The following is a 412,036-nucleotide window of genomic DNA, read 5'->3' on the forward strand; positions in this document are numbered from 1 at the left end:
AGCGTGATCCGCACCCGGGCCGCCGACGACCGGGACCAGCCGGTGCGTCTGGTGTTCGGCTCCTGCCGGGAGACCACCCAGCACTCGACCGCCCGCAAGCTGCCCCCGGACGCGCTCGACGCGTACGCCCGGCGGCTGATGGCCGAGCCGGACCAGGCCGCCGCCCAGCCCGACCTGCTGGTGCTGCTCGGCGACCAGGTCTACGCCGACGTGACCTCCCCCACGGTCCGGCGGCTGCTGAAGCGCCGCCGCCGGCGGCCCAAGGACGCGCCGGGCGACCAGGTGGTCAGCTTCGACGAGTACACGAAGCTCTACCTGGAGTCGTGGCGGGACCCGGAGATCCGCTGGCTGTTCTCCACGGTCCCGAGCGTGATGATCTTCGACGACCACGAGATCATCGACGACTGGAACACCTCGGCCGCGTGGCGGGCCGACATGCGCGACCAGCCCTGGTGGGCGGAGCGGATCAGCAGCGGCCTCGCCTCGTACTGGGTCTACCAGCACCTGGGCAACCTCTCCCCCGACGAGATCGCCGCCGACCCGGTCTTCGTCAAGGTCAGCGCGGCGGGGGACGCCACCGGCGTGCTGCGCGAGTTCGGGCAGCGGGTCGACACCGAGGCCGACCTCGCCCACGACACCGAGCGGTGGCGGGCCGTGCAGTACCAATGGAGCTACGCGCTGGACCTGGGCCGGACCCGGCTGGTCATGCTGGACAACCGGTGCAGCCGGGTGCTGGAGTCCGACCAGCGGGCGATGCTGCCCCCGGGCGAGTGGTCGTGGTTCCTCGACCGGGCCCACGGCGTCTACGACCACCTCGTTGTCGGCGCGTCCCTGCCCTGGCTGCTGCCGCCGGGCATCCACCACGTGGAGGCGTGGAACGAGAAGCTCGCCGACTCCCGACAGCACCGGGTCGCCCGGCTGTCGGAGAAGCTGCGCCGGGCACTGGACCTGGAGCACTGGGCCGCGTTCCGTCGCTCGTTCGACGCGCTCGGCGCCCTCTTCGCCCGCATCGGCAGCGGCACCCCCGGCGAGCCCGGCGAGCGGGTCGGGGCCGGGCCGGCGTACGCGCCACCGGCGTCCATCAGCGTGCTCTCCGGTGACGTGCACCACTCGTACGTGGCGCGGGCGCGGTTCGACGACCCGGCCGTGGTCACCCCGGTGCACCAGCTCACCTGCTCACCCATCCACAACCAGGTGCCCGCCGGGATGCGCCCGCTGATGAAGCTGGGCTGGTCGCCCGGACCGGCCGGGGCCACCCGGGCCCTCGCCCGCACCGCCGGGGTTCGCCGCCCGCCGTTGCGGTGGAAGCGGCTGGCCGGGCCGTACTTCGGCAACGCGGTCGCCACGCTGGTACACACCGGGCGGACGGCCGAGGTGACCGTCGAGGGCACCACCAGCGCGGGCCACCTGCGTGAGGTGATGCGGCAGCGCCTCACGTCCAGCGGCTGACCTCCGCCGTACCGCCCGGGGTTTCGGCAGTTGGCGCTGTGCGGCATCGAATCGCGCCTTTGCCTGTTCCATTCCGTGGCGTGGTCGACCTGCCCATACCCGCGGCGGGTGCGTGACTGATGCCAAAACGAGACATTCAACAGCGATGATCTTCCCGTGTTCCGTCAGAACACTCTCTGCCCTTGCTGGTGAGGGCATGGTCACCCCTCGGGTGGAAGGAAGAATTGCATGGGGATTCCCTGGCTCGCCGATGTCCTGCGGGCGGCCGGCGTCGCGGTTGTCGAGGAAGGAGACTGGCGCTCGCGGGGTGTCAGCGGCGCGTTCGCCCCGATCGGGGTGCTCTGGCACCACACCGCCGCCACATCCAGCCCGAGCAGACCGGCACCGGCACTGGGCGTCTGCATCAACGGCCGGTCCGACCTGCCCGGTCCGCTGTGTCATGCGCTGGTTGACTACAACGGCGTGTTCCACCTGATCTCCGCCAACCGCGCCAACCACGCCGGCAACAGCCGGGGCAGCGGACCCATCCCCGCGGGCAGCGGCAACACGATGCTGATCGGGTGGGAGATCGACTACAACGGCGTCAACCAGGCGATGACCCAGGCCCAGTACAACGCGTCCGTCGCCGCCACCGCCGCGGTGCTGCGCACGCTGGGCCGCGACGCCAGTTACGCCCGGGGCCACCGCGAGACCAGCACCACCGGAAAGATCGACCCCTCCTTCATCGACCTCGACGCTATGCGCCGCGACGTCGCAGCCGCCATGAGCGGCGGCCCGGGCCCCGACCCGAGCGTCGGCCCGATGTACCACCAGGCGCGGTACCCGGACAGGTCGTGGACGGGGTTCCAGCCGTTGGCCGGCTACCAGACGACAGCCCCCGGCGAGGCACGCGACATGGCGATCACCGGAATGGCGGACCGCTCCGCCCAGTTGCTCATCGTCGGGGCCGACAGCAGCATCTTCCACGAGATCCGCAACCCCAACGGCACCTGGACCGGGTTCGCACCACTCGCCGGCCAGGGCACCTCAGCCCCCGCAGCCGGCAGCCGCATCAGCATCGCCGGCATGCCCGACGGCTCCGCCCAGGTCCTCATCGTCGGCGCGAACAGCGGCATCTACCACCAGATCCGCAACCCCAACGGCACCTGGACCGGATTCCAACCCATCAGCGGCTACAACACGTCGTCCCCCGCAGCCGGCAAGGACGTCGCCATCACCGCGATGCCCGACGGCTCCGCCCAGATACTCATCGTCGGCGCCGACAACGGCATCTACCACAAGATCCGCCACCCCAACGGCACCTGGGACGCACTCCAACCGCTCACCGGCATGGGCACCCCCACCACGGCCGCCGGCAGCAGCGTCAGCATCGCCGGCATGCCCGACGGCTCCGCCCAGGTCCTCATCGTCGGCGCCAACAACATCGTCCACCACCAGATCCGCAACCCCAACGGCACCTGGACCGGATTCCAACCCATCAGCGGCTACAACACGACAGCCCCCGCAGCCGGCAAGGACGTCGCCATCACCGCGATGCCCGACGGCTCCGCCCAGATGCTCATGGTCGGCGCCGACAACGGCATCTACCACAAGATCCGCAACCCCAACGGCACCTGGGACGCACTCCAACCGCTCCCCGGCAGGGGCACCCCCACCACGGCCGCCGGAAATCGCGTCAGCATCGCCGGAATGCCCGAAGGCTCCGCCCAGGTGACCATCGTCGGCAGACGTTGACGAAGCACCCGCGGCCCGAGGGCTGACGTCAGCACCCGGAACGCTCCACGTGCGTCGGGGTACGGCCACTCCCAGCCGTACCCCGACGCACCCACTCACCGCCAGCCGCCCGGGCGGGCCGCCCTGATACCCGGTCGCGGTTGTCAGAGTGCTCGACGAGGATGGACGGCATGACCTGGCGAGCACCGGAGATCACCCGGACCCCCGAGCCCTACGTCGGCGACGAGCGCACCATGTTGGAGGGCTGGCTGGACTACCACCGGCAGACCCTGCTGCTCAAGTGCGCCGGGCTGACCGCGGAGCAGCTACGCACGCCGAGCGTCGAGCCCTCGGGGCTCACCCTGCTCGGCCTGGTCCGGCATCTGGCCGAGGTGGAGGCCTGGTGGTTGCGGGAGAGCTTCGCCGGTGAGCGGGTCGACTACCCCTACTACACGCCAGACAACCCGGACGCCGACCACGACGTGAGCGCCGCCGACGCAGAGGCCGATTTCGCCACCTACCATCGGGAGATCGCGCTGGCCCGCGCCGCCACCACCGGCCGGTCGCTCGACGAGACCTTCACCGAGGTCGGCCCGAAGCGCCGGACGTTCAACCTGCGCTGGGTCTACGTGCACCTGATCGAGGAGTACGCCCGGCACAACGGCCACGCCGACCTGATCCGCGAACGCATCGACGGCCGCACCGGCGAGTGACCGGCCCGGCCGCCGCCGCACGCCTTCAGGAGGCCAGCGCGGCCCGCAAGTAGCGCAGGTCGGCCGGGCCGCTCCAGCGCAGCGCCGACAGCCCGGCGACGCGGGCGCCCCGGATCGACCGGTCCTCGTCGTCGACGAAGAGCACCCGGGCCGGCGGGGTCCCCAGCGCCTCGCAGGCTGCCTGGAAGTACTCCTTCGCCGGCTTGTGCACCCCGATCTTCGAGGAGTTGACCACCACGTCCAGCTCACCGACCAGGCCGAGCGCGACGAGGTCGGCGTCGAGCAGGTCGGTGGCGTTCGTGCCGAGCCCGACCCGGATGCCGCCGGCCCGCGCCTCACGGACGAAGTCGAGCACCTCGGGGTCCACCTCGCCGCGGTAGCGCTGCCACTGCTCGACGGCGGCACGGGCCCGCTCGGGGTCGCCCACGGAGTCGGTCAGCGCGTCGGAGACGCTGGTCATCCAGTCGGCGTGGCTGACCTTGCCGGTCAGCACCGGCTGGAGCCGCCCCCAATGCATGGCGATCTCGGTGAGCACGCCCTCGGACAGGCCGTACTCCCGCTCTACCCCGGCAGCCACCGCCGGGTCCCACCGCCGCAGGACCCCGTCGAAATCCACCAGGAGCGCCGTCGCCCGTTCCCGACCCACTACTCGTTCTCCTCGCCGCGGCCACGCCGCTCGTCGTCCCCGCCGGCCCGGTTGAGCCGTTGGCTGATCACCTGGGTCACCCCGTTGCGCATGGTCACGCCGTACAGGGCGTCGGCGATCTCCATCGTCCGCTTCTGGTGCGTGATGACGATCAGCTGACTCTTCTCCCGCAACTGTGCCAGCAAAGTGATCAACCGGCCCAGGTTGACGTCGTCGAGGGCCGCCTCCACCTCGTCCATGATGTAGAACGGGCTCGGCCGGGCCCGGAAGATCGCTACCAGCATGGCCACCGCGGTCAGCGACCGCTCGCCGCCGGAGAGCAGGGAGAGCCGCTTGATCCTCTTACCCGGCGGACGGGCCTCCACCTCCACGCCGGTGATGAGCAGGTCGTCGGGTTCGGTGAGGATCAGCCGACCCTCGCCGCCGGGGAAGAGCACCGTGAAGACCTGCTCGAACTCCCGGGCGGTGTCGGCGAACGCACTGGCGAAGACCTCCAGGATCCGGTCGTCGACGTCCTTGACCACGGTGAGCAGGTCACGGCGGGTGGCCCTGAGGTCCTCCAGTTGCTCGGTGAGAAACTTGAAGCGTTCCTCCAGCGCGGCGAACTCCTCCAGCGCGAGCGGGTTCACCTTGCCCAGCAGGGCCAGTTCCCGCTCCGCCTTGGCGGCCCGCTTCTCCTGCACAGGGCGCTCGTAGGCGACCGGCTCGGGCACCGGCAGCCCGTCCCGCTCGGCCGCCGCCACGTCCGCCTGCGTCGGCGGCACGGCCTGGTGCGGGCCGTACTCGGCGACCAGGGTCTCCACGTCCAGGCCGAAGTCCTCGGCGGCCTTCGCCTCCAACTGCTCGATGCGCAGCCGCTGCTCGGCGCGGGCCACCTCGTCCCGGTGCACCTGGCTGGTCAGCCGCTCCAGCTCCGCGCCGAGGCGCTTGGCCGCGCCGCGTACCTCGGACAGTTCGGCCTCCCGGGTGGCGCGCTCGCGGGCCACGGCGTCCCGGTGCTCCTCGGCCCGCGCGATCGTGGTGGCCAACCGGGCCAGCGCCTCGCGGGCGCCGCCGGCCACGGCGCGGGCGATGTCCGCGCCCCGGGCCCGGGCGGCCCGACGGGCCGCCGCGCGCTCCCGCGCGGCCCGCTCGGCGGTGGCCTGCCGGCGCAGCGAGTCGGCCCGGCCGGCGATCGAGGAGACCCGCTCCTCGGCGGTACGCACCGCGAGCCGGACCTCCATCTCGTTCTGCCGGGCCTGCGGCACCATCGCGGCGAGCTGGTCGCGCTCCTCAGCGGACGGCTCGGCGTCGAGCGGGGTGGCCTCGGCCAACCGGAGCCGTTCCGCCAGCTCGGCCAGGGCGGTCAGGTCGCGTTCCCGGGCCGCCTCGGCACGGGACCGGGAGTCGCCGAGCCGGTCGGTCTCCGCCTTCGCCGACCGGGCGGCGGCGCCCAGTTCGGCGAGCCTGCGGGCGGCGGCGTTGCGGTGGCTCTCGGCCTCCCGCTTCGCGGCGGCGGCCTGCTGCGCCACCTCCTTCGCGGCGGCCACCTCGGCGCGCGCCTCGCCGAGCTGGTCGCGCAGCTCGGCGGCGGCCCGCTCGGCGGCCGTCCGGTTGGTCCGGGCCTCCTCCACGGCGGCCTGCACCTCGATGAAGCTGGGCGCCTTGGCCGACCCGCCGGCCGCCGCGTACGCCCCGACCACGTCGCCGTCCCCGGTGACCGCGCGCAGCTCCGGGTTCCCGGCCACCAGCTCGGACGCGGCGGCAAGGTCGTCGACCAGCACCACGTCGCGCAGCGCCCGGTGCACGGCCGGGCGTAGCTCGGCCGAGCACTCGACCAGGTCGGGGGCCCAGCGGGCGTGCTCGGGCAGCTTCGGGCGCAGCGCGTCGGCCGACCCGGTCATGCCCGGCCCGGCGGGGCTGCCGACCAGCAGGCCGGCCCGGCCGGCGTCGGCGATCTTCAGCAGCCGCATCGCCTCGACCGCCTCGTCGACGCCGCTGACGGCGACCGCGTCGGCGAGCCCGCCGAGCGCCGCGGCGAGCGCCGCGGAGTGGCCGGGGGCGACGGTGAGCAGCCCGGCCAGGCTGCCGAGCAGGCCGGGCACCTCGTCGGCGCGGGCGAGCAGCGCGCCTGCGCCGTCCTTGCGGCGTAGCCCGGTGGCGAGCGCCTCCTCGCGGGCCTTGTGTGTCGCGGCGTCCTTCTCGACGGCCCGCTCGGCGTCGGCGAGGGACCGGACCGCTGCCTGCGCCTTCTCCTGCACCGCGACCGCCTCGGCGTGCCGGGCGTCGAGGTCGGCGTTGTCCCGGTCGGCCTCGGTGGACTGTTCGGCCACCGTGTCGAGGTCGGCCTGCGCCTGCTCGGCGCGGGCCAGGGCGTCGGCGTGCGCGGCGGCGAGCCGGTCGATCTCCTCACCGGCGCTGGTGGTGCGGGCCCGCGCCGAGTTCACCTGGCCGGTGAGCCGGGCCAGCCCCTCGCGCCGGTCGGCGATGGCCTTGGCCGCCGCGACCAGTTCCCGCTCGGCGGCGGCGAGCTGCCGTTCCAGCTCCTGCCGGTGCTCGACGGCCTCGGCGAGCCGGATCTGGTCGTCTGTGAGCGCCGCCCGCAGCTCCTCCTCCTGCTCGTGGACCCGCTCGGCCTCGGCCTCCAGCTGGTCGGGGTCGCGGCCGGGGCGCTCGTCGTCGCCGGTGGCGCTGAGGTGACGCAGCCGCTCCCGGGCGAGCTGCTCGATGGAGCGGAACCGCTCGGACAGCGCGGACAGCTTGTACCAGGTGTCCTGGGCGGCAGCCAGCAGCGGGGCGTCCTCCGCCAGTGCCGCCTCCAGCTCACCGAGCCGGCCCTGCACCTCGACGTGCTCCACCTCGATCTGCTCGCGCCGCTCGCGCAGGGCGCTCTCGTCGGCGATCTCCTTGTCCAGGGTGGCGCGCAGGGTGGCCAGGTCGTCGGCGAGCAGCCGCAGCCGGGCGTCGCGCAGGTTGGCCTGGATCGCGGCGGCCCGACGGGCCATCTCGGCCTGCCGGCCCAGCGGCTTGAGCTGGCGGCGCAGCTCGGCGGTGAGGTCGGTGAGCCGGTTGAGGTTGGTCTGCATCGCGTCCAGCTTCCGCAGCGCCTTCTCCTTGCGCTTGCGGTGCTTGAGGACGCCGGCCGCCTCCTCGATGAACGCCCGCCGGTCCTCCGGCTTGGCGTGCAGCATCCCGTCGAGCCGGCCCTGCCCGACGATGATGTGCATCTCCCGGCCGATGCCGGAGTCCGACAGCAGCTCCTGGATGTCGAGCAGGCGGCAGGAGTCGCCGTTGATCTCGTACTCGCTCTCGCCGGAGCGGAACATCCGGCGGGTGATGGAGACCTCGGTGTACTCGATCGGCAGCGCGCCGTCGGTGTTGTCGATGGTGAGGGTGACCTCGGCCCGGCCCAGCGGCGACCGCCCGGCGGTGCCGGCGAAGATGACGTCCTCCATCTTGCCGCCGCGCAGCGCCTTGGCGCCCTGCTCGCCGAGCACCCAGGCGATGGCGTCGACGACGTTGGACTTGCCGGAGCCGTTCGGGCCCACCACGCAGGTGATCCCGGGCTCCAGCTTCAGCGTCGTCGCGGAGGCGAAGGACTTGAACCCCTTCACCGTCAGGCTCTTGAGATACACCTTCTCGATCCTCGTCCGGTGGTCGCCGACCGTCGTGGGCTGCGCGGACCTGGTGACCCGCAGACTAACCCGGCGTCACCGCGGGCCGGACACGCGACCCGCCCCGGGCGGCCGTTCTCCACCGACGCGTCACGACCGGCGCCGGCGTCCCGGCACGAATCGGACGGATCGCCGGACCGAGGCTTGATCAATTATTCAAGATCAGGAAATGGTGCCGGGGAATGGCCCGGACATGGCTGCGCGCCGGCACATAAGTGTCGGCGCGCGATTTTGCGTGGTGCGATTCAGTTGTCCGACAACCGAAGATCAGGTCAGCGCCGGCTCGGCCAGACGGAGCAGATCGTCCGCCTCCGCCGCAGCCGCCGCGAGCCGATCATTCTCGGCACGCAGGCGCGTGATCTCGAACTCCAGTGCCTGAACCCTGGACCGCAGTCGGGTGACCTCGTCGAGCAGACGCCGATCGGGCGCTGCACCTACGTGGCCGTAGAGGGCCTTCGCCATACTGACTCCTTGATATGCGCTGCCAGAAAGACCGGCCAACGCGCGCCCACTCGTTCGCGGCTGTCATTCCCAGCGATTCTGGGCATGACCGGGCGCGACTGGCGACACCTACATATTGAGCCGACAACCGCCATTCGTCAAGTTCCCGCAGGCCGTAGATCATCTCCACGTCTGCCGGTCCACTTGTCGGGGGCTGCCACCAGGCACGGACACGCTCTGTCCGGACGTGTTAACTGTACGCCTCGGATCGCTGTAGTGACCATCCGTGCGAGCCGGATTCGCTTAACTCTTCCTTAGCCACGTTGCCGCAGCTCGCGCCGCACCCGTAGGTTCGGCCCGGTCCGCAACCGACCCATGGAGGCGACAGACGTGTATGGCTCGAACGACCCGAACGACCCGGAGGGCGCCCGCCGGCGTGAGGAATCCCCGGCCGGCAGGCCCACCTGGCTGACCGACCGGCCCGAGCCGCGGTCGGCGTACCTGTTCGGGGACGAGCCGGACCAGCCGGGTGACCGGTGGGCCGCCGATCCGCACCGCACGGAGCCCACCGACCGGCCGTGGGCGCGGCAGCCCATCACTCGGCCGGAGCGGCCGGGCGACGAGCCCTGGCGGGAGGAGCCCACCGGCCGGTGGCAGCCCGCGAGCGAACCGCAGCGGCCAACCGGCGAGCCGTGGCAGCCCGGCGCCGAGCCGTGGCACAACCAGCCGACCGGGCAGTGGCACGACCGGCCCGCCGGCGGGCCGGGGGACACGGAGCGCACCCGGGTCGTGCCGGTCGTCGGGCCCGCCGCGTCGACGGCCGGCGGAGCGCAGGCGGGCCTCACGGCGTACCGGGGAGGCCGGGCCGGGGACCTTCCGGCCGACGGGGAGGGGCGGCACCGGCCGGCCCGCCGGTTCCCGCGCCCGCTGCTGATCGGCGGGGCCGCCGCGGCGGCCACCCTGGTCGTCAGCCTCGGCGTCGGCGCCCTGGCCCTGCCGGGCGCGGACGACCGACGGACCGACCCGGCCGCCGCCGACGGCCCGGTCGCCGCCGCGCCGGCCGACCCCGACGCGACGTCCGCTCCGGTCGCCCCCTCGCCGAGCGCCTCACCCACCACCGCCCGCCCGTCCGCTACGCCGAGTCGGACCGCCAAGCCGACGCCGGTGCCCAGCCGGTCCACCGCCGCGTCGCGGAGCAACCAGCGCAGCACCCCGGCGACGACGTCCCGCAGCGTCGCCGGGACGGGCGTCAGCAGCCAGGCCCGGCAGGTCGTCGACCTCGTCAACGCCGAACGGGCCAAGGCCGGCTGCGGCGCGTTGAAGATCAACAGCAAGCTGACCGGGGCCGCCCAGGCGCACAGCCAGGACCAGGCCGACCACCGGAAGATGTCACACGACGGCAGCGACGGCAGCAACGTCGGCAAGCGGCTCGACCGGGTCGGGTACGTATGGCGCGCGTACGGCGAGAACGTCGCCTGGAACCAGCAGACCCCAGCCGCGGTGATGGACGCCTGGATGAACAGCTCCGGGCACCGGGCCAACATCCTGAACTGCTCGTTCACCGAGATCGGTGTCGGCGTGGCCACCAGCAACGGGCCGTACTGGACGCAGGACTTCGGCACCCCGCGCTGAGGCGGCGGCCGTGACCCCTGTGGCCCGGGCGAGTCGTCGCAGGAGCCCCGCTCGTTGCACCGGGTGAGGCCCGCCGAGGCGGTACGTGGGGGCGGCGGGCCCGACCGGGCGGCCGGGGGCCGCCAGCTACCCGGGAGCTGCCGATGCGGATCCGGCTGCGCTCGCCCGGCGTGGGGCGTGGGCCACGCCGGCTACTGCGGTCCCTCGTCGCGGTGACGCTGCTCACGGCGGCGTACGGCTGCCGGGCGGACCTGCTCCCGCCGGGCGCGCCCACCCCGTGGCCGGCCGACTCGGCCCGGCACTGGCGGTGGCAGTGGCAGCTCACCGGGCCGCTCGACACCACCGTCGACGCGGACGTCTTCCTCCTCGACCCGGTGCGTACCACCGCCACCGAGACCGCGGCGCTGCGCGCCCGGGACCGCCGGCTGGTCTGTCAGGTCGCCGTCGGCTCGTACGCCGGGACGGACCCCGACGCCGACCGGTACCCGGCGGCGGCGCGCGGCGGGGCGGGCCTTCGGCCGGACACCCGCTGGGTGGACGTCCGGCGGTGGGACGTGCTGGAACCGATCCTCGCCGACCGGTTCCGGCTCTGCCGGGGCAAGGGCTTCGGCGCGGTGGCGCTGGCCGACGCCGACGGGTACGCCCACCGGCCCGGCCTTCCCCTGGACTTCGACGACCAGTTGCTGTTCAACCGGCGGGCCGCCGCGCTGGCCCGTACGCTGAGCCTCTCCCCCGGTCTGCTGGGCGACGTGCCACAGGTGGCCGCGCTGGCGCCGGACTTCGACTTCGCGGTCGACGAGGAGTGCGTCCGGCTGCGCCGGTGCGCCAAGCTGCTGCCGTTCGCCGACGCCGGGAAGCCGGTGTTCCACGTCGAGTACGCCGGCGACCCCGCCGAGTTCTGCGTGGCCACGGTCGGGTACGGCTTCGCCTCGATGCGCAAGGACCGCCGACTCGACGCGTGGCGGGCACCGTGCCCGGCCGCCCCCTGACCCCCGGCCCACCACTCCGTTCGCGGCACATCGCGGTGTCCCATCGCGGTGTCCCGCGGACGGTGAGCCCTACCGGTCGCGCCCGGGGCCGGTCGCGGCGTACCCCCGGGGTGGCCCCGACCCGGCGACGCCGCCCCCGGGCGGCGGGAGCGGCGTCGCGGCGTGTGGCGCGTCAGCCGGTGGCGGCCGGGGTCGCCGCGTCGTCCGCCCCGCGCTGCCGGGGCACGCCGGCCTCCTCGGCGCTCAACGGCGTCGCCAGCTCCTCCAGCGACTTCCCCTCGGCCCGGACGCCGAGGACCAGCTCGACGATGCCGCCGACGATCATCACGGAGGCGCCGATCACGAAGGCGAGCACGGTGTCGCCGACCTGACCGCTGCCGACCAGCTTCGAGAACAGCAGCGGGCCGGTGATGCCGCCGGCGGCGGTGCCGATCGCGTAGAAGAACGCGATCGCCATGGCCCGGGTCTCCATCGGGAAGATCTCGCTGACCGTCAGGTACGCCGCGCTGGCCCCCGCGGAGGCGAAGAAGAGCACCGCGCACCAGCAGGCGGTCATCGTGGTCGCACTGAGCACCCCGTCGTGGAACAGCCACGCGGTGCCGAGCAACAGCAGGCCGGAGATGATGTACGACCCGGCGATCATCGGCACCCGGCCGACCGTGTCGAAGAGCCGGCCCAGCAGCAGCGGGCCGAGCAGGTTGCCGACCGCGATCACCGCGAAGTAGTAGCCGCTGTTGCCCGGCGGCACCTCGAAGAAGGTCTCCAGGATCTGGGCGAAGCCGAAGGTGATGGCGTTGTAGAGGAACGCCTGCCCGACGAAGAGCGAGAAGCCGAGGACGGCGCGCTTCGGGTACCGGGCGAAGAGGGTCTTCGCGATGGTCAGGAAGCCGGTGCTGCGGCGCTGACGGATCTCGAGGTAGCTGTCGGCGGCGTCGAGTTTCCGGCCGGTCTCCCGCTCCACCTCCCGCTCGACGGAGTCGACCAGCCGCTCGGCCTCCTCGCCCCGGCCGTGGATGAACAACCACCGTGGGCTCTCGGGCACGTGCCGGCGAACCAGCAGGATCACCACCCCCAGCACTGCGCCGAGGCCGAACGCCACCCGCCAGCCGACGCCGGTGGGCAGGCCGTTGAGCAGCGGCACGGTCAGCAGCGCGCCCAGCGCGGCACCCAGCCAGAAGGTGCCGTTGATGATGATGTCGATCCGGCCCCGGTGCCGGGCCGGGATCAGCTCGTCGATCGCGGAGTTGATCGCCGCGTACTCGCCGCCGATGCCCATGCCGGTCAGGAACCGGAACAGGAAGAACCACCAGGTGTCGAAGGAGAGCGCGGTCATCGCGGTGGCGACCAGGTAGACGCCCAGCGTCAGCAGGAACAGCTTCTTCCGGCCGAACCGGTCGGTGAGCCAGCCGAAGAAGAGCGCGCCGGTGCAGGCGCCGGCCACGTAGAGCGCGGCGGCCAGGCCCGTGACCTGGCTCTGGGTGATGTCCAGGCCGCTGCCCGGCTCGGCCAGCTTGCCGGAGAGGTTGCCGACGATGGTGACCTCTAGGCCGTCGAGGATCCACACCGTGCCGAGGCCGATGACGATCATCCAGTGCCAGCGGGACCACGGGAGCCGATCGAGCCGGGCCGGCACGTTGGTCCGTACGGTGCCGGTCTGCACATCGGCGCTCATGGCCGGCTCCGCGGGGATTCGGGTTCGTCCGGGGCATCGGCGCGGTGGCCGGCCGCCGGCATGCGCTGTACGTCCATGGCGGCCCAGATGCCCCGCGGATCGGGCGGCTAATCCTGCCGTCACGTCGACGGGACGCGCCCCGGGCGGCGGGCCGGTCGGGCCGCTCCGGGGCGCCCAGGGTCAACCCCGGAGCGCCCCCCGGGGCCGGGGCTGGCAGCGGGGACAGCTGTACGAGGAGCGGTTCATGAACGCCTCGCGGCGCATCGGCGTCCCGCACCGCCGGCACGGCTCACCCTCCCGGCCGTACGCGTTGAGGACGCGGTCGAAGTAGCCGCTCTCGCCGTTGACGTTGACGTACAGGGCGTCGAAGCTGGTGCCGCCCTCGGTGATCGCCTCGCTGAGGACGTTGCGGACGTGGCCGAGCAGCCGCAGCGCGGTCGGCCCGGTCAGCGCGTCGGTCGGCCGGGCACCGTGCAGCCGGGTCCGCCACAGCGCCTCGTCGGCGTAGATGTTGCCGACCCCGGAGATCAGGGTCTGGTCGAGCAGCGCCCGCTTCACCTCGGTACGCCGTCGGCGCAGGGTGGTGACGAAGGCGTCGTCGGAGAACTCCGGGTCCATCGGGTCCCGGGCGATGTGCGCGATCTCCCCCGGCAGTTCCGCCCCGCCCTCGGAGACCGACAGCCCGCCGAACGTGCGCTGGTCGACGAAGCGCAGCTCGGGGCCGTCGTCGGCGAACCGGAACCGGACCCGCAGGTGCAGCTCGTCGGCCGCCGTGGCCGGCTGGATCAGCAGCTGGCCGGACATGCCGAGGTGGCCGACGACGGCGTCACCGCTGTCCAGGGGCAGCCACAGGTACTTGCCGCGCCGCCGCACGTCGCGCACCGTCCGCCCGGCCAGCACGTCGGCGAAGTGCGCCGGGCCGGCCAGGTGGCGGCGGACCGCCCGGGGGTGGCGTACCTCGACGGTGGCGATCCGCCGGCCGATGACCCACTGGGCCAGGCCCTGCCGGACGGTCTCGACCTCGGGCAGCTCAGGCATGGCCAGCCTCGTCGGCCGCCCGGGCGTCCAGCACGCTGCCGCCGGCCGGGTTCGCGGCGGACCCGTTCGCCCCGCCGGGCGCGCTCGCCCCCACCGCCGCCGCCGTCCCGGCCTCGCCGGCCGCCAGCTGTTCGGTCGCCGCCCGCTCGACGGCGTCCCGCTCGGCCTGAGCGGTCAGCTCGGCGGCGTCCCGCTCGGCCTGGTCCCGCTCGGCCTGGGCGGTCAGCTCCCGCCAGGCGGACTCGGCGGCACGCTGCTCGGCCTCCTTCTTGCTGCGCCCCTCCGCCCCGCCGTAGCGGTTGCCGGCGACCACCACCCAGGCGGTGAACGTCTTGAGGTGGTCGGGGCCGGTGCCCTCGATCCGGTACTCCGGGACGCCCAGCCCCAGCGCGGCGGTCAGCTCCTGCAGGCTGGTCTTCCAGTCGAGCGCGGCGCCCCGACCGGCCGATTCGGCCATCAGCGGGTCGAACAGCCGGTGGATCACGATGGCGGCGGTGTCGAGGCCGTACTGGAGGTAGATCGCGCCGAGCAGGGCCTCCAGGGTGTCGGCGAGGATGCTCGCCTTGTCCCGGCCGCCGGTGCTCTCCTCGCCCTTGCCCAACAGCAGGTACGCGCCCAGCCCGTCCGGGCCCAGCCCACGCGCCACGTCGGCGAGCGCGCGCATGTTCACCACGCTCGCCCGCAGCTTCGCGAGCTGCCCCTCGGGAAGATCGGGGTGGTTGTGGAAGAGCGCGGAGGTGATCACCACGCCGAGCACCGAGTCGCCGAGGAACTCCAGCCGCTCGTTGGTGGGCAGGCCGCCGTTCTCGTACGCGTACGAGCGGTGGGTCAGGGCCCGCTCCAGCAGTTCCGGGTTCAGCGAGACCCCGAAGGCGGACTCCAGGTGGCCGACGGGGGCCCGCCGCCGCTTGTCGTTGGTCATGATGCGGTTACCTCTTCGTTCGCGACCGGGCGGGCCGCGCGCGGCGGGCCCCCCGGGGCCGGCGCGGAGCACGCGGCCGGACGGGCCGGGACGGGACGGGCGGTCACAGTCTCACCTCGGTGTCGGTGGTGCGATCGGCGTGGTCACCGGGCTGGGCGGGGGTGTGCGGAGCACGATCGAGCAGCGCGGAGACCGTTTCGGTGGCCCGCCGACGCCACAGGTGGGCGGCGAGGGCGATGCCGGAGGCGACATCGTCCTCCCGGGCCGCGCCGTGGCAGACGACCACCGTCCCGCCCACCCCCAGCAGGGCAGCCGCCCGGGGGACACCGCCGCTGGCGGGCGGCCCGCCGGCCATCGCGTACGCGCCCTCGATCGCCTTGAGCAGCACGTTGCCGGTGAAGCCGTCGGTCACCACCACGTCGGCGCGCGCGCCGGAGGCGATGTCGTACCCCTCGACGAGGCCGACGTAGCGCGCTCCGTGGGGCAGCGGCACGGCGGCGAGCATCGGATCGGCGGTGCGCCGCAGCCGGTCCCCCTTGCCGGCCTCGGTCCCCACGGACAGCAACCCGACCCGGGGCTCGGCCACCCCGTGCGCGACGGCCGCATAGGCCGCACCGAGCACGGCGTGCCGGGCCAGCGTGGCGGGGCCGGGTTCCAGGGAGCCGCCGACGTCGAGCAGCACCACCGGGCCGGCGACCGCCGGCAGGGTGGCCACCAGCGCCGGCCGTCGTACGTGTGGCCAGCGGCCGAAACCCAGTGCGGCGGCGGTGACGGTGGCACCGGTGGCGCCGGCGGAGACCACCGCGTCGGCGGTCCCGTCGCGGACAGCGGTGACCGCCGCCCGAACGGTGCTGTCGCCGCGGGCGGCGACGGGGTGGTCGGCCATGCCGACGGCGGCCCGCACCGGCCGGACCGTGACCCGGGTGCGCTGCAGCGGGTCCAGGGCACCGATCAGCCCGTCGGCGACCTCGGCGGGGCCGACGAGCAGGAGGTGCAGGTCCGGGTCGGCGCGCATGGCATGCAGAGCGCCGTCAACCACGACGGCGGGAGCATCGTCCCCGCCGAGGAGGTCAACGGCGATCCGCACGGTGCCCGGCTCCACCGGGACGTCGGCCGGAACGGGCCGGCCGGCGACGGCGGGAGCCGGGGCACCGGGCGATCGCCAGGATGCACGCGCCACCCGACCTGGGGTCGGGGGCGTCACTCGGCGTCCAGGTCAGACCTCGATGACCTGGCGGCCGTTGTACGTGCCGCATACGGAGCAGGCGGTGTGCGGCAGCTTCGCCGACTTGCACTGCGGGCAGGCCACGGTCGCGACCACGGCCGCCTTCCAGTTCGCCCGGCGGGACCGGGTGTTGCTGCGCGACATCTTGCGCTTCGGGACGGCCACGGTTCTTACTCCTCTGTACGGGTCAGTTGCGACAGGCCCGCCCAACGCGGGTCGATCTGCTGGTGACTGTGGTCGGCCGGCAGATCGTCCCACTGCACCCCACACTCGGGGCACAAGCCTGGGCAGTCCTCGCGGCAGAGCGGGTTGGTCGGCAGCGCGAGCACCACCGCGTCCCGCAGCGCCGGCTCCAGGTCGATCAGATCGTCCTGCATCCGGCCCACCTCGTCCTCGTCGGTCGTTTCGTCCGTGGTGCTGTCCTCGTACGCGTACAGCTCCTGGACGTTCACGGCCACCGAGTCGTTGATCTCGCGCAGGCACCGGCCGCACTCGCCCCTGGCGAGACCGCTGACGGTCCCCGAGACGAACACGCCCTCGGACACCGACTGCAGCCTCAGGTCGAGGTCGAGGTCAGTGCCCTCCGGTACGCCGATCAACTCCCCGCCGAGGTCCGCCGGTGCCGGGACGACCCGCTTGACCGTACGCAACGCGCCAGGGCGACGCGGCAGGTCCCTCGTGTCGAGGACCAGCGGCGCCTTGGGGTTGAGTGATGAAGACGAGTGTTTGGGCATAGTCAGACTCCGGCCGGTGAGAGGCCGACAAAGCAGGTTACCTGGGCGACCGCCGGACCGTCGAACCGGGGGCGGCGCCCGACCCGCCTGTCGGCTGCTGAGGTGCCGCTCAGAAGGGTAGCGGGCGATCCGCCTCGTCCCCACCGAAGGTGCCGATCTCCCGCAGCGCGTGCATCTTGTCCCGACCGCGCTCTATCGAGGCGAGCGCCCGGGTGAGGAACTGCTCGAAGTTCGCCAGCGCGGTGTCGACGTAGTCGTCGACCTCCTCGCGCAGCCGTTGCGCCTCGGCCCGGGCCTCGGCGATGATCCGGGCCCCCTCGTGCTCGGCCGAGACGGTGATCTCGTTCACCGACACCAGGCGGGCGTGTTCCGCCTCACCCTCGCTGATGATCCGGTCGGCCTCGCGCTTGCCGGCGTCCATGATCTTGTCCCGCTCCTCCAGCAGGACGGCGGCCCGGCGCAGGTTGGCGGGGAAATCGGCGCGCATCTCGTCGAGGACGGCGATCATCTCGCCCCGGTCGACCATGCAGTTGTTCCGCGACATCGGGACGGAGCGGGCCTGCTCCACCATGGCGATCAGTTCGTCGATGCGATCGAGCGGGTCCACCGGTACCTCACTCCTGTCGTTCGTCGGCCGACCTACATGATGCGGGCTACGGCCGGGTTCCCGCTCGACCCATCATGTCGCGCCAGGGCCACCGCTTGCCGATCCACCCCGCCCGGCGCGCGTCGTGTCGCGCCCGACGGGGCCGATCGGGCACGGGTAGGCCCGACGAATCGCCCGCAACGGGGCGATCCGGTGGCCGACGGACGAGATCGGGCGCGCGGGTCAGGGGTGCGGGGTGAGGCGGGACCGGAGGGCGTCGCGGACCAGGTCCGGGACGTGGGAGGAGATGTCGCCGCCCCACTTGGCCACGTCCTTGACCAGGCTGGAGGAGAGGAAGGAGTAGAGCGGGTTGGTCGGCATGAACAACGTCTCCACCCCGGCCAGGCCGATGTTCATCTGGGCCATCTGGAGCTCGTAGTCGAAGTCGCTGACCGCCCGCAGGCCCTTGATCAGCACACTGGCCTGCTGCGCCCGGCAGAAGTCGACCAGCAGGCCACGGAAGGACGCGACCCGCACGTTGTCGTACGAGGACGTCACCTCCCGGAGCATGTCGATCCGCTCCTCGACGGTGAACAGGCCGCTCTTCGACTGGTTCACCAGCACGCCGACGATCACCTCGTCGAAGAGTCGGGCGGCCCGCCCGATGATGTCGAGGTGTCCATTGGTGACCGGGTCGAACGAGCCGGGACACACCGCACGTCTCATGAGCGGCGACCGTACCAAAGGGTGGTCTCGCCGTATCGACGGCTGCGCTCCCCGGTGACGCCCTGCACCCAGGCGACCGGTCCGGTCCGGCTGGACCGTTCCACCACCACCAGGGCGTCCGCAGCCAGCCAGTCGCCGTCGACCAGCGCGGCCAGCAGCTCGGTGACCTCGGCGTCGGGCACGGCGTACGGCGGGTCGGCGAACACCACGTCGTACGGCCCGCCGTCCGGCCCGGCCGCCAGCACCGTGGCGACCCGGCCGGTGACCAACCGGGCGGCCGGGGCGGCCCGCAGCGCGGCGATGTTCTCCCGGACCACGCGGGCGGCCCGGGGATCGGACTCGACCAGCAGCACGTGTGCCGCGCCCCGGGACAGCGCCTCCAGCCCGACCGCGCCGGACCCGGCGTACAGGTCGGCGAAGCGCGCCCCGGCCAGGTCCACGTCGGCCTGCACCGCGCTGAACAGGGCCTCCCGCACCCGGTCGGAGGTCGGTCGGGTGCCGGCGCCGGGCGGCGCGGCGATCCGCCGGCCGCCGAGCGTCCCGGCCACGATCCGGGTCACCGCCTGCTCCTGCTCATGCCCCGACGCTACGCGACCCGCGGTGCGGCACGGTGCGTGCCTACGGCGTCACGCCACGATCACCAGTCGTATATCAATGATCTCAAATTCATAACATCACTTCCGGAGGTTTCCGTGCGCTGTGCCGGCCGCCCCGTTCTCGCTAGGGTCTGCCGGGTGCCGGCCGCGTCCCGCCGGCCCACCGGCGCCGGGAGGCGTCGTCGCGGGCGCGCCGCACCCGGCCGCGACCGCTGACCCCCGCTACCCCGCGCCGCACCCCTGATGCTTCTTCACCCCCGGGAGTACGCGTGATCCGTCCCAAGCTGTCGCCGCGGCGGCCGATCGTCGTGGCCGCCGCCGCCCTGGCCGGCCTCGCCACGGCGTTCGCGGCGTCGCCGCCGGCGTTGGCCACCAGCCCGTCCCCGACCCCGTCGGCCTCCGCGGCCTCGCCCGCGCCGACGCCGTCCGCGAGCGAGTCGCCGGCCTCGTCCGCCCCGGAGGGGCCGAGCTGCGTCAGCGCCGCCGACGCGCGGTACACGCACAAATTCCGCGGCAAGCTCGGCGAGGCCAGCATCACGCTGGTCAACGGCCCGCTCTGCGAGGGCGAGGAGCAGGCCTTCGCGCTGGTCTCGTACGTTGCCCCGTCAACGAAGGTCGAGTTCCCGCAGTACGTGCTCAGCAAGTCGGTGGACAAGTTCACCTCGGTCGCCAAGGACGAGGTGGGCACCCGGTCCACGCTGAAGTTCAAGGTCGAGGTCCCCACCTGCTACACCCAGGTCGACTTCGTCTTCGGCGACAAGATCATTGACCCGCTGACGGAGAGCGACCGCTACCGCAACCGCAAGGTCGGCAGCCGCAAGGGCATCGGCTCCCAGTCCAAGGGCCCGGAGGCCTGGTACAACGGCGACGGCGGCAGCGGCACCTGTGAGGCCGCCCCCGAGGTGGTCGTCGAGTCCGACTGCACCGGCAAGGTCACGTTCAACCTGATCAACCGCGACGGCAACGCCGCGGCGAACTTCGTGATCACCACCGACAAGGGCTTCAGCAAGGCCGTCACGGTCGCCCTGCGCAGCATCGAGAAGGTCGAGCTGGACGCCGCCGCGGTGGACGGCCAGATCACCGTCACCGCGAACGAGAAGAGCCTCTGGACCGGCACCCAAAAGGCCCCGGCGGAGTGCCAGGAGCCCGAGGTCGGCGAGCCGGAGACCTCCTACGAGTCCACCTGCGACGAGCTGTTCCTGCTGGTCCAGAACCCGAAGAACGGCGTCAGCCTGACCTCGACCTTCACCCCGAGCACCGGCGAGCCGCAGACCGTCACCATCGAGCCGGGCACCAACAAGTCCGTGCGCTTCCCGGCCTCCAAGGGTCTGACCGTCGTCGTCACCGGCGACCTGGAGTCCGCCGAGCCGATCAAGTGGACCGCCCCGATCTCCGGCTGCGACGAGGGCGGCACCGGTGGTGGCGGCCAGGACGGCGGCCTGCCGGTGACGGGCGCGGCGGCCGGCGGCATCGCCGCAGGCGCTGTGGCCCTGTTGGCGGCCGGCGCGGTGCTCTTCGTCGTCGCCCGGCGTCGGCGGATCCGCTTCACCTCCTGACCCACCCTGACCCGCTGACCTGACGGGGTTCCCCCGAACCGCACGACCCGAGGGCGCGTCGACCACCCGGCCGACGCGCCCTCGCCCCATCCGGGCCGTCCCCCACCCCCGCAGAGTCGCGCTCTTCCACGGAAGCAGTGGCGTCGAGGCCACGAATTCCGTGAAAGAGCGTTCGTGGCGGGGCGCGGCGGGTGGGAGTGGTCAGTCGATGGTGAGGAGGTGGTCGATCAGGATTGGGGCGGCCGGGTCCTCGTCGTCGTTGGTCAGCACGACCAGCCGGCGGTCGGAGTCCGGCAGCCAGGCGACGAACCCCTTGAAGCCGAGGTTGTGCCCGGAGTGGTTGACCGACCGCTCCCCCGCCAACGGGCCGACGAAGCAGCCGTACCCGTACGCCTGTGGTCCGGAGCCGGTCTGCGCGTACGCGGTGATCATCCGCGCGACCGAGGCGGGGGTGATCAGTCGGGCGTCCCGCAGCCCGTCGAACCAGGCCACTAGGTCGTCGGCGGTGCACCAGACGTCACCTGCGCCCATGCTCACCGTGTCCAGATCCCAGGAGGGCACCGGACGGCCGCCGGAGTGGCCCGTCGCCACGTCGGCGCGTCCCGCGCCGGAGCCGGCGAAGCTGCCGGTCATGCCCAGCGGAGCGAAGACCTCCTCCGCCATGAAGTCCCGGTACGGCCGGTCGGCGGCCCGCTCGACGGCGCGGGCGAGCAGGACGTAACCCGGGCTGCTGTAGTGCCAGCCCGCACCGGGAGCGAACAGCGGCGGGAGCGCGCGGAACCTGGCCAGCAGCTCATCGGGGTCGATCGCGCCGGCCAGGTCGAGCAGCGGGTACTCCTCCCAGTGCCCGAGGCCCGAGGTGTGGGTGAGCAGGTGGTGCAGGGTGATGGGACGCCAGGCCGGCGGGCAGCTCGGCACCCACCTGTCGACGGGATCGTGCACGTCGAGTTTTCCCCGCTCGGCGAGGAGCAGGACAGCCGCGGCGGTCATGTTCTTGCTGATCGAGGCGATCTGGAACCGGGTCCGGCCGGAGCAGGGCTGACCGGTGGCATCGTCGGCAAGGCCGGTGGCCTGCTCGACGGCGCGCCGGTCGCCCCGGGCCAGCAGCACCATGCCACGAAGGAGGGATGGGGTCGACATCGGCCGATCCTAGGCGCGGACGCGCCTCCGGTGGGGCCGCCGACGACCCTGACGGCGGGCGGGGCCGCCCCTCCCGGTGTGCCGCGCCACACTCCGCCCGACGAGGCGGCCACCCGGCGCCCGATCCGGAGTCGATCACCCCGCCGGGGCGAGATCAGCCCTTCTCCAGGTACTCCGCTCGTTCCTCGTCGACCAGGGCGGCCACCGAGGCGGCGAGCGCCGGGTGGCGTTCCAGCTCCGGATCCTCCTCGACCAGGGCGATCGCCTCGGCCCGGGCGTCCCGGATCAGGTCGGCGTCGCGCAGCAGCGACAGCAGCCGCAGGTGCGAGCGCCGGCCGGACTGGGTGGCCCCGAGCACGTCGCCCTCGCGGCGCTGCTCCAGGTCCAGCTCGGCGAGCTTGAAACCGTCCGTGGTGGACGCCACCGCGTCGAGGCGCTCCCGGGCCGAGGAGCCCTCGGCAGCCTCGCTGACCAGCAGGCAGAGCCCGGCCGCCGAACCCCGGCCCACCCGGCCGCGCAGCTGGTGCAGCTGGGAGACGCCGAATCGGTCGGCGTCCAGCACGATCATCACGGTGGCGTTGGGCACGTCGACGCCGACCTCGACGACCGTGGTGGCGACCAGCACGTCCAGGTCGCCGGCGGCGAAGGAGCGCATCACGGCGTCCTTCTCGTCGGCGGGCAGCTTCCCGTGCAGGACGCCGATCCGCAGCCCGTGCAACGGCCCCTCGGCGAGCAGCGGGGCGACCTCGGTCACCGCGAGCGGGGGCCGTCGGCCGTTGTCGTCCTCCCGGGGCGGCTCCTCCTCCGACGCCGGCCCCTCTCCGATCCGGGGGCACACCACGTACGCCTGGTGGCCGGCGGCGGCCTCCTCGCGGAGCCGACGCCAGGCCCGGTCCAGGAAGGCCGGCTTCTCGGCGGCGGGCACCACGTGCGAGGCGATCGGCGAGCGCCCCTGCGGGAGCTGGGACAGTGTGGACGTCTCGAGGTCGCCGTAGACGGTCATCGCCACCGTGCGCGGGATCGGGGTGGCCGTCATCACCAGCACGTGCGGCGGTTGGTCGGCCTTCGAGCGCAACGCGTCGCGCTGCTCCACGCCGAACCGGTGCTGCTCGTCGACCACCACGAGGCCCAGGTCGGCGAAGTCCACCCCCTCGTACAGCAGGGCGTGGGTGCCCAGCACGATCCCGGCCCGCCCGCCGGCCACCTCGGCGAGGGCCTGCCGGCGGGCTGCCGCACCGAGCGAGCCGGTGACCAGTTCGACCCGGGTGGCGTCGTCGGCGGCGCCCAGCTCACCGGCCCGGGCGAGCGGGCCGAGCAGGTCGAGCATCCCCCGGTGGTGCTGGGCGGCGAGGACCTCGGTCGGGGCGAGCAGCGCGGCCTGCCCACCGGCGTCGACCACCTGGAGCATCGCCCGCAGCGCCACCACCGTCTTGCCGGAGCCGACCTCGCCCTGGAGCAGCCGGTGCATCGGGTGCGGGACGGTCAGGTCGGCGGCGATCTCCGCGCCGACCGTCCGCTGGCCGGGGGTCAGCTCGTACGGCAGCCGGGCGTCGAACGCGTCGAGCAGCCCACCGGCGCGCGGCGGCCGGGCCTTCGCCGGCCAGGCGGCGGCCCGGAGCTTGCGCTGCACGAGGGTGAGCTGCACGGCGAACGCCTCGTCCCACTTGAGCCGGCGGCGGGCCCGGTACAGGTTCTCCTTGCTGGACGGGCGGTGGATCTCGCGCAGCGCGGTGCCGATCCCGACCAGTTTGCGGTCGGCCCGGACGGTGGCGGGCTGCGGGTCCTCCGGCGGGGTGAGGGTGTCCAGCACCACCCGCACGCAGCGGGCGATCACCCAGGTCGGCACCGCCGCCGCGGCCGGGTACACCGGGATCAGCGCCCCGGCGAACTCCTCGACCTCCTCGCCGACCGCGGCCTCGCCGTCGTCACCGTCGCCGAGCATGACGTACTCCGGGCCGTTGAGCTGCCGTTTGTTCCGGAACTCGGTGACCTTACCGGCGAACAGGCCCCACCGGCCGGGGCGCAGCTCCCGTTCCCGCCACGCCTGGTTGCCGAAGAAGGTCAGGGTGAGCACGCCGCCGGAGTCGTCCCCGACGGTCACCTCCAGCAGGTTGCCCCGGCGCTGGCGCATCGGCCGCACGGCGGTTCTCTGCACCTGGGCCAGCACGGTGACCTGCTCGCCGACGTCCAGCGAGCGGATGTCGGTGTGCTCGCCGCGCTCGTCGTACCGGCGGGGGAAGTGGTAGACCAGGTCACCGGCGGTGTGCAGGTCGAGGTGCGCGGCCAGGGCCTTGGCCGTCTTGTCCCCGACCAGCTTCTTCAGCGGCGTGTCGACCGTGGCCGGCTCGGACGTCGTCATTCGACCCCCACCAGGAGCGGATAGTGCGGTTGGCCGCCCGGGTACGCCTGGACCTCCACGAACGGCCAGCGCCGGGCGACGTGCTCGCGGACGGCCTCGGCCAGCCCGTCGGGGGCGTCCGCGCCGGAGAGCAGGGTGACCAGCTCGCCGCCGCCGCCGAGCATCCGGTCGACCACGGCGGCGCAGGTGTCGGCCAGGTCGACGCCGATCAGGTGCACCTCCCCCTCGACCAGGGCGAGCACGTCGCCGGGGCGGCACGGGCCGGCGACGGTCAGCGCCTCCCGGCTGGCCCAGCAGACCTCGGCGTACCGGCACGCGCCCGCGGCCTCGGCCATCGCGATCACGTCGTCGGCGAAGCGGCGCTCCGGGTCGCGCACGGCGAGGGCTGCCAGCGCCTGCACCGGCGACCGGGTCGGCACCACGCTGACCTTCACCCCGAGCGCGTGCGCCTCCCGCGCGGCGGCGCTCGCCACGGCCTGGGTGTTCGGGTCGTTGGGCAGCACCACCACCCGGGCCGCCGCCGTGGCCCGGATGGCGTCGAGCAGCTCACCGATGGACGGGTTGCCCGGCAGCACCGTCGCCCCCTCGCCCTCGAACAGGTCCGCCATGCCGACGCCGGAGGCGACCACCACTGCCGCCCGGCCGTGGTGGGCCGGGGTCGGCGTGGCCACCTGGTCCGCGAAGCGGGTCACCGAGATCCGGTACGGCCGACCGGCCTCCACCCCCGCCTCCACGGCCGCGCCCACGTCGTTGACGTGCACGTGCACGTTCCAGGTGGTCGACGCCGCATCGGTGGCCCCGTCGCCGACCACCACCAGCGAGTCGCCGAGCCCGGCCAGGATCTCCCGCAGCCGGGTGACCGCCTCGGGCCCGGCGTCGAGCAGGAACTGCACCTCGTACGCGTACTCCGCCGAGCCGGTCTCCCGGGCGGCGGTGGCCGGCGGGCGGGCCTCGCGCGGGGCCGGCGCCGGCCGGGCCGGGCTCTCCCCCGTGATCACCTCGACCAGCGCGTCGAGCAGCAGGCACAGCCCCCGACCGCCGGCGTCGACCACGCCGGCGCGGGCCAGGGCCGGCAACTGCTCGGGGGTGCGCGTCAGGGCCCGGGCCGCCGCTCCGGCCGCCTCCTGGGCGACGATGCGCAGGTCGTCGCTGTCCGCCGACTCGGCCGCCCCGGCCGCCGCCGAGACCACGCTGAGCAGGGTGCCCTCGACCGGGCGGGCGACAGCGGCGTACGCCGCCGCGGTGGCGTCGCGCAGCGCGGCGGCCAGCTGGCGGCCCCGCACCGCCGGCACGGTGGCCAGGGCGTCGGCGAAGCCGCGCAGGATCTGCGACAGGATCACCCCGGAGTTGCCCCTGGCGCCGAGCAGCGCGCCGCGCGCCATCAGCCGCAGCGCGTGCCCGTGCGGGGTGGACCCGCCGTCGCCGACGGTGGCCAGGTCCATCGCCAGGGCCTGCTGGGCCGAGGTGAGGGTGAGCACGAGGTTGGTGCCGGTGTCGCCGTCGGGCACCGGGTAGACGTTGAGGTCGTCGATCTCCCCCTGGTGCCGGCGGAGCGCGGCCAACCCGCCCGCGCACCAGCGGCGCACCGCGGCGGCGTCGAGGGTGTCCAGCACGGCGAGAAGCCTACTGGCGCGCACCGACACGCGCCCGGGCCGACCGTCCCGTTCCGGCGTGTCCACTCGACAGGGGCCGGTTGGCCAGGCACGGGGGCATCGGGTAACCTGACCAGGTTGCCCGGGCAGCGCTTGGTGGCGACCTCATGAACGTTTCAAAACACCCAGGAGTATCCCGTGGCTAGCGTGTGCGACGTCTGTGGCAAGGGACCGGGCTTCGGCCACAACGTGTCCCACTCGCACCGGCGGACCAACCGCCGCTGGAACCCGAACATCCAGTCGGTGCGCACTCCGGCCGGTGGCGGTAACACCAAGAAGTTGCAGGTCTGCACCTCCTGCATCAAGGCCGGCAAGGTCACCCGCGCCTGACGCGGTAGCGCCGACCCACCTTTCGTCGAAAAGCCGGCGGGCCCCGAGGGCCCGCCGGCTTTTCGTGTCCGCCCTCGGGGCGGAGCGCGGCGAGGACGGGGGCGTCAGAGGGTACGGCCGAAGGAGAGGCAGCCGGGGGCGTCCTGGTAGTAGCCGAAGTTCGGGATGCTCTCGTACCCGGCCGAGGTGTACATGGCGATCGCCTCGGGCTGCTTGTCCCCGCACTCCAGGATGATCCGCTTGCGCCCGTGCTCGCGCGCCGACCGCTCGACGGCCACGAGCACCGCCCGCGCCACGCCCCGTCCGCGCGCCACGGGGCTGGTGTACATCCGCTTCAGCTCCGCGGTGTCCCCGGTGTCGCCGTGGCTGCGCCAGCCGCCGCACCCCACCGGCTCCCCGGCCAGGTACGCGACCAGGAACGCCCCGCCCGGCGGCTCGAACTCGACGGCGTCGACCGGGGTGTCGTCCCCGCTGCCTCCGTACCGCTGACCCAGGTCCGCCAGGGCGGCCCGGACGAGCCGCTGCGACTCCGGCGAGTCGAAGCGGGTCGCGCGGATCTCAATCTCACTCACCGGTGAAGGGTACGTCCCTGACCAGCCGTTACCGGAAGTGGTCCCAGCCGGTCGGTCCGGCGTACGGGACGCCGTCGACGGTCACGCCCCCGCCCTCGACCACCCGGCCGACCGGCCGCCACGGCGCGGGCAACGCCACCGCCGGGGGGAAGGTCGCGGCCAGCGCGTGGTCGTCGCCACCACCGAGGATCCACAGGTACGGGTCGACCCCGAGCGCCTGGGCGGCGTCGCTCATCTGCCGGGGCACCTCGAAGGCGTCCCGGCGCACGTCGATGCCGACCCCGCTCGCCCGGGCGACGTGTCCGAGGTCGGCCAGCAGCCCGTCCGACACGTCGATCATGGCGGTGGCGCCGAGCCGGGCGGCGTGCGGGCCGGCCGGGTACGGCACCTCGGGCCGCCGGTACGCCTCGACCAGCAGCTTCGGGGTGCGGAAGCCCCGGGACAGCACGGTGTGCCCGGCGGCGGCGTACCCGCTGCGGCCGGCCAGGGCCAGCACGTCCCCCGCCCGGGCGCCCGAGCGGACCACCGGGGCCAGCCCGCCCAGGTCGCCGAGGGCGGTGACCGCGATCGTCAGCGTCGGGCTGGCGGACATGTCGCCGCCGACCACGCTCGCCCCCACCGTGGCCGCCTCGGCGGCCAGCCCGTCGGCCAGCTCCTCGGCCCAGGCCGGGTCCAGGTCCGCCGGCATGCACAACGCCACCAGCAGCGCGGTCGGGGTGCCGCCCATCGCCGCGATGTCGGCCAGGTTGGCCGCCGCCGCCCGGTGCCCCACGTCCCGGGCGCTGGACCAGTCCCGCCGGAAGTGCCGCCCCTCGACCAGCACGTCGGTGGACGCGACGACGCGGGCGTCCGGCGCGACCAGCACCGCCGCGTCGTCGCCGGGCCCCAGCAGGCAGGCCGCTCCCTGTGGCAGCCGGGCGGTGACCCGGTCGATCAACCCGAACTCGCCGATCCCGGCCACGCTCATGCCCGTCCCCCGTCGCGCCCGTACCCGCCGTGGGCCCGGAACCGTCCCGCGCCCCATCCGCTGTCGCGCCCGTCGCGCTCGCTCACCGCTTCTCCTTGGCCACCGATAGGGATCAGACCTGGTCCGTAAGGTAGTTTCACCCTTCGGGCCGCCTACGGGCGGCGACGGACGGAGGTCGAGTCGTGGTACAGGCGTACATCCTCATCCAGACCGAGGTCGGCCGAGCGCGTGACGTGGCCGATCTGATCGCGGACCTTGCCGGCGTGGTACGCGTCGACGCCGTCACCGGCCCGTACGACGTGGTCGTGCTCACCGAGGCCAACACGGTCGACGAGCTCGGCAAACTCATCGTCAGCAACGTGCAGATGGTGCCCGGCATCACCCGCACCCTCACGTGTTCGGTGGTGCGCCTGTAAGTGGACGAGATCAGTTCCTCCTCCGACAAGACCGACAGCGCCGGCAAGACCGCCGGGCTCGACAGCGCCGACGGCGCCGACGGGCGGACCCAGGGCCCGCCGCGCCGGGACCGGGCCAACCGGAGCGCGGCGCTGATGGCCACGCTGATCGCCGTCCCGGTGACCGTGGCCGTCGCCGGATTCACCTTCGCCAAGCTCGCCCCGGACACCCCGGCCGCCGAGCCGGGCCCGTCGGCGACCAGCGTCCGGCCGCAGTCCACCGCGCCGGTCGAGATGGCCGCCCCGAAGCTGGCCGAGCGGCCCGAGATCGTGTGCCGCGCCCTGACGTCGCAGCTCCCGTCGACCGTGCGGGACGTGGCCCAGCGGCCGGTCACCGCCGGCCCCGAGCAAAACGCGGCGTACGGCGATCCGGCGCTCACCGTCGCCTGCGGCGGCGACGAGCCCACCCCCGGGTCCACCGACGACGTCTGGGTGGTCAACAAGGTCTGCTGGTACGCGGTCGAGGGGCCGGACGCGACCGTGCTCACCACCCTCGACCGGGAGACCGCCGTGCGGGTCACCGTCCCCCACTCGTACGGGGCGGCCCTGCAGTGGGTGAGCCCGATCTCCGACGTGGTGGTCGCCTCGGTGCCCTCCGGCGGCGCCGTCCCGGCCGGCTGCACGGGCTGAGCGCGGGCCGGCCCCGCTCGGCGCGGGGGGCCGGGTGCGGGTTCAGTGCAGGCCTACGCCGCGCCGCTGGGCGGTGCGGATCAGGCGGTTCACCAGCTTCGGGTACTCCAGCCCCGAGGCGGCCCACATCAGCGGGAACATCGACGTCGGGGTGAAACCCGGCATGGTGTTGATCTCGTTGAGGTAGACGTCCAGCTCGGGGGTGACGAAGAAGTCGACCCGGGCCAGCCCGGCGCAGTCCAGCGCGGCGAACGCGCGGACGGCGTACTCCTGGACCTGACGGGTGACGTGCTCGGGCAGGGGCGCCGGCAGGTCGTACTCGGGCTCGGAGAGGTACTTCGCCTCGAAGTCGTACCAGGCGTGCTCGCCGCCGGCGCGCACCTCGGCCAGCAGGGACGCCTCGGCCCCGCCGCCTGCCTCGCCCTCCAGCACGCCGCACTCGATCTCCCGGCCGACGATCGCGCCCTCGACCAGCACCTTCGGGTCGATCTCCCGGGCGACGGCGACGGCGGCCTCCAGGTCGGCCCAGTCGTCGACCTTGGTGATGCCGAACGACGAACCGGCCCTGGACGGCTTGACGAAGACCGGCAGGCCGAGCCGCTGCTTGTCCTGCTCGGAGAGGGTCACCCCGTTGCGCAGCACGGCGTACGGCCCGACCGGGATGCCCTCGGCGGCGCAGAGCTTCTTGGTGAACTCCTTGTCCATGGCGGCGGCGGAGGCGAAGACGTTCGCCCCGACGTACGGGATGCCGGCCATCTCCAGCATGCCCTGGATGGTGCCGTCCTCGCCGTAGGCGCCGTGCAGCACGGGGAAGACCACGTCGACGTCGGCGAGCACCTGGGGGCCCTCGGTCGGGTCGAGCACCATCAGCCCGTTGCCCGTCGGGTCGGCGCGCAGCACGATGTCGACGCCGGCCTCGGCGGTGATCTCCGGCAGCCGCCGGGCGCTGATCGCCAGGTCGCGATGGTCACCGCTGGTCAGCACCCACTTGCCGGCCCGGGTGATGCCCACGGGGACCACCTCGAACTCGTCCGGGTCGAGCGCGCCGAGCACGCTGCCGGCGCTGACGCAGGAGATGCCGTGTTCGGGGCTTCGGCCGCCGAAGACGAGGGCCACACGGGTCTTGCCTGGGGTGGTCACTCGGTCACCCTTTCGTCCGCGACTGCGAGGCTGATGGCGCTCACCCGGTTGACCTTACTGTGGGTGGCGAGACATGGATGCCGATACCCGGGGAGGGCGGCAATACACCGCAACCGGTCAACATCGCCTACACGCAGCGTAATCGCATCAACTCGGACGCTCGGGGCGGTCGGCGGACGACCGGAGGTCAGAGGCCGTACCGGCGGCCGACCGCGATCACCTTCACCCGCTGCCGGCCGGCCCGTACCATGCCCAGCGCCATGAACGCGCCGGCGATCCGGTCGGCCGCCTCCCGGCTGCTCGCGCCGACCACCTGACGGCGCCGCTCCGGTGCGCGCCGCTCGTCCCGGACGGGTCCGTCGACGGGCCGGACGTCGGTCAGCACCACGAGGAACCGGGTCATGGCCGTCCTCCAGTCCCGCCCCACTCCGACCGGGCGGACGCCTGCTCGGGCTCCGCCGTGGTCGCCGCCAGGCCGCCCGAACGGTCCCGGCACACGTAGGCCAGGCTCGCGTGGATCCACGCGTCGTCGTTGTCGCGGAGCACCGGATGCGCGCACCACCGGCACCGCGACACCCTGGGCCAGGAGGCGGTCACCGTCATGCGACTCCCTTCCGGTGCGTCCCGGGTGGCGGCACGCGGCGATCGGGTACGGGGGAGAAAACCCGATCGCCACGCGCCCCATCCCCTCCGGTCACTCACCACCACCGTCGCCACGACAACCGGCGGTGAGGAACTGGTCACACATTGACATGTGGATGGGCGTGAATGCAACTCTCATCGGCGTTCTCTCATGTACACCTTCCCGAAGATGTGTGTCACCATCAATGCATGGCACCGAAGACCGCCAGGGCCCGACGGCTCGGCATCGCGCTGCGTACCCACCGGGAGGCGGCCGGCCTCACCCTCGAAGCCGCCGCCGACGAGATCAACAGCACCCGGAGCACCCTGTCCCGGTACGAGAACGCCCAGACGCTGATCAGCCCGGCCACGGTGCGCGCCCTGCTCACCCTCTACGGCGTGGGCGCCGACGAACTCGCCGCGGCCGTCCAGCTCGCCAAGGACGCCCGCAAGCCGGGCTGGTGGGTGTCCTACTCGTACCTGCTGGACCGGCGGACCATCGACTTCATCGCGCTGGAGGCGGAGGCGACCGGCATCGCCAACTTCGAGCCCTCGGTGGTGCCCGGCCTGTTGCAGACGGCGGACTACATCCGGGCGGTGATGCGGGGCGGCCCGCACACCCTCAGCGACGACCAGGTGGAGCAGCGGGTCCACCTGCGACTCGACCGCCAGCAGCGGCTCACCGACGAGAATCCACCGATCCTCGACGCGATCATCGACGAGGGCGCGCTGCTGCGCCCGGTGGGCGGTGAGAGCGTGATGGAGGAGCAACTGCGCCACCTGCTCAAGACGTCCGAGTTGCCCAACATCACCGTCCAGGTGATCCCGCTGGCCGCGGGCTACCACCGGGGCACCCGGGGCTCGCTGCACATCCTGGAGTTCCCCGACCCGGAGGATCCGATCATCGCATCGGTGGAAACGGTGGCCGGGCAGATGGTCCTGGACCGGGCCGGTGACCTGCGCACCTGCACCAAGATCATGGAGCATCTACGGACGGTCGCACTCAGCCCCGCGGCCAGCCGGGAACAGCTTTTCCGCATCCTGAAAGGACGGTAGGACGATGACCCCGACGACGAGCGCGGCACTGGCTGCGGCGCGATGGCGCAAGAGCAGCCGCAGCGGCGACGAAGGCGCCTGCGTGGAGATGGCGGTCGTGCCCGACGCGATCGCGGTCCGCGACTCCAAGGACCCGGCCGGCCCGGCGCTGATCTTCGCGCCGACAGCCTGGACCGCCTTCGCCACAGCCCCACCCCGCCGCTGACCGCCGCCCGGCCGGCCGGGGGGTCCCGCCCCGGCCGGCCGGCGCGGCCCACCCCGGCCGGCACCCGCCGGCCCCTCGTCGTGGTCCACCCGCCGCCCGGTCCGCACCGCCGGCCGGCGGGTGGGCCACCACCAGACCCCGGCCCCCGCACCCCGGCGACCGCAGGCGGCGGCCTTCCGCTCAGGCGTCGAGAGCGGCGGTGACGTCGGCCAGCAGGTCCGCGGTGTCCTCCACCCCGCAGGAAAGCCGGACGAAGCCGGGGGCGGTGTCATCGCCCCACTGGGCCCGGCGGTCCGCCGTGGTGTGCAGGCCCCCGAACGAGGTGGCCGCGTCCACCAGCCGGGCCCCGTCGACGAACCGGCCGACCCGCTCGGCGTCGCCCAGATCGAACGCGAGCATCCCGGGCATCCGGCGCATCTGCGCCGCCGCCACCGGGTACGCGGGATCGTCGGGCAGGCCCGGCCAGCGCAGGCCCGTCACGTCGGGACGGCCGACGAGCAGCCGGGCCAGCGCCTCGGCGTTGGCGGACTGCCGGGCCAGCCGCAGGTCGAGAGTGGCCAGCGAGCGGTGCGCCAGCCACGCGTCGAACGCCCCGGGCACCGCGCCGGTGACGGTGCGCCAGGCGGTGACCGGGTCGAGCAGCTCCGGCGTACGGGTCGCCACGTAGCCGAGCAGCAGGTCGGAGTGCCCGGTCAGGGCCTTGGTGCCGGAGGCGACCACCAGGTCCGCGCCGAGATCCAGCGGGCGCTGGCCGAGCGGCGTGGCGGTGGTGTTGTCGACCGCGACGAGGGCGCCGGCGGCGTGCGCGTCCCGGGCCAGCGCGGCGATGTCGGCGACGTCCAGGCCCGGGTTGGCCGGGGTCTCCAGCAGCACCAGCCGGACCCCGTCGAACGACGGGTACGGCCCGGCGGTCGGCGCGAACAGCACCCGCACGCCGATCCCGGCGAGGGTGTCGGTGGCGAACGCCCGCATCGGGTAGTACCCGTCGGCGGGGAGCAGCACGGTGTCGCCGGGGCGCAGCAGCGCCAGCAGCAGGCCGGTGATGGCCGCCTGCCCGCTGGCGAAGACCCGGACGTCACCGCCCTCCAGCTCGCCGATGGCCGCCTCCAGCAGCCGCCGGGTCGGGTTGTCCGGCCGGCCGTACCCGTTCGGGGTCGCCGCCGGCCCCTGCCACGGGTCGAGGTGGTACGTCGCGGCGAAGACCGGCCCGGGCAGGAACGGCTGCCCCGGGGCCGGCTCGGGCAGACCGGCCCGGACGCAGCGGGTGCCGTCGCCGTCGCTGGCCGGTGCGCTCATGCGGGCCTCACTCGTACGACTCGGGCTTGGCGGTGCGGCTCATCAACAAGTCCACCGTGAGCCGGGGGTCCATCCCCTCGTGACAGATCCGCTCGATCTGCTCGGTGATCGGCATCTCCACCCCGTGCGAGCGGGCCAGGTCCCGGATGGCCAGGCAGCTCTTCACGCCCTCGGCGGTCTGCCGGGTGGCCGCCTGGGCCTGCTCCAGGGTCTCCCCCCGGCCCAGGTGCTCGCCGAAGGTCCGGTTGCGGGCCAGCGGCGACGAGCAGGACGCCACGAGGTCGCCCATCCCGGCCAGCCCGGCGAAGGTGATCGGGTCCGCGCCGAGTGCCACCCCGAGTCGGGCGGTCTCGGCCAGCCCCCGGGTCATCAGCATCGCCCGGGTGTTGTCGCCGAACCCCATCGCGGTGGCGATGCCGTACGCGAGGGCGATCACGTTCTTCACGGCCCCGCCCAGCTCACAGCCGATCACGTCGTCGTTGGTGTACGGCCGGAAGTACGGCGTCCGGATCGACGACTGGACTAGCTGGACGCGGCGGTCGTCGGTGCCGGCGACCACGGTGCCGGCGGGCTGCTCGGCGGCGATCTCGGGGGCGAGGTTCGGGCCGGAGACCACCACCACCCGGTCCGGGGTGACCCCGGCGGTCTCCACGATCACCTCGCTCATCCGCCTGGTGGTGCCCAGCTCGATGCCCTTCATCAGCGACACCAGCGTCGAGTCCGGATGCAGGTGGCCGGTCCACTCGGCGAGGTTGCCGCGCAGCGTCTGCGACGGCACGGCCAGCACCACGATCTCCGCGCCGGTGATCGCCTCGGCGGCGTCGGCGGTGCCGGTGACCCGCTCCGGCAGCCGCAGGTCCGGCAGGTACTCCGGGTTGTGCCGACGCGACCGGATCGCCTCGGCCACCGGCTGCCGCCGGGCCCAGATCGTCACGTCCCGGCCGGCGTCGGCGAGGATCTTGGCGAACGCCGTCCCCCACGACCCGGCCCCCAGCACGGCCACGTGGCCGGTCACGCCGCACCCCCCTCGGCCGGCAGGGAGCGGGTGACGGCGGGACGGGACGGCCGTTCCCACAGCGGTGGCGGCGTCCCGCCGCGGATCTCGGCGAGCTGGTCGCGCAGGCGCAGCATGATGGCCTCGGTCATCTCTTCCAGGGTGGCCTTGGTTGGCGTCGAGCCGACCCACCGGCTCAGGTCGACCGGCGGACCGGCGACCACGGTCACCGGGATGCGAGGCCGCAGGTTGAACCGGTTGGTCCGCGGGTCGAAGAGCTTCTCCGGGCCCCACATGGCGACGGGGACCACCGGGGCGCCGGTGGCCAGCGCCAGCCGGGCGGCGCCTGTCTTGCCCTTCATCGGCCACAGCTCCGGCTCGCGGGTGGTGGTCCCCTCCGGGTAGATCACCACCGCGCCCCCCTCGGAGAGCGCGGCGACCAGGGTGTCCAGCGACTTGACGGCGTCCGCCGTGCCCCGTTCCACCGGGATCTGCCGGCACCGGTGCAGGATCCAGCCCGCCACCGGCACCCGGAAGACGCTGGCCTTGCCGAGGAACCGGGGCCAGCGGCCCGCGTCGTAGACGAAGTGCGCGGAGACCAGCGGGTCGGCGTGCGAGAGGTGGTTCGGCACGATGATGATTCCGCCGTCGCGGCGCAACTGCTCCATGCCCCGCCAGGTGCGCCGGGTCCAGACCACCATCACGGGCTTCACCAGCAGCACGGCGAACCGTTGCCAGAACCCCAGCCTGCGCCGTGTCACCCTGCCTCCTCGTAGCCCCGACCCGCGCCGCACCCACCCGCGCTGCCCGCAGCGAAATCATGCCTGCTCGCCCCGGGTACGGCCAGTGCGGGTGCCGCCGCCCGACTGGCAGGATTGTCCCGTGCAGCAGCGAACCTGGACGGTGGTGGTACCGGTGAAGCGCCTCGGCGCGGCGAAGAGCCGGCTGCGCGGGGCGCTGCCCGGCGTACCCCACGAGGAGCTGGCGCTGGCCCTGGCGGCCGACACGGTCGCCGCGGTGCGGGCGTGCCCGGCGGTCGCCGCCGTGGTGGTGGTCACCGACGACCCGCTGGTGGCGGCGATGGCCGGCGCGGCGGGCGCGCGGGCCGTGCCGGACGTGCCGGACGCCGGCCTGAACGCCGCCTTCCGGCACGGCGCCGAGGTCGCGACCGCCGGTGGCGGGGCGTGGGTGGCCGGGCTCACCGCGGACCTGCCGGCGCTGCGCCCGGCCGAGCTGGCCACCGCGCTCGACGCGGTCACCGCCGGCCTTGCCGGGGTACGCCGGTTCGTGGCCGACGCCCCGGGGAGCGGCACCGTGCTGCTCGCCGCGCCGCCCGGCATGCCGCTGGATCCCCGGTTCGGGGTCGGCTCGGCGGCGGCTCACCTGGCGGGTGGCGCGTTGCCGCTGACCGGCGACTGGCCGACCCTGCGCCGGGACGTCGACACGGCCGCCGACCTGGCCGCCGCCGCCCGGCTGGGGCTCGGGCCACGCACCGCCGCCCTGGCCGGCGTCGACCGACCGGCCGCCCACCCGGGTTGACCCGACCGGCCCGGCGCGGGGTGTACGGTGCTGCCATGCAGGGCACGGTGGCCACCTACGACGCGGCGACGCGCAGCGGCGTGCTGCTCCTCGACGACGGCACCGAGCTGGCCTTCCCGGCCCGGGCGTTCGACGCCTCCGGGCTGCGGCTGCTCCGGCTGGGCCAGCGGGTCCGGATCGAGACCGACACCGTCGGGGAGATCGTCCGGGTGACGTTGCCGACGATGCCGTGAGCTACCCGCCCAAGTTCATTTTGCGTTAACCCGTTCCGGGACATTATGAGCGGGTGAGCACCCCTCGCGAGCAACCCACCGGCCCGTCCACCGACGACCAACCACCCGCCGACGACCGCCCCACCGGTGGGCGGGAAGCCGTGGACCCCACGCCCGTCCGCAACGGATCCCGCCAGCGCGGCGTCGACGGCCGCTTCCGCCCTCGGGAGACCGCCGAGGACGAGCTGGCGGCGTCCGGCCCGGCCGCCGGGGCGGCCTCCGCCGGGTTGGAGGAGGTGCTCGACGCGCCCAGCGAGCAGCCGACGGCGGCGGTCCGGCCCGCGCCCGGCCCTGACTCCGGCTCCGACGACGAGCCGACGCCGCCGGAGCCGCTGCCCGAGGACCGGTTCCTCAACCGGGAGCTGTCCTGGCTCGACTTCAACGCCCGGGTGCTGGCCCTGGCCGAGGACCCGCGCACCCCGCTGCTGGAGCGGGCGAAGTTCCTGGCCATCTTCGCCAGCAACCTCGACGAGTTCTACATGGTGCGGGTGGCCGGGCTGAAGCGCCGCCTGTCGGCGGGGCTGCCGGTGCGCGGCGGGGACCGGCTGCCGCTGCGCACCCAGCTTGAGCTGATCACCGAGCGGACCGCCGACCTGGTCGGCCGGCACGCCGCCTGTTCCGTCGACGACGTGCTGCCGAAGCTCGCCGCCGAGAACATCCGAATCCTGCGCTGGTCGGACCTGGACGCGCCCGAGCGGGAGCGCCTGCGCACCTACTTCCGCGAGCACATCTTCCCGGTGCTCACCCCGCTCGCGGTCGACCCCGCGCACCCGTTCCCGTACATCTCCGGGCGATCGCTGAACCTGGCCGTCGCCGTCCGCGACCCCGACGGCGGCTCGGAGCTGTTCGCCCGGGTCAAGGTGCCGAACAACGTGCCCCGGTTCGTCCGGGTCGGCCGGGACGCCCCCGGGGTACAGGTGCTCCCGGTCGAGGAACTGATCTCGGTGCACCTGGAGCAGCTCTTCTCCGGTATGCAGGTGGTCGAGTGTCACCTGTTCCGGGTCACTCGCAACACCGAGGTGGAGGTCGACGAGGACCGCGACGAGGACCTGCTCCAAGCCCTGGAGCGGGAGCTGGCCCGCCGCCGGTTCGGCCCGCCGGTACGGCTGGAGGTGGCCGCCTCCATCTCCGACCACATGCTGGAGCTGCTGGTCCGCGAGCTGGACATGGACGGCCACGACGTGCTGCGGGTCCGGGGCCTGCTCGACCTGTCCGCCCTGTGGCAGCTCTACGGCGACGCCGACCGCCCCGACCTGAAGGACCCGCCGTTCGTGCCGGCCACCCACCCCCGGCTCACCGAGGGCGAGGTGCCGCGCAGCGTCTTCGCCACCCTGCGGGACGGGGACGTGTTGGTGCACCACCCGTACCACTCGTTCGCGACGAGCGTGCAGCGCTTCGTCGAGCAGGCGGCGGCCGACCCGGACGTGCTGGCCATCAAGCAGACCCTCTACCGCACCAGCGGGGACTCCCCGATCGTCGACGCGCTGGTCGACGCGGCCGCCGCCGGCAAACAGGTGGTGGTGCTGGTGGAGCTGAAGGCCCGGTTCGACGAGGTGGCCAACATCGGCTGGGCGCGCACGCTGGAGCGCGCCGGCTGCCACGTGGTGTACGGCCTGGTCGGCCTCAAGACGCACTGCAAGACCGCCCTGGTGGTACGACAGGAGGGCACCCAGATCCGCCGCTACTGCCACATCGGCACCGGGAACTACCACCCGAAGACCGCCCGGCTGTACGAGGACTTCGGCATGCTGACCGCAGACCCGGAGATCGGCGCCGACCTCACCGACCTGTTCAACGTGCTCACCGGCTACAGCCGGCAGACCGCGTACCGGCGGCTGATGGTGGCCCCGCAGGGGATCCGGCGGGGGCTGATCGAGCGGATCGAGCGGGAGATCACCCACGTCCGGCTCGGCATGCCGGGGCTGGTGCAGTTCAAGGTGAACTCGCTGGTCGACGAGAAGGTCACCGACGCGCTCTACCGGGCGTCCCGGGCCGGGGTGCACGTGGACCTGCTGATCCGGGGCATGTGCACGCTGCGCCCGGGAGTGCGGGGGCTGTCGGAGAACATCCGGGTCCGGTCGATCCTCGGCCGGTTCCTGGAGCACTCCCGGATCTTCCGGTTCGGCAACAACGGGGCTGCCGAGTTCTGGATGGGCTCGGCCGACCTGATGCACCGCAACCTGGACCGCCGGGTGGAGGCACTGGTGCAGGTGAGCGACCCGGTGGCCAGGGCCGAGCTGGACCACGTGCTGGCCGCGGCGTTCAGCCCCGACGTGGAGGCGTTCGAGCTGGCCGGGGACGGCTCCTGGACCCGGCGGACGGGAGCGCCGGGCAGTCCGCTGACCCATCTGCAGGACCTGCTGCTGCGCCGCGTCGGCGGCACCCCCGGTTGAGCCTAGGCTGAGCGGATGTCGGAGGGGGAACGGATGATCCGGGCGGCGGGCGGGGTCGTCTGGCGCCCGGACCAGGACGACGTGCTGGTCTGCCTGGTGCACCGCCCCCGGTACGGCGACTGGTCGCTGCCCAAGGGCAAGCTGGAGGCGGGCGAGCATCCCCTGTCGGCCGCCGTCCGGGAGGTCGCCGAGGAGGCCGACGTGCGGGCGGTGCCCCAGGTCCGGCTGCCCACCATGCGGTACCGCAGCGAGGGCCGGCCGAAGGCGGTCGACTACTGGTCGATGCGGGCGGTCGCCGACGGGGGCTTCCAGCCCGACACCGAGGTCGACGGGATCCGCTGGCTCCCCGCCGGGGAGGCGACGCGCCTGGTCAGCTACCCGCACGACGCCGAGGTGCTGGCCGCGTTCGCCGCCCTGCCGCCGGTCACCGCGACGGTGGCGCTGGTCCGGCACGCCCACGCCGGCAGGCGCGGGACCTGGTCCGGCCCGGACGCCGGCCGACCGCTCGACGACACCGGCTGGGCGCAGGCGCACGCCCTGGCGCCCCTGGTGGCCCTGGTGCGCCCGGTCCGGCTGCTGTCGGCCTCGGCCCGCCGCTGCGTGCAGACGCTGGACCCGGCGGCGGCCCTGCTGGACCTGCCGATCGAGGTGGCCGGCGACCTCGACGAGCCGCAGCCCGGCCAGGACCCGGACGAGCGGGCGCTGGCCGCCGCGGCCTGCCTCACCGAGCTGGCCGCCGAGGGGGCCAGGGCCGGGGTGTGCACCCAGGGCAAGGTGATCCCCGGGGCGATGGAACGCCTCACCGGCCGCGCCGACGACTTCACCACCCCGAAGGGCGGCGGTTGGCTGCTCGCCTTCGCCGCCGACCGCCTTCTCGCCGCCGACCCCCTGTGACGGCGTCAGCCGGCCGCCCCTGACGGAAGTGCGCGGCTGACGGGGTTCGGCACGGCGTCAGCCGGCGGCGGTGGGTGGCAGGGTGAGGGTGACCGCGACCGGAAGGTGGTCGCTGGCGGTGCTGCGCGGCGCCACCGGCCCACCGGCCACCACGCCCGGCGAGACCAGGACGTGGTCGATCTGCTCGCGCGGGTCGTCGGCCGGGCTGGTGAACAGGGGCCGGGCCGCGGCTAGCGCGTCCACCAGCCCGGCGCGGGTGAACTCCGCGTACGCCGGGGCGCCCGGCTCGGTGTTCAGGTCCCCGGCGACCACGAGGGGCCGGCCGGCGGCGTACCCCAGGGCGAACCGCGCCACGGCGCGGGCCTGCGCCACCGGCTCCTGGCCGGGCGGCGGTTGCAGGTGGGTGGCGACCACCGCGAGGCGCGCGTCGCCGCCGAGGTCGACGGTGACGCCGAGCGCCTGGGCGCCGGTGGGCGCGCCGACCGCCGCCAGCGCCACGGTCCGGGCCGACTCCACAGGAAACCGGCTGAGCACCGCGTCGCCCCACACCGGGTCGGCGGCGGGCGCGAACACGTACGGCATGCGCAGCCGCGCCGCGAGCAGGGTGAGGGTGTCGTGGCCGCCGTTGAGCAGCCAGCCCCGGTCCACCTCGCCGAGCACCACCACGTCCGGCCGCTCGGCGGCGACCACCCGGGCCAGCCCGTCCGGGTCGAACCGTCCGTCCAGCCCGAACCCCATCCGGACGTTGTACGCAACCACCCGCACGTCGGCGGGCGGGCTGCCGGGCCGGAGCGGGGCGACCTCGGCGGCCGGCAGGTTCGTCACGAGGAGGGCGACCAGGCCGGCGACCACGGCGAAAGGTCTGGTCCACGCCCGGGACGCCGCCCCGGCCGGCACGGCCGTCCCGCCCCGGCGGGCCGGTGCGAGCGCCACGACGGCGACGAGGCCGGCCACGACGACCGGCACCGCCGCGTTCGGGTAGCCGAGGTCGTACGCGGCGTAGTAACCGACGGCGGCGACGGCGAAGAGCAGCATGCCCAGCACCGCCGCGAGCGGCGACCGGTCGGGCCGGCCCGGGGCCCCGGCGGAGACGGCGGCCCCGGCGGGGGCCGAGACAGCGGGGGCCGAGACAGCGGGGGCCGAGACAGCGGGGGCCGAGACAGCGGGGGCCGAGACAGCGGGGGCCCCGGCGGGGGCCGAGGGCTCGACGGATGTGGCGGCGTCCGGGGTACCGGCGGGATCGGGAACGGCGGTCGCGGTGGCCGGGGCGACGATCGGGGCGGCGGCTCCGGCAAGGCTCAGGCACGCGCCGACGCCGGCGGCGGTCAGCAGGACCGCCGGCCCCAGCCAGCCCGGTTCCCCGGCGGCGAACAGCACCGCCCCGAGCAGCAGCGCGAGCGGACCGAGCAGCCGCGCGTACCCGCGTGGCGGCCGGGCCAGCGCGGCGAACAGGAAGACGGCGACGGCGTAGCTGAACAGGGCGGACACGTCACCGGCCGCCGAGCGGGCGAGGCCGTCGCCGGGGTCACGCCGGTAGGAGGAGGCGGTCTCCGCCACCGCCGGGGAGAGCGCCACCATCCCGGTCAGCAGCAGCGCCGGGCCGGCGAGCAGCCACGCGCGGGCACCGCCACTCGGTTCCGCCGGCGGCGCGGGGCGGGTCGTCGCGGCCAGGAAAAGCCCCACGAGGACGACGCTGCCGGCCCACCCGGCCCAGCCGCCCCGCCAGACCAGGTCGTACGTGCCGAGCCCCGCGTGCACGACCGCGCCGAGGGCCAGCCCCAACGCCAGCCCGGGCACCGGCCGGTGGGTGCGGGCCGTGGTGCCGGCCAGCCAGAGCAGCCCGGCCACCAGGCCTGCGGTGGCCAGCCAGAGCTGCGCCCGGCCGCCCGGGGCGGCGGTGAGGGCGAGCCGGAGGCCGGCCAGCGCCACGGCGGCGACCAGAGTGACCGGGCGGGCGCCCAACCGGCGCAGCAGTGGGGGAAAGGCCAGGGCGAGCACGAACCAGCCGAGCGCGAACGCCCCCAGCAGTTCGGCGGGGGTGGCGGCGGCCTGCCCGAAGATGGTGATGACCGAGGGGAGGAAGACCCGCAGCACGTCGATCAGGACGACGATGCCCAGGGCGAGCGTGGCGGTGTGGAGGTGGCGGTAGCGCACGGGCTGCCTTTCGCCGACCGGTGGGGGTCCGGCGATTCTGCGCGCGCCGCACGCCGTCGGTCAACGGGCCGGAACCCGTACCCGGACAAGCGGAAGGGGCGCCCACCGGTCCGGTGGGCGCCCCTTCCGACGGTTCGGCCGGTCAGCGCTTGGTAGCCGCCTTCTTGGCCGAGGACTTCTTCGCCGGCGCCTTCTTGGCCGCCGTGCTCTTGCTCGCCGCGCTCTTGGTCGCCGCCGCGGTGGTCTTCTTCCCCGTGGTCGACTTGGTCGCCGCCGCGGTCTTCTTCGCGGTGGCGGCCTTCTTGGTGGCGGCCGCAGACGCCGTTGTCTTGGTCGCCTTGGCCGGGGCCGCCTTCTTCGTCGCGGCGGTGGCCTTGGCGCCGGTGGCCTTCGTACCCGCCGCCTTGGCCGTCGCGGCCTTCGCCCCGGCCGCCTTCGCCCCGGTGGCCTTGGCGCCCGCCGCCTTGGCCGTCGCGGCCTTCGCGGTCGTCGTCTTGGCCCCGGTCGCCTTGGCGGCCGTGGTCTTGGTGGCGGCTGTGGCGGTCTTCTTCGCCGCCGCCGTGGCCTTCGGCACCTTGCCGCTGGCCACCATCTCCTTGAACCCGGCACCTGGCCGGAAGGTCGGGACGGATGTCTTCTTGACCTTCACCGCCTCGCCGGTCCGCGGGTTGCGCGCTGTTCGGGCTCCCCGGACGCGCTTCTCGAACGCTCCGAATCCGGTGATCGCCACCTTCTCGCCCTTGGTGACCGCCGCCTGGACCTCAGCGAGGACCGCGTCGAGCGCGGCCGTCGCCGTCTTCCGGTCCCCCAGGCGAACGGCGAGCGCCTCGATGAGCTCGGCCTTGTTCACGACTTCCTCCCGATTGTGCAACTGACTCGACGCGAGCCATTCTGCGCGCACGGTATGCCCTGTGCTGCCTGGACACAAACATTCGGTCGAAAAAAGGCCTTGTGTCGCAACGGATTCGCCCCCACCGGGCGGGCCGGTGGGGGCGGAAAGCGATGCCGGATCGGGCGTACGGCTATGCCACGGCGGGCAGGAACGGCGGTCGACCGCGCTCGTACGAGGTGATTTCGGCCTCGTGGCGGAGCGTGAGTCCAATGTCATCCAACCCCTCCAGCAGCCGCCAGCGGCTGAAGTCGTCGAGGGGGAACGACCAGGCGGCATCCCCCGCCCGGACCTCGCGGGAGGTCAGGTCGACGGTGACGGCGGTGGTGGGGTCGGACTCGACGAGGTGCCACAACTCCTCGACGGCTTTCAATTCCAACTCGACCGGCAGCAGACCCTCCTTGAGGGCGTTGCCGCGGAAGATGTCGCCGAACCGGGGCGAGATCACCGCCCGGAACCCCCAGTCCCGCAGCGCCCAGACGGCGTGCTCCCGAGACGACCCCGTACCGAACTCCGGGCCGGCCACGAGAATCGACGCCCCCGAATACACGGAATCGTTCATCACGAATGACGGGTCCTCCCGCCACGCGCTGAACAGCCCGTCGGCGAATCCGGTCCGGGTCACCCGCTTGAGGTACACGGCGGGGATGATCTGATCGGTGTCCACGTTGGAACGGCGCAGCGGCACGGCGGTGCCGGTGTGCACGGTGAACTTGTCCATCTGTCGCGGCTGCCCTTCTACAGGTCGGCGGGGGCGGCCAGCCGGCCGACCACGGCGGTGGCGGCGGCGACCGGCGGCGACACCAGGTGGGTGCGGCCACCCCGGCCCTGACGCCCCTCGAAATTGCGGTTGGAGGTCGAGGCGGAACGCTCCCCCGGGGAGAGCGTGTCCGGGTTCATGCCCAGACACATCGAGCAGCCGGCGAACCGCCACTCGGCCCCGGCGTCGGTGAACACCTTGTCCAGTCCTTCGGCCTCGGCGGCCTCCCGGACGGCTGCGGAGCCGGGGACCACGAGCATCCGTACGCCCTCGGCGACCTTCTGCCCGCGCAGCACGTCGGCGGCGGCCCGCAGGTCCTCCAGCCGGCCGTTGGTGCAGGAGCCGACGAAGACCACGTCGACGGAGAGGTCGCGCAGCGGGGTGCCCGGCGCGAGGTCCATGTATTCCAGGGCCCGGCGGGCGGCGGCCCGTTCGGAGTCGGTGCCGAACTCCTCCGGGTCCGGCACGACCGCGCCCAGCGGGGCGCCCTGACCGGGGTTGGTGCCCCAGGTGACGAACGGGGTGATCCGGCTCGCGTCGAGGGTCACCTCGGCGTCGAAGGTCGCCCCGGCGTCGGTGGGCAGCGTCCGCCAGTGGTCGACCGCCGCGTCCCAGTCGGCCCCCTGCGGCGCGTTCGGCCGCCCCTTGAGGTAGGCGAAGGTGGTCTCGTCCGGCGCGATCATGCCGGCCTTGGCGCCCCACTCGATGGACATGTTGGCGACGGTCATCCGCCCCTCCATGGACAACGCGCGGATCGCCTCGCCCCGGTACTCCACGATGTGCCCGCGCCCGCCGCCGGTGCCGACCTGGGTGATCAGGGCGAGCACCAGGTCCTTGGCGGTGACGCCGGGGCCGAGCTGGCCGGTGACGTTCACGGCCATCGTCTTCGGGCGGGCCTGCGGCAGCGTCTGGGTGGCCAGCACGTGCTCGACCTCGCTGGTGCCGATGCCGAACGCGAGGGCGCCGAACGCCCCGTGGGTGGCGGTGTGTGAATCGCCACAGACGATCGTCATGCCGGGCTGGGTGACCCCGAGCTGCGGGCCGATGACGTGCACGATGCCCTGGTTGGCGTCGCCGAGCGGGTGCAGCCGGACGCCGAACTCGGCGCAGTTGCGGCGCAGCGTCTCGATCTGGGTGCGGGAGGTGGGGTCCGCGATCGTGAGCAGGTCGCCGCGCCGCTGCTGGAACGCCGGATCCGCGTACCCCGTCGGGGTGTTGTGGTCCTCGGTCGCGAGCGTGAGGTCGGTGCGGCGCACGCGGCGGCCGGCGATCCGCAGCCCGTCGAAGGCCTGCGGACTGGTGACCTCGTGCAGCAGGTGCAGGTCGATGTAGAGCAGGTCCGGTTCGCCCTCGGCGGACCGGACGACATGCGTGTCCCAGACCTTCTCGGCCAGGGTCCTCGGTTGAGTGACTCCCACCATCTGGACATCCTAAATTCTGGGAGGTAAGTTTCGGTTTGTGGGACACAGTATGAGCGGTGTCGGCGTTCTCGACAAGGCGGTGGTCATCCTGGCCGCCTGCGTCGACGGCGCCAGCCTGGCCGAACTCGTTGAACGCACCAAGCTGCCCCGGGCCACCGCGCACCGGCTGGCACAGGCGCTGGAGATCCACCGGATGCTGGTCCGGGACACCCAGGGCCGCTGGCGCCCTGGCCCCCGACTCGGTGAGCTCGCCAACGCCGCGCCGGACGTGCTGCTGACAGCGGCGGAGCCGCTGCTGGCCGCGCTGCGCGACGCCACCGGGGAGAGCGCCCAGCTCTACCTGCGCCGCGCCGACGAGCGGATCTGCGTGGCCGCCGCCGAGCGGGCCAGCGGCCTACGGGACACCGTGCCGGTGGGCTCGGTGCTGCCGATGACCGCGGGTTCGGCGGCGCAGATCCTGCTGGCCTGGGAGCCGCCGGAGGCGGTGATGCCGCTGCTGCCCCGGTCGAAGTTCACCGGCCGCACACTGGCCGAGGTACGCCGGCGGGGCTGGGCGCAGAGCGTCGCCGAGCGGGAGGCGGGGGTGGCGAGCGTCTCGGCCCCGATCCGCGACCGCACGGGCCGGGTGATCGCCTCGATCAGCATCTCCGGCCCGATCGAGCGCCTCGGCCGCCGCCCCGGCGAACGCCACGCCATGGCGGTGGTAAGAGCCGGCCAGCGCCTCTCCGGCCTCTAGCCCTCCCCCACCCCCGCCGGGTGGTGGGGTGGGTGTGAGAACGGCCCGTCTCACCGGGGTGAGACGGGCCGAGTGGAGCTGTAGCCCCGACCGGATTCGAACCGGCGCTACCGCCTTGAGAGGGCGGCGTCCTGGGCCACTAGACGACGGGGCCAAGACTTTTCCTGCATCGCCGGCCTGACGGGCGGCGCCGCTGTAGTCTAGCGGCGGGGCCCCTCGCGGGCGCGCAGGGGGTGGGTGCGGGGTCGGCCACAGCGCCGCCACCACCACAGCGCCGCCACCACGGCCCCGGCTGTAGGCCGGCTCCCGGGGCTCACTCGCACGGGCCCGGAATGCGAAATAGGGCCCGGAATGCGAAACAGCCCGCCTCACCGAGGTGAGACGGGCTGATCGGAACTGTAGCCCCGACCGGATTCGAACCGGCGCTACCGCCTTGAGAGGGCGGCGTCCTGGGCCACTAGACGACGGGGCCAGAACCTTCTCCTGCACCACCCTGCCGGGCGGTGCCGCCGAACTCTACCAGAGATTCTTCCAGCCCCCTTGCGGGCGGCCGGAGCGCTCTCCAGCGGGATCCAGCGACCGGCGCTCTCGCGACCACCGGTTGCTGGGGTACCAGGACTCGAACCTAGACTAACTGAACCAGAATCAGTTGGGCTGCCAATTACCCCATACCCCATTGGCACCTCACGGTGCCGTTCGGTGCCTTGCGGCACCGGAGAGAAACTTTACCCTCCCGGCCCCGGCTAGGCCAAATCGGGGGCCCGAAACCCGGGCTGTACTGCGGTTTCGGGCCCGACGAGTCAGCGGACCGGGACGACCGGGTTGGTCAGTTCCCCGATCCCCTCGATACGAACAGTGACGGTATCCCCCTCCACGAGCGGGCTAACCCCCGCGGGGGTGCCGGTGAGCACCACGTCGCCGGGGAGCAGCGTCATCACGTGCGAGACGTACGACACCAGGGCGGGGACGTCGAAGACCATGTCCCGCGTCCGGCCGAGCTGCCGCACCTCCATCTCCTCCGGGTTGCGGCCCACCTCGCACCGGACCTCCAGGTCGGTGACGTCCAGGTCCGTGGTGATCCAGGGTCCGATGGGGCAGAACGAGTCGAAGCCCTTGGCCCGGGTCCACTGCCCGTCGGAGCGCTGGAGGTCCCGGGCGGTCACATCGTTGGCACAGGTGTAGCCGAAGATGGCCCGCTCGGCGGCGGCCCGGTCGGCCCGGCGTGCCCCAGGGGCACCGATCACCACGGCCAGCTCGGCCTCGTGCTCGACCCGCTTGGAGAAGATCGGCAGCCGGATGGCGTCGCGCGGGCCGATCACCGAGGTGGACGGCTTGAGGAAGAGCAGCGGCTCCTTCGGCACCGCGCTGCCCTGCTCGGCGGCGTGCTCAGCGTAGTTGCGGCCGACGCAGACCACCTTGCTGGGCAGGATCGGGGAGAGCAGTCGGACGTCGGAGAGCGCCCACCGGGCGCCGCTGAACTGGATCTGCCCGAACGGGTGGCCCTCGATCTCGGCGATGGTCAGGCCCTGCGGACCCGCCTCCGGCTCGCCCTCGACGGCCCCGAACGACATTCCCTTGGCATGAGCGAAACGAGCGATACGCACCAGGCCAATCTAGCCCCGGGACGACGTCCGGCCGCGCCGACGGGCACGCCAGGGCGGCGAGGCCCGCCTGCTACACGCACGGGACGGCGGTCGGGTGTCGGGAGGGAGGGCCCGGGGCGGGCCACCCTACGTGGTCCGTCGCCGGCGCGGGCCGGGTTCGCCACTTCGTACCCGCACGACGTGGCGTCGCGCCTAGCGTCGGCTACCGGAGGTTCGTTCGTATGCCTGCATCGACACGAAACCACAGGGCCCTCGCAGTGTTCGTACACTGCCTCGGCATCCTCGCCGCCGTGCCGGCACTGCCCACGGTGGCCCCGGAAGCGGCGGCCACGCCGGCAGCGGCGGCCCGCCCGGCGGCAGCCGTCGCCACGCCGACGGAGACCCCGACACCAACCGACTCGGCGACCGCGCCGACGCCGGCGGCTCCCGCGCCGCCGCCGTTGGTCTCGCCGTCCGTGGTGGTGCCGACCCAGGGCGCACCGTCACCGGTGACGGTGGCGGTCACGCCGGCCGGCACACCCGCGCCGGGCTACCAGGTCCAGGTCCGCAACACCGGGAGCCGGCCACTGGCCACCACGGTGCGCCAGGAGCTGCCGGCCGGGACGTCCACGACCTGGATCACCCCCGGCGGGCGGGCCACCCGCTCGGCGGCGAGCACCGAGGTGACCTGGCAGCTCAACCTGCCCGCCCGCAGCACCACCACGCTGCACACCGCGCTCTCCGCCGCCGCGCCGGGCCGACCGCTCACCGCGCCGGCCTGCGCCTTCACGAGCGACGGCAACCGGCCGTACGACTGCGCGACCGCGACCTGGAGCGGCGCGACAGTACCGGCGGCCGAGGTCACCGCGGCCCCGCCGTGGCGCCGGCCCCCGGTGCTACTCGCCGCGCTGGCCGTGGTTCTCCTCGCCGGGCTCGGCGGATTGTGGTGGTGGCAGCGGCGCCGACGCGTGCGCTCCGGTGCCCGGCGGCCCGGTGCGACCGCGCCGGCCGGGACCGCCGGGACGACCGTGCCGGGGACGAGCGACCGGGGGACCGTGTACCCACGGCCCGCCACGCCGACGGCCGTGACCCGCCGCCGGCCCCCGGTCTGGCTGCTAGTGGGGGCGGCCCTGGCGGTCCTGGCCGGGGTGGTCCTCGCGGCCACGCTGACCGCCACCCGGCGGGTCGCCGCGATCGACACGACCAAGCAGCCGACCAGCGGCGCCTGGGTGGGGCGCAGCGCGACGGGGGTCGTGGGCGTGCCGCTGCGCGAGCAGGCGCTGGAGTTCACCGTCTACCGGGTCGCCTGCCCGAGCAGGCCGGTCGCCGGCGGGCAGTGCCAGGCCACCGTCGGGGTCCGCAACGTCAGCCCGCAGCAGCAGACCTGGCACGGTCAGATGCAGCGGGCGTACCTGCCGGGGGGCACCTGGGTCAGCACCGACGAGGCGGCGACCCGGCTGGCCAATCAGGGGCGGGACGTGTTCGCCCAGCCGCTCGCCGCGGGCAGCCGGCTGGTGCTGCCGCTGGTGTTCACGGTCGACGGCCCGGCCCGGCCGAAGCAGCTCGAGCTGCGCAGCGGAGTGTTCTCCGCCGGGGTCCGGGTGGACGTGCCCTGACCCGGCACCCACCCCGGGCCGGGCCGGGGCGGGCGCAGCGGGCGGGCGGGCGGGCGGGCGGCGGTCGTACGCTGGGACGGTGACCGCCGCCCTCGCCCCCGCCGCGCCGCTGCACCTGACCGACTGGCAGGCCCGGCGGCGCGCCCACGAGGAGCGGGTCGACGGGTGGCTGACCCCGCACCTGGCCCGCCGCCGCACCGGCGCGAAGCACCCGGTGGAGGACTTCCTCTTCACCTACTACTCGCACCGCCCCGCCCAGCTCCGCCGCTGGCATCCCGGGGCGGGCGTGGTGCTGCGCGGCGCGGACCCGGCCGAGTTCGGCCCGGACTACCGGGCCACCGCCGCCGGGCTCACCCTCGACACCGATGCGGTACGCGCCCGGCGGGCCGGCTCGGTGGACTGGATCCGCGCCCTGCTCGCGGCGACCGCCGGCCGGCCGGCGCACCTGGGCTGCTTCGGGATGCACGAGTGGGCGATGGTCTACCGGCAGACCCAGGAGGAGGTACGCCACAACGCGTGGCCGCTGCGGCTCAGCCCGGCGGAGACGGCAGCCGTGGTCGAGGAGCGGGGCGTGCGGTGCAGCCACTTCGACGCGTACCGGTTCTTCACCGCGCCGGCCCGGCCACTGAACCTGCTCGCCCCCACCCGGGAGAGCCAGCACGACCTGGAGCAGCCGGGCTGTCTGCACGCCAACATGGACCTCTACAAGTGGGCGTACAAGCTGTCCCCGCTGGTCTGCTCGGAGCTGGTGGCCGACGGCTTCGCCCTGGCCCGGGAGATCCGCGCGTTGGACATGCGGGCCAGCCCGTACGACCTGGCCGCGCTCGGGTACCCGCCGGTCCGGGTGGAGACGCCGGAGGGCCGCGCCGAGTACGCCGCCGCGCAGCGCGGTTTCGCCGAGCGGGCCGCCGTCCTGCGCGCCCGGCTGCTCGCCGCGCTCGGCTGAGCGGAGGGGCCCCTCCCGACGCCCGTGGCGCGGCAGGGGCCCCTCCTCAGCCTCCCGGCCTCAGCTCGCCGTGCAGCTCAGGGTGGGGACGGTGGGCGCGGCGGTGCTGCTGCCGAGGAAACCGAAGGTGGCCTCCGCGCCCGGGGCGAGCGCCCCGTTCCAGCTCACGTTGCGGGCGGTGACCGCGCCGCCGGTCTGGGTCAGCTCGGCGTTCCACCCCTGGCTGATCCGCTGGCCGTCGGGGAGGGTGAGGCCGACCGTCCAGCCGGCGGTCCGGGCGGTCCCGGTGTTGCGGACGGTCACCTCACCCTGGAAGCCGCCCTGCCACTGCCCGACGATCCGGTAGCCGGCCGTGCAGCCGGCCCCCGGGGTCGGCGTCGCCGTCGGCGTGGCGGTGGGCGTCGGCGTCGGCGTGTTCGTCGGGGTCGGGGTGGGGGTGGGGGTGGTGCCGGAGAGCGCGGCGACTAGCGCCGGGTACCAGCGGTCCGACATCTTCTGATCGCCGGCGGCGTTGGGGTGCACCCCGTCGTACGTGTCGGTGGCGGTGCTGAAGCCCGCCCACTGGTCGACGACCACGATCGGGGACTGTGCGGTGGTCTTCCCCGCCGCCCAGCCGTCGATCGCGCTGTTGAACGCGACCACCCGCTGCCCGCACTCGGCGCAGCTGGCCGGGGCCATCGGAATGATCTTCGCAACGATCACCCGCATCGCCGGGTTGCTGGCCCGCATCTGGTCCACCAGCTTCGAGTGGGCGGCCAGGATGGTCGCCGGCGCGATGTTGCTCCACACGTCGTTGGTGGCGAAGTGCATGAGCACGATGTCGGGGTGGGTGGCGGAGAGCCAGCCGGGGAGCAGGTTCTGGTTGGCGACGTTCGTCACCAGGTACCCGCCGTGGCCCTCGTTGTCACCGTCGTACGCCTGCCCGCAGCCCTGCGGGCCGAGCGTGCCGACGAAGTCGATGTTCGTGTGGCCGGTGGACTGGAGGCGGTTCCAGAGGATGGACCGCCAACAACCGGGCGAGCCGGTGATCGAGTCGCCGAGCGGCATGATCCGTACCGGCGCGGCGGCGGCCGGCGCGGCGGACGCGGGAAGGGTGGGCGTGGCGGCGAACAGCCCGGTCAGCAGGGTGAGGGAAACGGCCGCGAGGGCGGCGAGCAGGGCCGGAACGATTGGCCTTCGAAGCATGGTGAGGGGGCTCCTGTCACGTGACGTCGTGCGGTCGGTGACGGCCCGGTTACTCCCAGGGCTATTCCACCAGATCGCCGCCCGTCCCTCAACGGCCTCCCCGATTTTCCGCCGGCACGTCAGTCGTCGTCGGCCCGGCGGTCGCGTTTGCGCTGGGACTGGCGCTTCTTGTCGGCGAGGCGGCGCTCCTTGGCGCGCCGCGACGGGCGGGTCGGGCGGCGTGGCGGGGGTGGCGGGGCCACCGCCTCGCGCAGCAGCGCCACCATCCGCTCCCGGGCCGCCTCCCGGTTGGCGAGCTGGGCCCGGTGCTCGCTCGCGGCGATGGTGAGCACCCCGTCGACCAGCCGGCCGGCCAGGCGTTGCAGCGCCCGGGCGCGCAGCGGCTCCGGCAGGCTCGGCGAGCCGGCCACGTCGAAGCTCAGCTCCACCCGCGAGTCGGTGGTGTTGACGCCCTGCCCACCCGGGCCCGACGAGCGGGAGAACCGCTCGCGCAGCTCGGCGTCCGGCACGACCAGTCGGTCGGTCACCCGCAGTCCGTCGTCCACGCCCCGAGGCTAGCGCCCCACCCGCGCCGGTGGTCGGGCATCCCCCGAGGGGCCGGGGGCTCAGCCGCCCTTGCCGATGATGGTGTCGGCGGTCTGTTGCACCTGTTCGATCGGGATGGCGAAACCGATGCCGATCGAGCCGCTGCCGTCGATGGTGGCGATGGCGGTGTTCACCCCGACCACCTCGCCCCGGGCGTTGACCAACGGGCCGCCGGAGTTGCCCGGGTTGATCGACGCGTCGGTCTGCACCGCCCGGTGTCGGGTGGTGCCGAGCCGCACCTGGCGGTCGAGCGCGCTGACGATGCCCGCGGTGACGGTGCCGGCCAGCCCGAGCGGGGAACCGACCGCGAGCACCGGCTCGCCGACCCGGGTGGCGCCCGGCTTGGCCAGTGGCAGCGGGGCCAGGCCGGCGTCCGGGGGCACCCGGAGCACGGCCAGGTCGCTGCCCGGCTCCCGGCCGACCACCTCGGCGGGGAACCGCCGGCCGTCCGGCAGCTCCACCGTGACCGCCGTACCGCCGCCCTTGGCCAGGATGTGGTCGTTGGTGATCAGGTGCTGCTGGTCGTCGATGGCGAACCCGGAGCCGGTCGCCGCGGCACCGGACGCGCCCCCGACCAGCACCGAAACCACGCCCGGCACGGTCCGCTCGGCGGCGGTGACCAGCTCGGCGGGCACCGGTGCCGCCGACGCCGCCGACGGGCCCGGCGCACCGGCCTCGTCGGCGACCCACATGCCGGCCGCCGCGCCGGACAGGGTGGACAGGGCCACCACCCCGGCGGCGGCCAGCAGCCGGTCCCGCCAGCCGCGCCGCCAGCCGCCACCCTCCTGACCGGGCACGTCCCACCGGCCCCGTCCGTCCGGGTCGAGTTCGGGCGAGACGAACCACGGTCCGCGCGGCTCGCCCAGTCCGGTCTGCACTGCCATGCGTGCGCTCCTCACGTCCTCGTCACCGCAGATGTCCGTCTCGGGAAACCGGAATGGTCGGCGTGCCGACGCGCCGGGAACCCGCCTGACCAGCTCAGGGCAGCCGGGAGAACCACCGCATCGACCCCGCCGCGGCCCCCATCGCCAGGACCAGCCCGAGCCCGATGAACCGGGCGGAGACGTCCTGCCGCTCCCGGCGGTAGCCGACCGAGGTGCCGATGTCGTCGTAGACCGCCCGCAGCTCCGCGCTGCTGGTCGCCTCGTGGAAGCCGCCCCCGGTGGAGTCGGCGACCGCCCTGAGGGTCTGCCCGTCCACCGGCACCTGGATGGGCCGGCCGCCCCGGTCGACGAACCCGGACGGGGTGCCGAACGAAATGGTGTGCACCGGCACCTTCGCCGCGACCGCCTCGTCGGCGGCCTCCATCGGGTCCATGCCGGAGGTGTTCGCCCCGTCGGAGAGCAGGATGATCCGGGCCGGCGGTGGCTGCTTGGCCGCCTGGCTGTCCAGCCCCTTCAACGCGCCGAGCGAGGTGTTGATCGCCTCGCCGATGGCGGTGCCCTGCACGCCGGTGGCACCCTCGGCGAGGCGGTCGATGCCCTCGTGCAGGGCCTCCCGGTCGGTGCCGGGCGGCACCAGCACCGCGGCGCTGCCGGCGAACGCGACCAGCCCCACGTTGAACTCGTCGGGCAGGCCGTCGACGAACCGCCGGGCGGCCTGCTTGGCCGCGCTGAGCCGGTCCGGTTCGACGTCGGAGGCGAGCATCGAGGTCGACACGTCCACGGCCACCATGACGGTGGCCCGTTCCCGGGGCACCCGCACCTCGTCGTGCGGACGGGCGAAGCCCACCACCAGCAGCGCCAGCATGGCCAGGAAGAGGCCGGCCGGCAGGTGCCGGCGCCACGCGGGGCGGTGCGGGGCGACCCGGTCGAGCAGCCGCAGGTTGGTGAAGCGGACGGCGTACCGGCTGCGGCGGCGCTGGGCCAGCAGGTAGCCGGCGGCCAGGGCGGCGACCCCGAGCAGCAACCAGAGCCGGGCGGGTGACTGCCAGTTCACGCGGCACCTCCCCGCGCCGTGCCCGGCCCCCGCGTCGGGCCGCCCCCGCTCGCCGCCGGCGCCAGGGCGAGCCGGCGCTGGGCGTGCACGTGCCGGACGATGTCGGCGCACCAGTCCCGGTCGGTGCGCAGCGGCAAGTGGCCCGCCCCGCACCGGCGCAGCGCCTGGCTGACCTGGTCACGTTGGGCGGCGGCGGCCTCGGCGTACCGCTCGCGCAGCCGGAGGTCGCCGGTCCACACCTCCCGATGCCGGCCGGTCTCCGGGTCGACCAGGGTGATCAGGCCGACGTCCGGCAGCTCCAGTTCACGCGGGTCGGTCACCTGCACGGCGAGCACCTGGTGCCGCACGGCGAGCCGGCGCAGCGGCGCCTCCCAGGGCGGCGGGGCCGCCGGGTCGTCGGGCAGCCCGTCGAGGAAGTCGGAGACCACCACGACCAGGCCCCGTCGGGTGGCGACCCGCCCCACCGCGGCCAGCCCGTCGGTCAGGTCCGGGGGCGCCAGCGGCGCGGTGTCCAGTTCGTACCCGCCGACGCGCGGCGCGGACAGCAACGTGCGGAGCAGCCCGAGCAGGTGGGTCCGGCCGCTGCGGGCGGGGAACCGGCGCAGCCCGTCCGGGGCCAGCAGTTGGGCGCCGAGCCGGTTGCCGGAGCCGGCGGTGAGGAAGCCGACCGCCGCCACCGCGGCCACCGCCAGCTCGCGCTTGTCCAGTTCGGCGGTGCCGTACTCCATGCTCGGGCTGGCGTCCACCAGCAACCAGGTGGTCAGCTCCCGGTCGGCGTCGACCTCGCGGACGTGCGGGACGGTGGTCCGGGCGGTGACGGCCCAGTCCATCCGGCGCACCTCGTCCTCGCCCGGCCGGTACTCGCGGCTGCCGGCGACCTCGCTGCCCGGGCCGGGCAGCAGCCCGCGGTACTGGCCGTGCAGCAGCCCGTCCAGGCGGCGGGTGACGGTCAGCTCCAGCCGGCGCAGCCGCCCGCCGGGCGCTAGGTCCGCCAGGGTCGGGTCGGCCAGGGTCGGGGCGGCCTGCGGGGCCCCGCTCCACGTCGGTGGAGCCCCGTTCGACGCCCGCGTGGTCCCGCCCCGGGCGGGCGGGACGGCGGAGCCCCTCACGCCGCCGCCAGGTCGGTGGCGTACCCGGTGTGGTGGGTGGCGATCCGCGGCGGCGGCACCGCGTCGACCAGCCGGCGCACCACCGCCTCGGCGGAGACCCCGTCGGCGACCGCGTCGAAGGAGAGCACCAGCCGGTGGGCGAGGACGTCCACCGCCAGTTCCCGGACGTCCTCGGGCAGCACGTGGTCCCGGCCGCGCAGCAGCGCCTGGGCCCGGGCGGCGGCGACCAGGCCCAGGGTGGCCCGGGGGCTGGCCCCGTACGCCAGCAACGGCGCGATCTCGGGCAGCCCGAACCGGCCGGGGTCCCGGGTAGCCAGGATCAGCCGGACGACGTACTCGGCGAGGGCGTGGTGCACGAAGACGTCGCCGGCCCGGCGTTGCAGCGCGCGCAGCCGCCCGGGGTCGAGCACCGGGCGGGGACTCGGCCGGCCGGCGCTCATCCGGTAGAGGATGGCCAGTTCGTCGGCGTCCCCCGGGTAGTCCACGACGATCTTGAGGAGGAACCGGTCGCGCTGCGCCTCGGGGAGCTGGTACACGCCCTCGGACTCGATCGGGTTCTGGGTGGCGAGCACCAGGAACGGGTCGGGGACGGGCCAGCTCCGCCCACCGATGGAGACCTGCCGCTCGGCCATCGCCTCGAGCAGCGCGGACTGCACCTTGGCCGGGGCACGGTTGATCTCGTCGGCGAGCAGCAGGTTGGCCATGATCGGGCCGAGTTCGACGTCGAAGCTCTCCTTCGAGGCCCGGTAGATGCGGGTGCCGACGATGTCGGAGGGCACCAGGTCCGGGGTGAACTGGATCCGGGAGAAGGTTCCGCCGACCACAGTGGCGAGGGTGTGCGCGGCGAGCGTCTTGGCCACGCCGGGGACGCCCTCCAGCAGGCAGTGGCCGTTCGCGAGCAGCGCGGTGAGCAGGCGTTCGACGAGCCGATCCTGCCCGACGATCACGCGTTTGACCTCGAAGAGCGTCTGTTGCAGCTCGGCGCCGGTCGGATCGGGATCGACCGGGCTGGGCAGGCTGGCCAGGGTGTCCGAGATGTCCGTCACGGTGCTTGCTTCCCGGCCGGCGGTCCGGCAAACGTCGGAAATTACGCCACTCGGGGCCCGTTGTCCCCCTGACCGGGGCGACCGTCGCCGATCCGCCGCAAAGCACGCCCCGGGTCCGGGAGCGGACGCGACGACGCCGGCCCACCGGGGCCGGCGTCGTCGGTTGGCACGGATCAGGGGGTGAACACCGCCAGGTGGAAGGGCCGGTCCGACGGGGCACCGGTCGAGTCGACCGTCTGCACGAACACGCCGTTCGGCGTGCCGAGCCGCGGCGCGACCGAGACCTCGCCGGCCGGCGGGACGCAGCAGTTGGCGGCGTCGCCGACGTTGGCCACGTACGCGCCCCGGACCAGGCTGTGGTTGAAGATGACCTGGTACTGGCCGGGGCCGTACCTGGTCGCGGAGACCGAGTCGTGCCCGCGGAGCAGCACGCCGGCGCTGCTGACCACCGCGAAGGAGGTGGAGCCGGCCACGAAGGACGGGCTCACGCCTTCCCGCAGCGCCGCCTTGGCCTGGGCCGCCTCGGCCGGCGTCACCGTCGGCTGGCCCACCCGCGCGGGGGGGCGGGCCCCCGGCTGCCCGGTCTGGGCCACGGGCTTCGCCGTCGTCGTCTCGGCGACGGCGATACCGCCACCGGTCAGCGTCAGCGCCAGCACCCCGAACGTGACCGCAGCCGCCCTACCGGAAATGAATCTCGCCATGACAGGTTCCCCTTTTGTTAACCGTGTCGAAACGACCGGCTCGTCAGGCAACGAGTCGGATTGATTCCGAGCCCGATCGGCGCTTCTCAGGAACGTCGACACAGCCCTCGCCGACACATTGACAATGCCGGAGGAGCAGGCCGCCAGACGGCCCCTGAACAGGCATTACTACCGAGAACGCCGGGGCTGGAACCAGGTGGAAACTAGCACCGTGAAAAGCGCATGGTCAATAGGCGGCCACGGCGTTTCAGATTTATTCAGACGATCGAAAAATTGCGAAACATGAGCGCTGGGAAATTCACGAAAGGCGCCCGGGCCCGGGGTCACTGCGTTGTCGCGGGTGCGATCCCTGGCCGGCCCGGGGACCGTGGCCCGGGGACCGTGGCCCGGGGACCGTGGCCCGGGGCGGAGCTATGGGCGCGGCGGTCGATGCTGTGGGGCGGGCCTATGGAGCTGAGTCGTCCACGTCATCACCGCCGTCGGGCCACCGTCGCGCTACCCACCGCCCCCGTCGCTTGCGGTCGCCGAGCACGGCGAGCGTGGCTGATGTCGTATCCGACTCAGCTTCATAGGCGCCGGGAGGCGTACCTGCCGCGGAGCGGCACCACGCCAGGAACACGAGAGGCCGGCAGAACCGTCACGCTCCGCCCGCGTTGCACCGGGGGCAGCAGAGCAAAGGGGGCGTTGCGGTGTCCCCGCCGGTCGGCGACGACGTCAGCGTCGGCGTTCCCGCCCCCGGCCCCGCCCCGCCCCCGGGGTGGGGACTTCACGATCGTCTGCTGATTTTGGAGAACTCGCCCGGCGTGGCGTCTCACAAATCAGCAGACGATCACGCCCGACAGGCTGCCGTGCACCCCCAGACCTCCTGATGGCCGGTTCCGGTTGGCGGCGATCGCCTGCCCGCCGCCGGAGACGTGGCCGGGCGTCTCCCGCACCTCGACACGGGCGCTAGCGTGTCGCCGTGGACACGTCCGAGAAGGCGCCGCCCGGGTTCGACCGGGGTGCCCGGGCCCGCGCGTGGCTCTGCTGGCTGGCCGTGGCGCCCGGGCTGGCCTGGGCTGCGGTCCGGCTGACCGGCCTGGAACGGGGCCCGCTCGTGCAGGCGGTCGCCTTCACCCCGTACGTGGCGGCCTGGACGCCCGTGCCGCTGCTACTCGCGCTCGCCCTGCGGCGCCGCTGGCCGGCGGCGGTCGCGGCCCTGGTCGCGGTGGCGCTGATCGGGACGGTCGCGCCCCGGGCGCTGCCCGGCGGGCAGCCCGCCGCGCAGGGGCCGGAGCTGCGGCTGCTCACCGCCAACCTGCTGGCCGGCGCGGCCGACGTCCGCACCGTGGTGGACCTGGTCCGCGCGCACCGGGTCGACGTGCTGACCGTGCAGGAGTTCACCCCTGAGGCGGCAACCGAGCTGGACCGGCTGGGCCTGGCCGGCCTGCTGCCCCACCGGCAGCTCAACCCGCAGGTGGGCACCACCGGCTCGGGCCTCTACGCCCGGTTCCCGATCGTCGGGGGCGGGATCCGGCAGAACCGCGGCGGCTGGGGCTTCAGCCAGGCGTACGGCACGGTACTGCCGCCGGGCGGGCCGCCGGTGCGGATCGAGTCGGCCCATCCGGCGGCCCCGTACGCGGTCGACCAGGTCGGGGCCTGGCGTGCCGATCTGGAGGCGCAGCCGGCGGCCACCCCGACGGCGGGGCTGTCGATCCTGGCCGGGGACTTCAACGCCACCCTCGACCACGCGCCGCTGCGCTCCCTGCTGGCCACCGGGTACGCCGACGCGGCCGATGCGGCCGGCGCCGGGCTCACCGGCACCTGGGGGCCCTACGACGGTGACCTGATCCCGCCGGTGACGATCGACCACGTGCTGGTGGACCGGCGGATCGCCGTCCGGTCGGTGGCGGTGCACCCGCTGCCGGGCAGCGACCACCGCGCGGTCCTCGCGGGGCTGCGGGTGCCCGCCCCACCCCCGACGGGCGGGTGAGCGGGCGACCCCTGCGCGTCGGCACCGCGCCCCCGCTCAGACGTGGGCGCGGTCCAGGCCGTAGGTGAGCGCGTCGACGAGGGCACGCCAGGACGCCTCCACCACGTTCGGGTGCACGCCGACGGTCGTCCAGTCCCGGCCCGTCCCGTCGGCGGTCTCCACCAGCACCCGGGTGACCGCGCCGGTGCCGTGGCTGCCCTCCAGGATGCGTACCTTGTAGTCGGCCAGCTCGAAGTCACGCAGCTCCGGGTAGTGCCGGCACAGGCCGACCCGCAGCGCCTCGTCGAGGGCGTTGATCGGGCCGTTGCCCTCGGCCGTGGCGATCACCCGCTCGCCGCGTACCCGGATCTTGACGGTGGCCTCGGACACCACCGCGCCGTCCTCGCGGTGCTCGACCAGCACCCGGTACGACTCCAGGGCGAACGGCCGGGTCGGCGCGGCGCCGGGCAGCTCGGAGCGGACCAGCAGTTCGAAGGAGGCGTCGGCGGCCTCAAAGGACCAGCCACCGGCCTCCAGCTCCTTCACCCGGCTGGTCACCTTCGACAGGGTCTCCGGATGGCCGGCCAGGTCCAGGCCCAGCTCGCGGCTCTTCAGCTCGACGCTGGCCCGGCCGGCCATCTCGGTGATCAGGATCCGCATGTCGTTGCCCACCACGCGTGGGTCCACATGGTTGTAGAGCAGCGGATCCACCTTGATCGCGCTCGCGTGCAGCCCTGCCTTGTGAGCGAAGGCGGCGGCCCCGGCGTACGCCTGGTGGGTGTCGGGGGCGATGTTGGCGATCTCGGCGATGGCGTGGGAGACCCGCACCATCTGCTCCAGGCAGCCGTCCGGTAGGACCGGCAGCCCGAGCTTGAGTTGGAGGTTGGCGACGACGGCGAAGATGTCGGCGTTGCCGGGGCGCTCGCCGTACCCGTTGGCGGTGCCCTGGACGTGGCGGACGCCGGCCTCGACGGCCGCGATGGTGTTGGCCACCGCGCAGGCGGTGTCGTTCTGGGCGTGCATGCCGAGCCGCCCGGGATCGACGCCGGTCCGCGCGACCAGGTCGGCGATCACGGCGGTCACCTGGGAGGGCAGCATCCCGCCGTTGGTGTCGCAGAGCACCATCACCTCGGCGCCGGCGGCCAGCGCGGTCTGGACCACCGCCGCCCCGTACGCCGGGTCGTGCCGGTAGCCGTCGAAGAAGTGCTCGCCGTCGACGAAGACCCGCCGTCCCTCGGCGACGAGGTGTGTCACGGTGTCCCGGATCATCGCCAGGTTCTCGGCGGCGGTAGTGCGCAGCGCCCGCTCGACGTGCCGCAGGTCGGCCTTGGCGACCAGCGCGACGGCCGGGGTCCGCGCGTCCAGCAGCGCCCGGACCTGCGGGTCGTCGGCGACCGCGACGCCGGCCTTGCGGGTCGCCCCGAACGCGACGAGCTGGGCGTGCTTCAGGTCCAGCTCGGTGCGGGCCCGGCGGAAGAACTCGGTGTCCTTCGGCACGGCGCCCGGCCAGCCCCCCTCGATGAAGCCGACCCCGAACTCGTCGAGCAGCCGGGCGACGGCCAGCTTGTCGACCACCGAGTAGGTGAGCCCCTCTCGCTGGGCGCCGTCGCGCAGCGTCGTGTCGTAGACCTGGAACGTCATGAAGGGTCCTCTCGGGCGCGGCTGGGACGGGGCGGCGGGACGGGGCGGGGCGGGGCGGGACCAACAAAAAGACCTCCCGCGGATGCGGGAGGTCTGCGCGCTCGGCGGAGGGAGGCCGGGCGCGCTAGGTGCCGATAATGACGACGCTGCTGGTCACGATCACCACTCTGCCACCCACCCCACCGTTCTGGGAGGCACAATCCACATGGCGGGACGGTGACGCAGGGTTGCGATACCTCATCCGCCCCCACCTGCGGCGCAGAACCCGCCGCTGGTGATCGGCTTCACAAGTCACCTGGCCGCTACCAAGCCGAAACACCGCTGCGGCAGTATCTGGAACAGATCCAGTTACCGGCCTCGTGCCGCTGTCAAGGAGGACCCCGTGCTCACTGTCGGTGACCGCTTTCCCGAGTACGAACTCACCGCCTGCGTGTCTCTCGACGCCGACAACGCGTTCGAGTCGATCAACCACAAGTCTCACCAGGGCAAGTGGCGGGTTGTCTTCTTCTGGCCGAAGGACTTCACCTTCATCTGCCCGACGGAGATCGCCGAGTTCGGCCGGCTGAACGGCGAGTTCGCCGACCGGGACGCCCAGGTGCTCGGCGTGTCGGTGGACAACGAGTTCGTCCACTACGCCTGGCGCAAGGACCACCCGGACCTGCGCGAGCTGCCCTTCCCCATGCTCAGCGACATCAAGCGCGAGCTGACCGCCGACTGCGGCGTGCTCGGCGAGGACGGCGTGGCCCAGCGCGCCACCTTCATCGTCGACCCGGACAACGAGATCCAGTTCGCCATGGTGACCGCCGGCTCGGTCGGCCGGAACGTCTCCGAGGTGCTGCGGGTGCTCGACGCGCTGCAGACCGACGAGCTGTGCCCGTGCAACTGGAACAAGGGCGGCGACACCCTCGACGCCACCAAGCTGCTCGCCGGCGCCGGGGTCTGACGATGGGTCTCGACGCGGTCAAGGCAGCCCTGCCGGAGTACGCCAAGGACATCAAGCTCAACCTCGGCTCCACCGTCGGCGCCTCTACGCTGAAGCCGGAGCAGGCCTGGGGCACCGCGCTGGCCTGCGCCGTCGCGGCGCGCAACCCGGTGGTGCTTCGGGAGATCGCCGCCGAGGCCGCCGGCCACCTCACCGCCGAGGCGGTCGAGGCGGCCAAGGGCGCCGCCACGATCATGGCCATGAACAACGTCTACTACCGGGCCAAGCACCTCATCGGCGACGACCAGTACGCGTCGATGCCGGCCCGGCTGCGGATGCAGATCATCGCCCGACCGGGTGTGGAGAAGGGCGACTTCGAGCTGTGGTGCCTCGCCGTCTCGGCGATCACCGGCTGCGGCGTCTGCCTGGAGTCGCACGAGAAGACGCTGCGCGGGGCCGGCTTCACCCGCGAGCAGGTGCACGAGGGACTGCGGATCGCCGCCGTGGTGCACGCCGCCGCGGTGGCGCTCGACGCGCAGGCCGCGCTGGCCTGAGCCCGCCGCCCCGACTCCGCCGACGCCGCTACCGCGGTGCCGGCGGAGTCGGCGTTTCCGGCGGCACGTGTGTAGGGGCCGACCGGGCTGGGTAGGTGTATTTCGGACACGAGAACACCCCCTCTCCGAGACGACTACGACAGTCGAGGCAGGAGCACCCCATGGACAGGCTCGACCCGCACACCACACACGGCACGCCGGAGCCCATGACCCACGGCGGGCAGGGTTCGATCGCCGGCGGCGCCCCCGCCGGTGCGTTCGACCCGTGGAGCTACCGTGACCGGGCGTCGGCGGCCGACGCCGACCTGGTCGGCTACAAGGTCGAGGCCACCGACGGCGGCATCGGCAAGATCGACAGCGCGAGCCACGAGGTCGGCAGCAGCTACCTCGTGGTAGACACCGGCCCGTGGATCTTCGGCAAGAAGGTCATGCTGCCGGCCGGCACGGTCAACCACGTCGACCACGACGAGCGCAAGGTGCACGTCGACCGCGACAAGGACCAGATCAAGGCCGCGCCTGAGTACGACGAGAACAGCCACAGCGACCCGGCGTACCGGGACAAGCTCGGCGGCTACTACGACGAGAGCTACGGCAACCTGCCCCCGGGCACCGCCCGCTGACCGGTGCCGCCGGCCCGGCCGGCGGGGCTCGGTTCAACCGTCACGGCCGGTGGGGTCAACCCCCACCGGCCGTTACCGTGTCAGGGTGGACGCGATCGAGGTTAACCGCAGAATTCCCTTCTCCGCGATGTTCAACTTCCGTGATGTCGGCGGCTACCCGGCGGGCGACGGGCGCACCGTCGCCTGGGGACGGCTCTACCGCTCGGACTCACCACACCGGATCGACGGCGCCGACCGGGACGCCTTCGTCGCCCTCGGCATCCGCACCGTGATCGACCTGCGCCGCCCGTACGAGGTGGCCCGGGACGGCCGGGTGCCGGAGCTGGACGGGCTCACCTACCGGCACGTCCACCCGGAACACACCCCGTGGGCGGAGTCGCATTACGAGCCCGGCTCAAGTCTGGCCCGCCACCTCGCCGACCTGTACGCCGCCCTCGCCGGGACCGGCGCCGCCGGGCTGGCCGAGGCGGTCGGGCTGATCGCCGACAGCGGCGCCGCCCCGGTCGTCGTGCACTGCGTGGCCGGCAAGGACCGTACCGGCATCGTCTGCGCGCTGGTCCTCTCGGTGCTCGGCGTGAGCGACGCCGACATCGCCGCCGACTACGCGCTGAGCACGGAGGCGTCGGCGCGGTTCAGCGCCTGGGTGGCCGCCACCACCCCCGAGGCCGAGGAACTCCCCGCGCCGTTCCTGGCGTCCCCGGCCGAGGCGATGTCGCTGTTCCTGACCGAGCTGCGCGCGGGACACGGCTCCGTCGAGGGGTACCTGCGGCACGCCGGTGTCACCGACGCCCAGCTCACCGCCCTGCGCGACCACCTGCTGGACTGACCTCCGTCCCGGCCGCTCCCTCGACCCGGCGACGGGTGCCGGGCGCGGTGGGGGGACCGAGACCGGCGACGGGCGCCAGGCGCGGTGGGGCGGCGAGAAATGCCCGGGGCAGCGGGCGCCCCGGGCATTGGAGCCACTGCTCAGAGGACCCGGGTGACCCATCCGTGCGGGTCGGCGGCCCGGCCCCGCTGGACGTCCACCAGCCGTCGGTGCAGGTCGGTGGTCGCCCGGCCCGGCTCGCCGCCGCCGACGAGGAACTCGCCGTCGGAGAAGCGGACCTTGCCGATCGGCGTGACCACGGCCGCGGTGCCGCAGGCGAAGGCCTCGCGCAGCCGGCCGCTGGCCGCGTCGGCCTGCCAGTCGGCGAAGCTGACCGGCCGTTCCTCGACCCGGTGGCCGGCCTCGGCCGCCAGGGTGAGGATCGCGTCGCGGGTGATGCCCGGCAGGATGGTGCCGGTCAGCGGCGGGGTGACCAGGGTGTCGTCGTCGTAGACGAAGAAGACGTTCATCCCGCCCAGCTCGTCGACGAAGCGGCGCTCCACGGCGTCGAGGAAGACCACCTGGTCGCAGCCGGCCTCGATCGCCTCGGCCTGGGCGGCCAGCGAGGCGGCGTAGTTACCACCGCACTTGGCCGCGCCGGTGCCGCCCGGGGCCGCGCGGGTGTAGTCCGGCGACACCCACACCGTCACCGGCTTGACCCCGCCGGAGAAGTACGCCCCCGCCGGAGAGGCGATGACCACGTACAGGTACTCGTTGGCCGGGCGGACGCCGAGGAAGACCTCGCTGGCGAACATGAACGGTCGCAGGTAGAGGCTGCTCCCGTCGCCCTCGGGGATCCACTCCCGGTCGACCTCGACCAGCCGGCGCAGCGACTCGACGAACGTCTCCGGCGGGAGCTGCGGCATCGCCATCCGGCGGGCCGAGTCGGCGAACCGGGCGGCGTTGGCCTCCGGCCGGAACATGGTCACCGCGCCGTCGCCGGTGCGGTAGGCCTTCAGGCCCTCGAAGATCTCCTGCGCGTAGTGCAGCACCGCGGCGGCCGGGTCCAACGGGATCGGCGCGCGCGCCTCGATCCGGGCGTCGTACCAGCCCTTGCTCTCCGCGTACCGGATGGTGACCATGTGGTCGGTGAAGACCCGGCCGAAGCCCGGGTTCGCGAGCAGGGCGGCCCGGTCCACAGCGGATACCGGCGTGGAATTCGGACGGATCTCGAAGTCGAGCATGTCACCACCGCTCATCGCGCGGACCTCCCTGGGACGACGGCGGCGGGACCGCACGCCGGATTCACTGGTGCCAGCAACTTACCCCGAACGGTCGTTCAGCGGGTAACCGCATGCCGGCGGGACGGACGCCCCGAACGGGCGTTCCGGCTGTTCAGACGCCCGTTCCTCGGGGCGCCGGGGCGGGGCGGGGCCGCCGTCAGGCCGTCGCGTGCGCGGCGAGGCGGTCGCCCACCTCGGCGGTGCGCAACGGTACGCCCGGGGCGCGGCCGGCCAGCTCCGCGCCGACGGCGGCGGTCACCCGTGCCGCAGCGTCAGCGTGCCCGAGCTGGTCGAGCAGCAGGGCGGCGGAGAGCACGGCGGCCACCGGGTCGGCGATGCCCTGGCCGGCGATGTCCGGCGCGGAGCCGTGCACCGGCTCAAACATCGACGGGTACGCCCCGGTGGGGTTGATGCAGCCGCTGGCGGCCAGCCCGATGCCTCCGGTGACCGCGGCGGCGATGTCGGTGAGGATGTCGCCGAAGAGGTTGTCGGTGACCACCACGTCGTACCGCTGGGGCTGGGTGACCAGGAACATCGCGGCGGCGTCGACGTGCTGGTACTCCGTGGCCACGTCCGGGTGCTCGGCGGCCACGGCGGCGAAGGCGCGGGCCCACAGCGACCCGGCGTGGGTCAGCACGTTGGTCTTGTGCACCAGGGTGACCTTGCGCCGCTCGCGGCGGGACGCCCGGGCGAACGCGTCGCGGATGACCCGCTCCACCCCGTGCCGGGTGTTCAGGCTCTCCTCGGTGGCCACCTCGGCCGGGGTGTCCCGGTGCAGCGAGCCGCCCGCGCCGGCGTAGAGCCCCTCGGTGCCCTCCCGGACCACGACCAGATCGACCTCGCCGGGCTTGACGGTGGCCAGCGGGCCGGCCACGCCCGGCCACAGCCGCGACGGGCGCAGGTTGACGTACTGGTCGAAGGCGAACCGGAGCTTGAGCAGCAGGCCGCGCTCCAGCACGCCCGGCGGGACGGTCGGGTCGCCGACCGCGCCGAGCAGGATCGCGTCGTGCCCGGCCAGCTCGGTCAGGACGGAGTCCGGCAGCACCTCGCCGGTGCGGTGATAACGGGCCGCGCCGAGGTCGTACTCGGTGGTCTCCACCCCGGGGAGGACGGCGTCGACGACCTTGAGGGCCTGCGCGACCACCTCGGATCCGATCCCGTCCCCGGCCACCACCGCGATCCGTGCCACGTCGTGAGCTCCCTCGCCTCGTCGTCTTCCGCAACGGTACGACTCCGTCCCGCCTCCCGGTACGGTGCTTCCGCATTCTGGGACAGGAACGCACAGCAGGCTCCCAGGTGGGATTCATGGTGTGGTCAACTTCGCTGCTTAGGGTCGATGGCGAACGGGTCACGGGGCCCGGACGGGATTCGTCGCGGCGCTGCGGCGCCGTCAGCGAAGGAGCAACTGCCATGCGGATCGACGAGCAGCCCCGGCACCGATGGGTCGACGAGCAGCCCCGCACGCAGTGGGTGGACCAGTCGACATTCGCCAGCCGCCGCCCCGACCTGCGCCTGGGCAGCCGCACCCACCGCCTCGACCGGGCCGGTGGCACCGCCGCCGACCGGATCGCCGTGCAGCACACCGTAGGCACCAGCACGGCGGAGTACTCCCTGCTGCTCAACGCCCCGAGCTGGCTGGGCCGGCGCGGGGTGGGCGAGGCGCTCGCCGACGCCGTCGCCGAACTGCGCGCCATCGACCTCACCTACGGCCCGAACCGGCGCGACAGCCTCGTCTCCCGGCTGCGCCGGGGGGAGATCAGCCCCGAGTCGTACCCGCCGCTGGCCGACCTGGTGGACCGGTGCGCCGCCATGCGGGCGGCGACCGACGGCTGGTTCGACGCGTGGGCGGTGCCCGGCGGCTTCGACCCGGGCGGCCTGCTCGGCGGCTGGGCGGTGGAGCGGGCCGCGGCCCGGCTGCGCGCCGCCGGCATCCACGACTACGCCGTGCTCACCGGCGCCGACCTGGTGGTACGCGGGCACGCCGCGCACGGCGGCCCGTGGCGGGTGGCCGTGCACCACCCGACCGACTCTCGCCGGCCTCCGCTCGTGCTGGAGATGACGGCCGGCGCGGTGGGCACCTCCGGGGTGACCGGGCGGCGGGGGCACGTGGTCGACCCGCACACCGGGGAGCCCGCCGACCAGCTCGATGCCGCCACGGTGATCGGGCCGGACCTGGCGGTGGCCGACGCCTACGCCACCGCGCTCTACGCCGCGGGCCCGGCGGGGCTGGACTGGTTCCGCGACGGGTCGGGCTACCGGGCGCTGTTCGCGCACCGCCCCCGCTGAGATCCGACCGGGCCACCCTCGGCGGCCGGTCTTCGCATCCCGGCCGTGGGTGACCCGCGATCGACCCCCACGGTCTCGGCAACGGCCGTGGGGGCCGGTCAGCGACGAGTGCGCGTGGCTCGCGCAATCGAGGGGTGCGGACCCGGGCCGGGGCGGACGTCAACCGCGCCACCCGAAGACGGGCCGACGCCGAACTCAACCAGTGACCGCACGAGTACGCTAGCGAATCGCCGTAACTCGATGCAAGGGTCTCCACAGCGGACCGTCCCCGAAGGACGCTCGGAAGTTTCGCGACTGACCTGCGGCGGGGTCACGGTGACTTCCCCGGCCCGGGATGGCACGCTGTCCGCCGTGAGTTTCGATCTGAGCGTGTGGGCCCTCCCGGACGGGGTCACGCCCATGGACGTGCGGGCAGCGGTGCAAAGGTGCCGACAGGGACAGCACGACGACCGCTACCCGGACCCACGGGTCGTCGCCTTCTACCGGGCGATCACCGCCCGCTATCCGGACCGACCGGCGGGCCCGGGTTCCCCGTGGGAGGTCGCGCCCCTGCACACGGCCAACGACCACATCGAGATGAACCTCAACCCGGCCTGCGAGGACCAGGTGCTGCTCGACATCGAGCGGCTGGCCGGCGAGTGCCACCTGATGCTGTTCGACTACCAGGACGGCTCGGTCTACCCGCCACCCGCCCCGGCGCGCCGCTGACCGGTTTGACGGCGAGGGGCCCGGCCGTTCGGCCGGGCCCCCGATCCGTCCTGCCTGGACGCCGTGTCACTCGGCTCCTGGGTGGACCTACTCGTCGCGCAGGTCGGCCGCGCTGGCCGAGGTCGCGCCGATCGAGTCAGCCGCGGAGGTGAGCAGGTCCGCGCCGAGCGCCTGGTCGACCGTGAGGGTCATCAGCGTCTCACCGCCGGCCTCCCGGCGGGCCACCTGCATCGCCGCGATGTTGATACCGGCCTCGCCGAGCAGGGTGCCGACGGTGCCGACCACGCCCGGCCGGTCCACGTAGCGCAGGAAGAGCAGGATGCCCTCCGCGCCGATCTCCACGTCGAAGCCGTCCACCTCGGTGAGCTTGAGGACGTCGCGGGCGCCGGCGTGGGTGACCGTGCCGGAGACGCTGACCGTACGGCCGTCCGGCAGCGCGCCGCGGACGGTCACCAGGGTCGGGTGCTCGGCGGTGTCGGCCTGGCTGGCGAGGTTGACCTCGACGCCACGCTCGGCGGCCAGGTGCGGCGCGTTGACGTAGGTGACCTGCTCCTCGACCACGGAGCTGAACAGCCCCTTGGTGGCCGCGAGCTTGAGCACCGAGACGTCGTGGTTAACGACTCCCCCGCGCACCTCGACGGTGACGCTGGCGGCCACCCCGCCGGCCACGGCGGTGAACGCCCGGCCGAGCTTCTCGGCCAGCGGCAGCAGCGGGCGGACGTCCTCGGCGACCACGCCGCCGGCCTGCACGTTGACCGCGTCCGGCACGAACTCGCCCTGCAACGCCAGCTTCACGCTCTTGGCCACGGCCAGGCCGGCCTTGTCCTGCGCCTCGGCGGTGGAGGCGCCCAGGTGCGGGGTGGCCACCACGTTGTCGAAGGCGAACAGCGGCGAGGAGGTGCACGGCTCCTTGACGTACACGTCGACGCCGGCGCCACCGACCCGGCCCTCGGCGAGCGCGTCGGCGAGGGCCTGCTCGTCGACCAGCCCGCCCCGGGCGGCGTTGACGATCCGCACCCCCGGCTTGACGATCGCCAGCTCCTTCTCGCCGATCAGGCCCACGGTCTCCGGGGTCTTCGGCAGGTGGATCGAGATGAAGTCGCTCTCCCGCAGCAGCTCCTCCAGCCCGACCAGGCGCACCCCGAGCTGCGCCGCGCGGGCCGGCTGGATGTACGGGTCGTACGCGATCAGCCGGGTGCCGAAGGCGGCGATCCGGGACGCGAAGAGCACCCCGATCCGGCCGAGGCCGACCACGCCCACGGTCTTGCCCTGCACCTCGACGCCGGTGTACTTGGACCGCTTCCACTCGCCGGCCTTGAGCGCGGCGCTGGCGCTGGCGGTGTTGCGGGCCACGGCCAGCAGCAGCGCGACGGCCTGCTCGGCGGCGGAGACGATGTTGGAGGTGGGGGCGTTGACGACCATGACGCCCCGCGCGGTGGCAGCCGGCACCTCGACGTTGTCCAGACCCACGCCGGCCCGGGCCACCACCTTCAGCCGGGGGGCGGCGGCGATCGCCTCGGCGTCGATCTGCGTGGCGCTGCGCACGATCACCGCGTCGGCCTCGGAGAGCGCGGAGAGCAGGGCCTGACGGTCGGTGCCGTCGACGTGACGGACGTCGAAGTCGTGGGCGAGCACCTCGATGGCGGCGGGGGCGAGTTCTTCGGCGATCAGTACGACAGGAGTCATCGGTCCTCGTAGAGGTCGTGTGGCGGTCGGCCGGGACGTGGGGGCGCCGCACTGCGCCCTGCGCCGAGTCGTGCCATGGCCGTCAGGTGGCGGCTACGCACCTACCCGCGATGTTAGGGCGCGGGCCGGCCGGCGTGCCCCGGACTGCGGGGTGAGGGCCCTCACAAACCCGACATGTCAGTGGGGTTCCGGGCGGGAAAACACCAGCGGCGGGCCCCCCCGCCCCCCGGGGGGGGGGGGGGGGGGGGGCGGGGGGCGCGGCGGGGGGGGCGGGGGGGGGGGGGGGGCGGGGGGCGGCCCGGTCGGGGGGTGGTCCCCCCAACCACCACCCCCAATTCCGGGGGGGGCGGGGGGTCCACCCCCCCCGGGCCCCCCCCCGCGGGGGGGGGGGGGGGGGGGGGGGGCCCCCCGCTGGCCGCGCCCGGGTCAGGCGGTCTCGGTGATCGGCCGGTCGACCCAGCTCATCATGGACCGCAGCTTCTGACCGGTCTCCTCGATCGGGTGCGCCGCGCCCTCGGCCTGCCACTTGGCGAAGTTCGGGCGGCCGGCGTCGTCCTCGGCGATCCACTCGCGGGCGAACTCGCCGGACTGGACCTCGGAGAGGATCTTGCGCATCTCCTCCTTGACCCGGGCGTCGACGACGCGCGGGCCACGGGAGAGGTCGCCGTACTCGGCGGTGTCGGAGATGCTGTAGCGCATCTTCGCGATGCCGCCCTCGTACATGAGGTCGACGATCAGCTTCAGCTCGTGCAGGCACTCGAAGTAGGCCACCTCGGGGGCGTAGCCCGCCTCGGTGAGCACCTCGAACCCGGTCTGCACCAGGGCCGCCGCGCCGCCGCAGAGCACCGCCTGCTCGCCGAAGAGGTCGGTCTCCGTCTCCTCCTTGAAGGTGGTCCGGATCACGCCGGCCCGGGTGCCGCCGATCCCCTTCGCGTAGGCCAGGGCCAGCGCGAGGGCGGTGCCGGTGGCGTCCTGCTCGACGGCGACCAGGCAGGGCACGCCCTTGCCGTCGACGTACTGGCGGCGGACCAGGTGACCCGGGCCCTTCGGGGCGACCATCGCGACGTCCACGTCAGCCGGCGGCTTGATCAGGTCGTACCGGATGTTGAAGCCGTGGCCGAAGAGGATGGCCTTGCCGGGCGCCAGGTTCGGCGCGATCGCCTCCGTGTAGAGGGTCCGCTGGGCGGTGTCCGGGGCCAGGATCATGATCACGTCGGCCTCGGCCGCAGCCTCCGCCGGGGTGAGCACCCGCAGGCCCTGCTCCTCGGCCTTGGGCCGGCTCTTCGAGCCCGCCGGCAGGCCGATCACCACGTCGACGCCGGAGTCCCGCAGCGACAGCGCGTGGGCGTGGCCCTGGCTGCCGTACCCGATCACCGCCACCTTCTTGGCCTGGATCAGGCCCAGGTCGGCATCGTCGTCGTAGTACACCTCAACGCTCATTGACTTCCCTTTCGTACGGCGGCCCGGGCGGCCCGTCGTGGCTTGTGCGGGTGTTGTGGCGGGCAAGGGGTTCAGGCGGCCCTCAGCGCCGGGCCGGCGGTGATCGAACGCGAGCCGCGCCCGATCGCCACCGTGCCGGACTGGACCATCTCCTTGATCCCGAACGTTTCGAGGTCGCGCAGCAGCGCGTCCAGCTTGTCGGGGGTGCCGGTGGCCTCGATCGTCAGCGTGTCGGGCGCGACGTCGACCACCCGGGCGCGGAACAGGTTGACCGTCTCGAGCACCTGGCCACGGATGGCCCGGTCGGCGCGGACCTTGACCAGCAGCAGTTCCCGGGCGACCGAGACCTGCGGGTCCAGCTCGACGATCTTGAGCACGTTGACCAGCTTGTTGAGCTGCTTGGTGACCTGCTCCAGGGGGGACGACTCGGCGTTGACCACGATGGTGATCCGGGAGACGTCCGGGTTCTCGGTCTCGCCGACGGCAAGACTGTCGATGTTGAAGCCGCGCCGGGAGAACAGCCCGGAGACCCGGGCCAGGACGCCCGGCTTGTTCTCCACGAGCACGGACAGGGTGTGCAGGTTCATTAGATATCGTCCTCGTCGAAGTTCGGGCGGACGCCGCGAGCGAACATGATCTCGTCGTTGCTGGTGCCGGCGGCCACCATCGGCCAGACCATCGCGTCCTTGCCGACCACGAAGTCGATCACGACGGGGGCGTCGTTGATCGCCATCGCCGCCTCGATGGTGGAGTCCACGTCGGCCGCGCTCTCGCAGCGCAGGCCGACGCAGCCGAGCGCCTCGGCGAGCTTGACGAAATCGGGGATGCGGTGCTTGTGGGTGCCCAGCTCGGTGTTCGAGTACCGCTCGTTGTAGAACAGCGTCTGCCACTGCCGGACCATGCCGAGGTTGCCGTTGTTGATCACGGCGATCTTGACCGGGATGCCCTCCAGCGCGCAGGTGGCCAGCTCCTGGTTGGTCATCTGGAAGCAGCCGTCGCCGTCCACCGCCCAGACCACCGTGTCCGGCCTGCCCACCTTGGCCCCCATGGCGGCCGGGACCGCGTAGCCCATGGTGCCGAGGCCGCCGGAGTTGAGCCAGGTGCCCGGCCGCTCGTACGAGATGAACTGCGACGCCCACATCTGGTGCTGGCCGACGCCGGCGACGTAGACGGCCTCCGGCCCGGCGATCTTCCCGAGCCGCTCGATCACGTACTGCGGGGAGAGGGAGCCGTCGGCCGACTCCTCGTAGCCCAGCGGGTACCGCTTGCGCAGCTCGTCGAGCTGGGCCCACCAGTCGCCGAGGTCGGCCGGACGGCCGGCGGACCGCTCGGTGGTGACCGCGGCGATCAGCTCGTCGATCACGTGCCGGGCATCGCCGACGATCGGCACGTCCGCGTGCCGGTTCTTGCCGATCTCGGCCGGGTCGATGTCGGCGTGCACGACGGTCGCGTCCGGGGCGAACGAGTCCAGTTGGCCGGTGACGCGGTCGTCGAACCGGGCGCCGAGCGCCACGATCAGGTCCGACTTCTGCAGGCCGTAGACCGCCGACACGGTGCCGTGCATGCCCGGCATGCCCAGGTGCTGCGGGTGCGAGTCGGGGAACGCCCCGAGCGCCATCAGCGTGGTGACCACCGGGATGCCGGTCAGCTCGGCCAGCCGACGCAGCCCGTCCGTGGCGCCGGCCTTGAGCACCCCGCCGCCGACGTAGAGCACCGGCCGGCGGGCCGAGGTCATCAGCCGGGCGGCCTCCCGGATCTGCTTGCCGTGCGGGTGCAGGGTCGGCCGGTACCCGGGCAGGTCCAGCGTCGGCGGCCAGGAGAAGGTGGTCTGCGCCTGGAGGACGTCCTTCGGGATGTCCACCAGCACCGGGCCGGGGCGGCCGGTCGAGGCCAGGTGGAACGCCTCGGCGAGCACCTGCGGGATCTCCTCCGGCGTCTGCACCAGGAAGTTGTGCTTGGTGATCGGCAGGGTGATGCCCTGGATGTCGGCCTCCTGGAAGGCGTCCGTGCCGATCGACGGCCGGGCCACCTGACCGGTGATCGCCACCATGGCCACCGAGTCCATGTACGCGTCGGCGATCGGGGTGACCAGGTTCGTCGCGCCCGGGCCGGAGGTGGCCATGCAGACCCCGACCTTGCCGGTGGCCTGGGCGTACCCGGTGGCCGCGTGCCCGGCGCCCTGCTCGTGCCGGACCAGGATGTGCCGGACGGTGGAGTCGTAGAGCGGGTCGTACGCCGGGAGGATCGCCCCGCCCGGGATGCCGAAGACGACGTCGACGCCGAGCGCCTCCAGGGACCGTACGAGCGACCCGGCTCCGGAGATCTTCGCGGGCGCGGGCTGCCGTGCCGCCGGGGCGGACGGCGCGACCTGGTCGGCGGTCGCCGGCTCGGCGCCGGCACGGGTCCGGCGGGCGGAATGGGCGAGGGTCTCTGGCGTGGGTCTCGTCATGGCGGTTCAGGCCTTCGGCTGGAGTGGCTGATGCTCTTCAGGCGGTGCAACGCGGGCGGGGCACACCCGGATGGGTCCGACGGCAATAAAAACGGCCCTCGTGCAGATGCACGGGGCCAGCGCACTCTCGATGACGGAGAGTGCGCTCAGGTAAGTACTCGCGGAGAGGTCGACGGCATGCGGTCAAGCCTGCCGCATCTCACGCGATGAGTCAACTGATCCCACATTTTGGTTCACGGGCGTCGGTGACGTGCTCTCCGGCACACCGGCTCCGACCGCCCCTAGCTGCGCGGACGCGCCCCCTTCGGGGCGTTGGGCGGGCATCGTCGGCAGCCGCCGCGGACGCGCTGCCGCAGGCGGGGCCGGCACGGCGGCGGGGCGCCCGGCGGGCGGCGCCGACACCGGGGCGGGACGCGCGCCGGCGGACGTGGCGGCCTCCAGCATCGCCTCCAGGTGCTCGCCCGGCACCCCCCAGCCGAAGAGCGCGCCCTGGCCCCACCGGCAACCGGCGGCGACCACCGCGGCCAGCTCGGTGGGGGTGGTCACCCCCTCGGCGATCACCTCCATCCCGAGCTGGTGGCCCAGCCGCATGACGATGTCGACCATCGGGGCGAAGGCCGGGCCGTCGGTGTCCACCGGGCGGACCGGCTCGTGCTCGGCGACCAGGCTGTGGTCGATCTTGAGAATGTCGATCGGCAGCCTGCGTAGCTGCCCGAGCGACGAGTACCCGGCGCCGAAGTCGTCCAGGGCGATCCGGACGCCGGTGCGCCGCAGCGCGGTCAGCCGCCGGACGAGTTCGTCGAGGTCGGTCGCGACGGCGTGCTCGGTGACCTCCAGCACCAGCCGCTGCGGCGGCACGTGGTGGGCGCGCAGCGCCTCGGCGACCTGGACCACGTACTCGGGGGCGTGCAGCTCCCGGGGGGAGACGTTCACCGAGACCCACACGTCGTGCCCGTCGGCCAGCCAGCGGGAGAGCTGGTGACACGCCTGGTGCAGCACCCACGCCCCGAGCTTGGCGATCATCCCGCACTCCTCGGCCAGCGGGATGAACTCGTCCGGGCGGACGTTGCCCAGCTCCGGGTGGCGCCAGCGCAGCAGCGCCTCCGCGCCCACCGGACGCACCGACGGCAGCGACGCCACCGGCTGGAACACCAACCGCAGCTCGTCGCGCTCGATCGCGCCGCGCAGCTCGTGCTCCAGCGTCGTGCGGCGGCGCAGCAGCTCGTCGTAGGTGGCGTCGTAGTGCTCGATCCGGTTCTTGCCGCGCTGCTTGGCGTAGCGCAGGGCCAGGTCGGCGTGGCGCAGCAGCAGCTCGGTGTCCGGCTCGTCGGGCTGCCCGGCCACCCCTATGCTGACCGAGAGGAAGACCGGCCCGCCCGGCTGCTCGTACGGGCGGCCGAGCAGCCCGAGCAGCCGCTCGGCGACCCGGCCGGCGTCGGGCGGGCGGCCGGGCATGAGCACCGCGAACTCGTCACCGCCCAGCCGGGCGGCCAGGTCGCCGGGGCGCAGGTTGCCGCGCAACCGCCGGCCCACCTCGGCCAGCACCTCGTCGCCCACGTCGTGCCCGCGCATGTCGTTGACGTTCTTGAAGCCGTCCAGGTCGAGGCCGAGCAGCACGCACGGGACGCCGGAGCCGGTGCTGTCCTGCAGGGCGCGCAGCAGCCCCCGCCGGTTGGCCAGGCCGGTCAGCGGGTCGGTGTGGGCCAGCTCCCGGAAGTGCGCCTCGCGCTCGGCGAGCCGGCTCGCGTACCGGCGCACGTCGTGCAGGGCGAGGTACTGCCGGGCCACCAGCGCGAACCCCTCGACGCTGCCGGCGACGATGCCCAGCGCGTCGAACCGGCCGCCCTGGAGCAGGTGGTACATCGCGGAGGCGGCCATCGCGACCATCGGGACGAAGGCGTACTCGCCGTCCCGGCGGATCAGGTCGACGTCGAGCTGCCCCGGCGGGGCGGCCCGGTGCACGGCCCGGTGCACGGCCAGCGCGGCGGTCAGCAGCCCGGCCGCGAGCAGGAGCGTGCCGGCCAGCAGCATGCCGGGCACGGCCTGGCAGAGCCCGCCGGCGATGCCCAACCCGCCGCAGGTGACCGCCGTGATCCCGGCGCCGAGCCAGGCCAGCCGGCGGCGGGGCGCGGCGGCCCGCATGAGCACGATCAGGGTGAGCCCGGCGGTGAGCGCCACGCTGACGCTGGCCAGCAGGATCGGCGCGCAGGCCGCCGGGATGGCGGTGGCGAGCAGCCGGGTCGGCTCGGAGAGAAGCACCCAGCCGACGAACCAGAGCGCGGTCGCCATGATCAGGCCGTCGAGCACCAGCCGGGCCGTCGCCGCCCGGGTGGGCCCCGCGCAGGTCAGCCGGAGCAGGCCCGCCCCGAAGGCGAAGGCGCTCACCGCGGTGCCGACGGAGACCAGGGTGGCCCAGCCGACGCGCAGGCCCTGCTGATCGGCCAGGTATGCGCCGCCGACGAGCGGCACCGCCCACCCGATCAGCAGGCTGAACAGCGCGAACACCCCGGCGGCGGCGACCAACGCGGCGGCCTGCCCGCACCCTCGCCCCGCCCGGCGGGCGAGGACGACCAGCAGCGCGGTGGCGCCGGCGGCCACGAGGCCGCTCAGCACCGCCACAGCGATCATGCCCGGGGGGAAGCGCACGTCCTCAACTGTGCCGGATGCCCGCTCGGCGTGGGGGGCCGGGTGCGCAACTGTTGGGACACGGCGCGGCACCCCTGGGAGTACCCCGGCCGACGGTGCAAGACTGGTACGTATGCCTGAGCTGCGGTCGAAGACCTCCACGCATGGCCGGACGATGGCCGGCGCCCGGGCCCTGTGGCGGGCCACCGGGATGACCGACGACGACTTCGGCAAGCCGATCGTCGCCGTCGCCAACAGTTTCACCCAGTTCGTGCCCGGCCACGTGCATCTCAAGGACATGGGCGGCCTCGTCGCCGACGCGGTGGCCGAGGCCGGCGGGGTGGGCCGGGAGTTCAACACGATCGCGGTCGACGACGGCATCGCCATGGGTCACGGTGGGATGCTCTACTCCCTGCCCAGCCGGGAGTTGATCGCCGACGCGGTGGAGTACATGGTCAACGCGCACTGCGCGGACGCCCTGGTCTGCATCTCGAACTGCGACAAGATCACCCCCGGCATGCTGCTGGCCGCGCTGCGGCTGAACATCCCCACCGTCTTCGTCTCCGGCGGCCCGATGGAGGCCGGCAAGACGATGGCGATCGAGGGGATCGTGCACTCCAAGATCGATTTGATCGACGCCATGGTCGCCTCGTCCAACGACGCGGTCACCGACGACCAGCTCGGCGAGATCGAGCGGTCGGCCTGCCCGACCTGCGGATCCTGCTCCGGCATGTTCACCGCGAACTCGATGAACTGCCTCGCCGAGGCGATCGGCCTGGCCCTGCCCGGCAACGGCTCGACGCTGGCCACCCACGCCGCGCGCCGGTCGCTCTTCGTCGAGGCCGGCCGCACCGTCGTGGAGATCGCCAAGCGCTGGTACGACGGCGACGACGCCTCGGTGCTGCCCCGGCAGGTCGCCAACCGGGCCGCGTTCGAGAACGCGGTCGCCCTGGACGTGGCGATGGGGGGGTCGACCAACACGATCCTGCACCTGCTCGCCGCCGCCCGGGAGGCCGAGATGGACTTCTCGGTGGCCGACATCGACGCGATCTCCCGCCGGGTGCCCTGCCTGGCCAAGGTCGCCCCGAACTCGCCCCAGTACCACATGGAGGACGTGCACCGGGCCGGCGGCATCCCGGCCATCCTCGGCGAGCTGGACCGCGCCGGCCTGCTGCACCGGGACGTGCACGCCGTGCACTCCCCCAGCCTTGCGCGGTGGCTCGCCGACTGGGACGTGCGGGGCGGTTCGGCCACCTCCGAGGCGGTCGAGCTCTTCCACGCCGCCCCCGGCGGGGTGCGCACCACCGAGCCGTTCTCCACCACCAACCGGTGGTCCACGCTGGACACCGACGCGGCCGGTGGCTGCGTGCGCGACCTCGCCCACGCCTACAGCGCCGACGGGGGGCTGGCCATCCTGCACGGCAACCTCGCCCCGGACGGCTGCGTGGTGAAGACCGCCGGAGTGCCCGACGAGTGCCTGACCTTCCGGGGCCCGGCGAAGGTGTACGAGTCCCAGGACGACGCGGTGACAGCGATCCTGGCGAAGGAGATCGTCGCCGGGGACGTGGTGGTGATCCGGTACGAGGGCCCGAAGGGCGGCCCCGGCATGCAGGAGATGCTCTACCCCACCTCGTTCCTCAAGGGCCGAGGGCTGGGCAAGTCCTGCGCGCTGCTCACCGACGGCCGGTTCTCCGGCGGCACCTCGGGGCTGTCCATCGGGCACGTCTCCCCCGAGGCGGCCTCCGGCGGCCTGATCGCCCTGGTCGAGCCCGGCGACGAGATCGTCATCGACATCCCGGCCCGGTCGATCTCACTCAACGTCGCAGAGGACGCTCTGGAGGCCCGCCGGATCGCCCAGGAGAAGCGCGACAAGCCGTACACCCCGGTCGACCGTCAGCGCTCGGTCTCCGCCGCCCTGCGCGCGTACGCCTCGATGGCCACCTCGGCCAGCGACGGCGCCTACCGCCGAGTGCCGGAGTGACCGGAGTTCATTCACCTTCCGGAAATCCCGTTCCGCTCCTTGCGGATGACCCGAGATCTGGCAGGGCCTCGGTCTCGCCGGTCCTCAGCTACGTCCCCCTCTCCCGCGAATGCCCCGGGAGCTCGCCGCTACGCCGCCCCATGCCGGCCCGTACACCGGGCAGTCGGGTGGCGGCCTGACAAACGCCCCTCACCCGGTCGGGGACCTGCCCGTCGGTCCCTATGGAGCTGCCCCGCCCACGCTCCCACTCCACCGACAGCGCAAACGGGGCAGCTCCATAGGGGCCGACGGAGGGCAGGCCGATCCGGCAGGGGCTGACCCGGCAAAGGCCGGCCCAGCAGGGCCGATGGTGTCGGCAGCGCGCGCATCCCCTCGGGCCTGCCAAGCCGGAGACCCTCACGACTTTGCCGGGGCCCTGCCTTGACCCTGGTCAGAGCTCCGACAACTCTTCGCTGACAGTGATCGCGAGGTAGGCTTCGCCGTCGCGGGCCTAACCAGCGCCAGGTCAGTACCCGACCAGGGCGATGACGAGCGACGACACCGCCGCGGCCAGCAGCACGCCGCCCGCGCCGATCCCGACCGCCGCACTCGCCGGAACGGCGCGGGACCGGGCGACCGGAACCGCCACCAGCGCCGCCGCCGTCACCAGGGCGGCGACCAGGTGGATCAGCGGATAGTCGAGCAGCGCCGCGACCGGGAACAGGTGCACCCCCACCACGAGCGCCACCCAGACGGGGATCAGCTCCCGGCGGCCTCGCAGGGCGAGCAGCCCGGCACCGAGTGCCGCGACACCGAACTCGATGCCGACGACCAGGCCGAAGGTGCGACTGGTGTCGGCGTCGAAGGCCGTCGGGTCGGACCAGCGGCGCCAGGTGAGAACCCCGCCGGCGACGGCGGTGAGCAGCGAGAGTACCGATCCGACGACGAGCACCGGACGCCAGCTTCTGGGCGGCGCCTCCTGTGCCCAGCCGAACCAGCTCGATGCGAAGAAGCCGAACACGACTGCTGTGGCCGACGCGTCCCGCACGTGCTCCGCGATCATGGCTCCCCCTCGGTGGTGCGGCGTCGACGGTGCCGTCCGCGGATGGGTCTCCCGGCGCGGCGCCCCACCCGATCTTGGTAGATCCTTGCCGACGATCGAGGGCGGGCGGGCCTCGGGGGCGGGTACGAGCTGCTCAGGGCACATCCAGCCGACGCCCGGCAGTCGGGGGAAGCGATCAATTTGTCAGGGCGACGAACCTGACCGGTTCCTCCAAGACGGCCACCGCACCGGACACGTCCGTGAGGCGTGCCGCGAGGGTCGCGCGGGCGAGCCGCTCGGGCAGGGCGACGCTGAACTTCAGCCCGGCCAGGGCCCGCATGCTGACCTCGGGCAGGCAGATCCGCTGTGCCGCGTCGGCGACCAGGGTTCGCCACTCCGTCCGGTTCAGATCCGCGCGGAGCCGAATCGTGTAGTCGTCGAACCGGTGCATCGGATCGACGACTTCACCCAGGGTCGCGGTCAGGGTCGCGTTCGCCCGCAGTCCCGCCCACGTCCACCAGCTCAGGTCGCCGTTCTGCGCCCGGACGACGAGGCTTCCACCCGGGTGGACCACGGCGGTCCGGTCGACGCGTTCGGCCGCCAACCGGTCCGTCGCCCTGGTGGTCAGCCGGACCGGTGGGTCCGCTCCGAGGAGGACGTCCCGCATCGCGCGGGTGAGCACATGACTCGAGCCCAACCAGCCCGCCGAGGTCCACCTGGCCCGGCCACCGCCGTCTGCCGGTTCCACGAAACAGCGCCGTCTACGCCAATCGACATATGTGACCTGCCAGCTCCGCCCGCCGAGCAGCAGACGCCGCTCTCCCCGCGCCTCCTCGGTGAGGAGGCTGGGGTCGATCCGGCCCAGTTCCTGACGGCCGTGCAGGACGGTGAACTCGGGCGGTCCGGTGAAGACCGCCGTCATGTCCATGAAATGCTTCCGGCCGAATCGTCGCTCCGCTTCCGGCCCGATGAACAGCATCCCGCCGTCGCTGTCTAGGTAGCCGTGGTCGAGTAGGTGACGGACGATCGGCTCGGCACCAGGGCCGAAGGGTGGGAGGGCGTTCCACGCCTGCGGCCAGAGCCGGTCACCGACCCGGTGCTCCTGCAGGCAGAGCGCGAGCATCTGCTGGGCGACGATGTGCCGGGGCTCGGGCGGTGGGACGACCGGCTCGACCCAGCCACGCCCCCAGAGCGACATCAGGGCCGCCGCCCGGGTCAGTTCCTGCCCTGTACGGCACAGGAACAGGCAGTTCCGGGTGCTGCCCGAGCGGCGGCCGGTGCGGCCGAGCCGCTGCAGGAACGACGCCACGGTGGCGGGCGCGTCGATCTGGATGACTCGGTCCAGGTCGCCGACGTCGATGCCGAGCTCGAGTGTGCTGGTGGAGACGATGACGCAGTCCCTCGCCTCCGCGAACGCCTGCTCGGAGCGGCGTCGCTCGTCGGCGGAGAGCGAGGCGTGCGAGAGGAAGGTGGTCACTCCGCGCTCCCGCAGCAGTTGGCCGAGTTCCTCGACAGTCTGCCGGGACTCGCAGAAGACCAGGCGCTTCTCGCCGCCGTGCAGGGCGGCGATGACCTTCGCCGCGTTGACGAGCGACCCAACGTAGTCGAGTTCGACCTGGCCGGGCGGCGGATCACCGACGACTCGGGGCCTCGCGGGCGCGACCATGCCGGGGGCGACGACCTGCCCCGGGCGGCTGCTCGCCGCCGCTCCCTGCAGCCAGGCGAGCAGATCCTTCGGGTTCCCGACGGTCGCGGAAAGCCCGATTCGTTGCAGCGGCCGTCCGGTCACCCGGGTCAACCTCTCCAGCACCGCGAGCAGATGCCAGCCGCGGTCGTCCCCGGCGAAGGCGTGGACCTCGTCGACCACCACCGCCCGCAGCCCGGCGAAAAAGTCCCGGTGGTCGACGTTGACGCTCACCAGCATGGCTTCCAGGGACTCGGGCGTGGTGAGCAGAATGTCGGGACGCTGCCAGAGCACCGCGCGTCGGGCTGCGGTGTGGACGTCGCCGTGCCAGAGCGCGACGGTGCGGCCCAGCCAGCCGGCGTACCGCTCGAGTCGGGGGTGCAGGTTGTTGAGCAGTGCCTTGAGCGGACACAGGTAGAGCACCGAGGTGCCGGTCCAGCCCTCCCGCGCCATCCGCGACAGCAGGGGAAACGTGGCCGCCTCGGTCTTCCCGCCCGCCGTCGGGGCAAGCAACAGCGCGTCGCTCCCGTCGAGCAGCGGCCCGATCGCGGCCCGCTGCAGCGGGCGCAGTTCCGGCCAGCCGAGGCTGTTGACGACGTGGTGCAGCACCACCGGGTCGAGCAGGGCCTCTTCGTTCACAGGGTCAGGTCGACGTCGTCGGCCGAGGCGGCGTTCCGCTCGACCTCCGTCAGCTCGTCGGAGCGCAGCGTCAGCGCGTAGTGCTCCCGGGGACTCCAGTCGGCGAACTGGTCCACCCGGTCGAAGACGTCGGCGACGAGCTTCTTGAGGTAGACGCGCGGAGCGACCCCGACCTGCCCGCCCAGCCGTCCGGCGACGGCCCGAGCGAGTTCAGCGAGGTAGTCGTCGCCGACCACGCCGGTGACCCGGTCGCTGCCATAGATCTCGCGTACCCGTATTCCGAGTTGGACCAGGGCGGCCTCGGTGAACCCGGGGAGGCGGAGCTGGGTGGCGCGGGGGTTGTCCCAGCGCGGTTCCGGGCCGAAGTCGGTGGCGAGCCGCTGGGCCAGCGGCGCGAGCCGCTGCACGCCCTGTTGGCCGTCGAAGAACGCCGGGGTGCCGGTGATCAGCAGGAACAGGCCCGGGAAGCGCCCGGCGTAGATGTCGTCGACCAGTTGCCGCAACGCGTTGAGCGCCTTGTCGCGGGCGTCCGACCGCACCCGCTGCAGGGTTTCGACCTCGTCGAGGACCAGGAGCAGGCCGGGATGCCCGCTGTCGCGGAGCACCGTCAGCAGGCCCTGCAGGAAACTGAGCGCCCCGAAGTGGTCGAGGTCACCCTTGACCCCGGCAGCCCGGCGCACCGAGGCCGCGACGTGGGGCTGACCGCCCAGCCAGGCGGCCAGCCCTCCAGCGGTCACCTGGTCGCCGGAGGCGATGGCCGCCCGGTAGCCGCGCAGCGCGGCGGCGAAGCCGGGTGTGCTCCGGGAGATGTCCGCCAGCCGGCGCTCGAGCAGATCGCCGACTGCCCGGTCGAGCCCGTCCGCGTCGGCTTCGGCGGCCGTGCCGGCGGCCAGCACGTCCTCCTCAAGAGCGAAGATCCACCCATCGAGGACCGGACGCAGCGCGCTCGGGGCGAACTGCTCGGTCGTCAGCTGTTCGACGAGCCGGCGATAGACGGTCTCCATCCGGTGCAGCGGCGTCTCCAGCTCCGAGACCTGCACCTCGGCCACCGCGAATCCCCGGCGCTTCGCCCGCTCCCCCAGCCACCGGGTGAGAAAGGTCTTCCCGGCGCCATACTCGCCCCGCACGGCCTTGAACACGCTGCCGCCACCGGCGACCCGGTCCAGTTCCTCGTCGAGGGTGGAGGTGAACCGGTCCAGTCCCACGGCGAGGGCGTCCAGACTGTTGCCGGGCACCGCGCCCCGGCGGAGGGCATCGACGATGTCCCTGCGCCGCCGGGCGCTGACCTCTACCGCCACGGGGTCTCCAGCCCGAACTGCTCGATCATCAGGGCGATGTCGAGCTTGGCGGTCTGCCCATCCGGGTCCAGGCTGAGCACGGGGTACCCCTCGACCTGCAGCAGGCGGCGCAGCACGGTGAACGTGCCGGTGACCCGGTGCACGGGGATGCCGGCCCTGGTCGCCAGCGTCTCCAGGGTCGCCCGCCCGCTGCCGGCGATGAGGGTGACGACCATGGCGGCCACCCGCTCGTCGGGCAGGGGAGCCCGAGTGCCCCGGCGGTCGGCGTACATCGGGCTGGCCAGCAGGGCGTCGACGAGGACCGTCGCGGGATCGGCTGCGGCCGGCGGTTCGGGCGGGGCCGGCGCGGCAGCCGGGGCGGGCAGGTCGAACAGGCCCTCGTCCTGGACGGCGGGCCGGGCGGGGCGGCGAATGGAACGCCTGCTCTCCGGTTGGGCGGCCTCGCTGGTGGTTGCCTCCCCCGCCGCCGGCCGCAGCGGCTCGCGCCACCACTCGGGGCTGGACACCGGCGCTCCCGCCCACCCTGGGACGGCGTTCTCGTCGTGCACCGCGAAGAGCAGCAGTGGGATCACGGCCTCGGCTGGAGCGGCACCCCCGTGGTAGCCGGCCTTGCGCGGGCCGTACCGAAGCTCCTCCCGCCAGGGCAGGATCGCCTTCCCACCGGCGAGCGCCACCCGGCTGCCCCGGAAGAGCAGCTCGCCGTCACCGGGTTCGCCCGTCGCCGGGCGCCACCGGTTCTCGCTGGAGTCGGAGGGCAGGAGGACCGCCTCGGTGCCCCTGTCGACGACGTGGCCGTGGTCGGAGACCAGCACCACGACCCGGTCCTGCGCGACCGCGAGCAGGTCCCGCAGCCCGTTGACGGTGTCCGTGCTCCACTCCGTGGTTCCGGGGTCGCTGCGGTCCAGGGCGTCGTCGATGGTGTTGATGACGGCGGCGACCAACGGGACGGCGGGGTCAGCGATGGCGGCGGCCACCTCGGGGTCGACGGCCTGCCCGGCCGGGGTGCGCAGGTCGGACTTGTGTAGCAGCACGCTGCCCGGGAACTGCTCGCGGAAGGCACGCAACTCGGCGCTACGGTCGCCGACGGCGATCCGCCCGCTGAACAGGCTGCACCGGTTGACCTGCGTGACCGTCGGCAGCGCGGCGAGGACCCCGGTCCGAGGACCACCGCCGGGGGTCAGTTCGGTCCAGACGCCGCTGCGGCCGAGTGAGTCGGCGATCTCGATGCCCGCCGAGGTGCCCATGCCGTCGAGGACGAGCATCAGGACCCGACGCCCGCCGTCCAGGACGGGACGGACGACGCGGTCCAGCACATCCTCCACCCGCAGCAGGGCACCGGGTTCCCGCTCTGCACCGGTCATGTCCTGCAGAAGCTCGGCGAACTGGCGGTCGTGCCGGGCGCGACGGGCGTCGACGGCCGCATGCAGCAGCCGGTACGCCTGCGCGACCTGCTGGTCGATGTCGCCGGCGAAAACGTCCAGCCGGGCGCGGTCGACCCACCCGTCGTCGCGGACCTGGCGGTGCACGGCGTCGAGGATGGTGCCGGGGGCGGCTCCCTCGGGCACGGCCAGCCACCGCAGCAGCCGGACGCCCATCCTGGCGGTCTCCACCCGGGACCGGTCGGCCGACCGGTGGGCCTCAACCTCGGCGAGCCGGTCCTGCACCCGCTCGATCAGCTCAGCGGCGGGCCCCGCCCCGACCATCGGGACGGCGAGCCGCACCGCGGCCCCGAACGCGCGCATCCGCTGGGCGAAGCCAGCCGGCAGCAGGGCCGACGCGGCGAGGCGCCCGGCGATGTCGATCTCGGCCGCGATCTCCTCCGCCCGGCGCAGCATCCGATGCGCGTCGTGGCGTACGGCGTCGTCGCCGTCGAGGGCCCGGTAGATCCACGCCTCCGTGGCCTCCCCGAACGCGGTCGCCTGTGCCTCCGTCAGCCGGGCACCGCCGAAGCGCGGTTCGAGCCGGGTCCGGGCGACCACCAGCTCCACGTCGGGCCGTTGTTCGGCACCCCGGGGCCGGAGCACCCCGGCGAGCAGGCCGAGCGGGATGGCGTCGATGCCGTGCCCGGCCCGGACGGCGGCGAGGACCGGCACGGCGACCGGGCCGGCCACCTCGGCGAGGAACGCGGCGATCCCGTCGGTCCACTCGGTGGGCAGGTCGGCGAAGCGCAGTTGGGTACGTGCGTCGGTGCTCCACTGGAGGAGCCCGGCGCCGTCCAGTTCGTCGGGGTCGAGGCCGAGCACCGCCCCGGCGAGGTGCCGCAGGGCGTGATCCCTGGTGAGGATGAGGCCCGCGGGTGGGGCCCAGCCCGCGACCGGGGCGAGATCGGTGAGGGCGTCGGCGACCCAGCGGCCGGTGCGCACCAGGGTCGAGTCGAGCCGCACCTGGCCGCCGAACACCTGGGTGACCACGTCCCACGGGTCGACGCTGCGCCCCTTCTGCATGCTGACGTGGGTCAGCAGGCCGTCGCCCAGTTCCATGTCGGTCAGGTCGGTCAGCAGGACGAGCTTCTCGTTCGCGGCCCGGTCGGCGAGCGCGGCCCGTGCGGCGATCGGTGTCGGGCAGGGCACGATCCGCACCGGGGTGTCCCCCACGGTGAGCACCGGCTCGTCGGTCCACTCGGGGCGGGCGTGCAGCACGATGGCGTCGCTGTCGTCCCGCTCGGCGAGCCACGCCTCGACCTTGCGCCGTACGGCCGCCGGGCGGACGGCGGCCCGGGTGAGGCTCACGACCGCCGCTCCGACTCCTCGACCTGCCAGGTGACGGTGACCCGCCTGCCGGCGTCGACCTCGACCCGCAGCGCGCCGACGAGCCGGTCCAGTTCCTCCGCGCCGGTCACGACCGCCTGGTGGGCGGCGGGCGGCGGAGGAACCGGATCGCTGGGATCGCGCGGCTTCGGGATGTCGACCGGCGGGTTCGAGATGACGGGCGGCGGGTCGACGGCCGGCGGGTTCGAGATGACCGGCGGCGGATCGACGACCGGCAGCCTCGGGGGTACGACCGGCTGGTTGTTCTCGGCCAGCAGGGCGGCTGCGGCGTCGACCGCCTCCTGCAACGTCCTGGCCAGGTCGGAGCCGTGCTGCTCGTCCTGGGCTGCGGCCCGAAGTCGGTCAAGGATGGACTGGGCACGCGGGTCGGACGTGGCCCGCTGCTCCACGGCCCTGATCAGCGGCCACTGCGTGGCGGCCAGCGCCGTGCCGAGCTTCCCGGCCTGCTTGTAGACGCTGCTCGCGGCCAGGCCGTCCAGGCCGCCGAGGCGCTTCTCCCCTTCGGCGACCACGCCGACGAGCACCACGTCGTCCTGTTCGTCCTTGACCTGGGCGAGCAGTTCGGCGACCCGCCGGGCGGTGGCGAGCCGGCCGACCTGCGCGTCCGGCTCGAGGCCGAGCAGCGCGGCGTGCTCCTTCAGGCTGGCCACGAGCTTCCCGGAGGTCTCGGCGTACGCGGTGGCGACGTTCCGCATCTTCCCGGCCAGGTCCACGAGGTTGGCCGGGTTGCGGAACCGGGGCAGCACCTCGCCGAAGAAGGGCTGCCCGAACTGGACGGCCGCCTTCCACGCCTCCTCCGTCGGCATCGGCGGGTGCCGCAGCTCGAAGCGGTCCTCCACGCCGTTCACCACGCCGACGTTGACCTTCCGAACACTGTCGTACCAGCTCAGCTGCTGTTCGAGTGCGAAGACGGCGATGATCAGGTTCTGCAGGTCGCGGTCGAAGCCGCGCCGCTTCGGCACGTCCAGCCAGCCCCGGAGCCGGTGCACGGGGAAGTGGTCCCGGTAGTCCTCCTTGGCCGCCGCCTGCAGCAGGTGCCGGCTCCAGTAGCAGGTGCCCATGGTGAGCACGTAACGGTTGTCGATCAGCTCGCCGAGCTGCAGCGGATTGCAGATCCGGCGGAGCACCCGCTGGTCGGCGGGGGTTGCGACGGAGACGCCACCGGTGGGGTCGGCGGCGGCCAGCTTCGCATACTCGAAGACCTTGGCCAGATCGCCGCGGGTGAGCGGCTTCTCCTCCACCGGCAGGGCCGGCGTGCCCGGGTACGACCACTCCAGCAGCTCGGCGGTGAGGTTCTTGAACGCGTCGGCGAGGGTCCCGCCCCGGGGGTCGCCGATGCGCAGCCCTTCGGCCAGGGTGTGCAGCACCCCGACGGTGTCGTCGTGCACGTCGGAGGGCAGCGCGTTGGCCGCGCCGTACGCCTGCTTGAGCGCGGTGATCAGGCCCTCGCGGAGCTGGGTCTGCCGCTGCAGCAGGTAGACCCTGCCCTGCTGCCGGTCGGCCTTGGGCCAATCCGCGGCGAGGGTGTTGATCCGCTCCCCCGCGCCGCCGACGCCGAGCAGGTAGTTGATCTTCGCGAGTTGGGCGACCCGGCCCATCAGGTCGTCGGTGAGGTAGAGCGGCAGCCAGAACACCGTGTTGGAGCCCCGGGGCAGTTCCTCGATCCGGGCCCGGTCGGCGCTGCGCGGGTAGTCCTGCGGGTCGAACGGGTAGTCGACGACGATCCGCCAGGACTCGCCGGGGGCGAGGAGCGCGGCGATCGGCATCGTGTCGGGGTCCCGGACGTTGCCGAACTTGACCTGGACGACGTGCCGCCGGCCCCGCCAGTCGCGCGGCTGCTGCAGCTCGCCGTGGCTGCCCTCGCTGCCGGCGAGACCCATCTCGGCGCTGATCAGCTCCCGAAGCAACTGCTGCCGCACGCCGGCCGAGGTCTCGTTGTGCGGCACCAGGTCGAGCAACTTGTCGAAGTCGACGGTGTGCAGCTTGAGCGACACGACCTTGTCGTGGTCGTCGGTGAGGTGCAGCTCGCCGGCGTCCTGCTGGATCTTCGTCAGCCGCTGGAGCACCATCGTGTTCTCGTAGCCGGGGATCGGCGCGGCGATGGAGCCGAAGTTCAGCGCGTGCAGCTTGGCGGCGGTCAGGTTGTGCAGGGCCGGCACCTCGGGCACCAGCGCGCCGAGCAGGATGGTCTTGACCAGCTTGTCGTCGAGCTGGAACTGGGTGTGCGAGGCGGTCCTCTCCTCGTCGATGCCGCTGAGGGCGAGCAGGATCGGGCGCAGCTTGCGCAGGTAGAGCGTCCGGGCGGCCTCGAACTTCTGGCGCAGCTCCGGGCGGTCGGGCAGTTCGCCGTGCAGCACCAGCGGGTCGAACAGGGCCGCGACCCCGATCAGGTCGTTGACCCGCAGGGTGTCCCGCCGCTCGACCAGCAGCTCCGTCATCACCTTCAGCGCCGTCCGCTCGCGCTGCAACGCCTGAGAGAGTGCGACGAGGGTGGCCACGAGGGCCGGCGAGAAGGGGTAGAGCTGCCGGAAAGCGGTGGCGTCGGAGCCGATGCCGGCGTCGCCGTACTGCGCGCCGAGCAGCAGGATGTCCCACACCTCGCGGTTGTGCCGGACCGCAGCGAAGGCGTTGTCGATGACCACGCGGGCCGTCTCGTCGTTCGGCTTGAGCAGCCGCCCCTCGGTGATCTCGGGCAGGTTGGTGTCGGCGAGGACGATCTCCCCGAACCGCCCCTGGACGCTGCGCATCACCTGCGCCAGCGCCTCCCGCTCGGTGCCGCCGACCTGCGGGCCGAGGAACTCCTCCAGGTTGCGCTGGCGGGCCACGAAGGAGACCAGGGGCAGCGGGCGGGTGGCGTCGGCGGACTCGACCAGCTTGTTGAGCTTGGCGCCCTCGGTGTTCACGAAGGTGTGGTCGGCGATCCGGCCGGAGAGCCAGAGGATCAGCTCATCGAGGAAGAGCACGATCGCGTCGTACCCGAGGGACTTGGCGTGCCGGGTGATGACGGCGAGGCCGGTGTCGAGGTCGAGGTACTCGGCGCTGTGCACCGCGCCGCTGAAGAACGCCTGGGTGAGGGCGCTGACCAGCGCGTCGCGCTCCTTGGTGCCGGGCGGCTGCGCGGCGGCCTCGGCGTACCGCTGCGGGGTCCAGCCCTCGGCCTGGGCCCGCATCGCCGCCAAGCCGCCGCCCGTGACGGTGCCGCCGCCCAGGGCCTCGAAAAACTTGTCGTCACCGAGCGTCCGGCGCAGGCCGGCGGCGTTCTCCAGCAGCGCGTCCGACCGGTGTACGGCGGGAAGCGGCGCGTCCGGGTGGGCGACGGTGACGTGACGCAGGTACCCCTGGAGGATCGCCTGCTCCACGGAGCGCGCGTCGAGCATGTGCAGGGTCAGGGTGAGGAACTTCCGGTCCGGCAGCCAGTCGTCGGCGGCGACGACCGCACCGTCCAGCCCGGCAATCCTCCGGGCCCTGGGGTTGTGCGCGAGGATCTCCCGCAGCACCGACATGAAGTGCGACTTGCCGGAGCCGAACGAGCCGTGCAGGAACAGCGCCTGGGAGCGGCCGGTGGTGACGGCGTGGCCGATCCGCCCCAGCGCCTTGGCGAAGCTCTCCCGAAGCTGGTCGGTGACGACGTACCGGCTCAGGTCGGCACCCTCGGCCGCCTTCACCACGAAGTCGCCCTCGCCCACGGACGTCGGGATGTCGATCAGGTCGCGCAGCAGCGTCGCCAATGTTCCTCCAGCTCCCCAGGTGCCCGACACGCTACCCATCAACCTGATTGCTCGGGTACCGCACTGGTTGGCCATTTTGCGGTCCGGCCGACGGGACCATAGTGGACCATCGGCGGGCGCTTCCTCCGATCGTCGGAGGAAGCCCAGCTCAGCCGCGTGACGGGCGCTGGACGCGCGCGGGGTCGGTCAGGCGGCGGCTGCCGGGAAAACCACGAGCGATCCGTTGTGGCTTCGCTCGATCTCAATCGCCACGTCGCCCTGGTGGGCTCCCACGCTGAGGCCATCGCCTAGGGCGCGAAGTCGATAGGCAGCCCTGAGTAGTTCGTCAACCTCGCCCTGCGTGAACACCATGCTGCGGAAACCGCTGTAACGCTTCACCTCGAGGGTTGACAGTCGAAGCAGGACCGATTCGATGCCTGATTCCAACTCGTCGATGCGACGCTCGTCGTCGTGCAACGCTCCGATAAATCTGTTGAACGGGTTGCTCGCCTCCGCCAGTTGCGCGTGCTCAACCGCCTGAAGCACGAGCACCCGGCGTTTGAGAGCAATGGCGAGTCGCGCAAGCTCCAGGTGCGCGCGGAATTCGCCGCCCTCCTCGTTGATGCCGGTGAAGGATTTCGTCAGTTCACCGACCTCAACCGGCCCTTCGGGCAGCGCAGCCACCGCAGCTTGCCATTTGTTGAGGCGGCGCTTGGTGCGCTCGATCGCCGTGCTGATCGCATAGGATGAGGAATCCAGCCCCAACGACAGGCCAATCCTGCCCTGGTCGAGCAGAATCGACGTGGCCTTGTCGATCGCGTCACGGCAACCGTCCAGCTCGCCGCGTTCGTTTTCGAGGTTCTCCTGGTGCAACTGCTCCAGGAGATCGGTGATCCGCTCGATCGCCTGCTGGCGTTGCTGGTCGGCGTGGGCGCTGACGCCGACCGCGACGGCCATCAGCACAAGAGGCGCAGCCAGAGTCAACGCCCCGGCGCTGGCCACGGCCAGACCCGCCGTGGCGGCCGAGCCGGTCGCCGCACCTGCGACAGCGGTCCCGCAAGTAACGGGCACGAACGTGGCACCGCCCACGATCCTGCCCATGGAGTTGACCAGGGGGCCACGGACACCGCCAGCGACCACCCTCGCGACCATGGGCCGCACGAGCCCTTTACCGAGCTGCGCGGCAACCTTCGCCGGCACCACCATTCGATAGAGCACGTCACCCGTCGCGGCGACGTTCGCCGCCGAAGGAGCTGATTTCGCTGTCTGACCCACGAGCTGCGACAACTGCTTGGCGAGCGGACTGGCGGCATGCAGCGCAATCCCGCCGTTCCGATCGCGCTTGGTCAGGACCGGATGCGCTTCCAGCGTGGCGATGGGGGACTCCGCGAGCGTGGCCAGGACTGTTCTCAGCTCTGCGAGTCGGGCTGGTGTCATGCCCTCACCGCCGAGCACGTCCGGCACGTCGACGGCCTCCGTAGCCAGTGTCCATACCGGCACGGATGCCTTGTTGTCAGTGGTCACGTCTTGTCCCCTCCCCAAACTGGGGTTCACCATAGGCGGTGGTAGCGGCACCGACAACAACCTCAGGCCGCAGGCCATAGCCCTCGCCCAGATAATCACCGCCATTCCTTATCGGTTTTCTTCGGACATTTGGTGGGGGTGAAATTTGGGTCAGAGGCTGGCAAGCTCAGGGAAGCCCTCCAGCTCGGGGCAGGTCGGCACCCTCGACCAGCAACCGTGGGCCGTCGTCGTGGCGGTATACCGCGCAGCCGCCCCGACTGAACCGGACGCTGAACGGAAGGCCGGCGTGCCGCCCCGCCAGCCGCCGCAGCCCCGGAACCGGGTCGGGCGGCAGCGGGCGGGCAGCCGACCGGGGCACCGGCACCGCCACCCCGGGGTCCTCCGGCACGGTCTCGGGGAGGGCCACGTCGAGGCCGTCGAGGCAGTACGCCACGGCCGCCTCCAGGCTGGGGCGGCACGGCAGGTCATCGGGGTGCACCGGGGCGGCCAGCGGGCGCAGCTCGACCGACCAGAGCACGCCGTGTGCCCGCATCGGCGCCGCCGGATGCCGGCGCAGGTCGAGCACGTTCACCACCAGCGCCAGGTCCAGGCCGAGGGCGAGCCGGAGCAGCACGGCCAGCGGCGGCGGCTCGGGGCGTACCGCGGTCACCAGCAGGCGCGCGGCGGGCAGCGCGGGGCCGACGGCGCGCACCTGCTCCCCCACCGGGTCCGCGCCCACCCAGGGCAGGGCGACGTAGCCCTCGCGCACGTCCGGCGGGATGTCGTGGCCGCCGTCGGCCTCGGCGAGGCCCTCCGGGCGTACGCCGAACACGGCCGCCCAGGCACCCAGCCGGTAGCGGTCGGGGAGCCGGACGACGGCCCGGCCGCCCGGCCGGACGCTGACCGCCGACACCGCCTCCGGCGCGCCCACCCGCCAGGTCAGGTGCACCACCCGGTGCCGCAGGTCGGTCAGGGTGACCAGGGCCGCCTGGTGCAATCGGCGGGTGCCGCCGCAGGTGGCGCAGGCCAGCGCCGACGGCCGCGCCGGGCGGCAGTCCGGGCAGGGCCGCCACGGCACCGGCTCGCCGAGCCACGGCGGGTCCGGCGGCTCGGCCGCCCGGCGCAGCGGCACCCGGGCCCGGCGCGCCACCTGCCCCGTGGGCTGCTCGACCAGCGTCTCGACCGGCTCGCCGGCACGCAGGGCGGTGTGCCACCAGCGGCCGTCCCGCCAGACGGCCTGCGCCCCGACGGCGGTGCAGTCGGCGCGCACCCTGCGGGCGACCTCCGCCACGTCGGACGTCGCCGGGATGAGCGGCCGGAGTGGGTCGGGGCTGTGCATCCGGGCGGGGGCGTCCCGGCCGCGCTCGCCGAGCCCGGCGAGCGCGTCGACCACGTCCGTGCCGGTCAGCGCGGCGGTCAGGTCGGCGAAGCGCGACTCCGGCGGCCCGTCCGGCACCGGGGAGCCGGGCACCTCGTACCGGACGGCCCAGCGCAGCCCACCGCCGTGCCGGCGGGCCTCCACGACCAGGTCGAGCAGGAGCAGGTCGGCCACCGCGCACAGCCGGGCCAGCCGCCGCGCCGGGTCGACCGGGGGCGGGGCGGCCGATCGGCCCACCAGCACCCGCCACGCCGGCCGGGCGGCCTCCGCGACGGCCCGCGCCGCCAGCTCGTGCCGCTCGGCCGGCGGCAGGTCGGGCCGCCAGGCCGCAGGCAGCCGTACGGTCAGTGGGTCCATGCCTGCGGCGACGCCCGCCTCGGCGGCCAGTTGGCGTACCCGGGGCGTCAGCTCGACCGCCCAGCCGCCCTCCGGGGACGGGCGGGGGTCGAGGTCGTCGGGCACGATCTCGTGGGAGGCGACCGCGCCGGTGTCCAGGTTGGCCACGGCCAGCACGAGCTGCGCGCGCCGCCGGCCCCGCCGCCCGCAGCGCTGGCAGGCGACGGCGACCGTGCCGGCACCCCGGCAGAGGGTGCACGCTCGGTACGGCTCCCGGTGCCCGCCCGCGCCACCGGCCGGGCCGTCGCCGTTGCCGCCGTCGTCGTCGGCCAGGAGCCGGTTGCCGTAGCGGGTGCAGCGGCAGGGGTCGAGCCGGAAGGTGACGCCGTCGCAGTCCGGGCAGGCGACGGTGGTCGCGCCGGTCATCGGGGCGGCCTGGCGGAGCACGGCCCGTCGTGGTCGGTGCGGCGCACGCAGCGCCGGCCGCCGGGCAGCGGCAGGTCGCAGAAGACCCGCTGGCGTACGCCCTGCTCGTCCTCGGCCGACACGGTGGTCTCGCCAGCGTCCACCTCGGGCAGGAACGTCACCGACCGGGCCAGCGCCGCCGCGAACCGGCGGGCGGCGGGCTGGTCGGAGGCGGTGAAGGGCAGGTGCACCACCCAGCGCGGGCTCACCGGCGGGCCGCCCGGTCCGCGCGGGCGCGCTGCGCCTGCCAGGCCCGCAGGACTTCCCTGATCCGCTCGATCTCCCGGCGGCTGCTGTCGAGCGCCGCGTACGCCTCGGCCAGCTCGTCGGCGACCCGGTCGAGGAAGGCTGCGACCTCGGCCGCGTCCACCCCACGCCCGCCGCGCCGGGTGAACCGGCGCTCGCGCACCTGCCAGGGCCTCAGCGGCACGTGATCGGCAACCCGGTACGCCGACGACCTCGACGACCCGACCGGACGCGAATGACGGGAGAACGCGCGCACGCCAGCACCTCCTCGATGACCAATAGGGAGCGGCATTAAATAGACGGTGGGAATTCCACGGTCGTCGCCTTTGTCAGGGCCATCTTGTAAGGTCAGGGGCACTATCACAACCAATGTCAGCCCATACTGTTCCGCTATTCGTGCGCAACATTCCCGTATCTCCAGTGGGCGTCGGGATGTTGCAAAATTCAACGGAGGGAGGCCGGATGGCCGAGGACATGGGATCGACAGTGCCCCGACGCCGGCTCGGCAAGGCGCTGCGTGACCTGCGCACCGAGGCGGGGATAACCCTGGACGCCGCCGCAGAGGCGCTGGAGTGCAGCCGGCAGAAAGTGTGGCGGATCGAGAGCGGGCTCGGCTCGGTGCGCGGCCTCGACGTCCGCGCCATGTGCGAGCTGTACGAGGCGGCGACCCCGCTGACCCAGGCGCTCGCCGCGCTGGCCGGCGAGACCAAGGCGAAGGGCTGGTGGCACGCCTACGGCGACGCCATCCCCGACTGGTTCGAGCTGTACGTGGGCCTCGAATCCGCCGCCTCCCGGATCCGGCGATACGACGAGTCGTTGATCCCTGGCCTGCTGCAAACCCGCGGCTACGCGCACGCCGTCTACCAGCATCGCGCGGAGGTGACCGAGGAGGAACGCGAACGGCTGGTTCAGGTACGACTGCAGCGGCAGTCCCTGTTGACCCGTCGGCTGCCCGCAGCACCCGAGATGAAGGTCGTCATCTCGGAGGGTGCGCTTCTGCGGATAGTCGGAGACCGGCCCACGATGGCCGAGCAACTGCGTCATCTGCTCGAAGTTGGTGAGCGGAAGTCGGTGAGCATCCGCGTCCTGCCGCTGTCGGCCGGCCTGCATCGTGGCGTCGAAGCGGGCACCTTCGTCATGTTGGAGTTCCCGCTCGGCAACCGGGCGACGCCGGAGCCGCCGGTGATCTACAGCGAGTCGTGGACCGGAGCCCTCTACCTCGACCGGCCGGACGAGTTCGCCGCCTACGAGAAGGTCTGGGGAAGCCTGGATCAGCTCGCCCTTGATGAAGGACAATCAAGGCACTTTATCGACAAGATCATCGGAGAGGTCCACCATGGCTGATCTGACCGCCGCACGCTGGCGCAAGAGCACCCGCAGCGGCAGCAACGGCGGCGACTGCGTCGAGGTCGCCGACAACCTGCCCGACATCGTCGCCGTGCGCGACAGCAAAGACCCGCACGGCCCGGCCCTCGCCTTCACCCCCACCGCCTGGACAGCCTTCATCCGGTCCGCTCGCCGCTGACGCACCCGACATCGCACAGCGCTCCCGACGAACCCGGCGGGGGCGCTGCGGCAGCCAGCCGACCAGCTCATTCGCTCCGCGTCGGAGGAACCACCTCTACGAGCCGGCGGACGGCGTCGGCGTGGGGATCTCCGAGTGGATCGAGGATCTCAAGTGCCTCCTGCCAGCAGCGCTGCGCGTCGTCGTGTCGGTCGGTGGCGTGGAAGGTGTCGCCGAGCGCGGCGAGGGTGAGTCCTTCGCAGCGTCGGTCGTCGAACCTGCGGAAGAGATCCAGAGCCCGCTGATGCTGTTCGAGGGCCTCGTCCAGTCGGCCGCTCTCCTGGTAGGCCAGGCCCAGGGGGTAGGAGGCCCAGGCGACGCTCCATTGGTCGTTGATGCCGTCGAGGATGGCGACCGCTTCCTGGTAGTGGGCGACGGCGGTGTCGAAGTGTCCGCGTGCGCGGTGGCAGTTGCCGAGGCTGAGCATCGACATGCCCTCGCCTCGGGTGATGCCGTGACGACGGAAGACCTCCCGCGCCTGGCCGTACAGGTTGAGGGCCTCGTCTATCTGGCCGAGTTCCTCGTGGATGAGACCCAGGCCCCGCAGGCAAAAACCTTCTACCCAGTGGTCCTCGACGTCACGGCTCGCGTCGGCACCTTGGCGGTAGCAGTCGAGGGCGGTCTCGCGCTGCTCCATCCGCCAGTAGGCGTCGCCGAGGCAACGCAGGTTGGCGGCCTCGCCGAGACGTGACCCAGCGGACCGGGCGGCACGAAGGCCGGTGAGGTGGACGTCGCGCCAGTCGGCCCAGTACGACTTGAGTTCGAAGAATCCGTCGCTGACCACGGGTAGTTGCCAGGCGATGTCATGGTCACCCAGTTCCGCTGCTTGCCGAATGGCGTCAAGGATGTTCAGCCGCTCCCGCTCAAACCACGCCATCGCCTCGGCCACGGTCCTGACGGGAGTGATCGGCACGTCGGGTTCGGCTGGGACGAGAGCGACGGCATGGGAGTAGGGGAGAATGACCTTGCGGCCTTCCTCCGCCATCCACAGATACCAGGTGTGGACGCGGCGGCACGCTCGGCGTTGCTGCTCGGGCCTCTCCTCGGCCTGCGCACGTTCAAGGGCGTAGGCGCGCAAAAGGTCGTGGAACAGGTACCGGTCGCGGGCAGGGCTCTGCACCAGATGCGCCGCGGTGAGCTGATCGAGGAGGCTGCGGGCTCGGGGAAGACTCACGCCGGCGATGGCTGCCGCTGCGGAGACGGAGATGTCGGAGCCGGCGTGCAACCCGAGGAGCCGGAAGAACCGTGCTGCATCCTCGGGTAACGCCTGATAAGACCAGGAAAACACGGCCCGTACGTCGGACAGCTCGTCATCGTCGACCGTCAGGGCATCAAGCTGATGGTCGACGAGCGCGAGATCAGCCACGAACTCCGCGAGGGTGACGTAGGGAGTGTTGGCGATGCGTTCCCCGATGATCCGCAGGGCAAGGGGAAGGTAGGCGCAGCGGCGGGCGAGTTCGGCGGCGGCCTGCGGTTCGGCGCTGACCCGGTCTCCACCGACGCTGTCGTGCAGCAGTGCGATCGCTTCATCCGGGGACAGGACGTCCAGGGTCATCCGTGACGCTCCTTCCCGCGCCACAAGGCCGGAGAGCCGGCTGCGGCTGGTGATGATCGCCATGCAGGTCGGTGTGGCGGGCAGCAGTGGCCGAACCTGGCCGACCGTGGAGACATTGTCCACCACGATCAGTATCCGCTTGCCGGTCAGGGCGGACCGGTAGAGGGCGGCGCGTCCCTCGGTGTCTGTCGGGATCTGTTCGGCCGGCACGTGAAGGGCGCGGAGAAAGGTGTCCAGTGCCTGTCCGACGTCCAAGGCGGGGCCTGGCCCGTAGCCTCGCATGTCGACGTAGAGATCGCCGTCGGAAAACCACTGCCTGACCCGGTGAGCCCAATGCACAGCCAGCGCTGTCTTGCCCACACCGGGGGCGCCCGCGATGGCCGCGACGGTCATCGACGGGCCACCCGCAGCCGTGGCATCGTTGCCAGCAGGCAGTGCCGCGTCCAGTCGGGTGAGGGTCTGCTTGCGGTTGACGAAGCGGGTCGCGTCGAGGGGCAGTTGGCGGGGCGGTGGTGGAGGAGGCCCAGGGTGCCCGAACAGGTTGACCCCGCCGTACACCGTCCCAGCCTGGACGACAGCCCCAGCATCGCCTGACGACTCATTATGCGCCGGGCGCACGCTTCCTCCTCCCCGACGGCGAGTAGGGGATCTATGGGGAACCGGACTGGAGCCTGGCTGCGTACGTTCGGTAGGGGATCGACGCCGAGACGGCGGCATCACGCCACAGGTTCGCCTGCACGATCTTCTCCGGCTCGCTGATCAACGCGCCGGAGACGAACCGCCCCTCCTCGTCGTAGTACATGGCCACGAGTTGGTGGGAGTCGAACAGCCAGTAGTCGTAGTGCGGCAATGCAGCCGGCCAGTCGTTATCGGAGGCCACGATGAGGCGGACATCCTCACCCGCCTCGACCGTGTGTTCGTAGGCCCAGCCGCATTCGAAGCGGACGTAGTCCGACAGCGGCTCGGTCACGACGTGGACGCGGTGCATCCGTTTGCCGGCCGTCACCGCTGCCCGCACCGTGTCGCACCAGGCGGCGATCCCGGGGAACTCCCCGCGGGACTGGCCCGCCAGGAACCGGGCGAACTCATCCTGCTCGTACGACACGTCGTACCGCTGAAGCGTCTCCAGCCGGTAGGCCGTGTAACGGAAGTCGCGGAACAGTTGGTTGAACTCGTCGTCATCCAGAGACGTGAACGATCGGGTCAAACCTCGATCACCGCTGCCCGGACTCGCGGTAGCGCTCAATCGCGCCGAGCACCACCTCGGCGGAGATCCGAACCGCACCCTCACCAGGAAGCACGTTCTCCAGCTCGCCGAGGGTGTCTCCGTCGACCAGGTGCCCCTGGACGACCAGCTCTCCGCTCTCGGCGAGGTAGACCGTCGGGCATCCGTTGCCACCCGACCCCGGGTCCTTGTAGAGCTTGGTCAGCTTCATCGCGACCTCCTCCGAGTAGACGACCAGCCGGCGTCTTCTGCGACGAGAGTAGTGCGTAGCGTAGCGGCCGAACAAGTCGTTACCGGCGAACCGGGAACCCGGCAGTAGCATCGAGGACAATCAACAAATCCATGCCGTCTCTGATTGATCTTCGTGTCGGTCGAAGTCGGCTGCTTGGAGGTGGAACCGCCAGTGGACCCGCTCATGGTTACTGCGGCGACAACGCTCGTCGCGTGGACGACCAATGAACTCGCCCAGGGCGGCCGGCTGGCGGTAACGGCACTGATCGACTTCCTGCGGGACCGATTCAGGCGCGAGCCCGAGGCGCGCGAGGTCATCGAGGGGCTGCTCCACCAGCCGTCACCGGACGCTGCGCGCCCTCTTGCGGAATTACTGGATAGCGAGGCACAACGCGACCCGGCGTTCGGCGCAGAGTTCCAGGCCCGGTGGAAGCGGGCCGACGCAGCCGTCGCAGCGGGTCCGGGCGGCGTGGCCAACTCCATTTCCGGTGACGTCAGCGGGCCCGTGGTGCAAGCCCGCGACGTCCACGGGGGCATCTCGTTCGGCTAAGACGGCGGCGGGTTCAGCCAGTGGCTGCATTTGCCTCGACGAGTTCGGTGAATATCTCGGAGGGCTTCTCCCATTCGGCAGAGAGCGCCCTACGCAAGCCCGTCCCGTCGCGCCGTTTTCTGCCGCCAACCCCCGGCCACGAACGCTGCTGACGCCGATGCTGCTCGACGGTCCAGCCACACGGAGATCCTCTGTCGCGTACCGACCCTCCTGCCCGGCCTTTCACGCCGATAACCAGCAGACGATCAAGGGGCAGGCCCTCAAGAAAACGCCCGGAGCGAGGGCAGGGCATCCCCGTCCGGCCGCACCGCGCCACGCCGGCCCAGATCAGCGAGGATGGCAGTCTCCACCCACCATTTCCAGCTCGGAGACCCGCACGACTTTGCCGGAGCCCTGAATCTCCGACGCGGTGGCCTTGACCGCGTACGAGGCATCGGCGGTTATCAGCTTTGGGCCAGTAGGTAGAATCGTTCGGATAGGGCTGGGGAGAGGAAGGCGCGGATGGGTAATCTAGGGAACTACCAACTGATAACGACCATCGCCAAGAAGGTCGGTGGCCCGATGGTGCTTCTGTGCGCGACTCTCGGCAGTGGGTACATCATCGGTCGGACCATTGAAGCGGGTGGCAAGAAGGCATTCAAGGCGCCGGTAGCCGCCTTCAAGAAATGGAACACTCCATGCGCGACGAAGGGCCAGCTCTTCAGGGTCGTCACCGACGGTGAGGACAGCAGCGGCTTGAAGCTCACTGCAGGTGACGAGTACCGGGTTCTGGAGTGCGACGGCGATGCGATCCTCATTGAAGTCCTGAACGATCCGAACAGCCCGTACTTCGTGTCCAGCGAGTTCTTGACAACGATCTCAGACTTCCCGGCAGAGGACACAGGCAAGGTCCAAACAGGCGACTGATTCCCAGGCGCAACCTACCACGCACAGCCATTCATGATCTTGGAACGGCCCTGGTCGTCGCCGTCACTCGGGAAGGCCGCAGAAGCGACGGTGGTGCTTCAGGCGCTTCACGCTGATGGCGTGTTCCTTGTGCCGTTGCAGCCTGCCGATCTTCGTATCGTCACTCGCCCGCCGCACCACGAACTCGTCATCGATGTAGATCGCGAAGAAGTCGAACTGAACGTGGTGGTTGGGGCAGAGGCAGAGCAGGTTGCTGAATTCGTCCGGGCCGTCGTGCGGCTTCCCCAGTCCCTGGATGTGCGCCGCCTCGCTGTAGTACCCGTCGCGGGTCTCCAGCCGAAGCCCACAGACCTGGCACTGGTGGTCGTACAGCCGCTTGATGGCCTCCGCGAACTTGCCGCTGCGGACGATGCGGTCGATTTGTACGGACTTTCTCTTGACCGGCCCATTCGAGCCTGGCTCGCCGGCAGTCAGTGACGAGAGATCAAGCGCTCCGGTTGCGGAGTCGTAACCGGCAAGCCCGACCTCAGCCAGCAACGCCGGCCAGTCGACGTTGGGAATTAACGCCCTGGACAGCATCGCCACGGCGCGGCCCCGCACTTCGACGTTGTCCAGCAGCTCCGCGACGGCAGGAGAAAAGCCCAAAGAGGAGACGTTGCGGGTGCCGAGCACCGCCCGTCCATGGAAGCCGGAGGGCTCGACCTCCCAGCTTTCCGGGGTCCTGACCTCCCATAGTTCGCTGCCGGCAACCGGACCCAACGGGTATTCGGCAGGGTCGCCGAGCATGGTTGTTTCGCCATACCGCTCGACGAGAGGCCTGAGACTGATACTGGCGTCGGCCCAGTCCGAGAGCCGGTTCTCGCCGGCAGCGATCCTCCCGATGGCCCACAGCATCGTCAGCGGCAGGTTCCGGGCCGCCGCGTCGCACCGGCGACGGCGGGACAAGTCGACGATATTCTGCACGGCCGCGAAGAACCGCTTACGGTTCATCCGAGGCGGCGCAGGCGGCTCTGGCGGCGGCACCGGGCCAGACATGGCCGGCAGGCGCGACGAGATATCGGCGTATTGGGCGGCACTGAGCAGGGTGAGGCTCCGCAGCGGAACGGGCAGCCCGAGCTGGCGCAGGATGGGCTCAGCCGGCACTGGGCGGGCGAGCGGCTCGACCTCGCCCAGCGCCATGATGTGTTCCCAGGTCTGACCGTCTTCGGCGGTCTGCCAAACACGCTTTGCCACTGCCGGATTTCGGAACAGGTGCAGGATCCGGGCGCGGGCGTAGAAGGTCTTTTCGGCGTAGAAGAGGACGTGATCGCCGACCCGGCGGTCGCGGAGCGCGCGTACCTTTGCGTTGTTCGTCTGCTGGCTTGGTGTCGACCCCCACAGGCGGGCGACGCCACGCGGATAGAGCCGCTGCAGGACCGCCAGCTCAGGCCCGAGTTCCGCCGCGATCTCCGTCAGCCGAATACCCCGCTTGACGGAATGCTCGTAGTGCTGCGGGCCTCGCACGTTGGCCCCGCCCCGCAACTGCAGCAGCAACTGCGGCATCCGGCTGGCTCGCTGCCCGGCCTTACGGTTCACTTTCCGGTCCCCCACAGCTTCCCCTCGCCTCGTACGCTGCCGAACAGCGGGTTGGTGTCCAGCGCGACGATGCCTGAGCGGAGTACCCCGCTCAGGCCCGCGCGCTCCACGTTGCGGTAGCCCTCGAAGCCGTCGAACAGGCCACCCAGCTTCCCCTGATCGCCCACGCCTTCGTCTCTCCTACTCATGGCTGCTGGCCTGGTCGCTTAGCCCTCGCAGGGTGACCAGGGTCGGACGGTCGGCCCCGAACTGGGACAGCTCGGCGTCGACAAGGTCGGTGAAGAACTGTGCGGGTGAGCCGGGGAATCCTGGTCGCTCGTCGGCGTGCCACTGGTGCAGCCACGGCTCAAACTCGGCGATGCCCGCAAGCAACGGCAGTAGCCGCTCCGCAGGCCAGGCCGCCTGAAGCTTCCGGTCCAGGTAGACAGTCGCTAGTGCCTGTGCCTGGGCAAGGTGGTCCCACCCTGCCCAGCCGAGCAGTTGCGTGCCGTCGCCATCCCGGCCCGCCTTCGGGTACGAGATGAACCGTTCCTTCGGCACGTCGAGCTTCCCACGCGCCCGCCAGTACGACGGCTTCAAGAAATCGGCCGAGGTGTACTTCGGCGGGACAGCGATCTGCACGCTCTCGCCCGCGTCCTCAAGCCGCTGCTGCTCCCAGGTCCGCTCCCACTGCACCCGCTTACGCAGACCGGACGGCTTGTAGCGGTGGACGGGGAGATAGGGCACGTGCTCGTCGGCAATGAGCTTTGCAAGCGTTTTCGTGAGGTCGTAGTCGTCGCGGCCGATCCACAACTCCAGCACCGACCGGAAGTCCTCGTCGTGCCGCACTTTGTCGGCGAGTTGCGCGACCGACTGCGGCATCGGCCGGTCACCCCACAGCTCGGGTGCCTCCAGCCAGTCCAGCAGCCAACCCCGCAACGCCTTGGCCTGCATCGCGTCCCAACCCTCGGTGGCCCATCGCCGTTTGCACTCCGGCCGCTCGATCAGCGCGATGTTGCGATCCGACTCGATGACCTCGATCCGCCGCTGCACCAGCGCCCGGTACTCATCCGGCCAGTGCGCCGGCAAGTCAGTAACGGGGTGGAACTTGTGATTGTGATGCTTGAACCAGGTCGTCTCAGTTCCGCGAACCTCGGCATCTCTAGCCACGCGAACCGCGAACGCCCGCTCACTCGAACTTAGTTGCGGCGGACTAGCGCAAGTCAGGTCGTCGCTGCACAGCCCATAGAGCCGGTAGACCTCCCAGTCCAACTCCTCTTGCAACGCGATCATCTGAGCCCGGACCTCGTCGTAGTCAGCATGCGCCGCTCGCAGCCGCTCCCGGGTCGGGACGCCAGACCCAGCAACCGCTGCCGGGTTCAGGCCAGCGAGCCGCTGCGCGAGCGAGTCGAGGACTCGCGCCCGCTTCAACGGGTACGCCTTCGGGAGCGGAAACTCCTGCAACTTCGTGCCGGTGAACTCGAATCGATGCTCCCACGGCTCGTCCGCTCCAGCTTGTTCTGCGCCAGGCCGCCCCTTGTTGTGGCTCACCTGCTTGAGCCAGAAGCAGGCGATCGAACTGTTCAGCACCCCGAGCAGCCGTAGGTGATCGTCTTCCGTCGCCCCCTCCGGCAATTTGATCACCGGTGCCGACCTATTGAAGACCTTCCCACCCCGATCTAGTACGAAGTGGTTGTGCGTCGCCACGAACGCGAAGACGACGGACAGGGCCGTCCGATAGGCAGAAGCAGTGTGCTGGTGGTATTCCCACCAGCGAAGGCCGGCATCAGCCATGCTTCCCTGAAAGGTTCGCCTCGCCGCCAGCATCGCCTTCCAAGGCCACAACTCAACGGAGAGTCCTGCCTCGTCAAGTGCCGCGTCGTAGGGGTACCAAATCGCATCTTCGGGGGACGAGTTCCAGTCACGAACCGCCTCGCCGATCAGCAGTGGACGCAGGGCATCAGAGTTGGCCGAGGTCTGGAGCTTCCGGCCAAGCGGTCGCATGAAGGCTTCATCAGCGCCGGCTCTAATGGCACGCCCTACGGGCAGGTCGATGAGCTTCGACATCTTGGTCGCGTCAGCCTCTAGCGCGGCGACCAGGTCACCTGCCCCGCCCCCGCTAAGGCTCCATGGATGCGCGGCGAGCCGATCACGCGGAAGGCTGAGAACGGTCACCCAGTCGGACTGGGCCGCCGGATCATGCATGCCCCCTTTGATGGCTGACCACACCAGCCCTGCAGCAGGGTCATCCGGCTGGGCTGGCTCCCCTCGAACACCAAGAACGGTCAAGACGGTTCGAGAATGCCGGCGATCCTTGGGCCGTCCGATCAAAATCACGGTTGGCGTGCCGTGACCGGGTATGTAGGCACCGGAGGTATCGATGACCTCGGTCAACTCGACCTTGTGAGAGAGGTAGTTCTCCACCAACTTCTTGCCGAACTCGCGCTTCATGAACCCGTTACCGGTGATCTGACCGACGTGCCCTGCACTCTCGCCGTGCTCGTCACAGCGCTTGGCCAGGTCGAAGAAGCGTTGGGCGAACGGCACGGTCAGCGCGTACTGACGGTGACATACATCGGGGTACTCATTCCGATAGCGGTCGTTCAGCGCCTTGTCCTTGACGGTGATGTACGGCGGGTTGCCGACCACCACCGTGTACTGCCCCTCGCGCAGGTAGTCACCCAGCACGTCGGCGTCCTCGGTCGCATACGCGAAGCCGCTCCCGCCCTTTCCGTACTCGAACAGGTCCCCCTGGTGCCGAGAGGTGCGCCCCCAGTGCAGCAGCGAGTCGCCCGTCGCCACCCGGACCGGCCAGGACGGCGTCCGTTCCAGCGACGTCAGCCCGCATTCCTTCATCGCGGCGACCAGCATCCGGAAACGAGCGATCGCCACCGCGAACGGGTTGATGTCGACCCCGGTCACCTGCCCGAGCGCCCGTTCGACCAGCACCCGCACGTCGGTCGTCGGCTCACGCTTCCGCCACAGCCTCACCAGCCGGCCGAACGCCCCGAGCAGGAAGTGCCCCGACCCGCACGTCGGGTCGATGACCGACGTCTCCGACAGCCCGAACTCCTTCACCGCCGGCTCGAACGTCCGGTCGAGGATGAACTCCTCCACGAAGTCGGGCGTCTGCAGCAGCGCGTACGTCTTCTTCGCGTGTATCGACAGGTCCTGGTACAGGTCGCCGAGGAAGCGGGTGTCGAGGTCCTCGACCCGCAGCGACGCCAGGCCCGGCCCGCGCCGGAAGAACTCCGACAGCCGCTCGGAAGCCTCGCCGGAGATGTCGAACCGCCACACCGGGTTGTGCTCGTCGAAGATCTTGCCGGTGGCCTTCAGCGTGCCCAGGTACCCGAACGCCTCGCGCAGCCAGTGCCGGTCGTTGTGCCGGGGGTTGTCGATCAGGTACTGCTGGCGGTGCTGCACCGCCCGCTCGACCGGCGCGGCCGGCTCCGGGCCGCCGATCCAGAGCGGCTCGACCAGCTCGTTGTCCTCGCAGAAGCGCACGAAGACGCAGCCGAGCACCCAGGCCACCGCCGCCTGGTCGAGGATGTCCTCCAGCCAGGTCTCGAACGTCCCCGCCGTGCGCCGCGCGTCTGTCGCCTGGGCGTGCTCCTTGCGCAGCGACGACTCCAGCTCGGAGTCCCGGGCGACCACGCCACGCAGGTCTTCGGTGAGGACGGTGACCTGGGCCTGCAGGGCCTTCAGGGGGATCATCGGGGGGCGTTCCTTATCTGCGGGATGGCGGTGTTGCTCCACTCCTCGGGCAGCCACAGGGACTGGCTGGCCGGCGAGGTGAGCGGGAGTTGCCGGCCGTCGAGCAGCACCGGCTCGGTGCGGCGGACGGGCAGCAGCAGCAGTCGGGCGGCGGGGCGGGGCCGGGTGGGGTCGGCCAGCTCCTGGATCAGCCGGAGCTGGTCGTAGCGGGCCAGCGGAGCGGCCTCTGTGATCAGCACCGGCCGGTCGGTCTCGGCGAGCCTCCGCTCGACGGCGGGCATGACCTCGTGCTGGAACAGCTCCACCAGGGACCGGAAGTCGGCGTCGGTCGGCGAACCGGTGTCGGCGGCGACGATCACCTCCCAGGGGAAGCTGAGCGACCGCAGCCGCTCCAGCATGATCGCGGTGACGTCGACCTCGGTGAGGTCGTACCGGCTCAGCAGGGCCCGGCGGGCGTGGACGGTCCGCCGGATCGAGGTGAGCGCCACCAGGAAGCCGCTCCGGTCGATGACGCCGTCCAACCGCCTGCTGGCGCGGGCGGCGGCGTCCGGCTCCAGGAGCGGGCCGACGGTGGTGAGCGATCGGGTGCCGGTGACCGAGGAGGTGCGGTCCGGCGGGACGTACCGGGCCTCCTTCGAATCCCAGACCAGCGGGATCAGCTCCCGCAGCAGCCCGTCGAGCTGCGGCCGGGGCGGCAGCTCCTGGGCGCGGGCGAACCGGGTGCGTACTCTGGCGCGTACCGTCTCGGGGTCGAGGCTCTGGCCGACCAGCGCGCCCGCGGCGAGGCGCAGCGCGCGCTCGGCGGGCATTCCCGCCGGGTAGAGCTGGCCCTGCGCGTTGACGGCCACCTCGCCGCCGCTGCCGGCGGCGGCGAGCTGCAACAGCCGGGCGTCGCTCAGCGGCGGCGTGCCGGCCGGCGGCGGCTCCAGCGCCCGCAACTCCTCCACGGCCCGGACCCGGGTGGGCAGCGGGTCCGCGCCGGCCAGCGCGGCGGCACGGCGGCCGAGCCGGGTCACGTACCCGAGCAGGTCGTCGGCCGTCCGCTCGATGCCCGGGTCGTCGGGCTCCCGGCCGATGAGCACGGTGTCGCCGCCGCGCAGCCGGTGCATGGCCAGCCGGGCGTCGCCGCCCCGGGCCAGCTCGGTCTCCACGGCGGCCCGGACCAGGCCGATGGCCTGGGCGGTGCGCCTCGGCTCGGCCGTGTACGAGCCACGGGCGACGATCAGCGCCTCGGCGATCTCCTCGGCGGAGCCCACCCCGCCCCGCCCGTCGAGCAGGGCGACGATCTCGTCGCGGACCAGGCCGAGGGCTGAGTTCGGCTGCCAGTCCCGGGCGACGAACCGCTTGATCAGGGTGGAAATCTGCGGCTGCTGCTTGCCGGCCACCCGGGCCACGTCCGACTGGGACGGCCAGCGCAGGTACCTGCCCTCGGCGTCGGGGGCCTGGCCGAGCAGCACCTGCACGGCCGCGCGGTGCCAGGCCGTGCGGCCGATGTCCTCCGGCAGCAGGGTGGCGCAGAGCGCCTCGACACCCTGTGCGTGCGAATGGGCGGGCGCGGGCGGCTCCCGCCCGGCGTCGAGGAGGTCGCGCAGCTCCCGGCTGCGGGCCAGGATCTCCTTGCGGGTGGCGTCGGGGACGCCCCGGGCCCGGGTCAGCGCCGACGGTTCGGCATCCAGCAGCTCGCCGACCGTGGTGAAGCCCAGCCGCTCCAACGCCGAGCGGGCCCGCGCGGTCAGCTCAGTGGCCTCCAGGGGCGAGGTACGGCCCAGCGGGGCGAGCGCCCCCGTGTCGTCGGTGGCCTCCGCCGCCGGCTCGGGGATCTCCCGGAACACCGCCCGCCAGGCGTCGGTCATCTCGTCGAGGGTGTCGAACCGGTCGGCGGTGTCCCGGGCCAGGGCCTTGGCGAAGAAGGCGACGAGCCGGTCGGCGACCGAGGGGTCGAAGGCCGCAGGGTCGAGGGTCACCTCGTCGGCGACGGTGGCCGGGTTCGCGCCGTCGCCCCAGCGGGGCAGCGTGCCCGTGGCCATCTCGTACAGGGTGACGGCGGCGGCGAACCGCTCGGCGGCGGCGTCGAAGCGCAGCCGGCGCGGCGGCCCGAGGAACGGGTCGAGGTAGGCGGTGGTGCCGGCCGTGAGCTGGTCGGCCGGCACTCCCGCGAGGGAGAAGTCGAAGATGCACAGGTGCGGCTGCCGGTCCTTCGGCCGGGGGAGGGCCGCCAGGTTGGCGGGCTTGATGTCCCGGTGCCATACCCCCTGCCCGTCCAGGAACGACACGATCTCCAGCAGGTCCCGGCCGTAGCGCTCCAGCAGGTCCAGAGCCAGCCGGCCGCCGCGCAGGTCCTCGGCGAGGGTCCGCTCGCCGGCGTTCTCCAGCAGCAGGGCGGTGCGGTTGCCGACCTTGATCGGGCCCTGCACCAGCGCCGCCACCCGGGAGTCGCGGAGCTTGTCGATGGTGCGGGCCTCGGCGGCGAACCGGTCGGCGTACTGCTCGTCGCGGGCGACCTTGAGCACCAGCTCCCGCCGGCCCTCCGGGGTCTCCTGGGCGACGGAGAGCGCGATGGCGGTGGCGCCGCTGCCGAGGTTGCCCAGCACGCTCAGGCCGCCGTCGAGCACGTCGCCCCGGTGTGCCTGCAACGGATCCACCACCGGCACGGGCTCCGGGGCGGTCAGCTCCTCCCAGACCATGTCCATCCAGGTGAGGAACTCCCCCACCCGCTTCATCCGCTGCCCCGGGTCGCCCCGGGTCGCGTCGTAGACCGCCGAGACCAGCGCGTCCGGCATGCCGTCGGCGACCGCGTCGAGGTGCAGGCCGCCGTCGGCGACCGCCGCGAGCAGCCCCTCGGCGGAGGTCGCCGGCTCGACCCCGGCGAAGATCCGGTACGCCAGCGCGCCGAGGGAGAAGATGTCGAGCTGGTGGCCCGGCAGCTCCTCCAGGATGGCCGCCTCGGGGGCCTGGTACCGCCGGACCACGTCGTCGAAGAACAGCTCGATGCTGGCCGGATCGGTCAGCGAGCCGAGCGTGGTGACCCGGGTGCCGGGCAGCCGACCGCCGGTCTGCCAGTCGGTCACCACGAGGGTCGGGCGGGGGCCGTCCGGGTCGCACACGAAGACGGCCCGCGGGTTCAACGACCGGTGCGACAGCCGCCGGGAGTGGGCGTGGTCGACGATCTCGGCGAGGTCCTGCACGAGCTGGAGGCGTTGGGCCAGTTGCAGCCGGCCGTCCCGCTCGGCCAGCCACCGGTCGAGGCGTACCCACTCGGCGCGGTGGTCGAAGACGACCGCCGGCCCCCACGGGTGCTCGACCAGGTCCAGGGCGCGGGCGATGCCGGGATGGTGGATGCCCTGCAGCAGCCGGAACTCGCGCTCCGCCGCGAGCTTGATCCTCGGTACGTCCTCCTCGGCCGCCCGGCTGGTCAGGTAGAACCGCACCCGGCGCAGCAGCTCGGTGCCGACGGTGTGGTCGGCGAGGAAATCCTGCCAGCCGATGCCCTCGGCGAACGGCCGCTGGTGCAGCACGAGCTGGTTGACCCGGCGGTCGGCGACAGAGGGGCGGATCCGCGCGCCCTTCACCAGCTCGACGATCTGCCGGCCCCGGACCGCGTCGACGCGGTTGCGGGCGTCGACCGGCTGGGCGAGCAGCAGCTCCTTCAGGCTCGGCAGGCGGGAGGTGCTGCTGCCGTCCAGGCCGTAGACGTGCTGGCGGCCGATGTCGTCCAGGTCCCCGCGCATGTTCTTGGCGTGCAGAAAGACCGCCGCCTGGACGTACGGGACCTTCGCGCCGTGCGGCGCGTACTGCTGGATGACGCTGCGCAGCCGCTTCGCCTTGCGGTTGACCAGGATCAGCGGGCTGTCGACCACCTGGGTCGCGCCGTTGGGCTTGTGCCGCCGCCACTGCTGGCCGTCGCCGGAGATCCGGCCCTGCCAATGCTTGAGTTCCAGCACGTAGAGGCCGCTGCGGGTGAGCACCAGCGCGTCGACCTCGTTGATCGAGCCGTCGGTGCCGACGAACTCCACATTGGCCCAGACGTGGAAAGGCTCCGCGTCCGGCAGGTACGACGCCAGCTCGCGCAGGCCCTCCTGCTCGTGCTGGTACGCACTCGGGTTGATCTGGTCCCAACGCGGCGAGTCCTCACGCATGCCGCACCGAGCATTCTTGCGCGATCATCGATGCCACTCCCGGATAACCAGACCGTCTTACAGCCCGTGGACGGTACCGTCCACTCTCATTCCTGCCCATAGCCGTCAGGTCAAGACAGGCGGACCGGACGTCGGAAATCGGTATTGACCACCCCGATTCGGTGCCTCACCTGGGAATTCGGATTCCCCACGCCACCCTTGTCAGCTCTTCCGTCGGGAATCCGACAGTCCCTGCGTCGGGGTCACCGAACCCCAGTTCGCAGAGATGCCGGGCGAGCGGCTGACGGGCCCCCGCTACTCGACAGGCTCCTCGAAACGAACTTCCGGCGCGTGCTCGACCCGCACCAGGCCGCGCAGGTACTCGCGGGTCTCCGGGTCCGTCGCGTACAGCACCGTGCCGCGCATCCCCCGGGTCAGCAGCACCTTGTACGTGTTGCGGATGAGCCGGTCCGCCTCCTCGTCGCTGACCGACTTTCGGCTGCGGAACGCCGGATCCTTGCACTCCTCGCGCCGGGTCACCAGCCGTCCGTCCCGGGCCACCAGATCCGGCCCGATGATGACGCCCGACCAGTCGTACTCGAACCCCTGGGCGGTGTAGACGCAGCCGACCTGCCCGAACCCGTTCGGATCGGTCGCCCAGTAGGCGCTGCCCGGGGCGTCGCCGACGCTGCGGTCGCTGTTGGCGTTCCATGGCCTGGCCCAGTCGCCGATCGTCACGTCCGGCACGAGGGTGCCGTCCGGCCTCGGGCCGCTCCACGGCCAGCAGTAGCCCGCCGACATCCTGGCCGTGCCACTGTTCCCCTGCCGCCGGGCCAGGTGCTCCTCCAACTCCTGCGGCGAATCGGCCACCCGCACGTCGAAGCGGCCGTCGCCCACCCATGCCGTCGGCTCGCCGCCGTCGAGGCCGAGCAGGTCCAGGACCCACTGCTCGTACGCCTCGCTGCCGCCGCAGCGGAACTGGTCGTGCAGCGAGACGACATCGACCTCCAGGCCCAGCTTCTCGGCGAACGCCGAGATGACCTCGACGTTTCCCAGTTCGCCGGGCTTGACCACCTGGTGCTCGTCGAGGAGGAAGACCGGCACCCGGGCGACAGAGACGAGTTCCTCCAGTTGCTCACGGGCGACATCGCGCCGTGCCTTCGGCGTGTAGCGGTTCACCGAGGTCTCGCGCACCCGGTGCGCCTCGTCGCAAATCAGCACCTCGATGTCGTTGGTACCGGCGTCCATGAAGCTGTTGAAGTACTTGAACAGGCTCTGCAGGCGGGTCGACCCGCGGCCGGCGTAGCGACGCAGGGTCTGGGTGAAGGCCCGGGAGCCGGTGGCATGCAACACGGATCGGTTCTGCCGCGCCAGCTCACCGAGGACCGACAGTGCGATGACGCTCTTGCCGCTGCCCGGCCCGCCCGCCACCACCACGGCGCGCTTCTGGTTCGCCGTTCGAGCCCGCTCGACCGCGTGCATGACCAACTCGTACGCCACGTGCTGCTCGTCGAGCAGGGTGAAGTGCGAACTTTCCTTCAGCTCGGCCGCCGCGTACGCCAGCAGGTGCCGGCTCGGGCGCACGGTGCTGGTCAGGAACCGGTCCGCGGCTTCCGCCCCCGTGCTCGGGGCGAACCGGCTGCGCAGGTGGTCGAGCCACTGACCCCGCCGTTGCCCGGTGAAGATCCGGCTCTGCTCGGTGGCCGGCCTGTCGAACAGGTCGATGACGTCCCGGTCCACGGCGTTGTGCAGGTACGCGGCACCGCTCAACCGCTTCTGCTCCCGCCCGAGGACGCCCAGGAAGTCACCGAGGTAGCGGCAGTAGTCAGCCACCTGGATGCCTGGATGCAGCCGTGGTCCCCGGACCTGCTCGACGGCAACCAGGGTGTCGGAGTCCTCGTAGGCCGTGGCATAGCTCCACTGCTTCAACTCGACCACGAGATACGAGTCGTCCCCGGTACGCGGGTCGACCCCTGCCAGCACCGCGTCGATTCGCCGGCTCGTCAGCGGAAGCTGGTACTCGACCAGCACCTCGACCTGGGCCAGCCCGGCGTCGACGAGATCCTGGGCCAGCACCGGCAGACTGCGCGCCCAGGCCCGCTTCTCGGCGGGAGCCACTCCGTGGCCGCTGTGCCGGGCCCGCTCGGCCAGCACCTCGACCAGGCTGCCGTCGGTGGCGAGGCGCAACAGGCCAGCAGCAGACGTACGGTACGCCGACATCAGGGAAGCGCCTCCGGGCAGCACGAAGTGTTCGCGCGGGGGGCATATCCGTGATCCAGAAGCCCGTCGGACCGCTTTTCTACCCGAAGACCTTATCCAGAAGATCGATTCGCGGCTACGACCCCAGCGCCTTGGCGGCTGACCCCCGCACCTGATCCGCCGGGTACCGCCGGGCCACATCCACCAGCTTGTCCTCCGCCGCTCGAACCAGATCGATTCCGAGCACGTCGGCCAGCCGGGTCAGGTAGATCATGACGTCCCCGATCTCCGCGCGCACCCTGCCGCCCAGCTCCGGATCGTCCATCGCGTGCGCCGCCTCCTGCGGCGTCAGCCACTGCAGCTCCGCCAGCAGTTCCCCCACCTCCCCGGCCAGCGCCATCGCCAAGTTCTTCGGCGTGTGGAACTGCTGCCAGTCCCGGTCCTCCGTAAAGCTTCGGAGCTGTTCAGCAAGCTCTGCGACGGTCTTCGGACCACTCATGTTGTCCCTGTCCATGATGTCTCCCGGCATCTACTGTGGTGCTTTGGCTGCTGGGATATCATGACGCGGCTGTACGCAGCGCCCTCCACCTGCGCGACCCTGCTGGTCACGCCACCCGTGCGGTAAATCACCGGTCCCAGGTCGCCTCGGTTCGGCCCGGTTGGCCGAACACCCTCCCTTTGTGGGCACCGTGATCGCTACCCATTTCGTAGTCGACGCTCCAAGCGGAGCCCTGGTCAGTTGCGAAGGTCCGTGCGGTGTGCGCGGCGAAGAAGGGCGCCGATACTGGGTCGAAGGCTGGGCAGTCCCTGCCGTTCAATACCTCCACCTTCGCGGCGACACTCCGACCCGCTGCCCGCCCTGGGCGAATCCGGCCATCCGCATCGACGTACACATGCCCGTGCTCGAAGAGTGCGTCGCATCCGAGCAGGCAGGCCGCCATGACATTGGAGGGGTTCAGCCTCTCCTCGTAGCTCGAGTCCGCCCGCCGCTTGATGTGCGCCAGGACGACCAGGTGCCGAGGCGTTTCGCGTCCGCACAGGTCGCACGGAATGAGCGCCCGATCGCCGAACTTCATCCGGCGCAGTCGACGCTGCTCTTTCCGCCGCGCCACCAGGGCGTACACGTCGAGATCCTCGGCGTCGCTCGCGGTGCCGTCGGATGCCACCTCGGCTCCGGCGGCTGTCGCAGTGCCCTCGCCTTCGCCGGTGAGCGCATCGACCGGCACAGGGGCCCCCGATACCGGCACCCCCTTCGTGTTGGCGGAGTCCTTCAGAGCCACCATTGCCGGCCGGCCCAACAGTTGCCCCTGCACATCGTCGACGACGTCGAGAACACGAAGCCGGACGCGTTCGGGAAAGACCTCGTCCTCATCCGGCCACACCCGCTCGTGGTCCTCAAAGAGCGGCATCACGATCCGGGTGATCACCAGCCGGCGCACGCGGCCGGCAAGGTATGCCTCGATGTCCGTCGTCCTCGGATTCGGCCCCCACCAACCGAGGATCAGGTGATCCCCGGCCCGCATCGAACGCGCCACCCTACGGGCGTCACCACCTGAAAGATCCAACGCGGACGATCGCCAGCCCCATACGCTGCGCTCGATGCCGACCCCGAGATTGCCCGCATGCTCGCGGCCGACATACACGTAATAGGACCGGGTCATCGATCACTCCCTGTACGAGTCTTGCGGGTCAGCGCCCAAACCTGGGGCCTCACCGCTGCTCCGACTCTAGCCACCTCACTGCACGTTGATCTCGGGGACGTGACCGGGCTGCACGGTCACAGATCAGCCGGTCAGGCCGGGACGGCTCGGGCCTTTCTGCTCAGTTGACCGTGCGCAGGACCGGCCGGGTGGTGAGGGCCGCCGGGTCGAGCGGGCCCGGAGCCCGGACGACGAACGTCGCCGACTCGCCCGGCAGCAAGGTGACCAGGGCGTCGTCGACCTCGGCGGCCGGGTCGAGCCGGTCCGGGAACAGGGCCAGGTCGCGCAGGATCGTCCGCGCGGTGACCCGTACCCGTTGACCGCCGTGGACGTCCTCCACCGTCGCGTCGAACTCCGCCGCCGGCCAGTCCGCGTCGCGGTCCTCGGCGAAGAACCAGAACGCCCGCTCGGCGCTCTGGCCCGCCTCGGCCACCAGCAGCTCCCGCCGGGCCTCCTCCGGCCGGGCCAGGTCCGCCGGCAGCGCCAGCTCCACCGTCCCGTACGCGGGCACGTCGAGGTCGTACGTCGTCTTCGCCCTCGGCTCGCCGGCCAGGGTGAGCCGGGTGACCGTGGCGGCGGCTCGCCACGGCCGGCCGGTCTCGTTGACCGCCACCAGGGCCAGCCCGCCGTCGCGGGGCTGGACGGTCAGCAGCCGGTCGGCATACGCGCGGCGCAGCGCGTACCACAGGGGTTTGCGGCGGCCGTCGCCGTCGATTGCCGACCAGGAGGTCACCGGCCAGCAGTCGTTGAGCTGCCAGACGATGGTGCCCGCGCAGACCGGCCGGTGCGAGCGGAAGTGCTCCACCCCGAGCTGGATGGCCCGGGCCTGGTTGAGCTGCGTGAAGTAGTGCCACTCGTCGAAGTCGGCCGGCGGCGGCAGGTGGGCGTCCAGGCCGCGCTGGAGCTTCGCGTCGCCGTCGATGGCCTTCTGGTGGTGGGCCATGCCGGGCGAGTCGTGGGCGAGGGGGTCGTCGGAGATCGCCCGGCGCAGGGTCGCGTACGCCGGGGGCGCCTGATAGCCGAACTCGGCGACGAACCGGGGGACGTACTCGCGATATCTGGTGTAGTCGTCGGTGTTCCACACGTCCCAGATGTGCGTGGTGCCGTGCGCCGGGTCGTTCGGGTGCGTGTCCTCGCGGCCCGACCAGGGGCTGCCCGGCCAGTACGGGCGGGTCGGGTCCAGCTCGGCGACGATCCGGGGCAGCAGGTCCAGGTAGTAGCCCCGGCCCCAGGTGCGGCCCGCGAGGGGCTCCTGCCAGTCCCAGTCGTGCCAGCCCCAGATGTTCTCGTTGTTGCCGGTCCACAGCACCAGCGACGGGTGGGGGGCCAGCCGGGTCACCTGCTCGCGCGCCTCGGCCTCGACCTCGGAGCGGAACGGCTCCTCCTCCGGGTACGCCGCGCAGGCGAACAGGAAGTCCTGCTGGACCAGCAGCCCCCGCTCGTCGGCCAGCTCGTAGAAGTCCTCCGACTCGTACCGGCCGCCGCCCCAGACCCGCAGCAGGTTGATGTTCGCCCCGGCCGCCTGGTCGAACCGCTCGGCCAGCCGCTCGCGGGTGACCCGGTTGGGGAACGCGTCGTCGGGGATCCAGTTGACCCCGCGCACGAACACCGGCACGTCGTTGACGTGCAGGGCGAACGCGGTCCCGTGCTCGTCCGGGGCGGTGTCCAGGCGGACCGTTCGGAAGCCGATCCGCCGGGACCAGGCGTCCAGCTCCCGCCCGTCGGCGGCGTGCAGGGTGACGGCGAGGGGGTGCAGCGGCTGGTCGCCGTACCCCCGGGGCCACCACAGCGCGGGGTCGCGGACCTCGACGGTCAGCGCGGCCGTGCGCTTCCCGGCCGCCACGACGGCCTCGGCGGCGACGCCGGCCACCTCGGCGCGGACGGTGACGGGCTCCTCGGCGGCGCGCTCGACCTCGACGCGCAGCTCGACCCGGCCGACGCCGTCGGCGACGGTGACCAGCGGGCGGACGGTCGCCAGCCGGGCCGTGGACCAGGCGTGCAGGGCGATGTCCTGCCAGATGCCGGCGGTGACCACCGTCGGCCCCCAGTCCCAGCCGAAGTTGCAGGCCGTCTTCCGGATGAAGTTGAAGGGCTCCGGGTACGCGTTGGGCCGGTCGCCGAGCCGGTCCCGGTGCGCCTCCGCGTAGCGGTACGGCGAGTCGAACCGGACGGCCAGTGTGTTGGCCCCCGGCCGCAGCGCGGAGGTGACGTCGAACCGGTGGCCTCGGTGCATGTTCTCGGCGCGGCCGACCCCGGCGCCGTTGAGGGTGACCGTGGCGACCGTGTCGAGGCCGGCACAGGCCAGGTCGACCCGGTCGGCGGCGCCCGGTGGCGCGTCGAAGGTGGTCTCGTACACCCAGTCGGTGCGCCCGATCCAGGCCAGCGCCGTCTCGTTGTCGTCCAGGTACGGGTCGGGGATGAGGCCGGCGGCGAGCAGATCGGTGTGCACGCAGCCGGGCACGGTCGCCGGGACCGCCCGGTCGACGATCTCCGGCGGCACCTGCGGGCCGGGAACGACCCGCAGCACCCACCCCTCGGACAACGAATGCCGGGTCACGACTTCACCGCACCTTCCATGATTCCGCGGACGATCTGGCGGCCACCGACGAACAGCATGATCAGCAGCGGCACGGTGGCGACGAACGCCCCCGCGAGCACCCGCCGGTAGATCACGTAGTTGCCGCTGGCCAGGTCGGAGATGGCCACCATCGAGGTGGGGAAGTCGGTGCCGCTGAGCGTGATCAGCGGCCACTGGAAGTCGTTCCAGGTGCCGACGAAGGTGAGCAGGCCGAGCACGGCCAGCGCCGGGCGGATCGCCGGCAGCACGATGTTCCAGTAGACGCGCATCGTGGTCGCGCCGTCCATCCGGGCCGACTCGACCAGCTCGTCGGGCACGGTGTTGAGGATGAACTGCCGCATGTAGAACACCCCGAACGCGGTGACCAGGCCGGGGGCGATGACCGCGAGCAGGGTGCCGTTCCAGCCGAGCTTGCCCATCACGATGTAGAGCGCGACGATGCCGAGCTGGTTGGGCACGGTGAGGGTGAGCACGACGAAGAGCATCAGCCACCTGCTGCCCTTGAACCGCAGCTTCGCGAAGGCGAACCCGGCCAGCGAGCAGAAGAACAGCACCGAGGCGGTGACCGCGGTGGAGACGAGGGCGCTGTTGACCAGGCCGGCGGCGAAGTAGACGTCCTGGAGGGAGAAGACCTCGTCCAGGTTCGCCATGAACCGGTCGCCCGGGACCACCGCCGGCGGGATCTTCGCGAGCGCCTCGTCGTTGCTGGTGGCGATGACGAACATCCAGTACAGCGGAAACGCGGAGAGCAGGATCGTCGTCGCCAGCAGCAGGTACGTCCAGACGCCGGCCGCGGTGTCCTGCGGTGCCCGGCCCATCAGCCGCGCCCGGTTGCGCCCGCGCGGCCCGGCGTCGGCCGCCCGGGACACGGTGTCGACGGCCCTCACCCGAGCATCCTTTCGTTCGCGACTGCGGGGCTCCGCTGCGCTGCACTCCTCGCCCTCACCGACGGCCCCCTTTCGTTCGCGACTGCGGGGCTCCGCTGCGCTGCACTCCTCGCGCTCACCGACGGCCCCCTTTCGTTCGCGACTGCGGGGCTCCGCTGCGCTGCACTCCTCGCGCTCACCGACGGCCTCCGGACAGGCGGTTCGTCAGCAGCGTGTTGATGCCGGCGACGACGAGGATGATCAGGAACAGGGCCCAGGACATCGCGGCGGCGTACCCGAGGTCGAGGTCCTTCCAGCCGACCTTGTAGATGAGCTGGGCGATGGTCTGCCACTCGCCGTTCGGGCCGCCGGTGGCCGCCTGCGCGTTCAGGTCGAACAGCATCGGCTCGGTGAAGAGCTGGAGCCCGCCGATGGTGGAGAGCACCACGGTGAAGACGACGACCGGCTGGATCATCGGCACGGTGATCCGCCAGAGCTGCCGCCACGGGCCGGCGCCGTCGATGGCGGACGCCTCGTAGACGTCGCGCGGGATGGACTGCATCGCGGCCAGGTAGAGCAGCGCGTTGTAGCCGATCCACTTCCAGTTGACCATGGTGGCGATGGCGATCCAGGAGTGGAACTTGTCGGCCCGCCAGTCGGCCGGGGCGTCGCCGCCCAGGCCCACGAGGCCGAGCAGCCAGTTCGCCATGCCGAAGTCGCGGGAGAAGAAGACGCTGAACACCATGGTCGAGGCGACCAGCGGGGTGACGTACGGCAGCAGGATGCCGACCCGCCACCAGGTCTGCGCACGCAGCTTGCGGTTCAGCAGCGAGGCGACCACCAGGGCGAGCAGGAGCTGCGGTACCAAGGAGAGCAGGAAGATGCCGAAAGTGTTGTAGAGCGCGTTCCAGAAGTCCTCGTCGCCGAGCAGCTTCGCGAAGTTGTCGAAGCCCGCCCAGGGCGGCAGGGTCGGGTCGTCGAGCTGGTAGTTCCGCAGCGAGACGACCCCGTTGAAGATCAGCGGGAAGAGCCCGAAGACTCCGAAGATCAGGAAGAACGGGGCGATCAGCAGGTACGGCATGTAGCGCATGTCGAAGCGGTACAGCCGGTTGCGCCAGGTGAGTCGCCGCTCGTCGGCCCCGGGGCCGTCGGCGCCGCGCTTGCGCGGGGTACGACGGCCCGGCGGGGCGGGCGCGGCACGGGTGGAGGACATGGGACGCTCCTGGGCCGAGGTGGACTGTCTCCGGGGTGGGACGCCGGGGCGGTGGCGGGGCGGGGCGGCCCCGCCACCGGTCACCGGACCGTCAGGACCTGCCGGCCTTCTCGGCCTCCTTGACCGCCTCCGCCCAGGCGGCGTCCGGCTTGAGGGTCTTGTTCTCCACCCGCTTGATGACGTTCTCCACCGCAACGCGGGTCGGGCCGTTCTTCTTGCCCAGGTACTGCGGGGTGAGGCCCTGCGCCATCTTCGGGAAGATCTGCCCGACCGGCGCGTTGTTGAAGAACGGGTTCTTGAACTCGGCGATGGCCGGGTCGGAGTACAGGGCCGGCTGCGACGGCAGGTTGCCGACCTTCTTGAAGACCTCGATCTGCTGCTCCGGCTGGACCAGCCACTCCAGCAGCTTGTACGCCTCGTCGGCGTGCTTGCTCTGCTTGGGGACGGTCAGGAACGACCCGCCCCAGTTGCCCCCGCCGCCGGGCACCGCCGCGATGTCCCACTTGCCCTTGGTGCCGGGGGCGGTGTCCTTGATGTGGCCCAGCATCCACGCCGGGCAGGCGAGGACGGCGAAGGCGCCGCTGGTGAAGCCCTTGTCCCAGTCGGCCTGGAAGCTGGTCAGGTTGGCCGAGATGTCGGCCTGGAGGGCCTTGACCGTGTAGTCGAAGGCGACCTTCGGGCCGCCTTCCATCTGGAGCTGCTCCTGCGCGTTGTAGAAGCCGGCCTGCTGCTGGCCGAGGACCGGGTTGAACAGGTTGGTCCCGGCGTCGAGGAACTTCTTGTTCGTCCTGGCGGTGTACTGCTGGCCGACCTCGATGAACCGGTCCCAGGTGGGCCAGAGCGTGGAGACCTGGTCCCGCTCGGTGGGCAGGCCGGCAGCCTTGAACAGGTCGGTGCGGTAGCACATGGCGAGGCCGCCGACGTCGGTGCCGAGGCCGATCTGGGTCTTGCCGTCGGCGGACAGCGACTGCTTCCACTTCCACGGCAGGTACTTGCTCTCGTACTGCCCGGCGCCCTTGTCCAGCAGGTTGACGAACTTGTCGGACTGGCTGCGGAACTGGACCATGAAGCCCTCGTCGATGGCGGCGATGTCCGCCGCGCCAGAGCCGGCGACCAGCTTCTTCTGCAGGTCCTCGTGCTGCGCGTTGTACTCGCCCGAGTTGAGCTGGATCTTGACGTTCGGGTGTGCGGCCTCGTACTTGGTCTTCAGGTCCTGGAGCCCGAAGTCGCCCCAGAAGTTGATTTTCAGGGTGACGGCGCCGCTGCCCGCCTCGTCGCCGCCGCTGGTGCTCTTGCCGCTGCACGCGGCCACCACGGCCAGGCTGACCGCGCCCACGGCGACCGCGCGGGCCCAGTGGGTCCAGGACCGTCTCATGTCATCCTCCGAGCAAGATGGGAACGCTCCCGACATCGAGAGACGTTGACTGAACCGGATAAGTGAAGCCACCGTACGATCCCGTCTCGACAGTGTCAACGAACGGTTAAGCCCGGGGCCGCTCCATAACTTCCGGCCGTCTGGGAGCGCGACCACTCGTGGTTGCCCCCTCGGCGGCATCCCGAACGGCGACAGCGTCAGCCGCGCCCGGCCGACGACCGGTATCCTTAACCGGGCAAGTAATCCGCTCGGTCACGCGGCGAGGCGGCTCCGCCCCGGGCACCCGCGGGGCCGGTTGCAGTAGCGTGAGGGCCGCCGGTCACCCGGCGCCGTGACACCCGCCCGGGGCGGGCCCAGCGAGTGGAGGAGACACGCCGGTGAAGCGGCCGACCATCGCCGACGTCGCGCGGCGGGCCGGGGTGTCCAAGGGCGCGGTCTCGTACGCGATGAACGGACAGCCCGGTGTCTCCGAGGCGACCCGGCAGCGCATCCTGGCCATCGCCGCCGAGATCGGGTTCAGCCCGAGCAGCGCCGCGCGGGCGCTCTCCGGCGCCACCGCCAAGGCGGTCGGCCTGGCCCTGTGCCGCCCGGCCCGGATCCTCGGCATCGAACCGTTCTTCATGGAGCTGATCAGCGGCGTCGAGGGCGAACTGTCGGCCCGGTCGTACGCGCTGACCCTCCAGGTGGTCGCCGACCAGGACGCGGAGATCGCGGTCTACCGGCGCTGGTGGGCCGAGCGGCGGGTGGACGGGGTCCTCGTCTGCGACCTGCGCACCGACGACCGGCGGGTGCCGGCGCTGGAGGAGCTGCAACTGCCGGCCGTGGTGATCGGCGGCCCCGGGCACACCGGCTCGCTGGCCAGCGTCTGGTCCGACGAGGCCGCGGCGCTGGCCGAGACGGTGGAGTACCTGGTGGCCCTGGGCCACCGACGGATCGCCCGGGTCGGCGGCCTGCCCGCGCTGCTGCACACCGAGATCCGCAGCGACGCGTTCACCGAGGTGTGCGGGCGGCTCGGTCTCGACGAGTCGGTCACCGTCTGGTCGGACTACACCGGCGAGGAGGGGGCCCGGGCCACCCGGCGGCTACTCAGCTCGCCGAACCGCCCCACCGCCGTCATCTACGACAACGACGTGATGGCGATAGCGGGGCTGTCCGTGGCCCAGGAGATGGGCCTTCAGGTCCCCGGCGACCTGTCGATCGTCGCCTGGGACGACTCCCCGCTGTGCCAGCTCGTGCACCCGCCGCTGACCGCCCTCGGCCGGGACATCCCCGCGTACGGCGCGCACGCCGCCCGGCAACTGCTCCGGGTGATCGCCGGCGAGCCGACCGGCGAGCTCCAGGACGAGACCGCCCACCTCACGCCCCGGGGCAGCACCGCGCCGCCCCGAGTCAGGTGAACCGGTTCAGCACTCCGTCTCACCGGCCCGGACGCCCTCACCGGGACGCGGACGGGAACTCCTCGAAGTACGCCTCCACCCGCTCGGCCGTCGCCGGGCGGGCCAGCGCAAGCCCTGCCCGTAGCGGCAGCCCGCCCGACCGGCGGCGTCCGCCTGGGCCGGCGTCTCCAGCTGCGCGGCGACGATCTCCAGGCCAAGCCGGTCGCCGAGGCTGACCACCACGTCGACCAGCTGGTTGTGCCCGCCGTCGGCCCCGTGCGGGGCCAGCTTGAGCAGGTCGATGGGGAGCCGGCGGAGCTGGGCCAGCGAGGCGTGCGCGGCCCGGAAGTCGTCCAGCGCGGTGCGCACTCCGAGCGAACGCAGCCCGGCGAGCCGGGCCACCATCGTCGACAGCTCCGCGCCGACGCGCGGCTCGGCCACCTCGATCACCAGCCGCTCCGTCGGCAGCCCGTGGGTGGCCAGCACCGCCGCGGCGCGCTGGAGGAAGTCCGGCGCGGCCAGCTCCCGAGGGGTGACGTTCACCGACATCCAGAGCTGCCGACCTCCCGCCGACCAGTCGGCCAGTTGGCGGCAGGCCCGGTCCAGCACCCAGCGGCCCACCTCGCCGACGAGGTCCAGGTCCTCGGCGACCGGCAGCAGCTCGGCCGGGAGCACGGTGCCCAGCACCGGGCTGCGCCAGCGCAGCAGCGCCTCGGTGCCCACCGGCAGCCGGTCGGCCAGCCCGAGCACCGGCTGGTAGACCAGGTCCAGCTCGCCCCGGGCCACCGCGCCGGGTAGCTCCCGCTCCAGATCGAGCCGGCGGACAAGCTGCTCCTCCAGGTACGCGTCGTACCACTCGATCCGGTCCCGGCCGAGCTGGGCGGCCCGCCGGCGGGCCAGGTCCGCCTGGCGCAGCACGTCGTCGGCGGTTGCGCCGGAGATCTCGGCCAGGCCGATGCTGGCCTGCAACCGGACCTCGGCGCCCGCCACCCGGTACGGCTCGCCGAGCGCCTCCAGCAGCCGGGTGCCCAGTGCGTACGCCAGCACCGGGCCGGCGGCGGTGACCACGCCGAACTCGTCGCCGACCAGCCGGGCCACCAGGTCGTCCGGGCCGACCGCCGCGCGCAGCCGGCGGGCCACCTCCACCACGACCACGTCGCCGACCGCGTGGCCGCGCCCGTCGTTGACCGCGCCCAGGCCGTGCAGGTCCACCACCAGCAGCGCCCCCGCCCCGTCCCGCCGGGCGGCCAGCTCGCGCAGCAGCTCGCGCCGGTTGGCCAGCCCGGTGAGCTGGTCGGTCGCGGCGAGCTGGCGCACCGCGCGCTCCAGCCGGCGACGCTCGCCGACGTCACGCACGTGCAGCGCCAGCGCGTGCACCTCGGGCACCCCGCGCTGATCGCTGATCGTGGACTCGGTCTCCCGCCACACCCCGTGCCCGTCGCGCAGCCGGGCGGCCAGCAGCGTCGGCCGGACGCCGGCGCGCACCCCGTCGAGCAGCAGCGCGGCGCGCGGGACGTCGGCGGGGTGCAGCAGGTCGGCGAAGGGTCGGCCGAGCACGTCGGCGTCGGTCAGCCCGAACAGCCGGGTCGCGGCCGGGGACTGCCAGCGCACCCGCAGCGCGTCGTCCAGCAGCAGGATGAGGTCGTCGCCGCGCGAGACCAGGGCCCGGAAGTGCGCCTCCTGGGCGGCGAGGCGGGTGGCGTACCGGCGGTTGTCGGTGGCGGTCATCAGCTCCCGGACGACCAGCGGCGGGGTCACCGCCAGCCCGAGCAGGATCGCCCCCGGCGTGAAGTCGCCGTGCGCGTAGAGGTGCCCGACGGCGGCCAGGGCGGCGATCGCGGCCGGCGCGCTGACCCGGGGCCAGACGGGCGTCGGGCCACCCGGGCGGCACGGGTCTCCGGCGGCCACCCGGCGGACCCCGTCGGCGGTGAGCAGCGCCCCGACCACCAGCGGCCCGACGGTGGTCAGCAGGGCCCGGTCCGTGGCGTCGTACGCGAGCAGCACGATCAGCGCGAGCAGGCCGAATTGGGCCGCCCCGGCGCCGAGCAGGCAGATCGCCGCGCCCGGCCGGCGCCGCCAGTCGGCCAGCGCCGCGACGCCGATCGCCGCGAGGCCGAACCCGCCGGCCACCACCGCGACCCGGGCTGCCGGCGGGGTCTCCCCCGGCGGCAGCAGCACCCAGGCGGCGAAGATCAGGCTCAGGCCCAGGCTGACGATGTCGACCACGCGGCGGACCCGGGCCCGGTTCGGCAGCCGGCTGCGGCCGGGCAGCAGGAGCAGCCCGCCGGTGTGCAGCAGGGCGGCGATCCCGAGACCGGCCGCGCCGACGGCGCCCCGCAGGCCGGTGCCGACCAGGGGGAGCACCGCGACGGTCAGCCCGACCGTGGCCACCGCCGCGTCGAGCAGCCCGGCGGCCGAGCGGCAGCGGGTGGCGCGGCGGCCGGCCCGGTCGGGGCCGGTGCCGGTGCCGGGCGGCACGGCGTACCGGACGGGCACGGCCAGCAGAGACAGCCGGACGCCGGCCAGGACGCTACCGGCGGCGCCGGCGAGCGCCACCGCGGCCAGCGGCGGGATCACGCCGGCCAGGCCGGCGAGGGCGAGCAGCGCCGCCGTCGCCAGCACCAGCAGGTCGGCGGGACGCGGGAGGCTGCGGGAGGCGCCGGAGGGATACGCGACGGACACGGCGATCGCCTTCGTGAGGGGGCACGGGCGGTGCGGTACGACGGTGCGGGGGTTGTGGTCGGCGGCGTCGCCCGGCGTGGCGGTCCGGGGCGGCGTGGGCGCGGCTGGTTCGCTGGCCCAAGATGATGAAACGACCCACCGTCACCGCAGGAAACGGCTATCAGGCCATGAAAATGAGTGATTCAAGTCACTTCCATGGCGCCGGTCACCCGCGCCCCCGCCCGCCCGGGGGCCGGCCCCGCCCAGGTGGGATCATCTGGGGGTGAGTCGCGCCGAGACCGTCCGCTTCCGCCCCAACCAGGCGATCCTGGTCGCGGCGGTGATCGCCTTCATCGGTGCGCTGCCGCTGGCCGCCGCCGGGTGGTACTTCCTGCCGGTGCTCCTCGTCCCCCTCGCCGTCGCCGTCTGGGCCTGGCGTTCAGGCACCGAGGCGGACGCCCGGGAGCTGCGCCTGCGGGCGCTGACCGGGCAGCGCCGGATCGGCTGGGAACGGATCGTCGAGCTGACCGCCGACGCCCGGGGCCGGGCCGTCGCCCGGCTCGACGACGGCGAGTGGCTGGTCCTGCCCGCCGTACGCGGCGCCGAGCTGCCCCGGCTCGTCGCCGTCACCGGCCAGACCCTGCCCGGCCGCACAGCCTGACCCACCTGACGCCGCACAGCCTGAACCCACCTGACCGTGCCCGGCCAGGCCGTCCGACCCACCTGACCCGGCCTGTCCGGCCCACCCGACCCGGCGGGCCGGACAGGCCGACGGACGGGTCAGTAACCGTCCGAGACCGTGTTGATCAGCGGCTGGCCGGCGGCGAGCCGCCGCAGCTGCTCCCCCACCAGCCGGTACGCCCGGGGCAGCAGCCCGCGCACCGAGCCGGCGACGTGCGGGGTGAGCAGCACGTTGGGCAGCCCCCACAGCGGGTGGTCGGCGGGCAGCGGCTCGGGGTCGGTGACGTCCAGCGCGGCCCGTAGCCGGCCGGAAGCCAGCTCGGCGACCAGCGCGTCCGTGCGGGCCACCGGGCCGCGTGCGGCGTTGACCAGCAGCGCGCCGTCGGGCATCGCGGCGAGGAACTCCGCGTCGACCAGGCCCCGGGTCTCCTCGGTGAGCGGAACCAGCAGCACCACCACGTCGGCCTCGGGCAGCAGCGCCGGCAACTCGTCGACCCCGTGCACCCCCTCGGCGGGGCGGGCCGTCCGGGCGACCAGGGTGAAGGTCACCTCGAACGGCGCCAGCCGGGCGCGCACCGCCGCCCCGATCGAGCCCGCGCCGACGATCAGCACCCGCTTGCCGGCCAGCTCGTCGGTCGGGCAGACCCGGTCGTACGCCCACTCGCGGCGGGACTGGGCGACGGCGAAGGCGGGGAAGCCGCGCAGCTGGGAGAGGACCGCGGTGGCCACCCACTCGGCGGTGCCGGAGTCGTGCACCCCGCGCGCGTCGCAGAGCGTCACCCCGGCCGGGATCCGGCCGACCCAGGCGTCGGCCCCGGCGGAGAGGAGCTGCACCACCCGCAGGTCGGGCAGCTCGCCGAGCAGGGCGGCGGCGTCCCCGCCGGACAGGAACGGGGGCACCCAGAACCGCACGTCGGTCACGTCGGACGGGAGGCGGGACGGCGACTCGGCCACCTCGACGGTGACCCCGGGCGGCACGTCGCCGAGCAGGCCGCGACCGGCCGGGTGCGGAATCCATACCTTCACGCCCGACGACGATAGCCGCCCGGCGGCGCCGGGTCCCCGCCGGTGCGGGCCGAACCACCCGGTGGCGGGGCCCGGGCGGCGGTGACCGGCCCGCCCGGCCCGGCGACAGACCCGGGCGGGGCTACCGCGCGGCCCCCACCCAGGACCCGTCCGGGCGGCTAGGCTGGGCCGGGTGAGCCCCCGTCGCCTGTACCCCCGGAAGACCTCTGTGCGCGCGGTGGCGGCGGCGTCGTGCGCGGCGCTGCTGCTGGCCACCGCCGGATGCAGCTTCGGCGAGCCGGACCCCGACCCGGCCGGCGAGCCGCCGAACCTGCCGACCCCCTCCGCCTCCGCCCCCGGCAGCGGCCAGCAGATGGTCACCACCGTGCTGGCCAAGGGCCTGCGGGTGCCGTGGGGAATCGCGTTCCTGCCCGACGGCGGCGCGCTGGTGACCGAGCGGGACAGCGGCCGGATCCTGAAGGTCGGGCCCGGGTCCGGGCGGGACGGGCTGACCGTCACCGCCGTGCAGACCGTGCCCGACGTCGCGGCCGGCGGGGAGGGCGGCCTACTCGGCATCGCCGTGTCCCCCCGCTACGCGACGGACCGGACGGTCTTCGTCTACCACACCGCCGAGCAGGACAACCGGATCGTCAAGCTGGAACTGGGCGGCCGGCCGACGCCGGTCCTGACCGGCATCCCCCGGTCCGGAACCCACAACGGCGGTGGGCTCGCCTTCGGCCCGGACGGCTACCTGTACGCCAGCGCCGGCGACGCCGGCAACCGGGAGTCCGCGCAGGACCAGAAGAGCCTCGGCGGCAAGATCCTGCGGATCACCCCGGAGGGCAAGCCGGCCCCGGGCAACCCGTATCCGGGGTCCCCGGTCTGGTCGCTGGGGCACCGCAACGTGCAGGGCCTCGCCTGGGACGCCGGCAAGCGGATGTACGCGGTCGAGTTCGGCCAGAACACCTGGGACGAGATCAACCAGATCACCAAGGGCGGCAACTACGGCTGGCCCCTGGTCGAGGGGAAGGCCGGCGACAAGCGGTACACCGACCCGCTGGTGCAGTGGAAGACCTCCGACGCGTCCTGCTCGGGCCTGGCGGCGACCGACCGGCTGCTGGTCACCTCCTGCCTGCGCGGGGAGCGGATCTGGCTGGCCGAGCTGACCGACACCGGCACCATGCTCGGCCAGCCCAGGGAACTGCTCACCGGAAGATTCGGTCGGCTGCGGGCGACGGTCGCCGCGCCCGACGGGTCGATCTGGGTCACCACCTCCAACCACGACGGGCGGGGCAAGCCGGCCCCCGAGGACGACCGCATCCTGCGGCTGGTCTTCCCCGACGGCGGCGCGGGGCGTGGCTAGCCGCGACGCGCAGCGGCCGTAGCGCCCCGGCCCGTCCGGCGCGGCGCGGCGGAATCCCGGGTTTGCCAAGATCCTTCACTGGGCAGGTCAGAATCTCAGCATGGACGGCCAGGAGAACGAACAGCGGAACACCGGGGACGCCGGCACCCCGGCGACCGGTCGTGGCCGGCGCTGGGCCCTCCCGCGCCGACGCGGGGCCGTCTCGTCCGGCCGGGGCCGGGCCCTGGCCCGCCGGGTGGGCGTGGCGCTCGCCGTCGTGGCGATCGCCCTCGCCGGGGTGGTGATCGGCACCTTCGCCGGCGGACGGGTGCAGACCGACATCGGTCCGTTCCGGGCCGAGCTGACCCTCGCGCCCGCGCTCACGGGCGGCACCACCGTCGACATCCCGCCGCTGGGTGCCCTGCAACTGAACAGCCACGACGGGCCGACCCACCTGACCGTGGGACTGGGGGCGCTGGACCAGCGACGCACCGAGGCGCTGATCGACGACCCGGCGAGCATCAGCCGGGCCAGCCAGTCCGCCGTCACCGACGTCCGCACCGGGGTGATGCGCCTCGGCCTGCGTACCGCCGGCGCGACGCTGCTGGTCACCCTGCTGCTGGCCGCCCTGGTCTTCCGGGACACCCGGCGCACCGCCTGGGCCGGAGGGCTCGCCCTGGCGGTCACCGCCGGCAGCCTCGGCCTGGCCGCGTCCACCCTCCGCCCGCAGGCCATCGAGGAGCCCCGGTACGAGGGGTTGCTGGTCAACGCCCCGGCGATCGTCGGTGACGCCCGGAAGATCGCCAACGACTACACCAAGTACGCCGAGCAGCTCCAACGCCTCGTCGGCAACGTCAGCCAGCTCTACACCACCGTGTCCGCGCTGCCGGTGTACGAGCCGGCGCCCGGCACCACCCGGGTCCTGCACGTCTCCGACATGCATCTCAACCCGACCGGCTGGCAGCTCATCCGCACCGTGGTCGAGCAGTTCGGCATCGACGTGGTGATCGACACCGGCGACCTCACCGACTGGGGCAGCGAGCCGGAGGCGTCCTACGTCGGGTCGATCGGGCTGCTCAAGAAGCCGTACGTGTACATCCGGGGCAACCACGACTCGGGGAAGACTGCGGCCGCGGTGGCCCAGCAGCCGAACGCGATCGTGCTGAACAACTCGACCACCACCGTCGCCGGGCTGACCATCGCCGGCATCGGCGACCCCCGGTTCACCCCGGACAAGGAGACCTCGCCCGCCGGCAGCGGCCTGACCAAGCAGGTCGCCGACCAGGTGATCGGGGCCGGCGACCAGCTCGCCAGCACCGTCCGCAACTCGCCCAAGCCGGTGAACATCGCCCTGGTGCACGACCCGGCGTCCGCCGGGCCGCTGTCGGGCACCTGCCCGCTGGTCCTCGCCGGCCACACCCACGCCCGGCAGGTCTCCAAGCTGCCGCAGGTGCCGGGCCAGATGCCCACCCAGCTCATGGTGGAGGGGTCCACCGGCGGTGCCGGGCTGCGCGGCCTGGAGGGCGAGAAGCCCACCCCGCTGTCGATGACGGTGCTCTACCTCGACAAGGACAAGCTGCTCCAGGCGTACGACGACATCACCGTCGGCGGGACCGGCCAGTCGCAGGTCAGCCTGGAACGGCACGTGGTGCCAGACCCGAAGGCCGGCGCCGAGGTCCCCGTCACCCCCACCCCGACCCGCTGAGCGCGGCGGGCCGGGGACGGCGGGAACGGGTCAGCGCAGGGCCAGGGCGGCCAGGGCGGCGTTGACGATGCTGCCCGGCAGCAGGTCGTGCAGCTCGTACAGCTCGCGGACGCTGCCGGACTGGCCGAACTCGTCCACTCCCAGCGGCACGGCGTGCGCGCCGAGGGCCGAACCGAGCCAGGCCATCGCGTGCGAGGCGGCGTCGTGCACGGTCACCACCGGCACCCGGTCGACGAACGCCGACCGCAGCGCCCCGGGCACGCTCGGCACGGTGGCCGTCCGCACGCCCTGGCGCAGGGTGCGCTGCCAGGCCCGGTAGAGCCGGTCCAGGCTGGTCACGTCGACCACGTGCGCGGCCACGCCCTCCTCGGCCAGCTCGGCGGCGGCGGCCAGCACCTCGGGCAGCACCGCGCCGGACGCGGCGATCTGCACCACCGGGGCGTCGACCAGGTGCGGGTACGCCTCGTGCGCGTCCACCAGCCGGTACGCCCCGGCGACCGCCTGCCGGCGCAGCACCGCGTCGCCGATCCGGGCCCGGGCCGCCTCGAACGGGGCCTGGTCGATCGGGCGGGTGCTGAGCCGGAAGTAGTACGCCCCGTCCTCGGCCGGCGCGGCGGTGGTGGCCGGTACGCCACCGGCGGCGATCTGGCCGAGCGCGTCGCAGAGCAGCCAGTCGAGGGTGGCCGCGTACGCCGGCTCGACGAAGGTGACCCCGGGCAGCTCCAGCCCCACCGAGGCGGTGATCGTCGACTGGTGGGCGCCGCCCTCAGGGGCGAGGGTGATGCCGGACGGGGTGCCGGCGACCACGAACCGGGAGCCGGAGTACGTGCCGTACAGGAACGCGTCCAGCCCACGCAGCACGAACGGGTCGTAGACCGTGCCGACCGGCAGCAGCGGCTGCCCGGACAGGTCCCAGGACAGGCCGAGCTGGCCGAGCAGCAGGAACAGGTTCATCTCCGAGATGCCCAGCTCGATGTGCTGGCCCGACGGGCTCTCCGTCCAGCGCAGCATCCGGTCCTCCGTCCAGGACCGCTGCGCGGTCGGGGCGAACACCCCGGTCTTGTTGATGAACCCGGCCAGGTTGGTGGAGGTGGCCACGTCCGGGGCGGTGGTGACCAGGTACGGGGCGATGTGCTCGTCCCGGGCCAGCTCCACCAGTACCCGGCCGAAGGCCTCCTGGGTGGAGAGGGGCTTGTTGGCGCGTACCCGGGTGGTCTCCGGAACGGTGACCGGCAGGGCCCGCTCGCGGGGCGCGCGGGACAGCGCCTCGCGGCGCTCGCCGGCCCGGATGCCGGCCGGGGTCGCCGGGTCGAGGCGGTCCCACTCGGTCTCGACGGTCAGGCCCTGCGCGGCGCGCAGGACGTCGACCTGCTCGGTGGACAGCAGCGCCGAGTGGTTGCGCGGGTTGCCGGCGATCGGCAGCCCCCACCCCTTCACCGTGTACGCGAAGACCACGCTGGGCCGGTCGGTGACCGCGTCGCACTGGGCGTACGCGTCGAGCATCGCCGCGAGGTCGTGCCCGCCCAGGTCGGTGACCAGCGGGCCCAGCTCGTCGTCGGCGATGTCGGCGATGAGCTCGGCGATCCCGGCGGGTGCCCCGTCGAGGAACTGCGCGCGCAACGCCGGGCCGGCCAGCCCGAACAGCGACTGGTACTGCTCGTTGGGCATCGCGTCGATCCAGTCGCGCAGCGCCTCCCCGCCCGGCCGGGCGTACGCCTGGGCGAGCCGGCGGCCGTACTTGACCTCGACGACGTGCCAGCCGGCGGCCTCGAACTGGCCGCGCCACTGGTTGATCCGCACCCCGGGGACGACCCGGTCCAACGACTGGCGGTTGAAGTCGACCAGCCACATCACGTTGCCCAGCCCGGTGGTGGCGGGGTCGGCGACGGCCTCCCAGATGTTGCCCTCGTCCAGTTCGGCGTCGCCGATCAGCGCGACGAACCGGGAGTGCGGGCGCTCGCCGAAGTGGGCGTCGACGTACCGGCGGGTGACGGCGGCGAACAGCGGCGCGGCGGCGCCGAGGCCGACCGAGCCGGTGGAGAAGTCGACGCCGTCCGGGTCCTTGGTGCGCGACGGGTACGACTGGAGGCCGCCCCGGGCCCGCAGCCTCGGCAGGTACGACCGGTCCAGGTTGCCCAGCAGGTACTGGACGGCGTGGAAGACCGGGGAGGCGTGCGGCTTGACCGCCACCCGGTCCTCGGCGTCGAGATGGGCGAACCACAGCGCGGTCATCGCGGTGACCAGGGAGGCGCTGGACGCCTGGTGGCCGCCGACCTTCACCCCGTCGCCGGTGTCCCGGTCGTGGTTGGCGGCGTCGACGATCCGGGTGGCGAGCCAGAGCACCCGCCGCTGGATCTCGTCGAGGACATCGAGGTCGTGCTGGTTCACGGTGGCTCCATCCGGGCGTCGCCGTTGACGCCCTCGCGAGGGGTGCGGGGGCCGCGTATTCGAAAGAGGCGGGAAGGCCGCCGCCGGTCCCGGCGGCGGCCTTCCCGGGTTGGGCCTCAGCCCTGGGCGCCGAGGCGCTCCAGGATCAGCTCGCGGACGGTCTTGGCGTCGGCCTGGCCCCGGGTGGTCTTCATGACCGCGCCGACCAGCGCGCCGGCCGCCGCGACCTTGCCGCTGCGGACCTTCTCGGCGATGCCCGGGTTCGCGGCGATCGCCTCGTCCACGGCGGCGGTGAGCGCGCCGGTGTCGGAGACGACCTCCAGGCCCCGGTTGGCCATGATCTGGGTGGGCGAGCCCTCACCGGCCACCACGCCCTCCAGGACGGTGCGGGCCAGCTTGTCGTTGAGCTTGCCGGCGTCGACCAGGCCCTGGAGCTCGGCGACCTGGGTCGGGGTGGCCCCGATGTCGGCCAGCTCCACGCCGGCCTCGTTGGCCCGGCGGGACAGCTCGCCCAGCCACCACTTGCGGGCGGCGGCGGGGGTGGCCCCGGCGGCGATGGTGGCCTCGATCAGCTCGACCGCGCCGGCGTTGAGCACCGACTGCATGTCGGCGTCGGACAGGCCCCACTGCTCCTGGAGCCGGCGGCGGTGCAGCCGGGGCAGCTCCGGCAGGGCGGCCTTCAGCTCGGCCACCCACGCGGTGTCCGGGGCGAGCGGCACCAGGTCCGGCTCCGGGAAGTACCGGTAGTCGGTGGCGGTCTCCTTGGACCGGCCCGGCCGGGTGCCCCCGGTGTCCTCCTGGAAGTGCCGGGTCTCCTGGGTGATCCGGCCGCCCGCGTCGAGCACCGACGCCTGGCGCAGCATCTCCGAGCGGACCGCCCGCTCCACTGAACGCAGCGAGTTGACGTTCTTCGTCTCGGTGCGGGTGCCCCACTCCGCGCCCGGGAGGTTGAGGGAGGTGTTCACGTCGCAGCGCAGCGACCCCTCCTCCATCCGCACGTCGGAGACCCCCAGGGAGCGGATCACGTCGCGCAGCTCGGCGACGTACGCGCGGGCCACCTCGGGGGCGAGCGCCCCGATCCCCGGGACCGGCTTGGTGACGATCTCCACCAGCGGGATGCCGGCACGGTTGTAGTCGACCAGCGACTCCGTCGCGCCGTGGATGCGGCCGGTGGCGCCGCCGACGTGCAGCGACTTGCCGGTGTCCTCCTCCAGGTGCACCCGCTCGATGCCGATCCGGACCAGCTCGCCGTCGACCTCCACGTCCAGGTAGCCGTCGACGCAGAGCGGCTCGTCGTACTGGCTGATCTGGAAGTCCTTCGGCATGTCCGGGTAGAAGTAGTTCTTCCGGGCGAACCGGCACCACTGCGCGATCGAGCAGTTCAGCGCCAGGCCGATCCGGATCGTCGCCTCGATGGCCGCCTTGTTCGCCACCGGCAGCGAGCCGGGCAGCCCGAGGCAGACCGGGCAGACCCGGGTGTTCGGCTCGCCGCCGAAGTCGGTGGGGCAGCCGCAGAACATCTTGGTGTTCGTGCCCAGCTCGACGTGGGTCTCCAGGCCGATCACCGGTTCGTAGCGCGCAACGACGTCGTCGTACGCGGGCAAGGTGGTCGTCATCGGTGCTCCTGCCTCACAATGCCGGTGGGGTGAACGTGCCGACCGCGGACTCCAGCGCGGCGGCGACCCGGTACATCCGGTCGTCGGCCATCGTCGGTGCCATCACCTGAAGACCGACCGGCAGCCCCTCGGAGAGGCCGCACGGCACCGAGATGCCCGGCCCGCCGTACAGGTTCGTCGGAATGGTGAACAGGTCCGCCAGGTACATCTGGTACGGGTCGGCGGTGCGCGCGCCGATCGGGAACGCCACGAACGGCGTGGTCGGCGAGATCAGCGCGTCGACCTGCTCGAACGCGGCGGTGAAGTCCCGGGTGATCAGGGTGCGGACCTTCTGCGCCTGCCCGTAGTAGGCGTCGTAGTAGCCCGAGGAGAGGGCGTACGTGCCGAGCATGATCCGGCGCTTGACCTCGGGCCCGAAGCCGGCCTCCCGGGTCAGCGACATGACCTCCTCCAGCGACCGGTTGCCGTCGTCGCCGACCCGCAGGCCGAACCGGACGCCGTCGAACCGGGCCAGGTTGGAGGAGCACTCGCTGGGGGCGATCAGGTAGTACGCCGGCAGCGCGTACTTGAAGTGGGGGCAGGACACCTCCACGATCTCGGCGCCCAGCTTGGCCAGCGCGTCGACCGACTCGCGGAACGCCGCCATCACGCCCGGCTCGGCGCCCTCGCCGGTGAACTCGGTGACCACGCCCAGCTTCACGCCGGTCAGGTCGCCGGTCGCGCCGAGCCGCGCGGCGGCCACCACGTCGGGCACCGGCTGCGGGATGGAGGTGGAGTCGCGCGGGTCGTGGCCGCCGATCACCGAGTGCAGCAGCGCCGCGTCCAGCACCGTACGCGCGCACGGGCCCGGGGTGTCCAGCGAGGAGGAGAACGCCACCAGGCCGTACCGGGAGGTGCCGCCGTAGGTGGGCTTCGCCCCGACGGTGCCGGTGACCGCGCCCGGCTGGCGGATCGAGCCGCCGGTGTCCGAGCCGATCGCCAGCGGCGCCTCGTACGCCGCGATGGCGGCGGCGCTGCCGCCACCGGAGCCGCCCGGGATGCGGTCGAGGTCCCACGGGTTGTGGCTCGGCCCGTACGCCGAGTACTCCGTGGAGGAGCCCATGGCGAACTCGTCCATGTTCGTCTTGCCGAGCATCACCGTGCCGGCCGCCCGCAGCCGCTGCACGATCGTCGCGTCGTACGGCGGGCGCCAGCCCTCAAGGATCTTCGACCCGACGGTGGTCGGCACGCCCTTGGTGGTGAGCACGTCCTTCACGGCCACCGGGACGCCGGCCAGCGGGCCCAACTCCTCCCCGGCCGCCCGGCGCTCGTCGACCGCGCGGGCGGCGGCGAGCGCGCCCTCGGTGTCGACGTGCAGGAAGGCGTGCACCCGGCCCTCGACGGCGGCGATCCGGTCCAGGTGGGCCCGGGTCACCTCGACGGCCGAGGTCTCCCCGCCGGCGACGAGACCGGCGATCTCGACGGCGGTCAGCTTGGTCAAATCAGTCACGACGCCACATCCTCGTCCAGGATCCGCGGGACGCGGAACCGCTGTTCCTCCGCGTCGGGCGCGCCCGACAGGGCCTCCGCCGGGGTCAGGCCCGGCACCACCACGTCCTCGCGCAGCACGTTCGTCAGCGGTACGGAGTGGGAGGTCGGCGGGATGTCCGCCGCGGCGACCTCGCCGACCTGGGCGACCGCCTGGAGGATCGTGTCGAGCTGGCCGGCGAAGGTGTCCAGCTCCTCCTCCGTGACGGCGAGCCGCGACAGTCGCGCCAGGTGCGCGACCTCCTCGCGGGAGATGGCGGCCATCAGTGCCCCCTTCGTGGCTGTCCTGCTGGTTTCTGGCGGTGGCCCGCCGCGCGTCGGGATGACGATGACGTGCGGTGACCGGAGCGAGTCTATTGTCCAGCACCGGCCCGGCGTCCCCGACTCCCCCTCCGGCCCTGCGGCGCCCACGACGCCGCCAAGTCAGCGGGCGCGCGGGGGCCGGCTCTCCGCCTCCCGCGCGGCCGGCCGCAGCGGCCGGTACCGGGCGAGCCACGCGGCCAACTCCTCGGCCGGCATCGGCCGGGCGTAGAACCAGCCCTGCGCCACGTCGCAGCCGGCGGCGTGCAGCAGCCGCCAGGTCCGCTCGTCCTCCACCCCCTCCGCGACGACCCGCAGCCCGAGCGCCCCGGCCAGCTCGATCATCGACCGGACGATCGCGGCGTCGTCCGCGTCGTCGGCCATCCCGAGCACGAACGACCGGTCCACCTTCACCTCGGACAGCGGCAACCGGCGCAGGTGCTGCATCGACGAGTACCCGGTGCCGAAGTCGTCCAGCGCGATGGCCACGCCGATGGCGTGCAGCCGGGAGATGGTGGCCAGCACCCGGCGCGGGTCGGCCATCAGCGCGCCCTCGGTGATCTCCAGTTGCAGCCGCTCCGGCCGGACGCCGAAGCGGGCCAGCCGGTCGGCGATCTGGTCGGCGATCTCGCCGGTGTGCAGGTCCCGGACGCTGACGTTGAGCGCCGCCCGCAGGCTGATCCCGGCCGCCGACCACTTCGCCAGCTGTTCCACCACGTCGTCGACCACCCGGCGGGTGAGCAGCCGCATCACCGCAGTCTGCTCGGCGACCCGGATCAGCTCCTCCGGGTCGACCATTCCCCGGCGCGGATGCCGCCAGCGCAGCAGCGCCTCCACGCCCACCACCTCGCCGGTGGCGATGGCGACCTGCGGCTGGTAGTACATGGTGATCTCGCCGGGGTCGCCCGGCTCGTCGGGCCCCGGCCGCCGGCCGGTCGGCTCCGCGTACGCGGCCCCGGCCCCTGGGCCGTTCCCGGGATCCGCCTCCGTCGCCCCGCCGCCGCCCGGTTCGGCCGGCCGCTCCGGCCCGGTGTCGGCCGGCCGATCCGCCCCGGTGTCGGCCGGCTGATCCGGCCCGGTGTCGGTGGCGGCGGCCCGCCGGCGGATGGGGTCGGCGGCGGTGACGATCCGCTGGATCAACTCGTCGGGGTGGGCCGGCCCCGAGCGCTCCCGGTGCCGGCGGGCGCCCCAGCGGGCCGACCTGCCGGTCGAGCGCCCCGCGCCACCGCGGCCGGCGACCGCCGGGGCGAGGGCGGCGGGCAGGGCGGCGCCGTCCCCGCCGCGCACCCCGGCCGCCCCCCGACCGTCGTCCCGCCCCGCCGGCCCCGCTTCGAGTACGCGCCGCAGGTCGGCCAGCAGACCCAGCCGCTCGGCGGAGTTGTGGTCGGACTCGGCGGCGTACACGGCGACGGTGTCGCTGCGCTGCTTGGCGTCGTACATCGCCACGTCGGCGTGGCGCATCAGGGTGGCGAAGTCCTCCCCGTGCTCGGGGTAGAGCGCGATGCCGATGGAGCCGCCGACGTCCAGCGGCAGTCCGTCCAGCGCCACCGGCTCGGCGAGAGCGCCCACCAGCCGTTCGGCGGTCTCCCGGGCGGCGTCCACGCCGGTCAGGCCGGTGCTGACGATGGCGAACTCGTCCCCGCCGAGGCGGGCGAGCAGATCCCGCTCCCCCACCGCGCCGGCCAGCCGGGCACTCACCTCGACCAGCAGCCGGTCGCCCACGGCGTGACCGAGCGCGTCGTTGACATTCTTGAACCGGTCCAGGTCGATCAGCAGCAGCGCCAGGTGGGCGTCCGGCTCGCCCCGGGCGGCGCGCTCGGCGTGCAGGTGGACCTGCTCGGCCACCTCCGCGAGCAGCGCCTTGCGGTTGGGCAGGCCGGTGAGCGGGTCGAGCGCGCCCAACTGCTCCTGCTCGGCGGCGAGGTGGGCCATTCGGTACACCGCGAACAGCGGCACCAGCACCAGCGGAATCAGCGCGGCGCTGGCCCGGGCTGCGGTCACCAGCACCGGGGCGAGCAGCAGCAACGAACCAGTGGAGATCAGCTCGTACCCGAGGCCCGACCGGAACCCGGGCCACCAGCGGCCACCGAAACGCCACCGGATGGCGGTGCTGACCAGACCGTAGTTGACCACGAACCAGGCCGCCGCCGCCCCGCCGACGGCCAGCACGTCGCTCCAGCCCAGGTGCCCGCCCTCGAAGATCCCGCCCGGCCCCAGGCCCGTCACCGCCGCGGCGGCGGCCAGCGCGCAGGCGTACTGGGCCGCGTTGAAGCCGGACCGCCAGGCGGAGTGGCCCATCCGCCAACCGGAGACGACCACCGCGACCGTCTGCACCGCCACGGCGGGACCGAGCCCCCAGCCGAGCAGGATGGCGAAGGTGAAGCAGGTGGACGGGAATACCGCCGAGGACTGCCGGCGTCCCGGGGGCACGAACGGCCGCGCGTCGCAGACCACGGCGAGGGCCGCCATCGTCCAGAACGCCACCGGCAGCCCGGCGAGCCGGCCCGGCAGCTCGATCAGCGACCCGGCCGAGACCAGCAGCGCCAGCACCCCGACGGCGGCGACGAAGCCGTAGAAGGGCGTAACCCGTCCCGGCGGGACGAAGTTTCGCGGATCTGCGGCCTCCATCGCACCTCCCGGGCAGCGGCCACGGCGGGCCCTGCACCCGTCGTGCCACCATGAAACGCCCTGAGTGCCGCTTTTTCCGAGACCAGCCACGAATCGGTCGTAGTCGTAATTAAGTTGGTATACGCGACCAGGTGGGGTCAAGATTCACGACCCGCCCCCGCAGGCCCCCGGCCGGGTCACCCCGGGCCGGCGACGGCCCTGGCACTCGGCGGCGCCCGGGTCACTCGCCGACGCGGGCCACCTCACGGGCCGCGTCCGGGCCCTGGTCGAGCAGGACCCGGAAGCCCTCCTCGTCCAACACCGGCACCTTCAGGCTGACCGCCTTGTCGGCCTTGGAGCCGGGGTTGTCCCCGACCACGACGAAGCCGGTCTTCTTGGAGACCGAGCCGGTGACCTTGCCGCCACGGATCTGGATCGCCTCGGCGGCCTGGTCCCGGGAGAACCCGGCCAGAGTGCCGGTCACCACGACGGTGAGCCCCTCCAGCGGGCGTGGCCCCTCGTCGACGGCCTCCTCGGCCATCCGGACGCCCGCCTCGGCCCACTTGCGGACCACCTCGCGGTGCCAGTCGACGGCGAACCACTCCTTGATGCTGGCCGCGATCGTCGGGCCGACGCCGTCGACCGAGGACAGCTCCTCCTCGCCGGCCCCCTCGATGGCCGCCATCGAGCGGAAGTGCCGGGCGAGGGCCTGGGCCGCCGTCGGGCCCACGTGCCGGATCGAGAGCGCCACCAGCACCCGCCACAGGTCGCGCTCCCGGGCCACGGCAAGGTTGTCGAGCAGCTTCGCGGCGTTGCTGCCGAGGCTGCCGTCCTTGTTGACGAAGAACGGCGACCGGGCCAGCTTCTCGGCGTCGAGGGAGAACAGGTCACCCTCGTCGGCGATGACCTGCGCGTCCAGCAGCGCCGCCGCGCCCTTGTAGCCGAGCACCTCGATGTCGAACGCGCCCCGACCCGCCAGGTGGAAGACCCGCTCGCGCAACTGCGCGGGGCAGCCACGGCTGTTCGGGCAGCGGATGTCGACGTCCGCCTCCTTCTCCGGCCGCAGCGGGGTGCCGCAGGCGGGGCAGGTGGTCGGCATGACGAACGGCCGGGCGTCGGCCGGACGCAGGTCGACCACCGGGCCGAGCACCTCGGGGATCACGTCGCCCGCCTTGCGGATCACCACCGTGTCGCCGATCAGCACACCCTTGCGCTCCACCTCCTGCGCGTTGTGCAGGGTGGCCAGGGCCACCGTCGAGCCGGCCACCAGGACCGGTGCCAGGACGGCGAACGGGGTGACCCGGCCGGTGCGGCCGACGTTGACGTCGATGTCGAGCAGCTTGGTGTTGACCTCCTCCGGCGGGTATTTGAAGGCGATCGCCCAGCGTGGGGCCCGGCTGGTGGAGCCGAGCCGGCCCTGGATGGAGACCGGGTCCACCTTGACCACCACGCCGTCGATCTCGTGCTCGACGTCGTGCCGGTGCTCGGCGTAGTACGCGATGAACTCCGCGACGCCGGCCAGGTCGGGCACCACCCGCCAGCGGTCACTGGTCGGCAGCCCCCACGCCCGCAGCGCCGCGTACGACTCGGACTGGGCGGTCGGGGTGAAGCCACGCCGGGCGCCGACGCCGTGCACCACCAGCCGCAGCGGCCGGGACGCGGTGATCCGCGGGTCCTTCTGGCGCAGGCTGCCGGCGGCGGCGTTGCGCGGGTTGACGAACGGGGCCTTGCCCTGCTCCACCAGGCTGGCGTTGAGGTCGGCGAAGCCGGCGATCGGGAAGTAGATCTCGCCGCGCACCTCGATGAACTCGGGCACCTCGGGGAACTCGGCCGACGCGGTCAGCCGGGCCGGCACGTCCCGGATGCTGCGGACGTTGGCGGTGACGTCATCGCCGGTGCGCCCGTCGCCCCGGGTGGCCGCGCGCACCAGCCGGCCCTGCTCGTAGGTCAGGTTGATCGCCAGCCCGTCGACCTTGAGCTCGCACAGGTAGGGCACCGGGCCGCCGGCGTCCCGCTCGACCCGCTCGGCCCAGGCCGCCAGTTCCTCATCGGCGAAGGCATTGTCCAGGGAGAGCATCCGCTCGGCGTGGGCGACCGGGGTGAAGTCGGTGGAGAAGGTGCCGCCGACCCGCTGGGTCGGGGAGTCCGGGGTGCGCAGGGCCGGGAACTCGGCCTCCAGCGCCTCCAGCTCGCGTAGCTGCCGGTCGAACTCGGCGTCGGTGACGATCGGGGAGTCCAGGACGTAGTAGCGGTACTGGTGCTCGGTCAGCTCCTGGCTGAGGGTGGCATGCCGCTCCCGCGCCTCGGGGGTCGGCTCGGCCCCCGCCGCCGCCTCCTGCGCCGGGGTGACCTGCTGCGCAACCGCACCCTCAGCACCGTCCAGCCCGGCCGGACCCGCCGTCGACGCCGGATCGTCCCCCGGCGCCCCGGCGCTCTCGGACGCCCCGCCGCTTCCCGACGCCCCGCCGCTCTCGGACATCCCGCCGCTTCCCGACACCTTGCCGCTTCCCGACACCTTGCCGCCACCGGACACGTCGTGCGACCTCCCGTGATCAAGCTACCCCCGCACCGTATCGGTCGGGTGTGACAATCCGTCGGCCGCCCGCCGCGCCCGGCGGGCCGTCACCCCGCCGACGTGCGAGGATCGCCGCACGTCGGCGGGCCCGGCCGACGCCGGACAGAGGGAGGCACGGATGCCGGACTGGCTGCTCTGGGCACTGGCGATCGTGCTGGCCGTCGCGGCGGGCTGGGCGTGGAGCGAGTGGCGTCGGCGAAACGCCGGGACCGAGCGCGCCCGCGCCGGGCGGGACCGGACCCGACCGCGGCGGGACCGGCCGCGCCCCGGAACCACCGCCACCCGTCCCGGCCGGGGCGCCGGCACGCGGGCCCCGGGCCGACCGACCGCCCCGCCCCGGCCGCGCGCCGCCGAGCGCACCAACGCCCCCGCCGGTACGCCCCGGCCCGGCGAGGTCTGGTGGGCCGAGGTCCCGTACGCCGACGGCACCGGCTCGAAGGTCCGCCCCTGCGTGGTGCTGCGGGCCGGCGACCGGGAGGCCGACGTCCTCAAGGTCACCAGCCAGGACAAGTCCGACCGGGACGATCACGTCCGCATCCCCACCCGCGACTGGGACCCCGGCGCCGACCACGACAGCTACCTCGACATCAGCGAACCCATCCGGATCGCCACCTCGGCCTTCCGGGACAACGCGGGCAGGTGCGACCCCACCCTCTGGCGCCAGCTCCGCACCCTCCCCCACCTCCCCACCCCCTGACCACCCAACCCGCCCGAACCCCAGAGAGCTGATCAAGAGGTTTGCGTCAACGGCGGGGCTTTGCGTGACGCAAACCTCTTGGCCGGCGGGCCGGTCGGGTGGAGTGGCAGGGGGTCAGTCGTGAGGGGTGGTGAGGGTGGTTAGTTGGTCGGCGTACTCGATGCGGGTGGACCAGTCGCGCGGCCAGGCGGACATCCCGTGGGCAGCGCCGACGAAGGCGCCGGCCAGGGCCGCGATGGAGTCGGAGTCGCCGGAGGTGGTCGCACCCCGGGCCAGCGCGCCGACCGGGTCGTCGGCGTGCCACAGCGCGCAGAGCAACGCCGTCGCCAGCGCCTCCTCGGCCACCCATCCCTCACCGGTACGCCGGCACGGGTCGCCGCCGTCGTCGGGGCGGGTGAGCGTCGTGGTCAGCCGGCCCAGGGCGGCCAGGCACTCGTCCCAGCCGCGGGCGATGAACTCCTCCGGGGAGTCCACCCCCGGGCGCTGCCACAGGTCGCCGAGCCAGTCCGCCTGGTAGACCCGACGCTGCTCGCGGGCCCGCTCGGCGAGCAGCACCGGCAACTCGGCCAGGGCGACGCCGTCGCGCAGCAGCCGGACCGCGTAGGCGGTCAGCTCACTGGCGGCCAGCCCGGTGGGGTGGCCGTGGGTCAGCCCGGCCTGGAACTGGGCGAGGCCGGCCAGGGTGTCCAGGTCGACGGGGAGCAGCCCGACGGGGGTGACCCGCATGTTGGCGCCGCAGCCCTTCGAGCCGGCGACGGTCGCCTCCTGCCAGCGCACCCCCCGGGAAAGCTCGGCGCAGGCCCGCAGGCAGGTCATCCCCGGGGCGCGGTTGTTGTCCGGGCTGACCGCCCAGGCCATGAAGCGCTCCCGCAGCAGCGGCTCGACCGCCTCCGGGGTGAACGCTGGCGCGTCATGCAGCGCCCAGCCCACCGCGAGCGCCATCTGGGTGTCGTCGGTGACCAGCGCCGGGTCGCCCTCCAACTCGCGAGGGCCGGACGGGCCGTACCGGCGGTGGATCTCGGCGACGGTCAGGAACTCGGTCGGCCGGCCCAGCGCGTCACCGTAGGCGAGGCCGAAGAGCGAGCCGGAGGCCCGCCGGAGCGAGGTGTCAATCACCCCCATGATCATGCCCGGCGGCGGCAAGCCACGCCACGGGAGCGCGGGTCAGTCCCAACACAGGCAGAACGGGTGGCCGGCCGGGTCGGCGTAGACCCGGAAACCCACGCCCTCGCCGGGCAGCCGCCGCGCGCCCAGGGCCAGCGCCGCCTCCTCGGCGGCCTCGATGTCGGAGACGGTGACATCGAGGTGGAACTGCTGGGGGCGCTCCGGGTCCGGCCAGGCCGGCGGGCGCAGGTCGGGCGCCTGCTGGAAGGCGAGCCGGGGATGGCGGCCCACCGGGCCGCCGAGCACCACCCACTCGTCGCCCTCGGAGTCCTCCTCCGCCACCGACAGGCCCAGCAGCTCGGCGTAGAACGCCGCGAGGGCGCGGGGATCCGGGCAGTCGATCACCGTGGAACGCAGTTGTCCAACCATGGGGCCATTGTGCCCACCGGGCCCGACAGGAAACCTCAGTCCTCGGCGAGTCGCCGACCCGCGTCCCGGCACGCCGCGAGCACCGCCCGGACGTACTGCGGGCTGGCCCCGGCGAGGCCGCAGGCCGGGGTGATCACCACCTGCTCGGCGAGGCGACGGCGCGGAAAGCCGAGGCGGTCCCAGATCTGACGTACCCGGTCGGCGACCTGGGCGGAGGTCGGCGCGCCACCGGCCGGCGGCGGGGTGGCCGGGGCGGCGCCGGCCAGCAGCCCGAGCCCGGCGTCGATCGCCTCGCCGAGCGGGTCCAGGTCCCGTACCAGGCTCAGGTCCAGCGCGACCGCCGTGGCGCCGGCCGAACGGAACAGCTCCAGCGGGACGTCCGGCGCGCAGCAGTGCAGCACGACCGGAACCCCGACCGCCCCGACCACCGTGCGCAGCAGGTCCGCCGCGTCGGGCTGCGCCACCGGACGGTACGTGCCGAGGCCGCTCTCCGTGGGCACGTGCCCGGCCAGCACGGTCGGCAGGGACGGCTCGTCGAGCTGGAGCAGCACCGTGGCCCGGGGCAGCCGGCGGGCCACCGCCGCGACGTGCGCACGCAGCCCTTCGGCGAGGGACCCCGCAAGGTCCCGCACCGCGCCCGGGTCGCGCAGCATCCGCCCGCCGATCGGCAGGTCGAGCGAGGCGGCCAGGGTGTACGGCCCGGCCGCCTGCACCTTGACCGTCCCCGCGTACTCCTCGGCCTGCTCGGCGAGCTGGTCGAGGTCGCGTTCCATCAGGTCCCGGGCCCGGCGCAGGTCCCGGCCCGGCCGGGGGGCGACCCGCCATCGGCCCGCGTACAGCTCGACCGGCAGCTCGACCAGCAGGCCGCCGGTGCGGCCGATCAGGTCCGCGCCCGGGCCGCGCTCGGGCAGCTCGGGCAGGTGGGGCAGCGCGGGCAGCTCCCCGAGGACGACCCGCTGCGCCTCGGCGACGTCGGTGCCGGGCAGCGAGCCGATACCGGTCGCCGCGCCGGCCGGCCATGGCCACGCAAGATCTGTCACGGGCGAAGGGTATACGGATCAGGCGGTGATGGTGGCGGAGCCGAGCACCACGTCGCCTGCCTGGTCCGGCCGGTACGCCACCACGGCCTGGCCCGCGGCGACTCCGCGCACCGGACGGCGCAGCTCGGCGCGCAGCGTGTCCCCGATCAGCTCGACGGTGGCCGGCACCACGTCGCCGTGGGCGCGCAACTGCACCTCGCACCCGACCGGCCCGGTCGGCCGCCCCCCACCGGTCCACACCGGACGCTCGGCGCGCACCGAGAAGACCTCGAGCGCCTCGGCCGGCCCCACGGTGACGGTGTTGGTCTTCGGTGTGATCGAAAGCACGTAACGCGGTCGTCCGTCCGGGGCGGGCCGGTCCAGGTGCAGGCCGCGCCGCTGCCCCACCGTGTACGCGTACGCGCCGGTGTGGCTGCCGACCACCGCGCCGGTGAGCGCGTCGACCACGTCGCCCGGCGCCTCGCCGAGTCGTCCGGCCAGGAAGCCCCTGGTGTCGCCGTCGGCGATGAAGCAGATGTCGTGCGAGTCGGGCTTGTCGGCCACGGCCAGCCCGCGGCGGGCCGCCTCCTCGCGGACCTGCGCCTTCGTCGAGTCGCCGAGCGGGAAGACCGACCGGTCGAGCTGGGCGCGGGTCAACACCGCCAGCACGTACGACTGGTCCTTGGCGAGGTCGACGCTGCGGCGCAGCAGGCCGTCCGGGCCGAGCCGGGCGTGGTGGCCGGTGACGACGGCGTCGAAGCCCAGGGCCACGGCCCGGTCCAGCACCGCCGCGAACTTGATCTTCTCGTTGCAGCGCAGGCAGGGGTTCGGGGTACGACCGGCCGCGTACTCGGCGACGAAGTCGTCGACCACCTCTTCATGGAACCGTTCGGCCATGTCCCACACGTAGAACGGGATGCCGATCACGTCGGCGGCCCGCCGGGCATCCCGGGAGTCCTCCAGCGTGCAGCACCCCCGCGCCCCGGTGCGGTACGTCTGCGGATTGCGGGCGAGCGCCAGGTGCACGCCGATCACGTCGTGCCCGGCCTCCACGGCCCGCGCCGCCGCCACGGCGGAGTCCACCCCGCCCGACATGGCCGCAAGAACCCTCACCCCGTCACGCTCCCTTCCCCACCCGAGCGTACCGGCCCCGCCCTGTCGCCCCGTCGATCATGGAACGGTGCCGGGGGCGGAAGGCGCACGGCACCGAACCGGGCCCACGGGTCCAGCTGGTCGGCGGGGGTGCGGGCTAGCGTGGGGTGCGGAGGGCGGCGGCACGGCGGGCGCGGTCGACTGCGGCCGGGAGGGCCGTCACCAGGGCGTCGATCTCTGCCTGGGTGCTGGTGTGGCCGAGGGTGAAGCGGAGCGAGGAACGGGCGCGGTCGTCGTCGGCACCCATCGCGATCAGCACGTGCGAGGGCTGGGCCACGCCGGCCGAGCAGGCCGAGCCCGTGGAACAGGCGATGCCCTGGGCGTCGAGCAGCAGGAGCAGGGCGTCGCCCTCGCAGCCAGGGAAGGAGAAGTGCGCGTTGCCCGGGAGCCGGTCGGCCGGGTCGCCGTTGAAGACCACCTCGGGAACGGCGTGCCGGACCCGCTCCACCAGGTCGTCACGGAGGGCGGCCACCCGGGCCGCGTACTCCTGCTGGCCCTTCACGGCCGCCTCCACCGCGACCGCGAAGGCGACGATGCCGGCGGTGTCCAGCGTCCCGGAGCGGACGTCGCGCTCCTGCCCGCCGCCGTGCAGCAGCGGGGTGGCCGCGACATCCCGGGCGAGCACCAGCGCGCCGACGCCCGCAGGGCCGCCCAGCTTGTGCCCCGTGACGGTGAGCGCTGAGACGCCGCTGGCGGCGAAGTCGACCGGCACCTGGCCGACGGCCTGGATCGCGTCGGTGTGGAACGGCACGCCGTGCTCGGCGGCGACGGCGGCCAGCGCGTCGACCGGCTGGAGGGTGCCCACCTCGTTGTTGGCCCACATGGCGGTGACCAGGGCCACGTCGTCGCCGTGCGCGGCCAGCTCGGCGCGCAGCGTCTCCGGGGCGAGCCGACCGGCGGCGTCCACCGGCAGCCACCCCACCTCGGCCCCCTCGTGGTCGACCAGCCAGTCGACCGCGTCGAGTACGGCGTGGTGCTCGACGGCGCTGGAGACCAGCCGCCGCCGGCCCGGGGACGCGGACCGGCGGGCCCAGAAGATGCCCTTGACCGCGAGGTTGTCGCTCTCCGTGCCGCCGCCGGTGAAGATCACCTCGGACGGGCGGGCGCCCAGCGCGGCGGCCACCCGCTCGCGGGACTCCTCCACCCAGCGCCGGGCCCGCCGGCCGGCCGCGTGCAGTGACGACGCGTTGCCGACCTCGCGAGCGGCGGCCAGGTACGCCTCCAGTGCCTCGTCGAGCATCGGAGTCGTCGCGGCGTGATCCAGGTATGCCATCACCGTTCAGCCTACTGACCGGGGCACCGGCGACCCGAAGCCGGAGGGCACCCTCGCCCAGCCCCAGGGAGCCCACCGGGGCGCAGCGCGGAGCCACCGACCCGCACGTGGCGAATCTCCAGGGCATTCCGGGGTACTACAAGGACTAACCACCCCATCGACCCGACGACCCGCCCACCCCGACAGAACCCTGTCGGGAGGCGCATTGACGGGCTGATCGGCGGGCCGGCTCAGCTCCCCGACCCGCCGATCAGCCCCCGCCCCGCCCCGGCGGCGTACCCGGAAGGAGTGGCTGTCCCAGCTGGGACAGCCACTCCTTCCGGGTACCTGCCAGCCCGCAGGGGGCGTCGTTCACTTGCGCTTGCGGATCTCCTCGGCGGCTTGCGGGACGACCTTGAACAGGTCGCCGACGACGCCGAAGTCGGCCAGCTCGAAGATCGGGGCCTCGCCGTCCTTGTTCACGGCGACGATGGTCTTCGAGGTCTGCATGCCGGCCCGGTGCTGGATCGCCCCGGAGATGCCCAGCGCGACGTAGAGCTGCGGGGAGACGGTCTTGCCGGTCTGGCCCACCTGGAACTGGTGCGGGTAGAAGCCGGAGTCGACGGCCGCGCGGGACGCGCCGACGGCACCGCCGAGCAGGTCGGCCAGCTCCTCGACCAGCTTGAAGTTGTCGGCGTTGCCGACGCCACGACCGCCGGAGACGACCACGCCGGCCTCGGTCAGCTCGGGGCGCGAGCCCTTCTGCTCGGCGACCCGGTCGACGACCTTGGCCAGCTTGTCGGTGTCGGTGACCGACACGGTGAGCTGCTCGACGGTCGGGGTGGCGGCGGCCGGCACCGGGGTGACCGAGTTCGGCCGGACGGTGACCAGCGGGAGGCCCTTGGTGACCTTGGACTTCACGATGGCCGAGCCGGCGAACGCGACCTGGGTGGCGGTGCCGTCGGCCGCGAGGCCGACCACGTCGGTCAGGATGCCGTTGTCCAGCTTGACGGCCAGCCTGGCGGCGATCTCCTTGCCCTCCTGGGCGGAGGCGAGCAGCACGGCCGCGGGCTGGACCCGCTTGACCAACTCGGCCAGCACGGTGGCCTTGGGGGCCACCAGGTAGCCGTCGATCTCCTCGCCCTCTGCGGCGTAGATCTTCTCCGCGCCGTACTCGCCCAGCTTGGCGCTCAGCGCCTCGGCGGCGCCGGGGCCACCGAGCACGACCGCGCTCGGCGTGCCCAGCTCGCGGGCGAGGGTGAGCATCTCCAGGGTGACCTTCTTGACGCCGAACTCCCGGGTGGCTTCGACGACGACGAGAACCTCAGACATGTCCAGACCCCTCACACGAACTTCTCGGTGGCGAGGAACTCGACCAGCTGCACGCCGCCGGAGCCCTCGTCGGTGACCTTCGCGCCGCCGGAGCGCGGTGGGCGCTTGGTGTGCCCCAGCACGGCGCTGGTCGCGCCGTCGAAGCCCACCTCGGCCGGGGCGACACCGAGGTCACCCAGGGAGAGCGTCTGCACCGGCTTCTTCTTGGCGGCCATGATGCCCTTGAAGGACGGGTAGCGCGGCTCGTTGATGGTGTCCCAGACGGAGACGACGGCCGGGGTCGAGGCGGTGACCACCTCGTAGCCCTCCTCGGTCTGCCGCTCGACGGTCAGGGTGGCACCGTCGACGGTGAGCTTGCGCGCACCGGTCAGCGCGGCGACGCCGAGGCGCTCGGCGATCATGTGCGGCAGGACCTGGACCCGGCCGTCGGTCGACTCGGCGCCGCAGATCACCAGGTCGGCGCCCAGCTGACCGAGAGCGGCGGCGAGCACCTTCGAGGTGGCCACGGCGCAGGACCCGTGCAGGGCGTCGTCGACGACGTGCACGGCCTTGTCCGGCCCCATGGAGAGCGCCTTGCGGATCGACTCGGTCGCCCGGTCCGGACCCATGGTCAGGATGGTGACCTCGCCGCCGTGCGCCTCCTTGATCTTCAACGCCTCTTCGATGGCGTACTCGTCCATCTCGTTGATGACGTTGTTCGCCGAACCGCGGTCGACGGTGTTGTCGTCAGTACGCAGGCTGCGGTCCGCGCCCGAATCGGGCACCTGCTTGACGAGTACGACGATGTTCATCGCGCTTCGACGACCCTCCTGTTGGTGTTGCGATTGCTCGCCCGGCCTCGGGCGCAGCCTCGCGCGCTCGCCCGGTCTCGGGCGCAGCCTCGCGCGTCCGTTGACGCCCGGTCAACAGCGGGCTGCTGTGCAGTTGCCCACGACCCAATGTTACCCACAAGTAGCTTCGACCTCCGGGAACCCCGGCGTGACACAGCTCACCGCACGCGACCCGGGCGGGTCGCGTGCGGCGGAGGTCAGGCCGACTCGGCCAGCGCGGCCCTGATCTTGTCGATCGCCGCCGCCTCGGCCGGCACCACCCCCCGGTGCGCCCGGGCCACCCGGTCGGCGGCGGCGAGCACCAGCGACCGGTAGCCGGCCACGTCCTCCGGGGACTTCTCCCGCAGGATCTTCACCGCCCGGCCGAGCGCCGGCAGCACCACCGACTCGATCTCCAGAGCCGAGTCCCGGGGCAGCGTCGGCAGCGGCCCGGTGGTGAGGGCCTCCTTCACCGGGCCGCCCGCCTGCGCCAACACCCCGGACGCGGCGAAGCTCTCCCGCAGCAGCGCGAGCATGCCCGGATCGGCGTTCGAGACCAGGAAGACCGCGCCGAACGCGCCGGTCTTCAGGGTGAGCCGCTCGTCGTCCGTCAGTCGCTGCCCCATGGTCACGGAGTGTAGATGTACGGCGTGGTGGTGGTGACCGGGACAAGGCCGAGCCGCTCCAGGATCGGCCGGCTGTCGTCGGAGGCGTCCACCTGGAGCAGGGTGCGGTCGCGCTGCGCGGCCAACCGCGCCCGGTGGCCGACCAACGCCCGGTAGATGCCCCGGCGTCGCCACCCCTCCAGCGTCGAGCCGCCCCACAGCGTCGCGAAGCCGGTGCCGGGGACGTAGCGCACCCAGCCGGCGCTGACCACGGTCTCCCCCGCCTCGGCGACCACCACCGTGATCGACTGCGGGTCGGCGGCGATCTCCCGCTCCAGCCCGTCGGCGAGGTGACCCCTGCTCTCGCCCCAGACCTCCTCCTCCATGACCACGATCCGGTCCAGGTCGGCGCGGGCGGTCACCTCGCGCAGGCGTACCCCCTCGGGGACCACCGGGAGGGCTGCGGCCAGCGGCGCGACCGGGCCGATCACGACGGTCTCCCGCTCCTCCGGGACGAACCCGGCGGCCCGCAACCGGTCGGGCAGGTCGGCCGGCTCGTCGTGACCGTGCAGCTTCCACTCCACCTGCTCGCCCCGGGCCCGGAAGAACTCCACCTGCCGGGCGATCAGCTCGTCCAGCCCCGCCCCGGTCAGGCCGCCCAGGTCCCGGTAGCTGAGGAAACCCCCGCGGTCCAGGCCGAGAATGCGGGACAGCGGCCCGTCCCGCTCCACGGTCACCCCGGCCGGGAGCGGGTCCGGCACCCATGCCTTCAGCTGGTTGTCGTACGCCTCACGCAGCGTCATCGCGTCAAGATCGGTCACCGGTCCAGGCTATGCCCGGGGCAAAGCGGATAATCGGCTTCGTGTGGGAGACGGTGCGGCGGTGGTTCGACCCGCGGGAGATGCGGTCGGTGGGCAGCACGCCCGACTACCGGTTCTCCCTGGCCAACGAGCGGACGTTCCTGGCCTGGCTGCGCACCGGGCTGGCGCTGGTCGCCGGCGGGCTGGCCGCGGCCCAGTTCCTGCCGCCGCTGCCGCTGGCCCACCTGCGCGAGGCGATCGCCGTCGCCCTGCTGCTGCTCGGCGGGACGGTGGCGGTGCGGGCCGTGGACCACTGGGCCCGCACCGAGCGGGCCATCCGGCTCGGCGAGGAGCTACCGGCGTCCCGCTTCCCCGCCGTCCTCGCCCTCGCCGTGGGCCTGGGCGCGCTGCTGCTGGTGGTGGCCGTGCTCGTCCGGGCGGTCGGCGGCCGGTGACCACCGACCCGGGGCTGCAACCCGAACGGACCCGGCTGGCCTGGCGGCGCACCCTGCTCGCGCTCACCGTCGTCACCGTGCTGACCGTCCGGTTGGCCCTCACCGGGGACGCGATCGGGGCGGTGCTGGCCGGCGTGGCGATCTCCGGTTGGGCGGCGGCGCTGGCCCTCTGCTGGGGGCGGGCCGTCGGCTCGGGCCCGATGCGCGGCACATCGCGGACCATGCCCGTGGTCGCCCTGGCCGCCCTCGGGCAGGCCGCGGTGGGTGTGCTGCTGACGGCGCGCGGACTGTGGTGATCGGGCGAAGGTGCGCCATGATAGGGGGATGGCCAGGCTGTACGTCCTACTCTTCCTGATCCAGATCGTCCTCGCGGTCTGCGCGCTGATCAGCTGCCTCTCGGCCGAGGAGGGCCAGGTCCGTGGCCTGCCCCGGATCGCCTGGGTGCTGGTCATCCTGGTCTTCCCGCTGGTCGGCTCGATCGCCTGGTTCGTCGCGGGACGGGAGCCCTCCGCGGGCCGGCCCCGGGCGGCCGGGCCGCTCGGCCGCGCTCCGGCCGAGCGCCGCCGGCCCGTCGCCCCGGACGACGACCCGGAGTTCCTCAGCTCCCTCGCCGAGCACTCCCGCGAGCAGGACCAGGAGCTGTTCCGCCGCTGGGAGGACGACCTGCGCCGGCGCGAGGACGACCTGCGCCGTAAGGAGGGCGACCCGCCCCGGGAGGACGACCGGCCGGGAGCCTGACGCGGCGGCGAGCCCGGTCAGACTGCCCGGCCAGACTGCCCGGTCAGAAGGCCCGGCTGGAGCCGGTCCGCGAGCTGGTGCGGGTCACACTCGACGCCTAAGCGCCCGAACCGCCAGGGGCGCGAAGACGGCGGCGAGGGCGACGGCCCAGAGCATCGACTGGACGACCGGGGTGGTCACCGGGCCGCCGACCAGCAGGCCGCGCAGGGCGTCGGCCAGGATGGTCACCGGGTTGACCTCGACCCAGTGCTGGAGCCAGCCCGGCATCCGGTCGGTCGGGACGAAGACGTTGCTGGTGAAGGTGAGCGGGAAGATCACCATGAAGCCGAAGATCTGCACCTTCTCGGGCTCGCTGACCAGCACCCCGACCAGCACCGAGATCCACGCGGCGGCCAGCGAGAAGCCGAGCAGCAGGACGAACGCCCCGAGCAGCCCCAGCACCCCGTTGCCCAGCCGGAAGCCGAGGATCGCGCCGACGCCGATCAGCAGCGACACCGACCAGGCCTGCTTCACCGTGTCGGCGAGGATCCGCCCGGCCAACGGCGCCCAACGGGCGATCGGCAGGGCGCGCAGCCGGTCGAACACTCCCTTGGTGAGATCGTTGTTCAGCCCGAACCCGGTGGTCATGGTGGCGAAGAGGGCGTTCTGCACGATGATGCCGGGCAGCGCGAACGTCAGGTACTCCCCCGGCGAGCCGGAGATGGCCGTGCCGAAGACGTACGTGAACAGCAGCACGAACATCACCGGCTGGATGCTCAGGTCGAGCAGCTCCATCGGGTTGTGCTTGATCTGCACCAGGCTGCGCCAGGTCAGGGTGAGGGTGTGCCGCAGCCCGGCGGACACGCCGAGCCGTCGGGCCGGGGCCAGCCGGGTGCCGGCGGTGACGTTCGCGGCGGTCATGCCGGCGTCCTTTCCAGGTCGGCCCCGGCCGGGGCGTCGGACTCGGCGCGGTGGCCGGTGAGGGAGAGGAAGACCTCGTCGAGGCTGGAGCCGCGCAGGGCCAGCTCGGCCACCGGAACCTCGGCGGCGTCGAGGCGGCGGACCACGGCGGACAGCACCGCCGGGTCGTTCACCGGGACGGTGACGGTGGTGTGGGCGACCTCCGGGGGGACGGTGGCCACCTCGCCGGCGATGGACACCACGGTCGCCAGGTCGGCCGGGTCCGCCGGGCGGACCGTGAGCACCTGGCCGCCGGTCTTGGCCTTCAGCTCCTCCGGCGTGCCCTGGGCGATCACCCTGCCATGGTCGACGACGGCGATCTCGCCGGCGAGCTGGTCGGCCTCCTCCAGGTACTGCGTGGTCAGCAGCACGGTCACCCCGTCGGTGACCAGTTCGCGGACCGTGTCCCACAGCTCGTTGCGGCTGCGCGGGTCCAGCCCGGTGGTCGGCTCGTCGAGGAAGAGCACCTGCGGCCGGCCGACGAGGCTGGCGGCCAGGTCCAGCCGGCGGCGCATCCCGCCGGAGTAGGTCTTCGCCGCCCGTTCGGCGGCGTCGGTCAGCTGGAACCGGGCGAGCAGCTCACGCGCCCGGGCCCGGGCGTCGGCCCGGCTGAGCCCGAGCAGCCGCCCGATCAGCAGCAGGTTCTCGGTGCCGGTGAGGGCCTCGTCGACCGAGGCGTACTGGCCGGTGAGGCCGATGAGCTGACGGACCCGGTGGGCGTCGCGGCGGATGTCGTACCCGCCGACGGTGGCGTGGCCCTCGTCGGCGGCGAGCAGGGTGGCGAGCACCCGCACGATGGTGGTCTTGCCGGCCCCGTTGGGCCCGAGCAGTCCGAACACGGTCCCGGTGGGGACCGCGAGGTCGACTCCGGCGAGGGCAGTGGTAGCGCCGAAGCGCCGCACCAGACCCTCCGCCCGGATCGCGTATGTCATGGAAAAGCTCCCGTCGTCTCGCTTGTCACGCCACCATGGCCGACGGCACTGACAAACTGCCGAGGCGCGGCTGACGTTACGGCGACGGGCGCTGAGAATCCGCCGATTTAGCCCTCGGCGGATTACGCCGGGACCGGCGGCGGCCTCAGGCCAGATTCGAGGAGCGGGGGTACGCGTCGGCCGGATCGGTCAGGACGTTGACCAGGTACGGCACGCCGGAGGCGAAGGCGCGCTCCAGGGCCGGGGCGAGGTCGGCGGCCTTCTCCACCATCTCCCCCGCTCCGCCGAGGGCCTCGACGACGTGGTCGTAGCGCAGCCCAGGCTGGAGGTCGGCGGCCACGTCGTAGCCGTACATGGCCCGCATCGGGTGCTTCTCCAGGCCCCAGATGCCGTTGTTGCCGACCACGATCACCACGGGGAGCTGCTGACGGACCAGGGACTCCACGTCCATCAGCGAGAAGCCGGCGGCGCCGTCGCCCATCAGCACGCAGACCTGCCGGTCCGGGTGGCTGACCCGGGCCCCCATGGCGTAGCCCATGCCGGTGCCGAGGCAGCCGTACGGGCCGGGGTCGAGCCAGGTGCCGGGCTGGGCGGGCTCCAGGTACCTCCCGGCGTACGAGACGAAGTCGCCCCCGTCGCCGATGGTGATGGCGTCCGGGGCGAGGACCCGGCGCAGCTCGCCGTAGACCCGGGCCGGGCGGATCGGGTCGGTCCCGGCGGCCATCTCCTCGCCGTCGCGGGCCTTCGCGGCGTCCTCGGCGACGCGCAGCTCGGCGATCCAGTCGGCGTGGTCGGCCCGGTCGCCGGGGTGGTCGGCGAACGCGGTGAGGACCAGCCGCAGGTCGCCCGCGGGCGAGGCGGCCGGCTGGACGTGGGTGGCGCGCTGGCTGGGGGCGTCCACCACGTGCACGACCTGGGCGTCGCCGAAGTCGCCGAAGCCGAGCCGGAAGTCCAGCGGGGTGCCGACCACGACGACCACGTCGGCGCCGCGCAGGGCGACCCGGCGGGCCTTGGCGAAGGCGAGCGGGTGGGTCGGCGGCAGTGTGCCCCGGCCCATGCCGTTGGTGAAGACGGGCACCTGCAACGCCTCGGCGGCGGCCCGCAGCGCGTCGACGGCGTCCCCGGCGTACACGTCGGAGCCGGCGATGATCACCGGACGGCTGGCGGCGGCGATCAGTGCGGCGGCCCTCGCCACCTCCTCCGGGTCGGCCTCGACCGGCGCGGGCGGGGCCACCTCGGGCAGCTCGGCGTCGCCGACGGAGAAGACCGCCTCCAGGGGGACGTCCAGGAAGACCGGGCCCCGGTGCGGGGTGAGCGCGGTGGTCAGCGCGGCACTGACCGCGCGTGGGATGTCGTCGGCGCTGAACACCGTCTCGGCGTGCTTGGTGACCGGGGCGACCAGTGGCAGGTGGTCCATCTCCTGGAGGCTGCCGGAGCCCCAGCGGAACTGCGGGGCCCGACCCCCGAGCACCAGCACCGGCGACGCGTTGAAGAACGCGCTGGTCAGCCCGGAGATGCCGTTGGTGACGCCGGGGCCGGCGGTGAGCACGGCGAGGCCGGGGCGGCGGTTGAGCTTGGCCACCGCCTCGGCCGCGAAGACCGCCGACTGCTCGTGCCGGACGTCGTAGAGCGGGAATCCGGCCTTGTGGGCCGCGTCGTAGAGCGGGAAGACGTGCCCGCCGGAGAGGGTGAACATCTCCCGTACGCCGTGCGCGCGCAGCGCCGCGAGCGCCAGTTCCCCGCCGTGACCTTCGACCCGCTCCGTCATCGCCGTTCCCCTCGTCCGTGGCCGGAGTCACACGCTACTGGCCGGTAGGCCGAATGTGAACCGCCCTCGGGTCAGCGCCCGGTGAAGTCCGGCTTGCGCTTCTCGACGAAGGCGGCCATCCCCTCGCGCCGGTCGTCAGTGGCGAACAGCGCCGCGAAGAGCTGACTCTCCCAGGCCAGGCCGGAGGTGAGATCCATGTCCAGGCCGCCGTCGACGGCGAGCTTCGCCGCCCGCAGCGCCTGCACCGGACCCTTCAGGTACGGCTTCACCAGCTCGACGGCGGTGGAGTACACCTCGGCGGCGGGGACCACCCGGTCGGCCAGGCCGATCCGCAGCGCCTCCTGGGCGTCCACCATCCGGCCCGACATGATCAGGTCCTTGGCCCGGGCCGGGCCGACGAGACGGGCCAGCCGCTGGGTGCCGCCCGCGCCGGGAATGACACCGAGCTTGATCTCCGGCTGGCCGAGCTTGGCGTCCTCGGCCACCACCCGCCAGTCGCAGGCCAGGGCCAGCTCGCAACCGCCGCCGAGCGCGTACCCGGTGATCGCGGCGACCACCGGCTTGGGGATCCGGGCGAACTCGCCGAGCGCGCTGGACAGGGCGGCTGCCCGCCCCGCCATGTCCACGTAGGACATCTCGGCCATCTCCTTGATGTCCGCGCCGGCCGCGAAGACCTTCTCCCCGCCGTACACGATGACGGCGCGGACCTCGGGGTCGGCGGTGGCGGCCGCAGCGGCGGCCCGCAACTCCTCCTGGACCTGCTTGTTGAGCGCGTTCATCGGCGGCCGCTCCAGCCGGATGGTGCCGATGCCGTCCCTGGTCTCCAGCCGCACGAACTCGCTCACGCCGCCCTCACTTCCTCGTCGAAGTCGCGTGCCAACCTTACGGCCCGGGTCGTTGGGGTAAGTAGTCTGGTGTCCGCCCCGCACCCCGGAGTCCGCCATGGTCAGGTACTACGACGACAGGTCGGTGCAGGTCACCTCCGCCGCCATCCACGTGGACGGCCAGGCGTACCCGCTGGCCGAGATCAGCATGGTCTGGCACCTGCGCGGCAGCCGGTCCTGGCGGGTGCTCGCCGGCCGGGGCGCGATCGGCGCCGCGCTCGCCGGGCCGCTGGTCGCCGCCGCCCTGGGCGTGGCGCTGGCGCTGTGGCTGCACCGCTCGCTGACCGTCACGATCGCCATCGTGGGGGCCTCGGTGCTGGTCGGGCTCGCCGTCGGGCCGGTCGCCGACTTCCTCTTCGAGCACCTGGACCGCTCGTACGCCCGAGGCAGCCGGCAGCTGGAACTGTGGGTCCGGTGGCGCGGCCACCCGGTGCGGCTGCTGAGCACCCGCGACGCGCTGCGCTTCGGGCAGATCTACCGGGCCGTGCAGCGCGCGGTGGAAGCCGGGCAGACCCCGGCGCGCGCGGCGCAGAGGGCGACCGGCCCGGCTCAGGGGGCGACCAGCCCTCCGGGCGGCGCCACGAAGCGCCGGGCCGGCTGACGGCCGTCCGCCGCCAGAGACATCGACGCTGGGGGGCGAAGAAGCGCGCCGGCCGGTTAGGCTTAGTGATGACCCTCTATTACCGGGACGACGCGGTGCAGGTCACCTCCGAGTCGATCCGGGCGGGCGGCCACTCCATCCCGATCGCCGGAATCACGTACGTCTGGCACGCACGCGGGCGGACCACGCTCGCCGTGCGGGGGCGGGTCGTCGGCCGGGGCGTGCTGGTGCTGCTGCTGTCGCTGCCGCCGCTGCTTGCGCTGGTCTGTGTGGTCTCGCTCGCGTGGTCGGCGCAGGACCGGGGCAACTGGACGCTGGCTCTGATCATCTTGGCCGCCTGCGCCGTGGGCGCGCTGGCCCTGGTCCCGTTCCTGGAGGTGCCGCTCGGCTGGCTGGACCGCTCGTACGAGCGGGGGAACCGGGTCAACGAGCTGTGGGTGCAGCACCACGGCCAGGAGGTGATGCTGCTGCGCACCCCGGACGCGCTACGGTTCGGGCAGATCTACCGCGCCGTGCAGCGGGCCGTCGAGCAGCAGGTTGACCAGGGATGACCGATCGGCCGGCGGGGCGCTCGCCCTGACCCGGCAGTCGGGCGCCGGCGGGCGGCACTGGATGTCCCGGCGCACACTGGGAGGCATGGCGATTCCCCTTCCCCGGCCGACCGCTGTCCTCGGCCTCACCCGGTCCGCCTTCGATCAGGCCCTCGGCTCGGCCGCCTCGTTCGCCGCCGTCCCGGTCCGCGCGTTCGCGGTGCTCGACGGGGTGGAGGCGCTGCTGTCCCGGATCAACGGGGTGGTGGACCGGATCGAGGGGACGCTGGACCGCACGGACCGGGTGCTCGACGACGCCGAGTCCGCCGTCCGGGAGGTGGCCGTGATCAGTGCCTCCGCGACCACCGCGATCGACACCGCCACCGGGGTCGCCACCGCAGCGGCCGTGGTGGTCGCCGCGGCCGAGGGGGTCGCCGGCCGGGCCGCCGCCACGGTGGACGCCGCCGCCGGGGCGGCCGACACCGCTGGCGAGCTGCTCGCCGCGTACGAGCCGGCGCTGCGGCGGGCCGCGCCGATGGCGACTCGTTTCGTCGAGGAACTCAGCCACGAGGAGGTGACGGCGGCCATCCGGCTGGTCGACGAGCTGCCCAAGCTCAAGGAGCACCTCACCGCCGACATCCTGCCGATCCTGGCCACCCTGGACCGGGTCGGGCCGGACCTGCACGACCTGCTCGACGTCACCCGGGACCTGAAGCTCGCCGTCGCCGGCATCCCCGGCCTGGGCATGCTGCGTCGCCGGGGCGAGAAGCTGACCGACGACCCGAGCTGACCGACGCGGAGCCGGCTGACCGACGAGCCCGGCCCGTCAGGCCGACGGGGCGTGGAGCTGGTCGATCTCGGCCCGGCGGGGCAGGGCCACGGACGCGCCGAGCCTGCGTACGCAGGCCGCGCCGGCCGCCGCCGCCCACCGGACGGCGGCAACCAGGTCCCGCCCCTCGCCCCAGGCCACGGCGAGGGCCGCCGTGAAGGCGTCCCCGGCTGCCGTCGAGTCGACCACGTCGACCTGCACCGCCGGGACGTACGCGGGCTCGGCGTCCCGCTCGACGTACCAGGCCCCGTCCCCGCCCAAGGTCAGCACCGCCCGGGGCGCGAGCGCCAGCAGCGCTCCCGGGTCGTCCCGGCCGCGCCCGGTGAGCGCCAGCGCCTCGTTCTCGTTGACCACCAGCAGGTCGACGGCGGCGAGCAACTCGTCCGGCACCCGCTGGGCCGGCGCCGCGTTGAGGATCACCCGGGTGCCGGCGGCGCGGGCGGCAAGCGCCGCCTCGGTCACCGTCGCGACCGGGATCTCCAACTGGGCGACCAGCACGTCCGCCGCCCGCACGGCGGCCAGCTCGCCCTCGGTGAGAGCGGTGAACGCGGCGTTCGCCCCCGGGGTGACCATGATCGCGTTCTCGCCGTCGGCGCCGACCATGACCAGGGCGACGCCGGACGCCCCGTACACCACCCGGAGCTGGCCCGTGTCGACGCCGGCCGCGGTGATCCGGGCCTTGAGGGTGACCCCGAACGCGTCGGAGCCGATCGCGCCGAGGAACGCGCAGGACGCGCCGGCCCGCACGGCGGCGACGGCCTGGTTGGCGCCCTTGCCGCCGGGGACCATGACGAAGGCGCTGCCGAGCACCGTCTCACCGGGACGCGGCAGAGTCGGCGCGGTGGCCACCAGGTCCATGTTGGCGCTGCCCACCACGACCACCCGGGTCTGCTGCACGCTCGACACTCCTCGCGGCTCAGGCGGCGCGGGCCGTCCAGCGGTCGCCGACGCGGTCGACCGTCAGGGGCAGGCCGAAGGTTTTGGAGAGATTGTCGGCGGTCAGGGTGTCGGCGAGCAGCCCCTGGGCCGTCACGCCGCCCTCGCGCAGCAGCAGGGCGTGGGTGAAGCCCGGCGGGATCTCCTCGACGTGGTGGGTGACCAGGACCAGGGCCGGAGCGTCCGGGTCGTACGCCAGCTCGGCCAGCCGGGCCACCAGGTCCTCGCGCCCGCCCAGGTCGAGCCCGGCGGCGGGCTCGTCCAGCAGCAGCAGCTCGGGGTCGGTCATCAGCGCCCGGGCGATCTGCACCCGCTTGCGCTCCCCCTCGGACAGCGTGCCGTACGCCCGGTCGGCGAGGTGGCCGATGCCGAACTGGCCGAGCAGGGCGTGCGCCCGGGCCTCGTCGGTGCGGTCGTAGCTCTCCCGCCAACGCCCCACCACCGACCAGGCGGCGGTGACCACCACGTCGACCACCCGCTCCTCGGCGGGCACCCGCTCGGCGAGGGCGGCGGTGGACAGGCCGATCCGCATCCGCAGCTCGTTGACGTCGGTCCGGCCGATCCGCTCGCCGAGCACGTGCGCCGTGCCCGTGGTCGGGTGCAGCCGGCCGGCGGCCAGGCTCAGCAACGTCGTCTTGCCGGCACCGTTGGGGCCCAGCACGACCCAGCGCTCGTCCAGCTCGACCCGCCACTCCACATCGTGCAGCAGCGCGGTGTCGGACCGGCGTACGCCCACACCGTCCAGGCTGACCACCAGATCCGCGTCCACGGGGGCGGTGGCGGGGGCGGCGCCGACGACGCCGGGGATCAGGTCACCAGTCACCCGTCCATCCAACCACGCACCGCCGCACCGCCCCCCACGGGCGGTGGCCACGCCATAGGGTGGGGCGCCGTGGCGTTGGTCACCGCACGGGGGAGGAACCAGATGCCGTACCGCTTCAGGGAGCGTCTCGGGTGAGCGCCGTGATCGAGATCGAGGGGCTACGCAAGACCTTCCACGGCCCGTACCGCAGCCGCCAGGTCGCCGTCGACGGCTTCGACCTGCTGGTGGGGCGGGGCGAGATCCACGGCTTCCTGGGGCCGAACGGCTCGGGCAAGACCACCACGCTGCGCGCCCTGCTCGGGCTGGTCCGCGCCGACGCGGGCCGGATGCGGCTGTTCGGCGAGGACGTGCCGCGCCGGTCGGCCGCGGTGGCCGGGCGGGTCGGCGCGATCGTGGAGACGCCGCAGTTCTTCGGCAACTTCACCGGGCACCGCACGCTGCGGCTGCTCGCCCGGGCCGGCGGGGTGCCGACCCGGCGGGTGGACGAGGTGCTGGACCAGGTGGGGCTGCGCGGCCGGGGCGACGACGAGGTCAAGGGCTACTCGCTGGGCATGCGGCAACGGCTGGCCGTGGCCTCGGCCCTGCTCAAGGAGCCGGAGCTGCTGATCCTGGACGAGCCGGCGAACGGGCTGGACCCGGCGGGCATCAGGGAGATGCGGGACCTGATGCGGGAGCTGGCGGCGGCCGGGGTGACCGTGCTGCTGTCCAGCCACATCCTCGGCGAGATCCAGCTGATCTGCGACCACGTGACGATCATCTCCCGGGGGCGGCGGGTGGCCGCCGGGCCGGTGGAGGGCGTGCTGGCCGGCCACGACCAGCACGAGTGGCGGGTCGGGGTGCCCGAGCAGGGGCGGGCTGCGGAGCTGCTGCGCCAGGCGGGGCTGCCGGTGGACGAGCGCGCCGAGCACCTCGTCGTCGGCGGGGTGCCGGACGCCGGCGAGATCAGCCGGCTGCTGGGCGAGCAAGGGCTCTGGGTCCGCGAGCTGGTGCCGCTGCGGCCCGACCTGGAGAGCGTCTTCCTGGAGCTGACCGACGACGGGGCGGAGCATCCCGAGCTGCCCGGGCTGGCCTACGAGCCGGCACCCGTCGTCCCCGGCGAGGGCCGGCTCATCGACCTCGACGTGACCGTCGGCGATGACAGGGAGGCAAGGGCGTGAACCTGGTACGGGCCGAGTTGGAACGGCTGGCCGCGCGCCGCTTCGTCCAGCTCATGCTGGTGCTGCTGGTGCTGGCGTTCGCGGTGACCGCGGTGACCACCCTGGTCGGCTCGCACCGGCCGTCGTCGATCGAGGTCGCCGAGGCCCAGCAGGCGGCGGCCGAGGAACGGCAGGCCCTGGAGTCCACGTACCAGCGGTGCCTGGCCGCCGCGCGGGGAAACCTGCCGAAGGAGGAGGCGGAGAGCTTCCCGGACGACTGCTCGGCGTTCGACTCCGCCCAGCGGGAGCGGCTGCCGGTGGCCGCCGACCACCTCCAGGGGGTGTTCAACTTCGCCAACCAGGCCCGCCCGCTGCTGTACCTCCTGATCCTCTTCCTGGTGCTGTTCGGGTTCCTGGTCGGGGCCTCGTACATCGGGGCGGACCTGTCCACCGGCGGGGTGGTCAACCTGCTGATCTGGCGGCCCCGGCGGCTCGCCGTGCTCGGCGCGAAGCTGGGCACGCTGCTCGGCGCGCTGGCGGCGGTGTCGGTGCTGGCGTCGACGGTGTACGGGGGCGCGTTCTGGCTGATCGGGCAGACCGCCGGGATGCCCGGGGCGACCGGCGGGGACTTCTGGCCGTGGCTGTGGCTGACCTGGGCCCGCGGGGTGGTGCTGGTGCTGTTCGCCGCGACGGCCGGTTTCGCCATCGCCACCCTCGGCCGGCGGACGGCGGCGGCGCTCGGCGCGGTCATGGCGTACGCGGTGGTGTGGGAGCTGGGCCTGCGGGTGGTGGTGGAGGTGGTGGGCATACCGCGGGGCGAGGACTGGATGCTCTCCACCTACCTCGACGCCTGGCTGACCGGCGAGGCCCGGCTCTCCGACGCCACCACGTGCCGGGGCGTGTCCGGTTACTGCGACGGCACCTACCAGCTCGGCTGGGGGCTCGGGCTGACGGTGCTGCTGGCGCTGACCGGCGGGCTGACGGCGGCCGCGTTCGCCGCGTTCCGCCGCCGCGACCTGATCTGACCCGCGCACCCGGGGCGCGACAACTTGTTGCACCGCCCCGGGTGATGGTGAAGAATTCCTACGTGACGGACGCGTGGTCAGCCCACGGTGCTGCCGAACACCTCGTCCCGCACGGCGTCGAGAGCGGTGCGCAGCGCGCCGTGCAGGACCGGCTCCTCGGTCAGTCCGCTCGGCACCACCCGGGGGCGGACCAGGGTGATCGCCGCCACCTCGCGCTGCACCCGCCCAGCCAGCGCCGCGCCGCCGGCCCGCCCGACCTCGCCGGCGAGCACCACCAGCGGTGGGTCGAGCACCACGCAGGTGCTCGCCACGCCCAGGGCGAGCCGGCGGGCCAGTTCGTCGAGCACCGGTGCGGCGTCGGCCTCGACCGCCGCCCGTACCGCCTCGGCGGCGTGGTCGGCGACGATGCCGTGCTCCCGGGCCACCGCCAGCACCGCGTCGCTGCCGGCGAGCTGCTGGAAGGCCGGCTTGGCCCGGCGGGACACGTCGCGCGGGATCGGCGCCCCGGGCACCGGCAGGTAGCCGATTTCGCCGGCCGCGCCGCTGCTGCCGTGGTGCAGCCGTCCGCCGAGCATGATCGCCAGACCGACGCCCGCGCCCAACCAGACCAGCACGAAGTCGGCCAGCTCCCGGGCCGCGCCCGACTGCGCCTCGGCGACGGCGGCCAGGTTGACGTCGTTCTCGAAGACCACCGGGGTGTCCAGGTCCTCGCGCAACGCGGCGAGCAGGCCACGGTGCCAGCGCGGCAGGTTGAACGCGAAGGTGATGTCGCCGGAGCCCGGGTCGACCAGGCCGGGCGTGCCCAGCACCACCCGACGCACGCCGGACAGCTCGGCCCCGGCGCTGCTGGCGGCCTGGACGACGGCGTTGTGCACCACGCCGACCGGGTCGTCGGTGTCCCGGGTGGACAGCTCCACCCGGCCGGTCACCGCGCCCGTGATGTCGGCGCAGGCCGCGACCACCCGGTCCGCGCCGACCTCCACCCCGACCACGTACGCGCTGCCGGGCCGGACGGCGTAGAGCTGGGCGTTCGGGCCCCGCCCGCCGGCCTGCTCGCCGACCCGGGCGACCAGGCCGCGTTCCTCCAGCCGCTCGACCAGCTGGCTGGCGGTGACTTTGGAAAGGCCGGTCAGCTCGCCGATCCGGGCCCGGGTCAGCGGCCCGCGCTCGAGTAACAGCTCCAACGTCGCGCGGTCGTTGAGCGCTCGTAACAGGCGGGGGGTGCCGGGCAGCCGGGTCGCACTCATGCCATGTCCTCTAGCTATTCGTAAGCTCTACTCACCACTACCGACCTGCAGACGGGTGTCCGTAGCGTAACGGCCGCCCGAGACCGGGTGGTCGGACGACCCGGCAGCGACCGTGGTCCCGCCGGCGACCTGGTACGACGTTCGTGCCCTCGGGCACCGGAAGGGGACAGACTCGTGGGGACCGATCCAGGACTGCGCCGGCTCGCGCTGGGCACCCTACTCGCCGCGTACCCGGGGCCCGTCCCGCCGGACTGGGCCGTCCGCCTCGTGGGCGAGGGCCTGGCCGGGCACACCCTGTTCGGCACGAACGTGCACGACTTCGCCCAGCTCGCGGCGAGCACGGCGGCGCTGCGCGCGGCCCGGCCCGATGTGCTGGTCGCCATCGACGAGGAGGGCGGCGACGTCACCCGGCTCGCCCGCGCCACCGGCAGCCCGTACCCGGGCAACGCCGCGCTCGGCGCGGTCGACGATCCGGCGGTGACCGAGCGGGTGTACGCGGCGATCGGAACCGAACTGGCCGCCCTCGGGATCACCGTCAACCTCGCGCCGACCGTGGACGTGAACACCGCCGACGAGAACCCGGTCATCGGCACCCGCTCGTTCGGCGCCGACCCGGCCCGGGTGGCCGTCCACTCGGCCGCCGCCGTCACCGGCCTCCAGTCGACCGGCGTGGCCGCCTGCGCGAAGCACTTCCCCGGCCACGGCGCGGCGACCGCCGACTCCCATCACGAGCTGCCCACCGTGGACGTGCCGCCGGCCGTACTGGGCGAGCGGGACCTGCCGCCGTTCGCCGCCGCCATCGGGGCCGGGGTGCGGGCGATCATGACGGCGCACATCCGGGTCCCCGCGCTGACCGGCGACGACCCGGCCACCTTCAGCCGGGCGGTCCTGGTCGACCTGCTGCGCCGCGAGTACGGCTTCTCCGGGGCGGTGATCACCGACGCGCTGGAGATGAAGGGCGCGGCGCTCGCCGCCGGGGGCGTCGGCCCGGCCGCCGTCCGCGCGCTCGCCGCCGGGGCGGACCTGCTCTGCATCGGCGCCACGGTCGACGCCGCGCTGGTGGAGCGGGTGGCCGCCGAGATCGTCGACGCGCTCGGCGACGGCCGGTTGGACCGGGCCCGGGTGGAGGAGGCCGCCGGCCGCACCGCGGGGCTCGCCGCCTGGACCCGGCCCGGCGGCACGCCGCCCCCCGCCCCGACCGACCTCGGGTACGCCGTCGCGCGGCGCGCCGTCCGCGTCGAGGGCGACGTCACGGGGCTGGGCCGGCCGCTGGTGGTCCAGTTGCACACCGCGTCCACGATCGTCGAGGAGCGGGTGCCGTGGGGGCTCGGCCCGCACCTGGCCGGGCTGGAGGAGCTGCGGGTGGTGGCCGCCGAGACCGACGTGGCGTCCCTGCGCGGGCTCGCCGGGGCCCGGCCCATCGTGCTGGTGGGCCGGCACCTGCACCGGCTCCCCGGCTGCCCCGACCTGGTCGACGCGCTGGCCGCCACGCATCCGGTGACCGTGGTGGAGATGGGCTGGCCGGGCCGGTGGCGGCCGACGGGCGCTCGCGCCTACGTGACCACGTACGGGGCGAGCCACGCAAACGGGCGGGCGGCGGCGGAGGCGCTCGGCCTGGCCGGTTGACCCCGCGCTGCTCTGGTTCGCGTACCTGGGGTGGTCCACCCGTCGGGCTGTCCCGGCACGGGTGCTGCGGCCGGCCAGCCGCCAGACGCCGGCCCTGATCCGCACTCTGCGTCACTAGGCCCAGAAGCCGCCCGGCTCGCCGCACCGCAGGTCAAGTCCACTAAACGACACCGACGACCCGCCGGCCACCCCTTGCCCGACCCATTATTGATACGTAGCGTCATGGGCGGGACGGCGGCCGGCGGGAGGGCCTGGGGAAGGCTGCGGACCGTGGATCCGGCCCGGGATCCACGGTCCGCGCCCCGCCTGCGGCACCGGCCGGCGGGCGGGCAGCTACGGGCCGTCGGGGCCCGGGGTCACGGCGGGTACACCCCGTACGACCGCCAGCCCTGGTCCGCGAAGCCGGCCGCCTCGGCGACCCGCGCCGACGCGACGTTGGCAGGGTCGTGCCGGTACGTCGGCACCGCACCCCCGTCGAGCACCCGGCGGGCGGCCCGGGCGACGAGCCGGCGCGCCAACCCGCGCCCCCTGGCCTCCGGCACGGTGCCGACGGCCAACTCGTGCCCGTGGGCGTCGTGCCGCTTGATCGCCGCGCCGGCCAGGTACCGCCCGTCGGTGCCCCGCACCACCAGCACCTCGCGGTCGAACAGCCGCAGCCACCGCGGCAGCCCTGGCTCGGTCGGCGCGACCCACTCGCCCACGTCCGGCAGCGGAGCCGGGGCCAGGGTCCACCGGAAAACGTCCTCGTGGCACACCCACCCGGGGTGGTCCACGGCGGCCGGCAGGCCGGCAATCAGCCGCCGCTCCGACTGACCGGCCAACGCCCGGACCTCCGGGGCGTGCCGGGGCGCCACCGAGAGCACCGTGCCGCGGCCGTCGCCGACCGCGATCGCCGGGCGGAGCCGGCCGTCCCAGGCGGGCAGGGCACGCCGGCGCGAGCTGACCACGTTCAGTCCGGGTCCGGCCGGCCACTGCCCGAGCCAGGTCGCCAGGTGCAGGTACAGCCGCCGGTCGAGCACCGGTCACCCTCCTCCGCACCGCCAGAACGCGCCCCACCCCGAGGCCCCATGATCACGGTACGCCAGCCACCCACACCCCACCCCCCAACCGTTCCCACCCCCACCCTGTCGATCCAGGCCGGCGGGTACGCGTCACGCGACATCGCCCGCCGGATCACCCCATCCGGCAGCCCGACCCGCCTCCGGCCGAGAGCTCCGGCGGGCCGCTTCCGAAGATCGCGCGCGGGCTGATTGAGGCGACCGACGGGCGGGTAGACGTACAGAAGATCACCGATGAATTTCGGTTCGTGGTCCGGTTGCCGACGGCGGGAACCGGACTCATCGATCGAACGTCATAACCATTTCCATACATGTACAACTTTCTTTGGGACGGTATGGTCATGCCGAATCTGCCTTATGACCGGTACCAGCAGGACGCCGAGCGCCGCTGGCGGGAAGCCGGGAGGGGGCGGTTCCCCGCGCAGCCGCCGTACCGCGAGGTGCGCAACGCGCGCCGCACGGAGCCGGCGCTGTCCTGGGCGGAGCTGAACCGGCTGCCGGCCGGCGTCTCCACCCGGCGCGGCCTCACCGCCCGCTGAACCCGCGCGGACGGGGCCGTGGCTCAGAGCTCGGCGGCGATGGCCTTGGCGCTGTCCACATCGGGGCCGGGCAGCGGGACGAAGAGGGTACGCCGGTAGTACTCCAGCTCGCGGATGCTCTCCCGGATGTCGGCCAGCGCCCGGTGGGCCAGCCCCTTCTTCGGCTGCCCGAAGTACACCCGCGGGTACCAGCGCCGGCACAGCTCCTTGATGGAGGAGACGTCGATCATCCGGTAGTGCAGGTGTGCGTCCAGGCGCGGCATGTCCCGGGCGATGAAGCCCCGGTCGGTGGCGATGGAGTTGCCGCACAGCGGCGCGGTGCGCGGGTCCTTCACATGGCTGGCGACATAGTCGAGCACCAGGTCCTCGGCCTCGGCCAGGGTCACGGCCGAACGCCGGACCTCCTCGGTGAGGCCGGACTTGCCGTGCATGGTCCGGACGATCTCCGGCATCCCCTCCAGCGCCGCCTCGTCGGCGTGGATCACCACGTCGACACCGTCACCGAGCACGTTGAGGTCGGGGTCGGTGACGAGCGCGGCGACCTCGATCAGGGCGTCCCTGCCGAGGTCCAATCCGGTCATCTCACAGTCGATCCAGACGAGGAGGTCAGCCACGGCCACAGCCTACGCGCAGCCCACGCCCTCGCGCCTCGGCACTGTCGGCCGGATGGACCGCTAGGGTTTCCCCGTGCCAGCTGAACCGATCGCGCCACCCTCCGTCACCGCCGACGAGCCGGGCGGCCGCAGGGTCCGCCGGCTGGTCACGGTGCTGGCCCTGGCTGCCGTCCTCCCGGCGTTGTACCTGCCCGGGCTGGTGCACAACTTCTTCGACCTGAAGATCTACATGCGGGCGATGGACTGGTGGGCCGCCGGCCACCCGCTCTACGACTACGCGCAGCCGGACCGGGTCCAGGGCGAGCTGTACTTCACCTACCCCCCGCTGAGCGCGCTGCTGCTGCGCCCGTTCGCGCTGCTGCCGCTGGGCCTGACGATCGCGGTCTTCACGGTCCTGACCGCGCTCGCCGTGGTGGTGACCACCCGCTGGCTGCTCGCCCCGGTCGTCGCCCGGCACGGCCTGCCCCGGACCTTCACCCTCACCGTCGCGGTGCTGCTGGTCTTCGCGGTGGAGAGCACCCGGGAGACGATCACCTTCGGTCAGATCAACATGCTGCTGGTCGTGCTGATCCTGGCCGACCTGCTCTTCGGGGTGCCGCAGGGGCGGCGCTGGGCCGGGGTCGGCGTCGGGTTGGCCACCGCCCTGAAGCTCTACCCCGGCATCTTCATCGTCTACCTGCTGGCGACCCGCCGCTGGCGGGAGGCGGCCGTGGCGTCGGCGACCGCCGCCGGGGCGACCCTGCTCGTGGCGGCCGTGGCCCCGTCGGACTCGTGGCGGTTCTGGACCCACGAGCTGTGGGCGACCAACCGGGTCGGGCGCACCGACTACACCGGGAACCAGTCGCTGTTCGGGCTGCTCAGCCGGTTCACCGCGCCGGCCGAGCCGAACCGGGCGCTGTGGCTCGCGCTGGCCCTGCTCGTCGCCGGGTACGGGCTGTGGCGGGCCGCCCGCGCCGCCTCGGCCGGAGACGCGCTCACCGGCCTGACCCTGACCGGGCTGGTGGGCGCGCTGGTCAGCCCGATCACCTGGACCCACCACATCTACTGGTTCGTCCCGGCGGTGGTGGTGCTGGCCGACGCGGCGCTGGGCACGAACCCGGCCACGCCCGACGGGGCGCGGCGACGCCGGTGGCTGACCGGGCTGGCCGTGTTCACCGGCGCGGTGATCGTCTACGGGGTGGTCTCGTTCCACGACTGGGGGGTCGCCCCGGTGCGCACGGACTCGCCCGGGGAGTTCCTGGTCCGCAACACGTACGTGCTGCTGAGCCTGCTGCTGCTGGTGACTCTGCCGGTCGCCCGGCGGGCCGGGCCGACCATCGCCAGGGACAAAAAATCGCACCAACTGGACAGAACTCCCGAGTAGCGCCGATACGGGCTAATCTTGCCCATACCTCGGGCATCCCCCGTGGCACCGGTCCCCCGGTGAGGTGGCCCTCCGCGTCGGCAGCGCGGAGGGCCACCCGCCGTCGAGGGACATAATTCTCCGGTCGACGCCTCCGGCGACGGGCGCACCCGCCCGACCGGCGGGGGCGGCGTACCGGTCAGGAGGGTTGGCGGGTGCGGGCCGGGCCGGGCGCGGCCGGGCGGATGCGGCGGGGCTCGATGCGTACCGGCCGGGCTGTGGCCTCCGGGTTCAGCGGCGGCCAGGCCAGCGGTGCCGGCGGGGACGGCGGGGCGAGATCGGCCAGGGTGGCCGGGCGGCGGGCCGGGGCCGGCCCCAGCGCCGGGCGGGGCCGGCCGGCGGGCGGACCCACCGCCACCAGTTGCCGTTCGGCGGGGACCGCCGGGGCCGGCGCGGGGCCGGCGCCGAGCGCGTCGAGCGAGGTCATCCCGAGCCGGCCGGCGAGCACCGGCACCTGGTCGGGCTCGACCACGAAGACCACCTCGCGGGGGCGCACCGGTCGCAGCAGGAGCGCGGCGGACACCACCAGCAGGCCGCCCAGGACGATCAGCGCCCAGACGGCCACGGGGAGCCACCCGGCGGCGGTTTCCGCCCGCAGGTCCACCGCGCCGATCTGGGCGGTGACGCCGCCGTCGGGGTCGCCGCGCCGGGTGGCGACGCCGAGGGCGGCGCCGGCCAGCAGCGCCGGGATCCCGATGGTGAGCAGCAGCATGCCGACGAGCGCGCGCGCGAATCGCATCCGTGTCGTTTCCTTCCGTGGCCGGGTACCCGGACGACCATACCGATGCAAATCGCACAATCACCCGATATCACCAGCAACGGCGTACGGCGACGCGGAAAAGCCGCTGGCCCGCCGGTAGGGACCGGCGGGCCAGCGGGCGGTACGGGACGGCTCAGGACCCCGCGGCCGGCTCCCGCCGGGTACGGGCGAACGCGAGGCCGCCCAGGGCCAGGCCGGCCAGGCCGGCGACCAGCCCCGCCACCCCGAACGCGATGCCCGCCCCGCCGTCGGAGTCGTCATCGTCGTCGTCCGCGCCGGCGGCTGCCACGGCCGGCGCCGACGCCCCCGCCGACGGGGCCGCCGCGGTGAGGGTGAGCACCGGCGCGGGCTTGTCCGGCTCCTCGGCCCCGGCGGACGGCTCCTCGATCCAGCGCACCACGTTGCCGTCCGAGTACGTCTGAAGCGCCTTGAACACCATCGTGTCCACCTCCGGCAGCGGCCCCATCGAGACCGGGAACTCCTGGAACTGGCCCGGCTTGACCGCCGCGTCGCCGGTCGCCGTCCAGGTGACCTTCGACACGGCCTCGGTGACCTCGCTGCCGTGTACCTGCACCGGCGGGTCCACCTTGCGCTTCTCCACCGCCACCGTCCAGCCCGGCACCGGCATCGTGGACACCGAACCGACCGGGGCGTTCTCCGGCAGCACCACCTCGACCTTGGTCGTGGAGGCCTCGTCGCTCTCGTTCGGCACCCGGAACGCGAACCGCCCGTAGCCGCCCTGGGTCGCCTCCTTCGGGTTGACCGAGACGTGCGCCGAGGCGGGCGCGGCCACGCCGAGCACCACGGCGGCGACGCCGAGGGCCAGGACGGCGGCGGTTGCGGAACGCCGGTGACGGAGCATGGGGAACTGCCTCTCTCTAGCGGATGCTCACGGTGGCGCTCACCGTGGCCTGGTCGATGTCCGTGGTCCGGACGGTGAAACGGAACTGCCACTCCCCCACGGCGGGCAGGTTGAGCTCCCCGGTCGCGTGGTTGTCGGTCAGCGGCAGCAGCAGGATCTCGATCGGCTCGATCCCGGCCGCCGGCAGCGCGGCGGTGGCCTTCCACTCCTCCACCGGCTGCGGTCGATTGTCCTTCGTGTACGCGTACAGGTGCAGCGTGTTGTTGCCCCGTTCGGCCGGGTCCATCTCGACCTGGAGGGAGTAGAGCGGGCTGGACAGGGTGGTGGTGAAAAGGCCGGCCTGCGTGCCGTTCACGTCGGCGTCGGCGGTGCGGGCCGGCGGCGTCTGCACCAGGGTCGCCGACACCGCAAGCACCACCGCGGTGATCGCCAACTCCGCCCACACCGCCCGCCGCACCGGCGTCGGCCGCCCCGCGGCGGTGCGCCGGCGCACCAGCGCCCGGGAGTACGCGGCCACGCCGAGCACCAGGACGAACAGCACGATCTTGGCCAGCACCAGCCGCCCGTACGTGGTGTCGACCAGGGCGGTCGGGGTGGCCACCTCGATCAGCGCCTGCACCGTGCCGGCGAGCAGCAGCGCCGCGACGGCCAGCGCCGCCCAGCGTGACCAGATCGGCAGGATCGCGCCCAGCTCCCGCTCGTCGGCCCGACGCAGCAGGAACCCGCCGAGCATCACCAACCCGCCCAGCCAGACCGCCATGCTGCCCAGGTGCACCGCGTCGACCACCACCGACACGGCCGGGGCGGGCGAGGCCGCCGGGTGCCCGGCCAGCGGCCAGGTGAGCAGCGCCGCTCCGCCGAGAATCGCCAGGATCACCCCGTCGGTGCGGCCCACCGGCCCGGCGAAGAGCGGGCGGAGCAGGAACGCCGCCGCCGCGAGCAGGCCCAGCCGGACCAGGTGCGTCGCGCCATACGTGCTGCCCAGCACGTCGCCGAGGCCCGCCCCGGTCACGTCGAACAGCCCGCCCCCGGCGGTGTACGGCACCTGTAACCACAGCTCGGCGAGCGTGGCGAACACCAGCAGGCCCAGCCCCGCCCAGGCCAGCCGGGCCGGGCCCCGGCGGGAGAGCCGACGCGGCCACAGCGCGCCGAGCACCAGCGCCGGGCCGACCAGCAGCAGCAGCCCCGCGTACCCGAGGTACTTGGCGACCTTGACCCCGTTCTCCACCACCGGGTCGGCCCGGTTGTCGGACCCCGCGTCCGTCGGCGGCGTCGACGGGGCGCCCACGGAGTAGGTGAACGCGCCGGACACCGGGTGGCTGTCCGCCGAGATGACCCGGTAGCTGACCAGGTAGGTGCCCCGCCCGGCGGACGGGTCCACCGGCACGGTCACCACCGTGCTCTCGAAGGCCGGCTCCCCCCGGTCGGCCCGCGCGCCGTCCGGGGCGATCACCCGGATCTTCCCGGCCACCTTGCGCACCGGTTCGCTGAACGTCAGCACCACCTCGGCCGGCCCGCCGGGCACCACGGCGGACGCGGCCGGGCTGCTGCTCACCAGCACCGCGTGGGCGCTTGCGGGGGTGGCCGGGGCCAGCAACAGGGCGACGACGGTGACCAGCAGGCCGGCGAGCGCGCCCACCCGCGCGAGCCGGCGGCGGGGAGGCCGGAGATTGGCAGCAGTCATGCTGGCCATGCTCGCCGACGCGGGGGCCGATCGGCGACCCGGGCCGGCACCCGCGTCGGCCCGGACCCGACGCCCACCGCCGGCGCCTGCCGGTCCTCGCCGTCCAGCCGCGCCGACAACGCCGCGCACACGTCGTCGCATGTCATGAGCGGGTAGTCGGGCCGGGCACCGGGAAAGTTCCCCGAGTGGGCCACGCCATGGAAGGGCCGAAGGACCCTGCCCGGCCCCGATCTGCCGCGTACCCTGATGTGACGTGATCCCCGCCCCGCGTGACCCCGCCGCCATCGGCCCGCCCGATGCCGCGGGCCTCGGCGCCCGGGGTCCGGCGGTCGACGCCGCCCGGGACGCGGCGACCGACTGGGCGCTCGCCGCGCGCGGCGGCGACCCGGTCGCCCAGGCGGCGTTCGTCCGGGCCACCCAGGCCGAGGTGTGGCGGTTCGCCGCCGCGCTGGTCGACCGGGACAGCGCCGACGACCTCACCCAGGAGACCTACCTGCGGGCGTTCCGGGCGCTGCCCGGCTTCGAGGGGCGCTCCAGCGCCCGGACCTGGCTGCTCGGCATCGCCCGCCGGGCCTGCGCCGACCACCTGCGCACCGTGGTCCGCCGGCGGCGGCTCGCCGAGCGGCTGGTCGGCCACGCGCACGCCGACCGCCCGTACCCGGACCCCGCCGGGCAGCTCGGCGCCACCGATCTGGTACGCCGGCTGCCCGCCGAGCGGCGCGGCGCCTTCGTGCTCACCCAACTCCTCGGCCTGTCGTACGCGGAGGCCGCCGCCGTGGAGGGGGTGCCCGTCGGCACCATCCGCTCCCGGGTGGCCCGGGCCCGCGCCGACCTGGTCGAGGCGGTCGGCGACGCGCTCGCCGGATGACCGGGAACTTCCGTCGGGGCCGGGGCGACCAATGACCATGACCGCACGACGCACCGGGGTCGTCCGCTGGCCCGCCGTCCGCCCGTGGCTGGGCGTCGCCGCCCGGCTCGGGCTCGCCGCCGTCTGGCTCGTCGCCGGCGGGACCAAGGTCGGCGACCTGGCCGCCTCCGGGCGCGCCGTCAACGCGTACCAGGTGCTGCCGTACGACGTCGCGACGGTGATCGGCGCGGCGCTGCCCTTCGTCGAACTGGCCCTGGGGCTGCTGCTGCTGGTGGGGCTGGCCACCCGGCTGACCGCCGGGGTGTCGGCCGCGCTGCTGGTGGTCTTCGTCGCCGGCATCGCCTCGGCCTGGGCCCGTGGCCTGGCCATCGACTGCGGCTGCTTCGGCAGCGGCGGGCAGCTCGCCGCCGGACAGGCCCCGAGCTACCTCCCGGAGATCCTCCGGGACCTGGGATTCCTGGCGCTGGCCGGATTCCTGCTGAGCTGGCCCCGCACCCCCGTCTCCGTGGACGGCTGGCTCGCGGGCGCACCTGTGGAGGACGAGGATGAGTAGTCGCAAGGGACAGCGGGACACCGCCCGGGTGGTCCGGCAACAACTGGCCCGGGAACGCCGCCGGCGGCGGACCCTCTGGACCTCGGTTGCGGCGGTCGCCGTGCTGGTGATCGCCGGCGGGATCGGCTGGGCCGTCTGGTCCAGCCAGCGCTCCGACACCTTCACCGCCCCGCCCGGCGCGACCGAGAACGGCACCGGAGTCGCGTACGGGGACGGGCCGGCCACCATCGACCTGTACGAGGACTTCCTCTGCCCGGCCTGCAAGCAGTTCCAGCAGAGCAGCGGCGCAACGATCGAGCAGCTGGTCAACGAGGGCAAGGCCCGGGTCGTCTTCCACCCGGTGGCCTACCTCAACCGGTTCTCGACCACCGAGTACTCCACCCGGTCCTCGGCCGCCTCCGGGTGCGCGGCGAAGGGCGGCAAGTTCCGGGAGTTCACCGCCGCCCTGTTCGACCGGCAGCCGCCGGAGGGCGGCGCCGGGCTGAGCAACGACGAGCTGGTCGAGATCGGCGCCGGCGTCGGGCTCAACCGGGACGACTTCTCCTCCTGTGTCTCCGACGGCACGTACCGGGCGTGGACCGAGCGCGTCACCGAGGACGCGAGCAAGGCCGGGATCACCGGCACGCCGACGATCAAGGTCGACGGCAAGGAACTCTCCGACCGCAGCCCCGCAGGCATCACGGCGGCGGTGGCGGCGGCCGGCAAGTGACCCCCGCGCCGCTGCGCCGGGGCGGGCTGGTCCGCCGGGGCGGGCTGGTCGCCGCCGCCGCGCTGGTCGCCGTCCTCGGCACCGCCGCGCCGGCCGCCGCGCACGGCGGGGAGGCCCCGGACGGCACCGACTACCGGGCCGAGGCGATCGGGGTCGCCCCGGCCCGCCCGGGGCTGACCGTCCGGGTGGTGGAGGCGGGGGCCCGGCTGGAGCTGGTCAACCGCACCGGGCGGCCGGTCGAGGTGATCGGCTACTCCGGGGAGCCGTACCTGCGGATCGGGCCGGACGGGGTGTTCGAGAACAGCCGCTCCCCGGCGACGTACCTGAACCGGACCCTGTCGGGGGACGCCACCCTGCCCGCCCAGGCCGACCCGGCCGCCGCGCCGGACTGGCGGCAGATCGACGACGGGCCGACGGCCCGCTGGCACGACCGGCGCATCCGGTGGCAGGAGCCCGACCCGCCCGCGCGGGTACGCGCCGACCCGACCCGGGAGCAGCGGGTCCTGGACTGGGCGGTGCCGCTGCGCGACGGCACCGAGCCCGTGGAGGTCCGGGGCACCCTCGACTGGGTGCCGCCGCCGGACCCGTACCCCTGGTGGGTGGCGGCGACCCTCGGCTTCCTCGCGCTGGGCGCCGCCGGGCTGCTGGCCGCCGGCACCACGGCGGCGGCCAGGGCGCTGGCCGGGGTCGGCGCGGCGCTGGCCATCGGCGGGGTGGCCGCGATCGTGCTCACCGTCGGCCGGGAACTGGACGCCGGCGCGTCCGGGCTGGGCGGGGTGCTGGCCGGCCTGCTCGCCGGGCAGGTCTGGGCGGTGCTCACCGGCCTGGGCGCGCTCGCGGCGGGCGGGTACGCGCTGGCCCGCCGCCCCGCCGCCGACTTCGCGCTGGCGCTGGCCGGGGCCTGCCTGGCCCTGTTCGTCGGCGTCACCAACCTCGCCGTCCTCGGCCGCTCGGTTCCCCCGGCCCCCTGGCCCGGCGGCCTGGCCCGCCTCCTGGTCACCGTGATCCTGGCTGCGGGAGCCGGCGCCACGGCCGCCGGAGTCCTCCGCCTCCGCGCCGCCGCGGCCCGCCCCACCCCACCGCCCTCCAGCGTCGATCATGGGCTCGCGCTGGGGAACGAACCGTCCTAGCGCCCATCCACCGGGCACCCGGGCTCCCTGACCGCCCCCGGGTCAGGGCTGGGGGTGAAGCCGTAGGGGAGTTCCAGGCGGTGGGTCGACAGCAACTCCTGGTTCGCCAGGAGTGCGCGGGTGGGGGCGTCGGCGACGATCCGTCCCTCGTCGAGAATGACCGAGCGGTCGCACAGCTCCAGCGCGTACGGCAGGTCGTGGGTGACCATCAGCAGCGTCACCGGCAGGGCGCGCAGGATCCCGGCCAGCTCCCGGCGGGCCGCCGGGTCGAGGTTCGACGACGGCTCGTCGAGCACCAGGATCTCCGGCCGCATGGCCAGCACCGTGGCCACCGCCACCCGGCGGCGCTGCCCGAACGACAGGTGGTGCGGGGTGCGGTCCCGGTGCTCGCCCATCCCGACCGCCGCCAGGGCCTCGTCCACCCGGGCCGCCAGCTCCGCCCCGCGCAGCCCCAGGTTGGCCGGCCCGAACGCCACGTCCTCGGCGACGGTGGGCAGGAAGAGCTGGTCGTCCGGGTCCTGGAAGACGATGCCCACCCGGCGGCGGATCTCCGCGAGGGTGCCCCGGTCCCGGCTGACGGTCAGCCCGCCGACGCGCACCGAACCCTCGGTGGCGGTGAGGATGCCGTTGAGGTGCAGCACCAGGGTGGTCTTGCCGGCGCCGTTGGGGCCGAGCAGCGCCACCCGTTCGCCGCGCGGCACGGTCAGGTCCACCCCGTGCAGGGCGACATGCCCGTCCGGATAGGCGAACCGCACGCCGCGCACGTCGAGGGAGACAGGAGCCGGGGTCTGCACGTACCCGATCATTGCAGGACGACGGCGGCCCCGGCGATGGTGGCCGCGACCAGCGGCACCGCCGACCCGACCAGCCACTGCCCGGCGGTCGCCGCGCCCGCGCCCTGCCAGACCGCCGGCATCCGGCCGGAGTAGCCGCGCGACACCATCGCCAGGTAGACCCGCTCGCCGCGCTCGAACGCGCGCAGGAACAGCGCCCCGATCCCGGCGGCGAACCCACGCAGCTGCCACAGGAACCTCGGGTCGTCCCCCCGGGAGACCCGGGCCACCCGCATCCGGCGGGCCTCGCCGACCAGCACGTCCAGGTAGCGCAGCATGAAGGTGGCGATCTGGGTGAGGATCTGCGGGCAGCGCAGCCGGTCCAGGCCGACGATCAGGTCCCGGGTCGTCGTGGTCGCCGCGAGCAGCAGCGACGCCAGTACGCCGAGGGTGCCCTTGGCGATGATGTTCCACCCGCCGAGCAGCCCGTCGACGGAGAGACTCAGCCCCGCCACGTCGACCCGCTCGCCCGCCCCGAGGAACGGCAGCGCGAACGCGAACAGCACGAACGGCAGCTCGATCACCGCCCGGCTGAGCAGCCAGCCCGGCCCCACCCGGGCCAGCGCGGCCACCACCGCGACCAGCAGGGCGTACCCGCCGAAGGCCCAGAACGCCGCGCGCGGGGTGGCCACCACCGCGACGGTGAACAGCACCATCGCGGCGATCTTCACCTCCGGTGGGAGGCGGTGCACCGGCGAGGTCGACTCCCGGTAGAGCACGTGGGCGTGACCGGCCCCCATCGCCGTCCCGCCTACCGGCTGTTCGCCACGCGCGAGGCGTCGTCGCCGCGCCCGCCACCGACCGGGTCGCCCCCGGCCCGGTCCCCGCCGGTCGGTCCGGCGGCGGTGGCGTGGCCGGTGCCCTGCCTCGAGCCCCGGCGGCGCAGCAACCAGAACACGCCGCCACCGACGGCGAAGGTGAGCAGCACCCCGAGGACGCCGGAGAGGCCGGTGGAGAGGAAGTCGTTGTCCACGCCCCGGATGCCGTAGTCGGCCAGCGGGCTGTCGGCCAGCTCGTGGTCCCGCGTCTGCTGGGCCGGGCAGCTGCCGCCGGTGATCTCGTCCTCGGCGTCGACCGTGCAGCCCTTGAGCAGCGACGAGTCCAACCCGTCCGGGTGTGACGAGGCGTAGTTGCTGACCACGCCGGCCAGCAGCAGGGCGACCAGCAGGCCACCGACGACGAATCCCCAGGGACGCTTGCTCATCGGGCACCTCCGGCGACCGGGACGGCGGGAGCCGGCGCGGCCGGCTTCAGTGCGCGCAGCGCGTACACGAGATCGGGGCGGACCTTCGCGACGGTGACCACGGTGGTCGCGGTGATCAGGCCCTCGCCGATGCCGATCAGCAGGTGGGCGCCGGCCATGGTGCCGGCCAGGCCGGCCAGGTTGCCACCCAGGTCGGTGGTGCCGCCCAGCCAGTACTGGAGCACGAAGCCCTGGGACGCGACGACGACGCCGACCAGCGCCGAGACGAAGGCGGTCACGCCGAGCCCGGCCGGAGTGCGGGGCAGCACCCGCAGCAGCAGGGTGATCAGCAGGTACGCCGCGGCGGTGCCGAGGACGGCCATGTTGCTGATGTTCAGGCCGAGCATGGCCACCCCGCCGTCGCCGAAGACCAGCGCCTGCACGACCAGCACGACCGCCACGCAGAGCGCGCCCACCCACGGGCCGACCAGCATCGCGGCGAGCGCGCCGCCGAGCAGGTGACCGCTCACGCCGGCGGTGAAGATCGGGAAGTTGAGCATCTGGACGGCGAAGATGAACGCGGCGACCAGGCCGGCCATCGGGGCGAGCCGGTCGTCCAGGTCGCGCCGGCCACGCAGCACGCACAGGGCCAGCACCGCCAGCGCGAAGGCGGCGAAGAGGGCGGCGACGGGACCGTTGACGATCCCGTTGGAGATGTGCATCGCCAGGGTTTCCACTCGACCTCCCGGGGCGCGGTGGGCGGGCCCGCACCGACGAGGTAAGCCTATTTCCACAGAACCGCTGTTGCCAATAGCTTGCAACAAGCCATGAAGTTGATCACGGCTGCCCGGCGCGTCGCCCCCTCCGGCCCGCGCCGGGGCGGCGGTATGGTTTCCGCCATGACCGCGCCCGCCCGCCTCAACCCCGGTGACCCCGCGCCCGAGTTCACCCTGCCGACCGACACCGGCGAGACCCTCTCCCTGGCCGACCTGCGCGGCCGGAAGGTCATCCTGTACGCCTACCCCGCCGCGATGACCCCCGGCTGCACCAAGCAGGCGTGCGACTTCCGCGACTCGCTCGCCTCGCTCCAGGCGGCCGGCTACGAGGTGGTCGGCATCTCCCCCGACAAGCCGGAAAAGCTGGCGAAGTTCCGCGACCGGGACGCCATCACCTTCCCGCTGGTCGGCGACGCCGACAAGGAGGTGCTCACCGCGTACGGGGCCTACGGCGAGAAGCAGTCGTACGGGCGGACGGTGACCGGGGTGATCCGGTCCACCTTCGTCATCGACCCGGATGGGAAGATCGAGCGGGCGCTCTACAACGTCAAGGCCACCGGCCACGTCGCCAAGCTGCGCCGCGACCTCGGGCTGGACTGAGACCGTCACACCGGTCCACTACCGTTCGCACGTGGTTCGTTACAAATATCCGCCGGAGGCGCTGGCTACTGCGGCAGCACAGGCCCGCAGCATCACCGAGGTGATGCGGCTGCTGGGCGTGCGCCTCAGCGGCGGCTCGCACGCGCACATCAGCCGTCAGCTCAAGCGCTTCGGTATCGATACCTCGCACTTCACCGGAGGTGCTCACAACCGGGGAGAACGCAACATCCGGGTTCCGGCGTCGGCGCTCCTGGTCCGGCGGCCCGAGGGGTCGCGACGGGTCGCCGGGAGCCGGCTGAAGCGAGCGCTGGCATTCATCGGGCTGCCGGAGGAGTGCGAGGTGTGCGGCACCGGCCCGAACTGGCAGGGGGCACCGCTCACGCTGCACGTCGATCACATCAACGGCGATTTCCTGGACAACCGCCCGCACAACCTGCGGCTACTCTGCCCCAACTGCCACAGCCAGACCGCCACGTACGCCGGGGCCCGCCGGCCAGATGTGGTCGCACCCGATGTGGTCTACGATCCGATGGCCGTGACACCAACGGGTTTTCCGATCGGCCGGCGGCTTCGTCGGCCGCCTCAGTGGTCGTGGAAGATGGCGGTGTACGCGGTAAAGGGGCCGTAGCCCAACGGCAGGAGGCATGCGGTTTAGGTCCGTACCAGTGCGGGTTCGAATCCCGTCGGCCCTACTTCTTCACCTGACACCACCCGCCGAGGAAGGTGTCACGCACGTCACGACACGTAGTGCCCCTGCTGACGGCTGGGCCAGGATGGCGGCGTGAGTCTGCGTTTCGTACTCGACCCCGAGCTGACCCCGGAACTGCGTGAGCAGATCGTCCGCCTCTGGGTGGACGTCACCAACGCCGGCGGCGCGGTCGGCTTCGTCGCGCCGGTCACCGTTGCCGACGTCCGCCCCGCCGCCGAGGCGACCTTCGCCGATCTCGTCGACGGCCCGGACCGGTTGCTCGTCGGGTACGACGGCGCACGCCCCGTCGCCGTGCTGGTCTACGCCGACAACCGGTTCCACCTCAAGGCGCACTGGTGCGTGCTGAAGCGGGTGATGGTGCACCCCGACGCCCAGGGCCGGGGGCACGGGCTGGCGTTGCTGCGCGAGGCGGAGCGGCTCGGCCGCGCGCTGGGTCGGGAGGCGCTGCACATCACGGTGCGGGGCGGGTTGGGGCTGGAGCGGTTCTACGCGCGGCTCGGGTACCGGGAGGTGGGCCGGCTGCCGGGCGCGCTGCGGGTCGCCCCGGGCGACGACCGGGACGAGATCCTCATGTGGCTCGACCTGACCGCCGTCGGGGGCCCCGACGCCGCCCCGACCGCCTGACCGCCCTCGCCCGTCCGGGCTCGGTGCTCGCCCGCTCACCCGTTCGCCTCGACTCAGGGCGTCGGCGCCGCGGTGCCGGAACCGGCTGCGGTTCTGGTGAAGCGGCGGGCGAGGTGTGCGAAGGCGTTGGTCAGTTCGTCGGGGCCGATGACGACGATGTCGGCGTCGAATCGGGCGATGGCGGCGGCGAGGCTGGGCCATGACCATGATCCGAGGGTGAGCCGGCAGCGGCCGGGGCCGAATTCCTCGACGACGCCGTCGCGGGTGTAGAGGGCTACGGTGGCGGCGGGCAGGTCGAGGATCACGGTGCCTTGGCAGGGCCAGCCCTCGGAGGCGTCGTCGGAGCCGCGGAACCTGCCAATGACGTAGGTGGCGACGTCTCCTCCGGGCAGCGCGCGCGGGGTGAACCGGGGCCCGTTCGGGGTGCGCAGGGTGATCCGGTCGACGCGGAAGATGCGCCACTCGTCGCGGTCGAGGTCCCATGCGACGAGGTACCAGCGTCCGTCCCAGGTGATGACGTGGTGGGGCTCGACGCGGCGCGCGGGCTTGTCCGCGCTCCCGGAGCCGTAGTCGAAGCGCAGCACCTCGGTGGCGTGGACGGCTGCGCTGATCGCCAGGAGCACGTCGCCGTCGACCGGTGCGCCCGGCCGAGTGGTGGGCGGCTCTACGGCGGTGACTCGCAGGGCGTTGACGCGGTGCCGTAGCCGGGCGGGCATGACCTGCCGGATGGTGTTCAGTGCCCGGGCGGCGGACTCTGCCAGGCCGTCGCCGGGGGTGGTGGCGGCGATCTGCAGGGCGATGGTGAGGGCGACTGCCTGTTCGTCGTCGAACAGCAGCGGGGGCAGTTCCGTGCCGGCGCTGAGCCGGTAGCCGCCGTCGGGGCCTTTGACTGCGGCTACCGGGTAGCCGAGTTCGCGCAGCCGGTCGACGTCGCGGCGCACGGTGCGCAGGCTGATGTCCAGGCGTTCGGCCAGCAGCGTGCCGGGCCAGTCCCGGCGGGCCTGCAGCAGCGACAGCAGGGCCAGCAATCGGGCGGAGGTTTTCGGCATGAATTTGATTCTGCCCCGTAGTAGGTGCCACATCCTGACACCTACTGCTGCGAGTCTTCTCTCAGCCGGGCAGCCCCGGCGATCCGGCCATCTCCCCTTCGACATCGCTCGACAGGAGCCATCATGAGCATCACCACCACCACCCACCTGAACTTCCGCGGCGACGCCCGCCAGGCGCTGAGGTTCTACCAGTCCGTGTTCGGCGGCCAGCTCGCCCTGGTGACCTACTCCGACGCCCACAACGTCTCGGCCCCGGCCGAGGCCGACCAGATCATGTGGGGCCAGGTCCAGGCGGACAACGGCTTCCACGTCATGGCCTACGACGTGCCCGGCAACCAGTCCTACAGCCCGGGTGACAAGCCGGTCTTCGTCTCCGTCCGCAGCCAGGACGAGGACGAGATCACCACCTACTGGAAGGGCCTGTCCGAAGGCGCGGCCGTCGTCCAGGACCTCGGCCCCGCCGGCTGGGCCCCGCTCTACGGCATGCTCAGGGACCGCTTCGGCGTCACCTGGGTTCTCGACGTCGCGGTCGGGTACCACGCCGGCTGACACTCCGCCCGGTGCACGCGCCCGCGCCCCCTGGGCCGCCCGACCTGACCATGGCGGAGCAGCTGTGACCCACCCGCCAACGCCGGTCGCCGGCCAGGCCCCACGGCCCGGCCCGCGCCGTCGTGGTCCAGGCGGCGCCGGCCCTCGACCGGGTACGTGTGCACGGCCGCCTGCCTCACCAGGCCGCCCCGATCCCGTCGCCCGGGTACCAGTGCCGGGCCGGTGTCTCCCGGTACGCGAGGAAGCGGCGGCCGGTGCGTTCGGCGTGTTCGGCGAGAACGTTGGTGGTGGTGACGTTGTCGGTGAGCAGCAGCGCGCCGGGGGCGAGCTTCGGCTCGACGGCGTCGAACTCGCGCTTCTCGTGCGCCCGGCTGTGGTCGCTGTCGTGCAGGAAGAGGTCGACGGGACGGTCGAGGGCCTCGATCGAGGCGATGGAGTCGCCGACGACCAGGTCGACCACCTCCGACCAGGGCGCGGTGCGGGCCAGGTAACCGGCCTCGGGGTTGATGTCCAGCGAGGTGACTCGGCCGGGGTGCCCCTCGGCGGCGTTGCGCAGCAGGGCTGCGGCCAGCACGCAGCTGCCCAGTCCCTTGTCGACGCCGGTCTCCACGACGTGCGCGGGGCGGGTGGCGCGGACCATGGCGTACCAGCCGATCCGGCGGGCGTAGCGGACCTTCCGGTCGGCCAGGCCCCGGCGGGACGCCTCGGCGGTGGCCCGTTCGATGTGCCCGCGCAGTTCCTCGTCGCCCTCGATCTCGGCGAACCAGCCCCGGACCCGGGCCACCGGCACGTCGCACGCGACGCTGACGAACCAGGCCAGGTGCTGCCGGCTCAGCTTGGTCAGCTCGTATGTGTAGTTGTGGTGCTCCCGGGAGGTGACCAGCCACCGGGCGGAGGCCCGGAGCACCTTGGCATCGTGCCGGGCCACCCGGGCGAGCCGCTTGGGGAAGGCGGCGACCGGGGCGAGCCGGGTGCGGGCGATGGCCCGGCGGAGCTTCGTCACGTCCACTGGAGGGTTGTACCAGGTCCGGGCGATGCGCGGGGCCCTCGCCGCCGGAGGGGGTCACGGGCCCGGACCCCCGGCAGGGCGGGGAGTCAGTAGCATGCGCCCATGCCAGATCGTCAGCAGCTCGCGGGGTCCGCGCCGCCCGGCCCGGCGGCCGCCGCCTCCGACGTGGAGCCGCGGCCCCCGGCGCGCCGTCGCCGGGGCCGGCGGATCGCGCTCGTCACGCTGCTGGTGGTCGCCCTACTCGGGGCCGGTGGCGGCGGCGCGGCGGCACTCTACCTGCGCTCGGTGGAGAAGGACATCGAGCGGGTGGACGCCTTCACGGAGGTGCCGCAGGAGAACCGGCCGCCGGTGGTGGCCGGGGACGCCATGAACATCATGGTGCTGGGCAGCGACTCCCGGGACCCGGACGGCACCACGGGCTCGCGGACCGACACGATCATCCTGGCCCACCTGCCGAAGGACCGGAAGAGCGCGCAGCTGGTCTCGATTCCCCGGGACACGTGGGTGCACGTGCCACGGTCGAGGGCCGGGAACGGTGGCCGGGACGCCAAGATCAACGCCGCGTATGCATGGGGCGGCATCCCGCTGATGGTGCAGACGGTCGAGGAGTTCACCCAGGTCCGCGTCGACCACGTCGCGGTGATCGACTTCGCCGGCTTCACGGAGATCATCGACGCCCTCGGCGGCATCGACGTCTACGCGGAGAAGACCTTCACCTCGATCCACCCGCCGTTCCGCACGTTCCGGCAGGGGATGCAGACGATGGACGGGGAGACCGCCCTGGACTACGCGCGGCAGCGCAAGCAGTTCCCGGACGGCGACTTCGCCCGCATCCGGCACCAGCAGCAGGTCATCAAGGCGATCCTCGACAAGGCTGCCTCGGGTGGCATCCTCACCAGCCCGGGCCGCCTCAACGACTTCGTCAAGGCGTCCTCGGCCGCGGTCTCCGTCGACAAGGAGCTGTCCCTGATGGACACGGCGGCCGACCTGCGCGGGCTGCGCGGCCGCAACCTGGTGTTCTTCACCAGCCCGACGCGGGGCACGGGCCGGGTCGGCAGCGAGAGCGTCGTCTTCGCGGACACCGCCAAGGCGAAGACCTTCTACGACGCCGTACGCCGGGACGCGGTGCCGGAGATTCTGGGCGCCGCCGGGAAGTAGGACGCCGGACTGCACTGTCGGCCCTGTCGGGGCGCGCGCGGCACTCGTATCCTTCGTGCGCCACCACGGACCGACCCGTGCCGTCCGTGGCGGCCACGGGGGAAGGACCGACATGTCAGGCCAACCGGCGACGGGAGACCACGCCGCCGCGCCGCGCGACGACGCCGCGCCGTGGGGCGTACCGGCGACCGTGCAGGACCGGGACCGCGGTGCGTGGTTCCCCTCGCCCCGGGCCGACGGCGAGCGGGTGAGCGTGCCCGGCCTGGACACGACGGCGGTGCTGCCGTACGCCGGTTCGCGCGCCTCCCGGCGGACCCGGTGGCTGCGGGCCTGGATGATGACCGCCCCGGTGGACATCGCCGCGCTGCTGGTGCCGCTGGCGCTGCCCCACCAGCATTGGCGCGGCACGCTGGTGATGGCCGGGCTGACTGTCGCGTTCTTCGCGGCGGGCGGCCTGTATCGGGCCCGCCGGCACGTCAGCTTCCTCGACGAACTGCCCAGCCTCTCCGGTCGCCTGCTGGCCTGCGGCGCGATCGTCGCCATCATCGCCGCCCTGCGCCACGGGTCGGCCGAGTACGTGCTCGGCTTCACCCGGCAGGTGGCCCTCGCCGCCGGGCTGGTCGTCGTCGGCCGCGCGCTGACCCGCGAGTTCACCCTCGTCGCCCGCAGGCGCCGGTGGGTGGAGCACAACGCGATCGTCATCGGCAGCGGGCCGACGGCGGTGGAGCTGGCCCGCCTGCTGCGCCGCTACCCCCAGTACGGGCTGCGTTTCGTCGGCTGCGTCGACGCCGCGGCGCGGCCGGCGCCCAGCGCGCACCCGCTGATCGGCACGCTCGACCAGCTCGAGAAGCTCGTGGCGATGGTCGAGTGCGAGGTGCTGCTCATCGCCGACCCCGGCTGCCCGGAGCCGGTGCTGATGGAGGTCCTGCACCGGCCGGGCAACGCGGGCTGCGATCTATGGGCGGTGCCCCGGCTCTGGGGCTCCCGATCCTCCGGCGACCACATCGGGGCGATCCCGATCGTCAAGGTCGGCGACATCACCCTCTCCGGCCCACGGTGGGCGCTCAAGCGCGCGTCGGACATCGCCTTCGCCTCGCTGGCGCTGCTCCTACTCAGCCCGGTGCTGCTGCTCTGCGCGGTCGCGACGTTCCTCGACGGCGGGCGGGACATCTTCTTCCACCAGGAGCGCATCGGCCGGCACGGCCGGACGTTCCGCATCATCAAGTTCCGTTCGATGCGCCCGGTGGACGAGCACGAGTCGCGGACGAACTGGTCGATCGCGCACGACCGGCGGGTGGGACCCGTCGGGCGGTTCATGCGCCGCACGTCCCTGGACGAGCTGCCCCAGCTGTGGAACATCCTGCGCGGCGACATGAGCGTGGTCGGGCCGCGCCCGGAGCGCCCGTACTTCGTGGAGAAGTTCTCCGCCGAGTACCCCACCTACTCCATGCGGCACCGAGCCCCGGTCGGGCTCACGGGGCTGGCGCAGGTCAGCGGCCTGCGCGGGGACACCCCGATCTCCGACCGGGCACGCTTCGACAACTACTACATCGAGAACTGGTCGCTGTGGCTGGACGCCAAGGTGCTGCTGCGCACCGTGGCGGAGGTGTTCCGCGCGGGTGGGCGCTGACCGGTGCCCCGACGGCCCGCCGAGGACAGCGCGCCCCCTTCCCCGAGTTCTGTGGAGATTCAGTTGACGGACGTTACGGTCGTGATCCCGACGACGGGCCGGCCCAGCATCGCCGAGGCGGTCCTGTCTGCGCGCGCCCAGCGGGGGGTGTCCGTGCACGTCGTGGTCGTCTGCGACCTGCCCGAGGTGCCGGCGACGGTGGACGCGCTGCGCGGGGAGATCGACGAGGTGGTCCGTACGGGTGGCGGCCGGCGGGGCTCGTACGCACGCAACCTCGGCGTCGCCCACGCCGCGCCCGGCACCCACGTCGCGTTCCTGGACGACGACGACGCCTGGCTGCCCACCAAGCTGGCGGTCCAGCTTCCCGTCCTGGAGCAGCTGGCAGCCGAGGGCTGGCAGCCGGTGGTGTCGTCCCGGATCCTGCAACGCAAGGCCGGCGGCGAGCCGCTGCCGACGGCGACGCCCACCGAGCTGATCGGCGCGGACGTCCGGCCGGAGGACTACCTCTTCCGCCGCCGCCGCCTCGGCGTCGGCCGCCAGTCACTGGCCACCTCGACCCTGTTGACCACCCACCGGCTCGCCACGGCCTGCCCGTGGGACGAGACCCTCCCCCGCCACCAGGACTGGGACTGGCTGGTCCGGGCCGCCCGCCTCCCCGGCACGCGGATCGCGCAGGTGCCGGAGGCCACCACCGTCTACACCGTGGGCAGCCCCGGGTCGATCTCGGCGGGCGCCGACTGGCGCACCTCGTGGCAGTGGGCGCGCCGGTGGGAAGGGGTGTGGGAGCCGGAGACATTCGCCGACTTCGTCGCCGCCCAGACCCTGCGGTACGCCCTGCAGGCGCGGGACTGGGCGGGCGCGCGCGAGCTGGTGCGCGCCATCCGGCGCAACTCGCCGCCGTCGGCGCCCAACGCGGCCATCGCCGCGCTGGGCCTCGTGCCCCGGGCGACGCTGGAGCGGCTCGCCCTGCGCGGGTCCCGCGCCGCCGACGCGCGACCGGGCGACGGGGTCCGCTGATGCGCCTGCACTTCGTCCTGCCGCAGCTGGAGCCCCTGTACGGCATGGAGCGGGCGGCCGTGCTGCTGATGCGTGGGCTGCGGGCGCAGGGGGTCGAGGTCTCCGCGACCGTGCTGTCCCGGGCCGTCCCGGCCGGCCTCGACGACCTGGCCGTCGACCACCTGGGGCTGGGCACCCGGATCACCCGGCTGGTGGAGGCCGTGCCGCCGCTGCGCCGCCGGCTGCGCGCCCTGCCAGCCGACGTGCAGGTGGTGGCCAGCGGGCTGTGGGGGGCGGTGCCGGTGGGCGCGGCGCTCGCCGGCACCGGCCGCGACTTCGTCGCCTGGGAGCACTCGCTGCTGCCGGCCCGGCTGGACATCGACCGGCGGGTGCGCGCGCTGGCCCGGGCGAGCCGGGCCGCCGCGCTGCGTCCCCGGCTCGTCGTGGCCGTCTCCGACGGCGTGGCGCGGACCGTGCGAAGGCTCGCCCCCGGGCAGCCCGTCGTCACGATTACCAACCCCGTGCCGGTGGGCCCGAACGTCCCGCCCCGACCGGTGGCCGACCCCGACCGGATCCACCTGGTCACCACGGCCGCGTTCCGCCCGTACAAGAACCACGGCTGTGCGCTGGACGCGCTGGCGCTGCTGCCGGAGACGTACCGGCTCTCACTCGCAGGGGACGGCGAGGAACGGGTGCTGCTGCAGGCCCGGGCACGGGAGCTGGGCGTGGCGCACCGGGCCACGTTCCTGGGCCGGGTGCCGGGGGTGGGCGGGCTGCTCGCCGAGGCGGACCTGCTCGTGCACCCGTCGCGGGCCGAGACGTTCGGGTTCAGCGTGGTCGAGGCGGCCGAGGCGGGGCTGCCCGTGGCCGCCCTGCCGGTGCCCGCGCTGGACGAGCTGATCCCGGCCCTGGTGCCCGGCGCCCTGGCGGCGGAGCCGGGCCCGGCGGCGCTCGCCGAGGTGGTGCGGCGGTTGACCGGGGACGGCCGGCCCGGCCCGGACGACTTCGCCCGCGCGTGGCAAGCCCGGTCGGCGACTCTCGACCCGGCTGTGGTGAGCCGCCGGTGGGTCCAGGAGCTGACCCGATGACCGTCGCGGACACCGAGGCCGACCGGCCGGGCGGCCCCGCCGCGCCGGCGCACCGCCGCCGGAGCGACGGCTTCCTGCGCCGCTCGGGCACGTTCCTGGTCGGCACGCTGCTGCGCACCCTCGCGCAGGGCGTGCTCTTCGTGCTGCTGGCCCGGGAGATGCCGATCGAGGCGTACGGGCTGTTCGTCGGCGTCACCGCGCTCGTGGCGGTGGTGTCTCCGTTCGCGTCGGCCGGCGCGCCCAGCCTGATCTTCCAGAGCTACGCCGACGCGCCGGCCGAGTGGCGTCGCCACCTCGCCCGCGGCCTGGTGCTGACCGCCACCTTCGGCGCGGGCGCGGCCATCCTGGTGACCGCGGCGGGGGTGACGATCTGGGGCGGACAGGTGCGCCTGGTGGACGTCGCCGCGCTGGCCGTGGCGGACCTGCTGGCCTGGCGGCTCGTCGAGGTCGTGGCGGCCTCGGTCCAGGCCCGGGGCCGGGTCTTCGCGGCCTCGCTGATCCCCGCCCTGCTGCACGTGTGCCGGCTGGTCGCGGCGGTGGTCCTGGCGCTGGCCGCGACGGGTCCGCTGGCCCTGCACGCGTGGGCCGTGACGGCCGTCGTCGTCTCCGGCGCGGTCTGCCTGCCGGTGCTCTGGTACGGCGCGCGCGGCCCGGGCCGCCTGCCGGTGGACGTGCGCGGCTCGTTCGCGCAGGCCCGCACCGGCATGCTCTTCGCCGTCGGGCTGTCGGCCCAGAGTGTCTACAACGACCTCGACAAGGTGATGCTGTCGCGGCTGGGCAGCCCGGAGGGCGCGGCCGTGTACGCGGCGGCGTACCGGGTGGTCGACTTCGCGTACACGCCGGCGCGGTCGATGGCGGCGGTCGCGTACCCCCGCTTCTTCGAGGCGGGCCGCGCCGGCCCCCGGGCGGCGCTGCGGCTGACCCGCTCGCTGCTGCCGAAGTACCTGGCGTTCAGCGTTCCCGCCGCCCTGCTTCTGGTCGCGCTCGCTCCGACGATGCCGTTGGTCTTCGGCGCGGAGTACGCGGCGGCGACGCCCGCGTTGCAGGGCCTCAGCGCGCTGCTGGTGCTGAAGTCCCTGCACTACCTGGCCGCGGACACCCTGTCGGGCAGCCGCTTGCAGGGGCGGCGTACGGTCTGCCAGATCGCCGTCGGCGTCGTCAACGCGGGGCTGAACGTGTGGCTGATCCCGGCATACGGCTGGCAGGGCGCCGTCGTGTCCAGTCTGGTCTGCGACGCGCTCCTCGTGGCGCTGCTCTGGGGCCTCCTCGCCGCCGTCGTCCGCCGCGATCGTCCGGCCGCCGCCGTCGCGCCGCACCCGGCGTCGACCAGAGAAAGGGATTGAGTTGGTCACCCTCTTCGGAGTCCTGCTGACGGTCGGCGGCCTGGCGGTGGCCGGGTGGCTGCTGGCCACGCGCGGGAAGATCGTCGCCTCGTTCGGCGACGCGCGGACCGCCGTCGCGCTGGTCGCGTTCGCGGTCGGCGCGAACGCCGCGCCGGTGCTCGCCGGGGAGCACAGCTCCGCGCTCATCGGGGTGCTCGTGGCGGGCCTGCTGGCCTGGGTGCTCTGGTCTGGCCGGCACGACCTGCGCAGCCGGGGCGGCGTTAACCTGCGCAGCCGGGGCGGCCTCAGCCTGCGCGGGCCCGACGACCGGTGGCTGCGGGTCGCCTGGGTGGCGGCCGCCGCGCTGCTGGTCTGGTGCGTCGCCGTGGACGCCCTCACCGGGGCGGGGCTCTACGGGTCGCGGCTGGTGGCGTACGCGGCGGCGGGGCTGCTGCTGCTCGCCGGGGCGCTCCTCGCCGGCCGGGCGGCGCTGACCACGCGGGCGACAGCGCACCTCGGGCTGGCCGTGCTGGCGGTGCTGACGATCCCGACGGCCCTGACCGGTTCGGCGGCGTGGCGGTCCTGCACGGCCGGGAAGCTGGAGAAGTGCTCGGCCGCGGGGGCGCTGTTCAAGAGCTTCTTCGACTCTGAGAACTACATCGCGCTGATCGCGTCGTTCACGCTGGTCGCCGCCGTCTGCGCGCTGCGCCGCGCCGAGCTGGCGGCGACGACCGTCTTCTGCCTGCTGATCATCGTGGCGACGGGCTCGCGCACCAGCTACCTGGCGCTCGCCGCCGCCGGGGCGTGGCTGCTCGGCAGCTTCCTGCTGGAGCGCCGCCGCCGGTACGTCCGCATCCACCTGGCCGGTTGCGTGGCGCTGGTGCTGGCGTCCGTCGGCGTCGCCACGTACCTGATGTGGACGGCGTCGAGGACGACGCTGAGCAACCGGGGCAACATCTGGATCGTCGCCCGGGAGCACCTCGCCGACGCGACGGCCACCGGGATCGGCGTGTCGAAGTGGTACCGGCTGCAGGACGCCGGGGACGCGCCGACGCACTTCTTCCACTCCGGGTACGTGCTGGTCGTCTTCGCCGGCGGATTCGTCGCCCTGGCGGTCTGGGCGCTGTGGGCCACGGCGCTGCTGCACGGGCGGGTCGACGACGGGCGGGCGTTCACCGCGAAGGCCCCGGTCGTGCTCCTGCTCGTCTACTCGCTCACCGAGGTGGTGTGGAACCCGCTCTCGGTCGACGGCCTGTCCTGGATCCTCCTGGCGTTGATGCTGACCCGGTCGTGGGTGACGCCTGCGCACCGCCCGCCCGCTACGGGGCCGGTGGACGGCGCCGCCATCACGGGCCGGGGGCGATGGGCAGGTCGGCGAAGGTGAGCAGGCCGGTGCCGGTGGGGTTGACGATCCACGGCCCCGCCCCGGCCCGGCCCAGGTAGCTCACCGCCGTGGCGGCGCCGGCCGGGCCGGAGAGGGTCAGGACCAGCCGGCCGCTCGCCCGGTAGGCGACCCCGACGACCGTGGCGGCGGTGCCGGCGAGGCGGAAGTCGACGCCGACGCCGGGGTCGACCGTCAGCGGGGCGTCGTCGCGGAGCGTGACGACCAGCTCGGTGCGGGCGGCGTCGGTGAAGGCGGCGGAGCGTGGGTTCGGCGGGGCGACCCCCGCGCCGGGCCCCTTGTGGAGGTCCCGGGCCAGCACGGCGAACGCCTGGTCGCCCAGCTCGCGGTACCCCCGCTCCCAGTCGAAGTGGCAGCCGGCGTGGCCGGAGAGCCCGTTGGTGGACAGCACGGTCACCCCGAGGGTGTCGCCCATCCGGCGCTGCGCCTCGCGCAGCTCCGGAGTGCCGCTGTCGCCGCACGGGGAGGTGCGGACCTGGAACACGTAGTACCGGGTCCCCCGGTCCACGTTGGCGCCGAGGTCCGCGCGCCAGTCCCGCAGCAGCGCCGTGACCCCGGCGACGTGGGCGGCCGCCCGGTTGTTGTCAGCCTCGCCCTGGAACCACAGGACGGCGCGCACGTCGCCGATCACCCCGGCCGCCTTGAGCCGCCGTCGCAGCCGGCCGTAGTTGCTGCCCAGGTCGTCGGGGTCGGCGTCGTGGCGCTGGAAGTGGGAGACCTGCCGGCCGTTCTCGGCGCCGTTGAGGACGGCCACCGGAATCCGGTAGGTGTCCATGAGCCGGTGGGCCGCCCGGATGCCCCACTGCCCGACCGAGCCCGGCTGCCGGGCCGCGTCGCCGACGGCGTAGTGCCAGCTCCGGTCAGCGGCGGAGAGGGCACGGTCGGCCACGGGCGAGCCGTAGCTGCGCAGAAAGGGGGACTCCTCCCCCGCCGCCGAGCCCCGCTGCATGCCGGCGACCGCGTTGGACTGGCCCTGGATGACGTAGATGTCGCCGGCCACCACGCCCTCCCACAGGCCGACCCGGCGAGCCACCCCGTCGCCGAGCACCCGCAGCTCCACCCGGTACTCGCGCAGCCCTGCCGTGATCCGGTGCCGCAGGGCGAAGGCCCGCGCGGTTCCGGCCGGCACGGTCTCCTCCCAGCCGTCGGCGCCGCTGCTGACCTTGAGCTGGACGGCGGTGACCCGGGGGTCGGTGACCCTGCCGGACACGGCGACCGTCGCGCCGTTGCCGGCGTCGCGGGGATAGAGCTGGCGGTCGGCGGGATGTTGCGTCACGTCGAGCACCGACGGCCGGGCGTACACGGTCAGCCGGCGCTGGGTGAACTCGGTCGCGTTGGCCGCGAACGTCCAGTCGGGACGATCCCCGGGCGCGGTGCCGATGCCGAGCGACAGCGGCGCGGCGTTCGAGGTGAACCCGTTGACGGCCAGCACGGTCTGCGGCGCGACCGGGGACGGCCGGGTGCCGCCGACCAGGTGCACCTGGAACGAGCCGTACCCGACGGCGGGAAACACGTCGTCGTCGGCGTCGTACCGGACGCCGGACGCGCCGGAGACCTGCCCGGAGCTGCCCGGGCCGTACGAGTTGGGCCACATCTCCAGGTAGCCCGGCAGGCCGGTGCCGGTGCTCAGGCCCGCGACGTTGGTGGCGACCTCCACGTCGTTGACCCGCTGCCGGACGATCCGGCCGTCGCGGCCGGGCGGGCCGAGGCGGCGGGCGTCGGCGGTGAACGGCTCCAGCGCCGTCCAGACCCATTTCGGGCCGGCCGGGCCGGTCAGCTCCAGGCAGTAGCCGACCCGGTCGAAGCCCCGGGCCACCTCCGCCGTCCGGTCGAACGCGTACGCAGGCGGGCGGTCCCGCCAGTCGGCACGCGCGGGCAGGTCCAGCGCGGAGACGGGGACGAAGCCCGTCATGGTCGCCACGTTGGCCGCGCAGGCCGTGGCGTCCACAGGGGCGGCGGGCCGGGCCGTCGGCGCGCCCTCGCCCGCGGACCAGGCGGCCCGCGACTCCCCCGACCTCGACGCCGGCCAGACCACCACGGCGACCGAGGCGAGGAGCAGGCCGACGACCGCCACGGCGACCCAGGCCGGACGCGGCACCGACCGCAGGCGATGCACCTGGGCGCGGACACCGGACACCCTCGCACCTCCACCCGGTCGGGCTGCTCGTCGCGGGCAAGGCTATGCGATGCACGGCGTGCGAGGCCCCCGGGTCTGCCCTCGGGGGTGGACCGGACCGGCCGGACACGTCTGCGATGATGCGCGCCATGGCGGCAACCAGCACGACGGCACCGGTAAGCACCCGATCCGCCGGAGTCGATCTCCTACGGGTCGTGGGCATCGCCGCCGTGGTCGTCGGTCACGTGTGGAGCGACAGCGTCACCCGGGCCGCCGTCTACACCTGGCACGTGCCCCTGTTCTTCCTGCTCACCGGCTACTTCTGGACGCCCGGACGCCCGCTGCACGGCGAGCTGCGCAAGCGCTGGCGAACCCTCGGCCTGCCGTACGTGACGTGGTTCTTGCTGCTCTTCGCCGCGCTGGCCGTCGCCGACGCCGCCACCGGGGAGGCGGCCGAGGGCGCGTTCCGCTCCGCGCTGTGGGGCGGCACCGCTGCCGTCCGGCCCTTCTCGGCGTTCTGGTTCGTCTCGGTGCTCCTGCTGATCGCCGTCGCGTACCGCTGGCTGGAGCGTTTCCCGGCGGCGGTCACCTGGGCGGTGGCCCTGGGCGGGCTGGTCGCCGCTCATCTCGCGCCCGGCGCGGTCACCGCCGGCCCGCTCGGGGTCTTCCTCGTCCCGGCCTGCCTGGTCTTCGTGCTCGCCGGCCGGCTGCTGCGCCGATTCCGCGAGCGCGTGCCGGTGGGCCTGGCGGCGGCGATGCTGGCGCTCGGCGTAGTCCTGGTGGCCACCGGCCTGAGCACCCCGTTGGACGTGAAGGCCGGCGACTTCGGCCGGCCCGTGCTGGGCGTGCTGACCGCCGTGCTGATCAGCGGCGGCCTGGTCCGGCTCGCCGAGGGGCTGGACGGGCACGTCGGCGCTCGGGTGGCCCGGGCGAGCGGTTGGCTCGCGGCGTGCGGCATCGCCGTCGTGCTCAGCCACGCGGCGATCCTGTGGGTGCTGCGGACCCCGCCGGAGGGCGGCTGGTTCGATCTGGCCGCCGCGCTGGTGCTGCCCTGGGCGTTCGCCCTGGTGGTGCTGCGCACCCGGGTCGGCCCGTACCTCACCGGAACGACCGCACCCGGCCGCTGACCGCACCCTGCCGTTACGCCCGGCCGCGCCGCCGCAACAGCAGCACCACCAGGCCGACGAGCCCGGCCGCGAACGCGCCCCCGGCCACGGCGAGCAGCGGTACCGCCCAGCCCGGCCGGTCCGCCCCGCCGTCGGTGCCGCCGCTGTCCACCGCCGCCTGCCGGTAGACCTGCGCCAGCAGGTTCGCCGGCGAGTCCCGCACGACGCCGTCCAGCTCGCTGATCGCGGCGGAGTTCCGACCGGCGAAGTAGGCGTCCAGGCCGCTGCGGTACCGCTTGTCAACCTCGCCGAGGCTGTTCTCGACGCCGGCCGCGCCGAGCAGGCCGGCCACGGCGGACACCGGGACGACCACCCGGTTGGCCTTGTCGGGGCGCAGGATGTCGTTGTCCAGCATTCCGACCACCCGCCCGCCGGCGTCGATGGCGATGCCGCCCCGCGAGTAGAGCCCCAGGTCATCGTTGATCCGGTACGCGTTCACCGGCGACGGGGCGTCCACCCCGGTCACCGTCACCGGCTTCGACGACACCGTGTACGTGGCGGAGCGGTAGCTGGTGTCCGTGGTGCCGTACCCGAGGACGAGCAGGGAGGTCTCTGCGGCGACGGTGGCCGACGGGTTCAGCTCGGCGGTGGGGAGGTTCTCCTGGGCCAGCTTGACCAGCGCGACGTTGCCCTCCTCCAAGGTGAGGGCGCGCACGACGGTGCCGGGGATCGCCGGGGTGTCGGTGACGTCGCCCTTGGCCACGTTGAGCTGCCCGTACAGCCGGGCCTCGGGCTGGGTCCCGGCCTCGGGACCGGTGAAGACGGCGGTCCGCTGCCGGGCCTTGACGAAGGCCGCGACCTCGGAGCGCTCGAGGGTGCCCCCTGCGGCGAGCGCGTTGCCCAGGGCGCTGAGTGCGTTGGAGAGCAGGATCTCCGGGGTCGGCTGCACGCACTGGCTGTTGGTCAGGACGTGCCCGTCGGGGCGGGCCACGAAGCCGGTGCACCGCCGGTTGAGGATGACCGGGGCCTTGCGCAGCAGCGCGTTGTCCACCTTGTTCCGTACGTACCCGGTGACGACGACCTCCATGAACACCATGGACGGCCCGACGGTGGCCAGCGCCCGCTCCTCGGGGCTGCGCAGCGCGGCCTGCGCCCACGGCTTGAGGCCGGGGCTGACCGGGGTGGCGCTCGGGAAGGCGGTGGACGTGGCGGTCGGCGCCGGCGCCTCGGGGCCGTCGGCCGTGACGCCCCAGACGCCGACCCCGCCAGCCGCCAGGGCGACCAGCAGCAGCGCCGCGACGGCGGCCAGCGGCCCGACGCCACCCCGCCGGGGCGACGCGGAGGGCTGGATGCGACGGACCGGCGAGGCGAACGGGTCGTGCGGCGGGACGCTCACCGGCTGGTGCTGCGGCGGCACCGACACGGGCCGGTCGGTGGCGAACCCCGGAACCGCGGAGACCGAGCGGGGCGGCCCGGAAACCGACCGCGCTGCCCCGGAGACGGACTGCGGGACCCCGGAGACGGACTGCGGGACCCCCGAGACCGGGTGCGGCTGTCCGGAGTCCGGTCGAAGCTGGTACGGGTCGCCCTGCAACGCCCACGCGGCGACCGGCCCGCCGGAGGTCGACTGGGTGGGGATCGGCCCACCGGACGTCGGTCCACCCGACGTCGGCTGCGTGGTCGGCCCGGTGGCCGGGTGCGCCGTCGGCCCGGTGGCCGGGTGCGCCGTCGGCCCGGTGGCCGGGTGCGCCGTCGGCCCGGTGGCCGGGTGCGCCGTCGGCCCGGTGGCCGGGTGGACGGGCATATGGAGCATCGCGACCGTGCTGTCGTCGCGCGCCTGCTCGGCGCGGATCGGGTGGCCGAGCGCCTGGAAGAGGTGCTCCGCGCCGGGCCCGCCGTCGGCGGCGTACGCGGCCCAGGGCACGGCGGCGTCGAAGTCGGCGCCGATGTAGGGGCGGCCACCGCCGCCGGGCGCGGCCAACATGTCGGCCATGCCGGAGAAGGCCCGCCGCCACTCGAGGTGCTCGGCCACCAGCGGGTCGAGTACCGCGACCGTGACCAGCCGGTCCTGCCCGTCGACGGCCCACCAGGCTCTGCCGACCTGGCAAACGCCCATCACCTCGGTGAACCTGTACGGACCGTCCGGCTGCATGCCCCACACTCCTTTGCTCACCCGCCGTGCGGATAGTACAGAGACTTGTCAGCCCGGAGCATCGCTCCGCCGGTGTTCCCGGGCCGGGGGCCCTGCGCTCGTAGGAGGTCAGGCCACGGTCGACGACGCCGGTGATCGACTCGGGCGCCCCGGCGGCGGCGACGGTGACCGCGCCGCCCGAGATCGAGTGCCCCACCAGCACGGCCGGTCCGCCGAGCTGCCGCACCAGCGCGATCAGGTCTTCCGCCGGCCACGGCAAGGAACTCGGTCAACGTCGGGGGTTGCCCGTGAAAGTTCCCATGCATAGAGTCGCCGCATGAATGAGGAAGCCACCGTCGCGGCGTCCGCCGACCGGGTGCTCGACCTCTTCCGGGGCGTGCGGCTCACGCCCACGCAGCGCCGGATCGCGCACAGCCTGGTGCAACACGCCGCCACGGCGGCATACCTCTCCGCGGCCGAGGTGGCCGAGCTGGCCGGGGTCAGCCAACCGTCGGTGACCCGGTTCGCCGTGGCGCTCGGCCACGACGGCTACCCGGCACTGCGCCGCCGGCTGCGCGAACTGACCGGTGCGGCCACCGGCGGGTCCTCCGACGGCGGCAACGAGCTGCAACGCGCCGTCCGGGCCGAGGCGGCCAACCTGGAGCGGCTGGCCGGGCAGCTCGCCGACCCGGACCGGATCGCCGAGACGGGCGAACTGCTCGCCGCGAGCCGCCCGCTGCCGGTGCTCGGGCTGCGGGCCGCCGCGCCGCTGGCCGCGTACTTCGCGTACTTCGCCGCCAAGGTGCACCCGGACGTACGGGTGCTCGACGACGGCGGCAGCCTGCTCACCGACCGCCTCGAACAGGCCGCCGCCGCCGGGGCGACCGCCCTGCTGGCGTTCGTGCTGCCCCGCTACCCCCGGGAGACCCTGGACGCGCTGCGCGAGGCGCGGGCCGCCGGGCTCACCGTGGTGGCCATCACCGACTCGCCGGTCAGCCCGGCCACCGACCACGCCGAGGTGGTGCTCCCCGCCGCCGTCGGCACCGATCTGGTGTTCGACCTGCACACCGCCCCGATGACCCTGGCGATGGTGGTCCTCCAGGCCATCTGCGACGCCGCGCCCGCCGAGACCCAGCGCCGGCTGGAGGCCTTCGAGTCCTCCGCCGCCCGTCGCCAGTTGTTCCTCGGCTGAGAGGAGAACCGAGATGTCCCAGCCCGTCCACGCCGCCCGTGGCACCGCGCTGACCGCCCGGGGGTGGCCGCAGGAGGCCGCCCTGCGGATGCTGATGAACAACCTCGACCCGGAGGTGGCCGAGCGCCCCGACGACCTGGTCGTCTACGGCGGCACCGGGAAGGCCGCGCGGGACTGGCCGTCGTACCACGCGCTGGTGCGCACGCTGACCGACCTGCGCGAGGACGAGACGATGCTGGTGCAGTCCGGCCGCCCGGTCGGGGTGCTGCGCACCCACGAGTGGGCGCCCCGGGTGCTGCTGGCCAACTCCAACCTGGTCGGCGACTGGGCCACCTGGCCGGAGTTCCGCCGCCTGGAGCAGCTCGGCCTGACCATGTACGGGCAGATGACCGCCGGGTCATGGATCTACATCGGCACCCAGGGCATCCTCCAGGGCACGTACGAGACGTTCGCCGCCGTCGCCGCGAAACGATTCTCCGGGACGTTGGCCGGGACGCTGACCCTGACCGCCGGATGCGGCGGGATGGGCGGGGCCCAGCCCCTCGCGGTCACCATGAACGGCGGCGCGTGTCTCATCGTCGACGTGGACCGCACCCGGTTGGAACGCCGGGTCCACGACCGCTACCTCGACGAGGTCGCCGACTCCCTGGACGACGCGGTGGAGCGGGCGCTCGCCGCGAAGCGGGACCGCCGCGCGCTCAGCGTCGGCGTGGTGGGCAACGCCGCCACCGTCTTCCCCGAGCTGCTGCGCCGGGGCGTGGAGATCGACATCGTCACCGACCAGACCAGCGCGCACGACCCGCTGTCGTACCTGCCGGAGGGGGTGGAGCCGGCCGACGCCGGGGACTACGCGCGGGCGAAGCCGGCCGAGTTCACCGACCGCGCGCGGGCCTCGATGGCGAGGCACGTCGAGGCGATGGTCGGCTTCCTCGACGCGGGGGCCGAGGTCTTCGACTACGGCAACTCGATCCGGGGCGAGGCGCGCCTCGGCGGGTACGAGCGGGCGTTCGACTTCCCCGGTTTCGTGCCGGCGTACATCCGTCCGCTGTTCTGCGAGGGCAAGGGCCCGTTCCGGTGGGCGGCGCTGTCCGGCGACCCGGCCGACATCGCCGCCACCGACCGGGCGATCCTCGACCTGTTCCCGGAGAACGAGTCGCTGGCCCGGTGGATGCGGCTGGCCGGTGAGCGGGTCGCCTTCCAGGGACTGCCGGCCCGGATCTGCTGGCTCGGCTACGGCGAGCGGGACAAGGCCGGGGTGCGGTTCAACGAGATGGTCGCCTCCGGCGAGCTGAGCGCGCCGGTCGTCATCGGCCGGGACCACCTGGACTGCGGCAGCGTGGCCAGCCCCTACCGGGAGACCGAGGCGATGGCCGACGGCTCCGACGCGATCGCCGACTGGCCGCTGCTCAACGCGCTGGTCAACACCGCCAGCGGGGCGTCCTGGGTGTCCATCCACCACGGCGGCGGGGTCGGCATCGGCCGGTCCATCCACGCCGGCCAGGTCTGCGTCGCCGACGGCACCGCGCTGGCCGGGCAGAAGATCGAGCGGGTGCTCACCAACGACCCGGCGATGGGCGTCATCCGGCACGTCGACGCCGGCTACGACGCCGCCCGCGAGGTCGCCGACCACACCGGCGTGCGGGTGCCGATGGCCGAGGGCCAGGCATGACGGCGGACTCCGCGAACCACGCGGACCTCGCGGACCTGGCCGGCCGGTTCCGGCTGCTCTGGGACTCCATCGCCCCGGTCGGCCGGGACCCTGGCAGCGGCGGCTACCTGCGGTATTCGTTCACGGAGCCGGAGCTGGCGCTGCGCGACTGGTTCCGGGCGCAGGCCGCCAGCCGGGGCATGCCGGTCACCGCCGACGGCAACGGCAACCTCTTCGCCCGCTGGGGCGACCCGGCCGCCGGGGACGCGGTGCTGACCGGCAGCCACTTCGACTCGGTGCCGCACGGCGGCGCGTACGACGGGCCGCTCGGCATCGTCAGCGCGTTCCTCGCCGTGGACGAGCTGCGCGCCGCCGGGGCGACCCCGGTCCGTCCCCTCGTCGTGGCCGCGTTCGCCGAGGAGGAGGGTGCCCGGTTCGGCGTACCGTGCCTGGGGTCACGGCTACTCACCGGCGCGCTCGACCCGGGCCGTGCGGCCGGCCTGCGCGACGCCGACGGGGTCAGCCTGGCCGAGGCGCTGGGCGACCGGCCCGCAGGCGCACGGCCCGACCTGCTGGGCGGGTTCTCGTGCTTCGTGGAGCTGCACGTCGAGCAGGGCCGCGCGCTGGTCGAGTGTGACGCGCCGGTCGCGGTCGCCAGCGCCATCTGGCCGCACGGCCGCTGGCGCTTCGACTTCCACGGCGAGGGCAACCACGCGGGTACGACCCTGATGGCCGACCGCCGCGACCCCATGCTCACGTACGCGTTCACCGTGCTCGCGGCGAACAAGGAGGCCCGGCTGCGCGGCGCGCACGCCACGGTCGGTCGGGTCCGGGTCGAGCCGAACGCCACCAACGCGATCCCGTCGAAGGTGACCGGCTGGCTGGACGCCCGCGCGGCCGAGCCGGACACGCTGACCGGCCTGGTCGACGCGGTGCGCGCCAAGGCCACCGAACGGGCCGGCCGGGACGGCACGGAGGTCACCCTCACCGAGGAGTCGGCGACCCCGCTGGTCGCCTTCGACGGCGGCCTCGGCGGGCGGCTGGCGGCGCTGCTGGGCGCGCCGGTCCTGCCGACCGGGGCGGGTCACGACGCCGGGGTGCTGGCCGGGCACCTGCCCACCGCGATGCTGTTCGTGCGCAACCCGACCGGGGTGTCGCACTCCCCCGCCGAGGCGGCCACCGACGCCGACTGCGCCGCCGGGGTCGCCGCCCTGGCCCGGGTCCTGGAGGAGCTGACATGCGTCTGATCCAGCTTCCGGCGGCCGGGCCGGCCACGAACCCAGGGCCGGCCCGACACACGCCGGCCGGCGGGGACGCCGCGGGCAGGCCCCGCACGCCAGCCGGCGGGAACCCCACCCGAACCGGCCCCCGCACGCCAGCCGGCGGGAACCCCACCCGAGGCGGCCCACACACCCCGGGCCCTATGGAGCTGCCCGCACAGACGGGGCAGAGGCCGGGTACGGCACCTCGCCCCTCGCCCTCGCCCTCGCCCTCGCCGTCGCCCTCGCCCTCGCCCTCGCCCTCGCCGTCGCCCTCGCCCTCGCCCTCGCCGTCGCCGTCGCCGTCGCTGGCACCCTCGCGGTCGCGGTCGCTGGGCGCGGTAGCGCAGACGGGGCAGCTCCAAAGGGGGCGGAAGAGATGACCCCGACCCGCTGGCTCGCCGAGTACGCGTGGCTGCCCGACCGGGCCGAGCCGACCGCCGACGTGCTGATCGAGGCCGAGGACGGCCGGATCACCGCCGTCACCCCGCTCGGCGGCACGGGCACGCCCACAGCCGGGGTGGAGGTGCTCGGCGATGCCACCCGGCTGCCCGGGCTGACCCTGCCCGGGCTGGCCAACGCCCACTCGCACGCGTTCCACCGGGCGCTGCGCGGACGCACCCACGGCGGCCGGGGCGACTTCTGGACCTGGCGGGATGTCATGTACGAGGTGGCGGCCCGGCTCGACCCGGACAGCTACCTGGCCCTGGCCCGGGCCGCGTACGCCGAGATGGCGCTGGCCGGGGTCACCTGCGTCGGCGAGTTCCACTACCTGCACCACGGCCCCGACGGCACGCCGTACGCCGACCCGAACGCGATGGGGGCAGCCCTGGTCGAGGCCGCCACGCAGGCCGGGATCCGGCTCACCCTGCTGGACGCCTGCTACCTGACCGCCACGGTGGACGGGGAGCCGCTGACCGGGCCGCAGCGGCGGTTCGGCGACGGCGACGCCCTGCGCTGGGCCGACCGGGCCTCGGCTCTCGCCGACACCGTCGAACGAACCGGCGGCACCGGGCAGGCCGGCGGCACCGGGCGCGCGCTGGTCGGGGCGGCCGTGCACTCGGTCCGCGCCGTGCCGGCGGAGCAGCTCGCCACGGTGGCCGGCTGGGCCGACCGGCGCGGGGCGCCGCTGCACCTGCACCTGTCCGAGCAGCCCGCCGAGAACGACGCCTGCCGGGCCGCGCACGGCCGCACGCCGGCCCGACTGCTGGCCGACCACGGGGTGCTCGGCCCCGGCACCGTCGCCGTGCACGCCACCCATCCCACCAGCGCCGACGTGACTCTGCTCGGTGACACCGGCACCGGCGTCTGCCTCTGCCCCACCACCGAGCGGGACCTCGCCGACGGGATCGGGCCGGCCCGCCGGCTGGCCGAGGCGGGCGTCGCGCTGAGCCTGGGCAGCGACAGCCACGCCGTCGTCGACCTGTTCGAGGAGGCCCGCGCGGTGGAGCTGGACGAGCGGCTGCGTACCCGGCGGCGTGGCCACTTCGCCCCGGCCGAGCTGCTGGCCGCCGCGACCGTCGCCGGGCACGCCGCGCTCGGCTGGCGCGACGCCGGCCGGATCGCCGTCGGCGACCGCGCCGACCTGGTCACCGTACGGCTGGACAGCGCCCGCACGGCCGGGGTGCCGCCGGTGGGGGCGTTCTTCGCGGCGACCGCCGCCGACGTCGCCTCGGTCGTCGTGGACGGCCGGCAGGTGGTCGCCGACGGGCGGCACCTGAGGGTGGACGTGCCGCGCGAGCTGCGTACCGCGATCGGGGCGGTGACCCGGTGAGCAGCCTGCTGGTCGACAACATCGGTGAGCTGGTGACCAACGTCGCCGGCACCGGCGACGGCAGCCCGCTCGGGCTGCGCCGCGACTCGGCTGTGCTGGTCGAGGACGGGCACGTCGCCTGGGTCGGCCCGGCCCGGTACGCGCCCGCCGCCGACCGGCGGATCGACGCCGGGGGGGCGGCGGCGCTGCCCGGGTTCGTGGACAGCCACGCCCACCTGGTGTTCGCCGGGGACCGGGCCGCCGAGTTCGCCGCCCGGATGGCCGGCCAGCCGTACACCGGCGGGGGCATCCGGACCACGGTCGGCGCGACCCGGGCGGCCTCCGACGACACGCTGCGGGCCACCGTGCGCCGGCTGGTCGGCGAGGCGATGCGGCAGGGCACCACCACGATCGAGATCAAGAGCGGGTACGGGTTGACCGTCGCCGACGAGGCCCGGTCGCTGCGGATCGCCGCCGAGGCCAGCGAGGAGACGACGTTCCTCGGCGCGCACGTCGTCCCCGCCGAGTACGCCGACCGCCCCGACGACTACGTGGGGCTGGTGTGCGGGCCGATGCTCGCCGCCGCCGCCCCGTACGCCCGCTGGGTGGACGTGTTCTGCGAGCGGGGCGCGTTCGACGCCGACCACGCCCGGGCCATCCTCACCGTGGGGCAGGCGGCCGGGCTCGGGGTGCGGCTGCACGCCAACCAGCTCGGCCCCGGCCCGGGCGTGCGGCTCGGGGTGGAGCTGGGGGCGGCCAGCGTCGACCACTGCACCCACCTCGACGACGCGGATGTGTCCGCGCTCGCCGACTCGACCGCGCCCGACGGGTCGGGGACGGCCACCGTCGCCACACTGCTGCCCGGGGCGGAGTTCTCCACCCGCTCGCCGTACCCGGACGCGCGCCGGCTGCTCGACGCCGGCGTCACCGTGGCCCTGGCGACGGACTGCAACCCCGGCTCGTCGTACACCTCGTCGATGCCGTTCTGCGTCGCCCTCGCCGTACGCGAGATGCGGATGACCCCGGCGGAGGCGGTCTGGGCCGCGACCGCCGGGGGCGCGCGGGCGCTGCGCCGCACCGACATCGGGGTGCTGCGGCCCGGCGCCCGGGCCGACCTGACCATCCTCGACGCCCCATCGCACCTGCACCTGGCCTACCGGCCCGGTGTCCCCCTGATCCACCAGGTTCTGCACAACGGAGTGCCGCAATGTCGATCGTGACCGTCCAGCCCACCGGAATCTGCCCCGCCGACGTGCTCGCCGTGGCCCGAGGCAGCGCCCGGGTCGTCCTCGCCCCGTCCACCGTGGACGCGATGGCGGCCAGCCGGTCCATCGTGGACCGGATCGAGGCCGCCGGCCGGCCCGTGTACGGCGTCTCCACCGGCTTCGGGGCCCTCGCGAACACCTTCGTCGCGCCGGAGCGGCGAGCGGAGCTGCAACACGCGCTGATCCGCTCGCACGCCGCCGGGGTGGGCGCTCCGATGCCGCGCGAGGTGGTCCGGGCGATGATGCTGCTGCGCGTCCGCTCGCTGGCGCTGGGCCGCTCCGGGGTCCGCCCGCTGGTCGCCGAGGCCCTGGTCGACCTGCTCAACCACGACGTCACCCCCTGGGTGCCGGAGCACGGCTCGCTCGGCGCGTCCGGCGACCTGGCCCCGCTGGCGCACTGCGCGCTGGTGCTGCTCGGCGAGGGCTGGGTGCTCGGCCCGGCCGGCGAGCGGCTCGACGCCGCCGACGCGCTGCGCGAGGCCGGGCTGACCCCGCTGGAGCTGGCCGCCAAGGAGGGGCTGGCCCTGATCAACGGCACCGACGGCATGCTCGGCATGCTGCTGCTGGCCATCAACGACGCGGCGCACCTGTTCGCCATGGCCGACGTGACGGCCGCCCTGGCCATCGAGGCGATGCTCGGCTCCGAGCGGCCGTTCCTGCCGGAGCTGCACGCGATCCGCCCGCACCCCGGCCAGTCGGCGTCGGCGGCGAACATCCACCGGCTGCTCCAGAAGTCGGCGGTGATGGACTCGCACCGCGACGACCTGGCGCATGCCGTGCAGGACGCGTACTCGATGCGCTGCGCGCCGCAGGTCGCCGGCGCGGCCCGGGACACCCTGGACTTCGTCCGGACCGTGGCCGACCGGGAACTGGTGTCCGTGGTGGACAACCCGGTGGTGCTGCCGGACGGCCGGGTCGAGTCCACCGGGAACTTCCACGGCGCCCCGCTCGGCTTCGCCGCCGACTTCCTGGCCATCGCCGCCGCCGAGGTGGGGGCGATCTCCGAGCGGCGGGTGGACCGGCTGCTCGACGTGACCCGGTCCCGGGAGCTGCCGGCGTTCCTCTCCCCCGACGCCGGGGTCAACTCCGGGCTGATGATCGCCCAGTACACGGCCGCCGGGATCGTCGCGGAGAACCGCCGGCTGGCCGCACCCGCCTCGGTGGACTCGCTGCCCACCAGCGGGATGCAGGAGGACCACGTCTCGATGGGCTGGGCGGCGACGAAGAAGCTGCTCACCGTGCTGGACAACCTGACCAGCCTGCTCGCGGTGGAGCTGCTGGCCGCCGTACGCGGGCTCCAGCTACGCGCCCCGCTGACGCCGTCGCCGGCCGGTCGGGCCGCCCTGGCCGCGCTCGGCGAGGCGGCCGGGGAGCCGGGGCCCGACGTGTTCCTCGCCCCGCTGATGGAGGCGGCCCGGGCCGTGGTGGCCGGCCCGGAGCTGCGGGCCGCGATCGAGCGGGAGATCGGCCCGCTCGGCTGACCGCCGGGGGTGGCGCAAGCCGGGCACCCGGCACGACCCGCCCCCGGCGATCCGTCGCCCGCAGTCAGGCCGCCGGCGGGAGGACCTTGGCGATCAGCTTGGCCAGCTCGCGCAGCGCCTTGCCCCGGTGGCTGATCGCGTCCTTCTCCGGCGGGGTCAGCTCCGCGTTGGTGCGCTCCTGGCCGTCGCCGAGGAAGATCGGGTCGTACCCGAAGCCGCCCTCGCCGCGCGGCGCGCGCAGCAGCCGGCCGGCCTGCCGGCCGTCGACCAGGTGCTCCTTGCCGCCGGGCAGCACCAGCGCCACCGTGCAGACGAACGACGCGCCCCGGTTGTCGTCGGGCAGGTCGGCGATCTGGTCCAGCACGAGCTGGAAGTTGGCCCGGTCGTCGCCGTGCCGGCCGGCCCAGCGGGCGCTGAACACCCCCGGCATCCCGTTGAGGGCGTCGACGGCGAGGCCGGAGTCGTCGGCGATGGTGACCAGGCCGGTGCGCCGGCAGCCCTCCCGCGCCTTGATGAGCGCGTTCTCGCCGAAGGTCAGGCCGGTCTCCGGCAGCTCCGGGTAGTCCTCGACGTCGTCGAGGCCGAGCAGTGCGACGCGGTGCGCGCCGAGCGCGCCGTCGAGGATCCGCTGGAGCTCGATCAGCTTCTTCCGGTTACGGGTGGCGAGCAGCACCTTGTTCATGAGAGAGCCTTCCGCTGGGCCTCGGCCAGTTCCGCGCAGCCGGCGACGGCCAGGTCGAGCAGGGCGTCGAGCTGGTCCCGGGCGAAGACCCCGGACTCCCCCGTCCCCTGCACCTCGACGAACTCGCCGGTGCCGGTGCAGACCACGTTCATGTCGACCTCGGCCGCCACGTCCTCTTCATAGCAGAGGTCCAGCCGGGCCTCGCCCGCAATCACGCCGACGCTCACCGCGGCGACGGAGCGGTGCATCACCTTCTCCGGCTTTCCGGCCAGCGACTTGCGGGCGGCCAGCCAGCTCACCGCGTCGTGCAGCGCCACGTAAGCGCCGGTGACCGCTGCGGTGCGGGTGCCGCCGTCGGCCTGAAGGACGTCGCAGTCCAGCACGATCGAGTTCTCGCCGAGCGCCTTGAGGTCGATGCCGGCCCGCAGGCTGCGGCCGATCAGCCGGGAGATCTCGTGGGTCCGCCCGCCGACGCGCCCCTTGATGCTCTCCCGGTCCGAGCGGGTGTTCGTGGCCCGGGGCAGCATCGCGTACTCGGCGGTCACCCAGCCGAGCCCGGAGCCCTTGCGCCAACGGGGCACCCCCTCTGTGACGCTGGCCGTGCACAGCACCCGGGTCTCGCCGAACTCGACGAGCACGGAGCCCTCCGGGTGGGTGCTCCAGCCCCGGGTCAGGGTCACCGGTCGGAGTTGGTCGGGCCGCCGCCCGTCAGGTCGCGCCATGCCTGCACCCTATGCGGTGCGGTGATCGAACCGCCCCGGGGTGTCCCGCTGTCCGGGCCCGCCACAGGCCGAGGTCGGTCAGACGTCGTAGCAGGCGCCCGAGCGGACCACTTCCAGCGGCCCGTCGTACGCGGCGCCGGCCGCCTCGACGGTGAGCGCCTCGCTGCCCCACGCGGCGACCAGGTGGGTCAGCAACAGTCGACCCACCCCCGCCTTGGTGGCCGCCTCGCCGGCCTCCCGGCCGGTCAGGTGCAGGTCCGGCGGGTTGTCCACCCCGTCGAGGTAGCTCGCCTCGCAGAGGAAGACGTCGGCGTCCTGGGCCAGCCGCAGCAGCGCCTCGCACGGCGCGGTGTCGGACGAGTAGCAGAGCACCCGGCCGTCGTGCTCGAGCCGCACCCCGTACGTCTCGACGGGGTGGTTCATCCGGTCGACGGTGACGGTGAACGGGCCGATCGGGAACGTGCCCGGTTCGAGGCCGTAGAACTGGTAGACATCCTCGACGGTGCTGTCCTCCTGCCCGTAGGCCAGCGCCAGCCGGTCCGGCGCGCCGGAGGGGGCGTACACCGGCAGGGGCGGGCACGGGCCGTCCGGGGCGTACCGGCGCACCACCACGTACGACACCGCGTCGAGCATGTGGTCGCAGTGCAGGTGGGTGAGGAGGATGGCGTCCGGGGCGTGCAGCCCGGCGTAGCGCTGGAGGGTGGACAGCGCGCCGGGGCCGAAGTCGACCAGCAGCCGGAAACCGTCGGTCTCGACCAGGTAGGCCGAGCACGGGGAGTCGGGGCCGGGGAAGCTCCCGGCGCAGCCGAGAACGGTCAGTCGCATGTGGTTGTCCCGCTGTCACGAACCGTAGTCGTCACGTCGGCCGCCGTCCCGTCCATGATCTTCATCGACGTGTACGACACGCTGCGCAGCCTACGCTGGCGCACGCCGGGGCAAGAATCATCTAGTGGAAGTTGTCATCAACGTGACACCCGCAGCCGCTGCCGGACGGAGACGACGGACGGGCCGGACCGGTCACCCGGTCACGGCCCGTCGGCGCCGTCAGGCTCGTCCTCAGGCCCAGAGCTGCCCCTCCAGGGCCTCCTCGGCGTCGGCGAGGGTGCCGCCGTACGCGCCGGTGCTGAGGTACTTCCAGCCGCCGTCGCAGACCACGAACGCGACGTCGGCCCGGCGGCCGTCCCGGACCGCCTCGTGCGCCACCGCCAGGGCGGCGTGCAGGATGGCCCCGGTGGAGAAGCCGGCGAAGATCCCCTCCACCTCCACGAGCTGCCGGGTACGCAGCACGGCGTCCCTGGTGCCGACGGAGAAGCGCCGGGACAGCACGGTGGCGTCGTAGAGCTCCGGGACGTACCCCTCATCGATGTTGCGCAGCCCGTAGACCAGTTCCCCGTAGCGGGGCTCGGCGGCCACGACCTGGATGCCCTCGACCTTCTCGCGCAGGTAGCGCCCGGTGCCCATGAGGGTGCCGGTGGTGCCGAGCCCGGCCACGAAGTGGGTGATCGTGGGCAGGTCCTGGAGCAGCTCCGGCCCCGTGGTCTCGTAGTGCGCCCGGGCGTTCGCCTCGTTGCCGTACTGGTAGAGCATCACCCAGTCGGGGTGTTCGGCGGCGATCTGCTTGGCGGTGGCGACTGCCTGGTTGGAGCCGCCGGCGGCCGGCGAGAAGATGATTTCCGCGCCGTACATCCGGAGCAGTTGGACCCGCTCGGTCGAGACGTTCTCCGGCATCACGCAGACCACCCGGTAGCCCCGCAACTTTGCCACCATGGCCAGCGAGATGCCGGTGTTGCCGCTGGTCGGCTCCAGGATGGTGTCGCCCGGGCGGAGCCGGCCGTCGGACTCGGCCCGGCGGACCATGAACAGGGCCGCCCGGTCCTTGATGCTGCCGGTCGGATTCCGGTCCTCCAGCTTGGCCCAGAGCCGCACCGGCGGCGCCCCCTCGGGCACCGTCGGCGAGAGCCGGGGCAGCCCGACCAGTGGCGTGCCGCCGCAGGCGTCCAACAGGCTGTCGTACCGCGCCATCGCCGCCCCGCCTCAGCGGACGGCGGCGGCGCGCGTGGCTACCGTGTGCGAGGCGATCGCCGCCGCCGCGGCGAAGCCGAACGCGCCGCCGGCCACGGCCGGCAGGATGGTGACGCTGTCACCGTCGTTGAGCTTGGCGTCGAGCGCGCCGAGGAAGCGGACATCCTCGTCGTTGACGTAGACGTTCACGAAGCGGTGCAGCACGCCGGCTTCGGTCACCAGCCGGCCGCGCAGGCCGGCGTGCCGGGAGTCCAGGTCGGCGAGCAGGTCGGTGAGCGTGTCGCCGGTGCCCTCGACGACCTTCGCGCCGCCGGTGTAGCTGCGCAGGATGGTGGGGATACGAACCTCGATGGCCATGGTGTGTCGTGCTCCTTGTCCGGATGTGCGGTTGCTCGGTGACGGGAAGGAATGAATGCCGCGATGCCGCTGGAATCAGCGGTCGGAACACTCGTAGTCGACCGTCGCCGGGCTCTGCCCGAACATGTAGGACTGGACGGCGTTCGGGTCCACGGCGGCGTCCACAATCCGGACCGGCTCCTCCGTCACCACGCCGTCGACGATCCGGTAGGAGCGGATCTCCTCGGTGTCGGGCTCGCGGGTGGAGACGAGCAGGTAGTGCGCGCCGGGCTCGCCGGCGAAGGAGACGTCGGTACGCGACGGGTACGCCTCGGTCGCGGTGTGCGAGTGGTAGATGACGACCGGTTCCTCGTCGCGGTCGTCCATCTCCCGCCACAGCCGGAGTTGCTCCATCGAGTCGAACTCGTAGAACGTCATGGAGCGGGCCGCGTTCGCCATGGGGATGTGCCGGATCGGGGTGTCGCCGCCGGCGGGACCGGCGACCACGCCGCACGCCTCGTCCGGGTGGTCCCGGCGGGCGTGGGCGACGATCGCGTCGATGATCGACCGGTCAATGCTCAGCACGCCGTCCAGCCTAGCCCCTCCACCTGCCCATCCGAGGGTGGCGGCGGTCACGCTCAGTCGAGCATGGCGTTGAGCAGGGATTCCTGGAGATACCCGAGGTACGCGTAGACCGACAGTTGGAACACCCGGCTCGACGACGGGTCGGCGGCGACCGCCTCGTCCAGCTCCGCACCGAGGTCCGTGCCGTCCTTGACCTCCAGCCGGACGCCCATCGCCAGGCGGGCGTCGTTGAGCGCCCGCAGCCACGCCTCGGCCGCCTCGGCGTCGAGCTGGACCTCGCCGCCCGAGGAGTCCGGCAGGGCTGCGAGGATCGCCCCGGCCTGGTCGATCTTGCCGGTCTTCAGGTCACCCTCGGTGTACCGACGGAACTCCGCCGTCCCGGCCGAGTCGTCCGGGTAGACCTCGGGGAAGAGCCGGCCCAGCACCGGGTCGGAGTGGTCGAAGCCGTCGGTGAGCAGCCCCACCACCTCGGAGGCCACCTTGCGCAGGACCCGGACCTCGTCGACGGCGAGGGTGGCGACGTACCGGTCGCCCCGGCGCCGGAACATGCTCACGACCGCTCCACCGTGGCCCACAGCCCGTACGCGTGCAGCTGCGCCGCGTCGTGCTCCATCCGTTCCCGGGCACCGCTGGAGACCACCGCCCGGCCCTTGTGGTGCACGTCCAGCATGAGCTTCTCCGCCTTCTCCCGGCTGTACCCGAACAACTTCTGGAGGACCCAGGTCACGTACGACATCAGATTCACCGGGTCGTCCCACACAATCGTCACCCACGGCCGGTCGGAAGCCGGCACCTCTTCGGTGGCCGGCGTCTCGACCGGTGCAACCTGCGGAGCCGCCATGCCCCCCATCGTGCCACCGGTTGCCGGGAAGCGATGAACCGGAACGCCGGACGGGTCCGGATCATCAGCCGGAGCCGCCCCGACGACCGGCGCGCGGGCCGGCCCGGCAGGACCCCGTCGGGGCCCCACCGGCCGGTCCGGGCCGGCGTCAGGCGAGCAGGATGCCGTGGTCGACCGCCTCGGAGAGCACCGCGCCGAGCGAGCGGTGGACGGCTTGGAAGCGTTGGGAGATGTCCCGGGTCAGCTCCAGCTCGACCTCGCGCAGCGCCCGTTGCGCCCAGGACCGGGCGCCGCCCGGGTCGTCGTTGCCGGGGCTGCGCCAGTGCTGCCAGCAGCCGCCGGAGAGCGCCACGGCGACCGGCGGGAGCACCTCGACACGTTCCCCGCCCGGGTAGCCGGAGACCGCGTCCACCGCACCGGCGCCGGCCACCTCGGCCACCCCGGCGGTGCTGGTGACCAGCAGCACCCGGTCGAGGTCCCGGCCGGCCGGGTGGTCGCCGAGCCCCCAGCGGACGGCGTTGCCGATCCGCCGCCGGACCCCCTCGGGCACCGGGGCGCCCAGGACCCGCCCGGCGGCATCGTCGAGCAGGGCCCGCACCGCCTCGTCACACTGGGCGGTGGCGAGCAGGGAGAGCGCCTCCAGCTCGCGGTCGAGCAGCTGCGGCAGGCCGGCGCAGCCGACCCCGAAGACGATCTCCTGCACCACCCGCAGGTGGGTGTTGGCCAGCTCCAGGGCGACGTGCTGACGGATGCGCTGGGCCCGGGAGCGGGCCTGCCGGTCCAGCTGCTCGGCCCACCCGGTCGTCTCCGCGCCGGGCGACACCGGGATCCGGCCGTGCGTCCCGGGCAGCACCGGCGACCGGGCGCTGGCCCGGCGCAGCCCCTCGTCGGCGGCCCAGCCCACCAGTGCCCGCCGAAGCGCGCCGACGTCGTCCGGCCGGGCCGGGTACCAGTGGGCCACGGCCAGGGCCGGCACGGCGGCGAGCAGCACCGCACGGCGCGCGGCCAGCACCACCTCGACCGGGTCGGCCGCGTCGACCGGGTGCGGCTCGGTCGGCAGCAGGTCCGGCCACGGATCCACCGGCCCACCCGACTGCGCGGACCGCGTCGGCGGTCGGCCGGCCCGGCCGCCGGAACCCGTCGGGACGGCAGCCCCCGTGCCATCCGTCCACGCCGGGTCCCGGCGGCTGCTCGTCACCCGTCCGCACGCCCCGGGCCCGTCCGGTCGACCCGACCCGGCCCCCGGCCGCCCGCTCGGGGGCGGGGCCCAACCCGAGACGCCGGGCGTCACCACGAAGAAGACCTCGGCCGCGGCGTGGGCGGCTTCGGCCAGCAGGTGCAGCTCGGCGGCCGTGAACGCCTGGTCCGCCGCGATCACGAACAGCAACGCCCCGGCCCGGCCGACGGCGTCGAGCAGCACCCGCCCGCCGGCGAGGCCCAGCGTGTCGGTGTCGGGCGTGTCGACCACGGTGAAGTGCCGCAGCAGCGGCTCGGCGACGGTCAGCTCGACCCGGCGCGGCGGCCGGGCCAGCGCCGGGCCCGCCGCCGACTGGTCCGGCGCGTACGCGTGCGGCTGGCGGTAGCCGGGCACGTAGGCGGCCCGGGTCGGCACCCGGGCGTGGTCGACCAGCAGCCAGCTCCCGGGCGGGACGGCGAGCATCCCCGGGGCGATCCCCAGCAGGGAGGCGAGCACGTCACGCCGGGCGGCGCCGGCCGGCCCGGCGGCGACCACGGCGAGCGGGTCGTCCGGCCGGGCCTCGGTCACCCCGAGCCGGGTGGGTGTCGGGCCGCACCGCAGCGGGCCGGCCGGCCCGCTCGGCTCATCGGACACGTCGGCCGAGGGGAGTGGACCCGGCTGCATCAGGCTGCCTCCCGGTGAGGCGGCCGTGCTCGGGCCCGGCCGCGTGATCTGTCCGGTGGGGACACTCCGGATGCGGAAAAGAGTACGGCCGGCGCGAACATGAACCCCGCAGAGCGAATACTCAGCGCTGATCGACAGATTACTCAACTTCGGAGCGTCACGGCGCGCACGCGTACCGGTTGCGGTCGATATGCTGCCCCGATGAGTCGATGGGAGTTCGTCGGCCGCAGGGATGAACTCGACCGCCTGCTGGCAGCGGCGACCGGCGCCGACGGGCGCGGGCTCTTCTACAGCGGGTCGGCCGGCGTCGGCAAGAGCCGGCTGCTGCGCGAGGCGCTGGCCGGGGTCCCCACCGACGGGTACGCCGTCTGGACCGTCTCGGCCAGCGCCACCACGGCGGCGCTGCCGTTCGGCGGGCTGGTCCAGTTGCTCCCGGCCGAACAGCCGCAGGGGCTCTCACCGGCGGGCGTGCTGCGCTGGGCGGTGCACCAGTTGCAGCAGCAGGCCGCCGGGCGGCACATCGTGCTGGCGGTCGACGACGCGCACCTGCTCGACCCGCCGTCGGCCGCGCTCGTGCACCTGATCGGCCGCGCGGAGAACGCCACCGTGGTCGGGACGCTGCGTGACGGCGAACAGCTGCCGCTGCCGATCCGGGCACTGTGGACAGATGGCCTGGTCGACCACGTGGAGCTGGCCCCACTCGGGTTGACGGACACCACCGACCTGCTCGCCGCCATCCTCAAGGGCCCGGTCGACCAGTGCTCCGCCGACCGGCTGTGGCGGCTCTCCGGCGGCAACGCGCTGCTCCTGCGCGAGCTGGTCATGGCCGCCCCGCCCGGCGAGCTGACCTGCACGTACGGGATGTGGCGGTGGACCGGCCGGCTGACGCTGGCGCCCACCCTCACCGAGCTGATCGACACCCGGATCGGGCAGCTCACCCCCGGGGTCCGGGCGGTGCTGGAGCTGGTCGCCTTCGGCGAGCCGCTCGGGCTGCACCTGCTCGGACAGGCGGTGGAGCCGGCCGACGTGGAGACCGCCGAGGAGCGCGGCCTGATCGCGGTGGAACGCAACGACCGCCGCACCGACGTTCGGCTGGCGCACCCGCTCTACGGCGAGATGATGCGGCGGCGCTGCCCGGTCAGCCGCACCCGACGGTTGCAGGCCCGACTGGCCGAGTTGGTGGAGGCGGTGGGCACGCGACGCCGCGACGACCTGCTGCGGGTGGCGGTGTGGCGGCTGGACTCCGGCACCGCGCAGGAACCGGCGTTGCTGCTGGACGCCGCCGCCCAGGCGTTCGCCCGGTACGACGTGCCGCTGGCGACCCGGCTGGCCCGGGCGGCGCTGGACGCCGACGGGGGCTTCGACGCCGCAGAGCTGCTGGCCACCCTCCTGATGTTCGCCGACCGGCCGGAGGAGGCGATCGTGATGCTCGACGCGTCCGCCGACGACGCGGCGGAGGCAGGGCGGCACAGCCGGTGGCTCACCGTGCGGGGCATGGTCAGCTACTGGGGGCTGAGCCAGGAGTCCACCGTGGACGAGATCGCGGCGCGGGCCGGGGAGCTGACCGACGCCACCGACCAGGCCCGGGTGAACGCCTTCGAGGCGATCATGCGGCTGCATCGGCTGGACACCGGCCCGGCGGTGCGGCTGGCCCGGGCAGTGCTGGACCGCCCGGCCGCCGGGGTGGCCGCCCGCGAGCTCGCCCGGTGCACCCTGGCGCATCTCCAGGCCGCCCAGGGACAGCTCGCCCTCAGCGGCGCGGCGATCCACCAGGTGCAGGCCGAGATGGCCCGTTGGCGCGGCGACATGCCGTACCTGCAACTCGCCCTGGAGCTGGCCCGGGGGACCCGGCTCGCCCTCGCCGGCGACCTTGCCGGCATCGACGCGATCGTGGCCGACGAGTTCGCCGACCTCGCCGGCGCGGGCGACTTCCGGCTCGGCACCGGTTACCTGGCCATCCTCCAGGCGTACGCGGCGCGGCTGCGCGGCCAGAGCGGCACGGCGCTGAGGACGAGCCTCGGCGCGTGCGCGGTGCTGGCCACCAGCCGGGTGTACGCGGGCCTGGCGCACGCCGAGCGGGCACAGGCGGCGGCGCTTCGGGGCGACGCCGCGCACGCCGCCGAGGCGATGGCCGAGGCGGACCGCACCCACGCCCCGGGGATGGCGGTGCTCTATCCCTGGCTGGAGCAGGCCCGCGGAGCGGTGCTCGCCACCGCCGGCGACCCGGCCGGCGCCGCCAAGCACCTCGCTGCGCTGGCCGACCGGCTGCGCGACGACGGGTTCGCCGGGCACGAGGTGCTCGTCCTGCACGACCTGGTCCGATTGGGCCAGGCGACCGCCCGGGTCGGGCCGACCTGCGGCGACGGCAGCCGGCGGACGGTGGCTCAGCGGCTGGCCGAGCTGTCCGAGCGGGTCGACGGCCCACTGCCGTCGCTGCTGGCCCGGTGCGCCCGGGCCGCCGCCAGCAACTCGGCCGACGAGCTGCTCGCGGTGGCCGACGGCTTCGCCGGGCTGGACCTGCGGGTGTACGCCGCCGAGGCCACCGCGGCGGCGACTCGCCGGCTGCGGCGGCGCCGGTCCAGCTCGGCCTCCGCCGCCCACGCACGCCTCGGCGAACTCCTCGGCAGGTGCGACCAGGTCGACACCCCGGCGCTGCGGCTCGGGCAGCCCGCCCTCAGCGACCGGGAGTGGGAGGTCGCGCGGCTCGCCGCGCAGGGCGCGACCAGCCGCGCGATCGCCGAGCGGCTCTTCCTGTCCAGCCGGACCGTGGACAACCACCTGCAACACGTCTACAGCAAGCTCGGGGTGACCGGCCGCGCCGAGCTGCGTTCCGCACTGCGGTCGTACCCGGGCCAGGAGGGCGAGCCCGCGCAGTGAACTCTAGGCTGGTCAGGTGAGCACCCTTCGCCCCGCGCTGTTGACCGACCACTACGAGCTGACCATGGTCAGCGCCGCCCTACGGGACGGCACCGCCGACCGCCCGTGTGTCTTCGAGGTCTTCAGCCGCCGGCTGCCCACCGGGCGCCGGTACGGAGTGGTCGCCGGCACCACCCGGCTGATCGACATGATCCGCGACTTCCGCTTCTCGGCCGACGAGGTCGACTTCCTGCGCCGCGGTGGGGTGGTCGACGACGCCGGCGCCGAGTGGCTGACCGGTTACCGCTTCACCGGCGACATCGACGGGTACGCCGAGGGCGAGCTGTTCTTCCCCGGCTCCCCCATCCTCACCGTCTCCGGGGGCTTCGCCGAGTGCGTGGTGCTGGAGACGCTGGTGCTGTCGGTACTCAACCACGACTGCGCGGTGGCCGCGGCGGCTGCCCGGATGGTCACTGCGGCCCGGGGCCGGACGCTGATCGAGATGGGCTCCCGGCGGGCCCACGAGGAGGCGGCGGTCGCCGCGGCGCGGTCCGCGTACCTGGCCGGGTTCCGGTTCACCTCGAACCTGGCCGCCGGCGAACGGTACGGCATCCCCACCGCCGGCACCGCCGCGCACGCGTTCACCCTGCTGCACGGCGACGAGCGGGCGGCGTTCGCCTCCCAGGTCGCCACGCTGGGCAAGGACACCACGCTGCTGGTCGACACGTACGACATCAGCCAGGGCATCCGCAACGCGATCGAGGTCGCCGGGCCGGAGCTGCGCGCGATCCGGATCGACTCCGGCGACCTGACGGTGATCGCCCAGCAGTCCCGCGAGTTGCTCGACTCCCTCGGCGCCACCGAGACGAAGATCATCGTCTCCGGCGACCTCGACGAGTACGCCATCGCCACGCTCGCCGCCGAGCCGGTCGACATGTACGGCGCGGGCACGGCCGTGGTCACCGGCTCCGGGGCGCCCACCGCCGGCCTGGTCTACAAGCTGGTCGAGGTGGCGGGGCGGCCGGTGGTGAAGCGCTCGGAGCACAAGGCCACGATCGGCGGCCGGAAGGTGGCCGTCCGCCGGCACAAGCCGACCGGCACCGCGACCGAGGAGGTCGTCGTCCCGCAGGGCGTGCCGGACCGGCAGTCGCACGACCGGCTGCTCCAGCGGTCGTACGTGGCCGGCGGCGAGCCGGTCGACCTGCCGACGCTGGACGAGTCGCGGGAGCACCTGCGGCAGTGCCTCATCTCGATCCCGTGGGAGGGCCTGAAGCTCTCCGCCGGCGACCCGGCGATCCCGGTGACCGTCGTCCCCGCCGGCTGACCCGCGCCCACCGCCCCGCCCGCCGCCCCGCTCACCCGCACCGCGAAGGAGCACCCCTGACATGGCCAACGCGCTGATCATCGTCGACGTGCAGAACGACTTCTGCGAGGGCGGTTCCCTCGCGGTGGCGGGCGGGGCGGGCGTCGCCGCCGGGATCTCCCGGCTGCTCGCCGCCGATCCCGACCGCTGGGACCACGTGGTGGCGACGAAGGACTACCACGTGGACCCGGGCGCGCACTTCGGCGACCCGCCGGACTACATCGGCTCCTGGCCGGTGCACTGTGTCGTCGGCACGGCCGGCTCGGAGTTCCACCCGGAGCTGACCACCGGCCCGGTCGAGGCGATCTTCCACAAGGGCGAGCGCGCGGCTGCGTACTCCGGCTTCGAGGGGCACGCCGACGACGGCGAGTGCCTGGCCGACTGGCTGCGCGCCCGGGGGGTGGACCGCGTCGACCTGGTCGGCATCGCCACCGACCACTGCGTACGGGCCACCGCGCTGGACGCCGCGCGGGAGGGGTTCGCCACCACCGTGCTGCTCGACCTGACCGCCGCCGTCGCACCGGAGACGCTGGACGTCGCGCTGCGCGCGATGGAGGGTGCCGGGGTTGCCATGCACGGCGAGCCGGTGATCCGGGCCGCCTGAGGCGGTAAACCGCTGGCGGGTGTCGTACCCGGGGACGAGGATGTCGCCGGAGGTACGGACCGTCGTGAACATGAAGCCTTACCGGCAGGTGCTCGCCCTGCCCGGTCTCCGGTCGTTGCTGCTGGTGTCGGTGCTCGCCCGCGTCCCGCTCACCGCGACCGGGGTGACCATCACCTTCCACGTGGTGTTCGACCTCGGCCGGGGATACGGGGCGGCCGGCCTGGTCGGGGCGGCCACCACCGTGGGCGCGGCGCTGGGCGGCCCGCTGCTCGGCCGGCTGGTGGACCGGCACGGCCTGCGCCCGGTGCTCGCCCTGACCACCGTCGCCGAGGGGATCTTCTGGTCCACCGCGCCGGCGCTGCCCTATCCGGTGCTGCTGCCGGCCGCGTTCGTCGCCGGGCTGCTCGCCCTGCCCATCTTCTCGGTGATCCGGCAGTCGATCGCGGCGCTGGTGCCGCCGCAGCGGCGTCGCCCGGCGTACGCGCTCGACTCGATGTCGATGGAGCTGTCGTTCATGGTCGGCCCGGCCCTCGCCGTGGCGCTGTCCACCGCCGTGTCCGCCCGGTTCACCCTGTACGCGGTCGGCGCCGGCGTCGTCGCCGCCGGCATCGCCCTCTGGCTGCTGAACCCGCCCACCCGCGCCACCGACGAGCCGCCCCGCGAGCACCGCCGGGTGCCCCGCCGGGAGTGGCTGACGGCCCGGCTGGTCGCCCTGCTGGTGGCCAGCCTCGCCGGCACGCTGGTGCTGGGCGGCACCGATGTCGCGGTGGTCGCCGTGCTGCGGGCCGGCGGCGAGGTCGGCTGGACGGGCGCGGTGCTCGCCGCGTGGGCGGTCGCCTCGCTGGCCGGCGGCTTCGCGTACGGCGCGGTCAGCCGGCAGGTGTCCCCGCTGGCGCTGGTGGCCGCCCTCAGCCTGTGCACCCTCCCGGTCGGGCTGGGCGGTGGGCACTGGTGGCTGCTCAGCCTGGCGCTGGTCCCGGCCGGCATGCTCTGCGCGCCGACCCTCGCCGCCACCGCCGACGCGGTCAGCCGGCTGGTCCCGGCCGCCGTGCGTGGTGAGGCGATGGGCCTGCACGGCTCCGCGGTGACCGTGGGCATCGCGCTGGGCGCCCCGCTGTCCGGTGCGGTGATCGACGCCTCCGCGCCCTGGTGGGGGTTCGTGGTGACCGGCGCGATCGGCCTGCTGATCGCCGCCGCCGTGCTGCCCGCCGAGCTGCGCCACCGCCGCGCCCCCGCCCCGGCCGCCGCGGGCGGCGGCGGGCTGGCCCGGCCTGATCAACTTCATGTCCCGCACATCGCGTCCACCCCCGCCCCGGAAGCCGCGACATACGGCAAGTCGTGACGCCCCACCGGGCCGGTCGGCGGGCCGGACAGGCGGGCGGGCCGGAAGAGCGGGCGGGCCGCGACGGCGTCACCGGGCCGGACAGCACGGGATGACGACGCACCACCGGACGAAACGACGGGCGCCGTACCCCGGTGGGGTGCGGCGCCCGTCGTACGGTGCGGTGTGGGTCAGCGCTGGTCGAGGTTCCCGGCGGTGTCCTCCTGGTAGCTGGCGCCACCGTTGGACTCGCTGGTCAGCGGCTTCGCGCCGCCCTCGGGCGGGCCGGCCAGGCTCTGGCCGGCGGCCAGCTCCGGGAACTTCGCGTCGAACGCCGGGCGCTCGGAGCGGATCCGCGGCATCCGGTCGAAGTTGCGCAGCGGGGGCGGCGAACTGGTCGCCCACTCCAGCGAGTTGCCGTGACCCCACGGGTCGTCGACCTCGACCACCGGGCCGGTCTTGTACGACTTCCAGCAGTTCCAGAGGAACGGCAGGGTCGAGATGCCCGTGATGAAGGCGCCGATCGTGGAGATCATGTTCAGCGTGGTGAAGCCGTCCTGAGGCGCGTAGTCGGCGTACCGGCGCGGCATGCCCTCGGCACCGAGCCAGTGCTGCACCAGGAAGGTGGTGTGGAAGCCGATCATCGTCAGCCAGAAGTGGATCTTGCCCAGCCGCTCGTCGAGCATCCGGCCGAACATCTTCGGGAACCAGAAGTAGACCCCGGAGAAGACGGCGAACACGATCGTGCCGAAGAGCACGTAGTGGAAGTGCGCCACCACGAAGTACGAGTCGTGCACGTGGAAGTCGAGCGGCGGGCTGGCCAGCAGCACACCGGTCAGGCCGCCGAAGAGGAAGGTCACCAGGAAGCCGACGGCGAAGAGCATCGGCGTCTCGAAGGTGATCTGGCCCCGCCACATGGTGCCGATCCAGTTGAAGAACTTCATACCGGTCGGGACGGCGATCAGGTAGCTCAGGAAGCTGAAGAACGGCAGCAGAACCTGGCCGGTGGAGAACATGTGGTGCGCCCACACGCTCATCGACAGGGCGGCGATGGCGATGGTCGCGGCGACCAGACCCTTGTAGCCGAAGATCGGCTTACGGGAGTAGACCGGGATGACCTCGGAGATGATGCCGAAGAACGGCAACGCGATGATGTAGACCTCGGGGTGCCCGAAGAACCAGAAGAGGTGCTGCCACAGCATCGGCCCACCGGTGGCCGGGTCGTACACGTGCGCGCCGAGCAGCCGGTCCGCGGCGAGCGCGAAGAGCGCGGCGGCCAGCAGCGGGAAGATCAGGATCGCCAGCAGGCTGGTGACCAGCATGTTCCAGGTGAAGATCGGCATCCGGAACATGGTCATACCGGGCGCGCGCAGGGTCAGGATCGTGGTGATCAGGTTCACCGCGCCGAGGATCGTGCCCAGACCGGAGATGGCCAGGCCGACGACCCACATGTTGGCGCCGACACCCGGCGAGTGCTCGACCGTGCTCAGCGGGGTGTACGCCGTCCAGCCGAAGTCCGCCGCGCCGCCCGGGGTGAGGAAGCCGCCGGTCGCCATCAGGCCGCCGAACAGGTAGAGCCAGTAGGCGAAGGCGTTCAGCCGCGGGAACGACACGTCCGGGGCGCCGATCTGGAGCGGCACCACGTAGTTCGCGAAGGCGAACACGACCGGCGTCGCGAAGAACAGCAGCATGATCGTGCCGTGCATCGTGAACAGCTGGTTGTACTGCTCCGGCGACAGGAACTGCAGCCCGGGGCGAGCCAGCTCGGCCCGCATGATCAGCGCCATCAGGCCGCCGATCATGAAGAACACGAACGCGGTGATCATGTACATGATCCCGATCTGCTTCGCGTCCGTGGTGCGCAGCAGCCGCGAGAATGCCGACCCCTTGACCGGCTCTCGTACCGGCCAGGGCCGGGTCACGACCGGCTTGGGTGCGACGGTGGTCACGAGTGGCCTCCGGTTCTGGGTTGTGCCGCTCGGCACGCGTGATTATCTGCGGGCCGTCATCCGTAGGGAGGATAGTCCCCAGCAGGTGGGGGTGCCGCGTGGGGTGGGCGGCTACGATCACCGCCCCGCGGGCAAACCCTCACAGCGGGTCGACCAACAACCGGTAGTGCTCGCCGAAGATCCGACCGCCGCGCCCGCGCAGCAGCGGGTCGCGCAGCGCCGGCGACACGTCGCGGGTGCGGTTGCGGTCCCGGGTCCGGTCCCGCACCCACCGGGTACGCGGACGGCGGCGACTCTCGTACGCCGTCAGGGCCGCCTCGACGGTGTCGGCCCCCTTCAGCGAGTCGGCCAGCACCACGGCGTCCTCCAGCGCCATGGCCGCTCCCTGGGACAGGGTCGGGGCGGTGGCGTGGGCGGCGTCGCCGACGAGCAGCACCCGCCCCCGGGACCAGCGCCCCAGCTCGACCTCCTCGGTGGTGCCGACGTGCACCCGTTCCAGCGCCTCCAGCACCTCCGGCACCGGCCCGCCGTACCCACCGAACAGCTCGCGGAGCCGGGCCGGCGGGTCGGCCGGTGGCACCGTGCCCGCCTCGTCGGCGTAGCAGTAGAGCCGCCCGGCACCGAGCGGCACGACGAGGAAGCCGGCCCGCTGGCCGAGGAGCGCGGTCCACTCGTCGACCCGGGGGCCGCCCCGGACCACGGTTCGGTAGACCACCTGACCCGCCGGCCGGGACGGCCCGCCCAGCGCGGCCAGGGAACGCACCACCGAGCGTGGGCCGTCCGCGCCGACCACGAGGTCGTACTCGGCGGCGGTGTGGTCGGCGAAGGTGACGCCGACGGCGGCGGGCAGCAGCTCGATCCCGCGCACCTCGGCCCCGTGCCGGACGGCGCCGCCGGCCCCGGTGAGCAGCACCCGGTGCAGCTCGGACCAGGGCAGCGCCCGGCATTCGCCGACGTCGGCCCAGAGGGCGTCCAGGTCGACCTCGCACAGCGGGGCACCGGAGGCGTCGAGGAAGCGCTGCCGGTGCACGACCTGCCCGAGGGGGCGCACCGGGCCGTCGAGGTCCAGCCGGCGCAGCGCCCGCGCCGCGTTGCCGGGCAGGTAGAGGCCCGTGTCGACGAGTTCCGACGAGGGCAGCTTCTCGGTGACGTCGGGCCGGAAACCCGCCATCCGCAGCGCCCGGGCCGCGGCCAGACCGGCGATGCCCGCGCCGACGACGAGAATGCGCAGGGGGGAGCCACCCATCGTGGTGTACGCCTCCGGAGGGGAGTTCGGCACGCATTGGAGGCAAGACACTACTCGGTGCGATCGGTGCACGCCAGGGCCGTTCGTCCGGGCCGGGTCACCCCTCGACGGGGCGGCGTCGATCGCCGGAGGGGGGCCGAAAGCCAGCCGGCCAGGCGAGCGCGGGGGCGTGATTCACACCGATGAATGCGCTCCGGGGCGGAAACGAGCCGGTCCCGGTTGCGCGAAGGTTTCAGGCATGTGAATGTGTCCGCAGCGCATGGGAGCGCTCCCGCCGCGCCTCCGGTCCCGTCCGACGCCGAAGCCTAGGAGCATCATGAAGCGTCCACTCCGCGCCCTCGCGGCCGCCGGCCTGCTCGCCGCCGGCTCGCTCGTCGCCGTCGCCCTCGGCGGCACCGCCTCCGCCGACACCCAGATCTGCGAGCAGTACGGCTCGACGGTCATCGGCGGGAAGCACGTCGTGCAGAACAACCGCTGGGGCACCAGCGCGCAACAGTGCATCAACGTCACCGGCAGCGGGTTCGGCATCACCAGCCAGCAGGGCTCCGCCCCGACCAACGGCGCGCCGGTGTCGTACCCGTCGATTTTCGTGGGCTGCCACTACACCAACTGCTCCCCCGGGACGAACCTGCCGGTCCAGGTGAGCCAGATCAGCAGCGCGCCCAGCAGCATCAGTTACAACTACGTCGGCGGGGCGACCTACAACGCCTCGTACGACATCTGGCTGGACCCGTCGCCGAAGCGGGACGGGGTGAACCAGATGGAGATCATGATCTGGCTCAACCGGCAGGGCTCGATCCAGCCGATCGGCTCCCCGGTGGGCACCGCCACCGTCGCCGGACGCACCTGGGAGGTCTGGCGGGGCAACAACGGCGGCAACAACGTCATCTCGTACCTGGCCCCGTCGGCGATCCCGAGCTTGAACTTCGACGTCCTGGACTTCATCAACGACACGCGCAACCGGGGCGCGATCACCAGCTCGTGGTACCTCACCAGCATCCAGGCCGGCTTCGAGCCGTGGCAGGGCGGCGTCGGGCTGGCGGTCAACTCGTTCTCCCAGTCGGTGAACACCGGCGGCACCCCGCCGACCACGCCCCCGCCGACCACTCCCCCGGCCGGGGGCGGCTGCGCGGTCAAGTACACGCCGACCTCGTGGAACAACGGCTTCACCGCCGACGTGCAGATCACCAACACCGGCTCGTCGACGGTCAACGGCTGGACGCTGGCGTACGCCCTGCCGTCCGGGCAGCAGATCACCGGCTCGTGGAACGCCACCGTGACCCAGAGCGGGTCGGCGGTGACCGCGCGGAACATCGGCCACAACGGGACGCTCACCCCGGGCGGCACCGCCAGCTTCGGCTATCAGGGGACGCTGAACGGCGCGTACTCCTCGCCGAGCAGCTTCACCCTCAACGGGCAGACCTGCACCCGAAGCTGACCTGACAAGCGAGGGCGTGAAAGGGCGTCAGTAGTCCTCACAGGGGGTGTGTGTCGACCGACGACATCCGTGGTCGACAATCAACATGATCCGGTAGCGACCGATCGCCGCCAACCTTTCGTACAACGACTCCACCTGATCGAGGGCAGAATGCCCGAGGAAACCGATTTCCAGCGTGTACGAATGAGTTTTGAACGGCTCCAGATCCGCCGGGTCAAAGGTGATCCATACTCGCCACAGGCTGTCTCCACCGCTGTACATTTCCTCGCCCGAACCCTCCCGCTCCAGGTCGAAGCCGAGAACCTGGCCCAACTGGCGAGCCATCTCGTCGAGCCGAGGCGCAGGCCCGTCCAGAACGCCGAGCATCAATTCCACTTCCACCCTCGAACCCCCTCCGTCAGAAGGCGCACAAATCCGGCCCGCAACAATTGATGCTTTCCGATATCAGCTGTCTGGGGGTGCGCGCCCCGGTGGTCACCGTCGGAGTCCGCCCCGACGGCCCGAATAATAATTCGTGTCCGAGTCGGCCGCGCCAGGAGTCACAGGCATCAGATCAAGTCGTTCTGGGAGCAATTCAACGGGACGGTCGGCGCACGTTCAGCCCCAGGGCCCGGCAAAGTCGTGAGGGTCTCCGGCTTGGCGGGCCCCAGGGATGCGCGCGCTGCCGGCACCATCAGCCCCTGCCTGGTTGGCCCCTGTCGGCTTGGCCCCTGCCGGGTCGGTCTGCCCTGCGTTGGTCCCTATGGAGCTGCCCCGTCTGTGCTGTCGATGGAGTGGGAGCGTGGACGGGGCAACTCCATAGGGGCCGAAGGGCAGGTCCCCGACCGGGTGGGGGCGTATTCGTCTGAACGTCGGGCGGGATCGGACACTCCGCGACTTTGCCGGGGCCCTGCGTTAAGCCCCAGGTCAGACCCAAGGGTCGTCGCGTTGTCGCGGGTGCGGTTCCTGGTTGGCCCAGGGACCGTGGCCCGGGGCGGAGCTGTGGGCGAGGCGGTCGATGCGATGGGGCGACTCAGCTCCATAGGCGCCGAGAGGCACACCTGCTGTGGAGCGGCGCCCACGCCAGGAACCCCAGACCTCCTGATCGGAGCGCTCCCGCCCGACTTCGCAATAGCCCTGGGTCAGACCCCGTTCCTGGGCCTCGTGGAAAGTGCGTCGGCCACTTCACCCAGCCGGCCGCGGCCGGCGGCAGAATACGACGGTCCCGGATCACCGGAGACGGTCCCGGAAAACCGGACAACGGGACCGGCGAACGGCGAACGGGCAGGGCCGTCAGTGGCCGAGGGCGTCGATGTCGCGCATCTCCTCGGCGGTCAGCGAGAAGCCCCAGATGTCGGCGTTGGCCCTGATCCGTTCCGGGGTGACCGACTTCGGGATCACCACGATCTCGTGGTCGATGTGCCAGCGCAGCACCACCTGGGCCGGCGACACTCCGTACGCGGCGGCGATCCGGGTCAGCACCGGGTCCGCCAGGTCGCTGGACTTGAACGGGCTGTACCCCTCCAGCACCACGCCCCGGTCCCGGTGCTCCAGGTGCCGCTGCCGGTCGTACAGCGACGGGCTCCACCGGATCTGGTTGACCGCCGGGTTCTCCTCGGTGGCCTGGATCAGCTCGTCGATCTGCGCGGTGCTGTAGTTGCTCACCCCGACCGCCCGGGTCAGGTTCTCGTCCCGGGCGGCGAGCAGCTCCCGCCAGACCGGGATGCTGTCGGCCGGCGAGGACGGCGGCCAGTGGATCAGCCACAGGTCGACGTGGTCGGTGCCGAGCGCGCGGAGGCTGGCCTCGATCGTCTCCCGCTCCCGGCCCACCCGATCCGGCGGCAGCTTGGTGGTGATGAAGATGTCCTCCCGGCGCAGCCCGCTCTCCCGGACCGCCCGGCCCACCTCCTCCTCGTTGCCGTACATGGTGGCGGTGTCGAGGTGCCGGTAACCGGCGTCGAGGGCGGCAAGCACGGCGTCGTACCCGGCCTGGCCCGTGGCCTGCCAGGTGCCGAAGCCGAGCAGCGGCATCCGCACGTCGCCGGGGAGCAGGACGCTGGGCTGGTCGAGGCTGTCCATGACGGCTGTTCTACCCACGATCCCGCCGACCATGCCCACCCGTGGCACGCGCGGCCGGCTCAGGCCGCCGCCGGGTCGGTGAGCCGCCAGGCGGCGTTGATCAGCCCGATGTGGGACAGCGCCTGCGGGAAGTTGCCCAGCTGGGCCCCCGTGCGCGGGTCGATCTGTTCGGCGAACAGCCCCACGTCGTTGGCGTGCCCGAGGATCCGCTCGAACAGCCGCCGGGCCCGCTCCGGCTCACCGGCCATCACCAGGCACTCCACCAGCCAGAACGAGCAGAGCAGGAAGCCGGCCGGGTCCGTGTTCCAGCGCCGCACCAGCCCGTCGTCGGTGCCCAACTCGCGTTCGACCACCGCGATGGTGGCGCGCATCCGCGGGTCGGACGCCTCCAGGAAGTGCACCACCGGCAGGAAGAGGGCCGAGGCGTCCAACTCCGTCGAGCCGAAGGCCCCGGTGTACGCGCCGACCCGGTCGTTCCAGCCCTCGCGGAGCACGGTCGCGCGGATCTCGTCCCTGATCGCCGCCCAGCGGCGGGGGTCGGCGCGATCGCCGAGCCGCGGGGCCAGCACGACCGCCCGGTCCAGCGCCGTCCAGCAGAGCACCTTGGACGACAGGTAGTGCCGGTCGGTGTCCCGGGTCTCCCACATCCCCCGGTCGGGCAGCCGCCAGGTCGCGGCGACCTGCTCGGCGAGGCCCACCACCATCTCCCGCAGCTCTTCCGCGAACGGCTCGCCGAGTTGCTCGTGCAGCCGCCAGACCGCCGAGATGACCTCGCCCGGCACGTCGAGCTGGCGCTGCCGCCACGCGTCGTTGCCGATCCGGACCGGCCGGCTGTCGGCGTACCCCCGCAGGTGGGTGCAGTCGTGCTCGGTGAGGTCCCGCTCCCCCTCCAGCCCGAACAGCACGGGCACCGGCGTCCCGCCGACCCGGCCGATCGAGCGGGCCGCCCAGGCGAAGAGCCGGGAGGCCTCGGTCGGGCAGGCGGCCACCCAGAGGGCGCGCATGGTCATCGAGAAGTCGCGCAGCCAGGAGAAGCGGTAGTCGTAGTTTCGGTCGCCGCCGATCCGCTCCGGCAACGACGTGGTCAGGGCGGCGGCGACCGCGCCGCTGCGGGCGTACGTCAGGCCGGTGAGCACGGTCGCGCCGTGTCGCACCTGCGGGGCGTACGCGCCGTCGTAGCGGTGCGTCTCCCGGAACCCCTCCCAGGCCCGCACCGTCTCGGCGAGCGCGGCGACCGGGTCCAGCCGGGCCGGCCGATCGCGGTACGCCGGCGCGTACGCCAGGTCGAAGCCGACGCGCTGCCCGGCGGCGACCTCGAACTCCTGCCGGACCCGGTCCTCGTCGGCGCGCAGGGCCGGTCCGGTGCCGCGCAGCACCAGCGTGACCGGCCCGGCGGCGGCCAGCACCCCGCCGTCGTCCTGCTCGTGCAGGTACGGGGTGAGCAGGCCGTACTCGGGGCGCGGAACGAACTCCAGGCCCATCCGGACCCGGCCGGTGAGTCCCTCGACCACCCGCAGCAGCACGGCCGGGGAGTCCATCCCCACCTCGTGGCCACGGGCGCCGATCTGGGCGGAGAGGGCGTCGGTGACCGCGACGCTGCCGGATGACGTGTGGTGGACCGTGCGCAGCACCAGCGTGTCCGGCCGGTACGCCCGCTCCACCCGGGCCGGCTCAAGCGGCGCGAGCCGCCAGTGCCCGCCCCGTGGGTCCAGCAACCGGCCGAAGACCGAGGCGCCGTCGAACCGGTCCGGGCACCACCAGTCGACCGAGCCGTCCCGGCCGACCAGCGCGCCGGAGCGGCAGTCGGACAGAAACCCGTAGTCGGAGATCGGCGGCTGGTCCACCCGCGCCGGGTACCCGCGCCCGCCCGGATCAGGCCGGCGAGGGCGCGGGGGCCCTCGCCGGCCGGGCCGGACCGGTCAGGAGGTCGGCGGCTCGTCCTTGCCGGCCGCCTCCGCCGCGTCGGCCTCCTCCTTGGTCCGGTGCACGGCCTGGTCGGCGTGCTCGGGCGGGCCGTAGACGGTGTAGAGGACCAGCGGGTTGGGACCGGTGTTGACGAAGTTGTGCTTCGTCCCGGCCGGTACGACCACCAGGTCGCCCTGGGCGACCTCCTTCTTCTCCCCGGCCACCCGGGCCTCGCCGGTGCCGCTGACGAAGGTGAGAATCTGGTCGGTGTCCTCGTGGACCTCCTCGCCGATCTCGCCGCCCGGCGGGATGGTCATGATCACCAGCTGGGTGTGCTCACCGGTCCACAGCACCCGCCGGAAATCTGGGCTCTTCTCGGCGACGGTCGCGATCGTGAAATGCTCCATGCCGGCCACATACCCGGTGACGGCCCCCGTCACGCCGGGAACGACAGATGATGGAAATCCTCACCGATCCGGGGTTTGGGCCCGCCCTGGCCGGGCATCGAGAGCATCAGCCGGCGCAACCGGGCCGGTCGAGCCAGGTCCCCGCCGGCGTACCGCCGTACGGCTGCGGTGGTGGGAGACGGCCGGAGCGCGGCGACGTTACGACCCCCGGGTCGCGGCGGCGCCGTGCGCCCGTGTCCGGGCCCGGTACCCGACCGGTCCCCGCCACCGGACGTGACGGGGACCGGATTTCGAGGGGTCAGGACGCGATGGTCAGGTGGAACGACCGGTCCGCAGCCGCCCCCGCCGAGGTGAAGGTCTGGACGAAGACCCCGTTGGGCACGCCGGCGCGGCCGACCACCGCGATCTCGCCGCTGGGCGAGCTGCCGATGCTGCCGGTCAGCCCGATCGTCCCGACGAACGCCGACTGGGACACGTCGTGGGCGAAGACGACCTGGTAGATGCCGACGCCGAGCCGGGTGGCGGAGGCGGCCCCGAAGCCGCGGACCAGCACCCCGGTGGACTCGACCACCGCCCAGAAGAGCTGCGCGGTGGGTGGCATCCCTGCGACGGTCGCGGGAACGAGTTGCGCGCTGGCCTCGGTGCGGTCGCTGGCGGTCGCGACGGGCTGATCGGCGGGCTGCTTGGCGGCTGTGGACATGGTGGCTCCTTGACTGCCGCCTGCGAGGGGCGGCGAGCTAGAGGGGTGAAAGGGAGATAAATACCGATCAGATGCCACTTGCCGGTTCAATCTGATCAATACCCTTTATGAGGCAAACGCTAATCGCCGCCACCCCTCCAGGGCCAGCGCAGGAGCTGTCCAATCATGGACTCTCGGCTATGTGATCACGCCATCGAGCTGCACATACATCGCCGCAGCGGGTGCAGCCAGGCGGGCCGGAGGGTCAGCCGTCGCGGTGCAGCCAGGCGAGCAGGTCCGGCGGGGCGAGGGCGGCGGTCCGGGCCCGGTACCGGGCCAGCGTCGCCTCGTCGAGCAGTTCCCGGCCCTGCCCGGAGCGACCGCGCCGGAAGAAGGCCGACCGGTCCTTCAGCACGCCCGCCGGGTCGGGAACGAGCCGGTCGGCCCGCTGGCGCATCCGGTCGAAGGTGGCGGCCTCGACCAGCTCAGGCCAGCGCGGCGCGGGCACCTCGATGCCGAACCGGCCGGCCAGCGCGCGCATCTGCCCGTCCAGGTCGGCCACCAGGTCGTCGTAGTGCACCAGAGTCACGTTGGGTCGGTCCCGGCGGGCCCAGGCATCACCGAGATGCCACATCACCCCCTGGAGGGAGTCCATCTCCTCGCGCGGGTCGGCCTCCCGGTCCACCCAGCGCCCCAGCGCCTGCACCAACGGGGTACGCGGGGCGGGCGGCCCCTGCGGCGCCGGCTGGCCGGTCAGCTCCGCCATCCGCTCCCGGTCGAGGTTGCCGCTCTGGTGCCAGAGGGAGACCGCCATGTCCAGCGGATGCCGGGCCACCACGACGTAGTGTGCCCGGTCGTCCAGCGGGATCCCGTCGAGCGGGGTGTGGGTCTTGACGAACCGGCGGTGCGGCTGGGCGGCGAGCCGCGCGTACACCTCGTCGCGGGGCTCCACCAGCCAGTCCAGCCAGGGCGACAGCTCGGGCAGCGGCGCCGGCAGGTCGGGTGTGCCGAACACCAGCAGGGCGCAGATCATCTGCATCCAGGTGGTGCCGTTCTTGGACCGGGTACTGATGACGATGTCGCCGTCGCGGAAGGGAAAACCGTGCCACCGGGCACTGTCCTCGTCCGACGAGCGGTAGCGAATGGGGGCGCCTGGCACCCGGGGATGGTAGCGACCCACGCTCCCGCGCGCCCGCATTTTACCGGAATCTCTGTGACGAGCGCCGATGTGTCGCTACATTGAACTATGGTGCCCGCGCACTGGGGTCGGGCGGCGGAGCCGGTCTACCGCCCCGTCCTCACCGGTCGACGGAGCACGCTGGAGGCGCTCCGGCACCTCGACGGCGTCACGGCCGCCCTGGTCGCCCCGGTGCTCGACGTGTCCACCATGGACCCCTCCCTTCCGGACAGCCTCACCCGGCTGCCGGCGGGGCTGCTGCCGGCGGTCGACGTGACCGCGCTGCCCGACGGGGTGGGCGGCGAACTGGTCCGCTGGGGCGTACCGCTGGTTCCGGTGGCGGGGCTCGCGGAGAGCGACGCACGGCTGACGGCGCACGGCCTGGCGGCCCGGGCGTACACCGGCCGGCTGGTGGTGCGGCTGCGGGCCGGCCTCGACCGGTCGGGCCCGGACGCGACGACGGCCGCCGTGGAGCGGATCTGGCGGCTCACCCAACTGGCCCCGGAACAGTGCGAACTCCTCGTGGACGCCGGGGATGTCTGCTGCCTGGCCGACGTCCGGTCGGCGGAGCCCCGGGTTCGCCGGCTGGTGGACTGGGCGCGGCGGCACGCCTGGCAGGCGGTGACCGTGGCGGCCGGCGGGGTGCCGCCGACGCTGTCCCGGCTCCCCACCGACGAGCCGGTACGCCTGGACCGCTGGGACTGGCTGCTCTGGCGGCGGCTGGCCGACCTCGGCATCGGGTACGGCGACTACGGGGTCGACTGCGCGGTGCCCGGGGCGGACGCCGCCGGGGACCGGCTGCCCACCGTCCGCTACACGACCGACGGGGCGTGGTGGGTCTACCGCTGGTCGCGGCGCGGCGGCCGGGGCGACGAGCGGGTGGCGGACCTGTGCCGGACGCTGGTGTCGGCGCCGCACTGGCCGGCGGGCGGGGCGGGCTTCTCCTGGGGCGACCACGAGATCCTGCGCCGGTCCCGGGGCATGGCCGGGGCCGGGTCGACGACGAACTGGGCGGCCTGGAGCACCTCGCACCACCTGGCACGGGTGCTGTTCGACCTCAGCCGACCGGAGGGGGCACGGCCGGCGGACGACCGGCGACCCCGGACGCGGCCCGGCGGGGAGGACCGCGCGTGGTCGGGTGGCGAGCGCCGGACCGGCGGGTGGCGCGGCGGCCCGGAGCGTGGCCGCCCCGGCCGACCGCACCGGGGCGGCGAGGCCGGACGGGCCGACTGAGTCGCGGCGGCCCCTCCTCGCGGGCGGCGGCCCCTCCTCGCGGGTGAAGCCGGAGCGACTACTCCTTGTCCGTGAAGCCGAACTGGACGATCCCCTCGTCGTCGACGCTGGCGTCGACCGAGGTGTCGCTGAGCAGCTCGGCGGCGTCGGAGTCGAGGAAGATCCGGGCCCCCTCGGTGTCCACCACCTGGTCACCCTGCGCCGGCTCGGGCACCAACTCGATGGTGAGCGAGCCGGCGTCGGCGTCTGCGGCGATGCGCAGGCCGCCGTCCGGGGAGACGTCCTCCTGGGCGGCGAGGTCGCGGATCACGAGCACGGCGTTGTCGGTCATGGTCAGCATGGTGGGCTCCTCGTGGATTGTTCCGGATCGCGGTCGGCGCAGGCCGGGCTCGACCCGCGGGCGAGCACGCGGGGGAGCTGGGCGACGAAAGGCCCGTCGCCATACGAAACGGGGCAGGTCGCACGCCCCTCCCTGCCTACGTTGCCTCCTGTCGGGGCATCCGTCAAATAGAACAGATTCGACTGACCCTCGCGTCCAAACCGCCTCCGAGCTGCCCCGATGCTCCCTACGCTGAGTCCATGGACGATGCGAGGCGGTGCGCGGCGGCAGCTCTGGGTGTGCATCGCGTTCCCGCTGCTCGGGGACACGCTCGGGGACACGCTCGGGGACGTCCGGCCGGCGAACCCCTGACCATCCCGGTTTGGCAATAACCTTCGCTCGATGGGGTTTCCCGGCAGAAACCTGCATGGCAGCATCAGCGCATGCATCGTCGTCTCTTCCCCCGGGCGCTCACGCTGGCGGCGCTGGTCGCCGTCGTGGCCACGGCCGGCGCCCCCACCGCCACCGCCGAGGCGCCCAGCCCCGCGCGGACGCGGCTCACCGCGACCATCGACGCGATCCTGGCCGACTCCCGGCTCGCCGGCGCGCAGGCCGGGGTGGTCGTGGTGGACACCGCGACGGGCGAGACCCTCTACGACCGCAACGGTGACCGCCGGCTGGTCCCGGCCTCCAACACCAAGCTGTTGACCTCGACGGCGGCGCTGGCGCTGCTCGGCCCCGGCCACCGGTTCAGCACGACGGTGAGCACGGACGGGCGGCGGCGGGCCGGGCTGGTCTCCGGGAACCTCTACCTGCGCGGCGGCGGCGACCCCACCATGCTCGCCGCCGACTACGACGAGTTGGCCACCCAGGTCGCCGCGACCGGCGCGCGGGTGGTGACCGGGGACCTGGTCGCCGACGACACCCGCTACGACGACGCCCGGCTGGGCTCGGACTGGACCTCGGACGACGAGCCCTACTACTACGCCGCGCAGGTCTCGGCGCTGACCGTCGCGCCGGACACGGACTACGACGCGGGCACCGCGATCGTGCACGCCGCCCCGGCCACCACGGCCGGGGGTAAACCGGCGGTCACCATGACCCCGCCGAACGAGTACCTGCGGATCGACAACCGCGCAGAGACCGTGTCCACCGGGGAGACCACCCTCTCCTTCGAGCGCGCCCACGGGAGCAACACCGTCGTCGTCACCGGCCAGATCGCCGTGGGCACGGCCCCGGCCAGCGAGTGGGTGACCGTCTGGGAGCCGACCGGGTACGCCGCCGACGTGTTCCGCGCCGCCCTGCGCCGGCACGGCGTCCGGGTGCTCGGCCGGACGGTGCCCGGGCGGGCCACCCCGGCCGATGCCACCCCGATCGCCAGGCACGACTCGATGGCCCTGGCCGAACTGATGGTGCCGTTCCTCAAGCTGTCCAACAACGGCCACGCCGAGGTGCTGACCAAGGAGATCGGTCGCGTCCTCTCCGGCTCCGGGACCTGGCCGGCCGGGCTCACCGCGATCAGCGAGTACGTCGCCGACACCGGGATGGACACCGGGACGCTGCGCCAGCGCGACGGCTCCGGGCTGTCCCGGCGGAACATGATCCCGCCGGCCCAGTTCGCCGCCCTGCTCGCCACGGTCCGCGCCGAGCCGTGGTTCGACGCCTGGTACGCCGCGCTGCCGGTCGCCGGCAACGCCGACCGTTCCGTGGGCGGCACCCTGCGCAGCCGGATGCGCGGCACGGCCGCGGCGGACAACGTGCACGCCAAGACCGGCAGCCTGACCGGCGCGTCCGGCCTCTCCGGCTACGTCACCGACGCCGACGGGCACCTGCTGGCCTTCTCCATCGTGCTGAACAACTACCTCGCCTCGTCGGTCAAGGGGCTGGAGGACCAGATCGCGATCGTGCTGGCGTCGTACACCGACAGGGCCCCGGGGGCGGCGCGGCCGGCACCGCCCGCCGCGCCCGACACGCCGCGCGCCCCCGAGGGGCGGGAGTGCTCCTGGGTGAAGCCGATCGCCTGTTGACCGACCCGGGCCCCTTCCGGGTGCGGAGGAAGGGGCCCGGGTCGCAGGCCACGGGACGTGGCGGCGGGACGGGAGGCGGGCCCGCCGCGTCCTCAGGCGCCGGGGCGGGCGGGCGGGCGGACCGTCACGGTGGGGTCGCCCCGCTCGATCAGCGCGTCGATCTCGGCGGACCGCAGGCCGCGCAGCGTGAGCACCCGCCGGCCCCAGCGGTGCAGCCGGCACGGGTGCGGGCTCGCGTCGTTGCGGCAGACCGTCCCGCCCGACCAGCGCCGGGGCGCGTGCACCACCACCGCCCGCACCGCGAACTGGGCGTCCTCCCCCGTGATGTACGGCGGCAGCGGGATCTCCCGGAGCGTCTCCCCCGACTCCTCGACGCCGAGGGGAGCCGCGGGACGGACGGTACGGGTGGCGGTGCTGCTCATCGGTGAAGCCTCCACAGGGGACGGACGGACCGGGACAGCAGAAAACGTACGGCCGCTCCGAGGCCGCGCGACGGACAAACTGTCCCCTCCGGGGCATCTCCCCCCGACCGGCCCGACGGCGGCCCGGCTGCCGGGACGCCGGGGCGGCTCAGCACCGGCCGGGGTCAGCCGAGCCGGAAGCCGAGCGCCTGGGCCAGCACCAGCGCCTGATCGGCGTCGATCAGCGCGTCGGCCCGCTCCACCACCGTCGGGTCGAGCGCGGACAGGTCGCTGCCGCGCAGGTCGGCACGGGAGAGGCGGGAGCCGTGCAGCTGGGCCCCGGACAGGTCGACGCCGGTGACCGTGGCGCCGGTCAGGTCGGCCCCGGTCAGGTCCACCTCGCGCATCCGCACGTCGGTCAGGCGCGCCCCGCGCAAATCGGCCCCCGGCAGGGCCACGAACGACCAGTCCCCGCCGTCGATTCGCAGCGGACGCAGGTCGCACTCCTCGAAGCTGCTGCCGACCAGCTTGCAGCCGGTGAACTCGGCGTCGAAGAGGTTGCACCTTTTGAAGACGCAGCGGGTGAAGGCCGAGTCGGTGTGCCGGGAGGCGTTGAAAGCCACGTTGCCGAAGGTGCAGCCGGTGAAGACGGCACCCCGGCTGACCGCCTCGGTCAGGTCCACGTGGAAGAACTCGCAGCGCACGAAGTGCCGGTCGACCAGCTCCTCGCCGTACCAGTCGTCGTGGCGGAAGGTGACGTCCTCGGTTGGCTCCAACACCTGGTCAGCCTACTGGGCAAGCAGACATCTACCGCGCAGCCCGTACCGGACAGTAGGTTCGGCGGGTGAGTGTGGCGCGCAGCACCGACCCCGACCAACTCGGCTTCGATCCCGCCCGGCTGGGGCGGATCGACGAACACTTCGGCAGGTACGTCGACGGGGGGCGGCTCGCCGGCTGGCAGATCGTCGTCACCCGCCGGGGCGAGATCGCCCACTCCTCGACCTACGGCCTGCGGGACCGGGAGGCGGGCGCCCCGGTCGAGCCGGACACCCTCTGGCGCATCTACTCGATGACCAAGCCGATCACCTCAGTCGCGGCGATGATGCTGTGGGAGGAGGGCCGGTTCGAGCTGACCGACCCGATCAGCCGCTGGCTGCCGGAGTTCGCCGACGCCCGGGTCTACGACAGGGGCCCGGTGACCAGCCCGCACACGGTGCCGACGGTCGAGCCGATCCGGGTCTGGCACCTGCTCACCCACACCGCCGGGCTGACGTACGGCTTCGCCCAGGTCTCGGTGGTCGACGGCCTGTACCGGGCGGCCGGTTTCGACCTCAGCGTGCCCGCCGGGGCCGACCTGACCGCCGCCACGCGGACGCTGGCCCGGCTGCCGCTGCTCTTCCAGCCGGGCAGCAGCTGGAACTACGGGGTCTCCAGCGACGTGCTCGGCCGGCTCGTCGAGGTCGTCTCCGGCCGGCGGCTGGACCAGTTCCTCGCCGACCGGATCCTGCGCCCGCTGGGCATGACCGACACCCGCTGGTGGGTCGACGAGCCGGACGCCAAGCGGCTGGCCGCCCTGTACGCCCCGAACCCGGCGACCGGCCAGGCATTCCGGGCCGACTCGATCGGCCGGGCCGCCCTGACCGAGCCGACGTGGCTGTCCGGCGGCGGCGGGCTGGTCTCGACGGCCGCCGACTACCACCGCTTCACCCAGATGCTGCTGCGCGGTGGCGAGCTGGACGGCGTGCGCCTGCTCGGGCCCCGGACGGTGCGCTTCATGACCCGCAACCACCTGCCCGGCGGTCGGGACCTGGCCTCGTTCTCCCCGTCCGGGTTCGCCGAGACGGTGCTGGAGGGCGTCGGGTTCGGCCTCGGCTTCGCCGTGGTGCAGGACCCGGTCCCGGCCCGGGTACCGAGCAGCGTCGGCGAGTACTACTGGGGCGGGATGGCCAGCACCGCGTTCTGGGTGGACCCGGTGGAGGAGATCACCGCGCTGCTGTTCACCCAGCTCCTGCCGTCGAGCACCTACCCGCTGCGAACACAGCTGCGTCAGCTCGTCTACTCCGCCCTCGTCGACTGAGCCCGGTTGGGCCCGCCGGTCGCGGCCTCCCGCCCGGGATCGCCGGAACGGCACCGCCGGGGCGCTCGGCTCCCTAGCCTGGGGACGGACGACGACGGCCGCGCGGACGGGTGCGGCGCGGGAGGCGGTCAGGCGATGAGCGACATCGTGGTGTTCGGGGCCGGCGGCACGGCGGGTTCGCGGATCACCGCCGAGGCGGTGAACCGGGGCCACCGGGTGACCGCGGCGGTGCGCCGGCCGGAGGCGGTCAGCTACCTGCCGGCCGGCGTCGACCTGGTCACCGGCGACGCCACCTCGGCGCGCAGCGTGCGGGAGCTGGCCCCGGGCGCGGACGCGATCGTGGTGGCGGTCGGCGGCGGGGAGCGGGCGCTGTGGCGGGACGCGGCGGAGAACCTGATCACGGTGCTGCGGGACCTGCCGAACCCGCCCCGGGTGATCCACGTCGGCGGCGGGGCGACCCTGCTCAACCCGAGCGGCGTCCCGTTCCTTGAGGAGCCGGACTTCCCCGAGGAGTACCGGGACTCCGCGCTGGGCCAGGCCGACGCCCTGGCCTGGTACCGGTCCTCGGCCGAGGGGGTGACCTGGACGTACGTCTCCCCACCGCCGCTGGAGTTCCACCCCGGCGAGCGCACGGGCCGCTACCGGACCGGCACGGACGAGCCGGTCACCGACGAGCGGGGCCGCGCGGTGCTGAGCTACGAGGACCTGGCCGTCGCCGTCGTGGACGAGATCGAGCACCCGCGCTTCGAGAACATGCGCTTCACCGCCGGATACTGAGCCGCAGGGTACTGAGCCGGCAGGCACTGAGCCGGCGGGCACTGCTCGCGATGTCGCGCGCCGTCAGTCGTTTCTACCAGTGCCCGACGAGCGGGACCGGGCCGCGGTCCGCCCCGTGGGCTGGGCCGGCACCCGGGGTCGCACGGTCGGCCGCCACGCCCGGCCGTTGGCGTAGATCACCCGGAAGCCCAGGTACGCCGCCAGGGGGGCCCAGTGCGCGGAGCCCATCCGTAGCTCGGCGGCGTTGTGCCGGTGCCCGTTGGCGAGCACGTCGAGCAGCACGGTCTCGAACGCGGCCGACTCCACCCAGTCGACCTCGCGGGTGAAGCCGCAGATCAACGCGGCGCCGGTGGCGTCGAGGAAGTCGCGCAGCACGGTGTCGGACGCCCGCAGCACCGAGCAACTGCCGAAGTAGAGCCGCCGGCCGTCGCACCGACCGGCCATCCGCTCGGCCACGTCGGCGAGGTCGACGGAGTCCCAGTCGGTGAGGCAGAGCCGGCTCGGCTCGCCGTGCATGGCGAAGAAGCCCACCCGGTAGTCGGCGTACTGCTTGAGCAGCCAGCGGTCGAGGAAGTAGAAGAGCTCGTCCCGGGTGGCCGCGTCCTTGTGGATGAACCTGATCTTGCCAAGCCGTTCGAGCAGTTCCAGGGTCGGCAGGACCGATCCGCGCTCGTTGAGGTCGCGGTGCCACTGCCCCTCGACACAGAAGACGCCACCACGTGCCACAGCCACCTCCCCCAGCCCTCGGTGACGTTACCGCCGGCCGCTCGCGCCCCGGCAGTCACCCTTCGTCGGATCCGAGTCACGTTTCCGTCACGCCGCGCCCCGCGTACCGTTTCGGCCCTCACATCACAAGAATCAGCTCGGGCAGGCGGCTGCGGCCGGATCAGACGAGGTCCGCGTCGTGGACCAGGATGGCGACCTGGACGCGGTTGTTCAGGTCGAGCTTGGTCAGCAGGCGGGAAACGTACGCCTTGACCGTCGCCACGCTCATGAACAGCTCGACGGAGATCTCGGCGTTGGTCCGGCCCTGACCGAGAGCGACCGCGACCTCCCGTTCCCGCTCGCTGAGCCCACCCAGCAACCGCAACGCCCGTTCGCGGCGGGCGTCGGAGCCGGCCGGCCCGGACGCGGTGACGTGCCGGATCAGTTGCCGGGTGACCGTCGGTGAGAGGGTGGCCTCCCCGCCGGCGACCCGGCGCACCGCCCGGACGATCTCGGCGGGCGGGGTGTCCTTGAGCAGGAACCCGGCCGCCCCGGCACGCAGCGCCCGCAGCACCTGGTCGTCGGCGTCGAAGGTGGTCAGGACGATGACCTCGGGCGGGCGGGGCCGGGCGCGCAGCGCCTCGGTGGCGGCGAGCCCGTCCACCCGGGGCATCCGGATGTCCATCAGCACCACGTCGGGCGCGCAGGCGGTGACGGCGGCCGGCACCTGGTCGCCGTCGGCGGCCTCGCCGACCACCCGCAGGTCGGGCACGCCGCCGAGGATCATCGACAGGCCGGCGCGGACCAGGGCGTCGTCGTCGACGATCAGCACCCGCACGGGCTCCCCCGGGTCGCCCTGTCCGGGGCCGCCGTCGTCGTGTTCCCGCCCGGTCATGCCGGCCAGGGTAGCCAGGCGGTCAGCCGGAAGTCGCCGGACCCGTCCCGCCCGTGCTCCAGGCGCCCACCGGCCAGACTGACCCGCTCGGCGACGCCGACCAGGCCGGTCCCGGTGCCGGGGATGGCGGGCTGCGACCCGGCCCCCACCGGCCGGCGGTTGCGAACGTCGACGGTCAGCCCATCGCCGGGTGCCCCGGCGAGCCGGACGGTGACGGCCGCGCCCGGCGCGTGCTTGCGGGCGTTGGTCAGCCCCTCCTGGACGATCCGGTACGCGCCGCGCCCGATCGCGACGGGTGCGGTCCCGGCCGCCTCGACGGTGTCGACCACCTCCACCCGCATGCCGGCGGCCCGGGACTCCGCGACCAGCGTGGGAACGTCGGCCAGGGTGGGCTGTGGCCGCTCCACCGCGGCCGGCTGCGGCGTCGACGCCGACCGGGCCGCCGGGGCGGGGGCGGGTCCGGGGCGGGCCGACCCGGTCTGCACCTGGCCCGCCGGTGCCGGGCCGGGTGAGGGCGGGTCGTCGGCGCGGAGGACGCCGATGACCTCGCGCAGGTCCTGGAGGGCGGCGTGGGCGCTCTCCCGGATCACGCCGGCCGCCCGGGCGACCTCCTGCGGCGGCGCGTCCGGCCGGAACTCCAGCGCCCCGGCGTGCAGGCTGAGCAGGGAGATCCGGTGCGCCAGCACGTCGTGCATCTCCCGGGCGATCCGGGTGCGTTCCAGCTGCCGGGCCTGCGCCACCCGGAGCTGCTGCTCCGCCTCGGCCCGGTCGGCCCGGTCGCGCAGGGAGAGGATGAGCTGCCGCCGGGCCCGGACGAACATCCCCCAGGCCAGCACCGAGCCGGTGAAGACGGCCGCCCAGACCAGCTCGCCCCGGAATCCGAACGCCGGATCGGGGCGGAACGCCGCGTAGCTGACGCTGGTCAGCGCGCTGCCGCCGAACACCAGCGCGGCCCGCGACAGCGGCCGGTGCACCGCGACCGTGAACATGATGACCACGAGGGCCACCGCGGCGGTCACCGAGAACAGCCCGAGCGGCAGGGTGGCCACCGCCAGGCCGAGGGGCCAGCGGCGGCGCAGCCACAGCGCCGCGCAGGCCAGCAGCCCGAGCACGGTGTCGAGGCCCTGCAACCACTCGTACGGCAGCCGCCCGGCCAGCTCCGGAACGGGCTGGCCGGCGTCCCAGGCGGCCACCACGGCCCAGCCGAGGGCGAACAGGAAGAGGTGGGCGTCCACCAGCCAGTCGCGGGTGGTCCGTCGGGGTCGCGTCCCGGACGACGCCACGTCGGCGAGGGCACCCGGCAGCAGCCAGGGGTGGTCCGGTACGACGGCGCTGGTCACCATCCCATGCTAGGAAGGCCGGGGCCCCGCCGACAGCTACCAAAGTCGACGCCGGCCGTGGCCGTAGGTCGATGTGGTTCTCGACCGGTGACCGCAGCGCCCGGCCGGGTGGCGCGGGCAGGCTCGATCCATGATCGAAGTTGAGCACCTGACCAAGCGGTACGGCGGTCGCGCCGCCGTCGACGACGTCAGCTTCACCTGCGCGCCGGGCAGCGTCACCGGCTTCCTCGGCCCGAACGGGGCCGGCAAGTCCACCACGATGCGGATGATCTGCGGGCTGGCCCCGCCCACCGGTGGCGCCGCCAGGGTGTGCGGGGTGCCGTATCGGCGGCTGGCGAACCCGGGCCGGGTGGTCGGGGTGCTGCTGGACGCCTCGGCGCAGCACTCCGGGCGGACCGGGCAGGAGGTGCTGACGCTGGCCGCCGCCACGATGGGCGTGTCCCGGCGGGAGGTCGACGTGAAGCTCGACCTGGTCGGACTGGGTGCGACCGCCGCGCGGCGGCGCGTCGGGGCGTACTCGTTGGGGATGCGGCAGCGGCTCGGCCTGGCGCACGCGCTGCTGGGCGACCCCCGGGTGCTGATCCTGGACGAGCCGGCGAACGGCCTGGACCCGGAGGGCATCTTCTGGATGCGCGGCCTGCTGCGCGACTTCGCCGACCGGGGCGGTGCCGTGCTGCTCTCCTCCCACCTGCTCAGGGAGGTGGAGGCGGTGGCCGACCAGTTGGTGGTGATCGGGGGTGGTCGGGTGGTCGCCTCCGGCGGCACGGACGAACTGCTGGCCGACGCCGGCACGCTGGTTCGGGCCCGCGACGGAGCGGCCCTACGGCGGGCGCTGGCTGCGGCGGGCCTCGCCGCGACGGTCGCCGCCGGCCCGGCCGCGTCGCCCGGCGGCGGCCTGCTGGTCCAGGCCGAGCCCGGCGTGGTCGGGCAGGCAGCGGCGGACGCGGGGGTCGTCCTCACCGAGCTGCGCCCGGCCGGTGGCGGTGGCCTGGAACAGCTCTTCCTCACCCTCACCGGCGGCACGTCGACGAAGGAGACCACCGCATGAGCGCGAGCACCGCCCCCACCGCCCCCACCGTCGCCCCGCCGGCTCACCCGGGGGTACGCGGACCGTCGCTGGCCCGGCTGACCGCCGTGGAGCTGCGCAAGCTCGTCGACACCCGGGCCGGCCGGTGGCTGCTGGTCGGCATCGGGCTGGTCTCCGTCGCGATCGTCGTGGTGCAGCTGTGGGTGCTGGCCGACGACGAACAGACGTTCACCGCGTTCTTCGTCCCGCAGCTGCTCCCCGCCGGCCTGCTCCTGCCGGTGCTGGGCATCCTGTCGATCACCGGGGAGTGGTCCCAGCGCACCGCGCTGACCACGTACGCGCTGGTGCCCCGCCGGGAGCGGGTGCTCGTCGCGAAGCTCGCCGCGGTGGTGCTGGCCGCGCTGGCGTCGGTGCTGGTCACCCTGGCCGTCGCCGCGGTCGGCACGCTGGCCGCGAAGGCGACGGGCGGGTCGGGCGCCTGGTCGTTCGAGGCCGCCCGGCTGTTCCACGCGGTGGTCCTGCAGGTGCTGGGGGTGCTGATGGGCGCGGCGTTCGGCCTGCTGCTGCTGAACACCCCGCTGGCGGTGGTCACCTACCTGCTGCTGCCGACGGTCTGGGCGGTGCTGGCCGGCATGATCGCGGCGCTGCGGGAGCCGGCCCGCTGGCTGGACACCAGCGTCACCATGGAGCCGCTCTTCGGCCCGGAGGTGACGGCCGGCCAGTGGGGGCGGATGGCCGTGTCGGTGCTGGTCTGGGCGGTGCTGCCGCTGGCGGCCGGGCTGGTCCGCACGCTGCGCCGGGAGGTGTCCTGACCGTGGGAGCCGGGGACGCCCCGACGCGGGTCGACGGCGGGGCGGGCGAGCTGGCGGTCATGTGGGGCGGCTTCCCGCTGGTCGGGGCCGGCATCGGCTGGCTGTTCACCGTCGTCGCCGGCCCGGTCGCCGGGCTGCCGTGGGTGCCCGCGCAGGGCTGGTTCGAGCTGCTGGCCGGGCTGCCCCAGCCCTGGGCCCCGGCCGGGGCGCTGGCGCTCGGCGCGCTGGCCGGGCTCGTCGTCGCCGGAATCGGCACCTGGGAGCGGCTGCGGGTCGAGGTGGACGCGGACCGGGTCCGGCTGCGCCGCGACGGGCGGGACCGGGAGATTTCCCGCCGGACCGTGCGGGTGGTGTTCGTCGACCGGCGGGACCTGGTGCTGCTGGGCGACGGGGAGGAGGAGCTGGCCCGGGAGCGCGGCGACGTGAGCGCCGGGCGGCTGGCCGCCGCGTTCCGGGGGCACGGCTGGCCCTGGGCGGACGCGGACCCGCACCGGGACGCGTACCGGCGGTGGGTGGACGGGCTGCCGGGGCTGCCGGCGGGGGCGGACGCCCTGCTGCGGGCGCGGCAGCGGGCGGTGGACCAGGGCCGGCGCGGGGACGCCGACGACCTGCGGCGGGAGTTGGCCCGGCTCGGGGTGGTGGTGCGGGACGAGGAGAAGCGGCAGTACTGGCGGCTGACCCGCCGGGCGGCCCCGGGGTGAGGCTACCGGCGCTCGGCGTTGGCCGACCGGCGCTGGGGGCGGCCCACCGAGGCAAGCAGCTCGTCCAGCGCGTCGACCTCGGCCCAGCCGTTGACCGAGACCCGGCCGGTGGCGTCGACGGTCACCTCGACCCGGTCCGGTGTGCGGGGCAGCTCGTCGAGCAGCCCCGGGAAGCGGTCGTTGAGCAGCGCGAACTCCTGGTTGGTGGAGCCCACCCAGGGCCGGTCGGTGTCGACCAGGTCGGCCCGGAACGGACCGGCGACCAGTAGGTCGGTCTCGGCCAGCAGGTCTGCCACGTCCTCGCGTCCACTGTCGACGGCGCGGCGCAGGCCGTCGCGGGTGTAGCCGGTGAAGGTCATCACCGACCGGCCGGCCCGGCGCACCCCGGCGGCCACCTCGGCCAGCGCCCCGGCCTGGTCGAACGGTTCGCCGCCGAGCAGGGTCACCCCCTGCGTGCCGGCGGCGAGGACCCGCTCGACCAGTTCGGCCGGCGCGACGAGTTCCCCGCCCCGGAAGGTCCAGAGCTGGGGGTTGAAGCAGCCCGGGCAGCGGATCGCGCAGCCCTGCACCCACAGGGCGGTCCGCTCGCCGGGCCCCTCGGCCCGGGTCGACGCGAGGAACCGGGCCAGCGCCACCCGGCCGGGCCCGGTGGCCGAGCGCCGCACCGGGCCGGTCTCAGAAATCGAGTACGCGTCCACCGGACGTCCCCGGGTGAGCGGTCGGGCCGGCGGGCGGCACGCAGACCAGCAGGTCGCGCAGGCGGGCGTACTCGTGCGGGGCCAGCTCGGCGGCGGCGGCGAACTCGGCGACGCTGCCGAACCCCCGGTGGGCCTCCCGGGCGGCGAGCACCCGGCCGGCGCGGGCGGCGTCGAAGCCGGGCAGCGCGGCGAGCTGCTCCGCCCTGGCGGTGTTGACGTCCACCGGGGACGGCACGGCGGCCGGCTCCCCGACCCCGGTCGACGGCGGGCCGGTGGGCGGGCCGAAGACCGGCGTGCCGAAGTCCAGCGGCGTGCCGAAGCCCAGCGGCGCGGCGGTCGGGTCGACCATGGGCAGCGGCGGTCCGGCGGTCGGGTCGCCCGGGATCTTGGTCGCGGCCGGGCCGGTGGCCCAGTACCCGCCCGGCTGTCCGACGACGGGCGGTCCGGAGACGGGGCTGCCGAACCCGCCGCCCACCGGCGGGCCGGGCGGCGGGGCGAGGGCCCCGGGCGGGTACGCGGACCCGGGCCAGCCCGGCGCGCGCTGGGCGTACCCGGGCCGGCGGCCGGCCCGCCACCGCAACCAGAACACGTTGACCCCGAGGGCGTGCAGCACGCTGACCACCCAGGCCGCGAACCACAGGCCGAAGCAATAGGCGCTGGCAGCGCTGCCCTTCTCGACGACGCCGCCCCCGATGAAGCCGCCCCAGCCGGCGAGCAGGTAGAGGATGCCGGGAATCCACCAATCCGAGCGTCGGGCCCGGATGCCGACGTGGAGGAAGCCGATCCCGCCGAAGCAGCTGAATCCGAAGATCGGCAACAGCAACCACCAGCTGTGCAGCAGCCGCCACCAGACGCCGCCCCTGGGCGAGCGCACCGGCGGCGCGGCGGCCCAGGTGCGCGGACCGGGCGGGGGCGGGTACCCGGGCGGGCTGGTCGGCGGGTATACCGCCGGGCCCGTCGCGGGCGGCCAACCGTCAGGCGCGGTCGACATCGTGCTGCTCGTCGGCGAGGACGGTGGCCACCCGGTCGCGGTCGGCCGTGTACGCGCTGCGCACCGTCCGCGCGTCGAGCAGGTCCTCCAGCACGGCCACGTAGTCGAGGCAGCTCTCGCCGAGCAGGCCCTGGGTCTCGGCGCTGACCGAGCCGTCCGGGTTGACGGTGACGACGACGCGGGGCTGGCCGGTCACCGGTCCCGCTCCTGCACGGCGAAGACCAGCCGGACCGAGGCGTCCTCGGTGACCTGCTCCGACTCCAGGCGCAGCCCGGCGGCCGGGGCCTGGGCCCGCAGCCTTTCCAGCACCGCGCCCTGCACCTGCCGCCCGTACGCGGCGTCGACCGACCGGACGATCTCCACCGCCCGACCCTCGTCGACCTCGCCGCTGAGGTGCGCGGTCCAGATGCCGTCCGGGCCGCGGAGGAAGCCGGCCCGTACCCCGGCCCAGTCGGCGGTGATCTCGTCGGTGGCGGCGGTCACCGCCGCGCCGGTGTCCCGCAGCGCGGCGGCGAGCAGCGTCTCGTCGCGCATCCGGGTCTGCACCTGGCAGACCACCCGGCCGTCGCCGTCGCGGTCGGCGGTGGCGGCGTGCGCGGCGGCCACGGTGGCCACCGCCAGGGGTACGAGTATCAGCGAGATGCTCACCGGCGCTCTCCTGTCGTCGTGGTGGTGATGGGGGCGGGGACCGGCATCAGAACTCCACTGCCCGGCCCCCGTGCCCGCCGCCCGGCAGCCCCGGGCCACCCGACGGACGGGGGTCGAGGTCCCAGTCCTCGGCGGCGGTCGCGGCGACCGCCCGGTGTTCCGCCCAGCTCCGCACGGCGGTGATCCGCTCGGCCTGGGTGACACTCAACGGAACCATGTTGACGAGTGCACGCAACAGGTCGTCGCGGCGCAGCGGCCGACGCTCCGCGTACGCGTCGACGAGCCCGGCGACGACGGCCTGCTCGATCTCCGCGCCGGAGTATCCGTCGCTGAGCCCGGACAGCTCGGCCAGCAGTCCCGAGTCGACGGTCAGCTCCCCGGCCACGGCCGGGTGTCGCAGCCGGCGGGCGATGTGCAGGCTCCAAATCGAGGCGCGTTCGGCCCGGGTCGGCAGGTCGACGAAGAAGATCTCGTCGAAGCGTCCCTTGCGCAGCAGCTCCGGCGGGAGGGCGGCGAAGTCGTTGGCGGTGGCGATGACGAAGACCGGCCGGGTCTTCTCCTGCATCCAGGTCAGGAACGAGCCGAAGACCCGGGCGGAGGTGCCCGAGTCGCCGCCCACGCCGCCGGCGAAGCCCTTCTCGATCTCGTCCAGCCAGAGCACGCAGGGCGCGGTCGCCTCGGCGACCCGGATCGCCTCACGCATGTTCTGCTCGCTGGAGCCGACCAGCCCGGCGAAGACCTTGCCGATGTCCAGCCGCAGCAGCGGCAGCCCCCAGGCGGCGGCGACCGCCTTCGCGGTCAGCGACTTTCCGCAGCCGGGGACGCCGGTGATCAGGACGCCGCGTGGGGCGGGCAGCCCGTACGCGGCGGCCTCGGCGAGCCAGGAGCCGTCCCGCTTGGCCAGCCAGCGCTTGAGGTTCTCCAACCCGCCGACGTCGGCGAGCGGCACCGGGTCGTCGAGGAACTCCAGCAGCCCGCTGCGCCGGACGGCCTGCCGCTTCTCCTCGTGTACGAGCCGCAGGTCGCGGGCGTCGAGCACGCCGTCGTCCACCATGGCCCGGGCGAACGCGTTCTCCGCCTCGTGCAGGGTCAGGCCGAGGGCCGCCTTGGCCAGCCGTTCCCGGCCCCGCTCGTCCAGGTCGATGCGGATGCGCCCGGTCGCCGCGTTGGCGGCGATGATCCCCTCCAGCACCGCGCGGATCTCCGGCTCGGTGGGCAGCGGGAAGTCGACCACCGTGACGTCTTTGGTCAGCTCGATCGGGAGGTCCGGCACCGGGGACAACAGCACCAGGGTGCGCGGCACGGGGCCACTGCGGTAGGCGACGGCCAGCTCGCGCAGCCGGCGCACCACCCCGGGGTCGACGGGCCGGCCACCGGCACCGAACGCGGGGTGCAGGTCGGCGAGGACGACCAGGGCCGGCTCGTCGATCCGCCGCGCCGCGTCGAGGGCGGCCACCGGATCGGTGGTGCCCTGCCGCCGGTTGCCGTCGGGCGGCACCAGGCCCCGGGTCGCCGACCAGGTCCAGACCCCGCGCGGGGTCCGGACCAGGGCGACGTCGTGCGCGACGGCGGCGATCTCGCCGAGCACCCGCTGCTCCTCGTACGAGCAGACCTGGAGCATCGGGACACGGGCCTTGAGCAACTGGGACAGGGTGTCGCGGAAGGCTCCCACCATCGCAGTTCCTCCCCCCAAGGACGCGCCGAGCCGGCCAGACTCTAGCACCGACGGTCCCGGCCGGGGCGGCTGTCAGAAGCGGTACGCCGTGCCGTACTCCGGCACCAGCACCCGGGTCCGCGGGGACGCCGCGCGCACCGCCGCGACCAGCGCGTCGAGCCGTTCGCGGTCGGCCGGCGCGACCGTCGGCGGGTTGACCAACGGCGTCTCGAAGTTGTCCCAGTGCACCGGCACCACGATCTTCGGGTGGTCGAGCGCGGCCATCAGCCTGGCCACGTAGTCGGCGGTGGCGGTGCTGGACTGGAGGGCGACCATCGCCACGTCCGGGGCTAGCCCGGCGAGGTCGCGCTCGACGAAGTCGCTGGCGCCCATGAGGAACACCGCCGGGCCGCCGGCGATCCGCACCTGGTAGGCGAGGGTGTCCCCCTCCGGCAGGTCGGCGATCGTCTCGGGCCGGGCCGGCGGGGCCACCCGCACCCCGGGAAAGGCCATCGAATACGACGCGTTGCGGCTGTGCAGCGAGCCGACCACCTCGACGGTGTGGTCGCCGAAGTGGAGCACCTCCCCGCCCTTGACCGGGCTGAGCTGCCCGACCGGCAGCCCGTACGCCAGCCCGAGGTGGTACGCGGTGAGCGTGCCGAACACCCGGGCGCCGGTGCGCTGGGCGATCCGGGGCACGTCGTTGAAGTGGTCCCAGTGGGTGTGGGTGACCAGGATCGTGCTGGCCCGGTCGACGTACCGGTCGAGGACGTCCTCGGCGACGGTGAGCGGCGTCTCCTGGTTGAACCTCCCGGTGAACAGCCCGGTGTCGTACCGGCTCAGGTACGGGTCGACCAGCACCGTCCGGTCGCCGATGTCGATCCGCCAGCCCGAGGTGCCCCACCAGCGGAAGCTGACGGCTCCGGGGCGGCGGGGGGCGGGGGCCGGGGCGGGCGCGGCGGCCCGGGCCGGGGCTGCCGGTCCGGTGGCGGCGAGGCCGCCGACGGTGACCAGGGCGGCTCCGGCGGCGGCGTCGCGCAGCAGGCGGCGGCGGTCGAGGTGGTTCTCGGGCATGGTGGGTTCTCCCCGTCAGGTCGTGCGGGTGGGACCACTCGACCTCACCACCGCAGCCCCGGCCGCGTCCAAGATCGACGGCACGCACGGCCGATACGCGATCGGGTATCGGCCCAGCCCAGCGCCCCTGCCCGGCGGCGACGGGCCGGGAAATCAGCCGTCCCGCAGGGCCTCGACGGCGATCCGCGCCGCCTCGCCCATGGCCAGGTCCACGTCGATGCGGCGGGTCGCCAGCCGTTCGGTGCGGGCGAACACCGCCATCGCGTACCGGCGACCGTCGGGGTACTCGGCGACCCCGGCCTCCAGGTGCAGGCCGGGCAGGGTGCCGGTCTTGGCGCGGACCCGCACGCCGGGCGGGAAGCCGGAGGCGAGCCGGGTCCAGAAGAGCTGCCGGTCCATCAACTCCCGGACCGTCGCGCAGGCCGGCGCCGGGCCGGCCTCGTCTCGCCAGATCAGGCCGAGCAGCCGGGTCATCTCCCGGGCGGTGCTCGACGTGGTGTGCGCGGGGTCGAGCACCCGCATGGCCCGGACCCGCTCGTCGGAGAGGGTGGGAAAAATCCGGGCGAACTCCGCCTCGGTGCGGGCCCCCACGTCGGCGAGCATCGTCTCCACCAGCTCTCGGGGCCCGCCGACGATCCGGGTGCGCGGCAGCCCCAGCTCGGCGGCGAGCATCGGCAGCACATCCCGGCCGACCCGGCGCAGCAGCAGGTCGGCGGCCGTGTTGTCGCTGACCGACATGGCGAAGTACGCCAGGTCGCGCAGCGACACCTCGGCGTCGTCGGCGCAGCCGGCCACCCCCCAGCCGCCGAGCCGGTCCGCCGCCCGGACCAGCACCCGCTCGGTCGGGTCGAGCTGCCCGACGCTGGCCTGCCGGGCGAACTCCAGCACCAGCAGGATCTTGAAGACCGACGCGATGACCACCTGCTCGTCGGCGCGCACCGCCACCTCGCGGACCGGTCCGCCCGCCCGTTCCGGGTCGTCGTCGCCGCCCGCCCGTTCCGGGTCGTCGTCGACGTCGACCACGTGCAGGCTGGCGGCCACCCCGGCTCGGCCGAAGACGTCCGCGATCCGCTCCCCCACCGTCACCCCGGCACCGTACCGGCGGGCGAGGCCCGGACGTCGGCCCACCGCCTGCGGCGCGCGGACGGGGCCGCCCCGGCCGTCGCCGCCCCGGTTCCCCGCCCCGCCGGTCGGGTCGCTGGCGTAGGGTCGGCGGCCGTGGACCTGCTCCGGCACCTGCGGCACTTCGTGGTGGTCGCCCGTGAGCTGCACTTCGGCCGGGCGGCCGAGACGCTGGGCATGGCGCAGCCGCCACTGAGCCAGTCGATCCAGCGGTTGGAGCGGGAGCTGACGGTCGAGCTGTTCGACCGGTCCCGCCGGCAGGTGCGGTTGACCACCGCCGGTCAACTCCTGCTCGGCGAGGCCGACGAGCTGCTCGCCGCCGAGCAGCGGGCGCGCAACCTGATGCGCCAGGTCCGGGCCGGGACGCTCGGGGTACTGCGGGCCGGGGTGCCGCCGGAGACCCCAGCGGTGACGCTGCGTGAACTGCTGGACCGGCTCGCCGCGCGGGCCCCCGGCCTGGACGTCGACCTGCACGAGCTGACCAGCGCCGAGCAGGTCCGGATGCTCGCGCAGCGGCGGCTGGACGTGGGGCTGGTGCACCACCCGGTCAGCGCCGACGGGCTGCGGTTCGGGCCGGCGGTGGCCGTACCGCTGGGGGTGGTGCTGCCCCGCGCGTCGCCGCTGGCGCGGCCCCGGGAGGTCGAGCTGGCGACGCTGGCCGGCCTGGACCTGATCGCCGCGCCCCGGACGACCGCACCCCAGTGGCACGACCACGTCCTGGACGTGTGCCGGCGGCACGGCTTCACGCCCCGGCGGGTGCGGCCGGCCCGGAACCCGGAGTTCCTGTTCGGGTTGGTGCTGGCCGGCGGGGCGGTGGCCGTCGAGCCGGCGACGACGGTCCGCCGGGAGCCGCGCATCGCCTGGCGGCCGGTCGCGGGGTCGCCGCTGGTGAAGCGCACCTCGGCGGCCTGGCCGCAGCGCGCCGGCCACCCCGCCGCGCCGGTGTTCGGGGAGTTGGCCGCCGAGGTGCTGGCCGACGCGGAGCCGACGCGGTCGACCGACCCGCTCACCCCTGCCCTGCGCCCCTGGCCGGTGCTGTTCGAACCCCGATCGGCAGATTCACCCCCGTAAAGTTCCCCGGCGCTCTCCCGGAGTTCACGCCTCCGCCGTTAACATCGCTGACCATGAATACAAAGAGCGTCACCCGCTCGCTTCCCGGGCGGCTGATCACGGCGTTCGCACTGACCGTGGCACTGGTGACACCCGTCGTGGCGAGCACCTCCGCGTCGGCGGCTGCCTCGCTGACCGTCGCTCAGGCGCTGGCCGCCCAGGACGGCCGCGTGGCCACCGTCACCGGGTACGTCATCGGCCAGCCGACCGCGACGTCCACGGTGATCACGTCCGGCTACACGGCGGACACGGCGATCGCCATCGCCGACACCACCGCCGAGACCAGCACGAGCAGGATGCTCTACGTCCAGGTGACCGCCGCGTACCGAAGCGGCTTCGGGCTGCTGACCAACCCGGGGCTGCGGGGCAGGCAGATCACCACCACCGGGGCGCTGACCGCGTACTTCAGCCACGGCGGGCTGAAGAACCCGACCGCGATGAGCCTCGGCGGCGCCACCCCCGGCCCGACGCCCACCCCGACGCCGACCGCCACCCCCACCGCCACGCCCACCCCGACGCCCAGCCCGACCGGCGGCCCGTACGACTCGACGTACTACGCCAACGCCGTCGGCAAGACGGGCACCGCGCTGCGCAACTCGCTGCACACCATCATCAGCCCGCAGACGAAGCTCAGCTACGAACAGGTGTGGGACGCGTTGAAGGACACCGACCAGGACCCGGCGAACGCCAACAACGTGCTGCTGCTCTACACCGGCCGGTCGCAGAGCAAGACCACCAACGGCGGCGGGGTCAACGACTGGAACCGGGAGCACGTCTGGGCCAAGTCGCACGGGAACTTCGGCACCGCCACCGGGCCGGGCACCGACGTGCACCACCTGCGCCCCGAGGACGTCTCGGTCAACTCGACGCGCGGCAACAAGGACTTCGACAACGGCGGCAGCGCCGTCTCGGAGGCCGCCGGCTGCTACACCGACTCCGACTCGTTCGAGCCGCGCAACGCCGTCAAGGGCGACGTGGCTCGCATGATCATGTACATGGCGATCCGGTACGAGGGCGGCGACGGCTGGGCGAACCTGGAGATGAACAACTCCGTGTCCAACGGCAGCGCGCCGTACCTGGGCAAGCTGTCGGTGCTGCTCTCCTGGAACCAGCTCGACCCGCCGGACGCCTTCGAGAAGCGCCGCAACCAGGTCATCTACGACCGCTGGCAGGGCAACCGCAACCCGTTCATCGACCACCCGGAGTGGGCCGCCGCGATCTGGGGCTGACCCTCGCCGGCACCACCCGCGTCGGGCCGCCGGAGCCACCCGGTTGTCGCACATCACCCGCCCCGGACCGTGAGGAAGCGGCCGGAAGGGGTACGAGAATCGGGTGGCACGGCCGGACCGGTCGGCGGGCGGAAAAGCGCTCCCGCGCCGGCCGGCCCCGGACGATTGGAAGAGGCGGCCGAATGGCGAACACGATTCCCGACATCACGCTCAACGACGGCAATACCATCCCGCAGCTCGGCTTCGGGGTGTTCCAGATCGAGCCGAAGGACACCGCCGAGGCCGTCGGCCGGGCCCTGGAAATCGGCTACCGGCACATCGACACCGCCGAGATGTACGGCAACGAGGCCGAGGTGGGCCAGGCGGTCCGCGCCTCCGGCCTGGACCGGGGCGAGGTCTTCGTCACCAGCAAGCTGAACAACGCCTTCCACCGCCCGGACGACGCCCGCCGGGCGTTCGACTCCACGCTGGCGGCGCTGAAGATGGACCACATCGACCTGTTCCTGATCCACTGGCCGCTGCCCACCCGCTACGACGGCGACTTCATCTCCACCTGGAAGGTCCTGGAGGAGTTCCGGCGCGACGGCCGGGCCCGTTCCATCGGGGTGTCGAACTTCCAGGTGCCGCACCTGGAGCGGCTCGCCGCCGAGGCGGACGTGACGCCGGCCGTCAACCAGATCGAGGTGCACCCGTACCTGGGCAACGAGGAGGTGCGCGCGTACGGCAGCGCGCACGACATCCGTACCGAGGCGTGGTCGCCGATCGCGCAGGGCAAGGTGCTCGACGACCCGACCCTGCTCGACATCGCCGGGCAGGTCGGCCGGACCGTGGCCCAGGTCGTGCTGCGCTGGCACGTGCAGCGCGGCGACATCGTCTTCCCCAAGTCGGCCACCCAGAGCCGGATCGAGGAGAACTTCCGGATCTTCGACTTCGAGCTGGACGACGCGACGATGGCCCGGATCAGCAGCCTGGACAAGGGCGAGGCGGGCCGGCAGGGGCCGAACCCGGACACCTTCGACCGCATCCCCGACTGAGCGGACGCGTCGGGGCCCTCGTCACCGCCTCCACGGCCGGCGGGGGCCCGCTTCTCCCGGGCGACCGCACGCTGCTCCAACTCCCGGAGGGTGCACCCGGGCAGCTCCTTGAGCTGTCGCATCATCCCGACGAACTCGCTCACGTCGCGCGCCGTTTCCGGCCGGACACTCCCCGTCTCCATCAGATTCATGCGGCTTCCGTCGGCGAGCCCGGAGCGGCGACGTAGAGCGGCGTCCTCCGGGGCCACCTCGCCAACGGCGAAGGCGGGTACGGCGTCCTGCCCTGGTAGCGGCACCGGACTGCGGCGTGGGGCGGCTCCGGCCGACGGGGCGGTCAGCCGGTGAGCGCGATGCGCCAGTCGTTGCAGCGCATCCACCGGCCCGGCGGGTACTCGAAGTCGGTCTCGCCGAGCAGCACGAAGCCGGCCTTGCGGCAGACGGCGTTCGACGGCGGGTTGCCCACCGAGGGGTACGCGTGGGCGTGCCGGTGGGTCCGCTCGGCGCGGGCCAGGGCCAGCGCCTCGCGCACCGCCGCGGTGGCCAGCCCGCGCCCCTGGTACGCGGGCAGGATCGCCCAGCCCATCTCGTACACCGGCTCGCCGTTCCAGACCCGTTCCCAGTAGCCGACGCTGCCGACCTTGACCCGCTCGGGCAGCACGACGGTGAACATGTTCCCGCTGCCCGGGCCGGGGCCGGCCACGTAGCGGGCGTGCCGGGCGACGACCTGTTCCTCGGTCTCCGGGCCCCCGGTGTGCGCCCGGACCTCGTGGATGTTGAGCCGACGCAACAGGTCGAAGTCGTCCTCGGCCCACCGCTCGATCCGCACCCCCGCCGACGTCCCGCCCATGCGGCCTCCTCAGTGCTCGGTGCGCACAGTCAAGCGCACAGCACCGACAACCCGCCGCGTCGGCGGGTGTGGGTACGGTCTCGGCATCGAGGATCCGGCCGAACGCACATTGATGCTTACCAATGGAGCCTCTAGCATCGATATCATGCATGCCCGTCGTGTCATCGCCACAGCCGCCGTCGCCGCGCTGCTGAGCCTGCTCGCCGTCACCGCCGCCCAGGCGGACGACACCCCGGCGCTGACCACCCCGGGCGTGCCCGTCGTGGTCGTCGACGAGCCCCACCGGCTCACCCTGTCGTGGACACCCTCGTCCTGGGTGGACGAGCCGGAGGGCGCGGGTCCGATCAGATACCAGGTGATGATGCCGCTGGGTCCCCACACGTACCGGGGCCTGGGTGACGTGGACACCTCCAGCATCACGCTGACCGACCTGGCACCGGGCACCGATTACCGGATCGCGATCCAGGCGTACGCGATCGGCGGCTACTCCATCCCCTCGGCCGCCGCCAGCCTGCGCACCGTGTACGGGAAGGCGAAGGTCAGCTACCTCAACCGCGACTGGTCGCCGACGGACAACCAGGCCCAGTTCGACCTGCTGATCACCAACACCGGTACGCAGCCGCTGAGCCTCACCTCCGTGCGGGTGCGGTACCACATGCTCTTCGAGGGCGGCAACACCTCGCTGGTGGCCGAGTGCGACTGGGCGGAGCTGGGCTGCGACCGGATCCGGCGTCAACTCTTCTTCTTCATCCCGCCCGCGCCCCCGCCTCCGCCCCCGGGCAGTTCGCCCAGCCCGACGCCGGTGCCAACGCCGACCCGCTACCCGCTGCCGGGCACGCCGGCACCCGGCTGGGTGGAGCTGACCTTCACCGAAGGGGTGCTCGCCCCCGGCGCGTCGACCGGGCTGATCCAGCTCCGCCTCCACCGGCCCAACTGGAGCGACATCGACGAGCGCGACGACCCGAGCTGGCGGGCCGCGACCGGGGCGCGGATCGACAACAGCCGGATCACCCTCGACGTCGGCGGCGTCCGCGAGTTCGGCGACCAGTACGCCAGCTGAGCCACCACCCGCCGCCCGGCGAAAAGGCCGATACCGGTCAGTCGGCTCGGCGGGCCGGGGGCCGCACCTCCAGCGTCTCGACCAGGTTCGCCATCGTCGCCCGAAAGTCGAGCCGGTCGGCGCTTCCGGCGTACGCCATCGCCCTCATCCCGCAGGCCGGCGCGGGTACTGGCCGACAGGCAACGGCAGGTCCTCGACGTGGCCCCATTCCAGCTCGTTGTCGCGGATCAGTGCCGCCTCACCCCAGGACACGCGGAGCAGGCCCGCGTCGGAGTTGCAGGCGAACCCGACGAGTACCACCTCGGGCCGGGCGGCGAACTGCGCCACGATCTCCCGCAGGGGCTCACGGTCGCGGGCCTCCTCGGGGCTGCGGGGCATCATCGGCAGGGGCACCTCCTCGTGGCTGGGTTCCGGCCCGAAGAGCACCAACAGGTCCCGGATCAGCCGGCTGAGGTCACGGCCGGGGCGGGCGTCCCGAATGTCCACGTCGGCGCGCTTGGCGTACCGCCACGGCAACAGGAGGTGGTCGCGGCAGATGGTCACCCGCACCTGCGCGCCGGGAGGATGAACGTCCGTCACGTCAGGCAGCTCGCGCAGGTGCTCGTGCAGCACCTCGTACTGCTGCTTCCAGCGCACCGGCCCGAAGGCGTGGTCGGTGTCCAGTTCGGACGCCTCCCGAGCGCCTCGGGCCAGCTCGACCGCACGATGCAGGGCAGCCGGGATCTCCCGGCGCAAAGACGCCGCGAGGGTTGGCCCGAACTTCCGCACCGACCACTCGGACGGCCCACCAGCGATCCCCATGCCGATCACCCCCTGTGCCGAGATGGCCACGCATCGACACCGACGATCTCACACCGATCGAGGCATGCGAAAGCAGCGCGACCATGCCCACCGGAACCGCGGCGGCGGATGGCAACGGCACGGCGGGCGCACGGCGGAGCGCGCCGGAGGTCAGAGCTTGCGTGCGACCGCGCCGTAGATCGACGCCTCGGCCAGCGGCGGGCGCTCGGACTCGGGCACCTCGGCACGCCACTGCGTCACCGGGACGACGCCCGGCTCGACCAGGTCAAGGCCGTCGAAGAACCGGGCGAACTCCGCCCGGGACCGGGGGACGGCATCCCGTTCGACCGTGCGCGCCGCCAGCTCGACGCGCATCCGCTCGACGACCTCGGCGGGCATGAGGTCGATGGTGACGTGGCTCAGCACCAGGTAGCTGCCCGACGGCAGCGCCTCGACCAGCCGGCCGACCACCTCGTACGGCCGGTCGGCGTCGGTCAGGAAGTGCGCGACCGCGACCAGGAGCAGCGCCACCGGCCGGGACAGGTCCAACGTGCGGTGCAGCTCGTCGGCGGCCAGGATGCGCTCCGGGTCGCGCAGGTCGGCGTCCAGGTACGCCGTCGTGCCGGCGGGGGAACTGGTCAGCAGCGCCCGCGCGTGGGCCAGCACCATCGGATCGTTGTCGGCGTACAGAACGCGCGACTCGGGGGCCACGGCCTGGGCCACCTCGTGGGTGTTGTCGGCCGTCGGGATGCCGGTGCCGATGTCGAGGAACTGCCGGACGCCGGCCTCGGCGGCCAGGTACCGCACCGCCCGCTGGAGGAAGGCCCGGTTCTCCCGGGCGAGGGTGCGGATCGCCGGGTACGCGGCCGCGATCCGGTCGCCGGACTCCCGGTCCACGGCGAAGTTGTCCTTGCCGCCGAGCCAGTAGTTGTAGCGCCGGGCGGGGTGGGGCACGCTGGTGTCGAAACGGTCGGAGAGCCGAGCGGTGTGGTCGTCCTGAGGGGTTGCGGAACCCACGGGAATCCTCATCGTTCGTGCGGCCAGGAGAGGCTCCGGCCCACCGGAGGTTCCCGGGCGGCCGGCGCCCCCACACAGCGTAGGCGTCACATCGCCGGACCGCTGACCCGTCGATCATCGCGTGTGGACCCTTCGTGGCTTCCCCCTGGGCGGAGCGGGGTTCGGGTCAGCGGTCGCAGTCGTCGGGCAGGTGGATGCGGGCGGCGGGCACCCCGGCGGCGAGCAGCCGCAGCCGCGCGCCGGCCACCATCGCGGGCGGACCGCAGGCGTACACCTCCTGGCCCGGCCGATGGTGCCGCAGCGCGACGGTCAGGGCGTCGCCCCGCTCGTCGGGCTCGGCGTGCTCGTCGTGGGAGAACGCGGGCACGACAGTCAGCCAGTCGTGGGCGACCTGGAGCTTGTCGAGGCTGATCGGGTCGTACAGGTCGGCGAAGGCGCGGACGCCGACGACCAGGGTCACCCGCCGGCCGCCCCTGGTCGCCTGCTCGGCGGCGACCTGCTCAACCAGGGCGCGCAGCGGGGCGAGGCCGGTGCCCCCGGCGGCGAGAAGCAGGTCGGCGGTCGAGTCGGGGGCGAGCGTGAGGCCGGCGCCCCGGGGCGGGCCCAGCCAGAGCGGCCCGCCGGGGCGTACCCGGTCGACGAGGACGCGGGAGACGGCGCCGGCGGCGCGGACGTGCAACTCGATCGTGCCGTCCGGGCGGGGCGCGTTGGCGGGCGAGTACCAGCGCCACCGGCCGGGCAGGCCGGGCACGCTGACCGGGAGGGCCTGGCCGGGGCGGAACGGCAGCCGCCGCCAGGGACGTACGGTGAGAATGGCGACGCCCCCGGAGGGCCGGTCGTGGTCGAGCACCTCGACCGGCCACCAGGCCGGGCCGTCGCCGACGCGGTCGGCGGCGTGCCGGACGGCGGTCAGCGTGCGGCGGGCGGCCTGCTCCCAGGCGGCGGCCAGCGCGGTCGTCCACTGTGGGTGCGCGTGGCGGGCCACCGTGGCGACCAGGGCCTCGCCGACCAGCGCCTGGTGGTGCGGGCCGAGCTGACAGTCGCGCCAGGCCCGGCCGAGGACGGTCAGCAGCGCGGCCCGTCCGGCGCGGTCGTCGTCGCCGGTGGCGAACTGGCCGAGGGCTGCCAGGAACAGGGGCGCGTCGCGTTCGGGCAGCAGGGCGGGCATCCGGTCGGCGAGCGTGCACCAGAAGTGGTCGGCGGCCCGGTCGATGCCGGCGACGGTGACCGCCCAGGAGGCGGCGAGGTCGACGCCGCTCACCGGCCGGCCCCGGTTGGATGTGCCTTCCCGACGGTCCCGGCTGTGCGTCCCTCCCCGGCGGTCCCCGTTGGGCGTACCTCCCCGGCGGTCCCGGTTGGACGTGCCTCTCCGGCGAAGACGGCGCGGGCGGCAGCGATGGCGGCCTGCGGCACGTCGAGGGCCCAGAGCGCCCCGGCGAGGTAGTCGACCAGCCGCCGGTGCTGCTCCTCCCCCAACCCGAGCCCCGGCCAGGCATCCGCCACCGCGCGCCCGTCGAGCGCCGCGCCGAGGGCGGCCGCCAGGTGGTCGGCGAGCCGGCCCAGATCGACCCCGACCAGGTACGACTCCAGCTCCGCGTCCGCCGCGACCAGCCGCAGCCATTGCCACACGGCCTCCCGCACGACCTCGTCCGAGTACGCCACACTCACGCTCCCTGCTGGAAGGAGGGCCCTCGTCCTCGGATTCGGTGGAGGGAGGGCCCCGATTGATCGGTGGTATGGCACCGGGGCGGGCGGGAGCGGGGACGCGTCGGGGGAGGACTCGTCCCCGGAGCCAGCACCCGCCCCGGGCCATGTGAAGCAGCCTGCCGGGCGAGGCCCCGCGCGCCATGACGACGATCAATTCATGAGCATGAACGGTGCGTATGCCGCCGAGTGCTCAGGGATCATGGCGGGGGAAGCGCGGTGCGACGTCTCGGCCTTCATCCGTGGCCCCAGGACTCCACTCGAAGCATCGCCCCGCACAAGGGACATATCTCCGGATCGGAACGGCTACGCCTGTGTGGCATGCCGGCGGCAGTCTCACCGGTATGCGCGGTACGTATACCGGTCCTCCACGGAGCGGATTTAAATGGATAGGCTCGACGAGGCGCTACGGACAAAGCCACCCGCGAATGGCGAGGTTTCCCGTGACACACGCGAACTGCCCCCGCTGCGGTGGCCGGCTGGCCCGCGACAACGACAGCGGGCGGTGCACACCGTGCCAGGCCGCCGAGCGGGACCGATTGAGCCGACCGCCGGTGGTGCCGGCCAACTTCTGGGAACACCAGCCGGTACGGCGAGCGTTGGCCGCGCGGCATCTCGGGCGGGTGATCCGGGCCTACCGCTGCCACCCGTACCACGGGCGGAACCCACTGCCCCAGAGCGCGGTCGCCGGGTGGCTCGGAATAACGCAGGCGCAGCTCAGCCGAGTCGAAAACGGCTCACCGATAGTCCACCTGGACCGGCTGACCCACTGGGCACAGGTTTTGCGAATACCGGCCAAGCGTCTGTGGTTCGCCCTACCCAACCAGCCCTGTCACTTCGGGCCGGAAGCAGACGAGGAGCAGCCGGGCCACCAGCAGGCCGGCTCCCAGGAAACAGCCGGACTGGCGACCCCACCAGCCCTGGCGGATGCCGTGACCACGGCATCGGATGAAGGAGGTGACATCACGGACCGCCGACAGTTCCACGCCCTGGCCGCCCTGGCGGGCATCGCCGCGACCGGCTCCCTCGACCTGCTCGCCACACCGACCGACGCACCCAGAAGCATCGGCATGGAGCAGGTGCGCTTCGCCAGCTCTCTGGTCGAAGAGTTCCGCCGCGCCGACGCGGCCGCCGGGGCCGATCAGCTCTGCGACATCGCCGTCCGAGTCCACGCCCACCTGTCGACCTGGGCCACCAAGGCCACCTACAGCCGAGAAGTCGGCGACGCCCTGCAAACCGCGCTGGCGGACCTCGCCATCGAAACCGCCTGGCTCACGATCGACGCTGATCGGCGGTCGACCTCAAGGGCGTACCTCAACGAGGCGATCACCCGGGCCCGCATCGCCGACGACCCGCGCATGGAAGTCCGCGCCCTTGCCTGCCTCTCCCTGCTGATTCGGGACGATCACCCCGGCGAATCGCTACAGAGCGCCGATGCCGCTCTGCGGTCCTCCGTCGGCTGGGGAACCCCTCGACTGGCGACCCTGCTGCACCTGCGGGCCGCCCACACCTACGCCACGATGAAGGACATGAGCAGCTTCAGCCGAGCGATGGCCAAGGCCCACCGCGAGTTTGACCGCGGAACGACTGAGGACGACATGCCGTTCCTTCACTTCGTAACCCCGCAGGAGCTCAGGGGCATCGAAGGGCTGTCGTACCTCGCCCTGGGCCGACCCGAACGCGCGGCCCGAGCCTTCCGCACGATCGCGGGGAACCCTTCCCCCGCACTTCGGCGCAACCGGATCTACTACACGGTGCAACTTGCCGATGCGGAATGCCGACAGGGCAGCCTCGATGAGGCGGCGCAGATCGCCATGAGCGTGCTGCCCGCCACGGGCCAGGTGAGTTCCGGGCGGGTGAGCCGTCACCTCGCGCAGGTCCGGTCGAGCCTGGGACAGCCGCAACGGTCGACGACCGCCACCCGCGAGTTCGTCGACGCCTACGACGAGGCGGTGTCCCGATGATGGAGAACATGAAGCTCCGCCACCACACCGCCGCGCAGGCGGCGGGGCTAGTTGATCAGCTCGTCGGCCTCTACCTGAAGGTGTACGCGGACGGAAACGAGTTCCACAGCGAGGACCGCTACCGTCGCCAGCTCGCCGGGCACATGCAGAGAGACGGATGGGACCTGGTGACCGCCACGACCGACGAAGAGTTGGTCGGATACATCTACGGATTCCCGCTGCCCGCCGAGACCGGCTGGTGGACAGGCATGCAGGAACCTGCCCCCACCGGGTTCACCGATGAGGACGGCAAGCGCACGTTCGCCATCAGCGAACTCATGGTGTCCCCCGGGTGGCGACGCCGGGGCATCGCCAGGGCCCTGCACGACGAGCTCCTCGGAGGCCGGGCCGAGAAACGGGCCACCCTCCTTGCCGACCCGGACAACGCACCCGCCCAAACCGCCTACCGGTCCTGGGGCTGGCAGCCGGTCAACAAACTGCGGCCCAACTGGGAACATGCCCCAACTTTCGACGTCCTACTGCGCGCCTTGGCGCCGCAGCCGGTGGGCGGCTGTACTCAGGCGCCCACCGGCCTGCGCCCCAGCACCTCGTGTGCGAACTGATAGTTGTGGCGGCGGGGATGGTTGGTGGTGCCGATCAGCAGCGAATCGGTGAAGTCTCTCGCGGCGCGCAGCGAAGTGCTCGGCCTGTGTCGCAGCGATGAGATGTCCCCAGACCCGAATCTGTTCGTCTCCGGCACTTCGGTAGGCGCATTCCGGGTCGAAGGTTCTCGTGAAAGAGGCGCGCTGAAGACTCAGCAGGAGCCCTGGTGCCAACGCAGCTTCGTCACGGTCTGCGGAATATAGAAGATGTTGCCGCCCGGGGGAATGCAGTTCGTGCTGACCCTGACCTCACCGTCGGGGAACGTGTAGGAATGCGTCATGTCGACGTTCCGGGACGTGTAATTGTAGTAGGTCAGCCCCGGGACACTGCCGGTCCACTCGCTGGCAGTCGCAAGAGACGGAGTCTCCACGGGTGCGGGCGCCGGGTACGCCCAGTTGGGCCAGACGCAGAACTTGCCCTGCGGGCAGTTCCCGGGTGGCCATGCCTCATCTGATGGCACGGAAGCCGACGCCGATGCAGCGGGGGCGGCCATCATCAGACCTGCGACTGATAGAGAAAGGGCAATGGATTTCAGTAGCACGATTTTCCTCTCCAAGAGAAGTTTATCGATTGAAGTTACCACTGGGAAAGTTGAACGGTCAAGCACTTGCTCCGACGCCGATCAGTACGCGCTCGCCTGCGGCACCGGCGCAAACACGGTCTGGCTCGTCACGGCGACGTTGATGGGCCGGAGTAGCCCCCTCGGTCTCTCAGCGTCGCGCCGCGTCCCAGCAGCGACCCGCACAGGTTGAAGTCCTGACCGGGCCGGTGGCGGCCCAGCGCCACGGTCAGCGCATCGCCCGACAGGCGAACGCGCTGTCGCCCCGCTCGGCCGGCTCGGCGCCAGGGGCGCGGGAGAGCGCCGGCACGGGCCGCCGTCATGGGCACGGGGCCAGAGTCTCCGAAGTAGAGATCAGGCCGCGTCCGCCCGAGGAGCGAACGTGACGTCCAGTCCCATGTTCAAAGCCCTGGCCAGCCGTTCGAGCACCATCGGGGTCGGCACCGTTCCGCCAGCCTCGAAGCGGGCCACCGCCGACTGGGTCATGCCTCGGTCCAGCCAGCGCGATCGCTCATCGCTCCGCCCCTCGTTCACGCTGGTCGCTCCGTCACGCATCCTTCCAGCGTTCGAAGCCCGACTGGCGTGTCGCGGCGTCGGGCTGGGCTGAGCGGAGCGACGAAATCCCCGGTCAGCCCTTGACCATCGGGTCAGACAGCCTGGCCAGCAGATGCTGGTGGGCCTCCCAGCCGTCGGGGAACTTCACCGGGACGTTGAGGTGCACCCGCTCGGTCGACGGGTGGGCGTCCAGCAGCTCCGCGATCCCCGCCCGCGCCACCACCACGCACGCGTGCCGGTGCCGGGACGTCAGCACGCACAGCCGCCCCGACTCCAGGTGGAACGCCGTCGCGTCCCGCCGCCCGGAAAGCGGGTGCAACACGATCGTCACGTCGTACTCGCGGCCCTGGAGCCGGTTGGCGGTGTCCACCGTGATGCCCGCCCCGGCCTCGCCGAGGTGCGCGCGGATGGCCGCGACCTGGTCGCGGTGCGCGGCCCCGACGGCGATCCGGTCGGCGGCGACCGGCGCGCCGGCCGGCGCGTGCTCGGAGACGGCGACCGCTCCCCGCTGCAACACCCGCAGCGCCAGCGCGGCGCACGCGGCGGCAGCCTCCCCATCGGTACGCAGGGTGTGCCGCTCCGGCAGCTCGTACAGCGCCCAGCCCGACGACGCCGCCAGCTCCACCGCCGCGTCGACGGCGTCCCCCGGACCGGCCTCGGTGAACGCCAGCGCCCGGTCGTCGCGACCCGTGCCGGCACGGAACCCGGTGAACGGGTAGAACGCCGCCGCGACCACCGGCGCCGCCGACGCGGGCAGCCGCCAGGACACCGGCAGCCGGTACACCGGCAGCTCAGGGTTGTGTCGCAGCAGCACCGCCACCGCAGACTGCATCGGATCCCAGGTCAGCCCCGTCCACCGCGCGGTCTCGACCGTCGAGAACGGGTCGAGCTGCCCCGGATCCCCCACGAACAACGCCCGCTCGAACCTGCCTGCCACGCGCAACAGGGCGTCCGACCGCATCTGGTACGCCTCGTCGACGATCGCCCACGGCCAGGAACCGTCGGTGACCATGGCCCACTTGGCCGCCGTACCGATGATGACAGCCGGCCCGCCGAGATCGGCGACCTTCGCGGCGACCTTGACCGTGGCATGCCCCTTCACCCGGTCGGTCGGCCTGTACTCGGTGGCCGAGAGACGGCCGATACGCAGCTCGGGGGCCTTGTGGGCGAGCCGGTCGATGAGGTCGTCGACCTGCTCGTTGGTCTGCGCGATGATGATCAGCGGCTCGTCGGCAGCGGCCAGCTCGACGGCGGCGCGGACCACGAGGGTCGACTTGCCGGCCCCGGGCGGCGAGTCGACGACCACGCCCCGGTGATCGCCGGAGCGCAGGTCGGCCAGCACGGCCGTGATGACCCGCTCCGCCTCGACGGCGGGCGGCACCTCCAGCCCGAGCATCGATCTCCCCTCCCACCAGGTGCTGCGCACCCTACCCGCAGGCACCGACACGGCCGTACCCACGGCTTGCCGCCGCACGGCTGCGGTAGGGAGCACGCGGCGTCCACGGGGCAGGAGAGCCGACTCGGTGCAGACGGATCAAGCGGTAGGACGATTGCCAAAGGCAATCAATGCCAATACAAACATGGATGTCATCCCGGTGGATTGTGACGGCGACCCCGTCAACCGGATTCACATCATCCCAAAGGGGGGCCCATGGCGCGCAACCGCATCGCCGGTGCAGCAGCCATCACACTCGTCTTACCACTTATGGGCGTCCTTCCCGCGTCAGCCGCGACGGCCGCGCCCGCGCAGGCCGCGGCGAAGCAGGCTCAGCCCAGCGACACCCGGGAGCTCACCCGCAAGGACTTCACGCTGGACGGCCGCAAGGTCGAGACGCCGGCCCGGTACCAGCCACGCGCGCAGGAGCGTTCGAAGACCACGTCCGCCGCGACGACGCCGCCGGTCGGCACGGTCCGGCAGTGGCTCGGGATGGACGACATCCAGGGCCAGCTCTACCGCAAGGACTACACGCTGCGGGGCTCGGGCAACAACGTCGAGGTGTGGGTCGCCAACGACATCGCCTTCCCGGCCGGCGACTGCCGGACCCAGATCCCCTCGTCGACGCAGATCACCGACGAGCAGGTGGCGAGCTTCGTCCACGAGTTCGACACCAACATGTACCCGAAGGAGACGGCCGCGTTCAGCACGCCGCCGGACCGTGACGGCACCAACGCCCTGCTCGGACCGGACGCCAACGGCAACGGCGGCGACTACACCGGCGGCGGCAACAAGACGGTCACCCTGATCGACAACGTCCGGGACGACAACTACTACGAGTTCCCGGCCAACCCGACGTACATCGCCGGCTTCTTCTCGGCCCAGTTCAACGAGTTGTTCGACCGCAACGTCATGACCGTCGACGCGTTCGACTGGGCCCACCGCACCGGGGCGAACCCGCCGAACGAGCCCACCGACGACCTGTGCACCAGCCGCCCGGCCCGCCCCTTCAACTACGAGGGCACCTTCGCCCACGAGTGGCAGCACCTGGCGCACTACTACACCGACCCCTTCGAGGGGAACTGGATCAACGAGGGTCTGGCCGACTTCGCCCAGACGCTGACCGGCTACGTCGACACCACGACGACCGTCTTCGACCGGGGAGCCGACAGCCACCTCTACTGCTACCAGGGCTTCGGCACGGTGCAGACGCCGTACAACGTCAACCCGCGGGACTGCGGCGGCCCGGAGAACTCGCTCACCCTGTGGGGCGAGAGCCCGAACCCGAACGCGGTGCTCGCCGACTACGGCAACGCGTACTCGTTCATGCAGTTCCTGTACGACCGGTACGGCACGGACATCATCTCCCGGCTGCACAAGGACGGCGAACGGCAGGGGCTGGCCAGCCTGGACGCGGCGCTGAAGGCCAAGGGCATCAACAAGATGTACCAGGTCATCCACGACTACCAGACGATGACGCTGGTCGACAAGATCGTCGGGGACTCGCGGCGCGGGATCATGCTCGGCGTACCGAAGAGCCGGGTGACCACGCCGAGCCTGCGCTCCACGGTCAACCTGGCCAACCCGGCCGCCAACGCCACCCCCGGGGCGGCGCCGAACGGGGCCGACTTCGTGCCGCTGCAGAAGGCCGACGGGCAACTCCTGCGCGGCCGTGACCTACGGTCGCTGTCGTTCGCGGGCACCAAGACGCTGCCGCCGCTGCCGCTGTCGTGGACTGTCGTGCCGAACGACCCGGACCGCTCCGGCAACCCGGTCCTGTGGTCCGGGAACGGCAACAACATCGACTCCGCGGCGGTCACGTCGGTCGCCGTGCCGACCGCCGACCCGACGCTGCGCTTCGCCGCCAAGTACGGCGCGGAGTTCGGCTTCGACTACGGCTACGTCACCGTCTCCACCGACGGCGGCGCGACCTACACCGCCATCCCGGGCGACAAGACGATCGACGGGCCGTTCGGTCCGGCGCTCAACGGGACGACCGACGGGTTCGAGGCGCACTCGTACGACCTGTCCGCGTACGCCGGCAAGACGATCCTGCTCGGCTTCCGCTACGTCAGCGACGGCGGCGTCAACGAGGGCGGTCTGCTGGTCGACGACATCACCGTCGGCGGCACGGCGGTCAGCGACGGCACCAGCCTCGCCCCGTTCGACTCGCCGACGGAGATCAAGCCGATCACCGTCAACAACTGGAACCTGCGGCTCATCGGCATCGACGAAAAGCACTCGGTCGCCGCGCAGTTCGAGTTCGACGGTAAGTCGAGCCTGACGCTGAACCGGGCGCAGCTGGCCCTGCTCAGCCTGTTCCCGAAGGTCGTCGCCGTGGTCGCCTACGACGAGCCGACCGAGCAGGTCAACCAGTACGCGCCGTACACGCTGAAGGTCAACGGAGTGGTCCAGCCGGGCGGCACCGCCTGACCTGACCCGACACCACCCCGGGCACCTGTCACCACTCCGGTGGCGGGTGCCCGGGCCCCCGCCGACGACCATCACCTCCCAGCCTGACCCACCGTCCCTACCGCACCAGAGCCGACGCCCTGACCGCGGCTGCGCCCGGCCGGTGTCGTACCGGCCTGGTACCACCTTCTCGGGCCGAAGGAGGTGCAAGGTGATCGAGGTAGGTCGTGGTGATCTACTCACCGCCGATGTTGAGGCGCTGGTCAACGCGGTCAACACGGTCGGTGTGATGGGCAAGGGCATCGCCCTTCAGTTCAAGCACTCCTACCCCGACAACTACGCCGTATACCGAGCGGCATGCAAGGCAGGAAACGTCGAGCTGGGCCGGACGCTGGTCTTCGACTCGGGCCGGCAGGGCCATCGCCGGTATGTGGTCAACTTTCCGACGAAGGGGCACTGGCGATCCAGCTCGACGCTCGCCGACGTGCGGACAGGCTTGGCGGACCTGGTTCGGGTCGTCCGGGACCGGCGGATCGAATCAATCGCGGTGCCGGCCCTCGGCTGCGGCAACGGCGGGCTGAGTTGGGACGAGGTCCGACCGCTGATCGTGGCCACCTTCGACGAGCTGCCCGAGGTCCGAGTGCTGCTCTTCCCGCCGCCAGCAGCGGACATTGGAACCTGAACCGGGTCGTCACACCCCGGCTGCTCGCGCCCACGCCGCATCGCCTCGTCGTAGACACCCATGTCGATTGCGTCCCCGGTGAGTTCGTCCAGTGCCTCGCGCCGGGCCCTCGATCGTTGCTACTCGTAGGCCAGCACGTCGTGCAGGGGCAACCCTGCCCGGCGGCGAGAAGGACCAAGCAATGTGAAGATGGCCGCTGCCCCACGGCAACAGGCCGTGGGGCAGCGGCCGTGACTAAACTCCGACGCTGGCGAGCGGCTCCATACCTGGCAAGGCATTATCGAGAGCATCGGTGACCGGCAATCCGATTGCGGCAATTACCTTCTTGGCCGCCAAACGCCCTGGTGCGCGAGTGGTGCTGATCTTGTCGCCCGAGATGATCGTACCCTGCCAGATCTCAGCGTCACGTCGCCAGTCGACTTTGGTAGCAAGGTCGACGTAGCGAGCGGCACGCCAGGCGGGATCTGGATTCTTCTCGATCTCGTATGCCACGTGACCGATGATGACCAGACCGGTGGCCGTCATGTTGATGTGATGCTTGCGGTAATCGACCACCTGGTTAGCGGGTCCACCGGAGGTGGGCAAATCCGCAATCGCCGCCCAGGGCGTCATGTGCTTGGTCAAAATTTCCATCATCGACAGGGTCCGGTCAACGAAGGCGTCCTGCCGCTCCGTGAAGCCGATCACCTGGTTGCTTCGAGCAGGGATGCTGGACTCGCTGAGCGCGTAATCACGGAACAACAGCTCCTTGACCATGCCGCGAACCTGGTTGAGCAAGAAGATCGCCGGAGAGTTCTTCGACAGGCTCTTCGAAGTCTCGTCAATACGCCCATGGAAAAGCTTGGAGCCATCCACAATCTTGGTGAGCACCCGGTTCAATGGCTCTCGGGTATTGAATGCCGCCAAGAGGCTGGCCGGAATCTGCTTCGTTTGCGCCGCGTCGGCGAAATCCTGATGAATCCGGGCAAGATCGGGCTCGACGACGATAACCACCGAGATGCTATCGCTCATGAAGGTCGAGTCGGCTCCGGTCAGCGATTCACTCGCCTTCGCTATCGCGGCAAGCCGATGTTGCCCATCGGTCACAGAGAACTTGGTCTCGTCGCCAATGACGACGAAACCAACGGCAGTGGCGAAGTTGCCGCGTGGCACGTGAATCGCAGGAACCGAGCGAACATTCAAGGTAAGGGATGGCAGGATGTAGTTCTGCTCGTTCTCGACAAGGTATTTTCCAATAGCCCGGACATGGGCCGAGTCCACCGGACGGTTCGTCGCCATGCGCGGGTTGCCGCCCTTGGTAGCCGGCTCGGCAACGACATGATTGATGAGAAACGCGTTCGAAAAGGCCGTGGTAAGCATTAGGCGCCCACCCTGGTGGAAGACCACACAGGTGAATGAGCGTCCGCCGGAAGCGGAGGCAGCCTCGCTCGCGGCTTGTTGGGCAGCGGTAAGGGAATCGTGCTGGGTCAGGCCCAGCTCAGCGAAGAACATCGGCCGCTTACTCCGTCCTCTGTAGATGTTGAGCCTGGCTGTAGGCGGGCATGAACGACGAGGGTCAAATGGTGGACCCCGGACTGCAATACCGCCGGGGCCGCAGTGCACTTGAGCACGGACCATCAAGCGCAAGGACGAATGAGTCAGGAGCTCAACTGCGGGCGGCACCCCCAGCCTGCAAAGCATCGCCCTCTCGCTCCAGCGAGACGCTCCGGGCACCTTACAGGCAAGAGCCCTGTCACCGAGGCTCACGATCCAGACCCGGTTGACGAACGCGGTAATGCCCGGATCCAGCAATGGGAATGCCAGGGCGATACTCCTGGATCTCCAGATCTGGGGAGATCTGCCGTTTCCGCTGGTCAGCCGGGATTGCGGCAACGACCAGGCGCTGCTATACCCACATAGGCGCATTCACCTACCGGCGAGTAGGGAAATCGAACTGTCAAGGACCCGACAGCCAGCTTGCGCACGTCGTACCGGCAGCTACTGTGCCCGGGTGGCGGATCTTGAGCGCGGCATTTACGAGCACCTGGTTACTCACCAGCTCGCCGGCCAGCTCCACCACCTCGACTCCGCCCGGGTCCAGCGCCGCCCCCTCGACCCCGCCGACTCCCACAAGCACCTGACCCGTCACCTCGCGACCCTCATCAGCCGCGCCCTACAGGCCGTCCCTGGCGGCGACGACAAGCTCCACCGCCAGGTCGACCTGGCCAACCGCCTCGCCACCGCCATCGCGGACCTCAACCCCGACGCCGCCGGCCCCAACGACCAGGTAGCCGACGCCAGGAACCTCCTGCACGCCATCGCCGCCCCACCCACCCCACCCGCGCAGCCGGCCTTCCCGCAGCGCCCCACCACCCCGCTCTCCACCGGCGCGCTCCTGGTCAACGGCCGCCACCAGCCCCGGATCGGCCACGAGATCACCCACGAGATGGCCTCGGCCACCCACGTCGACCTGCTCTGCGCGTTCATCAAGTGGTACGGCCTGCGCATCGTCGAGCCGGCCATCCGCGAGCTGATCGGCCGAGGCGGCAAGCTGCGGGTCATCACCACCACGTACCTGGGCGCCACCGATCAGCGGGCCCTGGATCGGCTCGCCGAGCTGGGCGCCGAGGTCAAGGTCTCCTACGAGACCAGGACCACCCGGCTGCACGCCAAGGCGTGGTTGTTCCGCCGCGACAACGGCACCACCACGGCGTACGTCGGCTCGTCGAACCTCTCCAAGGCAGCGCTGGTCGACGGGGTGGAGTGGAACGTCCGGATCTCGAACATCGAGCAGCCGCACGTCATCGACACCTTCACCGCCACGTTCGAGGACTACTGGAACGACCCCGCCTTCGAGGCGTACGAGCCGGGGAGGGACGCCGAGCGGCTGCGGCACGCGCTGCGCGGCGAACGGTCCGACAACACCGTCACCGAGATCGCGAACCTGGACGTGCGGCCGTACCCGTACCAGGCGGAGATCCTGGCCGACCTGGACGCCGAGCGGCAGGTGCACGGCCGGCACCGGAACCTGGTGGTGATGGCGACCGGCACCGGCAAGACGGTCGTGGCGGCGCTGGACTACCGCCGGCTGCACCGCAGCAGGACCGTCGACTCGCTGCTCTTCGTCGCCCACCAGGAGCAGATCCTCAAGCAGAGCCTCGCGACGTTCCGCCAGGTGATGGGCGACGGTAGCTTCGGCGAGCTGCTGGTCGGCGGCAGGGAGCCGACCGACTGGCGGCACGTGTTCGCGTCGATCCAGTCGCTGCACCGGCGGGAGATCGACCCCGAGAAGTACGACATGGTGATCGTCGACGAGTTCCACCACGCGGAGGCGCCGACGTACGCCCAGCTGCTGGATCGGTTGGAGCCGCGCGTACTGCTGGGGCTGACGGCGACCCCCGACCGGGCCGACGGCGGCGACGTGCGGCGGTGGTTCGACGGCCACGCCGCCGTGGAGCTGCACCTGTGGGAGGCCCTGGAGCGGCAGTTGCTCGCCCCGTTCCAGTACTTCGGGATGCACGACGACGTGGACCTGTCGCACCTGCGGTGGAAGCGCGGCCAGGGATACGACCTGGGCGAGCTCGGCGGCGTCTACACCGGCAACGAGGCGCGGGCGCGGCTCATCCTCAAGGCCGTGCGGGACAAGGTCGACGTGGACCGGATGCGGGCACTCGGGTTCTGCGTCGGAATCGGGCACGCCGAGTTCATGGCGGACTGGTTCACCCGCCGGGGCGTACCGTCGGCGGCGGTGACCTCCCGGGCGGACCGCGCCGGGCGGTCGCGGGACGAGCTGCTTCGGGAGTTCAAGGCCGGGAAGCTGCGCGTGCTGTTCACGGTGGACCTGTTCAACGAGGGGGTCGACCTGCCGATGGTCGACACGATCCTGATGCTTCGGCCCACGGAGAGCGCCACGATCTTCCTTCAGCAGCTCGGCCGGGGCCTGCGGCTGGACGACGACAAGCCCTGCCTCACGGTGCTGGACTTCATCGGCGGGCAGCACGCCAACTTCCGCTTCGACCTGCGCTGGCGGGCGCTGACCGGGGTGACCCGGCGGGCGATCACCGAGGCGGTGCGGCAAGACTTCCCCTCTTTGCCGAGCGGCTGCCACGTCGAGCTGGACCGGGTGGCGAAGGAGGTGGTGCTGAGCAACCTCAAGAGCGCCATGCCCACCTCGAAGAAGGGCCTGGTCGCGGAGCTGCGGCAGCTCGGGGACGTCAGCCTGGCCGGATTCCTGCGGGAGACCGGGCTGGAGATCGAGGACGTGTACCGGTCGGCGTCGGTCGGTGGGTGGACCGGGCTGCGGCGGCTCGCCGGCCTTGAGGCGTCGACGCCCGGCCCGGACGACCGTGAGCTGGGGCGGGCGGTCGGGCGGATGCTGCACCTCGACGACGTGGACCGGCTGGACCTGCTGGCCCGGGTCGCGGCCGGCGAACGGCCCACAGCCGGCCGACTCTGGGACATGCTGCACTTCGACCTGTGGGGGCCGAACGCCTCCCTGTCCTCGCGGGACGAGCGGGTGGCGCGGCTGTGGGCGGAGCCGGCACGCTGCGTCGAGCTGCGCCAGGTCGCCGAGGTGCTGCGGGAGCGGATCCACCGGGTGACGACGCGGGCGGGGGCGCTGCGGGTGCACGCCCGGTACAGCCGCAACGAGGCGTGCGCGGCGTTCGGGATGCCGAACCCGGGGTCGCTGCGGGAGGGCGTGAAGTGGCTTGAGTCCGAGCGGGCGGACCTGTTCTTCGTCACGCTGGTCAAGTCGGAGCAGCACTACTCCCCCACCACCATGTACGCGGACCGGGCGATCACCGACCGGCTGTTCCAGTGGGAGTCGCAGAGCACCACGTCTGCGGTGTCGACGACCGGGCAGCGGTACGTCAACCACGAGCAGCAGGGGTCGACGGTGCACCTGTTCGTCCGGGAGACCCGGGTGCCGGACCGGGACCTCGGCGCGCCGGCCTACCTGTACGCGGGGCCGATGGCGTACCGGGAGCACAGCGGGGACCGGCCGATGCGGATCGTCTGGGAGCTGTCCCAACCGCTACCCGCCGACATGTACTCCGCCGCCCGGACGATCGCCGCCTGACCCTGCTTCCCGCCCGACGCTCTCGGGACGGGGTTGCACCATCCGATGAGAAGGACATTCACCCTTCTCCATCTCCCGCCCACATGCTAACCCTGAGCAATGATGACCGCACCGAGAGTGGCATGGCGTTCGGGCACGGGCCGCTCCGGCGCGCCGTCACCGCCTTTCTCGCCCACGACGGGTGACCGGTGAGCACCTGGGCACGTACATCGCCCCCGCCCTCCGCTGCCGGCCGGCCGGGGCCGTCCGAGCAGCAGCCCATCCTCGGCGTCGAGCCGGGCACGCCGCTCGACCTGCTGCTGGTCAACGCGCCGCTGCGCGACTACACGCTCCGCCCCCGGGTCAACAGCTCCCCGCTGCCGGTGCTCGGCATGGGCTACCTCGCCACCTACGCCACCGTGCAGGGCTTCAGCGTGGGCGTCCTCGACGGGGAGTCCCTCGGCCTCAGCGTCGAGAAGATCCAGAGCATCGTCAACGAGGCCGCGCCCCGCTGGGTGGGGTTCAACCTGCTGGCGCCGACGTACGAGCTGAGCGCCCGCATCGCCGCCGGCCTCGACCCCGAGATCCAGATCATGGTCGGCGGTCACCAGGCGAAGGCGAAGCCGGAGGCGGTCATCGCGGACCCCCGGTTCGCCCGCCTGGAGGCGCTGGTCGTCGGCGAGGCCGAGACCCGGCTCGTCGAGCTGCTGAACGACCACCACCAGCGGGTACGGCTTCCGGGCGTGATGTGGCGGGACCCGGTCCTGGGTACGCCGGTCACGGGGGGTGTGCCGGGTACGGCCTGGCACCTGGCCCCGGACGTCAACGCCCTGCCGTTCGTCGACCGACGGTTCTTCGCCGCCGACCCGTACCGGCCGGGCGACGGGCCGTGGGAGGCGGCGATGGTGGGCGCCCGCGGCTGCCCGTACGAGTGTTCGTTCTGCGGCGCGGCCGTCAGCGCCAACCTGGACGTCGCCATCCGCACCCGGGAGCCGGCCAACATCATCGCGGAGATGGACGAGCTCAACGTCCGGTACGGCGTGCGGGCGTTCCGGTTCGTCGACGACCTCTTCCTCGGCTACGAACGGTTCGCCCGGCGCTGCATGCCCGCGTTCACCGAAGCCGACGTCGGCGGCCGGTACGTCTGGGACGCCCCTGGCCGAATCAACGTCCTCGCCCACGCCGACGACGCCTTCCTGGAGACGCTCGCGGCGAACGGCTGCCGGGAGGTCGGGCTCGGCATCGAGTCCGGTAGCGAGCGCGTTCTCGGCCACCTCGGCCAGCGGATCAGGCCCGAGCTGACCCGGGACGTGGTCCGCCGGCTCACCCGCCGGGGCATCAACGTCAGGGGTCACTTCGTCCTCGGCCGGCCCACCGAGACGCGTGCCGAGTTGGAGGCGACCGTCCGGCACGTACGCGAGCTGTGGGACCTGACCGAGAACGCGCCCGGCACCTTCCGGGCGAGCATCTTCGAGTTCCGCCCCCACCCCGGCACCCCGCAGTGGCGCCGGCTGCTGGCCACGGGCCGGTACGACCCGGCGCGGCTGCTCGACCACAGCGCCGGCGACCTGACCGCCGACGGGCTGGACGAGACGATGCGGACCGGCGACGAGTTCGACTTCCCGGCCAACCTCCAGTTCGGTGGGGGCGAGTTGCCGCACGTGCGGCGCCGGCTGGTGGAGCTGGCCCGGGCCCAGCACGAACGGCTGTTCGGCCGCTGACCGACAAGTGCCCCGGAATGAGTGCCGACGGGTGAGCCGGCCCCGGCCGGCGGTTACCGTACGTGGATGGAACAGCGGATCAGCCTCGTCACCCTCGGCGTCGCCGACCTGCCCCGCGCCCGCGCCTTCTACGAGCGACTCGGCTGGCGCGGCCAGGAGGTCGAGCAGACCGTCTTCTTCCAGGCCGGCGGCCTGGCCGTCGTGCTGTGGGCGCGTGACAAGCTGGCCGCCGACGCCGACATCGGCGACGCGGGCGCGGGCGGCTTCGGCGGGCTGAGCCTGGCGCAGAACGTCCGGTCCCGCGAGGAGGTCGACGAGGTGATCGGGGCGGCGGTCGAGGCCGGGGCGACGGTCACCAGGCCCGCCCGGGAGACCTTCTACGGCGGGTACGCCGGCTACTTCGCCGACCCGGACGGGCACCTGTGGGAGATCGCCTGGAATCCGGGCTTCCCGCTCGCCGCCGACGGCACCCTCACCGTCCCCGACTTCGGCACCGCCTGACGCCGCCCCGGCCGCCGAAACGGCCAGGGCGGGTGGGGCGGGCGGTGCCCCGGCCGCCGAGACGGCCAGGGCGGGTGGGGCGGGCGGTGCCCCGGCCGCCGAGACGGCCAGGGCGGGCGGCGCAGGGCGGTCAGCGGACCGGATCGTGGGTGCCCCGGGGCACGTGGGGCTTGCAGCGGCGCAGCCGATCGGCGGCCATCCGCCCGCCCACGGCCAGCCCGTGCCGCTCGACGGCGGCCAGCCCGTACGCGCTGCACGTCGGGGTGTAACGGCACTGGCCCGGCCAGCGGTGCGACAGCCAGCGCCGGTAGCCGAGGATCGCGGCCCGGCCGACCCGGTCGACGACGGGTGCCCGGGTCGCTCCGGCGGCCACCGAGCCGAGGGTCAGCATGAACGAGAACAGCCCGAAGTCGCAGCAGTCCGGGCCGTCGCAGTCGCAGTCGGTGCAGGAATCGCCACGCCGCTTCTTCTTGCGGTGGTGGTTCCGCTTCAGATTGATCACGACGCCGATGGTGCGACACCCGCGCCACCCCGCCGGCCGGGGAGGCGGGCTCAGGTCCAGACGGTACGGCGGAGGCCGTCGTGGGTGGCGCACGCTTCGGCACGCCCCCCGGTGAGGCTGAGCGCGCCGTCGCGGCACTGCACCAGGTACCCCCGGCCGGCCCAGAAGTCCTGCCCGCAGTCGAAGTAGTCGCACACCCGGATATCCGGCTTGCGGATGCGGGAGCCGCCGCAGTAGTCGTACCCGAACGGGTTGGCCGGGGCCCCGCAGAGCCCGTCGCGCTCCGGGGTGGGTGACGCGGTGCCGCGCCGGGGCTGCTTGGGGGCGGCCCGGCCGACGGCGGCGGCGCGGGAGGTCGGGCGCGCCGTCTGCGGCGGGTCGGAGGCGGCGGTCGGGGCGGGGGCGACGGTCGGGGTAGGGGCGACGGTCGGGGTAGGGGCGACGGTCGCGGCGGCGGCGACGTCCGAGCCGGGCCGCACCGGGGGGTCCGACTCGAAGAGCACCGCGGGCAGCAGCAGCGCCGCGGCGGCGGCCACCGCGACGGTACGCCGGCCGCCCGGCACGGCGGCGGTGATCCGGGCCTGACCGGGGGTGGCGATGGCCGGGCGGAACGGCCGGGTCTGGTCGTGCGCGGCGATCAGCTCGTCGAGCTTGGCGAGGACGGTGCCTCGCTGCTCGATGGCCTCGGCGAAGGCCACGGTGAGGGTGAACCGGAACTCGGCGGCGGCCTCGGCGGGCAGCAGCAGCCCGGAGGTGCGCCGCCGGTCGAGGACCTGGATCAGCGTGACCGGCGCCGCCGGGTCGTGGGCCAGCCCGGTCATCTTCCCGTACGCCCAGTCACACCGGCCGCGCCCGCCGAGCAGGACCAGCCGGCGGTCGGTGAGCACGGCGATCCCGGCGTCGGTGACCTTGACCCCGTCGGGGCGGCGGTGGCGCAGCGCCGGCCGGCCGGGGTCGACGCTGAGGTCGGGGGCGGGGAGCACCGCGGTGTGCCGCAGCTCGACCAGCTGCGCGGCGGGCAGCGCCCAGTGGACCCGCTCGCCGGGGGCGAGTTCCAGGGGCAGGCCGGCGTCCGCCGTCGCGCGCCGGCCGAAATCGGCCGCCGCCGCGCGCAGCCGCCGCAGTTCCTCGTCGCGCCGCCGCCACGCCTGCGCGGCGTCGCGGTAGGTCCGCTGTCGTCGTTCGTTCTGCCGGTACGCCCACCGGTACCGCCACGTGGAACCCGTCGAATCAGTCTTCGCCACGCCGACTCCTTAGCCGCGCGAGCCGCCAACCGGGGTGTCATCCGGATCAACGGAGCCGACCGGTCGAACGGACCCGGCGAAGCGGACGAATCACCTGATCGGCGGACAAGAGCGGACGAGAGGCGGATGACGTCGCGTCGATTCACGTTCTGTCGGCGGTCCTCGGCGACGCCGTGTGGAGCGGCGGCCCGCTGGGTAACGTCAGCCGCAGCCGGGCCGCGATGCCGCGCCGGCAGCACCGACGCGAGGGGGGACCCGTGACCGGCCCGGACCAGCGCCCGCGTGTCGTGATCGGGGTCGACATCGGCACCACCAGCACCAAGAGCGTCGCGTTCGACACGGACGGCCGGCAGCTCGCCGCCTGTTCCGTCGGCTACCCGTTGGACGAGCCGCACCCCGGCTACGCCGAGCAGGACCCCCTGCTGATCTTCGACGCGGTGGTGGAGACGGTCCGCGCGGTGGTGGCGGAGCTGTCCGAGCCGATCGCCGGGCTGTCGTTCAGCACCGCGATGCACAGCCTGATCGGGCTCGACCCGGCCGGTAAGCCGCTGACCGCATCGGTGACCTGGGCGGACTCCCGGGCAAGCCGGCAGGCCGAGCGGCTGCGGGCGGTCCCGTCGGGGCTGGCGCTGCACCGGCGAACCGGCACCCCGGTGCACCCGATGGCGCCGCTGCCGAAGCTGGTCTGGTTCGCCGAGCAGGAGCCGAAACTGTTCGAGCGGGTCGCACACTGGGTCGGCATCAAGGACTACGTGCTGCTAAGGCTGTGCGAGACGCTGGTCACCGACCACTCGGTCGCCTCGGCCAGCGGCCTGATGGACATCCGGAGGCTCGCCTGGGACGCCGAGGCGCTGCGGATCGCCGGGATCACCGAGGAGCAGCTCCCGCAGCTCGTCCCGACCACCACCGTGCTGCCGGGGCTCACCGCGGAGGCCGCCGCCGCGACCGGCCTGCCTGCGGACACCCCGATCGTGGTCGGCGCCGGCGACGGCCCGCTGGCCAACCTGGGCCTCGGCGCGGTGCACCCCGGCGTGGTGGCCTGCTCGATCGGCACCAGCGGGGCGATGCGGGTGATGGTCGAACGACCCGCCGTCGACCCGCTCGGCGGGGTGTTCTGCTACGCGCTGACCGAGGACCGCTGGGTGGTCGGCGGCGCGATCAACAACGGCGGGATCGTGTTGCAGTGGGCCGGCGACGCGCTCGCCCCCGAGCTGGGCGAGGAGTCCGAGGAGAAGCTGCTCGACCTGGCCGCCCACGCGCCGGTCGGCTCCGGCGGGCTGATCATGCTGCCGTACCTGCTCAGCGAGCGCGCCCCGCACTGGAGCGCGCTGCCGCGCGGGGCGTACGTCGGGTTGACCCACGGCCACCGCCGCGAGCACCTGGTGCGGGCGGCGCTGGAGGGGGTGTGCCAGCAGCTCGCCCTGGTCCTGTCGTCGGTGCGGGCGGCCGGCAACGAGGTGCGGGAGGTGCGGGCCAGCGGCGGCTTCGCCCGCAGCCCGCTGTGGCGGCAGATGCTCGCCGACGCGCTCGGCATGCCGGTGCGGTTCCCGGCCGGCCACGAGGGGTCCAGCTTCGGCGCGGCGCTGCTGGGCATGCAGGCCCTCGGTCTGATCGCGTCCGTCGACGTCGCCGCCGACCTGGTGAAGATCGACGAGACGGTACGCCCCGACCCGACCGCCGCCGCCGTCTACGCCGCCCTGCTACCGCTCTTCTCCGAGCTGTACGGCGCGCTCGTCCCGACGTTCACGTCACTGCGACGGCTGGCCCCGAGCCTGCCGCCGGAGCCACCGCCCACCTCTCCACCCATGTGATCGCCCGTACCCTGCTGGCACGGACGCCGTCCGAAGGTCGTGATAGCCGTGGTCACTCTGCTCGCCGCACCGGCGGAACTCACCGACGCCGGTAACGCCCAACTGATCGTCGCGGCCCTGCTGGGCATCGCCGCGGTGGTGGTCCTGATCGCCTGGGGCAAGGTCCACCCGTTCCTGTCACTGATCCTCGGCGCGGCAGTGCTCGGCGTCGTCGCAGGGGTGGCGCCCGACGCCATCGTCACGTCGTTCAGCGGCGGCGTCGGCTCCACCGTCGGCGGGGTCGGTCTGCTGATCGCCCTCGGGGCGATGATCGGCGGCCTGCTCGCCGAGTCCGGTGGCGCGGACGGCATCGTCACCCGGATCGTCAACAAGGTCTCCGGGTCGGCCCTGCCCTGGGCGATGGCCGGGGTGGCCGCACTGATCGGCCTGCCGCTGTTCTTCGAGGTCGGCGTGGTGCTGCTGGTGCCGATCGTGCTGCTGGTCGCGAAGCGCACCGACGTGCCGCTGATGAAGGTCGGCATCCCGGCGCTGGCCGGCCTGTCGGTGCTGCATGGCCTGGTCCCGCCGCACCCCGGCCCGCTGGTGGCGATCTCCTCGCTCAACGCGGACCTGGGCCTGACGCTGGGGCTGGGCCTGCTGATCGCCATCCCGACCGTGATCATCGCCGGGCCGGTCTTCGGCAATATCATCTCCCGGTACGTCCCCGCGACGATCCCCGAGGGACTGCTGCCGACCCGTACGCCGGCCGGCGGCGGGGGCGGCGGGACCGACCGCGGCGCCGCAGGCCGCCAGCAGGACGGCGTGGACGGCGAGCTGCTCACCGAGGACGACCTGCTCAACCCCGGCACCGGCCGTCCCGGCGCGCCGGTCGACGACTCCGGCACCGAGACCGCCCGCCGGGCCCCGAAGTTCTGGCCGGCAGTGATCACCGTGCTGCTGCCGGTGGCGCTGATGCTGCTGCGGGCCGTCGGCGAGCTGGCCCTGGCCGAGGGCAGCGCCGGCCGCAAGGCCCTGGACATCGTCGGCGCCCCGATCGTGGCACTGCTGGCCGGGGTGATCGTGGCCATGTTCACCCTCGGCTTCCAGGCCGGGTTCAGCCGCAAGCAGGTCTCGTCGGTGCTCGGCGGCTCACTGCCGCCGATCGCGGGCATCCTGCTGATCGTCGCGGCGGGCGGCGGGTTCAAGCAGGTGCTGGTGGACGCCGGGGTGGGCAACCTGGTCGCCGACGCGGCGGAGAACGCCAGCCTGTCCCCGCTGCTGCTGGGCTGGCTGGTCGCGGTCGGCATCCGGGTCGCGACCGGCTCGGCGACGGTCGCCACGATCACCGCGGCCGGCATCGTCGCCCCGCTGGCGGCGACCCTGGACCGGCCCGGGGTGGCGCTGCTGGCCCTGGCCGTCGGCTGCGGCTCGCTGTTCTTCTCGCACGTCAACGACGCCGGCTTCTGGCTGGTGAAGGAGTACTTCGGGCTGACCGTCGGGCAGACCATCAAGAGCTGGTCGGTGATGGAGACGATCATCTCGGTGGTCGGCTTCGCCGGCGTCCTGCTGCTCGACCTGCTGTTGTGACGCCCTGACCGGCCGCCGGGGAACAGCTCGTGTCGCCGGCGCAGGTGCGCCTTCGGCGTAGTGGTGCAGCGTGGGTGACGAGCCTGCCGCCTCCCGTCGCGTGAGGGTCAACCCCGGGGTCGCACCGTCGGGACCAGTGCGGCGCGCAGGTCGGCGAGGTTGGTGGGGCGACCGTAACGCCAGCCCTGGCCGTGGACGCAGCCGATCGCGGTGACCGCCTCGTGCTGCTCGTCGGTCTCCACCCCCTCGGCGATCACGGTCAGGTCGAACGCCCCGGCCAACCGGGTCACCATCTCCACCGTCGCGTACGCCCGGGTGTCCTCGCCGAGCCGGGCCACGAACGACCGGTCGATCTTCAGCTCGGTGGCCGGGATGTGGTGCAGGTAGCTCAGCGACGAGTAGCCGGTGCCGAAGTCGTCGATGGCGATCCGGATGCCCAGCTCGCGGAGCTGACGCAGCCGCTCCAGCACCGTGTCGCTGCCGTCGATCAGCGCCGACTCGGTCAGCTCCAGGGTCAGCGCGCGGGGCGCCAGGCCGGCGCCGGCGGTGGCCGCGGTGACGGTGGCGATCAGGTCCGGCCGGCGCAGGTGCGCGGCGGCGATGTTCACCGCGACCGTCGCCTCCGGGGCGCGGTCCCGCCAGGTGGCGGCGGCCCGGCATGCCTCGTGGATCACCCACCGGTCGATCGGCAGGATCAGCCCGGTCTCCTCGGCCAGCGGCAGGAAACGCGCCGGGGTGAGCAGCCCCATCCGGGGATGCCGCCAGCGCACCAGCGCCTCGGCGCTGCGCACCTCGCCGGTAACCAGGTCGACGATCGGCTGGTACTCCAGGTGCAGTTGCTCCTCGTCGACGGCGCGGCGCAAATCGGCGATCAGCTCGGCCCGGCTCACCGTCGCCTCCCGCAGGGCCGGGGTGCAGGTGCGGTACACGGACTTGCCGCCCGCCTTGGCGGCGTACATGGCGATGTCTGCGTCGCGGAGCAGGTCGGTGTGGGAGGCGTGCTGGGGGCCGTACTCGGCGATGCCGATGCTGGCCGAGGGGTGCACGCCCGCCTCCTCCTCCCCGGGGGAGGGCCGCAGGGCGGCGAGCAGCCGCTCGGCCACCCGCTCCGGCCGGACCTGCCGGTCGCCGTCGACGAGGACGGCGAACTCGTCACCGCCGAGCCGGGCGATGCTGCCGTCGTCGGCCACGGCCCGCGCCATCCGGCCGGCGATGCTGGTCAGCAGGATGTCACCGGCACCGTGCCCGAACCGGTCGTTGACCTGCTTGAAGCCGTCCAGGTCCAGCAGCAGCACGGCGACCGGGGCCTCGTCGCGCAGCGCCTCGCGCAGCCGGCGGTTGAACATCAGCCGATTCGGCAGGCCGGTGAGCTGGTCGGTGTAGGCGAGTTGGCGCAGCCGGGCGACCAGCCGGAGGTTCTCGTTGGCGGCCAGCCCCTGCCGCAGCGCCAGGACACCGAGCAGCGCCATCATGCCGACGAAGACCATGTGCGGGGTCTGCCCGGTGGGCCGCCGGGCCAGTACCACCGCCACGATCGCCCCGCCCACCGGCAAATACGGCAGTGCAACCCGCCACCAGGGCGGCAGCGGCGACTCGGTGGGCTCGTCGACGTCGTCCGAGGCCGGGGGCAGCGGGTACCGGCTGGCGGCGGCGATCAGCAGGTAGCTCAGCGGCCAGCAGACATCGATCGGGTGGCCGGGGACGTAGCTGCCGTTCGCGAAGAGCGAGACGTATGTGGCGTCGGCGACCGCCCGGGTGACCAGGCTGGCCCCGATCAGGGTCAGCGGACGCCACATCGGCCGGGCCGGCCCGGCCACCGCGACCAGGATGGTCAACTGCACCAGATCGAGCATCGGGTAGAGCAGCCCGAAGGTGCGCAGCGGGTCGATCAGGTCGGCGGCGGCGATGCCGCGGAACACCACGACCCAGCCGATCGGGATGAGGGCGAGCCCGACGATGACGCCGTCCAGCACCGTCCGGGCCCGCCCGACGGCGCTGCGCGGGGCGGCGAGGGAGCAGAGCAGCGCGGCGGTGCCGGTGACGATGCCGAGGGTGAACAGCAACCCGATGAGCGGGGTGTTCGGCAGGCCGCCGTCGCCGATCCGCTGCACCGTCCACAGTGCCCGGCCGAGCACGGCGAAGCCCATGGTGGCCGCGAGCAGCGTCCAGAATCGGCGTAGCGGCGCGGGGTGCCGGCGGGCCGCGCCGACGCACGCGTAGCCGGCCCAGCCCGCCACCGCGACCGCGCCGAGATCGCTGACCAGGGCCGCGCCGGGCAGTCGGGCGACCAGCCAGACCGCCTCGGCGAGCAGGACGATCGCGGCCACGACGAGTCCGGCCCGACCGGGCCGGTTCGCCCCGGCGGGGGTCGTGCGGAGGTGAGGCGCGTCGTGGGGCAGCACAGCGGTCGCTCCGGCTTCCTCTCCTTGCGCACCTCGACGGTGAGGACCGGTCGTTGACGGCGAACGACGAAAGCGTAGTCAGCCTACGGGCGGGCCGCCAGGGTCTTCCGGCCGCCGCCGGCGAGTGCTGCCATGGTTCGTGGGGGTCGGCGCGGCCCGGACACGCCCCGGGTCGGGGTGGGCTGGTGCGGCGGTCCCAGGGCCGGTTCACACCTCCAGTGAGTTGGTGGGTGGCCAGGCCTGTCCGAGGCGGGGTAGCGGTGTCGTCGGCGCCTTTGGAGCTGCCCGCACAGACGGGGCGGTTAGGCGGGGCCAGAGGTGACCAGGAACGGTGAGAGACGGCCGGCACGGTGAGAGACGGGTAATCACCCGGTGCCCCGTTCATGCGGGCAGTTCCAAAGGCGCCAGGGAGGGCACCCACCGGGCTACGCCGAGGAGCGGTCAGGCCCATTCCTCGGCCGGGTCGCCGTCAGGCAAGCCGACCACCGGAACCGCAACGCCAGCAGCGCCAGCAGCGGGGGTGGTCGCGGCCGGGGGGCCGCCGTGGGTCCACGGGGTATCCGCCGGGTCGGGGAACGCCCCCGCCGGCAGGAACCCGTCCGACAGGGTGGTGAGGCTGAGCCGCTCCCCCACCTCCGGCACGGTGCCCGGCGGGGCGGTCAGCCCCCGGCCCATCCCGCCGGAGAGCTCCAGCACCACCTCGGTCTTGCCGTCGGCGGCCGGGGTCAGGAAGACCACCTTCGCCTTCTGCCCCGGCCTGGCCGTCGAGTACAGCGTCGCGCCCACCGGCACCGCCACCGGCTCGGTGGTGACCACCTGGATGCGGGGCCGCAGCACCGGCCGTTTGCCGGTGTCGTCCACCCGTCTCGGGTCGGCCAGCGTCACGTCCCCGACGAACGCCTCCCCGGTCAGCCGGTGCTCGGCCATCACCAGCGGGTCGTCGTAGGCGCGCTGGACCGCGTACGAGGCGCCGGCCCGCTCCAGCCGGTGCAGGCGCGCGGCCGCGGCCACCGCCCCGTCCCGGCGCGGCTGCGGCCCGCCGCCGGCGTCGACGTGCTCGGCGTGCGCGGTGAAGGCGTCCCGGTCGCCGGCCCAGCGTCCCTCGACGCGTGCGCCGGGCGGCAACGCGGCGAGCAGCCCCACGCCGCGCCACATCAGCTCCCAGGTGGGCGCGAGCTGCCCGCGCAGCTCCCGCTCCAGCTCCGCGTACGCGGACCGGCGGGCGGTGTCGTCGTCGGCCGCGTCGGTGTACGCGGCGATGGCCGGGGCGAGCACCTTGTTGTCGAACTCGGGGTCGGTGGCCGGGCCGGCGGGCGGGCAGACCGCCGGGTCCTCGGCCCGGGCCGCCGCCCGCACGCCGTCCAGCCCCGGCGGCGGGTCGAGCCAGCCGAGCACCGCCGGCAGGTGCAGGTCCTCCACCGCGCTCTGCCCGGTGGCCCAGTGCAGGGTCAGCGCCTCGGTCATCGCCAGCAGCGCCGACGAGCCGGGGTGCTCGGCCCGTTCGGCGAAGAAGGTCAGCCAGCGCCCGAGCAGCGGCACCGACGGGTGCACGGGGTACTCGCCGTCGGGCCGGCGGAACCGGGTGGAACGGCCGAACAGCCGCAGGAACGCGACCCCGGCCGGGTTCGGCAGCAGCAGCTGCGGCGCGTCGACGTACCGGTGCCGGACGTCGCGGCCCCGGTCCACCGCGACGGCCTCGGACACTCCCCGGAAGGAGTCCAGGTAGGGCAGCACGATCCCGGCCAGTTCGGCAGCGAACGCGAAGCGCTGGTCCCGGTTGCGGGGCTGCGGCACGATCAGCAGCCGGGCGTCGCCCGGGGCGGTGCCGGCCAGCGCCGCGAGGGGGGCGTTGGCCTCGCCGGCCATGGCGAGCGGCACCAGCACCAGCGGCCGGGGCGACAGGTGCAGGTGCCGGACGGTGGCCACCGGCTGGGCCACCCCGGCGGCGAGCGCCTGGGCCTTCGCGAGCGCGCGCAGCGTACTCATGCGGGTCGCCCGGCCAGGGCGTCGGCGCGCAGCCGGGCCGCGGCCCGCAGCAGCGCGGCGGCCTCCGCCTGCTCCGGCTGGCCGGCGTGTTCCCCGCCGGCCAGCGCGAGCGCCTCCGCCACGGTCGCCACCCCGCCGAGCGCCTCGCGGACCGGCCGGCCCAGGGTGGCCGTCTCGGCGCGGGTGGCGTGCCGGCAGAAGTACGCCAGCTCGCAGGCCGCCAGGCAGTCGGGCGCGTAGCGGGCCGGCACCGACAGCAGGGACCGGCGCAGGTCGGCGGGGTCGGCCGCGGGGTCGGCGGTGAAGCCGGCCGGCACGTCGGCCAGCAGGTCGTCGATCCGGGCCGCCCGGTCGAGCTGCCGGCGCAGCACCAGCAGTTGCTTGCGCACGTCGACGAGGCTGGCCACCGGCTGGTTGGCGAAGTCGCGCGGGCAGACCAGCAGCACGTCCGAGGAGACCAGTTCGGGATCGTGCCCCTCGGCGGCGAGCAGCTCGCGCAGGGCCAGCACGTAGACGGCGGACTGGATCGCGGCGGCGGCCACCTTGCCCGGGTCGGCCTGCCCGTCGATCACCGGGAACGACTTGACCTCGACCACGTGGAACCGGCCGGCGAGCCGGGCGGCGACCAGGTCCGGTTCCAGGTGCACCCGCTGGCCGGCGACGTCCAGGCCGAGCAGCGGATGGTCGAACAGGGCGGCCGGGCCCCCCGCGCCGGTCGGCGCGGCGGCGGCCAGCGCGGCCCGGGACCGCGCGGACCGGTCGGACCGGTCGGACTGGCCGGGCCGGTCGTCGGCGCCGAGGTCGGTCCACGTCGCCGGGCCGCCCGGGTCGACGCCGAGCCGCTCGGCGACCAGCCGGAGCAGCTCGGCCCCGCCGTCTGCCTTGACCTGCGCCTCGAACGCGTTGCCCCGGGTGATGGCGAACCGGGACTGGCCGAACCGGGCCGGGAAGCCGACCCGCTCGGCCAGCTTCGGCTTGTCCACCCCGGCGCTGTCCAGCACGGCCCGGCGGGCGCAGCCGGGGTTACCGGTCAGGGCGGCGATCGTCCGGGCGTTGTGCCGCCGAGGTGGTGCGTCGCCCCGGATCTCGGCCAGTCGCTGCGCGGTGCTCGTCACGACACGCCACGATAGGCCCTCTCCGCCGGTTCGGCGCGGGCCGCGCCGCGCCGAACCAGCACGGCGACCGTGGCGGCGGCGACCAGCGCCGTCCCGGCCATCACCCAGAGCACGGTACGCAGCCCGGAGGTGAAGCCCGGGTCGGCGAGCCGGCCGGCGGTGGTGCTGGCCAGCACCGCGCCGACCACCGCGATGGCGATCGTCTCGCTGGACAGCCGGGCGGTGTTGATCATCCCGGCGCCGGTGGCCGCCCGGCCCGGCGCGACGCTGCCGATCGCGATCGCGTCGAGCAGCCCGATCGACAGGCCGATCCCCACCCCGATGGTCAGCAGCGGTCCCGCGAGGTTCGCGGCACCGCTGTCCGGGGCGAGCACGGTGGCCCAGGCCGCCCCGACGGCGACCACCGCCACGGAAGCGACGATCACCGCCGGGGCCGGCACCAGCCGGGTCAGCGCGCCGCCGAGCAGCGGTAGCACCAGGGTGGGCGCGGTGAGCAGGATGAGCGTCCCGCCGGCCGCGCCGGGACTCATGCCGACCACCGTGGTCAGGTACGACGGCAGGTAGACCAGCAGCGGCACCAGCACCGCGACGATGGTGGCCGCCGCCAGGCAGACGCCGAGGAACCGGGGGCTCGCCAGCAGGGCCAGGTCGAACATCGGCTCGGCGCGACGGCGCTCCACCCGGACGAAGAGCGCCAGCAGGGCCGCCGCCGCGACGAAGGCGGCCACGATCACCGGGGCGGACCAGCCGAACTCGGGGCCCTGCACGAAGCCGAAGATGAGCAGCAGCAGTGCGCTGGTGAACGTGACGGTGCCCGCCCAGTCCACCCCTCCGGCGTGCGCCGGGCGGGACTCCGGCAGCAACGGGACCAGGGCGAGGACCGCACAGGTGGCCAGCGCCGGCACGGCGAAGACGGCCCGCCAGCCGAACGCCTCGATCAGCAGCCCGGCGCTCGACGGGCCGAACGCGAGGCCGACGCCGATGGACGTGCCGAAGAGGCTGAACGCGCGGGCCCGGGCCGGCCCCTGGAACGCGTCGGCCAGCAGGGCGGCGGCGCTGGTGGCGGCGGCGGCAGCGCCGATGCCGGCGAGCGTGCGGGCGACGTCGAGCAGCACGATGTTCCCGGCGACCGCGCCGGCCAGCCCGGCCACCGCGAAGATCGTCAGCCCGGCGGCGTAGACCCGGCGGCGACCGAGCAGGTCGGCGAGCGCGCCGGTGGCGAGCATGAAGCTGGCGAAGGTGGCGTTGTAGCCGTTCACCACCCACTGCACCCCGGCCAGCCCGGCGTCGAGGTCGCGGCCGATGTCCGGCAACGCGACCGAGGCGCCGGTCAGTGAGATGGGCAGCGACACAGTCGACAACAGGACGGCGACGAGCACGACGGCCGGACGGTTACGCACGATCCTCCCCGTTCTTCGCGGCCGTCTCAGGGTAGGTGCCGATGGTCGGGCCGGCGGTTCCAGGGGGCTCAGCGGCCGGCGGAGCGGTTCCAGGGCGAGCGGGGCAGGGCGGTGCCGGCCAGCGGGCGGCGGGTACGGCGACGCGGGCGGCGGCCGGGGGTGCAGGGCGGGCGGGAGACGGTGTGCACCGGCGCGACCGGGATGCCGGCCGGCTGGCGGCCGATCAGCCAGCAGAGGAAGCGGGCCACGAGGGATCAGCCGACCGGGAGGCGCTCGGCCTCGGCCTTGGCGATGTCGTACTGGGCGCCGCAGAAGGTGCACTGCTTCGCGTACCGGGTGCGGATCGGGATCAGCGGGACAAAGAACAGGGTGAACCTCGTGGACCGGCGGGTGATCACCTGGGCGGCGTGGTTGCCGCAGTTGCGGCACACCTGTTGCACCACGCCCGACCGGTCGACCTTGGTGCGGAGTCCGAATATGAAGAACATCGCCCCGCATTACCCACTCGCGCAGCCTTCTGCACCCCGAAGGCCGCCCACAACTCCAGAGGTTCGGGGCGAGACGGCCCCCGTCCGCCACGACTGGTCGGCGTGGCGGACGGGCACCTCTGCTCAGCGGGCCGCGTCGGCGGTCGCCGGCTCCTCCGGGAGCCAGATGGGCTGCCAGTCCGGCAGCTGGTGGTAGCGGACCAGCTCGCCGAGGCCGGAGACCGTCCCGCTCCACGCCGCGTACGGCGGGTTCTGCTCGTCGAAGCCGCTCTGCACGAAGGTGAGCTTCGTCTTCCCGTCGGACTCGGCCAGCTCCCAGGTGGTGACGCCGGTCGGCCCCCAGTCGACGGACATCCGCCGGCCCGGGTCCAGGTCGACCACCTTGGCCGCGTAGCCGGTTTCGAAGCCGCCCATGGCGTACCGGCCGCCGAGCCAGGGCTCGATGCCGATCGGGTACCCGAACCAGGCGCTGGCCTGCTCCGAGTCGGTCAGCGACTCGTACACCTTCGGCAGCGGGGCGGCGATGAGCAGCTCGCCGCGCAGGTCGGCGGAGGTGAAGTCGGTGCGCGGCAGGAGCTGGCGGCCCTCCAGGTGGGCGGCCAGGTTGGCGATCGCCAGGGCCCAGTACGTCTGGAACACGCCCCGGATCGTGCTGCCGCTCATCGCCTCGGCGAAGTCGAAGTGGCTCTGCCGCAGGGTGAGGATCGTCGACTCCCCCTCCGGCTCCAGGGCGATCTCGGTGGTGGTCTCGACCCCGTCGAGCAGCCAGGCGAAGCGCAGTATCCGCTCGTCGGCGTGCAGGAGCCGCTGGTGCGGGGCATCGCCCTCCGGGGTGTAGCGCCCCCAGAACGCGTACCGGTGGGGCAGTTCCACCTCGGCGTGCTCGGCCAGCCAGGCGCGCAGCTCGGCCGGGTCGGTGAGGGCCCGGTGGACGGCCTCGACGGGCGCGGCGAGCCGGGCGCGCAGGGTCATCGGTTCAGTCACGGTCTTCTCCCTTGGGATAGCAGGCCACGGCGAGCTTGAAGGCGTCCCCCTCGGCGCCCCCGTAGCGGGTGAACAGCTCTTGCAGGGTGGTGCGCAGGTCGGCGAGGAACTCCTGCCGGCGCTCGGCCGGCACCCGGATCTCCCCGGAGACCCCGATCGAGGGCAGCTCGGGGGCCGCCCGGTCCAGGGCGGCGACGTCCGCCTGGACCTCCTCCATGAGGTCGACCAGGTGGCCGAGGCTCAGCTCGTCGCGGGCCCGACGCAGCCCGCCGATCCGGCCGACGAGCCGGGGCGAGAGCCAGTAGGACCGGGCGACCGCCTGGTAGATGCCCTCGCTGATGCCGCGCACCTTGCGCTCGGCCACCTGCTCGGCCAGGCCGGCCGCGACGAGTTGCTTGACGTGGTAGTAGACCCGCTGCGGGGTCTGCCCCAGCCGGTTGGCGACCTCGGTGCAGGTGCCCGGGTCGGCGAGCTGCCGCAGCACCTCGATCCGCTGCGGCTTGAGCAGGGTCTCGGCCTGCGACATCTCTTCGAGGTACAGGACGTCTCTCATAACAAAAACAAGTTTGTACGTAAAAAACTTGCTTGTCAATCGGTTCGACGAAAGGGGCGGCCGAGGATGGCCGCCCCTTTGTCCTACGGTGGGTCAGGCGGTCCAGTCCGGGCGCAGCGGGTAGCCGTTCACCCCGGTCGGGCCGTTGCGGGTGGCCAGCACCTGGTGCAGCTGTATCTCGTTGCGCTCGAACGCCAGCCGGGAGCCGGCCATGTACAGGCCCCACACCCGGGCGGTGCCCTCGCCGACCTCGGCCACGCACTCGTCCCAGTTCGCCACCAGGTTGCGGCACCACCCCGCCAGGGTCAGCGCGTAGTGCTGGCGCAGGTTCTCCTCGTGGTGCACCTCCAGCCCGGCATCGTGGATCTCGCTGATCAGCCGGCCCGGGCCGGGCAGCTCGCCGTCGGGGAAGACGTACCGGTCGATGAACGCGCCGGAGCGGTGCGGGGCCCGGTTGTCGGCCCGGGTGATGCAGTGGTTGAGCAGCCGGCCACCGGGCCGCAGCCGGTTCCGCAGTGCGCCGAAGTAGACCGGGTAGTTGCGCACCCCGATGTGCTCGGTCAGACCGATCGAGGAGATCACGTCGAACTGCTCGCGCGGCGCGTCCCGGTAGTCCAGGTGCCGCACCTCGGCGAGCTCGGTCAGCCCCTCCCGCTCGATCGCCGCCTGCGCCCACTGCGCCTGCGCCCTCGACAGGGTCACCCCGAGCGCTTTGACCCCGTACTCGCGGGCCGCGTGCCGCACCATGCCGCCCCAGCCGCAGCCCACGTCGAGCAGCCGCATCCCCGGCTTGAGCGCGAGCTTCCCGGCGACCAGGTCGTACTTGGCGGCCTGGGCCTGCTCCAGCGTGTCGTCGGGACCGCGGAACACCGCGCAGGTGTACGTCATCGAGGGGCCGAGCACCCTCTCGTAGAAGGCGTTCGAGACGTCGTAGTGGTGCGAGATGGCGGTGCTGTCCCGGGACCGGGAGTGGCGCAGCCCGTTCATCACCCGCTTCCAGCGCGGCGCGGCCTCCTGCGGCGGGGGCGGCGGCGGCATCAGCCGCTCCCAGCCCAGCCCGCGCACCAGGGCCAGCCCGTCGGCCAGTGCCGGCGGGCGGAGCCTCAGCTCGTCCTTGAGCACCCGCAGCGCCTCGTACGGGTCGCCCGCGTGGACCCCGCCCAGGGCCAGGTCGCCGCTGACGTACGCCCGGGCCATGCCCAGGTCGCCGGGCGCGGTGAGCAGGTACGACAGGCCCCGCTCGGAGCGGACGGCCAGGGTGATCCCGGCGTCGGACGGGCCGACGGCGCTGCCGTCGTACCCGGTGATCCGCACCGGCAGGGGTCCGGCCGTGACGGCGCGGACCACGTCGGCCACGGTCGGGGCCGGGCGCCGGCCGCCGGCCGGCGGGGTGGACGGGACGCTCGCCGCCCCCTGTTCTCGATCGGTCAGGCTCATCTTCGTGCTACCGCCTTCTCGTAAAGTCCGGTGAGCCGGTGGTCCGGGTCGTAACGGTCCTTCACCGCATGCCAGGTTTCGCCGCCGTAGAGACGGTCGAAGGCCTGACGGTCGTAGTACGCGTCCGAGTAGAGCGACTTGTGGCCGCCCGCGTCGGACACCGCGCGCTCGATCAGCCGGTTGACGTCGCCGTCGGCGGCGCCCTCGGCGATCGGCACGGTCCCCCAGAAGCCGATGTTGACGTAGTTCTGCCCGGGGCGTAGGGGGTACAGCGGCCAGGGCCGGGCCGATCCGGGGCCGGCCGGCTCACGCAACCGCAGCGGGCAGAGCCAGACCGGGGACATCCGCACCTCGCGGGTGAACCAGCGCAGGAAGTCGGCCATGCCCTCCAGCGGGATCTCCACGTCCTGCACCACCCGCTCCCGGGCGGGCTGGCCGCGCAGCCGGTCGATGCGCGCGGCGACCTGGTGCCGGTGCTCCAGCCGGACGAGGCGGTGGTAGACGTCGCTGCGCCGCCAGCGGGCCGGCCAGACCCGCCGGACGACCGGGTGCTGCACCCCGAACGCCGCCGAGCACCAGAACCAGTCGGTGTCCCAGCGCCAGAGGTAGTCGTAGGTGCTCAGCCAGTCGCGGGTGAGCCGGCGCAGCGAGCGGTAGTAGATGTCCTGGCCGGTGTAGTCGCTGACCCTCGGCGCGGCGTCGGTGAAGGCCGCCAGCACCAGGTACGCCTCGCCGGGGCTGAACACCACCCCGTCCATCGCGTCCACCGGCTCCCCGGCCCAGGACCGGGTGGCGGTGACCTCGCCGATGGCGTCGGTCAGCGCGGTCAGGTCGGTGAAACGGACGTTGCGCAGGGCCACGTACCGCCGCACGGGCGCGAGCTCGATGCGCAGCCGGGTGGCGTAGCCGAGGCTGCCCAGCGAGTTGGGGAAGGCGGCGAAGAGGTCGGCGTGCTCCCCGTCGGGGCGGGCGGCGACGATCTCGCCCGCGCCGGTGAGCACGTCCATCTCCAGGACGGATTCGTGCGGCAGGCCGTTCCGGAACGAGGTGGACTCGATGCCGAGGCCGGTCACCGCGCCACCCAGCGTGATGGTGCGCAGCTGCGGCACCACCAGCGGCATCAACCCGTGCGCCAGGGTGGCGTCGACCAGCCGCTCGTAGGTGCACATGCCCTGCACGTCGGCGGTGCGCGCCTCGGGGTCGACCCCGATCACCCCGCCGAGGCCACTGACGTCCAGCCCGGGGACGCTCGGCGCCGATCTCGGGCGGAACAGGTTCGAGGTGCGTTTGGCCAGGCGCACGGTCTCACCGGCGGGGACCGCGGCGTACGACCGGCGCAGCAGATCCACCGCTCCGTCGTGGTCAATGCCATGATCCACACGGACAGCACACATGCGATCACTGTACGCGCGACAGGGCCGAACCCGTGGGACGTCCACGGTGGCCGTTCCCACGCGCGCGGCATACCGTGGACGGCATACCGTGGACGGCATGCCGCGCGCCGTCTGGAACGACCTCGTGATCGCCGAGAGCACCGACACGGTGGTGGTCGAGGGCAACCACTACTTCCCGCGCACCGCCCTGCGCGACGACCTGGTCCGGGAGTCCTCGACGCACACCTTCTGCCCCTGGAAGGGCACCGCGTCGTACTACACGCTGGAGCACGACGGGCGGACCAGCACCGACGCGGTCTGGTACTACCCGGAGCCGAAGCCGGAAGCCGAGATGGTGCGCGACCGGGTGGCCTTCTGGAAGGACGTCACGGTCGTCGACTAGGACGTGCCTGCCAAATCGGGCGGCCCGCTCAGTGGGCCACCCAGTCCGGGACCCACACCTCATCGGTGGTCTGCGGTCTTGAGGCTCGCAGGTGGTCCCGCAACGCGGTCAGCACGGGGTGCTGGTCCCCGGTGCGCGTGAGCAGCACGTGCGGGTAGCGCGGGGTCGGTTTGCGCAGCGGGATGCGGCGCAGGTAGTAGCTCTGGGGCCACAGGTAGCGGTCCTCGCTGCCGACCAGGGTTGCCAGCGAGGCCGAGTCCGCCAGGGCGTCCATCAGGGCCTCGTCGCCGAAGTCGGGGCCGAGCGCGTCGATGCTCAGGCCGAAGGCCTGCGACAGCGACCGGTAGAATTGCGCCCACTCGGTGCCCGGCCTGATCCCGGGGATCCAGATGCGGTGTCCGGCCAGGTCGGTGGGCCTGACCCAGGCCGCGCTGGCCAGCGGGTGACTCGGCCCGACCAGGAGCTCCAGGGGCGAGTCCAGGAGTCGTTCGGCGCTGATCCCGGCCGGGACCTGGTCCGCCGGCAGGGCGCGGAACGAGGCGTCGATGGTTCCTTCGAGCACGGCCCGGGCGGCCTGGACGGCGTTCTCCTCGGCCAGCGTGACCGCGTCCAGGCCGGCCTCCGGACGGGACCGGTAGAAGCGGTAGACGGCCTGGGCCGGAGCGATGCGCCGATTGAGGACGTCCACGCGCAGCGGGCGTACCCCGGGGCGCACGGCCTGCTCGGCCTGCCCGGCGACGGTCAGGACCTTCTTGGCGTGCGGCAGGAAGACCTGCCCGTCCAGGCTCAGCCGGGAGCCGCGGGAGGTGCGTACCAGCAGCGCGACCCCCAGGTACTTCTCCAGGGCCGCGACCCGCTTGGAGACCGCCTGCTGGCTGATCCCGAGCTCGTCTGCCGCGGCCTGAAACTGGCCGGCCCCGGCCACGGCCACGAACGTGCGCAGCGCTTCGACATCCACACCCCACTCTACGGCCACAACCAGTGGTTGTGTCTGGGCGCATTCGGGGTTGTTTGATCGCACCTCGCCGAGGTGCTGGGATCAGCGCATGCCCACCACCACAGACCAGGCCATGTATGTCCAGACGCCCGAGTTCGCGCGCTATGCGGAGCGGATCGCACAGGTGACCGACGCAACCTCGCGGCTGAACGTGCTGCCGTTCAGCGATACCGAGGCGCGTGCGGAACTACTGGCGGTTGTGTTCGGTGGTCCGCTGCCGGAGTTGGTGACGATCTACCCGCCGTTCTTCACCGAGCACGGCATGAACACGCGGTTCGGGAAGAACGTCTTCGTCAACCAGGGCTGCACGTTCATGGACCACGGCGGCATCCGCATCGGCGACAACGTCATGATCGCCCCGAAGGTCAGCCTCATCACCGGAGGGCACCCGCTGCCCCTGGCCGAGCGGCGCGAGTACATCACCAGCGCCCCGATCGTGATCGAGGACGACGTCTGGATCGGCGCGGCCGCCGTGGTCACCCAGGGCGTGACCATCGGTGCGGGCTCGGTGGTCGCTGCCGGCGCTGTCGTCACCCGTGATGTGCCTGCCCGCACGCTGGTCGCGGGAGTGCCCGCGCGGGTGGTCAAGGCGATCGACTGACCCGTCCGGGCGAGCGCCGGCAGGCAGTTCCTGCCGGCGCGCTCGCCCGGACGGGCGTCCTGTTCCCGATGTCCCGTCACGGCCGCCTCACCGACGAGCAGTGGGACCGCATCCCTGCTCCGCTGCCCAGCAACATCGGCGTAGGGGCAGGCCCTGGGCCGACCACGTCGGGTCGTGGAAGCGATCGGTACCGGTACCGCACCGGGATCCCCTGGCGAGACCCGGTCGTCAGCCGCGGTGCGCGTGCAGCTCCGGGCGCAGGGCACGGAGCTGGTCGAGGTGCTTGGGCAGGTGCACCCGGGTGTGCAAATCGAGGGTGCGACCCCAGGGCAGCGCCTCGTCGACCCGTAGGTCGACGTCCTCGTGCAGGCGGGTCTCGACGAGCGTCTGCGCCACCGCCGGACCCAGCCGGTCCACCAGTACGCAGAGCTTCTGGCTGGTCGCGCGCAGCATGGCGGCCAGCCCGACCAGCCCGCCGTGCTCGGCGACCAGCGCGTCGAGCTGCGGCCGGTGCACGGTCTCCAGGTCGTAGTACGCGAACGGCGACCCGGCCAGCACCGCCTCGGTGGCCTCGCTCATCAGCTCGTCGTTGGCCGCCAGGTGCGCCACGATCTGCTCGGCGCTCAGCTCCCCGCCCACCGGCGGCTCGAACCCGCCCGCCTCCACCTCGGCGAGCACCTCGTCGTACGCCCGCCGCAACCCCGTGCTGTCCACGACCCCCAGTCAACCCCGGGGCCGGGCGGGCATCGGCGGGCTACCGTCCCCGGTTCACCCGGACGGGACCGGCCGTCGGAGGTGCTCTCGCGGGTCCTTTGGAGCTGAGTCGTTCACGACATCGGCCCCGCGCCCCGCCCACCCCGGTCCGGCCCGCGTGCCGGACGGGGTGGCTAACGCGCACACGGACCAGGGCGCCGGGCACACGCGAGGTCACCTGCGGCATCCGCTGGTGCTGGGCGCAGGCGGGGCCTGGCCCCTCGGCACCCGGGCAGGGGACCGCCGGGCGCGGGGCGGTCCGCCCGCCCGGAAGCCGGCGTCAGCGGCGGCCCCGGCGGGCGCGGAGGTAGTCGCTGACCACGTACTCGCCGAGGTCGTCGAGGTCCGGGGTGAACATCCTGCCCCGGGAACGGCGGGCCACCGCGTCGACGAAGCGGCGCAGGCCCGGGTCGTCGCCGAGCATGAACAGGTTGAGCGTGGCGCCGGCCCGGGTCAGCCGGTCCACCTCCCGGATCGTGGCCTCGATCGTCTCCGGCAGCGGCGGCCACTTGAAGTACGCCTCGCCGTCGTCGGGGTCGAGGTGGGCGGTCGGCTCGCCGTCGGTGACCACGAGGACCACCGGCTCCGCGTCCGGATGGCGGCGCAGGTGCCGGCCGGCCAGCCGCAGCGCGTGCTGGAGGTTGGTGCCCTGCTGCTGGTCCGGTTCCACCGCCGCCAGCTCCGCCTGGGTCAACGGCGCCGCCTCCCGGCCGAAGCCGACGATCTGCAACGCGTCCTGCGGGAACCGGGTCGCCACCAGGTGGGACAGCGCCAGCGCCGTCTGCTTCATCGGCCCCCACCGCCCCTGCGAGATCATCGAGTACGACAGGTCCACGCAGAGCGCCACCGCCGCCGACGCCCGGCGCTCCGTCTCCACCACCTCGAAGTCGGAGACCGCGAGTTGGACGGGCACCGTCGGGCCTGCCCGGGTGACCGCCCGGGTCAGGGTGCGCACCACGTCGAGCGGCTGCTCGTCGCCGTACTCCCATGGCCGGGACGCCCCGCTCGCCTCGCCGGCGGCCCCGGCCGAGCGCAGGTCGTGCTGGCCACGCGGCCCAGCGGTCAGGTCGGCGAAGACCCGGCGTAGGGCGGTGCCGGCGAGCCGGCGCAGCGCCTTCGGGCTCAACGTCAGCCCGTCGGAGTCCCGGGTCACCCAGCCCTGCCTGCGCAGCTCCCGTTCCAGTTCCCGCAGCCGGCGCACGTCGTCGGCGGCGTCGCGGCCCAGCGTCCGGGACACCGCCTCGACGTCCACGTCGTCCAGGGTGGCCCCGGGCTGGTCCTGGTCGAGGGCGTCCAGCAGCTCGTCCAGCTCGGCGATCTCACCGAGCGCGTCGGCCGCCTCGCCGTACCCGAGCGACTGCTCGCCGCGGACCCGCTCGCCCCGATTCCAGTTCAGGTCGGGTCGCAGCGCCCGCAGGTTCGCGTCCAGCGCCGACAGCTCGCCGGCCAGCCGGTCACCGAGGGACTGGCGCATCAGGCCGGCCAGCTCCTCGCGCTGCCGGTCCGACAGGGACCGCATCAGCCGCTCCCCCGCCGCCGCGCGCCGGGCCAGCACGTCGACGAGCTCGTCGACGTCCTTCGGCCGCTCCGGGAAGAACTCGCCGTGCCGACCCATGAACTCCGCGAACGCGTCGGTGGTGTCCTCCGACCGGGCATGCCGGGCAAGCAGGTCGTTGAGGTCGCGCATCATCTCGGCGAGCTGCCGTTGGGCGGCCGGGTCGGCTGCGGCCCGCGCCGCGGCCCGCAGCCCGGCGAAGCGCTGTTCCAGCACGTCGCCGCGCAGCCCGTCGAGGATCCGCTGGTACGCCTGCCGGGCCTCGGCGCTGACCCAGGAGTACCCGGAGAGCTCCTGCACGGCGCGGGCCGTGGACCGGGGCAGGTTGTCCAGCACCGCCTCGGCGAACCGGGCCGCCTCGTCGGTGCGCCCGCGCAGCTCGTCCCGCTCGGCGACGAGGGCCTGGTCCAGCAGCGCCCGGGCCCGGGTCACCGCCCCGTCCAGGTCGCCCCGGCGCAGCGCCTCCCGGCGCAGCCGCCGGGCCCGGGCGGCCAGGTCGTCCAGGCCGCCCCGGCCCTGAGGGCCGCGCCGCAGCAGGTCGCGCAGCGCCTTCCGCAGGCTGCCGCCGGCCAGCATCTCCGCGCCGACCGCGTCCACCGCCGCCCGCACGTCGTACGGCGGCGCGAGCGGATCCGGCCCGCCGTGCCACTGCCCGTACCGGAACCGGTTGCCGGCCACGGCTCAGCCCCGGCTGCCGTAGACGGTGCGCCCGCTGTCGGTGACGTCCTTGCCGAGCCGGCGCGTCAGGTGCAGCCCTTCCAGGACGAACTCCACACCGGCCGCCGCCTGCTCCGGCGTCGGCGCGTCGCCCATCCCCAGCCGGTCGAGCGCCTTGGCCAGCCCCGGCACGGTGCCGACCTGGCGCAGCAACTCGGCCGAGGAGACCAGCTCGCCGGTCTCCACCACCCGGCCGTCGTCCACCAGCGCGGTGAAGCCGGACAGGTCCAGCCCGGCCAGCCGTGCCCGGAACGTGTCGTCCGTGGCGGTACGCAGCAGGTGATCCAGGACCTCGGTCTCCCGGCCCTCCTCGCCGCTCTCGAACTCGACCTTGCCGCGCAGCGTCGAGGTCACCGACACGGCGTCGCCGATCCGGGCCACCGGCACCTCGGGCGCCGGGTCGGAGCCGGCGGCGAGCAGGCCGGTGCGACGCAGCGCGGCGGCGGCTACCGTCTCGGCGGCGGCGATGGCGAACCGGGCGGAGACACCGGAGCGCTGGTCGACCGACGGCGACTCGCGGACCGCGCGGGCGAACCGGGCGAGCACCTCCAGCACGTGCTCCGGCACCTCGCCGACCGGGTCTGCCTCCTGCCGGATCAGCGCCAGCTCCAGTTCCAGTTCCAGCGGGTAGTGGGTGTGGACCTCGGCACCGAACCGGTCCCTGAGCGGGGTGATGATCCGACCCCGGTTGGTGTAGTCCTCCGGGTTGGCGCTGGCCACCAGGAACAGGTCCAGTGGCAGCCGTAGCTGGTAGCCCCGGATCTGGATGTCCCGCTCCTCCAACACGTTGAGCAGCGCCACCTGGATCCGTTCGGCCAGGTCGGGCAGCTCGTTGATGGCGAAGATGCCCCGGTTGGTGCGGGGCACCAGCCCGAAGTGGATCGTCTCCGGGTCGCCGAGGGTGCGTCCCTGTGCGATCCGGATCGGGTCCACGTCGCCGATCAGGTCGCCGACGCTGGTGTCCGGGGTGGCGAGCTTCTCGCCGTAGCGCAGCGAGCGGTGCAGCCAGGCGACCGGCAGGTCGTCGCCGGCGGACTCGGCCAGGGCGCGGGAGGCGGGGGTGAGCGGGCGCATCGGGTGCTCGTTGAGCACCGAGCCGGCGATGACGGGGGTCCACTCGTCGAGCAGCGCGGCCAGCGAACGGATCAGCCGGGTCTTGCCCTGGCCGCGCTCGCCGAGCAGCACCATGTCGTGGCCGGCGAGCAGGGCCCGCTCGACCTGGGGCAGCACCGTGTCGTCGTACCCGACGATGCCGGGGAAGCGGTCCTCGCCGGTGCGCATCCGGGCGAGGAGGTTGTCGCGGAGTTCCTGCTTGACCGTGCGGTGTCGGTGCCCGACGGCCCGTAGCTCGCCCAGGGTAGCGGGCAGGTCGGCGGGCGGGACCGGGAGAACCTGGTTGGGCTCAGTCACCCGACCAACGCTAGCGCGGCCCGGCCCGCCGCCCCGCCCCGTCGCCCGCACGGGCCCGGACCCTCATCTCCCCGCCCGGGCGCGAATCAGCATCGGCACCGCCGCGAGGCCGGTGACCGGGCGGAAGGCGCGGGCGGCGGCGGCCAGCGCCGCGTACTCGTCGTCGGCCAGGTCGATCTCGGCGGCGGCGGCGTTGCGCTCCACCTGTTCCACGCTCGACGCACCGGGGATGGCCACCACGTTGGGGTGGCGCAGCAGGTGGGCCAGGGCGATCTGGCTGGGTGTGGCGTCGTGCGCGTCGGCCACCTCGCGCAGCGCGCCGATCAGCACGGCGCCGCGCTCCAGGTTCACGGGCAGGAAGTACGGGTTGGCCCGGCGCACCGCCCCGCTCGGCGGGTTCTTTACGTCGTACCGGCCGGACAGGAAGCCCTGGGCGAGCGGGCTGTACGCGATGACGATCCGGCCGGCCTGCTCCGCGTACGGCAGGAGGTCGTCCTCGGGCCCGCGGTCGACCATGCTGTAGCGGACCTGGTTGCTGAGCACCCGCCGGCCCAACGCGGCCTCGGCGAACCGCCAGCGGCGCAGGCTGTAGTTGCTCACCCCGACCTCGACGACCAGGCCGACGTCCTGCAACGCCCGCATGCCCCGCATGGTGGTGGTGTCGGCGACCACCGGGTTGGCCTGGTGCACCTGGTACAGGTCGATGGTGCGCACACCGAGCCGGGCCGCCGAGGCGACCGCCCGCTGCTGTACCACCGGGGCGACCGGCAGCAGCGGGAAGATCTTGCTGGCCACCACGACCCTGTCCCGGTCGTCGCCGAGGGCCGCGCCGAGGATCCGCTCGCTGCGGCCGAAGCCGTACACCTCGGCGGTGTCGAACAGGGTGACCCCGAGGTCGAGCGCCCGCCGGACGATGTCCTCCGCCCGGCGCTCGTAGTCGGGCCCGTAGCCCCACTCCTTCGAGCCGAACTGCCAGGTGCCGAGGCCGATCTTGGAGATGGGCTTGGGGGTGTCGAGCTGGACGAAGCGCATCCCCCGAAACTACGCGAAAGGTAGGGCACCTTATCAGCACATTCCGTGCAGGAAGGCGATTTTTCCTCTCCGTCGAGTTGACAAACGGATAGCCGTGGATCGATTGTGGGAGCGCTTCCATCCACCGTCACCGCTCCGGGAGCCCGTCATGACCCGTCCCCGTCCCCGTCTCCGGTCCCGTCCCGCCCGGCTGGCGCTGGCCGCCGCCCTGCTGCTGCTCGCGCCCCTGATCCCGGGCCTCGCCCCGGCCGCCTCGGCGGCCAGCCCCACCGTGTACGAGGCGGAGAGCGGCGCCCTCACCGGGGTGACCGTCGAGACCGCCGCCGCCGGCTACTCCGGAACCGGTTACGTCGCCGGCTTCGACGCCGCCGACGACCAGGTCGCCGTTCCCGTGCCCAACTCCCCCGGCGGCCTGTTCGAGCTGACCGTGGCCTACCGCGCGCCGTACGGCCAGAAGACCGCCTCGCTGCTGCTCAACGGTGCCGGCAACGGCGATGTCGTGCTGCCGGCCAGCACCGAATGGACCACCGTCGCGGCCGGCAAGGTGCTGCTGCGCGCCGGCGACAACACCATCACGGTACGCAACAACTGGGGCTGGTACGAGATCGACGCGATCCGGCTCGCCCCGGTCAGCGACCCGCCCCCGCACCAGTTCACCGGCGCGCTGGTCAACCCCGACGCCGACGCCCCGGCACGGGCGCTGATGCGCTACCTGACCGCGCACTACGGCACTGACGTGCTCTCCGGCCAACAGGACATGGGCGGGGTGCGTTGGCTGGAGGAGAACGTCGGCAAGGCGCCGGCCATCGCCGGCCTCGACCTGATGGACTACTCGCCCAGCCGGGTCGAACGCGGCACCACCTCCACGGAGGTGGAGAACGCGCTCGCCTGGGACGCCCGGGGTGGCATCGTCACCTTTGCCTGGCACTGGAACGCGCCGAGCGGTCTGATCGACACCCCCGGCAAGGAGTGGTGGCGCGGCTTCTACACCGACGCCACCACCTTCGACGTGGCGGCGGCGCTGGCCGACCCGAACTCCGCCGACTACAGACTGCTGATCCGCGACATCGACGCGATCGCCGTGCAGCTCACCCGGCTGCGTGACGCGGGCGTGCCGGTGCTCTGGCGACCGCTGCACGAGGCCGAGGGCGGCTGGTTCTGGTGGGGCGCCAAGGGCCCCGGCCCGGCCAAGCAGCTCTACCGGCTGATGTACGACCGGCTCACCAACCACCACCAGCTCACCAACCTGGTCTGGGTGTGGAACTCGGTCGGCACCGACTGGTACCCGGGCGACGACGTGGTCGACGTGGTCAGCGTCGACTCGTACCCGCCGGCCGGCGACCACGGGCCGGTAAGCGCGTCGTACGACAAGCTGGTGGCCCTGGGCGGCGACCGCAAGCTGGTCGCGTTGGGCGAGGTGGGCTCCATCCCGGACCCGGCGCTGACCCGCGTCTACCGGGCCGACTGGAGCTGGTTCGTCACCTGGTCCGGCGACTTCCTCACCGACGGGCAGTCGAACCCGCTGGACTTCCTGCGCCGGGTCTACCGGGACGACCCGCACGTACTCACCCTCGACGAGCTGGGTGACTGGAAGCACGCGGGCCCGAGCCCGACACCGACCGTCAGCCCCACCGGCTCACCGACCCCGACGCCGACCAGCCCGCCCCCGACCCCGACGCCGACCGCGCCTGCGGGCTGCACGGCGAGCTGGAAGCTGGTCAACCAGTGGCCCGGCGGCTTCCAGGCGGAGGTGACGGTGCGCAACTCGGGCACCGCGCCGATCATCGGCTGGACGGTCCGCTGGACGTTCGGCGCCGGTCAGAGCGTGGCCAACTCCTGGAACGCCACCGTGTCGACCAGCGGGAACACCGTCACCGCCCGCAACGTCGGCTGGAATGGCCGGCTGGCCCCCGGTGGCACCGCCACCCTCGGGCTGATCGGCAGCGGGTCCGCCCCGACTCCCACGCCCACCTGCACCCCGGCCTGACCGGTCCCGACAGCCCGGGAGGTTCGCGCCGACACCGCCACCGCGCGGGCGCGAACCTCCCGGCCACCGGGGCGTCGATAGGGTCGGTGGCGTGACCTACCTTGCTGCCGACGAGCGCTACACGACCATGACCTACCGACGGAGTGGGCGCAGCGGGCTGCGGCTGCCCGCCGTCTCGCTCGGGCTGTGGCACAACTTCGGCCCGGACCGCCCCTTCGAGCGGCAGCGCGACATCGTCCGCCGCGCCTTCGACCTCGGGATCACCCACTTCGACCTGGCCAACAACTACGGCCCGCCGCCCGGTGCCGCTGAGGAGAACTTCGGGCGGCTCCTCGCCACCGACCTCAAGCCGTACCGGGACGAGCTGGTGATCTCCAGCAAGGCCGGGTACCTGATGTGGCCCGGCCCGTACGGCGAATGGGGCTCCCGCAAGAACCTGGTCTCCTCGCTGGACCAGTCGCTGCGCCGGATGGGTCTGGACTACGTCGACGTCTTCTACTCGCACCGGTTCGACCCGGACACCCCGCTGGAGGAGACGATGGGCGCGCTCGACGCGCTCGTCCGCTCCGGCAAGGCCCTCTACGTGGGCGTCTCCAACTACGACTCGGCGCAGACCGAGCGGGCCGCCGCGATCCTGCGCGACCTGGGCACGCCGCTGCTGATCAACCAGCCGTCGTACTCGATGCTCAACCGCTGGACGGAGGGCGACGGGCTGCTGGACACGCTGGAGCGGGTCGGGGCCGGCTGCATCGCGTACAGCCCGCTCGCCCAGGGGCTGCTCACCGACCGCTACCTGGGCGGCGTCCCCGCCGACTCCCGGGTGCGCACCAGCGTCTTCCTAAACGAGAGCAACCTGGACGAGAAGACGATGACCACGGTACGGGCGCTCGGCGGGGTCGCCGGGCGGCGCGGGCAGTCCCTGGCCCAGCTCGCGCTCGCCTGGGCGCTGCGCGACCCCCGGATGACCAGCCTGATCATCGGGGCGAGCAGCGTGCCGCAGTTGGAGACGAACGTCGCGGCCCTGGACAACCTGGATTTCACCGCAGAGGAGCTGGCCGAGATCGACCGTCACCTGGCCTGACAATGCCCGACGCCTTGGCGCGAAAATGATTGGCACGACCACTTCATCGGCGTCGGCGAAGCGCCCCACCAACATCCTCTGGGTAGAGCCACGGGCTGACCGACATCACCATTCCCGGGCGTCCGTTCCTGCCAACCGGCGCAGGTCGTCGGTCAACTCGGCCGCTACCTGCTCCGGCTCCGCCAGACAACGCCAGGCCGGTACCCGACGGACGGGGGTGAGGCCGGCGGTGATGTCGAGCTGGGCGAGCACCTTACGCAGTCCCCGGCCGTCGGAATCGCCCGCCGGATCGTCAACGACGACGGCCAGTTCGGCGTCCGCGTGGCGCACCAGGAGGTCGACGGTCCGCCCGGCCAGGGAGGCGTCACGCCGCACGGCGAGGCCGGTTCCCCCAAGGGCACGATGCAACCGGTCGGTAGCCGCCATTGCGGCATCCGGCGCCCTGTCGGCGGCCTCGCGGCCGAGGGCCAACGCGGTGAGCAGTCCACGTTGCCCCGACCACCACGAACGGTCGCCGACCACGACGAGCTGGGACCGGGCCCGGGTGATGGCGACATTCCACAGGTTGGTCTGGTACACGAGCCAGCCTCGGGTACGGTCCGGAATGCCGTACGCCCCGACCGGCGAGACGACCATGATGTCCCGTTCGCTGCCCTGGAACTTGTGGATGGTCGCGCAGAGCAGATTGTCGGTGAGGCCGGCGTCGCGCAGGGCCGCCGCCAGGCGACGCTGGTGCGCGGCGAGCGGCGTGACCACCCCGATCGAGGCATCGGGGTACGCCGCCCGCAGGTGCGCCACCTCGGTGACCACCTGATCGATCTCCACCTGGTTACGCCCGGAACCGGTCGCCCCGGGGCTGAACCTCCCGGGGACGTCGCGCCAGCGCACCGCCGGCTCGGCCGCAGCGGCCAGTCGGGCCGGGTCGGTCAGCACGGTGAGCCGCCCCTGGTAGACCTCCCGGTTCGGCACGTCGACGATGTCCGGGTGGCACCGGTAGTGCTCGTCGAGGAGGTGCGTCGAGCCCGCCGCGGCGGCGAACGCGTCGTACGCGGAGTGGCCCGTGTAGGTGAGCCGACGGGTGGTCAGCCAGCCGGTGCTCACCTCGGCCCGGGCGCGCTCGGTGACGTCGTCAGCCTCGGGCAGGTCCACGACGGGCGCGAGCTGACGCGGATCGCCGATGATCAGCGCCCGCTTGGCGCGGTAGAGCATGGGCAGGATCGCGGGAATGGTGCACTGCGCCGCCTCGTCGATCACCACGAGGTCGTACAACGCGGGGCTTCTGCGCAAGCGCCGGGCGGACAGCGCGGTCACCGCCCAGCCCGGCAGCACCCGCAGCAGCTCGGGGAAGTAGGCCCAGCTGTCCGACTGCGGCTTGGCCATCTCGTCGGCCCGGTCCTGCAACAGGCGCGCCCCCGCAGCCACCCGGCGGGCGATCTGCGCCCGCAGCAGTTTGATGCTGAGCGCGGGCCTGTCGGTGCCGACCAGCTCGACCAGTTCCCGCCAGGAAGCGTCGCCGTCGGGCAGCTCAGCGAGACGCTGCCGGCGTTCGCGCCAACGCAGCTCGATCACCGCCCGCTCGGCGAGCGCCTCGACGGCGGCCCGGTCGACGACCCGGTACGTCCGCAGCCGCCACCGGTACCACCACCCGAGCCACCTGCTGGCGAGCGCTCGATCGGTCAGGTGGACGAGCTGCGCCAGAGCCCTGTCGTCGTCCGGCAGCGTGGCCGCCCCGGAGCCCGGGTCGGAGTCACGCTCGACGGCCAGCTCGGCGAGGTCGCGTTCGAGCAGACGGAGCTTGTCCAGCGTCCCCCGGAATCCGGCAGCCTTCTCCGCCAGCAGTCGCAGCTCGTGCAGCGGGGTACGGTCGTCCGGCTCGGTGCGGTGCTCCGCCGGCGGATAGGCCCCGAGGATGTCGGCGAGATGTTTCGGTTCCTGCAGCCGGTGTTCCTTGTTGCCGGTACGCAGCAGCAGGCCCGGACCGATCAGGTCGGTGACCCGGCCGAGCACCGAGTCGACGGCCTGATTGCTGGTGGAACCGATGAGCACGCTCTGGCCGGCGGCGGTGGCGGTGGCCAACAGGGCGGTGACCAGTTGACTCTTGCCGGTGCCCGGAGGCCCCTGGGCGACGGTCAACGGCTGCGACATCGCCGCCTGGATGATCTCCTCCTGCGCCTCGTTCGTGGCGCTCATCGCCACCGTCACGGCCGGCGTCGGAGGCACCTCGTCGGGACGGAGCGCCAGCGCGCCCAGGGCGGTCCGCTCGATGAGCTTCGGATTCTTGACCATGCCTCGCAGGTCGTCGACGAGCTGCCGCTGCGGTGACTCGGTGGCGTCGACGGTGTAGAGGATGGCCGCGTTCTGCACCCCGCGCACCGGTCCCGGCCGGATGGTGCCGACGAGCATCGCCGGGTCGATCTCGACCACCGGGTCCAGCCCGAACGTCTTCATGAGCACGTCGACGGTGGCGACCAGGGCAGCGGGGTCACCCGGCACGAAGACCTGCTCGACGCGTTGCCGCAGCTCGTCGGCTTCCACCTCGGAGAGCTGGAACAGGTCGACGAGGGCTGAGCTTGGACGGGGCGGAAAGGAGGCGTGCAGGATGTCGTCCGCGCCGACGGTGACATCACAGACCAGGAGCGGGGCGAGCCGGGGAGGTCTGCCCCGGCCGGGCCGGACGGCGACGACCGGATAGCCGTACTGCACCTCCCTGCCGTCGGCGCGAGCCCGCGCGGCGAGTTTGGCGGCTGTACCGCCCAGCCGGACGGGCGTGTCCGAGGTGAGGACGGCCTCGGACCCGGGCGGAGCCGCGACGTACGTACCGGTTGCCTGGGGATCGATGAGGGACTGCAGCACGGTCGACCGCTGCATGCAGTTGACGTAGTAGGTCACCAGGCGACGCCACTGGTCGGCGTCGAACGGCGCCTCGTCCGCCGGGCTCGCCGTGGCGGCTACGACCTGCCTCGCGGCGGCTGCGGATCCGGGCACGGTCGCCAGCCGGATCGGCTCGGTGACTCCCTCACTCGACTCGACCGGGTTGTGCTGACGACGCCGGGCCATCTCGGTCAGGGCGTACCGGGAGAGGTCGTTGGTGGTGATCCAACCGTCGTCCGCCGTCCCCTCGGCCGCGCCCCGCAGGCCGGTGAGGAGCACCTCGGTGAAGATCGACGGCTGGTCCGGTCCCTGCGCCTTCGACGCCTTGAGGTGGGTGCTGGAGGTCAGCATGAAGGTGCCACGTTCACGCTTGGCGCGGCGCGGCTCTTCGCGCACTCCGCCCCGGAAACGGTGCCGGGTCGTGAACGCGCCGGAGAAGCAGCAGTCGAGGAGGACCACCTTCTGGCTGGCCTTGGTGTGGTTGAGCAGATGGCGCAGGGTGCCGTCGGTGTCGAAGGCGGTCGCGTGCAACTGCCCGCAGACCGTGTCGGTCGCGGCCAGGAACAGTGACTGCCCGTCGCCGTGCAGCACGCCGTGGCCGGAGTAGTACAGCAGCGCCAGGTCGCCGTTGCGCCGCGCGCCGTAGAACTCCTCGACGACCTGACGCAGGTGCGCGGCGGGCAGGTCCAGTTCGGCGCGTACGGTGTCGAACTCGCCGGCGCCGTCCAGCAGGGCCTTGAGCTGCGCCACGTCCTGTCGTACCGAGGGAAGGGGCGCAAGCTCGCGGTCGACGTGGCAGGCGGCCGTGCCGAGCAGCAGGGCGTGCCGACCCATCAGTGGCGGGACCGTTCGATCGCGGCCCGCACCGTCCTGATCAGTTCGTCGGTCTGGCCGTGGGTGGGCCGGTCGATGGTCAGCTCGATGTCACCGACCCGCAGGTGCACCCGGCGGCCGGTGTGGCGTTGCAGGAAGGCCAGGACCACGTCGACCAGCGCCTGCACGTAGCCAGGGTCGACGCCCGCCAGCACGGTCACCACGCCGAGCGCCACCTCGCCGACGCCCTTGGCAGCCGGATCGGTGGTGGGCCGCTCGACGCGCTCCACCTCGCCGGCCTCGCGGAGGTCGTCCGCCAGCTCGTCGGTCAGCTGGCCGAGGACGAACTCGTCGTCGTCGTCGAGCGGCGTGAAGTCGATCCGGATGCGGACGTGAGACACCCAACCTCCTCGGCGTGCGGTGCTGACGAGGCTACGGAGGCGGCGATGCGTGCAGTTATGTCTGTCGGCTTTCCGATCGACCGTCCATCAGCGACTGCATGGTCGGCTCCAGTTCGTAGGCCTCGACGATCTGAGCCAACCGGGAGGCCGGAAGCTTCACTTTGCCGGCCTCCACTCCGGAGACGTACGCCTGGATGATGCCGATGGCGCGGCCAGCCGCCGCCGCGGTGAAACCGACCTCCTCGCGGCGCTGCTCCTGGTCCCCGCCAAACAGCCGGCCGGACCTGACCGCTCCCGCGCCAGGCAACGTTCTGGCACTGGCCGACCGGCTGCACGACGAGCCGCCAACGGGGAGCCCCGCGCCCGCGTTACACACGAAGTTCACCGCCGTGTGCGAACGAGTCTCACCGCCCCGGCCAGGCCGGGCCCGCTCACTTGAAGGCGGCGTGGCCGGTCAGCACCTGTCCGATGATCAGCTGATGGACCTCGGAGGTGCCCTCGTAGGTGAGCACGGATTCGAGGTTGGCCGAGTGGCGGATGACCGGGTAGTCGAGGGTGATCCCGGCCGCGCCGAGGATGGACCGGCACTCGCGGGCGATGGCGATGGCCTCCCGCACGCTGTTGAGCTTGCCCAGGCTGACCTGCCGGTGGTCGAGGGTGCCGGCGTCCTTCATCGCGCCGATCTGCAACGCCAGCAGCATCCCCTTGCCCAGTTCCAGCCCCATGTCGGCGAACTTGAGCTGGGTGGCCTGGTACGCGGCGAGCGGCTTGTCGAAGATCAGCCGGCTGCGGGCGTACGCGATCGTCGTGTCCAGGCAGTCGTGGGCCGCGCCCAGCGCCCCGAAGACGATGCCGAAGCGGGCCTCGTTGAGACACGACAGCGGACCGGACAGGCCGGCGGCCTCCGGCAGCATCGCGTCGGCGGGCAGCCGCACGTCGTCGAGGACGAGTTCCGAGGTCACCGAGGCGCGTAGGGAGAGCTTGCGGGTGATCTCCGGGGCGGTGAAGCCGGGGGTGCCGGCGGGGACGAGGAAGCCGCGGACGCCCTCGTCGGTGCGGGCCCACACCACGGCGACATCCGCGACGGAGCCGTTGGTGATCCACATCTTGGTGCCGTTGAGCACCCAGTCGTCCCCGTCGCGGCGGGCCCTGGTCCGCATGCCGGCCGGGTCGGAGCCGAAGTCCGGTTCCGTCAGGCCGAAGCAGCCGATGGCCTCACCGGCGGCCATCCTGGGCAGCCACTGCTGCTTCTGCTCCTCGGAGCCGAACCGCCAGATGGCGTACATGGCGAGCGATCCCTGCACCGAGACCAGGGAGCGCACCCCCGAGTCGCCCGCCTCCAGCTCGAAGCAGGCCAGCCCGTACGCGACGGCGGAGGTGCCGGCGCAGCCGTAGCCCTCAAGGTGCATGCCGAGCACGCCGAGCTGCCCGAGTTCGAGGGCCAGGTCCCGGACGGGCAGGCTGCCGTCCTCGTACCAGGTGGCGATCTCCGGGCGGATCCGCCGGTCGACGAAGCCACGTACGGCGGTCTGGAGGGCCCGGGTGTCGTCGTCGATCAGCGCGTCGACGCCGAAGTACGCGAGTGCGGGCGCGGGGGTGGACAGGGTCACGATTCGTTTCCTCCCGGGGTTTCTTCCAGCTGCACGATCACGCTACGCGCGACGGCGACGGCCAGCGCGTCCAGCGCGGGCAATTCGGTCACTCGATGCGACCGGCCCGACCCAGCAGGTACCGGCATCCATGTTCGCCCGCCCCCGTCGTCACCCAGCTAGATCACCCAAGGGCGGAATTGAGTCCTTCAAGTGCGAAGACGACCGTAGTGTGCTGCTGCTCGCCGTCCTCCGGCGTCTCGGTGCGGGTGCCGACGTACTGGAAGTGACACTTCTCGGCCACCCTGATCGATGCCGTGTTCCCGTCGCTCGCCTCAAGGATCAGCCGCTTCACCCGAAGGTCGGACAACGCCCAGGCCGCCAGCAACTGCACGGCCATCGGGGCGATACCCCGGCCACGGTTCTCGGGGAACACGTTGTAGGCGACAGTGGCGACGTCATCGCTTCGGAACTGAAGGTTGATGATCCCAACGGGCTCGTCGGTCACAGCGTCTGCGATTACTAACGGGGCACCCCTCCCGTTCCGCCATGCCTCGTCGGCCCGGGCCAAGCTCGTACGGCGCGCCTCCTCATCCATCGGCTCGTCGTCCAGCCACCGACGGGTTTCGGGGTCATGACTGGCTGCGGCAATCGCGCCGAGGTCAGAAGCCCGCCGAAGCCGCAAGGCGACAGTGCCGTCTGTAAGCCGGCGGGCCGGCGGTTCTATCGACGTGGAACGGGCCATGGAAGCTCATGTTACGGCCAGCCGCCGAGCTGGGCCGTCCCGCGACGGGGCCGCGCTGGAGGAGGTGACGGGAATCGAACCCGCACTGTCAGCTTGGGAATCGGGCTGGCCCGCACTGTGGGTAGCCGCGCTGCCTGGCCGCATTCGCGCAACTACGGTTCGGCGAACTAGTAGCGCTGCGCCGCCGAGACATCGACCTGCGCACGATGGAACTACGGGTACGCCGCGCCACGGCGAAAATGGAGGATGGCAGGCAGATTGACGACGACCCGAAATCCGAGGCGGGAAAACGACCGATCAGTCTGCCGTCCGGGCTGAGGCACGCCACCCATGACCGCGATCACGCCATCGCCGCCGCCCTGGACGCGCTGATCGAAGAGGCGCGAGACAAGGTCAGCGCCTGATCTGGCACGGAGCGCCCCGAGAATGGCGAAAACGAGGAACGCCCTGGTGCGAGATTCTGTCTCTCACCAGGGCGTTTCGTAAGGGTGGAGCCGAGGGGACTCGAACCCCTGACCCCCACACTGCCAGTGTGGTGCGCTACCAGCTGCGCCACGGCCCCTCACCTTGCCCCCGGTTGCCCGGGCACGGAGAGAACTATACACACGCCGGCCGCCATGGTCATCTCGCGGGCCCCCGCCCCGCGGGTCAGTTCAGCGCGACGTCCGGCGGGAAGTGGGCGACCGCCGCCATCATGCCGCCCTGCCGGCGCAGGACCATCGGCCACAGGTCGTCCGGGCGGTCGACGAAGGCATCCCCGGGCAGCGCGTCGAAGACGAACCAGGAACCGTCCTCGATCTCCTGTTCGAGCTGGCCCGCACCCCAACCGGAGTAGCCGGCGAAGACCCGGATGCCGCCGACACTCTCCCGCATCCGCTCCGGGTCGGCGGAGAGGTCGATCGTGCCGACGGCGCCGGCGACCTGGTGGAAGCCGCGCAACCGCTTGACCGGGCCGCGCAACCGGGCCAGACAGATCGCCGAGTCCGGCTGCACCGGCCCGCCCTCGAACAGCACCGCCGGGTTCCGGGCCAGGTAGCTCCAGTCACCGAGGACATCGACGACCGGGACCTCGGTGGCCCGGTTGAGCACCACGCCCAGCGCCCCGCCCGGCTCGTGCGCGACGAGCAGCACCACCGTCCGGTCGAAGTTCGGGTCCTTGAGCGTCGGGGTCGCGACCAGCAGCCGTCCGGTCATCGACTCCATCGCACGCCCGCCGATCGCCTGGTCTTCTCCCTGCATGTCAGACATCCGTCAGCCACGCGCCGAGGGACGGGGGCCGTCGCCCCGGACGTCGGCACCGCGGCCGGACCGGACGGCATCGACGCCGGGGCCGAGCGGGGATGTGGAGGGCCACACCCGGTCGGCACGGGACTCCGCGCTCATCCCTGCTGTCAACGCCATGCCTGGCACCATAGCTTGCGGTCGGGGCACTGGTTAAGGTCTGACCGGTGGATGATCGAGTGGGACCGGAGGGGGTGACGATGGGGCCGACGGCGGACATCGCGGTGATCGGCGGCTCGGGGCTCTACGCCCTCCTGGAGGGTGCCACCGAGCACCAGGTGGAGACACCGTATGGGGAGCCCTCGGACCCGGTGACGATCGCCGAGGTGGGCGGCCGGCGGGTGGCGTTCCTGCCCCGCCACGGGCGCGACCACCGGCACCCACCGCACCTGATCCCGTACCGGGCGAACCTGTGGGCGCTGCGGTCGCTCGGGGTACGCCAGGTGCTCGCCCCGTGCGCGGTCGGCGGGCTGCGTCCCGAGTTGGGGCCGGGCACCTTCGTGGTGCCGGACCAGCTCGTCGACCGCACCAGCGGTCGGGTCCAGACGTACTACGACCGGGGCGCGGTGCATGTGACTTTCGCCGACCCGTACTGCCCGGTGGGCCGCCGGACGCTGCTCGACGCGGCGGCCGGGCGGGGCGTGTCGGCGGTCGACGGCGGGACGATGGTGGTCGTGGAGGGGCCGCGCTTCTCCACCCGGGCGGAGTCCCGCTGGTTCACCGCGATCGGCGGGGCGGTGGTCAACATGACCGGCCACCCGGAGGCGGTGCTGGCCCGGGAGTTGGCCCTCTGCTACACCCCGATCGCCCTGGTCACCGACCTGGACGCGGGGGTGGAGAGCGGCGAGCCGGTGACCCAGGAGGAGGTCTTCCGGGTCTTCGGCGAGAACACCGACCGGCTGCGCGGGGTGCTGCTGGACGCGGTCGCCGCCCTGCCGGCCGGGCGGGACTGCCCGTGCGGGCGGGCGCTGGACGGGATCAAGCTGCCCTTCCCCCTCCCCTGACCCAGGGCCGGCGTGGCGGCGATCACTGCGGACTAGGGCGAATTACCCGGTAGGTGAGCATTTTCCGGATAGATTCGGCAGGTCGGGGCCCGATCGCCGCGTCGTCTCCGGCGAGGAGGCAGCCCGCGCCGCGACACGGAGGCCCACCGATGGCAACGGTCCGCGAGACGACGTACGACCTGCTCCGGGCGCTGGGCCTGACCACCGTCTTCGGCAACCCCGGCTCCACCGAGGAGCCGTTCCTACAGGAGTTCCCCGCCGACTTCCACTACGTGCACGCCCTGCACGAGGCGTCCGCGGTGGGGATGGCCGACGGGTACGCCCAGGCGACCGGCCGCCCCGCGCACGTCAACCTGCACACCGCCCCGGGCACCGGCAACGGCATGGGCAACCTGGTCACCGCCTGGCACAACAAGACCCCGCTGATCGTCACCGCCGGCCAGCAGACCCGGGAGATGCTGCTGATCGAGCCCCGGCTGACCAGTCGCCGGGCGGTCGAGCTGACCCAGCCGTACGTCAAGTGGAGCTACGAGCCGCCCCGCGCGCAGGACATCCCGGCGGCGTTCATGCGGGCGTACGCCACGGCGGTGCAGCCGCCGGCCGGGCCGGTCTTCCTCTCCCTGCCGCTGGACGACTGGCAGCAGCCGGCGGGCGGGGCGCCCGAGGTGCGCACGGTGGCCACCCGGTACGCCCCGGACCCGACCCGGCTGCGCGAGTTCGCCGCCACGGTGGCCGCCAGCCGCTCCCCGGCGCTCGTCCTCGGCGGGGCGGTCGACAGAGCCGGAGCGTGGCCGGCGGCGGTCGCGTTGGCCGAGCGGTTGGCCGCCCCGGTCTGGTCCGCGCCGGCCCCGGAGCGGGCCGCGTTCCCCGAGGACCACCCGCACTACCGGGGTGTGCTGCCGTACGCGATCGGGCCGCTGGCCGACGCTCTGCGCGGGCACGACACGGTGCTGGTGGTCGGCGCGCCGGTGTTCCGGTACTACCCACACGTGCCCGGGGACTACCTGCCCGCCGGCTCCCGGCTGCTGCACGTGACCGACGACCCGGAGGAGACGGCCCGCGCGCCGGTCGGGGACAGCCTGCTCGGCGACCCGGGTCTGGCGCTCGCCGCCCTGGTCGACCTGCTCCCGGCGGCCGAGCGCCCGCCCCCGCAGCCCCGGCCCGCCCCCGAGCCGCCCGACCTGGGCCCGCCGCTGAGCCCGGACGGCCTCTTCGCCATCCTGGCCCGGCACTGGCCGCCCGACGGGGTTCTGGTGCAGGAGTCACCGTCCAACCTGGCCGCGCTGCGCCGCCGGCTGCCGGCCACCCGGCCCGCGTCCTACTTCACGATGGCCAGCGGCGGGCTCGGCTTCGGGCTACCGGCGGCGGTCGGGATCGCGCTGGCCGAGCGGGACACCGGGCGGGGCCGCCCGGTGGTGGCGGTGATCGGGGACGGCTCGTTCCACTACTCGGTACAGGCCCTGTGGACGGCCGCGCGGCTGCGCCTGCCGCTCGCCGTCGTCGTCCCGGTCAACCAGCAGTACGCGATCCTCAAGTCGTTCGCCGAACTGAAGCACACCCCCGGGGTTCCGGGCCTGGACCTGCCCGGCCTGGACATCACCGCGGTGGCCCGAGGGTACGGCTGCGCCGCCACGGTCGTCGAGGAACCCGACGGGTTGGGTGACGCGCTGCGCGCTGCGCTGGCCGCAGACCGGCCCACCGTGCTGCCGGTGCCGATCAGCACCGACATCCCGCAGCTGCTCTGAGCCCCGGACGGGCGGCTCAGCGGCGCAGGACCAGCGGCGCACCGGTGGCCACGTCGAGCACCGTCCGGTCGCCGAGCGCCGCCTTCAGGGTGACGGTGACCGGCTTGAGCAGAAGCTGATCGGTGCAGATGCCGGTGGCCGGGGTGACGCCGCCGCCGACCACCACCACGTCGTCTCGCTCCCGCACCAGCGGGGTGGGCGCGGTGTCGCAGGCGCCCACGCCGATCCGCCAGGTCAGCCGGGCCCCGTCGACGGCCTGGAGGTCTTGGGCACTGACCACGCCGTCGGGCACCGGCCCGGTGGGCGCGACGCCCTGGGGCACGGCGGTGACCGAGCCGGGCGCGACCGCGAGCCGGGCCACCGGGGCCTTCAGCTCCTCGACGGTGAACACCCAGGCCGGGACCTGCGCCTCGCCCCGGCTGGTACGCACCGGCGCGGTACCGAGCCGCACGGCGGTGACGGTCAGCGGCACGCAGGCGGCCGACGGCACGCTGCTCGCCGGCCCGTCCGGCCCCGGTTCGATGGTCGGCCTGCCCGTGGCGCCGGGCTCGATGATCGGCCCGTCCGGACCGGGCGAGATGATCGGACCGTCCGGGCCCGGCTCGATGACGGGCCCGTCCGTGGCACCGGGCTTCGGCCGGAAGCCCGGCCGTTTCTCGGGCGTCGGCCGCTGCGGCCGTCCCGCACACGGCGGCGGGTCTCCCTGGGCGAGCTGCCGGTACGCCGTGCCGGCACTGACCAGCGGCACGGTCAGCGTCCCGTCGGGGAAGCGGATCGCGGCGTCGGCCGGCTCGGCGGTGGGCACCGCGACCTGCTCCCGGTACCAGCCGTTGCGGAACGCCTGCTCGGTCTCCGGGGTGAAATCGGGGTCCCCGAGCAGCACGGTCGGCTCCTGGAGCGGCACGTAGCCGGCGGTCCAGGCGTTCCCGGGCCGCCACGCCTCGGCCACCTCGGCGGCCCGCTGGTGGAACGGCTCCGACCGGTCGTCGGCGCCGCCGGGGGTGCCGCCGGCGCCCGGCTCCGACCCGGCCGGGGCGCAACCGGCTGCGATGAGGAGCAGGGGCAGGCCCACCAGGGCGAGAACTGGACGCATATCCCTTCGACGCGCCCGTGCCGTTTCCGGTTCCCCGGCCTCGGGTCACCGGCAGGGTCGTTGCGTTGTCGAAGTCGGGGGGCAATTGCCCTGGACCACCGGCCCGAACGACTGTGCGGCCCGGACACGGCTGTGCGCCCCGGTCCGAGTGGGCCGGGGCGCACAGTCAGGTGGTGGAGGTGCCGGGAATCGAACCCGGGTCCTTCGCCGGTTTGTCAGGGCTTCTCCGAGCGCAGCTCGCTATGCCTCTACTCGGCCCCACCGCTCACGCGAGCAAGTTGGTGTGACGGGCCCAGTCGCTGATTAATCTCGCCGCACGGACCCCGCGACCGGGTCCGATTGGCCAGCCCTCTAACTGATGCCGGCTGACTGGGACGAAGGCGTTCCCAGGCCGACAGACTCAGCTACTCGCCTCAGGCGGCGAGAGCGAAGTCAGCGCGATTGTTCTTGGCGCTTATAAGTTTCCGACGACCGATTCTCGAGACGACGTCGGCTTCCTCGGCTCGCTTCCCCTGTCGCTGCGTACGAAGTCGAAACCAGTCACCCCCTCGACGGGCCGCCCCTGTCGGCGGCTCCACACAAGCCTAACGCCTTCCGCAACCGGTTTCATCCCGAGGGCCGCTCCGGCGCGCCGAAACGGATGAACGGGATGAATCAGTCGTCCATGCCCTTGCCCCGCCGGCCGGCGGCCCGGGCGATCTCCCGGTCCGCGTCCCGCTTGGCGAGGTCCTGCCGCTTGTCGTACGACTTCTTGCCCTTGGCCAGGGCGATCTCCACCTTGGCCCAGCCGTCGGAGAAGTAGACCTGCAACGGGACCATGGTGAGGCCGCCCTCGCGGGTCTTGCCGATCAGCCGGTCGATCTCCAGCCGCTTGAGCAGCAGCTTGCGGGTACGCCGGGGCTCATGGTTGGTCCAGGTGCCCTGGGTGTACTCCGGGATGTGCATGGAGTGCAGGTAGAGCTCGCCGTCGCGCTCCTGGGCGAAGGCGTCAACCAGCGACGCCCGCCCCGCCCGCAGCGACTTGACCTCGGTGCCGGTCAGCTGCATGCCCGCCTCGTACGTGTCGAGGATGGCGTAGTCGTGGCGCGCCTTCTTGTTGGAGGCGACGACCTTGCGCCCCTTCTCCCGTGGCATCGGCGCCACCTCCCCTCGTTGCGGCTCCCGGCCGGGGCCGGAAGCGGAGATCATGCTACCCGAACGACAAGGGCCCTCCGGCGCGGATTATTCCGCGCCGGAGGGCCCTGCCGCGTCGGACGGACCCGAGGGTGACTAGACCCGCAGGTAGAACCGGAGGGTCACCCACGCGGTGGCGGCGCTGACCAGACCGCCCACGCCGGCCATGATCGGGAAAACGACGAGGATGTCGCCCCAGCCGACCGGGGAGAGCAGCCCCTGAAGGTCGCTGAGCGCCCCGTCGAACAGCAGGTATTTGGCCGCTATCAGGGCGACAAGGGCGAGCAGCGAGCCGATCAGGCCCGCGACCACGGCCTCCAGCACGAACGGCGCCTGGATGAACCAGTTGGACGCGCCGACCAGCTTCATGACCGCGACTTCACGCCGCTTGCTGTACGCGGCGACCTGGATCGTGTTCGCGACCAGCAGCAACGCGGCGATTGCCATCACCGCCGCAGCCGCCAGCGCGATGTTCTGGATCGAGGTGAGGATCTTGAAGATCTTGTCCAGGAGTTGGCTCTGGTCGACGATCTCGTCGACGCCCTCAGTGTCCTTGTACTGGTTGTAGATCTCCCGATACTGCTCGGGGTTCACCAGCTTGAGCCGGAACGACTCGGGCAGGCTGTCCGCCTTGACCGCGCTCAGCAGGTCGGGCGCGTCCTGGAACATCTCCTGGAAGCGCTTGTACGCCTCGGCCTTGTCAACGAAGTCGACCTCCTTGATCAGGGGATCGCTCTTCAGCTTGGTGTCGATGTCGGCGCGCTGCTGCTCGTTGGCCTCCTTCTTCAGGAAGATCGAGACCTCGATGTTCTTGTAGTAGAGGTCCTTCATGTCGTTCACCTGGCGGTACATCAGACCGCTGGCACCGAGCATGGTCAACGACACGGCCATCGTGATGATCATCGCGATGGTCATGGTCACGTTGCGCCACAGTCCGACCAGTACCTCGGACAGGACGTATTTCACGCGCATCGGGAATTCCTCCGGGTCTCCGGCGTGAGGTGATCGTCGTCAGGCTGCACAGGGGTGGAGCGCCGGCTCACCCGTAGACGCCACGGGCCTGGTCGCGCACGATGCGACCGCTCTCGATCTCGATGACCCGACGCCGCATCTGGTTCACGATGTTGGAGTCGTGGGTGACCATCACGACGGTCGTGCCGGTGCGGTTGATCCGGTCCAGGAGGCGCATGATCTCGATCGACGTGTCCGGGTCCAGGTTTCCGGTCGGCTCGTCCGCGAGCAGGATCAGCGGACGGTTCACGAACGCCCGGGCGACGGCGACCCGCTGCTGCTCACCACCGGAGAGCTCGTGCGGGTAGCGGTGTTCCTTGCCACCGAGCCCCACCAACTCCAGCACCTCGGGTACGACCCGGCGGGCGACCGCCTTGGTCTTGCCGATCACCTCGAGGGCGAACGCCACGTTCTCGTACGCGGTGCGGTTCGGCAGCAGCCGGAAGTCCTGGAAGACACAGCCGATCGAACGCCGGAAGTGCGGTCGCTTCCAGGAGCGCATCGAGGTGACGTCCTTGCTGTTGACGACGACCCGCCCCTTGTTCGGGGTCACCTCGTGCAGCAGCAGCTTGATGATGGTGGACTTGCCGGAGCCTGATGGACCGATGAAGAAGACGAACTCGCCCTTCTCGATCGAGACGGACACGTTGTCGAGCGAAGGCCGGGACGCCTTCGGGTACGTCTTCGTCACTTGCTCAAGCTGAATCACGGGTGGTGAGTCTACGCGGTGTAACCGATGAGCCAAGCCCCCACGCCCGCCGATGCGAGGCGCGTCATCGAAACACCCGGTCAAGGGGAGATCAACGACGCGCTCCGCCCGCGATCGATCACGCTGAGTCGCCGGCCAGCTGGCGCTGCTTGCGCCAACGGATACCAGCTTCGATGAAACTGTCCAGGTCGCCGTCGAAGACCGAGGTCGGATTGCCGGTCTCCTGCTCGGTTCGGAGATCCTTCACCATCTGGTACGGGTGCAGGACGTACGAACGCATCTGGTCGCCCCACGAGCCGGCGGCGTTCTCCTTGAGCCCCTCCAGCTTGGCCTGCTCCTCCTGGCGCTTGCGCTCCAGCAGCCGGGCCTGGAGCACCCGCATCGCAGACGCCTTGTTCTGGAGCTGGGACTTCTCGTTCTGGCAGGTCACCACGATGCCGGTGGGGATGTGGGTGAGCCGCACCGCCGAGTCGGTGGTGTTGACGCTCTGCCCGCCCGGGCCGGAGGACCGGTAGACGTCGACCCGCATCTCGTTCTCGGGAATGTCGATGTGGTCGGTCTGCTCGGTCACCGGCAGCACCTCGACGCCGGCGAAGCTGGTCTGCCGGCGGCCCTGGTTGTCGAACGGGCTGATTCGCACGAGGCGGTGGGTGCCGGACTCCACGCTCAGCGTGCCGTAGGCGTACGGGACCTTGACCGCGAAGGTGGCGGACTTGAGGCCTGCCTCCTCCGCGTACGAGGTCTCGTAGACCTCGGTGGGGTAGCCGTGCCGCTCGGCCCAGCGCAGGTACATCCGCAGCAGCATCTCGGCGAAGTCGGCCGCGTCCACGCCGCCGGCCCCGGCCCGGATCGCCACCAGCGCCTCCCGCGAGTCGTACTCGCCGGACAGCAGGGTGCGAACCTCCATCTCCTGGATGGCCTTGGTGAGCCCGCCGATCTCGGTCTCCACCTCGGTGAGCACCCCGGGGTCGTCCTCGGCTTCGGCGAGCTCCAGCAGCACGCGGGCGTCATCGAGCCGGGAGCGCAGGCTGCCCAGCTTGCTGATCTCGCCGTTGACGTACGACAGCTGGGAGGTCACCTGCTGCGCCTTGGCCTGGTCGTCCCACAGGTCCGGCGCGGAGGCCTGCTCCTCGAGCCGGGCCTTGTCCTCGTGCAGTCGATCGAGGTTGAGCACAGCCTCGATGTTGCGCAGGATGGCGTCGAGTTCCTTGAGCTGTTCGGCGTAATCGGCAGCGGTCACGACAGACAAGACTACTGCGAATACGGCAGGTCAGCTTGCGAGCCCCACGGTGGCGGCCGAAAAGTGTCCGCGCGGCCGACCGGCACGGGCCTGGCGGCCGCGCTGGTCACGGGCGAACGCAGCCCCGGCGACGGCCCGGTGGCGGGGTGACGGGCCGTCGATCGGGTCAGCCGACGGGGGCGGACTTCAGCCAGGACAGGGCGGCCTTGTGGTAGGCGACGGCGAACTCCAGCGCGCTGGCGTCGTACGAGTCGCCCTCCTTCTTGGCGTTCTTCACCTGCTCCCGCACCCGGGCCAGGGCCTCGCTGTGGTATTCGTTGGCGGAGGCCTGGAGGTTGCGCAGCTGGGCTTGCGAGTGCAGGCCGCCGAAGGCCACCCGCAGGGCGATCGGGTTGCGGATGGTGTCCCGCCCCGGGTCCTCGGCCAGCCAGCGGGAGAAGGTCCGCTTGCCGGCTGCGGTGATCGCATACGGCTGGCTGGATCGGGGGCCGGGCTTACCCAACCGCACCAGACCGCGCTCGGCCAGCACCGGCAGCTCGCGGTAGACCTGGCTGCGGGTCATCGACCAGTACGGGGCGAGCTTGCGCTCGGCGGCGGCCATCAGCTGACCGCCTGTCATCGGACCCTCGTGGAGCAGCCCGAGGAGGGCCGCTGCCGTAGGGTTCACTCCGGAATCCGCCATGCCCATTACGCTGCCACTTTGCCGACCCGGCGTCCAGGATTTGCCAGTTTCGCCACCCTGGAGGGTTTCCTTTGTGCACTGTCGGCGGGCGACAGTCCGTTGAGGGCCGGTCACGCTGCGCACGGCGAGGGCCCCCGCGACACGGCGGGAGCCCTCGCCGGACGCGTCAGCCCATGTGCGGGTAGGTGTGGTCGGTCGGTGGGACGAAGGTCTCCTTGATCGTCCGGGGCGACATCCAGCGAACCAGGTTGTGCCAGGAGCCGGCCTTGTCGTTGGTGCCGCTGGCCCGGGCGCCGCCGAATGGCTGCTGCCCCACCACCGCGCCGGTCGGCTTGTCGTTGATGTAGAAGTTCCCGGCCGCATACCGCATGCGCTCGGCCACCGCGTCGACCACCCGGCGGTCAGTGGCGAAGATCGCCCCGGTCAGCGCGTACGGGGCGATCGACTCGGCCTGGGCGACCACCTCGTCGAAGCGGGCGTCGTCGAAGACGTGCACGCCGAGGATCGGGCCGAAGTACTCGGTGGTGAACGTCTCGTGTGCGGCGTCGGTGCACTCGAACAGGGTCGGCCGGACGAACCAGCCGACCGAGTCGTCGGCGGTGCCGCCGGCCAGCACGGTGCAGGAGCCGTCGCCGGAGATCAGCTCCAGGGCTGCGGTGTGCCGGTCGAACGCCTTGGCGTCGATCACCGCGCCGCCGAAGTTGGTGAAGTCGGTGACGTCGCCGTAGGTCAACGAGTCGGCGGTGGCGGCCAGCCGGTCGCGCAGCCCGCCCTCCCACAGCGACCGTGGGACGTACGCCCGGGACGCGGCCGAGCACTTCTGGCCCTGGTACTCGTACGCGCCGCGGATCAGCGCGGTGTGCAGCGCGTCCACGTCGGCGCTGGTGTGCGCGACCACGAAGTCCTTGCCGCCGGTCTCGCCGACCAGCCGGGGGTAGCCCCGGTAGCGGTGGATGTTGTCACCGACGGTCCTCCACAGCTGCTGGAAGACCTTGGTCGAGCCGGTGAAGTGGATGCCGGCCAGGTCCGGGTCGGCGAGCACCACGTCGGAGACCTCCTCGCCCCGCCCGGTGACCATGTTGATCACACCGGGCGGCAGGCCGGCCGCCTCGAACAGCCGCATGGTGAAGTGCGCGGCGAACTGCTGGGTCGGGCTCGGCTTCCAGACCACGGTGTTGCCGAGCAGCGCCGGGGCGGAGGGCAGGTTGCCGGCGATCGCGGTGAAGTTGAACGGGGTGACCGCGTAGACGAAGCCCTCCAGGGGGCGGTGGTCGAGGCGGTTCCACACCCCCGGGGAGGAGAGTGGCTGCTCCTGGAGCAGGCCCCGGGCGAAGTGCACGTTGAACCGGAGGAAGTCGATCAGCTCACAGGCCGCGTCGATCTCGGCCTGGACGGCGGTCTTCGACTGGCCGAGCATGGTGGCGGCGTTGACGGTGTCCCGCCACGGGCCGGCAAGCAGCTCGGCGGCGCGCAGGAAGATCGCCGCACGCTCCTCGAACGGCAGGGCCCGCCACATCGGGGCGGCGTCCTTGGCGGCCCGCACCGCGGCGCGGGCGTCGTCGTGGGTGGCGTGGCCGGTGACGCCCAGCACGTGCGCGTGCCGGTGTGGCTGCACCACGTCGATCGGCTCACCGCCGGCCATCCGCTGCTCGCCGGCGATGGTCATCGGCAGGTCCAGGCGCTCGCCGGCGAGCTCGGTCAGGCGTCGCTGGAGCCGCTCCCGGTCGGCGCTGCCCGGCTCGTAGGCATGGACCGGCTCGTTACGCGGCTCGGGTACGGAGAACACGGCGTCCATCGGGGCTCCTGGCGATCTCGGCAGCGGTGGCGAAATCGGACCCGCGGGCACCGGCCGGGCGGCCGGACGCCGTACGCCGCGGGCTGCACCGGCCGCGGCGGCGGGACCTGCGCCGATTCTCCCACGCGGCACCCCCGGTTTCGCCCCGCCCCGGCCCCACCCACCCGACCTGGCCCGCGCCGCCCCGTCGGACCTGCCCTGCGAATCACCGCCCGACCCGCCTTCACCTCCGGCGATTCCCTCGCCCAGCACCCGCCGCCCTTACGATTCCTCGCCCGCTGCCGCCCGCTCCCCGCTCCGCCCGGGGCACGGGACGGGCGGGTGGGGTGGCGTCGGACGGGCGGCGGGCCGGCGGTGGGGTGGCGCGTACGCTGGATGGCCGGTGACCAGCCCCGCCCGTGCGCCGGCAGACCCGGCCGGGTCCGGGCGTCCGTCGAAGGGAAGACGATGAGCAACCAGCCCGGCAGCGCCACCGCCGCGGAGCCGGACCAGCCGGTGCAGGGCGCCCCGGCCGGGACCGACGAGCCAGGCGACGCCGCCGGACCGGCGTCGGCCGTGGAGCCGGCACCGACCGCCGAGGGTACGACGCCGGCGCGCGCCCCGGGGGCGGTCGTGCTGGCGCTGTTGGCCGTGGCCTGGCTGGCGGCGATGCTCTGGTCCACGCGGGCGGTGATCACCTCCGCCGAGGCGGGGATCACCGCGATCAGCCTCTCCGCGTTCGCGCTGCCCGGGGTCATCTCGGCCGCGCTGGTGGCCGGCGCGGCGGTCGCCCTGGCGGCGACCAACCTGCTGGCCCGGCGGGGCGCCGAGCGGGTCACCCTGCGCTTCGCCGTCGCGGTCGGCACCGGCGTGCTGGTCGGGCTCGCGGCGGCGGTGGCGATCAACCTGACCTACTTCGACAACACGACCACCAACGTCATCGCCGGCACCACCGCCGCAGCGGCGATCATCGGCGGCGCCGTGGCCGGCGTGGGCAACGCCCGGGTGGCCGGCGCGATCATCGCCGCCGCGCTCGGCGCGCTGGTCTTCGTGGTGGCGTTCAGCCGGGCCCGGGACCCGCTGTTCGACCTTTTCGGCGCGGGCGACACCCAGGAGTCGATGGTCGGCGCCGCGAAGTGGGTGTCCCGGTCGGAGTCCCTGCTCGCCGGGCTGCTGGCCGGGCTGCTCGCCTTCGGCTACCTCACCTGGGCCAGGCGGCGCGACCAGGCCTCGCCCGCCCCCCGCTGGCCCGGCTACCTGCTGGCCGGGGCCGGCCCCGGCCTGCTCCTGCTGCTCGCCGAGATCATCATCCGGGTCGGCGGGCGCTCGCTGCTCGACCTGGCCGGCGCGCTGAGCGAGGCGGACGCGGTCGCCCAGACCTCGCTGGGCACCTCGCGGATCGACAACGGGATCTGGGTGCTCTTCGTCGGCGCGCTCACCGCGCTCATCGCCTTCGGCCGCACGCTGGGCCCCACTCCGGGCGACGACGCCACCGGGACAGCGGCCGACGACGGGGCGACGGCGGGGGCGGCGGCCGACCGCTGACGGGGCCGAGCCGTCCCCCGGCCCGCCGGTACGGCGGACACGGGTACGCGGGCGGCGTCAGGACGCGGCGCGCAGCAGCTGCTCCAGCTCGCTGACGTCGTACCACTCCAGCTCGTGGTCCTCGGCCCCGTCGACGGTGAACTGGGCGTCCGGGTCGTCGGCCAGCGCCTCGGCGACCACGGCAGCGGCGGCGGCCACGTCGTCACGCGCGTCGTCGCCGTCGACGTGCAGCGCGGCCACCGCCGTCACCGGCACCGGTCGGACCAGCCGGACCGCGCTGGAGCCGAGCACGTCGTCGGTGCGCCGCAGCGCCGAGGCGGGGACGTCGACGGCGACCACCGCGCGCCGACGGGGTGCGGCCGGATCGTCCCGGAGCAGGAGCAGCGCGTCCTGGGCGGCCCGGGTGAACGCGACGTACTCCAGTTCCTCCTCGTCGCCCTCGACGTACCACTCGCGCAGGGCAGGGGTCACCGTGTGGGCGTCGGTCTCGGGCAGCCCCTGCTCGGGGAGGCGGGCCAGCATCGGCACGATCGCCGGCACGTACACCCGGACAAGCTCCTCGGTCACCGGTCGTCTCCCCCGTTCCGCCTGCCGGCCGGCGTGCGCCGGCCCTGGGCGCCGATAATGCCGTACGCCCTGACCGTCATACACCCCGCACCCGCCGCACGGAAGGTTGCCGCGCGGGTGGCGGGTCGGCGACGCTGTCGGCAGTGGATGGCAAACTGAGGCAAACGACGTCAACCCCGGGAGTTTTCATGGAGCCGAGGTTCCTGCTGCTCTCCGACGTGGCCGCCGAGCTCAACGTGTCGGACTCGCAGGTCTACCACATGGTGCGCAGCGGTGAGCTGCCCGGGATCAAGGTCGGCGGTCGGGGGCATTGGCGGGTCGAGCGCGCCCGCCTGGAAGAGTACATCCAGCACAAATACGCCGAGACCGCCGAGTGGGTCCGGGACAACCCGCTGAACGACCGCGACGCCGAGTAGCGGCCACCGCACCGAGCGGCATTGACCGCGGGCGTTGTCCTGGCCGAGAATCGAGCCTGTCGGAGGCAAACGAAGGCAAACGCAAGCATCGGGGGTTTCGATGATTGAGTCCCGTCGTCCCGGGCCCGTCCGTCCTCCGGTCCGGGTGCGACCGGCGCCCCCGCTCGACCCGCCGTTCACCGAGGAGCCGGCCGAGGGCTGGCCCCGCCCGGTCGCCGCCCAACTGGCCCTCGACCTGTTCGAGGCGCACCGCCGCATCCCGGCCCGCCCCGGCGGGCGCCCGCCCGACCCCCGTCCCGCCCCTGGCGGTCCCGGGCGGGCCACTCCACCGGCTCCGCCGCCCGCCGCGCTGGTCACGGCCACGCCGGAGGCCACCCGGGCCGCCCAGCGCTTCGTCACCACCTGCCTGGAGATCCTCAACGGATACCGGCCGCTCGGGCAGATCCGCCCGATGAGCGAGCCGGCCTGCTCGGCCGACGTGATGACCGAACTGACCAGGGCGGCGGCGCGCACCGGCCCGGTCCGTCGCCGCTCCACCCGTCCGACCGTGCGGCTGCGCCGGCTGCGGGTCTGCGAACCCCGCCCCGCGGCCGTGGAGGCCGCCGCCGTCCTGGGCAGCGCCGCCGGGCACACCTGGGCGATGGCGCTCCGCCTGGAACATCGGCGCGGTCGCTGGCTCTGCACCGTACTCCAGCTCGTCTGACCGCCCCCGACGGCTGCGCCCGCGCCCCGAAGGCCGGGGCCGGAAGTCAATTCCCGCAGCGGGCCGGCAGCCAGGCCGGGCACGGAGCCGAAGCCGGGGCGACCTGGCGGACAGCAAGGGGCCCCGGCGGTCGCCGGGGCCCCTTGCTGTCGCTCGCTGGTGGAACGGACGCCGTCGTCGGCGGCGCCGGACGGGTCAGTTGCCGCCGTTGGCGGCGCCGTGGCACCGCTTGTACTTGCGGCCGGAGCCGCACGGGCAGGGCGCGTTACGCGACGGGCCGCCGGCCTCTCCCCGGGCCGGGGCCGTCTGCCGGGCGGAGCTGGCCGCCACGGCCTGCCCGCTCCCGCCGAAAGCGGCCGGACGGCGCTGAGCCTCGGGGGCCGGCGGGGCCGCCGGCCGGGCCGGCCGCTCGGAGCGGGCCGCGCGCACCGGCGGGGCCTTCTCCTCGGGCCGCTCCACGGCGACCGCCCCGGCTCCGGCCTCACCGTCGATGGTCGGCGCGGAGTACTGCAGGCCCTGCTGCTGGGGGGCGCGACCCAGGCCCTTGGCCCGGATCTCCACCGGCTTGTCCAGCAGCTGCACGTCCTCGGCCTCGGGCTCAGGCTCGGCCTCCTGGACCTGGACCTCCAGGTTGTAGAGGAAGCCGACCGTCTCCTCCTTGATGCCGTCCATCATGGTGGCGAACATGTCGAAGCCCTCGCGCTGGTACTCCACCACCGGGTCGCGCTGGGCGTACGCCCGCAGACTGATGCCCTCCTGGAGGTAGTCCATCTCATAGAGGTGCTCACGCCACTTGCGGTCGATGACCTGAAGCAGCACCATCCGCTCCAGCTCGCGGGTGCCCTCCTCGCCGAGCTGCTCCTCGCGCCGGTCGTAGGCGGCGTTCGCGTCCTCCTTGAGGCGGGCGAGCAGGAGGTCCTGGTCGAAAGCGGCCCGGGAGCCGATCTCCTCCTCCAGCTCGTCCAGTGCGATGCCCACCGGGTAGAGCTGCTTGAGGCTGGCCCAGAGCTGTTCGAGGTCCCAGTCCTCGGCGTAGCCGTCGCTGGTGGCGCCGATCACGTACGCGCCGATCACGTCGTCGATCATGTTGCGGACCTGGTCGGAGAGGTCCTCGCCGTTGAGCACCCGCAGGCGCTCGGCGTAGATGACCTGGCGCTGCTTGTTGAGCACCTCGTCGTACTTCAGGACGTTCTTGCGGATCTCGGCGTTCTGGCCCTCGATCTGGGCCTGGGCGCTCTTGATCTGACGGGTCACCATCTTCGACTCGATGGGCACGTCCTCGGGGATGTTGAAGCGGTCCATCACCGCCTCGACCGCGCCGGCCCGGAACCGCTTCATCAGCTCGTCCTGCAGGGACAGGTAGAAGCGGGACTCGCCCGGGTCACCCTGCCGGCCGGCCCGACCCCGCAGCTGGTTGTCGATCCGCCGGGACTCGTGCCGCTCGGTCCCCAGCACGTAGAGCCCGCCGACGCCCGCGACCTCCTCCGCCTCGGCCTCGCAGGCCTGCTTCCACTTGGGCAGGACCTCCTCCATGGCCTTGGCGTACTCCTCCTCGTTCTCCGCCGGGTCGAGGCCGCGTTGGCGCAGCTCGTTGGCGGCGAGGAACTCGGGGTTGCCGCCGAGCAGGATGTCGGTGCCCCGGCCGGCCATGTTGGTCGCCACGGTGACCCCGCCCTTGCGCCCGGCCTGGGCGACGATCTCCGCCTCCTTGGCGTGGAACTTGGCGTTCAGCACGGAGTGCGGGATGCCCCGACGGCGCAGCAGCTGGGAGATGATCTCGGAGTTCTCCACCGAGACGGTGCCGACGAGCACCGGCTGACCGGCCTGGTGCCGCTCGGCGATGTCCTCGACGACCGCGTTGAACTTGGCCTTCTCGGTCTTGTAGATGACGTCGGCCCGGTCCTGCCGGACCATCGGCCGGTGGGTCGGGATGGTCACCACGCCGACGTTGTAGACCTTGTTGAACTCGCCCGCCTCGGTCTGGGCCGTACCGGTCATGCCGGAGAGCTTCTCGTAGAGGCGGAAGTAGTTCTGGAGGGTGATCGTGGCCAGGGTCTGGTTCTCCTGCTTGATCTCCACCCCCTCCTTGGCCTCGATCGCCTGGTGCATGCCCTCGTTGTAGCGGCGCCCGTGCAGGATGCGGCCGGTGAACTCGTCGACGATCAGGACCTCGCCGTCGCTGACGATGTAGTCCTTGTCGCGCTTGTACAGCTCCTTGGCCTTGATGGCGTTGTTCAGGTAACCGACGAGGGGGGTGTTCACCGACTCGTAGAGGTTGTCGATGCCGAGCCGGTCCTCCACCTTCGCCACGCCGCGCTCGGTCACCGCGATGGTGCGCTTGGCGTAGTCGACCTCGTAGTCGCCCTCGCCGTCCTTGCCGGGCTGGAGCCGGGCCACCACGCCGGAGAACTCGCCGTACCAGCGGGCCGAGTGCTCGGCCGGGCCGGAGATGATCAGCGGCGTCCGGGCCTCGTCGATCAGGATCGAGTCGACCTCGTCGACCACCGCGAAGTTGTGGCCGCGCTGGACCAGCTCGTCCTTCGACCAGGCCATGTTGTCGCGCAGGTAGTCGAAGCCGAACTCGTTGTTGGTGCCGTAGGTGATGTCGCACTCGTACGCGGCGCGGTGCTCGCTGGCCGGCCGGTTGGGCAGCACCACGCCGACGGTGAGGCCGAGGAACCTGTGCACCTGACCCATCCAGGCGGCGTCACGCGGGGCCAGGTAGTCGTTGACCGTGATCACGTGCACGCCCTTGCCGGACAGCGCGTTGAGATACACCGCCATGACCGAGGTCAGGGTCTTGCCCTCACCGGTCTTCATCTCGGCGATGTTGCCGAAGTGCAGCGCCGCCCCACCCATCACCTGGACGTCGTACGGCCGCTGGCCGAGCACCCGGGCGGACGCCTCGCGCACCGTGGCGAAGGCCTCCGGCAGCAGGTCGTCGAGGGTCTCACCGTCGGCCAGCCGCTCCCGGTACTGGTCAGTGAGGCCACGCAACTCGTCGTCGGTGAGGTTGACGTAGTCGTCCTCGATCGAGTTGACGGCGGCGGCGATGGCCTTCAGCCGGCGCACCATACGGCCCTCGCCAGCGCGGAGGACCTTTTCCAGAATCGACACGGATCAACGCTCCCCTAGACAGTCTCGACCCATCGTAGGCGCTCCGTCGGCCCGATGGTCACTGGTGGCGGCGGTCCGGTCGACCTAAACCGACATAACGCTCGGACCGCGGGCCGGCGGCGGGATATCCGGTTACGCCCAGCGCGAACGATCCGGCACGATGGCTCGGATGGAACCCGTGGAACTCACCGAGGACGGTCTGCTGCTGCGGCCCTGGCAGGCAACCGACGCTGACGCCGTGCACCGGGCCTGCCAGGACCCGGACATCCAGCGCTGGACCACCGTACCTCGCCCGTACCTGCCCGAACATGCCCACGGGTTCGTCACCGACCTCAGCACGGCGGCCTGGCGCGACGGCACCGGCGCCCCGTTCGCCGTCTGCGACGGCGCCACCGGGGAACTGCTGGCCTCCTGCGGCCTGGTGGCGCTGGACAAGGGGGCCGACACCGGTGAGATCGGCTACTGGGTGGCCCCCTGGGCCCGGGGTCGGGGCGTCGCCGCCCGGGCCACCCGGGCCGTCGCCCGGTGGGCGTTCGACGCGCTCGGGCTGCGCCGGCTGCTCTGGCAGGCCGAGATCGGCAACCACGCCTCCCGGCTGGCCGCGCTGCGCGCCGGCTTCCGGGTCGAGGGCGAGCTGCGGCTGGCCCACCCGGCGCCCGACGGCCGGCGGGAGGGTTGGCTCGGCTCCCTGTTCCCCGGCGAGCTGCCCGCGCCGGGCGCCCCCGGGCCGGCCGGACCGGAAACCCTGGACGCCCGCCGGGCCGCCGTCTTCGGCCGGGCGCAGCCCACCCTGTTCGCCACCGTCGGCGCCGGGGAGCTGCGGCTGCGGCCGCTCGAGGAGCGCGACCTGGACGCGATCGCCGAGACCTGCCGCGACCCGCACACGATCGAGTGGACCACGGTGCCGGCCCCGTACGAACGGACGCACGCCGAGGAGTTCAAGCGGGACATCGCCGAGGCGACGTGGGCGCGCGGCACGGGGGCGTACTTCACCGTCGCCGACGGCGACGACCGGTACCTAGCCTCGATCGACCTGCGGATCTGCGCCGCCGACCCGGTGCAGGGCATGGTCGGCTTCATGACCGCGCCGCACGCCCGGGGCCGGGGGTACGTGCCGGCCGCGACCGCCGCCCTGGCCACCTGGGGCTTCACCACCCTCGGCCTGGCGAGGGTCGAGTGGCGGGCGCTGGTCGGCAACTCCGCCTCCCGCCGGGCGGCGGAGAAAGCCGGCTTCGTCATGGAGGGCGTGGCCCGGGCGGCGCTGACCCTCCGCGGCGGCGCCCGGGGCGACGCCTGGACCGGCTCGCTGCTCCCCAGGGACCTGGCATGAGCGCGCCCCCCGCCACCGTAGAGGCCGAGGGGGTCCGGCTGCGGCCGTTCCACGTCGACGACGTCGCGGACACCGCGTCGGCCTGCTCCGACCCGATCACCCAGCGGTTCCTGCCCGGCCTGCCCAGCCCGTACACCGAGGCGGACGCCCGGTGGTGGTTCGCCGAGGGCGCCCCGGCGGTCTGGGCCACCGGCGGGGCCGCGTACACGGTCGCGGACCCGGCGACCGACCGGCTGCTCGGCAGCATCGGCCTGAGCAACCCGGTTCCGGCTCGGGGGCAGGCGGAGATCGGCTACTGGGTCGCGCCGTGGGCGCGTGGGCGCGGGGTGGCCACCGCCGCGACCCGGGCGCTGGCCGCAGCGGCGTTCGCGCACGGCACGGCCCGGCTGGAGCTGCTCACCCACCCGGAGAACACGGCCAGCCAGCGCGTCGCGCTCGCTGCCGGCTTCCGGCACGAGGGGGTACGCCGCGGGGCGGCCCCGGCCCGCGACGGCAGCCGGCACGACCGGGTCTGCTGGGTACGGCTGGCCGACGACCCGCCCGGGCCCGTGACCCGGACCCTGCCCGACCTTCCCGGCGGCCGGCTCACCGACGGCGTGGTGACCCTGCGCCCGGTCGGCGCGGACGACGTGGAGGGGATGTACCGGCTGCACCGCCGGCCCGAGGTGGTCGCCAACCGGGTCCCGCCGGAGCTGCCGTCGCTCGCCGACATCGAGCGGCGCTGCCGCCTCGCGGGGAGCCGCTGGCTGGCCGGGCTCGCCGCCGACCTGGCCATCCTGGACGCGGCGACCGGTGAGCTGGTCGGCGGGTGCGCCCTGTACCACGACGAGCCGGCGACGGGGCAGGCGATGATCGGCTACAGCATGCTGCCCGCCGGGCGGGGCCGGGGCCTGGCCACCCGGGCGGCCCGCCTCGTCGTCGGTTGGGCGTTCCACGAGGTCGGGATCGCGCGGATGTGGGCGGGCACCCGCCCCGAGAACGTGGCCTCACAGCGGGTGCTGGAGAAGGTCGGCTTCTCCCGTGAGGGCCTGCTGCGCGGCCGGCTGCCCGGCCCGGACGGCACCCGGTACGACTCCCTCATCTACGGCCTGCTCGCCACCGACGTTCCCCGCTGACCCGTGCGGGCCAGCGGGGAACGGCCGGTCGGGGTCAGGCGTCGAGGGAGATGATGCCGTAGTCGTAGGCGTGCCTGCGGTAGACGACGCTGGGGCGGCCGGACTCCTTGTCGTGGAACAGGTAGAAGTCGTGCCCGACCAGTTCCATCTGGAACAGCGCGTCGTCGACGGTCATCGGCTCGGCGGGGTGCACCTTCGCCCGGGCGATGTGCCAGGGCTGGTCGTCGTACTCCTCCTCGACCCGTTCCGCGACGGCGGTGGCCGTTCGCGAGCCGTTCAGGGCCGCGACGGGGGACCCGAGATCCGCCACGGGCAGGTCGGCGGTGGCCGCCGCGACGGAGATCGGTGCGTGCCGGCCCCGGTGGACCCGGCGGCGGTCCGCCGCCCGGCGCAGCCGGTTGTCCAGCTTCGCGATCGCGGCGTCGAGCGCGCTGTAGAAATCGTCGGTGCAGGCCTCGGCCCGAATCACCGGACCACGGGAAACGCACGTTATCTCGACCCGTTGGCAATGGTCGGACTGGCGTGGATTGCGCTCGTGGAACAACTCGACGTCAACACGAATTAGTTTGTGATCGTAACGTTCGATCTTCGCGAGCTTCTCGGCTACGTGCACCCGGTAATGATCTGGAACCTCGACGTTGCGGCCCTTGACCACGATGTCCACGTGACCTCCCTTGTTCGGACGGCCTTCGATTCGGAAATCCCGGCCGGCTCGCCCTCTGGGCAGCCCGTGCGGCGTCGACCGGGTCAGTGCGGCTCCGCCTCCTCTCACCGCCGGGGGCGGGTGGGAATGCCTTCCTACCCCCGACACGAAAACGCTAACCCTTATTCGTCCGCGAGTCACCCCCCGCCGCGGAAAGGCTCAGAACTTTCACAGGATGGACACGGTCGGGTGAAACACAAAACACGAAACGTCATCAATGACACCGTTTCTCGGTCGCGGCGAGCACCGCGGCGACCTGCGGTGACAGGCCGGTCGCGCTGAGCGCCCGACCGGCGGCGGCCAGGGTGACCCCGGTGGTGACGATGTCGTCGAGCAGCACGACCACGGGCGTCGGCACGCCGGCCCGGGGCCGGGGCGGGGCCGCCCCGGGGCGGGGCCGGAACGCCGACTCCACCGCCCGGGCGCGGCCGGCGCGGTCCAGGGTGGTCGAGTCCGGCCGGGGCAGCGCCCGCAGCGGCCGTACCACCCGCACCGGCCACCCGGCCCGGCGCAGCCGGACCGCCGCGTGCCGGGCCAGCCGGTCCAGGTGGTCGCCGTACCGGGCGCGGGCCGCCGCCGCCGTGTCCGGCACCGGGGCCAGCAGCACCGGCCTCGTCCCGCCCACCGCATCGGCCACCACCTCCGCGAGCAGCCCACCCAGCGGCCGGGCCAGCCCGTGCCGGCCCCGCTCCTTGTACGCCAGCAGCGCCTCCCGCAGCGGCCCGGCGTACGGGCCGAGAGCGACGCACGGCGGCAGGCCGGCCGGGGCGGGGGTCGGACGTACGGGGCGGGGACCCAGCGCCTCCAGCGCCGCCACGCAGCGGGGGCAGAACCCGCGCCGGACGGTCGCCGTGCGGTCCCGGCAGCCGGCGCACTCCACCGGCAGCACCAGGTCGGTGAGGTCCGCCCAGAGCCCGCCGACGCCGCGCACCGCGCCCGCTCAGTAGAGGAAGAACGGGGCGGTCGGGTTGCCGGCCCGTACCCCGGCCGGCGGCGGGGTCACCTCCAGCACCTGGTCCCGCTTGATGGTGTCGAACGGGTTGTTCCGGTACGCCACCCCGTTCGCCTCGTACATCAGGTTCCCGCTGGAGAACGGCACCACCGGGTTGAGCGGGTACGTCGACAGGTGGGTCACCCGGGCGCCGACGTCGTTGCGCAGCGCCGTCTCCAGGGCACCGTCCACGCTGATCTGGTAGACCGCCGGGCGCCCCACCGACCCGGCCAGGTCCAGGCTGTTCTCCGTCGCCCAGTCGACCGCGGAGAGGTCGGTCAGCGAGGTGACCAGCCGGCGGGCCGGGCCCACGGAGACCACCCCGCCGTTCAGGTTGACCGCCGCGACGTACAGATCGCCTCCGACGATCGCCGCGATCCGGTGCCCGTCCAGCGAGGCGGCCACCGCCGTCACCTCGCCCTCGACGGTCAGCGGCAGCACCCGGAGCTGGGCGTTCCCGTCGAACCGGTAGAGCTGGCCGTCGGCCACCAACAGCCCCTGCGGGCGTTCCGGGTCGGGCGAGCGCAGCCAGACCGGCCGACCCATCGAGGCGTACGACTGGGGGCTGCGCTGGAAGATGCTGACCGGCTCCGCGCCGGCGCCGACCGTGAGCCGCTGACGCTGGTCCGGCCCGGCCGTCACCAGGGCGGCCAGCACCGTGTCGTCGGAGCGGCTGAACCCGGCCGACACGACACCCTTGTTGTACGCCGCCACGACCGGCACCCGGCCGCTCGCCTCGCCGGCGAAGGCGAGCGGGTGGACCGCCCCGTCGTAGACGCAGAACCGCTGCGGGTCGCCGGTGACCGGGTACGCCGGATTCGCCCGGCGGTGCGCGGCGAGGTCGGGCACCTTCTTCCGGGACTGGTTGTGGATCTTCAGCTCCAGTTGGCCGTCCAGCTCCGACAGCGACCAGGCGAGCTGGTCGACGAACTGCTCGACCCGCTTGTCGTCCGCGTCGACGGGCATGTCGAGGTTGACCTCCCACTGCCCGTCCGACTCGGTCGCGTTGTTGATCAGGCGGGTGCCGTCCGGCAGCCGGCGCGTCCCCGACCCCAGCCACTCCGACGGCCCGGCCGTCAGCCACTTCACCACCTCGGTGACCCGCCGCTCGTCGGGCACGGCCAGGGGCAGGTAGCGCTGGTCGGGCACCAGCCGGGTGCGGTCGGTGTTCCAGAAGTAGACGGTGTGGGTCTGGTAGTACTGCCGCAGCGCGTCGTCGCTGAGCAGCAGCACGTTCGGCGGCGGGTCCTTGACGTACCAGCCGGCGTCCGGCTTGTCCTCCTGGGCGGCGCTCAGCTTGAACCGGTACTCGGTGTCGGTGGCCACCGGCGGCACCAGCGTGCCGTCGGCGCGCAACAGGCCGATCTGCTGCACCCGGAGGGTGACCTTGATGCCGTCCGTGGTCTCGGTGATCACCGGCGTCTCGCGCAGTCGCACCACGGTGAGAGCCACCTCGCTGGGCTGCTTCTCCTGGATCCGGCTGCGCCCGTCCGGGGCGACGAACTGCTTGACCCGGTAGTAGGCCCGGTCCGCCTCACCGGCGGCGGCGGAGAGGAAGTTCGTGACGAAGGCCTTGCGGTCGGTGCCGCTGGCGGCGGGGCCCGGTGGCTCGTCCCGGCGGTAGCTCGACGAGCCGGACCTGGCGGCGGTCACCTGCCCGTCGACCCTGACCTCGGACTCCTTGGGGATGCCGCAGCCGGCGATCCCGGTGAGCAGGAGCAGCCCGGCGAGGGGCACGGCGAGCCGGCGGCGAGGCGTCACGACCCCACCTCCGCGCGGTCGCCGGTCGCCGGGGCGGGCCCGATGGCCAACGCGCCCCCGGTTCCGGAGCCGATGGCGAGCAGCCCGCCGTCCCGGGGGCCGCCGAACGGCAGGGCCGCGTCGCCGGGTACCAGCCTCAGCGGGGACGTGGTCAGCCGGTCTCCGGCCCGGGCCGGCAGGGTGAGTCGGAACTGTGCGCCCTGGCCCGGCGCGCCCCACGCCTCCAGCCAGCCGCCGTGCAGCCGGGCGTCCTCCAGGCTGATGGACAGGCCGAGACCGGTGCCCCCGGTCTGCCGGGCCCGGGACGGGTCGGCCCGCCAGAACCGGTTGAAGACCAGCTTCTCCTCGCCCGGCTTGAGCCCCACCCCGTGGTCCCGGACGGTGATCGCGACCGCCGTCTGGTCGTGCCCGAGGGTGATCAGGACGGGCTTGGCCTCGCCGTGCTCGACGGCGTTGCCGACCAGGTTGCGCAGCACCCGCTCGACCCGGCGCGGGTCCACCTCGGCGATCACCGGGGCGTCGGGCACGTCCAGCTCGATGGTCACCCCGACCCGCTCGGCCAGCCCGGCCAGCCGGTCGGCGACCCGGTGCACCACCGGCACCAGGTCGGTCGGCTCGGCGTCCAGCATGGCGAACCCGGCGTCGAAGCGGCTGATCTCCAGCAGGTCGGTGAGGAGCTCCTCGAACCGGTCCAGCTCGGCCTGGAGCAGCTCGGCGCTGCGAGCCACCGCCGGGTCGAACTCGTCCCGCTCGGCGAAGATCAGGTCGGCGGCCATCCGGACCGTGGTCAGCGGGGTACGCAGCTCGTGGGAGACGTCGGAGGTGAAGCGGCGCTGCAACCGGGACATCTCCTCCAGCCGGAGGATCTGCCGTTGCAGGTTGGTGGCCATCTGGTTGAACGACGCGGCCAGCAGTGCCAGGTCGTCCTCCCCGTTGACCACCATCCGCTGGTCGAGCAGGCCGGCGGAGAGCCGCTGGGCCGTCCGGGCGGCCACCCGCACCGGCGTCACGACCAGCCGGGTGACCAGGGCGGCGAGCAGGCCGAGCAGGAGCACCAGCGCCGCCCCGGTGGCCACCACGGTGGCCCGGGCGTCCGCCGCCGTGGCGTCCTGGCGGGTCAGTGGCACCAGGTAGTACAGCTCCACCTGGCCGAAGCGGGTCGGCACCGGCGAGCCGTACACCAGGTATTTCGTGGGGTCGGCGGCCAGCCGGCCGGTGCGGATCTGGCTGGCGATCTTGCCCCCGGCGACGGTGGCCCGCAGCTCGCGGCTGATCAGCGGGCGGACCTCCACGTCCGGGGAGAAGCGCGGCTCGATGATGCCGGTGTAGTCGTCGGCGATGATCCCGACCACCACCCCGCTGGTCTGCTGCGGGTCCCCGCCGGCCAGGTAGTTGACCGTGCCGTCGATGGTGTCCTGGAGCTGGGCCTCCTGAGCCTGGCTGTAGAGGCTGAACTGCTTGGCCGCGTAGTCGCTGCCGCTGCTGAGCCGGAGCCGGACATCGGTCTCGGCGTTCTCCACCAGGATGTTGGTGATCTTGTCGGCGATCAGGTACGCGAACCCGCCGACGAGCAGGCTGGAGGTGACCAGCGTGATGGTCACCACCCGGACCTGCAACGAGCGGCGCCAGGTCTGGCGCACGCCGGCCACCAACCGGGCCACCTTCCCGGCCAGCACGCGCCACAGCTCCCGCGCGGCGGGTGGCCGGCGGGTGACCGCGGGTGAGGGACCGGACGTCGGGGAGGTGGTCACAGTGCGCCCCAGGCTATCCGGTGCCGGCCTTGTAGCCCACGCCCCGGACGGTGAGGATGATTTCCGGTCGCTCCGGATCCGGCTCGATCTTGGCCCGCAACCGCTGCACGTGCACGTTGACCAGCCGGGTGTCGGCGGCGTGCCGGTATCCCCAGACCTGTTCCAGCAGCACCTCCCGGGTGAACACCTGACGCGGCTTGCGGGCGAGCGCGACCAGCAGGTCGAACTCCAGCGGCGTCAGCTTCACCTCCTCGCCGTTGCGGCTGACGGTGTGCGCCGGCACGTCGATGCTGATCTGGTTGCCGGGCGGCCCGATGGTCAGCATCTCCGGCGCCACGTCCTCGCCCCGGCGCAGCCGGGCCCGCATCCGGGCCACCAACTCCTTGGGCTTGAACGGCTTGACCACGTAGTCGTCGGCGCCGGACTCCAGCCCGAGCACCACGTCGACGGTGTCGCTCTTCGCCGTGAGCATCACGATGGGCACGCCGGACTCGCCGCGGATCGCCCGGGCCACGTCGATACCGCTCATTCCGGGCAGCATCAGGTCGAGCAGGACGATATCGGGCCGACTCTCCCGGAACGCGGCCAGCGCCCGTTCCCCGTCGGCGACGAACGAGGGGAGGAAGCCCTCGCTGCGCAGGACGATGCCGAGCATCTCGGCGAGCGCGGGGTCGTCGTCGACCACCAGTACCCGGGCTCTCATGGGATTTATACTTCCATCCCCGTTCGTCTCGGTGGGACCGGCGTCACCCTGACGGCGTCGGCGGTTCGCCGGGATCGGCGTCACCCGGCACGGTACTGCCGGTTGGCCGTCCACCGCACGTCCAGCGCGCGGGGTCGTGTCACCATGACCGGTGCGGGTGCCGCCGAGCCCCGGCCATCGCCAGCCGTCCCCGGGGGGAGTACGCGTGCCAGACGCCGGCCCGACCGCCGTGCTCCCGCGCCGGCCGCTGACCGTCGGGGAACTGCTCGACTCCGCCGTCCTGCTGCTGCGCGGGCACGCCCGGGTGCTGATCCCGGCCGCGCTCGTCCTCGCCACCGCCGAGCAGTTCCTGCTGCACCCGCTGCGGGTCGCCGCCGGGGCCGGGCCGCCCGGCTTCACGTTCCAGCTGGGCCAGCTCGCCCCGTACTGGGGGCTGCTCGCGGTGGGGGCGGCAACCGAGGCGGTGATCGTCCTGCTGCTCGGCAACCCGGCCGCCCGGGCCGCCGGGGCGGCGGTGCTGGGCCGTACCGCCGGCCCCGGCGAGCTGGTCCGGCCCGCCGGGGCCCGGCCGGGGGCGACCGCGCTGCTGGCCGCCGGGGTCGGCGCGGTCATGCTCGTGGCGGCCCTGCTCGGGCCGGGCTGGGTGGTCGCCTGGGCGCTGCTGGGCTCCGTCGCGTCGGCGCTGGTCGTGGACCGGGTCGCCGCCGCCCGGGCGCCGCTGCGCGCCGCCGCCCTCGCCCTGCGCACCGGCTGCCGGGCCGCCGCCATCCGCCTCCTCGGCTACCTGGCCTGGTGGATCGTCCGGGTCGGGTTGGGCGTGGGCGTCTTCTACGGGCTGCGCGAGCTGGGCCTCGCGGCCCTCACCGACCCCGCCTGGGCCGTGCCGGTCTCCGGCGCGATCTGGGCCGGCGTGAACGGCGTCGCCTACCCGGCGCTGGCCTGCCTCGACGCGGTCCTGCACCTGGAGGGCCGGATGCGCACCGAGGGGCTGGACATCCGGCTCTCCCGGGCCCCGGCGGGACTCGGCGAGCCGGCGCTGCTGGCGGGCGACCGGTGAGCTTCAGCCGGTGGTGGACCGAGACCACGGCCGCGCTGGGCGACCACCTGCCGCTGCCGCTGGCCGCGCTGCTCCTGCTGCTGGCCGCAGGGCTGGTCGCGCTCGGCTGGTACCACTACCCGGCCTGGGTGCCCCGCCACCTGCCCCGACTCCGGCTGCCCCGGCTCCGGCGACACCGGGGCACCGGCCCGGTCACCGCCGGGCCGGCGGCGCCCGCGCCGGACGCCGCCCCGCCGGACGGGGCCGGCGCCCTGGCCGACCGGCTGGCGGCACAGGGCCGCTACGCCGAGGCGGTCCGGGAGCGGCTACGCGGCATGTTCGGCGAACTGGCGGCCCGGCGGGTGGTGGAGCAGCGCCCGGGAATGACGGTCGCGGAGCTGACCTCGGCCGCCACGGCCCGCCGTCCCCCGGTCGGCCCGCCGCTCGCCGCCGCCGCCGGGATCTTCTCCGACCTCTGGTACGCCCAGCACCCGGCCGCCGCCGAACACGACCACCGGATGCGGGAACTGGCCGCGGAACTGCACCTGGTCCTCACGGCCCCGGCCCCGCAGGGCGGTGAGCGGGCGTGACCGCCGTGCCGCACCACATCGGGCCCGCCGCGTCGGCGCCCGCCGCCGCACCGCGCCGCCGGCGGTGGCACCGGCTGGCGATCCCGCTGGGACTGGCCGGGCTGCTGATCACGATCACCGTGGTCACCCACGCCGTGGACCAGCCCGACCCCACCGAGCCGGGATTCCTCTCCCCGGTCGCCACCGACGCGGACGGCGGCAGCCGGCTCGCCGACGCGCTGCGCGACCGGGGCGTCGTCGTGCAGCGGGAGACCGACCCGCTGCTGGCGGTGCTGGCCACCGCCGGCCGGGCGACGCTCTTCGTGCCCGCGCCGGGACTGCTGCACCCGGACACCCTCGGCGCGCTGCGCGACCTGCCCGGCCGGACCCGACTCGTGCTGGTCGACCCGCCCCGGCAGGTGTTGGAGGCCGCCGGCGTGCCCCTGGTCCCCGCCGGCCGGCGGTGGGCCACCCGGGCGGTCGGCCCGGACGCCGGCGGGCGGCCCTGCACGCTGCCCGAGGCAGCCCGCGCCGGGGTCGCCGCCGCCGAGCGGCAGCGCTACGCCGTCCCGCCCGGCCGGTCCGGGGCGGCCGTGGACCGCTGCTACGCCGGCGGGCTGGCCCGGGTGCCCTCATCGGTCGAGACCGTGGTGATCGGGGCCAGCGACCCGTTCCGCAACGACCGGATCGACGAGCGGGGCAACCGGGAGTTGGCCACCGGCCTGCTCGGCACGACCGGCCGGGTGGTCTGGCTCGACCTGGACGGCCCCGCCCCGCCCCCACCGGGCCCCGGCGGCACCGGCGGGCCGAGCTGGCCGGCCGATCGCGAGGGTTCCGGCCGCGGGACCGGCACCGACGGGCCGCCCGGCGGCGGCGACGGCGGACCGGGCACGTCCGGCGGGAACCGGGGCGACGAGGGCTCCGCCGCCGACGGCCAGCCCCCGCCCAGCCCGCTCTGGGCGGCCTTCCCCGCCTGGTTCTGGGCCCTGCTGACGCAGCTCGCCCTGGCCGCGCTGCTGCTGGTGCTCTGGCGGGCCCGCCGGCTCGGCCCGCCGGTGGCCGAACCGCTGCCGGTGGCCGTCCGCTCGGCCGAGACGGTGCTCGGCCGGGCCCGGCTCTACCAACGGGCCCGCGCCCGGGGCCCGGCCGCCGACACGCTGCGCTCCGCCGCCCTGGCCCGGCTGCTGCCCCGGCTCAACCTGCCCGCCGACCCGCCCCCCGACGCGGTGGCCGCCGCCGTCGCCGCGCGGGCCGGCGGCACCGCCGCGCAGGCCCACGACCTGCTGTACGGCGCCGAGCCGACCACCGACCGCGAGCTGCTGGACCTGGCCCGCTCGCTGGACCTGCTGAGCCGTACCGTCGTCGCGGGGACGCCCGGGGCGGCCCGGGCGGACGCCGGCCCGCGTCCACCGGCCCCGACCCGATTCGATCCACCTGCCGCCGCCGACCCACCAGCCGACCCGCCCGGCCCCGACCGGCCGGCGGCCGTCCCCCGCCCCCGTTCCGCCCCGCCGAAGGAGGACCCCCGGTGACCCGACCCGCCGGAACCGCCGAGCCGCCGACCGCCGGCCCGGACGACGCCCGCGCCGCCCTGCACCGGCTGCGCGCCGAGGTGGCCAAGGCGGTCGTCGGGCAGGACGGGGTGGTCACCGGCCTGGTGCTCGCCCTGCTCTGCCGGGGGCACGTGCTGCTGGAGGGGGTGCCCGGGGTGGCCAAGACGCTGCTGGTCCGGACCGTCGCCGCCGCCCTCGACCTGACCAGCAAGCGGGTGCAGTTCACCCCGGACCTGATGCCCGGCGACGTCACCGGGTCGCTGATCTTCGACCCGCGCACCGCCGCGTTCACCTTCCGCGAGGGGCCGGTCTTCACCAACCTGCTGCTCGCCGACGAGATCAACCGGACCCCGCCGAAGACCCAGTCCGCGCTGCTGGAGGTGATGGAGGAGCGGCAGGTCTCGGTGGAGGGCGAGCGCCGCCCGCTGCCGGAGCCGTTCATCGTGGCCGCCACCCAGAACCCCATCGAGTACGAGGGCACCTACCCGCTGCCGGAGGCGCAGCTCGACCGATTCCTGCTGAAGCTCACCGTGCCGCTGCCCAACCGGGACGAGGAGCTGGGGGTGCTCCGGGCGCACCACGGCGGCTTCGACCCGCGCGACCTGGCCGCGGCCGGCGTACGGCCGGTGGCCACCGCCGACGACCTGGCCGCCGCCCGGGCGGCGGTCGGCCGGGTGTACGTGGCCGAACCGGTGCTCGGCTACGTCGTGGACCTGTGCCGGGGCACCCGGGCCGTGCCGGCGCTGGAACTGGGCGCCTCCCCCCGGGGCGCGACCGGCCTGCTCGCCACCGCGAAGGCGTGGGCCTGGCTGGCCGGGCGGGACCACGTCACCCCCGATGACGTTAAGGCCGTCGCCCGCCCCACTCTGCGGCACCGGCTGCGGCTGCGCCCGGAGGTGGAGTTGGAGGGGGTCGGGGTGGACTCGGTGCTGGACACGGTGCTGGCCACCGTGCCGACGCCGCGATGACCTGGCGGGCGGCGGCGCTGCTGGGGGCGGGTGCCGCCACCCTGCCGCTGTGGCCGGCACCGTTCGTCGGGGTGGCCCTGATGACCGTGGCCGTGCTGGCGCTGACCGCCGTCGACTGGGCGCTGGCCGCGCCGCCGGCCGGGATCGCGGCCGACCGGGACGGGGACCGGCGGGTCCGGCTCGGCGGCACCGCGACCGTCACCCTGCGGCTGACCAACGTCTCGGCCCGTACGCTGCGCGCCCGGGTCCGGGACGAGTGGGTGCCGTCGGCCGGAGCCCGGCCGGACGTGCCGCCGGAGCAGGTCGTCCGGGTGGACCCGGGTGCGGGCGTCGACCTGCCGACCCGGCTCACCCCGGCGCGGCGCGGCGACCGGCCGGCGGTCGCGCTGACCGTCCGCTCGTACGGGCCGCTGCGGCTGGCGTTCCGGCAGCGCGCCGGCCGCCCCGCCACCCCGGCGTGGACGCTGCGGGTGCTGCCCCGCTTCGACTCCCGCCGGCACCTGCCGGAGAAGCTGGCCCGGCTGCGGGTGATCGGCGGCACCCAGGTGACCCGGGGCCGGGGCGAGGGCACCGAGTTCGACACGCTGCGCGAGTACGTCGTCGGCGACGACGTCCGCTCGATCGACTGGCGGGCCAGCGCCCGCCGCTCCGACGTACTGGTGCGTACCTGGCGCCCCGAGCGGGACCGGCGGCTGGTCTGCGTCCTCGACACCGGGCGGACCTCGGCGGCGCGGATCGGCGACGAGCCCCGGCTGGACACCTTCCTCGACGCCGCGCTGCTGCTCACCGCGCTGGCCGCCCGCGCCGGCGACCGGGTCGACCTGATCGCCGCCGACGCCGTGGTCCGGACCGTGGTGACCGGCGCGGGCCGGACGGCGCTGCTGGCCCGGCTGGTGGACGCGGTCGCCCCGCTCCAGCCGGCGCTGGTGGAGACCGACTTCGCGCTGATCGCCGGCGAGGTGCTGCGTCGGGAGCGGCAACGCAGCCTGGTGGTGCTGTTCACCGCGCTGGAGGCCGGGGCGCTCGGTGAGGGGCTGCTGCCGGTGCTGCCCCGGCTGGCCGCCCGGCACCGGGTGATCGTCGCCGCGACCCACGACCCCGTGCTCACCGCGCTGACCACCGCCGCACCGGGCCGGCCCGCCGACGCGTACGCCGCCGCGGCGGCCTGGCGCGCCCTGGCCGAGCGGGACCGCCTCCGCGCCGCCCTGACCCGGTACGGCGTCACGGTGCTGGACGCCCCGGCGGACCGGCTGGCCCCGGAGGTGGCCGACGCCTACCTCCGCCTCAAGTCCCTCGGCCAGCTCTGAGCCCCGGGGCGTCGACCGTGGACCCGGCGGTGGTACCCGGTCGGACGCCGCTCCCACCGACCGCCCGGCGGCCGAGCACGACGACGTACGCGAGGAAGGCGAGCCAGACGGCCGCGCCGGCGCCGATGCGGAGCGCGGCCGGCAGCGGGGCCGGGGTGACGAACGCCTCCAGGCCGGCGGAGACCGCGAACACGCCGACCAGGCCCACCGCGGCCAGCACGGCGGATCGGCCGGCCTCGGCCACCGCCCGACCCCGGGTGAGCCGGGGCGGCGGCGCGATCCACGCCCACGCGGTGCGCAGCCCGACCCCGGCGGCCACGAACACACCGGTGAGCTCCAGCAGGCCGTGCGGGGTGATCATGCCGAAGAACACGTCGGCCCGGCCGTAGGAGACCATCACCCCACCGACCACCCCGATGTTGAGCGCGTTCTGCCAGAGCAGCCAGAGCACCGGCACGACCAGCACCCCGGAGGCGAGGCACTGGGCGGCCAGCCAGGCGTTGTGCGTCCACAGGTGGAAGGCGAAGGTCGGCGCGGAGAACTCGGTGTAGTAGCTAGCGAATCCGGACCGGACCAGTTCGGCGGCGGCCTCCTCGCCGACGAACGCGGCGGCGGTGTCCGGGTGCCCGGCGACGTACCAGATGAGGAAGCCACTGAGCAGGCTGAAACCGGTCGCCACCGCGCACCACCACGGCCAGGCCCGGTAGACCGCCCCGGGGAAGCCGACCAGCAGGAACCGCCCCACGGCGGCCCACGACGGGCGGGGCCGGCCGGTGATCCGGCCCCGGGCCCGCAGCACGAGCTGGGAGAGCTCGGCGACGAGCCCGGGCTCGGGCGATCGGCTGCGCAGCACGGACAGGTGGGTGGCGGCCCGCTGGTAGAGCGCGACCAGCTCGTCGGCCTCGGCGGCGGAGAGTCGACGCCGGCCCGACAGCTCCTCCAGCCGGCGCCACCCGCCCCGGTGCTCGGCGACGTACGCGTCGAGATCCACTGGTCCTCCCCCGTCCGGCGACCATAGTGTTCACTGTGCTGGTGAACGCGCAACCACCGGCACCGGTCGCCGGCGCGTCCGGCGGGGACGCCGGCCTGGTCAGCGGCGAGGCCGTGGCGCTGGACGTCCGGGCCGCCCGAATCGGCTCCCGGGTGCTGGCGCTGCTGCTCGACCTGGTGGCGCAGGCGGGGATCGCGATGGTCCTGGTGGTCTGCCTGTCGGCGGCGGTGGCCGCGTTTCCCGCCGGGCTCGCGGACTCGGCGCTCAGCAGCGCGTTGCGGACCGTCGGGGTGATCCTGGTCCTGGTCGGCTACCCGACGCTGTGGGAGCGGTTCGCCGGGGGCCGCACGCCCGGCAAGCTGGCGGTCGGGCTGCGGGTGGTCCGGGTCGACGGCGGGCCGGTGGGGCTGCGGCAGTCGCTGACCCGGGCCCTGGTCGGAGTGGCCGTGGAGTGGCCCGGCCTGGTGCTGCCCCTGCTGAGCTGGGTGGCGAGCGTGGCGGTGATGCTCACCGACCGGCGGGGCCGGCGGCTCGGCGACCTGGTGGCCGGCACGATGGTGGTGCACACCCGCGTCGCCACCGCCTGGCGGCCCGCCCCGCTGCTGGCCCCGGCGCTGGCCGGTTGGGCGTACGCGCTGGACCTCACCCGTCTCGACGACGACCTCGCGCTGGCCGTCCGGCAGTACGTCACCCGGGCGCACCGGTTCGCCGAGCCGGCCCGGTCCCGGCTGGCCGGGGCGCTCTGGGCGGAGGTGGCGGCCGTGACGACACCGCCGCCGCCGGCCGGCGTACCGGAGGGGATGTGCCTGGCCACCGTGCTGGCCGAGCGGCACCGCCGGGCGACCCACCGGCTGCACCGGGCCCGGGCCCGCACCGCGACGCTGTGGCCGGAGCTGGCCCCGGCAGCGGCCGGGGGCGGGTCGCGGGCTGCCGGGACCGGCGGCTGACCCGCCGGTACGCGGGCCGGGCGACACCCCACGCCGACGCCGGCAGGGCCCGGCCGGGCGGCTCAGCCGAAGAGCGTCCGGCCCCAGTGGTCGCCGCCGTCGCGCACCCCGGGCGGGCAGGCGAAGATGCCGCTGGAGACGTGCCGCAGGTACTCGTTCATCGCGTCGTTGCGGGCCAGCCGGGTCTGGATCGGCACGAACTGCTTGCGCGGGTCCCGCTGGTAGGCGATGAAGAACAGCCCGGCGTCGAGCCGGCCCAGCCCGTCCGAGCCGTCCACGAAGTTGTAGCCCCGGCGTAGCAGGCGCGCGCCGTCGTGCTGGCTCGGGTGGGCGAGCCGGACGTGCGCGGTCTCGGCGATCAGCGGCTGCCCGTCGTCGCCCTTCGCGGCGAGGTCGGGCTCGTCGAACTCGTCGCCCCGGCCCAGCGGAGCGCCGCTGCCCTTGGTCCGTCCGACGATCTGCTCCTGCTCGACCAGGGAGCTGCGGTCCCAGGTCTCGACCAGCATCCGGATCTTGCGGGTGACCAGGTAGGACCCGCCGGTCATCCAGTCCGGCCCGTCGCCCGGCTGGGCCCAGAGCTGCTCGCGCAGCAGTCCGGCGTCCTCGGCCTTGAGGTTGGCGGTGCCGTCCTTGAAGCCGAACAGGTTGCGCGGGGTGGCCTGTCCCCGGGAGGTCGACGAGGTGCGCCCGAAGCCGAGCTGCGACCATCGGACGCTCACCACGCCCATGCCGATCCGGGCCAGGTTCCGGATGGCGTGCACCGCCACCTGGGGGTCGTTGGCGCAGGCCTGGACGCAGAGGTCCCCGCCCGACAGCTCCGGGCGCAACGCGTCCCCGGCGAAGTGCGGCAGGTCGGCCAGCGCGGCGGGTCGGCGGCCGGCGAGGCCGAACCGGTCCTTCCCCTGGGCGTCGCGGAACAGCGTCGGGCCGAAGCCGATGGTGAGGGTGAGCTGCGACGGGGGCAGCCCGAGGGCCTCCCCGGTGTCGTCCGGCGGGGCCTCGGGGACGCCGCCGACCGCGCCGATCACCCCGGCGTCCCGCCCGGCGGTCATCCGGGCGGCTGCGGCCGTCCACTCCTGGAGCAGCTCGACGAGCCGGGTCCGGTCCTTGGTGACGACGTCGAACGCGACGAAGTGCAGCCGGTCCTGGGCCGGGGTGGTGATGCCCGCCTGGTGCTCACCGTGGAACGGCACCGCGCCGGCCGCCGCGCCCTGATCGGCGGCGGCGCGGTCGCCCCCGCCCCGGGCCAACGCGCCGGCCCCGGCGGCGACGCCGGCCACCCCGGCGACCCCCGCGCCGGCGAGCGTGATCGCCCTCCGCCGGGACACCTGGTTCCCGCTCATGCCGTCACCCTCCCTGCCTCGTCGCTGCGCCCACCGGGGCGGTCGGTCACCGGGCGACGACCGCCGCGACCTTGCTGACCGGCTCGGCCAGCGCGTTGATGCTGTCCGATAGTTCCTTCAGCTCGGCCTTGCTCAGCGCGGTGTGCAGCTTCCAGCCGTCCCCGTCGCGGTGCTTGCCGAGCGCGGTCTCCACGTTGGCGAACTCCTTGTCGAGCTGGGCGACCAGCTCCGGGGAGCGCTGCTCCAGAGCCGGGCGGAGCGAGGCGATCGCCGCCTTCGAGCCCTCCAGGTTGGCGTTGAAGTCCCAGAGGTCGGTGTGCGAGTAGCGCTCCTCCTCGCCGGTGATCTTGCCGCTGGCGACCTCGTCGAGCAGCGCCTTCGCGCCGTTGGCGAGTTGGAGCGGGGTGAGCTTCTCGGCGTTGGCCTTGGCCACGATCGCCTTGACGTCGGCCAGGAGCTGGTCGGCGATCGGGCCGTCCTTGCTGATGTCGCCGGTCGTCCAGAGGTCCTTCTCGATCCGGTGGAAGCCGGTGAACTCCATGCCCTCCTCGATGACCTCCTCGCGGCCGTCGATCTTCGGGTCGAGGTCGCCGAAGCTCTCCGCCACCGGCTCGATCCGCTCCCAGTAGGTCCGGGCCACCGGGTACAGCGCCTTGGCCTTCGCCACGTCGCCGGCCTTGACCGCGGCCACGAACTCCTCGGTCTTGGTCAGCAGGGCGGCGGTCTGGCTGTTGACGTAACGCTGGTAACTCGCGGTGGCCTCGGCCAGCGCGGCGTCGGGAGCGACGGTCGCGGCGGTGCCGCTGACCTTCAGCGCCCCCCGGATGCCCTTGCCGATCATCCCAGGCTTGCAGGCCGTCTCGTACGTCCCGGCGGGCAGCTCGACGCGCAGCTCGCGGCTGAGCCCGGGGGCGATGTTCTCCACCTCGCCCATCACCCGGTCCCCGGCCGCGTAGACGTAGAACTCGGTGACCTTGGCACCGGAGTTGGTGACCTTGAACGAGGTCTGGCCGGCGGGCAGGTCGGTCCGGCCGACCTCGCACCCGGTGTCGGTCGCCTTGACGGTGATCGGGCCCCCGTCGCCGGCTGCGCCGTCCTTCTCCGCTCCGCCGCAGGCGGCGACGCCGGTGGTGGCCAGCACGCCGGTGGCGGCCAGAGCCAGGAAGCGGGTGGTACGCATCAGGAGTTTCTCCTCGTGAGGTCAGGCGCGCGGCGACGCGGTCGCCGGCCCGGTTCCGCTGGTGGTGGAAGAGTCGGTGCCGGAGGCCGCCGGGCCGGACGATTCAGCGGCGGTGTTCGTGGCGGGCCGGGGCGGGGCGGCTGGCCGGCGCAGGAAGATCAGCAGCACCGGCAGGGCGTACGCGACCCAGGCGACCATCTCCAGCACGCTCGGCGCGGGGGTGACGTTGAACATCCCGGCGAGCAGGGCGGCGTACCAGGTGCTCGGGTCGAGCACTCCGGTGATGTCGAAGGCCAGGTCGTTCAGGCCGGGCAGCACGCCGGCCTCCTGGAAGTCGTGCACGCCGTACTTGAGGATGCCGGCGGCGACCAGGATCAGCAGGGCGCCGGTCCAGGTGAAGAACGTGGACAGGTTGATCTTCAGGGCGCTGAAGTAGAGGCCCACGCCGATGGCCACGGCGCTGGCGATACCGCCGATCAGGGCCAGCAGCGGCCCGCTGTCCCCGGCCGCGCCCTGGGCGGCGGAGTAGAAGATGAGGGCGGTCTCCAGGCCCTCCCGGATCACCGCGAGGAAGGCCATCCCGGCCACCGCGACGGAGCCGACCGCGAGCGCCTCGCTCAGCCGGCCGCGCAGCTCACCGGCCATGGTCCGGGCGGCCCGGCGCATCCAGAAGATCATCCAGGTGACGAAGACGACGGCCGCGACCGAGGTGACCGCCTCGAACAGTTCCCGGTCCTCGGAGCGGGCCAGCAGCGAGGTCGAGGTGTACTCGATCAGCCAGCCGAACAGCACCGAAAGTGTCACCGCGAGGCCGACGCCCGCCCACACCTGGGGAAGCCGGTCCCGGCGCTGCGACTTCACGAGGAAGGCGACCAGGATGCTGACCACCAGGGTCGCTTCCAGGCCCTCCCGCAGGCCGATCAGGTAGGTGGCGAACATCGACACTCCATGATCCGTCAGGCAGCCTCAACTAACTTAGGGCAGCCATACCTTCCTCCCGTTCCGGTGCCTCGTCAAGTTGTTCCGGACGACGTCACCCGGCCACACGGCGGCCCGGTACACGACAGGGACCGGGCCCGCCGCGTCGCGGCGGGCCCGGTCCCTGTCGTGCGGATCAGTAGCGGTAGTGCTCCGGCTTGAACGGGCCCTCCTGCGAGACGCCCAGGTAGGCGGCCTGCTCCTTGGTCAGCGTGCTCAGCTTCGCGCCGAGCGCACCCAGGTGCAGCCGGGCCACCTTCTCGTCCAGGTGCTTCGGCAGCACGTAGACGCCGATCGGGTAGTCCTCGGGCTTGGTGAACAACTCGATCTGCGCGATCGTCTGGTTCGCGAACGAGTTCGACATCACGAAGCTCGGGTGCCCGGTCGCGTTGCCCAGGTTCAGCAGCCGACCCTCGGACAGCACGATGATCGAGTGCCCGTCGGCGAACTTCCACAGATCGACCTGCGGCTTGATGTTCACCCGCTCGACGTCGGAACGCTTGGCCAGGCCAGCCATGTCGATCTCGTTGTCGAAGTGACCGATGTTACCCACGATGGCCTGGTGCTTCATCCGCGCCATGTGCTCGTTCGTGATCACGTCGAAGCAGCCGGTGGCGGTGACGAAGATGTCCGCCTGCCCGACCACATCGTCCAGAGTCGCCACCTGGTAGCCGTCCATCGCCGCCTGAAGGGCACAGATCGGGTCGACCTCGGTCACCACGACCCGGGCACCCTGGCCACGCAACGACTCGGCGCAGCCCTTACCCACATCGCCATAGCCGAGCACGACGGCCATCTTGCCGCCGATCAGCACGTCGGTGGCCCGGTTGATGCCGTCGATCAGCGAGTGGCGGCAGCCGTACTTGTTGTCGAACTTGCTCTTCGTCACCGAGTCGTTCACGTTGATCGCCGGGAAGAGCAGGGTGCCGTTGCGGTGCATCTCGTAGAGCCGGTGCACGCCGGTGGTGGTCTCCTCGGTCACGCCCTTGATGCCGGCGGCGATCCGCGTCCAGCGCTGGCCGTCCTCGGCGAGGGAACGGTGCAGCACCTCAAGGATGACCGCGTACTCCTCGGAGTCGGCGGACTCGACGGACGGAACAGTCCCGGCCTTCTCGAACTCGACACCCTTGTGCACGAGCAGGGTGGCGTCGCCGCCGTCGTCGAGGATCATGTTCGGACCCTGACCGTCCGGCCAGGCCAGCACCTGCTCGGTGCACCACCAGTACTCCTGAAGACTCTCACCCTTCCAGGCGTACACCGGCACACCAGCCGGGGCCTCGGGCGTGCCGTCCGCGCCGACGACGATCGCGGCGGCGGCATGATCCTGGGTGGAGAAGATGTTGCACGACGCCCAACGAACCTCAGCACCGAGCGCCACCAGGGTCTCGATCAACACAGCCGTCTGAATGGTCATGTGCAGCGAACCGGTGATCCGCGCCCCCGCGAGGGGCTGCGCCTGCGCGAACTCACGCCGGATCGCCATCAGGCCCGGCATCTCGTGCTCGGCGAGCTGGATCTCCTTGCGCCCGAACTCGGCGAGCGACAGATCCGCCACCTTGAAGTCGCCCTCGGCGAGGGTGCTCGGCCGGGCCTCGGACGGCGTGCCACTGGGGACGGCCGGGAGGGTGCTGGTCATAGAAGCTCCTGTCGAAGAACGAAGTGCTGCGCGACCCTTCACTTTACGCGCGAAGGCGGACAGCGCGCGGGGCGGTCGGTCGTGAACGGACCTTCCCGCCCACTGTCCGGCCGCCCCGCGCATCCCCCCGGTTTGGTTCCCCGCGCGCCCCCGGACCTTCGTCTCGTTAACGCTGCGTACTCATAGCGTCACACCAGGCCAGCGCCGCGTCAAGCCATTCCGGGAATTTCGGATATGTGTCGGCCGGGTGGGTCGGCCTTCCCTCTACGGGGAGTGACGGTCAGTCGAGCCCTGGGGTGGCCACGTACGCCTCGCCCTCGCCGTCGAGAACGAGCGGACCGGCGTCGGCCGGGCCGATCGCGGACTGCCCCGGCACAAGGGCGACAGCGCCCCGACCGTCGTCGACCGAGAGCCTCCCGGCCCGGCAGAGCACCACGCGGGGCCCCGGCGCCGTGAGCCGGACCGGCGGCGCGCCGGCGTCCAGCCGCACCCGGTGCAGCGCGAAGTCGTCGACGGGCACCGGCCAGCGGACCACCCCGGCGGACACCGGCTCCGGGGCGACCACCGGGTCGTCGAGCACCTCGAAGCGGAGCACCCGCAGCAGCTCGTCGACGTCCACCCGCTTCGGGGTCAGCCCACCGCGCAGCACGTTGTCGCTGGCCGCCATGATCTCCACGCCCGTGCCCCGCAGGTAGGCGTGCAGGTTGCCGGCCGGCATCCAGATCGCCTCCCCGGGGGCGAGCCGGAGGTGGTTGAGCAGCAACGCCACCAGCACCCCGGGGTCGCCCGGGTAGTGGCCGGCCAGCGCTCGGGCGAGCTCCGCGTCCGGCCCCGCGGCCTGCGCCGCCAGCACGTCCGCGACCAGCCCGGCCCGCTCCGCCGCCGGCCAGCTCAGCAGCAGCCGTACGGCCTCCCGCAGCCCCGCCGGGCCGCCGCGCAGCGCCGACACCACCGGCTCCAGCGCCGGTACACCGAACGCGGCCAGCGCCCCGGCCGACTCCGCCGGGTCGCGGAACCCGCAGAGCGCCTCGAACGGCGAGAGCGCGACCAGCAACTCCGGCTTGTGGTGCGGGTCGGCGTAGTTGCGCTCCCCCGCCGGGCGCGCCGCGTCGGCGGCGTACCCGGCACGGGCCTGCTCCGGGTCCGGGTGGGCCTGGAGGCTCAGCGGGGCGTCCGCGGCGAGCACCTTGAGCAGGAACGGCAGCCGGGGGCCGAACCGCTCGACCACCCGGTCGCCGAGCCAGCGCCCCGGCTCGGCGGCCAGCAGGTCGACCAGGCTCGCCGCCGCGCCACCGCGCCGCACCGTGGCCGGCGCACCCGGGTGGGCACCCAGCCACAGCTCGGCCTCCGGCCCCCCGCTGGGCACCGGGCGCCCCTGCAACTCGGCGATCGCCGAACGGGAACCCCAGGCGTAGTCCCGGATCGGCCCGTACAGCCGTTCCACCTCAGCTCCCGGTGCGGGTCTCGTCGGTAGCGGTCTCCGTCGCGTGGTGCACCGCGGCGTCCGGGGCGGCCGTGGAAGCCGCGGTGCCGGTGCCGGCCCGCTCTGCCGCGACGGACCAGATGTCCGGCTCCAGATAGATCACCCGGGCGACCGGGACAGCCGCGCGGATCCGCATCTCGACGGCGTTGATCCCCCGCGCCAACTCCTCGGCGCTCTCGCACGCCGGGACCGCGACCTTCGCGGCCACCAGCAGCTCCTCCGGGCCCAGGTAGAGCGTCTTCATGTGGATGATCCGCTCGACCTCGGGGCCGGCGGTGACGGCCCGCTCGATCGCGGCCACGTCCTTCGGCTCGGCGCCCTCACCGAGCAGCAGGCTCTTCGTCTCGATCGCCAGGACGATCGCGATGAGCACCAGCAGGACGCCGATCATGGCGGTGCCGGCCGCGTCCCACATGCCGTTGCCGGTGATCAGGGTCATCCCCACGCCGAACAGCGCGAAGACCAGACCGACCAGCGCGCCGAAGTCCTCCAGCAGCACCACCGGCAACTCCGGGGCCTTGGACCGGCGGATGAAGTGCACCCAGGACTGGTTGCCCCGGACGTGGTTGGACTCCTTGATCGCCGTGCGGAAGGAGAAGCTCTCCATCACGATGGCCGAGACCAGCACGACGACCGGCACCCAGTGCCAGCTCGTGATCCCGTGCGGTTCGGCCGCCTTGTGCCACGCCTCGTACAGCGCGAACAGGCCGCCGACGCTGAACAGCACGATCGACACGATGAACGCGTAGATGTAGCGCTCACGGCCGTACCCGAAGGGGTGCTCGGGGGTCGCGGCGCGCTTGGCCCGCCGGCCGCCGAGCAGCAGCAGGCCCTGGTTGCCGGAGTCGGCCACCGAGTGGATCGACTCGGCCAGCATCGACGAGGAGCCGGTCAACAGGAACGCGATGAACTTCGTGATCGCGATGCCCACGTTCGCGAACAGCGCCGCGACGATCGCCTTGGTACCGCCGTCGGCGCTCATGCCGCTCCCCGTTCGATGCCGCACGTGCTCACTGGTTTGCCAGCTCCTTCATTTCTGTGATGGCCGGAACCGCCATCGGGTCCAGTCCGTGTGCCAGGGCCAGGTAGACGGAGGCGAAGTCCGGCACCGCCACCAGCGAGGCGAGCCGTTCCAGCGCGGAGCCGCCCTCGGCGGTCACCACGTCGCAGCGCACCCCGCGCCGCTCGGCGAGGGTCTGCACGGCGTCGGCCCGACGCTCCTCGACCGCCAGCGGCTCGTCGGCGTCGTCCTCGGGGTTGAGGCCGCCGTCGCGCAGCAGCACCAGCCGCAGCCGGGTGCCCTCCACCTCGGTCTCCTCCTGGTCGGCGAAGATGTCCCGCATTCCCTCGGCGAGGCCGCCGAACACGCCGTCGAGCAGGCCGACCCGCCCCCGGCCGGCCTCGCCGAGCGCCCCGCTGACCACGGGGTAGCGGGCGTTGGCCGACAGGGTGTCACCGAACCGGCGGGCCGCCACGGTGGCCAGCGGCGACGAGCCCCAGACGATGGGGATCGACCCCGCCAGCCCGAGGGCCAGCGACTTCGCGGGGTTGACGAACGACTCGGCCGTGGCACGGCACCGGTCGGCGTCCGCGTCGAGCCGCGCCGCCGTCTCGGCCAGATCCGCCTCGTTGACCTTCACGAGCCCGAGCGTACGGGCGGCGAGCAGAACCGGCACGGTGAGCGCCCACAGGCTGGCCCGGGCCGGGGCGCGGCGGGGCACCGGGATGAACGGCGCGCGGGCCCGCTCGGCCGCCGCCTGCAACTGCGAGTCGGGGGCGCCGACGGCGACCAGCCGGGCGCCCCGGCGGTGCGCGGCCTCGGCCGCGCCGAGCGCCTCGGGACTGCGGCCGGAGGCGCTGACCGCGATCACCACGTCGGCGGCGCCCACCCAACCGGGCACGCCGGCGCTGCGGTGCGGGATGACCGGGACCGGGCAGCGCGGCCCGGCGACCGTGGCCAGCACGTCCCCGGTGCGCCCGGCCGTGCCGATGCCCGCGATGACGACCGCCCGGGGGCGGCCGTCGTCGGCGAGCGCGGTCAGGTTCGTCTCGGCGGTCAGGGCGGCGGACTCCCGGACCTGCGCCCCGGCGGAGGCGGTGAACCGGAGCATGCCGCCCGGGTCGCGCTCCGCGAGGGCGTCCGGGTCGTCCAGCAGGGACTCGTCGGCGTCGCGTCGGCCGCTGACTCCGGCCGTTCCCTCCATCACGGCTGCTGCGCGGGTCCGCCGCGCGCCTCGTCGATCAGCAGCACCGGCACGTCGTCGCGCACCTCGAAGATCCGGCCGCACTCGGTACAGGTCAACGTCTGCGCCCCGGCGTCGTAGTCCAGCGGGGCGTGGTGTGTGTCGGGGCAGGCGAGGATCTCGAGCAACTGCGGGTCCAGGGCCATGGTGCGGCTCCTTCCACGGTGCGGGGACGGCGGTCGACGGTGCCGACCGGCGCAGGCGATCTTATCGGCGAACCCGGTCGAGCACCTCGTCGCGGAGTGAGATCATCCGCTCCTCGGTCGGCGCCTCGACGTTCAGCCGCAACAGCGGCTCGGTGTTACTGGCACGCAGGTTGAACCAGGCGCCGTCGGGGAAGCTCAGGGTGAGCCCGTCCAGCTCGCCGGTGGTCGCCTCCGGGTACGCGGCGCGCACCTCGGCCACCCTCGCCGACTGGTCGGCCACCGTAGAGTTGATCTCGCCGGACGCGACGTACCGCTCGTACTCCCGGGCCAGCTCGGACAGCGGTAGGTCCTGCTCGCCGAGCGCGGCGAGGGCGTGCATCGCGGCCAGCATGCCGGTGTCGGCGAACCAGAAGTCCCGGAAGTAGTAGTGGGCGGAGTGCTCGCCACCGAAGACGGCGTTGGTGCGGGCCATCTCGGCCTTGATGAAGGAGTGCCCGACCCGGGCCACCACCGGCTTGCCGCCGTGCTCGGCGATGATCTCCGGCACCGCGCGGGAGGTGATCGGGTTGTGGATCACCGTGGACCCGGGATGCCGGGCCAACTCGCGGACCGCCACGAGGGCGGTGATCGCCGACGGGGAGACCGGCTCGCCGCGCTCGTCGACGACGAAGCAGCGGTCGGCGTCGCCGTCGAAGGCCAGCCCCAGGTCGGCGCCGTGCTCGCGGACGGCCCGCTGGAGGTCGACCAGGTTCGCCGGGTCCAGCGGGTTGGCCTCGTGGTTGGGGAACGTGCCGTCCAGCTCGAAGTAGAGCGGCACGATCTCCAGCGGCAGCGCCGGCAGCACGGCGTCGCCGAGCACGCTGGGCACCGTCCAACCGCCCATCCCGTTGCCGGCGTCGACCACGACCTTCAACGGCCGGATGCCGGAGAGATCGACCAGCCCGCGCAGGTAGGCGGCGTACTCCGGGCGCAGGTCGCGCCGCTCGGTGGGCCGGGTCGGCACCCCGGCCGGGGGCGCGGCGCCGGAGTCGAGCAGCGCCTGCGCCCGGTCCCGGATCTCGGCCAGGCCGCTGTCCTGCCCGATCGGGCGGGCAGCCGAGCGGCACAACTTGATGCCGTTGTACTTGGCCGGGTTGTGGCTGGCCGTGAACATGGCACCGGGCAGGCCGAGGATGCCGGAGGCGTAGTAGAGCATGTCGGTGGAGGCCAGCCCCAGCTCGATCACCGACCGCCCCTGCGCCCGGACGCCGGCGGCGAACGCCTCGGCCAGGGCCGGACCGCTGGCCCGCATGTCGTGCGCGATCACCACTGCGTCGCCGGGCTCGTCGGCGGCGGCGAGCACCTGACCGAAGGCGACGCCGAGCGCCTCGGCCGCCCGCTCGTCCCACTCGTCCGGCACCGTGCCCCGGACGTCGTACGCCTTTACGATCCGGGACAGATCAGACACAGGTTCCGCTCCTTGGCCGCAGGTCCTCAACGCACCTGAGCGTATCGGAGCGCCCCGGCCTCCCCCGCCTCAGCCGGGGAGGCGGGGCATGATCGTCGTCGCGTCGCCGCCACCGGCGGGCGCGGGGGGCCCACCCGGACCGGGCGGCGTCCCACCCGGACCCGGCAGCCCACCGGGACCGGGCGTCCCACTCGGACCGGGCGTCCCACTCGGACCGGGCGTCCCACTCGGACCGGGCGTCCCACTCGGACCGGGCGTCCCACCCGGACCCGGCACCTCGGGCGGGCCAGGCTGCCGGGGCGGGGTGTCGCCGGCCGGGTACGCCGCACCACCGCCGTAGACCCCGCCGCCACCGACCGGCGGGGCGGCCGGCGGGCCGGGGCGGGCGCCGTACGCCCCGCCGGACGGGGGTGCGGCCGGCCGGCCGTACACCCCGCCGCTGGGCGGCGCGGACGGCGCGGGCGGGGTGGCCGCCCCGCCTCCGGAGCGGTACGTGGTGCCGCCCGGGTTGCGCGGCAGCGGCACCGGCGGGTACTCGCCCCGGTCGGCGGCCGGCTCCTTGTCGGCCCGGGACCGGCGCACCAGCAGCACGATCAGGCCGATGCCCACCACGACCAGGCCGACGCCGAAGAGCATGAACACCGACAGACCGCCGGAGTCCTCCTCGGCGGCGACCGGGGTTGCCGAGCCGGCCCGGGCGGCGGCCGCGGCCAGGGGCGGGCCGCCGACGTCCACCGCCTCGGTGGGCGCCACGGTCGGGCTCGGCGACGGCGTACGCGACGAGGTGGGCGACGGGCTCGGCTTCTTCCTCTCCCCGATCACCCGGGCCGTGGTGGCGTCCCGGCCGAGGGCACGGCCGAACGCGTTGGTCGCCTCGCCGGCCAGCTCCAGCCTGCCGCCCGGGGTACCCGCCCGGAACGTCACCCGGTAGCGCACCGTGAGGCTCTTGCCCTTGCACAGCGTGGGATTGGTCGGCGTGACCTGACTCGCGGTCACCCCGCCCCCGCCGCCGGAGACCGACACCGGCCACCACCGACCGGCCATGGCCACCTGGACGGAGGCGTGGTCCGCGGCGAGGCCGTCGAGCCGCAGCCCCAACCCGGTACGGACCAGCACGCAGCCCCCGGTGCGCTTGCGCACCTCGACGTTGACCGCCCCCGGCGAGCCGCCCGGCCGGAAGCTGCCGGCCGAGCGCACCCGCACCGAGTCGCCGTCGGCCAGGGCCGGCGTCGCCCCGACGGCCACGAGGCCGCCCAGCATCACGCAGACCGCCGCGATCCGCGTCGCCCGCCGACGTACCGACATGCTCACCTCGCCGTTCCTCCCCGGGTGGGGTCCGCTGGTCAGGTTACTACCGGGTGCGTGGCCCGGTAGTTCGTCGAGCGCCCCGGATGTGCTTTGCGTTACGGAAACCGCCCCCCGCCCGCCACGCGGGCGGCCGGCAGGTCCGTCAGCAGGCGGCGGCCAGCGCCTCGCGGCAGAGTCGGTCGGCGGTGCGGGTGGTCTCCGGCAGCCGGTACCTCGGCGTCAGCGCGAGCACCCGGGCGCAGGCGTTGTCCAGGCCCATCCGGTGCCCGACGCTGACGAAGACCGGCTTCACCCCGTCCCGGGTACGCAGCACCCGGCCGACCACCTCCCCGCCGTCGCGCAGCGGCGACCAGGCCCCGCGCCGGGCCCCCGGCGGCTCCCACTCGCCGACCAGCGGCGTCTTGCCCACCCCGATCGCGGGCAGCCCGGTGACCACGCCCAGGTGGCAGGCGAGCCCGAACCGGCGCGGGTGGGCCAGCCCGTGCCCGTCGCAGACCAGCAGTTCCGGGCGGACGGTCAGCTTCTCCAACGCGTCCAGCAGCGCGGGCAGCTCCCGGAAGGCGAACAGCCCGGGGACGTAGGGGAACGCGGGCCGCCCCACGCCGACCGCCCGGTCCACCACGGCCAGCGTCCGGGCGTCCAGCACGGTGACGGCCGCCGCGAGCCGGTCGCCGCTCTCGGCGTACGCGACGTCCAGGCCGGCCACCGTCGCGGGCGCGGTGGGCCCCGGCCCGACCAGGTCGGCGAGGGGTCGCATCCGGTCCTGTACGGCGAGCGCTTCGGCCTCGGTGCGCGGCGGCCGATGCGCTCGCGCCTCGGGTCCGCGTGGCCGGTGGGTCGCCGATGGGTCAGCCATCGGGTGAGCATGGTCCGCCGTCCCTGCGGGCGCAACGGGTCACCGTCGGCGACGACACACCCGGCCGGGTCCAGCCGGGGTTTTCGCACACCTGTCGGGTAACTTCTTCTGGTCCGAAATTCCGGTCATCGACAGGAGAAGCTCCGCGCATGGGCAAGAAGACGATCCACGTCTCCGACTTCAGCGGCACCGTTCTGCGGCCGGACGACGAGGTGGTCCGCGTCGTGGTGCTGGAGCACCCCGACCTGGTCGCCGGTCCCGTGCAGCTGGACGCCACCGCGGCCGAGGTGGAGAGCATCGACGACGCCACGCTGGACGTCGCGGTGGTGGAGATCCACGACCACCACGGCGGCGGCGAGCCCCGCCGGGTGGTGCTGACCGCGAGCGAGTTCGACGCGATGGCCACCGACGTGCCGATGGCCCAACTGCTGAAGACCGCCGAACGGGTCCGCCCGCCGAAGGCGCGCAAGGGCGCCGAGAAGCCGGACTACGGCACCATCGAGCACGCCGGCAAGCCGCACCGGGGCCGGGTCACCGAGGAGGAGGCCCGGCTGGTCCGCGAGCAGCTCGACGAGGTCAACAAGCGGCTCGCCGACGCCGGCCTCCGCCAGGTCGACCCGGCCGATCCCGAGCACGCGCTCCGGTACGGCCTCCCCGCCGCCGCACCCGACTCTTCGGTGCCGCCCACGGCCTCCTGACGCCCCGCCGCCGCCCGCCGCCGCCCGCCGCCGCCCGCCGCCCGGCGGGCGGCGGCGCGAAGGCCCTTCCCGCCGGAGGCGCGGGAGGCCCTCCTACTCCTGTGCGGCGGCGAGAGCCTCGGCGACGCTGGCCTCCGTGCCGGCCTTCTCCACCCCGAGCCCGGTGAGCACGCCGGCACCGTTCTCCACCTCCAGCAGGCCGAGCAGGATGTGCTCGGTGCCGACGTGCTGGTGACCGAGCCGCAGCGCCTCCCGCACGGTGAGTTCGAGCGCCTTCTTGGCTCCGGGGTCGAACGGGATCAGGGCGGGCAGCGTGTCGGTCGGCGCCGGCAGGGCCGCGGTCGCGGCCTCCCGCAACCGCTCCAGCGGTACGCCCTGGGCGACGACCGCCCGCGCGGCGAGGCCGTCGGGCTCGCCGAGCAGCCCGAGCACCAGGTGCTCGGGGCGGATCTCGGCGTTCCCGGCGGCGCGGGCCACCTCCTGGGCGGCGATCACGACATTGCGGGCCCGGGGGGTGAAGTTGTCGAACACGCGGGCAGGGTTCAGGGCCGACGGCTCGGTGGACGCCCTGGGCACGAACCTCTTCTGCGCCGCCTGCTTGCTCACCCCCATGCTGCGGCCGATCTCCGTCCAGGACGCGCCGGAGCGGCGGGCCTGGTCGACGAAGTGGCCGATCAGGTGGTCGGCGAGGTCGCCGAGGTGGTCGGCCACCACGACCGCCCCGGAGAGCTGGTCGAGGGCGTCGGTGTGGGCCTTCTTGATCCCCGCGATGAGGTCGTCGAGGCGGATCGTACTGGGCATCTGGGCAGGATTCGTCATGCGTCAACCATAGGTTGACGCGTGCCACCCGTCAACCCGGAGTTGACGATTTGCCGAGCCGGTGCTCAGGCCGTACTCCCGGCTCGGCCGTCCTCGACCGCAGAGGGGACGGTGCTGACATCGAGGACGGCGAGGGCGTCCTCGCCGGCCCGTCGGGCCTCGGCGACGGTCCGGTCGAGCGTGACCACCCTGGCGGCCACGCTCGGCAGAGAGACCAGTTCCCCCACCTGGTCTCCCACGGTGACGAGAACGTCCAGGGCCAGGACACCATCCCGATCCCGGGCCGCCTCGACGCCGGTGATCGCCGTCACCAGCCCCGGCCGGACGTGCTTGGTCAGCAGCATCGAGGCAGAGCGCGGCTGGGCCGGCAGGGCCACGTCCAGCGGCTCGCCGGACATCACCGCCAGGTACGCCGCGACGATGTCGTAGGAGTACGCGTATCCGATCATCATCATGATCGGGCCGCCGGCGAGGCGTCCCGCGCACTCCACCAGCCGGACCACGCCGTCCTCCAGGATCCACTCGCTGTGGATGAACCCCGTGTCGAAGTCGACTGCGGCGACCAGCCGCTCCGCCTCGGCGACCAGCTGGGCGTACTGCGCCGGCGGCAGGTCCGGGTCGATGGTCTCGGTCACCGGCACCGGATGCGCGCCCGGGGCGACCTCGGTGGCGGTGACGTTACGGAAGAGCACCTCACCCCGGCGGACCAGCAGGTTCACGTTGTACTGCCGCCCGACCATGCGCCGCTCGGCCAGGTAGGACTCCACCGCCGGGAAGCGCGTGCTGCTGTGCGCGGGCGGGGCGACCATCCGCTCCCAGCCCGCCGGAACGTCGGCGGCGTCCGGGACGATCTGCACCCCGGACGAGCCCGCCCGCGCGGTCGGCTTGAGCACCAGCCCGCCGGGAACCCGTTCGGCGAAGGCCACCGCGTCGGCGGGCGAGCGGATGAGCCGCCACTGCGGGCCAGCGACGCCACCGGCCTCCGCCACCTGGCGTAGCAGGAACTTGTCGCCGAGGATCTCCGCCGACGCCGGTCCGGCGCCGGGCAGGCCGAGGCGCTGGGCCAACCGCGCCGCGAACACCACCCCCGCGTCATCGACCGGGACGACCGCCTGGATCCGCAGGTCCGGATGCCAGACGTGGAACAGGTCGGCTGCCATCGGGCGTCGGAAGTCCAGTTCGTACAGGTCACACTCGGGCCAGTGGGCGGCGAGGTGGGCGCGGGCCCCCCGGGCGTACGCCACGGCCGGCTCCTCGATGATGATCACCCGCAGGTCGCCGACGGTGCGGCGCAGCAACGGCAACCAACCCTGCACGTACCCGACGAGGACCAGGGCCCGCCGATCGTCCGGACTACTCACCCGGGACACTCCCTTTCGATGGTTGGGTCGCGACCCGGTCGACGGCCGCCGCCAGCGATCGGACGGTCGGGTTCTGGAAGAGGGTGGCCAGCCCGACGGGAGCGCCCAGGGCGCGGCTGAGCCGGGCCTCCACCTCGATCAGCCTGAGCGACGAACCACCGGCATCGAAGAAGTTGACATCCGGGCCGAGGGTGTCGCGGCCCAGGGCGGCGGCGCAGACCCGCTCGACCAGCGGCATCATGGGCCCGTCGGCGCGTGCGGTGGCCGTGACGGCGATCGCGCGCAGCGCGGCGATGTCCGGCTTGCCGTTCGGGGTGAGCGGCATGGCCGCCAGGATCCGCAGGTCACCGGGGTGCATGGTGGCCGGCAGCAGGTCGGCGAGGTGCCGGCGCAAGCCGTCCCCGGTCAGCTCCGGCGGCCCGGCCACGTACGCGGTGACCCCGTCGGGCCCGTCGGCGAGCAGGAGGCAGTCGGTCACGTCGGGGTGCTCCCGCAGCACCGCCTCGATCTCGTCCAGCTCGACCCGGGTGCCGTTGAGGCTGACCTGCCGGTCGGCCCGGCCCCGGAACTCGATGGTGCCGTCCGGCCGGGCCATCCCGAGGTCCCCGGTCCGGTACAGCCGCACGCCCCTCTCGCCGTGCGGGTCCGGCCCGAACCGGTGGGCCGTGCCGGTCGGGTCCCCCGGGTACCCGAGGGCCAGGTACGGGCTGCGGACCCGGATCTCGCCCACCACGTTGACCGGCACCGGGCGCCCGTCGTCGTCGGTGAGCAGGATCTCGGCGGTGGGCGAGGCCGGGCCGACCAGCGGTCGGTTGTCGGCGCTCTCCCGGGATCGGGGGTAGCCGTGGTCGATCGTGGCGGCCACCTGGGGGGTCTCGGTGGCACCGTAGTGCGACACCACCCGCGCCCCGGGACAGAGCCGGGCGATACCGGCGACGTCCCGAGCGTCCACCGCGCCGCCACCGAAGGCGACCAGCCGGACGTCGACCAGCCGGACGCCGGACGCCTGACCGGCCGCGACGAGCAGCCGCCCCAGGGCGGGACTCAGGTGCAGAACGGTGATCCGCCGGACGGCGAGCCAGCGGACCAGCGCGGTCGGCGACGCGGCCTCCGAGGCTGCCGGCAGGTGCACCGGCGCACCCACCGCCACCGCGACCAGGACCTCACGGAGCAGGGGGTCGTGGCCGACCCCGGCGAGCGCGGAGAAGCGATCCTCCCCGGTGAGCCGGTACGCGGCCGGGTACCACTGGAGCAGGGCCGCCAGCGGGGTCGCCGAGGCTGCCACCGGCCGGGGGTGACCGGTGCTGCCGGACGTGAACGCGAGGTAGGCCGTCCCGGTGGGCAGCGATTCCGAACCGGACACCGGTGCTGCTCCGGCCCGAGCCGCCGGGATGCCGGTGGCGTGGTCCGGGCGCACGACCGGACGGTCACCGGTGGCATCGACCACGACCGGGTCGCCGGCGACGGCCAGCATCCGCTCTCGGCGGGTCGGCGGCAGGTTGGCGTCGACCAGCAGAAACGTCCTGGCTCCGGCCAGCACGGCGACCAGGGCCGCGACCAGCGCCGGACTCCGGCCACCCAGCACCGCCACCGCACGTCGCCGCCCGGGGTCGACGCGGTCCAGCGCCGTCCCGAGATCGACGACGGTCGAGGCGAGCCGATCGCCGGTCACTGTCTCGTCACCGGCCAGGACCGCGTGGCTGCTCCCGGTGCGCCGCAGGGCGGCCAGGAGGGTGCGCCCGAGTTCCGCCGCGGACGAGGTGACCGGCGGGTACGCCCGCCAGGGGGACCGTACCGTGCTCGTGTCGGCCCGTCCGACGTCGCCGAGCAGCCGGGCAGCGTCGCGAGGAAGGTCGGCGAGCACCCGGACGCAGTCGTCGGCCACCGCCTCGATCTGGTCGTGGTCGAACAGGTCCAGGTCGTAGACCAGCTCCAGCCCGACACCGTCCCGGTCGTCGACGAAGTACGCCGAGATGTCGAACAACGCCCCCGGCAACGGCGGGGTGAGCACCTCGACCCGGGTCGCCGGACCGAGGTCCAGCGGCGTCGCCGGATACGACAGCAGGTTGCACCAGATCTGGAAGATCGGGTTGGCCGCGGCGATCCGGGGCGGGGCGAGTTCCCGAACCAGCTCGTCGAAGGGCACGCGGCGGTGGGCCAGGGCCGTGGCGACCTCGTCGGCCACCATGCGCAGGTTGTCCCGCACCGACCGGGTCCGGTCCACGGCCAGGCGCAGGACCAGCGAGTTGTTGAAGAAGCCCACCGAATCGGCCAGGTCCGCGTCGTCCCGGTCCGCGACCGGGGTGCCGATGACCAGGTCGTCCTGCCCGGTGTAGCGGTTGAGCACCGTCGCCAGGCCCAGGGCGAGCAGGGGGAACAGCGGCACCCGGTGACGTACCGCGAGGTCGCGCAGCTCTCCGGCCACCTGTTCGGGGAGCCGGTGGGCCACCCGCCCGGCCCGGAACCGGGGGGTGACCGGGCGGCGGCGGGCGAACGGCAGCCGGACCGGACCGGGCAGGTCGGCCAGCCGCTTGCGCCACCAGGCGAGTTCCGCCTCGACCACGGCCCGGTGCTCCGGGGAACGGGCGGCGGCGGCGACCGCGGGGAACTGCACCGGCTCGGGGAGGTTCTCACCCCGGTACGCCCGACCGATGTCGCGCTGGACCACCTCGATGGACCAGCCGTCGACCACGATGTGGTGCCCGACCAGGGCGAGCAGGCAGGTGTCCGCTCCGGTGACCAGCGCCTCCGCCCGGAACAGGGGGCCGGTGTCCAGCCGGAACGGGCGGCGCACCACCTCGGCCGCCCAGTCCTCGACGGTGGTGGTGGGGTCGGCCACCACCAGGCCGCCGCACTCCGGCGGGTCCGCGACCAGTTGAACCGGCCGGGCGGCGACCATTCCGACCCGGGTACGCAGGGCCGCGTGCCGCCCCAGCACGGTGGCGACCGCGCGGTCGAGACGATCCAGGTCAACCGGGCCACGCAGGCGCAGCAGCGCCGGGACGTGGTAGGCGGAGCAGTGCGGGTACATCTGGTGGAGCAGGAACAGCCCCTCCTGTTGGGGAGCCAGCGGAGCGCTGCGCCGGGCCCCGGTGGCGGGGCGGGCGGGTCGCGGCGGCGCGGCGGCGGCGGGCCGGACGTCCAGGACGGCGGCGAACCCGGCGACGGTGGATTCGGCCAGCACGTCCGCGACGGTGACGGCCCGTCCGGTCTCCCGGGCCGCCCGTTCGGCGACGACCATCGCGGACAGGGAGTGCCCGCCGTGCGCGGCGAACTCGCTGTCCGCGCTGAGGTCACGGGCCCCGAAGACCTCCGTCCAGAGCCGGGCGACGTAGCGTTCCCGGTCGGTCATCGGCGGCGTGGCGGATCCGGCGGGGGCGGGGTCGACCGGGGTCGCACGGCCGGCGCGGAGCAGGGCGGAAACGGCCGCCCGGTCGGCTTTGCCGCTGGCGTTGCGGGGCAGCGCCGCCAGCACCACCAAGTCGGCGGGTACGGCGGCGGCCGGCAGGACGTCGGCCAGGTCGGCACGCCAGGCAGCGGGGTCGGGTCGCCCGGTGACCACCGCCATGACAGCGTCGTCGCGGACCAGCGCCACCGCATCGGTGACCCCGGGCAGTCGGCGCAACGCGTGCTCGATCTCGCCCAGTTCGATCCGTACTCCCCGGATCTTCACCTGATGGTCCCGGCGGCCGTGGTACGCCAGGTTCCCGTCGGGAAGCCGCCGCACCAGGTCGCCGGTGCGGTATGCCCGCCCGCCCGGTCCGGCGCCGGCATCCGGCACGAACGCCAGGGCGGTCGCCGCCGGCCGCCCCAGATACCCCCAGGCCACCTGGGGGCCGGCGAGGAGCAGCTCCCCCAGTTCCTGGGGCCCCACCTCGCGCAGCGTCGGGTCGACCACCCGGGCGCGGACGCCGGGCAGGGGCCGGCCGATCACCGGCACGTCCACCTCGCCGACCCGGGCCACCACCGTGTCCACGGTGCACTCGGTCGGCCCGTAGACGTTGTACGCCGTCGTCCCGGCCCGCGCGGTCAGTTCCGCCCACAGTCCGTCCCCGATGGCCTCGCCGCCGACCAGGATGCGCAGGTCCCCGCACTGGTCCAGGTACGGCAGCAGCGCCCGCAGGTGGGTGGGGGTGATGTCGAGGTCGGTGACCCGCCGGGTGCGTAGCACCTCGGCGAACGCGGCCGGGTCGAGCCGGTCGGCCTCGCGGAGCAGGACCACGGTGTCCCCACGCAGCAGCCGCGACCACTGCTGGACCGAGGCGTCGAAGGAGAGTCCGGCGTTCCACGCCACCACGTCGTGTCCCGGCCCGGCCGCCCCGCAGGCGAGGAGTCCGCCCGCCAGCGCCAGGACCGCCCCGTGCGGCACCATCGCCCCCTTCGGACGACCGGTGGAACCGGAGGTGAACACCACGTACGCCAGGTCCGCGTCGGTGACCTCGGGCAGCCGGGCGAGCGCGGCGGCGTCGACGGTGACCTCCCCGCGCAACGCGTCGGCCAGATCCGGCACCACGACGTCCGGGCCGGTCGGGGTGCCCGGTTCGGTGATCAGCCGGGTGACGCCCGCCTCCGCCAGGACCGCCGCCTGGCGCCGGGCCGGATGCGACGGGTCCACCGGGACGTACGCCGCGCCCGCCCGCAGCACCCCGAACAGGGCCACCACCATGTCGACGGACCGGTCGAGGCGGAGGCCCACCACGTCGCCCCGGCCCACCCCGTACCCGGCCAGGGCGACGGCCACCGCGTCGACCCGGCGGCCGAGCTCGGCGTACGTGACAGCGTCGTCGGCGACGACCAGCGCCGTGCGGTCGGGGTGGGCGGCGACGACGCGGCCCAGGGCGGCGGGGATCCCGGCGGGGACGGCTTCCATCCGGCTCAGCCCACGAAGTCCAGGCTGACCTTGCCGGTCGTGACCCGCGCCCGCATGTCGGTCACGGCCTGCGCCACGTCCCTGAACGGGTACGACCGGCCCGTCTCGACGTCGAGCTGCCCCTTCTTGATCATGCCGAACAGTCCCACCATGGTCTCCGGGAACACCTCGTGCCGGTCGGAGACCAGGTTGTACGCCGAGAAGCCGGCGATGGTACGGGTGCCGGCCATCAGCGACTCGGGCCGGATCGGGGTGCCGGGCTCCCCTGAGGCCGCGCCGAAGATCACCATCCGCCCGCACGGCGCCAGCGCGGCGAGGGCCGAGTCGAGCTGTGGCCCGCCGTGCATCTCCAGAATCACGTCGACCATGCGACCCCCGTTCGCCTCGACCAGGGCCGCGCCGATGTCGCTGACGGTGGAGTCCACCGTCTCGTCGGCGCCCAGGGCGGCGGCGTGCGCGCGCTTCTCCGGGGTGGACGCCGCGCCGATCACCCGGCGGGCCCCCCACGCCTTGGCGAGCTGCACGGCGACCGACCCGACGCCGCCGGCGGCGGCCATCACCGCGACGGTGTCCCCACGGGTGATCCGGGCCATGGTCCGCAGGATGTGCCAGGCGGTGAACCCCTGGGTGGCCATCGCGAGGGCGGCCCGGTCGGAGACGAAATCGGGCACGTCGAGGAACTGTTCGGCGACGAAGACCTCCGCCCAGGCCCCCTGCCTGGCCCGGCCCAGCATCCGGCGGCCGTCGGCGGCGGTGCCCACTGCCTCGATCCCCGGGCGGTACGGCAGCGGCGGCTTGAGGGAGTAGGTCCCCTCGACGAGGTGGACGTCGGAGAAGTTGACGCCCGCGCTACGGACGCGGAGCAGGGTCTGGTTGCCGGCGGCGACCGGATCCGGCACGTCGTGGATCTCCAGGCCTCCGGGGCCGTGACCGGTCAACGAGATCGCGTGCAAGGTACTTCTCCTAATCGTTGTGGCGCGGGTCAGGTGTAGGCGCGGCGGGGCACGGCGGCCAGCACGTCGCGGACGGTGTGGAGCACTTCCTCCCGGGCGGTGTGGACGAAGAAGTGCCCGCCGGGGAAGAACCGTTCGACGGGCGGCGCGACGGTGTGGGTGCGCCACCCGTCGGCCTGGTAGTCGGTGACCGAGGTGTCGCTGACCCCGCGCAGCACCGTCACCGGGAGGTCCAGCGGCGGCAGCGGGTCCACGGTCCAGGTCTCCAGGACCTGGTAGTCGGCGCGCAGGATCGGGGTGAACATGGCCAGCAGATCGCGGCTGGCCAGCAGTTCCGGGGGCATCCCGCCGTAGTCGACGGTGCGTTGCAGCAGGGCGTCGTCGCTGAGCAGGTGCATCACGTCGGTGGGGTCCCGGCGGCAGGGGCTGCCGGCTCCGGAGACGATCAGAGCGGCCGGCGGAACGCCCTCCCGGCACAGCTCGCGGGCCAGTCCGAAGGCGACCGCCGCGCCCAGGCTGTGCCCGAACAGCACCACCGGTCGGGGTCGCAGCGCGGTGACCTGAGGGGTCAGCCCGCGCAGGATGCCGGTCATCGAGGTCAGCGCCGGTTTGCCGAACAGTTGCTCCCGGCCCGGGAGCAGGACGGCGGTGACCGTGGCCAGGCTCGCCAGGTCAGCGCCCCAGTCCCGGAACGGCGCAACGCCGCTGCCGGCGTACGGGACGACGACCAGCACCGGGCGATCGTCGGCGGGGCCCGGCGGGGGGACGAGACGGGCGGCACTCATCGTTGCGCTCCCGGGGACGAGGGGTGTCCGTTGCCGGCGCTCCGCTGGTCGACGCAGGCGATCCGGAACTCGGCGGTGTACCGGCGACCCGCCCCGTCGGTCAGCCAGAGCTGATCGGGGGCGGGCAGCATCTCCACGAAGGTGACCCGCCCCGTCGGATCGGCACGCCGCTGTCGCCGGATGTGCGTGAGCAGCACCTCCACCGACAGCGGGTTGTCGAAGTCCAGGTGGAACGGCTTGCGCTCGCCGCCGACGGTCACGAACACGTGCCGGGGCATGTCCCGGGCCGCGCCGGTGGCCCGCAGCTCGTCGTACGCCCGGTCGGTGCTCTGCCTCGCATTGGGCAGCTCGGGGTAGGGCAGGGTCCAGCTCTCCCGCTGCACCACCAGGTCGTCGATGCACAGCCGGGGGCGGTGGTCGGCGGCCGGCAGGACCCCGAACCGGGTGGCCGCCGCGTTGGCCAGCAGTTCACCGAAGACGGTGGGCACGTCGCCGGCGTACGACGGGTCGACCGACGAGGTGATGACGACCCGGTCGCCGACGCGGGTCGCGCGCAGCGCCGACACCGGGAGCAGCCGGGCGTCCCGGGGGTGGTACGGCGCGCCGGAGCCCAGCCCCAGGTAGGTGGCGGACGGCGACAGGTAGGCCGACGGCGGGACGGTCCGGGAGTTGATCTGCTCGTGGTCCAGCGGGTACAGCGGCGTCACCCGTTCGGCGGGGGCGCTGCGGTCCAGCATCGCGTGCCACCGGTCGCGGTCCGGGTGCCAGGCGTCGGCGGCCAACACGTCCATGGTGTTGTGGGCCGGGTGCAGTTCGCCGAGGACGGCCAGGAACCGCCCGTCGCGCAGGTCCGCCGCCGACCGGGCGGCGATCATCAGGTCGGGGCTGTACAGCCGGGTGCCGCGCCAGCCCACCACGTCGTGGGCGAAGGCCGACTCGACCAGGGGCCGCAGGACAGCCGCGTCGTGCCTGATCCGCCGCCGGCCCGGTTCTGCTCCGGCGACCAGGAGGGCGTGCCAGGTCCGGCGCAGCCGCTGCGCGACGGCGTCGGCCGGGGACGCGGCCCCCCACTCGGTCGTGGCTGCCACCGCCGTCAGGACCTCCGACAGCGGCACCCCCGCGCCGGGTGCCGGCTCGCGCTCGGCGATCAGGTCCGCGACGAACCGCTCGTACTCCTGGGCCACCACCCGGGTGAACCAGGCCGCGCTGAACAGCAACAGTTCCAGGGCGGGGCGGATCCGGTCCAGCACGTCGGCGCCGAGGCGGACCGGAAGGTCGCCGAGGCAGTCCTCGTAGGCCAGTCCCCGTCCGGCGTAGAAGCGGCCGGCGCCGCGCTGGGGGGCATGCCCGGTGATCCCGACGAACGACTGGTCGAGGCCGTCGAGGGCATCGGCGAGCCGGTCGGCGTCCCCGGCGGCGTCGGCGACCCGGTTCCGGGCCGCCACCAACTCGGCCAGGTCCGCCTGCGCCGCCACCCGGCGATCCGAATCGGCGACCCGGGCGAGTTGGCCGCGCAGGTGTGCCTCCGGGTCGACCCGCCGGGGCACCACCAGCCCGGCGGTGAGGACTCCCATCGCCCGCAGCCGGGTCAGGGCGGCGTCGACCTCCGGCGCGGGGTGGTCCGCGAGTTCGTCCAGCACGTCGGCGACGGTCCGGGTGCCGTCGCACACCTCGACGACCCGGCGCGGCAGCGCGGCCAGCCGCATCGGGGCGTTGTCGGCCAGCAGCACCCCGTCGGCGACGACGGCCACCCCGGCCGCCAGCCTCGGGATGGTCCACGGGTCGAGGCCGTGCCGGGTCTCGATCGCGGCGGCCACCGCCCGCAGCGCCCAGTGCTCGAAGAACACTCCACGTCGGTGCAGCCGGCCCGTCACCGGTCCGACGTCGGTGGCGCCGGTGGTGACCGATCCCCAGACGATCGGCCCGAAGAACCCGATGGTGTCGTTCTTCGCGCAGTACCGGGCCGCGTACGACCAGAGCCGACGCTGCGCCTCGCGGCGTCGCTGCGGTCGCGTGGAGTCGAGGTTGCGCCGCGCCTGCAGGAACATGTTCCGGTTCTGCCAGGTCAGTGCCTCGGCGAACAGCGGCTGCCGGACGATCTCGGCCAGGGCCCGTTCCCCGACGGCCCGCGCGGAGGCGTGGTCGGCACCCGGCTCGACGAGGAGCCAGTCCATCGGCATGCCGGCCACCCGGGCGAAGACCGACGGCAGCAGCGCCCAGTCCGGCCCGTACGGCAGCGGGCCGGCCGGTTCGTGCGGGGCGTGGTCGGCCACGGCGGTCACTGTGGCTCCAGTGCTCGGCGGAGGCTGAGCGGGCGCATGTCCACCCACACCTTCTCGATGTGGTCGAGGCACTCCCGGACTCGTCCGGTCACCCCGACCTCGCGCCACCCGGCCGGTACGTCCCGGTCCACCGGCCAGACGGAGTACTGCTCCTCGTGGTTGACCACGACGGCGTAGATGATGGTGTCGTCGTCCTCGTCAAAGAGCGCCATGAGTTTTCTCCTCCTCGATGTGGTCAGGCAGGTTCTCCATCTCCTCGCTGAACAGGGCGGCGAGTTTCTCGATGCCGGCCTGGTCGAAGTGCGCGGAGCTGTAGTTGACGGCGAACTGGAACCGGCCGTCCGCGACGCCGGTCTCCACGTCGATCAGCTGGTCGCGGCGGGTGGTCGGGTCGGCGATCAGCGCCGGCACCGGCACCACGCTCAACCCGTGCCGGTGGGAGCCGTCGCTGTCGGCCGACATGGTCCCGGTGTGGTTCAGCGCGATCTGCGGCAGCGGGACATCGGCCAGCGCCGACCGCGGTCCGGCGTCGCGGAGCAGCCCGAACGACGACACCGGGCGGGGCACCGACTCCACCAGCCGGCGCACCCGCCACCAGGTGTCGGAGAAGGACTCGGTGGGCCGGTAGGGCACGGTCGCCGGGTACAGCGCGGTGAACCACCCGACGGCGGCGCTGGTGTCCACCCCGCCCAGGGTGGTGTCCCGGCCGTGGGTCTCCACGAACAGGTACAGATCCTCCCCGGACCACCGGCTGTAGGCGCGGGAGAAGACGGCCAGAAGGGTGACCAGGACGGGGCTGGCGGTGCCGCCGGCCCGCAGCCGGTGCAGCGTGTCGGTGGCTGTCGGGGACACCTCCCCCTCGACGCTCCGGACCCCGGCCAGGGTGTTCTCTCCGCCCGACCCGGTGGTCGGGACCGGCCGGGGAGTGCCGATCGTCGACAGCCAGGCCGACTCCAACTCCCGCAGGGACCTGGTCTGCCCGGCCGCCGCGACGGCGTACTCGGGGTAGCCGGCCAGCGGCGTGTCCCGGGGCGGTTCGCCGGCGGCCAGGGCGGTGTAGTTGCCGAGGAAGTCCTGGATCACCAACCGCCACGAGTAGATGTCCATGACCAGGTGATGCACGGCGAAGTAGAGGGTGGTCTCCTCGTCGTCGAGCACCACCAGGCAGGACCAGAGCGGGCTGGTGGCCAGGTCGTGGCCGGAACGGTGGCCGGCAAGCAGCGACCGGTGGGTGGCCGCCCGGTCGTCGGGACGCCCCCGCAGGTCCACCACCTGGAGGGTCACCAGCGGGTCGGGGGCCGACTCGACCCACTGCCGCCATCCGTCGGTGGTGCGCCGGAACCGGGTCCGCAGGGCGCCGTGCCGGCGGGCGACGGCCTCCAGCGCCGCCCGTACGGTGTCCGGGTCGAGGGCCTGGGCCAACCGGATGCCCTGGGCCATGTCGAAGTGGGCCGGGTCGACGCCGGCGTGGTCCAGGAACAGCCGCTGGATCGGCAGCAACGGGACTTCACCCTCGTGGACCGGGGTCGCCACGGCCGTGTCGGGCTCCCGGGCGTCCACGTAAGCGGCCAGGTCAGCCACCGTCTGGTATGCGAACACGTCGCGCGGTTGCAGGTCGATGCCCTGCCCGGCGGCCCGGCCCTTGACCCGCAACCCGGCGATCGAGTCACCGCCGAGGTCGAAGAAGTTGTCCCGGACACCGACCACGTCGACCCCGAGGACCTCCCGCCACACCTCGGCCAGGATCCGCTCCGTCGGGGTGGACGGCTCGACGTGGCCGGTGACGGTGGGACGGCCGTCCACGGTGGCCGGCAGCGCCGCGCGGTCCAGCTTGCCGTTCGCGGTGACCGGCAGGGCGTCGATCTGGACCAGCATCGGCACGGCGTACGACGGCAGCAGTGCGCGCAGGTGGGCCCGTACCTGTTCGGTGTCCAGGGTCGCGGTCTGGGCGGTCACGAACCCCACCAGGTGTCCGTCGCGGACCGTGACCGCGGCGCCGGCCACGTCGGGGTGGACGAGGAGTGCCGCCTCCACTTCCTGCGGCTCGATCCGGTGCCCGTTGACCGACAGTTGCGCGTCGACCCGGCCGAGCAGGTGCAGCCGTCCCCGTCCGTCGATCGTGCCCAGGTCACCGGTGCGGTACGCCCGCGCGCCGGCACGGCCGGGGCGGGCGTCGGGGACGAACCGCAGGGCGGTGCGGGCCGGATCCCGGTCGTACCCGCGGGCGAGCGTAGGGCCGCTGAGCCACACCTCGCCCCGGGCCCCCACCGGGGCCGGCCGGCCGGTCCCGTCCACGAGGAGCGCGTCCACCCCCGGGTACGTGGCGTCCAGCCAGAGCGTCTCGGCCTGGCCGGCGACGGTGCCCAGGACCGCGTACGCGCTGTCGATGCTGGTCTCGGTGATGCCGTACGCGTTGACCACCCGGGTCCGCGCGCCGGCGACCTCGGCAAGGCGGACGTAGTCGCGGGCGAACCAGGACTCCCCGCCGATCAGGACGGTGCTGAGCTGGTCGAGGCGCTGCCCGGACAGCTCCACCTCGTCCATCAGGGGACGCAGCAGGCTGGGCGGAATGTCCACGACGTCTACCTGCTCGTCGAGGATCAGGTCGAGCAGCGCCGCCGGGTCCTCCCCGGCCGCCCGGGGGGCCACGACCACCGTCCGGCCGGCGCACAGCGCCCGGAGCACCTCGCCGATCGCCACGTCGAAGGCCGGGTTGGCCAGATGCAGGTGGTTGCGGGTACGGGCGGCGAACGAGTGCGCCGTCTCCCACCCCGCCACCGCTGCGGCGAGGGCACCGTGCTCGACGACGACCGGCTTGGATCGCCCGGTGGTCCCCGAGGTGAAGATCGTGTACGCCGCGTCGGTGCGGCCCGCCTCCACCGGCTCCTGGGCGTCGACGCCGTCGGCGGCGGCGAGGAGATCGGTCAGGGACAGCACCGGGGCGTCGGTGGCCACGACGGCCGGATCGTCGGTGAGGACCACGGTGAGGTCGACCTGGGCCAGCAGCGCGGTGGTCCGGGCCGCCGGCCAGGCCGGATCCAGCGGCACGAACTGGCCCCCGGCGAACCACACCGCCAGGGTCGCCGCGACCCGGTCGACGCCACGATCGGCGAGCAGGGCGACCGTCCCGCCGGGGACGACACCGTGCCGGCGCAGCCGACCGGCCCCCCGCTCGGCGGAGTGGAGCAGCGCCGCGTAGCTCACCCGGCGGGGACCGTCGACCACGGCCACCGCGTCGGGGGACGCCGCCGCCATGGCCCGGAACACCGCCGGCACCAGCTGCGGCTCCGCGACAGCCGGCGACCCGCCGGTCAGCGGCGCCGCCGCCGGCACCGCCGCCAGCAGGTCGGCCACCCCGGACGCGCTGCCGTCGGCCAGCGCCCGGAGGACCGCGACGAACCCGTCGAGCATCGCCTGGGCCGCCGGTGCCGAGACCTTGGCGTCGTCATGGAACAGCTCGACCACCGTCTCCGTCCCGCCCGCCACGCTGAGCACGAGCGGGTGGGCGAGTTCCTCCCGGGAGGTGGCCGCGACGATGTCCACCGGAGGGCGCCGGTCACCGAACCTGTCGTCGGTGATCAGCGGGTAGTTCTCGACCACCACGATGGTCTCGAAGAGGCTCCGGTGTCGGGGCACCTCGGCCACCGAGCGGATGTCGCGCAGCGACGCCTCCTCGTACGCCCGGCTGGCCAGGAAACGCCGCTGAAGGTCCTGCAACCAGCTCGCCACCGGCACCCGTCGGGGCAGCCGGGCCCGTACCGGGAGGGTGTTGATGAACAGGCCGACCATCGTCTCCGCCCCGGGCACGGCCGCCGGCCGCCCGGAGACGGTGGCGCCGAACAACACGTCGTCGCGGCCGCTGAACCGGGCCAGGACGACCGTCCAGGCGGCCTGGATCAGGGTGTTGAGGGTGACTCGTTCCTGCTTGGCCCGCTGGACGAGCCGGGTCGACTCCACGGCCGGCAGGGTCGCGGCGAGGACCTGGCGGCCCCGGTCGACCGCCCCGGGCGCCGGCGCCGGCAGGGGTGTCGGCTCGGTGAACCCCCGCAGCGCCCGCCGCCAGTGTTCCAGCACCTGCCCCCGGTCCCGCCCGGCGGTCCACCGCAGGTAGTCGCGGTAGTCGGCGGTCGGGAGGAGATCGATCGGGGCTCCGGCGCACCGTTGGCCGTACGCCACGAAGACGTCACTGACCACGATCGGGATGGACCAGCCGTCGATCATGATGTGGTGCGAGGTCCACACCATCTCCCACGTGCCGTCGGCGCGTTCGAGGAGTCGCACCCGGTGCAGGGGCGCACGTTCCAGGTCGAACCCGGCGTCCAGGTCCCGCCGGAGGTGCTCGTCGAGGGCGTCGTCGTCGTGCACCCCGTCGACGACCTCGAGCAGGTCGAACGGCTGGCGGTACACGGCCTGCACCGCAGCGGTCAGCCCGGTGTACGCCACGCAGGCCCGCAGCGCCTGATGCTTGGCGGCGACCGCGGTCCACGCCGACCGCAGCGCATCGGAGTCCACCGCCCCGCGCAGGGTGTAGCGGACCTGGCTCAGGTACGCACGGGCGTCTCCGGCGTCGAGAGACTCCAGCAGCATCCCCTCCTGTAGCGGGGTCAGCGGGTAGATCGCCTCAACCAGGCTCGGGCCGCTCATCGGGAACGCTCCTCTCCGTTGCTACTCAGCCGCGCGATCAGGGCACGGGCGGTCTCCTCGTCGAGGCCAGCCAGGCTGACGTCGACGCCGTCGAGCGACGCGACGGGGTGGGCCGCCCGCTCCGGCTCGCCGGCCGGGTCGACGATCCCGCCGGCGTTCGGGTGCACCCCGCCGCCGGTCCGGGCGGACCGGTCCGCCGGGTCGGAACCGGCCGGGACGTCCGCCCCAGCCGATCCGGCCCGTCCACCGTCGGCCGGGCCCGGCCCGTCAGGCCCGGCCGCCGGCTCCCCGGGCGCGGCGATGGTGGTCGCCCCCGCAGCCACCTCCGCCAGGGTCTGCGGGCCGAGCATGTCGGCGATCGCGACCTGGAGTCCCCGCGCCTTGACCCGGGCGACCGTCCGCAACGCGGTGATCGAGTCCCCACCGAGGTCGAGGAAGTTGTCGTGGACGCCGATCCGGTCAGCGCCGAGGACCTCCCGCCACACGTCGGCCAGGGTCCGTTCGGCGGCGCTGGACGCCGCGACGAACTCCGCCGTCGACACGTCCTGGGTGAACACCACGTCCGGCAACCGCCCCCGGTCGACCTTGCCGTTGGCGTTCAACGGCAGGTCGTCGGCACGGACCAGGCGGGGTACCAGGTGACCCGGGAGCAGATCCCGCAGCCGTCCCCGCAGGTCGGCGAGGTCGATCTCGTCCTGCTTCGGGACGACGAACGCCACGAGCTGGCCGTGTCGTACCGCGACCGCCACCCGGGCGACCTCGGCGAGCCCGGCCAGCACCGCCTCGATCTCCCCCGGTTCGATCCGGTACCCGTTGAGCTTGACCTGGTCGTCGACGCGACCGGCGAAGTGGAGCACCCCGTCGGCCCGCCGGTGGGCCCGGTCCCCGGTGCGGTACATCCGCGATCCCGGTGCCCCGAACGGGTCGGGGACGAACCGCAGGGCGGTCCGCGCCGGGTCGCCGAGGTAGCCACGGGCCAGTCCGGCGCCGCCGATGAAGACCTCACCGACCATCTCGTCGGGCACCTGCCGCAGCCCCGCCCCGATGACGTGGGCGGCCTCACCGGGCAGCGCCCGACCGACCGGCACCACCGTCGGGTCGAGGTCGTCCGGGGTCACCGGGTGGACGGTGGACCAGATGGTGGTCTCGGTCGGCCCGTACCAGTTGTGCACCGCCCCGGCCCGGTCCAGCAGCGACCGCCCCAGCCGGGCGGTCAACGCCTCGCCGCCGGTCCACGCCTCGATCCCGCGCAGGTCGGCGTCCCCGGCGAGCAGTTCGGTCCAGAGCGAGGGCGTGGCCTGGACCATGGTCACCCCGGCACGACGCACCACCGTGGCGAACTCGTCCGGGTCGAAACGCCCGCCCCGGTCGAAGACCACCACCCCGGCCCCGTGGGCCAGCGGGATCAGCAGTTCCGCGACGGAGATGTCGAACGACGCGTTGGTGGCGGCCAGCATGACCGCCCCCGGGGCGTACCGGTCGCCGATCGCGACGTCGAACGCGGTCAACGCGCCGTGCGGGATCATGACGCCCTTCGGCTCCCCGGTCGAACCGGAGGTGAACATCAGGTACGCCAGCTCCCCCGGGTGTGTGGCGACCGGAGGCCCCGCCGGCGTGGAATGTGCCGCCAGGTCGTCGACGTCGAGGACCGGGATCTCCGGGGCCAGGCGGGACCGGGTGGGGGTGGCCGCGACCACGTACCGCAGGGCCGCCCGGTCGCGGATCACCCGCTGGCGGGCCGCCGGCAGGTCGGGGTCGACCGGGACGTACACCGCGCCGACGCAGAGGACGGCGAGGATGGTCACCACCAACCGGTGGTCGCGCGGCAGGCAGACCCCGACGGTGTCGCCCCGCTCCACGCCGGCCGTCCGCAGCCCACCGGCGGCCCGCCCGACCACGTCGGCCAGTTGCCGGTAGGTGAGCACCGCGCCACCGGCGTCGCGCACCGCGACCCGGTCCGGCCAACGGGCCGCCCGGTCGATGACGGTCTCGTGCAGCCCGGGGAGGGTGCCCGGATCCGGCGCCGGGGTGGCGGTCGAGGTGTCCCCCGTCGACCACGCCACGTCGGTCGCCGGCAGGCTCGGGTCGGCGGCCATCGCGGTGAGCACGGCGCGGTAGCAGGAGAGCAGGGACTCCACGGCGGCGTCGGTGAAGTGCTGCGGGGAGGCCATCAGGATGAGGACCAGGTGGTCGCTGTCGTCGGCGGCACCGTGGTCGAACGACACGTACAGGGGGTAGTTGGTGGGGGCCTCCTCCTCCAGGTGCCCCACCCGGCGGACGTCGCCGCCGCTGCTCACCCGCTTCATCGCGTGGAACCGGGTGTAGTTGAACGCGGTCGTCATCAGCTGCTGCCGGCCGAACGCCAGTTCCGTCGCCACCCCCGGGTAGGTACGGAAGCGCAGCAGCCGGCTCTCCTCGACCAGGCAGGCCCGGGCCAGGTCCGCGAGGGTGCGCCCGCCGACGCCGACGGTCAGCGGCAGGGTGTTCAGGTACAGGCCCCGGGTCTGGGTGCTGCCGGCCGTCTCCGGCCGACCGTTGGTCACCATCCCCAGGGTGACCACGTCCGCGTTGGACAGGACGGACATCACCACCGCGTGCGCCGCCAGCAGCAGGCTCTTCATCGGCAGGCGCAGCCGGACCGTCGCCGCCTCCAGCCCACGTTGCACCTCGGGGTCGAGCGGCAGCAGGGCCCGCTGCCGGTGTCCGGGCGCGCCGCCCTCGGCCCGGGTCGGGATCCGCACCGGCCGGGCCCGGGCGATGACGTCCCGGAACAGCTCGACCGCCGCCGGGTCGGCCAGGGTGCGCCGCTCCCGCCAGACGTGGTCGCCGAACGAGTCCGGCGGCGGGACGAGCCGGGCGAGTGGCCGGTTGTCCCGGGCGGCGGCGCACACCCGGTCGTACTCCTCCAGGACCTCGGTGAGGGTGGAGGTGAAGCTCCAGCCGTCCAGGATGGCGTGGCACTCCACCGCGCTGAACCAGAACTCCGTGTCGGAGACGCGGTGGGCGGTGAACCGGACCAGGGGCGGGCGGGTCAGGTCGAACGGCTGGCGGCGCTGCTCGGCCATCCATTCCCGCAGGTCCCCTTGGACCTCGGCGTCGTCCCGGTCCCGCCAGTCGACCACGGGCAGGTCGACGCCGACGTGCCGCCAGACCAGTTGCAGCGGCTCGGAACAGGTGGCGAGGTCGAAACCGCTGCGCAGCACCGGATGCCGCTGGACGACCCGGTCGAACGCCTGCCGCAGCAGCTCACCGTCGAAGACGGCGCACCGCACCCGGGTGGTGGTGACGTTCAGGTAGCTGTTCTGGTCCAGCTGGTGAAAGAGCATCCCCTGCTGCAACAGGGTCAGCGGGTACGCGTCCTCCACCCCGGCGGGCAGCCGGTCGGCGTCTGCGGGAGCGAGCAGGTGCCGGTGGTCCGCCCGGCCGACCGGGGCGTCCGGCGCGGTCCCGGCCTCCGTCGGCTCCGCCGCCGTCGTGCCGGGGACGGCCGCGATCACGTCCCGGATCGACTGGTGGTCGAAGATGTCGGCGACGGTGACCGGCAGCCCCCGGGCGGACATCGCCGTGGCCGCCTGGACCGCCAGGATGGAGTCCCCGCCGAGGGCGAAGAAGTTGTCGGTCACCCGGACGTCGGCGACGCCGAGGAGGTCCTGCCAGACCGCGACCGCCGCCCGTTCCCGGTCGTCGACGGGGTGCCCGCCGTCGGCCGGACCGGACCGCTGAGGTGCCAGGTCCGCGGCCAGGGCCAGCAGGGCCCGCCGGTCGAGCTTGCCGTTGACGGTGCGGGGCAGCCGGTCGAGCCGGTGCACCCGGGGAACCATGTGGTCGGGGAGCCGGACGGCGACGAAGGCGCGGATCTGATCCGGGTCGGCCGCCGGGCCGGCCTGCACGAAGCCGATCAACCCGACGCCGGCACGGCCGACCTGGGCGGCTGTCACGGCGGCGTCCGTCACGTCCGGGTGGGCGAGCAGGGCGTATTCGACCTCGGCGGGTTCGATCCGGAATCCGCGTACCTTGAGCTGCTCGTCGACGCGCCCGAGGTAGTCGAGGTCGCCGTCGGCACGCTCACGGACCCGGTCGCCGGTGCGGTACATCCGGCCACCGCCACCGGTGAGGTCGGGGACGAACCGCAGGGCGGTACGGGCCGGGGAGCCGGCGTACCCGAGGCTCACCCCTGCTCCCGCGACCATGAGTTCCCCGGCGAACCCGACGGGCTGGCGGTTGAGGTCGGTGTCGACCACCACCGTGGTGAGGGTGGGCAGCGGTCGGCCGATCGGGCTCGCGACGCCGATGTCGGCGCGGGTGATGTCCCGCCACGTCACGTGCACGGTCGTCTCGGTGATGCCGTACATGTTGACCATGCGGGGGGTCCGGTCACCGGACCGTTCGAACCAGCCCGCCAGGGTGGCCGGCCGCAACGCCTCGCCGCCGAACACCACCAGCCTCAGCGAGTCCGGCGTCCCGGGACCGTTCTCGGTGACGGCCTGGGTCAGCGACCCGAACGCGGTCGGCGTCTGGTTGACGACGGTGACCCGTTCGTCGTGGAGCAGTTGGAGGAAGCGCTGCGGCGTCCGGGCGGTGTCCCGGTCGACCAGGACGACGGTGGCGCCGTCGACCAGCGGCGCCCAGATCTCCCACACCGAGAAGTCGAACGCGACCGAGTGGAACACGCTCCACCGGTCGTCGGGGCGCAGGTCGAGCAGGTCCCGGGCCCCGTCGATCAGGGAGCCGAGGTTGGCGTGGGTGACAGCGACACCCTTCGGGGCGCCGGTCGAACCGGAGGTGTAGATCCGGTACAGCGGGGCGGACCACGGGATCGGCGCCCGATCCGGTCCGGTGTCCGGTCGCGCTGCCCGCCGGCAGTCGTCGACGTCCACGACCGGCCGGCCGGACGGCACCTCGGAGGTGCGCGCATCGGCGATCACGGTGTCGACGCCCGCCTGGTCGAGGATCTGGCGGATCCGGTCCCGGGGGTGCTCGGCGTCCAGCGGGACGTAGGTGCGGCCCGCCTTCGCCGCCGCGAGGATGGCGGCGAGCATCCCCGGGGTGCGGCCGGTGAGGATGGCGACCGGTGGGGCGTCCGGGCCGGTCGGGCCCAGCCGGGCCGCGATCCGGTCCGCCCAGGCGTCCAGTTCGCCGTAGGTGGTCCCGTCGGCGACCGCGATCCGGCCGGGGTGGCGGGCGGCGGTCTCCTCGAACCAGCCGACCACGCCCCGGTTGCCTCGTCCGGTCCACCCGGGGGCGACGGCCGGGCGGCGGTCGTCGAGGAGGACCGCCGACAGGGCGGCCTGCGGTCGGGCCACCACCGCGGTCAGCGCCCGCCGGTAGCTGTCCAGCAGGGAGCGGGCGATGTCGTCGGGGTACGCCGCGACGTCGTGCTCCAGCCACAGCCGGGAGCCGGCCCCGACGTCCTCCACCTGCAGGGTCAGGTCGAACTTCGCGGTGCCCAGGTCGACGTCGAGCCGTTCCACCACCAGCCCGGCCACCTGGGTCGCCTCCCGCTCCTGGGTGCGGTGGTGGCTGAACACCGCCCGGACCAGCGTCCGGTCGCCGCCCCGGACCCCTCCGGCGAGGTGATCGGCCACCTCGTCGAACGGGGTGTCCCGGTGGGCGATCGCCTGGATCAGCGCCCGCTGCTCGGCACGCAGCAGGTCGGCGACGGTGATCGTCGCCCGGGTCGGGTTGCGCAGGCAGACCAGGTTGACGAAGTTCCCCAGTTCCCCGGCGTCCTGCTTGGCGCGGAGGCTGACCGGGAGGCCGACGAGGATGTCGTCGTGGCTGTACAGGGCCCGCAGGACGAGCCGGTACGCGGCGGCGAAAACCGCCGGCCTGGTCACCCCGTACCGCCGGACGAGGGCGTCGATCCCCTCGTTCAGGTCGGCGTCGAGGCGGTGGCCGACGCGCCGGCCACGGCGGGGACCGGCCGGGCGGGCGCCGACCGTGGGCGGGTCCACCGGCTCGACCCCGTCCAGGCTGGCCCGCCACCAGGCCGCGCTCTCGGGCGACCGGGGCATCGGCGGGTGCTGGCGGGGCACGACCGGCGCGGGGCGCTGCGGGGCGCCCGCGTACCCGGCGAACAACTCGGTGAGCAGGGTGTCCAGCGCGGCGCCGTCGACCACGATGTGGTGGGCGGTCAGCAGCGCGACGGTACGGGTGCCGTCACCGGCCAACCGCAGCCGGGCCAGCGGGGCGGTACGCAGATCGAACGGTTCCGCCGCCGCTGCGGACAACCAGGTGTCCAGGTCCGGTGGGGTCTCGACGACCGGAGCCGGGGGGTGCGCCTGCGGCGTCGTCTCGGCGTACGCCGTGCCGTCGTTGTCGGCGAACCGGGTGCGCAGCGTGGGGTGTCGGGCGACGAGCCCGGCGAACACGGCGGCGAGCCGACCCGGGTCCAGGTCGCCCCGGATGGCGACGGCGGCGGCGACGATGTACTCGGGGCTGCCCGGGTGCAGCCGGTCGAGGAACCACAGCCCGGCCTCGCTGGGCTCCAGTGCCCGCCGGTCAGCGCCCGCCCCGGTGCCGGGGGCCCGCTCCGCCACCGCCGGCGCGGGCGTGAGCCCGGCGGCGGCCAACCGGCGCTGGAACTCGGCCATCCGCTCCGGATCGTTGAGTTGCAACGTCATTGCGGGCTGCCTCCGAATACCTCCAGCGCGATGCCCGCTGTCGGCGCGGCGCTGTCGCCGGCGATGGCCCGGATCTCGTCCGCCATCGCCGTGACCGTCCGTACCTCGAACGCCCGCGCGATCGGGAAGTCGATGCTGAAGATGCGCTCGATGGTCTCCACCACGTGCAGGAGCGCGATCGAGTGTCCACCGGCCTCGAAGAAGTCGGTGGTGGCCGACGGGACCGGGGCGTGCAGGTGCGCCTGCCACACCGCGGCGACCAGCCGGACGACCGGGTCGTCGCCCAGCGCGGCGGTCCGGTCGGGCTCGGCGGCGTCGCCCCCGAGCCGGCCCAGCAACGCCTGCCGGTCGATCTTGCCGTTCTCCGACACCGGCAGGGCCGGGACCGGCACGACGACCGGCACGGCCTGCGGGATGAGCCGGGACTCGGCCCAGGACCGCACCTGGACGGCCAGGTCACCGGGTTCGGCGGCCGGATCGCGGGCGACCACGGCGGCGGCCAGCCGCGCCGTCCCGCCCGCGCCGACGAGGACGACCGCCGCCGCCTCGACCCCGGGGTGGGCGGTCAGGCACGCCTGCACCTCCCCCAGTTCGATCCGTACCCCGCGCACCTTCACCTGGTCGTCGCGGCGCCCGAGGAAGATCAGAACGCCGTCGGCACGACGACGAACCCGGTCACCGGTGCGGTACATCCGGGCCCCGGCGCCCTCCGGGTCGGGCAGGAACCGCAGGGCGGTGTCCCGGGGGGCGTCGATGTAGCCCCGGGCGACCAGGGGCCCGGCCACGTACGCCTCGCCCTCGGTGACCGGACGGGCGTCGTCGTCCAGGACGTGCAGCCGGCTCGGTGCGAGGGCCACCCCGACCAGCGCCGATCCGGGTTCGGCATCGGCCTGGACACCGGCGCAGATGATCGTCGTCTCGGCCGGGCCGTAGAACACGCTGGGCCGGGCGCCGGCCGCGCCGAGCGCGGACAGGAGTTCGGCCGACACCGGCTCGCCACCGGTGCCGACGACGACATCGCGTACGGCGTCGGCGTCCAGGCGGAGCACCTCCTGCCAGAGGCTGGGGGTGGCGAAGGCCGCCGTGGGCCAGCCATGACCGTGAGCGGTCGCGAACGCCCGTACCACCGAGGCCGGGTCGAAGGTGACCGACTCGGGCGGGTAGACGACCGGGCCGCCGCGCAGGGCCGGCCAGCACAGTTCCAGCACGCTCGCGTCGAAGGTGGGCGCGGCGAGCCCGACCATGCACCGTGCTCCCGCCCATGGGCCGAAGGCGTCGAAGGCGTCGAGGAACGCGACGAGTTGGCCGTGCTCCACCACGACGCCCTTCGGCTCCCCGGTCGACCCGGACGTGTGGATGATGTAGGCCGCCTCGGATGGCAGCGGACGGTAACCGGAAGCATCGGTGGACCCGGCCCCGACGTGGTCCGACGGGCCGGCGGGGGCACCGAGCGGCCAGGCGATCCGGGTCAACCCCGCCCCGCCGGTAGCGCCGTCCGTAGCGGGGACGTCGCCGGGGTTCCGGTCGGCGACCAACCATCCGGCGGCGCTGACCGAGGCGATCCGGCGCACCCGGTCCACCGGTGGGGTCGGGCCGAGCGGCACGTACACCGCGCCGAGCCGCCACAGCGCGTACGCCACCACCAGCGTGTCCAGCCGGGTCGCCAGCGACACCAGCACCCGGTCGCCGCGTTCGACACCCGATGCCCACAGCCCGGCCGCCACCCCGCTCACCTGCCGGTCCAGCTCCGCGAAGTCGTACACCCGCTCGCCCTGCACGACGGCCGGCCCGCCCGGCTGCCGCGCCACCCGGTCGGCCAACCGGTCGACCACCCCGGCCGTGGCGCCGGCCCGCCCGACGTGAGTCTCGTCGCCCGGATCTTCGCCCGGGTCGTCGCCCAGCTCCGCCACCAGCAGGTCCACCAGGTCGGCGGCCCGACGCCGGCCGACCTGGCCGGAGTCGAACCGGACGGCCAGGGTGTGCGCCCGGCCGTTGGCGGTGACGGTGAGCACCAGCGGCGCCGGCAGGCCGAGCGAGGTCGGCTCGAACCAGTCCACCCGCAGTCCGCCCACGCTCGCGGCCTCGTGGCCCTGCTCCCAGCCCACCATCGTCCGGAACACCGGGACGGCCCGGTCCGGCCGCCGGTCGGCGAGCGCCGTCACCCGGTCGAAGGGCACGAACCGGTACGCGTACGCCACGGTCAGGCTCTCCTGCACCCGGGCGAGGTGCTCCGCGCGGGTGCCGCCGGCCGGCACGGCACGGACGGCTGCCGTGTTGAGGAACGGTCCCGGGATGCCGGCGCCCGTCGCGTCGCGCAGCGACACCGGCAGCCCGACGGCGAAGCCGGTGGAGCCGCTCCACCGGGCCAGCGCCCGCTGCCAGGCGGCCATCACCACCGAGTACGGGGTGACGCCGTGGCGCCGGGCCACCGCGTCCGCGAGATGCGCGTCGACCGGCACCGTGAGCCGCCGGGCCGCCGTGTCCCCCGGGTCCGGGTCGGCGGCCGACAGGTCGAGGTCGACCGTGCCGGCCAGCGCCCGTACGGCGTCGGGCAGCCGGTCGGCCGCCCGGCGGGTTCCCTCCTGCGCCCAGGCGGCGTCCGGGTACTGGATCGCCGGATCCCGCTGGGCCGGCTCGCCCCGCCGGGCGCGCCGGTAGTTGTCGAGGAGTTCCCGGACCAGGATGCCGACCGAGTCGCCGTCCACCGCGATGTGGTGCACCGCCAGGTGCAGAACGTGCTCACCGTCGTCGAGCACGGTCAGGTACGGCCGGAACCACGACTCCCGCAGGTCGAACGAACGCCGGATCTCCGCGGCCACGGCCCGGTCGGCGCCGGCCGTGTCCCCGGCGGTCCGGAGGGCGAGGTGACCGGCGAGGACGTCCTCGTCGACACCGTGTACCTCGGCGCGGACCCCGTCGCCCCACCCGACGATCCGGCTACGGAGCACTCCGTGCCGTTCGAGCAGCGCGGTCAGGGCGGCGCGCAGCGCGTCCACGTCGAGCGGGCCGGCCAGACGCAACGGGATCGGCACGACCTGGGCGGCCGGGCCCTGGAACCGGGCGGCGAACCAGAACCGCTGCTGGGTGGGGGTCAGCGCCGTCCGGTCGCCCGGCTGTGGCCGGCGGGGCACCGGCGGGCCGTCGCCGGTGTCGTCCGGCCCGGCCTCCGGTAGCGCGCTGATCGCCGCGGCCAGCCGGGCCGGCGTCGGATTGGCGAAGACCGTGGCCAGGTCGACATCACGGTGGAATGCCTCGGCGCACCGGGCGGCGAGCTGCGCCGCGCTCAGCGAGTCCCCGCCGCAGGCGAAGAAGTCGCTGTCCACCTCGACGGTGGTGGCCAACAGCTCCCCGGCCAGGGCGGCCACCATCGCGGCGCCGCCACCGGCGGGCGCGGGGGCGGAGACGGCGGAGGCGGGCGCGGCCGGATCGGTGGTGCGCTCCCGCAGGGCCTGACGGTCGGGTTTCTCCCCGGCGCTCCTGGGCAGGTGGTCCAGGACGTGCACCCGGCGGGGCGCGCCGACCTGCGGCAGCCGGCCGGACGCCGTGGCACGCAGCTCGGCCTCACCGACGGCGCGGCCCGGGCGGAGCACCACCCAACCCACGAAGTGCCGGTCCGGGCCGTCGGTGACCGTGGCCACCGCCTCGGCGACGTCGGGGTGGGCGCGCAACGCGGCCTCGACGTCACCGAGCTCGATCCGGACCCCCCGGACCTTCACCTGGTCGTCGGCGCGACGCAGGAACTCCAGTCCGCCGTCGGCCGGCGAGTGGCGGACCAGGTCGCCGGTCCGGTACAGCCGTTCCCCCGGTCGCGTCGGGTGCGGTACGAAGGCCAACGCGGTCGCCCGGGGATCGGCGAGGTAGCCGGTGGCGAGCGGCCCTCCGGCGAGCAGCTCGCCGACCTCCCCGGGGGCGACCGGGTCGAGCCGGGCGTCGACGACGAGGACGTCGTGGCCGGGTACGGCCGCGCCGATCGACGGGTACGCCGGCACCGCACCGCCCGCGGTGACAGACACCGTGCCGACCGTCGCGGTGATCACCGATTCCGTCGGACCGTACGCGTTGAGCAGGGCGATGCGCCGCGGGGCCGACGTCGCCCACCGGGCGACCGCCTCGGGGGTGAGGGCGTCCCCGCCGGCCAGGACGATACGCAGGGCACTGCCGGCGAGGTCCGCCCAGGTGGCCTGCGGTGCGCCCGTGAACTGGACGAACCACGGCGTGGGCAGGTTCGCCACGGTCACCTCGGTCTGCCGGGAGATCCGACCGAAGTGGGCGGGATCCCACGGCTGCTCGCCCCGCAGGACCAGGGTGGCACCGGCCAGGAGGGGCACGATGACCTGCTCGATGGCCGCGTCGAAGCCGTGCTCGGCGAACTGGAGGTACCGGTCGGCGGGGCGGACGGCGAGCCGCTCGACCATGCCCCGGGCGTGCCGGAGAAGGGTGTCGGTCGCGACGTGGACGCCGCGCGGCACCCCGGTGCTCCCCGAGGTGAAGATCAGGTATCCGGGGGCGGTCCGCAGCTCCGGACCGGGTCGGCCCGGCAGCGGGCGAACCGTCAACCCGGCGCCGCCCACGTCGGTGACCTCCCAGGTGGCCGCCGCCTGCTCGACGACGGCGGCGCGGCGCGGACCGGGCAGCCGCCGCGACAGCGGCACGTACACCGTGTCGGCGGCCAGGCACGCCAGCAGCCCGATCAGGGCCGGCACGCCCCGCGTGGTGTCCACCACCACCCGGTCGCCGGGGCGCGCCCCGGCCGCCCGCAGCCGACCGGTGAGGTCGTCGACCGCGTCCCGCAGGTCCTGCCGGGTCAGCGTCCCGGTCTCCCCGTCGACGGCCGTGCGGGTCGGGTCGGCCGCCACGTGCCCGCGCAGGACGTCGAGCAGTTCCGCCCCCCCGGCGGGGTCGGCCGCCGGCCGTTCGGAGCTGGTCGGCGCCACGTCGGACGTCCCGGGCCCGGGCAGCTCCGCAACGGATCGGCCCAGGTCGGACGGGACGGGGTGTGCGGGGGGCGGGGTCGAACCGACCAACTCGGCCAGCTGGGCATGGAAGGCCCGGGCCAGCCGGGCGATCGTGGCGGGACGGTACAGGGTCGGGTCGAAGACGAGTTTGGTGTGATAGCGCCGGCTGTCGTCGGCGATCTCCAGGACGACCGGCATCTCGGCCGCACCCGGAGAGGGGGGTCGCGGGACGAGATCCATCAGACGCGGGTCGACGGAGAACTTGTTGAAGCACACGCCCAGACCGGCGGACGGGCCGGCCGACGGGCCGTAGACGCCTCGCCGGACCGCCTCCAGGGGTGCCTGGGTGGTCCCGAGTGCCCTCGCCACCGCCGCCGCGCAGGCCGCCACCGTGTCCCCGGCAGGAGCGAGCAGGTCGACGGTGACCCGGACCAGAGCGGTGTTGACGAACAGCCCCACTATCCGGGCCACGTCCTCGTGGTCGCGCACCGAGACCGGCATGCCCAGGACAAGGTCGGTGCGGCCCGTCCAGGCCGCCACCACCCGGGCCCACGCGGCGAAGAGAAGCACCGTGTCGGTGGTCCGGCGGGCCTGCGCGGCTGCCCGCACCGCGTCGTGCAGCTCCGCCGGGAGCGCGACGTCGTGCTCGAAGGCGTCCGCCGGCACACCGACCTGCGGCGCCGCGGGCCCATCGGCCGGCGCGGGGTCGGCCGGAACCTCGACGAGGTCGGCCGGGATCCGTACGGGGTGGGGGGCGTCGCCGAGCGCCGCCACGGCCCGGTCGACCTCGGCGCGCAGCGCGGCACGTTGCTCCGCCGAGTCGCGCCAGACCGCGTAGTCGGGGTAGTCCATCCGCGTCGACGTGGGCCGGCCCGTGCTCAGCGTCTCCGCCAGGAGGGAAAGGGAGTGCCCGTCGCAGGTGAGGTGGTGCACGGAGATCAGCAGACGGCCCTTTCCGTCCGGCAGTCGCAGGTGGGTGAAGCGGATCAGCGGCTCGTGTTCCAGGTCGAACCGGTACCGGGCGGCCTCGGCACGGTGCCGGGCCAGCTCGGCCTGCGCCGCCACCGCCGAGAGGCCGCCCAGATCGACGTGGGACACCGGAATGTCGGCGGCGGGACGCAGCCGGATCGAGGGTGCCCCCGCCTCGACCACGACGGCGCTGCGCAGGGCCGCGTGCTGGTCGACCAGGGTGTGGCAGGCCGCCGCGATCACGTCCCGGTCCGGCCAGACCTCGATCTCCGTACTGAGCGTGAAGACCGGCTGCGGGCCGGCCAGCCGGTCGGCGAACCAGAGCCGCCGCTGCGCCTCCGTCATCGGCAGCAGGTCCGGATACTCGGAGAGCGGCGCCGGCCGCGACGGGGCCGGCGCCATGAACGACCGGCGTCCGGCGAGGATCTGGGCCCGCAGCTCCGCCCGGGTGGGCCGGTCCCCGCTCACGCCCAACCGTCCCCGGAGCTGGCGGTCTGGTCGACGAGCCTGTCCAACAGCGCGTCGAGCCGGCCGTCCACGAGGACCGCGAGCCGACGCACCGTCGAGTGTTCGAACAGTTCGGCGACGGACAGCTGGATGCCGAACCGCTCCCGGGTCCGCGAGGACAGCTGGACCGCCGTCAATGACGAGCCGCCGAGGACGAGGAACTCGTCGTCGAGGCCGATCGGGGCGATGCCGAGCGCCTGCGCCCACAGTTCGGCGATGGCGCTCTCCACGTCGGTCTCCGGCGGGACATACCCGCCGAGGTTCTCCGCGCGGGCGGTGCCCGCGCCGGCCATGGTGTCCTGGTGGGTCGTGACCGCGTCGGCGGAGAAGGCCTGCATCTCGTCGATCCGCTTCTGGAGCGGACCCACCGAGGTGATCAGCTGTGGCTGGTCCGGCACCGCCATCATCCGGCGGAACAGCTCGATCCCCTGCTCGCTGCTGATCAGCATCAGGGAGTCACCCGACGACGACCCGGTCGGCCCACCGGCCGCCGCCGGGCGCGTCGGTGGCGCGTCGGCGGAGGCGGAGGCGGAGGCTGCCCCGGCCGCGGTCCGGGCTCGCAGGATGTAGCTGTCCACCATCACGCAGACCCGCCCGTCGCGGTCGACGATGATCTCGTCGACCTCGATGAACTCGGGTCGGTCCGGGTCTTGCCGGTGCGTCTGCAACACCCATGCCTCGGCCGGGATCGGCGCGTACACCCGGACACCCGCGTACGAGAACGGCAGGTAGCTCGCCGCCGCGCCGGACAGGCCGTGGGCGGCCTGGTCCAGCAGGGCCGGGTGCAACCAGAGCCGGGGGTCGGCGTCATCGGCCACGAGCCGGGCGAGCCCGGCGTCCCCGTCGCGGAAGTACTCCCGGACCACGTCGAAGTACGGGCCGAAGGCCACCATCCCGGAGGACTGCCGTCGGGCGTCGACGGCCGGCAGCGCGGCCCGGACCCGATCCAGGTCGACCGTCTCACCGGCCAGTTTGTCGATCGTCCGCAGCACGCCCTGGCAGTGCACCGTCCGTGGGCCCGCCCCGTCCGCACCGACCGTGATCTCGAACGGGGCGCCCTCGGCGGCCCGCTCCGGCGCGAACGACAGGCTCAGGGTGAGCGGGCCGGTGACCACGATCGGGTCGCTGAAGAGGAGGTCCTCAATCCGTACCGGCACCTCGCCCAGGGCGTGGTGGGCCGCCGCACGGACGGACTCCAGGAGCATCGTCGCCGGAACCACCGCCGCACCGGCGATCCGGTGCTCCATGAGGGCCCGGTGTCCGTCCGGGGTGAGCATCCCCTGGTACCGATGGGTGCCGTCCGCCTTTACGGTGACCGACTGCAGGAACGGATGGTCGAGGGGTTCCGTCCGTCCGCCCTGGCTGATCGCCCGTAGTGCCTGCACCCCCTGGGATGCGCCCTGGTCCGCCACCATGCCGACCTCGCGCCAGCCGACCCAGTTGATGGAGACGACCCGGGGACGGCCCGGCCGGTCGGCCACCGAGTTCGCGAACGCGTCCATGAACAGGTTCGCCGCGGCGTAGTCGCACAGGCCGTACCCGGAGGTGACCGCGATGATGGACGAGCACAGCGCGACGAAGTCCAGTTCCGGATACTTCTCGGTGGTGAGTTCGTCGTACAGCGCCAGGACCGCGTCCACCTTCGGACGCAGGACCCTCGCCGCGTTCTGCTCGTCGTGCAGGGCGAGCAACTGCCCACCGGGCAGCCCGGCGGCGTGCACGATGCCGTGCACGGCACCGAACTCCGCCACGGTCTCCCCCAGCACGGCGGCCAGGGCGTCGGGATCGGTGATGTCAGCGGCGACCACCCGCACCTGGGCACCGAGGCGTTCCATCCGCTGCACCGCCTCGATCCGCCGGCGCACCGCCTCGTCGGTCCCCGCAGCCTCGGACAGCTCCGCCCACCGGGCCCGCTCCGGCAGGCCGGTCCGACCGACCAGGACCAGCCGGGCCTGTTCCGTCTCGGCCAACGACTCGGCGATGGTGACACCGAGGCCGCCGAGACCACCGGTGATGACGTAGACCCCGCCGGGGCGCAGGGCGGACCGGTGGACCGGCCCGTGTCGCAGGGTGGCGTACGACCTGACCGCCCGCCGGTGCCCGCGCACCGCGACCACCTCGTCGGCGGGATGCCTGATCTCGTCGACCAGTCGGGTCGCGAGCACCCGCGCCGGGCCGATCCTGTCCAGGTCGATGTGCCGTACCGTCACCAGCGAGGCCTCCCGCGGCAGCGCCCGGAACGGACCCAGTGCGGTCGCGCTGAACGGCACCGCCTCCTCACCGGCCACGGAGAACAGCCGGCTGGTGACCACGACCAGCTCCACCGGGTCGCGGACCACGTCGAGCAGGGCGCAGGCCAGGACGGCAGCCCGCCGGTACGACCGGTGCGCCGGGGTCGGGTCGGTGCCGGTCGGGTGCCCCTCCGGGCCCGGCACGTCGTAGCCGACGACCACCCGGTCGGGTGCCTGGCCGCTGTCCCACAGCTGCTCGATGACCGCCCGGATCTGAGTCGCGTCCTCCGGGTCGGCCTCGAAGACGCCGAAGTCCTCGATCAGCGCCGGCCCCGCGTCGAGTCGGGTCACACTGGCGCCGTGAGCGAGGGCCGCGGCGGCGACCTCGGCGGTGAACGTCGGGTCGGTCCCGAGGACCAGCCAGTGCTCGCCGAAGACGTCCGCGGCCCCGGCGGTGCGCGGCGCCTGGGTCCAGACCGGCACGTAGAACGGGGTCTGCAACGGTTCGTTCGGGATCTGCTCGGTCTCGGCCACCACGGTCCGGGCGGTCGGGTCGGGGTCGACCCAGTGCCGCCGTCGCTCGTACGGGTACCCGGGCAGCTCGACCCGGCGGGGTGCCGGCCCGGTGCGGACGGCGGCCAGGTCGACCGGCACCCCGGCGGCCCACAACGCCCCGGTGGTCGCCAGGACGTGGTCCCGCTCGTCGGTGCCCTCCCGCACGGTCGGCAGGCTGCCGGCCCACTGCGGGGTCATGCCCTGCGCGATCGCGGTCTGTCGGGCGAACGCACCGAGCGCGCGTCCCGGGCCGACCTCCAACAGGAACGGGTTTCCCCGGCGGATCAGCTGGGTGGCCGCGGCCCGGAACCGGACCGGCTGGCGCAGGTGCGTGACCCAGTAGCCAGGGTGGGTGACCTGCTCCGGGTCGGCCCAGTCGCCGGTGACGTTGGACAGGAACGGCACGGTGGGTGCGGCGAGCCGGGCCTCGGCGACCACGGCGGCGTACTCGTCGAGGATCGGCTCCATCATCCGCGAGTGGAAGGCGTGCGAGGTGCGCAGCGGGGTGCCGGTGATCCCGATGTCCTCCAGTTCGGCGGCGAACCGGGCCACCGCCTCCCCGGTGCCGCTGACCACGCAGGCCGACGGGGAATTGTCGGCGGCGATCTCCAGGTCCGGCGGGAGCAGGTCGGCCGCGGCTTCGACGCCGACCGGCAGGGCGAGCATCGCGCCCGGGGCGACGGACTGCATGAGCCGACCCCGGGCTGCCACCACGCGCAGCGCGTCCTCCAGGGAGAAGACCCCGGAGATGGCGGCGGCGGCGAGCTCACCGACGCTGTGCCCGATCAGCGCGGCCGGTACGACTCCCCGGGCCTTCCACAGGGCCGCCAACGCCCATTCCAGGGTGAAGATGGCCGGCTGGGTGACGGCGGTCCGGGCCAGGGCTGCCTGCGCCGCGTCGTCGGTCGGGTCGGCGTGCAGGAGGGTGCGCAGGTCCAGGCCGAGCAGGGGTGCGAGCAGGTCGCTACAGGCGTCGACCGCTTCCCGGTACGCGGGCTCGGCCGCGTACAGCCCACGCCCCGTCCCGGGGTGTTGGGCGCCCTGTCCGGGCAGGAGGAAGGCGACCTCGCGGCGACCGGTGACCGGGACGGCCGGGTGGGAACCGGCGGTCCGCAGCCGGTCCACCGCCTCCGTCGTCGACCTGGCCGCCACCGCCCGTCGTACCGGGTGCGTCGTGCGCCCCTCGTGCAGGGTGAACTCGAGGTCGTCGAGGCGGACGTCGGTGGCCTCCAGGTGTGCCGCGAGCCGGTCCGCGACGGTGGCGAGCGCCTCCGGCGTGCGGGCGGAGAGGGTGAGCAGGTGCGGCCCGACCGGATCGGGCCGCGGCTCGGGCTCCGGTGCCGGAGCCACGAGGACGTGTGCGTTGGTCCCGCCGATGCCGAACGAGCTGACCGCGGCGACCCGCCGGGCCTCACCGGTCCACGGCTGAGGCTCGGTGGCCAGCCGGAACGGGCTGTCGTCCAGCGTGATGGCCGGGTTCACCGGGGCCCAGTTGATCGTCGGCGGGATGATTCCCTCCCGGACCGCCAGGGTCGCCTTGATCAGGCCGGCCACCCCGGCGGCCGCTCCGAGATGTCCGACGTTGCCCTTCACCGACCCCAGCGCGCAGTAGCTGGCCTCGTCGGTGTCCGCCCGGTACGCCTGGGTCAGCGCGTCCACCTCGATCGGGTCGCCGACCACCGTGCCGGTGCCGTGGGCCTCCATCAGCCCGATCGCCCGGGCGGTCAGCCCCGCGCGTTCCAGGGCGGCGCGGACCACCTTGACCTGCCCGTCCACTCCGGGCGCGGCGAACCCGGCCCGGAGGTTGCCGTCGTTGGTGATCGCCGAGCCGAGCAGGACGCCGTGGATGAGGTCCCCGGCGGCCTGCGCGTCAGCCAGCCGCTTGAGCACCACCACCGCTCCGCCGTTGGAGAAGATGGTGCCGGAGGCGTCGGCGGAGAACGGCCGGACATGGCCGTCGGCGGAACGGATTCCCCCGGCCTCGTACACGTAGCCCACGTCCAGGGGGAGGTCCACCTGGACGCCCCCGGCCACGGCGACGTCGATCTCACCGAGGAGCAGGGCCTGCACCCCGAGGTGCACGGCGACCAGGGAGGTGGAGCAGGCGGTGTACACGGACAGGCTCGGCCCCTGGAAACCGAGCTTGTACGACACCAGGGGGGCGATGTAGTCGGGGCTGTTGCCGATGCGGATGCTCATCCCGCCGGCCGCGTCGGCCACCGTTGGGTTGGCCTCGATGTAGTCCTCGCGATAGTCGCTGGCCGCGCTGCCCCCGTACACGCCGACCCGGCCGAGGTCGCCCGCCGGGTCGTGCCCGCCCGCGGTCAGGCTGGAGTGGGCCAGCTCAAGGAAGAGCCGGAACTGCGGGTCGGCCAGGGCGGCTTCCCGCGGACTGAGGCCGAAGAAGTCGGCGTCGAACAGGTCGAGGTCGGCGGCGCCGGCGTAGACCCGCCGGTACTCGGGCCGGGACAGCGTCGACTCCTTGACACCCCGCAGGCGCGCGACTTCGTCGTCGGTGACGGCCATCGCCTCGTGGCCGTCGAGGATGTTGCTCCAGAAGGTCTCGACGTTGTCCGCGCCGGGAACCCGGGCAGCCATCCCGACGATCGCAATCTCGCCCTGCTGTGTCATGTCTGTCTGGCCAATCCTTCGTTGCGCAGTGGATCAGGAGGCGGTGGCCGTGCGTCGAACCGCGCCGGACTGCGCGTCGAGCAGCTGCGTCATCGCAAGGGTTCGGTAGAGGTCGTCGGAGTCGATCAGCTCGGCGTGGGTGCCACGGGCTCGGATCCGGCCACCGTCGAGGAGCAGGATCTGCCGGGCCATGGTCACCGTGGAGAGTCGGTGCGCGATGATCAGCACGGTGCTGACCCGCGCCACCTCGGCGATCGCGTCGCGCAGGCTCAGCTCGTTGAGCCCGTCCAGGGCGGAGGTCGCCTCGTCCAGCAGCAGCACCCGGGGACGGCGCAACAGGGCCCTGGCGATCGCGATGCGCTGCCGTTCCCCGCCGGAGAGGTTCATCCCCCGATGCCCGACCAGGGTGTCCAGGCCGTCGGGGAGGCGACGGACGAGATCGTTCAGCCGGGTCTGTTCCATGGCCTGGGCGAGTTGGGCGGCGGAGGCGTCCGGCGCGGCGAAGAGAAGGTTCTCCCGAAGGGTTCCGGACAGCACGGGCGCGTCCTGCTCCACGTACCCCAGGTCCGCGCGCAGCTGCGGGATGGGCAGGTCACACACGTCGCGGCCGGCGAACTCCACCACCCCGGAGTCCGCCTCGTAAAAGCGTTCCAGCAGCGCGAACACCGTCGACTTGCCGGCGCCGGAGGGGCCGACGAGCGCGGTCATCCCGCCCACCGGCACCTCGAAGTCCACCCCGGACAGGATGTCCGGCCCGTCGGGGGCGTACCGGAAGTGGACGGCGCGGAAGGCGACGGCGACCTCGGCGGACGGGCCGCCGCCGGGGTACCGGCCGACTGCGCCGTTCGGAGCGACGGGGGTGGCCGGGGCGCCCCGTCCGGCGTCGACGGGGGTCACCCGGTCGTCCGGCTCGGTGGAGAGCGCTTCGACCTCCTCGATGCGCCGCACGGCGGCCATCCCGGCCTGTAGCCCGCTGACGCCCTGCACCAGCTGGTTGATCGGTGAGTACAGGTAGAACAGGTACATCAGGAAGGCGATCAACGACGACACCGGCAGGCTGCCGTCGGCCACCCGGGCACCACCGACCCCGAAGACGGCGAGGAAGGACAGCTGAACGACCAGTCCGGACGCGGAACTGGCGACGGCGCTCCACCGGACGGCGGTGATCCCCTCGTCGCGGGCCGTGTCGACCGCCCGGTGCATCACCCCGGCCTCGCGCCGCTCCGCACCGTTGGCCTTGATGGTGCGCAACGCGCCGAGTGCGCGTTCCAACTGGCCGCCGATGTCGCCGAGGGCATCCTGCGCCCGCCGGTTCGCCGCGCCGAGGCGCGGCATGACCAGGGCGGTGGCCCCGCCGACCACCAGCATCACGGCGGCCACCACGCCGAACAGGACCGGGTCCAGGTAGGCCATGAACCCGGCCATCCCGAGCAGGACGACCGTCCCGAGCACCAGGTCCACCAGGTCGTTGGTGGTCGCGTGACGCAGCAGCGTGGTATCTGCGGTGACCCGGGAGATCAGGTCACCGGGAGGCGTGGTGTTGAGCGCACCGACCCGCAGCCGCAGCAGCCGGGTGACCAGGGCGGACCGGACGTCGCGGACGATCTCCTCGGCGGTCCGGTCGATCAGGTACCGGCCCGCGGCGGCAACGACGGCGCCGGCGAGCACGATCCCGCAGAGCAGGACGCTCAGCCCCAGGATCGGTCGCCCGGAGCCCAACCGATCGACGAATTCCCTGGCCAGCAGCGGTGTCGCCAGGGCTGCGGCACCGCCGGCGGAGCTGACCACGGTGCCGACCGCCAGGACCCGACGGTGAGGACGCACGTACCTGAGCAGTTGCCGGAAAGCCGAGGCGGCAGGCGGGTTTGAGGCCATGAGGATGCGTGAGCCCCCTTCCTGAAAATCGACGGAGAGTGGCTACACTTTCTCCCGACCACGCGGGGAGATCCAGATAACTAACCGTCAATAAGTCATCAAGTTGGGGGCACGGCCTTGGCGGAGGATCCGAGTCACGACGCGTCCGCGCCAGCCGCCTCACTCGCCGGCCTCGTGCGCGCCCTACGCAGACGGGCCCTACTTACGCAGGAAGAACTGGCCAGCCTCTCGCGGTTGAGCGTGGGCACGATCCGCGGCCTCGAAACCGGCCGGATCCAGCAACCACACACAGGCACACTTCGTAAACTAGCCGACGCGCTTACTCTCAGCGACGAAGAAGCGGCGGCGTTGATCACAAAATCTCGGGCACTTCCAACACGGACAGTGACGGAGTTGATGCCGGGCCCGGTGCCGGCGCAGCTTCCGGCCAGCATCCCCTCGTTCGTCGGGCGGGCGGAGCCGATGCGGCTGCTCGATGCCCGCCTGACCGCCACAGACGGCGCGACGGTCACCCTGGCGATCGTGGGCAGCGCCGGAATCGGCAAGACCGCCCTGGCCGTTCACTGGGCCCACCGGGTGCGCCACCGGTTCCCCGACGGCCAGATCTACCTCAACCTGCGCGGGTTCGACCCACACCAGAGCCCGTTGACGACCGGCGCGGCCCTGCACAGTCTCCTCGCGGCGTTGCACTTCCCGGCACACCAGATGCCGGCGGACGCGGACGCTCAGGTCGGCCTGTACCGGACCCTGATGGCTGACCGTCGGATGCTGATCCTGTTGGACAACGCCCGCGACGCCCAGCAGGTCCGTCCCCTGCTGCCAGGGTCGGCAGGCTCGCTGGTCCTGGTGACCAGCCGGGACCGACTTTCCGGCCTGGGCACCGCCGACGGCGCCGACCTGCTGACGCTGTCTCGCCTGCCACTGGTCGAGGCCCGGGAACTGCTCGTCCGCCGGCTCGGTGCCCTACGGGCGGCCGCCGACCACCCGGCGCTCGACGAGATCATCGAGCACTGCGAGGGGCTGCCCTTGGCGCTGGCCGGCGCGGCCACCTTCGCGAACCGGCATCCCAGCACCTCACTCGGCTACCTCGCCATACAGTTGCGCAACGCGCGCCGGCGGCTGGACGTCCTCGCCGACAGCGATCCGGCGACGAACATCCGTTCGGTGTTCTCCTGGTCGTACGCGGCGCTCACCCCGGACGCCGCCCGGTTGTTCCGACTGCTGGCCCGCCACCCGGAGAGCCACTTCACGACGAGGAGCGCCGCCGTCCTAGCCCTGGTCTCCGCGACCAAGGTGTACCCACTCGTGTGCGAGCTGACGCGGTTGCATCTGGTCGAGGACCACCCCGACTACTACGTACTGCCCGAGTTGCTGCGCGCCTACGGCGAAGAGCTGACCTACCCCGCGCTGCGGGCGTCGTAGTGCCGCCGGTCATGTTCGGTCGACGCCCGCCGGCAACGGCGGGCCGGAAGGGGGCGGGGTGATGCGTCTCCACGTGGGCTGCGCGATGTGGACCCACAAGGCATGGCAGGGGCGTCTGCTGGCGCACCCGCTCCCGTCCCACGAGCGCCTGCGGCACTACGCCGGTTGGTGCGACGCCGTCGAGGGGAACACGACCTTCTACGCGACCCCGACCAGGGACACCGTGGCCTCGTGGGCGGAGCAGACCGACCCCGGCTTCCGCTTCGTGCTCAAGCTGCCGAAGCTCATCACGCACGAGCGACGCCTCGCCGACGCCGACGAGGCGCTTCGCGTCTTCCTGGACGCGATCGAGCCGCTCGGCCCCCGGGCCCACGCCCTGTGGATCCAGCTGCCGGGGTCGTTCGGCCCGGCTGACGTCGCCGTGCTCGCCCGCTTTCTGCGTCGGCTCCCCAGTTCCCACCGGTATGCCGTGGAGGTCCGGCACCCCGCGTTCTTCGACGACCCCCGCTCGACGTCGCTCCTGGAGGAGGCGCTCGCCGCCGCGGCTGCCGAGTGGATCCCGTTCGACACCACCGCGTTCTTCCAGAGCCCTCCGACCAGCGACGCGGAACGGGACGCGTGGACCAGGAAGCCGCGCATGCCGCTCCGATCGCACGCGCTGACCGACCGGCCGATCGTCCGGTATCTCGGCCGCGACGACTCCGCCCGGACCGTGGAGGGCTGGCAGCAGTGGATCGACGTCACCGTCGGATGGCTGCGCGAGGGCCGCACGCCCACCATGTTCGTCCACACCCCGGACAACGCCGAGGCGCCCGTGCTCGCCCGCCGCTTCCACGACGCCGTACGGGCACGCGTACCCGAACTGGATGCGCTGCCCCGACCGATACCGGTCGGGCCGTTGACCCTCTTCTGACAGCGAGGACGCGGGTGAGCCTCCCCGCACTGTGGACACCCGCGCTAGGCGGGGGGAAGTATCACGACGTGCAGCTGTCGGGGCCCGTGGACGCCCTCGACCCGGTTGAGCTCGATGTCACTGGTGGCGGAGGGCCCGCTGATCCAGGTCAGCGGCCGGTGCGGAGCAACCCGGGCGAGGGCGTCCGGCACGCTGGCAACGACCTGGTCGGCCCGCAACACGCAGACGTGCACGTCGGGCAGCAGGCTGATGATCCGGCGGCCCTGGTCCGGGTCGGCGTCGAGGACCACGGTGCCGGTTTCGGCGACGGCCACGGCGGCCGCCGTGACGACCCCGTCGACGGCGGCGATCTGTTCCGCGGTGAGGTTCTCGTCGATCACCGTGGTAACGCTGTCGGGCAGCCAGTGGCGGGGCAGGCCGGGCGGGATCACGATGCGCCGTCCGCCGAGGATCCTGCCGATCACCTGCGCGACCTCGCCGCCGGCACACCGGTGGACGATGGCCCGGTAGTCGGTCAGGCGGTGGACCAGCAGGTCGAGGTCGGCGGCGGAGCCGGCGGGCCGGTACTCGCGTGGCACATCGGCCGGTGTCGCCGGGGTGTCGCCGAGGGCAGCGCGGATCCGGCCGAGCACAAGCTGGCGTGAGTTCACCGCTCGGCCCACCACTGGCGGAAGGTCTGCGATGGCGGCTGCGGCAGGTCGCGGCTGCTGGTCCAGCCGTTCAGCGGTGGGGGCAGGACGCGGCCGGCGACCCGGGTCAGGCCTGCGGCCCGCTGCGCGGCCGCGTACAGCGCCGGGTGGTCCATCGTGTACGCGGCTGCGGCCATCACCGCCGCTTCGGCGCGCGGGTGGGGGACTTGGCTGCGCAGGTGCACCAGCAGTTCCGGAATGTTGATCATGACGGGGCAGGCGTCGTAGCAGGCGCCGCAGAGCGATGAGGCATACGGCAGGGAGGCGTTGTCGGCGACCCCGGTCAGCTGGGGGGACAGCACCGCCCCGATCGGCCCCGGGTAGACCGACCCGTACGCGTGCCCGCCGGTGCGCTCGTAGACCGGGCAGACGTTGAGGCAGGCGGAGCAGCGGATGCAGTGCAGCGCCTGCCGGCCGACCTCGTCGGCGAGCACCGCGCTGCGGCCGTTGTCCAGCAGCACCAGGTGCACCTGCTGCGGCCCGTCGCCGGGAGTGACCCCGGTCCACATCGAGGTGTACGGGTTCATCCGTTCCCCGGTCGACGCCCTCGGCAGCAGTTGCAGGAACACCCCGAGGTCCGCCCACCTGGGGATGACCTTCTCGATGCCCATCACGGTGATCAGGGTCTCCGGGAGGGTGAGACACATCCGTCCGTTGCCCTCGGACTCGACCACCGCGAGGGTGCCGGTCTCGGCGACGGCGAAGTTCGCCCCGGACACGGCTACCCGGGTGCTCAGGAAGATCCGGCGCAGGTAGCGGCGGGCGGCGGCGGCCAGGGCCGCCGGCTCGCTGGTCAGCCCGGGGTCGACGTCGGGCATCTCCCGCCGGAAGATCTCCCGGATCTCCGCCCGGTTGCGGTGGATCGCCGGCACCAGGATGTGGCTGGGCCGGTCCCGGCCGAGCTGCACGATCAGCTCGGCCAGGTCGGTCTCCACCGGTTCGATCCCGGCCGCCTCCAGCGCCTCGTTGAGGCCGATCTCCTGGGTGGCCATCGATTTGACCTTGATGACCCGGTCGCTGCCGGTCGCGGCCACCAACTCGGTCACGATCCGGTTCGCCTCGACCGCGTCGGCCGCCCAGTGCACGGTGCCACCGGCCGCGGTGACCGCCGCCTCCAACTGTTCGAGCAGTTCCGGCAGACGGGCCATGCTGTCGGCCTTGATCGCCGATCCGGCGGCGCGCAGCTCCGCCCAGTCCGGCACCTCGTCGATCACCGCCCCCGACTTGGCCCGGATGGTGGTGGTGGCGTGGCGCAGGTTGCGGCGCAGCTGCGCGTCACCCAACGCCCGCCGGGCCGCCGCGGGGAACGGCTCGTCGCCACGCAGATGCCCCACCCCGCGCGGCGCCGTCGCCGGCATGCCCAGGAACGTGCGGCTCATGATCGCATCTCCAACCGGTCCCGCTCCCCCGCCGTCTCCGAGCCCTCCGTGCTTGCCAGGATCTCCGCCAGATGCACCGTGCGCACCCCCGCCCTCAGCCGGGACAGGCCACCACCGATGTGCATCAGGCACGACGCGTCCCCCGCCGTACACACATCGGCCCGCGTCGCCAACACATGACGCATCTTGTCCGCCAGCATCGCCGTGGAGGTGTCCGCGTTCTTCACCGCGAACGTCCCACCGAACCCGCAACACTCGTCCGCCTGCGGCAACTCCACCAGATCCAGACCCTGCACCGCACGCAACAGTCGCAGCGGCCGATCCCCCACCCGCAGCATCCGCAACGAATGACACGTCGGGTGATACGTCACCCGGTGCGGGTAGTACGCCCCCACATCCGTCACCCCCAGCATGTCGACCAGCAACTCCGACAGCTCGTACGTGCGCCGGCCCACCTCCTCCGCCCGACCGGCCAACCGCTCGTCGCCGGCCCGGCGGGCCAGCATCGCGTGCTGGTGCCGCACCGAACCGACGCAGGAGCCGGACGGGGCGACCACCACGTCGTACGGGGCGAACACCCGCACATGCCGGCGCACCAGCCGCAACGCCTCGTCCGGGTAACCGGTGTTCACGTGCATCTGCCCGCAGCACGTCTGATCGGCCGGGAACACCACCTCATGCCCCAGACGCTCCAACAACCGCACCGTCGCCTTCGCCGCCTCGGGAAAGAGGGTGTCGGCGAGGCAGGTCACGAACAGGGCGATGCGCATGTTCACCCACCCATTCTGGTCTCGGCGGCCCGCCAGGCGGCCTCGTCGCCGCGCGGCTCGTACCGCACGACGTGTTGGGTCTCGCGCAGCACGGCCCGCAGGGCGGCCAGGTCGCCGCCGACGATACCGGCGGTGCGGGCCTGTACCAGGACGTTGCCGAGCGCGGTGGCCTCGACCGGCCCGGCGAGCACCGGCAGCCCGCAGGCGTCGGCGGTGAGCTGGCACAGCAGTTCGTTGCGGGCGCCGCCGCCGACGATGTGCACGGCATCGACGTGCCGGCCGGAGAGCTGCTGCGCCTGGCGGACGGCCCGCCGGTGCGCCAGCGCGAGGCTGTCGAGGATGCAGCGGACGGTGGCGGTCGGGGTGGTGGGTACCGGCTCGCCGGCGCGCCGGCAGGCGTCGGCGATGCGCGTTGGCATGTCGCCGGGCGGCAGGAACACCAGGTCGTCCGGGTCCACGACGGAGCGGAAGGCCGGTTCGAGGGCCGCCCGCCGCAGCAGACCGGGCAGGTCGGGGCCGCCCCAGGTACGCAGCGATTCCTGCAACAGCCACAGACCCATCACGTTGCGCAGGTAGCGGATCGTGCCGTCGACGCCGGATTCGTTGGTGAAGTTGGCCTGCCGGCTCGCCTCGGTGAGTACCGGGGCGTCGAGTTCGACTCCCACCAGAGACCAGGTGCCGCAGGAGATGTAGGCGAAGCGGTTCCCCGCCGCCGGCACGCCCACCACCGCCGAGGCGGTGTCGTGCGAACCCACGGCCACCACCTGCGGCGAGCCGGGCAGCCCCAGGTCGGGCAGGACCGGGCCGATCCGGGTGCCCGGCTCGCGCAGCGGCGGGAACAGCTCGCTGCGGATGCCGGCGTCGGCCATCAGGCCGGTGGCCCAGGCCCGCCGGCGCAGGTCGTACAGCTGGGTCGTCGAGGCGTTGGTGATCTCGGCGCCGAACTGACCGGTGAGCCAGTACGCGACAAGGTCCGGGATCAGCAGCAGCCGGCGGGCGATGCCCAGCTGCGGCGTGCCGGCCGCGGCGGCGAGCTGGTAGAGCGTGTTGAACGGCAGTTGTTGCAGGCCCGTGGTCGTGTAGAGCTGCCTCTCGCCCAGCTGCTCGGCGATCCGCTCGGCCACCCCGTCGGTGCGGTTGTCCCGGTAGTGCACCGGGTTGCCGAGCAGCGCGCCGGAGGCGTCGAGCAGCCCGTAGTCGACGGCCCAGGAGTCGACGCCGATGCTGGTCACCGGCCCGGCGGCGCGCAGGCCGTCGAGGATGCCCCGATAGAGGGCGAGGATGTCCCAGTGCAGGGTGTTCCCGACCCGCACGGGTTCGTTGGGAACCCGGTGCACCTCGGCCAGCTCCAGGTGGCCCGGTCCGACGCGGGCGATCATGACCCGGCCGCTGGACGCGCCCAGGTCCACGGCGGCGAGGCGGACGCTGCTCACCGCATTCCCCGCCGAACTGCCCACACGACCGCGTGAATCGGGGCGGTCACGCCGAGCCGGTCGCAGATGGCCGCCCGCATCCGCCGGCGCACGGTCCGTCCGGACATCCCCGACCGGCGCGCCACCGTCTCCAGCGGCGCCCCCGTCGCCAGCAACCGCAGCAGCCGAAGGTCCTCCTCGTCGAGCACCGGATCCTCCACGAGCACAGTCGTCCTCATCCCGCACCACGCCGGGTCAGCGGAGGAAGGCCGCAGCGACGCCGGCGTCCACCGGGATGTGCAGACCCGTCGTGTGGGACAACTCGCCGCCGGTGAGCGTGAAGACGGCGTTGGCCACATGTTCGGGCAGCACCTCGCGCTTGAGCAGGGTGCGCTGGGCGTAGAACTCCCCCAGCTTCTCCTCCGGCACTCCGTAGACGGCGGCGCGCCGGGCGCCCCAGCCGCCGGCGAAGATGCCGGAGCCGCGGACCACGCCGTCGGGGTTGATGCCGTTGACCCGGATGCCGTAGCCGCCGAGTTCGGCGGCGAGCAGGCGGACCTGGTGCGCCTGGTCGGCCTTGGCCGCGCCGTAGGCGACGTTGTTCGGGCCGGCGAACAGGGAGTTCTTGCTGGAGATGTAGACGATGTCGCCGCCCATTCCCTGATCGATGAGGACCCGAGCGGCCTCCCGCGAGACCAGGAACGAGCCCTTGGCCATCACGTCGTGCTGCACGTCCCAGTCCGCCTCGGTTGTCTCCAGCAACGACTTCGACAGCGACAGCCCGGCGTTGTTCACCACCAGATCCAGGCCGCCGAAGGCGAGCACCGCCGCGCGGACCGCGGCGGCCACCGCCTCGGCGTCGGTGACGTCCACCGGTACGGCCACCGCGACGTCCGGCCCGCCCAGCTCACCGGCGACGGTGTCGGCGGCGGCGGTGTCCCGGTCGGTGACGACCACACAGGCGCCCTCGGCGGCGAGGCGGTGGGCGATGGCCCGGCCGATACCCGAGCCGGCGCCGGTGACCAGGGCGATCCGGGTGGCGAGGGGCTTGGGCTTGGGCATCCGGGCGAGCTTGGCCTCTTCGAGGGCCCAGTACTCGATGCGGAACTTCTCGGCCTCGTCGATCGGCGCGTACCGCGACACCGACTCGGCGCCGCGCATGACGTTGATGGCGTTGACGTAGAACTCGCCGGCGACCCGGGCGGTCTGCTTGTTGGCCCCGAAGCTGAACATGCCCACCCCGGGCACGAGGACGACGGCCGGGTCGGCACCGCGCATCGGCGGGCTGTCGCCGGTGGCGTGCCGCTCGTAGTAGGCGCGGTAGTCGTCGCGGTAGGCGGTGTGCAACTCCGTGAGCCGGACGATCGCGTCTTCGAGCGGGGCGGTGGGCGCAAGGTCGAGCACCATCGGGCGGACCTTGGTGCGCAGGAAGTGGTCCGGGCAGGAGGTGCCGAGCGCCGCGAGCGCGGGGTGCCGTTCGCGGGCGACGAAGTCGAGCACCACGTCGCTGTCGGTGAAGTGGCCGACCTGCGGACGGTCGGTCGACGCCAGGCCCCGGAGGACCGGCGCCAGCGCCGCCGCGCGGGCCCGCCGCTCGTCCGTCGGCAGCGGCTCGTATCCGTGGATCACCGGGCCGAACGGCTCGGCCCGGCCCCGGTCGTCGAGGTACGCCTGGGCGGTACGGATGATCTCCAGCGAGTTTCGCTCGCACTCCTCGCTACTCGCCCCCCAGGCCGTGATGCCGTGCCCGCCGAGGATCACGCCGATCGCCTGCGGGTTGGCCCTCGCCACGGCGGCGATGTCGAGGCCGAGCTGGAAGCCGGGGCGCCGCCACGGCACCCACAGCACCCGGTCGCCGAAGATCTCCTTGGTCAGCTCCGGCCCGTCGGCGGCGGCGGCGATCGCGATGCCCGCGTCGGGGTGCAGGTGGTCGACGTGCGCGGCGTCGACCAGACCGTGCATCGCCGTGTCGATCGACGGCGCAGCCCCACCCCGCCCGTGCAGGCAGTAGTCGAACGCGGCGACCATCTCGTCCTCCCGCTCGACGCCCGGGTAGACCTCGACGAGGGCCCGGAGGCGGTCGAGCCGGAGCACGGCCAGGCCGGCCTCGGTCAGCGTGCCCAGGTCGCCGCCCGAGCCCTTGACCCGGAGCAGCTCGACGGGGGCACCGGTCACCGGATCGATGGCCTCGCCCTTGGCGGAGGTGTTGCCGCCGGCGTAATTGGTGGTGGTCGTGTCGGCGCCGAGCCGGTTGCTGCGCGCGATGAGTGCCTGTACCTCGGGATGCATCGTTCTCACGTCTCCTGTATGCGTTCTCGGGTGGTGTCAGGCGCCCCAGCCGGCCTGCTGCCCGTCGGCGCGTTCGGCGCGGATGCGCTCGAAGTAGCCGGATCGGGCGTAGGCGGCGATCGGGTCGGGGTCCAGGCCCATCTCGGCGCGCAGCTCGGCGAGGAGCGGCCGCACGTCGGTGTTGTAGGCGTCCATCAGGACCGCGTTGGCGCCGAGCACGTCACCGGCCTGCTGCGCGGCGGCGAGCGCGGCGGCGTCGACGAGCAGGGCCTTGGCGGTGGCCTCCTGGACGTTGAGCACCGAGCGGATGATCGCGGGGATCTTCGGCTCGATGTTGTGGCACTGGTCGAGCATGAAGGCGATGCCGGCCTCCGGGCGCAGGGCGTCGCCACGCACGATCTCGTGCATGATGCGGAACAGCTGGAACGGGTCCGCGGAGCCGACCATGAGGTCGTCGTCCGCGTAGAACCGGGAGTTGAAGTCGAAGGCGCCGAGCTTTCCGGCGCGCAGCAGGAACGCGACGATGAACTCGATGTTCGTGCCCGGCGCGTGGTGCCCGGTGTCGATGACGACCTGCGCCTTCGGCCCGAGCTCCAGGCAATGCGCGTAGGCGGTGCCCCAGTCCGGCACGTCTGTGGTGTAGAAGGCGGGCTCGAACAGCTTGTACTCCAGCAGCATCCGCTGATTCGGGCCGAGTCGGCCGTGCACCTCCCGCAGTGCGGCGGCGAGGCGGTCCTGCCGGGCGCGGATGTCGTCCTGGCCGGGGTAGTTGGTGCCGTCGGAGAACCACAGTTTCAGGTCGCGCGAGCCGGTGGCGTCCATGATGTCGACGCACGTGAGGAGGTGGTCGGTCGCCTTGCGTCGCACCCGCGGGTCCGGATTGGTGACGCTGCCGAGCATGTAGTCCGGGTCCTGGAAGACGTTCGAGTTGATCGTGCCGAGCGCCACCCCCAGGTCGGTCGCGTGCTTCGCCAGCGCGGCGTAGTCGTCGACCTGGTCCCACGGAATGTGCAGGGCCACCGTGGGTGCCACCCCGGTCAGCCGGTGCACCGTCGCGGCGTCGGCGATCTTCTCGTACGGGTTGCGGGGCACACCTTCCTGCGGGAAGACCCTGAAGCGGGTGCCGGAGTTCGCGTACGCCCAGGACGGGGTCTCGATGCGCTGCGCGCGCAGGGCCTGCTTGACTCCCTCCTCGGTCGGCGCGTCGGTCTGGGTCATGGTGTTTCTCCCGTCTGGGCGGCGAGCTGCGCCTCTAAGTTGAAGACCTCGTCCAGTGGCCGCATGGCACGGTCGGCCGTGCCCTGGTCGAGGTCGAGGAAGAAGGACGCCATCTCCGCCTGCCAGCGGGCGTTGACGTCGCGGGCCTGCATGGCGGCCTGTGCCGCCGCGAAGTCGTCGGTCACCAGGAACCCCACGAGCAGGCCGTCTTCACGGAGGAAGAGGGAGTAATCGCGCCATCCGCACTCGGCCAGGGCGGCGAGCATCTCCGGCCACACGCGCGCGTGCCGGGCCCGGTACTCGTGCAGGCGGGCGGGATCGACCTGCAAGGTGAAGCAGACGCGGGGCATGGCTCTCCCATCGGCACCGCCCGGGGGTGGGCGGTCAGAACTGGAACTGGTCGATGTCGTTCTTGTCGGAGACGGTGGGCGGGCCGAGGACGACCACGCCGTCCAGCACCAGCAGCGGAGCGCCGTCCGCGCCCGGTGTGCCGGGCTTCATCCGACCCCCTGAATCGTTTCATTCCCGTGCTTGGACCGTAGGGGCAGGCATTCACCCCGTCAAGGGTTTCCCGGGCGATTTCTCGCCGGTTGCCCGAGCGGACCTACCAGGCGGGTCCGGAGCTGCGCCTACGGCCAGCCCCGGGGCGCGCCGGCACCGCCCGCTGGCTACATGAAACGTTTTAAGCGCTATAGACTCCCGGCCGTCAACCGGCCGGACCCGTTTCGACCCGCCCGTACGGCAACAAAGACACCGCGACCGAGGTACCCGCACCCCGGCCGCGGGCCGCAACCAACCACCGCACCGATCGTCGAGGGAGCCATGGCAGCGGCGAACATCAAAGAGGTGGCCCAGCACGCCGGCGTTTCCGTCGGCACGGTGAGCAACGTGCTCAACCGGCCCGACACGGTCGCCACCACCACCCGCCAGCGGGTGCTCGCGGCCATCGCCGAGCTCGGCTACGTCCGCAACGACTCCGCTCGCCAACTGCGCGCCGGACAGAGTCGCACCATCGCCATCGTCGTACTGGACGTGGCCAACCCGTTCTTCACCGACGTGGTGCGCGGCGCCGAACAGGTGGTCGAGGAGGCCGGCGCCATGCTCGTCGTCTGCAACAGCGGCGAGGACAGCGCCCGGGAACGTCGGCACCTGGAACTGCTGGAGGAGCAGCGGGTCCGTGGCGTGCTCATCACCCCGGTCCAGCACGGCTCCCGACCCCACCTGGAGAAGCTGATCGACCGCGGTATTCCGGTGGTGCTCGTCGACCGGGGCTCGGGCCGGGCCAGCCGCTGTTCGGTGGCCGTCGACGACGTGCTCGGCGGCCGGCTGGCCATGGACCACCTGCTGGACCAGGGCCACCGCCGCATCGCGTACCTCGGTGGCCCGTTCTCCATCGCCCAGGTCGCCGATCGGCACGCCGGGGCCGCCGCCGCGCTGGACGAACGCGGTGACGGCGCCGAACTGCGGGTCGCGACGACCACCAGCCTGACCGTCGCCGCCGGACGACGCGCCGCCGAGGACCTGCTGGCCCTGCCCGCCCGGCGACGTCCCACCGCCGTCTTCTGCGCCAACGACCTGATCGCGCTCGGCGTGCTGCAGGAGGTGACCACGCGCGGCATGCGGGTGCCCGCCGACGTGGCCATCGTCGGCTACGACGACATCGAGTTCGCCGGCGCGGCGGCGGTGCCGCTGTCGTCGGTGCGTCAACCCCGCGAGCAGCTCGGCCGCACCGCAGCGCAACTGCTGCTGGAGGAGGGCGAGTCCGGCGAGACGCACCGGCACCGGCACGTGGTGTTCCAGCCGGAGCTGGTCGTGCGCCGCTCCAGCGACCAGCAGCGACGAACCCAACGTGGGCGGACAGGCGCGCCGTCGCCGGCCGCGCTCGACGGCGTCAGGCGATCGCCGCGGAGCTGACGACCAGAAGGCCGGGGCGCGGTCGTCACGACCGCGCCCCGGCCTTCACCGACCTGTCAGTAGCTTCCGAGGTCGAGCCAGGGCCCGTTCCGGTCACCGGGCTCCTGGTTGCGGGTCCACCACTGCGCCTTCCACAGGTGGCCGTCGTGGGCCACGATGTCGCCGCTGGTGTAGATCCACGAGTTCGTCCACGAGGCGTGCTTGCCCTTGGGGGTCTCCACCGGGACGCCCACCTCGGCCCACGCGCCCCACGGAGAGACGCCGGGCACCTCGGCGCGCGTTGACCACTGGGCCTCGTACGCCCGGTCGTTGTGGATCACGCGGGCGCCCTTGCGGTACTCGACGGTGCGTTCCCAGTCGGGATGACGGACCAGAGCCTTCAGGGCGGTGGCCAGCGCCCGCTCGGCCTTGTCCACCTCGTACTGGTAGGGGTGGGCGGCCGCAGCGACCGTCCGGGCCTTCGCGAGTGCCTCGGTGAGGCCCGCCCAGCTGTCGGCCGTGTACTGCGGTTCGGACTTGCCCTCGGCCTCCGCGATCCGCTTCCGCAGTGCCTGCCGGTCGCTGGCCGGTGTGCCGAAGGCTTCGATCTCCGCCACCTGCATGAGGTAGCCGTCGGCCGCATGGCCGCCCGTGCGCAGCTTGCTGCTGATGACCCGGACAAAGGCGGCGCGCACAGGCTTGTCCAGGGTGAACACCCGTGGCTTCGCGGTGCTGCCGTCGTCACCCGTCACCTCGGCGATGGTGGTCCACTCGCCACCGTCCGTTGAGAGCTGCACCTTGTAGTCGACCGCGAAGGCGCCGAGCGCGTGGACCTTCACCTCGCTCACGTCGTAGTCGGCGCGGAGCCCGACGGCGGCCCACTCCTGCGCGTTGGGTGTCGTGTGGCGCCGGATGTTACTGGTCCAACCGTTGTCCGTCCGCCCGTCGACCAGGAACTTGGAGGCATAGCCCCACTGCTCGTAGGTGCTGTCGGGGGTGGTGGAGGACACGATCACCGTCTTGTTCTTGGCGATGTTCTGGCCCTCGACGTACGGCGGTGGCGTGGGCGTGGCCGGCGGGGACTCGGGCGCCGCGGTGCCGCCGTCGTCGTGGTACACCTCCAGCTCGGCCAACGCCGCGGCGTAGCCGCCGCCCCACCGGTTCATCCCCTGCACGGCGATCCGCACGTAGCGGCCCTTGATGGCGTCGAAGCTGTAGCTGAGCGGACCGGCGGCGCGGCCCTGACCGGTGACGGTCTTGACCGTTCGCCAGGACTCGCCGTTCGTCGACACCTGGATGGTGAAGTCCCGCGGGACGGTGCCGCCGTAGTCGATGGCGGTGCCCGCCGGGTAGAGGTCGATCCGGTTCAGGGTCTCTTCCCTGCCGAGGTCGACGGTGAGGTTCGCCTTCCGGGAGGCTTCGGTGGCCGGCGTGCTCCACCCGTTCACGGCACCCTGCGCGAAGCGCTGCCCGTCGGTGACGGCGGTCGGCGACCAGTCGCCCCCGCTCTGGGTGCTGTCGGCGGTGACCGGCTTGTGATCGGCGATGTTGACGTTCACCGGAGTCGGACGAGCCTCGTAGTCGTAGCCGGCGGGGAGCGCGTAGAGGACGGCCTCGCCCTTGTCGAACTTGCGGTTCAGGGCGCCGTTGTCCAGCGCGACGCCGACCGGCTTGCCGGTCTGCCGGCTGATCTCCTCGAGCGACCCGATCCCGGTGCCGAAGCGCAGCGAGACGTCCTTCGCCTGGGTGAAGCTGTTGTTGACGACCATCACGTAGTTGCGGCCGTTCTCGCGGTCGCGCATGTACGAGAAGGTGAGGTCCTCGTTCGACTGCGAGCGCACCAGGAAGTTCGCCGGCACCGCCTCCTGGCCCCAGGTCTGACCGTTGAGGTAGACCTCTTTGGCGTCCAGCCTCATCAGGGTGGGCCCGAGGGCGTGGATCTCGCTGTTGAGCTGCTTCACCGGCTCGAACAGCTCGGTCTTCTGCCCGTCAGCGGTCATGATCGCGTCGGTGAAGACCTCGCCGCGGTCGGTCGGCGTCCACCAGGTGAAGTACGAGAGATTCTTGTACCCGTACGCGAGAGCCATGTTGGCCTCGTAGCGGATCTCGGTCGGGTTCATCCGCCGGAAGTTGCCGGGAACCCCGACGGCCTGCAGGTACTGCGCCGTCTTGACGTTGTTGGCCAGCCCGACCTTCCGCACCGTGTTCATGTTGTTCAGGAACCCGGTGTAATCGAGGCTGTTCTCGGTCCAGCCGAACGGGTACCTGTCGTACATCAGGTAACCGCGGTCACCGACCCGGTCGAGCCACCCCTGCGTCACCCGCGTGTACTCGGCCTCGGACCCGTACGCGAAGCTCGGCAGGAAGTTCAGGTGGGCGTCGTACTCGGGCGCGACCTCCTTGATGGTGTTGAACACCCGGGCGAACGGGGTCGGGTCGTACGGCTCGTCCACGATGAAGAACCCGCCGACGCCCGGGACGTTGGTGTATCCCAGCACCTCCTGCCGGATCTGCTCGTCGGTCATGTTGACCATGCCGGGCCCGATGCGCCCGTCCTGGACCATGATCTGGAAGCCGTTCTTGTGCGCCAGCCGCGCCATCTCCATGTTGATGGCCTTGGAGGTGTGCAGCTGGGTCGCGAGCACCAGGTCGATCCCGGCGTCGCCCAGGTAGCTGTACTGGGTCTCGTTCACGTGTTCCGTGGTGGGCGGCCAGAAGGCCGAGATCACAAATTTGTCCTCGACCCGTTCCACCTCGTTCCGGACCTCGACCGGGATCGACGCGGACTTCTCCAGCTGCGGCGCGGCCATCGTGATCACCGTCTTGCCCGGTGCCACGGCGGTCACCACGCCCGAGCCGTCAACGGTGGCCACAGCCGCGTTGGACGAGGTCCAGACAAGCTCCGGGGTCCCGCTGGGCGCGACCGCCCGGTGGGGTAGCCGTTCGACGGTCCCGGTCTCCAGCAGCAGCGCGGGCTTCTCGATGGACAGGATCGTCTCGTTGAGCCCGCCGAAGACGGCCAGCTCGGAGAGCTGCACCAGGTATCCGTCACCGGTCGCGACGCCGTTGCGGCGGGTGACGTACATCCGCAGGAAGCGGCCCTCCACGTCGGCCAGGTCGACGACCTCGGGCGCGGTGCGGCCGGCCGCGTTGCCGGTGCTGGTGAAGACGCTGCGGTACGCGTTGCCGTCGGACGACACCTCGATGCGGTAGTCGGCGGGGAAGCTCTTGTCCCTCGGGAACACGACGACTCGGTCGATGTCGTGTGACGCCCCGAGGTCGTAGCCCACCCAGGCCGCCGTGGTGGGGACCTGCACCTTGTCGTAGGGGTTGGTGCTCCAGCCGTCGGCCTTGCCCGCCACCTCGTTGTTGAGCAGCGACATGGCCCAGGACTCGTTGGCCATCTCGTAGCTGGACGAGGACGTCACCCTGGCCCTCGCGGCCACGTTGGTCGTGCCGTCCGGGGCGTAGCCGGCCACGTTGTACGGGTCGGCCGGGATGTTCGACGCCGACGGGGCCGCCGATGCGTGGGTGGGGGCGTTGACCAGCCCCCAGGTTGTCGTCGCCGCGACGATGAGCCCAGCGGCCATCATGCGGCGGAGAGTCGCGCGCAAGACTGTCCTCATTTCCTGGTGGACGTGAAACGCCTAGCGATAGGCGTGAGGGGTTGGCTAGGTGCGGAGGGTGGGCGCGGGCTAGCGGAAGGTGCCTTGTGAGACCGAGCCCTCAAGCCGGCGCTGGAAGATCACATAGATGGCGAGTACGGGAAGGACGGTCATCACGACCGCCGCGAACAAAGCGCCGAAGTCGACCGCGTAGCCGGCCCTCGACGCGAACACCGCCATGCCCTGCGTCAGCACGTAGTTGTCACGATCGGTGTTGAGGACGATGGGCAGTAGGAACTGGTTCCACAGCCCGAGGAAGTTGAAGATGGCCACCGAGGCCAGACCGGGTTTCGCCATGGGCAGCATCACCCGGAAGAACGTGCTCCACTCCCCCGCGCCGTCGATCTGCGCCGCCTCGTGGATCTCGTCCGGCAGCGCCTTGAAGAACGAGTGCAGGAAGAAGACGGTGAACGGAAGGGCGAACGCGACGTAGGTCAGGATCAGGCCCGGCAGGGTGTTCAGCAGCCCGAAGTTCCGCAGGATGAAGAAGAGCGGCACGATCGCGAGGAACAGCGGGAACGTCATCGAGGTGAGCAACGCGTTGTAGATGAGCCGGTTGCCCGGGAAGCGGAACCGCGCCAACACGTACGAGCACATCGCGCCGAGCAACATGACGATGAACAGCGCGGTGCCCACCACGATGACCGTGTTCAGGAAGTAGCCGCCGATCCCGGCTCCCGTCCAGGCGGCCGCGTAGTTGTGGAAACTCCACTCACGGGGCAGCGAGAACGGCGACGCCAGGATCTCACCGGTCGACTTGAACGACGACATGACCGTCCACAGGAACGGGACGATGACGATGACGGCCCAGGCGACGAGGAGGGTGTGTGAGGTCGCCGCTACGGCGATGTCGCCACGGCTGGTCTTCCGGCGGCGTCCAGGCGGCGCGGGGGTGGCCGAGGTGGCCGGGCGCGCCTTCTCGGCGGCGGGCGCGGTCATGTCCGCTCCTTCCCGTCGGCTCGTCCGCCGCTCAGGCGGTCGGCCAGGAACACGATCGCGGCGAACAACAGCGTCACCACCGCGAGTACCACGCCCATGGCGGTCGCGTACCCGAACTGCCCCTTACGGAAGGCCACGGTGTACAACTGCTGGCTCATGGTCAGCGTCGAGTACTCGGGCCCGCCGGTGGGGTTCAACGCCTGCATGTAGATGAACGCGTCGAGGGCGATGATGCCGAGGTAGACGTACGCGGTCCGTACGCTGTCCCGGATCTGCGGAATGGTGATCGAGAAGGCGGTGCGGAAGCGACCGGCACCGTCCAGGCGCGCGGCCTCGTACGTCTCCGCCGGGATACCTTTGATCGCCGCGACGAACAGCACGGTGTAGAAGCCGACGAAGCTCCAGATGATGACGAAGATCGACGCCGGCAACGCGGTGGTGGCCTTGCCGAGCCACGGGAAGTCCGCGAACCCGTCGAGGCCGACTCCGGCGAGAAGGCCGTTGAGCAGCCCTCTCGACGGGTCGTACACCTGGGCCCAGATCAGCCCGACGGCGATGGCGGGCACCGTGTACGGGAAGAACGAGACGACCCGGTAGAAGCTGGACCCGCGAAGGCCCCGCACGGTTCCCGTACTCGGGCCACCGACGGTCACCATGCTGGCGATCGCCAGAGCGAGCGCGATGGTCACGATGGGCACGACGATCGCGAGCAGTACGTTGTTCCGCAGAGCGCGCAGGAAGACATCGTCACCGAAGAGCCTGACGAAGTTCTCCAGGCCGATGAAGCGCATGTCCGGCGAGAAGCCGGTCCAGTCCGTCATCGCGAAGTACAGCGCCTGGACGAACGGCGAGATCACGAAGATCGCGAAGATGGCCAGGGGAAGCACCAGGAACACCGCCATGAAGCTCACCCGGTCGAAGGTGAGCTTGCGGCGGCGCTTGGCGGCACGCCGGCCGCCCAGCATCGTCGTACCTGTCATCGCATTCAGCTAACCTTGATCTTCTGGATGGACGAGTCGTTCGCGATCTTGTCGCTCACGGACTGCAGGCCCTTGGTCATTCTGGCGACGTCGAGGTCGCCGGCGAGGAACGAGTTCCACAGGACCAGCTGGTCGGCGCCCATCCCGTAGTAACCCTCGGAGACGAAGTCGAAGATGTTCTGGCCGGCGGCCTCGAGCATCTTGGTCTGCGAGACCAGCGCGGTCGAGCCGTAGCCGTCGGCCGGTACGGTCCCCTTGACGATCGTCGGCGCCAGCCGGGTCTTCGAGAAGTTGGCGGCGGCCTCGCTGGAGAGCATCGCGCGCAGAACCTCCTTGCCACCCGCCGGGCTCTTGCCCTTGGCCGGCACGATGAACGGTTCGCCGGCCGCGGCTCGCAGCGCCTCGAACGGCAGCGCCGGGCTCGTCGACAGGGTCGGCACCGGCACACCGGTCATCCGGAAGCCCGCCTTGGTGGCCTTCTTCATCTCGTTCTCGATCCAGCCGCCCGAGCTGTACAGCAGAGCCTGCTGATCGTTGCTCCACTTCGCCTGCGCGGCGGTGAACTGGGTGCCGGCGCCACCGGGCACGATGTAACCGGCCCGCACGATGTCGTGGATCTCCTTGAGAACGCCCTGGATCGCCGGGTGCGACCACGCGTTCGGCGCCAGGTTCTCCAGGGCCAGGCGTACCTCGTGCCCGCCCTCCTTGATCGCCGAGTCGACCATCGTCCACTGGTAGTAGTTGGCCGCCTCCTTGCCGAAGACGAACAGGTACTTGCCCTTCGCCTTCGCCTTGGCCCCGAGATCCTTCGCCTCGGCCCAGGTCTTCGGCGGGGTCCAGCCGTTCTCCTCGAACAGCGAGGCCGAGTGCCAGAGGGAGAAGACGGTCATCACGTAGTTCAGCGCGACGAACTTCCCGTTGAACGTGCCGGGCAGCTTGACCCCCGGGTAGAGGCTGTCCGCGATCTTCGTACCGCCGTAGTTGGTCGCGTCGAGGACGTCGTCCAGGGTCTCCAGCTGGTCGACGATCGTGCTCAGAGAGATTTTGCCCGCGCCGCCGTTGTTGATCAGGTCGGGCGGGTTACCGCCGACAAACCGGGGCTGGAGTTCCTGGGCGATCTCCGTCGACGGCTGGACCTTGATCTTGATGCCGCTGTGCTTCGCCTCGGCCAGGCCGCCCGCGAACGTGACGTAGTCGTAGCCGTAGCCGCCGTTGAAGATGACCGCGTCGACCTCGGTGTTGGCGGCCAGTCCGAACGGGTTCTGGGCGCTCGTGGCGCCGGTGGTCGACGTGCCCTTGGGTTCGTCGTCGCCCGGCGAGGCGCACGCGGCCAGCACACCGGCGACGGGGACCAGCGACGTCGCCAGCGCGCCCCGCAGGAACAGCCGGCGATTGAATGGTTTCAATTCAGAGGACATGGGTGGCTACCTTTCGATGGGCCTTGCTGTCTGCGATTTCTGTGGCCGTGGCGGTCCGCCGCGTCGGCGGGCTGCCCGGGATTACGCGACGGGCTTGATGCGCGTCCCGTAGCGCCGCTCCAGGGCGCCGTTGTGCTCGTCGCCGCCGGGAATGTTGGCCGAGATGTACAGCGGCGGCACCTGCCCGGCCGCCCGGATGCGCTCCGCCGCGCCGATGGTCAGCAACTGCGCGAGGTAGGCAGCGGTGATCGACGAGACCGCCCCCACCCCGAGCCCGTCACCGAGGCCGAGGGTGGCGTCTCCGTACGGGGCACGGTTGTCCAGGACGATGTCGGCGACGTCCGAGAGTCGCTTCCCGCTGGGATGCTTGGGGGCGACCGCGTTGGTGTGTTCGAGGCTGGTCACGGCGATCACCGGATGCCCTTCGGCCTTGGCGCGCAGGGCGAGCCCGACGATCGAGCCGTTCACGCCCGAGTTGGAGGCGATGAGGAACACGTCGGCCGGGTGCATCTCGTACAGGTCGTAGAGCTCGTCCACGATGCTGTTGTCGCGTTCCAACTCGGCACCGACGAGGATGGAGGCGTCGCTCCGGTCACCGAACAGGACCAGGTCCCGCAGCGCGATGGCGTGACTCGGGATGAACCCGCCGGCCCGCCCGGCGATCTCCATCGCGAAGGCCTCGGAGTGGCCGGTGCCGAATGCGTGTAGCACGCCGTCGTTCTCGATCGCGTTGACGATCAGCTCGATCGCCCCGTCCAGGCCGCCCGAACGGGCCTCCTCGTCGATGGCCCGGAGACGGCTGGAGACATGCGTGGAGTAGTCGCGGAAGAGGGTCGTCATCAGGAAGGCGTTCCGTTCGTCGGGGAGGCGGTCGCGGTACGCGGCGGCCGGGACTGGGTCTCGCGATGGGTGGCGATGGCCGCAGCGGTCCGGGCCAGCGTGGTCGTGGTGCGTTCGAAGTTCTGTTGCGCGACCATCAGGTAGAGCAGGTCGAACACGAACAGCTGGGCGTGCTGCGCGGCGAAGTCCCCGGGCTGGAGGTATTCGCCGGGCGCGTAGCTCTGGATGTGCATGTCGGCGGCTGCGGCGAGCGGCGAGCTGGGATCGCTTGTCAGGGCCACGGTGAGCGCGCCCTGCGAACCGGCGAGCGTCAGCATCTCCACTGTCTCGCTGGTGCGACCGCTGTTGGAGATGCCGATCGCCACGGCCCCCTCCCCCAACAGCGCGCCGCTGGTGAGGCCGAGGTGCACCTCGGTCCACGCATGCGCGTTGATCCCGATCCGGTACAGGCGCTCATGGATGCCGGCGGCGACGAGCCCACTGCCGCCGATGCCGTAGATGTCCACGTGCCAGCTGGTGGCGATGGCGGCGACGACCCGTTGCAGCAGGCCGAGGTCGGCCAGATCGGCGGTGGCCTGCAACGCGCCGACGTGCGCGTTGAGCAGCATCCGCAGCACCTCGGCGGGGTCCTGCCCCGGGTGGAAGGTGTGCCCGATCACCTGCTCCCAGGTGTCCTGTGCGCTCGACCGTCCAAGGTCGGCCGCCGAGCTGACCCGCAGGGGCAGGTAGCCGCCGTAGCCGATCAGCCGGCAGAAGCGGGTCACCGTCGCCGCCGAGGTGCCCGCGCGCTCCGCGAGTTCGGTGATCGACAGCTGGAGCGGCAACTCGGGGTTCTCCAGGAGGAGCTGACCGATCTTGGCCATGGACTGCGTCATGTGTGACAGCTGCGCCCGGATGCGACTGCTGACGCCGAACTCGGCAGTCGTTTGCGCCGGGGGTACTTCAGCCGAAGACATGATGATGAAAAGTCCTATCACTGTTAGCTTTGGTCCGTGAAAACTAATTGCAGGATCTCGGTGGGGGCAATGAACCCCAGGTCACGGGTTGGTAACGATGCCTGATCTGCTCGCCGTCGACGCCGGCGGCACCTCGACCCGTAGCATTGTCGTCACCGCCGAGGGCCGGTGTCTCGGCTACGCCCGCACCGGCAGCGGAAACCCGACCTCCGCCGGACCCGTGCACGCGGCCGCTTCGGTGGCGGCCAGTGCCGCAGCCGCGTTGACGGTCGCCGGCGTGGCAGGTGAGGAGATCGGCGGGGTCGTGTTCGCCATGGCCGGCGCGAGCCCGCACATGGACATCGAGTCGTTCACCGCACCGCTGAAGGCGCTCGGCATCACCGCGACCCCGGTCGTCGAATCGGACCTGCTGGCCACCTTCTTCTCCGGCACGTACCAGGAGGCCGGCTACGCGCTCGTCGCCGGCACAGGCGCGGCGGCCATCAGGGTCGAGCGGGGGCGGATGATCGCCACCGCCGACGGGCTCGGCTGGCTGCTCGGCGACGACGGCTCCGGCTTCTACATGGGACATCGGGTGGTCCGGGCGGCGCTGGCCGAGCTCGACCGCCGCGGTCCGGCCACCGCGCTCACCGGACTGCTCCTGGACCAACTCGGCCAGGCCGGCAGCCATGCTCCGGATCCCGACGGTCGCCCGGCCATCGTCACGTACGCGCTCGACACCCTCTACGCGATCCGCCCGGTGCAGCTCGCCCAGTTCGCACACCTGGCCTTCGAGGCCGCCGGCGACGAGATCGCCGACGAGATCGTCCGCGACGCCGCCGACGCGCTGCTGCGCACCCTCGACGCGGTGGTCACCCCCGGCCTGAGCGGCGTGATCACGCTCGGCGGCGGCATCCTCACCCGGCACCGCACGCTGGCCGACCAGATCGCGGCCCGGTACGCCCGGGACGGCACCACTGCGGAGGTACGCATCGTCCCCGACGGGGTGGTCGGCGCGGCCGTGCTCGCCCTCCGGCAGGCCGGAGCGACCGTCGACGAGGTCGTCTTCGACCGGCTCACGACGACACTCGCGACGCTGCGCTGACGTGCACCTCCGGACGGTCAGGACGAGCGGGGCGGGTGAACCTCCTGGCCCGCGTCGAGTGGCGTCCCGAGATCGCGATGCTCACGAAAGGCGGCCTGGACGCCGGCCTGGAACCGCGTGTCCGCGCCGAGCCCCGCCATCAGCGCGGGGATGTGACGCTACGCCGCCTCCTCGCCCGGACTCATCAGTCGGCTCACGGCGCCGGTGCGTCTTCAGCAGCGAGCCAGCCCCGCCGCACGGCCTGGTAGCCGGCCTGGAAGCGGGTGGCCGCGTCCAGCCGCCGGAGCAGGGCGCTGAAGTGACGCCGGACGGTCCGCAGGTGCCAGCCGAGATGGTCGGCGGTGGCCTGGTCGGTCAGTCCCGCCATGAGCAGCGACATCAGTGCCCGCTCCAGACAGGAGGGGGCGTCCTCGTTGGGTAATGGCTTGTCGCCGACGCCGACGTCGAACGGTCAGGAGCGGAGTTCAGGGGCGTACGTCATCGGCAGGGCGTCGCGTGTCACGGCTCTGCTTGCCCACCGATGCTGACCAGCACGGCCTCAATGTCCCTCCCTGTCGGTGTCGACGCCGACGCCTCTCCTTCGTGGAGATAGGTCTGCCTTACCGGACAGCCCGGATCGTGATGTTGCAAGATAGTGGCAATAGCCAAGGTTAGGCAGAAGAAGGAAGGCAGCAATGGCGATCTACACGCTTCCCGACATGCCCTACGACTACGGTGCGCTCGAGCCGGCGATGTCCGGCCAGATCCTGGAGCTGCACCACTCCAAGCACCACGCCGCGTACGTCAAGGGCAGCAACGACACCCTCGACCAGCTCGCCGAGGCCCGCGACAAGGGCGACTTCAGCACCCTGGTCGGCCTGGAGAAGACCCTGGCGTTCAACCTCTCCGGCCACGTCCTGCACTCGATCTTCTGGAACAACCTGTCCCCGGATGGCGGCGGACGCCCCGACGGCGAGCTGGCCGCCGCCATCGACGAGCACTTCGGCTCCTTCGACGCGTTCGCCGGGCAGCTGTCGACCGCGACCAAGGGCGTGCAGGGCTCCGGCTGGGGCATCCTGGCCTGGGAGCCGCTGTCGCAGCGGCTGATCGTGGAGCAGGTCTACGACCACCACGGCAACGTCGGGCAGGGCTCGACGCCGCTGCTGGCCTTCGACGCCTGGGAGCACGCCTACTACCTGCAGTACAAGAACGTCCGGCCGGACTACGTCGACCGGCTCTGGGACCTGGTCAACTGGGCCGACGTGATCAAGCGGTTCGACGCCGCCCGCGCGGCCGGAAACCCGCTCATCGTCGCTCCCTGACGGCACCGGCCAGTGACAGACGCCGACGCCCAGGCGGCGTTCTGGGCCGCGCAGCGCGCCGCCGGGGTCATCGCGGCCAAACACCGCGGTGACCTCGCCGGCGCGCAGGCACTGCTGGAGGCGTTCCCGGACGAGGCCTGCCGGACCCGCGGCTTCCAGCTACTCGCCGAGCTGGCGCTGAGCATCCTGCGGACCCAGACCGGCGAGACCATGGACGAGATCGTGCAGGAGCTGAGCCTGCACATCGCGAACGCCGCAGCCACCGGCCCACCTGGTCCGCCGCCCGGCTGAAGCCCTTATTGCAATATTTGGCAGTTTAAGAAGGGTGGCATCGTCCTGGACGGCGCCAACTGGTTGCGGAGTGAGCCAGGCGGCGTGGCTCGTTACCACGCCTGAGAGCAGGGCGTCCCGGCACCGCGATGATCCTCGCGCCGGGACGCCCCACCTCCACCACCCCACCTCAACGACGATGCTCGACGGCGGCTGGCTTCGTGCCCGCACCGCTTCGAGCTGCAGCTCAGTCAAGGCCAACATCCTGGGCTGGGTACTGGAACCCCTCGGGCGGGCATGCCTCAACTCGGCCTCGCCGATCAGCTGCTTGGCAGAATCAAGGACGTCACCCATGGCGGGGCGGCAGGCCGTTACGCAGAAAACCATTGGCGCTCTTGACAGTCTTGGCCCCGTTGGGACACCCTCCGGGCCAGATCGCGCCCGAAAGTCCGTGGCTCATGGGCGTGCAGTTGCAAGGTCAACATTACACATTCCGCGCCCATCGGAGACACAAGGAGGACCATTTCACCCACCCGCCGGATGAACCGCCCCGGATCTTGTAGAGACTTTGGTGATCCCCTTGTCCCGTAGAGCCTTGCGGTTCGCGCGAGACGAGTACGCCTTGTCGCCGGTCACCGAATCAGGTCGTTTGCGTGGTCTGCCGACCCCACCGGGACGGGGTGTCCGGATCTGGTCCAGTAGCGGGATCAGTTGCCGGGTGTCGGCTGCCTGACCGGGTGTGATGCGGGTGGCCAGGGACCGTCCACGCCCCTCGGCCAGGGTGTGAATCTTCGTGGTCAGCCCGCCGCGGGACCGGCCGATGCCTTGTGCTGCCTGCGGCGTCGGCCCTGTTGCGCCCCCTTTACGGGCACCCGCCGCGTGTTGGTGGGCGCGCACGATGGTGGCGTCGACCTGGGCGTACCAGTCGATGTCATCGTCGAGTTCGGCCGGGGCGATGGCGTGCGCTTTGAGGGAGCCCAGGTGCCGTCGGCCGCCCAGCGGCGGAATCGTTGGTAGGCGGTTTCCATGGTCCGTAGCGTTCCGGTAGGTCACGCACGGCGAGCCGGTGCGTTTGACCCAGCAGATCGCGTTGATGACCTGCCGATGATCGCGCCACTGGCTACCCCGCAGAGGCTGTGCCAGCAGCAGCGGTGCCAGCACAGCCCACTCATGGTTCGTCAGATTTCCTCGTGCCACACGGGCTTAAGAGTCCGCTGCTCTGCCAGTTGAGCCAGCGGCGCTCGGTGAGAACGGGCCGAGACGTCAGCGCGCTCACATACCGTCCCGGAAAGGCAGGGGCGGCCTGGCCGCAGCGCCGGCGTGGCCTGCCCCGGTCGCGGCTCCGGACGGGTCCACCACCAGGGTGTACGCCCCGGGACGCCGGCAGCACGGCCGGCGACTCCCGGTGCGGTGGCATCGACGAAGACGGCGGTGGCGAGAATCCGGCGGACCGTGGCATTTTCGCCTCTCGTTCCCGATGGCAGACCTTCCTAGGCTCCTTCCCGACACGCGTCAACTGGAACGCAAAGGGGCTTGATCGTGCTTCGCTATGTCATGCCGGTGGTGATCGGGCTGGTCTACGTCGGGCTCAACTCCCTCGTGCCGGAGCCGCACCGGCGGCGCCTGAACGCGCTCGTCGTCACCGGCGCCGGGGCCGCCTACATCAGCGGTGGTGGGTTCGGGCTGTGGGAGCTGGCCTTCTGCGCGCTGCTGCTGGTGGTGGGCTACGCCGGGCTCACCTCGTACACCTTCATCGGGGTCGGATGGCTCCTACACACGGTGTGGGACGTCGTGCACCACCGGCGCGGCACCCCGATCATCCCGTCGCTGCACGACTCGTCCTTCGGCTGCGCGCTTTGCGATCCGGTCATCGCGCTCTGGTGCTTCACCGGTGGCCTGTCGGTGACAGACCTGTTCGACCGGGTCGCGCGCCGGGCGACCGACGCGCGCCCGCCGACCACCGCACGGCCCTGACTGGTTGAATTTCCGCCATGCACACCGTGGCCGTGCTCGCCCTCGACAGCGTCGTCCCGTTCGACCTGGCCACCCCGATGGAGGTCTTCCACCGCACCCGCCTGCCCGACGGCCGCGCCGGCTACCGCGTCCTCGTCTGCGCCGCCACGCCGACGGTCACCACGGGGGCGTTCAGCATCGCGGTGCCGTGGGGCCTGGACGTCCTCGCCGACGCCGACACCGTCGTCGTGCCGGGTGTCTCCGACCCCGCCGCCGCGACGCCCACCGCGGTCCTCGACGCGCTGCGCGCCGCCGCCGCGAACGGCGCCCGGATCGCCTCGATCTGCGGCGGCGCGTTCACGCTCGCCGCCACCGGCCTGCTCGACGGACGCCGCGCCACCACGCACTGGCTCGCCACCGACCAGCTCGCCGCCCAGCATCCGCGGATCCAGGTCGACCCCAACGTGCTCTACGTGGACAACGGCCAGTTCCTCACGTCCGCCGGCGCCGCCGCCGGGCTCGACCTGTGCCTGCACCTGATCCGCCGCGATCACGGTGCCGCCGTCGCCGCCGACGCGGCGAGGTTGTCCGTCATGCCGCTGGAACGCGCGGGCGGACAGGCGCAGTTCATCACACACGAACCACCGGTCCCCGAGGGGGCGACCCTGGAGCCGCTGCTGGCCTGGCTGCGCGACAACGCCCGGTGTGAGCTGACCCTCGCCGACATCGCCCGCCACGCCGGCATGAGTACCCGGACGCTGAACCGGCGCTTCCGCGACCAGACCGGCACCACCCCGCTGCGGTGGCTGCACCGGGTCCGCGTCCACCAGGCGCAGCACCTCCTGGAGACCACGGCCCATCCCATCGACCGGGTGGCGATGCAGGTCGGTTTCGGCTCCACCACTGCCTTCCGAGACCGCTTCAAGCGGATCACCGGCACCAGCCCGCAGGCGTATCGGCGTAGCTTCCGCGGCGGGTGACCACGAACGCGGTGCCGTCTCCGCGAGCGGGCGGTCGGTCCACAAGAACCAAGAAGACCCCGGCCCGGCAGGTTACTGCCGGGCCAGGGCCTTGATCGTTGGTGCGCCGCCAGGGACTCGAACCCCTAACCCCTCGGGCCGGGTAAAGATCATCCTCAATCGAGCAGACCTGCCCCCTGAGCTGGGCTGGAACCTTCAGCGCTTCTCGACGTTTTACACACGTTTTCCGTCTCGGTTGTGCCGAATCCGTGCCCGATGATCATGGTCAAGCATTGAACTTGATCAAGGCATTTCAAGATCACTAGAGTGCCTGAGGTGAAGCGGGAAGTCCCCTCGAAACGTTGGCGCCCTGGGTTCTCCTGTCCCTCGTCGTCATGGCGTGCTCAGGTGCGTTAGCCGTTCCTGCGGCGTGGGCGGTGAGGGTCCAGGTTGAGGCGGAACAGGGTGAGCGCGCTCCTGATGCGGCGGTGGCTGTCTACCTGCTGCGGTTGAGTAGCGGGGATGATGGCGGACTGCGTCGAGTGCTTGCCGCCGATCGCCGTGACGAGCTGGTGCGTCAGTGGCGCGCTTACCGGGCGCAGATGTCGAGATCCGCCATGCCCAACAAGCTGGAATCAGGCCCGTTGCAGGTCGACCACGTCCGCGACGGTGTCGCCCTGGTGGTCACCGAGGTCCACGCGGTCTGGTGGCACGACAAGCTATCGCAGTCGAGCAGCCGGCATCCGTGGCGCTTCGAGGTCCGAGAAGATCGGGGCGGTTGGCGGGTCTGGACGGTCAAGGCTCCGGCCTGGTGTGGCGACTACATCCGGCCCGACCGGTGCTGACGGCTGACGTCGGCGGCCTGCGCTCTGTTCACCGCGGAAGCCGCGGTGGCAGGCCACCAGCATTCGACAAGCAGCAGTACCGCCAGCGCAACGTCGCCGAACGCTGCATCAACCGGCTCAAACAATGGCGCGGCCTGGCCATGCGCACCGACAAACTCGCGGTGCACTACCAGGCCGCACTCACCCTCGCGGGGATCCTGCTCTGGACCGAACCATGATTCGAGAGACGTTCCTAGGCGTCGTTCTTGCCCCAGTTGCCGAGTGCGACGATCGCCTCGCGCAAGGCGAGCCCGCGATCGGTCAGCGCATAGGCCCGGGTGTTGTGTCGAAGGGGCAGGCGGAACAGCACGCCAGCCGCTTCGAGCTCGCGCAGGCGTATCGCGAGCATGTTCGTCGGCACGCCGAGGTCGCGCTGCAGATCGCCGTAGCGTTGTGGCCCGTCGAGCAGCCGTTCCACGATGAGCAGGGCCCACCGTGCTCCGACGATGTCGAGGGCTGCGGCGAGGTCGCTCACGCGGTCGGATCGGCGTCCGCCTTCATCCAGAACGGTGAGTAGTGGTAACCGTCGGGGTCGTCGAATTGGCGCTGGTACATGAAGGGGTAGTCGTCGGTGTCACCGATCCGCCCGCCGGCGGCGCCGGCGCGGTCAACGAGCTCGTCGACCGCCTCGCGGCTGCCCAGGTTGAACGAGACCGTGACCTTCGAGGGCGTCTGAGGTCCGCCGATCAGCTCTTCGACTCCGCCGACGCTCGCGTACATCTCGCGGCTGCCGAGCATGACGTACTGCTCGGGCGCGATCGCGAAGCACGACACATTGTGGTCGGACATCTCGGTGTTAAGAGCCCAGCCGAGGGCCGCGTAGAAGGCGGTTGCGCGCTCGACGCTCTCGACCGGGCAGGTGATGAAGAGGCTCATGCGGGCCATGCTTGCAAAATGCAAGCGGTCCGTCAAGGGGCATGCGTCCCGCACAAAGGTCGGGTACTGCCTGCGTCCCACACGACGGTGTTGCCGTGGGCGCCCGGGTCCCCGGCGGGGTACCGCGATGGCGTTCATGACTGCTTCGAACTGGGGTGCGTCGCCGGCTTGGCCAGCGGTAACGAGCAGGCTCATCGGCCGGCAGCGCGACTCCGCAGCCAGATGGACCTTGGTGGTCAGGCCGCCTCGCGACCAGCCGAGGCAGTGGTCGACCGGCTCGTGGCGCCGTGGTCTTTTCCCGGCCGGAGTCCGGCGGCGTGCTGGTGGGCCCGGACCACCGTGGAGTCGACTGCGGTGACCAGCCAGTCGAGCTCACCGGCGGCATCAGCGTCGGCCTGCACCGCGGTCAGCAGCCGCTGCCACGTCCCGTCGAGGGTCCACCGCCGGAACCGCGAGTAGGCACCCTTCCAGGAACTGAACTCGGCGGGCAGGTCGCGCCACGGCGACCCGGTGCGGCACTTCCACGCGATCGCTTCGATCACTTCACGGTGATCGGCCCACCGTCCGCCGCGCTGCGGCGACCGGTCCGGCACATGCGGCTGCAGCCCACCCACATCTCATCAGAGATCCATCGACGAACCGGCACGCTTCGTCAACGAGCCGCCTTGATCCGAGAGACGCTCCCTAAAGGATGTCTCGTAACTCGGTGAAGCGTTGCCTGGCAACGGTGCTGGCGTCACCCCGCGAGGATGATGTTGTGGAGGTGGGCGATGCCAGCA

At 73.2% G+C, this 412,036-nt stretch carries 341 protein-coding genes, 5 tRNA genes, 1 other RNA gene and 2 pseudogenes (1 of these 349 cut by a window edge); 123 read left to right on the forward strand and 226 right to left on the reverse strand.

Annotation, left to right across the window (positions count from 1 at the left end; translation table 11 throughout):
* The 3 genes from ACFYZF_RS06215 to ACFYZF_RS06225 all read left to right on the forward strand — a co-directional run.
* Window positions 1-1,449: the 3' portion of an alkaline phosphatase D family protein gene (locus ACFYZF_RS06215; RefSeq protein WP_387016535.1), read on the forward strand. The gene continues 267 nt to the left of window position 1, outside the view; only the last 1,449 of its 1,716 coding nucleotides appear in the window; its start codon lies beyond the left edge, outside the window; the stop codon is at window positions 1,447-1,449.
* A 228-nt stretch (window positions 1,450-1,677) separates the two neighbouring features.
* Entirely contained in the window at window positions 1,678-3,183 is a 1,506-nt protein-coding gene (locus tag ACFYZF_RS06220; RefSeq protein ID WP_387016537.1) for an N-acetylmuramoyl-L-alanine amidase, read from the forward strand.
* Window positions 3,184-3,353: 170 nt separating this feature from the next.
* Window positions 3,354-3,875, forward strand: coding sequence for a DinB family protein (locus ACFYZF_RS06225; RefSeq protein ID WP_387016539.1), 522 nt, complete (start codon window positions 3,354-3,356; stop codon window positions 3,873-3,875).
* A gap of 25 nt (window positions 3,876-3,900) precedes the next feature.
* Here ACFYZF_RS06225 and ACFYZF_RS06230 read toward each other — a convergent pair whose 3' ends face one another.
* The 3 genes from ACFYZF_RS06230 to ACFYZF_RS06240 all read right to left on the reverse strand — a co-directional run bounded on the left by ACFYZF_RS06230 (window position 3,901) and on the right by ACFYZF_RS06240 (window position 8,636).
* Complete coding sequence (locus ACFYZF_RS06230; RefSeq protein WP_350888501.1) at window positions 3,901-4,521, reverse strand: HAD-IA family hydrolase; 621 nt, start codon at window positions 4,519-4,521, stop codon at window positions 3,901-3,903.
* Window positions 4,521-8,135: a chromosome segregation protein SMC gene (smc, locus tag ACFYZF_RS06235; RefSeq protein ID WP_387016541.1), complete on the reverse strand. Its 3,615-nt coding sequence runs from the start codon at window positions 8,133-8,135 to the stop codon at window positions 4,521-4,523. The genes ACFYZF_RS06230 and smc overlap by 1 nt, the downstream gene beginning before the upstream one ends.
* Before the next feature lie 306 nt (window positions 8,136-8,441).
* A complete protein-coding gene (locus ACFYZF_RS06240; protein WP_036374707.1) occupies window positions 8,442-8,636 on the reverse strand; it encodes a hypothetical protein in 195 nt (64 codons plus the stop codon).
* A 354-nt stretch (window positions 8,637-8,990) separates the two neighbouring features.
* Between ACFYZF_RS06240 and ACFYZF_RS06245 the strand changes: the two genes are divergently transcribed.
* Window positions 8,991-10,247 carry a CAP domain-containing protein gene (locus ACFYZF_RS06245; RefSeq protein ID WP_387016543.1) on the forward strand — a complete coding sequence of 419 codons (1,257 nt, stop codon included), beginning with the start codon at window positions 8,991-8,993 and terminating at the stop codon, window positions 10,245-10,247.
* A gap of 143 nt (window positions 10,248-10,390) precedes the next feature.
* Complete coding sequence (locus ACFYZF_RS06250; protein WP_387016545.1) at window positions 10,391-11,236, forward strand: endo alpha-1,4 polygalactosaminidase; 846 nt, start codon at window positions 10,391-10,393, stop codon at window positions 11,234-11,236.
* A 172-nt stretch (window positions 11,237-11,408) separates the two neighbouring features.
* Here the strand turns inward: ACFYZF_RS06250 and ACFYZF_RS06255 are convergent, their stop codons facing one another.
* The 9 genes and pseudogenes from ACFYZF_RS06255 to rsmD all read right to left on the reverse strand — a co-directional run bounded on the left by ACFYZF_RS06255 (window position 11,409) and on the right by rsmD (window position 18,699).
* The gene (locus ACFYZF_RS06255) at window positions 11,409-12,908 is read right to left on the reverse strand and encodes an MFS transporter (RefSeq protein WP_387016547.1); all 1,500 of its coding nucleotides are present in this window, start codon (window positions 12,906-12,908) and stop codon (window positions 11,409-11,411) included.
* A 180-nt stretch (window positions 12,909-13,088) separates the two neighbouring features.
* Entirely contained in the window at window positions 13,089-13,946 is an 858-nt protein-coding gene (mutM, locus tag ACFYZF_RS06260; RefSeq protein WP_387016548.1) for a bifunctional DNA-formamidopyrimidine glycosylase/DNA-(apurinic or apyrimidinic site) lyase, read from the reverse strand.
* A 196-nt stretch (window positions 13,947-14,142) separates the two neighbouring features.
* A pseudogene (gene rnc / locus ACFYZF_RS06265) lies at window positions 14,143-14,868 on the reverse strand (ribonuclease III); the annotation flags it as partial.
* Between the two features lie 103 nt (window positions 14,869-14,971).
* On the reverse strand, window positions 14,972-15,970 hold the full coding sequence (locus ACFYZF_RS06270) for a phosphate acyltransferase PlsX (RefSeq protein ID WP_387017114.1): 999 nt from the start codon (window positions 15,968-15,970) through the stop codon (window positions 14,972-14,974).
* 114 nt (window positions 15,971-16,084) lie between these two features.
* The gene (rpmF, locus tag ACFYZF_RS06275) at window positions 16,085-16,258 is read right to left on the reverse strand and encodes a 50S ribosomal protein L32 (RefSeq protein ID WP_161687848.1); all 174 of its coding nucleotides are present in this window, start codon (window positions 16,256-16,258) and stop codon (window positions 16,085-16,087) included.
* Window positions 16,259-16,263: 5 nt separating this feature from the next.
* A complete protein-coding gene (locus ACFYZF_RS06280; RefSeq protein WP_387016550.1) occupies window positions 16,264-16,827 on the reverse strand; it encodes a YceD family protein in 564 nt (187 codons plus the stop codon).
* Between the two features lie 109 nt (window positions 16,828-16,936).
* Window positions 16,937-17,434, reverse strand: coding sequence for a hypothetical protein (locus ACFYZF_RS06285; protein ID WP_387016552.1), 498 nt, complete (start codon window positions 17,432-17,434; stop codon window positions 16,937-16,939).
* A gap of 222 nt (window positions 17,435-17,656) precedes the next feature.
* Window positions 17,657-18,139, reverse strand: a complete 483-nt coding sequence (coaD, locus tag ACFYZF_RS06290) for a pantetheine-phosphate adenylyltransferase (RefSeq protein WP_387016554.1) — start codon at window positions 18,137-18,139, stop codon at window positions 17,657-17,659.
* Entirely contained in the window at window positions 18,136-18,699 is a 564-nt protein-coding gene (rsmD, locus tag ACFYZF_RS06295) for a 16S rRNA (guanine(966)-N(2))-methyltransferase RsmD (RefSeq protein ID WP_387016556.1), read from the reverse strand. The genes coaD and rsmD overlap by 4 nt, the downstream gene beginning before the upstream one ends.
* A 305-nt stretch (window positions 18,700-19,004) precedes the next feature.
* Here rsmD and ACFYZF_RS06300 point away from each other — a divergent pair, with 305 nt between their 5' ends.
* Entirely contained in the window at window positions 19,005-20,291 is a 1,287-nt protein-coding gene (locus ACFYZF_RS06300) for a hypothetical protein (RefSeq protein WP_387016558.1), read from the forward strand.
* Between the two features lie 201 nt (window positions 20,292-20,492).
* Here ACFYZF_RS06300 and ACFYZF_RS06305 read toward each other — a convergent pair whose 3' ends face one another.
* The 3 genes from ACFYZF_RS06305 to ACFYZF_RS06315 all read right to left on the reverse strand — a co-directional run bounded on the left by ACFYZF_RS06305 (window position 20,493) and on the right by ACFYZF_RS06315 (window position 25,403).
* Window positions 20,493-21,431 carry a serine hydrolase domain-containing protein gene (locus ACFYZF_RS06305; protein ID WP_387016559.1) on the reverse strand — a complete coding sequence of 313 codons (939 nt, stop codon included), beginning with the start codon at window positions 21,429-21,431 and terminating at the stop codon, window positions 20,493-20,495.
* Window positions 21,432-21,585: 154 nt separating this feature from the next.
* Window positions 21,586-23,790 (reverse strand): ATP-dependent DNA helicase RecG, encoded by a 2,205-nt coding sequence (gene recG / locus ACFYZF_RS06310; protein ID WP_387016561.1) that lies wholly within the window; start codon window positions 23,788-23,790, stop codon window positions 21,586-21,588.
* Window positions 23,787-25,403 (reverse strand): DAK2 domain-containing protein, encoded by a 1,617-nt coding sequence (locus ACFYZF_RS06315; RefSeq protein ID WP_387016563.1) that lies wholly within the window; start codon window positions 25,401-25,403, stop codon window positions 23,787-23,789. Before ACFYZF_RS06315 ends, recG begins: the two co-directional genes overlap by 4 nt.
* Window positions 25,404-25,580: 177 nt before the next feature.
* Here ACFYZF_RS06315 and rpmB point away from each other — a divergent pair, with 177 nt between their 5' ends.
* Complete coding sequence (gene rpmB, locus ACFYZF_RS06320) at window positions 25,581-25,772, forward strand: 50S ribosomal protein L28 (RefSeq protein WP_007456456.1); 192 nt, start codon at window positions 25,581-25,583, stop codon at window positions 25,770-25,772.
* 104 nt (window positions 25,773-25,876) lie between these two features.
* Here rpmB and ACFYZF_RS06325 read toward each other — a convergent pair whose 3' ends face one another.
* Window positions 25,877-26,344, reverse strand: coding sequence for a GNAT family N-acetyltransferase (locus ACFYZF_RS06325; RefSeq protein WP_387016565.1), 468 nt, complete (start codon window positions 26,342-26,344; stop codon window positions 25,877-25,879).
* A gap of 28 nt (window positions 26,345-26,372) precedes the next feature.
* On the reverse strand, window positions 26,373-27,311 hold the full coding sequence (locus ACFYZF_RS06330; RefSeq protein WP_387016567.1) for a thiamine-phosphate kinase: 939 nt from the start codon (window positions 27,309-27,311) through the stop codon (window positions 26,373-26,375).
* Window positions 27,312-27,493: 182 nt separating this feature from the next.
* On the opposite strand from ACFYZF_RS06330, the gene ACFYZF_RS06335 reads away from it, so the two are divergent.
* Both ACFYZF_RS06335 and ACFYZF_RS06340 read left to right on the forward strand, forming a co-directional pair.
* Window positions 27,494-27,727: an Lrp/AsnC ligand binding domain-containing protein gene (locus ACFYZF_RS06335; RefSeq protein WP_161687828.1), complete on the forward strand. Its 234-nt coding sequence runs from the start codon at window positions 27,494-27,496 to the stop codon at window positions 27,725-27,727.
* On the forward strand, window positions 27,728-28,396 hold the full coding sequence (locus ACFYZF_RS06340; protein ID WP_387016568.1) for a DUF3515 family protein: 669 nt from the start codon (window positions 27,728-27,730) through the stop codon (window positions 28,394-28,396).
* A gap of 42 nt (window positions 28,397-28,438) precedes the next feature.
* Here the strand turns inward: ACFYZF_RS06340 and ACFYZF_RS06345 are convergent, their stop codons facing one another.
* Together ACFYZF_RS06345 and ACFYZF_RS06350 are read right to left on the reverse strand one after the other, a co-directional pair.
* Window positions 28,439-29,536: a D-alanine--D-alanine ligase family protein gene (locus tag ACFYZF_RS06345; protein WP_387016570.1), complete on the reverse strand. Its 1,098-nt coding sequence runs from the start codon at window positions 29,534-29,536 to the stop codon at window positions 28,439-28,441.
* 187 nt (window positions 29,537-29,723) lie between these two features.
* Entirely contained in the window at window positions 29,724-29,939 is a 216-nt protein-coding gene (locus ACFYZF_RS06350; RefSeq protein ID WP_350888482.1) for a hypothetical protein, read from the reverse strand.
* Between the two features lie 428 nt (window positions 29,940-30,367).
* On the opposite strand from ACFYZF_RS06350, the gene ACFYZF_RS06355 reads away from it, so the two are divergent.
* Together ACFYZF_RS06355 and ACFYZF_RS06360 are read left to right on the forward strand one after the other, a co-directional pair.
* Window positions 30,368-31,213 (forward strand): helix-turn-helix domain-containing protein, encoded by an 846-nt coding sequence (locus ACFYZF_RS06355; RefSeq protein ID WP_387016572.1) that lies wholly within the window; start codon window positions 30,368-30,370, stop codon window positions 31,211-31,213.
* Between the two features lie 4 nt (window positions 31,214-31,217).
* Window positions 31,218-31,418 (forward strand): DUF397 domain-containing protein, encoded by a 201-nt coding sequence (locus ACFYZF_RS06360; RefSeq protein WP_387016573.1) that lies wholly within the window; start codon window positions 31,218-31,220, stop codon window positions 31,416-31,418.
* Window positions 31,419-31,598: 180 nt separating this feature from the next.
* Here ACFYZF_RS06360 and ACFYZF_RS06365 read toward each other — a convergent pair whose 3' ends face one another.
* From ACFYZF_RS06365 to ACFYZF_RS06375, 3 genes are read right to left on the reverse strand one after another with little or no spacing between them, the layout of a single operon-like run.
* Window positions 31,599-32,714, reverse strand: coding sequence for a cystathionine gamma-lyase (locus ACFYZF_RS06365; RefSeq protein ID WP_387016574.1), 1,116 nt, complete (start codon window positions 32,712-32,714; stop codon window positions 31,599-31,601).
* Window positions 32,715-32,721: 7 nt separating this feature from the next.
* On the reverse strand, window positions 32,722-33,729 hold the full coding sequence (locus ACFYZF_RS06370) for an NAD(P)H-dependent glycerol-3-phosphate dehydrogenase (protein ID WP_387016576.1): 1,008 nt from the start codon (window positions 33,727-33,729) through the stop codon (window positions 32,722-32,724).
* The gene (locus ACFYZF_RS06375) at window positions 33,726-34,469 is read right to left on the reverse strand and encodes a lysophospholipid acyltransferase family protein (protein WP_387016578.1); all 744 of its coding nucleotides are present in this window, start codon (window positions 34,467-34,469) and stop codon (window positions 33,726-33,728) included. The genes ACFYZF_RS06370 and ACFYZF_RS06375 overlap by 4 nt, the downstream gene beginning before the upstream one ends.
* Window positions 34,470-34,590: 121 nt before the next feature.
* Here ACFYZF_RS06375 and cofC point away from each other — a divergent pair, with 121 nt between their 5' ends.
* The 4 genes from cofC to ACFYZF_RS06395 all read left to right on the forward strand — a co-directional run bounded on the left by cofC (window position 34,591) and on the right by ACFYZF_RS06395 (window position 38,806).
* Entirely contained in the window at window positions 34,591-35,247 is a 657-nt protein-coding gene (gene cofC, locus ACFYZF_RS06380) for a 2-phospho-L-lactate guanylyltransferase (protein WP_387016579.1), read from the forward strand.
* Window positions 35,248-35,282: 35 nt separating this feature from the next.
* Window positions 35,283-35,480, forward strand: coding sequence for a cold-shock protein (locus tag ACFYZF_RS06385; RefSeq protein ID WP_350885811.1), 198 nt, complete (start codon window positions 35,283-35,285; stop codon window positions 35,478-35,480).
* Window positions 35,481-35,620: 140 nt separating this feature from the next.
* Complete coding sequence (locus ACFYZF_RS06390) at window positions 35,621-37,912, forward strand: RNA degradosome polyphosphate kinase (protein WP_387017115.1); 2,292 nt, start codon at window positions 35,621-35,623, stop codon at window positions 37,910-37,912.
* Between the two features lie 15 nt (window positions 37,913-37,927).
* On the forward strand, window positions 37,928-38,806 hold the full coding sequence (locus ACFYZF_RS06395; RefSeq protein ID WP_387016581.1) for an NUDIX domain-containing protein: 879 nt from the start codon (window positions 37,928-37,930) through the stop codon (window positions 38,804-38,806).
* 57 nt (window positions 38,807-38,863) lie between these two features.
* Here the strand turns inward: ACFYZF_RS06395 and ACFYZF_RS06400 are convergent, their stop codons facing one another.
* From ACFYZF_RS06400 to leuC, 4 genes are all read right to left on the reverse strand, one after another.
* Window positions 38,864-40,960, reverse strand: coding sequence for an endonuclease/exonuclease/phosphatase family protein (locus tag ACFYZF_RS06400; RefSeq protein ID WP_387016583.1), 2,097 nt, complete (start codon window positions 40,958-40,960; stop codon window positions 38,864-38,866).
* 142 nt (window positions 40,961-41,102) lie between these two features.
* Window positions 41,103-41,810, reverse strand: a complete 708-nt coding sequence (locus ACFYZF_RS06405) for an HU family DNA-binding protein (protein ID WP_387016585.1) — start codon at window positions 41,808-41,810, stop codon at window positions 41,103-41,105.
* A 172-nt stretch (window positions 41,811-41,982) separates the two neighbouring features.
* Complete coding sequence (gene leuD, locus ACFYZF_RS06410) at window positions 41,983-42,570, reverse strand: 3-isopropylmalate dehydratase small subunit (RefSeq protein WP_387016586.1); 588 nt, start codon at window positions 42,568-42,570, stop codon at window positions 41,983-41,985.
* Window positions 42,571-42,587: 17 nt separating this feature from the next.
* Entirely contained in the window at window positions 42,588-44,030 is a 1,443-nt protein-coding gene (gene leuC / locus ACFYZF_RS06415) for a 3-isopropylmalate dehydratase large subunit (protein ID WP_387016587.1), read from the reverse strand.
* Window positions 44,031-44,079: 49 nt separating this feature from the next.
* Between leuC and ACFYZF_RS06420 the strand changes: the two genes are divergently transcribed.
* The gene (locus ACFYZF_RS06420) at window positions 44,080-44,766 is read left to right on the forward strand and encodes an IclR family transcriptional regulator (protein ID WP_091671614.1); all 687 of its coding nucleotides are present in this window, start codon (window positions 44,080-44,082) and stop codon (window positions 44,764-44,766) included.
* 81 nt (window positions 44,767-44,847) lie between these two features.
* On the opposite strand, the gene ACFYZF_RS06425 is transcribed toward ACFYZF_RS06420, so the two are convergent.
* From ACFYZF_RS06425 to ACFYZF_RS06440, 4 genes are all read right to left on the reverse strand, one after another.
* A tRNA-Glu gene (locus ACFYZF_RS06425) sits at window positions 44,848-44,920 on the reverse strand.
* 245 nt (window positions 44,921-45,165) lie between these two features.
* Window positions 45,166-45,238: transfer RNA gene (locus ACFYZF_RS06430), tRNA-Glu, on the reverse strand.
* A gap of 132 nt (window positions 45,239-45,370) precedes the next feature.
* Window positions 45,371-45,442: transfer RNA gene (locus ACFYZF_RS06435), tRNA-Gln, on the reverse strand.
* Window positions 45,443-45,566: 124 nt separating this feature from the next.
* Window positions 45,567-46,370 (reverse strand): fumarylacetoacetate hydrolase family protein, encoded by an 804-nt coding sequence (locus ACFYZF_RS06440; RefSeq protein ID WP_387016589.1) that lies wholly within the window; start codon window positions 46,368-46,370, stop codon window positions 45,567-45,569.
* A 221-nt stretch (window positions 46,371-46,591) separates the two neighbouring features.
* Here ACFYZF_RS06440 and ACFYZF_RS06445 point away from each other — a divergent pair, with 221 nt between their 5' ends.
* Both ACFYZF_RS06445 and ACFYZF_RS06450 read left to right on the forward strand, forming a co-directional pair.
* Window positions 46,592-47,965, forward strand: coding sequence for a hypothetical protein (locus ACFYZF_RS06445; RefSeq protein ID WP_387016591.1), 1,374 nt, complete (start codon window positions 46,592-46,594; stop codon window positions 47,963-47,965).
* A 79-nt stretch (window positions 47,966-48,044) separates the two neighbouring features.
* Window positions 48,045-48,911, forward strand: a complete 867-nt coding sequence (locus ACFYZF_RS06450) for a 3-methyladenine DNA glycosylase (RefSeq protein WP_387016593.1) — start codon at window positions 48,045-48,047, stop codon at window positions 48,909-48,911.
* A 60-nt stretch (window positions 48,912-48,971) separates the two neighbouring features.
* Here ACFYZF_RS06450 and ACFYZF_RS06455 read toward each other — a convergent pair whose 3' ends face one another.
* From ACFYZF_RS06455 to ACFYZF_RS06485, 7 genes are all read right to left on the reverse strand, one after another.
* Window positions 48,972-50,096 (reverse strand): cellulose binding domain-containing protein, encoded by a 1,125-nt coding sequence (locus tag ACFYZF_RS06455; RefSeq protein ID WP_387016595.1) that lies wholly within the window; start codon window positions 50,094-50,096, stop codon window positions 48,972-48,974.
* A 119-nt stretch (window positions 50,097-50,215) separates the two neighbouring features.
* Complete coding sequence (gene arfB, locus ACFYZF_RS06460) at window positions 50,216-50,641, reverse strand: alternative ribosome rescue aminoacyl-tRNA hydrolase ArfB (protein ID WP_350885831.1); 426 nt, start codon at window positions 50,639-50,641, stop codon at window positions 50,216-50,218.
* A gap of 60 nt (window positions 50,642-50,701) precedes the next feature.
* The gene (locus tag ACFYZF_RS06465; RefSeq protein WP_387016597.1) at window positions 50,702-51,565 is read right to left on the reverse strand and encodes a S1C family serine protease; all 864 of its coding nucleotides are present in this window, start codon (window positions 51,563-51,565) and stop codon (window positions 50,702-50,704) included.
* A gap of 94 nt (window positions 51,566-51,659) precedes the next feature.
* Window positions 51,660-52,619 (reverse strand): VWA domain-containing protein, encoded by a 960-nt coding sequence (locus tag ACFYZF_RS06470; protein ID WP_387016599.1) that lies wholly within the window; start codon window positions 52,617-52,619, stop codon window positions 51,660-51,662.
* A complete protein-coding gene (locus ACFYZF_RS06475; protein WP_387017117.1) occupies window positions 52,616-53,629 on the reverse strand; it encodes a DUF58 domain-containing protein in 1,014 nt (337 codons plus the stop codon). Before ACFYZF_RS06475 ends, ACFYZF_RS06470 begins: the two co-directional genes overlap by 4 nt.
* A 95-nt stretch (window positions 53,630-53,724) precedes the next feature.
* Window positions 53,725-54,774 carry an AAA family ATPase gene (locus ACFYZF_RS06480; RefSeq protein ID WP_387016601.1) on the reverse strand — a complete coding sequence of 350 codons (1,050 nt, stop codon included), beginning with the start codon at window positions 54,772-54,774 and terminating at the stop codon, window positions 53,725-53,727.
* 173 nt (window positions 54,775-54,947) lie between these two features.
* Window positions 54,948-55,475 (reverse strand): hypothetical protein, encoded by a 528-nt coding sequence (locus tag ACFYZF_RS06485; RefSeq protein WP_387016602.1) that lies wholly within the window; start codon window positions 55,473-55,475, stop codon window positions 54,948-54,950.
* A gap of 1,030 nt (window positions 55,476-56,505) precedes the next feature.
* On the opposite strand from ACFYZF_RS06485, the gene ACFYZF_RS06490 reads away from it, so the two are divergent.
* Window positions 56,506-57,447 (forward strand): endonuclease/exonuclease/phosphatase family protein, encoded by a 942-nt coding sequence (locus ACFYZF_RS06490; RefSeq protein ID WP_387017119.1) that lies wholly within the window; start codon window positions 56,506-56,508, stop codon window positions 57,445-57,447.
* A 36-nt stretch (window positions 57,448-57,483) separates the two neighbouring features.
* Here ACFYZF_RS06490 and cimA read toward each other — a convergent pair whose 3' ends face one another.
* Window positions 57,484-59,067: a citramalate synthase gene (cimA, locus tag ACFYZF_RS06495; protein ID WP_387016605.1), complete on the reverse strand. Its 1,584-nt coding sequence runs from the start codon at window positions 59,065-59,067 to the stop codon at window positions 57,484-57,486.
* A 382-nt stretch (window positions 59,068-59,449) separates the two neighbouring features.
* Between cimA and ACFYZF_RS06500 the strand changes: the two genes are divergently transcribed.
* The 4 genes from ACFYZF_RS06500 (at window position 59,450) to ACFYZF_RS06515 (ending at window position 61,989) form a co-directional block, all read left to right on the forward strand.
* Window positions 59,450-60,010 carry a peroxiredoxin gene (locus tag ACFYZF_RS06500; RefSeq protein ID WP_387016607.1) on the forward strand — a complete coding sequence of 187 codons (561 nt, stop codon included), beginning with the start codon at window positions 59,450-59,452 and terminating at the stop codon, window positions 60,008-60,010.
* Between the two features lie 2 nt (window positions 60,011-60,012).
* Window positions 60,013-60,543 (forward strand): carboxymuconolactone decarboxylase family protein, encoded by a 531-nt coding sequence (locus ACFYZF_RS06505; protein ID WP_387016609.1) that lies wholly within the window; start codon window positions 60,013-60,015, stop codon window positions 60,541-60,543.
* Between the two features lie 161 nt (window positions 60,544-60,704).
* Entirely contained in the window at window positions 60,705-61,163 is a 459-nt protein-coding gene (locus tag ACFYZF_RS06510) for a PRC-barrel domain-containing protein (protein WP_387016611.1), read from the forward strand.
* A gap of 85 nt (window positions 61,164-61,248) precedes the next feature.
* Window positions 61,249-61,989: a tyrosine-protein phosphatase gene (locus ACFYZF_RS06515; RefSeq protein WP_387016612.1), complete on the forward strand. Its 741-nt coding sequence runs from the start codon at window positions 61,249-61,251 to the stop codon at window positions 61,987-61,989.
* A gap of 140 nt (window positions 61,990-62,129) precedes the next feature.
* Here the strand turns inward: ACFYZF_RS06515 and ACFYZF_RS06520 are convergent, their stop codons facing one another.
* Together ACFYZF_RS06520 and ACFYZF_RS06525 are read right to left on the reverse strand one after the other, a co-directional pair.
* Window positions 62,130-63,227, reverse strand: coding sequence for a branched-chain amino acid aminotransferase (locus ACFYZF_RS06520; RefSeq protein WP_387016614.1), 1,098 nt, complete (start codon window positions 63,225-63,227; stop codon window positions 62,130-62,132).
* Window positions 63,228-63,408: 181 nt separating this feature from the next.
* Complete coding sequence (locus ACFYZF_RS06525) at window positions 63,409-64,440, reverse strand: 3-isopropylmalate dehydrogenase (protein ID WP_387016616.1); 1,032 nt, start codon at window positions 64,438-64,440, stop codon at window positions 63,409-63,411.
* A 221-nt stretch (window positions 64,441-64,661) separates the two neighbouring features.
* Between ACFYZF_RS06525 and ACFYZF_RS06530 the strand changes: the two genes are divergently transcribed.
* On the forward strand, window positions 64,662-65,537 hold the full coding sequence (locus ACFYZF_RS06530) for an FAD:protein FMN transferase (protein ID WP_387016617.1): 876 nt from the start codon (window positions 64,662-64,664) through the stop codon (window positions 65,535-65,537).
* A gap of 351 nt (window positions 65,538-65,888) precedes the next feature.
* A complete protein-coding gene (locus ACFYZF_RS06535) occupies window positions 65,889-66,245 on the forward strand; it encodes a hypothetical protein (RefSeq protein WP_387016618.1) in 357 nt (118 codons plus the stop codon).
* An 87-nt stretch (window positions 66,246-66,332) separates the two neighbouring features.
* Here the strand turns inward: ACFYZF_RS06535 and serA are convergent, their stop codons facing one another.
* From serA to ACFYZF_RS06560, 5 genes are all read right to left on the reverse strand, one after another.
* Window positions 66,333-67,931: a phosphoglycerate dehydrogenase gene (serA, locus tag ACFYZF_RS06540; protein WP_387016620.1), complete on the reverse strand. Its 1,599-nt coding sequence runs from the start codon at window positions 67,929-67,931 to the stop codon at window positions 66,333-66,335.
* 426 nt (window positions 67,932-68,357) lie between these two features.
* Window positions 68,358-69,371, reverse strand: a complete 1,014-nt coding sequence (gene ilvC, locus ACFYZF_RS06545) for a ketol-acid reductoisomerase (RefSeq protein WP_387016622.1) — start codon at window positions 69,369-69,371, stop codon at window positions 68,358-68,360.
* Between the two features lie 71 nt (window positions 69,372-69,442).
* Window positions 69,443-69,958, reverse strand: coding sequence for an acetolactate synthase small subunit (gene ilvN / locus ACFYZF_RS06550; protein WP_387016624.1), 516 nt, complete (start codon window positions 69,956-69,958; stop codon window positions 69,443-69,445).
* A complete protein-coding gene (locus tag ACFYZF_RS06555) occupies window positions 69,958-71,820 on the reverse strand; it encodes an acetolactate synthase large subunit (RefSeq protein WP_387016626.1) in 1,863 nt (620 codons plus the stop codon). The genes ilvN and ACFYZF_RS06555 overlap by 1 nt, the downstream gene beginning before the upstream one ends.
* Window positions 71,821-72,003: 183 nt before the next feature.
* Window positions 72,004-74,466, reverse strand: coding sequence for a putative bifunctional diguanylate cyclase/phosphodiesterase (locus ACFYZF_RS06560; protein ID WP_387016628.1), 2,463 nt, complete (start codon window positions 74,464-74,466; stop codon window positions 72,004-72,006).
* 112 nt (window positions 74,467-74,578) lie between these two features.
* Here ACFYZF_RS06560 and ilvD point away from each other — a divergent pair, with 112 nt between their 5' ends.
* Window positions 74,579-76,426, forward strand: coding sequence for a dihydroxy-acid dehydratase (ilvD, locus tag ACFYZF_RS06565; RefSeq protein ID WP_387016629.1), 1,848 nt, complete (start codon window positions 74,579-74,581; stop codon window positions 76,424-76,426).
* A gap of 505 nt (window positions 76,427-76,931) precedes the next feature.
* Here ilvD and ACFYZF_RS06570 read toward each other — a convergent pair.
* The 9 genes from ACFYZF_RS06570 to ACFYZF_RS06610 all read right to left on the reverse strand — a co-directional run bounded on the left by ACFYZF_RS06570 (window position 76,932) and on the right by ACFYZF_RS06610 (window position 91,655).
* On the reverse strand, window positions 76,932-77,468 hold the full coding sequence (locus ACFYZF_RS06570) for a hypothetical protein (RefSeq protein ID WP_387016631.1): 537 nt from the start codon (window positions 77,466-77,468) through the stop codon (window positions 76,932-76,934).
* A 175-nt stretch (window positions 77,469-77,643) separates the two neighbouring features.
* Complete coding sequence (locus ACFYZF_RS06575) at window positions 77,644-79,770, reverse strand: DEAD/DEAH box helicase (protein ID WP_387016632.1); 2,127 nt, start codon at window positions 79,768-79,770, stop codon at window positions 77,644-77,646.
* On the reverse strand, window positions 79,767-81,068 hold the full coding sequence (gene brxD / locus ACFYZF_RS06580; protein ID WP_387016635.1) for a BREX system ATP-binding protein BrxD: 1,302 nt from the start codon (window positions 81,066-81,068) through the stop codon (window positions 79,767-79,769). Before brxD ends, ACFYZF_RS06575 begins: the two co-directional genes overlap by 4 nt.
* Entirely contained in the window at window positions 81,059-83,797 is a 2,739-nt protein-coding gene (gene pglZ, locus ACFYZF_RS06585; RefSeq protein WP_387016637.1) for a BREX-2 system phosphatase PglZ, read from the reverse strand. Before pglZ ends, brxD begins: the two co-directional genes overlap by 10 nt.
* A complete protein-coding gene (locus tag ACFYZF_RS06590) occupies window positions 83,794-87,603 on the reverse strand; it encodes a phage resistance protein (protein WP_387016638.1) in 3,810 nt (1,269 codons plus the stop codon). The genes pglZ and ACFYZF_RS06590 overlap by 4 nt, the downstream gene beginning before the upstream one ends.
* A 147-nt stretch (window positions 87,604-87,750) precedes the next feature.
* Complete coding sequence (locus tag ACFYZF_RS06595) at window positions 87,751-89,067, reverse strand: hypothetical protein (RefSeq protein WP_387016640.1); 1,317 nt, start codon at window positions 89,065-89,067, stop codon at window positions 87,751-87,753.
* A gap of 166 nt (window positions 89,068-89,233) precedes the next feature.
* Window positions 89,234-91,186: a hypothetical protein gene (locus tag ACFYZF_RS06600; protein ID WP_387016642.1), complete on the reverse strand. Its 1,953-nt coding sequence runs from the start codon at window positions 91,184-91,186 to the stop codon at window positions 89,234-89,236.
* Complete coding sequence (locus ACFYZF_RS06605) at window positions 91,183-91,434, reverse strand: hypothetical protein (protein ID WP_387016643.1); 252 nt, start codon at window positions 91,432-91,434, stop codon at window positions 91,183-91,185. The genes ACFYZF_RS06600 and ACFYZF_RS06605 overlap by 4 nt, the downstream gene beginning before the upstream one ends.
* Window positions 91,431-91,655 (reverse strand): DivIVA domain-containing protein, encoded by a 225-nt coding sequence (locus ACFYZF_RS06610; protein WP_387016644.1) that lies wholly within the window; start codon window positions 91,653-91,655, stop codon window positions 91,431-91,433. Before ACFYZF_RS06610 ends, ACFYZF_RS06605 begins: the two co-directional genes overlap by 4 nt.
* A gap of 278 nt (window positions 91,656-91,933) precedes the next feature.
* Here ACFYZF_RS06610 and ACFYZF_RS06615 point away from each other — a divergent pair, with 278 nt between their 5' ends.
* Both ACFYZF_RS06615 and ACFYZF_RS06620 read left to right on the forward strand, forming a co-directional pair.
* Complete coding sequence (locus ACFYZF_RS06615; protein ID WP_387017121.1) at window positions 91,934-92,815, forward strand: helix-turn-helix domain-containing protein; 882 nt, start codon at window positions 91,934-91,936, stop codon at window positions 92,813-92,815.
* Window positions 92,808-92,996, forward strand: coding sequence for a DUF397 domain-containing protein (locus ACFYZF_RS06620; protein WP_387016646.1), 189 nt, complete (start codon window positions 92,808-92,810; stop codon window positions 92,994-92,996). Before ACFYZF_RS06615 ends, ACFYZF_RS06620 begins: the two co-directional genes overlap by 8 nt.
* Window positions 92,997-93,063: 67 nt before the next feature.
* Here ACFYZF_RS06620 and ACFYZF_RS06625 read toward each other — a convergent pair whose 3' ends face one another.
* The 3 genes from ACFYZF_RS06625 to ACFYZF_RS06635 all read right to left on the reverse strand — a co-directional run bounded on the left by ACFYZF_RS06625 (window position 93,064) and on the right by ACFYZF_RS06635 (window position 96,026).
* Window positions 93,064-95,148, reverse strand: coding sequence for an ATP-binding protein (locus ACFYZF_RS06625; protein WP_387016647.1), 2,085 nt, complete (start codon window positions 95,146-95,148; stop codon window positions 93,064-93,066).
* 91 nt (window positions 95,149-95,239) lie between these two features.
* Complete coding sequence (locus ACFYZF_RS06630; RefSeq protein WP_387016649.1) at window positions 95,240-95,797, reverse strand: DUF6879 family protein; 558 nt, start codon at window positions 95,795-95,797, stop codon at window positions 95,240-95,242.
* 7 nt (window positions 95,798-95,804) lie between these two features.
* Window positions 95,805-96,026, reverse strand: coding sequence for a hypothetical protein (locus ACFYZF_RS06635; protein ID WP_117666929.1), 222 nt, complete (start codon window positions 96,024-96,026; stop codon window positions 95,805-95,807).
* A gap of 144 nt (window positions 96,027-96,170) precedes the next feature.
* Here ACFYZF_RS06635 and ACFYZF_RS06640 point away from each other — a divergent pair, with 144 nt between their 5' ends.
* Complete coding sequence (locus tag ACFYZF_RS06640) at window positions 96,171-96,596, forward strand: hypothetical protein (protein WP_387016651.1); 426 nt, start codon at window positions 96,171-96,173, stop codon at window positions 96,594-96,596.
* Window positions 96,597-97,097: 501 nt separating this feature from the next.
* On the forward strand, window positions 97,098-97,502 hold the full coding sequence (locus ACFYZF_RS06645) for a hypothetical protein (protein WP_387016652.1): 405 nt from the start codon (window positions 97,098-97,100) through the stop codon (window positions 97,500-97,502).
* A gap of 63 nt (window positions 97,503-97,565) precedes the next feature.
* Here the strand turns inward: ACFYZF_RS06645 and ACFYZF_RS06650 are convergent, their stop codons facing one another.
* From ACFYZF_RS06650 to ACFYZF_RS06700, 11 genes are all read right to left on the reverse strand, one after another.
* The gene (locus ACFYZF_RS06650) at window positions 97,566-99,044 is read right to left on the reverse strand and encodes an HNH endonuclease (protein WP_387016653.1); all 1,479 of its coding nucleotides are present in this window, start codon (window positions 99,042-99,044) and stop codon (window positions 97,566-97,568) included.
* Window positions 99,045-99,073: 29 nt separating this feature from the next.
* Window positions 99,074-99,265, reverse strand: coding sequence for a hypothetical protein (locus tag ACFYZF_RS06655; protein WP_387016655.1), 192 nt, complete (start codon window positions 99,263-99,265; stop codon window positions 99,074-99,076).
* Window positions 99,258-102,770 (reverse strand): BREX-2 system adenine-specific DNA-methyltransferase PglX, encoded by a 3,513-nt coding sequence (pglX, locus tag ACFYZF_RS06660; protein WP_387016656.1) that lies wholly within the window; start codon window positions 102,768-102,770, stop codon window positions 99,258-99,260. Before pglX ends, ACFYZF_RS06655 begins: the two co-directional genes overlap by 8 nt.
* A complete protein-coding gene (pglW, locus tag ACFYZF_RS06665) occupies window positions 102,767-106,906 on the reverse strand; it encodes a BREX system serine/threonine kinase PglW (RefSeq protein ID WP_387016658.1) in 4,140 nt (1,379 codons plus the stop codon). Before pglW ends, pglX begins: the two co-directional genes overlap by 4 nt.
* A 294-nt stretch (window positions 106,907-107,200) precedes the next feature.
* On the reverse strand, window positions 107,201-109,105 hold the full coding sequence (locus tag ACFYZF_RS06670) for a DNA/RNA helicase domain-containing protein (RefSeq protein WP_387016660.1): 1,905 nt from the start codon (window positions 109,103-109,105) through the stop codon (window positions 107,201-107,203).
* 115 nt (window positions 109,106-109,220) lie between these two features.
* Window positions 109,221-109,598, reverse strand: coding sequence for a nucleotide pyrophosphohydrolase (locus ACFYZF_RS06675; protein ID WP_387016662.1), 378 nt, complete (start codon window positions 109,596-109,598; stop codon window positions 109,221-109,223).
* A 112-nt stretch (window positions 109,599-109,710) separates the two neighbouring features.
* Window positions 109,711-110,745: a hypothetical protein gene (locus ACFYZF_RS06680; protein ID WP_387016664.1), complete on the reverse strand. Its 1,035-nt coding sequence runs from the start codon at window positions 110,743-110,745 to the stop codon at window positions 109,711-109,713.
* Window positions 110,746-110,905: 160 nt separating this feature from the next.
* Window positions 110,906-113,341, reverse strand: a complete 2,436-nt coding sequence (locus tag ACFYZF_RS06685) for a glycoside hydrolase family 2 protein (RefSeq protein WP_387016666.1) — start codon at window positions 113,339-113,341, stop codon at window positions 110,906-110,908.
* The gene (locus ACFYZF_RS06690; RefSeq protein ID WP_387017123.1) at window positions 113,338-114,180 is read right to left on the reverse strand and encodes a carbohydrate ABC transporter permease; all 843 of its coding nucleotides are present in this window, start codon (window positions 114,178-114,180) and stop codon (window positions 113,338-113,340) included. The genes ACFYZF_RS06685 and ACFYZF_RS06690 overlap by 4 nt, the downstream gene beginning before the upstream one ends.
* A gap of 244 nt (window positions 114,181-114,424) precedes the next feature.
* The gene (locus ACFYZF_RS06695; protein WP_387016668.1) at window positions 114,425-115,441 is read right to left on the reverse strand and encodes a carbohydrate ABC transporter permease; all 1,017 of its coding nucleotides are present in this window, start codon (window positions 115,439-115,441) and stop codon (window positions 114,425-114,427) included.
* 91 nt (window positions 115,442-115,532) lie between these two features.
* Complete coding sequence (locus ACFYZF_RS06700; protein ID WP_387016670.1) at window positions 115,533-116,816, reverse strand: extracellular solute-binding protein; 1,284 nt, start codon at window positions 116,814-116,816, stop codon at window positions 115,533-115,535.
* 377 nt (window positions 116,817-117,193) lie between these two features.
* Here ACFYZF_RS06700 and ACFYZF_RS06705 point away from each other — a divergent pair, with 377 nt between their 5' ends.
* A complete protein-coding gene (locus ACFYZF_RS06705; RefSeq protein WP_387016672.1) occupies window positions 117,194-118,213 on the forward strand; it encodes a LacI family DNA-binding transcriptional regulator in 1,020 nt (339 codons plus the stop codon).
* Window positions 118,214-118,219: 6 nt separating this feature from the next.
* Here the strand turns inward: ACFYZF_RS06705 and ACFYZF_RS06710 are convergent, their stop codons facing one another.
* The gene (locus ACFYZF_RS06710) at window positions 118,220-120,874 is read right to left on the reverse strand and encodes a putative bifunctional diguanylate cyclase/phosphodiesterase (RefSeq protein WP_387016674.1); all 2,655 of its coding nucleotides are present in this window, start codon (window positions 120,872-120,874) and stop codon (window positions 118,220-118,222) included.
* A 262-nt stretch (window positions 120,875-121,136) separates the two neighbouring features.
* Between ACFYZF_RS06710 and ACFYZF_RS06715 the strand changes: the two genes are divergently transcribed.
* Entirely contained in the window at window positions 121,137-121,514 is a 378-nt protein-coding gene (locus ACFYZF_RS06715) for a PH domain-containing protein (RefSeq protein WP_387016676.1), read from the forward strand.
* A 119-nt stretch (window positions 121,515-121,633) separates the two neighbouring features.
* Here the strand turns inward: ACFYZF_RS06715 and ACFYZF_RS06720 are convergent, their stop codons facing one another.
* A complete protein-coding gene (locus ACFYZF_RS06720; protein ID WP_387016677.1) occupies window positions 121,634-122,560 on the reverse strand; it encodes a 2-hydroxyacid dehydrogenase in 927 nt (308 codons plus the stop codon).
* 172 nt (window positions 122,561-122,732) lie between these two features.
* Here ACFYZF_RS06720 and ACFYZF_RS06725 point away from each other — a divergent pair, with 172 nt between their 5' ends.
* Entirely contained in the window at window positions 122,733-123,902 is a 1,170-nt protein-coding gene (locus ACFYZF_RS06725) for a PQQ-dependent sugar dehydrogenase (protein WP_387016679.1), read from the forward strand.
* Window positions 123,903-124,002: 100 nt separating this feature from the next.
* Entirely contained in the window at window positions 124,003-125,586 is a 1,584-nt protein-coding gene (locus ACFYZF_RS06730) for a metallophosphoesterase (protein WP_387016681.1), read from the forward strand.
* 30 nt (window positions 125,587-125,616) lie between these two features.
* On the opposite strand, the gene ACFYZF_RS06735 is transcribed toward ACFYZF_RS06730, so the two are convergent.
* The 6 genes from ACFYZF_RS06735 to ligA form a co-directional block, all read right to left on the reverse strand.
* Complete coding sequence (locus ACFYZF_RS06735) at window positions 125,617-127,974, reverse strand: pyruvate dehydrogenase (RefSeq protein WP_387016683.1); 2,358 nt, start codon at window positions 127,972-127,974, stop codon at window positions 125,617-125,619.
* A 116-nt stretch (window positions 127,975-128,090) separates the two neighbouring features.
* Entirely contained in the window at window positions 128,091-129,590 is a 1,500-nt protein-coding gene (gene gatB, locus ACFYZF_RS06740) for an Asp-tRNA(Asn)/Glu-tRNA(Gln) amidotransferase subunit GatB (protein ID WP_387016685.1), read from the reverse strand.
* Between the two features lie 13 nt (window positions 129,591-129,603).
* A complete protein-coding gene (gene gatA, locus ACFYZF_RS06745) occupies window positions 129,604-131,079 on the reverse strand; it encodes an Asp-tRNA(Asn)/Glu-tRNA(Gln) amidotransferase subunit GatA (protein WP_387016687.1) in 1,476 nt (491 codons plus the stop codon).
* Window positions 131,076-131,381, reverse strand: coding sequence for an Asp-tRNA(Asn)/Glu-tRNA(Gln) amidotransferase subunit GatC (gene gatC, locus ACFYZF_RS06750; protein WP_007075103.1), 306 nt, complete (start codon window positions 131,379-131,381; stop codon window positions 131,076-131,078). Before gatC ends, gatA begins: the two co-directional genes overlap by 4 nt.
* Before the next feature lie 159 nt (window positions 131,382-131,540).
* Window positions 131,541-134,045: an EAL domain-containing protein gene (locus ACFYZF_RS06755; RefSeq protein WP_387016689.1), complete on the reverse strand. Its 2,505-nt coding sequence runs from the start codon at window positions 134,043-134,045 to the stop codon at window positions 131,541-131,543.
* Window positions 134,046-134,265: 220 nt separating this feature from the next.
* On the reverse strand, window positions 134,266-136,503 hold the full coding sequence (gene ligA / locus ACFYZF_RS06760; RefSeq protein ID WP_387016691.1) for an NAD-dependent DNA ligase LigA: 2,238 nt from the start codon (window positions 136,501-136,503) through the stop codon (window positions 134,266-134,268).
* 214 nt (window positions 136,504-136,717) lie between these two features.
* Here ligA and ACFYZF_RS06765 point away from each other — a divergent pair, with 214 nt between their 5' ends.
* The gene (locus tag ACFYZF_RS06765; RefSeq protein WP_387016693.1) at window positions 136,718-137,296 is read left to right on the forward strand and encodes a type II toxin-antitoxin system PemK/MazF family toxin; all 579 of its coding nucleotides are present in this window, start codon (window positions 136,718-136,720) and stop codon (window positions 137,294-137,296) included.
* A 114-nt stretch (window positions 137,297-137,410) separates the two neighbouring features.
* Here ACFYZF_RS06765 and ACFYZF_RS06770 read toward each other — a convergent pair whose 3' ends face one another.
* The 9 genes from ACFYZF_RS06770 to ACFYZF_RS06810 all read right to left on the reverse strand — a co-directional run bounded on the left by ACFYZF_RS06770 (window position 137,411) and on the right by ACFYZF_RS06810 (window position 145,819).
* On the reverse strand, window positions 137,411-138,412 hold the full coding sequence (locus tag ACFYZF_RS06770) for an ADP-ribosylglycohydrolase family protein (RefSeq protein ID WP_387016695.1): 1,002 nt from the start codon (window positions 138,410-138,412) through the stop codon (window positions 137,411-137,413).
* 48 nt (window positions 138,413-138,460) lie between these two features.
* Window positions 138,461-138,829, reverse strand: a complete 369-nt coding sequence (locus ACFYZF_RS06775) for a VOC family protein (protein ID WP_387016697.1) — start codon at window positions 138,827-138,829, stop codon at window positions 138,461-138,463.
* Window positions 138,830-138,864: 35 nt separating this feature from the next.
* Window positions 138,865-139,869, reverse strand: coding sequence for a methionine synthase (locus ACFYZF_RS06780; protein ID WP_387016699.1), 1,005 nt, complete (start codon window positions 139,867-139,869; stop codon window positions 138,865-138,867).
* An 18-nt stretch (window positions 139,870-139,887) separates the two neighbouring features.
* Window positions 139,888-140,961: a tRNA 2-thiouridine(34) synthase MnmA gene (gene mnmA / locus ACFYZF_RS06785; RefSeq protein ID WP_387016701.1), complete on the reverse strand. Its 1,074-nt coding sequence runs from the start codon at window positions 140,959-140,961 to the stop codon at window positions 139,888-139,890.
* A gap of 136 nt (window positions 140,962-141,097) precedes the next feature.
* On the reverse strand, window positions 141,098-142,273 hold the full coding sequence (locus tag ACFYZF_RS06790) for a cysteine desulfurase family protein (RefSeq protein ID WP_387016703.1): 1,176 nt from the start codon (window positions 142,271-142,273) through the stop codon (window positions 141,098-141,100).
* Window positions 142,274-142,624: 351 nt separating this feature from the next.
* On the reverse strand, window positions 142,625-143,584 hold the full coding sequence (locus ACFYZF_RS06795; RefSeq protein WP_387016704.1) for an electron transfer flavoprotein subunit alpha/FixB family protein: 960 nt from the start codon (window positions 143,582-143,584) through the stop codon (window positions 142,625-142,627).
* Window positions 143,585-143,595: 11 nt separating this feature from the next.
* Window positions 143,596-144,375, reverse strand: a complete 780-nt coding sequence (locus tag ACFYZF_RS06800) for an electron transfer flavoprotein subunit beta/FixA family protein (RefSeq protein WP_387016706.1) — start codon at window positions 144,373-144,375, stop codon at window positions 143,596-143,598.
* Between the two features lie 236 nt (window positions 144,376-144,611).
* Entirely contained in the window at window positions 144,612-145,019 is a 408-nt protein-coding gene (locus ACFYZF_RS06805; protein ID WP_387016708.1) for a hypothetical protein, read from the reverse strand.
* A gap of 2 nt (window positions 145,020-145,021) precedes the next feature.
* Window positions 145,022-145,819 (reverse strand): GNAT family N-acetyltransferase, encoded by a 798-nt coding sequence (locus ACFYZF_RS06810; RefSeq protein ID WP_387016709.1) that lies wholly within the window; start codon window positions 145,817-145,819, stop codon window positions 145,022-145,024.
* Between the two features lie 11 nt (window positions 145,820-145,830).
* Here ACFYZF_RS06810 and ACFYZF_RS06815 point away from each other — a divergent pair, with 11 nt between their 5' ends.
* From ACFYZF_RS06815 to ACFYZF_RS06825, 3 genes are read left to right on the forward strand one after another with little or no spacing between them, the layout of a single operon-like run.
* Window positions 145,831-146,253, forward strand: coding sequence for a YidH family protein (locus tag ACFYZF_RS06815; RefSeq protein ID WP_387016711.1), 423 nt, complete (start codon window positions 145,831-145,833; stop codon window positions 146,251-146,253).
* Window positions 146,250-146,549 (forward strand): DUF202 domain-containing protein, encoded by a 300-nt coding sequence (locus ACFYZF_RS06820; protein WP_387016713.1) that lies wholly within the window; start codon window positions 146,250-146,252, stop codon window positions 146,547-146,549. Before ACFYZF_RS06815 ends, ACFYZF_RS06820 begins: the two co-directional genes overlap by 4 nt.
* A gap of 28 nt (window positions 146,550-146,577) precedes the next feature.
* A complete protein-coding gene (locus ACFYZF_RS06825; RefSeq protein ID WP_387016715.1) occupies window positions 146,578-146,991 on the forward strand; it encodes a PLD nuclease N-terminal domain-containing protein in 414 nt (137 codons plus the stop codon).
* Window positions 146,992-147,075: 84 nt separating this feature from the next.
* On the opposite strand, the gene ACFYZF_RS06830 is transcribed toward ACFYZF_RS06825, so the two are convergent.
* From ACFYZF_RS06830 to ACFYZF_RS06845, 4 genes are all read right to left on the reverse strand, one after another.
* Complete coding sequence (locus ACFYZF_RS06830) at window positions 147,076-147,891, reverse strand: ABC transporter permease (protein ID WP_387016717.1); 816 nt, start codon at window positions 147,889-147,891, stop codon at window positions 147,076-147,078.
* Entirely contained in the window at window positions 147,888-148,862 is a 975-nt protein-coding gene (locus tag ACFYZF_RS06835; RefSeq protein WP_387016719.1) for an ATP-binding cassette domain-containing protein, read from the reverse strand. The genes ACFYZF_RS06830 and ACFYZF_RS06835 overlap by 4 nt, the downstream gene beginning before the upstream one ends.
* Window positions 148,863-149,007: 145 nt before the next feature.
* Window positions 149,008-150,630, reverse strand: a complete 1,623-nt coding sequence (locus ACFYZF_RS06840; RefSeq protein ID WP_387016721.1) for an acetolactate synthase — start codon at window positions 150,628-150,630, stop codon at window positions 149,008-149,010.
* A 71-nt stretch (window positions 150,631-150,701) separates the two neighbouring features.
* Complete coding sequence (locus ACFYZF_RS06845; protein ID WP_387016722.1) at window positions 150,702-151,475, reverse strand: enoyl-CoA hydratase/isomerase family protein; 774 nt, start codon at window positions 151,473-151,475, stop codon at window positions 150,702-150,704.
* Window positions 151,476-151,572: 97 nt separating this feature from the next.
* On the opposite strand from ACFYZF_RS06845, the gene ACFYZF_RS06850 reads away from it, so the two are divergent.
* The 3 genes from ACFYZF_RS06850 (at window position 151,573) to ACFYZF_RS06860 (ending at window position 153,435) form a co-directional block, all read left to right on the forward strand.
* Window positions 151,573-152,115 carry a DUF6232 family protein gene (locus ACFYZF_RS06850; RefSeq protein ID WP_387016724.1) on the forward strand — a complete coding sequence of 181 codons (543 nt, stop codon included), beginning with the start codon at window positions 151,573-151,575 and terminating at the stop codon, window positions 152,113-152,115.
* A 68-nt stretch (window positions 152,116-152,183) separates the two neighbouring features.
* Entirely contained in the window at window positions 152,184-152,666 is a 483-nt protein-coding gene (locus ACFYZF_RS06855) for a DUF6232 family protein (RefSeq protein ID WP_387016726.1), read from the forward strand.
* A gap of 85 nt (window positions 152,667-152,751) precedes the next feature.
* Window positions 152,752-153,435, forward strand: a complete 684-nt coding sequence (locus tag ACFYZF_RS06860) for a hypothetical protein (RefSeq protein ID WP_387016727.1) — start codon at window positions 152,752-152,754, stop codon at window positions 153,433-153,435.
* Between the two features lie 36 nt (window positions 153,436-153,471).
* On the opposite strand, the gene ACFYZF_RS06865 is transcribed toward ACFYZF_RS06860, so the two are convergent.
* Window positions 153,472-154,371 (reverse strand): ribokinase, encoded by a 900-nt coding sequence (locus ACFYZF_RS06865; RefSeq protein ID WP_387016729.1) that lies wholly within the window; start codon window positions 154,369-154,371, stop codon window positions 153,472-153,474.
* 19 nt (window positions 154,372-154,390) lie between these two features.
* Window positions 154,391-155,233, reverse strand: a complete 843-nt coding sequence (locus ACFYZF_RS06870) for an ABC transporter ATP-binding protein (protein ID WP_387016731.1) — start codon at window positions 155,231-155,233, stop codon at window positions 154,391-154,393.
* A 131-nt stretch (window positions 155,234-155,364) separates the two neighbouring features.
* Here ACFYZF_RS06870 and ACFYZF_RS06875 point away from each other — a divergent pair, with 131 nt between their 5' ends.
* Both ACFYZF_RS06875 and ACFYZF_RS06880 read left to right on the forward strand, forming a co-directional pair.
* Window positions 155,365-156,390, forward strand: coding sequence for an ABC transporter ATP-binding protein (locus tag ACFYZF_RS06875; RefSeq protein WP_387016733.1), 1,026 nt, complete (start codon window positions 155,365-155,367; stop codon window positions 156,388-156,390).
* On the forward strand, window positions 156,387-157,394 hold the full coding sequence (locus tag ACFYZF_RS06880; protein ID WP_387016736.1) for an ABC transporter permease subunit: 1,008 nt from the start codon (window positions 156,387-156,389) through the stop codon (window positions 157,392-157,394). Before ACFYZF_RS06875 ends, ACFYZF_RS06880 begins: the two co-directional genes overlap by 4 nt.
* Window positions 157,395-157,471: 77 nt before the next feature.
* Here the strand turns inward: ACFYZF_RS06880 and ACFYZF_RS06885 are convergent, their stop codons facing one another.
* The gene (locus tag ACFYZF_RS06885) at window positions 157,472-158,641 is read right to left on the reverse strand and encodes an ROK family protein (RefSeq protein ID WP_387016737.1); all 1,170 of its coding nucleotides are present in this window, start codon (window positions 158,639-158,641) and stop codon (window positions 157,472-157,474) included.
* Window positions 158,642-158,815: 174 nt separating this feature from the next.
* Between ACFYZF_RS06885 and ACFYZF_RS06890 the strand changes: the two genes are divergently transcribed.
* Complete coding sequence (locus ACFYZF_RS06890; RefSeq protein ID WP_387016739.1) at window positions 158,816-160,267, forward strand: glycoside hydrolase family 3 protein; 1,452 nt, start codon at window positions 158,816-158,818, stop codon at window positions 160,265-160,267.
* A 356-nt stretch (window positions 160,268-160,623) separates the two neighbouring features.
* Here ACFYZF_RS06890 and ACFYZF_RS06895 read toward each other — a convergent pair whose 3' ends face one another.
* Window positions 160,624-161,286 carry a GNAT family N-acetyltransferase gene (locus ACFYZF_RS06895; protein WP_387016741.1) on the reverse strand — a complete coding sequence of 221 codons (663 nt, stop codon included), beginning with the start codon at window positions 161,284-161,286 and terminating at the stop codon, window positions 160,624-160,626.
* Window positions 161,287-161,666: 380 nt separating this feature from the next.
* On the opposite strand from ACFYZF_RS06895, the gene ACFYZF_RS06900 reads away from it, so the two are divergent.
* Complete coding sequence (locus tag ACFYZF_RS06900) at window positions 161,667-161,864, forward strand: DNA repair protein (RefSeq protein WP_387016743.1); 198 nt, start codon at window positions 161,667-161,669, stop codon at window positions 161,862-161,864.
* A 23-nt stretch (window positions 161,865-161,887) separates the two neighbouring features.
* Here ACFYZF_RS06900 and orn read toward each other — a convergent pair whose 3' ends face one another.
* Window positions 161,888-162,484: an oligoribonuclease gene (orn, locus tag ACFYZF_RS06905; RefSeq protein WP_387016744.1), complete on the reverse strand. Its 597-nt coding sequence runs from the start codon at window positions 162,482-162,484 to the stop codon at window positions 161,888-161,890.
* Between the two features lie 67 nt (window positions 162,485-162,551).
* On the opposite strand from orn, the gene ACFYZF_RS06910 reads away from it, so the two are divergent.
* Window positions 162,552-163,841: a glycosyltransferase family 87 protein gene (locus ACFYZF_RS06910; RefSeq protein ID WP_387016746.1), complete on the forward strand. Its 1,290-nt coding sequence runs from the start codon at window positions 162,552-162,554 to the stop codon at window positions 163,839-163,841.
* A 178-nt stretch (window positions 163,842-164,019) separates the two neighbouring features.
* Here the strand turns inward: ACFYZF_RS06910 and ACFYZF_RS06915 are convergent, their stop codons facing one another.
* The 3 genes from ACFYZF_RS06915 to ACFYZF_RS06925 all read right to left on the reverse strand — a co-directional run bounded on the left by ACFYZF_RS06915 (window position 164,020) and on the right by ACFYZF_RS06925 (window position 167,186).
* Window positions 164,020-164,619, reverse strand: a complete 600-nt coding sequence (locus tag ACFYZF_RS06915) for a hypothetical protein (protein WP_387016748.1) — start codon at window positions 164,617-164,619, stop codon at window positions 164,020-164,022.
* A 154-nt stretch (window positions 164,620-164,773) separates the two neighbouring features.
* Complete coding sequence (locus tag ACFYZF_RS06920; RefSeq protein ID WP_387016749.1) at window positions 164,774-165,502, reverse strand: YcnI family protein; 729 nt, start codon at window positions 165,500-165,502, stop codon at window positions 164,774-164,776.
* A gap of 16 nt (window positions 165,503-165,518) precedes the next feature.
* Window positions 165,519-167,186 (reverse strand): copper resistance CopC/CopD family protein, encoded by a 1,668-nt coding sequence (locus tag ACFYZF_RS06925; protein ID WP_387016751.1) that lies wholly within the window; start codon window positions 167,184-167,186, stop codon window positions 165,519-165,521.
* A gap of 253 nt (window positions 167,187-167,439) precedes the next feature.
* Here ACFYZF_RS06925 and ACFYZF_RS06930 point away from each other — a divergent pair, with 253 nt between their 5' ends.
* The 4 genes from ACFYZF_RS06930 to ACFYZF_RS06945 are packed head-to-tail and all read left to right on the forward strand — an operon-like array spanning window position 167,440 to window position 170,446.
* Window positions 167,440-168,054, forward strand: coding sequence for a sigma-70 family RNA polymerase sigma factor (locus tag ACFYZF_RS06930; protein ID WP_387016752.1), 615 nt, complete (start codon window positions 167,440-167,442; stop codon window positions 168,052-168,054).
* 31 nt (window positions 168,055-168,085) lie between these two features.
* Entirely contained in the window at window positions 168,086-168,607 is a 522-nt protein-coding gene (locus ACFYZF_RS06935) for a MauE/DoxX family redox-associated membrane protein (protein WP_387016754.1), read from the forward strand.
* Window positions 168,600-169,316, forward strand: a complete 717-nt coding sequence (locus ACFYZF_RS06940) for a DsbA family protein (RefSeq protein WP_387016756.1) — start codon at window positions 168,600-168,602, stop codon at window positions 169,314-169,316. The genes ACFYZF_RS06935 and ACFYZF_RS06940 overlap by 8 nt, the downstream gene beginning before the upstream one ends.
* On the forward strand, window positions 169,313-170,446 hold the full coding sequence (locus ACFYZF_RS06945) for a hypothetical protein (RefSeq protein WP_387016758.1): 1,134 nt from the start codon (window positions 169,313-169,315) through the stop codon (window positions 170,444-170,446). The genes ACFYZF_RS06940 and ACFYZF_RS06945 overlap by 4 nt, the downstream gene beginning before the upstream one ends.
* Here ACFYZF_RS06945 and ACFYZF_RS06950 read toward each other — a convergent pair.
* Genes ACFYZF_RS06950 through ACFYZF_RS06965 form a run of 4 tightly spaced genes read right to left on the reverse strand, consistent with a single transcriptional unit; the run spans window position 170,443 to window position 173,199 of the window.
* A complete protein-coding gene (locus ACFYZF_RS06950; RefSeq protein ID WP_387016760.1) occupies window positions 170,443-171,252 on the reverse strand; it encodes an energy-coupling factor ABC transporter ATP-binding protein in 810 nt (269 codons plus the stop codon). The genes ACFYZF_RS06945 and ACFYZF_RS06950 overlap by 4 nt on opposite strands.
* Complete coding sequence (gene cbiQ / locus ACFYZF_RS06955) at window positions 171,249-172,019, reverse strand: cobalt ECF transporter T component CbiQ (RefSeq protein WP_387016762.1); 771 nt, start codon at window positions 172,017-172,019, stop codon at window positions 171,249-171,251. The genes ACFYZF_RS06950 and cbiQ overlap by 4 nt, the downstream gene beginning before the upstream one ends.
* 11 nt (window positions 172,020-172,030) lie before the next feature.
* Entirely contained in the window at window positions 172,031-172,483 is a 453-nt protein-coding gene (locus ACFYZF_RS06960) for a PDGLE domain-containing protein (RefSeq protein ID WP_387016764.1), read from the reverse strand.
* The gene (locus ACFYZF_RS06965; protein ID WP_387016766.1) at window positions 172,480-173,199 is read right to left on the reverse strand and encodes an energy-coupling factor ABC transporter permease; all 720 of its coding nucleotides are present in this window, start codon (window positions 173,197-173,199) and stop codon (window positions 172,480-172,482) included. The genes ACFYZF_RS06960 and ACFYZF_RS06965 overlap by 4 nt, the downstream gene beginning before the upstream one ends.
* 162 nt (window positions 173,200-173,361) lie before the next feature.
* On the opposite strand from ACFYZF_RS06965, the gene bcp reads away from it, so the two are divergent.
* The 4 genes from bcp to ACFYZF_RS06985 all read left to right on the forward strand — a co-directional run bounded on the left by bcp (window position 173,362) and on the right by ACFYZF_RS06985 (window position 175,171).
* Window positions 173,362-173,838, forward strand: a complete 477-nt coding sequence (bcp, locus tag ACFYZF_RS06970) for a thioredoxin-dependent thiol peroxidase (protein ID WP_387016768.1) — start codon at window positions 173,362-173,364, stop codon at window positions 173,836-173,838.
* A gap of 31 nt (window positions 173,839-173,869) precedes the next feature.
* Window positions 173,870-174,466 (forward strand): HNH endonuclease signature motif containing protein, encoded by a 597-nt coding sequence (locus ACFYZF_RS06975; protein ID WP_387016770.1) that lies wholly within the window; start codon window positions 173,870-173,872, stop codon window positions 174,464-174,466.
* A tRNA-Leu gene (locus ACFYZF_RS06980) sits at window positions 174,457-174,530 on the forward strand. Before ACFYZF_RS06975 ends, ACFYZF_RS06980 begins: the two co-directional genes overlap by 10 nt.
* An 89-nt stretch (window positions 174,531-174,619) precedes the next feature.
* Entirely contained in the window at window positions 174,620-175,171 is a 552-nt protein-coding gene (locus tag ACFYZF_RS06985) for a GNAT family N-acetyltransferase (protein ID WP_387016772.1), read from the forward strand.
* Window positions 175,172-175,224: 53 nt separating this feature from the next.
* Here ACFYZF_RS06985 and ACFYZF_RS06990 read toward each other — a convergent pair whose 3' ends face one another.
* Complete coding sequence (locus tag ACFYZF_RS06990) at window positions 175,225-176,220, reverse strand: helix-turn-helix transcriptional regulator (protein WP_387016774.1); 996 nt, start codon at window positions 176,218-176,220, stop codon at window positions 175,225-175,227.
* A 123-nt stretch (window positions 176,221-176,343) separates the two neighbouring features.
* Between ACFYZF_RS06990 and ACFYZF_RS06995 the strand changes: the two genes are divergently transcribed.
* Complete coding sequence (locus ACFYZF_RS06995) at window positions 176,344-176,769, forward strand: VOC family protein (protein WP_387016776.1); 426 nt, start codon at window positions 176,344-176,346, stop codon at window positions 176,767-176,769.
* A 175-nt stretch (window positions 176,770-176,944) separates the two neighbouring features.
* Here ACFYZF_RS06995 and ACFYZF_RS07000 read toward each other — a convergent pair whose 3' ends face one another.
* The gene (locus ACFYZF_RS07000) at window positions 176,945-177,778 is read right to left on the reverse strand and encodes a class I SAM-dependent methyltransferase (protein WP_387016778.1); all 834 of its coding nucleotides are present in this window, start codon (window positions 177,776-177,778) and stop codon (window positions 176,945-176,947) included.
* Between the two features lie 102 nt (window positions 177,779-177,880).
* Between ACFYZF_RS07000 and ACFYZF_RS07005 the strand changes: the two genes are divergently transcribed.
* The 6 genes from ACFYZF_RS07005 to ACFYZF_RS07030 all read left to right on the forward strand — a co-directional run bounded on the left by ACFYZF_RS07005 (window position 177,881) and on the right by ACFYZF_RS07030 (window position 185,356).
* Entirely contained in the window at window positions 177,881-178,936 is a 1,056-nt protein-coding gene (locus ACFYZF_RS07005) for an LCP family protein (RefSeq protein WP_387016780.1), read from the forward strand.
* Between the two features lie 112 nt (window positions 178,937-179,048).
* A complete protein-coding gene (locus ACFYZF_RS07010; RefSeq protein ID WP_387016781.1) occupies window positions 179,049-180,566 on the forward strand; it encodes a sugar transferase in 1,518 nt (505 codons plus the stop codon).
* Window positions 180,567-180,629: 63 nt separating this feature from the next.
* Complete coding sequence (locus ACFYZF_RS07015) at window positions 180,630-181,583, forward strand: glycosyltransferase (protein ID WP_387016783.1); 954 nt, start codon at window positions 180,630-180,632, stop codon at window positions 181,581-181,583.
* Window positions 181,583-182,650: a glycosyltransferase gene (locus ACFYZF_RS07020; protein WP_387016785.1), complete on the forward strand. Its 1,068-nt coding sequence runs from the start codon at window positions 181,583-181,585 to the stop codon at window positions 182,648-182,650. Before ACFYZF_RS07015 ends, ACFYZF_RS07020 begins: the two co-directional genes overlap by 1 nt.
* The gene (locus ACFYZF_RS07025) at window positions 182,647-183,993 is read left to right on the forward strand and encodes a lipopolysaccharide biosynthesis protein (RefSeq protein ID WP_387016787.1); all 1,347 of its coding nucleotides are present in this window, start codon (window positions 182,647-182,649) and stop codon (window positions 183,991-183,993) included. The genes ACFYZF_RS07020 and ACFYZF_RS07025 overlap by 4 nt, the downstream gene beginning before the upstream one ends.
* 1 nt (window position 183,994) lies before the next feature.
* Window positions 183,995-185,356, forward strand: coding sequence for an O-antigen ligase family protein (locus ACFYZF_RS07030; protein ID WP_387016788.1), 1,362 nt, complete (start codon window positions 183,995-183,997; stop codon window positions 185,354-185,356).
* Here ACFYZF_RS07030 and ACFYZF_RS07035 read toward each other — a convergent pair.
* Window positions 185,319-187,511 (reverse strand): sialate O-acetylesterase, encoded by a 2,193-nt coding sequence (locus ACFYZF_RS07035; RefSeq protein ID WP_387016790.1) that lies wholly within the window; start codon window positions 187,509-187,511, stop codon window positions 185,319-185,321. The genes ACFYZF_RS07030 and ACFYZF_RS07035 overlap by 38 nt on opposite strands.
* Before the next feature lie 128 nt (window positions 187,512-187,639).
* Here ACFYZF_RS07035 and ACFYZF_RS07040 point away from each other — a divergent pair, with 128 nt between their 5' ends.
* The gene (locus ACFYZF_RS07040; RefSeq protein WP_387016791.1) at window positions 187,640-188,617 is read left to right on the forward strand and encodes an acyltransferase family protein; all 978 of its coding nucleotides are present in this window, start codon (window positions 187,640-187,642) and stop codon (window positions 188,615-188,617) included.
* Window positions 188,618-188,630: 13 nt separating this feature from the next.
* On the opposite strand, the gene ACFYZF_RS07045 is transcribed toward ACFYZF_RS07040, so the two are convergent.
* Complete coding sequence (locus ACFYZF_RS07045; protein WP_387016792.1) at window positions 188,631-190,748, reverse strand: trypsin-like peptidase domain-containing protein; 2,118 nt, start codon at window positions 190,746-190,748, stop codon at window positions 188,631-188,633.
* A 316-nt stretch (window positions 190,749-191,064) separates the two neighbouring features.
* Here ACFYZF_RS07045 and ACFYZF_RS07050 point away from each other — a divergent pair, with 316 nt between their 5' ends.
* The 6 genes from ACFYZF_RS07050 to hutH all read left to right on the forward strand — a co-directional run bounded on the left by ACFYZF_RS07050 (window position 191,065) and on the right by hutH (window position 199,325).
* Window positions 191,065-191,919 carry a MurR/RpiR family transcriptional regulator gene (locus tag ACFYZF_RS07050; protein ID WP_387016794.1) on the forward strand — a complete coding sequence of 285 codons (855 nt, stop codon included), beginning with the start codon at window positions 191,065-191,067 and terminating at the stop codon, window positions 191,917-191,919.
* Between the two features lie 13 nt (window positions 191,920-191,932).
* On the forward strand, window positions 191,933-193,588 hold the full coding sequence (gene hutU / locus ACFYZF_RS07055; RefSeq protein ID WP_387016796.1) for a urocanate hydratase: 1,656 nt from the start codon (window positions 191,933-191,935) through the stop codon (window positions 193,586-193,588).
* Window positions 193,585-194,814, forward strand: coding sequence for an allantoate amidohydrolase (locus tag ACFYZF_RS07060; protein WP_387016798.1), 1,230 nt, complete (start codon window positions 193,585-193,587; stop codon window positions 194,812-194,814). Before hutU ends, ACFYZF_RS07060 begins: the two co-directional genes overlap by 4 nt.
* 391 nt (window positions 194,815-195,205) lie before the next feature.
* Window positions 195,206-196,600 (forward strand): formimidoylglutamate deiminase, encoded by a 1,395-nt coding sequence (locus ACFYZF_RS07065; RefSeq protein ID WP_387016800.1) that lies wholly within the window; start codon window positions 195,206-195,208, stop codon window positions 196,598-196,600.
* Window positions 196,597-197,799 (forward strand): imidazolonepropionase, encoded by a 1,203-nt coding sequence (hutI, locus tag ACFYZF_RS07070; protein ID WP_387016802.1) that lies wholly within the window; start codon window positions 196,597-196,599, stop codon window positions 197,797-197,799. Before ACFYZF_RS07065 ends, hutI begins: the two co-directional genes overlap by 4 nt.
* Window positions 197,787-199,325 (forward strand): histidine ammonia-lyase, encoded by a 1,539-nt coding sequence (hutH, locus tag ACFYZF_RS07075; RefSeq protein WP_387016804.1) that lies wholly within the window; start codon window positions 197,787-197,789, stop codon window positions 199,323-199,325. The genes hutI and hutH overlap by 13 nt, the downstream gene beginning before the upstream one ends.
* Window positions 199,326-199,389: 64 nt before the next feature.
* On the opposite strand, the gene rdgB is transcribed toward hutH, so the two are convergent.
* From rdgB to ACFYZF_RS07120, 9 genes are all read right to left on the reverse strand, one after another.
* Window positions 199,390-200,007 (reverse strand): RdgB/HAM1 family non-canonical purine NTP pyrophosphatase, encoded by a 618-nt coding sequence (rdgB, locus tag ACFYZF_RS07080; protein ID WP_387016805.1) that lies wholly within the window; start codon window positions 200,005-200,007, stop codon window positions 199,390-199,392.
* Window positions 200,004-200,729 carry a ribonuclease PH gene (gene rph / locus ACFYZF_RS07085; RefSeq protein WP_387016807.1) on the reverse strand — a complete coding sequence of 242 codons (726 nt, stop codon included), beginning with the start codon at window positions 200,727-200,729 and terminating at the stop codon, window positions 200,004-200,006. Before rph ends, rdgB begins: the two co-directional genes overlap by 4 nt.
* Window positions 200,730-200,807: 78 nt before the next feature.
* Window positions 200,808-201,554, reverse strand: a complete 747-nt coding sequence (locus ACFYZF_RS07090) for an MBL fold metallo-hydrolase (RefSeq protein WP_387016808.1) — start codon at window positions 201,552-201,554, stop codon at window positions 200,808-200,810.
* A gap of 231 nt (window positions 201,555-201,785) precedes the next feature.
* Window positions 201,786-202,751 (reverse strand): PLP-dependent cysteine synthase family protein, encoded by a 966-nt coding sequence (locus ACFYZF_RS07095; RefSeq protein ID WP_387016809.1) that lies wholly within the window; start codon window positions 202,749-202,751, stop codon window positions 201,786-201,788.
* Window positions 202,752-202,763: 12 nt separating this feature from the next.
* The gene (locus ACFYZF_RS07100) at window positions 202,764-203,108 is read right to left on the reverse strand and encodes a MoaD/ThiS family protein (protein WP_387016810.1); all 345 of its coding nucleotides are present in this window, start codon (window positions 203,106-203,108) and stop codon (window positions 202,764-202,766) included.
* Window positions 203,109-203,183: 75 nt separating this feature from the next.
* Complete coding sequence (locus ACFYZF_RS07105; protein ID WP_387016811.1) at window positions 203,184-203,672, reverse strand: Mov34/MPN/PAD-1 family protein; 489 nt, start codon at window positions 203,670-203,672, stop codon at window positions 203,184-203,186.
* A gap of 53 nt (window positions 203,673-203,725) precedes the next feature.
* A complete protein-coding gene (locus ACFYZF_RS07110) occupies window positions 203,726-204,220 on the reverse strand; it encodes a DUF2017 domain-containing protein (protein ID WP_201753431.1) in 495 nt (164 codons plus the stop codon).
* Between the two features lie 2 nt (window positions 204,221-204,222).
* The gene (gene clpS / locus ACFYZF_RS07115) at window positions 204,223-204,513 is read right to left on the reverse strand and encodes an ATP-dependent Clp protease adapter ClpS (RefSeq protein ID WP_350886347.1); all 291 of its coding nucleotides are present in this window, start codon (window positions 204,511-204,513) and stop codon (window positions 204,223-204,225) included.
* A gap of 148 nt (window positions 204,514-204,661) precedes the next feature.
* A complete protein-coding gene (locus ACFYZF_RS07120) occupies window positions 204,662-206,344 on the reverse strand; it encodes a hypothetical protein (RefSeq protein ID WP_387016813.1) in 1,683 nt (560 codons plus the stop codon).
* Between the two features lie 231 nt (window positions 206,345-206,575).
* Here ACFYZF_RS07120 and ACFYZF_RS07125 point away from each other — a divergent pair, with 231 nt between their 5' ends.
* The 4 genes from ACFYZF_RS07125 (at window position 206,576) to ACFYZF_RS07140 (ending at window position 212,539) form a co-directional block, all read left to right on the forward strand.
* Window positions 206,576-209,251 (forward strand): LuxR C-terminal-related transcriptional regulator, encoded by a 2,676-nt coding sequence (locus ACFYZF_RS07125; protein ID WP_387016815.1) that lies wholly within the window; start codon window positions 206,576-206,578, stop codon window positions 209,249-209,251.
* A 16-nt stretch (window positions 209,252-209,267) separates the two neighbouring features.
* Window positions 209,268-210,554: a nicotinate phosphoribosyltransferase gene (locus ACFYZF_RS07130; protein WP_387016817.1), complete on the forward strand. Its 1,287-nt coding sequence runs from the start codon at window positions 209,268-209,270 to the stop codon at window positions 210,552-210,554.
* A gap of 61 nt (window positions 210,555-210,615) precedes the next feature.
* The gene (locus ACFYZF_RS07135) at window positions 210,616-211,197 is read left to right on the forward strand and encodes an isochorismatase family protein (protein WP_387016819.1); all 582 of its coding nucleotides are present in this window, start codon (window positions 210,616-210,618) and stop codon (window positions 211,195-211,197) included.
* Between the two features lie 40 nt (window positions 211,198-211,237).
* Complete coding sequence (locus tag ACFYZF_RS07140; RefSeq protein WP_387016821.1) at window positions 211,238-212,539, forward strand: MFS transporter; 1,302 nt, start codon at window positions 211,238-211,240, stop codon at window positions 212,537-212,539.
* Window positions 212,540-212,709: 170 nt separating this feature from the next.
* Here ACFYZF_RS07140 and ctaD read toward each other — a convergent pair whose 3' ends face one another.
* Both ctaD and ACFYZF_RS07150 read right to left on the reverse strand, forming a co-directional pair.
* Complete coding sequence (ctaD, locus tag ACFYZF_RS07145) at window positions 212,710-214,467, reverse strand: cytochrome c oxidase subunit I (RefSeq protein WP_387016822.1); 1,758 nt, start codon at window positions 214,465-214,467, stop codon at window positions 212,710-212,712.
* A 139-nt stretch (window positions 214,468-214,606) separates the two neighbouring features.
* On the reverse strand, window positions 214,607-215,713 hold the full coding sequence (locus ACFYZF_RS07150) for an FAD-dependent monooxygenase (RefSeq protein WP_387017125.1): 1,107 nt from the start codon (window positions 215,711-215,713) through the stop codon (window positions 214,607-214,609).
* 316 nt (window positions 215,714-216,029) lie between these two features.
* Here ACFYZF_RS07150 and ACFYZF_RS07155 point away from each other — a divergent pair, with 316 nt between their 5' ends.
* On the forward strand, window positions 216,030-217,151 hold the full coding sequence (locus ACFYZF_RS07155; protein WP_387016824.1) for a cellulose binding domain-containing protein: 1,122 nt from the start codon (window positions 216,030-216,032) through the stop codon (window positions 217,149-217,151).
* Window positions 217,152-217,178: 27 nt separating this feature from the next.
* Here the strand turns inward: ACFYZF_RS07155 and ACFYZF_RS07160 are convergent, their stop codons facing one another.
* The 6 genes from ACFYZF_RS07160 to ACFYZF_RS07185 form a co-directional block, all read right to left on the reverse strand.
* Window positions 217,179-217,532, reverse strand: coding sequence for a hypothetical protein (locus tag ACFYZF_RS07160; protein ID WP_387016825.1), 354 nt, complete (start codon window positions 217,530-217,532; stop codon window positions 217,179-217,181).
* Window positions 217,533-218,423: 891 nt separating this feature from the next.
* The gene (locus ACFYZF_RS07165; protein WP_387016826.1) at window positions 218,424-219,209 is read right to left on the reverse strand and encodes an aldo/keto reductase; all 786 of its coding nucleotides are present in this window, start codon (window positions 219,207-219,209) and stop codon (window positions 218,424-218,426) included.
* A gap of 59 nt (window positions 219,210-219,268) precedes the next feature.
* Window positions 219,269-221,053: a glycoside hydrolase family 15 protein gene (locus ACFYZF_RS07170; protein WP_387016828.1), complete on the reverse strand. Its 1,785-nt coding sequence runs from the start codon at window positions 221,051-221,053 to the stop codon at window positions 219,269-219,271.
* Between the two features lie 75 nt (window positions 221,054-221,128).
* Complete coding sequence (locus tag ACFYZF_RS07175) at window positions 221,129-221,521, reverse strand: cupin domain-containing protein (protein ID WP_350886376.1); 393 nt, start codon at window positions 221,519-221,521, stop codon at window positions 221,129-221,131.
* A gap of 298 nt (window positions 221,522-221,819) precedes the next feature.
* Window positions 221,820-222,221 (reverse strand): hypothetical protein, encoded by a 402-nt coding sequence (locus tag ACFYZF_RS07180; RefSeq protein WP_387016830.1) that lies wholly within the window; start codon window positions 222,219-222,221, stop codon window positions 221,820-221,822.
* Between the two features lie 244 nt (window positions 222,222-222,465).
* The gene (locus ACFYZF_RS07185; protein WP_387016831.1) at window positions 222,466-223,359 is read right to left on the reverse strand and encodes a sulfotransferase domain-containing protein; all 894 of its coding nucleotides are present in this window, start codon (window positions 223,357-223,359) and stop codon (window positions 222,466-222,468) included.
* 87 nt (window positions 223,360-223,446) lie between these two features.
* Here ACFYZF_RS07185 and ACFYZF_RS07190 point away from each other — a divergent pair, with 87 nt between their 5' ends.
* Entirely contained in the window at window positions 223,447-224,610 is a 1,164-nt protein-coding gene (locus ACFYZF_RS07190; RefSeq protein WP_387016833.1) for a hypothetical protein, read from the forward strand.
* A 58-nt stretch (window positions 224,611-224,668) separates the two neighbouring features.
* Here the strand turns inward: ACFYZF_RS07190 and ACFYZF_RS07195 are convergent, their stop codons facing one another.
* Complete coding sequence (locus ACFYZF_RS07195; protein ID WP_387016834.1) at window positions 224,669-224,950, reverse strand: HesB/IscA family protein; 282 nt, start codon at window positions 224,948-224,950, stop codon at window positions 224,669-224,671.
* 422 nt (window positions 224,951-225,372) lie between these two features.
* On the opposite strand from ACFYZF_RS07195, the gene dacB reads away from it, so the two are divergent.
* Entirely contained in the window at window positions 225,373-226,956 is a 1,584-nt protein-coding gene (dacB, locus tag ACFYZF_RS07200) for a D-alanyl-D-alanine carboxypeptidase/D-alanyl-D-alanine-endopeptidase (RefSeq protein WP_387016836.1), read from the forward strand.
* Between the two features lie 92 nt (window positions 226,957-227,048).
* On the opposite strand, the gene ACFYZF_RS07205 is transcribed toward dacB, so the two are convergent.
* Window positions 227,049-227,378, reverse strand: coding sequence for a hypothetical protein (locus tag ACFYZF_RS07205; RefSeq protein ID WP_387016837.1), 330 nt, complete (start codon window positions 227,376-227,378; stop codon window positions 227,049-227,051).
* A gap of 164 nt (window positions 227,379-227,542) precedes the next feature.
* Window positions 227,543-228,136, reverse strand: a complete 594-nt coding sequence (locus ACFYZF_RS07210) for a pentapeptide repeat-containing protein (RefSeq protein WP_387016838.1) — start codon at window positions 228,134-228,136, stop codon at window positions 227,543-227,545.
* 65 nt (window positions 228,137-228,201) lie between these two features.
* Here ACFYZF_RS07210 and ACFYZF_RS07215 point away from each other — a divergent pair, with 65 nt between their 5' ends.
* On the forward strand, window positions 228,202-229,434 hold the full coding sequence (locus tag ACFYZF_RS07215; protein WP_387016840.1) for a serine hydrolase domain-containing protein: 1,233 nt from the start codon (window positions 228,202-228,204) through the stop codon (window positions 229,432-229,434).
* Between the two features lie 135 nt (window positions 229,435-229,569).
* Window positions 229,570-230,211, forward strand: a complete 642-nt coding sequence (locus ACFYZF_RS07220; protein WP_387016841.1) for an NAD(P)-dependent oxidoreductase — start codon at window positions 229,570-229,572, stop codon at window positions 230,209-230,211.
* A gap of 63 nt (window positions 230,212-230,274) precedes the next feature.
* On the opposite strand, the gene ACFYZF_RS07225 is transcribed toward ACFYZF_RS07220, so the two are convergent.
* The 3 genes from ACFYZF_RS07225 to ACFYZF_RS07235 all read right to left on the reverse strand — a co-directional run bounded on the left by ACFYZF_RS07225 (window position 230,275) and on the right by ACFYZF_RS07235 (window position 233,151).
* Window positions 230,275-230,937, reverse strand: a complete 663-nt coding sequence (locus tag ACFYZF_RS07225; protein ID WP_387016843.1) for a DUF6642 family protein — start codon at window positions 230,935-230,937, stop codon at window positions 230,275-230,277.
* 160 nt (window positions 230,938-231,097) lie between these two features.
* Window positions 231,098-231,829: a response regulator gene (locus tag ACFYZF_RS07230; protein WP_387017127.1), complete on the reverse strand. Its 732-nt coding sequence runs from the start codon at window positions 231,827-231,829 to the stop codon at window positions 231,098-231,100.
* On the reverse strand, window positions 231,808-233,151 hold the full coding sequence (locus tag ACFYZF_RS07235) for a sensor histidine kinase (RefSeq protein ID WP_387016844.1): 1,344 nt from the start codon (window positions 233,149-233,151) through the stop codon (window positions 231,808-231,810). Before ACFYZF_RS07235 ends, ACFYZF_RS07230 begins: the two co-directional genes overlap by 22 nt.
* Window positions 233,152-233,281: 130 nt before the next feature.
* Between ACFYZF_RS07235 and ACFYZF_RS07240 the strand changes: the two genes are divergently transcribed.
* Genes ACFYZF_RS07240 through ACFYZF_RS07250 form a run of 3 tightly spaced genes read left to right on the forward strand, consistent with a single transcriptional unit; the run spans window position 233,282 to window position 235,691 of the window.
* A complete protein-coding gene (locus ACFYZF_RS07240) occupies window positions 233,282-234,199 on the forward strand; it encodes an ABC transporter ATP-binding protein (RefSeq protein ID WP_387016846.1) in 918 nt (305 codons plus the stop codon).
* Window positions 234,196-234,990 (forward strand): ABC transporter permease, encoded by a 795-nt coding sequence (locus tag ACFYZF_RS07245; protein WP_387016848.1) that lies wholly within the window; start codon window positions 234,196-234,198, stop codon window positions 234,988-234,990. Before ACFYZF_RS07240 ends, ACFYZF_RS07245 begins: the two co-directional genes overlap by 4 nt.
* Window positions 234,991-234,992: 2 nt before the next feature.
* Window positions 234,993-235,691 carry a hypothetical protein gene (locus ACFYZF_RS07250; protein WP_387016849.1) on the forward strand — a complete coding sequence of 233 codons (699 nt, stop codon included), beginning with the start codon at window positions 234,993-234,995 and terminating at the stop codon, window positions 235,689-235,691.
* 2 nt (window positions 235,692-235,693) lie between these two features.
* Here the strand turns inward: ACFYZF_RS07250 and ACFYZF_RS07255 are convergent, their stop codons facing one another.
* The 7 genes from ACFYZF_RS07255 to ACFYZF_RS07285 all read right to left on the reverse strand — a co-directional run bounded on the left by ACFYZF_RS07255 (window position 235,694) and on the right by ACFYZF_RS07285 (window position 241,992).
* A complete protein-coding gene (locus ACFYZF_RS07255) occupies window positions 235,694-236,389 on the reverse strand; it encodes a 4Fe-4S single cluster domain-containing protein (protein WP_387016851.1) in 696 nt (231 codons plus the stop codon).
* Window positions 236,367-237,380 (reverse strand): ComEA family DNA-binding protein, encoded by a 1,014-nt coding sequence (locus ACFYZF_RS07260; protein ID WP_387016853.1) that lies wholly within the window; start codon window positions 237,378-237,380, stop codon window positions 236,367-236,369. The genes ACFYZF_RS07255 and ACFYZF_RS07260 overlap by 23 nt, the downstream gene beginning before the upstream one ends.
* Window positions 237,364-237,576 carry a DUF2997 domain-containing protein gene (locus ACFYZF_RS07265; RefSeq protein WP_387016854.1) on the reverse strand — a complete coding sequence of 71 codons (213 nt, stop codon included), beginning with the start codon at window positions 237,574-237,576 and terminating at the stop codon, window positions 237,364-237,366. The genes ACFYZF_RS07260 and ACFYZF_RS07265 overlap by 17 nt, the downstream gene beginning before the upstream one ends.
* Window positions 237,573-238,028, reverse strand: coding sequence for a hypothetical protein (locus ACFYZF_RS07270; RefSeq protein ID WP_387016856.1), 456 nt, complete (start codon window positions 238,026-238,028; stop codon window positions 237,573-237,575). Before ACFYZF_RS07270 ends, ACFYZF_RS07265 begins: the two co-directional genes overlap by 4 nt.
* 46 nt (window positions 238,029-238,074) lie before the next feature.
* Entirely contained in the window at window positions 238,075-239,703 is a 1,629-nt protein-coding gene (locus ACFYZF_RS07275; protein ID WP_387016858.1) for an AAA family ATPase, read from the reverse strand.
* Window positions 239,704-239,775: 72 nt separating this feature from the next.
* Window positions 239,776-240,756 carry an MBL fold metallo-hydrolase gene (locus tag ACFYZF_RS07280; RefSeq protein ID WP_387016860.1) on the reverse strand — a complete coding sequence of 327 codons (981 nt, stop codon included), beginning with the start codon at window positions 240,754-240,756 and terminating at the stop codon, window positions 239,776-239,778.
* Window positions 240,757-240,909: 153 nt separating this feature from the next.
* Window positions 240,910-241,992 carry a serine hydrolase gene (locus ACFYZF_RS07285; RefSeq protein WP_387016862.1) on the reverse strand — a complete coding sequence of 361 codons (1,083 nt, stop codon included), beginning with the start codon at window positions 241,990-241,992 and terminating at the stop codon, window positions 240,910-240,912.
* On the opposite strand from ACFYZF_RS07285, the gene ACFYZF_RS07290 reads away from it, so the two are divergent.
* The 3 genes from ACFYZF_RS07290 (at window position 241,975) to ACFYZF_RS07300 (ending at window position 245,251) form a co-directional block, all read left to right on the forward strand.
* Window positions 241,975-242,949, forward strand: a complete 975-nt coding sequence (locus ACFYZF_RS07290) for a LysR family transcriptional regulator (protein WP_387016863.1) — start codon at window positions 241,975-241,977, stop codon at window positions 242,947-242,949. The genes ACFYZF_RS07285 and ACFYZF_RS07290 overlap by 18 nt on opposite strands.
* A 53-nt stretch (window positions 242,950-243,002) precedes the next feature.
* A complete protein-coding gene (locus ACFYZF_RS07295; protein WP_387016865.1) occupies window positions 243,003-244,217 on the forward strand; it encodes an endonuclease in 1,215 nt (404 codons plus the stop codon).
* 182 nt (window positions 244,218-244,399) lie between these two features.
* On the forward strand, window positions 244,400-245,251 hold the full coding sequence (locus ACFYZF_RS07300) for an aldo/keto reductase (RefSeq protein ID WP_387016866.1): 852 nt from the start codon (window positions 244,400-244,402) through the stop codon (window positions 245,249-245,251).
* A 334-nt stretch (window positions 245,252-245,585) separates the two neighbouring features.
* Here the strand turns inward: ACFYZF_RS07300 and ACFYZF_RS07305 are convergent, their stop codons facing one another.
* On the reverse strand, window positions 245,586-246,098 hold the full coding sequence (locus ACFYZF_RS07305; RefSeq protein ID WP_387016868.1) for a GNAT family N-acetyltransferase: 513 nt from the start codon (window positions 246,096-246,098) through the stop codon (window positions 245,586-245,588).
* Window positions 246,099-246,243: 145 nt separating this feature from the next.
* On the opposite strand from ACFYZF_RS07305, the gene ACFYZF_RS07310 reads away from it, so the two are divergent.
* The gene (locus ACFYZF_RS07310) at window positions 246,244-247,158 is read left to right on the forward strand and encodes a cellulose binding domain-containing protein (protein WP_387016870.1); all 915 of its coding nucleotides are present in this window, start codon (window positions 246,244-246,246) and stop codon (window positions 247,156-247,158) included.
* A 144-nt stretch (window positions 247,159-247,302) separates the two neighbouring features.
* Here ACFYZF_RS07310 and ACFYZF_RS07315 read toward each other — a convergent pair whose 3' ends face one another.
* From ACFYZF_RS07315 to ACFYZF_RS07330, 4 genes are all read right to left on the reverse strand, one after another.
* A complete protein-coding gene (locus tag ACFYZF_RS07315) occupies window positions 247,303-247,959 on the reverse strand; it encodes a hypothetical protein (RefSeq protein ID WP_387016872.1) in 657 nt (218 codons plus the stop codon).
* Window positions 247,960-248,109: 150 nt separating this feature from the next.
* Complete coding sequence (locus ACFYZF_RS07320; protein WP_387016874.1) at window positions 248,110-248,967, reverse strand: SAM-dependent methyltransferase; 858 nt, start codon at window positions 248,965-248,967, stop codon at window positions 248,110-248,112.
* A gap of 154 nt (window positions 248,968-249,121) precedes the next feature.
* Window positions 249,122-250,216 carry an FAD-binding oxidoreductase gene (locus ACFYZF_RS07325; protein ID WP_387016876.1) on the reverse strand — a complete coding sequence of 365 codons (1,095 nt, stop codon included), beginning with the start codon at window positions 250,214-250,216 and terminating at the stop codon, window positions 249,122-249,124.
* Window positions 250,213-250,617, reverse strand: coding sequence for a globin (locus tag ACFYZF_RS07330; protein ID WP_387016877.1), 405 nt, complete (start codon window positions 250,615-250,617; stop codon window positions 250,213-250,215). Before ACFYZF_RS07330 ends, ACFYZF_RS07325 begins: the two co-directional genes overlap by 4 nt.
* A gap of 596 nt (window positions 250,618-251,213) precedes the next feature.
* Here ACFYZF_RS07330 and ACFYZF_RS07335 point away from each other — a divergent pair.
* Window positions 251,214-252,623 carry a helix-turn-helix domain-containing protein gene (locus ACFYZF_RS07335; protein ID WP_387016878.1) on the forward strand — a complete coding sequence of 470 codons (1,410 nt, stop codon included), beginning with the start codon at window positions 251,214-251,216 and terminating at the stop codon, window positions 252,621-252,623.
* Window positions 252,620-253,225 (forward strand): GNAT family N-acetyltransferase, encoded by a 606-nt coding sequence (locus ACFYZF_RS07340; protein ID WP_387016880.1) that lies wholly within the window; start codon window positions 252,620-252,622, stop codon window positions 253,223-253,225. The genes ACFYZF_RS07335 and ACFYZF_RS07340 overlap by 4 nt, the downstream gene beginning before the upstream one ends.
* A gap of 191 nt (window positions 253,226-253,416) precedes the next feature.
* On the opposite strand, the gene ACFYZF_RS07345 is transcribed toward ACFYZF_RS07340, so the two are convergent.
* The 3 genes from ACFYZF_RS07345 to ACFYZF_RS07355 form a co-directional block, all read right to left on the reverse strand.
* Window positions 253,417-253,545: a hypothetical protein gene (locus tag ACFYZF_RS07345; protein ID WP_387016882.1), complete on the reverse strand. Its 129-nt coding sequence runs from the start codon at window positions 253,543-253,545 to the stop codon at window positions 253,417-253,419.
* Window positions 253,546-254,178: 633 nt separating this feature from the next.
* Complete coding sequence (locus ACFYZF_RS07350) at window positions 254,179-254,379, reverse strand: helix-turn-helix domain-containing protein (RefSeq protein ID WP_387016884.1); 201 nt, start codon at window positions 254,377-254,379, stop codon at window positions 254,179-254,181.
* Window positions 254,380-254,452: 73 nt separating this feature from the next.
* Window positions 254,453-255,775, reverse strand: coding sequence for an AAA domain-containing protein (locus ACFYZF_RS07355; protein ID WP_387017128.1), 1,323 nt, complete (start codon window positions 255,773-255,775; stop codon window positions 254,453-254,455).
* A gap of 309 nt (window positions 255,776-256,084) precedes the next feature.
* On the opposite strand from ACFYZF_RS07355, the gene ACFYZF_RS07360 reads away from it, so the two are divergent.
* Both ACFYZF_RS07360 and ACFYZF_RS07365 read left to right on the forward strand, forming a co-directional pair.
* Window positions 256,085-258,247, forward strand: coding sequence for a choice-of-anchor J domain-containing protein (locus ACFYZF_RS07360; protein WP_387016885.1), 2,163 nt, complete (start codon window positions 256,085-256,087; stop codon window positions 258,245-258,247).
* Window positions 258,248-258,437: 190 nt separating this feature from the next.
* Window positions 258,438-258,908, forward strand: coding sequence for a macro domain-containing protein (locus ACFYZF_RS07365; RefSeq protein ID WP_387016886.1), 471 nt, complete (start codon window positions 258,438-258,440; stop codon window positions 258,906-258,908).
* A 234-nt stretch (window positions 258,909-259,142) separates the two neighbouring features.
* On the opposite strand, the gene ACFYZF_RS07370 is transcribed toward ACFYZF_RS07365, so the two are convergent.
* Window positions 259,143-260,399 (reverse strand): DNA sulfur modification protein DndB, encoded by a 1,257-nt coding sequence (locus ACFYZF_RS07370; protein ID WP_387016888.1) that lies wholly within the window; start codon window positions 260,397-260,399, stop codon window positions 259,143-259,145.
* Window positions 260,400-260,898: 499 nt separating this feature from the next.
* Here ACFYZF_RS07370 and ACFYZF_RS07375 point away from each other — a divergent pair, with 499 nt between their 5' ends.
* The 3 genes from ACFYZF_RS07375 to ACFYZF_RS07385 all read left to right on the forward strand — a co-directional run bounded on the left by ACFYZF_RS07375 (window position 260,899) and on the right by ACFYZF_RS07385 (window position 266,168).
* Window positions 260,899-263,967, forward strand: coding sequence for a DUF3427 domain-containing protein (locus tag ACFYZF_RS07375; RefSeq protein WP_387016890.1), 3,069 nt, complete (start codon window positions 260,899-260,901; stop codon window positions 263,965-263,967).
* A gap of 188 nt (window positions 263,968-264,155) precedes the next feature.
* Complete coding sequence (locus ACFYZF_RS07380) at window positions 264,156-265,667, forward strand: B12-binding domain-containing radical SAM protein (protein WP_387016892.1); 1,512 nt, start codon at window positions 264,156-264,158, stop codon at window positions 265,665-265,667.
* Window positions 265,668-265,733: 66 nt separating this feature from the next.
* A complete protein-coding gene (locus tag ACFYZF_RS07385) occupies window positions 265,734-266,168 on the forward strand; it encodes a VOC family protein (RefSeq protein WP_387016894.1) in 435 nt (144 codons plus the stop codon).
* A 130-nt stretch (window positions 266,169-266,298) separates the two neighbouring features.
* On the opposite strand, the gene yidD is transcribed toward ACFYZF_RS07385, so the two are convergent.
* A complete protein-coding gene (gene yidD / locus ACFYZF_RS07390; protein WP_387016896.1) occupies window positions 266,299-266,670 on the reverse strand; it encodes a membrane protein insertion efficiency factor YidD in 372 nt (123 codons plus the stop codon).
* 50 nt (window positions 266,671-266,720) lie between these two features.
* Window positions 266,721-267,914 (reverse strand): hypothetical protein, encoded by a 1,194-nt coding sequence (locus ACFYZF_RS07395; RefSeq protein WP_387016898.1) that lies wholly within the window; start codon window positions 267,912-267,914, stop codon window positions 266,721-266,723.
* Window positions 267,915-268,171: 257 nt separating this feature from the next.
* On the opposite strand from ACFYZF_RS07395, the gene ACFYZF_RS07400 reads away from it, so the two are divergent.
* Entirely contained in the window at window positions 268,172-269,725 is a 1,554-nt protein-coding gene (locus ACFYZF_RS07400) for a gluconokinase (RefSeq protein ID WP_387016900.1), read from the forward strand.
* A 48-nt stretch (window positions 269,726-269,773) separates the two neighbouring features.
* Window positions 269,774-271,291 (forward strand): SLC13 family permease, encoded by a 1,518-nt coding sequence (locus ACFYZF_RS07405; protein ID WP_387016902.1) that lies wholly within the window; start codon window positions 269,774-269,776, stop codon window positions 271,289-271,291.
* A gap of 107 nt (window positions 271,292-271,398) precedes the next feature.
* Here the strand turns inward: ACFYZF_RS07405 and ACFYZF_RS07410 are convergent, their stop codons facing one another.
* The 10 genes from ACFYZF_RS07410 to ACFYZF_RS07455 all read right to left on the reverse strand — a co-directional run bounded on the left by ACFYZF_RS07410 (window position 271,399) and on the right by ACFYZF_RS07455 (window position 283,050).
* On the reverse strand, window positions 271,399-273,618 hold the full coding sequence (locus ACFYZF_RS07410) for a putative bifunctional diguanylate cyclase/phosphodiesterase (protein ID WP_387016904.1): 2,220 nt from the start codon (window positions 273,616-273,618) through the stop codon (window positions 271,399-271,401).
* 516 nt (window positions 273,619-274,134) lie between these two features.
* Entirely contained in the window at window positions 274,135-275,679 is a 1,545-nt protein-coding gene (locus tag ACFYZF_RS07415; protein ID WP_387016905.1) for a hypothetical protein, read from the reverse strand.
* Window positions 275,676-276,794 carry a hypothetical protein gene (locus ACFYZF_RS07420; RefSeq protein ID WP_387016907.1) on the reverse strand — a complete coding sequence of 373 codons (1,119 nt, stop codon included), beginning with the start codon at window positions 276,792-276,794 and terminating at the stop codon, window positions 275,676-275,678. The genes ACFYZF_RS07415 and ACFYZF_RS07420 overlap by 4 nt, the downstream gene beginning before the upstream one ends.
* Window positions 276,791-278,194, reverse strand: a complete 1,404-nt coding sequence (locus tag ACFYZF_RS07425; protein ID WP_387016909.1) for an MFS transporter — start codon at window positions 278,192-278,194, stop codon at window positions 276,791-276,793. The genes ACFYZF_RS07420 and ACFYZF_RS07425 overlap by 4 nt, the downstream gene beginning before the upstream one ends.
* Window positions 278,195-278,262: 68 nt before the next feature.
* Window positions 278,263-278,442: a hypothetical protein gene (locus ACFYZF_RS07430; protein WP_387016911.1), complete on the reverse strand. Its 180-nt coding sequence runs from the start codon at window positions 278,440-278,442 to the stop codon at window positions 278,263-278,265.
* 6 nt (window positions 278,443-278,448) lie between these two features.
* Window positions 278,449-278,682, reverse strand: a complete 234-nt coding sequence (locus tag ACFYZF_RS07435; RefSeq protein ID WP_350886817.1) for a zinc-ribbon domain-containing protein — start codon at window positions 278,680-278,682, stop codon at window positions 278,449-278,451.
* A 123-nt stretch (window positions 278,683-278,805) separates the two neighbouring features.
* Complete coding sequence (locus ACFYZF_RS07440; RefSeq protein ID WP_387016913.1) at window positions 278,806-279,666, reverse strand: SRPBCC domain-containing protein; 861 nt, start codon at window positions 279,664-279,666, stop codon at window positions 278,806-278,808.
* On the reverse strand, window positions 279,659-280,219 hold the full coding sequence (locus ACFYZF_RS07445; protein WP_350886813.1) for a helix-turn-helix domain-containing protein: 561 nt from the start codon (window positions 280,217-280,219) through the stop codon (window positions 279,659-279,661). Before ACFYZF_RS07445 ends, ACFYZF_RS07440 begins: the two co-directional genes overlap by 8 nt.
* 93 nt (window positions 280,220-280,312) lie before the next feature.
* Window positions 280,313-281,656 (reverse strand): class I SAM-dependent methyltransferase, encoded by a 1,344-nt coding sequence (locus tag ACFYZF_RS07450; RefSeq protein ID WP_387016915.1) that lies wholly within the window; start codon window positions 281,654-281,656, stop codon window positions 280,313-280,315.
* Complete coding sequence (locus ACFYZF_RS07455; protein ID WP_387016916.1) at window positions 281,653-283,050, reverse strand: FAD-binding oxidoreductase; 1,398 nt, start codon at window positions 283,048-283,050, stop codon at window positions 281,653-281,655. Before ACFYZF_RS07455 ends, ACFYZF_RS07450 begins: the two co-directional genes overlap by 4 nt.
* A 97-nt stretch (window positions 283,051-283,147) precedes the next feature.
* On the opposite strand from ACFYZF_RS07455, the gene ACFYZF_RS07460 reads away from it, so the two are divergent.
* Window positions 283,148-283,432 (forward strand): DUF427 domain-containing protein, encoded by a 285-nt coding sequence (locus tag ACFYZF_RS07460; protein WP_387016918.1) that lies wholly within the window; start codon window positions 283,148-283,150, stop codon window positions 283,430-283,432.
* Window positions 283,433-283,460: 28 nt separating this feature from the next.
* Here the strand turns inward: ACFYZF_RS07460 and ACFYZF_RS07465 are convergent, their stop codons facing one another.
* Window positions 283,461-284,390 carry a LysR family transcriptional regulator gene (locus tag ACFYZF_RS07465; RefSeq protein WP_387016920.1) on the reverse strand — a complete coding sequence of 310 codons (930 nt, stop codon included), beginning with the start codon at window positions 284,388-284,390 and terminating at the stop codon, window positions 283,461-283,463.
* A gap of 88 nt (window positions 284,391-284,478) precedes the next feature.
* Between ACFYZF_RS07465 and ACFYZF_RS07470 the strand changes: the two genes are divergently transcribed.
* Window positions 284,479-285,030, forward strand: a complete 552-nt coding sequence (locus ACFYZF_RS07470; protein WP_387016922.1) for a sugar O-acetyltransferase — start codon at window positions 284,479-284,481, stop codon at window positions 285,028-285,030.
* Between the two features lie 228 nt (window positions 285,031-285,258).
* Here the strand turns inward: ACFYZF_RS07470 and ACFYZF_RS07475 are convergent, their stop codons facing one another.
* The 4 genes from ACFYZF_RS07475 to ACFYZF_RS07490 all read right to left on the reverse strand — a co-directional run bounded on the left by ACFYZF_RS07475 (window position 285,259) and on the right by ACFYZF_RS07490 (window position 290,497).
* The gene (locus ACFYZF_RS07475; protein ID WP_387016924.1) at window positions 285,259-285,744 is read right to left on the reverse strand and encodes a hypothetical protein; all 486 of its coding nucleotides are present in this window, start codon (window positions 285,742-285,744) and stop codon (window positions 285,259-285,261) included.
* Window positions 285,745-286,063: 319 nt separating this feature from the next.
* Window positions 286,064-288,016, reverse strand: a complete 1,953-nt coding sequence (locus ACFYZF_RS07480) for a VWA domain-containing protein (protein ID WP_387016925.1) — start codon at window positions 288,014-288,016, stop codon at window positions 286,064-286,066.
* 3 nt (window positions 288,017-288,019) lie between these two features.
* On the reverse strand, window positions 288,020-289,465 hold the full coding sequence (locus ACFYZF_RS07485; protein ID WP_387016926.1) for a magnesium chelatase: 1,446 nt from the start codon (window positions 289,463-289,465) through the stop codon (window positions 288,020-288,022).
* A 63-nt stretch (window positions 289,466-289,528) separates the two neighbouring features.
* Window positions 289,529-290,497: an aldo/keto reductase gene (locus ACFYZF_RS07490; RefSeq protein ID WP_387016928.1), complete on the reverse strand. Its 969-nt coding sequence runs from the start codon at window positions 290,495-290,497 to the stop codon at window positions 289,529-289,531.
* 148 nt (window positions 290,498-290,645) lie between these two features.
* On the opposite strand from ACFYZF_RS07490, the gene ACFYZF_RS07495 reads away from it, so the two are divergent.
* Entirely contained in the window at window positions 290,646-292,484 is a 1,839-nt protein-coding gene (locus tag ACFYZF_RS07495; RefSeq protein WP_387016930.1) for a glycosyl hydrolase, read from the forward strand.
* Between the two features lie 91 nt (window positions 292,485-292,575).
* Entirely contained in the window at window positions 292,576-293,565 is a 990-nt protein-coding gene (gene mgrA / locus ACFYZF_RS07500) for an L-glyceraldehyde 3-phosphate reductase (RefSeq protein ID WP_387016932.1), read from the forward strand.
* Between the two features lie 105 nt (window positions 293,566-293,670).
* On the opposite strand, the gene ACFYZF_RS07505 is transcribed toward mgrA, so the two are convergent.
* The 5 genes from ACFYZF_RS07505 to ACFYZF_RS07525 all read right to left on the reverse strand — a co-directional run bounded on the left by ACFYZF_RS07505 (window position 293,671) and on the right by ACFYZF_RS07525 (window position 299,984).
* The gene (locus ACFYZF_RS07505; protein ID WP_387016934.1) at window positions 293,671-297,270 is read right to left on the reverse strand and encodes an AAA domain-containing protein; all 3,600 of its coding nucleotides are present in this window, start codon (window positions 297,268-297,270) and stop codon (window positions 293,671-293,673) included.
* Window positions 297,270-297,650, reverse strand: a complete 381-nt coding sequence (locus ACFYZF_RS07510) for a hypothetical protein (RefSeq protein WP_387016936.1) — start codon at window positions 297,648-297,650, stop codon at window positions 297,270-297,272. The genes ACFYZF_RS07505 and ACFYZF_RS07510 overlap by 1 nt, the downstream gene beginning before the upstream one ends.
* A 55-nt stretch (window positions 297,651-297,705) precedes the next feature.
* On the reverse strand, window positions 297,706-298,035 hold the full coding sequence (locus tag ACFYZF_RS07515; RefSeq protein WP_387016938.1) for a helix-turn-helix domain-containing protein: 330 nt from the start codon (window positions 298,033-298,035) through the stop codon (window positions 297,706-297,708).
* Window positions 298,036-298,081: 46 nt separating this feature from the next.
* Complete coding sequence (locus ACFYZF_RS07520) at window positions 298,082-299,260, reverse strand: acyl-CoA dehydrogenase family protein (RefSeq protein WP_387016940.1); 1,179 nt, start codon at window positions 299,258-299,260, stop codon at window positions 298,082-298,084.
* Window positions 299,261-299,423: 163 nt separating this feature from the next.
* Complete coding sequence (locus ACFYZF_RS07525) at window positions 299,424-299,984, reverse strand: GNAT family N-acetyltransferase (protein ID WP_387016942.1); 561 nt, start codon at window positions 299,982-299,984, stop codon at window positions 299,424-299,426.
* A gap of 206 nt (window positions 299,985-300,190) precedes the next feature.
* Between ACFYZF_RS07525 and ACFYZF_RS07530 the strand changes: the two genes are divergently transcribed.
* A complete protein-coding gene (locus ACFYZF_RS07530) occupies window positions 300,191-300,388 on the forward strand; it encodes a hypothetical protein (RefSeq protein WP_387016944.1) in 198 nt (65 codons plus the stop codon).
* A gap of 85 nt (window positions 300,389-300,473) precedes the next feature.
* On the opposite strand, the gene ACFYZF_RS07535 is transcribed toward ACFYZF_RS07530, so the two are convergent.
* Both ACFYZF_RS07535 and ACFYZF_RS07540 read right to left on the reverse strand, forming a co-directional pair.
* Window positions 300,474-300,546 (reverse strand) — tRNA-Ala (locus tag ACFYZF_RS07535).
* Window positions 300,547-300,632: 86 nt separating this feature from the next.
* Window positions 300,633-301,223, reverse strand: a complete 591-nt coding sequence (locus ACFYZF_RS07540) for a YqgE/AlgH family protein (protein ID WP_387016946.1) — start codon at window positions 301,221-301,223, stop codon at window positions 300,633-300,635.
* 242 nt (window positions 301,224-301,465) lie between these two features.
* Between ACFYZF_RS07540 and ACFYZF_RS07545 the strand changes: the two genes are divergently transcribed.
* Window positions 301,466-302,269 (forward strand): S-methyl-5'-thioadenosine phosphorylase, encoded by an 804-nt coding sequence (locus ACFYZF_RS07545; protein ID WP_387017130.1) that lies wholly within the window; start codon window positions 301,466-301,468, stop codon window positions 302,267-302,269.
* A 149-nt stretch (window positions 302,270-302,418) separates the two neighbouring features.
* Window positions 302,419-304,014 (forward strand): benzoylformate decarboxylase, encoded by a 1,596-nt coding sequence (gene mdlC, locus ACFYZF_RS07550; RefSeq protein ID WP_387016948.1) that lies wholly within the window; start codon window positions 302,419-302,421, stop codon window positions 304,012-304,014.
* A gap of 16 nt (window positions 304,015-304,030) precedes the next feature.
* Here the strand turns inward: mdlC and ACFYZF_RS07555 are convergent, their stop codons facing one another.
* The 8 genes from ACFYZF_RS07555 to pruA form a co-directional block, all read right to left on the reverse strand.
* Window positions 304,031-305,107 carry a hypothetical protein gene (locus ACFYZF_RS07555; RefSeq protein WP_387016949.1) on the reverse strand — a complete coding sequence of 359 codons (1,077 nt, stop codon included), beginning with the start codon at window positions 305,105-305,107 and terminating at the stop codon, window positions 304,031-304,033.
* Window positions 305,108-305,278: 171 nt separating this feature from the next.
* Window positions 305,279-305,655, reverse strand: a transfer-messenger RNA (tmRNA) gene (ssrA, locus tag ACFYZF_RS07560).
* Window positions 305,656-305,761: 106 nt separating this feature from the next.
* Window positions 305,762-306,241: an SsrA-binding protein SmpB gene (smpB, locus tag ACFYZF_RS07565; protein WP_161687388.1), complete on the reverse strand. Its 480-nt coding sequence runs from the start codon at window positions 306,239-306,241 to the stop codon at window positions 305,762-305,764.
* A gap of 135 nt (window positions 306,242-306,376) precedes the next feature.
* Window positions 306,377-307,252 carry a permease-like cell division protein FtsX gene (ftsX, locus tag ACFYZF_RS07570; protein ID WP_387016950.1) on the reverse strand — a complete coding sequence of 292 codons (876 nt, stop codon included), beginning with the start codon at window positions 307,250-307,252 and terminating at the stop codon, window positions 306,377-306,379.
* Window positions 307,253-307,319: 67 nt separating this feature from the next.
* Window positions 307,320-308,000, reverse strand: coding sequence for a cell division ATP-binding protein FtsE (ftsE, locus tag ACFYZF_RS07575; RefSeq protein ID WP_117665857.1), 681 nt, complete (start codon window positions 307,998-308,000; stop codon window positions 307,320-307,322).
* A gap of 118 nt (window positions 308,001-308,118) precedes the next feature.
* Window positions 308,119-309,240: a peptide chain release factor 2 gene (gene prfB / locus ACFYZF_RS07580; protein ID WP_387016952.1), complete on the reverse strand. Its 1,122-nt coding sequence runs from the start codon at window positions 309,238-309,240 to the stop codon at window positions 308,119-308,121.
* Between the two features lie 166 nt (window positions 309,241-309,406).
* Window positions 309,407-309,922: a helix-turn-helix transcriptional regulator gene (locus tag ACFYZF_RS07585; RefSeq protein ID WP_387016954.1), complete on the reverse strand. Its 516-nt coding sequence runs from the start codon at window positions 309,920-309,922 to the stop codon at window positions 309,407-309,409.
* Window positions 309,923-310,088: 166 nt separating this feature from the next.
* Window positions 310,089-311,717, reverse strand: coding sequence for an L-glutamate gamma-semialdehyde dehydrogenase (gene pruA / locus ACFYZF_RS07590; protein WP_387016956.1), 1,629 nt, complete (start codon window positions 311,715-311,717; stop codon window positions 310,089-310,091).
* A gap of 447 nt (window positions 311,718-312,164) precedes the next feature.
* On the opposite strand from pruA, the gene ACFYZF_RS07595 reads away from it, so the two are divergent.
* Window positions 312,165-313,241 (forward strand): hypothetical protein, encoded by a 1,077-nt coding sequence (locus ACFYZF_RS07595; protein WP_387016958.1) that lies wholly within the window; start codon window positions 312,165-312,167, stop codon window positions 313,239-313,241.
* A 57-nt stretch (window positions 313,242-313,298) separates the two neighbouring features.
* Here the strand turns inward: ACFYZF_RS07595 and ACFYZF_RS07600 are convergent, their stop codons facing one another.
* Window positions 313,299-313,808 (reverse strand): DUF6912 family protein, encoded by a 510-nt coding sequence (locus tag ACFYZF_RS07600; RefSeq protein ID WP_387016960.1) that lies wholly within the window; start codon window positions 313,806-313,808, stop codon window positions 313,299-313,301.
* A gap of 188 nt (window positions 313,809-313,996) precedes the next feature.
* Here ACFYZF_RS07600 and ACFYZF_RS07605 point away from each other — a divergent pair, with 188 nt between their 5' ends.
* On the forward strand, window positions 313,997-314,224 hold the full coding sequence (locus tag ACFYZF_RS07605) for a helix-turn-helix transcriptional regulator (protein ID WP_387016962.1): 228 nt from the start codon (window positions 313,997-313,999) through the stop codon (window positions 314,222-314,224).
* Window positions 314,225-314,324: 100 nt separating this feature from the next.
* The gene (locus ACFYZF_RS07610; protein ID WP_387016964.1) at window positions 314,325-314,927 is read left to right on the forward strand and encodes an Rv3235 family protein; all 603 of its coding nucleotides are present in this window, start codon (window positions 314,325-314,327) and stop codon (window positions 314,925-314,927) included.
* Between the two features lie 195 nt (window positions 314,928-315,122).
* Here the strand turns inward: ACFYZF_RS07610 and secA are convergent, their stop codons facing one another.
* Window positions 315,123-318,044, reverse strand: coding sequence for a preprotein translocase subunit SecA (secA, locus tag ACFYZF_RS07615; RefSeq protein WP_387016965.1), 2,922 nt, complete (start codon window positions 318,042-318,044; stop codon window positions 315,123-315,125).
* A 169-nt stretch (window positions 318,045-318,213) separates the two neighbouring features.
* Here secA and ACFYZF_RS07620 point away from each other — a divergent pair, with 169 nt between their 5' ends.
* Together ACFYZF_RS07620 and ACFYZF_RS07625 are read left to right on the forward strand one after the other, a co-directional pair.
* Window positions 318,214-319,374 carry a GNAT family N-acetyltransferase gene (locus ACFYZF_RS07620; RefSeq protein ID WP_387016967.1) on the forward strand — a complete coding sequence of 387 codons (1,161 nt, stop codon included), beginning with the start codon at window positions 318,214-318,216 and terminating at the stop codon, window positions 319,372-319,374.
* Complete coding sequence (locus ACFYZF_RS07625; protein WP_387016969.1) at window positions 319,371-320,489, forward strand: GNAT family N-acetyltransferase; 1,119 nt, start codon at window positions 319,371-319,373, stop codon at window positions 320,487-320,489. The genes ACFYZF_RS07620 and ACFYZF_RS07625 overlap by 4 nt, the downstream gene beginning before the upstream one ends.
* Before the next feature lie 34 nt (window positions 320,490-320,523).
* On the opposite strand, the gene hpf is transcribed toward ACFYZF_RS07625, so the two are convergent.
* From hpf to mtrA, 5 genes are all read right to left on the reverse strand, one after another.
* Entirely contained in the window at window positions 320,524-321,153 is a 630-nt protein-coding gene (gene hpf / locus ACFYZF_RS07630; RefSeq protein WP_387016971.1) for a ribosome hibernation-promoting factor, HPF/YfiA family, read from the reverse strand.
* A gap of 253 nt (window positions 321,154-321,406) precedes the next feature.
* The gene (locus ACFYZF_RS07635; RefSeq protein WP_387016973.1) at window positions 321,407-322,123 is read right to left on the reverse strand and encodes a ComF family protein; all 717 of its coding nucleotides are present in this window, start codon (window positions 322,121-322,123) and stop codon (window positions 321,407-321,409) included.
* 9 nt (window positions 322,124-322,132) lie between these two features.
* Window positions 322,133-323,944 (reverse strand): LpqB family beta-propeller domain-containing protein, encoded by a 1,812-nt coding sequence (locus ACFYZF_RS07640; RefSeq protein WP_387016975.1) that lies wholly within the window; start codon window positions 323,942-323,944, stop codon window positions 322,133-322,135.
* Window positions 323,941-325,695 carry an MtrAB system histidine kinase MtrB gene (gene mtrB, locus ACFYZF_RS07645; RefSeq protein ID WP_387016977.1) on the reverse strand — a complete coding sequence of 585 codons (1,755 nt, stop codon included), beginning with the start codon at window positions 325,693-325,695 and terminating at the stop codon, window positions 323,941-323,943. The genes ACFYZF_RS07640 and mtrB overlap by 4 nt, the downstream gene beginning before the upstream one ends.
* Before the next feature lie 13 nt (window positions 325,696-325,708).
* Window positions 325,709-326,398, reverse strand: a complete 690-nt coding sequence (mtrA, locus tag ACFYZF_RS07650) for an MtrAB system response regulator MtrA (RefSeq protein ID WP_350886704.1) — start codon at window positions 326,396-326,398, stop codon at window positions 325,709-325,711.
* A 205-nt stretch (window positions 326,399-326,603) separates the two neighbouring features.
* Between mtrA and ACFYZF_RS07655 the strand changes: the two genes are divergently transcribed.
* From ACFYZF_RS07655 to ACFYZF_RS07675, 5 genes are read left to right on the forward strand one after another with little or no spacing between them, the layout of a single operon-like run.
* Complete coding sequence (locus tag ACFYZF_RS07655; RefSeq protein WP_387016979.1) at window positions 326,604-327,455, forward strand: hypothetical protein; 852 nt, start codon at window positions 326,604-326,606, stop codon at window positions 327,453-327,455.
* A complete protein-coding gene (locus ACFYZF_RS07660; RefSeq protein ID WP_387016981.1) occupies window positions 327,452-328,024 on the forward strand; it encodes a DUF4129 domain-containing protein in 573 nt (190 codons plus the stop codon). Before ACFYZF_RS07655 ends, ACFYZF_RS07660 begins: the two co-directional genes overlap by 4 nt.
* Complete coding sequence (locus tag ACFYZF_RS07665) at window positions 328,021-329,535, forward strand: DUF4350 domain-containing protein (protein WP_387016982.1); 1,515 nt, start codon at window positions 328,021-328,023, stop codon at window positions 329,533-329,535. Before ACFYZF_RS07660 ends, ACFYZF_RS07665 begins: the two co-directional genes overlap by 4 nt.
* On the forward strand, window positions 329,532-330,524 hold the full coding sequence (locus ACFYZF_RS07670) for an AAA family ATPase (protein ID WP_387016984.1): 993 nt from the start codon (window positions 329,532-329,534) through the stop codon (window positions 330,522-330,524). Before ACFYZF_RS07665 ends, ACFYZF_RS07670 begins: the two co-directional genes overlap by 4 nt.
* Window positions 330,521-331,831 carry a DUF58 domain-containing protein gene (locus ACFYZF_RS07675; RefSeq protein ID WP_387016986.1) on the forward strand — a complete coding sequence of 437 codons (1,311 nt, stop codon included), beginning with the start codon at window positions 330,521-330,523 and terminating at the stop codon, window positions 331,829-331,831. The genes ACFYZF_RS07670 and ACFYZF_RS07675 overlap by 4 nt, the downstream gene beginning before the upstream one ends.
* On the opposite strand, the gene ACFYZF_RS07680 is transcribed toward ACFYZF_RS07675, so the two are convergent.
* Window positions 331,809-332,822: a stage II sporulation protein M gene (locus ACFYZF_RS07680; protein WP_387016988.1), complete on the reverse strand. Its 1,014-nt coding sequence runs from the start codon at window positions 332,820-332,822 to the stop codon at window positions 331,809-331,811. The two genes, ACFYZF_RS07675 and ACFYZF_RS07680, sit on opposite strands and share 23 nt — an antisense overlap.
* 41 nt (window positions 332,823-332,863) lie before the next feature.
* Between ACFYZF_RS07680 and ACFYZF_RS07685 the strand changes: the two genes are divergently transcribed.
* The gene (locus tag ACFYZF_RS07685) at window positions 332,864-333,769 is read left to right on the forward strand and encodes an RDD family protein (RefSeq protein WP_387016989.1); all 906 of its coding nucleotides are present in this window, start codon (window positions 332,864-332,866) and stop codon (window positions 333,767-333,769) included.
* A 62-nt stretch (window positions 333,770-333,831) separates the two neighbouring features.
* Here the strand turns inward: ACFYZF_RS07685 and efeB are convergent, their stop codons facing one another.
* The 11 genes from efeB to nfi all read right to left on the reverse strand — a co-directional run bounded on the left by efeB (window position 333,832) and on the right by nfi (window position 346,290).
* The gene (gene efeB / locus ACFYZF_RS07690) at window positions 333,832-335,112 is read right to left on the reverse strand and encodes an iron uptake transporter deferrochelatase/peroxidase subunit (protein WP_387016991.1); all 1,281 of its coding nucleotides are present in this window, start codon (window positions 335,110-335,112) and stop codon (window positions 333,832-333,834) included.
* Between the two features lie 46 nt (window positions 335,113-335,158).
* Entirely contained in the window at window positions 335,159-336,292 is a 1,134-nt protein-coding gene (gene efeO / locus ACFYZF_RS07695; protein WP_387016993.1) for an iron uptake system protein EfeO, read from the reverse strand.
* Window positions 336,293-336,313: 21 nt separating this feature from the next.
* On the reverse strand, window positions 336,314-337,231 hold the full coding sequence (gene efeU, locus ACFYZF_RS07700) for an iron uptake transporter permease EfeU (RefSeq protein WP_387016995.1): 918 nt from the start codon (window positions 337,229-337,231) through the stop codon (window positions 336,314-336,316).
* Window positions 337,232-337,406: 175 nt separating this feature from the next.
* Window positions 337,407-338,906: an adenosylhomocysteinase gene (ahcY, locus tag ACFYZF_RS07705; RefSeq protein WP_387016997.1), complete on the reverse strand. Its 1,500-nt coding sequence runs from the start codon at window positions 338,904-338,906 to the stop codon at window positions 337,407-337,409.
* Window positions 338,907-339,186: 280 nt separating this feature from the next.
* Window positions 339,187-340,350: a mannose-6-phosphate isomerase, class I gene (gene manA / locus ACFYZF_RS07710; RefSeq protein ID WP_387016999.1), complete on the reverse strand. Its 1,164-nt coding sequence runs from the start codon at window positions 340,348-340,350 to the stop codon at window positions 339,187-339,189.
* Between the two features lies 1 nt (window position 340,351).
* Entirely contained in the window at window positions 340,352-341,371 is a 1,020-nt protein-coding gene (locus tag ACFYZF_RS07715; RefSeq protein WP_387017001.1) for a cation diffusion facilitator family transporter, read from the reverse strand.
* Between the two features lie 28 nt (window positions 341,372-341,399).
* Entirely contained in the window at window positions 341,400-342,596 is a 1,197-nt protein-coding gene (locus tag ACFYZF_RS07720; RefSeq protein WP_387017003.1) for an SIS domain-containing protein, read from the reverse strand.
* The gene (locus ACFYZF_RS07725; protein ID WP_387017005.1) at window positions 342,593-342,778 is read right to left on the reverse strand and encodes a Trm112 family protein; all 186 of its coding nucleotides are present in this window, start codon (window positions 342,776-342,778) and stop codon (window positions 342,593-342,595) included. Before ACFYZF_RS07725 ends, ACFYZF_RS07720 begins: the two co-directional genes overlap by 4 nt.
* Before the next feature lie 61 nt (window positions 342,779-342,839).
* Entirely contained in the window at window positions 342,840-344,225 is a 1,386-nt protein-coding gene (locus ACFYZF_RS07730) for a phosphomannomutase/phosphoglucomutase (RefSeq protein WP_387017007.1), read from the reverse strand.
* A 69-nt stretch (window positions 344,226-344,294) separates the two neighbouring features.
* On the reverse strand, window positions 344,295-345,536 hold the full coding sequence (locus ACFYZF_RS07735; protein ID WP_387017009.1) for a hypothetical protein: 1,242 nt from the start codon (window positions 345,534-345,536) through the stop codon (window positions 344,295-344,297).
* 139 nt (window positions 345,537-345,675) lie between these two features.
* The gene (gene nfi, locus ACFYZF_RS07740) at window positions 345,676-346,290 is read right to left on the reverse strand and encodes a deoxyribonuclease V (RefSeq protein WP_387017132.1); all 615 of its coding nucleotides are present in this window, start codon (window positions 346,288-346,290) and stop codon (window positions 345,676-345,678) included.
* A 248-nt stretch (window positions 346,291-346,538) separates the two neighbouring features.
* On the opposite strand from nfi, the gene ACFYZF_RS07745 reads away from it, so the two are divergent.
* On the forward strand, window positions 346,539-347,087 hold the full coding sequence (locus ACFYZF_RS07745) for a hypothetical protein (protein ID WP_387017011.1): 549 nt from the start codon (window positions 346,539-346,541) through the stop codon (window positions 347,085-347,087).
* 93 nt (window positions 347,088-347,180) lie between these two features.
* On the opposite strand, the gene ACFYZF_RS07750 is transcribed toward ACFYZF_RS07745, so the two are convergent.
* From ACFYZF_RS07750 to ACFYZF_RS07805, 12 genes are all read right to left on the reverse strand, one after another.
* Window positions 347,181-347,906 (reverse strand): Clp protease N-terminal domain-containing protein, encoded by a 726-nt coding sequence (locus ACFYZF_RS07750; RefSeq protein WP_387017013.1) that lies wholly within the window; start codon window positions 347,904-347,906, stop codon window positions 347,181-347,183.
* 65 nt (window positions 347,907-347,971) lie between these two features.
* Window positions 347,972-349,267: an ATP-grasp domain-containing protein gene (locus tag ACFYZF_RS07755; RefSeq protein ID WP_387017015.1), complete on the reverse strand. Its 1,296-nt coding sequence runs from the start codon at window positions 349,265-349,267 to the stop codon at window positions 347,972-347,974.
* Entirely contained in the window at window positions 349,260-354,137 is a 4,878-nt protein-coding gene (locus tag ACFYZF_RS07760; RefSeq protein ID WP_387017017.1) for an amino acid adenylation domain-containing protein, read from the reverse strand. Before ACFYZF_RS07760 ends, ACFYZF_RS07755 begins: the two co-directional genes overlap by 8 nt.
* A gap of 5 nt (window positions 354,138-354,142) precedes the next feature.
* Window positions 354,143-355,090: a zinc-binding alcohol dehydrogenase family protein gene (locus tag ACFYZF_RS07765; RefSeq protein ID WP_387017018.1), complete on the reverse strand. Its 948-nt coding sequence runs from the start codon at window positions 355,088-355,090 to the stop codon at window positions 354,143-354,145.
* A 29-nt stretch (window positions 355,091-355,119) separates the two neighbouring features.
* Complete coding sequence (locus ACFYZF_RS07770; protein WP_387017020.1) at window positions 355,120-355,875, reverse strand: thioesterase II family protein; 756 nt, start codon at window positions 355,873-355,875, stop codon at window positions 355,120-355,122.
* Complete coding sequence (locus ACFYZF_RS07775; protein WP_387017022.1) at window positions 355,872-358,157, reverse strand: lantibiotic dehydratase; 2,286 nt, start codon at window positions 358,155-358,157, stop codon at window positions 355,872-355,874. The genes ACFYZF_RS07770 and ACFYZF_RS07775 overlap by 4 nt, the downstream gene beginning before the upstream one ends.
* Complete coding sequence (locus ACFYZF_RS07780) at window positions 358,154-358,369, reverse strand: MbtH family protein (RefSeq protein ID WP_387017024.1); 216 nt, start codon at window positions 358,367-358,369, stop codon at window positions 358,154-358,156. Before ACFYZF_RS07780 ends, ACFYZF_RS07775 begins: the two co-directional genes overlap by 4 nt.
* Entirely contained in the window at window positions 358,356-362,801 is a 4,446-nt protein-coding gene (locus ACFYZF_RS07785) for a condensation domain-containing protein (protein ID WP_387017025.1), read from the reverse strand. Before ACFYZF_RS07785 ends, ACFYZF_RS07780 begins: the two co-directional genes overlap by 14 nt.
* Window positions 362,798-369,424: an amino acid adenylation domain-containing protein gene (locus ACFYZF_RS07790; protein ID WP_387017027.1), complete on the reverse strand. Its 6,627-nt coding sequence runs from the start codon at window positions 369,422-369,424 to the stop codon at window positions 362,798-362,800. Before ACFYZF_RS07790 ends, ACFYZF_RS07785 begins: the two co-directional genes overlap by 4 nt.
* On the reverse strand, window positions 369,421-375,816 hold the full coding sequence (locus ACFYZF_RS07795) for an AMP-binding protein (RefSeq protein ID WP_387017029.1): 6,396 nt from the start codon (window positions 375,814-375,816) through the stop codon (window positions 369,421-369,423). Before ACFYZF_RS07795 ends, ACFYZF_RS07790 begins: the two co-directional genes overlap by 4 nt.
* Window positions 375,813-381,272, reverse strand: coding sequence for an SDR family NAD(P)-dependent oxidoreductase (locus ACFYZF_RS07800; protein WP_387017031.1), 5,460 nt, complete (start codon window positions 381,270-381,272; stop codon window positions 375,813-375,815). The genes ACFYZF_RS07795 and ACFYZF_RS07800 overlap by 4 nt, the downstream gene beginning before the upstream one ends.
* A gap of 33 nt (window positions 381,273-381,305) precedes the next feature.
* Window positions 381,306-383,096: an ABC transporter ATP-binding protein gene (locus tag ACFYZF_RS07805; RefSeq protein ID WP_387017033.1), complete on the reverse strand. Its 1,791-nt coding sequence runs from the start codon at window positions 383,094-383,096 to the stop codon at window positions 381,306-381,308.
* Between the two features lie 225 nt (window positions 383,097-383,321).
* Here ACFYZF_RS07805 and ACFYZF_RS07810 point away from each other — a divergent pair.
* From ACFYZF_RS07810 to ACFYZF_RS07820, 3 genes and pseudogenes are all read left to right on the forward strand, one after another.
* Window positions 383,322-383,486 (forward strand): annotated as a pseudogene (locus ACFYZF_RS07810) (helix-turn-helix domain-containing protein); the annotation flags it as partial.
* Between the two features lie 45 nt (window positions 383,487-383,531).
* A complete protein-coding gene (locus tag ACFYZF_RS07815) occupies window positions 383,532-384,569 on the forward strand; it encodes an NB-ARC domain-containing protein (RefSeq protein ID WP_387017134.1) in 1,038 nt (345 codons plus the stop codon).
* An 85-nt stretch (window positions 384,570-384,654) separates the two neighbouring features.
* Window positions 384,655-385,482, forward strand: a complete 828-nt coding sequence (locus ACFYZF_RS07820; protein ID WP_387017136.1) for a DUF72 domain-containing protein — start codon at window positions 384,655-384,657, stop codon at window positions 385,480-385,482.
* A 44-nt stretch (window positions 385,483-385,526) separates the two neighbouring features.
* On the opposite strand, the gene ACFYZF_RS07825 is transcribed toward ACFYZF_RS07820, so the two are convergent.
* Genes ACFYZF_RS07825 through ACFYZF_RS07860 form a run of 8 tightly spaced genes read right to left on the reverse strand, consistent with a single transcriptional unit; the run spans window position 385,527 to window position 393,589 of the window.
* Window positions 385,527-386,132 (reverse strand): lactate utilization protein C, encoded by a 606-nt coding sequence (locus ACFYZF_RS07825; protein WP_387017034.1) that lies wholly within the window; start codon window positions 386,130-386,132, stop codon window positions 385,527-385,529.
* Entirely contained in the window at window positions 386,129-387,550 is a 1,422-nt protein-coding gene (locus ACFYZF_RS07830; RefSeq protein WP_387017036.1) for a lactate utilization protein B, read from the reverse strand. Before ACFYZF_RS07830 ends, ACFYZF_RS07825 begins: the two co-directional genes overlap by 4 nt.
* The gene (locus tag ACFYZF_RS07835; RefSeq protein WP_387017138.1) at window positions 387,547-388,320 is read right to left on the reverse strand and encodes a (Fe-S)-binding protein; all 774 of its coding nucleotides are present in this window, start codon (window positions 388,318-388,320) and stop codon (window positions 387,547-387,549) included. Before ACFYZF_RS07835 ends, ACFYZF_RS07830 begins: the two co-directional genes overlap by 4 nt.
* A 2-nt stretch (window positions 388,321-388,322) precedes the next feature.
* Complete coding sequence (locus tag ACFYZF_RS07840) at window positions 388,323-389,753, reverse strand: rhamnulokinase family protein (RefSeq protein WP_387017038.1); 1,431 nt, start codon at window positions 389,751-389,753, stop codon at window positions 388,323-388,325.
* On the reverse strand, window positions 389,750-389,971 hold the full coding sequence (locus tag ACFYZF_RS07845; protein ID WP_387017040.1) for a hypothetical protein: 222 nt from the start codon (window positions 389,969-389,971) through the stop codon (window positions 389,750-389,752). Before ACFYZF_RS07845 ends, ACFYZF_RS07840 begins: the two co-directional genes overlap by 4 nt.
* Window positions 389,972-389,987: 16 nt before the next feature.
* Window positions 389,988-392,021, reverse strand: a complete 2,034-nt coding sequence (locus tag ACFYZF_RS07850; protein ID WP_387017042.1) for a bifunctional aldolase/short-chain dehydrogenase — start codon at window positions 392,019-392,021, stop codon at window positions 389,988-389,990.
* Window positions 392,022-392,057: 36 nt separating this feature from the next.
* Window positions 392,058-393,239, reverse strand: coding sequence for an L-rhamnose isomerase (gene rhaI, locus ACFYZF_RS07855; protein WP_387017044.1), 1,182 nt, complete (start codon window positions 393,237-393,239; stop codon window positions 392,058-392,060).
* Window positions 393,236-393,589, reverse strand: coding sequence for an L-rhamnose mutarotase (locus ACFYZF_RS07860; RefSeq protein ID WP_387017046.1), 354 nt, complete (start codon window positions 393,587-393,589; stop codon window positions 393,236-393,238). The genes rhaI and ACFYZF_RS07860 overlap by 4 nt, the downstream gene beginning before the upstream one ends.
* A gap of 472 nt (window positions 393,590-394,061) precedes the next feature.
* Between ACFYZF_RS07860 and ACFYZF_RS07865 the strand changes: the two genes are divergently transcribed.
* Window positions 394,062-395,153 (forward strand): LacI family DNA-binding transcriptional regulator, encoded by a 1,092-nt coding sequence (locus ACFYZF_RS07865; protein ID WP_387017047.1) that lies wholly within the window; start codon window positions 394,062-394,064, stop codon window positions 395,151-395,153.
* A gap of 56 nt (window positions 395,154-395,209) precedes the next feature.
* On the opposite strand, the gene ACFYZF_RS07870 is transcribed toward ACFYZF_RS07865, so the two are convergent.
* The 6 genes from ACFYZF_RS07870 to ACFYZF_RS07895 form a co-directional block, all read right to left on the reverse strand.
* Entirely contained in the window at window positions 395,210-398,725 is a 3,516-nt protein-coding gene (locus tag ACFYZF_RS07870) for a discoidin domain-containing protein (RefSeq protein WP_387017049.1), read from the reverse strand.
* Window positions 398,726-398,827: 102 nt separating this feature from the next.
* Window positions 398,828-399,736, reverse strand: coding sequence for a carbohydrate ABC transporter permease (locus tag ACFYZF_RS07875; RefSeq protein WP_387017051.1), 909 nt, complete (start codon window positions 399,734-399,736; stop codon window positions 398,828-398,830).
* On the reverse strand, window positions 399,733-400,716 hold the full coding sequence (locus tag ACFYZF_RS07880) for a carbohydrate ABC transporter permease (protein WP_387017053.1): 984 nt from the start codon (window positions 400,714-400,716) through the stop codon (window positions 399,733-399,735). Before ACFYZF_RS07880 ends, ACFYZF_RS07875 begins: the two co-directional genes overlap by 4 nt.
* 5 nt (window positions 400,717-400,721) lie before the next feature.
* A complete protein-coding gene (ngcE, locus tag ACFYZF_RS07885) occupies window positions 400,722-402,134 on the reverse strand; it encodes an N-acetylglucosamine/diacetylchitobiose ABC transporter substrate-binding protein (protein ID WP_387017055.1) in 1,413 nt (470 codons plus the stop codon).
* Window positions 402,135-402,215: 81 nt separating this feature from the next.
* Window positions 402,216-402,974, reverse strand: coding sequence for a sugar isomerase domain-containing protein (locus ACFYZF_RS07890; RefSeq protein WP_387017056.1), 759 nt, complete (start codon window positions 402,972-402,974; stop codon window positions 402,216-402,218).
* Window positions 402,974-403,930, reverse strand: coding sequence for a MurR/RpiR family transcriptional regulator (locus ACFYZF_RS07895; protein WP_387017058.1), 957 nt, complete (start codon window positions 403,928-403,930; stop codon window positions 402,974-402,976). The genes ACFYZF_RS07890 and ACFYZF_RS07895 overlap by 1 nt, the downstream gene beginning before the upstream one ends.
* Before the next feature lie 97 nt (window positions 403,931-404,027).
* Between ACFYZF_RS07895 and ACFYZF_RS07900 the strand changes: the two genes are divergently transcribed.
* A complete protein-coding gene (locus ACFYZF_RS07900) occupies window positions 404,028-405,014 on the forward strand; it encodes an N-acetylglucosamine kinase (protein ID WP_387017060.1) in 987 nt (328 codons plus the stop codon).
* Window positions 405,015-405,207: 193 nt separating this feature from the next.
* On the opposite strand, the gene ACFYZF_RS07905 is transcribed toward ACFYZF_RS07900, so the two are convergent.
* Complete coding sequence (locus ACFYZF_RS07905; protein ID WP_387017062.1) at window positions 405,208-405,393, reverse strand: hypothetical protein; 186 nt, start codon at window positions 405,391-405,393, stop codon at window positions 405,208-405,210.
* A gap of 295 nt (window positions 405,394-405,688) precedes the next feature.
* On the opposite strand from ACFYZF_RS07905, the gene ACFYZF_RS07910 reads away from it, so the two are divergent.
* Both ACFYZF_RS07910 and ACFYZF_RS07915 read left to right on the forward strand, forming a co-directional pair.
* Window positions 405,689-406,315, forward strand: coding sequence for a superoxide dismutase (locus tag ACFYZF_RS07910; protein ID WP_387017064.1), 627 nt, complete (start codon window positions 405,689-405,691; stop codon window positions 406,313-406,315).
* A 12-nt stretch (window positions 406,316-406,327) separates the two neighbouring features.
* Window positions 406,328-406,606 carry a superoxide dismutase gene (locus ACFYZF_RS07915; protein WP_387017066.1) on the forward strand — a complete coding sequence of 93 codons (279 nt, stop codon included), beginning with the start codon at window positions 406,328-406,330 and terminating at the stop codon, window positions 406,604-406,606.
* A gap of 504 nt (window positions 406,607-407,110) precedes the next feature.
* On the opposite strand, the gene ACFYZF_RS07920 is transcribed toward ACFYZF_RS07915, so the two are convergent.
* The gene (locus tag ACFYZF_RS07920) at window positions 407,111-407,782 is read right to left on the reverse strand and encodes a transposase (protein WP_387017068.1); all 672 of its coding nucleotides are present in this window, start codon (window positions 407,780-407,782) and stop codon (window positions 407,111-407,113) included.
* 342 nt (window positions 407,783-408,124) lie between these two features.
* On the opposite strand from ACFYZF_RS07920, the gene ACFYZF_RS07925 reads away from it, so the two are divergent.
* From ACFYZF_RS07925 to ACFYZF_RS07940, 4 genes are all read left to right on the forward strand, one after another.
* Complete coding sequence (locus ACFYZF_RS07925; protein WP_350881040.1) at window positions 408,125-408,559, forward strand: DUF6010 family protein; 435 nt, start codon at window positions 408,125-408,127, stop codon at window positions 408,557-408,559.
* Between the two features lie 17 nt (window positions 408,560-408,576).
* A complete protein-coding gene (locus ACFYZF_RS07930; RefSeq protein ID WP_387017070.1) occupies window positions 408,577-409,518 on the forward strand; it encodes a GlxA family transcriptional regulator in 942 nt (313 codons plus the stop codon).
* A 581-nt stretch (window positions 409,519-410,099) separates the two neighbouring features.
* On the forward strand, window positions 410,100-410,342 hold the full coding sequence (locus ACFYZF_RS07935) for a hypothetical protein (protein ID WP_387017072.1): 243 nt from the start codon (window positions 410,100-410,102) through the stop codon (window positions 410,340-410,342).
* Window positions 410,336-410,560 (forward strand): hypothetical protein, encoded by a 225-nt coding sequence (locus tag ACFYZF_RS07940; RefSeq protein ID WP_387017073.1) that lies wholly within the window; start codon window positions 410,336-410,338, stop codon window positions 410,558-410,560. The genes ACFYZF_RS07935 and ACFYZF_RS07940 overlap by 7 nt, the downstream gene beginning before the upstream one ends.
* Window positions 410,561-410,574: 14 nt before the next feature.
* Here the strand turns inward: ACFYZF_RS07940 and ACFYZF_RS07945 are convergent, their stop codons facing one another.
* The 3 genes from ACFYZF_RS07945 to ACFYZF_RS07955 form a co-directional block, all read right to left on the reverse strand.
* Window positions 410,575-410,856: a winged helix-turn-helix transcriptional regulator gene (locus tag ACFYZF_RS07945; RefSeq protein WP_387017075.1), complete on the reverse strand. Its 282-nt coding sequence runs from the start codon at window positions 410,854-410,856 to the stop codon at window positions 410,575-410,577.
* Window positions 410,853-411,257: a VOC family protein gene (locus ACFYZF_RS07950; RefSeq protein ID WP_387017077.1), complete on the reverse strand. Its 405-nt coding sequence runs from the start codon at window positions 411,255-411,257 to the stop codon at window positions 410,853-410,855. The genes ACFYZF_RS07945 and ACFYZF_RS07950 overlap by 4 nt, the downstream gene beginning before the upstream one ends.
* Before the next feature lie 236 nt (window positions 411,258-411,493).
* Window positions 411,494-411,871: a transposase gene (locus ACFYZF_RS07955; protein ID WP_387017078.1), complete on the reverse strand. Its 378-nt coding sequence runs from the start codon at window positions 411,869-411,871 to the stop codon at window positions 411,494-411,496.
* Between the last annotated feature and the right edge of the window lie 165 nt (window positions 411,872-412,036).

It is taken from the genome of Micromonospora sp. NPDC001898 (assembly GCF_042891255.1).
Classification (GTDB): domain Bacteria; phylum Actinomycetota; class Actinomycetes; order Mycobacteriales; family Micromonosporaceae; genus Micromonospora.

Coding starts and splice junctions, on each gene's coding strand:
- ACFYZF_RS07300 (WP_387016866.1), top strand. CDS start 244,400: ATGGCGAACACGATTCCCGACATCACGCTCAACGACGGCAATACCATC.
- ACFYZF_RS06940 (WP_387016756.1), top strand. CDS start 168,600: ATGAGTAGTCGCAAGGGACAGCGGGACACCGCCCGGGTGGTCCGGCAA.
- ACFYZF_RS07125 (WP_387016815.1), top strand. CDS start 206,576: ATGAGTCGATGGGAGTTCGTCGGCCGCAGGGATGAACTCGACCGCCTG.
- efeB (WP_387016991.1), bottom strand. CDS start 335,112: ATGAGCGGGAACCAGGTGTCCCGGCGGAGGGCGATCACGCTCGCCGGC.
- ACFYZF_RS07870 (WP_387017049.1), bottom strand. CDS start 398,725: ATGATGGCCGCTGGGCTCATCGTCGCGGCGACGACAACCTGGGGGCTG.
- recG (WP_387016561.1), bottom strand. CDS start 23,790: ATGACGACGTCCGAGCCGGCCACGGTCGACACGCCGCTGAAGAAGCTG.
- ACFYZF_RS07830 (WP_387017036.1), bottom strand. CDS start 387,550: ATGAGCCGCACGTTCCTGGGCATGCCGGCGACGGCGCCGCGCGGGGTG.
- mtrA (WP_350886704.1), bottom strand. CDS start 326,398: ATGAGAGCCCGGGTACTGGTGGTCGACGACGACCCCGCGCTCGCCGAG.
- ACFYZF_RS06790 (WP_387016703.1), bottom strand. CDS start 142,273: ATGGCATACCTGGATCACGCCGCGACGACTCCGATGCTCGACGAGGCA.
- ACFYZF_RS06800 (WP_387016706.1), bottom strand. CDS start 144,375: ATGAACATCGTCGTACTCGTCAAGCAGGTGCCCGATTCGGGCGCGGAC.
- ACFYZF_RS06250 (WP_387016545.1), top strand. CDS start 10,391: ATGCGGATCCGGCTGCGCTCGCCCGGCGTGGGGCGTGGGCCACGCCGG.
- ACFYZF_RS07370 (WP_387016888.1), bottom strand. CDS start 260,399: ATGTTCTTCGCTGAGCTGGGCCTGACCCAGCACGATTCCCTTACCGCT.
- ACFYZF_RS06240 (WP_036374707.1), bottom strand. CDS start 8,636: ATGGCGAAGGCCCTCTACGGCCACGTAGGTGCAGCGCCCGATCGGCGT.
- ACFYZF_RS07745 (WP_387017011.1), top strand. CDS start 346,539: ATGGGCAAGAAGACGATCCACGTCTCCGACTTCAGCGGCACCGTTCTG.
- ACFYZF_RS06825 (WP_387016715.1), top strand. CDS start 146,578: ATGGCCAGGCTGTACGTCCTACTCTTCCTGATCCAGATCGTCCTCGCG.
- ACFYZF_RS07360 (WP_387016885.1), top strand. CDS start 256,085: ATGGGCGTCCTTCCCGCGTCAGCCGCGACGGCCGCGCCCGCGCAGGCC.
- ACFYZF_RS06620 (WP_387016646.1), top strand. CDS start 92,808: ATGGCTGATCTGACCGCCGCACGCTGGCGCAAGAGCACCCGCAGCGGC.
- ACFYZF_RS07595 (WP_387016958.1), top strand. CDS start 312,165: ATGAGCAACCAGCCCGGCAGCGCCACCGCCGCGGAGCCGGACCAGCCG.
- mutM (WP_387016548.1), bottom strand. CDS start 13,946: ATGCCTGAGCTGCCCGAGGTCGAGACCGTCCGGCAGGGCCTGGCCCAG.
- ACFYZF_RS06700 (WP_387016670.1), bottom strand. CDS start 116,816: ATGAGACGGTCCTGGACCCACTGGGCCCGCGCGGTCGCCGTGGGCGCG.
- clpS (WP_350886347.1), bottom strand. CDS start 204,513: ATGGCGGCTCCGCAGGTTGCACCGGTCGAGACGCCGGCCACCGAAGAG.
- ACFYZF_RS07725 (WP_387017005.1), bottom strand. CDS start 342,778: ATGGCCCTGGACCCGCAGTTGCTCGAGATCCTCGCCTGCCCCGACACA.
- ACFYZF_RS07110 (WP_201753431.1), bottom strand. CDS start 204,220: ATGTTCCGGCGCCGGGGCGACCGGTACGTCGCCACCCTCGCCGTCGAC.
- ACFYZF_RS07780 (WP_387017024.1), bottom strand. CDS start 358,369: ATGGCGCTCTTTGACGAGGACGACGACACCATCATCTACGCCGTCGTG.
- ACFYZF_RS07385 (WP_387016894.1), top strand. CDS start 265,734: ATGGAACAGCGGATCAGCCTCGTCACCCTCGGCGTCGCCGACCTGCCC.
- ACFYZF_RS06615 (WP_387017121.1), top strand. CDS start 91,934: ATGGCCGAGGACATGGGATCGACAGTGCCCCGACGCCGGCTCGGCAAG.
- ACFYZF_RS07605 (WP_387016962.1), top strand. CDS start 313,997: ATGGAGCCGAGGTTCCTGCTGCTCTCCGACGTGGCCGCCGAGCTCAAC.
- pglW (WP_387016658.1), bottom strand. CDS start 106,906: ATGCGTGAGGACTCGCCGCGTTGGGACCAGATCAACCCGAGTGCGTAC.
- ACFYZF_RS06255 (WP_387016547.1), bottom strand. CDS start 12,908: ATGAGCGCCGATGTGCAGACCGGCACCGTACGGACCAACGTGCCGGCC.
- ACFYZF_RS07350 (WP_387016884.1), bottom strand. CDS start 254,379: ATGCGTGACGGAGCGACCAGCGTGAACGAGGGGCGGAGCGATGAGCGA.
- efeO (WP_387016993.1), bottom strand. CDS start 336,292: ATGCGTACCACCCGCTTCCTGGCTCTGGCCGCCACCGGCGTGCTGGCC.
- cbiQ (WP_387016762.1), bottom strand. CDS start 172,019: ATGGGGGCCGGTCACGCCCACGTGCTCTACCGGGAGTCGACCTCGCCG.
- rph (WP_387016807.1), bottom strand. CDS start 200,729: ATGGCGCGACCTGACGGGCGGCGGCCCGACCAACTCCGACCGGTGACC.
- ACFYZF_RS06385 (WP_350885811.1), top strand. CDS start 35,283: ATGCAGGGCACGGTGGCCACCTACGACGCGGCGACGCGCAGCGGCGTG.
- ACFYZF_RS06950 (WP_387016760.1), bottom strand. CDS start 171,252: ATGATCGGGTACGTGCAGACCCCGGCTCCTGTCTCCCTCGACGTGCGC.
- ACFYZF_RS07715 (WP_387017001.1), bottom strand. CDS start 341,371: ATGAGCGCCGACGGCGGTACCAAGGCGATCGTCGCGGCGCTGTTCGCG.
- ilvD (WP_387016629.1), top strand. CDS start 74,579: ATGCCTGAGCTGCGGTCGAAGACCTCCACGCATGGCCGGACGATGGCC.
- efeU (WP_387016995.1), bottom strand. CDS start 337,231: ATGTTCGCCACCTACCTGATCGGCCTGCGGGAGGGCCTGGAAGCGACC.
- ACFYZF_RS07415 (WP_387016905.1), bottom strand. CDS start 275,679: ATGAGTACGCTGCGCGCGCTCGCGAAGGCCCAGGCGCTCGCCGCCGGG.
- ACFYZF_RS06455 (WP_387016595.1), bottom strand. CDS start 50,096: ATGCTTCGAAGGCCAATCGTTCCGGCCCTGCTCGCCGCCCTCGCGGCC.
- dacB (WP_387016836.1), top strand. CDS start 225,373: ATGCATCGTCGTCTCTTCCCCCGGGCGCTCACGCTGGCGGCGCTGGTC.
- ACFYZF_RS06590 (WP_387016638.1), bottom strand. CDS start 87,603: ATGGGTAGCGTGTCGGGCACCTGGGGAGCTGGAGGAACATTGGCGACG.
- ACFYZF_RS06730 (WP_387016681.1), top strand. CDS start 124,003: ATGGACGGCCAGGAGAACGAACAGCGGAACACCGGGGACGCCGGCACC.
- ACFYZF_RS07445 (WP_350886813.1), bottom strand. CDS start 280,219: ATGAGAGACGTCCTGTACCTCGAAGAGATGTCGCAGGCCGAGACCCTG.
- ACFYZF_RS07850 (WP_387017042.1), bottom strand. CDS start 392,021: ATGCATCCCGAGGTACAGGCACTCATCGCGCGCAGCAACCGGCTCGGC.
- cimA (WP_387016605.1), bottom strand. CDS start 59,067: ATGACGTTCCAGGTCTACGACACGACGCTGCGCGACGGCGCCCAGCGA.
- ACFYZF_RS07205 (WP_387016837.1), bottom strand. CDS start 227,378: ATGAGCAGCACCGCCACCCGTACCGTCCGTCCCGCGGCTCCCCTCGGC.
- ACFYZF_RS07895 (WP_387017058.1), bottom strand. CDS start 403,930: ATGTCTTCGGCTGAAGTACCCCCGGCGCAAACGACTGCCGAGTTCGGC.
- leuD (WP_387016586.1), bottom strand. CDS start 42,570: ATGGACAAGTTCACCGTGCACACCGGCACCGCCGTGCCGCTGCGCCGT.
- ACFYZF_RS07045 (WP_387016792.1), bottom strand. CDS start 190,748: ATGCAGCCGGACGGTCCGTACAGGTTCACCGAGGTGATGGGCGTTTGC.
- ACFYZF_RS06245 (WP_387016543.1), top strand. CDS start 8,991: ATGGAGGCGACAGACGTGTATGGCTCGAACGACCCGAACGACCCGGAG.
- ilvC (WP_387016622.1), bottom strand. CDS start 69,371: ATGAGCGTTGAGGTGTACTACGACGACGATGCCGACCTGGGCCTGATC.
- leuC (WP_387016587.1), bottom strand. CDS start 44,030: ATGGTGGGAGTCACTCAACCGAGGACCCTGGCCGAGAAGGTCTGGGAC.
- ACFYZF_RS07450 (WP_387016915.1), bottom strand. CDS start 281,656: ATGAGCCTGACCGATCGAGAACAGGGGGCGGCGAGCGTCCCGTCCACC.
- pruA (WP_387016956.1), bottom strand. CDS start 311,717: ATGGACGCCGTGTTCTCCGTACCCGAGCCGCGTAACGAGCCGGTCCAT.
- ACFYZF_RS07295 (WP_387016865.1), top strand. CDS start 243,003: ATGAATACAAAGAGCGTCACCCGCTCGCTTCCCGGGCGGCTGATCACG.
- gatC (WP_007075103.1), bottom strand. CDS start 131,381: ATGGCCGCCATCTCCCGCGAGGAGGTCGCGCACCTGGCGCGACTGTCG.
- ACFYZF_RS06680 (WP_387016664.1), bottom strand. CDS start 110,745: ATGACCCGGTCCTATTACGTGTATGTCGGCCGCGAGCATGCGGGCAAT.
- smpB (WP_161687388.1), bottom strand. CDS start 306,241: ATGCCACGGGAGAAGGGGCGCAAGGTCGTCGCCTCCAACAAGAAGGCG.
- ACFYZF_RS07175 (WP_350886376.1), bottom strand. CDS start 221,521: ATGGAGCATTTCACGATCGCGACCGTCGCCGAGAAGAGCCCAGATTTC.
- ACFYZF_RS07890 (WP_387017056.1), bottom strand. CDS start 402,974: ATGACGACCCTCTTCCGCGACTACTCCACGCATGTCTCCAGCCGTCTC.
- bcp (WP_387016768.1), top strand. CDS start 173,362: ATGACCGCGCCCGCCCGCCTCAACCCCGGTGACCCCGCGCCCGAGTTC.
- ACFYZF_RS07675 (WP_387016986.1), top strand. CDS start 330,521: ATGACCTGGCGGGCGGCGGCGCTGCTGGGGGCGGGTGCCGCCACCCTG.
- ACFYZF_RS06365 (WP_387016574.1), bottom strand. CDS start 32,714: ATGAGCGCACCGGCCAGCGACGGCGACGGCACCCGCTGCGTCCGGGCC.
- ACFYZF_RS07275 (WP_387016858.1), bottom strand. CDS start 239,703: ATGGTGGGAGCCTTCCGCGACACCCTGTCCCAGTTGCTCAAGGCCCGT.
- ACFYZF_RS06530 (WP_387016617.1), top strand. CDS start 64,662: ATGCGGATCGACGAGCAGCCCCGGCACCGATGGGTCGACGAGCAGCCC.
- ACFYZF_RS07315 (WP_387016872.1), bottom strand. CDS start 247,959: ATGGGGATCGCTGGTGGGCCGTCCGAGTGGTCGGTGCGGAAGTTCGGG.
- ACFYZF_RS07800 (WP_387017031.1), bottom strand. CDS start 381,272: ATGACACAGCAGGGCGAGATTGCGATCGTCGGGATGGCTGCCCGGGTT.
- ACFYZF_RS06795 (WP_387016704.1), bottom strand. CDS start 143,584: ATGTCTGAGGTTCTCGTCGTCGTCGAAGCCACCCGGGAGTTCGGCGTC.
- ACFYZF_RS07010 (WP_387016781.1), top strand. CDS start 179,049: ATGTCAGGCCAACCGGCGACGGGAGACCACGCCGCCGCGCCGCGCGAC.
- ACFYZF_RS07505 (WP_387016934.1), bottom strand. CDS start 297,270: ATGGGTCGGCACGCCCTGCTGCTCGGCACGGCCGCCTGCCACGTCGAC.
- ACFYZF_RS07880 (WP_387017053.1), bottom strand. CDS start 400,716: ATGACAGGTACGACGATGCTGGGCGGCCGGCGTGCCGCCAAGCGCCGC.
- ACFYZF_RS07260 (WP_387016853.1), bottom strand. CDS start 237,380: ATGTCGACCGCGCCTGACGGTTGGCCGCCCGCGACGGGCCCGGCGGTA.
- ACFYZF_RS07540 (WP_387016946.1), bottom strand. CDS start 301,223: ATGCAGGGAGAAGACCAGGCGATCGGCGGGCGTGCGATGGAGTCGATG.
- ACFYZF_RS07240 (WP_387016846.1), top strand. CDS start 233,282: ATGATCGAAGTTGAGCACCTGACCAAGCGGTACGGCGGTCGCGCCGCC.
- ACFYZF_RS07220 (WP_387016841.1), top strand. CDS start 229,570: ATGAGCGACATCGTGGTGTTCGGGGCCGGCGGCACGGCGGGTTCGCGG.
- ACFYZF_RS07165 (WP_387016826.1), bottom strand. CDS start 219,209: ATGGACAGCCTCGACCAGCCCAGCGTCCTGCTCCCCGGCGACGTGCGG.
- ACFYZF_RS07195 (WP_387016834.1), bottom strand. CDS start 224,950: ATGCTGACCATGACCGACAACGCCGTGCTCGTGATCCGCGACCTCGCC.
- ACFYZF_RS07845 (WP_387017040.1), bottom strand. CDS start 389,971: ATGAGGACGACTGTGCTCGTGGAGGATCCGGTGCTCGACGAGGAGGAC.
- nfi (WP_387017132.1), bottom strand. CDS start 346,290: ATGCGACCCCTCGCCGACCTGGTCGGGCCGGGGCCCACCGCGCCCGCG.
- ACFYZF_RS06510 (WP_387016611.1), top strand. CDS start 60,705: ATGGACAGGCTCGACCCGCACACCACACACGGCACGCCGGAGCCCATG.
- ACFYZF_RS06805 (WP_387016708.1), bottom strand. CDS start 145,019: ATGGGGCAGCGACTGACGGACGACGAGCGGCTCACCCTGAAGACCGGC.
- ACFYZF_RS06445 (WP_387016591.1), top strand. CDS start 46,592: ATGCCTGCATCGACACGAAACCACAGGGCCCTCGCAGTGTTCGTACAC.
- ACFYZF_RS06690 (WP_387017123.1), bottom strand. CDS start 114,180: ATGGGCCGGGCACCGCAGGACACCGCGGCCGGCGTCTGGACGTACCTG.
- ACFYZF_RS07190 (WP_387016833.1), top strand. CDS start 223,447: ATGGTGCCCGCGCACTGGGGTCGGGCGGCGGAGCCGGTCTACCGCCCC.
- ACFYZF_RS06960 (WP_387016764.1), bottom strand. CDS start 172,483: ATGAGCAAGCGTCCCTGGGGATTCGTCGTCGGTGGCCTGCTGGTCGCC.
- ACFYZF_RS07905 (WP_387017062.1), bottom strand. CDS start 405,393: ATGTCGCTGCTCATGGCGGGACTGACCGACCAGGCCACCGCCGACCAT.
- ftsX (WP_387016950.1), bottom strand. CDS start 307,252: ATGCGCGTGAAATACGTCCTGTCCGAGGTACTGGTCGGACTGTGGCGC.
- ACFYZF_RS06920 (WP_387016749.1), bottom strand. CDS start 165,502: ATGCTCCGTCACCGGCGTTCCGCAACCGCCGCCGTCCTGGCCCTCGGC.
- ACFYZF_RS07785 (WP_387017025.1), bottom strand. CDS start 362,801: ATGAGCGGCCCGAGCCTGGTTGAGGCGATCTACCCGCTGACCCCGCTA.
- ACFYZF_RS07470 (WP_387016922.1), top strand. CDS start 284,479: ATGCCCACCACCACAGACCAGGCCATGTATGTCCAGACGCCCGAGTTC.
- ACFYZF_RS07280 (WP_387016860.1), bottom strand. CDS start 240,756: ATGCCCGAGAACCACCTCGACCGCCGCCGCCTGCTGCGCGACGCCGCC.
- ACFYZF_RS07760 (WP_387017017.1), bottom strand. CDS start 354,137: ATGGAAGCCGTCCCCGCCGGGATCCCCGCCGCCCTGGGCCGCGTCGTC.
- ACFYZF_RS06650 (WP_387016653.1), bottom strand. CDS start 99,044: ATGCCGCAGTTGCTGCTGCAGTTGCGGGGCGGGGCCAACGTGCGAGGC.
- ACFYZF_RS06505 (WP_387016609.1), top strand. CDS start 60,013: ATGGGTCTCGACGCGGTCAAGGCAGCCCTGCCGGAGTACGCCAAGGAC.
- ACFYZF_RS06885 (WP_387016737.1), bottom strand. CDS start 158,641: ATGAGTGCGACCCGGCTGCCCGGCACCCCCCGCCTGTTACGAGCGCTC.
- ACFYZF_RS07025 (WP_387016787.1), top strand. CDS start 182,647: ATGACCGTCGCGGACACCGAGGCCGACCGGCCGGGCGGCCCCGCCGCG.
- ACFYZF_RS06360 (WP_387016573.1), top strand. CDS start 31,218: ATGACCCCGACGACGAGCGCGGCACTGGCTGCGGCGCGATGGCGCAAG.
- ACFYZF_RS07155 (WP_387016824.1), top strand. CDS start 216,030: ATGAAGCGTCCACTCCGCGCCCTCGCGGCCGCCGGCCTGCTCGCCGCC.
- serA (WP_387016620.1), bottom strand. CDS start 67,931: ATGACTCCTGTCGTACTGATCGCCGAAGAACTCGCCCCCGCCGCCATC.
- ACFYZF_RS07790 (WP_387017027.1), bottom strand. CDS start 369,424: ATGACGTTGCAACTCAACGATCCGGAGCGGATGGCCGAGTTCCAGCGC.
- ACFYZF_RS07065 (WP_387016800.1), top strand. CDS start 195,206: ATGACCCCGACCCGCTGGCTCGCCGAGTACGCGTGGCTGCCCGACCGG.
- ACFYZF_RS07910 (WP_387017064.1), top strand. CDS start 405,689: ATGGCGATCTACACGCTTCCCGACATGCCCTACGACTACGGTGCGCTC.
- ACFYZF_RS07835 (WP_387017138.1), bottom strand. CDS start 388,320: ATGCGCATCGCCCTGTTCGTGACCTGCCTCGCCGACACCCTCTTTCCC.
- ACFYZF_RS06755 (WP_387016689.1), bottom strand. CDS start 134,045: ATGGAGGCCGCAGATCCGCGAAACTTCGTCCCGCCGGGACGGGTTACG.
- ACFYZF_RS06830 (WP_387016717.1), bottom strand. CDS start 147,891: ATGACCGCCGCGAACGTCACCGCCGGCACCCGGCTGGCCCCGGCCCGA.
- ACFYZF_RS07455 (WP_387016916.1), bottom strand. CDS start 283,050: ATGTGTGCTGTCCGTGTGGATCATGGCATTGACCACGACGGAGCGGTG.
- ACFYZF_RS07860 (WP_387017046.1), bottom strand. CDS start 393,589: ATGCCCCGCGTCTGCTTCACCTTGCAGGTCGATCCCGCCCGCCTGCAC.
- ilvN (WP_387016624.1), bottom strand. CDS start 69,958: ATGAACCTGCACACCCTGTCCGTGCTCGTGGAGAACAAGCCGGGCGTC.
- rdgB (WP_387016805.1), bottom strand. CDS start 200,007: ATGAACAAGGTGCTGCTCGCCACCCGTAACCGGAAGAAGCTGATCGAG.
- ACFYZF_RS07610 (WP_387016964.1), top strand. CDS start 314,325: ATGATTGAGTCCCGTCGTCCCGGGCCCGTCCGTCCTCCGGTCCGGGTG.
- ACFYZF_RS06485 (WP_387016602.1), bottom strand. CDS start 55,475: ATGGCGAGATTCATTTCCGGTAGGGCGGCTGCGGTCACGTTCGGGGTG.
- ACFYZF_RS06990 (WP_387016774.1), bottom strand. CDS start 176,220: ATGCCGAAAACCTCCGCCCGATTGCTGGCCCTGCTGTCGCTGCTGCAG.
- ACFYZF_RS06465 (WP_387016597.1), bottom strand. CDS start 51,565: ATGGCAGTGCAGACCGGACTGGGCGAGCCGCGCGGACCGTGGTTCGTC.
- ACFYZF_RS07140 (WP_387016821.1), top strand. CDS start 211,238: ATGTCGCCGGAGGTACGGACCGTCGTGAACATGAAGCCTTACCGGCAG.
- ACFYZF_RS06420 (WP_091671614.1), top strand. CDS start 44,080: ATGAGCGGTGTCGGCGTTCTCGACAAGGCGGTGGTCATCCTGGCCGCC.
- ACFYZF_RS07135 (WP_387016819.1), top strand. CDS start 210,616: ATGGCCAACGCGCTGATCATCGTCGACGTGCAGAACGACTTCTGCGAG.
- ACFYZF_RS06520 (WP_387016614.1), bottom strand. CDS start 63,227: ATGAGCGGTGGTGACATGCTCGACTTCGAGATCCGTCCGAATTCCACG.
- ACFYZF_RS06600 (WP_387016642.1), bottom strand. CDS start 91,186: ATGACCGGCGCGACCACCGTCGCCTGCCCGGACTGCGACGGCGTCACC.
- ACFYZF_RS06925 (WP_387016751.1), bottom strand. CDS start 167,186: ATGACTGCTGCCAATCTCCGGCCTCCCCGCCGCCGGCTCGCGCGGGTG.
- ACFYZF_RS07345 (WP_387016882.1), bottom strand. CDS start 253,545: ATGACGCATTCCTACACGTTCCCCGACGGTGAGGTCAGGGTCAGCACG.
- ACFYZF_RS06995 (WP_387016776.1), top strand. CDS start 176,344: ATGAGCATCACCACCACCACCCACCTGAACTTCCGCGGCGACGCCCGC.
- ACFYZF_RS06835 (WP_387016719.1), bottom strand. CDS start 148,862: ATGACATACGCGATCCGGGCGGAGGGTCTGGTGCGGCGCTTCGGCGCT.
- ACFYZF_RS06225 (WP_387016539.1), top strand. CDS start 3,354: ATGACCTGGCGAGCACCGGAGATCACCCGGACCCCCGAGCCCTACGTC.
- ACFYZF_RS06840 (WP_387016721.1), bottom strand. CDS start 150,630: ATGACGGAGCGGGTCGAAGGTCACGGCGGGGAACTGGCGCTCGCGGCG.
- ACFYZF_RS06765 (WP_387016693.1), top strand. CDS start 136,718: ATGCCGGACTGGCTGCTCTGGGCACTGGCGATCGTGCTGGCCGTCGCG.
- ahcY (WP_387016997.1), bottom strand. CDS start 338,906: ATGACCAGCACCCTCCCGGCCGTCCCCAGTGGCACGCCGTCCGAGGCC.
- gatB (WP_387016685.1), bottom strand. CDS start 129,590: ATGACGACCACCTTGCCCGCGTACGACGACGTCGTTGCGCGCTACGAA.
- ACFYZF_RS07545 (WP_387017130.1), top strand. CDS start 301,466: ATGGGGCCGACGGCGGACATCGCGGTGATCGGCGGCTCGGGGCTCTAC.
- ACFYZF_RS07305 (WP_387016868.1), bottom strand. CDS start 246,098: ATGGGCGGGACGTCGGCGGGGGTGCGGATCGAGCGGTGGGCCGAGGAC.
- ACFYZF_RS06860 (WP_387016727.1), top strand. CDS start 152,752: ATGGCGATTCCCCTTCCCCGGCCGACCGCTGTCCTCGGCCTCACCCGG.
- ACFYZF_RS06635 (WP_117666929.1), bottom strand. CDS start 96,026: ATGAAGCTGACCAAGCTCTACAAGGACCCGGGGTCGGGTGGCAACGGA.
- ACFYZF_RS07620 (WP_387016967.1), top strand. CDS start 318,214: ATGGAACCCGTGGAACTCACCGAGGACGGTCTGCTGCTGCGGCCCTGG.
- ACFYZF_RS07060 (WP_387016798.1), top strand. CDS start 193,585: ATGACGGCGGACTCCGCGAACCACGCGGACCTCGCGGACCTGGCCGGC.
- ACFYZF_RS07020 (WP_387016785.1), top strand. CDS start 181,583: ATGCGCCTGCACTTCGTCCTGCCGCAGCTGGAGCCCCTGTACGGCATG.
- ACFYZF_RS06935 (WP_387016754.1), top strand. CDS start 168,086: ATGACCATGACCGCACGACGCACCGGGGTCGTCCGCTGGCCCGCCGTC.
- ACFYZF_RS06855 (WP_387016726.1), top strand. CDS start 152,184: ATGACCCTCTATTACCGGGACGACGCGGTGCAGGTCACCTCCGAGTCG.
- ACFYZF_RS06775 (WP_387016697.1), bottom strand. CDS start 138,829: ATGGTTGGACAACTGCGTTCCACGGTGATCGACTGCCCGGATCCCCGC.
- ACFYZF_RS07040 (WP_387016791.1), top strand. CDS start 187,640: ATGGCGGCAACCAGCACGACGGCACCGGTAAGCACCCGATCCGCCGGA.
- ACFYZF_RS06355 (WP_387016572.1), top strand. CDS start 30,368: ATGGCACCGAAGACCGCCAGGGCCCGACGGCTCGGCATCGCGCTGCGT.
- ACFYZF_RS07750 (WP_387017013.1), bottom strand. CDS start 347,906: ATGACGAATCCTGCCCAGATGCCCAGTACGATCCGCCTCGACGACCTC.
- ACFYZF_RS06220 (WP_387016537.1), top strand. CDS start 1,678: ATGGGGATTCCCTGGCTCGCCGATGTCCTGCGGGCGGCCGGCGTCGCG.
- ACFYZF_RS07490 (WP_387016928.1), bottom strand. CDS start 290,497: ATGCGCTTCGTCCAGCTCGACACCCCCAAGCCCATCTCCAAGATCGGC.
- ACFYZF_RS07495 (WP_387016930.1), top strand. CDS start 290,646: ATGACCCGTCCCCGTCCCCGTCTCCGGTCCCGTCCCGCCCGGCTGGCG.
- ACFYZF_RS07530 (WP_387016944.1), top strand. CDS start 300,191: ATGGAACTACGGGTACGCCGCGCCACGGCGAAAATGGAGGATGGCAGG.
- ACFYZF_RS06815 (WP_387016711.1), top strand. CDS start 145,831: ATGCCCGGGGCAAAGCGGATAATCGGCTTCGTGTGGGAGACGGTGCGG.
- ACFYZF_RS07770 (WP_387017020.1), bottom strand. CDS start 355,875: ATGAGTGCCGCCCGTCTCGTCCCCCCGCCGGGCCCCGCCGACGATCGC.
- ACFYZF_RS07090 (WP_387016808.1), bottom strand. CDS start 201,554: ATGCGACTGACCGTTCTCGGCTGCGCCGGGAGCTTCCCCGGCCCCGAC.
- ACFYZF_RS07435 (WP_350886817.1), bottom strand. CDS start 278,682: ATGTTCTTCATATTCGGACTCCGCACCAAGGTCGACCGGTCGGGCGTG.
- ACFYZF_RS07460 (WP_387016918.1), top strand. CDS start 283,148: ATGCCGCGCGCCGTCTGGAACGACCTCGTGATCGCCGAGAGCACCGAC.
- ACFYZF_RS06395 (WP_387016581.1), top strand. CDS start 37,928: ATGTCGGAGGGGGAACGGATGATCCGGGCGGCGGGCGGGGTCGTCTGG.
- ACFYZF_RS06900 (WP_387016743.1), top strand. CDS start 161,667: ATGCCGAATCTGCCTTATGACCGGTACCAGCAGGACGCCGAGCGCCGC.
- ACFYZF_RS07585 (WP_387016954.1), bottom strand. CDS start 309,922: ATGGCGGATTCCGGAGTGAACCCTACGGCAGCGGCCCTCCTCGGGCTG.
- ACFYZF_RS07935 (WP_387017072.1), top strand. CDS start 410,100: ATGTCGAGATCCGCCATGCCCAACAAGCTGGAATCAGGCCCGTTGCAG.
- coaD (WP_387016554.1), bottom strand. CDS start 18,139: ATGAGACGTGCGGTGTGTCCCGGCTCGTTCGACCCGGTCACCAATGGA.
- ACFYZF_RS07310 (WP_387016870.1), top strand. CDS start 246,244: ATGCATGCCCGTCGTGTCATCGCCACAGCCGCCGTCGCCGCGCTGCTG.
- ACFYZF_RS07355 (WP_387017128.1), bottom strand. CDS start 255,775: ATGCTCGGGCTGGAGGTGCCGCCCGCCGTCGAGGCGGAGCGGGTCATC.
- ACFYZF_RS07865 (WP_387017047.1), top strand. CDS start 394,062: ATGGCAGCGGCGAACATCAAAGAGGTGGCCCAGCACGCCGGCGTTTCC.
- ligA (WP_387016691.1), bottom strand. CDS start 136,503: ATGTCCGAGAGCGGCGGGGCGTCGGGAAGCGGCGGGGCGTCCGAGAGC.
- ACFYZF_RS06645 (WP_387016652.1), top strand. CDS start 97,098: ATGGGTAATCTAGGGAACTACCAACTGATAACGACCATCGCCAAGAAG.
- ACFYZF_RS06280 (WP_387016550.1), bottom strand. CDS start 16,827: ATGCCCAAACACTCGTCTTCATCACTCAACCCCAAGGCGCCGCTGGTC.
- ACFYZF_RS07900 (WP_387017060.1), top strand. CDS start 404,028: ATGCCTGATCTGCTCGCCGTCGACGCCGGCGGCACCTCGACCCGTAGC.
- ACFYZF_RS07095 (WP_387016809.1), bottom strand. CDS start 202,751: ATGGCGCGGTACGACAGCCTGTTGGACGCCTGCGGCGGCACGCCACTG.
- ACFYZF_RS06570 (WP_387016631.1), bottom strand. CDS start 77,468: ATGATCGCGGAGCACGTGCGGGACGCGTCGGCCACAGCAGTCGTGTTC.
- ACFYZF_RS07320 (WP_387016874.1), bottom strand. CDS start 248,967: ATGAGGATTCCCGTGGGTTCCGCAACCCCTCAGGACGACCACACCGCT.
- ACFYZF_RS07950 (WP_387017077.1), bottom strand. CDS start 411,257: ATGAGCCTCTTCATCACCTGCCCGGTCGAGAGCGTCGAGCGCGCAACC.
- ACFYZF_RS07525 (WP_387016942.1), bottom strand. CDS start 299,984: ATGGCCCGTTCCACGTCGATAGAACCGCCGGCCCGCCGGCTTACAGAC.
- ACFYZF_RS06675 (WP_387016662.1), bottom strand. CDS start 109,598: ATGGACAGGGACAACATGAGTGGTCCGAAGACCGTCGCAGAGCTTGCT.
- ACFYZF_RS06330 (WP_387016567.1), bottom strand. CDS start 27,311: ATGAGCGTGGCCGGGATCGGCGAGTTCGGGTTGATCGACCGGGTCACC.
- rhaI (WP_387017044.1), bottom strand. CDS start 393,239: ATGACCCAGACCGACGCGCCGACCGAGGAGGGAGTCAAGCAGGCCCTG.
- ACFYZF_RS07820 (WP_387017136.1), top strand. CDS start 384,655: ATGTGGACCCACAAGGCATGGCAGGGGCGTCTGCTGGCGCACCCGCTC.
- ACFYZF_RS07180 (WP_387016830.1), bottom strand. CDS start 222,221: ATGTCCACAGCCGCCAAGCAGCCCGCCGATCAGCCCGTCGCGACCGCC.
- ACFYZF_RS07100 (WP_387016810.1), bottom strand. CDS start 203,108: ATGGCCATCGAGGTTCGTATCCCCACCATCCTGCGCAGCTACACCGGC.
- pglX (WP_387016656.1), bottom strand. CDS start 102,770: ATGATCCCCCTGAAGGCCCTGCAGGCCCAGGTCACCGTCCTCACCGAA.
- hutH (WP_387016804.1), top strand. CDS start 197,787: ATGTCGATCGTGACCGTCCAGCCCACCGGAATCTGCCCCGCCGACGTG.
- ACFYZF_RS06305 (WP_387016559.1), bottom strand. CDS start 21,431: ATGTCGACCCCATCCCTCCTTCGTGGCATGGTGCTGCTGGCCCGGGGC.
- ACFYZF_RS07555 (WP_387016949.1), bottom strand. CDS start 305,107: ATGCGTCCAGTTCTCGCCCTGGTGGGCCTGCCCCTGCTCCTCATCGCA.
- ACFYZF_RS07050 (WP_387016794.1), top strand. CDS start 191,065: ATGAATGAGGAAGCCACCGTCGCGGCGTCCGCCGACCGGGTGCTCGAC.
- ngcE (WP_387017055.1), bottom strand. CDS start 402,134: ATGTCCTCTGAATTGAAACCATTCAATCGCCGGCTGTTCCTGCGGGGC.
- ACFYZF_RS06655 (WP_387016655.1), bottom strand. CDS start 99,265: ATGAGTAGGAGAGACGAAGGCGTGGGCGATCAGGGGAAGCTGGGTGGC.
- ACFYZF_RS06915 (WP_387016748.1), bottom strand. CDS start 164,619: ATGCGATTCGCGCGCGCGCTCGTCGGCATGCTGCTGCTCACCATCGGG.
- ACFYZF_RS06695 (WP_387016668.1), bottom strand. CDS start 115,441: ATGTCCTCCACCCGTGCCGCGCCCGCCCCGCCGGGCCGTCGTACCCCG.
- ACFYZF_RS06670 (WP_387016660.1), bottom strand. CDS start 109,105: ATGTCGGCGTACCGTACGTCTGCTGCTGGCCTGTTGCGCCTCGCCACC.
- mdlC (WP_387016948.1), top strand. CDS start 302,419: ATGGCAACGGTCCGCGAGACGACGTACGACCTGCTCCGGGCGCTGGGC.
- ACFYZF_RS07875 (WP_387017051.1), bottom strand. CDS start 399,736: ATGACCGCGCCCGCCGCCGAGAAGGCGCGCCCGGCCACCTCGGCCACC.
- ACFYZF_RS06350 (WP_350888482.1), bottom strand. CDS start 29,939: ATGACCCGGTTCCTCGTGGTGCTGACCGACGTCCGGCCCGTCGACGGA.
- ACFYZF_RS06850 (WP_387016724.1), top strand. CDS start 151,573: ATGGTCAGGTACTACGACGACAGGTCGGTGCAGGTCACCTCCGCCGCC.
- ACFYZF_RS07340 (WP_387016880.1), top strand. CDS start 252,620: ATGATGGAGAACATGAAGCTCCGCCACCACACCGCCGCGCAGGCGGCG.
- ACFYZF_RS07005 (WP_387016780.1), top strand. CDS start 177,881: ATGCCAGATCGTCAGCAGCTCGCGGGGTCCGCGCCGCCCGGCCCGGCG.
- hutU (WP_387016796.1), top strand. CDS start 191,933: ATGTCCCAGCCCGTCCACGCCGCCCGTGGCACCGCGCTGACCGCCCGG.
- ACFYZF_RS07245 (WP_387016848.1), top strand. CDS start 234,196: ATGAGCGCGAGCACCGCCCCCACCGCCCCCACCGTCGCCCCGCCGGCT.
- ACFYZF_RS06555 (WP_387016626.1), bottom strand. CDS start 71,820: ATGACGAGACCCACGCCAGAGACCCTCGCCCATTCCGCCCGCCGGACC.
- ACFYZF_RS07930 (WP_387017070.1), top strand. CDS start 408,577: ATGCACACCGTGGCCGTGCTCGCCCTCGACAGCGTCGTCCCGTTCGAC.
- ACFYZF_RS07625 (WP_387016969.1), top strand. CDS start 319,371: ATGAGCGCGCCCCCCGCCACCGTAGAGGCCGAGGGGGTCCGGCTGCGG.
- ACFYZF_RS07150 (WP_387017125.1), bottom strand. CDS start 215,713: ATGGGTGGCTCCCCCCTGCGCATTCTCGTCGTCGGCGCGGGCATCGCC.